Below are 456,556 nucleotides of genomic sequence, written 5' to 3'. Positions count from 1 at the left end.
AGTGCGTGCGCGCGTGCAGGATGAACAGCAGCAACTCGCTGCCGATCGCGGTGTGCGTCTCGATGATCCGCGGGCTGTCGGATGTCGCGACCAGCGCCGAGTGGAAGTCGGCGTGCAGTCGCTCGACCTGCAGCCATGCCGCATCGGGCGCGTCGCCGGGTCGATCGGTTCCCGAGCCGAGCGCCTCCATCGCGTCGACCGCGGCGCGCGCCGGCGCGAGGGCGGCGTCGGGCAGCGTTCCGCCGAAGCGCTCGAACGCGATGCGGACGGCTTCGACCTCGAGCGCCGCGCGCAGCTGCTGGAGCGCGCGGATCTGCCGGTCGTCGAAGCTCGTCACCCGGACGCCGCGGTACGGCTCGGCGACGGCGAGCCGCTCGGCCACGAGCCGCTGGAACGCCGCGCGGACGGTGTGCCGCGAGACGCCGAGGCGTGCGGCGCAGAGTTCCTCGCGCAGCGGCGCGTCGGGACCGAGTGCGCCGCTCAGGATCTCGTCGCGGAGCTGCGCCGTGACGCGTTCGACCGCGGTGGTCGCGGACCCCTGCGGTGCCGCGGCGACGGGCGCCGCGGCACCGGTCACCGGCTCGTCACCGATCGAGGTTCGCACGCACCACGAGCCAGACGCCCACGCCGACCGCCACGACGAGGCTCGCCGCGGCGGCCACGGCCGCGCCCGGCTGCTCGTCGGCGAAGCGCCGCGCCCGCCGCTTGGCGCGGCTGGTCGCCCGGGCCACGCGCTTGGGCACGTTGAGCTTCTCCTCGAGCGAGTTCAGCGTGCCGGCCAGCTGGTCGCGGGCCGCGCGCGCGTTGTCGTGGGCCTGCAGGCGCGTGAGGTTGCGCTGCTGCTTCTTGTCGAGCTTCACCACGTCAGTCCCGGCCGCCATACGCGCCCCTTCCGGTGATCGCGTCGATGTCCTGACGCACGCTCTCGATGGATTCGAGCGGCTCGCTGCCGCGACGGAAGTTCACGACCGCGATCCAGAGCAGGATCGCGATGATGAGCAGCAGCACGCCGGAGACCGTCAGCGCCGCCGCCCAGCCGGGCATCACGAGCGAGAGCGCGAGGATGCCGGTCGCGATGAGGGTGCCGAGCAGGAAGATGCCGACGAAGGCCGCCGCGACGGCGAGGCCCGCGCCGATGCCGAAGTGCTTGGCCTTGTAGCTCAGCTCGGCCTTGACCTGGTCGATCTCGGCGCGCACGAGGGCGGAGATCTGGTCGGGCAGTTCGCCGACGATCGTGAAGAGCGACCGTTCGTCGTTCAGGGGTGCAGCCATCGGGAGTCCACCTCCGAGGGTCGATCAGGACGAGGACGGGCTCGACGAGGAGCCCGACGACGTGGTGCCGGAGCCGGACGTCGCGCCGGACGAGGCGCTCGTCGCGGTCGACTTCGAGGCGGTCGACCTGGACGCCGCGGACTTCGACTTCGACGAGGCCGGCTTCGAGGCGGACGACTTCGACTTCGACGCCGACGACCCCGATCGAGCGGTCGACGAGGTCTGCGACTGCGTCACCTGGGCGACGAACTTCTTCGCGCCGTCGAGGACGGTGTCGCCGACGTCGCCGGCGCGACTCATCGCGAAGTCCTTGACGGTCTGCACGCCCTCCTGGACCTTCGGCTGGTTCCAGACGTCTTCCGCGGCCTTCCGGATCTGCTCGTAGCGCTCGCGGCCCGCGCGTGCGCCGAGCACGTATCCGACGCCGAGACCGACGACGAAGAGGATCTTGCCCTTCATGTGCACCTCATCCCCCGCTGCGGTTCGAGACAGCAGTCACTCAAGCGTAGACCCCGAGGTCGCCCGCGCAAGGGGGTTGCGACCCCTTCCGGCCGATCGTATTCCGTTCCGGCTATGCGTCGTCCGCGATGCGGAGCGCGAGGTGCCGGATGCGGCCCGCCGCCTCGATCGCGTGCGGGACCACGGAGGCGAGCCCCGTGCCGGCGACCCACGACCCGGCGAGCGCGAGCCCCGTGTGGTCCTCGAGCGCGGACTCGAGGGCGCGGACGCGGGCGGACTGGCCGACGGCGGCCTGCGAGAGCGCGTCGCGCCAGGCGCTGCGTCCGCACGCCCGCACCTGCGACGCGTCGAGCGTCACGCCGAGCAGCGCGGCGGCGTCGCGCACCGCGAGGTCGGTGACGGCGTCGTCGTCGAGTCCCCCGAGCGGGTTCGCCGCACCCGCGCGGCCGTACGAGAGGCGGACGACGTGGCGGCCGCCGGCCGCCTCGGCGAGCCACGCCCACTTGGCCGACGCGTGCGTGAGCGCCTTGGCCGCGACCCCGGGCGCGTCGGCCGCGACGAGCACGCCCGTGCCGCGCGGGGCGGCGTCGAGGTCGGGCGCGTCGAGCACGAGCGTCACGAGTTCGACGGATGCCGCGTCGGGCCAGTCCTCGACGAGGCCCGCCTCAGGGGCGAGCCCGGCGAGCAGGCCGCGCGAGACGTGCGCGGGGGTCGCGAGGATCGCGAACCGCGCGTCGACCTCCACCTGCTCGGCGGTCGCCCGCCACGACGACGAGACCGTGTCGGCGTCGGAGGGTCGAGCGGGACGCCGCTCGAGGCCGGTGACCCGGGTCCCCGTGCGCACCTCGGCGCCGAAGCGCTCGAGCTCGGCGACGAGCGCGTCGACGAGCGTGTGCATGCCGCCGCGGAGCCCGAGCACCGCGCTGCCCGCGCGGCGCGCCTCGACGAGCTGGCCGACGCCCCCCGAGAGCGACCCCGCCCGCGTCATCGCCTCGTTCAGGCCGGGAGCGACGACATCGACGTCGAGGTCGTCGGGATCGGTCGAGTAGACGCCCGCGGAGATGGGCGTCACGAGCCGGTCGAGCACCGCCGGGCCCATGCGGCGGCGCACGAGTGGTCCGAGCCGCTCGGCCTGGCCGATCGTGAGGATGGGCGTGACGCGGTCGAGCCAGGCGCGCCAGGCGCCGCGCCATCCGATGATCGCGCGCACGTCGTCGCCGAGCGGGTTCGCGGGGATGCCGAGCACGCCGGTCCGCGGCAGCGGCGCCGCTCGCCGCTCGCCACGGTCGCCCCAGACCAGCCACGCCCCCGCGCGGTTCGGCGTCACGATCGACGCCTCGAGGCCGAGACGCCCGAGCAGCTCGGCCACCGACCCGTTGCGGGTCGCGAACGACTCGGCGCCGCTGTCGAGCGCGAGCCCGTCGAGCTCGATCCGGCCGACGCACCCGCCCGGCCGCTCGGCCTGCTCGAGCACGACGACGCCGAGGCCGAGCCGCGCGCACTCGAGCGCGGCGACGAGGCCCGCGACGCCGCCGCCCACCACGACCACGTCGGTCGTGCGGTGCTCGACGGGCGGCTCCGCGTGCGGGTCGGTGGGCTCGGCCGAGGTCATCGCCCGGCCTCGTGCACCAGCTCGACCACGCGCGTGAGCACCGTGGGGTCGGTCTCGGGCGGCACGCCGTGGCCGAGGTTGAAGACGTGCGCCGGGGCGACGCGACCGCGCGCGATCACGTCGCGCACCGCCGCCTCGAGCACGGGCCACGGGGCCGCGAGCAGCGCCGGGTCGAGGTTGCCCTGCAGCGGCACGCCGGTGCCGATGCGGCCCGCGGCCACGTCGAGCGGCACCCGGTAGTCCACGCCGACGACGTCGACGCCGACCCGCTTCATCGCGCCGAGCAGCTCGCCCGTGCCGACGCCGAAGTGCACGACCGGGACGGAGAGGGCGCCGGCCGTGCCGGAGGCATCCACCGCCTCGTAGGTCAGGTCGTGCACATGCGCCAGTGCCGACGCCGACGCCGGTGCGACGTGCGCCTCGTAGTCGGCGAGCGAGAGCGCGCCCGCCCAGGAGTCGAACAGCTGCGCCGCCGATGCGCCCGCGAGCACCTGGGTGCGGAGGAACCGGCCCGTGAGCTCGGCGGTCCAGTCCATGAGCGCGCGCCACGCACCCGGATCGGCGTGCATGAGCGTGCGGGCCGCGAGGTGGTCCTTCGACGGGCCGCCCTCCGTCAGGTACGCGGCGAGCGTGAACGGCGCGCCCGCGAACCCGATCAGCGGGGTGCCCGTGCCGGTCGAGGAGGCGCCCTCGGCGCCGTCTCGAGACCCGCCGCCCGACGGCGCGATGGTCGCGAGCTCGGCGACGGTGCGCTGCACGGCCTCGGTGATCGGTCCGGCCGCCTCGTCGAGGCGTGCGGGGTCGATCGCCGTGAGCTCGGCGACCGCCGCGGCATCGCCGTAGGCCTTGCCGAACACCGGGCCTCTGCCCGGCTGGATCTCGACGTCGACGCCGACCAGCTTGAGCGGCACCACGATGTCGCTGAAGAAGATGCCCGCGTCGACCCCGTGGCGCCGCACCGGCTGCAGGGTGATCTCGGCCGCCATCGCCGGGTCGAGGCAGGCGTCGAGCATGCGCGTGCCGACGCGCAGGTCGCGGTACTCGGGCAGCGAGCGGCCGGCCTGCCGCATGAACCACACCGGGACGGTGTCGCTTCGGAGTCCGCGATAGGCGCGGACGAGGCGCGAGTCGTGCGTGAGACCGGCGGCGAGCGGATGCTGCGGGGAGAGGATCACGCGTTTCATCCTCCCCCATCGGGGCTGGGGGCGCGCTGGGGCGGCCGGCCCCGTTGGACGCTCGGAGAACTGGGGTCTGGCGGGAGCGCTCCCACGGCGCTATGTTCAGACCCGTCGTGCGCCCCCGATGCACGACGACGCATCGACGACGACCCTGACGTCGACGCGCCTCCGCCACCCACGGAGCCCCATCGTGCCCAGCATCGCCTCGCGGTACCGCACCGCCCTCATCACCCTGGTCGCGGTCGCGACCGCACTCCTCATCGCCGGGCTGGTGCTCGGCGAGGCCTATGTCGAGCGGCTCATCCCCCGCCTGCCCGACGTGTCGGCCGGACCCGTCGCCGCGGGCGTCGCCGTCGCGACCGGGCTCGTGCTGCTCGCCGCGACGCTGCGCCGGGCCACCGCCGCCGCCCGTGCGAGCGCACGCCGGCGCGCGCTCGCCTCGGTGCACGCCGGGGCGGTGAGCTGCGGCATCCGGAACCGCGACCTCGTCGCCCGCCTCAGCGAGCTCAGCCATCCCGGCAGTCGTCGCGCCGCCCTCCCCGCCCGCTTCTCGATCGTCGCCGACGACGCCGGAATCTCGTTCTGGGGCGGCGGGCACCGACCGAAGCGCGTCGCGTCCTTCCCGTGGCGCGAAGTGCGCAACATCCGCTCCGACAGCACCGTCGTCGGCAGCGCGAGCGTGCCCGTCGCGGTCGTGCGGATCCGCCGCGGCGGCTCGAGCATCGAGCTGCCCGTCATGCTGAGCGACCCACGGCTCGGGCGCTACGCGCTGAGCGAGGCGCCGTTCTACGCGACCGTGCGCGCGTGGAAGGCGCGGCACCGCGCGGCGCTCGCGGCCGAGGGCCTTGAGCTGCCGCCGCTGACCGGCGCGATCCCGATCATCCGGCAGGGCGCGGCCGCCTGACGAGCGTGTGACGATGCTGGTCGGAGCACCTTTCGACCACCGGTAGAATCGTCGGGTGCTCATCTGTCTCACCGCGAGCCACAAGAACGCCGGCTTCGACATGCTCGAACGCCTCTCGGCGTCGGCCGAGCACGCCGCCCCGCGCCTCCTCGACGGCCACCCGGCCGTCCAGGGCGCCGTCGTCGTCGCGACGTGCAACCGGTTCGAGGCCTACCTCGACCTCGACACCCCCGAGGGCGACTCACCGGTCGACGCGGTGCACGACGCGGTCCGCGCGGTGGGCGAGGTCGCGGGGCTCGAGGCCGACGAGCTGCGCAGCACCTTCGGGTTCGTGCACGGCAACGCGGTCGCCGGGCACCTCTTCGCCGTGGCCTCCGGGCTCGAGTCGGTCGTCGTCGGCGAGGGCGAGATCGCCGGGCAGGTGCGCCGCTCGCTCGAGCGGGCCCGCCACGAGGGCACCACCACCCCCGAGCTCGAGCGCCTGTTCCAGCGCGCCTCGCAGACGTCCCGCCGCGTGAAGAACCGTACGGGCATCGGCAGCGAGGGCCGCTCGCTCGTGCGCCTCGCGCTCGACCTCGCCGAGAGCCGCATCACCGACTGGTCCGCCGTGCGCGTGCTGCTCGTCGGCACCGGCCGCTACGCGGGCGCGTCGCTCGCCGCCCTGCGCGAGCGCGGGGTCACCGATGTCGCCGTGTACTCCCCCACCGGTCGCGCACCGAAGTTCGCTGCGAGCCACGACATCGAGGCCGTGCCATCCGGCGACTACGCCATGGCCGCCGCCGGCGCCGACCTCATCGTGACCTGCACGATGGTCGAGCACCACGTCGTCGACCGTGCGCTGTTCGAGCTCGGGCGCGCCGAGCTGGCCGTCGCCGCGGGCGAGGCGCCGGTCGCGCTGCTCCCGCGGCGCGAGACGACCGATGCGACCGCGACGGATGGCGCTGCCGCCGACGCACCCCGGCAGCTCGTCATCGACCTCGGCCTGCCGCGCAACGTCGCCCCCGACGTCGTCGAGGTGCCCGGCGTCGAGCTGCTCGACCTCGAGACCATCAAGATCCACGCACCGCTCGAGGAGTTCGGCGCGACCGACGCCGCCCGCGAGCTCGTCGACCGGGCCGCCCGCAACTTCGGCCGCGTCGGCGAGGAGCTCGACCTCGCCCCTGCGGTCGTCGCGCTGCGCACGCACGTCTTCGACGTGCTCGACGCCGAGATCGCGCGCGCTCGGTCCCGCGGCGACGACGACGGACGCACCGAGCAGGCGCTGCGCCACATGGCGGGCGTGCTGCTGCACACGCCCATGGTGCGCTCGCGCGAGTACGCGCGCGCCGGCGAGCAGCAGGCCTGGCTCGAGGGCCTCGAGGCGGTCTTCGGCATCCGCGCCGACGTCGAGGCCGCGGCATCCGCCGACGCGGGCACCGACGCCGAGGCCGGCGACCGCGACGCCGTCTGACCTCGCTCCGGCGGTCGAGTAGCACCGACGGCGCGTATCGAGACCCGGTCGAGCGAGTACGCTGCGTGAGCATGCACGCCCTCCCCGACGAGGCCGCCGACGCCGGCCCGCCCGCGCTGCGCCTGCCGTTCGACATGGCCGTGCTCGAGCATCGGCCGCTTCGGACCGAGCGCATGGTGCTGCGCCCGCTCGCGGCATCCGACGCCGACGACGTCTGGGAGTACCAGAGCCTGCCCGAGGTGCTGCGCTACATCCCGTGGCCCGAGCGCAGCCGATCCGAGGCCGCCGAGCACACGCGGACGCGCGCCGAGATGCGGCGGCTCCAGGCCGACGGCGATGCGGTCTTCCTCGCGATGGTGCTGACAGGAGAGCCGTCGCTCGCAGAGGTCGCCACGGGCCGACGGCGACCCGACCGTGTCGTCGGCGACCTCATGGTGCGGCTCGGCAGCCTGCAGCACGCCCAGCTCGAGGTGGGGTGGGTCGTCCACCCGGGCTTCCAGGGGCGCGGGCTCGCCGCCGAGGCGGCGTCCGTCCTGCTCGACCTCGCGTTCGGGCGCTTCGCCGCGCACCGCGTGTACGCGCACCTCGACGCGCGGAACGCGGCATCCGCCCGGCTCTGCGAACGCCTCGGCATGCGCCGCGAGGCGACCCTGCTGGAGGAGCAGTACGACGACGGCGAGTGGCAGGACACGGCCGCCTACGCGATGCTCCGCCGCGAGTGGCGGCGCCTGCGCGCCTGAGACGCCCGACGCACGGCTCACCTACCTCACCGACTCACGCGAAAGCGCCCTTCGAAGGGCCTTTTCGCGTGAGTCGATGGATGGCGCGCTCAGGCGCGTCAGGCGCCGACGAGGCGCGCGCCCAGGTACCCCTCGAGCTCGGCGAGCGGCACGCGCTCCTGCCCCATGGTGTCGCGGTCGCGCACCGTCACGGCGTCGTCGTCGAGCGAGTCGAAGTCGACCGTGACGCAGAACGGGGTGCCGATCTCGTCTTGGCGACGGTAGCGGCGGCCGATCGCGCCGGCGTCGTCGAACTCGACGTTCCAGTGCTTGCGCAGGTTCGCGGCGACCTCGCGCGCGAGCGGCGAGAGGCGTTCGTTGCGCGAGAGCGGCAGCACGGCGGCCTTCACGGGCGCGAGGCGCGGGTCGAGCTTGAGCACCGTGCGGGTGTCGGTGCCGCCCTTCGCGTTCGGCACCTCCTCGACGTGGTATGCGTCGACGAGGAACGCCATGAGCGAGCGGGTGAGGCCGGCCGCGGGCTCGATCACGTACGGCGTCCAGCGCTCGTTGCGCGATTGGTCGAAGAACGACAGGTCCTTGCCGGAGTGCTTCGCGTGCGTCGAGAGGTCGAAGTCGGTGCGGTTGGCGACGCCCTCGAGCTCGCCCCATTCGCCGCCGGTGAAGCCGAACTTGTACTCGATGTCGACCGTGCGCTTGGAGTAGTGGCTGAGCTTGTCCTGCGGGTGCTCGAACAGGCGCAGGTTCTCGGGGTCGATGCCGAGGTCGACGTACCACTGGAAGCGGGCGTCGATCCAGTACTGGTGCCACTCCTCATCGGTGCCGGGCTCGACGAAGAACTCCATCTCCATCTGCTCGAACTCGCGCGTGCGGAAGATGAAGTTGCCGGGCGTGATCTCGTTGCGGAACGACTTGCCGATCTGGCCGATGCCGAACGGCGGCTTCATGCGCGCCGCCTGCAGCACGTTGGCGAAGTTCACGAAGATGCCCTGGGCGGTCTCGGGGCGCAGGTAGTGCAGGCCCGAGTCGTCGTCGACGACGCCGAGGAAGGTCTTCAGCAGGCCCGAGAACGCGCGCGGCTCGGTCCACTGGCCGCGCGTGCCGCAGTTCGGGCAGACGATGTCGCCGAGGCCGTTCTCGGGCGCGCGGCCCTTCTTCTCCTCGAACGCCTCGATGAGGTGGTCCTCGCGGAAGCGCTTGTGGCAGTGCAGGCACTCGATGAGCGGGTCGGTGAACACCTCGACGTGCCCGGAGGCCTGCCACACCTGGGTCGGCAGGATGACGCTCGAGTCGAGGCCGACGACGTCGTCGCGGCCCTGCACCATCGTGCGCCACCACTGGCGCTTGATGTTCTCCTTGAGCTCGACGCCGAGGGGCCCGTAGTCCCACGCCGACCGGGATCCGCCGTAGATCTCACCCGCCTGGAAGACGAAGCCCCGGTGCTGGGCGAGGGTGATGACGGATTCGAGACGGCTGGGTGCGGCCACGGTGGCTCCAATGGTCCTGGTGAGGGGGGTGTGGGGCGAATCGCCCGAAGTCCTGTCCATCCTACGAAATGCAGGCGGTGCCGGATGCCGCGTGGTTCGCGGCGCACGGGCGCCGCACCCGGCCGCGGGCCCGGGTGGGGTGTAGAACGACCGGAGAGGCGCCGGGTCGCCGGCGCCGGTGGGGAGCGGCATGGGGGACGTCACGCGGCGCACCCTGCTCGGCGCCGCGGGGATCGGCGCGGTGTTCGCGCTCGCCAAGTGCGCCGCCGACCGCCAGGCCGAGCCGTCGCCGACGACCGGGGCGCCCGCGCAGCCGGCCGCGCCCGCCGGGGAGCCGGCGGCGCCGGCACCGCCCGCAGGACCGCCGCCCGAGCCCGCTGCGCCGCCCGCCCCCGCCCTGCAGCGGGTCCCCGTGCCGCCGGGCACGCTCACCGAGCTCCCGCCCGAGATGGGCAACGTGATGGCGTGGACGGTCGACGACGGCACGAGCTCGACCGTGGTCGGCGCGTACACCGCGTTCGCGGCGAGCCGCGGCATCCGCCTCACCTACTTCGTGAACGGCACCTACGCGTCGTGGGACGACAACGCCGACGCGATCAGGCCGCTGGTGGCGAGCGGGCAGATCCAGATCGCGAACCACACCTGGTCGCACGCCGACCTCACGACGCTCGACGACGCGGGCGTCCAGGCCGAGCTGCAGCGCAACCACGACTACCTCGCCGAGGTGTACGGCGTCGACGCGCGGCCCTTCTTCCGGCCGCCGTACGGACGCCACGACGCCCGCGTCGATGCCGCGGCGGCGGCGATCGGCTACACCGTGCCGACCCTCTGGTACGGCTCGCTCGGCGACTCGGGTCCGCTGCCCGAGCAGACCATCGTCGACCTCGCGAATGAGTGGTTCGACGCCGGGCGCATCGTGCTCGGGCACCTCAACCACGACCCGGTGACGCGGGTGTTCGACCGGCTCGAGGGGTTCCTGCGCGAGCGCGGCCTCACGACGGTCACGCTCAACGACGTGTTCGTCACGCCGCAGCATCCGTAGGCTGGTCGGATGCCGCAGCCGCCCGACCTGCACGTCGCCGCCATCGCGCTCGTGCGCGACCGCCGCGTGCTCATGGTCACGGCCCGCGGCCGCGACGTGCACTACATGCCCGGCGGCAAGATCGACGCCGGCGAGACGCCCGCCGAGGCGGCCGCGCGCGAGGCCCGCGAGGAGGTCGGCGTCGAGCTCGACCCGGCGGCCCTCGCGGAGTCGTTCACGGTGCGCGAGATGGCGCACGGGCAGGCCGAGGGGCAGCACGTGCTGATGCACGTCTTCCTCGCCGAGACGGATGCCGCGCCGGCGCCCTCGGGCGAGGTGGGCGAGGTGCACTGGGTCGGCACGGCCGATGCGCACCGGTGTCCGCCGGCGGGGGTCGAGGTGCTGCGCCGGCTCGCGGCATCCGGTCTCATCGACTGACGGCGACCCGTGCAACCCCCGCCCTCCGCCGAGGCCGCGCGTCGCGACATCCGGCAGTATCGGTTGACAGGAGAGCCCGCGATCTCCAGGACGGATCCACCGATCCGCTCCGGTACATCGCAGATTCTCCTGTAGACCGAAGCAGGGGAAGGGGGCGTGGTGAGCCGCACGCGCGAGTTCCGCCGCGACGACGCGGTGGCGGTGATCACCGAGTCCGGCCGCGACGACGGGCCGACGTTCGTGCTCGTGCACGGCATCGGCATGGGCCATCGGTACTTCTCCGACCTCGCCGACGCGCTCGCCCGGGTCGGCCGGGTGCTCGCGCTCGACCTGCCCGGATTCGGCCAGGCACCCGAGCCGCGCCATCCGGCCACCATGTCGGAGTCGGGCGCGTACCTCGGCGAACTCATCGCCGCCGAGGGGCTGGACGCGCCGGTCGTGCTCGTCGGCCATTCGATGGGCACGCAGATCGTCACCGAGACGGCGGTGCAGCGTCCCGAGCTCGTCGCCGCGCTCGTGCTCATCGCGCCGACCGTGAATCCGCGCGAGCGTTCGGCGGTCGTGCAGGGCATCCGGCTGCTCGAGGACCCGTCGCTCACGCGTCCCAAGGTCGTGGTGCTCGGCATCCGCTCGTACCTGCAGGCCGGCCCACGCTGGTACTTCAAGAAGCTCGGCCAGATGCTCGCGCACCGCATCGAACTGGTGCTGCCGGATGTCGCGGCGCCGACGCTCGTGATCCGTGGCGAGCACGACCGGCTCGCGCCCCGGCCGTGGGCCGAGGAGGTCGCGCTGCTCCTGCCGCACGGCCGCTACGTCGAGGTGCCCGACCGCGGCCACGAGACGATGGTCACGGCGGGCGAGCGGGTCGCCGAGCTCATCGCGGCGCACGCGCGCGGCGAGGCCGTCGGCCGCGAGGTCGAGCGGGTGTCGCTGCCCGAGGAGCCGTCGCGCATCGAGCGCGGCTGGTGGTGGGCGGGCGACTACGTGTACGCCGGATGGCGGCAGCTCGCGATCGTCGTCGAGGGCTGGAGCCCGCCGGCACGCTGGCGCTCGGGCGACGCGACCCTGCCCGAGGTGGTGCTGCTGCCCGGAATCTACGAGCACTGGTCGTTCATGCGCCCGCTCGGCGACGCGATCAACCGGGCCGGCTATCGCGTGCGCGTCGTGCACGGCCTGGGCACGAACCGCCGCGGCATCGCCGACACCGCGCGCCGCCTCGGCCGGGCGCTCGCGAAGGTGCCCGTGCCGCCGACCGGGCGCGTGATCGTCGCGCACTCGAAGGGCGGCCTGATCGCCAAGCAGCTGCTGGTCTCCGAGGCGGATGTCGAGGCGGCGGATGTCGCGGCGCCGGATGCCGCGGGGCCGGTCACGGGCGCGCCCGCAGCCGGCCAGCCCGGCTCGCGGGGCCTCCTCGGCCTCGTCGCGATCGCGACGCCGTTCGCGGGATCGCGGATGGCGCGGCTGCTCATCGACCCGAGCGTGCGCGCGCTGCTGCCGAGCGACGAGACGATCGTGCTGCTCGGCCGCGCGTCATCCGTCAACGCCCGGATCGTGTCGGTGTTCGGGCGCTACGACCCGCACATCCCCGACGGGAGCGTGCTCGACGGCGCGACCAACATCCGCGTGCCCGTGCCCGGGCACTTCGGCGTGCTGGGCGCGCAGGAGACGCACCGCGCCGTGCTCGACGGGATCGAGCGGCTGCTGGACCCCGCGCACACGCCTTGAGCGGGCGCCCGGCGCCCCTCTGCGCGTCCCGCGCATTCCGCCCGAGAACCGAGAAGTCCCGGATGGCGCGTCGCACCATGCATCTGCGACTTCTCGAAATCGGGGCGGGTCGCGGCGCGCCGCCGGGCAGTGGCGAGCGGATGCCGCGTGGCGTGAGAGTCGCGGCATCCGCTCGTCGTCTCTAGGCGTGGTCCTCCTCGACCGGCTGGCCGGGCTGGACCGGGCCGATGCGGTACGGGCGCATCATCTCGTTGTCCTCGTGCTCGACGATGTGGCAGTGCCACACGTACTGGCCCGGCGTGGCGAACGTCGCGCGAACGCGCGTCACCTGGCCCGGGTACGCGATCACGGTGTCCTTGCGCCCGGTCTCCCACGCCTCCGGCGGCGCGACGTCGCCGTCGAGCTGGAGCGGCACGATGAGCTCCCCCTCGTCGCCCTCCGTGACGAGCCCCTCGCGGTTCACGACCTCGAACGCGACCTCGTGCACGTGCATCGGGTGCGCGTCGCCGGTCGTGTTGACGAACTCCCAGACCTCGGTGGCCCCGACCTCCGGGTTCTCGGTCACCTCGGCAGCCCACTCGTGCTCGATCGGGACTCCGGCCTCGACGGTGCCGAGCAGCGCCTCGGTCGGGCCCTCGAGCGGGTCGCCCGCGGCATCCACGCCCTCGCCCATCATCTCGATGAGGGCGAGCGGGCGCACCACCGACTCGGGCGGCAGGGGCGCGAGCGCCGGCAGCACGAGATGCTCCGGCGGTGTGGTCGGATCGGGACCGACGGCGGGCACGACCCGGAACTGCAGCACCTGCCCCGTGGTGTCGGGGTCGGCGATATCGAAGTCCTCGTCGGGCTCGCCGCCGCCGAACGGCTCGTCGGGTCCGACGTTGCCGAGCACATGGTTCCCGACCGGCACGTCGGTGAAGTCCACGACGAGGTCGGCCCGCTCGGCCGGGCCCATCAGGAGCCGCTGACCGTGCTCGCCGAGGTCGACGGGCGCGGCGAGGAACCCGCCCTCGTTGCCGATCTGCCAGGCCCGCACGCCCGGGATGCCGCTGAAGTCGAGGATCAGGAAGCGCGACTGGCAGCCGTTGAGGAACCGGAACCGGTAGCGCCGCTGCTCGACGACCTGGAACGGCCAGGTGTTGCCGTTGGCGATGATGGAGTCGCCGAAGAACTCGGGGTTCCAGATCGGCGAGAACTCGCCATCCGGGATGAAGGGGCCGACGATGCCGTCGAAGAACTCGCGCGAGTCGGGGTAGAAGAGCGACCCGTCGGGATTGAACGAGCGGTCCTGCACGGCGATCGGGATCTCGTAGTACGCCTTGTTCGGCGGGAACTTGTCGCCCTCCTTCGGAGCCGGGCCGGGCAGGATGGCGCGGGCACCGGTCCGGGCGTCGAGCACGGCGTCGTCGCCGTCGGGCCCGCCGCGGATGAGGAAGAAGCCGGCCGGCCCCGCGTACACGTTGAGCCGCGTCATCCCGAGCGTGTGGTCGTGGTACCAGATCGTCGAGGCGCGCTGCACGTTCGGGTACTGGAACGTCGCGTACCCCGGACCCCACTCGGCGCCGTAGGCCGCGCTCGCCTTCGTCGCGAAGAAGTCGTACCAGGTGCCCTCGGTGGCGTACTCGCCCGGGATGTCGGTCGCGGCGGGCAGGTACCACGCCTCGGCGTAGCCGTCGCTCTCGTCGCCGACCCCGACCGAGCCGTGCACGTGCGTGACGATCGGGACGGGTCCGGTGTACGGCCCGGGCGTCTCGTCGAAGCTCGGGCGCGCGTCGCGCCCGCCGGGGCCGCCGGGAGGATTCGCCCAGTGCAGGGTCGGGTCGACGGGCAGCAGGTGCGACCGGTACGTGCCGTCGGGGTGGACCAGGTCGTTGATCCACTTCACCCGGACGGGACGGTTCCACTTCGCCTCGATCGTGAGGGAGGGCGCGTTGTGGAGCAGCAGGCCCTTCTTGCTCGCCGACGCTACGGCACCGTAGCCCCACACCGTGGTCATGGGGTACCCGGCGGGGAGCACCTGCTGGGAGAACTGCCGCATCGAGATCTCGTAGGAGTCGACCTGCTTCCCCCCGGGCGCGACGATCGTTCCGGCCCGCGGCATGACGGGCGGGATCAGGAGCGGGGTCGCGAACTTGGGGACCGTGGCCGGGTCGAGGGCGGCATGCGCGACGTGCGCGAGTGCCACCGCCCGGCCGCCGGGATGCATCGCGTAGAGGACGAATCCGGCGCCGGCCGCCCCGGCGGCGCGGATGAACGTGCGGCGGCTGATCAGCCGCGACGGCGGGCTCTGGGACTCGGGCATCGTCGCACCATCTCTGGGCCGCATCCGAGGGGGCTGGGCAGGTGCCGAGTCGGACGCGAGGTTCTCTCAGATTGCTCCGCGGTCGACGCGACGACAAGTCCCCCGTTCGGGACGGGCCCGCCGGTACGCCATCCCCGCCGCGGACGGAGGCCGCCGGGGTTTCAGTGCACGTACTCGAGCAGGTCGGCACCGACCTGGCGCATGCCGTCGAGCACCGCGAGCCGCGACGCGAGCATGGTGTCGGCGAAGTACATCGAGACCGCGTACGCCACGCCCGCGCGCGGGCCGCGCAGCACGCCGACCTCGCTGCGCACGCCGCCGTCGGTGCCCGTCTTGTTCATGAGCAGCAGGTTGTGGTCGGGCATGCGGTGAGCGAGCGGGTCGAGGCCGAACGCCGACGCGACCATCGACAGGTCGGCGTTCAGCGAGAGCCAGCCGACGACCCGCTGGGACACCTCGGGGCTCACGATCTCGCCGCGCGCGAGCGAGGCGAACAGCCACGTGAGCTCCTTCGCGGAGCCGATCGAGAGCTGCGGCGCGTCGTCGGGTCCGCGGTGGTCGCGAACCAGGTCGAGCAGGGCGGTGCGCGTGAGGCCGAGCGCCTCGGTGCGCGCGCGCACTGACTCGAGCCCGATGTGGCGGATGAGCACGTTGGTCGCGAGGTTGTCGCTCGACGCGCCGACGACCGCCGCCAGGTCGGCCATCGGCAGCGACGGGGTCTGCAGGTGCTGCCAGATCCCGGAGTCGCCGACCGCGTCGCGCGGGGCGCGGTCGAGCACCGTGAACGCCTCGTGGCTCGCGTGGCCGAGCCGCGAGGCGACCTCGACCAGCAGCAGCACCTTGCCGATCGACGCGGTGGGCATCACCACGTGGTCGTCGACCGAGAACAGCACCCGCCCCGTCGTCAGGTCGGTCGCGCGCGCCGACACCTGCACGCCCGCGAGTGCCAGCTCGCCGAGTGCGTCGAACCCGCGCGAGAAGTCCTCGTTGTGCTCGTCGGTGCGGTGGCGACCTCGGCGGATGCTGGCATGTCGAGCACGGCGCTCGGAACCCTGCGACGAGGTCACCACGGCGGATACAACGGGCTTTCGTTCGGGTCGCGCGCTCCCCCACCGCGGCTCAAGCGGTGCGTGCGACGGGGACGGACTGGGTCTGGCGAGCCGCTACCAGATGCGGACGCGCTCGGCCGGATCGAGCCAGAGCGCGTCATCGGAAGCGACGTCGAAGCCAGTGTAGAACTCGTCGATGTTGCGGACGATCTGATTGCACCGGAATTCGTTCGGCGAGTGGGGATCGATCGCCAGCAGGCGGATGACCTCCTCGTCGCGGCCCTTGAGCTGCCACGCCTGCGCCCACGAGAGGAAGAACCGCTGGGCGCCCGTCAGGCCGTCGATCACGGGGGCCTTCTTCTTCCCGAGCGAGAGCTGGTACGCCTTCCAGGCGATCGCGAGCCCGCCGAGGTCGCCGATGTTCTCGCCGATCGTGAGCGCGCCGTTGACGTGGTGCTCGCCGTCGCCCGACACCTCGAGCTGCTCGGGCACGAGCGCGTCGTACTGCTCGATGAGGGCCTTCGTACGCTCCTCGAACGCCGCCCGGTCGGCCTCGGTCCACCAGTCGAGCAGACGCCCGTCGCCGTCGAACCGCGAACCCTGGTCGTCGAAGCCGTGACCGATCTCGTGGCCGATGACGGCGCCGATCGCACCGTAGTTGGCCGCGGCGTCCCGCTCGGCGTCGAAGAACGGGAACTGCAGGATGGCGGCGGGGAACACGATCTCGTTGAACCCCGGGTTGTAGTAGGCGTTGATCGTCTGCGGGGTCATGAACCACTCGTCGCGGTCGATCGGCTTGCCGATCTTGCCGAGCTGCCGCTGGAACTCGAACTCCGCCGCCGCGCGCACGTTGCCGACGAGGTCGTCGGCCGACACGACGAGCGTGGAGTAGTCGCGCCACTTCACCGGGTAGCCGATCTTCGGCGTGAACTTCTCGAGCTTCTCGAGCGCCTTCGCGCGCGTCTCCTCGCCCATCCAGTCGAGCCCGGCGATCGACTGCCGGTACGCCTCGACGAGGTTGGCGACGAGCTCGTCCATCGCCTCCTTCGCGGCCGGCGGGAAGTGCCGCTCGACGTAGATGCGCCCGACGGCCTCGCCCATGGCGCCCTCGACGAACGAGACGCCGCGCTTCCACCGCTCGCGCAGCTCGGGCGTGCCCGTGAGCGTGCGGCCGTAGAAGTCGAAGTTCGCGTCGACGAAGTCGGACGAGAGGTACGCCGCGGCGCTGCGGATGACCTGCCACGCGAGCCAGTCGCGCCACGCCGGCAGCCGCTCCTCGGTCAGCAGCGCGCCGACTCCCTCGACGAAGCTGGGCTGACGCACGACGAGCTCGGCGAACGCACCCGCGGGCACGCCCATGGCGTCTCGCCACACGTCCAGGTCGACGGACGCCGCGGCCGCGACATCCGCCCAGGGCCTGAGGTTGTAGGTCTTCTGGCTGTCGCGCGAGTCGACGTTGGTCCAGTGGGTGGCCGCGATCTCGGCCTCGAGGTCGAACACGCGCGCCGCACGCGCGGCCACGTCGTCGAGCTTGGCGAGCCCGAACATCCGCTCGAGGTGCTCGCGGTACTTCTCGCGGATCGCGGCGAAGCGCTCCTCGCGGAAGTAGCTCTCGTCGGGCAGGCCGATGCCGCCCTGCTCGACGAACACGAGGTAGCGCTCGGGGTCGCCCGGATCGTTGTCGACGAAGAGCTGCGCGAAGCCCGACACGCCCTGCCGCTCGAGCCGGCCGACGGCCTCGAGGAACTGGTCGACCGTGCCCGGCAGGGATGCCTCGACGAGCTGCGCCGCGATCGGCGTGGCGCCGAGCAGCTCGACGCGCGCCTCGTTCATGAACGACGCGTACAGGTCGCCGACCTTGCGCGCCTCGGTGCCCGGCTCGGCAGCCTGCGACTCCTCGATGATCTCGCGAACGGCCTTCTCGGCCTCCTCGTAGAGCACGATGAAGCTGCCGTAGCGGGCCTTGTCGGCGGGGATCTCGGTGCGCGCGATCCACTTGCCGTTGACGTGCCGGAACAGGTCGTCCTGCGGACGCACGTCGGCGTCGAGTTCGTCGAGGATGATGCCGGAGGGCTTCGTCGCTGCGCTCATCCCCACAGCCTAAGCGGCGGCATCCCGAGAACCGGCCGAACGGCGACGGATGCCGCGGGGCGGGCCGGTCGCGGGCGTCATCGGAGTTGCGCGAACCCCTCGGCCTTGCGCGTCGGACCGACGATGAGGATCGTGTCACCTTCGGTGAGCACCGTGTCGGCATCGGCGTTGTGCCACTCCTGGCCCGGCTTCTTGAAGGCGGCGATGGTGACGCCGAACTCCTTCCGCAGCCCGGTCTGCCCGAGCGGGGTCCCGTGGAGCCGGGCCGGGGGCGAGGACTTCACGATCGCGTAGCCCTTCTCGATCTCGATGTAGTCGAGCGCCGCGCCGCGAACCAGATGGGCCACGCGCCGACCCATGTCGGCCTCCGGGTAGATGACGTGGTGCACCCCGAGCTGCTCGAGGATGAGGCCGTGCTGGTCGGTGACGGCCTTCGCCCAGATTCCGGGGATCCGCATGCCGAGCAGCGCCGAGCAGGTCAGGATGGACGCCTCGAGGTTGGACCCGATGGCGACGACCACCCGATCGAACTCGTCGATCGCGAGCTGCTGCAGGGTCTCGGCCTTCGTCGAGTCCGCCGCCACCACATGGGTCAGCTCGCCGCCCAGCGACTGCACGATCTCCTCGTCGGCGTCGATGCCGAGCACCTCGGTGCCTCCGGCCATGAGCTCCAGCGCGAGCGAGCGGCCGAACCGGCCGAGCCCGATCACCGCCGCGGAGTCGGCCTCCGCGATGCGGCGCGTGGCGTCGCTCGCGCCGCCGAACCGCATGAATCGCGACATTGACGACCTCTCCTCAGGCGCATCCTACGCCGCCCTGCCCGTTCCGGGCCGGGGTCGCCGCGCGCGCCTCAGCGCAGTTGCGCGAACCCCTCGGCCTTACGCGTCGGCCCGACGATGAGGATCGTGTCGCCCTCGGCGAGCACCGTGTCGGCGTCGGCATTGTGCCACTCGCCTCCGGGCTCCTTGAACGCCGCGATCGTCACGCCGAAGTCCTTGCGCAGGCCCGACTGCCCGAGCGGCACGCCGTGCAGGCGGGCGGGCGGCGCCGACTTCACGATCGCGTAGCCGGGCTCGATCTCGAGGTAGTCGAGCGCCGCGCCCCGCACGAGGTGCGCGACCCGCTTGCCCATCTCGGCCTCGGGCCGGATGACGTGGTGCACGCCGAGCTGCTCGAGGATGAGCGCGTGCTGCTCGGTGACCGCCTTCGCCCAGACCACCGGGGTCTTCATGCCGAGCAGCACCGAGCACGTCAGGATCGATGCGGTGATGTCGCTGCCGATCGCGACGACCACCCGATCGAACTCGTCGACCGCGAGTTGCCTCAGCGCCTCGGCCTTGGTCGAGTCGGCGCGCACCACCTGGGTGAGCTCGCCGTTCAGGGCCTGCACGATCTCCTCGTCGGCGTCGATGCCGAGCACCTCGGTGCCCGCCCGCATGAGCTCGAGCGCGAGGGAGCTGCCGAACCGCCCGAGCCCGATCACGGCGACCGAGTCGGCCTCGGCGATGCGGCGCGACGTGTCGGCGGCGCCGCCGAAGATCGAGAACCTAGCCAATTGCGGGCCTTTCCTTGGGGAGTTCGTAGAGGATGCGGCGCTCGCGCAGCGCGATCGCCGAGCCGAGGGTGAGCGGGCCGATGCGGCCGAGGAACATGAGCATCGCGAGCACGGCCTTCGCGACCGGATGCAGGTCGGCCGTGATGCCGGTCGACAGGCCCACCGTGGCGAACGCCGAGATCGTCTCGAACAGCACCCTGTCGAAGGCGAGCCCGGTGATCAGCATGAGCAGCACCGTCGCCGCCATCACCGCAGCCACCGCGATCAGCACGACCGTGATCGCCTGGCGATGCACCGCGCGCGAGAGCCGCTTGCCGAAGATGTTGACCGCCCCCTCGCCGCGCACCTCGGTGAGGAGGATGAAGAAGAGCACGGCGAACGTGGTCACCTTGATGCCGCCGGCCGTGCCGGCCGGGCCTGCGCCGATGAACATGAGCACGTCCATCGCGACCCAGCTCTCGTCGTGCATGAGTCCGATGTCGACGCTGTTGAAGCCCGCGGTGCGCGTCTGCACCGACGCGAAGAAGCCCGCGAGCAGGCGCCCGGCCGGGTCGAGCCCGCCGAACGTGTCGGGGTTCTCCCACTCGACCGCGGTGATGAAGAGCGTGCCGCCGACCAGCAGCACCAGCGTGCCCCACAGCACGAGCTTGGTGTTCATCGACCAGTGCAGCGGCCGCGTGAACTCCTTGCGCAGTTGCATGATGACCGGGAACCCGAGACCGCCGAGGATGATCGCCGCGCAGATCGGCAGGCAGATGAACGGGTCGTCGACGAAGTCCATGAGGTTGTTCGAGTAGAGCGCGAACCCCGCGTTGTTGAACGACGAGACCGAGTGGAACAGCGCATGCCACGCGGCATCCGCCGGGTCGTAGCCGTACCCGAACAGGAATCGCGGGAACAGGAACATCCACGTCAGGCCCTCGATGGCGAACGAGATCAGCACGATGCCGCGGACGAGACCGCGGACGTCCTCGAAGCCGACCACGCTCGCCTCGGCCGCGGCGTTCAACCTCGCCCGGACGGACATCTTGCGCGCGAGCACCAGGCCGATCAGCGACGCGAAGATCATGATGCCGAGCCCGCCGACCTGGATGAGGGCGACGATCACGGCCTGGCCGAGCGGCGTCCAATGCAGTTCGTTGTCGACCACGGTGAGCCCGGTGACGCACACGGCACTCGTCGACGTGAAGAGCGCGTCGATGAAGCTCGTGCCGCCGGGGTCGCGCGTCATGGGCGGCAGCCAGAGCAGGAGGGCGCCGCCCAGGACCGCGGCGGCGAATCCGATCACCACGACCTGCGCCGGATGGAGGCGGAATCCCCGTCGGATGCGATGGCGCCGCGCGCGGCGGACGGACTGCCGGATGGTCACGGATCGATTCCAGTCCAATCCGCGAGGCGCGGGTGTCGGCGCGGCGTCAGGATCGCCGCTCGGCCCGTATGGATTGCGTGAGGACGGTTGCGTGACGGTCGCCTCATGGGTCGAACCGGTACCCCATCCCGGGCTCGGTGACGAGGTGACGCGGCTCCGACGGCACCGGCTCGAGCTTGCGCCGCAACTGCGCCATGTAGAGCCGCAGGTAGCCGCCGTCGTTGGAGTGGTACGGGCCCCAGACCTCGCTGAGGAGCATCTGCCGGGTCATCAGCTTTCCGGGGTTGCGCAGCAGCAGCTCGAGCAGTCGCCACTCGGTCGGCGTCAGCCGGATCGTGCTCGGCCGGCCGTCCGCGGACCGCACGGTGCGGGCGGCGAGGTCGACCTCGAGGTCGCCGATGCGCACGGATGCCGCGTCCTCCTCGCCGGCCGGTCGCCGGGACCTCGCCCGGATCCGCGCCAGGAACTCGTCCATCGCGAACGGCTTCGTGACGTAGTCGTCGGCGCCCGCGTCGAGCGCCTCCACCTTCTCGGTCGAGTCGGTCCGGCCCGAGAGCACGAGGATCGGCACGCTCGACCAGGCCCGCACCGCCCGGATGACGTCGATCCCGTCGACCCGCGGCATGCCGAGGTCGAGCACGATGAGGTCGGGGTGCCCGTTCGCCGCGAGGTCGATGGCCTCGGCGCCGTCGCGCGCCTGCAGCACCTCGTAGCCGCGCGCGGTGAGCGTGATGCGCAGCGCGCGCTGGAGCTGCTCGTCGTCGTCGGCCAGCAGGATCTTCACTCGACCGCCTCCTCCGCCGCGGGGAGGGTGACCACCATGGTCACCCCGCCGCCCGGCGTGTCCTCCACCTCCAGTGTGCCGTCCATCCCCTCGACGAAGCCCTTCGAGAGCGCGAGGCCGAGGCCGAGGCCGGTGTCGTTGTCGGTGTCGCCCAGGCGCTGGAACGGCGTGAACACCTCGTCCCGACGCTCAGGCGGGATGCCGGGCCCGCGATCGACGACCCGCAGCTGCACCGAGCCTCGGAACGCGCTCGCGGTCACGCGCACGCGCTCGCCCGGCGGCGAGAACCTCAGGGCGTTCGCGAGCAGGTTGACGACGACGCGCTGGAGCAGCACGCCGTCGGCGAGCACGCGCGGCACGTCGTCGGGCAGCTCGAGCTCGAGCTCGCCCGGCCCCGCGCGCAGCTCCTCGAGCGCGGGGAAGACCACGTCGGCGAGCTCGGTGGGCGCGATGGTGACGGCCAGCGCGCCCGCCTGGACCCGACTCACGTCGAGCAGGTTCGTGACGAGCTCGGCGAGCGATTCCAGGCTCTCGGCCGCCGTGTCGAGCAGCTCGCGTCGCTCGGCGCGGCCGAGCTTCACGTCCTCCGCGCGGAGGGCGCTCACCGCGGCGCTCGCGGCCGTGAGCGGGCGGCGCAGGTCATGCCCCACGGCCGCGAGCAACGCGCTGCGCACGCGGTCGGTCTCGGCCAGCGCGTCGGCCGCCGAGGCGGCGGTCGCGAGCGCGCCCTGCTCGATCGCGGCATCCATCTGGGTCGCGATCACCGCGAGCAGACGGCGCTCGGATGCCTCGAGCTCGCGCCCGTGCAGCTCGAGCACGCCGCGCGCCCCGATCGCCACGTCCGCGTGGTGCTCGTCGCGCGTGGGCTCGCCGTCGGTCGCGCGGATCTCGCCGTCGACGAGGAGTCGCACGCCCGACAGGCCGAACGCCTCGCGCGTGCGCGTCACCATCGCCTGCAGGGCATCCTCGCCGCGCAGCACGCTGCCGGCGATCGTGGCGAGCAGCTGCGACTCGGCCGCCGATCGTCGCGCCTCCCGGGTCCGCCGGGCGGCCTGGTCGACGACGTAGCTGACCAGGAGCGCGTTGACCACGTAGAACACGAGCGCGAGCAGCTGCCGCGGCTGCCCGATCGAGAACGTGTACTGCGGCTCGATGAACAGGAAGTTCAACGTGATGCCCGAGAGCACCGCCGCGAAGAGCCCCGGCCACAGTCCGCCGACGAGCGCGACGATGATGACGAGCAACTGGTATGCGAGCACGTCGCTCGTGATGGAGGCCTCGGCCCGGAGGGTCCACAGGAGCCAGCTGAGCAGCGGGCCCGCGACCAGCGCGACCGCGAAGCCTGCGAGCCGCCGCCGGCGGCTGAGCGCACCGCCCAGCCGGGGCAGCGAGAAGGCCGACCCGGCCGCGGCGTGCGTGACGATATGCACGTCGATGTCGCCGGATTCGCGGATCACGGTCGCGCCGATCCCCGGGCCGGTGAACGCCGCGGCGAGCCGCGACCGGCGGCTGACGCCGATCACGAGCTGCGTGGCATCCGACGCCCTCGCGAAGTCGACCAGCGCCCGCGGGATATCCTCGCCGACCACCTCGTGGAACGTGCCGCCGAGACGCTCGACGAGCGTGCGCTGCCGGTCGAGGGCCTCCGGATGGCGCGCCCGCAGGCCATCGGGGGTGGTCACGTGCACGGCGAGCAGTTCGCCGCCCGACGACCGCGCGGCGATCCGGGCGCCGCGCCGCAGCAGCGTCTCGCCCTCGGGCCCGCCCGTGAGCGCGACGACCACCCGCTCGCGCGCCTCCCACTTGCGGTCGATGCCGTGCTCGGCGCGGTACGCCTTGAGCGCCTGGTCGACCTCGTCGGCGAGCCACAGCAGGGCGAGCTCGCGGAGCGCCGTGAGGTTGCCGAGCCGGAAGTAGTTCGAGAGGGCCGCGTCGATGCGCTCGGCCGGGTAGACCAGCCCCGTGGCGAGGCGGTCCCGCAGCGCCTGCGGCGCGAGGTCGACCACCTCGACCTGGTCGGCACCGCGCAGCACGGCGTCGGGGATCGTCTCGCGCTGCTGCGCGCCCGTGATCTCGTAGACGACATCGCCGAGCGACTCGATGTGCTGGGTGTTCACGGTCGAGATCACGTCGATGCCCGCGGCGAGCAGGACCTCGACGTCCTGCCAGCGCTTCGGATGTCGTGAGCCGGGCGAGTTCGTGTGGGCGAGCTCGTCGACCAGGGCGATCTCCGGCTTCCGCGCGAGCACCGCGTCGACGTCCATCTCCTCGAGCCGGAGCCCGCGGTGCGTCTCGCTGCGACGCGGGACGACCTCGAGGTCGCCGACCATCGCCGAGGTGGCGGCGCGTCCGTGCGGCTCGACGAAGCCCACGACGACGTCGTGCCCCTCGTCGCGGAGGCGTCGGCCCTCCTCGAGCATCGTGTAGGTCTTGCCGACGCCGGGCGCGGCGCCGAGCAGCACGCGGAGCCGCCCCCGTCTCATGCGGTCAGTCTCCCATCTCGGCGAGCGCGAGGTTCAGCGATCAGCGCTGCGCCACTTCGGCGTCCACTGCGCCGGTCATGATGGCGCGATCCGCTTCGAAGTGGCGCAGCGGCCTGGGGGGCAACCTCATCGCGACGGATCCCATTCGATGGAAGGATCGAGCCATCATGAACACGCTGCTGAACATCATCTGGTTCGTGCTCGCGGGCGTCTGGCTCTGGATCGGGTACATGCTCGCCGGAGCGCTCATGTGCATCCTCATCGTCACGATCCCGTGGGGGCTCGCGTCGTTCCGCATCGGCAACTACGCGGTCTGGCCGTTCGGCCGCGAGGTCGTCTCCAACCCGCGGTCGGGCACGTGGTCGTTCCTCGGCAACGTGGTGTGGGTGATCCTCGCCGGCTGGTGGCTCGCGCTCGAGCACCTGATCACGGGCGTCATCATGTGCCTCACGATCATCGGCATCCCGCTCGGCATCGCGAACTTCAAGCTCATCCCCGTCTCGCTCGCGCCCCTCGGCAAGGAGATCGTCGAGTCGCGCTGATCCCCATCGCCTCGTGCAGAATTCAGGAGCGCGCGCCCGCCGGGAGCGGCGGACGGCCGGGAATGCGGTCGTGACCGGTGCGCGGGAGCCGTCGTCTCCTGAATTCGGGACACGACGCGCGGTCGACCGCGACATCCTGCGCCTCGCCGTGCCCGCGCTCGGCGCGCTCGTCGCCGAGCCGCTGTTCCTGCTCGCCGACACGGCGATGGTCGGGCACCTCGGCGCGGCGCCGCTCGCCGGCCTCGGCCTCGCGAGCGCGGTGCTGCAGACGATCATCGGGCTGATGATCTTCCTCGCCTACGCGACGACGCCGACGGTCGCGCGACGCCTCGGCGCGGGCGACGAACGCGGGGCGGTCGCGTCGGGCGTCGACGGGCTGTGGCTGGCACTCGGGCTCGGCGCGGTCCTGGCGGTGCTCGGATGGCTCGCCGCGCCGTGGCTCGTGGGCGCCTTCGGCGCCTCCGCGGAGGTGACGGCCGAGGCATCCGTGTACCTCACGATCTCGATGGCCGGCCTGCCCGCCATGCTCGTGGTGTTCGCGGCGACCGGGCTGCTGCGCGGCCTGCAGGACACGCGCACGCCGCTCTGGGTGGCCGGCCTCGGCTTCACGGCGAACATCGCCCTCAATGCGGTCTTCATCTACGGCCTCGGTTGGGGCATCGCGGGGTCGGCGATCGGCACGGTCGTCGCGCAATGGGGCATGGTGCTCGTCTACGTCGTGGTGATCGGGCGGCACGTGGCGCGCGTCGGCGCGAGCGCGTGGCCGCACCACGCGGGCGTGCTGCGCGGCGCGAGAGCGGGCGGCTGGCTGTTCCTCCGCACGCTGAGCCTGCGGGTCGCGCTGCTGCTCGCGACCTGGGCGGCCACGTCGCTCGGACGCGACGAACTCGCGGCGTACCAGGTGGCGATCACGATCTACTTCACGCTCGGATTCGCGCTCGACGCCCTCGCGATCGCGGCGCAGGCCCTCATCGGCAAGGGCCTCGGCGCCGGCGACGTCGACCAGGTTCGTGCGGTGCTGCGTCGCTGCGTCGAGTGGGGCATCGGCGCGGGGGTCGTCGCCGGGGCGATCGTCATCGCGACCGCGTGGGTGCTCCCCGCGCTGTTCACGTCGTCGGCCGAGGTCGCCGCGCTGCTGCCGCCCTCGCTCGTCGTGCTCGGGCTCTCGGCACCGCTCGGCGGGCTCGTGTTCGTGCTCGACGGCGTGCTCATCGGCGCGGGCGACGCGCGCTACCTCGCGTGGACCGGCCTGGTGAACCTGGCCGCCTTCGTGCCGCTCGCCTTCGGCGTCGTGTGGTGGGCGGACGACTCGGGGGCCGACGTGCCCGGAGCGCTCGCGCTCGCGGCGCTCACCGCCGCGTTCGCGATCGGGTACCTCGCGGCGCGGGCGGTCACGCTGTCGCTGCGTGCGCGAGGCCGGGCGTGGATGGTGACGGGCGCGCCGGCGTAGGCGGGAGCCCGGAGGGATCGAGTGACCAACGGCCCGCCGGTGGCCGCGTGCGCTCGCTAGGGTCGAGCCGTCCGTCGACGAAGGAGCCGCCATGTCCATTCGACGTGCCACCGTCACTGCAGCCCGCGCCACTGCGGCACTCGCCACCGCCGGAACGGTGCTCGCACTCACCGCCTGCATGCCGTTCGTCACGCCGGGCGACCGGCGCACCGAGGACCGCGAGATCGACGACGCCATCGAGGTGGTGATGCAGAGCGGCGGCGACCTCACCATCCGCCTGGGCGACGAGCCCACCCTGACCGTGACCGGCGGTGAGAACCTGCTCGAGCGGCTCTCGACCGACGTCGACGACGGCCGGCTCGTGATCGGCGTGCGCCGCGGGCCGCTCATCGTCGGTGACCGCGACCTCGACATCGAGGTCACGGTCACGTCGCTCGAATCGGTCGTCCTCGAGGGCTCCGGTGATGTCACGGCCGAATTCGGCACCACCGACGAGGTCTCGCTCGACATCCGGGGCTCGGGCGAGATCGAGACCGACGCGCTCGACGCGCAGACCGTGCGCGCCTCGATCAGCGGCTCGGGTTCGATCGACACCGAGGGCACGACCGACGAGCTCGTGGTGAACGTCAGCGGCTCCGGCGACATCGATGCGGGCGAGCTGAGCGCCCAGACCGCCCAGGTCGTGCTCTCCGGATCGGGCCAGGTCTCGGTCGACGTCGCCGACTCGCTCGACGTCACCCTCTCGGGCAGCGGGACCGTGCGCTACTCCGGTCGCCCCGAGGTGCGCAGCTCGATCTCGGGCTCGGGCGAGATCACGCCCGACTAGTCCATCGCGGGCACGTGGGAGTGGATCGAGCCTCCCCGCGGTGCTGCGTGACCGCCTCCAGCATCAGGTCGCGGTCACCGTCACTCGCTCCCGATATGCCGTCGGTGCGGGCACCGGTTCGAACGTTCGGCCGCGGTCGGGTCAGGCGCGCGGCGGGGCCGTGGTGTCGCCGACGTGCAGCGCGCTGGTGAAGTCGGTGCCGCTCGCGGGCTCGCCCGAGAGCATCCGCACGATCGCCTCGCCCGCCGCGCGGCCCTTCGCGACCGACGGCTGCACGAGCGTCGTGAGGTCGTGCTGCAGGCCGTCGACGCGGATGCCGTCGAAGCCGATGACGCTCACGTCGCCGGGCACCGCGAGCCCGAGCGCCTCCGCGGCCTGGATGACTCCGGCGGCGAGCAGGTCGGACTGCGCGATGATCGCGGTCGGCCGCGTCGAGGCATCCGCCAGCAGGGCGTGGCCCGCCTCCCGTCCCTCCTCGATCGAGCTCGTCGCGGCGACCTGCACGCGGAGGTCGGGGAACACGTCGCGCGCGCCGCGCAGCCGCTCGACCGTGGTGGCGACGGTCGCCGACGACTCGTGCCCCGGCGTGAGCGGGCCGCGCGTGCGCGTCGGCTCGAACGGGAGCGTGACGGTCGCGACCTCCGTGTGCCCGAGCTCGCGGAGGTGCTCGGCGCCGCGGCGGGTGGCCTCGCGGTTGTCGATCGTGATCTCGGGGATGGCGCCGCCCGGCGCGCCCTCGATGGCGACCGTCGGGATGCCGCGGCGCTGCAGGGTCTCGATCTGGCGCTGGAACCTCGGACTGCAGCCGATGAGCACGACCGCGTCGAGCGGTGCGGTGTCGATGCTGACGGGCGCCTCGGCGTCGCCCGTGTCGGTGAGCAGGAGCAGGCCGGCTCCGAGCGGCGCGATGCCCTCGGAGAGCCCGTCGAGGGTCTGGATCTTCACCGGGTCGAGGAAGGCGGCGCGCACTCGCTCCTCGAGCACGACGCCGACGATGCCGGAGCGGCCGCGCCGCAGCGAGCGCGCGCGTGGGTCGGGCCCGCCGTAGCCGAGTTCGGCGGCAGCGGCGAGCACGCGCTCCTTCGTGGCATCCGACACCGGGCCGGAGCCGCTGAACGCGAGCGACGCCGTCGACGCCGATACGCCCGCCTTCGCGGCGACGTCGGCGAGCGTCACGCGCGGGATGGCGCCGGTCTCGGGCGCGGCTTCTGCGTTCACGACACCGATTCTACGGTCGAATCGATTCGAGCGCGCTGAACGGCGTCACACCGCGGCGAGCACGGCGTCGCGCGCGTCGGCGAACGCGGCGACGCAGCGGCGGATCTCGTCCTCGGTGTGGGCGGCGGAGAGCTGCACGCGGATGCGCGCGAGGCCCTTCGGCACGACCGGGTACGAGAACGCCGTCACGTACACCCCGCGCTCCTGCAGCGCGTCGGCGATGCGCGCGGTGAGCGCCGCGTCGCCGAACATCACGGGGACGATCGGGTGCGATCCGGGCAGCAGCTCGAAGCCGGCCTCCGTCATCAGTTCCCGGAACAGGGCCGCGTTGGCCACCAGGCGCTGCCGCAGCTCGCCCGACTCGCTCACGAGCCGCAGCGCCTCGATCGTGCCCGCGACGATCGCCGGCGCGAGCGTGTTCGAGAAGAGGTACGGCCGCGCCCGCTGCCGCAGGAGCGCCACGATCTCGGCCCGCGCGGCGACGTAGCCGCCGGATGCCCCGCCGAGCGCCTTGCCGAACGTGCCGGTCGTGATGTCGACGCGCCCCTCGACTCCGCAGAACTCGGGCGTCCCGCGGCCGTGCTCGCCGACGAAGCCGACCGCGTGCGAGTCATCGACGAAGACCAGCGCGTCGTACCGCTCGGCGAGGTCGCAGATCTCCTGGAGCGGCGCGACGTACCCGTCCATCGAGAAGACGCCGTCGGTCACGACGACGCGGCGTCGCGCGCCCGACGCCTCCTGCAGCTTCGCCTCGAGGTCGGCCATGTCGCGGTTGCGGTAGCGGAACCGCTGCGCCTTCGACAGGCGGATGCCGTCGATGATCGACGCGTGGTTGAGCTCGTCGGAGATGATCGCGTCATCGGGCCCGAACAGTACCTCGAAGACACCGCCGTTCGCGTCGAAGCACGACGAGAAGAGGATCGTGTCGTCGTAGCCGAGGAACTCCGACACGCGCTTCTCGAGCTCGAGGTGCAGTTCCTGCGTGCCGCAGATGAAGCGGACGCTCGCGAGCCCGTAGCCCCACTCGTCGAGGCCGCGGTGGGCGGCGGCGACGATGCGCGGGTCGTTCGCGAGCCCGAGGTAGTTGTTCGCGCAGAAGTTCAGCACCTCGCGCCCCGCCACCTCGATCTCGGAGGACTGCGGGCCGTGGATGCCGCGCTCGCGCTTGGTGAGCCCCGCCGCCTCGATCTCGTCGAGCTCGGCGCGCAACTGCGCCTGCACCGATCCGTACATGCTCAGACCTCTGTCCAGTCGAGGATGACCTTGCCGACGCCGCCGGAGGCGGCCGCGTCGAATGCCGCGCGCCAGTCGCGTGCCGGGTACCGGTCGCTGATGATGGATGCCACGCGCTCGCGCAGCTCGGCGCTCGTCTGCAGCATCGCGCTCATCGAGTTCCACGTCTCGAACATCTCGCGACCGTAGATGCCCTTGAGCGTCAGCATGTGCGTGACGACCTTGCCCCAGTCGATCGCGAACGGCTCGCTCGGCAGGCCGAGCAGCGCGATCCGCCCGCCGTGGTTCATGTTGTCGATCATCTCGGGCAGCGCCTTGGCCGACCCCGACATCTCGAAGCCGACGTCGAAGCCCTCGCGCATGCCCAGGCGCGGCTGCACGTCGCGGATGCGCTCACGCGACACGTCGACCGTGGCATCCGCCCCCATCTTCATGGCCAGCTCGAGGCGGGCGGGACTCACGTCGCTCGCGACGATGAACCGCGCGCCGACGTGGCGCGCGACCGCGATCGACATGAGGCCGATCGGGCCGCAGCCGGTGACCAGCACGTCCTCGCCGACGACCGAGAAGGCGAGCGCGGTGTGCACGGCGTTGCCGAACGGGTCGAAGATGGCCCCGACCTCGGGGTCGACGTCGGCGTGGTGCACCCACACGTTCTCGCCGGGGATCACGACGTACTCGGCGAACGCCCCGTCGCGGTGCAGGCCGAGGCCCTTCGTGCGGATGCACATCTGCCGGCGGCCCGCGCGGCAGTTGCGGCACATGCCGCACACGATGTGCCCCTCGCCCGAGACGCGATCGCCGACGGCGACGTCGTGCACGAGCTCGCCCACCTCGACGACCTCGCCGTAGAACTCGTGACCGGCGATCAACGGCGTGCGGATCTCGGACGAGCACCAGTCGTCCCACTGGTCGATGTGCAGGTCGGTGCCGCAGATGCCGGTGCGCAGCACCCGGATCTTCACGTCGGCGGGCCCCGGCTCGGGCTCGGGGCGGTCGACGAACTCGAATCCCGCGCCGGGCGCGGACTTGTACAGGGCCTTCATCGGCGGTGTGCCTTCTTCGTACGGGCGCCCGCGTGATGGGCCGGCGCCGGCTCGTGCGCCGAGGGTCACGGCGCAGCGTCGAGGTGACCCGCCCATCGTAGTCAGCGCAGCGAGGCGGATGACGCGGGGCGCTGGTCGCAGGGTGGCCCGGGAACTGGACGAGGACGGCGCGGTGCATGCGCCGTCCTCGATTGGGAGCATCCTCACACGAGCACGGCACGCTGCACCACCCCCCGTTTGCTGGGAGTTCGACCGCCGTCGCGGCTTGCGTGAGAGCGCTCCATCGCGGTACAGTCGAATCGATTCGAGTCGAATCGATTCGAGCCCGATCCATCCGAGACACTTCGACGACGAGGCAGTAATGTCGCAGCAGCGAGACCCAGAGACCATGACCGAACCAGAGGAGCACGCACGGGCGGCCGGCGCCGACGACACGCGGGTCGCGACATCCGCCCGCCCGCGGCGCGAGCTGGTCGCCTGGCGCAACGCGATCTTCGCGATCTTCTTCCTCTCGGGCCTGAGCCTCGCGAGCTGGGTCGCACGCCTCCCCGCGGTACGCGACGAGGTCGGCCTCAGCACGCAGGGCGTCGGGCTCGTCATCCTCGCCGGCTCCATCGGCTCGATCGTCGGCCTCATCGCCGCGCCCGCGATCATGGCCCGCGTCGGTGCCCGGCTCGGGATGTCGGCCATGCTCGTCACCGTCGCGATCGGCCTGACCCTCGTCGGCCTCGGCGGCTCGGTGCTGCCGAGCGTCACACTCGTCGCGATCGGACTCGTGCTCTTCGGCTTCGGCAACGGCGCGGTCGACGTCATGATGAACGTCGAGGGCGCCGAGGCCGAGCGCGAGCTCGGCAAGACCGTCATGCCGCTCATGCACGCGTTCTTCAGCTTCGGCACGGTCGCCGGTGCCGGGCTGGCGGCCGTGGCATCCGCCCTCGCCCTGTCGGTCTCCGTCCACCTCGGGATCATCGCGGCGGTCATCGCCGCGGCGGTCGTGATCGCGGTGCGCTTCGTGCCCGTGCGCGCCGAGCTCGGCGACGACCCGCACACCGACGCGCCGCGCGAGCCCTGGACCGTGCGCCTCACGCGCAGCCTGCGGGTCTGGGCCGACGTTCGCCTCCTGCTCATCGGCGTGGTCATGCTCGGCATGTCGTTCGCCGAGGGCAGCGCGAACGACTGGCTCGCCCTCGCGGTCGTCGACGGGCACGGCTTCGACGAGACCGCGGCCGCCGCGATGTTCACGGTGTTCACCGTCGCGATCACGGGCGCGCGCGTGCTCGGCGGGCCGTTCATCGATCGCTTCGGCCGCGTCGCCATGCTGCAGTCGCTCGCCGTGGTCGGCGTGATCGGCCTCGCGATGTTCATCTTCGGCACCGAGCCGTGGGTGCTCATCGTCGGCACCGCCCTCTGGGGCATCGGCTGCTCGCTGGCGTTCCCCGTCGGCATGTCGGCCGCCGCCGACGTCCCCGATCGAGCGGATGCCGCGGCGCGCGTCTCCGCGGTCGCCATGATCGGCTACTGCGCCTTCCTCGTGGGCCCGCCGCTCATCGGGTTCCTCGGCGAGCAGTTCGGCATCCTCAACGGACTGCTGCTGCTCCTCGGGCTCATGGTGGTCGCGGGCCTCGCGGCGCCCGCCGCGCGCGAGCGGAACCGGCCGCGTCGCGCTCGCGCCTGAGCCGCGCCTGCGGCCCCGCTCGGGGCCGCGGGTCGCAAGGCCTACCGGCCGCGGCATCCGCTCGGCAGGATGCAGGCATGACCGTGCGCGACGAGACCATGCCCGACGACCAGGCCGTTCCCGAACCGGGACGGGAGGCCGTGCCCGACGACGAGCCGCGCCCCGAGCACACCAGGCCCGAGGGCGTGTCGGATGCCACCATCGAGGCGCTCGGCAAGTACTCCGAGGCGCTCGAGGTGCTCGAGGACGCCCGCGGGTCGCTCTACCGCTTCCACCGGCTGACGGGCACGGCCGACCTCGCGATCGGCGAGGCCGTCGAGCTGTTCCGCACGGCCGGGCACCACGAGATCGCCGACCGCATCGACCGCGAGATCATCGGGCGCAACGTGCTCGAAGGGCGCTGGACGTTCCAGCTCGTCGAGGAGTACGACGACGGGTACTTCGCCGCGGTGAAGGCGTCGGAACGGGCCGCGCGCGACGAGCTGGTCGAGGGCCGGCGCCACGTCTACGAGTCCGAGATGAAGGAGCGCGAGCGCTCGCACGGGCGGCGGCACCACGAGGCGCGGCCGCACGACGGCTCGCCGCAGGGCTGAGCGCGCCGCCCGTCGCCCGCTCGCTCGCTCGCTCGCGAGTGTTGCCGTTCGCGCCGAGTGTTCCCGGCGGAACGGCGACACTCGGCGCGAACGGCAACACTCGGCGGAACGTAGACTCGTCGGGTGCGCCTCGTCATCGCCCGCTGCTCCGTCGACTACGCCGGCCGGCTCTCGGCGCACCTGCCGCTCGCGACCCGCCTGCTCATGGTCAAGGGCGACGGCAGCCTGCTGGTCCACTCCGACGGCGGCAGCTACAAGCCGCTGAACTGGATGAGCCCGCCCTGCACGCTCGCCGCCGCCGAACCCGACGACGACCAGCGCGCCGCGGGGGTCACCGAGGTCTGGAAGGTCACGCACGCCAAGACCGCCGACCAGCTCGTCGTGTCGATCCACGAGGTCATCCACGACTCGGCGCACGACCTCGGCGTCGACCCGGGCCTCGTCAAGGACGGCGTCGAGTCGCACCTGCAGCGGCTGCTGGCCGAGCAGATCGAGCTCCTCGGCGACGGCTACCGCCTCGTGCGCCGCGAGTACATGACCGCGATCGGCCCGGTCGACATCCTGGCGACGGATGGCACGGGCCGCTCGGTCGCGGTCGAGCTCAAGCGCCGCGGCGACATCGACGGGGTCGAGCAGCTCACGCGCTACCTCGAGCTGATGAACCGCGACCCGCTGCTCGCGCCGGTCGCGGGCGTCTTCGCCGCGCAGGAGATCAAGCCGCAGGCCCGCCGGCTGGCGGAGGACCGCGGCATCCGCTGCGTCGTGCTCGACTACGACGCCATGAAGGGCGTCGAGAGCGGCCACGCCCGGCTCTTCTAGCCGCATTTCCTGAGAATCACTCGGATCACGGCGCTCTAGGATGGCCCGGTGACCTCCACCTCGCCCATCGCCACCATCGCGCCGACGCGCACCTGGTCTGCGGTGCTCTTCGACCTCGACGGCACGATCGTCGACTCGGCGAGCGAGATCATGGACTCGCTGGCGCACATGTTCACCGAGATGGGCGTGCCGGTCCCCGACCGCGAGACCCTCCAGTCGTACGTCGGCCCGCCCCTGCTCGACAGCCTGCGGATGACCGCGGGGTTCACCGACGTCGACGCGTGGGAGGCCCTGAACGTCTACCGCGACCACTACGACGAGCACCTGCTGCGCTCCCCCGTGTTCCCCGGCGTCGAGGGCGTGCTCCAACGCCTGAACGCGGCGGGCATCCCGGTCGCCCTCGCGACGAGCAAGCCCGAGTCGATGGCGCGCGAGGTGCTGGCCCACCACGGCCTCCAGGACCACTTCGCGACCATCACCGGCGCGAGCGACGACGAATCGCGCAGCACGAAGGCCGACGTGGTGGCCGAGGCGTTGCGCCGGCTCCGCGAGCAGGGCGTCGACGCCGCCAACGCGGTCATGGTCGGCGACCGCGGCTACGACATCCTCGGCGCGGCCGCGCACGGCCTGCCCACGATCCTCGTCGAGTGGGGCTACGGCTCGCCCGAGGAGGCCGGCGAGGCGTTCGCCGTCGTGCACTCGGCCGACCAGCTGCGCGGCCTGCTCCTCGGCTGAACGCGCCGGCGCGGCATCCGGCCATCACGCCAGGCATCGCAGAAGCTGCGACATACTCAGGTGCGCGTCGCACGTTCCCCTGCGCGAGCCATTCGGTGATGAGGATGTCTCGATAGCAACGATTCCGCGCTGTTCCCTTCCGGAGGCTTCCCTCCGTCCCCGTTCGGGGGGCAGGATTCCCCCTACGTCCGCCCACCGGCGGACGACGTTCGTGTCCGCGGCCACCGTCGCGGGCACTCGGAGGGAGAACCATGGCAGGAACCACTCCACGCGCGCGCAGGCGCGCCGTGGCGGTACTTCCCGCGCTCGCCCTCGTCGCATCCGGATTCGCCGCCACTGGCGCGACCGGCATGGCGACGGCGGCACCGGCGGGGGGCGAGGTGTCGATCGACGCCTCGGAGCACTACATGAACTACGCGGCGCCGCACGCCGAGGCGGCATTCGAGGCCGAGGAGACGCTCGACATCGACAGCGCCGCGAAGACGGTCACCGTCAGCGGGTCCGTCGCCGAGCTGTCGACCGCGATCGACAAGAAGTACGCGCAGGGCAACCCGGTCGCGGCTCGCGGCCTCGCCAAGCTCGAGGCCCAGTCGATCGAGACGGGCAAGAGCCCGAGGGCATTGAAGCAGTCGAAGGGCACGCAGGAGGCGAAGCTCCTCACGATCCTCGTCGAGTTCAACGACCGGGCGAACGACGACTTCACCGGGACCTACGTGCCGGAGTACTGGGGCGCCTCGACCTGCAAGCCGGGCGAGGTCGTCAACGGCCCGCTGCACAACAACATCCCGAACCCCGCCGACTACGCCCTCGAGGACAACAACTCGATGTGGGTCGAGGACTTCTCGCCCGAGCACTTCGACACGATGCTCTTCACCGACGAGGGCATCACCGAGCGCGTCCGGACCGACCTCACGGGCCCCGACGGCAAGCCCGGCATCGACATCTCGGGCTACACCATGAAGTCGATGTACGAGGAGATGTCGCGCGGCGCGTACACCGTCACCGGTGAGGCCACGCAGTGGGTCACGCTCCCCCACTCCGAGGGCTGGTACGGCGCAACGCGCTGCTTCCAGAACGACGAGGGCGAGTGGGAAGCCGGCGCCTACCAGGGCATGCAGGGCCACCCCGACAACACGATCGGGGCGAACCAGCTGCCCATCGACGCGGTCGCGGCGCTCGCGAAGGCGCAGCCCGACTTCCCCTGGGCCGACTACGACATCGAGGACCAGGGCGACCGCGACGGCGACGGGAACTTCCTGGAGCCCGACGGCGTGATCGACCACGTCGTGCTCGTCCACGCCGGCGAGGACAAGTCGGGCGGCGGCGGCGCCGAGGGCACGTACGCCCTCTGGGCGCACTCCTCGGCGGTTCCCGGCGGCGCCGACATCCCCGGCACCGACCTCAAGCTGTCGAACTACATCGTGCAGCCCGAGGACTCGGGCGTCGGCGTGTTCGCGCACGAGTACGGCCACGACCTCGGCCTGCCCGACCTGTACGACGTCTCGGGCGCCGGCAGCTCCGACGTCGACTTCTGGGACCTCATGTCGTCGGGCTCGCACTCGGGCCCGATCTTCCAGTCGATGCCGACCCACATGGGCCTCTGGGACAAGTGGGTCCTCGGCTGGGCCGACCCCGAGATCGTGAACCCGGGCGACGACACCCGCACCATCAAGGTGGGCCAGACCTCGCGACCCAAGAAGGGCACCGAGGACGGCATCAAGGTCAACCTGCCCGACAAGGTGATCACGCTCACCGAGCCGCACAGCGGCGAGGAGATGTGGTACACCGGCGCCGACCAGGACTGGGCCGACCTGCGCCTCTCGCGCACCATCGAGGACGTCCCGGCCGACGCGAAGTTCTGGATGTGGAACGACTACGTCATCGAGGCCGACTGGGACTACGGCTTCGTCGAGGTCTCGACGAACGGCTCCGACTGGAGCGAGCTGAAGGTCTACGCCGAGGACGGCACGCTGGCCTCGACCGATGACGGCTACGGCGACCCGAACAACCGCATGGCCGACTACGGCGGGAAGAAGTACGGCCTCACGGGCGACTCGCACGGCTGGGTGCACCAGTACGTCGACCTCTCGGCGTACGCGGGCCAGACCGTGCAGGTCCGCCTGCGCCTGGCCACCGACGCGGCCTACCAGGACCGCGGCTGGTTCAGCGACGACTTCGCGCTGACGAGCGGCGGCACCACCGTCTGGAGCGACGACGTCGAGAACGGCGCCAACGGCTGGACCCCCGAGGTCTCGTCCTTCGTCGATTCGACCGGCCCCGGCTGGCGCATCGACACCGGCACCTCGGTCAAGGCCCAGTACTACCTGGTCGAGTGGCGCAACTTCGACGGCTTCGACGAGGGCCTGAAGTACGGCTACAACTCGATCTACAGCGACGGCGCCTGGAAGGTCGAGAAGGTCGCCTACAACGCGCCCGGTGCCCTGGTCTGGTACCGCGACACGACGTACGGCAACTCGAACCAGATCATCTCGAACGAGGCGGCACTGCCGAGCTACGGGGCGAAGGGCGGCCTGCTCATCGTGGACAGCCACTTCGACCCGCTGCAGCGCACCGGTGAGGCGGCCGTCGCCGACCCGACGCTGATGAACGCGATGCCCTCGCGTGCGCAGTCGTCGAACGCGGCGTTCGGCCTCACGCCGACGATCCCGTTCACGGAGTGCTTCATCGTCGCCGACCCGTCGAAGGAGTACTGCACCGAGATCCCGGCCCTGCCCGCGGTGAGCACCTTCACCGACGACCAGGGCTGGGTGCCCGGATTCGCCCTGAACCCGGCGACGGGTGGCCTGGCCTACCGCGACCGCGACGCCTCGGTGGTCGTGCCGTCGGTCGGCAACGCCACGTACTCGGTCCCGCTGTACCACCTCGACGGCACGCCGGCGACGGAGTACTACGGGTACGTCCACCCCGTGCTCGGCACGTTCGGCTCGGGCGACCCGGTCGATGACGGCGTGGGCTTCGGCACGGTCATCACCGTGAAGAGCGCCCTCAGCGGCAACACGGCCGCGCTGATCGAGGTCACCCCGCCGAGCGCGGGCTGATCCGGATCGCCTGACACGGCGAGGCGCCGGTCCCCTCGGGGGCCGGCGCCTCGTCGCATGCGGCGGGAGCGCTCAGCGTACGGGTGAGGGCGCCTCCGCCAGCAGCCCGTCGAGCAGGCGCTCGACGCCCCACGCGAAGCGCGCAGCGGGGTCGTCGGCGAGCTCGCGGCTGAGGTCGGCGAGCGGGAACGACTCGAGGTCGTCCCAGAGGGTGTCGGATGTCGCGGCCGGAGCTTCGGCCTCCGGCTCGTCGTCGACGGCGCGCCCGTTCGCTGCGGCATCGAACGCGACCGCGCCGAGGACGTGGACGCGGACGGCGTGCGCCGCGCGTCCCGCGGACGCGAGGTCGAGCCCTGCCGAGGTGAACGCGGAGAGCAGCTCCTCGTCGATGCGGGTCGCGTTCGGGCCGTCGAGCGGCGTCGCGAGCAGCAGTCCGACGGCCCCGGCCCGCTCGACGAGGAGTTCGCGCAGGCCCCGGGCCACCGCGAGCACTCGGGCGCGCGCGGCGGGCGCCGGGGTCGCGGCGCCGGCGCCGGAGGCATCCGTCGACTCGGACCCGATGACCAGCCGGCCGAGCACCTGCTCGACCATGCCCGCCAGCAGGGCCTGCTTGTTCGGGTAGTACGTGTACATCGCCGTGGGCGTGAGGCCGAGGGCGCCGGCGACGCCCCGCACCGAGACGGCGTCGAAGCCCTTGGTCTCGAGCAGCTCGAACGCAGCGTCGAGGATCTCGGGGTGGCTGAGGCTGCGTCTGGGTCCGGGTCTCATGTGGCCTTCCGTCGGGGCGACTCGACACACCGTACAGTGTCCCGGGCCGCCCCGCGGCGGGCTACGCCACCGGCCGGAGGAAGCGCAGCACCGACCCGCCGGATTCGGCGATGAGCGGGCCGAGCGCGGCGTTGAACCGCGCACCGTGCGGCTGCGCCAGGTGCTCCGCGAACGCCGCGGCGTCGCGATACGACTCGACGACGACGAACCGCCGACCCTCCGACGCCTCGCCGGTCGCGAGCTCGGCCACGACCGGCGGCTGCGTCTCGACGTACGAGTCGAAGACGAGGCATCCGGGCTCGGCCCGCACCGCCGCGGTGAGCTCGGCGAGCAGCTCCTCGACCTCGGCCTCGCTGCCGGGGAGCGCGGTGAACTCGGCCACGAGCTCGACGGGTCCCGGCGCGTCCATCCAGCTCATCCGCGGCTCGCCCCCGTCATGATCGCCACCGCGTCGGTCATCGAGTGCGTCTGCGGCGTGATCGTCGCGGCGCGCTTGCCGAGCCGCTGCACGTGGATGCGGTCGGCGACCTCGAACACGTGCGGCATGTTGTGCGAGATCAGGATGACGGGGATGCCGCGGTCGCGGAGGCTCTTCACGAGCTCGAGCACCTGGTTGGACTCGCGCACGCCGAGCGCCGCGGTCGGCTCGTCGAGCACGACGACCTTGGAGCCGAAGGCCGCCGCCCGCGCGACCGCGACCGCCTGGCGCTGCCCGCCCGAGAGGTTCTCGACGGCGACCGTGACATCCTGCAGCGTCGAGATGCCGAGCGAGGCCAGCTCGTCCTTCGCGCGCTGCCGCATGCCCTTCTGGTCGACCACGCGGAACACGGTCCCGAGCACGCCCTTGCGCCGCAGCTCGCGACCGAGGAACAGGTTCGCCGCGACATCCAGCGCCGGCGAGACCGCGAGCCCCTGGTACACCGTCTCGATCCCGGCCGCGCGCGCGTCCTGCGGACGCTTGAAGTGCACGGACCTCCCGTCGAGCGTGATCTCGCCCTCGTCGGGGATCTCGGCACCGGTCAGGCACTTGATGAGCGTCGACTTGCCCGCGCCGTTGTCGCCGATCACGGCGAGCACCTCGCCCGGGTAGAGCTCGAGGCTCACCCCGTCGAGGCCGACGACGCGACCGAAGGTCTTCACGAGGCGCTTGGCCGTGAGGATGGGCGTGCGGGTCGCCGTGTCGTTCGCGGTCATGCGCGTACCTTCCTGATCCACTGGTCGACCGACACGGCGGCGACGATGAGCACGCCGACGGCGAAGGTCTGCCAGAGCACGTCGAGCCCCGCGAGCGCGAGGCCGTTGCGGAACACGCCCACGATGAGGGCGCCGAGGAGCGTGCCCCAGACAGTTCCGCGCCCGCCGAAGAGGCTCGTGCCGCCGATGACGACGGCCGTGATCGAGTCGAGGTTGAGGTCGGTGCCCGCGTTCGGCGAGGCGGCGTTCGAACGGCCGATCTGGATCCAGGCTCCGAGCGCGATGATCGCGCCGGCGGCGAGGTAGACGCTCATGAGCACGCGGCTCACGCGGATGCCCGCGAGGCGTGCGGACTCGCGGTCGTCGCCGACGGCGTACACGTGGCGGCCCCACGCGGTCTTCTGCAGGATGAACGCGATCGCCACGTAGAGCAGGAGCATCATGACGACCCCGACCGTGAAGTTCACGCCGAGCACGGGGAAGGTCGCGCCCGTCCAGGTCAGCAGCTCGGGCATCTCGCCGCCGCGCACCGTCGCGCCGCCGGAATAGAGCAGGGTGAGGGCCAGGAAGATGTTGAGCGTGCCGAGCGTCACGATGAAGGGCGGCAGCTTCAGGCGCGTGACGAGCGCGCCGTTGAGCGCGCCGGCGCCGAGCCCGACCACGAGGCCCGCGGCCAGGCCCAGGATGGCGGGCAGCCCCGCCTGCACGGTCGACTGGGCGATGACCATCGAGCTGAGCACCATCACGGCGCCGACCGACAGGTCGATGCCGGCGGTGAGGATGATGAGCGTCTGCGCCACGGCGAGGGTGCCGACGACCGCGACCTGCTGCGTGATCAGCGACAGGTTCGCGGGGTTCAGGAATCGGTCGTTCAGCAGGCCGAACACGATCACGGCGACCACGAGCACGATCGCGGGACTGATCGCGGGGTACCGGTGCAGGGTGTTGCGGATGCGGCTGAGCGGGGTGGTGCGGTCGAGGAACTCCTCGGCCAGGTCGAGCGCCGAGGTCGGCGGCTCGGTGGTGTGCTGAGTCACGTGGGCTCCGTTCGGAAGAGGTCGGCTGCGGAGGTCGGGGTGGGCGTGGGCGGCGCGGACCGGCGCCGGTGCGAGGGGGCGGGCACGAGCGATCCGTGCCGGCCCGCGCCGCTCACGCGGTCACCGGGTCAGCCCCAGCAGATCTCGCTCGCCTCGGCGGTGTCGATCGACTCGACGCCGTCCTGCGGCTCGTCGGACACGAGCGCGACGCCCGTGTTGTAGAAGTCGAGGCCGTCGCTGACCTCGGGCGTCTCGCCGGTCGTGACGAGGTCGTGGATCGCCTGCACGCCGAGCTCGGCCATCTTGAGCGGGTACTGCTGGCTCGTCGCCCCGATGATGCCCTCCTTCACGGCGTCGACGCCGGCGCAGCCGCCGTCGACCGAGACCACGATGAGACCCTCGGTCGCACCCGCGGCCTTGAACGCCTCGTAGGCGCCGTAGGCCGCGGGCTCGTTGATCGTGTAGACGACGTTGATGTCGGGGTTCTGCGAGAGCAGCGTCTCGGCGGCGGTGCGGCCGCCGTCCTCGGCGCCCTGGGATGCCTCGTTGCCGACGATCTCGTACTCGCCGCCGGCGCCGCCGGCGTACTCGCCGGTCGCCGCCTCGTCGCCGTTCTTCGTCTCGTCCGCGAGGTCGATGCCCATGCCGTCGAGGAAGCCCTGGTTGCGCGCGACGTCGACCGAGACGACCTTGTCGTCGAAGAGGTCGATCAGGGCGATGGTGGCCTTCTCGCCGTCGAGCTTGGCGGCGGTCCACTTCCCGATCTCCTGGCCGGCGAGGAAGTTGTCGGTCGCGAACGTGATGTCGACCGACTCGGGGTCGGACGGGGGCGTGTCGAGCGCGATGACGTAGAGACCCGCGTCGCGGGCCTTGACGAGCGCGTCCTCGACGGCGGGGCCGTTGGGCGTGATGAGGATGCCCGCGTCGCCGCGCGAGATGGCGTTCTCGATCGCCTGGATCTGGGTGTCCTCGTCGCCGTCCTCCGAGCCGGCGGCGAGCGTGATCTCGACGCCCAGGTCCTCGGCTGCGGCCTCGGCGCCCTCCTGCATGGCGACGAAGAACGGATTGGTGTCGGTCTTGGTGATGAGCGAGACGCTGATCGTCTCCTCGTCGCCCGCCGCATCCGCGGATCCGCCGGAGGCGCATCCGGTGAGGGCGAGGGCGGCAGCTGCGGTGAGCGCGCCGGCGGCGATGAGCTGGCGGCGGAACGCGCTGTGGCTTCCGTGATTCATCGGTGAATCTCCTCTGGTGTGGGGGCCTCGTTGCCTTCCTGACAACGATGTCACGCTAGGTCTAGTTCATGCCGATGTGTATAGTCAAGACCAACCCGCTCATTGGAGACCGAATCGTGACACCGTTGTCAAACGGCGCCGCGGCACCCGAGGCCGCCCGCTCCAGGCCGACCATGCGGCACGTGGCGGCTCTCGCGGGCGTCGGCGTCAAGACCGTGTCCCGCGTCATCAACGGCGAGCCCAACGTGTCGCCCGCGACGACCGCGAAGGTGCTCGCCGCCGCGCGCAGCCTCGACTACCAGCCCGACCTCTCGGCCGGCAACCTCCGGCGGGCCGACGGCCGCACCCGCACGCTGGGCCTGCTGGTCGGCAGCGTCGACAACCCGTTCTCCGGAGCGGTGCACCGCGCCGTCGAGGACGTGGCGCTCCGCCGCGGCGTCGCGGTCTTCGCCTCGAGCCTCGACGACGACCCCGACCGCGAGCAGGAGGCCGTGCAGGCGTTCCTGCGCCGCCGTGTCGACGGCCTCATCCTGACCACCGTGTCCGAGAGCCAGGCCTACCTCTCGCCCGAACTGCGGAGAGGCACCCCGGTCGTCTTCGTCGACCGCGAGCCCGCGGGGGTCACGTCCGACACCGTTGTCAGCGACAACCGCGAGGGCGCCGCGCTCGCGACCCGCCACCTGCTCGAGCGCGGTCATCGCCGACTCGCCCACCTCGGCGACCGATCCACGATCCGCACCGCCCAGGATCGACGACGCGGGTTCCTCGAGGAGCTCGGCCGGGCCGGCGTCGCGACGCGCGACATCCCCGTCGTCGACGGGCTGCACGACGAGGCCTCCGCGCGCCGCGCGACCCTCGAGCTGTTCGACCGCGACGAGCCGCCGACGGCGATCTTCTCGAGCCAGAACCTCGTCACGATCGGCGTGATCCGGGCCCTCCGCGAGCTCGGCCGCCACCGCGACACCGCCCTCGTCGGATTCGACGACGTGCCGCTCGCCGACCTGCTCGAGCCCGGCGTCACGGTCGTCGCGCAGGACCCCCAGCAGATCGGCCGGATCGCCGCCGAGCGCGTGTTCGCCCGGCTCGACGGCGACGATGCGCCTCCCGCGCGCACGATCGTGCCGACGCGCCTCATCGAACGCGGCTCGGGCGAGATCGAGCCCAGACAGGAAGGTTGAGTCGATGTCGCAGCCCACCGCCTCCCCCGCCCGCATCGCCGTCGTCGGCGACGCCCTCATCGACGAGCTCCGCGACGCCTCGGGCTCGCGGGAGTTCGTCGGGGGCGCCGCGCTGAACGTCGCGGTCGGGCTCGCACTCCTCGGCGAGCAGGCCACGCTCGTGGCGATGCTCGGCGACGACGAGCCGGCCGCGCACATCCGTGCCTACCTCGACGACTTCGGCGTTCGCCTGGTCGCGAGCCCGTCCGAGCACGGCACGTCGCGTGCGGTCTCCATCCGCACCGACGGCGAACCGCGGTACGAGTTCAACGAGGCGGCGCAACGGCGTCGGCTGACGTTCGACGACGCGACCCGCGCCGCGCTCGACGAGGCAGATCTCGTCGTCGTCAGCTGCTACCCGTTCGACGACGACGAACAGGTCGCCCTCCTGCTCGAGGCGACCCGCGACCCCGAGCGCCGGCTGGTCGTCGACGGCAACCCGCGGTCGGGCATGATGCACGATCGCGACCGCTTCCTCGCGAACTTCGAGCGGGTCGCCGCGCGATCGCTCCTCGTCAAGGTCGGCGACGAGGACGCCGACCTGCTGATCGAGGCGCCGCTCGAGGAGTTCGTCCGGCGACTCGGCGGCGGCACCCGCGAACCCGGCGCCGCTCCGGCCGCCGGCCGGCCCGCCGTGCTCGCGACCGCCGGGCGCCGCGGCGCCTCGGTGCACCACGGCGACCTCGAGGTCGAGGTCGGCATCGTCGACCTGCCCGGACCCGTGATCGACACCATGGGCGCGGGCGACGCGACGCTCTCGGCGATCGTGCACCACATCGCCGCCGAGGGCGTTCCCGCCACCGCCGAGGAGTGGGCGGGCGCGCTCCGGGAGGCCATGACGATCGCCGCCGCAACCGTGCGTCACGAGGGCGCGCTGCTGCGCACCGGCGTCGTCCCGGCGCAGCTCGGCAGTTGAGAACGCTCATTCGGGGGTCTTGCGGCGCAACAGGTGGATGGTCGTAGACTCGGCCCCAACCGCTGATGGCGACATCGGCGCGGTGCGCCGCTTGGCCGGCGTGACGCCCCCGCCCCCTGGAGGCGCCGGTCGACGCACCCGCTGCGCTTGAGGCGAGCCCCAGACCGACGGCGTGCAACCCCATCGCGCGTCGCCTGACGTACGAGCGCGGCTTCGCGCCACCGCCACCCCGGCGGACGGAAGGAGTGGATGTGCAGGACGCCCCCGGCAGTCATCCCGCAACGACCCCGCTCCTGCTTCCCGTCGTCGAGGCCCCCACCGACGCCGAGCTGGTCAGCTCGGCACGTGCCGGCGACGCGTTCGCATTCACGCGCCTGTGGCGCCGCCACGAGGCTGCAGCTGCGACGGCCGCCTCGGCGACGCCCGGCCGAGCCGATGTCGAGCAGGTCGTCGCCGCGGCGGCCGCGCTGATCGCTCAGGGCATCCGCGCCGGCGGCGGACCGACCGGCGCCGCGCGTCCATACGTGCTGGCCGCGGTCCGCGAGGCGGCGGCCACGGCCGACGGACGTTCGGCCGGGCCCGTCGAGGGCGACCCGTCCGTGCTCGCACCCGACGAGTGGTACGCGGAGGCCCTGCCCGACGGCATGCGCGCCGGCGCCGCCGTGGCGGTCGCCTTCTCGAGCCTGCCGGCGTCCGCGCAGGAGGCCCTGTGGCTCGCCGAGGTCGACGGACGGACCGCCGCCGAGATCGCCGCCGAGCTCGGGCTCTCGCTGCCGCGTGCGGAGGGGCTGCTGGTCGAGGCCCGGAGCGGCCTCGATGCGGCCTGGGCCGATGCCGTGGCGGCGACCGTGCCCGAGGACTCCGAATGCGCGCGCATCCTCGCGCGACGCACGCAGGCCGACCGCGCGACCGAGCGCCTCCGCCCCAAGGTCCGCGCGCACCTCGAGACCTGCGCGAGCTGTCGCGCCGCCGTGGGCGATGCGACGGCGCTCGCGCGGCGGCTGACGACGACCCTTCCGATCCTCGTCCTGGGCGGGGCCGCCGGCACGGCGTTCCTCGAGGCCACCAGGCCCGGGTCCTCGGCGGCCGCGCTCGAGCCGGTGCCGCCCATCGACGATCGCGGCACGGTCGCGGCGATCATCGGCGCCGTCGGTGCGGCCGCGTCGGCCGCGCACCCGGGCGGCGTCCCAGACACGACCACCGCAGCCCCCGCCGGCCGGGCGGCGGTCGCCTCCGTCGCCCCGGTCGCCGATGGCGCCCCGGCCATCGGCCAGGGGGCCGTCCGCGTCATCCCGCGCCGGAAGCTGGCCGTCGTCGTCTCTGCGCTGGGCGCCGCGGCTGCGGCCGCGGCGATCCTGGCGTCCGTCGCGCTGAACGGCTCGCTGCCCACGGCCACGACGGGGATCCCCCAGGCCGGCGGGTCGGCCGATGTCGCGGCGCAGGCGCCCGACATGCAGCCGCCCGAGGTGGTTGCGACCGACGTGCCGCCCGAATCGGGCGCGGGTCCCGATGCGGGCGCTGACGCGCCGCCCACCGCCGACACCGAGGCGCCGCAGTCCGGTGCCGAGCCCGACGGCGGCTCGATCGACGGGTCCGCCGCACCCGCTCAGCCGGCGCCATCGCCGTCCGAGACGCCGTCGGGTCCGAGCGTGTCGCCGGGTCAGCCCGGCGAGGAGAACCTGGTGAGCGCGCCCGGTGGACAGGCCCCGGGGTCGCCGATCCAGACCGAGCTCGGCAAGCCGGGCGCCAACGGCTGGCGGACCATGACCCTCACGGGCACGCCCGGTGCCGCCTACACCGTCACCGACGGCGGTGACGTGCTGTACTCGGGCGTCCTCGACGCCGACGGCACGGTCGAGCTGGCCGTGCGCGGATCGACCGCGAACCTCTCGGTGCAGTACGGCTCGCTCGCGCTCACCGCCGGCGTCGAACCGGAGAACGCCCAGTAGCGCCGGAGCACCGCCAGGCGCACCGCGCACGGCGCTCCGCGCACCGCGCACCGCGCATCGCGCCTCGCGCATCGCGCCTCGCGCATCGCGCCTCGCGCACCGCGCCGCGCGCACCGCACCGCACTCACCGGACGGCACCGCACCGGCAGACGACGGCCGCGGACGCGCCATCCCCAGGGCCTTGATTTGTCCGCTGGACAGTGCGTAGCATCGCCGCCGAATCTGACAACGATGTCACTCACTTGACGTGACGCGCGCGATGAAGGGCGAACCGGACGATGACGACGGTATCAAGACGTAGGGCGATCAGGCTGGTCGCGGCGGCCGCCGCGACCATCGCCCTGGCATTCGGGACGATCCATCCGGCGACCGCAGAGGAGGCGAGCGTGGCGCCGGCCGACGAGCAGTACCGTCCGGCCCTGCACTTCACCCCCGAACGGAACTGGATGAACGACCCCAACGGCCTCGTGTACGACGACGGCACGTGGCACCTGTTCTTCCAGCACAACCCGTACGGCACGCGCTGGGGCAACATGAGCTGGGGCCACGCGACGAGCACCGACCTCGTGCACTGGGAGGAGCAGCCGGTCGCGATCCCGCAGACCTTCGACGAGCACGGGACGGCGACCGAGGACATCTTCTCGGGCTCGGTCGTGGTCGACGAGACGAACAGCAGCGGGTTCGGCTCGACCGAGGATCCGCCGATGGTCGCGATCTACACGAGCGCGTACACGCCCGCGCACCCCACCCACGCGGGAGTCCAGGCGCAGTCGCTCGCCTACAGCACCGACGACGGGCAGACCTGGACCAAGTACGAAGGCAACCCCGTGGTCGACCGCGGCTCGGCGAACTTCCGCGACCCGAAGGTGATCCGGTACACCGACCCGGAGTCGGGCAAGTCGTACTGGGTGATGGTCGCGGTCGAGGCGCTGCAGTACAAGGTCGTGCTCTACCGCAGCGACGACCTGAAGACGTGGACGCACCTCAGCGACTTCGGCCCGGCCAACGCCACGGGCGGCATCTGGGAATGCCCCGACCTGTTCCCGATGGCGGTCGACGGCAACCCCGACAACGTCAAGTGGGTCATGGTCGTGAACCTGAACCCGGGCTCGGTGGCGGGCGGCTCGGGTGGCCAGTACTTCGTGGGCGAGTTCGACGGCACGACCTTCACGTCCGAGAGCACCGTGACCGATGACACCCTGCCCTCGGGCGACGTCTTCGCCTCGTTCGACGACGGCACCTGGGGCGATTGGACGGTCGGGAACGAGGCCGGCAACTGGAAGGACGGCCCGTGGGGCCTCGCACCCGCGGCCGGCACGCTGCCCGGCCAGAACCCGGTCTCGGGCTTCGTCGGCGCGGGTCTCGTCAACGGCTTCAACGACGGCGACTGGCCGGTCGGCACCCTCGAGTCCCCGACCTTCACGGTGGAGCAGGACCACGTGAACCTCCTCGTCGGCGGCGGCAACCACCCGCACGTCGAGGGCACGCAGCTCGGCAACGAACCGCCCGCCGGTCGCCTGCTCTTCGACGGCTTCGAGCTCGCGGATGGCACGACCCTCGCCGACTCCGGTTGGGAGGTCACGGGCGACTTCGCGACCGAGCCATGGCGCAACCCGTCGACCGTGGGCGGCGACCACTACCTCGGGCAGAAGCGGCTGAACACCTGGGAGGGCGGCCCGAAGGGCGACGACAACCTCGGCGACCTCACCTCGCCCGCCTTCACGATCGCCGAGGGCGAGGATCACCTCTCGTTCCTGATCGGCGGCGGCAAGCGGCTCAACGGCACGCTCGAGGTGCGCCTCATCGTCGACGGCGAGATCGTGCGCACCGCCACGGGCCCCGAGGCCGGCCAGCTGAACTGGCAGTCGTGGGAGGTCTCGGAACTCGCCGGGCGCGAGGCGAGCTTCCAGGTGCACGACGACGCCACCGGCGGGTGGGGCCACCTCACGGTCGACCACCTCGTCCTCGGCGCCGCGCCGGCGCAGCCGCGCTCGGACGAGACCTCCGTCAACCTGGTCGTCGACGGCGAGATCGTGCGCAGCGCGACGGGCCGCAACAGCGAGAACCTCGACTGGGTGAACTGGAACGTCAGCGAGTTCGAAGGCCGGCAGGCGTCGATCCGGATCATCGACAACAACCGCTTCGGCTGGGGTCACGTCCTGGTCGACCAGGTGATGTTCGCGGATGTCGCGGCGGCGCCGCGCATCGAGGGCTACGACTGGCTCGACTGGGGTCGCGACTACTACGCGACCGTGTCGTTCTCGGGCGCGCCCGACGGCCGTCGCGTGATGCTCGGCTGGATGAACAACTGGGACTACGCCAACGACATCCCGACCGGCACGTGGCGCAGCGCGATGGCCCTGCCGCGCGACGTCGAGCTCGTCACCACGGATCGCGGACCGCGGCTCGTGCAGCGCGTGGTGCCCGAGTTCGCCGAGCTCGAGCGGCCCGCGATCGCCCACGCGGATGGCGCGCGGCCGATCGCCGAGGGCGCCGAGACCCTGCCCGTGGCGGGCGACGTGCTGCGCATCGACGCCGTGATCGCGCCGGGCGACGCCGACGCGGTGGGCCTCAGCGTGCTGGCCGACGACGAGGCGTCGACGCGCATCGGGTGGGACGCGACATCCGCCCGCCTGTTCGTCGACCGCCGCGACTCGGGGAACACGGCCTTCCACCCATCGTTCGCGTCGTCCGACGACGCGCCGGTCGCCCTCGCCGACGGCAGGATCTCGCTGACGGTGTACGTCGACCGAGCCTCGGTGGAGGTGTTCGCCGACGGCGGCCGCACGACGATCACCGACCAGGTGTTCCCGAACGCCGGCGCCGACGCGATCGGCCTGTGGGCCGAGGGCGGCGACGCATGGCTGGAATCGCTCACCGTGACGCCGATGCACGGTGCCATGTACCGCGAGGCGGGGGCGGATGGCGCGACCGCCGCTCCGCCCGCGGCGGAGGTGTCGGTCCTCACGGGCCCCCGGCGCGGACCGGACGCGGACGGCGACTACGTCGTGAAGGTCAAGGTCGGCAGGGGGCAGCCCACCACGGTCGTGCGCCTGGTCGAGGACGGACGCGTGGTCGAGCGCGCCTACCGCGAGGCCGACTCGGCACGAACGGTCGAGTTCGCGGTCACGGACGCCGCGCCGGACGAGCACCGCTATCGCGTCGAACTCGAGAACTCCGCCGGCGTGACCGACGGGGGTGAGCTCGTGGTGACGGTCGCCGGCTGACCCGGAGCGGGCGGGATGCGGCAGCGCTGAGCGCCGCATCCCGCCCGCCACGGTGCTCGGGCGACTACCTGAGCTTGCCGCCCGGGTTGACCGCGAGGTTCGCCGGGACATCCGCCCAGCCGCCGAGCCCGCCGTCGCCGTAGGAGTAGTCGACCGTGGACGTCGCGCCCTCGAGGTCGATCTTCACCGTCGGCCCGAGCGTGCCGCCGCGGACGAAGTCGTCGTGCGTGCCGATCGTGTCGATGAAGGACTGGACGAGCCCGCCGGGCATGACGTAGTGCGAGTACGCCTGGAACGTGCCCGGGTGCTGGTTGTAGTCGGGCGCGAACGGCTGGCCCGCGGCGAAGTTCAGGTTCGTCGGGTTGCCCAGCGCGAGGCCCGAGCCGCCGTTCAGCGGCTGGAAGTCGCTCCGGATGCCGTCGCCGACGAAGCCGTAGACGCCCTCGGGACCGTCGATGCCCGCCGCGTAGGTGCCGCGGTGGCTGATCGTGAACAGGTAGTACTTGCCGTCCTTGATCACGAACTGCGGGCGCTCGGTCTGGTCGGTGACGCAGTTGGCCGAGAGGATCGGGGGCAGGAACTCCCACTCGGTGAGGTCCTCGTTCGTGGCCTTGGCGAGGCCGATGTTGCCGATCTGGTAGGTCGCGCCCGAGGCGTTGACCTCCTCGACGGTCTCGGCATACGGGTCGCCCTCGCGGTAGCCGAGGTCCTCCTCGGTGCACTTCGCCGCATTCCGCGGCATGGCCGAGTTGCCCTCGAAGACCATGAAGGTCTCGCCCGGGTGCGCGGGGTCCTCGAAGGTGAACGGGTCGCGGAAGTTGAAGAACTCGTTCTGCTCGCCGGTCTGGTAGTAGGTGCCGTCCGCCTGCAGCAGGTCGATCACCGTGTCGAAGCCGGTCAGCTTCACGCCGTTCGGCGTCGCGTGCACCTTGCCGACCGACAGCGCGAGGCGCGGGTCGTACGGCTTGATGTTGGAGCCGTCAGGGTTGCGGTAGAACGCCACGTCCGTGAAGAACAGCTTGATCTCGCCGCCCTTGAAGATGCGCGCGGAGCCCGACCACTGGGTCTGGTGCGTGAAGGACTGGTCCTCGAAGATCTCGCCGGTCACGCCCTCGTCGAACACGAGGCCGCCGTAGGTCCAGCCGCCGTTCTCGGGGCGCTCGTCGGCGGGGATGCCGGCCGGCCGCGAGAAGTAGCCGATCTTCGCGTAGTGGTGCCGCTCGTCGAAGCCGAGGCTGCGGTCGGCGACGAGCGAGAAGATGATCTCCTGGCCGTTGACGCTGTACTGGTTGCCGTCCTCGTCGGTCAGGGGCCAGGTGTCCCACACCCAGACCTCGCCGTTCGACATGTCGGGGAAGTCCTGCGGCACCGTCGGCATGGTCACCGACTGCGGCATCGAGTTCTCGCGCGAACCCGCGTCGGGGTCGGACATCCGCTTGATCTGGCGGGCGTCGGCGCGGGTCCACTTCGCGGTGAAGTCCGACTCCGGGTCGAACGCCTCCTGGGTGTGGATGGTGGGCTCGGGGCCGGGCTGGAGCTCCGGCTCGGCGACGGCCACGGCCGCGCCGGTGAAGAGCGTCCCGACCACGACGCCGGCCGTGGTGAGCGCCCCGAGGAGCGGGCGCCTGGAGCGCCGGGTGAGTGTCGACATGATGTCGCCTTTCGTAGGGTGCGGTGCCGCTGCGCGGGATGCGGCGGCGGGCGGCGGGCGGGTGCCCACCGGTGGGGATCGTCCGCGGGGTGCGGCGATCGTGGGCGGATGCCGCGTTCCGCGAGGTGTCGCGGAAGCCGGCGTCCGACCGGGTCGTGCCCGACCCGTTCGCGTCGGCGAAACGGTCGGGAGCGGGATGCGGCGCGACGTCGCCGACGTGGTGGACCGTGCGCACGGCACGGCCGGATGTCGTCACGTTCGTCGCCGCCGCTCGGGACCGGAGTCCCGCGCGGCGAAGCGTTCCTCGAGAACGTGGCGTGTGCGTCTTCCCCCGGCACAGGAACCTATGCGCAGTCTGACAACGATGTCAAGTTTTCGACGCAACCTGCCATACAGGTGCATTCGCATGGAAAATCCCCAGATCAGCGGGATGACGCGGATGGTCGCGCTTCCACGGCGCCGGATTCACGGCCGAAGTTTGCAAAACGATTTGCGCATGGTTAGCGTGGGCCGCGATTCCTCGAGTGGCGCGTGCGTCCCTCCCGAACACACCCTGCTTGCGAAGGCGCGCCGCCGGTCCGCCGGATCGCCCGCACGGGCGTGACAGCAGGCCGCGGCGCGCGACCCACCCCGGAGGATCATGAACCGCACATCCCTGCGCGAGGCGCCGACCGGCGCCGATGCGCGTGCGCCCGCGCGCGTCCGTCGGCGATCCCACGGGCGGGTGATCGTCGCGGCGGCCGCCGCCTCGGTCGTCGCGCTCGTCGCCGGCCTCCTCATCGCGTTCGGCGTCGCCGGCGCGCCGCCCGACGGCGACAGCCCGGCGCCCGGTCCGGCACCGGAGGACGACCCCGGCGCGCAGTACAGCCGCCCCGCGGACTGGTCCGCATACCGGCCGGCGGTGCACCTCACCCCCGCCGAACGCTGGATGAACGACCCGCAGCGTCCCTTCCGGCTCGACGGCGTCTGGCACCACTACTACCTCTACAACGCCGACCACCCCGACGGGAACGGCACCGAGTGGTACCACGCCACCTCCATCGACCTCGTGCACTGGCGCGAGGAGGGCGTGGCGATCGAGAAGTACGAGAACGGCCTGGGCGACATCCTGACCGGCAGCGCCGTCGTCGACACCGAGGGCACCGCCGGGTTCGGCGAGGGCGCGGTCGTCGCGATGGTGACCCAGCAGGACGACGGCGTGCAGCGCCAGTCGCTGTTCGTCTCGACCGACGGCGGCTACCGCTTCGAGCCCTACGCCGGCAATCCGGTCATGGAGAACCCGGGCGAGCTGCACTGGCGCGACCCGAAGGTGACCTGGGATGCGGCGCGCGGCGAGTGGACCATGATCCTCGCCGAGGGGCACAAGCTCGGCTTCTACACCTCGCCCGACCTGAAGGAGTGGAACTACCGCTCCGCGTTCGAACGTGACGACCTCGGGATCCTCGAGTGCCCCGACCTCTTCGAGATGTCGATCGACGGGGATCCCGCGAACACCCGCTGGGTGCTCGTCGCCGGCGTCAACGGCGCCGAGCACGACATGACGACCGGCACCGCCTACTGGACCGGCGAATTCGACGGCGAACGGTTCACGCCCGACGACGACGAGCCGCAGTGGCTCGACCGCGGCGCCGACTTCTACGCGGCGGTGACCTGGGACGACCCCGGCCGGGATCACGCCGGCCGGCTCGCCTCGCGCTACGCGATCGGATGGCTCAACAACTGGGCGTACGCCGGCGACCTGCCGACCGACGACTGGAGCGGCGGCGCCGACTCTGTCGTGCGCGAGATCCGGCTCGTCGACGACCGCGGCCGCACCTCGCTGAGGTCGACGCCGGTCGATGCACTCCGCGACCTCGAGGGCGAACCCGAGCGGCTCGAGCCCGTCACGGTGGCGGATGGCACGGACACTCCGCTTCCCGATCCGTCGTCCGACGCGTACCGCCTGCGCGTGAGCGTCGCGCCCGATCCCGACGAGCCGGGGCGCGAGGTGCGCCTCCGCGTGCTCGAGGGCGACGGCGCGTCCGCGACCGTGGGCGTCGACTTCGCGTCGGGCACGGTCTTCGTCGCGCGCGGCGCCGACGCCGCGGCATCCGCCATGCCCGAGGTCTACCGGGAGGTGCGCACCGCGCCGGTCGTTCCGGGGCCCGACGGGCGCATCACGCTCGACGTCGTGGTCGACCGATCCTCGATCGAGGTGTTCGCGAACGACGGCGAGGCCGCGCTCTCGAACCTCACGTTCGGCCGGCCCGGCGCGAACGGGCTGTCGGTCGAGTCGGTCGGCGGCTCGACGCGGCTCACGGGGTTCGAACTCGCCCCGCTCGCGGTCGCTCCGGTCGAGCGGCTCGCCGAGCGCAGCGCCGGCTGAGCGCCCCGCCGCCTCAGCGCGGCGGCGCCACCGAGCCGCGCTCGACGAGCGTGCACTCGAGGTACGCCGGCCGCCCGGCATCCGCCCCGGCCGCGTCGCCGTCGAGGATGCCGAGCAGGGTGCGCATGCCCCACGCACCGAGCTCCCGGTGCGGCAGGGCCACCGTCGTGAGCCCGGGCTCGAGCGCGTCGGCGACGATCTCGAGGTCGTCGACGCCGACGAGCGAGAGGTCGCCCGGGATGTCGAGGCCCAGCGCCCTCGCGGCCTGCGCGACGCCCATGGCCATCTGGTCGTTGAAGCAGAACACGGCGGTCGGGCGTTCGTCGGCCGGCCGGTCGAGCAGTGCGCGGCCGGCCTCCCGCCCGCCGCGGGCATCGGACGACGCCGCGACCACGAGCGCCGCCGCAGCGTCGACGCCCGCCCCGGCGAGCGCGGCGCGGAAGCCCGCCTCGCGCCCGTGCCGAGCGGGCGCGTCGTCGACCGTGCTCGCGAACGCGATCCGGCGATGGCCGGCGTCGAGCAGGCGACCGACCGCGGTCGCGGCGATGCCGGCCTCATCGGGCGCGACCGCCGGCACGCGCCATCCGGCCTCGGGAACCGCGTCGACCAGCACGACCGGCACGTCGTCGACGCCGTCGGGCCGAGGAACGACCCGGTGCGACATCCGGGCGAGCAGGATGCCGTCGACGCGCTGGTCGACGAGCGCTCGGAGCTGCCGCGCCTCGAGCTCGGCGTCGCCCTCGGAGTCGGAGACGATCAGCAGGAGCCCGCGCTCGCGCGCGACCTCCTGGGCGCCCTGGATGATCCGGCCCGCGAACGGCGTCGTCGCGATTCGGTCGCTCGCGAGGCCGATCACCCCGGTGCGCCGCCGACGCAGTCCCTGCGCGACGCGGTCGGGCGTGTACCCGAGCGCCGCCGCAGCCCGCAGCACGCGTTCGCGCGTCTCGGCGCGCACCGACCGCGACCCGGACAGCGCGTGCGACACGGTGGTCGGCGAGACGCCGGCAGCGCGTGCGACGGCCCGGATGCCGGGGCGCGCGCCGCGCGCGCGCATCGGATCCCGTTCGGCGTGCTGCTCCTCCACGCGCACCGAGCCTAGCCGGGGCACGCCGGACCTTCGTCCCGATCCGCGCCGCGACGGATTCCTACCATGACGCCATGCCCGCATCGACGGCTCCCTCGCAGTCCGCCTCCGCCCCCACGCCCGCCGACCCCGCCGTCTCCACATCCCCGCGCCGCCGCCTCGCAGTCGAGACCGAGGCGCTCGTCGGCGGGGCGGTCGCCGCGGCCGCGAGCGGCCTCGTCGTCGCGTTCACGTTCGTGGGCGGCGTCTGGCCGCTGTGGGGCGGCTGGTCCGCCGGTGCGGCGTCCGCGATCGCCGTCGTCGTCACGGGGCTCGTGCTCGGGGCGATGGGATACTGGCGCTCGCGCAACCTCCCCGGCCAGGAATGGCGCCACCACCTCACGCCCTGGAAGTTCTCGCTCGACGTCGCCATCGTCGCCGCCGTCCACGCGGTCATCTCGGGCATCCTCGCGGTCGTGGTATTCGTCACGCTGCAGCGCAGCTTCGAGGGGCTCGTGGTGGATGGGCTCACCGCGACCGGCGCCACCGCGGTCTCCGCGGGCCTCGCCGGGTACTGGATCTACCTGTCGGTCTCCGCGATCACCACCGATCGCCTGGCGACGCTGCTCGTGGTCTTCATGTCCGTCGCGGTGCTCGCCAGCATGGCGACCGCCCAGGACCCGGCGTGGTGGGAGTACCACTTCAGCCAGCTCGGCACTGCCGACGACTTCTCGAGCCGGCTGTTCAACCTCGCCGTGATCCTCGGCGGCGCGTTCGTGACGACCTTCGCGCTGTACGTGCACCGCGACCTGACGACGCTCGTGCACCAGGGCGTGCTCGTCCACGCCTGGACGCCGCGGTTCGTCTCGGTCGCCTTCATCGCCATGGGCACGCTGCTCGCCTGCGTCGGGATCTTCCCGCTCGACGTCAGCATGCTGCTGCACAACCTGAGCGCGATCGGGATGTCGCTGATCTTCCTGGTCCTCCTGCTCACGGCGCGGTGGACGCTCCGGGGCATGCCCGCACGCTTCTTCTGGTTCTGCGGCGGCGGGGCCGTGCTGCTGCTCGGCGGCGCGATCCTCTTCGAGCCGGTCGGCTACTACAACCTCACGGCGTTCGAGCTGCTCGCGTTCGCGACGATCTTCGGCTGGATCTCGGTGTTCATCCGATTCGTCGACGCGATCGCGGCGCGCAGCGGCGAGGTCGTCTCGGACGGCGGCTACTCGGTCTGACCGGCCCGGCCCGCGCCGGCTTGGCCGGCGTCGGCCTCGTCGGGCAGGTGCGTCGGCGCGGCATCCGCCGACTGGGTCGCGGCGAACGCCCGCGCCCGCCGCGTGGTGAACTCGAGGAGGGCGAGCAGCGCCACCACTCCGAGCACGCTGAGGACGGCCGCGACCGGGTTCTGCGAGGCCGCCTGGATGACGGCGTTCACCGTGGCGAGGCCGAGCACGCCGTACAGGGTCGCCCACATCGCGCCGCCCACGACGAGCGCCGGAATGTACTTCACGAGCGGCATCCGCAGCACGCCTGCGGCGAGGTTCACCGCGGTCTGGAAGCCCACCGTGAGGAATGACAGCGCGACCACCGGCGAGCCGTAGCGCTCGATGACGGCCTCCGCGCGGGCGAGGCGCGGCGCCATCCGCCCACGACGTTCCACGAGCCGCTTCACGCCCGCACGCGAGCCGCGGCCGAGCGCGTAGGTGCCGCCCGCGCGCAGCAGCACAATCACGAACAGCACCGCGATCGCCGCCGGAAGTGGCCAGCCCTCGAAGATCTCCACCGTGTCGCCTGTCGCCCTCGCGTCGCCGACCGCGGCGGGCGGTCGACGGCCGCCCGGACGTCGCGGTCGTGGGTTCAGGGTGGAGTCTAGCCGCCGGCGCTCGGAGGGGGCCGGGACGCCCGTCAGTCGGCGAGCGCGGGATCGGCCGTGAGCTCGACCGTCGCCCACACGTCGAACGGCAGCGGCTCGAGTGCGGCGATCACCGCACGGCGCACCTCGTCCTCCTCGCCGATCGTCGCGGTGTCGTGGTCGAGCACGTAGACCACGTCGACGTAGAGCTTCGCGCCGAGCTTCGTGGAGCGCACATCGGGCCCGGGCAGGTCGAACCGCCCCGTGACCCCGTCGACCGCGCGCTCGATCGCGAGCAGCGTGTGCCCGTCGGGCACGCCCTCGAGCAGCTCGTTCAGGCCGTGGCGCAGCATCCGGATCGGCATCGGCGCGATGAGTGCGCACGCCACGAGCACCAGCACCGGGTCGACGTAGTCGAGCGGCCACTCGATCGCCATGGCGTACAGCACGAGGGCGAGGCCCGCACCGACGGCGGTCACGAGGTTGCGGATCCCGCCGCCGCTCCACTGGAGCGACTCGGCGGCGATCAGGTCGCTGCCGGCGCGATTGCGGCGCAGCCAGGCCGCGAACACGAACGATGCGACACCGGCGACCACCGCGTACCCGGCGACTACGCCGGCCGCCACGCGCTGCCCGCCGTCGAGGATCACGATCACCGAATCGGCGGCCGCGAACACGATGGTCGCGGCCATCGCGAGCCCCTGCACGACCACGATGAGCGGCGTGAGTCCGTCGCGACCGTACGGGTGGCGCTCGGTCGGTCCGGCTTCCGCCGCTCGCGACGCCCGCAGGGCGAGCCACGACATCGCGATGCCGATCACCCCGAAGGCGCCGTCGAGCACGAGCACCCGCGAGCTCGCCCAGATCCCGAGCCCGATCGCCGCGAGCGAGAGCACCGTGGCGATCCACATCGACGCGGTCAGCCCCCGCTCCTCCGCGATGGCCAGCTCGACGGATGCCGCGGCCCTCGCGCCGCCCGTCCCCGGTCCAGTCGTCATCGACCCGATCCCCTCGTTCCCCTCGAATCCCCGTTCGCCATTCGCATCCGCCCCGGTCAGAACGGCCAGACCAGCGGCACGTACAGCACCGACACGACGAGGAAGAGCAGCAGCAGCGGAAGCCCCAGCTTCCAGTAGTCGCCGAACCGGTAGGCGCCCGGTTCGAGCACCATGGTGTTCGCCGGCGTCGCGACGGGCGTCAGGAACGACGCCGCGCCCGAGACCGACAGCGCCATCATGAACGGCAGCACCGACACCCCGAGGTCGCCGGCGACCACCACCGCGATCGGCGCCACGATGAGCACGGTCGCGGTGTTCGAGATGAGCTGGCCCAGCACCATCGTGAGCAGGCACATCGCCAGCAGCGCCGCGTACGGCGACGCGTCGCCGATGAGGCCGAGCAGGCCCGACGCGATGAGGTCGGCCGTGCCGGTCTCGACGAACGCGGTCGAGACCGGGATCATGCCGCCGACGAGCAGCACCGTCGTCCACGACACGCTGCGGTACGCCTGCGTCGGCGTCAGCACGCGCGTGAGCACCAGCGCGGATGCCGCGAGCAGCCCCGCGATCGCGGGCGGCACGATGCCCGTGGCGAGCAGCAGGACCATCACGGCGAGCACGCCGATCGCGCGCTTCGCGCCGACGCCGAGCGGCACCGATCGCCGCACCTCGGACGGACGGTCGACGACGAGCACGTCGTCGCCCGCCGTGTTGCGCTCGAGCAGCTCCCACGTGCCCGAGAGCAGCAGAGTGTCGCCCGCCCGCAGTGTCGCGTCGGCGCCGCGCAGGTCCTCGCCGCCGCGCTGCACGGCCAGCACGACGAGATCGCCGCTCGGCGTCGCCATCCCGGGGAAGAGGTGCTGCCCGATGAGCTCGGAGCGCGGCGCGACGACCACCTCGGCGACGCCGTGTCGCACGCCGATGAGCTCGGTGCCCTCGGGCACGGTGTACTGCTCGCGCAGCGTGCGCGCGTAGGTCGCCAGGTCTTGCGGCAACGCGGTCGGCGCGCGGTCCGGCAGGAGCCGCCGGCCGAAGAGGGCGATGATCACGATGGTGCCCGCCACCAGCGGCACGCCGACCAGGCCGAACTCGAAGAAGGCGAAGGGGCGCGCCCCGGCATCCGCCGCGGTCTCGCTGACGATGATGTTGACGGGCGTGCCGGTGAGGGCGAGGAGCGCTCCGGCGTGCGCCGAGAACGCCAGCGGCATCAGCATCTGCGACGGCGGGATGCCGGCCCGCGACGCGACGACCACCACGACCGGGATGAGCGCCGCGACGGCGCCGTTCACGCTGATCAGCGCGGTGACCGCGGCCACGAGCAGGCACACGACCACGAGCAGCGGCGTGCGGCGTGTGCCCGCGCGCCCGATGACCTGCTGCCCGGCCCACGCGGTCACGCCGGTCGCGTCGAGCGCCTCGCTCACGACGAAGAGCGTCGCGATGAAGATGACGGTCGGGTCGCCGAAACCCGCGAGGGCCTGGCCGAGGTCGAGCACGCCGGTCGCCCAGAGCGCGACCGAGACGCCGATCGCGACGATGCCGAGCGGCACCCGGTTGGACAGGAACGCGGCGACGGCGAGCGCGAGGATGACGAGCGTCGTCGCCACGGGGTCCATTGGCACAGACTATCCGCGGGGCATCCGCCCGCCACCCCCATATCGCGTGATCTACCGCCGCACCGCTCCGCCGGGATACTGTCTGATCAGTCACCCGGCGCGTCGCCGGGGAGCGCTTCCGGGGGGCGAGATGAGTTCGGGCACGCACGCGGCCGGGTCCACGCAGACGGCGGAGGTCGCCGTGAAGGCCTCATGGCTTCCACTCATCGTCGTCGTGATGACGCAGATCCAGGCGTCGTTCGCCGTCAACGCGCTGACGGTGTCGATGGCGGGCATCACGACCGACCTCGACACGGCGGCCTCCTCGGTCGGCACGGCGATCACGGCCGGGACGTTCTCGATGGCGGCGTTCATCCTGCTCGGCGCGAAGGTCGGCGCACGGTTCGGCACGCGGCTCGTCTTCCAGATCGCGGTCGCGATCCACGCGGCCGCGATGGCGGGCGTCGCGCTGGCACCGACGCCGGCGGTGCTGTTCATCGCACAGGCGTCCTCCGGCGCGGTCATCGCGCTCATCGCGCCCGCGCTCACGGTGTTCATCGCCACGAACTACCACGGGTCGCAGCAGGCGCGCGCGATCGGGCTGCTCGCCGCGGCGATCCCCGCGGCCGGCGTGCTGGCGCTGCTCATCGCCGGCCAGTTCGCCACCACGATCGGCTGGCGCTGGTCGTTCTGGCTCATGGTCGCGCTCGGCATCGTGAACCTGCTGCTGAGCTTCCGGCTCAAGGCGGTGCCGGCACAGCCCGGGCTCACGATCGACTGGACCGGCGCCCTGCTGGCGGCCGCCTCGATCATCCTTCTCAGCTTCGGCTTCTCGGGCCTCAACACGTGGGGCATCTGGAACGCGACCGAGCAGGCGCCGTTCGACGTCCTCGGCATCTCGCCGGCGCCGATCCTCATCGTGCTCGGCCTCGTCGTCGGCCAGGTGTTCTTCCTGTGGCTGCGACGGCGCGGGGCCGCGGGCAAGCCCCGCATCTTCGACCTGCGGGTGCTCGCCACCGGCGCCGAGCGCGCGGTCACGGCGTGCATGGCGACGATGCTCTTCGTCGGCACCGCCGCCAACTTCCTCATCCCGCTGTACATGCAGGTCGTGCAGGGCCTCTCGGGCATCGAGACGTCGTTCTCGATCATCCCCTACACGCTCTCGATCTTCCTGTCGTCGACGTTCATCGCGCTCCTCTACGGGCGGTTCTCGCCGCGCGTGCTCGGCTCCGCCGGGTTCGTCGTGGTCGCGAGCGCGCTGACGCTGCTCGCCTTCACGGTGCGCGGCGATTGGGGCCAGACGTTCGTCGTGATCGGACTGATCCTGCTCGGCCTCGGCCAGGGCTCGATCGTCGCCCTCGTGTTCAACACGCTGCTGTCGGCCGCGCCCAAGCAGCTGGCCGGCGACGTCGGCGCGTGGCGCGGGCTCGTGCACAACCTCTCCGGCAGCGTCGGCATCGCCGTCGCGACCGCGTTCGCGATCGGCATCCTCGCCTCCTCGCTCGCGACCGCCGCCGTGGAGCATCCCGAGATCAGCGACGAACTGGTCAGCGAGGTCAACTTCGACAACGCCGACTTCCTCACGAACGCGCAGCTCGAGGAGGCCCTCGCCGGCACGTCGGCCTCCGAGGCCGAGGTCGCCGCCGCGATCGAGATCAACGAGGAGGCGCGCCTGCGCGCCCTGCAGATCTCGCTGCTGGGCCTGGCGCTGCTGTCGCTGCTCGCGATCGTGCCGGCCATGCGGATGCCGAACTACCGCGAGGGCGAACTGCCCGAGAAGGTGGAGCCCGACGACGACGACCCGATCGACGAGGTCGTCGATCCCGACCGAGTGGAGACGACGCGATGACCCGCAACCCCGTGAAGCTGATTCCCGACGACTTCTCGCCGGTGCCGTCGCTCGAGGCGTTCGAGGCCGTGACCGTCGCGGCGGTCGACGAGTTCGGCGGCGGCACGGGCGGCGCCGAACTCGACGCGATCGGCGTGCTCGTGCACGACGAGGGTCCGCTGCCCGAGGGCATCGGCCTCGACCGCGAGGCGCTGAAGCGGGCCGGCTTCGAGGCGAAGGCCGGCCAGGCCCTGCTGCTGCCGCAGCCGGGCCGCACGCTCATCATCGTCGTCGGGGCCGGACCGCGGTCCGACATCACCGAGGCGACGCTGCGCGACGCCGCCGCCGCCTTCCTCCGCGCGGTGCCGAAGGCCGCGAGCGTCGGATTCCGCGTCCCCGCACTGGGCGGCATCGACGCCGAGGCCGCCGGCCACGCACTCACCGAGGGCGCGCTGCTGGGCCGGTACCGGTACGACGCGCTGAAGTCGGAGCCTCGCGAGGCGCGTCTGACCCGCGTCGAATTCCGCATCGACGGCGCCGACCTCGGCGCGGCATCCGCCGGCATCGCCACCGGACTCGTGACCGCGCGCGCCGCGGCCGTCGCGCGCGACCTCGCGAACACCCCGCCGAGCCATCTCACCGCGACCGACATGGCCGGCGTCGCCGAACTGCTCGGCGGGCGGTTCGGGTTCCACGTCGAGTCGTTCGACAAGCGGCAGCTCATCGAGCTCGGATGCGGCGGACTGCTCGGCGTCAACGCCGGCAGCGCCGAGGAGCCGCGCATGATCGTGCTCCGCTACTCGCCCGATGGCGAGTCGAGCGGGCACCTCGGCCTCGTCGGCAAGGGCATCATGTACGACTCGGGCGGCATCAGCCTGAAGCCGAGCGACCCGATGCACCTGCTCATGAAGATGGACATGGGCGGCGCGGCGGCGGTGCTCGGTGCCTTCACGGCGCTCCGCGACCTCGGCGCGACCGCGCGCGTGACGGGCTGGCTGATGTGCACCGACAACATGCCGTCCGGCTCGGCGTACAAGCTCGGCGACGTGCTCACGGCCCGCGGCGGCAAGACCGTCGAGGTCAAGAACACCGACGCCGAGGGCCGGCTCGTGATGATGGACGGCCTCGTGCTGGCGACCGAGGAAGGCGTCGACGCGATCGTCGACATCGCGACGCTCACGGGCGCGGCCCTTCGCGCGCTCGGCTCGACCTCGTCGGTGCTGCTCGGCACGAGCCAGCCGCTCGTCGACCGCGTGGCCGATGTCGCCACCGCCGTCGACGAGCCGGCGTGGCAGTTCCCGCTGCAGCGCAAGTACCGCAAGCAGCTCGACTCGGATGTCGCGGACATCTCGAACCTCGGCGGCGCCGATGCCGGTGCGACCACCGCAGCGCTGTTCCTCGCCGAGTTCGTCGGCGACATCCCGTGGGCGCACCTCGACATCGCCGGCACCATGCAGTCCGACTCGGATGACGCGTGGCGCTCGAAGGGCGCGACGGGCTACGGCGCGCGCATCCTCGCCGAGCTCGCGCGGGACTTCACGCCGGTGGGGTGAGCGCCTGTCCCGCGCGGAGCGAACGGACGAGGCGTACCACGTAGAGGATCGCTCCGGCGAGGACGACCACGACGCCCGCGCGCCACGCCCAGAGCAGCACGATCAGGCCGCCGGCGATCGGGTTCCCCCCGGCGCCCGGACCGGACTCCTGGGGTGCGAGCACCAGTGCGAGCCCCAGCGTGAGGGCGCCGAGCGCGACGGTCGCGATCAGCGAGATCCACAGCAGCTTCGGCAGGGGCACGCGGGCGAGCGCCCGGACCGCCACACCCAGCGCGATGCCGGCCAGGAGCGCGAGGCCGCCCTCGAGCGGGTCGATGAGCCCGACGACGACGACGGGCAGGGCGATGATCGCGAGGACGATGGCGATGATGCGTCGGGTGCGCATGGGGTGGTGCTCCTCTCCGAGGGTCACCACCAGCATCCGTCGCGCGGGGTCGTGCCTGCCGGGACCATCGGCCCGGCGCGTGACGGTCAGGCCATCGCGTCGACGTCGTCGGGCGCGTCGCCGTCAGGCCACGGCGTCGGGGCGGTCGCCCGCGCCATCCGCTGCACCCTCGGCACCGCCCGCCCCGGGCAGCGCCGCCTCGATCGCCGCGATGATCGCGGGGTCGCCGGGCTCGACGTTCGGGCGGAAGCGCAGGACCTCGCCGTCGGGGAGGACGAGGAACTTCTCGAAGTTCCACAGAACGGGGCCCGCCGTGCCGGAGGCGTCGCGCGCCTGCTTCAGCGCGTCGTAGAGCGGCGCCGCCTTGCGGCCGTTGACGCGGACCTTGTCGAGGATCGGGAACGTGATGCCCCACGTGGTGGAGCAGTACTCGCTGATCGCCTCGTTGGAGGAGAGCTCCTGCAGGAACTGGTTGCTCGGGAAGCCGAGCACCGTGAAGCCGCGGTCGCCGTAGGTGCGCTGCAACTGCTCGAGCCCGGCGTACTGCGGGGTGAGTCCGCAGCGGGAGGCGACGTTGACGACGAGGCGGACCTGGCCCGCCCAGTCGCCGAGCGTGCGGGTCTCACCGGACATCGTCTGGAACGGGATCTGCTCGAGCGTCGTCACGGCATCCACGCTAATCGCGCCCGCTGGGTGCCCGCTCGATGCTCACCGTGCGACTCGTGCGAGGAACACCGCCTCGGTGCGGCTCGACGCCCCGAGCTTGCGCAGGATCGCGGAGACGTGCACGCTCGCCGTCTTGCCGCTGATGTAGAGTCGCTCGCCGATCTGGCGGTTGCTGAGGCCCTCGGCGATGAGGTCGAGCACTTGGCGCTCGCGCGCCGTGAGCTCGGCGACTGCGTCGGCCGGGTCGTCGGCACCCGCGACGCCCCCGGTGCCGCGCGACACGTCGCCCTGCGTGGCGCCGTCGAGGACGAGGCCCGCCTGCATCGCGACGCGTGCGGTGCGCGTCTGCACGGCCGTCACGCCGCCCGCGACCGAACCGTCGAACGCGGCCTGCAGCGCGTCGCGCGCGCCCGGTCGGTCGCCGTCAGCGAGGAGCGCCTCGCCCAGTCGCAGCTGCGCATACGGGAGCAGGAATCCGGGCGCGGTGTCGGCGGATGCGGCGTCGAGCGCGACGCGCCACAGGGGAACGATCGGCTCGAGCTCGGCGTCGACGAGGGCAGCCCACAGGTCGTGCGTCGGCCAGAAGGCGAGCCCGTCGAGCACGCGTCGCAGTTCGGGCTCGGCCTCGAGGATCTCGGCCGCCTCGGCCTCGGAGACTCGGGCCGGGTCGGCGCGGACGGCGGCGATGACGCGTGCGAGCGCCCACAGGAGCGGCTCAGCGTATCCCGCGAGGGGCAGTTGCTGCTCATGGAGCACCGCACGCCCGTCGCGCCACGCCTGCGAGAGGTCGCCCGTCGCGAGCCCGATCTCGACCCCGACCCGCCCCACACCGAGGCGGGTCTGCATCTCGACGGCCATGATCGGCGCCATCACCGCGCGGGAGCCGCGGAGCAGCTCGGCGGCGCGCTCGGCATCGCCGCGCCAGACGAGGGCCCAGAGCTTCGCGCGTTGCAGGTACACGCGGAAGGGCGCGGGCGGATCGAGGGCGAGAGCCCGCTCGATGATCGCGTCGGCGCGGCCCCACTCGCCGAGCGCGAACAGCGGGTCGACCGCGTTCGAGGCGAGGATGACTCCCGAACTCCGCTCGACACCCTGACGGCGAGCCCGCTCCAGGCCCTCTTCTGCCAGGCGCACCGCCTCGTGGAAGTCGCCGATGAGGTTGCGCAGGTCGGAGGCGTTGACCCAGTACCGCAGCAGCGCGGAGCCGTCGCCCTCGGCGAGCTCGCGAGCGCGCTCGATGTCGACGAGGGCACGGTCGACCTCGCCGCGGGCGGCGCGGCTCACGGCGGCGATGTTGATCGCGATCGAGGCGTATCGCGGCCAGTCGAGGCGCCGGGCGAGCTCGAAGGCCTCGTCGGCGATGCGGACGGCCTCGTCGAGCCGGGCCTCGATCATCAGCCGGCCGGCGAGGGCGGTGAGCACCGTGACGCGCAGCTCGTCGGCCGCGTCGCCGTCGGCGGGGATCGCCTCGAGCGCCTCCTCGAGGATCGGGATCGAGCCGCCGCGACCGACCCCCGCGAGGTAGAGCGCCTTGTCGCGCAGCATGCGCGGGTACTGGGGGTCGTCGCGCGGGCATTCGGCGAGCGCGGCCTTCACGAGCGCGAGGCTGCGCTCGCCCTCGCCGGCGTGCCGGAGGTAGGACGCGGTGCGGCCCATGAGCTCGAGCCGGGTCATGCCGGCGATGCGCTCGGCATCGGGCACCGAATCCCACAGCTCGAGCGCGCGTTCGCCGAGCTGCGCCGCCGACGCGTAGGCGACGGCCGCGCGCGCCTCGCGCATGGCCTGGACGGTCGCCGGGAAGGCCCGGGCGGCGTCGCGCGCCCCGATCCAGTGGTACGAGATCTCGGCGGCGAGCCGCCGCCCGCCCGCAGCCGCCTGCGCCTCGTACGCCTCGGCGTAGCGCGCGTGGAACCGAGCGCGCTCGCCCGGAAGCAGGTCGGCGAGGATGGCCTCGCGCACCAGGGCGTGCCGGAACGCGTAGTCGTCGCCGTCGACCTCGATCACGCCGTAGCGCACGCTCTCGCGGGCGTCGGCGTCGAGCCGGCCCTCGTCGCCGCGGTGGACCGCGGAGAGCAGCGCGTGCGGGACGCGCACGCCGCCCGTCGAGAGCAGCCGCAGGAACTCCTGTGCGGAATCGGGCAGCCGTTCGTACCGGGCGAGGAGCAGGTCGCGGAGGGTGTCGGGCACGAAGCCCTCGTCGCGGCATCCGTCGATGCCCACGAGCTCTTCGACGAAGAACGGCACGCCGTCGCTGCGGAGGAACACGGTGTCGAGGACGCGGTCGCTCGGCGACTCGTCGATGATGAGCGAGCGCACGAGCTCGCGGACCTCGCCGTGCGAGAGCCGCGACAGCTCGCGGCGGTCGACCCACCGGTCGCGCTCGGCCTCGGTGAGGAAGCCGCGGAGCGGGTGCCCACGGGTCACGTCGTCGGTGCGGTAGGTGAGCAGCATGAGCAGCCGGCTCGAGCCCGGCGAGCGCAGCAGGAACCGGAGCAGGCCGAGGCTCGCGGCGTCGATCCAGTGGAGGTCCTCGATCACGAGCACGATCGGCTCGTCGCGCGAGAGCGTCTCGAGCAACACGGCGACGGCCTCGTGCAGCTGGCCGCTGCCGGCGCCGCCGGGCGTGATCACGATCTCGCCGGTGGTGCCGGCGTCGGATGTCGCGAGCTCGGGCAGCAGGGCGATGAGCGCCGCCCGCCCCGGGCCGACCGCGTCGAGGGCGCGGCCGGGACCCACCTGCGCGACGAGCGCGCGGAGTGCGCCCTTGATGGGCGCGTACGGCGCGGCCACCTCGCCGAGGTCGACGCACTGGCCGAGGATGAGCCGGACATCGGGGCCGAGCCCCGAGGTGAACTCGCGCACGAGCCGGCTCTTGCCGATGCCGGCCTCGCCGCCGACGACCGCGGTCGCGGGCGAACCCGCGCGCACGCCGTCGAGCAGGCCGTTCAGCCAGGCGAGCTCGAGGTCTCGGCCGATCATGGTGGGGCTCGACGGGGAGCTGGTCACCAGACCATGGTCCCACGCACCGACGACATCGGCGCCGGGCCCGAGGACCCGGTGCCGATGCCCAGCGTGCTCCGCGCTCACCGCGCGAACTGCGGCGTCCGGTGGACGCCGCGACGGCGGCGCGAGGCGCTCCGGACGCGCGAGGCGAGGGCGGCGACCCGGCCGTCCTCGACGCTCCGGCGCTCGGCCGCGGCGCGGCGCATCTCGAGCTCGTGCTCGGCGCGCTGCACGTCGGCGTCGAGGAGTCGCAGGGCGATGAGGCCGGCTGAGTGCTGCATGGTGTCCTCCTGGATCGTGGCGATGGTCCGAGGATGCTCCCTAAGGCACCCCCGGACCATCGGGCGATATGCGTATTTCGCGGCCATGAGGCGGTGAGGGGCCTCAGGCGGCGGGATCGATGCGGATGTCCGGGTCGTTCCCGGCCTCAGTGGGCGAGGGTTCGCGTGCGGTGGTAGCCGTCGCGACGGAACTCGACGAGCGCCGCGGTGACGGCCCATCCGACGATGAGGCCGAGCACGAGCATGGTGGCGAACATTCCGCACCTCCTTTCAATCGGACACGTAGGGTTCGAGGCTGCCGGATGCCGCGGCGCGCGTCGTCAGCGCGATCACGGATTCCGGGACGGGCGTTCCCGCAGGGGTCAGCCCGGAGGCGATCGGGGCGCCCCAGCGCCGCTCGAGGGGTACGACGCCGGCCCACGCGGTGTGGTCCTCGCCGTCGTCGGGCTCCTCCGAGGGGCCGCCGGAGCGCTGCTTCATCACGACGTCGTCGAGGGCGAGCCGCAGGACGCGCGTGGCGGCGACCTCCTTGCGCCGCGTGCCGCGGAGCTCGGCGGGCCGGCCGGGCATGAGCCGATCGGAGAGCGCGAGCAGCGCGCCATCCGTCTCGTCGACGGGAACCGCCTCGAGCACGCCCTGGATCGTCGCGCTGCGGTAGTTCATCGAGCTGTCGAAGAGCGAGCGCGCGTAGACGAGCGCGTCGAGCGCGGTCACCGAGAACGCGACGGGCAGGCGAGCGGATGCGGCCCGCAGGGCGAATCCCCCGCCGGTCGAGCCGTGCAGCAGCACGTGCCCGCCCACGCGGGCGTACCCCATCGGCACGACGACCGGCACGCCGTCGACGGCGACGGCGAGGTGCCCGACGAGCTCGGAGTCGAGGAGCTCGTGCAGGGCGAGGCGGTCGGTGGTCTGCCGGTCGGGCAGGCGGCGAATGCGGCGTGCGGGGGCGGCTGCGGCGAGGGTCGCGGTCGAGGTCATGCTGCCAGTGTGCGCGTCGCGCTGGTATGGTGAGCAGACCAGTTCCGGCGAATTCATCCAGTCCAGTCGGAGGGCGTCGGATGTCTCGGGGAGGGACGCATGGATGGTCCGCTGCTCGTCATCGACCGCGACGACACGCGGCCGCTCGGCACACAGCTCGTCGAGGGCGTGCGCCGCGGCATCCTCGACGGGCGCCTGCAGGCGGGCGACCCCGTGCCGTCGACGCGGTCCCTCGCGGCCGAGCTCGGCGTCGCCCGCAGCTCGGTCGTCGCCGCGTACGAGCAGCTCGCGGGCGAGGGCTACCTCGAGGTGCGCCAGGGCGCGCCGACCCGCGTCGCACAGGCCGTGCTGGTCGAGGAACGGGCGCCGGTGCCGGTGCCGGCCGCGTCGCGGGCGCGCGACTCCCTGCAGGGCGACGAGCAGCCCGCGCCTGCGGAGCCGGAACCCCTCGATCTGCGGCCCGGACGGCCCTCGACCGCGCGGCTCGACGAGCGCGCCTGGCGCGCGGCCTGGCGCCACGCCGCCCGGCTCGCCGTGCCGGGCGACACCGCGCCGCCGCTCGGCGCCGCGCGACTGCGCGCCGAGGTCGCCGACCACCTGCGGCACGCGCGCGGCGTCGCCTGCTCGCCCGACGACGTCGTCGTGACGGCGGGCACGAGCGACGCGGTCGCCCTCATCGCCTCCGCGCTCCGGGAGCTGGTCGACGGGACGCCGCGGGTCGCGGTCGAGCATCCCGGCTACCCGTCGGCGCGACGCGTGCTCGAGCGGCGCGGCGCACTGCGCACCGTGCCGGTGCCCGTCGACGGCGACGGCATCGACATGACGGCGCTCCGCGACATCCGGCCCGCTCCCCACGCCGTCATGGTGACGCCGAGCCACCAGTACCCCCTCGGCGGGCGGCTGCCCGTGGCCACGCGCCTGTCGCTGCTCGAGTGGGCCGAGGCATCCGGCGCCCTCGTCATCGAGGACGACTACGACAGCGAGTTCCGCCACGTGGGCGCACCGCTCCCGGCGCTCGCCTCGCTCGACCACGCCGGCCGCGCGGTACTCGTCGGCAGCTTCTCGAAGGTGCTCACGCCGTGGCTGCGGCTCGGCTACCTGGTGCTCCCCGCGAATCCGGAGCTCAGGGAGGCGGTCGCCGCCGTCCGCGACGACGAGACGTGCCCCGTGCCCGGCATCGCGCAGGAGGCCGCGGCCGAACTGTTCGCGACGGGCGCCGTGCGCCGGCACATCGCCGCGGCGCGACGCGACTACGCGCACCGGCGCACGCTCGTGATCGCCCAGCTCGCGGGCATCGCGGGCGCACCGCTCTCCGGCCTCGACGGCGGGCTGCACGCCGTGCTCGGGCTGCCCTCGCACGACGTCGCCGCGCGCGTGGTCGCCCGGCTCGCCGTGGAGGGCGTGCTCGTCTCGCCGCTCTCCGACTACTCCGCGATGCCCGGCGATGGCCCGGCCGGCCTGGTGCTCGGCTACGCGTCGCCGCCCGACGCACGGCTCGCGGAGGCGCTCGCGCGGGTGCGCGCCGCGGTCGAGACCGACCCGGCGGTCGAGTAGCACCGGCGGAGCCGGAGCACATCGAGACCCCGCGGCCTCGACACGCGCCGTCGGCGCGCCTCGACCACCGAACCGCCGGGCGCCCTCGACGAGCGGGCGGCGGGTCGGTAGCCTGAGCGCGTCGCGGACCCGAACGCCGCGGCGAACGGGGGTGGCATGCCTCATCGACGACCCGGAACACCCGCGACCCTGCTCGCGGCCGGCCTGCTCGCGCTCTGCGGCACGCTCACGCTGCTCGCGGGCTGCGCACCGCCCGAGATCGTGGAGGCCGCGCCCGTCACGGTGACCGCGACCGTCACCGCGACGGCGACCGTGACCGTCACCCCCGCGCCGCCGCCGGTCGACCCCGCCGCGCCGCCGCCACCCGATCCGGTGCCGAACGCGCCCGCGCCCGTCTACGAGTGGGGTCCCGCGATCGACGACGGACCCCGGCCGGGCGCGAGCGGCACGCCCGAGCTCGACGAGACGGGCGAGCCCGAACGGTACGCGATCGTCGCGGGCGACAGCTTCTTCGACGTCGCGCAGCGGTTCAACCTGCCGCAGCAGCAGCTGCTCCGGATGAACCCGCAGATCTACGACTTCGGCGAGACGGTGTACATCGGGCAGCTCCTCAACCTCGACTGGCAGAAGGCCGGTGTCGGATGAGCGAGATCGTGACCCTTGCGCCGTGGAACCCGTGGCCGCTCGTGTTCCCGGCACTCGTCCTCCTGGGCGGAGCGGCCGTCTCCGTCATCGGCACGCGGCGGCGCAACAAGCCGCTGCGCGAGACCGGCTACGTGGCCATCGTGTTCGGGGCACTCGCCGCGGCGGCGATGACCTACTCGATGGCCGGCATCTGGGACGTGGAGCAGCGCACCGACGCGCTCGTCGCGCTCGGCTACGAGTCGCCGACCTTCAGCGCGAGCACGAACCTGTCGGGTGGAGCCGCGCCGCCGATCGCGTTCCAGGCGATCCGCGACGGCGAGCGCGTGCGCGGCGTGCTCGTCGCGGTCGGCGGCGACCGGTGGGAGGTCCGCGAGATCGCCGAGTGAGGCTGGTCGGGCGTAGCGTGGACCCGTGCTGACTCCCCCGGTGACCGAGAAGCGACCGACCGAACGCACCCACCACGGCGACGTGGTGACCGACCACTACGAGTGGTTGCGCGACAAGGACGACCCGGCGGTGGTCGCCCACCTCGAACTCGAGAACGCCTACACCAAGGCCAAGACCAAGCACCTCTCGCTCCTGCAGGAGCAGGTCTTCGAGGAGATCAAGCGCCGCACCAAGGAGACCGACCTCAGCGTGCCCACACGCGAGGGCGACTGGTGGTACTACTCGCGCACGGTCGAGGGGCTGCAGTACGGCATCCACTGCCGCGTCGCCGTGCGCGACGCCGGCGACTGGGAGCCGCCCGCGATCCCCGAGGACGGCTCGCCGCTGCCCGGCGAGCAGGTGCTGCTCGACGACAACGTCGAGGCGAAGGGGCACGAGTTCTTCTCGCTCGGCAGCTTCGACGTGACCGCCGACGGATCGACCATGCTCTACGGCGTCGACGTCGAGGGCGACGAGCGCTACACGATCCGGCTCCGCTCGCTCGACGGGTCCGGGCGCGAGTACGACGACGAGATCCCCGGCACCGCCGCGGGCGCCGTCTTCGAGCCATCCGGTCGGTACCTCTTCTACGCGACCGTCGACGACGCGTGGCGGCCCGACACGATCTGGCGGCATGAGGTCGGCACGCCCGCCGCCGACGACGTGCAGGTGTTCCACGAGCCCGACGAGCGGTTCTGGCTCGGCGTCGGCCTCATGCGCAGCCGCCGCTACCTCGTGCTCGAGGCCGGGTCGCACGTCACGAGCGAGTCGTGGCTGCTCGACGCGGCTGACCCCACGGGCGAGTTCCGCGTCGTCTGGCCGCGCCGCGACGGCGTCGAGTACGACGTCGAGCACGTCGTCGCGGGCGGGCGCGACCGGCTCCTCATCGTGCACAACGAGGGCGAGGCCGTGAACTTCGAGCTCGTGAGCGTCGCGGCCGACGACCCGCAGGGGCCGCGGCGGATGCTGCTGGCCCACGATCCCCGCATGCGCATCGAGTCCGCGCACGCCTTCCGCGACTTCGTCGCACTCGAGTACCGTCGCGACGGGCTGCCGCGCGTCGCGATCGCGAAGGTGCCGCCGCAGGGCATCCCCGACGACGCGACGGTCGACGACACCCTGCACGAGCTCGCCTTCGACGAGGCGCTGTTCTCCGCGGGCGTCGGCGCGAACCCCGACTGGGAGCAGCCGTCGCTGCGCATCGGCTACGGCAGCTTCGTCACGCCGTCGACCGTGATCGACGTCGACGTGGCATCCGGGCGTCGCACCGTGCGCAAGCAGCAGCCGGTGCTCGGCGACTACCACCCCGAGCGGTACGCGCAGAAGCGCGAATGGGCCACGGCCCCGGATGGCACGAAGGTGCCGATCTCGCTCGTCTACCGGCCCGACCTGGTGACCCTCGGCGAGCCCGCGCCCACGCTGCTCTACGGCTACGGCTCGTACGAGCACGCGATCGACCCGGGCTTCGGCATCCCGCGACTGTCGCTGCTCGACCGCGGCATGGTGTTCGCGGTGGCGCACGTGCGCGGCGGCGGTGAGATGGGCCGCCTCTGGTACGAGCACGGGAAGAAGCTGCACAAGAAGCACACGTTCACCGACTTCATCGCGGCCGCCGAGCACCTCATCGACCGCGACATCACCACGCCCGACCACCTGGTCGCCCAGGGCGGCTCGGCCGGCGGCCTGCTCATGGGCGCGGTCGCGAACCTCGCGCCGCGCCTCTTCGCCGGGATCGTCGCGGAGGTGCCGTTCGTCGACCCGCTCACCTCGATCCTCGACCCGTCGCTGCCGCTCACCGTGATCGAGTGGGACGAATGGGGCAATCCGCTCGACGACCCCGAGGTCTACGCGTACATGAAGTCGTACGCGCCGTACGAGAACGTGCACCCGGTGAAGTACCCGCGGATCCTCGCGATCACCTCGCTCAACGACACGCGCGTGCTCTACGTCGAGCCCGCGAAGTGGGTGGCGAAGCTGCGCGAGGTCGGTGCCGACCCGCTGCTGAAGGTCGAGATGGCGGCCGGGCACGGCGGCGTCTCGGGCCGATACGCCGCCTGGCGCGAGCGCGCGTTCGCGAACGCGTGGATCATCGACGCCGCGGGCGCGCACCCGACCGGCGAGTAGCGCGGCCGCCCCGCTCCTCCCCACCCGGCCACCCGGCCACCCGGCCACCCGGCCACCCGGCCACCCGGCCGGTTTACAGGAGAATCCACGATTCACCGGACGGATCGCGCGCCGAGCGTCCTGTGAAGTGCGGAGACTCCTGTGAACGGAACGTGGCAGGGCGGGCGGGCGGGATGGCGGGAAGTGCGCGAAACGTGCCCTGATCGGGGCTGGCCGGATGTCGGTGGGGGTGGGCAGACTGGCCCGCATGTCGTTCATCGCCGAATTGAGTGAGCGGATGCCGCAGCGCGTGCACGCGCCCGGCACCCCCGAATACGAGGCGGGCGCGGCCGTCTTCGGCGGCGCGGGCACGCCCGACGTCGTCGTGCGTCCCGCCTCCGCCGCCGAGGTCGCCGTGGCGGTCCGCGCCGCGGTCGACGCGGGCGTCCCGATCACGGTCCGCGCGGGCGGCCACGGCTCCGACCCGGCGACGGGCGGGCTCGTCATCGACCTCGGCGGGTTCAGCGCCGTCGAGCTCGCCGGCGCCGACGGCCTGGTGCACGTCGGGGCCGGCGCGCATTGGGGCGATGTCGCCGCAGCCCTCGCACCGCACGGGCTCGGCATCACGTCCGGCGACACGCTCGAGGTCGGCGTGGGCGGGCTCGCGCTCGGCGGCGGCATCGGCTGGCTGGCGCGCACGCACGGGCTCACCGTCGACATCCTGCGCGAGGTCGAGCTCGTGACCGCCTCCGGCGAGGTGCTCACCGTGAATGCCGAGTCGCATCCCGAGCTGTTCTGGGCGCTGCGGGGCGGCGGCGGCAACTTCGGCGTCGCGACGCGGTTCACGTTCCAGGCCGCGCCGGTGGGCGGGCTCGTCGGCGGGCACGTGCGCTTCGACCGATCCGACGTTCCGGCGGTGCTCCGCGCCTGGCGCGACGTGCTGCACGACGCCCCCGACGAGCTCAACGGCACGCTGATGGTGATGCCACCGCTCATGCCCGAGATCCCTGCGGGCCCGCAGCTCGCCGTCGCACTGCTCGGCACCGAGCACGAGCTGCGGCGCCTGCTCGAGCCCATGCTCTCCCTCCCCTCCGTCGCCGAGGTCTCGCTGGCCCCGACCGCCTACCGCGACCTGCTCGAGGCGGCGCCGCCCGGAAAGCCGCCCTTCCTGTTCGTCGGCGGCAACGGCTTCGCGCCCGAGCTCTCCGACGCGGCGCTCGAGGCGTTCGCCCGCGCGGTCGACCGCGAGGTGCCCACGATGCTGCTGATCCGCGCGCTCGGCGGCGCGTTCTCGCGCGTTCCGGCCGATGCCACCGCGATCGCCCAGCGCGACGGGCAGGCGCTCGTCGCCGTCAACGGGATCCTGCCCGGCGACGCGACCGACGAGCAGGTCGCGGCCGCCCGCGTCGCCGTCGACGACGCCCTGGCGTTCACGACAGGCATGTACTCCAACTTCACGCCCGAGTTCGGCGACGAGCTGATCGGCGAGATCTACCCGCCGGTCACCCTCGAACGGCTCCGTGCGGTCAAGCGCGAGGTCGACCCGGGCGACGTGTTCCGCGCGAGCCACCACATCGCGCCGTAGCGCGCACGAGCACCCCCGGGGCCGCGTGCGGGAGCAGGCGGCGCGCACGCAGGTGCTTGTCGAACGCGTCGACCGCGATGAGGATCGGCATCGACGCGATCGCGACCGCCCATCCGGCGAGCGGTGGGTTCGCCTGGCCGAGCAGCTCCGCGACGGCCGGCCACCACAGCACGAGGAGCGAGAACGCGAGCTCGATCGCCGCGCCGACGACGAGCAGGCGGTTGCTGAACCATCCGAGCGCGCCCGGCCACTTGGTGGACGACCGGCACGCGAACGCGTTCACCGTCTGCGCCAGCACGACCGTCATGAACGCCGCGCCCGAGGCGGCCATGAGGTCCGCGCCGGTCGGGAACGGCTCGCCGGGCCGCCATCCGAGGGCGACGAGCGAGACGAGGAACGCGGTCAGCGTGAGCACCGCCTCGAGCGGGCCGAGCACTCCGAACGCGCGCCGAAGCACCGTGCCGTTCATGAGCCGGCCCCCCACCGGCGGGCCCTTGAGCAGGTGCTTCGCGGGCGGCTCCGCGCCGAGCGCGACGGCCGAGAGCGTGTCGGTGCCGAGGTCGAGCGCGATGATCTGCAGCACCCCGAGCGCGAGAGGGAACTGCCCGCCGGACAATGCCCAGACGAGGAACGGGCTCAACTCGGCGACGTTGTCGGTCAGGTGGTAGGTGAGGAAGCGGCGGATGTTGACGTACGTCGCGCGTCCCTGCTCGATGCCGGCCACGATCCCCTCGAACGCGTCGTCGAGCAGCACCAGGTCGGCGGCCTCTCGCGCGACATCCGTGCCCGAGCGACCCATGGCCACCCCGATGTCGGCCTCGTGCAGGGCGGGTGCGTCGTTGACCCCGTCACCGGTCATCGCGACGACGTGCCCGCGGGAGCGCAGGGCGCGGGCGATCCGCAGCTTGTCCTCCGGGGACACGCGCGCGACGACCACGCCGTCGTGATCCAGCACCGCCGCGAGGTGCTGGTCGTCGGGCGGCAGGTCGGCGCCGACCAGGACCGGGGCGGCGGACGTGCGGAGCCCGACCTCGTCGGCGATCGCCCGTGCCGTCGCGGGGTGGTCGCCCGTGATCATCGCGACCCGCACGCCCGCGTCGCGGCATGCCTGCAACGATGCGGCGACGTCGGTGCGCGGCGGATCCTCGAGCGCGAGGAGGCCGACGAGTCGCAGGCCCTCGTCGCACTCGGCGAGCGTGCGGGGCGTGCGCTCGTCGCGCGCGGCCGCCGCCACGGCGAGCACGCGCAGGCCGCGAGCGGTGAGCACATCGACCGCCGCGTGCGCCGCAGGATCGTCGCCGCACAGTGCGAGCACCGCGTCGGGCGCGCCCTTCACCACCACCTCGTCCGCGAGCACGACCGCCATGCGGCGCAGCCGCGGGTCGAATGGGAACCGCAGTTCGGGCGGGCGGGCGCGGCGGTCCTCGTCGGTGTCGACGCCGAGGCGGCGCGCGAGCGCGTCGATCGCGGCTTCCATGGGGTCGCCGTGGGCGTGCCATCCGCTCGCCGTCTGCTCGGCGTACCCCGTCGAGCACCGCACGCCGGCGAGCGCGAGCGCGTGCGCACCGGGGTGGACGTCGGACGCGGCCGGCGACCACCGCAGCTCGGCCTCGGGCCCGTACCCCGCACCGTCGACGGTGAGCGATCCGGCCGGTGTCCACGCCTCGAAGACGGTCATCTCGTTGCGGGTCAGCGTGCCGGTCTTGTCGGTGCAGATGAACGTGGTCGACCCGAGCGTCTCGACCGCCTCGAGGTTGCGGACGAGGATCCGACGCCGTGCCATCCGCTCGGACCCCAACGCGAGCGACAGCGTGACCGTCGGAAGCAGGCCCTCGGGTACGAGCGCGACCGTCACGCCGATCGCGAAGACGTACGCGTCGCGGATCGGGTTGCCGACGATGATCGAGACGAGCAGGAACAGGATGCCCGTGCCGACGGCGATGATCGCGGTGAGCCGGACGACGCCCCGCAGCCCGCGCGTCAGCGGCGTGTCGGGCTCGGCGCCGGCGGTGAGCTTCGCGATGCCGGCGAGCCGGGTCTCGCGACCGGTCGCGGTCACGCGCGCACTCGCGTCGCCCTCGACCACGAACGTGCCCGCGAACAGCGCCTCGCTCTCCGCGACCGCACCCGCGACGCTCTCGCCCGTCAGCATCGACGAGTCCACGAGCAGCCGGTTCTCGTCGAGCACGATCGCGTCGGCGGGTACGCGGTCGCCGCTCTCGAGCAGCAGCACGTCGTCGACCACGACGTCGGCGGCCTCGATCACGCGGCGCCGGCCGTCGCGCCGGACGGTCACCCGGGTCGGCAGCATCTCGCGAAGCCGGTCGGCGGCCCGGTCCGCTCGCGCCTGCTGGATGACGGCGAACACCGCGTTGAGCAGGATCACTCCGACGATCGCGATGCTGAGCTCGGGCAGGTCGGCGAAGATCGCGAGCACCGCCGCCGCCCACAGCAGGAGCGCGAAGAAGTGCGTGAGCTCGCCGAGCAGCCGGCGCACGACCGACGGGCGGGTCGCGCGCGGCAGCACGTTCGGCCCTCGCTGCACGAGCCGCTCCGCCGCCGCCGCGGACGTCAGCCCGGGTGCGTCGACCACCGCCTTGCCCCCTCCCGACGGAGGTCAGCGTAGGGAGGACGGGCCGACGCGGGTGGGCCCTCGGTCCCGCGACCGCGGCGTGCGCGGCGGACTCAGGCCGCCGGCGGATCCTCGTGCAGGTCGACGTCGGCCGGCACGAACGCCCACCGCGTGAAGCGCACCTCGAGGCCCGCGCGCATCGGCGCGCACACCAACGGACCCGCGGTCGCGGCATCCGCATCGAAGGGCGCCACCCGGATGGTGCGCCACTCCCCCTCGCCGGCCCGTGCGCGCAGGGTCACGGCGTCGCCGTCGACGCCCGACCGGCTCGCGCGCACCGTCACGACCTGGCCGGCCCAGTCGGGGACGGGCGCGAGCGACCAGTCCGAGACCCGGTTCGTCACGACCGCGCCGACGTGGAGCACGTCGTCGTTGACCTCGATGCCGGCCTTCACCCACTGCTCGTCGCCGACGTGCAGCATCAGCCCGGCCTGGTCGTAGAGACCGGTGAGCGTCGACGTGTCGAACGACACCTCGACCGCGGCATCCGTCGGCCACGGCGCGAGCAGCGCGTGCCCGTCGTCGTGCACGAAGCCGTAGTGCGTGGTGCGCCAGAAGTCGCTGCCCTCGGCGGCCTCGACCACGATGCCCTGCTCGTCGGTGCGCAACGACACGGGGTCGCGGCTCCAGCGACCGGCGTCCCACGGGGCGGCGCGCACGGCGTCGCCGGGGGCGGGCGAGGATTCGGCAGGGGCAGGGGCGGCCGCATCGGCGTCGGTCATGCGTCCACGCTAGCCGCCCGCTCGGTCAGCCGGCGCTCTCGCATCGCGAGCCATAGCGGGAACGTGAACGCGAACGCCGTGAGCGCCGAGCCCAGAATGTACGCCCAGGCGAACCGCATGCCGAGCCGCCGCGACTCGACTGCGATGAGGATGCTCCCCGCGATCGCGACGACGAGCAGGTCGGTCGTGATCGACGACACCGCCGGCCCGCTCGAGACGAGGTCGCCGATGAAGTCGTTCCGCTCGGCGATCGCGATCAGGTTGTACGTCCAGGTGCCGATGAGCCCGGCGAGGGCGAGCACCAGGTAGACGACGGCGAGCGGGGTCCAGTGACGCGTCATGCGCCCAGTGTGGCGCGACGCGACGGACGCGCGACGGAGGCCGCGCCCGCGGATCGCCGCGTCAGTACTCGGGGATCGACTCGACCGCGCGCTGCGCCTCGAGGCGGGCGAGGTCGCGCAGCAGGTCGTCGGCGACGACCTCCATGCGCTCGGCGCGGTGGTCGGCGTAGTCGGGTTCCTCGTCGAAGCGCGGCCAGCGCCGGTCGAGTTCCTGCTCGATCGCCGCGCCGAGCTCGTCCCACGCATCCTCGCGCGCCCGTTCGACGAGTCCGGCGACGTAGGCCGCATCGGAGCGATGGGTCCACAGCGCCTTCGCGACGGCCGCGTGCACCTTCTCGCGACGTCGGAGGTTGAGCAGGTCGCCGCGGTGGTAGTCGTGCTGGTGCTGCGACCTGCCGTCGCGCTGGGCTGCGCTCTCGCGCTCGGCGGCGATGTGCTCGACGGCCTCATCGGCCTCCTGCACGAGCTCGTAGAGCACGTCGCGAGCCATCGCGGCGGCGCGCTCGTCGGAGTACGGCTCGTCGCCGCGCAGGGCGCCGACGATGAGGCGGTTCTTCAGCGCCATCCGCCCGGCCGACTCGGCCATGAGCAGGCCCTCCTCGAGCATCTCGTCGAAGGTCGGCGCCTTGACCTCGGGCAGCTTGGTGCGGTCGAACGGCGCCATCTTGACGCGTGCTCGACGCCGCTGCCACGGCAGCCGCCAGCCCATGCCCACCTCCTCGGGTCGCCCCTTCGAGGGTACCGACTGCGGGTGAACGGATGCCGCGAGCCATCCGATCTCGCGCGAGCTACTGCGCGTCGGGGTCGAACCCGGGCGTGCGCCCGTCGCGGCCGACGTACTTGACGACGAGGCTGCAGTCCTTGTCGCCGTAGCCCTCGTCGACGAGTCGCGCGAAGCGCTCCATGGCGAGTCGCCCGCCGGCGAGGTCGAGCCCCGCGGCCTCGCCCGCGGCGAGGGCGTACGACAGGTCCTTCTCGGCCAGCCGCGTCGTGAAGGTCGCGTCGAAGTTGCGGTTCGCGGGGCTGGTCTCCACGACGCCCGGGACCGGGTACCAGGTGCGCAGCGGCCAGGAGTCGCCCGACGACACGGTCGCGATGTCGTGGAACACCGTCGGGTCGAGGCCGAGCGCCTCGGCGAGTCGAGCCCCCTCGGACGACGCCTGCAGCGTGATGAACAGCATGAGGTTGTTGGCGAGCTTCGCGGCGATGCCCGAGGTCGGCCCGCCCACGACGAAGACGTGCCCGGCCATCGGCTGCACGAGCGCCGCCGCCTCGGCGGTTGCCTCCTCGTCGCCCCCGAGCATGAACGTCAGGCTGCCGGCGTGCGCGCCGGCGATGCCGCCTGAGACGGGCGCATCGACGAAGCGGATGCCGCGGGCCGCCGCCGCCTCATGGCACGCGCGCGACGTCTCGACGTCGACGGTCGAGGTGTCGAGCACGAGCGTGCCGGGCCGCACCACGTCGAACACTCCGGGGTGGTCGGCGTCGCCGATGAGCACCTGGCGCGAGTGCTCGGACCGTGGCAGCGACGTGAAGACGGCGTCGGCGTCGCGGGCCGCGGCCGCGGCATCCTCGACGGGGCGGATGCCGCCGGCCGCGGCATGCTCGACCGAGCGCGCGTCGACGTCGAACCCGGCGACCTCGTGCCCGGCCGCGGACAGGTGCGCGGCCATCGGCCCGCCCATGTGCCCGAGCCCGATCCAGCCGATGACGGCCATGGCGTCCTCCTCGACGTCGCGTCGCGCGGCCGGTCGCCGTGCTGCTTCCACGCTACGACGCACGGCGCGCGCGCGCATCGGGTCGCGCCCGCTACGGGATCGAGCTCGCGGTCGCCTCGAGGTCGGTGATCGGGCGGTCGCGCTGCGTCGCGAGCGCGAGGCCGGCGGCGCCGCACACGACAGCGATCGCGACGACCTCCACGATGGTGAACGACTCGCCGAGCACGAGCGCCCCGAACACCGCGGCGATCACCGGGCCGAAGCTCGTGATGATCGCGTAGAGCCGCGGCGTGATACGGCGCAGGATGTACGTGTCGAGGCTGTACGGCAGGGCCGACGAGAGCACGCCGACGCCGAGGAGCAGGAGCAGCACGCGACCGTCGACCGCGGAGGGATCGAACGTCCAGACGGCGGCGGGCACGAGCAACGCGAGGCTCACGAGGCTCGCGACCGTGAGGCCCTCGGGCCCCGGCAACTGCGTCGCGACGCGGCGCGTGAGCAGGATGTAGCCGGCCCACGCGGCCGCGGCGGTGAGCGCGAGCGCGACGCCCAATGGGTCGACGCCCGCCCCGCCCGACGCGCCGGTTTCCGCGTGCGGCGCGGACGCGACATCCGCCGCCCCGGCCCACGGTCCGATGAGCAGGAGCACGCCGGCGCCCGCCGCCACGGCGCACCCCACGTCGAGCAGTCGACGTGAGGTGAACAGTGCGATCGCGAGCGGCCCGAGGAACTCGATGGTCGCCGCCACGCCGAGGCCGAGGCGGTCGACCGACTCGTAGAACGACACGTTCATCACGGCGAGCACGACGCCGAGCGCGAGCGCCGGCCGGAGTCGGCGCCAGGTGAGCTCGGCGCGCTTCGGCCGGTAGAACGGCAGCACGGCCAGCACCATCACGAGCTGGCGCACCGCGACGACGACGAACGAGCCCACGACCGGGATCACGAGCCCCGCGAGCGACGACCCGAAGTTGATCGAGACCTCGGTGCCGAGCTGCGTGGCCGCGCCCGCGAACCGGCGTCGGCGCAGCGCGGCATCCGTCGTCGCGGGAGGCTCCTGGGTCACCACTCGACGATACGTGCTGCGCGACACGCACCCGTGCCTGCGCCCGCAGCCGCCCGCGGTGTGGTCGGCTGTGGTCAGGGGTGCGCGCATGACGAAGCCATTCGGATGCCTGACCGACGACGAGGTGCAGCACGCGGGGCGGGTCGAGTTGCGTCGGGTCGTGGTCACGGACGACGTCGAATCGTGGGACCTGGTCCTGTACTCGGCCGGCGGCATCGAGCCGATCGCGGTCGACGCGTTCAGCCTCGACGAGCTCGCCCGCATCAACCCGCCGTCGTCGCGCGACCTCGCGGACGGCGTGGCGAAGGTGGTGCTCGGATGCCACGGGCTCAAGCGCACCGAGCCCTGGGCGATGTCGCGCGACGCGACGAGCTGGTCGGCGCGGGTCGCGGTCGTGCCCGTCGCCGCGTCGGCGGAACCCGCGGATCCGGCCGCGGCCGGAAGCTGAGCCGTCGTTCGGGGCTCCGCCCCCGGAGCCGGAGTGCTTCCTCTCGCGAACTTCGGTACCGGAGTACCGGCGTACCGAAGTACCGACGTACCGACGTACCGACGTACCGGAGTACCGAAGTACCGGAGTACCGGAGTACCGGAGTACCGGAGTACCGAAGTACCGGAGTACCGAAGTACCGAAGTACCGAAGTACCGGAGTACCGGAGTACCGGAGTAGCCGGGTACCGAAGTACCGGCGTTCGTCGAACGGGAAGGTGTTCGCCGCGGAGACGCCGCCTCAGCCGGCGAGCTGCTCGCGGAAGCGAGCGGGCACGGCACCCGGGCGCCGGGCGCGCGCGCCACGACCGGCGGCGACGCTCGCCTCGGCGGCGACGAACCCGTCGGGGCGCACGAGGTAGAGCCGGTCCGAGCGCAGGCGCCCGTTCGCGTCGGGCGGGAACACGTGGTGCTCGATCCCGAGCGCCGACGCCACACCGGTCACGAGCGACGCGGGCGCGCCGTATCCGTGCACCTGCCAGCGCATCGAGCGGAGGGCATCGAAGTTCGACGGATCGCCGCCGGCATACGGCAGGCGCTTGCCCACGATGTCGTCGCGGGCCTGCGAGCGCGACGGCGGCGTCGGAGACATCCGGTACCTGATGCGCGTCTGCGAGAGGAAGCCGAACAGCCGCGGCCCGCCGATGATCCGCGGCAGCAGCCGGATCGCGATCGGACCCATCGCGGGGATCGCGCGGCCCCGGATGAACCGGGTGAGCGCCGTGTCGGCGGTGACGAGCCCGAAAAGCCGGTCGGTGGTCGCCACGAGCTTCCGCGCGACCGGCCGACGCTCGGCCTCGTAGCGGTCGAGCCGGCGCTCGGGCATGCCGCCGACCAGCACGTCGGCCAGCGCGCACGCGAGGTTGTGCGCATCCTGCAGCCCGGTGTTCATGCCCTGCCCGCCGACGGGCGAGTGGATGTGCGCGGCATCGCCGACGAGGAAGCAGCGTCCGTTGCGGAATCGCGCCGCGACCCGGTGGTGCAGGCGGTACGTCGCGAACCACGTCGACGAGCGGTACCCCACGGTGAACCCGCGCGCGATGCGCGACCGCACGAGCTCCTCGGGCAGCTCGCCGCCCGCGGCGAGATCGGCGTCGCGCACGACCCCCAGGATCCGCGCGTGCCCCGGCTCGCCCATCGGGAACGACAGCAGCAGGTCGTCGGGCGCCATGCGGATGTTCACGCGACCCTCGACGAGCCCGGACGCGCCGACGGCGTCGGCGACGAAGAACGTGTGCTGGTTCGTGACCCCCTCGAACCGGATGTCGCGCAGCTCGCGCACCGCCGAGTGCGCGCCGTCGGCGCCGATCACCCAGCCCGCCTCGACCACCACCGGACCGTCGGGCCCCTCGAAGCGGGCGGTGACGGACGCCGCCTGCCGTTCGAGCGCGACCAGCCGGTGCCGCCACAGCACGTCGCGCCCACGAGCCGCGAGGCCGTCGACGAGGATCCGCTCGTTGCGGCTCTGCTCGAGCACCGTGATGTCGGGGAACGGCGTCGTCGCCGCCCCGAACTCGCGGAACGGGATCTCGCCGAGCACGCGATGCCGGAAGCACAGCACCGCCCCGAGTGCCGCGCCGCGCTCGGCGAACACACGGTCGACGAGGCCGAGCTGGTCGTAGAGCTCCATCGACCGCGCCTGCACGACGAGGGCACGCGACTCGCGGGTCGGGCCCTCCTTGCCGTCGGCGATGAGCGCGTCGACCCCGAGCTTCGCGAGCACGTTCGCGGCCATCAGGCCGCTCGGGCCCGCCCCGACCACGAGCACGTCGGTGCGGAGGCTCGGCAGGGTGTCGGGTTCGGCCATGCTCCCAGCCTGTCACCGCGGTGATTGCCGGCGGAAGGGACGAATGACGCAATGCGACCCCGTCTTCAGGTGGAAGTGCCATGCTGGTCCGATTCCGGATGCGGGCGCTCAGTGCCTCCCCCCGAGCCCGTTCCCCGCCGCGAGGAGTCCCGTGCACCATTCCGTCATCGTCCCCGGCATCGGCGGTTCCGACCCCGCCCACTGGCAGTCGCGCTGGGAGGTCGGCCTCCGCGACGCGAGACGCATCGAACCCGCGTCGTGGGATGAGCCCGACCTCGACGACTGGGTCGCCGCGATCGACCGCGCCGTCGGCCACGTCGATCCAGCGCCCGTGCTCGTCGCGCACAGCCTCGGCTGTCTCGCCGTGGCGCACTGGGCGCAGCGGACGGATGCCGCGTCGGCGCGCGTCGCAGGCGCGTTCCTGGTCGCACCGCCCGACCCGTCGGGCGCCGAGTTCCCGCGCGCGGCGACGGCGTTCACCGACCCCGCGACGCGCCTGCCCATTCCCTCGTTGGTGCTGGCGTCGTCGGACGATCCGTACTGCTCGCCCGACCGCGCCGAGGTGATCGCCGCGGCGTGGGGCTCGCCGCTCCACGCGCTCGGCGCCCGCGGGCACGTCAACGTCGCGAGCGGGTGCGGCGAGTGGCCCGAAGGGCTCCAGCTGCTCGAGGACTTCGTGCTCACGGCCCGAGCAACAGCTCGTCAGGCCGGCTGACCGCGCGCCAACCCGCGGCGCCCGGCGCCCCCTCGACGACCCGGGCCCGCACCATCCGGTCGGCCTCGACCAACGCCGGCATCGACAGCCCGGTGAGCGCCGCGACGTCGGCGACCGGCACCTGGAACGTGCGGAACGGCCCGAGGTCGGGCACCGCCGTCGCGCCCGCGGCCAGGCGCGCCCGCTCGCGCTCGGCGAGCGCCTCGGGCGTCGCGCGGGCCGCCTCGGAGAGGTCGAGCACGGGTGACTGGTCGAGCACGAACCCCGCCGTCGCGAGCTCGTCGCCCGATCGCCATGCGACGACCTTGACGAACCGCAGCGGCACCCGGATGCCGCGGTAGGGCGGGTCGTCGGGGTCGAGCACGGGCGCGGTGAACACGCTGAGCCGCTGGGCGTGCACGCGCGCGTACTCGAGCACGTGGTCCTCCAGCCCGTTCCACAGCTCGAGCGACTGGTTGAACTCGCCCTGCTGCGGCGCGGCGTTGGTGAAGCGGAACGTGTCGGCGTTGGCCCGCGCGGCGACCTCGGGCGGACCCCACACGGGGTCGCGCCGGCGCACGAGGTGCCCGCGGTCGAGGTCGTTGCGCGCGTACACCGCGGGCCCGGCCTGCCAGTGCTCGGGGATGCGCGCGTCGAACCGCCAGTCGTCGCCGCGCTCCACCTCGACGAGCTCGGCGCCGTCGATGTTCACGCCGGTCATGCGCGCGAACCGCCGCCGCGTGTCGAGCACGACCGTGAAGTGCAGGTAGTCGAGTTCGACGGATGCCGCGGCATCCGCTTCGGGGACGGCCGGCATCGCCGCCTCGAGACCCAGGAACCGCGCGTCGAAGCCCATGCGTCCAGCACACCATGCGCCGCCGACACGGGAAGTGCGAGGATCGTGACGAGTCAATCCGCGGTGCCGCTCGCTGCGAACCACCGATGGCGGGCAACCGCCCGCGGATCGGAGGAGCGGAATGGTCGAGCCCGCATCGACGCGCACGCCCGACGGGGCCGACGGGGCCGACGGCGGCGGGGGCCCCGCTGGCGCACGCGAGACGGACGTCGCACGCGCGCCGGCCGTGCGATCGCGCGCCACCACGGCCTGGGCGGCCGTGTCCGGCGTGATCGCCGCGGGCGCGTTCCTCGCGGCCGCCGAGCTCGCCGCCGTGTTCGTCGCGCGCGACGCGAGCCCGATCCTCGCGGTCGGCGCCTTCGTCATCGACGTCGTGCCGCCGCCCGTCAAGGACTTCGCGATCGCCGCGTTCGGCACCGCCGATAAGCCGGTGCTGCTCGGAAGCCTCGGCGTCGCGGTCCTCGTCGCGAGCGCGATCGCGGGCGTGCTCGAGCTTCGCCGTCCGCCGTGGGGCTCGGTGCTGCTCGCCGTCGCGGGCGCGCTGTCGATCGCGGCGATCACGACGCGCGCGGGCGCGACGATGCTCGCGTGGGTGCCACCCGTGGTCGGCACGGCGGCGGGCGTCCTCGTGCTGAGGCTGCTGGTGAGCCGCCTGCGCGCGAGCGCCGTCCGCACCCCACCGCCGGCGGCCGCCGGGCAGGCCGGCGGCGTGGACCGGCGCGGCTTCTTCGTCGTCGCGGGGGCGGCCGCGGCATCCGCACTGGTCGTCGGCATCGGGGCGCGCATCTCGAACGCGGCGAGCGCGTCGATCGACGCCCTCCGGAACGCCCTGAAGCTGCCCGCGCCGCGCAGCACGGTCACGGTGCCTGCGGGCGCCGAGTTCGACGTACCGGGCCTCGCGCCGCTGATCACGCCCAACGCCGACTTCTACCGCATCGACACCGCGCTCACCGTGCCGACCGTCGACCCGGGGACCTGGCGGCTCATGATCGACGGCCGGGTCGGCCGGCGCGTCGAGCTCACCTTCGACGAGCTGCTGGCGATGCGGCTCGACGAGTACGCGGTCACCCTCACGTGCGTGTCGAACGAGGTCGGCGGCGACCTGGTCGGCAACGCGATCTGGCTCGGCGTGCCCGTGCGCGACATCCTCGCGATGGCCGAACCGCAGCCCGGCGCCGACATGGTGCTCTCGCGCAGCGTCGACGGGTTCACGGCGTCGACGCCGCTCGAGGCGCTCACCGACCCCGGCCGGGATGCCATCCTCGCGGTCGGCATGAACGGCGTGCCGCTGCCGTTCGAGCACGGCTTCCCCGTGCGGATGGTCGTGCCGGGCCTCTACGGCTACGTCTCCGCGACGAAGTGGCTGTCGGAGTTGACGGTCACGACGTTCGCGGCCGACGAGGCGTACTGGACGCCGCGCGGCTGGAGCGCGAAGGGACCGATCAAGCTGTCGTCGCGCATCGACACGCCGCGCTCGGGCCGGCCGGTCCCGACGGGCCCGACGGCGATCGCCGGCATGGCGTGGGCGCAGCACACGGGCATCGAGCGGGTCGAGGTGCGCATCGACGACGGGCCGTGGCAGCGGGCGGACGTCTCGACGCCGATCAACCGCGACACGTGGGTGCAGTGGGTGCTCGAGTGGGATGCCGCGCCCGGCACGCACTACGTCGAGGTGCGGGCCGTCGACCTCGACGGCCGTCTCCAGGTCGAGGAACGGGCGCCGGTCACTCCCGACGGGGCGACGGGGTGGCACCGCGTGCTCGTCACGGTGACATGAACCGCGGCATCCGCTCGGCCTGAGCCGGCCTGTGCCGGTCCGGCCGGTCCGACCCGCGCTCAGCCCAGTCCCGAGAGCCCGCTCCCGATCAGCATCGCGCCGATCACGAGCAGCACGATGGCCATGACGATCGCGCTGTTGCGACGCAGCCAGGAGCCGGCCTCGGCGAGCACCGGCGCCATCCGCTCGCCGCCCACGAGGACCGCGACCACCGGCACCGCGACGCCGAGGCAGGCGAGCAGCACGAACACGGCGCCCGCGACCACGAGGCCGCCGGGGCCGAGCATCGCCCCGCCGACGGTGAGGCCCGCGCCGATCGCGAACGCGAGCTCCTTCGGGTTGGCGACCGTCAGCACGAGGCCGAGGCGGAAGGCGGCGCCGGGGCCCATGCCGTCGATGGCGCGCATCCAGCCCGGCAGTTCGGGCTCGATGTCGCCGCGCGGGCGCCGGTGCCACTTCACGATCGCGGCGACCACCAGGCCGAGGCCGACGACGAGGCGCAGCACCGCGGCCGGCGTCGTGGAGCCCGCCGCGTCGTCGATCAGGTCGGCCGCCCACGCGAATACCGCGGTCAGCGCGGCGAGCGCGAGCACCCGCGCGGCGAGGAAGGCCGCGCCCCCGCGCACGCCGGCGGGTGCGAGCAGGAGCAGCAGTACGGCGATCACCGGGATCGGACTGAGTGCGACGCCCACGGCGAACGGGATCACGTCGCCGATGACCTCGGCCATGCCAGAGACCCTATCCTGCCCGCATCGTCATTGAACTGATCGGTTCAGTGATGTACACTGAACCACATGGTTCAACAACAGGCACTCGATCGGGCGTTCGCGGCCCTCGCCGACACGACGAGGCGCGACATCCTCTCGCGCCTCGGCGACGGCCCGGCGACGATCACCGAGCTGGCGCGGCCGGCGGGCATGACGCTCACCGGCATCCGCAAGCACGTCGACGTGCTCGAGGCCGCCGGCCTCGTCACCACCGAGAAGGTCGGCCGAGCACGGCAGGTCCAGCTCGGCACCGAGCGTCTGGACGACGCGATGGCATGGATCAGCTACTACCAGCGGCTCTGGGAGCGTCGCCTCGACGGCCTCCAGGCCTACTTCACCCTCAGGAAGGGAACGGAATCATGAGCGACATCGACACGAGCGAGACGATTGCACTCCGCATGACGCGGCAGCTCCCCGCCGCGCCCGAGGAGGTCTTCGACGCCTACACCGACGCCGAGAAGCAGAAGATCTGGTTCTCGATCCTCGACGAGGAACCCGGCGTCGTCGAGATCGAGGTCGACCTGCGCGTCGGCGGCAAGCAGGTCGCCGTCTGGGGACCCGACCGCGACACGCTGTTCCGCGAGGAGCAGGTCTTCCTCGAGATCGACCGCCCGCACCGGCTGGTCACCGAGTCGTCGGGCAGCGACCCGAGCGGCGCGACGATGACCACGCACGTCGTGGTGACGTTCGAGCCCGTCGAAGGTGGAACGCTGATGATCGTCGAGCAGTCGGGCTTCCCGACGCCCGAGATCCGGGACTTCTTCCAGACGATGGCGTGGGTCGGCGCGTTCGACCGCATCGAGGCGTACCTCCGGCGACGCTGAGGCACGCTCGGCACTCAGGGGTGCCCCGGAACCGGTCTCGGGACACCCCTGAACTTCCCTCGGTTCCCTTGCGCGCGGCCCCCGCGCTGCGGTATCGAATGGGGTGACGGACGGGGCCGGCGCCGACCCCACCGCGGCCCGGCGGACCGGGGGGACCGACCATGTGGAGCGACGAGGACCTGAGGGAGGTCATCCGCAGCGCCCCCGCGGCCGTCGACGACGCGCTCGCGGCCATCCAGCGCGACGGCGGGCGGGCGCCGGTCGACCTGCGCTCCTTCGCCGCGGCGGCCGGCCTGCTCGGCTCCGACCCCATCCAGCTCTGCATCGACCACCTGCGCTCGCACCACCTCGTCGACCCGCTCATGGAGGCGCTGCGCGCGCGCGACGTGCGCCTGCCCGGCGACGAGCCCGAATCCGACGAGGTCGGGCGCGGCGGCGGACGCCTCGACCTCGTCGACCTCAACCGGTTCACGGCGAAGGCCGAACGGTTCCGATGTCGCATCGAGGTCGACCACGACTTCAAGGGCACCGGATGCCTCGTGGGCCCGGGTCTCGTCCTGACCGCCTGGCACGTCGTCCGGCTGCACGGCCCGAACGGGCCCGACCAGCCGCTGCCCGACGTCGTCGTGCGGCTCGAGGACGGAACCCGGCACGACGCCGTCATGCCGCCGGCGTACCAGTCGCCGTGCGGCGACGGCGAGTGGGAGCAGCGCGCGCCGACCTCCGACGCCGAGGTCGTGGACCGGCACGACGTGGCGCTGCTGTCGCTGGCGACGCCCGCGGCGCGCCACCTCGGCCATGTCCCCCTGCCCGAGTCCGCACCGGCAGTGGCATCGCGATCCCCGGTGTTCCTGCTCGACTTCCCCGCAGGCGAGGACGGTGAGCTCGGACACGGCACGGTCACGAAGCCCCGCAACGTCACGGCCCGGCTCCACCACGACATCCCGACCGCGCAGGGCTCCTCCGGCGGGGCGTGCTTCGACGACCGATTCCACCTCATCGGCGTGCACCAGGCCGGCGCGAGGGTGTCGCAGGACGGCGACCGCGTGGTCAAGCGCGGCCGGTTCGTGCCGCTGGGCCTCTTCCGCGACGAGGTCGCGGAACTCGTCGCTCGCGACGTCGCCCCCACCGCGATCTGGCGCCTCGACGACGACACCACGCAGCTCGTGATCGGCCGCGACGGCTTCGCGTCCGCCGTCGCCGCCGCGGCCGGCGCGGCGAACGGGGCGGTCCGCGGCATCCGCGTCAAGCGCCGGCGACCCGCCGAGGACGGCGCGGGGCTCGGGTTCTCGCACCGGATCCTCGTCGAGCTGCTCATGCGGCAGGGCCCCGCGCACCGCGTCGTGTCGGTCGCGCTCGACGCGACGTCCTCCGACCTGCTCTCGGACATCGCCCGGTGGACGGACGCCGCCGGGATCCCGATCCCCGCCGCCCCACCGGCCGAGGGAGCGACGGGAGCGACGCTCGAGGGCCGGGCGTCCCACCGCGCACGGCGGCTCGCGCAGGCGATCGACCTCGCCGCGGAGCAGGCCGGCCGGACCGTGTGGTTCTTCGTCGACAACCCGACGCTCCCGCTGCCGGAGGCGCGCCGGCTCGAGCTCGAGGCCTTCGTCGCCGAGTGCCTCCCGCTGCCGCGCATCCGCCTCGTCATCGCCGGGCTCGAGACCGTGCCGCTCGGCGGCCTCGAGTTCTCCAGCCCCGCCGCCGCGGCCCCCGACGGCCCGGCCGGACTCGTCGTCGAGTACATCGGCGGGTTCACCCGCGCGGACATCCTCAACTGCCTCACCCTCGCCACCACCGACCTCGTGGGCGACGCGGTCCCGCGCGACATCGAGCTCGTGCTCAAGGTGCTCCTGGTCGACTTCACGCCGTTCAACGGCATGTACTCCGACGCGGACCTGCCCGCGATCGTCGAGACGCTCCAGCAGTACTTCCGGACGCTCGGGACGGGCGGAGACGCAGATGGCGAACGACGAGCCGACCCCGCGGCGTGATCGCTCGCGCGGCGGCGTGCGCGATGCCGGCGGGCACGCCGGCCCGCCGGAGGACGCCGTCGACGCGGGGCTGCTGCGCGCTCGCGAGTACGCCGCGCTGTCGGCCGCGTTCGATCCGGTCGAGGCGTTGCGCAGCATCGAGGGCCCGGGACGCACCGATCCCGCGCTGCTGACCGCGGTCGCGGCCGGCCTCTCCCGCGACTGCGACACGGTCACGGGCCCCTCGGGCGACGGATGGCTCATGCGCAGCGCCGCACGGCGGCGGGTGCTCGATCGCCTCGTCGACGCCGGGCGCCTCGACGAGGCGGTCCGCCGACGGCGAGACCTCCCGCTCGACGGACCGACCGCAGACCTGCTGGACGCCGTCACCGGGCAGGGCGCCTTCACCGCGAGCGCCATCGCGGCGGCGCTCCGCGACGGGGACCGCGCGTCGCTCGAGCGAACGGCGATCGGCCTCGGGCGAGCAGACGGGCACGCCGCTCGCCGGGCCGACCTGCCGCGGGTCAAGTCCGCCCTGATCCGGCTCGAGATGCTCGGCGAGGCCCGGGGAACGCCGGGCGAGCGGGTGCCCGCGCACGCCGACGAGCTCGAGCGGATCCTCGGATGGCTCGACACCGGGTTCGTCGGCTACCAGCCGGCGACGCTGTACGTCGAGGGCCTGCCGGGCGTCGGGAAGTCCACGTTGATCGAGGAGGTCGCCGCGCGACTGCTCGAAGGCGACGACGGCTGGGTCGTGGTCCGCTTCGACTTCGAGCGGTCGGGGCTCGACGTGCAGGACACCATCGGGCTGTCGCTGGAGTTCGCCCGGCAGGTCTCGGCGCAGGTGCCGGGCTCGTCGTCGCTCGTGCAGCAGGCACGACAGCAGGCCGCCGGCGTGGCGCAGGGAGCACCGCAGCTCAAGGGCGACAGCCCGGAGCGGGTGCCCGAGGCACTTGCACTGGCGCTGCGGCGCGCCCTCGACGCCCCGGCGCAGCGCGTCCTGCTGGTGCTCGACGACCTCGAGCTCCTCAGCCACCGCGGAGCAACGCATCCGGCTCGGCTCTTCGAGTGGATCGCCCAGCTCGCCGACCTGATCCAGACGCAGATCGCGGTCATCGGGGCCGGACCGAGCGACGCCGTGCACGGCATCCGGGCCAGGATCGGGGAGCGCGTCGTGCTGCCGGGCCTCGACCCCGCGGCCGCGGACCACGAGCTGGAGGCGCTCGGCGTGGATCGCGGGGACCGCGCAACGGTGCGGGAGATCGCGACGGGCGATCCGCTGAGCCTCGGGCTCGCCGCGCGGCTCGTGCGGGACCACGGCGCCGACGCGGTGCGACAGGCCCATGGCCGCGAGGGGATGACCTCGGCCTACCTGTACCGGGCGCTGCTCTCGCACGTCGCCGATCCGGGCCTCCGGCGCCTCGTCGGCGCGGCCCTCATCGCCCGGCGCGTCGACGCCGACTCCGTCGTCGCGTTCCTCGGGCGGGCGGCCGGTCTCCGCGATCTCTCGCCGGACCGCGCCGAGCGCCTGGTCGCGGAGCTCGCGGAGCTCGACTGGGCCTTCGAGCCCGATCCGCTCGCCACCGGCTTCCTCCGGTCCGTCCCCGAACTGGGCAGGATGGTGCGCCCCACGCTCTACGACTCGGCACCGGTGAAGTCCGCCCGCATCGATCGCGACGCCGCACGATGGTTCGGCGCGCGTCGCGAACCGTGGGCGGAGACCGAGGCGGCCTACCACCGGCTGCAGCTCATGCGGCGATCCGCCGAGCCGCCGACGATCTCGCCGCCCGCCCTCGCGCGGCTCGACCCCGAGTCCATCGCCGAGCTCCCGCCGAACGCGCAGGAGTTCGTGCGCCTTCGCCGCGAGGTCCCGGCCGAGGCCCTCCGACACGGCGCGGCCGCTCGCGGGAGCGCGTCCGAGCCGGATGCCGTCCGCGAACTGCGATCCCTCAACGGCCGATCCGACTGGCTGGAGGGCGACGACCTCTTCGAGCGCGCGATCAGCGGGATGTCGATCGACCCGCGCAGTCCCGATTCCGACGTCGTCCTGACGTTCCTGTGGCGCTCGGGCCGCTGGACGGAGGCGGGCCGCCTGCTCGCCCGCCAGGGCGGATGGCGCCGCTCGACTCCGCCGCTCGAGGCCCAGCTGGCGCAGTCCCGGCTCGACGCCCTCTGCCGGCTGGAGATGGGGGCGGAATCCGGCTTCACCGACGTGGTCGAGACCCTCCGGGATCACGACGACCTCAGGGCGCGCGTCGCCGCCCTCGTCTCGGAGCCGATGCTGACCAGCCTCGCCGGCGCCGCACTGGGCTTCGCACTGCATCGAGCCGACCCGACGCCGACGCCGCTCGCGTCGGAGCGTCGCCCCGGTCTCGACCCCGTCGCCGCCGCGATCCACCGCTGGGGCGGGCCGGGCGACGATGGCGACGAGGAGACGGCACTCGAGGCCGTCACGGGAGGCCTGCGGCGCATCGAGGACCGGACCGGACCGATCGAGATCGGACAGGCCGACCGCACGAGCGTGCTGGCCCGTGCCGCAGCCGTGCTCACGCCGTTCGCGGATCTGGTCGAGACGATGAGCCGGCTGCCGCGCCACCAGCACCTCGCGGAGTACGCCGCTGCAGTGCAGCAGCGGCTGGACGACCTCGGCGACCTCGCTCCCCTGCAGACCGGGCCCTGGACCGACCGGAAGGCCAGCCGCGCCCTCGCGGTGCACGGCCTCGCCGAGCTGGGCCTGCTCGCCGAGCTGGCCGGCGCCGCGGCGTACCTCCGGCGCGACCGGGACCTGCGGCTCGTCGCCGCCGCGGCGGAACGGTGGCGGCGCACGGTCGCCGGATCCTGGTCCTACGGACCGCCTCCTCCGGCCGGCTGGGACCGCCCGCTCGACGTCACGATGACCGACCGGCTCGCCGCGCTGCTCGACTCGGCGGATCCCGCAGCGGCGGCCGCCGCACAGCTCGAGGCGTGGGCGCCCGAGCATGCGAGCGCCGCCGAGGTGCTCTCGCTCCTGCGCGCCCGGTCTCCGAAGACGGCGGGTGAGGCCGCGCGGACGGCGGCGCGGCGCGGGCCGGCCGCCGCGGCCGCGTTCCTGCTCCGCCGGAGCCTGCCGAGCGCCTTCGTCCCCCCGGTGGCAGTGCTCCTGGCGACTGACGACCGACGACCACCACCGCCGGAGGATCGGGCCGCCCCGCCCGCCGGCCCGACCGAAGGAACGCGACCATGACCGACGAACGACACGACGAGGAACGCCGCCGCGGAGACCTCCGCCGCAGGCTCGACGATTCGCCCGCGCTGCGCGATGCCGTCCAGCGGGCGGCCGCCACGGGCCGCCTGCCCGACGACCTCGTCTCGGCGCGGTCGGCCGAGGCGGTCGACCGCGGCGACGAGCTCGAGAGCGTGATCCAGCTCGACGCCCTCGAGGCCATCGTCAAGCGCGTCGGCCGTCCGCCGCTGATCGTCCGCAACGACGCAGTCGAACTCGAGGAGCTGCCCGACTTCGCGCCCGGCACCGACGCGCTCATCAAGGGCGTGGAGCGGAGCGTGCTCTCGGTCGGCCGGGTCGAGTTCGTCAACCACTCGATGGCGTGGGGCGGCACCGGCTGGGTCATCCACGAGGAGGACGCGTCGACCCGCATCGTGGCGACGAACCGGCACGTGGCCAAGGTGGTCGCGCAGCGCGGCTTCGACGGCAGCGGCGTCTTCCTTCGCTCGCCGACGACGGGCATGCGCTACGGCGCGGAGATCGACTTCAAGGAGGAGGTGGCCTCCAACCCCGGCGACGCGCGACCGGTCGAGGTGGTCGCGATCACCTACCTTGCCGATGACGCCTCCCCCGACGTCGCGCTGCTGCGCATCGTGGGCGACGGCCTGCCCTCGCCGCTGCCGCTGGCCGACGCCGAGGCCGAGGAGGGGCAGCTCGTCGCGGTCATCGGCTATCCCGCGTACGACTCGCGCAACGACGCCGCCGACCAGGCGAAGTACTTCCGCGACCTGTACGAGGTCAAGCGCTTCGCGCCCGGGTTCGTGATGCAGGGGCTCGGCGGGCGGAAGTCGCTGACGCACGACTGCACGAGTCTGGGCGGCAACTCGGGGTCGCCGCTGATCGGCCTCGACGACGGCAAGGTCGTCGGCCTGCACTTCGCCGGCCGGTACGGCGTGGAGAACCACGCGGTCGGCGTGGGCACGCTCAGGCGGCTGATCGCGGGCGAGCGCCCGCTCGCCGCGGGCTTCGAGGTCGCGCGCGCCGAGCAGCAGCAGCAGCTCGTCGAGGCCGCCTCGGACGGCGTGCACCAGCCGGACTTCTTCGGCGAGCGCGCGGGCTACGACCCCGACTTCCTGGAGGGCGGGCTCACCGCTCCGTGGCCGGGAACGCCCGCCGCCGTCGAGTCCGGGCTCGCCCGTCCGAGCGACGAGGACCCGGGGCGTCCGTTCGAGCTCCGCTACACGCACTTCGGCGTGAAGTACCACCTGGCCCGGCGCCAGCCCCTGATCACCGCGGTCAACATCGACGGCGAGCACCCCGTGCGCATCAAGCGGACGGGCGACAAGTGGTTCCGCGATGCGCGGATCCCGCTCGAGGCGCAGTTGACCCGTCGCGACTACGACGATCCCGAGATCGATCGCGGCCACATGGTCCGGCGCGAGGACCCGAACTGGGATCCGGACGCGACGAGCCCGGCCGACGTCACCCCGCGGGCGAAGCTGGCCAACGACGACACGTTCCACTACACGAACTCCGCGCTGCAGCACTCGCGGCTCAACCAGGGCAAGGAGCTCTGGCAGGGGCTCGAGAACTACATCCTCGACAGCGCGCGGACCGAGGGGTTCCGGGCCTGCGTGTTCACCGGCCCGATCCTGCGCCCCGACGACCCCGAGCTCGCGCCCGGCCTGGCGGTGCCGCAGGAGTTCTGGAAGGTCGTGGTGATGCCGAAGGCGGGTGGCACCGAGCTGCACGCCACCGCGTACCTGCTGAGCCAGGGCGAGCTGATCCGCGACCTCCTCGAGAAGCGCTCCCGCGTCGAGGGGCTCGAGGGCTTCGTGCTCGGCCCGTACCGCACGTTCCAGATCGCGATCTCCGACCTGGCCGAGGGAACGGGCCTGGACCTGGCCCACTACGTCGAGGCCGACCCGCTGCGCGCGAACGCGATCGGCGCCGAGGCGATCGAGAACGGCGAGCCGCTCTTCGTGCCGCTCGACTCGCTCGCCCGGATCGTCGTGTAGCGCGGCGCGACGTCGAGCCGAGGGGCAGCGGATGCCGCGGCGGCGGCCCGGCACGCGGCATCCGCTCGTGTCAACGCCTCGACGGATGCCGCGGCACCGGGCAGCATCGACCATGGCGAGCCCGAGCGCGGCGCCGCCCGGATGGAGGGAACCATGGCCGAGACACCCGGCACGCAGGACGGCCCCGTCGAGGACGGCGCCACGGAGGCGACGCGCGCCGAGAAGATCCGCGGGATCCTCGAGCAGGTGCGCGAGGACGTGCATCTCGGGCACGCGGGCGACGAGGGCGAGCTGCTGCGGCAGCGTCTCGCCGATGCGGGCATCGCGGTGAGCGAGGCCGAGCTCGAGCAGTTCATCGACCGCTGACGCGGGCGGCTCGCCGACCGGGCAGGATGGAGCGGGGCCGCGGCGCGCGCGGCGGAGGCGGAGCGGGCGTGAGCGGCAAGGTGGTCATCGCGGGGCCGGCGTCATGGAACCGGATCGTGCTGCTCGAGCAGCTGCCCGAGCCGGTGCCGCACATGCGGTTCGCGCTCGGCGATCACGAGACGGTGGGCGGCACGTCGGCGGGCAAGGCGCTCGGGCTGGCGGCGCTCGGCCGCGAGGTCGAGCTCTTCACGCTCATCGGCCGCGACCCCGACGGCGAGCGGTTGCGCGGAATCCTCGAACGCGTGCCCGGGCTCGAGCTCGACGTGGTCGACGGCGGGCGCACCGAGCGGCACCTCAACCTGATGACGCCGCGCGGCGAGCGCGTGTCGCTGTACCTCTCGACGCCCGACGACGCGCCGTCGCCCGACGACGGCCGGCTGGCCGCCGAGCTCGAGGATGCCGCGGCGATCGTGCTCGACCTCTCGGAGCGTTCGCGCCGGCTGATCCCCGACGCGCGAGCCAGCGGCCGCCCGATCTGGACCGACGTGCACGACTACGACGGCACCGCCGAGTACCACCGGCCCTTCATCGACGCCGCGGAGGCGATCTTCATGAACGCCGACCGCATCGGCGGCGATCCACTGCCGTTCATGCGGCGCTGCCTCGACGAGGGCGCGCGGCTCGTGGTCTGCACGCTCGGCGCCGAGGGCGCGATGGCGCTCGCGGCGCACGACGGCGGCACGATCTCGGAGCACCGCGTCGAGGCGGTGCCGGTCGAGGTGGTCGACACCAACGGCGCGGGCGATGCGTTCATGTCGGGCGTGCTGCACGCGACGCTCGACGGGGCCGCGATCGACGCGGCGCTCGAGGTCGGCGCGCAGCACGCGGCATCCGTGCTCGGCACCCGGCACCTGCACCCCACACTGGACCCGCTGGTCGGGTAGCGCTACTCGGCCGCGGGGCGCGCCCGCTGGAACGTCCGGCCGCCGATCTGGGTGACCTCCACCCGCACCCAGCGGTCCTTGACCTCGGGCGCCCAGGGCGTGACGCCCAGGCCCGCGACGCGCTCGATCTCGCTGTCGCGTTCGAGCTGCCGGGCCCGGCCCTTGAGCACCACGCTGAACGCCGACTCGTCGTCGTACCCGTCGACCTCGAACGCGACGTTCGCGTGGATGGTCAACTCGAGCAGCTTCGTGCCGGGCTGGGTGCGGAACACGATCGCGCGCCCGTCGGGGCCCTCGTCGACCTTGTGGTTCACGGGGAAGATGTCGACCTCGCCGCCCGCCGCGGCGGCGATCCGGCCGTACGGCGCGGCCTCGACCCGGCTCCAGCACTCCTCCTCGGTGAGTTCGCGCGTGGGCGGGCGGTCGTCGTCCTGTCCGTTCATGTGGTCCTCCTCGTTCGGGCCGGTTCGGGGGTCGACAGCTCGCGCGGCTCGACCGGCACGCGCTCGGAGTGGTCGGGCACGCGCACGTCCCACCCGAGCTCGTGCTTGATCCTCGCACGCAGGGCGTCGGCCGCGTGCGGCTCGCCGTGCGTGACGTACGTCATGGCCGGCGCGTCGGGCGCGGAGCGCAGCCACCGCAGGATCTCGTCGGCGTCGGGGTGCGCCGACATGCTGTCGAGCTGCACGACCTCGGCGCGGATCGGCACGTCCTCGCCGAAGATGCGCAGGCTCCGCTCGCCCGCGGCGAGCGCGGCGCCGCGCGTGCCGCCGGCCTGGAACCCGGTGAGCACGATCGCGTTGCGCGGGTCGGGCCCGTACTCGCGGAGGTGGTGCAGGATCCGTCCGCCGGTGAGCATGCCGCTCGCGGAGATGATCACCATGGGGCCGCCGCGGAGGTTCAGCAGCTTCGAGTCGTCGACGGTGGTGATGCGCGTGGCGAGCCGGTACATCCGCTGGAGCTCGTCGGCGTCGAGGCGGTGCTCCTCGGGGTAGCGCTCGTAGATGCCGGCCACGTCGACCGCCATCGGGCTGTTGAGGTAGATCGGCACGTCGGGCAGCTGGTCGCGATCGCGCAGGCGCGAGAGGTGGAGCAGCACGGTCTCGGTGCGCCCGACCGCGAACGCGGGGATGAGCACGACACCGCCCTTGCGGGTGACGCGACGGATCACCTCGCCGAGCCGATCGGCCGGATCCTCGGCCGAGTGCACCCGGTCGCCGTACGTCGACTCCGTGACGAGCACGTCGCACGCCTCGAGCGGCGCGGGCGCGCGCATGAGCGGATCGGAGGCCCGGCCGAGGTCGCCCGTGAAGTGCAGCTGCGCGCCATCCACCCGCACCCGCACCTGCGCCGCCCCGAGGATGTGCCCGGCGGGCACGAGGCGCACGTCGACGCCCGGGGCGACCTCTCGGTGCTCGTCGAACGCGAGCTCGGAGAAGTGCGGCAGGGTCGCCCGCACATCGTCGGACGTGTAGACCGGCCGCGGGTCGGCGTGGCGCGACCAGTGGCGGGATGCCGCGTGCCGGGCCTCCTCCTCCATCAGGTAGGCGCTGTCGGCCAGCATGATCCGGCAGAGTTCGACGGTGCCGGGCGACGCCCAGATGCGTCCCGCGAAGCCGTCGCGGACGAGCGCCGGAAGGTAGCCGGAGTGGTCGAGGTGCGCGTGCGAGAGCACCACCGCGTCGATCGACTCGGGCGCGACCGGGAACGGCCGCCGGTTGCGCTCGCGGAGCACCTTGTAGCCCTGGAAGAGCCCGCAGTCCACGAGCAGGCGGACTCCGCCGGACTCGAGCAGGTACCGCGACCCGGTGACCGTGTCGGCGGCGCCGAGGAAGCGGAGGCTCGTCTGGCTCATCGGGTCATCCGAGGCTCATTCGACGTCGCTGACGACGATGACCGGCCCGGCGGCCGTCAGCAGCAGGTCGTGGCTGACCGAACCCAGCAGGAACCGGGCCATGCCGCCGGTCGCGTGGCTTCCGACGACCACGGCGCTCGCGCGCTCGGAGAGCTCGGCGAGCACGGGCGCGGGGCCGCCGCGCTCGAGGCGGCCGGTGGGCTCGGCGCCGTGCGCCCGGGCGTACTCGAGCGCGTCGTCGAGCACGTCGCGCCGCATCTCCTCCATCATCTCGACGTCGCCGAGGTACTCGACGTACGCGGAGTTCCAGCTCGTCGGCACCACCCAGGCGTGCACGAGCTCGAGCGCCTGGCCCGAGCCGGCCGCCTCCTCCGCGCCGACGCGGATCGCGGCCATCGACTCGGCCGATCCGTCGACTCCGACGACGACGGTCGAGCGCCGGCTCGCGTCCCAGTCGTGCGGGATCACGGCGACGCAGCCCTGCCCGCGCCGGCCCGCGAGGCGGGCGCCCAGCGTCCAGGCGGTCTCGCGTCCGTGTGCGGACGTGCCGACGACGACGAGCGCGTCGTGGTCGAGGTACGCGCCGAGCTCCTTGTCGGGGCGACCGTGCACCGTGTGCGTCGTGACGGTGCGACCCGGGTGCTCGGCGCGGACCTGCTCGGCCCGGTCCATGAGGCCGACGCGGGCCGCCGACAGGTCGCCGGTCGCGCGAAGGTACTCGCTGGACTCGTCGCTGCCCGGGATCACCTGCACGAGTGCGACGGTCGCATCGCCGCCGCGTGCGAGCGCCCAGCGCAGCGCCGCCTCGGCGTGCGGCGAGCCGTCCCAGCCGACCACGATCTGCGAGAACACCACGACCACCCCTTCGCCGGCCGCTCCGGTGCGGTCCGTGCTGCCAGCCTCCCCGAGGACGCGCGCCGGCCGCGGGCCGAAGGTCACTCGGGCGAGCCGCCCGAACGCGCGACATGATGGACCCATGCCTGCTGTCCACCGTCCCGGTCTCCGGGTCGACGCACGACTCACGATCCCGGAGTCCGAGCTCTCGTGGCGGTTCTCGCGGTCATCCGGTCCCGGGGGGCAGGGCGTGAACACCGCCGACTCCCGAGCGGAGCTCGTGTGGGACGTGGCCGGCTCGGCCGTCCTCACGCCGCTCCAGCGGGAGCGACTCCTCATGCGCCTGAGCAGTCGCGTCGTCGACGGGGTCCTGACGATCACCGCATCCGAGCACCGCACGCAACTGCGCAACAGGAATGCGGCGAGCGCACGGCTCGTCGCCGTCGTGGCCGACGCGCTGCGGCCGCCGTCACCGACGCGACGACCGACGCGTCCGAGTCGCGGTGCGAAGGAACGGCGCCTGGAAGCGAAGAAGCGGCGCACCGAGGTCAAGCGCCTGCGTCGCCCACCCGGCGACTGACCACGAGGCGGCGCGCGTCGCGCGAACGCGCCGGTCAGAGCATCCGGATGTAGCAGAGCTCCTCGAGTTGAGCGAGCGCTCCGTCGTAGTACGGGGTCGGTCGAAGGGTGAGGAAGGCGAACCCGGTCGGCTCACCCATGGATCGCTCCTTCCCGTGGCCGAGCGGGGTGCAGGTGGACCCGAGCCTACGCGCGAGCGCGGCGACCTCGCATGGACCGACCGACCGGTCAGTGCGGGGTGTGGTCGACGAACGCCATGCGCGCGCCGCGGCGCGGGCGGCCGCGCAGGCCGGCGGCCATGAGCAGGCGGATGACGCGGTACCGCTGCCCCGCCCAGGGTGCGAGCGCCTCGAGCATCTCGTCGTCGGTCATGTCGCGGCCGTGGAGCGTGTGACCGACGTAGTTCGCGAGGTGGTAGTCGCCGACCGAGACCGCGTCGGGATCGCCGAGCGCGCGCTGGGCGACCTCGGCCGCGGTCCACGGACCGACGCCCGCGAAGTGCGTGAGGCGTGCGGCCGCATCGGCGTGCGACATGCCGGCGGCCTCCTCGATGCGGCCGGCGTATGCGGCGACGCGCTGGATCGTGGCCGCGCGCTTGGGGTCGACGCCGGCGCGGTGCCATTCCCAGACCGGGATGGCGCGCCATCCGCCCGCCGAGGGCACGACCCGCATGGGCCGCGGGGCCGGCCCCGGCGCGACCGACCCGAACCGCAGCACGATCCGCCGCCACGACGCGTGGGCCTGCAGCGTGATCACCTTCTGCTCGAGGATCGCCGGCACGAGCGCCTCCATGACGCGGGCCGTTCGCGGCACGCGCAGGCCCGGATTGCGGCGGTGCGCATCGTCGAGCACGTCGACGCCCGTGCGGAAGCCGGTGGTGTCGTCACGCTCGCCGAGCATCGACGGGGCGCCGGCGAGCGCCGCCTCGGCGCCCGGACCCCACGCCTCGACGCGCACGAGGTCGGGCCCGCGCTGGATGACGCGCAGCGTCGCGGCCCCGGCATCGGTCAGCGTGGTGCGCCACACCGCGCCGTCGGCCCCGAGCGCATACGTCGGGTCGCCCGGCCCGCGGCGCAGCACGCCGAGCGTCTGCACCACGTGCGTCTCGTGCGGGGCGCGCCAGTCGAGCGCGTGGTCGGGGGTCACCCCTCCAGTGTGCGCCCTCCCGCCGTCAGCGGACCCGCCCGGGGCGCTCCGGAAACTCGTTCCCCTCTCACGACCCGGTACCGGAGTACCGGAGTACCGGAGTACCGGGGTACCGGAGTACCGGAGTACCGGAGTACCGGAGTACCGGAGTACCGGGGTACCGGGGTACGACGATGAGGAACGTCTCCGGTCGGCGACGCACGGGTCCGGAATGGGCGAGGATCGAAGGACCGCCGCGTACCCGAGGAGCACCGCCATGACCGCCGACCACGAGGCATCCGCCCCCAGCGACCCCCGCAACGACACCGAACACCGGGAGCACGACGGCCTGCACCCCGACACGCTCGCCGTGCACGTGGGCCGGCCGGCGCGCGAGCCCGACGCGCCCATGAGCACGCCCGTGCACCTCGCGTCGACCTACCACGCGGGCGGCCCCGCCGCGTACGGCCGCTACGGCAACCCGTCGTGGGCGGCGTTCGAGGCGGCGCTCGGCGCCCTCGAGGGCGGGCCGTGCGTGTCCTTCGCGTCGGGCATGGCCGCGATCTCAGCCGTGCTCGACCTCGTGCCCACCGGCGGCACGGTCGTCGCGCCGCGACACTCGTACACGGGCACCATCGGCCTGCTCGACGACCTCGCCGGGTCGCGGAACGCGACCGTGCGGTACGTCGACGTGACCGACACGCAGGCGGTGACGGATGCCGCGGCCGGCGCCGACCTCGTCTGGATCGAGTCGCCCACCAACCCCGCGCTCGAGGTGGCCGACCTGGCCGCGATCGGCCGCGCGGCACGCGAGGCCGGCGCGCTCTTCGCGGTCGACAACACGTTCGCGACCCCGCTGCTGCAGCGCCCGCTCGGGCACGGCGCAGACCTCGTGGTGCACTCCGCGACCAAGTCGATCTCGGGCCACAGCGACGTCATCATGGGCGCCGTGATCGCCCGCGACGAGGCGCTGCGCGACCGCATCGAGGCCCGTCGGCGCCTGCACGGCGCCATCCCCGGCCCCATGGAATCGTTCCTCGCGCTCCGCGGACTGCGCACCCTGCCCGTTCGGCTCGAGCGCGCGCAGGCCACCGCGCGAGCGCTCGTCGAGCGGTTCACCGGCCACCCCGCGCTCGACGAGGTCCGCTACCCCGGGTTCGGCGCGATCATCTCGATCGTGGTCGCGGGCGGGGCGGATGCCGCGGAGCGGGTCGCCGAGGCGACCCGGGTCTGGGTCCACTCCACGAGCCTCGGCGGCGTCGAGTCCCAGCTCGAGCGCCGCCGCCGCTGGGCCGCCGAGGCCCCGACGATCCCCGAGGGGCTCCTGCGCCTCTCGGTCGGACTCGAGCACGCCGACGACCTCGCCCGCGACCTCGAGCGGGCGCTCGAGGCGGCCGGCTCCGCACGCGACTGACCCTTGCGGGCGCGCACGCCGCGGTCAACCCCGTGGACCGATCGGACGACGACCGCATAACGTGGGTCGCGCCCGAGGGGGGTGGAGCAAGATGGGAACGCTGTACTACAGCGCCGCGCAGTACCCGATCAGGGTCGACGACGCGACGCTCGCGAGCTTCCGGGTCGTGCTGGAGCGGCGTCTCGACGCCGGCAGCGGGTTGACGCTGTCGTGGTCGGAACCCGGCTTCGGCCCGTCGACGGTGTGGCTGCATCCAACGATCCCGGTGCGACTGCACATCGACGATCCGAGCGCGCCGGGCCCCGACGCGGCCGCGGTCGACGCCATGGGCGACGAACTGGAGCGCTCCGGCGGCATCGTCCTGCCGCCCGACGGCGACCTGTGGGCGGCGGATCCGGCTCAGGGCACCACCGCGAGGTGATTCTCGACGTGCTCGACGTGCGGTGACGCCCACGCGGCTTCCTCGGCCTGCGTGCGCTCGAGGTACGACGAGACGAACCCGGTGAGCCGGACCGTCGTGCCGTCGGCCTCGACGTCGACGTGGCTCGCGTCGACCGTCGCGTGCCGCACGAGGGCGCGGCGGATCCGCTCAGCCGTGTCGGCCGCGGACGGCCGCCGGCGCAGCGCGATGCGGCTGTCGACCGAGTGCACGCCCGGGATGCGGACGACCGCGCGCCGGACGCCGTCGCGCTGGAAGTTGAACTCCACCTCCCCGGTGAGGACGACATCGTGGCCGTGCACCTCGGCGCGCACCGAGTTCGGCTCCGAGCCGACCCACGCGACCTCGCGTTGCACCGCATGCGCGAGGTCGGCCTCGTCGGGCTCGCGCGAGCCCTGCACGGCGACCACGAGGTCGTCGATGATCGTCGTCACGCCCTGCACCCGCTCCGCGGCGCGGATCGCGTCGGCCCGTTCGGAGAGGTCGGCGACCTCGCCCGACAGGCGCACGGCGCCGTCGTCGACGGAGACGCCGATGCCCGCGGAGTCGAGCCCGGGCGTCCACTCGAGCTCCTCCTCGACCCACCGCTGGATCTCGTCGTCGGTGTACTTCGCGGCCATCGCGCTGCCCTCGCCCCTCAGGCCTTCGCCGTCTCGCCGCCGGCGGGCTCGCCGCCCGACGAGATCGCGATCTTGCGCGGCGACGGCAGCGCCTTGTACGGCACGGTCACCCTGAGGACGCCGTTCTCGAAGTGCGCGGTCACGCCCTCCTCGTCGGCCATCTCGGGCAGTTCGATCCGCCGGTAGTAGCTCGTGCTGCTCTCCCGCACCACGTACTTCTTCTTGTCCTTCTCCTCGTCCTTCTCGCGTCGCTCGGCCTGGATGACCAGCGCACCCTGGTCGACGTCGATGTCGATGTCGCCCTCGCTGAAGCCCGGCAGGTGGGCTTCGACCGTGAGCTTCTCGTCGTCCTCGGTGTAGATGTCGGTGGTCGGCGCGGCGCGCCGGGACTGCGAGAACAGTCCCTCCGGGAACAGTTGCCGCTGCAGCGAGTTCAGCTCCGCGAACGGATCGAAGCGGATGACGTTCCTGGCCATGATCGGGCCTCCTTCGGTCTTCTCGGCCCGCGTGGCAGCCCGGCCACGCGGTCGCCGCAACCATGCTCACGCCGGCACCCGCCGCGTGCGGGGCCTTAGGTCCCTCCACCGCGGCGGAGGCGCCTCGAGTGACCTTCGGCCCCTGCGCGGGCCCTTCTGATGCGGAACGCTGGGCATCGACCCGGCCCGTTCGGAAGGGGGTGCGCGGATGACGCCGCAGCGCGTCGCACGCGCGACGCTGTTGTTCGTGCAGGCCTTCGTGGCCGTCACGTCGGTGCTGGGCGGGGCCGCACTCGTCGCCGGATCGCTCATGGACTGGAGCGACAGCCCGTTCGCGATCCCCGACTCCTACCTCGACGGCTCGCCGTTCGACTCGTTCGTCGTGCCCGGGCTGGCGCTCGCCCTCATCGTCGGCGGCACGCATCTCGTGGCGTTCGTGATGGCGGCGCGGCGCATGCGCTGGGCCATGCTCGCCTCGGCGATCGCCGGGTTCGGCGTGCTCGTCTGGATCTTCGTGCAGATGGTCTACATCCCGTTCAGCGCGCTGCAGGCGACGTACTTCGGGCTCGGCGTGGCCGAGCTCGCCGCCGTCCTCGTGCTGCTCGACGTGCTGCACCCGTGGGCGCACGCCCGCGTGCACAGGGTCCCGGAGCCCGCCGGTGCGACCGGCGCCGGAGTCCGCGCGGGGGGCGAGACCGCCCGGTAGGACCCGGCCCGCGGCACCGGCATCGCGCACCCCGTTCCGCGCGGCGCGCATCAGTGCCATGGTGAGTGCATCGGCACTCGTTGCCGGAACGTGAGTGAGGTCGTGATGACCCGGATACCGCGCCCAGCGCCCTTCGCCGGGCGGCACGCGCGCGCCGGGGCCGCGTTCCTCGCGGTCGCGGTGATCCTCGCCGCGACGAGCGTGTCGGTCTCGCTCGCGCTCCCCGGGCTCGCGTCGCCCGGATGGCGCTCGGTCGTCGAGGTCTCGGCCGGGATCCTCGGGTTCGCGGCGGTGTGGATCGCGCTGCCGCTCGGGGCGTACCTGCTCATCACCTCCGGCACGCCGGCGTCGTGGCGCCGCATCGTCGCGATCGTCGCGGCGGTGATCCTGCCCGTGATCGTGGCGTGGTCGGGCGTCTCCCGCTCGCCGTTCCTGATCCTGCTGGCCCTCGCGGGCGCGGTCGGCGGGTACGCCATCGTCGTGCTCGGACTCGCCGAGCACCGCCACGACCCCGTGGACCGCGCCTCGGTCGTCGTCCCGGTCGTGGTGCTCGGCGCCGCGAACCTCGTGGTCGTCGCGCTGGGCACGCTGCACCTGCTCGTCTGGAACCCGCTCGCGAAGGTCCCCGAACTGACGCTGTCCGAGATCTTCGCGGCGCTCGACGCACGCGGCGGCATCGACGGCGGCCCGTTCGCGTGGGCGATCGGGGCGACGCTGGTCACCGCCGCCGCCGCGGTCTGCGCGCTGCTCGGGGCCCGCCGTGGCGTGGTGACGCCGCATCAGGTCGTCACCGGCGGACTGCTGCTGATCCACGGCACGAGCTTCTTCCTGTGGTGGGCGGGGTTCGGCCTCGGGCTCGAACTGGCCGACACGTTCGCGACGAGCGGCGGCGACGCCTCCCCGGCGGGCTCGCTGCTGGCGCTCGCGGGTGCGCTGTGCCTGGCCGCGGCCATCCTGCTGCAGTTGCGCCTGCCCGCGGGCACACCCGAGGAGCTCACCGACCCGGAGGGGCCCGGCGAGCCCGCGGCCGTGGACGAGCACGGTCCCGACGACGGTCCGCAGCCCGTGACGCCCGTGCCCGTCACCCCATAGTGTGGTGTCGTGGCCGCCAAGGATGACGCGGAGATCCTCGAGATCGAGGGCCGCGACGTGCGCGTGAGCCATCCGGCCAAGGTCGTCTTCCCCGAACCCGGCCTCACGAAGCTCGACCTCGTCCGGTACTACCTCGCGGTCGCCGAGGGTGCGCTGCGCGGCGCGGGGGGCCGCCCCATGGTGCTCAAGCGTTTCGTCAAGGGCATCGCGAACGAGCCGTTCTTCCAGAAGCGCGTGCCCGAGAACCATCCCGACTTCATCGACACCGCGACCCTGCACTACGCGCGCGGCACCTCGGCCGAAGAGGCGGTGGTGCGGGACGCCGCGGGGCTGGCGTGGGTCGTGAACCTCGGCTGCCTCGACCTCAACCCGCACCCGGTGCGCGCCGAGGACCTCGACCACCCCGACGAGCTCAGGGTCGACCTCGACCCCATGCCGGGCGTGGACTGGTCGCAGATCGTCGACGTCGCGATGATCGCGCGCGAGGTGCTCGCCGACCACGGGCTGGTCGGCTGGCCGAAGACCTCCGGGTCGCGCGGCATGCACCTGCTCGTGCGCATCGAGCCCCGGTGGTCGTACCCTGAGGTGCGCCTCGCCGCCGAGAGCCTCGCGCGCGAGGTCGAGCGCCGCGCGCCCGGACTCGCCACCGCGCGCTGGTGGAAGGAGGAACGTGGCGAGAGCGTGTTCGTCGACTTCAACCAGAACGCGAAGGACCGCACCGTCGCGTCGGCCTACTCGGTGCGGCCCCTGCCCGACGCACGCGTGTCGACGCCGCTCGACTGGAGCGAGGTCCCCGTGCGGCGGCCCGAGGAGTTCACGGTCGCGACCGTGCTCGAGCGGTACGCCGAGCTCGGCGACCCGCACGCCGGCATCGATGACGCGGTCGGCGGCCTCGACGGCCTGCTTCGGCTCGCGGAGGAGCTTGGCCCCGCCGAGAAGGCGCCGCGGGGGTCGGGCGACGGATCCGGCCGCCGGCAGTCGGCGATGCCGCTCATCGAGGTGGCCCGCACCGAGACCAAGCCCGAAGCGCTCGACGCGCTCGAGCGGTGGAAGTCCGCCCACGCCGGCGCCGTCGCGCACCTGAGCCCGGCCGATGTGATGGTCGACGGCATGCGCGGGTCGAGCTCGCTCTGGTACCGCGTGCGCGTGAACCTGCAGCACGTGCCCGAGGCCGAGCGGCCGGCGCAGGAGCCGCTGCTCGTCGACTACGACCCCTGGGAGGCCGTGCGCAACCGCGGGTCGTGACGCGCGTATCCGTCACGGAGCACCACGCGCCCCACGTCGATGCGCGCGAGGTCGGCCCACGCGGCGAGGAACAGCCCGCGGTGCACGTGCCGGAGGTAGTGCGCGATGGGCCACGGTGCGTGCACGTCCGTGCGCTCGTACCCCCACATCGAGGTGCGGCTGCGCGGGCTCACGAGCAGGCCGACCAGTCGCGGCTCCGCGAGCAGCTGCCCCGGCGCGCCGTCGATCGCGAACCGCGCGTCGACGACCGCGCCGATCCGTTCGCCGGCCTCGTCCACGACCTCCGAGCCGAGCAGGTCACTCAGGATCATGGCGCCCTCCGGGGATCCGGCCGACGACGTGGCGGCTCACCCACCGCTCGACCCACGTGGCGTCGACGCGGTCGCCCGGCACGCCGAGCCGCAACACCGTGCCGACGTCCGCGACGAGCTTCCAGGCGATCCGCATGCGCCGCGACGACGGCGGCCGCCCGCCGAAGATGCGCGTCGGCAGCTCCATGCCGACCAGCAGGTCGGTGATCGTCGGCGGCGCGGCATCCGGCTCGATCGCCCGACCTGGCTCGATGCCCGCGAGCTCGAGGTCGGCGACGACCGACACCGGCACGCCGTCGCGGTCGAGGATCTGCCGGTCGAGCAGGTGCAGTTGGGCGTCGAGCACGCGCCCGGCCGGTCGCGGCATCCGCTCGCTCATGCGCCCGCCCCCGTCACGACCAGCAGCGGGATGGCCGCGGCCGCGGCCACCACGATGATGACGAGGTACACCATCGCGATCGCGTTCATGCCGCGGCCGTTGACGTGCTCGCCCATGTACTCCGGGTCGTTCGCGACGAGCAGGATCGGCAGGTAGGTCAGCGGCAGCGCGACCGCCGAGAACACCACCGAGATCTCGGTCACCGCGATCGGGTCGACGCCGGTGGCGAGGATGCCGACCGCGACGAGGAGCACCACGATCATCGCCACGTGGAACCGCGCCGCCTGCGCCGGGCGACGGAACTTGCCCCACGACCACCCGAGGTACTGCGCGAGCGTGTAGCCCGTCGACAGCGTGGTCTCGAGGGCCGCGCCGAACGTCGCGGCGAGGATGCCGACGATCGCGAAGCTCAGCGCGAGCATCCCCCCGGCCTCGGCGACCGGCAGCACGACCTGGCTGAGCGAGGTCACCGCGATCGACTGCGGCAGCAGCACGACGGCCGCGCACCCCGCGATCGCGATGGACAGCAGGCCGCCGAGCGGGAAGCCGACGAGGACGTTCGCGCGCGAGGTCGCGAGGTCCTTGCGCGTCCAGCCCTCCTCGACCGCGCCCGAGGAGAAGAAGAACACCTCGTACGGCGTCATGGCGGCGCCGAACAGCGCGACCGCGTAGAACCAGTAGGTCGCGACGGGCTCGCTGTCGGGGATCGTCGGCGCGAACGCCTGTTCGGCGAGCGCCCCCCAGTCGGGCGAGAGCATGAACAAGGCCACCGCGAAGACGATGAGCGCGAGGCCCAGCAGGCCCGTGACGTTCTCGAGCAGCGAGAACTTCGCGCGCCACACCACGATCCAGACCCCGAACGCCGCGACGGGGATCCACCAGCCCGGGCCGACGCTCGTCGCCAACTGCAGGGCGAGCGCGACGCCGCCGACCTCGGCGGTGACCGTGAGGAGCGTGATGAGGAACGACGCGGCGAGGTTCGCGAGCCCGGCGCGCGGCCCCAGCCGCTCGCGGATCACCTCGAACGTGGCCCGGCCGCTGACCGCGGCGACCCGGCCCGACATCTGCGCGTACACGCAGATGCCGACGACGCCGACGAGCACCACCCAGGCGAGCCCGAGCCCGAACCGCGAGCCCACGACGGCGTTCGTGACCAAGTCCCCGATGTCGACGAACCCGCCGATCGCGGTGAGGATGCCGAGCGCGACGGCGAACAGGCGCTTCACGGGGTGCCCTCGCGAGTCAGAGCGCGGAGCCCCCGCTCGGCCTCCGCGACGCGGTCGGCCGCCTCGGCCGGGTCGCCCCCGACGCCGGCGAGCGCGTCGACGGCCGCGTCGAGCGCACGCACGGCCTCGTCGAGCGCGTCGAGCGCCTCGGCCCGGCGCCCGGCCTCGCTCTCCTCGGTCGCGTCGACCCCGGCGACCGCCCGCGCGGCGTCCGCCGCCTCGCGACGCGCGTCCTCCACGGCGGTCGACGCGGTCGTGCCGAAGATCCGGTTGCCGTCGTCGAGGTCGAGCGTCACGCGGGCGGTCGCCGTCGCCGCGATCCCCTGGTCGATCGCGTCGGTCACCTGGTCGCTGGGGCTCGCGCAGCCCGCGAGCCCCAGCGCGGCGGCCATCGCGATCGCGGCGGCGACCACCGCGAGCCGCACCGGGCGCGACGGATGGCGCCGGCGCCCGCCTCGGCGTCGGACCGGCCGCTGCCGCTCCAGCCCCATGGTCGCGACGCTACCGCGCGCGCGGCGGATCCCGACCGGGGTTGACGCGGCCTCGTCAGCGCACGATGTCGCCGAACGTCGGAACCGCGTCGGCGGGACGCATCCGCTCGTACCAGGCCGCGAGCCGCAGTGTATCGAGGTCGGCGAACCGACGCCCGGTGACCTGCAGCCCGATCGGGCGGCCGTCGGACGTGAACCCGGCGTTGACGCTGGCCGACGGCTGCCCCGACATGTTGTACGGCACCGTGAAGGCGATGTGCGCCATCCCGCCGTCGTCGTCGCCCCACGGCATGGGCCACTCCGCCGGGAACGCCGCGACCGGGGCCACCGGCGAGAGGACCGCGTCGAACCCGGCCGTCGCGGCGACGGTCGCGCGGCGCAGCTCGGCGATCGCGTCGTACCACTCCAGAGCCCGGTGGCCGGGCACGTCGGCGCCGCCGTGCACCCACGTCGAGATGAACGGGAGCACCTGCGCCTTCGCCTCGGGTGAGAGCGTGCGGTAGGTGCGCCAGAAGCGCACGCGCCAGAAGCCGTCGACGTTCGACAGGTCCGCGTCGCTGATGAACGGCGCCAGCTCGACGATCTCGGCGCCCGCATCGGCGAACAGCGCGGCGGCGCGTTCGACCGCCGCGCGCACCTCGGGGTCGACGGGCATGCCGGCGCCGGGGTCGAGGTGCAGTCCGATGCGCTTCCCCCGGACGTCGACCTCGAGGTCGCGCCAGTCGATCCGCTCGGGCGGCAGCGAGGTGAAGTCGCGGACGTCCGGCTGCGAGAGCACGTCCATGCCCAGTGCGACGTCGGCGACGGTGCGGGCGATCGGGCCCGCCGCGCGCCCGAGGTACGGGTTGTCGAGCGGGATCCGGCCGTCGCTCGGCTTGAGCGTGGCCATCCCGAGCCACGCCGCGGGCAGGCGCACCGACCCGCCGATGTCGGTGCCGACGTGGAACGCCCCCCATCCGGCGGCGGCCGCCGCGCCCGCGCCGGAGCTCGACCCGCCGACCGTGAGCGTGGGGTCGAACGGGCTGCGCGTGATGCCGTGGAGGCTCGACACGCCCGACGAGAGCATCCCCCAGTCGGGCATCGTCGTCGACCCCACGACCACCCCGCCGGCCTCGAGGATGCGCGCCACCGGCGGCGAGTCCTGCGCCGGGACGACCGGGTCGTTCGCGGCGCTGCCGGCACGGGCCGGCACCCCGGCGCGGTAGAGGTTCTCCTTGACGGTGACCGGCACGCCGTCGAGCGGCCCGAGCGGCTCGCCGCGCGCCCAGCGCCGGCTGCTGGCGGCCGCGTCGTCGAGCACCCGGTCGGGGTCGAAGTCGCTGAAGGCGTTGATGAGCGGATTGCGCTCCTCGATGTCGGCGATGAGGTCGCGCGCGACCTCGACCGGCGAGAGCCGTCGCTCGGCGTAGGCCGCGGCCAGGTCGGCGCCCGACAGATCGGCGACGGCGGATGTGGGCGTGGTGTCGGTCACGGGTGCTCCTGCGTGTGTCGGATGGTCGGGGTCGCCTCGATGAGGCTCCGCGTGTAGGGATCGGCCGGGTGATCGTAGATCGCGCGGGTCTCGCCCTGTTCGACGATGCGCCCGCGCTGCATCACCGCCACGCGGTCGCAGAGGTAGCGCACGACGCCGAGGTCGTGCGAGACGAAGACGAGGGTGAGTCGGTACTCGTCGACGAGGTCGGAGAGCAGGTTCAGCACCTGCGCGCGCACCGAGACGTCCAGTGCGCTCACCGGCTCGTCGGCGACGAGGATGCGCGGTCGGCAGACGAGCGCCCGGGCTATCGAGATGCGCTGGCGCTGGCCGCCCGAGAATTGGTGCGGGAATCGGTCGACCGAGTCCGCGGGCAGGCCGACGGCGTGGAGCATCTCGGCGACGAGCTCGGCCCGCTCGCGCTTGGAGACCGCCGTTCCGCCCTGCAGGTTCGCCCGGTTCAGCAGGGGTTCGGCGATGATGTCGCCGATCCGCATGCGGGGGTCGAGCGAGGCCATCGGGTCCTGGAAGACGATCTGGAGGTTGCGCCGGAGCTCGGCGAGGTCGGCGTGCCGCGCGCCGTTCAGCCGACGGCCGACCACGTCGATGGTGCCCGAGGTGGGCTCGTCGAGGCCCGAGAGGATCTTCAGCAGGGTCGACTTGCCCGAGCCCGACTCGCCCACGATGCCGAACCGGTGACCGGCCTCGACGCGGAACGAGACGCCGCCCAGCGCGTCGACGGTCTGGGCGGGCGCCAGCAGCGACGTGCGGTCGCGCCGGTACTGCTTGGTGAGGTCCTCGGCCTGGATGACGGGAGCCGCCGGTGCGGGGACGGCCGCCGCGGCGACCCCGGAGGCCGGCGCGGGTGCGGCCGGCGTCACGCTCACGGGCGGTTCATCGACGACCGCCGGGCTCCGGTCGACCGCCCGGCCCGGCACGTACCCGCCCGCGGTCGCGACCGTGAACAGCCGTCCGGAGGAATCCGTCGCCTCGAGGTCGGATGCCGCGAGCAGCCCCCTGGTGTACGGATGCTCCGGGCGCGTGAAGACCCGGTCGATCGGACCCTCCTCGACGACGACGCCCCGGTTCATCACGAGCACCCGCTCGCAGGTCTCCCCCACGACCGCGAGGTCGTGCGTGATGAAGAGGAGCCCGGTCGAGCGGCGCGACACGGTCTCGAGCACGAGCTTCAGGACCTGTCGTTGGACGGTGACGTCGAGCGCGGTCGTGGGCTCGTCGCACACCAGCAGCTCAGGGTCGTTCGCGAGGGCGATCGCGAGCACGACGCGCTGGCGCTGCCCGCCGGAGAGCTGGTGGGGGTAGGCGCGCGCGGTCTCGGCGGGGTTCGGCAGCCCCACGTCGTCCATGAGCTCGAGCACGCGCCGGTCGGCCGCGGCGCGGTTCGCCTGCGTGCCATGGATGAGCATCGACTCGGCGATCTGGCGGCCGACGCGCATCAGCGGATTGAGTGCGGTCATCGGCTCCTGGAACACCATGGCCATGTGCGAGCCGCGCAGGCGGGCCGCCTCCCGCTCGCCGAGCCCGACGATGTTGCGATCCTCGTCGCCCACGGTGACGCGGCCTGCGGCGGTCAGCGACTCGGGGAGCAGTCCCATGACGGCGAGCGAGGTCAGCGACTTCCCCGAGCCGGACTCGCCGATCAGGCCGACCCGCTCGCCCCGTTCGATGCGGAAGCTCAGCGGAGCGACGAGCATCCGATCCGCGGTCGAGACGGTGAGGCCGTCCACCTCGAGCGCGGGTCGGGGCCCCCCGAGCCGGTCGGGACCGGGGCGGAGGGCGGTGCGCAGTGCGGTCGCGGTCATCGGGTCCTCATCTTCGGGTCGAATCGGTCGCGGAGGCCGTCGCCGAGCAGGTTGAACCCGAGCACGGCGACGGCGATCGCGGCGCCGGGGAACACGGCGAGGTAGGCGTTGGTCGCCAGGAACTGCTGCGAGTCCAGCAGCATGCGACCCCAGGACGGCGTGGGCGGGAGGGTGCCGAGTCCGAGGAAGGACAGGCCCGCCTCGGCGAGCACGGCGATCGCGAAGTTCACCGAGCACTGCACGATGAGCATGCCGCTGATGTTCGGCAGCACGTGCCGCACGGCGATCGACAGGCCGGGCCGGTTCGCCGCCCGGGCGGCGAAGACGTAGTCCATCGACATGACCTGCATCGTCCCGGAGCGCGCGACCCGGGCGAACGCCGGCGCCGAGCCGATGCCGAGCGCGATCATCGCGCTCATCGTCCCGCCGCCGAACACGGCGCCGAAGACGATCGCGAGCAGCAGCCCGGGGAAGGCCATCACCACGTCGCTGCCGCCCATGATGAGCGGGCCGAGCCGCTTGGGCCGCATGCCGGCGAGGATGCCGAACGGTACCCCGATCGCGGCGCCGATCAGCACCGAGACGGTGCCGACGAGCAGCGTGATCTGCGCGCCCGCCATGATCCCCGAGAGCACGTCGCGCCCGTAGCGGTCGGTGCCCATCGGATGGGCCGCGCTGGGGTGCTGCAGCCGGTCGGCCGCGACCGCGTGGGTGGGGTCGTACGGCGTCCAGAACAGCGACACGATCGCCATCGCCGCGATCGCCGCGATGAGCACCGCGCCGACCACGAGCTGGCCGTTCGGGAGCGGACGCGGGCGCCGCGAGGTCGATGAGGTCGGCGCGGGCGGCTGCGGGACGGGCGCCTCGGCCTGCGGGGTCGCGGCGCGCTCGGCCGGGGTGACGAGGAGGCTCATGCGGCCCTCCGGATTCTCGGGTCGAGCAGCGTGTACGCCAGGTCGACGAGGAAGTTGATGAGGACGATCGAGACGACCAGCACGACCACGACCGCCTGCACGGCGAGCAGGTCGCGGTTGCCGACCGAGTCGACGAGGTAGCTGCCCAGGCCGGGGATCGTGAAGACGCGTTCCACCACGACGGCCCCGACGAGCAGGCCGGCCATCTGCACGCCGACCACGGTGAGCACCGGGATGCCCGCATTGCGCAGGCCGTGGCGCACGAGCGCCAGGTTCGCGGTGAGCCCCTTCGAGCGCGCGGTCCGCAGGAAGTCCTCGCGCTGGATCTCGAGGACCGCCGACCGCACGTAGCGCGTGAGGATCGACGCCTGCACCGTGCCGAGCGCGATGACGGGGAGCGTGACGTGCCGCAGGAACTCGGGGTCGCTCGGCGCGGCCCATCCGCCGGCGGGGAACCAGCCGAGCTCGATGGCGAAGAAGACGATCAGGAGCATGCCGACGAGGAAGCTCGGCACGGCGACCCCGATCTGCGAGACGCCCGAGATGACCGAGCCCGACGGATGGCGCTGGCGCATCGCCGCGAGCGTGCCGAGCGGCACCGCCACGAGGATGGCCAGCACCATCGCCAGCCCGACCAGGATCAGCGTGACCTGCAGCCGGTCGGCGATCACGGGCGTGATGTCCTGCCCGGTCACGTACGAGACGCCGAAGTTCCCGGCCAGCAGGCCGCCGAGCCACTCGAGGTACTGGATGACGAGCGGCGCGTCGACGCCGTGCTCGGCGCGCCAGGCGGCGAGCTGCTCGGGCGTCGCCTCGATCCCGAGGGCGACCGTGGCCGGATCTCCGGGCATCACGCGCAGGAGCAGGAACACCACGACGGTCGAGACGAGCACCGTGGCGAGGAAGCTTCCGGCGAGCTTGAGCATGCGGAGGACCACGGTCACCCCCTTTCAGGTTGGATCGGTTTCAGGTTCGGGCGGATGCCGCGGGGCGGCGTCCGCTCAGTTCCAGCGCAGGCCCGAGAGGACGAGCGATTCGGTCACGGCGTTCGCGGCGATGCCGTCGAGCTCGGCGTCGGCGACGACGACGTTCGGGAACAGGAACAGCGGGAGCGACGCGACATCCGTCGCCGTGATCTCGGCGACCTGCTTCATGCCCTCGACCCACTCCTCGGTCGTCCCGGCGTCGGCCGCGGCCGCGATCGGGGCGATCTCGGCGTTGTCGTAGCCGATGTAGTACTCGGGGTCGTTGAACGTGGGCAGGATGTCGCGGGCCTCGACGGCCAGGATGACCGACATCTGGTAGTCGTCCTTGGTGAAGACCTTGTCGAGCCAGACGGCCGGGAACTCGGCGCTCGCGATGGTCGCGGTGATCCCGACCTCGGCGAGCTGGGAGACGACGACCTCGGAGACGGCGGTCGCGTACGGACGCGTGGGCACGTCGAACGTGATCGACAGGTCGGAGGCGCCGGCCTCGGCGAGCAGCTCCTCGGCCTTCTCGGGGTCGTACGGGTAGAGGTCGGTGAGGTCCTCGTAGTACGGGTCGGTCGGCGGGACCATCGCGCCGATGTCGGTGCCGTAGCCCGCCCATGCGGCGTCGATGATGGCCTGCCGGTCGAGGGCGTACGCGACGGCCTGCCGAACGCGGACGTCGTCGAAGGGCGCAGCCTGGTTGTTCATCGAGAGCAGGATCTCGCCGTTGGAGCTGCCCTGGATGACCTGCAGCTCGTCGTCGGCCTCGAACTGCGGGATCAGGTCGGGCGCCTGCATGTTGAAGAGCATGTCGACGTCGCCGGCGCGGAGCGCGTTCGTGCTCGCCACCACGTCGGCGAAGTACCGGAGCTCGACGTCGGTGATCTCGGGCGCCTCGCCCCAGTAGTCCTCGCGCGCCTCGAGGCTGATGTGGTCGCCGGTCACCCGCTCGGTGACGGTGTACGGGCCCGTGCCGACGGGCGTGTTCGCCAGGTCGCCGACGCCGCTCGGGTCGAACATGAGCCCGACGGTGCCGGTCATGTCGTACAGCCAGGTGTTGCTCGGCCGCGTGAGCACCACGCGCGCCTCGGTGGGCGAGACGACGTCGACGTGGTCGAGCACGGCCATCTTGCCGAGGTTGATCTTCCAGTCGGTCGCGATCCGCTCGAGCGAGAACTTCACGTCGTCGGCGGTGAACGGCTCGCCGTTGGCGAAGGTCACGCCCTCCCGGAGCGTGAAGTCGTAGGTCGTGCCGTCGTCGCTCACGGTCCAGGACTCGGCGAGCTTGGGCTGGACCTCCCCTTCCTGGTCGAGGTGCACGAGGCCCTCGTAGACGTTGTTCATGAGCACCTGGGGGATCGCGGATCCGGCGGTGGTGGTGAGGTCGAAGTTGACCGGCTCGCCGGTCAGTCCGATCGTGACGGCGGCGGCGTGCGCCGAGCCCTCGTCGGACGAGGCGGTGGCGCCGGCGCTGCACGCGGTGAGCGTGAGCAGGCTTGCCGCGGCGAGCGCGGCGGTCATGGGGCGGAGGACAGGGGTCACGGTTCGCGGCTCCTCAGGTCGGGGGAACTGGTCTCACTTGTGTACTGGTCTGACCAGTAACTCGAACGCTATGATCGGCAGCACGACGAGGTCAAGCTGCGAAACACACTGTTTACGCAGGGCACCCCACGGAGGAGCGACGTGGCATTCACACCCGTGCAGAAGGTCAGCGCGTACGAGTCGATCGTCGAGCAGATCGAATCCGCCGTGGAGCGCGGCGAGCTGAAGCCCGGGGATCGCCTCCCCGGGGAACGCCGCCTCATGACCGATTTCTCCGTGAGCCGGGCGACCGTACGCGAGGCACTGCGGGTGCTCCAGGCCACCGGGCTGATCGAATCCCGGCCGGGCGACCCGCGCGGGGCGGTCATCTCCCCGTACTCGCCGCGGCTGCTCGAGAAGTCGATGTCGCAGCTCGCGCGCCTCGAGGGCGTCTCGCGGGGGGAACTCCTGCAGTTCCGGCTGATCCTCGAGTCGAGTGCGTGCCGCCTCGCCGCGCGCGACTGCACCGACGACGACCTCCGTACCATCGAGCAGCGGTGCGACGAGCTCGTGCAGACCGTCGCCGAGCATGGTGCCGAGCGATTCAGCGAGCACGTCGGCCGGTTCCAGGCCGCGATCCGCAGCGCGTCGCGCAACCGGCTCCTCGAGATCACCGGCAACGTCGTGAGCGGCGTCATGACCGACCTGCTCTCGAGCCGGCTCTCGACCGACGCCGACCGCATCGCGCGCGTGCGCCGCAGTGCCGAGGACGCCGACCGGCTGGTCGGCGCAATCCGCGCTCGCGACCCGGAACGCGCGGCCGCGATCCAGATCCTAAACATCTACCGGTTCTACGCCGACGACCTCGACGCGCACGAGCGCGACGCCCTCGCTCCGCTCATCGCCGGAGCCGAGGAGACCGTGGGTTCGCCCCTCGACTAGCGGCGGCCGCACCCACCGACTCACGCGAAATCGCCCGCCCGCGGGCCGATTCGCGTGAGTCGGCGCCTCGCGCCGGTTCGCGTGAGTCGGCGACGCGCGCCGGCAACGGCGCTACCCGACCGCGGGCCGCGGCGCGAAGGCCGCGTGGAAGAGCGCCCAGGCGCGCTGCGCCGTGGCCGGGCGGTCCGCGACATCCGTCCGGCCCAGCACGCCGGCGAGCATCGAGATCGCGAGCAGCACGTCGTCGGGCTCGACATGGTCGCCGATGCGACCGGCAGCCCGCTCGCGCTGCAGCGCGATCCGCGTGGCCTCCTCCACGCGCCGGCCGAGGCGCTCGACGCGCGGGTCGTGCGGGTGGGCGGTGATCAGGTCGATGATCCCGGTCGAGACGAGGGCCTGCGCGATCACGCGGTCGAGCAGGGCGTCGAGGGGCGTGTCGGACCCGGCGACCGCGGCCTCGAGTTCATCGATGTTCTCGTCGAAGACGGCGATCGCGAGGGCGAGGCGGTCGGGGAAGTGCCGGTAGAGGCTGCCCTGGCCGACGCCCGCGCGCTTGGCGACGGCGGAGAAGGGCGCCGAGAGACCGTCCTCGGCGAAGATCTCGCGCGCGGCCGCGATGAGGGCACGCCGGTTTCCGGGCCCCGCGCTGGGGCCGAGGTTGGGCTTGCGCACAGCGGGACCTTGTCCCTTCCGACCCTCAGGCACGGATGTTAGGTTACTACCGGACAAGGATGTCCGGTATCTCGCACCCGCGAGCGACCAGCGCAGAAGAAGGAAACCCCCGCAATGAGCACCAAGCCCCTCACCGGCGACTCCTCGATCAAGACCTGGCTCGACGACCCGGCCGGCGGACCCATCATCCGCGACCTGCTCGCGCAGTCCGGGCAGGACCCCGACGTGCTGCGGCCCGTCCACCGCCTCGCGCTCAAGCGCCTCATCAAGCTCAGCAAGGGCCGCTTCTCGCAGGAGATGGTCGACGAGCTCGTCGCACGCGCGGCGGCCGGCGTCATCCCCTCGTCGGCGCCCGCGGCGAGCGCCGAGCCCACGGCGGTCGATGAGGCGGATGTCGCGCCCGACGCCGACGAGGGCCCCACCGCCGAGCGCACCGAGTGGGTCGAGCGCCTCGACCGGGGCCGCTTCGCCGGCAAGACCGTCATCGTCACCGGCGCCGGGTCCGGCATCGGCCGGGCCACCGCCTCGCGCGTGGCACGCGAGGGCGGCCGCGTCGTCGCCGTCGACGTGTCGCAGGAGCGCCTCGACGAGTTCGCCGCCGAGCACGACGGCGCCGACGTCGTCACGCTGGTCGCCGACATCACCGACGACGCCAAGGTCGCCGAGATCGTCGCCGCCGCGGGCGAACGCATCGACGGGCTCGCGAACATCGCCGGGATCATGGACGACATGACCCCGATCGCCGAGCTCACCGACCCGGTCTGGGATCGCGTGATGCGCGTGAACGTCGACGGCACCATGAAGCTCATGCGCGCGGTCGCGCCGGTGATGCTCGCGCAGGGGGCGGGTTCGATCGTGAACACCGCGTCCGAGGCGGCGCTCCGCGGCTCGGCGGCCGGCGTCGCGTACACGGCGTCCAAGCACGCGGTGGTCGGCCTCACCAAGTCGACCGCGTTCATGTACGGCCCGAGCGGCCTGCGCGTGAACGCCGTCGCCCCCGGCCCGACGATCACCAACATCGAGGCCAGCTTCGCCTCCCCGCTCGGTGCGCAGCGCGTGCGCCAGGCGATGGCGCTGCTGCCGGATGCCGCCGAGGCCGAGGCGCTCGCGGCGTCGATCACCTTCCTGCTCTCCGACGACGGCGTGAACATCAACGGCGTCGTGCTCGCGTCGGATGGCGGCTGGTCCGCCGCCTGACGCCCGGTGGTCGAGCAGGACGCGGAGCGACCGTATCGAGACCCGGTCTCGACACGCGCGTCGGTGCTGCCCGACCACCGCACGTGGCAGCATGGTGCGATGAGCGCGAAGCGGATCCTGTTCATCGGCGGCAGCGGCGTCATCAGCTCGGCATGCGTCCGGCGCGCCGTCGAGGTCGGGCACGACGTGACCGTGCTCAATCGCGGCGGCTCGTCGGGCCTGCGCCCGCTCCCGGCCGACGTGCGGCAGGTCGTCGGCGACATCCGCGACCCCGACTCGGTGCGCCGGGCCCTCGGGCACGGCGGCGCCGACCCGCTCGAGTTCGACGTCGTGTGCGAGTTCCTCGCGTTCACGCCCGAGCACGTGCAGACCGACCTCGACCTGTTCGAGGGGCGCATCGGACAGTACGTGTTCATCAGCTCGGCCTCGGCGTACCAGACCCCGCCGAGCCGGTTGCCGGTCACCGAGTCGACGCCGCTGGTGAACCCGTTCTGGCAATACTCGCGCGACAAGATCGCGTGCGAGGACCTGCTCGTGGCGGGCGTGCGCGAGCGCGGGTTCCCCGCGACGATCGTGCGCCCGTCGCACACCTACGACCGCACCCTCCTCCCGACGACCGGGCACTGGACCGACATCGCGCGCCTGCGCGCCCGCAAGCCCGTCGTCGTGCACGGCGACGGCACCAGCCTCTGGACCCTCACCCACCACTCCGACTTCGCCGTCGCCTTCGCGGGCCTCCTGGGCAATCCGTTCGCCGTGGGCGACACGTTCCACATCACGGGCGACCACGCGCCGACGTGGAACCGGATCTACGGATGGCTCGCCGAGGCCGCCGGCGTCGCCGAGCCCGAGCTCGTGCACGTGGCCTCCGAGACCATCGCGGCCGTGCACCCCGAGTGGGGACCGGGCCTCGTCGGCGACAAGGCGCACTCGATGGTGTTCGACAACTCCAAGGTCAAGGCCCTCGTGCCCGAGTTCCGCACCACGATCACGTTCGACGAAGGCGCGCGGCAGATCGTCGAGTTCTACGACGCGCACCCCGAGCTGCAGGTCGTCGACCCGGTGGCGGATGCCGCGTTCGAGCGCATCCTCGCCCTGCCGCGCCGCTGAACCTCGCGCAAGCCGTTCCCTGCGGGCGACCGCGGGGTTAGCCTGACGACACACAGGTGAGAGGGGATGCCCATGACCAGCTTCGTCGACCCGCTCGAGGGTCCGTTCGACAAGGGCCGGCTGGCCGAGGTGGAGTACGAGGACGAGCTCGAGACCGAGGGTCTCGGCGAGGACGACACCGAGTTCGTGATGGAGGAGGTCGCCGATCCCGAGGACGACGAGGAGGAGTTCGGCGGGCGCTGACGCCGACTGACGCCTTCGGCGCCGCTACCCGCCCTCGGGCGCGTGCCGGCGCATCCGCTCGATCGTCTCGCCCGCCGCGGTCGCGACGAGCACCAGTGCTGCGAGCGACCCCGTCGCCAGCGGGTCGAGCAGCGGCGTGACCGCCGCGAGGACGACGAGCGCGGCGATGCCCGCGAGTTGCGCGCGCATCCACCGGCGCTCGAGCACGCGCCGGAACAGCACGGTGCCGACGAGGAACAGCATCGGCCCGCCGAGCACGGTCACGACCGCGGCGAGGCTCTGCTCGTGCGGATGCCCCAGCACCTCCTTGTCGCCCACCCCGAGCAGCACCACGCCGCCGACGATGAGCAGGTGCACCCACGAATACGCCGTCCGGGCCGTCCGTCCGGGGGCGCCGGCCGCCTCGAGCGCCTCGGCGCCGATCCGCTCGCCGTGGTCGAAGTAGATCCACCAGCATGCGGCCGCCGCGACGAACGCGGTCACGACGGCGATGACCGCCTCGACGGACGACTCGACCGCGACGAAGGCGAACCCGGTGACCAGCAGGCCCTCGCCGAGCGCGATGAGCACGAACAGCGCGGTGCGCTCGGCGAGGTGCGAGCCCGAGACATCCCACCGGCCGATCTCCATGCGCCCGCGACCCGGCACGGGGTAGCCGGAGATGCTGCCCGTGAGCTCGAGCGCGAGCGCTGCCGCCCACAACGGCAATTGCAACGGCAGCGGCATCAGCGCGCCCACGATCCACAGGGCGGACCCGGCGACCGCCCACACCAGCACGTTGCCGAAGTCGTGCGCGACCTGCGCGTCGTGCCGCGACGTCGCCCACACCATGAACGCCGCGCGGCCGAGCTTCAGCACGACGTACGCGAGCGCGAAGGTCCACGCACGGTCGCCGAACGCCTCGGCGATCGCCGCGCTCATCACGAACGCGACGAACGCGAACCCGATGACCGCGACGCGCACCGGCAGCTTGACCGGGTCGAGCCAGTTCGTGACCCACGTGGTCGACACCCACGCCCACCAGAGCGCGACCAGCATGATCACGCCCTCGAGCGCGCCGAGCGGGGTCTGGTTCTCGTACAGGTAGGAGCCGAGCTGCGTCAGCCCGAACACGAAGACCAGGTCGAAGAAGAGCTCGACGTACGTGACGCGCTGCGCCCGCTCGGTGTCGGCGGGGCGCAGCACGTCAGCGCGCAGTCCGAAGGCCATGCGGTCATCCTCGCATCGGTCGAGTGCTGGAGGCGGTTCACGTGCGCCGCCGATTCCATGTTTGACTGGGGGGATGACGGCGATGAGGCGGTCCTGGCGGGTCGGAACGGTGGTCGTGCTCGCGCTCGGCCTGACCGCGTGCACGGCGACGGATTCCGAGACCCCCGAACCGACGAGCCCCATGGTGCAGCTCGGTGCGCCCGGCGAGCCGAACCGCACGATGTCGCCCGCCGAGGCCGCGCAGCTGGAGGCGCCGACCTTCGTCGAGGCAGACGTGACCTTCATGCGGAACATGATCGTGCACCACGACCAGGCCATCACGATGACCGGCTTCGTCGACGACCGCACGCAGGATCGCGACATCCGGCTGCTCGCCGAGCGCATGCGGATCAGCCAGGAGGACGAGCTCGACCTCATGACGCAGTGGCTCCAGGATCGGGTGCAGCCGCTGCGCGGCGACGGCCACGACGGTCACGGCGCCGACGGGCACGCGATGCCCGGCATGCTCACCGAGGAGCAGCTCGCCGCACTCGAGGCCGCCGAGGGTGCGGAGTTCGACCGCCTGTTCCTCGAGTACATGATCCAGCACCACCAGGGCGCGCTCCAGATGGTCGACGAGCTCTACCGCGCGGGCGGTGGGCAGGAGCCGTCGATCGACGGCTTCGCACGGCACGTCGAGTCCGACCAGGGCATCGAGATCGCCCGCATGCAGGAGATGCTCGCCGAGCGCATGTCCTGACCCGCGGGTCGAGTCGCCGCCAAGCCGACCGCAGGTCGAGTGGCCGCGGAGCGTCGTATCGGATCCCAGACGCGACGATGCCCGGCGACCGTCGGATCGCCGGGCATCGTCATTCGGTGACGGATCAGCCGAAGGTGGCCTTCAGCTCCTCGATCGCCTGCACGACGGCCGAGTCGGCCGGCGCACCCGACTTGCGGATGGCGTTGTCGAGCTGCGCGACCACGGCCCGGTCGCTCGAGCCGTCGGCAACGAGCACCTGTGCCTCGGCGAGGTGCTTGCGCACCTGCGCGAGTGCCTTGGCGCTCAGCGTGTCGGCACGATCGGCCTGGTCGACGTACGACCCGACGACCGCGAAGCTCGGCGCGTGCACCAGCTTCGACTGCAGCTGCGCGTTGAACTCGTCGAGCTGGATCTCACCCGCCGCGGCGATCTCGTTGGCCGACATCCACTCGCTCTCGAGAAGCTCCAGGCTGTCGAAGCCGCGCGCGATCTCGCTGCCGAACACGTTGCCGTTGTACCAGTACGTCGACCAGTACCCGCCCAGGTTCAACCCGGCGGGGTTCGGCTCGTCGATCGGGCCGCGGTCGAGGTACGCGATCTCGACCGGGTCGGTCGTGTCGGTGAAGTCGATCACCGAGAGGCCGCCCTGGTACCAGGCCTGCACCATGATGTCGCGGCCGGGAACGGGGACGATCGAGCCGTTGTGGGCCACGCAGTTCTCCTGCACCGTCTGCGGCGCCGGGAGCTTGTAGTAGCTCGCGAACTGCAGCTTGCCGTCGACGATGTCGAACAGCGCGTTCGCGCCCCACTGCGGCTGGTCGGTCACGCGGCAGCGAGGCTGCGTGCCGCCGCCCCACTCGTCGGTGAAGATCACCTTCGTGCCGTCGTTGTTGAACGTCGCCGAGTGCCAGTACGAGAAGTTCGGGTCGGCGACCGCGTCGATCCGCACCGGGTTCACCGGGTCGGAGATGTCGACGAGGAGGCCGTTGCCCTGGCAGGCGCCGGCGAGGAGTCCGATCTCGGGGAACGCGGTGACGTCGTGGCAGGTGTTCGTGTTCGGCGTCGGGCTGTAGAGCACCGGGACCTCGGGCGTGCTGCTGGGGTGCAACGCCGTGTTGGGCAGAGTGTTCTGCAGCCCGTTGAACGCGCCCGTCGCCGGATCGGTGAAGATGCGGGGCTGGCTCACGATCGAGGCCGTCTCGGGCGCCTCGAGCGGCACCTTGATGACGTCGATGCGCCATTGCGTGGGGTTGCCCGTCGTCACCGGGTCCTGCGTCAGCGCGGCGTTCTCGCAGCCCGCGAGCTCCATCGACGAACGGACGCCCGACGTGCCCGAGTTGTAGACGTAGACGTTGGCCGGGTCATCCGGGTCGGTCACCAGCGTGTGCGTGTGCGAACCGCGGCAGGTCTGCACACCCGGAAGCTGGACGGGGTTGCCGAGGTCGCTGATGTCGAAGATGCGGACGCCGCGGAACCGCTCCACGTTCACGGCGCCGGGTGCGCCCTGCGTGCCGCAGTCGATACGGCCGCGGGTCTCCTCGACCGACATGAAGAGCAGGTCGCCGTACACCGAGACGTCGCCCTGTCCGCCCGGGCACACGAACGACGATTCGAGCGTCGGCAGCGCCGGGTCGGAGACGTCGTACACCTGGAAGCCGTTGAAGCTGCCGACGATGGCGTGGTCACCGGTGAAGGCCAGGTCGGAGTTCACGAACCCGAAGTTGCCGGGGGGCGCATCGAAGGGGGCGACGCGCTGCAGGTTCTGGAGCAGTGCGATGTTGCTCTCGGCCATTTCCGCATCGTGGTAGCCGGGTTCGAGGCCGACGCGTGGATCGTCTTCTGCGGAGGCGGCGGTGGCCGTCACCAGGGACGTGCCGAGCAGGAGTGCTCCGGCGGCGGTGACCGCGCGTCTGCGCCATCGCACGGGTGGGTTGGAGGTTCTCATCGGTGGTGCCCTCTCTTCTCTCGCTTCATTGCGAACGACGGCCTCCGGAGGATGAGCCGCACTGCGTCGTGCGGCTCACGGCCTGGGGGGCCGATCTCTGGGACCAACGTATCCATGAAGTGAGGTGGAGCGCAGCATCCGTTTTCCGCATCCGGCGGCGGCCGGCGTGTCGGACGCCCGGCATAGGCTCGAACCAACCCGATCGGAGGACTCCCATGTGCGGACGATTCGTGGTCTCCCAGCAGGTCGACGACCTCACCGCGGTCTTCGACGCCGAGAACGACTTCGCCGACTGGCGGCCGTCCTACAGTCTCGCGCCGACCGACACCGTGCCGATCGTGCGCGAGCGGGCGCGCCCCGACACCGGCGAGTTCGTGCGCCGGCTCGAGCCCGCCACGTGGAACTTCCACCCCGCATTCATGAAGGAATCCAAGCGGCCGCAGTTCAACAGCCGCATCGAGACGGTCGCGACCAACGGCCTGTGGAAGGGCGCGTTCGCCTCGGGTCGGTGCATCGTGCCGATGCGCGGCTACTACGAGTGGACCGGCGAGCCGGGCAAGAAACGCGCGCACTACCTGCACGGCCCTGACGAACTGCTCGCCGCGGCCGGCATCTCGACCGCGCGCAAGCTCGACGACGGCAGTTGGGAGGTCTCGACCTCGATCATCACGCGCGAGGCCCGCGACGCCTCGGGCGAGATCCACGACCGGATGCCGGTGTACCTCCCGCTCGACGCGGTCGACCACTACCTCGACCCCGCCAAGCTGTCGCCGTCCGATGCGCAGGCCATGGTCGACTTCCTGCTCGCGCAGTCCGATCGGGTCGCCCCGACGATCATCGAGTACGAGGTCGACCCGCGCGTGAACAACTCTCGCCGCGTGGATCCGGGCGACCCGACGCTCATCGAACCGCTCGGCGAGGCGCCGACGCTCGGCTGAGGTCCATCAGGCCGCCACCGCGGCATCCGGGATCTCATCGATCGAGAACCAGACCGGGATGCCGCGTTCGCGCGCGATCGCGACGTCCTGGTCCGCTCCACGCGAGTCGCCGGGCAGCCGGAGCACGCCGTCGCAGTGCTGGAGCAGTCGGTGCGCGGTCGGGTACATGACCTGCTCGGCCAGCGGGTCGGCGATGCCGACGGCGCCCGCACTCGAAAGCACGGGCAACGCGACCCACTCGCCGATCATCGGCACGTGGCCCTTCCGGAAGATCGGCCAGGCCGCCTCCTCGAGACGGCGGAGGTTGCGGGCGAGGAGCACGGGGTCGTCGCCCGTTCCCGAGCGATACGGACCGGCGATGAGGATGAGCTTGGATTCCATGGTTCGGAACCATAGTATGGATAAACACGCATAAGCAAGGAGAAACGTGTGCTGACCGCGCAACGACGCGAGCTGCTGCTCGATCGGCTCCACCGTGACGGGCGACTTGTCGCCCGCGAGATCGCGGCCGAGCTCGGCGTCACCGAGGACATGATCCGCCGCGACCTCCGCGAGCTCGCCGCGGCCGGGCTCGTGCAGCGCGTCTACGGCGGGGCACTGCCGGTCTCGCCGGCGGTGGCCGACTACGCCACGCGCACCTCGGTCTCCCCCGCCGGCAAGCAGCGCGTCGCGACGGCCGCCGCCGCGCTGGTCGCGCCAGGCAGCGTCGTCGCGATCGACGGCGGCACGACCGCCCTCGCGGTCGTCGCGGCCCTGCCCCGCGACCTCCGCGCGACCGTCGTGACGCACAGCCCGACCGTCGCCGTCGCCCTCGCCGACCACCACGGCATCGACGTCGAGATCATCGGCGGGCGACTGTTCCGGCATTCGATGGTCGCGTACGGCGCGACCGCGGTCGAAGCGGCGTCGCACCTGCGCGCCGACGTCTTCCTGCTCGGCGTCACGGGAGTGCACGCCGAGGCCGGGCTCACGACCGGCGACCGCGAGGATGCCGCGATGAAGCGTGCACTCGCGGCGCGCGCCGGCGACACGTACGTGCTCGCCAGCTCCGAGAAGATCGGCGCGGCGTCGGCGTTCGAGGTGCTGCCGCTCGGCGCGGTGAGCGGCGTGATCACCGACGCCGAGGATGGCCCCGCGCTCGAGGCACTGACCGCGGCCGGCGTACCGCTGATCCGAGCCTGACGGCCGTCGCGGGCTCGGTCCCCTCCTCAGCCCATGCCCGCTCGGCCGAGGCCGCCGACGTCACCCTCCGCCCGATCGAGACGTTGCCGTGCCTCTTCGACCTCGCGCCGGGTCTCCTCGTTCGGCGGATCGTGGGGCATGCGCCGCGACCGCACCGCCGCCCAGACGAGCACGGTGGCGAGCGCCAGGGCCAAGACGACGAGCAGGGTTATGGTCAACCCGTCCATGCCCGGAGACTACTCCTCGACGACGGCACTCGCGACGGCGCCGGACTGCGCGGCGGGGCCGTCGTGCGTCGCCGCCCAGCTCGCGAGGAGCTTCAGCCGTTCCTCCGTCGGCGAGGCGGGCTCGGCCGTGTAGGCGAACATGGTCAGGCCGGGGTCGGCGGGCAGCTCCATGGCCTCGTACGACAACTCGAGGTCGCCGACGACCGGATGGCGCAGGTGCTTGGCGCCCGTGCGATGGAAGCGCACGTTGTGGTCGGCCCACCGGCGCCGGAACTCATCGCTCCGCGTGGAGAGCTCGCCGATGAGCTCCATGAGCAACCGGTCATGGGGGTTGCGCCCCGCGCTGCCGCGGAGGATCGCGACGAGGTCGTTCGCGCCCTGCTCCCAGTCGGGGTAGAACTCGTGCGAGCGCGGGTCGAGGAACACGAAGCGCGCGTTGTTCGGCGCGCGGCCGGGCTCGGCGCTCGCGAAGAGGTCGGAGTACAGCGCCCGCCCGAGCTGGTTCGCGGCGAGCACGTCCATGCGGTCGTTGCGCACCCAGGCCGGCACGCCGACCCAGCCGTCGAGCAGCCGCTGCACGCTCGGGCGCACGTGCTGCGCCTGGGCGGGTCGTCGGCGCGGCACCGCCGTCTGCCGCACGGCGCGCGCCAGGTCGAACAGGTGCGCGGTCTCGGCCTCGTCGAGCTCGAGCGTGCGGGCGATCGAGCCGAGCACCTCGTCGGAGACGCCGTCGAGGCTGCCGCGCTCGAGGCGCGCGTAGTAGTCGACGCTGACGCCGGCGAGCATCGCGACCTCCTCGCGACGGAGGCCTGGCACGCGGCGGTAGCCGCCACCCGGCAGGCCGACGCGCTCGGGGCCGATCTTCGCCCGCCGCGAGCGCAGGAAGTCGCGGATCTCCTCGCGTTGGTCCATGCCGCCACGGTACGCCCCGGCCGCCTCGTGAGGGAGGACCTGCTGGGTCACGTCACGACCGGGCCTCCCCCCGCGCCACGCCATCCGATTGCATGGAAGCATGACGACCGGACCGACGCATCGGAAGGAACGCGCATGAGCACCTGGACCCCTGACGAGCTGGCCCGTATCGGCGACGCCGCGGAACTGCGGGTCGCGTCGTACCGACGTGACGGCACGCTGCGGAAGTACGTGATCATCTGGGTCGCCCGCGACGGCGACGATCTCTACGTGCGCTCGGCGTACGGCCCCGACAACGGATGGTACGTGCGCGCGAAGCGCTCGGGCACGGGCCGCATCCGGGCCGGCGGCGTCGAGCGCGACGTGACGTTCGTCGACGTGCCGGCATCCGAGGCCGCGACGCACGAGGCGGTGGATGCCGCGTACCGCGACAAGTACCGGCGTCAGCCCGCGAGCATGGTCGCGACGGTCGTCGGGCCGCAGGCCGCGGCCGTGACGCTGCGGCTCGAGCCGCGCGACTGAGCATCGCGACCTTCGCCCAGTCGAACGGTCGCGGATGGCCGGTCCCGCGGTGCATCGGCGACTTCTCGTGGATCAGCACCGCGTCGCTGCACGAAGGGGGACCTGCCGGTGCGTGGGTGAGCCGGTCCTCCCTCATCCGCACGCACGCGCCGAGCATGGAGACATGACCATGAACCTCACCCTCGACAACGGCGTCGTCATGCCGGCGCTCGGCTTCGGCGTGTTCCAGTCGGCCCCCGAGGTCACCGCGCGAGCCGTCGAGACCGCACTCGCCACCGGGTACCGGCACATCGACACCGCGGCCGCGTACGGCAACGAGCGCGAGGTCGGCGACGGCATCCGCGCCTCCGGCCTGGACCGCGCCGACCTCTTCATCGAGACCAAGGTCTGGATCAGCGACTACGGCTACGACGAGACCCTGCACGCGTTCGACAAGAGCGCCGGCAAGCTCGGCGTCGACCAGCTCGACCTGTTCATCCTGCACCAGCCTGTGCCGTCGGCCTTCGATGCGGTCGTCGACGCGTATCGGGCGCTCGAGCGGCTCCTCGCCGACGGCCGCGTCCGCGCCATCGGCGTGAGCAACTTCCAGCCGACCCACCTCGACCGGCTGCTCGAACGCGCGTCCGTGGTGCCGGCGGTCAACCAGATCGAGGTGCACCCCTACTTCCGCCAGTCCGAGGTGCTCGACGCGAACGCGAGGCACGGCATCCTCTCGCAGGCGTGGTCGCCCATCGGCGGCATCACGGCCTACTACCCGGGCGGGCCGAGCGCCTTCGACGACCCGACTCTCGCGGCGATCGCCGCCGAGCACGGCAAGACGCCCGCGCAGGTCATGCTGCGGTGGCACCTGCAGCAGGGTCGCTCGGCGATCCCGAAGTCGACGCGCCCCGAGCGGATCGCCGAGAACTTCGACGTGTTCGACTTCGAGCTCTCCGCCGACGAGCTCGCGCGCATCGACGCGCTCGACACGGGCGTGCGGCGCGGGCCGGATCCCGACGCGATCACCCTCGACTCGTTCGGCGGCCGGGTGATCCCCGAGGCCTGAGCGGCCGTTCGGTCTCGGCGGATGGCGCGGCCCGGCCTCGCGCGGGGCGCGGCCGCGCCATCCGTCGTACCCTCACAGCATGCGCTTCGGAACGCTCGACTTCACGCCCGCGCTCGACTCGCCCGAGCTTCTGGCGCCGCCCACGGCGGCGACGCTGGGGGCGACGGATGGCGCGGCCGCCGACGTGCTCGTCGCGCCGATCGATCCCGGCCTCGCCGACACGGCGGCCTTCTGCGAGCACTACGAGATCTCGATGGGGGATGGCGCGAACTGCGTCGTCGTGCAGGCGCGCCGCGGCGAGCGCACGTGGTACGCGGCCGTGATGGTGCGCGGTTCGGACCGCGCCGACGTGAACGGCGTCGTGCGCCGCCACCTCGATGCGCGCAAGCTGTCGTTCGCGTCGATGGACGACGCGGTGGCGCTCACGGGCATGGAGTACGGCGGCATCACGCCAGTGGGCCTGCCCGCCGACTGGCCGATCCTCGTCGACGAGTCGGTGGCGACGCATGCGCGGCTCATCGTCGGCAGCGGCATCCGCGGCTCGAAGCTGCTCGTCACGGGGGCGTTCCTCGCCTCGCTGCCGAACGCCGAGGTGCTCCCGCTCGCTCAGTGAGCGTCGCCCGGCGGGTCCGAGGCTTCGGCGGGCGCAGCTCACGATTCAGTCGCCCGGCCCCGGCGGGCCGCCCTCGCTCGGCGAGGCGCCGTCGCCGGACGCGCGCTCGCCCGACGCACGCTCGAAGGCGCGCTCCCACTCCTGCAGCTCCTTGCGCCGACCGATGAGTCCGTCGAGCGACACCTGGAAGTGCAGGCCGCGCCGGGCGTTGACCTGCCTGATGTTCTGCACGAGCTCGTCCGCGACCGCGACGAGCGCGACGCTCACCTCTCGGAATCGCTCCTCCGGGTCGTCCCAGAGCTGCGGATGGGTGAGGACGTCGAGCAGGTAGTCGCGGTCGAGCGCCGCGATGAGCTTCCGGAGTGTGGCGTCGTACTCGACGGCGGCCCTGCCCTGCTGCCCTCCGCCCGCGCGGTCGAGCCTGACGAAGAGCTCCTCGACGTTGACGGCGATCCTCGTGACGTCATCCGCGGTCTGCGCCGCGCCGGCGTTGCCCTGCGCACCGACCTGCGCGTATTCGGCCGCCAGTGCCCGCAGCGTCGCCACGTGCCGGCGGATCGGGTCGGGGATCCTCCCGGCGCCGGCACCCTGGGCACGGCGCCGTCGCGCACGGAGCACCCCGATCGCCGCACCCGCACCGGCGACGAGCACCGCCGCGCCGATGACGAGACCCAGGCCGATGCCGCCACCGCCGTCTCCGCCGCCACCGACGACGGGTGCCGGCTCGGCGGCGGCCTGCACGCCCTGCACGGTCTCGACGAGCGCGGCGTCGAGGCTGTCGGCGCCGGACTCCGCCTGGTTCGCGATCCGCATCGCCTCGCCCGCATCGAGCACGTGCGAGCCGGCCGACAGGTCGTCGCCGACCGCGACGATGATCGTGTCGTAGCCTGTCGACTCGGCGAGCTGGCCCACGATCTCGGGTCCGGATGCCTCGAGCGCGACGTTGTCCGAGAACACTGCGACGCCGATCGAGTCGTCGCCGACCTGCGCGAGCAGCATGTCCTCCAGGGCGGGGGCGCCGCCCACCTCCGGCGAGACGTAGACCGGCGTGGTCTGCAGCGCGTCGGACGCGTCGCCGACGTATCCGTCGTCGGCGGCGATCATGATCAGGGCGTCCATCCGCTGCCTAGAAGTTGTTGATGACCGACGCGAACACGAGGTCGATCTTCGCGGCATCCGACGCGTCGAACCACTGCCCGCCGGTCGCCCCGGCGATCCGCTCCAGTGAAGCGGTGTCGGCGCCCTCGCCGTAGGCGATCGCGAAGATCCGCACCGGGGCCGCGCCGTCGCCCTCCCGCGAGGATCCGCCGATCCTCGTGATCAGCGAGTCGATCGAGATCGTCGAGTCGGTGTCCTGCCCATCCGAGAGCACGACGATCGCGTTGATGCGTCCGGGTTCCGCGCGAGCGGACATCTCGTCGTACGCGGCGGCGATCGCGTCGTACAGCGGCGTGCCCTGGCGGTTCGCGTAGCGCAGGTCGTCGATCGACCCGCTGAGCGACTCGCGGTCGGACCCGAGCACCGAGACGTCCCGCAGCACGATCAGGTTCTCGCCCGCCGTCGAGTCCACGCCCGTGGTGAACGCCCACATGCCCACCTCGTCGGTGCCGCGGAAGTGGCCGAGCGTCGCCTGGGCGCCATCGATCGCGCCGTCGAGCTTCGACCGGCCGTCTCCGATCGGCTCGTCCATCGAGCCGGACACGTCGATGAGCTCGAGCACCGACGACGGCTTGCGGATCTGCGCCCACTGGTCGAGCGCGGCCGACACCACGTCGACGCCCGGACGGGGCAGCGTGACCGCCGGTCCCGCGGGATCGACGCCGTACCGCTCGGTGAAGAGGTCGCCGAGCGGCACCGACTCGTCGAGCGGCCGGAATCCGTAGTCCGGCAGGATCCGCTGGGCCGGCTCGGTGGCGAGGAACTCGACGAATGCCTGCCCGGCGGTGCGCTGGACGTCGGTCACCCAATCGGCGCCGAGCACGGTGATGGGATTGTCCGACCACATCGACCCGCCAGACGGGTAGATCGCGACGAGCTTCTCCTTCGGCGGCGTCAGGGTCTCGCCGGGCTGCACGGTGTGCGAGTCGGGGTTGCCCTGGTTGTAGTTGAGCATCGAGGTCTCCTCGAGCGCCACGGCCGAGACGTAGCCGGAGCCGCCCGCGCCGTGCTGCGTCTCGTCGTAGAGCGTCGTGAGCACCTTGCCGGTCGTGTCCCCGTAGTGGATGACGCACTCCTCGAACACCCGCGAGAATTCCTCGGCGGCCGCGACATCCGCTGCGGTCAGGTCGGACGTCTTGCCGGATGCCTCGTACGACTGCATCAGGATGGCCGACAGGCCGGTCGTCGACGTGTTCGGGTTGGTCTTCGAGATCTTGAACGAGCCCCAGATCGGCTTGCCCGCGCTGCTCCAGCCGTCCGGGTCTGCGCAGAGCGCTTCGAGGTCGGAGATGCCGATCTCGGCGTCGGGCCAGCCGAGGGCCTTCGCCATCGTCTCGGGCATGGCGAAGATGATCGGCGTGTGCGTGAACGACACGGGTTCGCCGACGAGCGAGGCGGATGCCGCGGCCGCGACCCGCTCGGTCCACACGGTCGAGGCGGGCGACCAGAGCGTCGGCCAGCGCCGCGCGTCCTCGTCGGGCCAGTCGCCGCCCGCGGTGAGGAACCGCGTGGCGTCCCCCGACGACACGTTGACCGGCCGCACCGTCGCGCACTCGTCGAGCGCGGCGTGCTCGGGCGACTCCTTGAACGCCGCGGCCAGGGCGTCGAGCATGTTGACCTTCTCGGAGGAGGTCGCGACGACGACGCTCGTGCAGCCGTCGTCGGCGAAGTCGCCGCCGTCGATCGGGCTCGTGTCGATGTCGTCCTGCCCGAACGTGCACGCGCTCAACGCGAAGGCCATCGCGGCGACGACCGCCACCGCGAGCCCGGCGCGAACCCCCCGGCGAGACGTCGACGCGATCGCGGGTTGAGCGGCCGTGCGCCGCGGAACGGGTGCCATGTGAACAGGGTAGGTCTCGCGAATACCGATCGCATCACTTCCCGGGCGGACCCGCCGTGCTGCCCACGATGAGCGCGGGCTCGAGGACGGTGCGCACGTGCGGCCCGTTCGATCCGCGCATCCGGGCGAGCAGGAGGCGACCCGCCTCACGGCCGACCTCGAGGCTGCGGTCGTCGATCGTGGTCAGGTCGATCAGGCGCGCCCGGGCGAGCGAGGTGTTGTCGTATCCGACGACGGAGAGGTCGTCGGGGACCGAGCGTCCGAGCTCGCGCGCGGCACCGAGTGCGCCGAGTGCCATGGCATCGTTCGCAGCGAAGATCGCGGTGATCTCGGGATGCACCCGGAGCAGCTCCCGTGCGCTCAGGTACCCGGCGACTTCGGTCGCGGCGGGGACGGGTGAGGCGAGCACGGGCTCCCGCCCGGAGCTGAGGACTGCCGTCGTGAAACCGTCCGCTCGAGCGCGCCCGGATCCGCCGTCGACGGGGAGGTGGCCGATCCTCTCGTGCCCGAGCGCGATCAGGTGCTCGGTCGCCAGCCGGGCGCCGCGGTCGTCGTCGTTCGCGACGGCATCCATCGCCGGCGGAATCGACCCGCGCGTTCCGGCGACCACCACGGGCGGAGCACCGGGCGTTCGCAGCGCGTCCGGCACCTCCATCGCGGCGACGATGCCGTCCGGGCGCGCCGACAGCAGCCCGTCGACGGGATCCTCGGCGACCGACGCCGTCGCGATCTCGACCACGCTCAACCGGTAGCCCTCAGGGGCGAGCGCGTCCTGCAGGCCGCGCACGAGATCCACGAACCACGGGTTGGTGTAGTCGTCGATGAGCAGGCCCACGCCGTGGGTGCGGTGCGCCGCCAGCGACGCGGCCGCGCGGCTCGGCCGGTAGCCCAGCCGCTGGATCGCCGCTTCGACCTCGCGACGCGACGCATCGCTCACGCGCGGCGACCCGCGGAGGACGAGCGAGACGAGCGACTTCGACACGCCCGCGGCTGCGGCGACGTCGTAGATCGTGGGGCGTCCGCCGGCCATCCGTCCTCCTGATCTCGATTAACTTTGACAGGACATTTACACAATACTACAGTGTCGTTGGAGCGCTCCACTTGCGCTCCTCACCGCACCGGCGCCGTGGAGGTGGCCGGTCCCGTCTTCCACTGGAGGAGAATTGAGCACCACCGACATCGGCGTCGCCGTGATCGGAGCGGGCATGGCCGGCAAGGCCCACGCCGCCGCGTACCGGAACGCCCCGGCGACCTACGAGAGCATCCTCCCGCCGGTGCGCCTCGTCTCCATCGCCGACGCGTACGAGCCGCTCGCCGAGTCCGCCGCCCGGCGCTTCGGATACTCCCGCCACGACACGTCGTGGCAGGCCATCGCCGAGGCCGACGACATCGACGTCGTGTCGGTAGTCGTGGCCAACCACTTTCACCGCGAGATCGTCGAGGGTCTGCTCGACGCCGGCAAGCACGTGCTGTGCGAGAAGCCGCTCTCCGATTCGATCGACGACGCCCGGGCGATGGCGGATGCCGCCGGCGCGGCCGACTCGCTCGCGCGCATCGGGCTCACCTATCGGCGCGCTCCCGGCATCGCGTACATCCGCGAGCTCATCCAGACCGGGGTGCTCGGCGATGTGCTGCACTTCAGCTCCCGCTACTGGACCGACTACGCCGCCGACCCGCGCATCGGCTTCAGCTGGCGCTTCGCGGGCCCTCAGGGCTCGGGCGCGCTCGCAGACGTCGGCAGCCACGTCTCCTACCTGGCCGAGTTCCTCGGCGGCGACGTCACGGATGTCCGAGGCGGACGCTTCAGCACCGTGATCGCCGAGCGTCCGAAGCCGCTCGGCGCGGTGTCCGGGCACGGTACCACCGCGGTGAGCAACGAGACGGCGACCGTCGAGAACGACGACTACGCGACGTTCTCGCTCGGCTTCGCGAGCGGCGCCGCGGGCACGGTCGAAGTCTCGCGGGTCGCCGCCGGCCACGCGAACGACCTCACGCTCGAGGTCTTCGGCTCGAAGGGCGCCGCGCGGTTCGACCAGGCTCGCCCGGCCGAGATCCATCTCTACCTCGCGGAGGGACCCGTCGAGCAGCGCGGCTACCGCACGGTCGCGCTCGGCACGCCGCACCCGTACGTCGCGGGCGGCCTCCCGATCGACGTCTCCGGCGTCGGCTTCGGCCAGAACGAGGGCTTCCTGTTCCAGGCGCGCGCATTCCTCGAGGAGATCGCGGGCATTCCCGAGTCGGATTCGCTGCCGCGGAACGCCACGTTCGAGGAGGGCCTGCACAACATGCTGATCCTCGACGCGGTGGCCAGATCTGCCGCGCAGGGCGGCGCGTGCGTGAAGGTGGGTGCGTGACGATGCGACTCGGACTGTACAACGCGATCCTGCACGACCGGAGCCTCCCCGAGGCGATCGAGGTCGTGGCCGGCCTGGGCCTGACCGGCCTCGAGATCAACACGGGCGGGTTCCTCCCGGCGGTGCATGTGCCGACCTTCGACGACATCCTCGAATCCGACGCCGCGCGCGACGACTTCCTCGGGATCTTCGAGGGCACCGGGGTGTCGGTCGCCGGCCTGAACTGCAACGGGAACCCGTTGCACCCCGACCCCGCGATCGGTGAGAGGCACGCCGAGGACGTGCGCCGTGCCATCCGTCTCGCCGAGCGCCTCGGCCAGCACCGCGTGGTGACGATGTCGGGCCTCCCGGCCGGCGAGCCCGGCGGCCGCCGCCCGAACTGGATCGTGAACGCGTGGAACTCGGCCGCGCTCGACGTGCTCGACCACCAGTGGAAGATCGCGGCCGACTTCTGGCGCGAAATCGACCGGCTCGCAGGCGATCACGACGTCAAGGTCGCGCTCGAACTGCACCCGCAGAACATCGTGTTCAACTCGGCCGACGTGCACAAGCTGATCGAGCTGACCGGCGCGACCAACGTGGGCGTCGAGCTCGACGCATCCCACCTGTTCTGGCAGCAGATGGACCCGGTCGCGGTCGTGCGCCATCTCGGCGGACTCGTGTACCAGGCCGCCGCCAAGGACGTGCGCGTCAACCCCGAGACCGCCGCGCTCTACGGCGTGCTCGACAACCGGTTCCGCCGACTCTCCCCCGACGAGCCGCGCACGAACCTCGGTGGCGACGAGTGGGCCAACGAATGGCCGAAGCCGGCCCCGTGGGACTTCGTGGCCCTCGGCAAGGGCCACGACGTGGCCTTCTGGACCGAGTTCCTCCGAGCCCTGCACGAGGTCGACCCCGACATCTACGTCAACATCGAACACGAAGACGTCGAGCTCGGCCGCATCGAAGGCATCGAGGTCGCTGCGAAGGTGCTCAAGGACGCCGACGCGGCGCTCAGCGCGTCACTGAGCTGAGCACGGGCACGAAGAAGCGGGCGGGGCGCCACCGGCATGGCGCCCCGCCCGCAGTCGTGTGCCCGGAGCGTCAGGGCGCCGGGACGAGGATGTCGCGCACGAGCGCGTCGAGCGCGGCATCCGCCTCGAGGAACTGGCGCAGGGTGCGCCGGGTCGCACCGAAGTCCGCGAACTCGTCGACGGACATGCCCTCGGGCTCGTAGGCGCGGCGGAACTCGGGCACCTTCTCGAGCAGCGTCGCGATGATGCCCGGGTCGACGGGTCGGTCGATCCGGTGCTCGACCGGGATGCCGTTCTCGTTGATGCGCAGCTGCCAGTCGAAGGGCGGCGAGACGACGAGGTCGCCGCCGAGCAGCTCCGACCACTGCATGTGGTTGCGGAACGCGGCCGAGAGCACCCGTGAGCGGTAGCCGCGCTCGACGAAGAGCGCGTGCGCGCGCTTGAGCGCGGCGACGCCGGCCCACTCGAGGACGCCGGGGTCGATCAGGATGCGGTGCCGCTCGACCCACGCCTTGAGCCAGTCGTCGAGGCGCCCGCCCATGATGGTCACGACCGAGCCGAACTCGCGCTCGGGCAGGCCCGCGGCCGCGCGGCGGTCGAGCCCGCGCTCGATCGCCTCGGCGACGGCGAGCGCCTGCGGCACCGTGAACGAGACCGTCGCGTTGATACTGACGCCCCGGAAGGTTGCCTCCTCGATCGCGCGGATGCCGGTGGCGGTGGCTGGGATCTTCACGATGATGTTCTCGGCGAGCGCCGAGAACCGCACGGCCTGCTCGACGAGCGCGTCGGCGTCGCGGTGCAGGCGCGGGTCGGTCTGGATGGAGAGGCGTCCGTTGCGGCCGCCGCTCTCTCGGAATGCCGGCTCGAGCAGGCGCGCCGCCTCGATCGAGAGCTCCTCGACGACCCTCCAGCCGAGCTCGGACTCCCCCGCGGTCGGGTGCTCCTGGGCGAGCTGCGCGATGCGCGGACCCCAGGTCGCGAGGTCGCTCCGGATGGCGGCGAGCGCGATGACCGGATTGCAGGTCGCGCCGACCGCGCCGAATTCGATCGAGCGAGCGAGTTCCCGCGGATCGGCGGAATCGTTCCAGAGGCTGGTCGGGGTGGTCTTCGCGGCGATGCGAAGGGGAAGCGTCGCGACGTCGAGGGTCGGTGCGTCGGTCATGGGATCTCCAAGTGGTCCGAGAGGTGACGCCCCGCGCGTCGGTGCGCCCGTCGGCAGTTTAGACAGTATGTTCGGACATTACAACTAATGACAGATCGGATGGCGGGTCCCGCCACGCGATCGACCTGACATTGTCCCCCGATGGAAAGGCCTGATATTGTCTTGACATCATGTCGCGATGGCCGCGGCAGGAGGGATACGCATGGCGGAACCGAACCAGACGCTCCCGGTCGACCTCTTCATCGACCTCGACCGCGCGGGGCCGGTGCCGCTCTACTTCCAGATTTCGAGCCGCCTCGAGGCAGCCATCCACGATGGCCGGCTCCCGCCCGGCTCCCGCCTGGAGAACGAGGTCGCGCTCGGCAACCGCCTCGGCCTCTCGCGACCGACCATCCGCCGAGCCATCCAGGAGCTCGTCGACAAGGGCTTGCTCGTGCGTCGGCGCGGCATCGGCACGCAGGTCGTGCACGGCAAGGTGAGCCGCAGCGTCGAGCTCACCAGCCTCTACGAGGATCTCGAGCGCACCGGCCAGAAGCCCGAGACGAGGGTGCTCTCCATGGAGATCGGCGAGGCCGACGAGCGCATCGCCGAGGAGCTCGGCGTCGATCGCGGCAGCTCGGTGCTGCACATCAAGCGGCTCCGCTCGGCCGGCGGAGTGCCGATCGCCATCCTCGACAACGTGCTGCCTGAGGAGTTCACCGACCTCGACCTCGGTGACCTCTCCAAGCACGGCCTCTACCAGTTGATGCGCGCGCGGGGCGTGACGATGCGGGTCGCCAAGCAGCGCATCGGCGCGCGCGATGCGACGAGCCAGGAGGCCGGCCTGCTCGACATCCCCAAGGGCTCGGCCGTGCTGACGATGTCCCGCACGGCCTTCGACAACTCCGGCCGCGCCGTCGAGTGGGGGCAGCACTGCTACCGCCCCGATCTGTACTCCTTCGAGATGACGCTCGTCGAGCGCTAGCCGCAGTCCCGCACCTCGACCCGCCGCCCTTGCGCCACGCGCGCGAGGGCGGCTTTTCGTGGTCCGACGATCCTTCTACGTAAAAATGTCAGGACATACTGTTGACCTTTGCTCAGAGCATGTGTACGGTGAGCGTCACACAGCCCGGTTCTCATCGGAGAGGCCGGCCCCACGGAGGGACACAACGAAGTGATTGCAACCCGAATCCGCCCGGTCGCGGCCGTCGCCGCTCTCGCGGGCGCTGCCGCCCTGGCGCTGACCGGCTGCACCGCCGGCGCCGAGACGAGCTCGTCGGAGTCCGGCGGCCTCGAGTCGGGCTTCGGCTCCCGGTCCGACGCCCGCGATGCCTACTTCTTCACGTACTACAACCCCGCCAGTGACGTCTTCTGGGCGCAGATCCTCAACGGCGCCGAGGACGCCGCCGAACTCGGCGGTCTCGAGCTCACGCACCAGACGGCCGAGGGCGACCCCGACAAGATGGTCGACCTCGTCTCGACCGCCATCGCGACCGAACCGTCGATCATCTTCATGCCCTTCAACGAAGGCGAGAAGTGGGTGGAGGTCGCCTGCGACGCCGCCGATGCCGGCATCGAGGTCATCGCCTTCAACGTTCCGGCACCGGAGAGCGCCGCCGACTGCGTCTCGGCGTTCGTCGGCCAGGACTTCTTCGAGGTCGGCACGCTGGTCGGCGCCCGGCTGCTCGAGGAGGTCGACCTCCAGGCCGGCGACAAGGTGCTCTTCCCCGCCGAGGAGCCCGAGCAGAACTACGCGATCCAGCGCGGTGGCGGCGTCCAGGAGACGCTCGACGAGGTCGGTGCGACCGGCGAGTTCCTGCGCACCTCGGGTGCTGACGAGGAGGCGCTCAACTCGATGACCGCCTGGCTCACGGCGAACCCCGACGTGAAGGCCATCACGCCGCTCGGCGGCACGCCGCACCGCAACGTCGTCGCGGCCATGGCCGCCGCCGGCGTCAGCGTTCCCGTCGTCGGCTTCGACACCTCTCCCCAGGTGATCGACGGCATCAAGAACGGCGACATCATCGCGACTGCCGACCAGCAGGGCTACGTGCAGGGCTTCCAGTCGGTCATGCAGGGCGTGCTCTGGCTCGACTTCGGCCTCGCTCCCGCGAACATCAATTCGGGCGGTACCGGTCTGATCGACGAGAGCAACGTCGCGTTCCTCGAAGAGGACGACCTCCAGGGCGTGCGCTTCTAGCACCCTCCGGCCGAGGGGCGATCCGCCCGGTCGCCCCTCGGCCCCCCTCACTCCACTGATCGTCGCAGCAGCGACCCACAGAAAGCGTGACCATGTCCCAGACGAAGAACGCGCCGACGGAGCAGCACGAACAGCACGTGCTGACGGCGCCGCTGAACACCACCTCCGTCGCCACCAGATCGAAGACCCTCGCCGACTCGGTGCCCACCACGTTCGGCGAGAAGCTCCGCGACACCATCCGCTACACCCGCGGTCGGGGCTCCCTCGAGATCGGCATCATCTTCCTGGTGGTGCTGATCGGGTTCATCATCGCGGGGCTCGTCGCCCCCTCCTCGTTCCCGTTCCTCTCGCCCAACAACCTGTCGGGCGTGATCTCGCAGAGCATCCCGGTGCTCGCACTGCTCGGCATCGCCGCCGGCATCCTCATGATCGCCGGCGAGTTCGACCTGAGCCTCGGCGCCAACCTCGGTTTCAGCGCCATCGTCTTCATCCGCGTCTCCGAGGCCGTCGGCTGGGGATGGGGTGTCGCAGCGGGTCTCGCCAGCGGCGTCGGCATCGCGCTGATCAACGGCCTGATCGTGGTCGTCACCAAGATCCCGTCGTTCATCGCGACGCTCGGCATGGGCTTCTTCTGGGTCGGCGCGAGCTTCTTCGTGAACGGAACCTCGCCGGCCATCCTGAGCGGTGCCAAGGACGACGTGCTGACCAACCTGTTCGTCGGGGACTTCGGCGTCTTCCGCGCCCAGCTCCTGTGGCTCCTGGTGATCGGCGTCGTCGGCTGGCTGTTCCTGCACCGCCACAAGCTCGGCAACCACATCTTCGCGGTCGGCGGCAACGCCTCGGCGGCGAAGGCGATCTCGATCAACCCGAACAAGGTGAAGCTCCTCGCGTTCGGCATCTTCGGCGCACTCGTCGGCTTCGCGGGCATCCTCATCGCCGTCCGCACGACCTCGATGCAGCCCGGCTCGACCGTCGACTACACGCTCATGGCGATCGCCGCCGCGGTCGTCGGCGGCACCTCGCTCCTCGGCGGCCGCGGCACGATCCTCGGCATGATCATCGGCGCCGCGCTCATCCGCATCATCGAGAACGGGCTGATCCTCGCCAAGGCGCCGGGCTTCTACATCCAGCTCTTCGTCGGCCTGATCATCGTGGTCGCCGCCATCTTCAACAAGCTCATGGAAGGAAAGGCGTCATGACCGAGACGACCGCCACCACCGAGGAACTCCTCCGCGTCGAGGGCGTCACCAAGCGGTACGGCGCGAACACCGTGCTCGACGACGTCTCGTTCACGATCGGCAAGAACGAGGTCGTGGGCCTGCTCGGCGACAACGGCGCCGGCAAGTCGACGCTCGTCAAGATCATGAGCGGCGTCGTGCCGATGACCGGCGGCGCCTACTTCTGGGAGGGCGAGCGGTACGACAACATCAACCGCCAGAAGACCGAGGAGCTCGGCGTCGAGACGATCTTCCAGGACTCGGCCCTCGTGCCCCAGATGTCGATCACGCGGAACATCTTCATGGGCCGTGAGATCACCAACCCGCTCGGCCTCATGAAGATGAAGGAGATGGACCGGATCACGACCGACATCCTCGACACCGTCGTCACGATCGAGGGCATCAAGAGCGCCAAGCAGCTGGTCGGCTCGCTCTCGGGCGGACAGGCGCAGGCCGTCGCGATCGCCCGGGCCGTGCACTTCAAGCGAAGCCTGCTGATCCTCGACGAGCCGACCTCGGCCCTCGCGGTCCGCGCGACCGAGGCGCTGCTCTCCTACCTCCGCCAGCTCAAGGGCGAGGGCGTCAGCTCGGTGCTCGTCACGCACAACCTCCACCACGCCTACCAGGTCTGCGATCGGCACATCGTGATGAACCACGGTCGCAAGATCCTCGACGTGCGGCGCGAGGACACGAGCGTCGAGGAGCTGACGGCGGCGGTCGTCGAGGGTGCTGTCGGCGTGGAGCGGTTCCGGGCGGGAACGTTCTGAGCTGCGTTCGACATTCGTCGCGAGGGAACGGCCGGGGGCGACCCCGGCCGTTTTCGCGCGCGGCTCGACGGCGCTTGTCGCGGCATGCGATCTTTGCTATATTGTCCTGACAAATAGACGATGCCGTCGGATGCTCCGGCGGTCGACACCCGCGAAGGAGCGCTCATGTCGCATCCGCCCCTCATCACGAACGCGGTGGCGGTCTCCCTGCCACCGCTCGGCAACGGACCCTACAACCGCCGCATCGGCCTCATCGCGGTCATCGCCACCTTCGGCGGCCTGCTCTTCGGGTACGACACCGGCGTGCTCAACGGCGCCCTCTCGTTCATGGTCGACTACTTCGGCCTCACGCCCATCGAAGAGGGCATGATCACGTTCGTGCTCCTCATCGGCGCGGGAATCGGCGCCTTCTTCGGCGGCCGCATCTCCGACGCGATCGGCCGGCGCACCAACATCATCATCCTCGCGGTGCTGTTCTTCATCGGCGCGGGCGGCTGCGTGATCGCGCCGACGTACGAGGTGCTGCTGATCTTCCGCTTCATCCTCGGCCTCGCGGTCGGCGGCGCGTCCGTGACCGTGCCCGTGTACCTCGCCGAGGTCGCGCCGTTCGAGAAGCGCGGCTCGCTCGTCTCGCGCAACGAGCTCATGATCGTCTCGGGCCAGTTCCTCGCGTTCCTCATCAACGCGATCATCGGCAACATCTGGGGCGGCAATGAGAACGTGTGGCGCTACATGCTCGCGGTCGCGGTGCTCCCGGCGTTCGTGCTCTTCTTCGGCATGCTCCGGATGCCGGAGAGCCCACGCTGGCTCGTCGCGAAGGGTCGCGACGACGAGGCGCTCACCGTGCTCCGCACCGTCCGGTCCGAGGAGCGCGCCGTCGCCGAGATGGACGAGGTGCGCGAGCTCTACGCCGTCGAGAAGGAGGAGCAGTCCGGCACCTGGGCCGACATCCGCTCGCAGCGCTGGATCCGCCGCCTGCTCTTCATCGGCATCGGCATCGCCGCCTACCAGCAGCTCACCGGCATCAACTCGATGATGTACTACGGCACCCAGGTGCTCGAGGAGGCCGGCTTCAGCCGCAACGCCGCGCTGAGCTTCAACGTGCTCAACGGCGTCGCCTCCGTCGGGGCCATGCTCGTCGCGCTCGCCATCATCAACAAGTTCAACCGGCGCACGCTCATGATCTTCGGGTTCATCGGCACCACGACGGCCCACCTCGCGGTCGGCACCGTCGGCACGGTGCTGCCGCCCGACAACCCGGTGCGCCCGTGGTTGCTGCTCCTCTTCATCATCGCCTTCATCGCGATCATGCAGGGCACCATCGGCCCGCTCGCCTGGCTCATGATCGCCGAGATCTTCCCGCTCAAGATGCGCGGCCTCATGATCGGCATCACGGTGCTCGTGCTGTGGGCGACGAACGCGACCATCTCGCTCGTCTTCCCGTCGCTCGTCGAGGCGCTCGGCTTCGGCACGTTCTACCTGTTCGCCGCGGTGGGGCTGCTCGCGCTGCTGTTCACGGTGACGAGCGTGCCGGAGACCCGGGGCCACACCCTCGAGGACCTCGAGGAGCATTTCAAGGTCAAGTACGCCACCGACTGATCGAGGGGTACGACGAAGGGGGCCGGATGTCGCATCCGGCCCCCTTCGTGTGTCCCCGGGACGGGCCCGCCCCACCGCCGCGCCAGTTCGGCACGCTGTGCGCCACGGCGGCTGCTCGCGCCGGGCGTGCCACCGCGTGCCACCGGCCCACTGCGCCAGTTCGGCACGCTCTGCGCCACGTCGGCCGGTGCGGAGGCCGTTGAGGTGGAGCACGGGGCGGCACGGGGCGGCACGGGGCGCCGCCGGCGCTCAGGCGGCGGGCACCACCCAGCCGCCGACGCGGTTGCTCTCGACCGCAGCCTCGAGGATCGCGAGCGTCGCGAGCGCGCCCTCGATCGGCACCGGCAGTGGCGAACCCGTGCGGAGCGCGTCGACGGTGCCGCGGTAGAACGAGCTCCAGTCGCCGCGCTCGCGCGGCACCGACGATCGCGTGCCGTCGGGGCGGTGCAGCACGCCGGCACGGGCGGGCGGCTCGACGCCCCAAGCGGAGTCGGCCGGCGAGATCCCATCGAGCACCTGCTCGGTCTGGATGTCGAGGCCCTCGATCACGAGTGAGCCCTCGGAGCCCGTGAGCCGGAATCGCGGGTAGTCGCCCGCCTGGATGCTGTTCGCGGTCACGCGGGAGCGGAGGCCGGACTCGTGCTCCAGGACGAGCAGGAAGCCGGTCTCCAGCGGGAACCCAGGCGTGCGGTCGACCACCGCGAGCACGCGAGCGACCGGGCCGAACACCTCGCGGACCTGGTCGACGAGATGGCTGCCGAGGTCGAGCAGGTAGCCTCCGCCCGTCGAAGTCTCGGCGACCCACGGCTCCCAGCGGTCGAGGTTCGACTCGCACGAGCGGACCTCGCCGACGAGCCCGTCGGCGACGGCGCGGGCGATCGTGAGCGCCTCGGAATCCCAGCGCCGGTTGTGGAACACGGTGAGCGGGACGCCGCGCGACGCTGCGTGGTCGGCGAGCGACCGCCCCTCGTCGAGCGTCATGGCGAACGGCTTGTCGCTCACGACGGCGACGCCGGCGTCGAGCAGTTCTCGCACGACCGGGCCGCGCGACTCGGGCGGGATCGAGACCGTCACGAGGTCGACGCCTGCGGCGACGAGCTCGGTGACGGAGTCGAACGCGGGCGGCGCGGAGACGCCGAGATCGCCGGTCAGTTCCAACCGGCGATCCGGTGATCGAGTGACGACGCCCGCGAACTCGACCCCGTCGAGCGCAGCGATGAGTGGGGCGTGGAAGTACCGTCCGCCGAAGCCGTACCCGACGAGGCCGACCCTCATGCGCCCGCGCGCTGGATGAGCTCGCGCAGGCGCGAGAGCTGGAACCGCGAGACCTCGTCGGCGGTCTCGTCCTCGGCGAACACGTTCGACACGATGAGGGCGTCGTCGCGGTCGAGGTATCCGGTCGATGCGAGCGTGCCGAACAACTCGGCCCAGTCCACGTCGCCGTCGCCGATGCGCAGGTGCTGGTGCACCCGCGCGGCATTGCCGGGCGGGTTCGAGATGTACCTGAGCCCGTGCGAGCGGTGGTGGTCGAACGTGTCGGCCGTGTACACCGCGCCGAGGCGGTCGCCGAGCTCGGGGATCAGCGTCGTGGCCCGGTCGCCGTAGTGGAACGTGTGCGAGGCGACGTAGACGAACCCGACCGACGGCGAGTTCAGGCCGCGGATGACGCGCCAGGCCTCGAGCCCGTCCTCGACGAAGTCGTCGGGGTGCGGGTCGATGTTCAGCCGCAGGCCCTCCCGCTCGATGCGCGGCAGCAGCACCTCCATCGACCGGTAGAACGCGTCCTCCGAGTCCTCCGACCGCTCGGGCCGCCCGCTGAACTCGGTGTTGATCACCGGGATCTCGAGCTGCACCGCGAGCTCGATGACCCGCTGGAAGTTCCGCACGGCCGCCTCGCGCTGGGGCTCGTCGGGCCACGAGATGCGGTGCACCGGCAGGATCGCCGGGATCCGCACGCCCGCATCGGCGGCGCGCTTCTTCAGTGCGGCGACCAGCGCGTCATCCGCCTTGGGGTATCGGAAGAACGGCGTGAAGTCGACGTGCGGCGTGAGCTGCATCGCGTCGTAGCCGAGTCGCGCGACGACGTCGGGGAAGTCGAGCAGCGCGTGGTCGTGGTGGAAGGGCGTTGGGTCGAGGGCGATCGTCACCATCTGCGGGTCTCCTCCGGTCTCGGGCGGGCAGCTCAGGCGTAGAAGGCCGGGCGCTCGGGCAGCTCGACCGGGATGACGCCGCCGTCGAGGGCCTTGACGCCGGCCTCGCAGGCGACGGCCACGCGATAGCCGTCCCAGGCGTTCGGGCCGTCGATGGTGCCGCGCGCGACCGCGTCGACCCACCGCTGGATCTGCGCGTCGTACGCTGAGGCGAAGCGGGTCTTGAAGCTCTGGTGCTCGGCGATCGAGAAGCGGCCGTCCTTCCAGGCCTGCAGCCCCGACGGCTGCCCGATGCGCGCGAGCGACGACTCGAAGACCGCCTCGGTGGCGACCTGGTAGCCGAACTGGATCGAGACGTTCATCTCGACGTCGACGAGGACGCCGTTCTCGAGCTCCATGAGCACGAGGATCGGCTCGCGCAGGTGGTCGGGCGAGAGCGCGTTGCGGCGAGGGTACTTCACCTCGACCGAGCGGATGTCGCTGCCCGCGAGCCACGGCACGACGTCGAACTCGTGGACGACCGAATCGTTGATGAGCATCGGCTGCGTGTACGTGTCGGGCACCTGGCCGTTGCGGTGCACGCAGCGGAGCATGACGAGCTGGCCGGCGTCGCCGGAGTCGATGAGCTGCTTGAGCTGCTGGTACTCGGCGTCGAAGCGGCGCATGAAGCCGACCTGGATGTGCGGGCGGTCGAGCTTCTGCTCGGCCTCGAGCACGCGCCACGACGACTCGGAGTCGGGTGTGAGCGGCTTCTCGCAGAGGATCGGCAGTCCCGCGGCCAGTGCGGGCATGAGCACGGGCTCGTGGAACTGGCCCGGTGTCGCGATGAGCACCGCGTCGAGCGCGTCGGCGTCGAGGGCGTCCTCGATGCGCGAGAACGCGCGCGATCCGGGTGCGGCGGCGGTCGCGGCATCCGCTCGCCCGGCGTCGGGCTCGACGATCGCCGAGACCGTGGCGCCGCTGATGCGGTGCGTGATGCGGGCGACGTGGTCGGCGCCCATGAGGCCGGCGCCGACGACGCCGATGCGGAGATCGGTGCTGGTCATGGTGGGAGCTCCTTCGCTGGTCGGGGGTGCGACGACGGGTGCGGCGAGGTCAGTCGACACGGGCGGCCTCCGTCGTCTCGAAGATGTGATCGATCGTGCGCTTGGCGATCGGGAACGGGCGGTCGACCGAGCAGCCGTACATGTCCTGCTCGACGATGCCGAAGATGTTCGGGTCGATCCGGGCGACCCGCTCGATGATCGGGCCGAACTCGGGCACTCCGCCGGGGGTGCCCGGCTCGCACATGATGTCCATCGTCACGGCCTCGGCGAACGGCACGTCGTTCTTCAGCACGTCGAAGAGCAGCGTGGTGTCGACCTGCTTGAGGTGCAGGTAGCCGATGCGCTCCGGGTAGGCGTCGATCAGCGCGAGGTTGTCGCCGCCGTAGTACGAGAAGTGGCCGGTGTCGAGGCACAGGTTGGTGTACGCGGCATCCGTCTCGTGCAGGAACCGCTCGACCTCGCGGTACGTGCCGACGTGGCTGTCGGCGTGCGAGTGGAACTGCTGCTTCATGCCGAACTCCTCGAGCAGTGCCTTGCCGAGGCGGTCGTGGCCGGCGGCCAGTCGCTTCCACTGCTCGTCGTCGAGCGTGCGCGACTCGAGCACCTCGCTCGTCGCGTCGCTGCGCCACAGGTCGGGGATCACGACGAGGTGCTCGGCGCCGAGCTTCGAGGCGAGCCCGGCCACCGCGAGCGCCTGGTCCCACGCGCGCTGCCATTGGTCGTCGCCCTTGTGGAAGCCCGTGAACACCGTGCCGGCGGAGAGCTTGAGTCCGCGCGAGCCGAGCTCGTCTGCGAGCTGTTCCGGGTCGGTCGGCAGGTAGCCGTACGGCCCGAGCTCGATCCACGTGTATCCGGCCTCGACGACCTCGTCGAGGAACCGCTGCCACGGCACCTGGTTCGGGTCGTCGGGGAACCACACGCCCCACGAGTCGGGTGCGGTGCCGATGCGGATGCTGTCAGCCACGTCGTCTCTCTTCCTCATCCGAGCAGCGGACGCTGCTTCGCCTTGTCGACGAGGTACGCCTGGTAGGCGGTCCTCGTCACTTCGATCTCGGCCTCCGGGGCCACGGGAACGTCCCACCAGCCCTCGCCGTCGGGCGCGTACACGAGCGGGTCCGACTCGAGGTGGATCACCGTCGACCGGTCCGACGCCTTCGCCGTCGCGAGTGCGGCCTGCAGGTCGCGGATGGCGCCGGGCCTGGGCTCGACCTCGATGACGTCGACGCCGTACGAGCGGGCGTTCGCGGCGAGGTCGATCGGCAGGACCTGCTCGCCCTGGAAGTTGCGGGTGCCCTCGTCGTAGGTGCGGTACCAGGTGCCGAACCGGTCGGAACCCACCGTCTCGGAGAGGTGCCCGATCGACGCGTATCCGTGGTTCTGGATGATGACCACGATGATCTTCAGGCCCTCGGCCACGGCGGTCACGAGCTCGGTGTGCAGCATGAGGTACGAGCCGTCGCCCACCATCACGATGACGTCGCGGTCGGGTGCTCCGCGGCGCACGCCGAGGCCGCCGGCGATCTCGTAGCCCATGCACGAGAAGGCGTACTCGACGTGGTAGCCGAGCGGGTCGCGCACGCGCCAGAGCTTGTGCAGGTCGCCCGGCAGTGAGCCGGCGGCCTGCACGATGACGTCGGTGGGGTCGCTCGCCGCCTGCACGGCGCCGATGATCTCGGGCTGGCCGGGGCGGTCGAGGCCGGATGGCGCGAACGCCGCGTCGACCGCGGCATCCCACTCGCGGTTCTCCCGTTCGATGCGCTCGGCGTACGCCGCATCGACGCGGAAGCCGTCGAGCTCGACGAGCAGCGCCTCGAGCGCCTCGCGCGCATCGGCGATCACCGGGAGCTGCGAGCCGTGCTTGTACGCGTCGAACGCGGCGACGTTGACGTTGACGAACCGCACGTCGGGGTCTTGGAACACGGTGCGGCTCGCGGTGGTGAAGTCGCTGTAGCGCGTGCCGATGCCGATGACGACGTCGGCCTCGGCCGCGAGGCGGTTCGCCGCGGTCGTGCCGGTCGCGCCGATGCCGCCGAGGTACTGCGCGTGATCCCACGGCAGCGCGCCGCCGCCGGCCTGCGAGGTGCCGACGGGGATGCCGGTCGCCTCGACGAGGCGGCGCAGCACGTCTTCCGCGCCCGAGTAGATCACGCCGCCGCCGGCGACGATGACCGGCCGCTTCGCCGAACGGATGGCGGCGACCGCGCGCTCGAGCGGCGCGCGCTCGGGCACGGGGCGGCGGAGGTGCCACTCGCGCTCCTGCAGGAACTCGATCGGCACGTCGACGACCTCGGCCTGCACGTCCTCGGGCAGCGCGATCGTGACCGCGCCGGTCTCGGCGGGGTCGGTGAGCACGCGCATCGCCGCGAGGGCGATCGAGTAGAGCTGCTCGGGCCGCTGCACGCGGTCGAAGAACCGCGAGAGGGGCCGGAACGCGTCGGTCACCTGGATGCCGATGTCGTGCGGCAGCTCGAGCTGCTGCAGCACCGGGTCGGCCACGCGCGTCGCGAACGTGTCGCTCGGCAGCAGCAGCGCGGGCATCCGGTTGCTCGTGGCGAGCGCGGCGCCGGTCAGCATGTTGGCGGCGCCGGGTCCGACGGAGGCCGCCGAGGCGTAGGTGCCGCGACGGCGGTGCATGCGCGCGTACCCGACCGACTGGTGCACCATGGCCTGCTCGTTGCGGGCCTGGTAGTACGGCATGAGGTCGGGCTCGAGCTCGTTCGCCTGGCGCAGCGCCTGGCCGATGCCGGCCACGTTGCCGTGGCCGAAGATGCCGAAGATCCCGGGGATGGTGCGCTCCCGGATGTCGCCGTCCACCGTCCACTGGCGGGCGAGGAACTCGACGAGGGCCTGCGCCACCGTCATCCGCTTGGTCTCCACGGTCGTCATCGTCCTTCCTGGTCGGCGGTGTAGGGCAGGCGCGGGTCGATCTGCTGGGCGTCCCAGCTCGATCGCACCCACGCGTGGGCGGGGTCGTCGCTGATGCGCCACTCGCGCTCGGCGTCGGGGCCCGCCATCACGTTGAGGTAGTAGAGGTCGTAGCCCGGCGCCGCGACGGCGGGGCCGTGGTAGCCGAACGGCACGAGCGCGACATCCCCGGTCTTCACGATGGCGTTGAGCTCGATCTCGCCGGCGGGCGACGTGTAGGTCGCGAACATGCCGAACGGGTCGGCCTGGGCCGGGGCGTCGAGGTCGCGCGCGACCTCGGACTCGAAGTAGTAGATCTCCTCGAGGCGCGACTCGTGGCCGGCCACGTGCTCGTCGTGCTTGTGCGCGGGGTACGACGACCAGTTCTCGGCCGGCGTGATCACCTCGCACACGATGAGCTTCTCGGCGTCGAGGTTGCCGGGCGTGCCGAAGTTGTGCACCTGGCGGCTCGACCGCCCGGCGCCGCGCAGCTCGACCGCGACCTGGTCCTTGGCGATCACGCGAAGCGGGTGCCGCGTGGTCGCGGGCGCCTCGGCCACGGCGATGCGGCCCCGCCCCGTGAGCACGGCCGCGGTGCCGACCGGGAGGTACGCGACATCCGTCGGGCCCTCGAAGACCGAGGTGCGACCCTCGAGCTCGATCGTGCCCGAGCCGTCATCGCCCGTCCATGCGATCTCGCACGAGCCCGCGAGCGGCACGACGATCCGCTCGACCTCGGCGGCGGGCAGCTCGGTCGAGCCCCCGTCGCCGAAGTCGGCCACCCGCAGGCCGGTGTGCGCCCAGCCGGGGAGCGTGGCGTCGACCACGCTCTCCCAGCCGTCGCGCGTGAGGGCACCGCGGGGGCGGAACCAGGGGCTCTGCTCGGGCATCGCCGGGATCACTCCTTCGTGAGGCGCACGCGGTGCGTGCGCGGTGTGTCGATCGTCTCGCGTCAGTCGTTCTTCGGGAACCCGAGGTTGATGCCGCCATGGGTAGCGGGGTCGAGCCAGCGCGAGGTGATCGCCTTCTGGCGCGTGAAGAAGTCGAAGCCCTGGATGCCGTAGGCCTTCGAGTCGCCGAACAGCGAGTCCTTCCAGCCGCCGAAGGAGAAGTACGCGACCGGCACCGGGATCGGCACGTTGACGCCGATCATGCCGACCTGGATCTCGTTCTGGAAGCGCCGCGCGGCCCCGCCGTCGTTGGTGAAGATCGCCGTGCCGTTGCCGAACTGGCCGGAGTTGATGAGGTCGACGCCCTCCTGGAAGCTCTCGACGCGCACGACCGAGAGCACCGGGCCGAAGATCTCCTCGGTGTAGGCGCGGCTCGTGGTCGGCACGTTGTCGAGCAGGGTCGGGCCGAGCCAGAAGCCGTCGGCGGCGCCGTCCACCTCGATGCCGCGGCCGTCGACGACGACGGTCGCGCCGTCGGCGGCGGCGATGTCGATGTACGAGGCGACCTTGTCGCGGTGCTGCTCGGTCACGAGCGGGCCCATGTCGGGCTCGCGACGGCCGTCGCCGACCCGGAGCCGGCCGATGCGCTCGGTGATCTTCTCGATGAGCTCGTCCGCGACGGGCTCGACGGCGAGCACGACGCTGATCGCCATGCAGCGCTCGCCCGCCGAGCCGAAGCCGGCGTTGATGGCCTGGTCGGCGACGAGGTCGAGGTCGGCGTCGGGCAGGACGAGCATGTGGTTCTTCGCGCCGCCGAGGGCCTGGACCCGCTTGCCGTGCTTCGCGGCGGTCTCGTAGATGTACTGGGCGATGGGCGTCGAGCCGACGAATGAGATCGACTGCACCTCGGGGCTCGTGAGCAGGCCGTCGACGGCGAGCTTGTCGCCCTGCAGGACGTTGAACACGCCGTCGGGCAGCCCCGCCTCCTTCCAGACCTCGGCCATCCAGATCGCGGCCGACGGGTCCTTCTCGCTCGGCTTCAGCACGACCGTGTTGCCGGCCGCGATCGCGATCGGGAAGAACCACATCGGCACCATGGCCGGGAAGTTGAAGGGGCTGATGATGCCGACCACGCCAAGCGGCTGCTTGGTCGAGTAGACGTCGATGCCGGTGGAGACGTTCTCGGAGTAGTCGCCCTTGAGGATGTGCGGGAAGCCCGTGGCGAGCTCGACGACTTCGAGGCCGCGCTGCACCTCGCCCGCGGCATCCGACACGACCTTGCCGTGCTCGCTCGTGATGATCTCGGCGAGCTCGTGCTTGCGCTCGTTGAGGATCTCGCGGAAACGGAACACGATCGCCTGGCGCTTGGCCATCGAGGTGTTCGCCCAACCGGGGAAGGCGCGCGCGGCCGAGGCGATCGCGGTCTCGATCTCGGCCTCGTCGGCGAGCGCGACCTCCTTGGTCTGGCGGCCGATGGCGGGGTCGTAGACCGGCGCCGTGCGGCCGCTGCGCGAGGCGTGGAGGGCGCCGTCGATCCAGTGGCCGATGACGGGCAGGCCCTCCTCGGCGACGAAGGGGTCGGCGACCGGGAGGTTCTCGGTGGCGTGGCTCATGGTGTTCTCGACTTTCTCTGTCGGTGAGGTCGTGTGGTCTGGTGAGGTCGTGAGGTCTGGCGCCGTCAGGCGTTGGCGGGGGCGTGCACGAGGGCGGCGGCCGTGTCGACCGCCGTCGTGACGTCCCCGTCGGGCGGGTAGATCAGGGTGCGGCCGACGACGAGGCCGCGCACGCCGGGCAGCGCCAGCGCGCGCTCCCAGGCTGCGTACGTCGCGTCGGGGTCGGTGGCGCGGTCGCCTCCGAGCAGCAGCGTCGGCAGCGTCGTGGCGGCCATGACGCGCTCCATCTCGTCGACCACGGGCAGCTTCATCCACGTGTACGCGGAGCTGTCGCCGAGGCCGGACGCGATGGCGACCGAGTTGATCACCGAGTCGGCGTCGAGGATGTTCGTCGCCGCGCCGTCGCGCCATTCGCTCATGAAGGGCTCGAGCATGATCGGGACCCGGGCCGCGGCGGCGGCCGAGACGGCGCGCGCGTTGGCCTCGAGCGTGTCGGCCGTGGCCGGGTCGCCGAGGTTGATGCGCAGCAGCGTCTTGGCGAAGTCGAGGCCGTCGCGCACGATCGACGGGATGTCGTAGCCCGTGAAGCGGTCGTCGTACTCGAACGCCGCGCCGCGGAGGCCGCCGCGGTTCATCGAACCGACGACGACCTTGCCGTCGAGCGCGCCGAGCAGCGCGAGGTCGTCGATGATGTCGGGCGTGCCGAGCACGCCGTCGACTCCGGGCCGGGAGAGCGCGAGCGCGAGCCGGTCGAGCAGGTCGTACCGGTCGGCCATCGCCATCGGCTCGCCGCCGACGCCGAGCGCACCCCGCGCGGGGTGGTCGGCTGCGACGATGAACAGGCGGCCCGCATCGGAGAGCAGCTGGCGGCGGTCGCGTCGGGCGAGCGCCTCGGCGATGCGATGGGGCTCGTGGGCCCGGATGTCGCGGAGCTCCTCGTACCGCTCGGGGGCGAGGAATCGGTCAGCGCGCGGCATGGGTCGCCCCCTCGAGTGCGGCCTCGACCTCGGCGGAGGAGGGCATGGCGGTCGAGCACTCGCGTCGCGAGGCGACGATCGCCCCTGCGACGTTGGCGAAGCGGATGGTGCGCTCGAGGTCCCATCCCTGGAGCAGGCCGTGGCACAGCGCCCCGCCGAAGCCGTCGCCGGCGCCCAGGCCGTTGACGACCTCGACCGGGAACGGCGCGACCTCGACGGTCTCGTCGCGCGTCTTGGCGAGCACGCCGCGCGGGCCCTGCTTGACGACCGCGATCTCGACGCCGCGCTCGAGCAGCGCGTCGGCCGCGCGGTGCGGGTCGGTCTCGCCGACGGCGATCTCGCACTCCTCGCGGTTGCCGACGGCGACCGTCACATTCGGCAGCGCCCGCTGCACCTCGCGTGTTGCGTCGGCCGGCGAGTGCCAGAACATCGGCCGGTAGTCGAGGTCGAGCACCGTGTGGCGCCGACGCTGCCGGGCGGTCCAGGCGACGTGGTGCGCCGACCGGCTCGGCTCCTCGGAGAGGCCGGTCACCGTGGCCCAGAAGACGCCGGCATTGTGGATCGCGTCGAGGTCGAGCGACTTCGCGGTGATCGCGAGGTCGGGCGCCTTCGGCTTGCGGTAGAAGTACAGCGGGAAGTCGTCGGGCGGGAAGATCTCGCAGAACGTCACCGGCGTGAGCAGGTCGTGCTCGACGCCGACGAAGCGGTCGGAGACGCCGAGCCGCGTGAGTTCGCGGCGGACGAAGCGGCCGAACGGGTCGTCGCCCGTGCGGGTGATGACCGCCGTGGGGTGCCCGTGCTGCGCGGCCGCGATGGCCACGTTGGTCGCACTGCCGCCCAGGTACTTGCCGAAGGTCTCGACGTCCTCGAGGCCCACGCCGTCCTGGAGCGGGTAGATGTCGACGCCCACGCGACCCATGGTGATCACGTCGAAGTTCGAAGTCGTGGTGTTCATACGCCGGTGTAGAACTCTCTCGATCGGATGGTGCGGATGGTCGTGGTGTTCATGGTAGCTATGTCCTAACAAAATGACAATATCGCTTAGTGGGCGGGATCGATCGCGTCGCCGGATGGTGCGACCATGCGGTCGCGGAGGTACGTGATCTCGGTGTGGCCGTGGGCCGCGGGCGCCCCGTCCTCCCCCAGGTTCACGAAGACGATGCGGTCGATCGTGAGGATGCTGCGCCGCGTGATCATGTTCCGCGCCTCGGCGCGGAGCGTGATCGACGTGCGGCCGAACTCGGTGGCGACGAGGCCGATCTCGATGAGGTCGCCCTGGCGCGCAGAGCTCAGGAAGTTGATCTCGGACATGTACTTCGTCACCACGCGCCCGTTGCCGAGCTGCAGCACCGAGTAGACGACCGCCTCCTCGTCGATCCAGCGGAGCAGGCTGCCGCCGAAGAGGGTCCCGTTGGCATTGAGGTCCTCGGGGCGCACCCACTTCCGGGTGTAGAAGTTCATCTCCGGGTCCATGTTAGGACATTAGCACATATACCGTGGGTGCCGCCATGGCGTATCGGATGTCTCGCATTGCGCACGCACATATCCTGAAATATGCTCAGGCATATGCGGACGACGATCATCCTTCCCGACGAGTTCGCCCGCGCGGTGCGGGAACGGGCGCGGGCCGAGGGTCAGACGTTCACGTCGTTCCTGGAGGACGCGCTGCGCGAGCACCTCGCTCGACTCGACGGCCCCGGCATCGCACCCGAGTTCACCGTGACCCCGTACCGCGGAACCGGCCTGCGCGCGGGCGTCGACCTCGCCGACTCGGCCGCGCTCCTGGAACGGATGGAGCACTGAGCTCGTGCTGATGCCCGATGTCAACGTGCTCGTCGGCGCGTACCGCGCCGACGCACCCGATCACGACCGGCTGCGTGCGTGGCTCGAGTCGGCGGTGCGCGCACGCGAGGCGGTCGGGCTGACCGACGCGGTGCTGGCGGGATTCATCCGGGTCATCACCCACCCGCGGGTCTTCCTCGAGCCGACTCCGCTCGACGTCGCGCTCGACGAGGCCGAGACGCTCCGTGGCGCAACGGGCGTGCACCGGGTCGCCCCCGGCGCGCAGCACTGGCCGATCTTCGTCGAACTCTGCCGTGGCGGTGCGGCGCGCGGCAACCTCGTGGCCGACGCGGCGCACGCGGCGACCGCGATCGAGGCCGGCGCGACCTGGATCAGCCTCGACCGCGATTTCGCGAGGTTTCCCGGCCTGAGGTGGCGCTCGCCGCTCGACTGACGGCAACGAACGCGAACTGGTCACGCTCGCGAGGCCAGCTCCCGCCGGACCACGCCGGCGCTCCACCGCCCGAGCGCGACGCCCGCGACCGTGTCCGAGATGTGGTGCTGCCCGCGGTGGATCCGCGAGAACGCGATGGCACCGGGGATCCCGTAGCGCAGCAACGGTCCGAGCAGCCGGGCGCCGCGGACTCCGTGCCGGTCGAGCAGGTCGGCGAGCGTGGTGTGGAGCGCGACGGCCGCCGCCGTGTGCCCGGACGGGAACGACGACGTCGCGTGCGGCGGCTCCGGTCGCCACACGCCCCGCGGTCGCGGCCGTCCCACGAGCGCCGCGGATCCGACGAAGCAGGCGGTCTCGAGCGCGAGCGCCGCAGCGGGGGCGGTGGCGGAGCGCCAGTCGCGCGTGAGCCACCACGTCACGCCGCACCAGAACGCCCCGTTCGCGATCGTCTGCGGCACCCCCGAGTACCACGAGAGCGGACCGGTGACCCGATCGAGCAGCTCACGGTGCTCGGGCGGGTCGACCGGCGCGCCGTCGTCCGGACCGTGGCCGGTCGCGGCCTGGAGCGCGCGCACCGCCCGGTCCTCGCGGGGGTCGTCGCCGCCGACGAGCCGGACGGCCCGGCCAGCTGCAGCGAGCACCGCGATCGCCCCGAGCCCCGGCAGGACGAACGAGCGGACGACCCGGTGCATGCCCCGCAGCCTAGCCGTCCGGTGTCGGGCCCCTGGACGCGAAGAAGGCCCGCCGAGTCATTCCTGACTTCGATCGGGCCTTCCACTGCTGGTGCGCAAGGGGGGAGTTGAACCCCCACGCCCTCACGGGCACACGGACCTGAACCGTGCGCGTCTGCCTATTCCGCCACTTGCGCATACCGATTCGCAGTTGCGAACCAGCCAACCGAGACTAACATACCTGCGCGTGGCGTCCGTCACCGGGCGGATGGCTCAGGGCCCGGGTCTCGAGGCGCGGCTGCGCACTCCTCGACCCGCACACCTCTCCTCCACATCCCCTCCCCTCGACGTCCGCTCCCAGTCGTCCCACCCCCTCGCGCCGCCCCCGACCACGGGCATAGCCTTGACTACCGGCAACGGCGCCCGACCGTCTCCCCCAATCGAAAGGATCGCCGTGACCATCCCCCGCGACGCACGCCGGCGCGCGAACGCCTCCGAGTCCCCCGTCTCCCCCGACGAGGTCGACCTGGGCGGCATCCGCGGCTGGCTGTTCGACCTCGACGGCGTGCTCACGCCGACCGCGGTGGTGCACATGCACGCGTGGGCGCGGCTGTTCGCGCCGTTCCTCGAGGCGCACGGCGCGAAGCCGTACGCCGATGCCGACTACTTCGCCTACATCGACGGCAAGCCCCGCTACGACGGGGTCCGGTCCCTGCTCGAGAGCCGCGACATCCGGCTGCCCGAGGGCGAGGTGACCGACGCCCCCACCGAAGACACGGTGCACGGCCTCGGCAACCGCAAGAACGAGGCGTTCAACGCCACCCTGGCAGAGGAGGGCGTGCAGCCGTACCCGGCGAGCGTCGCCCTGCTCGACGCGATCGAGCGGGCGGGCGGCGCGGTGGCCGTCGTCTCGAGCTCCAAGAACGCGCCCGCCGTGCTCGCCGCAGCGGGCATCGCCGCCCGGTTCGAGGTCGTCGTCGACGGCGCGGTCGCCGCTCGCGAGGGCATCCCCGGCAAGCCCGCGCCCGACATGTTCCTGCGCGCCGCCGAACTGCTGGGCCTGCCGCCCGAGCAGTGCGCCGTGATCGAAGATGCCGAGTCGGGCGTGAAGGCCGGCGCCACCGGCCCGTTCGCGCTCGTCGTCGGCGTCGACCGCGGCGTGGGGCGCGAGGCCCTCGTCGAGCTCGGGGCCGACGTGATCGTCGACGAGCTCGACGAGCTGATCCCCGCGCTCGAGCGTGCGGGCGGGGCATCCGCCGCTCGCAACACCGACGGGTCTCGAGACGCGGCTGCGCCGCTCCTCGACCAGCACGAGGGCGATGCGGCTGCGCCGCTCCTCGACCAGCACGAAGGAGAGGACCGCGCATGAGGTTCGCCGACACCGACCCGATGAACCGCACGGTATTCCCCCTCGACGAGTGGGCGCTCGTCGAGAGCGAGTTCGGGATCGACGACATGGGCCGCACCGAGACGCTGTTCGCCGTCGGCAACGGCTACCTCGGCCTGCGCGGCAACGTCGAGGAGGGCCGCGACGGCCACATGCACGGCACGTTCGTCAACGGGTTCCACGAGACGTGGCCGATCCGCCACGCCGAGGAGGCGTTCGGGTTCGCGCGCGTCGGGCAGACGATCGTGAACGCACCCGATGCCAAGATCATCCGCCTCTACGTCGACGACGAGCCGCTCGTCATCACCGAGGCCGAGATCATGGCGTACGAGCGCCGGCTCGACTTCCGCCTCGGCGTGCTCAGCCGCCGCATCGAGTGGCGGACCCCGTCGGGCAAGCGCGTGCTCATCACGAGCCGCCGCATGGTGAGCTTCACCGACCGGCACCTCGGCGTCATCGACTACGAGGTCGAGCTGCTCGACGCCGATGCGGCGGTCACGATCTCCAGCCAGATCCTCAACCGACAGGACGGCCGCGACGAGTACCGCGGCGGGGTGACCGAGGCACCCGGCGCCTTCGACCCGCGCAAGGCCGAGACGTTCACCGAGCGGGTGCTGCAGCCGCGCGTGCAGCGCCGCGATGGCGGGCGCTACATGCTCGGCTACCAGACGACGAACTCCAAGATGGCGATCTCGGTGGGCGCACTCCACTCCATCGTCACCGACAACGAGTACACCGAGACCGGCTCGATCGGCGACGACCTCGCCAAGCACATCTACCGGATCCGCGCCCAGCGGGGCGTCCCGATCCGCATCACCAAGCTGATCAGCTACCACACGGCCCGCAAGGTACCCGCGCGGGAGCTCGTCGACCGGTGCGACCGCACGCTCGACCGCGGCGCCGAGGTCGGCGTGTCCGAGCTGTTCTCCCAGCAGCGCTCGTGGCTCGACGACTTCTGGGCGCGCTCCGACGTCGAGATCGCCGGGCAGGCCGAGCTGCAGCAGGCCGCCCGCTGGAACCTGTTCCAGCTCGCCCAGGCCACGGCACGCACCGACGGCGGCGGCGTGGCGGCGAAGGGCGTCTCAGGCTCCGGCTACGGCGGGCACTACTTCTGGGACTCCGAGATCTACGTCATGCCGTTCCTCAGCTACACGGCGCCGATCGTCGCTCGCAACGTCCTGCGATTCCGGCAGCGGATGCTGGAGGCCGCCCGCGCCCGCGCGCTCGAGCTCAACCAGCGCGGGGCGCTCTTCCCCTGGCGCACCATCAACGGGCTCGAGTCCAGCGCGTACTACGCGGCAGGCACCGCGCAGTACCACATCGACGCCGACATCTCCTACGCGCTGTGCCAGTACGTCGCGGCCACCGGCGACGAGGACTTCCTCGCGCGAGGGGCCATCGACATCCTGGTCGAGACCGCACGGATGTGGGAGGACCTCGGGTTCTGGCGCACGAACACCGACGACGTGTTCCACATCCACGGCGTCACCGGGCCCGACGAGTACACGACCGTCGTGAACGACAACCTCTACACGAACGTCATGGCGCGGGCCAACCTCGCGGCGGCCGCGGCGGCCGTCGACAACCTGCAGGTCGACGACCCCGTCGCGCACCGCAAGCTCATCGAGCGGCTGGGCGTCACGCCCGCCGAGGTCGCGAGCTGGCGCCGCGCGGCCGCGCACATGCACATCCCCTTCGACGAGAACCTCGGCGTGCACCCGCAGGACTCCGCGTTCCTCGAGAAGGAGCTGTGGGACCTCGAGCACACGCCCGACAACCACCTGCCCCTGCTCCTGCACTACCACCCGCTCGTGATCTACCGGTTCCAGGTGCTCAAGCAGGCCGACGTGGTGCTCGCCCTCTACCTCCAGGGCGACCGGTTCAGCACCGAGCAGAAGCTCGCCGACTTCGAGTACTACGATCCGCTGACCACCGGCGACTCCACCCTCTCGGCGGTCGTGCAGTCGATCATCGCGTCCGAGGTCGGCTACCACGAGCTCGCGCTGCGGTACTTCCGCTCGGCGCTGTTCGTCGACCTCGCCGACCTGCACCACAACGCCGCCGACGGCGTGCACGTCGCCTCGACCGGCGGCGTGTGGGCCGGGCTCGTGTCGGGCTTCGGCGGGTTCCGCGACCACAACGGCCGGTTCACCTTCGACCCGCGCCTGCCCGACGGCTGGGATCGCCTGAGCTTCCGGCTCACCATCCGGGGCTCGCGAATCCGCGTCGACCTCACCGCCGAGTCGATCCGATTCACGGTCGAGGTGGGCGAAGCGGATGTCGCGGTGCCGATCGACGTGCGCGGGCAGACGTTCCTCGTCACGCTCGGCGCGCCGGTCGTCGTCGCACTCGACGGACACGGCGCACGGCGCGTCGGAGCCCCCACCATGCAGAACGTGCGCGGCGCGCGACGCGCCGACGGCACCCTGCTCACCGCGTCGATCCCGACCCTCTCGCTCGACGTCGACGAGGAGGAGGCCGCCGCGATCTTCGACTGAGGCCGGTCGCCGGGGGCGCGTCGCAGCGCCGGTTCCCGGCGCGTCGGCAGCCGCTGCGGATAGCATGTCAGTCGAATCACGGACCGGACGGAGACCTGTGGGCCTACTGGACAACTTCGAGAAGGGTCTCGAGCGCGCCGTCAACGGCGCCTTCGCGAAGACCTTCCGCTCGGGGCTGCAGCCCGTGGAGATCACCGCCGCCCTCAAGCGCGAGATCGACACGAAGGCCGCGGTGGTCTCCCGCGACCGGGTCCTCGTGCCGAACAAGTTCACGGTGCGCATGTCCCCGGCCGACCACCAGCGGATGTCGTCCCTCGGCCCCGCACTCATCGACGAGCTCGTCGACCTCGTGCAGAAGCACGCCGCGAGCCAGCGCTTCCAATTCGCCGGCGGCATCATCATCTCGCTCCAGCCCGACCCCGGACTGTCCGAGGGCATGGTGCAGGTCGACTCGCAGAACGTGAAGGGCCGCGTCGCGTGGACGCCCGTGCTCGACGTCGGCGGTCGTCGCTTCCCCATCCTCAAGGGGCGCACCGTGATCGGCCGCGGCAGCGAGGCCGACATCACCCTCGACGACTCCGGCGCATCCCGGCGACACGCCGAGGTGCAGTGGGACGGCTCGCGCGCCCGCGTCCGCGACCTCGGCTCCACCAACGGCACGCAGCTCGACGGCGCACCTGTCACCGAGGCGGTCCTCGAGCCCGATTCCGTGATCACCATCGGCCGCTCGCGTATCGTGTTCCGCGTGCTCGCCCAAGCCGATCCCTCCGACAGCGCGGCCGGTCGCCGCGTCGACCCCGGCGCCCAGCGTCCCGATGCAGGCGGGTTCTGGGGGCCGGCGCAATGAGTGAACTGACCCTGCTCGTCCTGCAGCTCGGCTTCCTGTTGCTGCTCTGGGTCTTCGTGTTCGCCATCGTGTACGCGCTCCGCAGCGACCTGTTCGGGCAGCGCGTCCGCAAGCTCCAGCCCGACGCCGCCGGTGCCGCCGCGGCGCCCGCGCCGATGCGTGCCGCAGCCGCGACCTCCGAGGCGCCGACCGCGGCCGTCTCGCGTCCCGCAGCGCCGGCGGCGCCCGCCGGCGGCGGCGATGCCACCACCGAGAACGCCACGCGCCTGGTCATCACCTCCGGCGCCAAGGCCGGCGCCGAGTTCCCGCTCGGCCGCGACGAGATCACGATCGGGCGGTCGAGCGACTCGGCCATCATCATCCGCGACGACTACACCTCCACCCACCACGCCCGCCTGATGCTGTGGAACGGCCGCTGGATGATCCAGGACCTCGACTCCACCAACGGCACGTTCCTCAACGGCTCCCGAGTCACCGTGCCGACGCCCATCCCGCTCGGAGCCACCGTCAAGGTCGGAGCGACGACGTTCGAGCTGCGGCGGTAGCGCATGGCCAGCGTCAAGGCGAGCGCGGCCGTCTCGCATGTCGGCCGGGTCCGCTCCAACAACCAGGACTCGGGCTACGCGGGCCGGCGCCTGTTCCTCGTGGCCGACGGCATGGGCGGCCACGCCGGGGGCGACGTGGCGAGCGCGATCGCCACGAAGGGCATCGCCGAGGCCGACGGCGACTACGAGAGCTCGCAGGCGGCGGCGGCGGCACTCGAGCAGTCCCTGCTCTCCGCGAACCGGACGCTCGAGGAGACCGTCGCCGATCACTCCGAGCTCACCGGCATGGGCACCACGGTCAGCGCCATGCTCGTCCAGCAGGACCGGGTCGTCATCGCGCACATCGGCGACTCACGCGTCTACCTGTTGCGCTCGGGCGAACTCAGCCAGGTCTCCACCGACCACACCTTCGTGCAGCGCCTCGTCGACGCCGGCCGGATCACGGCCGAGGAGGCCATGGTCCACCCGCGGCGCTCCGTGCTCATGCGCGTGCTCGGCGACGTCGAGGCCGCGCCCGAGATCGACACGCTCGTCATCGACACGCATCCCGACGATCGCTGGATGCTCTGCTCCGACGGCCTGTCCGGCGTGGTCTCGTTCGACGAGCTGCACGAGATCCTCTCCAGCGACGCCGGGGCGAAACAGGTCGCCGACCGGCTCGTGAAGGCGTCGCTCGACGGCGGCGCCCCCGACAACGTCACGGTCGTCGTCGTCGACATCGGCGATCCGCCCGCCCCCGAGACGCCGCCGCTCGTCGTCGGCTCGGCCGCCGCACCGCTCGCGTTCGGCACGGCGCCGGAACCGGCACGGCGCCCCGGCATCCGCCTCACGCCGTTCCGCCCGCACCCCGTGCAGGAGACCCACTTCGAGCCCGACTCGGCGGAGTACTTCGACGAGCTGATCGAGGAGGACGAGCGCCGTCGGCGCCGGCGGCGCATCATGTGGGGCGTCTGGATCGCGCTGCTCATCGGCGCGATCGTCGCAGCGTTCGCGATCGGCTACCGGTGGACGCAGACCCGGTACTACGTCGGCGAGTACAACGGCCGAGTCGCCGTGTACCAGGGCATCCAGCAGGATCTCGGCCCGATCTCGCTCAGCCACCTGCACTCGGAGACCGGCGTCGACATCGCCGACCTGCGCGCGTACGACCAGCAGCGCGTCGAGCAGACGATCAGCGCGGGCTCGCTCGAGGAAGCCTCCCGGATCGTGTCGCGATTGGAGGAGTCCGTTGACTGAGCCCGGAAGCGGCCGCACCGCGGAGCGCGCGCCCGAGACGGCGAGCGTCCGTCGCATCCGCATGCCGCAGAAGCTCCGGAACCTGGAGCTCGGCCTGCTCATCGCCGCCTGCGTGATCAACGCCGGCGCGATCGTGCTCGTGCAGCTCGGCGCCATGGGCCGGATCGACACCCAACTCGTGCTGCTGGGCGCCGGCCTGTCGGCACTCGTGTTCGGCCTGCACATCGCGATGCGGTTCGTCGCGCGCGATGCCGACCCGTTCCTCCTGCCCATCGCGACGGTGCTGAACGGCCTCGGCATCGCGATGATCTACCGCATCGACATCGCCACCGGCGATGCCGGCTGGGAGAGCGCCGCGGTGCGCCAGATCGCGTGGAGCGTCATCGCCATCGTCGCGGGCTTCGCCACGATCCTGCTGATCCGCAACCACCGGGTGCTCTTCCGCTACACGTACCTGTCGGGCCTGATCGCGATCGTGCTCCTCCTGCTCCCGCTCGTTCCCGGTCTGGGTCGGCAGGTCAGCGGTGCCCGCGTCTGGATCGGCATCGGCGAGTTCGCCACCTTCCAGCCCGGCGAGATCGCCAAGATCGCCCTCGCGGTGTTCTTCGCCGGCTACCTCGTCCGCAACCGCGACTCGCTGTCGATGGTCGGGCGCACGTTCCTCGGCATGCGATTCCCCCGCGCGCGCGACCTCGGCCCGTTGCTCGTGGTCTGGGCGCTCTCCATGGCGGTCATCGTCTTCCAGCGCGACCTCGGCACGGCCCTGCTCTACTTCGGGTTGTTCCTCGTGATGCTGTACGTGGCCACGAGCCGGCTCTCGTGGGTCGTGCTCGGCCTGGGCCTCTTCTTCGGCGGCGCGATCCTCGCGAGCCAGACGCTCGACTACGTCAACGGCCGGTTCCGCAACTGGCTCGACGCCTTCAATCCCGACGTCTACGAGGCGACCGGCGGCTCCTACCAGCTCGTCCAGGGCCTGTTCGGACTCGCGAACGGCGGGCTCATCGGCACCGGACTCGGCCAGGGGCGGCCCGACCTGACTCCCGTGCCGCAGAGCGACTACATCATCGCGAGCCTCGGCGAGGAACTCGGCCTCGCCGGCGTCTTCGCCATCCTCGCCCTCTACGTGCTCTTCGTCGCCCGCGGCTTCCGCATCGGCTTCGCCGGGCAGGACGACTTCGGCAAGCTGCTCGGCGTCGGCCTCGCGTTCGTCGTCGCGCTGCAGGTGTTCATCGTCGTCGGCGGGGTCACCCGGGTCATCCCGCTCACCGGACTCACCACCCCGTTCCTCGCCGCGGGCGGCTCGTCGCTCGTGGCGAACTGGATCATCGTCGCCCTGCTCCTCAGGCTCTCCGATACGGTGCGCAACCACCCGAGGCTGGTGATCGACGGATGAACCGCGAGCTCAAGCGCGTGTCGATCGTCGCCCTCCTCATGTTCCTGACGCTCTTCGTCTCGACGACGGTGATCCAGTACGTGCAGGCCGAGAACCTCGCGGCCGATCCCCGCAACGCCCGCACGCTGTACCAGAGCTACTCCGTCGAGCGCGGGCCGATCCTCGTCGGCGGCGAGCCCATCGCGTTCTCACAGCCCTCCGACGACGACTACAAGTTCCAGCGCGTGTACGCCAACGGCCCGCTCTACGCGCCGGTCACCGGCTTCATCCCGGTCAACGGCGAGGCGACCGGACTCGAGCAGTCCCTGAACGCCGAGCTCAGCGGTCGTTCCGAGTCGCAGTTCTTCGACTCGCTCAACCGCATCATCTCCGGCCAGGACCCCATGGGAGCCTCCGTCGAGGTCGCCATCGACCCGGTCGCGCAGCAGGCCGCGTGGGACGCCCTCGGCGACTACACGGGGGCCGTCATCGTGACCGAGCCGGCCACCGGACGCATCATCGCGATGGTCACCAAGCCCACGTACGACCCGAACTCGCTCGCCGTCCACAACGGCGCCCAGGTGCAGGAGACGTACGACGCCCTCCTCGCGGACCCGGCCGACCCCCTGTTCAACCGCGCGACGGGCGGCGACATGAACCCGCCCGGTTCCGTGTTCAAGCTCGTGATGACCGCCGCGGCGCTCGAGTCGGGTCAGTATACGCCCGACTCGACGTTCCCGAATCCGGCCGAGTTCACGCTCCCCGGCACGGACTCGGTCGTGCGCAACTCCAGCGGGGGCAGCTGCGGCGGCGGATCCGAGGTCACGCTCGCGACCGCGCTGCGGCTCTCGTGCAACATCCCGTTCGCCGAGCTCGCACTGCAACTCGGCGACGACGCGATCCGTGCACAAGCCGAGAAGTTCGGATTCAACACGAACTTCACCACGCCGAACCCCACCGAGACGAGCACCTACCCGGCGAACCCCGACGAGCCGCAGACCGCGCTGACCGGGTTCGGGCAGGGCGACGTGCGCGCCACTCCGCTGCAGATGGCCATGGTCTCGGCCGCCATCGCCAACGGTGGAATCGTGATGAACCCCGAGTTGGTCGACTCGATCACCGCGCCGGACTTCCGCTCCATCCAAGAGTTCGAGGCCTCGGAGTTCGGTCGTGCGATCAGCGAGGCGACCGCGCGGACGATGACCGAGATGATGGTCGCCGGCGTCGAGAACGGTGCCGCGAGTAATGCAAGAATAGACGGCGTCAGCGTGGCCGGTAAGACGGGTACAGCGGAGAACGGCGAGGATGACCCCTACACCTTGTGGTTCACCGGTTTTGCCCCCGCCGACGACCCTCAGTATGCGATCACGGTACTCGTGGAAGACGGCGGGGGACTTGGTCAGGAGGGGTTCGGCAACGGAATTGCCGCGCCCGTGGCGAAACAGGTACTAGAGGCGGTGCTGAACAAATGAGACCGAGCGCTGGGCTCACCTTCGGAGGACGGTACGAACTACAGTCCCGGATCGCCATCGGCGGCATGGGCGAGGTCTGGCAGGCCACCGACCTCGTCATCGGACGGCAGGTCGCGATCAAGATCCTGAAGGACGAGTACCTCGGCGACCCGGGCTTCCTCGAGCGCTTCCGGGCCGAGGCACGCCACGCCGCCCTCGTGAACCACGAGGGCATCGCCAACGTCTTCGACTACGGCGAGGAGGAAGGCAGCGCCTACCTGGTGATGGAGCTCGTCCCGGGCGAGGCGCTTTCGACGATCCTCGAGCGCGAGCACGTGCTCTCGACCGACAAGGTGCTCGACATCGTCGCGCAGACCGCATCGGCGCTGCAGGCCGCGCACGCCGCGGGCCTCGTGCACCGCGACATCAAGCCGGGCAACCTGCTCATCACGCCCGACGGCCGGGTCAAGATCACGGACTTCGGGATCGCGCGCATCGCCGACCAGGTCCCGCTGACCGCGACCGGCCAGGTCATGGGCACGGTGCAGTACCTCTCGCCCGAGCAGGCGTCGGGCCACCCCGCGTCGCCCACGACCGACATCTACTCGCTCGGCATCGTCGCGTACGAGTGCCTCGCCGGACGACGTCCGTTCACCGGCGAGTCGCAGGTCGCGATCGCGATGGCCCAGATCAACGAGACGCCGCCCGACCTGCCCGTCACGGTCTCCGAGCCGGTGCGCAACCTCGTCTACGCGTGCATCGCGAAGAACCCCGCCGACCGACCGCAGACCGCGGCCCACCTCTCACGCGCGGCGAACGCCCTGCGCCGGGGCGACGTGCGCGGGGCGGCCGCCGCCGTTCCCGCGGTACTGGGTGCCGCGGCCGGCGCGACCGCCGCCACCGCGCTCCTGCCGCAGCAGGGCGCGAACACCGCGGCGACCACCGTCCTCCCGGCCGGCGCGGCCGGCGCGGCGATGACGACCGAGACCGAGGAGGAGACGGGCCAGCCGCAGAAGAAGCAGAGCCCGTGGACCTGGCCGCTCATCGTCCTCATCGCCCTGCTCGCACTGGTGCTCATCGGCACGCTGATCGCCCTCGCGGTGAACAGCGGCAACGAGCCCGACCCGACCAGCACCACCGCCGGGCGCACGACCACCACCGCACCGCCGCCCAGCACGACCACTCCGCCGCCCCCGCCGACGAGCGAGGCCCCCGAGACGGTTCAGGTCGACCGCGCCGCGTACATCGGGCGGAATGTCGACGAGGTCCGCGGCGAGCTCGAGGGCCTCGGCTTCGCCGTCAGCACCCAGGAGGGCGCCGCCGCGACCGACCCCGCGCAGGCCAACACGGTCTCGGACGTCAACCCGAGCGGCCCGCTGCCGGCCGGCTCGACGGTGACCGTCACCTTCCTCGGCGCCCCCGAGACGCCGAGCGCACCGGCGAACGCGCCGACCGTCAACCCGAGCGACGTGGAGCCGGGCGGCATCGTGAAGGTGAGCTGGCCGGCCGCGACCTGCCCCTCCGGGCAGCAGCTGAGCGGGTACGAGGTCGCCGTCACGGGCGACGCCGTCGCCCCGAGCCCGGTCGGCGCCGGCACGACGAGCGTCAACGTGCAGGCGGGCCAGCAGTCGTTCGAGGTCACCTACCGGTACTTCTGCGGCCAGCTCGACTCACCGTTCTCCCCCGCCGCCCCGGTCACCGTCGGGGACTAGACCATACGTACGCCAGAGCACGGAGGAATCGGAGGCACCGTGAACGATGACGGACGCATGCTCGCGGGTCGGTACCGCGTGGGCGCCCTCATCGGTCGCGGCGGCATGGCCGATGTCCACGTCGGAACCGACATGCGCCTCGGGCGCCAGGTCGCCATCAAGCTGCTGAAGCCGCAGTTGGCCACCGACCCGGCCTTCCGCATGCGCTTCCGCCAGGAGGCGCAGTCGGCGGCCCGGATGGCGCATCCCACCATCGTGCGCGTCTTCGACGCTGGCGAGGAGACCGTACGCGACGGGGCCGGCCAGGAGGTCCAGCTGCCGTTCATCGTGATGGAGTTCGTCGAGGGTCGCCTCCTCAAGGACATCATCCATGAGGGCCCGCTCGACCCGCTCGCGGCGGCACGGGTCATCGACGGCGTGCTCACGGCGCTCGAGTACTCGCATCGGGCCGGCGTCGTGCACCGCGACATCAAGCCCGGCAACATCATGATCACCACCGGCGGCCAGGTGAAGGTCATGGACTTCGGGATCGCGCGCGCCGTGTCCGATTCGGCGACGACCGTCGCCCAGACGACCGCGATCCTCGGGACCGCGTCGTATTTCTCGCCCGAGCAGGCGAAGGGCGAGACGGTCGATGCGCGCACCGACCTCTACAGCACTGGCGTCGTCCTCTTCGAGATGCTCACCGGCCGGCCCCCGTTCCGTGGCGACACGCCCGTCGCGGTGGCCTATCAGCACGTGAGCGAGCGTCCGGTCAAGCCGAGCGTGATCAATCCGAAGGTCTCGCCCGCGATCGACTCGGTCGTCATGCACGCGCTCGCGAAGGATCGGAACGTGCGCTATCAGACCGCTGCGGAGTTCCGCGCCGACGTCGACGCCGCGGCATCCGGTCGCGTGCCCCCGCAGCGGAAGAACGACGAGACGGCGATGTTCTTCGGCACGCCCACCGCGGCGCTGTCGACCTCCGAGCTCGCGCTGCGCCAGCTCACCGAGGACGACACGATGTCGCGCACGCAGCGCCGTCCTCCGGCGATCTGGATCTGGTCGGGCATCATCGCCGTCGTCGTGATCGTCATCGCCGTCATGTACTGGGCGTTCAACCTGCAGCCGTCCGACGACCTGCCGTCGAACTCGCGAGAGATCCCCGCCTTGACCGGCCTGACGTGGGAGGAGGCGGCGAACGAACTGCAATCGCTGACGCTTCCGGCCACCAAGCTCGAGGAGACCAACGACACCGTCCCCGCCGGCGAGGTCATCCGGACCGAACCGGCCGAGGGTGAGATCGTCGACACCGGCACCCCGGTCAACGTGTTCATCTCCACGGGCCGTGAGGCGGTGTCGGTGCCCAACGTCGTCAACAAGCCGCTCGACCAGGCGAAGGCCGACCTCGAGGCGGCCGGCCTGGTTGCGGGCAGCGAGACCCGTGAGAACTCGCCGACCGTGCCCGAGGGCATCGTGCTCGCGACCGACCCTGCGGCGGGCGCGTCGGCACAGGCGGGCGGCACGGTCAACTTCCGGATCTCCAGCGGGCTCGTGACGCTGCCCGACCTCACCGGGCAGTCGCTGCAGGCTGCGTCGTCCTACCTGGGCACGTCGACCCTGCAGCTGACCCCGGTGCCGGTACCCGACGCGAGTTGCGCGTCCGAGGCGGGCTCGCCGGTGATCCGGCAGTCGTTGCCGCCGGGCGATGTCCCGCAGGGCTCTGAGGTCGAGCTCGCCTACTGCGCGGGCTGACCCCGCTCAACCCGCGGCGCGCACGAGCGGGTTGAGCGAGCGGGAGCGCTCCTTCGCCTCGGGAAGCCCGGCGACCTCGAGCCAGTTCCCGAGCATCCGGTACCCCCCCTCGGTCAGGACGGACTCGGGGTGGAACTGCACGCCGAAGATCGGGGCCGACTCGTGGCGCAGGCCCATGATGACGCCGCCCTGCGTGCGACTCGTGACGACGAGGTCGTCGGGCACGGTGCCGTCCACGACCGCGAGCGAGTGGTAGCGAGTCGCCGTGAACGGCTGCGGAACTCCCTCGTAGAAGGCGCTGTCGTCGTGCGTGATGCGCGAGGTCTTGCCGTGCATGAGCTCCTCGGCATTGGTGACCGTCGCGCCGAACGCCTCGGCGATGGCCTGGTGGCCGAGGCACACGCCGAGCAGCGGCTGTCCCGAGCGGAGGGCGGCCTCGACGACGGGGATGGAGACGCCCGCGTCGGCCGGCTTTCCCGGTCCGGGCGAGATCAGCACACCGTCGTACTCGGCGATGCGCTCGGCGACCTCGGCGACCGGGATGTCGTCGTTGCGGACGACCTCGGTCTCGGCGCCCAGCTCCTGGAGGTAGCCGTTCAGCGTGTAGACGAAGCTGTCGTAGTTGTCGATGACGAGGATCCGGGTCATTGCTCCACCGTGACGTCGATTGGATTTGGGGATGCCGTCGATTCTATTCGCCGTCGTCGTCCCGGCCTCCGGAGCGGCATCCGCACCCGGGATCGGGGCGGGCGCCCGATTCGACTAGAATCTCCCGCATGGCACGCACGAAATCTTCGAAGCCCGCGCCCGCGGAGCAGCCGAGCGGCGAGGACGCGCCGAATCCCGTCTGGTTCAAGCCCGTCATGTTCGGGTTCATGCTCCTGGGCCTCGCCTGGATCATCGTCTTCTACGTGAGCCAGGGCGCGCTCCCGGTGGCCGCGCTGGGCTCGTGGAACATCCTGATCGGCTTCGGCATCGCCTTCGTCGGCTTCCTCATGACCACACGCTGGCGCTGACCGGCGATTCTTCGAGGCGGGGCGGATGCTGCGGCATCCGCCCCGCCTTTTCGCATCTCTGCACAGGGTTATCCACATCATCCACAGGTTTCTCCACATCATCCACACCCTGTGGAACCGGTTGATCCGCGGAATTCCAGACATCGTGCGGAATCACACCGGTGTAACTCTCCCCAACTGTGGACAGCGTTGTGGATAACCCGGAGGTGGCCCGCGGGCCGCCTCAGAAGATCGGGAAGAAGAAGTACCTGAGGCTCAGCAGGAGCAGCACCAGCGTCAGGCCGACCAGCAGTCCGATCTGCAGCCCGCGCTGGTCGCGCTTGCGGGTCTCGACGAAGATGAACCCGACGAGGGCGCCGGCCAGGAGGCCGCCGAGGTGGGCCTGCCAGGCGATGTTGAAGCCTGGTATGAACCCGATGACGAGGTTGATCCCGAGCAGGATCAGCAGCTGCGTCGCGTTGCCCCCCAGCCGACGCTGGATCACGAGGAACGCGCCCAGCAGGCCGAAGATCGCACCGGACGCGCCGACCACGCCCGTGCGGGGATCGCCGAGCCAGAGCACGCCGACCGAGCCGGCCAAGCCGGAGATCAGGTACAGCGACAGGAACCGCCAGCGGCCCAGCAGCCCCTCGAGCAGCTGGCCGAAGATCCACAGCGTGTACATGTTGAGCAGCACGTGGAAGATCAGCTCCGTCGAGTGCACGAAGACCGAGGTGAGCATGCGCCACGGCTGGAAGTTGCCGGGGATCGAGTAGACGCCCGCGTAGAGCAGTCGATCCGTGACCGCGAGCCCCGGGATCAACTGGAGCAGATACACGGCGAGAGTGATGCCGATCAGGGAATACGTCACCACCGGCGCCCCCCGGCCCGCCGCCGCGCGGGCGCGCGTCAGGGCCGCGGGCTTCGTCCGCGGGGCCGAGGTGCGCTGCTCGCGCATGCACTCGGGGCAGATGACGCCGACGGGGGCCGGGGTCTGGCATTCACCGCAGATGGTGCGACCGCAGCGCTGGCACAGCACGAAGCTCTGCCGGTCGGGATGCCGGTAGCAGACGCTCGAGCGCTCCGGCGCCGGGTCGCTCACCGCGCGATCAGAGCTGCTCGACGGTGATCTTCTCGATCACGACGTCGTCGAGGGGACGATCACGGCCGTCGGTCGGAACCGACGCCAGCTTGTCGACGACGCCCTGGCTGGCGGCATCCGTGACCTTGCCGAAGATGGTGTGCTTGCCCTGCAGCCACGTGGTCGGGCCCACGGTGATGAAGAACTGCGAGCCGTTGGTGCCGCGCCCGCCCTGGGTGCCGGCGTTCGCCATGGCGAGCACGTAGGGCTCGGTGAAGTCGAGCTCGGGGTTGATCTCGTCGTCGAAGCGGTAGCCCGGTCCGCCGACGCCCTGCCCGAGGGGGTCGCCGCCCTGGATCATGAAGCCGGGGATGATGCGGTGGAAGACGACGCCGTCGTACAGCGGGTCGGTCGAGGTCTGCCCCGTGCCCGGGTGCGTCCACTCGATCTCGCCCGTGGCGAGTCCGATGAAGTTCTCGACCGTCTTGGGCGCGTGGTGCCCGTACAGGTCGACCTTGATGTCGCCGTGGTTCGTGGTGATCGTCGCGACTGCGGTGGGATTCGGCATGACGACGATTCTCTCACGTGGGGATTCGGCGCGAGGTATGCAACCCCCTGCACTCCCACCCCACTTCCAGCTCGTTCGGTGGCAGGATGGAGGAGTTCGCTGCACAACGATGGAGGTCGAGATGAGCCTGTCACGCAAGCGCCGGAAGGAACTCAAGCGGCTGCGCAGCAGTGCAGAGGAACTGTGGGGGGGCCAGCAGGACGTGCTGGACCACGCGAGCAAGGTCGCGCGTGAAGCGAGCCGGCAGCTCAACCTGCTGACCCGCGAAGAGGTCGTTCCGCGGGTGCGCACGGGCTACGAGAGCTATGTCCGTCCGGGTGTCGACCGTGCGCGCGTCGCCGCACGCGGCGCGGGCGACTCGGTCGAGCGCACCTTGGGGAGCGCGCTCGGCTCGCTGCTCTCGATCGGCGACATCGCCAACGACACCCGCGTCCAGCGTGCGCTGCAGCGCGTGTCGCCGCGGGGCGTGGTGGTCCAGCAGAAGAAGGGACCGGGCGTGGGCACGTACCTCGCGATCGGTGCCGGCATCGTCGCAGCAGCGGGCGTCGCGTACGCCGTCTGGCAGACGTTCCGTGCCGACGACGAGCTCTGGGTCGCCGACGAGGAGCCGCCGTCCGCGTCCGGCACCTCGGGCGCCGCGCCGTCGCCGGTGATCTGACCCACGGTTGCTCGAAGGCCCCTGATCCGATGGTTCGGACGGGGGCCTTCGTCGTGTCCGGAACCCGATCGATCTCAGGGCGTGCACTGATCTTCTCGATGATTCCGGATCGATGCTTGCGGTCGAAGTGCGAAACCCGCTAGGTTCATTGGTCGGCCCGCCGTTCCGGCGGATGCCCACGAGATGAGAGGAGGCGAGACCACCATGACGATGCCGCACACGCATGACCCAATCCGTCCGGAGGTCGCCTTCCTCGTCGCGCCCTCCGGCGCCTGCTGACGTCGCGCCTTCCGCGCTGACCGCAGGATCCACGCCCGCCTGACGACGCCCGCTCGCGTTCCGAGCCTGCCTTCGTCGCACCGGCATCCGCTCACCTGACGCTCGTCCACCGGACCGGCCAGAGCCGCCGGCCCACTCCCACCGCGAGCCACCGCGCGCCGCCCGTCCGTCCGTCCGTCATTCAGGGCAGCGGATGTCGCGACGCGACCCCGTGGGAGCACGCAACGTCACCTCCCGGCGCGACGCACCCGCGCGCGCCATCCGTTCGCACCACCATCCGATGAAGGAACCACAGTGAACACCTCACTCACCGCCACCACCTCGACCTCGCAATCGGCGGCCGCCGTGCGCGCCGAGGCCGGCCGCCTGCGGGAACGCCTCGCACGCCGGGCCGGCCTGGCGCTCCTGGAGTGGAGCCGTGCCGCGGAGACCCGTCGCAGCCGCGACGACGTCGCCCGTCGCGCGGAACTCGCTCGCCGCGCCGACCGCCTGCGAGACGAGAACTTCACCACCCTCGCCGTGCTCGCCAGGACGCTCTGAGCGTCATGGCCGCCGTGCAGGAGCCGATCGGAACGGCCCCGTCCGCTCGTCGGACGGGGCCGTTCCCATGCCTGCGGAGCGCTCGGCGCTCAACTGCGCGGCAGCACCCCGTCGGCCGGTTCCTGGTCGTTGAACCGCAACGCGATGTCGAGCAGGCTCACGCGGGTGAGGGAGCCGACCTCGTCGAGCGGGAACCAGCGGGCCTCGTCGCTCGAGCCGCCGACCTCGTTGCGCAGCTCCCCGCCCACCACGCGGGCGCGGTAGACGACCCGCATGGCGTACAACGGCGCGGAACCGTGGTGCCGCTTCGCGGCGGGCACCACCATGGTGTCGATGCCGAGGAGACGTTCGATCTCGGCGTCATAGCCGGTCTCCTCGAGGATCTCGCGCCGGGCCGCCTCGACGGGATGCTCGGGCAGTTCGATGCCGCCGCCCGGCAGCGTCCACGCGGAGCGGCCGTGCTCGTTCCAGTGGGACAGCAGGATCTCGCCGTCGCGGATGATGACCCCGTACGCGGCGATGCGGATGTCCATTCCGCCACTGTATTACCCTGCGGCGAGGTCGAGCAGTACCGTCTGACCGTCGCGGCCGGTCCGGCGCGCGGTGCGCCAACCGGCGGCTCGTGCGAGTGCGTCGGCGGGCGCGAACTGGCCGCGGTGCAGTTCGAGCAGCACCCGGCCGTCGGGGGCGAGGATGTCGCGGGCGTGATCGATCACCGCTCGGATGTGGTCGAGGCCGTCCTCGCCGGCGAACAGCGCGGCATCGGGCTCATGGTCGCGCGCCTCCCGCGGGACCGTGCCGGACGCGGAGCGTGGGACGTACGGCGGCACCCCGGCGAGGAGCGTGATGCGGCCGCGGAGCCCGTCGGGCACGCCGTCGAGACGGTCTGCCCGGTGGAGGCCGGCGCCGGCTGGAAGGTTCCGGCGGGCGTAGTCGAGGGCGACCGGATCGATGTCAGCCGCGTGGAGCTCCGCTCCGGGCACGGCGATCGCGACGGTCGCTGCGATGGGAGCGACGCCGCTGTACGGCTCGAGCATCACCGGCTCCGCCTGCGACCGTGCGGCTCGCACCGTCGCCCGGGCCAGCAGCAGGCTCCGCTGCCGGGGCACGAACACGCCGGGACCGACCCGCAGGCGAAGCGAGCCGAACCGGACCCAGCCGACGATGTGCTCGAGTGGTTCGCCGGATTCTCGTCGACGGACCCGCGACTCGAGCTCGTCGTCGACGACACCGTCCTCGAGGAGGATCGCCGCTTCCTCCTCGGCGAAGACGCAGCCGGCGGCACGGAGCCTGACGGCGATGGAGGCGAGACGATCGGTCACACTGTGGAGCCTAGGAGATTCGAACTCCTGACATCCTGCTTGCAAAGCAGGCGCTCTACCAACTGAGCTAAGGCCCCGGAGGCGGAGGCCGTGGCACCCGCCGGTTGTGGAGTTATCGGAGTGGGGATACGAGGACTTGAACCTCGGACCTCTTCGTTATCAGCGAAGCGCTCTAACCGCCTGAGCTATATCCCCGAATTTCGGCCGAGGGAAAGACTACCCGACGGTGCGGGGATCGTGAAATCGACCGAACGAGCGCGGGTCAGTTGTTCGTGAACCCGACCAGGATGCCGCCCGTGATCTTGACGCTGAGGTTGTACAGCACCGCGACGACGGCGCCGAGCGCGGTCGTCACGACGAGGTTCAGCAGCGACACGACGATCGCGAAGCCCATCACGTTGCCGATCGACAGGATGGAGCGGAGGTCGGTTCCGGCACCGGCGACATCCTGCACCAGGCTGTTGAGGTTCTCGAACAGGCCGGTCGACTGCACGATCGTGAACACGAGGAACGACGCCACGATGTTCACGACGGCGAGGCACACCGCGACCAGGAACGACAGCTTCACCGCCGACCAGAAGTCGATGTAGACCAGGCGCAGGCGCACCTGCTTGGCGGGGGGCTTCCGGTTCGACTTGCCGGCCAGCTTCTCGGCAACGCTACTCATGACGGTCACTCCTCTCCTGCGGGCTCGGCCGCTTCGGCTTCGGCGGCGTCCTCCGTGAGATTCCGCTCGGAATTCTTCGCGATGGCGATGATGCGGTCTGCTGCATCGAACTTCGCGAACACGACGCCCATGGTGTCCCTGCCCTTGGCGGGGACCTCGGCGACGTCAGAGCGTACCACCTTGCCGCTGGCAAGAACCACGAGGACCTCGTCGCCCCCGGCCACGATGATCGCGCCGGCGAGGTCGCCGCGCTCCTCGCTCAGCTTGGCCACCTTGATGCCGAGGCCGCCGCGCTGCTGCTTGCGGTAGTCCTCGACGCGGGTGCGCTTGGCGTAGCCGCCCTCGGTCACCGCGAAGACGTACGTGTCGGTCGGGCTGCCGCCGTTCTCCTCGCGGGCGAGCTCGGCCTCGTCGATCGAGTGAGGCACCACGGATGCCGCGAGCAGCTCGTCGCCGGCCCGGAACGCCATGCCCTTGACCCCCGAGGTGGAGCGGCCCATGGGGCGGAGCGCCTCATCGGTCGCCTCGAAGCGGAGCGACATGCCCTTCTTCGACACGAGGAGGATCTCGTCGTTCTCGTCGACGAGCATCGCGGAGACCAGTTCGTCGCCCTCGCGCAGGTTGATCGCGATGACACCGCGCGAGCGGTTCGTGTCGTAGGCCGTCAGCTCGGTCTTCTTGACGAGCCCGTCGCGGGTCGCGAGCACGAGGAACTTCGCGACCTCGTAGTCGCGGATGTCGAGGATCTCGGCGATCTCCTCGTCGGGCTGCAGCTCGAGCAGGTTCGCGACATGCTGGCCCTTCGCGTCGCGACCGGCCTCCTGGATCTCGTACGCCTTCGCCCGGTAGACGCGGCCCATGTTGGTGAAGAACAGCAGCCAGTGGTGCGTGGTCGTGACGAAGAAGTGGTCGACGACGTCGTCGGCCCGCAGCTGCGCGCCCTTGACCCCCTTGCCGCCGCGGTGCTGCGACCGGTAGTTGTCGCTGCGGGTGCGCTTGACGTAGCCGCCGCGCGTGACCGTGACGACCATCTCCTCCTCGGGGATGAGGTCCTCGACCGACATGTCGCCGTCGAAGCCGGGCACGATGTGCGTGCGGCGCTCGTCGCCGAACTTGTCGACGATCTCACGGAGCTCGTCGGAGATGATGCTGCGCTGGCGCAGTGGCGACGCGAGGATCTCGCGGTAGTCGGCGATCTGGCGCTCGAGCTCGGCCGCCTCGTCCATGATCTTCTGGCGCTCGAGGGCCGCCAGGCGACGCAGCTGCAGCTCGAGGATGGCGCGGGCCTGGAGCTCGTCGATGTCGAGCAGCTCGATCAGGCCGTCGCGCGCGTCCTCGGCGGTCGCGGACCGGCGGATCAGCGCGATGACCTCGTCGAGCGCGTCGAGCGCCTTGAGGTAGCCGCGCAGGATGTGCATGCGCTCCTCCGCCTTGCGGAGGCGGAACTCGGTTCGACGCACGATGACGTCGACCTGGTGGTCGATCCAGTGGGCGATGAACCCGTCGATCGAGAGCGTGCGCGGCACGCCGTCGACGATCGCGAGCATGTTCGCGCCGAAGTTGTCCTGCAGCTGCGTGTGCTTGTACAGGTTGTTCAGCACGACCTTGGCGACCGCGTCGCGCTTGAGCACGATGACCAGACGCTGCCCGGTGCGGCCGGAGGATTCGTCGCGGATGTCGGCGATGCCGGCGAGCTTGCCGTCCTTGACGAGGTCGGCGATCTTGATCGCGAGGTTGTCGGGGTTGACCTGGTAGGGCAGCTCGGTGACGACCAGGCAGGTGCGGCCCTGGATCTCCTCGACGCTCACGACGGCGCGCATCGTGATCGAGCCGCGACCGGTGCGGTACGCGTCGTGGATGCCCTTCATGCCGAGGATCTGGGCACCGGTCGGGAAGTCGGGGCCCTTGATGCGCTGGATCAGCGCCTCCTGCAGCTCCTCGCGGGTGGCCTCGGGGTGCTCGAGCGCCCAGAGCGCGCCCTCGGACACCTCGCGGAGGTTGTGCGGGGGGATGTTCGTGGCCATGCCGACCGCAATGCCGACGGAACCGTTGACGAGCAGGTTCGGGAAGCGGCTCGGCAGGACGGTCGGCTCCTGCGTGCGACCGTCGTAGTTGTCCTGGAAGTCGACCGTGTCTTCCTCGATGTCGCGGACCATCTCCATGGCCAGCGGCGACATCTTGGTCTCGGTGTACCGATGCGCGGCGGCGCCGTCGTTGCCCGGCGAGCCGAAGTTGCCCTGGCCGAGCGCGAGCGGGTAGCGGAGCGACCACGGCTGGACGAGCCGGACGAGCGAGTCGTAGACCGCGCTGTCGCCGTGCGGATGGAACTGGCCCATGACGTCGCCGATGACGCGCGTGCACTTCGAGAACGCGCGATCGGGCCGGTAGCCGCCGTCGTACATCGTGTAGATCACGCGGCGGTGCACGGGCTTCAGGCCGTCGCGCACGTCGGGCAGGGCGCGCCCGATGATGACGCTCATCGCGTAGTCGAGGTACGAGCGCTGCATCTCGAGGTGCAGGTCGACCTGGTCGATGCGGCCGTGGATGCCGAAGCCCTCGCCGTCGGCGCCGGGCTCGATCACATCAGATGTCAAGGAAACGCACGTCCTTCGCGTTCTTCTGGATGAACGAGCGACGGCTCTCGACGTCGTCGCCCATCAGGGTGGAGAAGATCTCGTCGGCTGCGGCCGCGTCATCCATCGTGACCTGCAGGAGGGTGCGGGTCTCGGGGTTCATCGTCGTGTCCCACAGCTCCTGGTGGTTCATCTCGCCGAGGCCCTTGTAGCGCTGGACGCCGTTCTCCTTCGGCAGACGCCGGCCGGCGGCCTGGCCGTCGGCGATCACGGCGTCGCGCTCGCGGTCGGAGTACACGTAGTCGTGCTCGGCGTTGGACCACTTGATGCGGTACAGCGGCGGCTGGGCGAGGTAGACGTAGCCCATCTCGATGAGCGGCCGCATGTAGCGGAACAGCAGCGTCAGCAGCAGCGTCGTGATGTGCTGGCCGTCGACGTCGGCATCGGCCATCAGCACGATCTTGTGGTACCGGGCCTTCTCCGCGTTGAAGTCCTCGCCGATGCCCGTGCCGAAGGCCGTGATCATCGCCTGGATCTCGGCATTGCCGAGTGCGCGGTCGAGGCGCGCCTTCTCGACGTTCAGGATCTTGCCGCGCAGCGGGAGGATGGCCTGCGTCTCGGGGTTGCGGCCGGTCTTGGCCGAGCCGCCGGCCGAGTCGCCCTCGACGAGGAAGACCTCGGAGATCGTCGGGTCCTTGCTCGTGCAGTCGCTGAGCTTGCCCGGCATGCCACTGGTCTCGAGGAAGCCCTTTCGCCGGGTCGCCTCGCGCGCCTTGCGCGCCGCGATGCGGGCGGTCGCGGCCTGCAGGGCCTTGCGGATGATGTCGCGCGCCTGGTTCGGGTTGCGGTCGAACCAGTCGCCGAGCTGGTCGCCGACCACGCGCTGCACGAACGACTTGGCCTCGGTGTTGCCGAGCTTCGTCTTCGTCTGGCCCTCGAACTGCGGCTCGGAGAGCTTGACGGAGAGGACGGCGGTGAGCCCCTCGCGTACGTCGTCGCCCGAGAGGTTGTCGTCCTTCTCCTTGAGGATGCCCTTTTCGCGGGCGTACCGGTTGACGAGCGTCGTGAGCGCCGCCCGGAAGCCCTCTTCGTGCGTGCCGCCCTCGTGCGTGTTGATGGTGTTGGCGTACGTGTGCACCGACTCGGTGTAGGCCGTGGTCCACTGCATCGCGACCTCGAGCGCGATCTTGCGCTCGGTGTCCTCGGCCTCGAACGAGATGATCTCGTCGTTGACGAGGTCGGCCTTCTTCGTGCGGTTGAGGTACTCGACGTAGTCGACGAGGCCCCGCTCGTAGAGGAACGTGTCGGTGCGCTGGGCGGGGATCGTGATCGCGCCCGTGGTGGGGGTGTCCTCCGGGTCGATCTCGACGTGGCCTACGCGGAGGTCGGTCAGCGTGATGCGCAGGCCCTTGTTGAGGAACGCCATCTGCTGGAAGCGGGCGCGGAGGGTCTCGTAGTCGAACTCGACGGTCTCGAAGATCTCGGCGCTCGGCCAGAACGTGATCGTGGTGCCGGTCGCGTCGCTCGCCTCGTCCTGCGAGAGGGGTGCGTCGGGGACGCCGACGGTGAAGGACTGCCGCCACACGTGGCCCTGTCGCCGCACCTCGACCTCGAGACGGCTCGACAGCGCGTTGACGACCGACGAGCCCACGCCGTGCAGGCCGCCCGAGACCGCGTACCCGCCGCCGCCGAACTTGCCGCCGGCGTGGAGCACCGTGAGCACGACCTCGACGGTCGAGCGCCCCTCGGTCTTGTGGATGTCGACGGGGATGCCGCGGCCGTCGTCGACGACCCGCACGCCCCCGTCTTCCAGGATCGTCACGTCGATGTCGGTCGCATACCCCGCGAGCGCCTCGTCGACCGAGTTGTCCACGATCTCGTAGACGAGGTGGTGGAGGCCGCGTGGGCCGGTCGAGCCGATGTACATGCCCGGGCGCTTGCGGACCGCTTCGAGGCCCTCGAGCACCTGGATCGCGTCGGCGCCGTATTCGGGCGCACCCTGGGCCTTCGTCGGTTCCGCTGTCATGGGTGAATCGGGCTCCAAACCGTCGTTCTGGCGACCCTTGATCCTATCAACTCCAGCGCGGGCGCAGGCGGCTCCGCGCCGTTCTACGGCCTCGACGGAGGCGAAGTGACCGATTTTGCCGTCTCAGCCGTAGGTGTCGCGTGGACCGCGCCCTGGAACCGATCTGGGGCCCTTTTTCCAGGTGGGGGCATCCGGTCCTTGGAAGCGGATGGTCTCGACACCGGCACCCGGATGGCGGTCGAGGATCGCCGCGAGCAGCTCGCCGCGCATCATCCGCAATTGCGTCGCCCAGGCGGTCGATTCGCAGCGGACCTGCAGCACGCCGCCCTCGATCGCGATCGGGTCGGAGTGCCGGGCGATCTCGTCGCCCGCGATCTCGGGCCAGGTCGCGAGCAGCTCGTGCTGGGAGAGCGGGCCGGTCCAGCCGAGCTGGGAGGTCAGCTGGTCGATGGCGGCGCCGAGCGGCTTGGGGTCGCGCCCCGGCGTGAACGGCTCGCTCCCGGCGGCCTCGCGCGTGCGGACGCGCGCCCGCCCCGGGCGGATCCGGGGCTCCCCGCCGAAGATCTCGCGGAAGTGCTGGTAGGTGCGTGCGGCCTCAGACACCGGATGCCTCCGGCTGGGGCTCGGGTGCCGGGGCCGTCGGCTCAGGCTCCGGGTCCGACCCGGGCTCCGCGTCCGACCCGGGCTCCGGCGTCGGCTCCGCGTCGATCGCACCCGCGTCGACGACACGACCCGCCTCGATGCGCACGATGCGCTGCGCGAGCGACGCGGGCACGTCCTCGAGCACGGCGGCGGTGATGAGCACCTGCTCGTACCCGCCGATCGCGGCCGCGAGCCGTTCGCGGCGGAGGCGATCGAGCTCGGCGAACACGTCGTCGAGCACCAGCACCGGGTCGCCCGTGGTCGAGTCGCGTCGGAGGAGCTCGGCCGACGCGAGGCGCAGCGCGAGGGCGAACGACCAGGACTCGCCGTGGCTCGCGTAGCCCTTGGCAGGCAGGCCGTTGAGGAGCAGCTGCACGTCGTCGCGGTGCGGCCCTGCGAGCGTGATACCGCGCTCGAGCTCCTTGCGGCGGAGTGCGGCGAGGGTTGCGGCGAAGCGGTCGGCCGTGGTCGGTCGTACGGCGGGCCCGGCGTCGTCGGCCCGCCCGTCGCTCGGCGCGTCGGCGGCGGCCGCGCCATCCGTCGCGTCATCGTCGGGATCGGCGCCGTCGATCGAGAGCACCGGTCGCAGTTCGGGCGCGTGGTCGGCATCGACGATGGACCGGTAGGCGGCCGCGAGCGGGTCGCGCAACTCGTCGACGAGCTCGAGCCGGCGATCGATGATCTCGGAGCCGAGGTCGACGAGACGCTCGTCCCAGATGTCGAGGGTGGGCAGCTGGGCGGCGGCCAGCCCGCGGGCGCGTGCGCTCTTCAGCAGCGAGTTGCGCTGCTTGAGCACCCGGTCGTAGTCGGCCATGACGCCGGCGAGCCGCGGGGTGCGCTGCACGAGCAATTCGTCGAGCAGCCGCCTTCGAACGGATGGCTCGCCGCGGACGATCGCGAGGTCTTCGGGGGCGAACAGCACGCTGTGCGCATAACGCGGAAGGTCGCGCGGCTTCGCCGAGGCGCGGTTCACCTGCGCGCGGTTCGCGCCCTGACGGTTGAGCTGGAGTTCGAGCAGCACCTCGCGCCCGCCGTGCGCGAGCACCGCGCGCACGATCGCGGCCTCGGCCCCGGCTCGGATCAGGGCCTGGTCGCTCGAGACCCGATGCGATCCGAGGGTCGAGAGGTACCCGACGGCCTCGACGAGGTTGGTCTTGCCCTGGCCGTTGCGGCCGACGATCACGGTCGCGCCGGGCGTGAACGCGAGCTCGGCGGTCTGGTAGTTGCGGAAGTCGGTCAGCGAGAGCCTGGCGACGTGCACGATGCGGCTCCCTTCCTGCGAACCCCAACGCTACCCGCGGCCGCCGACACTCGCGGCGCGCGAGCTACCGCAGCAGCAGGTTCGGCTGCAGCAGGTACCGGTAGCTGTCGGCGCCGGCCTGCTCGCGCGAGGTCTGGCTCGTGATGAGCACCGGACCGGGCTTGTTCGGGTTCTCGGTCTTGGTGAACGAAATGCGCACGAACTCGCTCGGCACCGCCTGGAGGCCGTCGAGAAGGAACTGGGGCTTGAGCGAGACCACGGTCTCGTCGCCTGTGAGGATCGCATCGATCGACTCGGACGCCTGCGCCTGCTCGCTGCCGATCGCCTCGAGCGTGAGCCCGTCGGCGGTGAACGAGTAGCGCAGCGCGGCCTCGCGCTCGAGCACGAGCGCGACACGACGCGTGGCCTCGATGAGCTCGGCGGTGTTCATCACCGCGTAGTTGTCGACCGTCTCGGGGAACAGCCGGCGCACGGGCGGGAAGTTGCCCTTGATGAGCAGGCTCGTGACGGTCTTGCGGTCGGCCGAGAACGCGATGAGCTCGCGGTCGTCGCGACTGGTGATGGCGACCGAGATGGTGCCGGAGTGGCCGAAGGTCTTGCCCACCTCCTGCAGGGTCCGCGCCGGCACGAGCGCCGTCGGCGGGTTCTCGCCCTCGCCGGCGACGCCGCCGCCGTCCCACTCGATCTCGCGGATGGCCACGCGGTAGCGGTCGGTCGCGACGAGGCTGAGGTTGTTCTCGCGCACCTCGAGCTGCACGCCGGTGATGACCGGGGTGACGTCGTCGCGTGATGCGGCGACCGCGACCTGGGCGACGGCCGAGGCGAACTCCTCGGCGGGCACGACGCCGGTGCGCTCGCCGATCTCGGGGATCGACGGGTACTCCTCGACGGGCATGGACAGCAGCGTGAAGCTCGCCGACCCGCAGGCCACCGAGATGCGCGACTCCTCCGTCGACACGCGCACCGGCGCGTTCGGCAGGCGGCCGGCGATCTCGGCGAGCAGGCGCCCGGAGACCAGGACGGTGCCCGGCTCCTCGACGTCGGCCTGGATCTCGGTACGGGAGGAGACCTCGTAGTCGAACGAGGAGAGCACGAGCCCGTCGCCGCTCGCCTGGATCAGCACGCCGGAGAGGATCGGCAGGGTCGTGCGCTGCGGCAGCAGCTTGACGGCGAAGGACACGGCCTCACTGAAGACGTCGCGATTGACCTGGAACTTCACGGTTCTCCCGTCGTGGAGGGCTGGATCGGCTCCCATGCTATCCGGACGGCCATTCGGGGCGCGGGGATTTCCGCGGTTCCGAGCGCACCCGACTCCGAGGTTGTCGGACGCCCTGGCTTAACCATCTATCTCTTAACGGTGTTAACCGGTGTGGAAACTGTGGATGGTGTGCGGTGATCCGCGAGACGACGGGCGAAGCGGGTCGTCTCGGCTGTGCACGGTGTGTGGAAACGGCAGCGGATGGCACGCCCGAGCGCCGATCCGTGTTCGGAGTTGTACACAGGCCGACGGCCCGTCTCAACAGTCGTGGCGCGGTTGCTCGTTAACAATCCACAGATTCTCCACACCTGTGTGGAAATGCCCGCTCGTCCGTTTCGGCCGTCGCCGAACGCGCCGGTCCTCCGGCAGCGCACGTCGCGGGAATCAGCGGAAGCGCGAGTTCTGCTTGATCCGCGCGGTCAGCTCGGTGACCTGGTTGTAGATCGAGCGTCGCTCCTTCATGAGCTCCGAGATCTTCTTGTTCGCGTACATGACGGTGGTGTGGTCGCGGTTGCCGAACAGCTGCCCGATCTTCGGGAGGCTGAGGCTGGTCAGCTCGCGGCACAGGTACATCGCGATCTGGCGAGCCGTCGCGACGGCCTGCGAGCGGCTCGAGCCGTACAGGTCGTCGACGGTGAGCTTGAAGTAGTCGGCGGTGGCCGTGATGATGTCGACCGGCGCGACGACGTTGTCCGTGTCATCCGTGATCAGGTCCTTCAAGACCGTCTGCACGAGCGGCATGTCGACCGGCGTTCGGTTCAGGCTGGCAAAGGCGGTCACGCGGATCAGCGTGCCCTCGAGCTCGCGGATGTTGCTCGAGACCTTCGAGGCCATGTACTCGAGGATGTCGTCGGGCACCTGGAGGTGCTCGTTCTGCGCCTTCTTGCGGAGGATCGCGATGCGGGTCTCGAGGTCGGGCGCCTGGACGTCGGTGATGAGGCCCCACTCGAAGCGGCTGCGCATGCGGTCCTCGAAGCCCGTGAGGTGCTTCGGCGGCACGTCGCTCGTGATCACGACCTGCTTGTTGTGGTCGTGCAGCGTGTTGAAGGTGTGGAAGAACGCCTCCTGCGTCTCCGCCTTGCCCTGCAGGAACTGGATGTCGTCGATGAGCAGGATGTCGATGTTGCGGTAGCGCTGCTGGAAGAGCGAGCCGCGGTTGTTCGCGATCGAGTTGATGAAGTCGTTCGTGAACTCCTCGGACGAGACGTACCGCACGCGGATGCCCGGGTAGAGGCTCATCGCGTAGTGGCCGATCGCGTGCAGGAGGTGGGTCTTGCCCAGCCCCGAGTCGCCGTAGATGAACAGCGGGTTGTAGGCCTTGGCCGGCGCCTCAGCCACCGCGACCGCGGCGGCGTGCGCGAACCGGTTGGACTGGCCGATGACGAAGCTGTCGAAGGAGTACTTCGGGTTCAGTCGTGCGTCGCGCGGGCGGTCGGGGTTGGTCGTGTCGAAGATCGCGGCGGATGTCGCGGGCAGGTCGGTTCCGGCCGGACCGTCTCCGACGGCGGTGAGCGCGCCCCCGCCGAGCCCGCCGCCGCCGCCCATGCCCAGGCCGGCGCCGGCGAGGCCGCCGCCGACCGGCTGCACCTCGGGCTGGCGGGTCTCCTCGAGCTCGGGGTTCACGACCACGTAGAACGACGTCACCGGCGACGGCGCGTCGATCGCGCTCATCGCCGAGAGGAGAGAGACCCGCATGCGCTGGTTCAGCATGCTCGCCGTGAAGTCGTTGGGCACCTCGAGGTAGAACGTGCCCGCCGCGATGCCCTTCGGCTCGACCAGATTGAGGAAGCCCTGCAGCATCGGCGTGATCGCCTCATCGTCCGACAACCGATCGAGGACGGTGGCCCACGTGTCGGAAATGGGCTGTTCGGTCATCGCTCCCCGCAATCTTCAAGGCACCGTCGGTCGGCAGCTCGTCGTCCCCCGAACGACAGGTCGAGCGGCCCGAGGTGTGTGTTCACAGCGTTGTCCCCACCTGTGAGCGACGGCGCGAGAAGCGCGGAAATCCGGCGAACAGGCTGGGGATAACTGGTCTCACACGCTAGCGAATCGGACTGCCGCCGACAAATGCCGATTGGAGGATCGACCGCGCCCCGGCGTGTCGGTGCCCGCCGGAAGCTGTGGATCGGTGGAGAATAACCGTTCGGGAGTGCGCCTCGGTTTGACCGCGGCATCCGCAGGCCGTAGTTTTAATCAGTTGACCGCAGCCCTTTCGGGCACCGAGTTTTCCCGCCGACGCACCTGTGACGCGTCCGTGCGCGGAGGATCCCAAGCCGGAGAAGAAGAATGAGCAAGCGTACCTTCCAGCCCAACAACCGTCGTCGCGCGAAGAAGCACGGCTTCCGTGCCCGCATGCGCACGCGCGCCGGCCGCGCCATCCTCTCGGCTCGCCGCTCCAAGGGCCGCACCGATCTGTCCGCGTAAGTTCCTCGGTGCTCGCCAAAGCCAACCGCATCACGAGCGCCGATGACTACCGGTTCATCGTGCGCCGCGGTGCGAAGGTCGCCGGTGCCCACACCGTGAGCTACTTCCGCTCACGGGAGGCGGGTGCCGACGCACGCTTCGGCTTCATCGTGTCCAAGAAGGTCGGCTCGGCCGTGCGGCGCAATCTCGTGCGACGTCGGCTGAAGGCCGCCTGCCGCGAACTCGTCGACGGCGGTGCCACCGCCGTCGACGTCGTCGTGCGCGCGTTGCCGACTGCGGCCTCGGCTGATTTCCCGACGCTGCGAGCCGACGTCGCGTCGGCGCTGGCCGCACGCGGGGGTCGCCGAGCGGCTGAGGCGACGGTCGGGGCCTCGGATGCCGCAACCCGCTCCGGCACCGCGCTCGCCCCGTCGGCCACGACGGAAGACGTCTGACGATGCGCGATCTCGCCTGGTTCGTGTGGCTCCTCCCCCGGAACGCGGGCGTGCTGCTCATCCGCGCCTATCGGGCTGTGGTCTCTCCGTTGTACGGCGACGTCTGCCGGTACTACCCGTCCTGCTCGGCCTACGGCCTCGGCTCGGTTCAGCATCGCGGCCTGGTCGTCGGATCGCTTCTCACGGGGTGGCGCATCCTCCGTTGCAATCCGTGGTCGCGAGGCGGCGTCGATGACGTGCGGATGCCGCGTCGCCGCCGTTTCCACGTGACGCGCTTCGGTTTCGTGATTCCCGCCGGCTGGGCCGGCTCCGACCGCCAGCGTGGACGTCACGCCGTCGTACCGGATCGGGGCCATGCAGGCCACGACCACCCGTCGCTCGACGCCGACGCCGCGACATCCGGCAACCGCGTCTCAGCGGCCCCTGAGCTCTCGCCCATCACGTCCCGGAAGGACTGACCCGCTCCAATGGACATCTTCAGCATCATCCTGTGGCCCATCAAATGGGCCATCGAGCTGATCCTCGTCGCGTTCCACTCCCTCTGGACGTTCCTCGGCCTCGATCCGGATGCGGGCATCACCTGGGTGCTTGCGATCGTCGGCCTGGTGATCGTGGTTCGAGCGGCGCTGATCCCGATCTTCGTGCGCCAGATCAAGAGCCAGCGGCGCATGCTCGAGGTCGCGCCGCAGCTGAAGAAGATCCAGGACAAGTACAAGGGCAAGAAGGACCAGTTCTCTCGCGAGGCGATGTCGCGCGAGACCATGGAGCTCTACAAGCGGACCGGCACCAATCCGCTCTCCTCGTGCCTGCCACTGCTCCTGCAGATGCCGATCTTCTTCGGCCTGTTCTCGGTGCTGAACGACGCGTCGATCCACGCTGATCGCGGTGGAGTCGGCGCGCTCACCCCGGAACTTGCGGAGTCGTTCTCCAACGCCGAGTTCCTCGGAGCCCCGCTGAACTCGACGTTCATCAACGAGTGGAACGCGATGATCGCGGGCCAGCCGTACAGCCTGTCGACCATGCTCGTTGCGACGACCATGATCATCCTGATGACGGCGTCGCAGTTCATCACCCAGTTGCAGATCGTCTCGAAGAACATGTCGCCGGAGACCAAGGCGAGCCCGATGTTCCGTCAGCAGCGAATCCTGCTGTACCTGCTCCCGCTGGTCTTCGCCGTCTCCGGCGTCGCCTTCCCGCTCGGCGTCATGTTCTACTGGCTCGTCTCGAACTTCTGGACCATGGGCCAGCAGTTCCTCGTGATCCGCAACATGCCGACCCCTGGCAGCGAGGCCGCGAAGGCACGCGAGGCACGCCTTGCCCGCCGGGGCAAGCTCGTCGTGGAGTCCCCGACGGAGGCCGCCGACGAGGAGCCGAAGAAGCCGACGACGCAGCGCCAGCAGCCGATGGGCAAGAACCGCGCGAAGAAGAACAGGAAGTGACCCCGATGACCGACGTCCAGCCCGACGCCGCGACCCGCACCCTCGAGCAGCTCGAGCAGGAGGGCGACATCGCGGCCGACTACATCGAGGAACTCCTCGACATCTGCGACCTCGACGGCGACATCGACATCGACGCGCGGAACGGTCGCGCCTACGTCTCGGTGCACTCCGCCGACAGTGCGAACCTCTCCCTGCTGTCGCGGTCCGAGACCGTGTCCGCGCTCCAGGAGCTGACGCGCCTCGCGGTGCAGACGAAGACGGGCGCTTTCTCCCGGTTGATCCTCGACATCGGCGGTTCACGCGATGCTCGACGTGACGAGCTGGGCCGCCTGGTCGCCCGGGCGGCTGAGCGCATCGACGCGGGCGCGTCCGAGGCCGCGCTCCCCCCGATGTCCTCGTACGAGCGCAAGCTCGTGCACGACCTCGTGGCTGAGCGCGGTCTGCACTCCGAGTCGCGCGGCGAGGGTGCGGAGCGCCACACCGTCATCACGCGTCTCGGCTGAGCGCCGTCGCACCCGACGTTTCACGTGAAACATGACTGACGTCTCCCCCTCCTGGCGTGAGGCCCTCGAACCCGAACCTCCCGCCGCGGCGGTGGTGTTCGGTGAGCACCTGCGGGCTGCGCGGCAGTTCACCGAGAACCTCGCCCAGTACGGCGAGGAACTCGGACTGATCGGGCCGCTCGAGCTCCCGCGGCTCTGGACGCGTCACATCGTGAACTCGGGCCTCGTGGCGCCGCTGCTTCGGCCGGGGCGAGTCGGCGATGTCGGCTCTGGTGCCGGCCTCCCCGGAATCCTCCTGGCGATCGCTCGTCCCGATGTACACCTGACCCTGATCGAGCCGATGGAGCGCCGGGTGTCCTGGCTCACCCGACAGGTTGCCGAGCTCGGCCTCGAGAACGTCGACGTCGTGCGGGCGCGCGCCGAGGACGCCAAGCTGAAGGGCCGGCTCGATCAGGTGACCGCACGGGCCGTGAGTGCACTCCGCACGCTGATCCCCGTGACCGCTCCCCTGCTGCGACCCGGCGGCGAGCTGATCCTGATGAAGGGCGGAGGGGTGGACGCCGAGATCGGTGCGGCCGAGAAGGTGATCCGCAAGTTCCGCCTCGACGACGTCGAGGTCCTGGTGCTCGGCGAGGGCGTCGTCGCGGATGTCACCCGGGTGTTCCGGGCCCGCGTTCCGGCCTAGCCGTTCAGCCATGACGCGGCCCGCGTTCCGCGGGCGTGCTGGCTCGGCTGCTGGGTCGTTTCACGTGAAACGAAGCTGCGCGCGGCGACGCAGACCGAGCTGATCGTGCCGGTGCGGTACGGGATGATCCTCAGGATGCATGTGCACGCGCACTCCCCCGGGCGATTGCGCCGACCGCGCAGAGTGCGTCAGACGACCGTCGACCTGTGGCGGGGTGCGTCGGCAGGAATCACACGGGCAGCGACCGCGCTTGTCCACGATCGACGCGCGGGCGGACAGCGCTGACGACCTTCGTCCACGTTCGCCTGCATCCCCTCCTGGCTCGGCCCGTCGCGGTGCGCGGCTGGCGAGGGGTGTGAGTCCCGCTGCCGGGCACCGCGGACCGACTGCAGGTCCGTGAGCGACGGGGTCGGGTCGATCCGGGGTGCCACTCCCCGATGTGGGCGCTAGCAGGGGTCTGGCGTACTGCCGTGGGTGGTCTTCAGGCATGTCGTCGCAGTCGCCGCGTGCTGGTCGGCCTCTCCCCGCTGAGAGCACGAAGTCCATCGCGCGGCCTGCGTCGCCCCGACGGCGCGCCGCGCTTCTCACCGGATACGGGCCGAGTGTCGAGGCACTTCCTCGTATCACGCGGGACTGCCGCGTGGGCGTGGGTTCGCCTCCGCATCGCGGATGTCGTGTCCCCGCGCCCTGCACGGTTGGGCGCTGCGGTCGCGCTCGCCACCCTCGGCTGCGGGGATGGGGTCCGGAGCGTGGTGCGCCGCACCGTTCCGTCCGATCACTGTGTGCGTCGTTGGCTTCGAGAACGGGAGGTTTCGCACCGAACGGTCCGATCTGAGCCCCGTCAGGGGGCCGCCGGCTTGCATCGACCGCGACATGCCTGGCGGTGCTGGAGTGTGTGCTCGGGTTGTCACGGCGTATCGGCGTCACCGAGCTCGAGCACCGCACTGTCGACTCGACTTCCCACGGCCCGGGAGAATGCACGCACCGTTTCACGTGAAACGCTCTGCGCTGCCGGCTGGACTACCGGGTCTGCCGAGTCGTCTTGGCCTGGACCCAGTGGTTCGAGCACGATCTCCCTCGTGATCCCGCAGCGCCCCGCATCAGCGTCGAGCGATGACGCCGCCGACCGCCCGAAGTCCGCCGCCTCAGCTCTCGTGAGCGGCGCCCGTCATCGAGGAGCAGGTCGGGATTGGGGGCACCATGTCACCGCTCGCCGCCGTGACCACTCGATCGCCATGCCCGGCCCGAGGGTCGCTGCCGAATCGTGAGCTTCCGCCCGACTCGTGGTGTCGCAGTGCGGGCTCGCTGGACCAGCGTCACCGAATGTCGGAGCCGCACGGGTCTCCATCCATCCGCTCGGACGCGCCCGGGCTTGACCGTTCGAGAGCTCCACCCTTGGGGCGCCAAGGAGGCGGGGTGGGGTCCGCTGGTCAGTCGAATCCGAGGCCGGCATCGGATTGTTCGATACGCGTCGTCTGAGAAGCCGACACTCATTGCGCCGACCACGGGTGCGGACGCGCGGGCGGGTTCGACAACGAAATGTCACCAGCGTTCCACCTACCCTGTTGCGACTCTCGCCGCTCAGCTCGGAGCCGCCACTCCTTCCATCGAATCGGCCTTCGCAACGGCACCGTCTGCCGGGGCTCACCTCGACGCGACACGTGCCGTCAGGCAGGAGGGTGTCGGTGCGGACGCATTCGGGCGGTCAGGCTCGAACGGCACCCGTCAGGTCGGGCTCGACCAACTCAGGCTGGGACGGTTGTGAACGCGGGACGCTTCGCGTACCCGATCGTGGTCGATGGCAACCTCGTGAATCCTGACGTGGATCGCCCTCGACCCGACGTGATCACCTCAACAAGAGCAAGCGTTTCACGTGAAACGACAAGACACGACCCCGGCGACGCGGCTCGGAGACCCGCGACGATTCGATGGTGGGGTCGGACCAATCGAACTGGCAGCGGTTCCCACCACGATTCCTCTTCCGGGTCCGCAGCCCAGAAGGTGCGGGAGGCGTGAAGCGGATCTCCCCGTCACCGTGCCGCCCGTCGAGGACGTCACCGCGAGCGCGGAGTTTCGCGAAACGCCGCCACACCCATCTGCAACGCATCACCCATGCTGTGCCACGAACTGCGGCGCTCGCATCTGCCAGGCTGACGTGATCCCTCCACTCCCCCACCGGTGGAACTCGTTCCGATCCGAGGCGGGACGCGCGACGGAGGATCCGCAGAACGAATCGAGTGCAAGCGGCTCAGCGGCGTACCGGGACCAGGGGTAGGGGTCCGGAGTCGCGACGGGTCCGTTGTCGACGCATCCCTGACTGAACCGAGTTCCTCACCCGAAGTCGCGGGCAGAATGCGAAGCCGTTTCACGTGAAACGCAGCGATCGCGCCATGGGCGGCCGCGCTCGCCAGCGTTCGCTCCGCCATCCTGAGCTCAAGGGACCCGGGTCGAGGGTTCGGATCGGCCACGGCGCTTCATGCGTCCCCCGCGTCCCTACGGAGAGACGAGTTGCGTGTGAGGTCGGTCGGCGGGCGGCGCCATGCGCTGGCAGAGCACACGGCCGCTCAGTGCGGCAGGTCGATCCATTCGAATGCTGTGACGGACTGGCTGCTCGGGAACGCATTCGACTTCACCGATCGGAGCGAGTCCGAAAATCCGTGAAGCACGCTGACCGACGCTGGGGGCGACGCGGCACCGCGATGGAACAGGGCCACGCGGCGGCATGCGAACGTGATGTTTCACGTGAAACGGAGGCAGGCGGGCTCGGAGCAGTGGTCCGCCGATTCCACACCGAGGCAAGGACGGCAGTCTGGCGAAACTTCGAGCGGGACCCATCCGGCGTCCGAGGCGGCGGTTAGGCTTGGGTGTCGAAGATCGCCGTCGACGGAATGGCGTAGTCGTACGGGTCAGGAGTGTGGTGGCATGGCGCAGGGTGGGGGGCGTGGCTGGTTCCACCGGAGGAAGCCGCAACCCGATCCTGCACCCGTCCGCGAGCCCGAGCCGACCCGCCTCGAGGCGTACGAGGCCGCGCCGAGCGACTTCGATGCGTTGCTCCGGCCAGCGGCAAAGGCAACTACGGACGATTCGCCCCGAGTGACGCATCCAGCCTCCCCCGACGACGCCCGGTCCGACTCCACTGAATCGAGCGACGAGCGGTTCGCGCCGCCGCGCTCGACGGTCGACGCACCGATCGGGTCTCCCGCCTCCACGAACGCGCCGCCGGCGATGCCCGAGGCTGAGCAGGGCGCCCCGAACCCTGGTGCCACCTCGTCGCCGTTCGATTGGGATGCCGCGACCGCGGCTGCGCTCTCAGGCGATACCGGCCCCGAGGTTCCCCACGGAAACACGCCGACGCTTCATCACGGCGACCCCGACAAGCTCCTCGAGGACATCATCCGCGAGATTGTGGGCGATGCGACCGCGCAGACGGTGTCGAGCCTCCATCAACCTCGGCCCGCCGATGCGCGGGAACCGGAGGTGCAGCGAGCCCAGGTCCAGGTCGCCGAGACCTCACGCGAGCGTATCGCCGAATCCGAGCCCGCCGGCACGGAACTCGACGACGAGCCCTACTCCATCTTCGACGAACCCCCGGGTCCTGTGGGGTCGAATCCGGACACCGCAACCTCGGCGGGCGCCCCGACAGGGTCAGACGCCTTCGCTCCGCGGCCGCACCCCCCACTCCAGCCCCAGGCCGAGGCGCCGCGCGAGGCCGAATCGACTGTCGAACCCGACCCGCGATCCGAACCCGATGGCATGTCGCCCCCGTTCGCGTCAACACCGACGCACGACACGGCCGCTGCACTGCCCGACGACGTTTCACGTGAAACATCCGATCCAAACGGAGGAACCCCACTGGCTGATCAGCTTGCCGACGAGACGCGTCGGCGACTCGCGCTCGAGGAGGCCGTGCTTCCCCTGCCCGCGTCGACGCGGATCCTCACCATCTCGAACCAGAAGGGCGGCGTCGGGAAGACGACGTCCGCAGTGAACCTCGCCGCAGCGCTGGCTCGTGCGGGCGCGAAGGTCCTGGTCGTCGACCTCGACCCGCAGGGGAACGCGTCGACGGCGCTGGGGGTCGAGCATCGTTCCGACCAGCAGAGCGTCTACGACGTCCTGGTCGGCGACCTTCCCGTCGCCGACGTGATCCGCCGCTCAACCGAGCACGAGAACCTGGACTGCGTTCCCGCGACGATCCACCTCGCCGGCGCTGAGATCGAGCTCGTCTCGCTCGTCGCCCGCGAGCAGCGACTGCGCCGCGCGCTCGACAGCCATCTCGCGCAGATGGACCAGCCGTACGACTACGTCTTCATCGACTGCCCGCCGTCGCTCGGGCTGCTCACGATCAACGCGTTCGTGGCCGCCCGTGAGGTCCTGATCCCGATCCAGTGCGAGTACTACGCGCTCGAGGGCCTCTCGCAGCTGCTCAGCAACATCGAGCTGATCGAGAAGCACCTCAACCCGGAACTGCGGCTCAGCACCATCTTGCTGACGATGTACGACTCGCGCACGAACCTCGCCCAGCAGGTCGCGCAGGAGGTGCGCGACCACTTCCCCACCCAGACGCTCGCGACGATCATCCCCCGTTCGGTCCGCGTCTCGGAGGCGCCGAGCTACGGCCAGAGCGTGATCAGCTACGACTACGCGTCGAGCGGGTCGCTCTCGTATCGTGAAGCCGCCGCCGAGATCGCGTGGCGCGGTGCATCCGAACAGAAGGAGTCCGACTGATGGCAACGAAGCGCACCGGTCTCGGTCGCGGCATCGGCGCACTGATCCCGACCAATGAGGATGCGCCGCGCGCGACCCGGCCGGTCGACGTCTTCTTCCCGGACAGCGAAGCGCCGAAGACCGCCGTCGCCGCCGTCGAGAACGCGGCCGACGCGAACCTGCTCACCGTGCCGGGCGCGCACCTGGCCCGGCTCGACCCCGACGACATCGTTCCGAACGCGCAGCAGCCGCGATCCGTCTTCGATCCCGACGATCTCGCCGAGCTCGTGCACAGCGTCCGCGAGTTCGGTGTCCTGCAGCCGATCGTCGTGCGACCCCACCCCGACCTGCCCGGCAAGTACGAGCTCGTCATGGGCGAGCGACGGCTGCGCGCGACCAAGACCGCCGGACTGGACACGATTCCCGCGGTCGTCAAGGACACGGCGAACGACGCGATGCTGCGCGACGCGCTCCTCGAGAACCTCCACCGCTCGCAGCTGAACCCGCTGGAGGAGGCGTCGGCCTACCAGCAACTCCTCGCAGACTTCGGGATCACGCAGGAGGAGCTCGCGACGCGCATCGGACGATCGCGTCCGCAGATCTCGAACACCCTCCGCCTGCTCAAGCTTCCGGAGCCGGTCCAGCTGCGAGTCGCCGCGGGCGTGCTGAGCGCCGGCCACGCTCGCGCCGTCCTCGCAGCCGGCGACCCCGAGGCGATGCAGCGACTGGCCGACAAGATCGTCAACGAGGAACTCTCGGTGCGCGCCGCCGAGGCGATCGTCTCGGAGACGCCGAAGCCGGCCCGCGTCAAGCCCGCGGCCGGCAAGCGCCAGGACTTCCTCGACGACCTGTCGACGCGACTCGGTGACCGGCTCGATACACGCGTGAAGATCTCCCTCGGCGCACGCAAAGGCCAGATCAGCATCGATTTCGCGACGGTGCAGGATCTCCGTCGGATCCTCAGTGAACTCGGCGAGGACCTCGAAGGCGTGTGACCGCTCGCGGTCGCACGCAGCTCAGCGCGCGCGCGCGACCGCGGCCCTGACGAGCGAGTCGTAGACCGTCGACGCATCCGTCTCGGATGCCTCGATCGCGAGGGGAACGAGTGAGGTCTCGGTCAGTCCGGGCAACACGTTCGCCTCGAGGAACCACGGCGTGCCCGAGGCGTCCACGATGAGGTCGACGCGCGACAGGTCGCGCAGACCCAGGGTGCGATGCGCGAGCAGTGCGGCCTCGGTGGCACGCGCGACCGTCGCATCATCGAGCCTGGAGGGGGCGAAGAACGTCGTCTCCCCCGCGTTGTAGCGCTCCTGGAACGAGTAGACACCGGTGGTCGGCACGATCTCGACCGCCGTGAGGGCGCGAGGCGCGCCAGCCGTCTCGACGATCGCGATCGCGAGCTCGGTGCCGACGATGCGGCGCTCGACGACCGCGACGTCGTCGTAGGTGAACGCCTCGACCATGGCGCGCGGCAGGTCGGTCGGGTCCTCGACGATGGACACGCCCTGCGCCGAACCGCCCGACGCGGGCTTGACGACGAGGTCGCCGTCGAGCGCCTCGCGCACGACCTGGAGCACGCTCGCCGCACCGAGCTCGCGGAACGCCTCGTGCGAGAGCACGATCGACTCCGGCACCGCGACCCCGGCCTCGGCGAGGAGCGAGCTCGCGACCGGCTTCGACCACGCTCGCCGCGCAGCGGCTCCGGTCGAACCGACCGTGGGCACGCCGAGCGCGGCGAGCAGCTCGAGCAACGAGCCGTCCTCGCCGCTCGAACCGTGCAGGGCCGGGAAGACCACGTCGGGTCGACGCTCGGCGAGGTACGGGAGGAGTGAGGCGTCGGGGTCGCGCAGCTCGACGCGGTGACCCGCCTGGGTGAGGGCGTCGGCCACACGCCGGCCCGACCGCAGCGAGACGTCGCGCTCGTGCGAGATCCCTCCGGCGAGCACGACGACGGAGAGGGCAGTGGATTCGCTCATGATCAGGGAATTCTCCGTCACTACTTGAGATCGGTGGGCGGCGCGGGCTCGATGCCAGGCCGATCGGGCGACTGCAGCGAGCCGGTGCCGGCGAACGTGTCGAGCAGGTCGAGTTCGCCGTTCACGACGGTCGCGAGCCGTCGGATGCCGAGCCTGATGGCGTCGGGCGTCGGATAGCAGAACGACAGGCGCATCGCGTGCCGACCGCGTCCATCGGCGAAGAACGCCGTGCCGGGCGTGTACGCCACGAGTTCGCGAACCGCGCGCGGCAGCATCTGCTTGGAATCGAGCACGTCGGGCAGCGTGACCCACACGTAGAACCCGCCGTTGGGGTTCGTCCACGACAGCTGCGGCAGGTGCTCCCCCAGCGCCTCGATCATCGCGTCCTTGCGTTCGCGGTACACGCCACGGAACGCGTCGATCTGCCCGCGCCAGTCGGCCTGGGAGAGGTACTCCGACACCACGAGCTGGCTGAAGGACGACGGCGAGAGGATCGCGGACTCGGCGGCGAGGATGAGCTTCTCGCGGATCGCATGCGGTGCGAGCGCCCACCCGACGCGGAAGCCCGGCGCGAGCGTCTTCGAGAACGATCCGAGGTAGATCACGCCCTCGGGATCCATCGACCGCAGCGCATCGGGCGCCGGCTGGTCGAAATGCAGCAGCCCGTACGGGTTGTCCTCCAGGACGAGGATCTCGTTCGAGCGGCAGATCTCGAGGATCTCCGGGCGCCGCTCGGCCGAGAGCGTCACACCCGCCGGGTTGTGGAAGTTCGGGATGGTGTACAGGAACTTGATCCGACGACCCTGTCCGCGCAGGTGGGCGATGGTCTGCCGCAGCGCCTCCGGGATCAGGCCGTCGTCGTCCATGGCGACGTGCACCACCGACGCCTGATAGGAGCGGAACACGCCCATGGCGCCGACGTACGACGGCGCCTCGGCGAGCACCACGTCACCGGGATCGAGGAACAGCTTGGCGACGAAGTCGAGCGCCTGCTGCGACCCCGTCGAGGTCACCACGTTGTCGACCGACGCGCGGATGCCCTCGAGCGACATCACGTCGAGGATGTGCTCGCGCAGGGACGGGATGCCCTGCCCGGATCCGTACTGGAGCGCGACCGGACCCTGCTCGCGCATGACGCGCTCGAACGCGGTCGTGATGAGCTGCTGCGGCAGGGCCGAGACGTACGGCATGCCGCCGGCGAGCGAGACGACCTCGGGCCTCGACGCGACGGCGAACAGGGCTCGTACCTCGGACGCGGCGAAGCCGGCGGCTCGCTCGGCGTAGTTCGCGTACCAGGGGTCGAGATTGTTGCCGGTCCGCTGGGGGACGCCGTCAGAGGTCACTGGTGATTTCCGTTCTGCTCAGGATTCTCATGCTAGTCATCGCTCGAGGGCGGATGACGCGGGGTCGGTCGTGCTCCGGACGCTCGGTGTCCGAACCGCCGGCCGTGCCATCCGCGCGATCCGTGCCATCCGCTCGGAGACGCGAAAGACCCGCCCGGCGGGCGCCGGGCGGGTCTCGATGCGTTGCGAGGCTGCCGGCTACTGGATGTAGGCGGCGAGGTCGGCCTCGAGGGCGGGCTTCGGCTTGGCGCCGATGACGGTCTTGACGACCTCGCCCTTCTCGAAGACCTTGAACGCGGGGATCGCGGTGATCTGGTACTTCATCGCGAGACCGGGGTTCTCGTCGACGTTGAGCTTGACGATGTCGAGCTTCTCGGAGTGCTCGGACGCGATCTGGTCGAGGATCGGGCTGACCGCGCGACACGGGCCGCACCACTCGGCCCAGAAGTCGACGAGGACGGCCTTGTCGTTGTTGAGCACCTCCTGCTCCCAGGTGGCCTCGGTCACTGCGCGTGCAGTCATGGGTTTCTCCTTCTCGGTGAAGCGGATGTCGCGGGCGGGCGTCGACGGCGGCTCGCGCCGTCAGCCCACCTCGGCGAGCCGGTCGATGGCGACGGCCTCGTCGAGGGCCTCGGCCTCTGATTCGGCCTCCTCGGGGGACCCGGCGTCGTCGAGCGCGGCGAGGTAGTGCTCGGCGTCGAGGGCCGCGACGGTGCCGGAGCCCGCAGCGGTCACCGCCTGGCGGTAGGTCGGGTCGATGACGTCGCCGGCGGCGAACACGCCGGGCACCGAGGTGCGCGACGAGCGGCCGTCGACGGCGATCGTGCCCTCGGCGGTGAGGTCGAGCTTGCCGTGCACGAGGTGGGTGCGCGGGTCGTTGCCGATTGCGACGAAGAGGCCGTCGAGGTCGAGCCCGCGGACCTCGCCCGTGACCGTGTCGCGCAGCGTGACACCGGTCACGGCGGTGTCACCGTGGATGGCGTCGACGGCCGCGTTCCAGATGAACTCGATCTTCGGGTTGTCGAACGCGCGCTGCTGCATGATCTTCGACGCCTTGAGCTCATCGCGGCGGTGGATGACGTACACCTTGTCGGCGAAGCGCGTGAGGAACGTCGCCTCCTCCATCGCCGAGTCGCCGCCGCCGACGACCGCGATCGTCTTCTCGCGGAAGAAGAAGCCGTCGCACGTGGCGCACCACGACAGACCGTGGCCCGAGAGTCGCTCCTCCTCGGGCAGGCCGAGCTTGCGGTAGGCGGAGCCGGTCGCGAAGACGATCGACCGCGCCTCGTGCTCGCCGCCGTTGCCCAGCTTGACCCGCTTGACCGGGCCGTCGAGCTCGAGCTCGACCACGTCGTCGTAGACGACTTCGGTGCCGAAGCGCTCGGCCTGGGCCTGCATCTTGCCCATCAGGTCGGGGCCCATGATGCCCTCGGGGAAGCCGGGGAAGTTCTCGACCTCGGTGGTGTTCATGAGCTCGCCGCCGATCTCGACGGAACTCGCCACGAGCAGCGGCTTCAGCTCGGCGCGGGCCGCGTAGATGGCGGCGGTGAAGCCCGCCGGCCCCGATCCGATGATGATGATGTCGCGCAAAGCCGCTCCTGTCGTTCTCCTGCGTTGCTGCGGCATCCTAGCCACCGGATGCCACGACATGGTGAACACAGTCTAGGCGGGGGGTATTCCGCGTGACCTCCCGCTCACGGGCGGGTCACAGGCGAGCAAGTTGCGGTGACGGATGACGCCGCCGCGGCGACATCCGCTCGCCTCACCGCCGTCGCAGCCGCGCGAGCACCGGAGCGGCGAAGCCCCGCAGCTCGGGCGAACGCAGCAGCCAGAGGATGGCGCCGTAGAGCGTCGCCATGACGGTGCCGGCGATCGCCATGACGGCGATCGCACTCCAGCGATCGGCGATCGCGAAGCCACCGTCGCGGAACGCGCCGAACGCCCACACGATCGCGAGCCCCGCGGCCACGGGGACGATCACGGCGAGGAGGTCGCGTCCGAGGCTGCCGAGCACGCGCCGGCCGTCGAGCGTGCCGAGCTTCGGACGGAGCAGCACCACCGCCAGGCCCAGCTGTACCGTGCCCGCGATCGTCGTCGACAGCGCCACGCCCACTGCGATCCACTCGACCGGAAGCAGCAGGCACGTGAGCGCCGCGCCTGTGAAGACGATCACCTGCACCAGCGTGAACATGAACGGCGTGCGCGTGTCGCCCAGTGCGTAGAACGTGCGCTGCACCACGAAGAGGACGCTGAAGCCGACGAGCCCGATCGCGAACGCGATGATCACGTTGCCGAGCGCCGACGTGTTGGCGAGGTTGCCGGGCTGGAACACCGCCGCGAACGGGTACGCCACGACGACGAGCACCGCCGAGGCGAGCATCAGGATGAGGCCGACGCCGCGGACCGCGCCGGACAGGTCGGCACGCACGCGATCGAACGCGCCGTCGCGCGCGTGCTCGCTCATCCGCGTGAAGTAGGCGGTCGCGATCGACACCGTGATGACCGAGTGCGGCAGCATGAAGACCAGCCACGCGTTCTCGATCGCGGCGATCGACGCACCTTCGCCCGAGGCGTTGCTCACGACCCGGGTCTGCACGATGCCGGCGAACGTCGTGAGCAGGAGCATCCCGAACGTCCAGCCGGCCATGCGGCCGGCCGAGCGCAGCCCGACGCCGCGCCACGCGAAGTCGGGCCGGTACCGGAGGCCGATGCGCCGCCAGAACCAGAACAGCACGAGGGCCTGCGCCGCGATGCCGAGGGTCGCCGAGCCGGCGAGCAGGGCGATCATGCCCGGCGACCATTCGTCGGCGGAGCGCGTGCCGTCGGGGTCGAACCCGAAGAGCACGCCGAACACGACGAGCCCGATGAGCGCGACGACGTTGTTGAGCACCGGCACCCACGTGAACGGGCCGAAGCTGCGGCGGGCGTTGAGCACCTCGCCGAGCAGCGTGTAGAGGCCGTAGAAGAAGATCTGGGGCAGGCACCAGAACGCGAAGGCGGTGGCGAGTGCGAGCGTGTCGGCGGGGAAGCCGCCGCCGTAGATCCACGCGAGCAGCGGTGCGAGCGCGGTCGCCACCACGGTCGCCGCACCGATCACGACCAGGGCGAGCGTCACGAGCTTGTTGATGTACGCGCTGCCGCCGTCCTCGTGCGCGGCCGCGCGCACGATCTGCGGCACCAGGACCGCGCTGAGCACGCCGCCCGCGACGATCACGTACACCGTGTTCGGCAGGCCGTTCGCGACCGCGAACGCGTCGGCGCTGGCCGAGCCGACGACGCCGATCGTCGCCGCGAGCACGATCGCCTTCAGGAACCCGAGGATGCGCGAGACGATCGTGCCCGAGGCGAGGAACAGGCTCGCCCGGGCGATGCGGTCGTCACCCATGCGGTCGCCCCTCCGGCGCGGCCGGCTCGGATGGCGCGGGCGTCTCGGGCGCGTCCGTCGGCTCGGTCGTCTCGGGCGTCGCCGCCTCGGTCGCCTCGGTCGCGTCGGCCGCCTCAGTCGTCGCCGCCTGCGCGCGGGCGCGACGCCGACGCCGGAACGCCCGCAGCACGCCGACCGCGAACACCACGACGACGATGCCGGCGATGACCGCGGCGCCCACGCCCTCCCAGTCGGCCTGCACGTTCGCCGGCACGCGCACGCTCGTGCCGATCTGCGTGCCCTCGGGCGAGCTGAGCGAGACGACCAGCGTCACCTCGCCGCTGCCGACGCCGGCCGCGACGGGCACGCCGATCGTGCTGCGGCTCTCGGCTTCGACCGTGGCCTCGACGGAGTCCTCGACGATGAGCCGGCCGTTCGACGGCGCGACCTCGACCACCACGTCGACCGGGTACGGCAGGTCGTTCTGGACGGTGATGGGAATGCCGGTCTCGGTGGCGACCACCAGCACGCTGCTGCTCGGCACGATCGAGACCGAGTTGGTGAGGGCGCGCTGTTCGACGAGCCACTCGCCGACGGCTTCGGTCCACGGCTCGGGCTGGTCGAGCCATCCGACATCCAGCAGCGCGAGGAGGTCGCGTCGCGTCGGTCCGGTGAGGACGGCGGGGTCGGCGAGCACCTCGGAGAAGGCGTCGACGGACTGCTCGGCCCGCAGCAGGCGTTCCACGTTCTCGAGCCGTTGGGGGTCCTCGGGCGTCGAGACGAGCGTTCGCGTCGCGGGCGGTGCACCGACGGCCTCCGCGAGCGTGGCGGGTCGCGCCCACTGCCCGTCCGCGAGCGCCGCGAGCGTCGCCGCGACCCGGTCGGCGTCGAGCCCGGCCGATCGGGCGAACGAGCCGAACAGCGTGATCGTGTCGTCACCGCCGACGAGGGCGAGCTCGGCGAGCAGGCGCGCGGTCGCGCTGCGCCAGGCGTTGTCGGATGTCGCCTCCGCCGCCGCACGGAGCGCCTCGGTGACGCGCGCGTCCGCGACCACCGCGGCCCGGCCGTCGATCGTCGCGCGGGCGTTCACGGGTTCGTCGACGGCCTCGACGTTGCCGGCTGAGAGGATCGCGGTCGTGAGACCGCCGGCCGCGAAGCCGTCGAGGTCGCCGGTCGCGACCGTGTCGTCGGCGGGCCAGGCGATGTCGGTTCGCGTGAAGTCCCAGTCGAGCAGGTCGGACGTGTCGGGGAGCTCGCCGGGCGCCGCGGTCGCACCCTCCTCGCCATCGGTCGCGCCCGCGAAGTCCGCGGGGTCGACGGCGTCGTCGAACCCGATCGGCTCGAGCGGTTCCTCGACGCCCACCTGGACCTGCGCGGCGAGGTCGGCATCGGCGTACGCGAGCGGGAACACCTCGTTCGGCATGAGCGCGAGCTCGCCGAGCCAGGCGACCGCGCTCTCCGGAGCGGCGCTGCCCAGCACGCGGATCGACGCGGGGATGCGGGGGTCGATGCCGACGGCGACGGACGTGCCCGCGACCGCCTCGAGCTGGCGGGTGAGGAGTCCCGTCGGACCGGTCCACGATTCCAGGCGGTCCGCCGGGATCAGGCCTGTCGACTGCGGGGGGACGGTGAGCGGGTATGCGAGGGCCAGGCCGGCCGGCGCCGCGACCGGCACGCGCGAGTTCATCACGACCGTCGTCGCGGACGAGACGGGCTGCCCGTCGACCTCGAGTTCGGCGGTGAGGCCGATCACCGGGTCGGTCGCATCGGTCGCCTCGGCCGGGATGGCGAAGGTCAGCGCCGTCGCGGCGCCCGCCGCCAGCGAGGCGGTCGCGCGCTCCCCCACCACTTCGGCGTCAGCTGTCGGCGCACCGCCGTCGGGGTCGTCCTCGGAGGTCGTCCACTCGTCCACCGCAGCGCGGTCGTCGAGCGTGTCGACGGCGACGCCGAGGCGTAGCGTGCCCGCCCGGATCGCGGCATCCGTGCCGTTGACGATCTCGATGACGACGTCGGCGGGCTCGCCCGCGGCGATCGCGGTGCCGGCGGCGGGCGCGACGCTCAGCCGCACGCCCTCGACTCCGTCCGCGGTCTCGGCTGCCGCGGCCGCTGCGTTCGCCGGGCCGGCGAGCGGGACGGCGATGCCCGCGAGCCCGAGCCCGAGCGCGGCGCACGTGGCCCCGGCGACCGAGAGGGAGAGGAGTCGGCGGACACGTCGAAGGAGGGTCGACTCGGCCGGCATGGAGGCGATTCTACGGCGTGCGCTCGGAGAGCCCGCAGCGTTCGCACGCGCCATCCGGCCGCTCGGGCACGGCCCGCCCGCGGCCCTTGCCTAACATGGAGCAATGCAGAGTGTCGCGGAGGCCCTCGACCGGCTCAGTGGTCTGGCGGCCTCGCCGACGGTCGCGACGCTCGCCGACGCGTTCGAGGCGGCCGGATTCGAGCTGTCGCTCGTGGGCGGGCCGGTGCGCGATGCGTTCCTCGGTCGCGGCACCAACGACCTCGACTTCACGACGGATGCCACGCCCGACGAGATCCTCGCGGTCGTGAAGCCGATCGCCGAGACGCACTGGGACATCGGCCGCGCGTTCGGCACGATCGGCGCGCTCGTGCACGGCCACACGGTCGAGATCACGACCTACCGCGCCGACGTGTACGACGGCACCTCCCGCAAGCCCGAGGTCGCATTCGGCACCTCGCTCGTCGACGACCTCGAGCGACGCGACTTCACGGTCAACGCGCTCGCACTGAGGCTGCCGCGCCTCGAGCTCGTCGACCCGTCCGGCGGCGTCGACGACCTCATCGCCGGCGTGCTGCGCACCCCGGCCGCACCCGAGGTCTCCTTCGGCGACGACCCCCTGCGCATGATGCGCGCCGCCCGGTTCGCGTCGCAGCTCGGGTTCGAGGTCGAGGCCGGCACCGTCGCCGCGATGTCGGCGCTCGCGCCCGAGATCGACCGCATCTCGGCCGAGCGCGTGCGCGACGAGCTGTCGAAGCTGCTGATCACGGCGGCGCCGCGCCGTGGCATCCGGCTGCTCGTCGACAGCGGCATCGCCGCTCGAGTGCTGCCCGAGGTGCCCGCGCTCATGCTCGAGATCGACGAGCACCACCACCACAAGGACGTGTACGAGCACTCGCTGACCGTGCTCGACCAGGCGATCGACTACGAGGTCGCCCGCGGCAACCTCGACTCGCCCGATCTGGTGGTGCGGCTCGCGGCGCTGCTCCACGACATCGGCAAGCCCGCGACGCGGCGCCTCGAGCCGGGCGGCGCGGTGTCGTTCCACCACCACGACATGGTCGGCGCGAAGCTCGCCCGCAAGCGCCTGCGCGCGCTGCGCTTCGACAACGACACGATCAACGCGGTCTCGCGGCTGATCGAGCTGCACCTGCGCTTCTTCGGCTACACGGATGCCTCGTGGTCCGACTCGGCCGTGCGCCGATACGTGCGCGACGCCGGCGACCAGCTCGAGCGGCTGCACATCCTCACCCGAGCAGATGTCACGACCCGCAACCGCCGCAAGGCCGACCGGCTCGGCTTCGCCTACGACGACCTCGAGGAGCGCATCGCGCAGCTCGCCGAGGAGGAGGAGCTCGCCGCGGTGCGCCCCGAGCTCGACGGACAGCAGATCATGGCGGCGCTCGGCGTGCGGCCGGGCCCCGTGGTCGGCGAGGCGTACAAGTTCCTGCTCGACGTGCGCCTCGACGAGGGCCCGATCGGGCCGGATGCCGCGCGCGAGCGCCTGCTCGCCTGGTGGGCCGCACGCGGCGCCGACGCCCCCGGCACCTGACCCTCCGCCGCCGCCGCCGCCGCCGCCCGGCCGCCCCCATGCTTCGCCGAGCGCGTGTACATCCGACGAGCGCGCGGGCGGATGCAATTGCGCTCGTCGGTTCTGCACGCGCTCGCGGATACCTGGCCGGGCGTGGACTCATCCTCCCCAGGTTTCGGGTACTGGGCGCGCACACCGAGGGCGTGTACTTCCGACGAGTGCGGGTGCGGATGCAATTGCGCTCGTCGGATGTACACGCGCTCGCGGACCCTGAACGGACATGGACTCGTCCTCCACAGGTCGCCGGACGAGGATGTGGGCACTGCGGGGCGACCGGGTGCGCACCGGGCGAACGATCGAGGCGAGAGCATCGGCGGATGGTGACATCCGGGATGCCTCAGCTCATGCTGACTTCGGCCGAGCGGCTCTCGCCGGCCGGCGATCGTTGGATGCAGCGGGCCGTGGAGGCGGGTCGATTGGTGCGCGTTCGAGCCGGACACCATGTCGATGCCGCGGAGTGGGAGGCCGCCGACCACGACCAGCGCGCACTACTCCGCGTCGCGGCCGGCGTCCGCACCCGTCGCCAGGACGTGGTGCTCTCGCACGAGTCGGCGGCGCTGGTCCTCGGCATCCCGATCATCGGTCCTCGTCCCGACGCCGTGCACCTCGTCTCGCCGACCGGGTCGGCGCCGCGCAACGAGCGGGGCGTGGTGTGGCACCGCGAGCGACTCCGCGACGGCGATGTCATCGAACACGGCGGATTCATGCTCACGAGCCCGGAGCGGACCATGTTCGACCTCGTGCGCACGCGACTCTTCGTCTCTGCGGTCACCGGACTCGACGCCGCACTCGCCGGGCGCTACGTGCCTCCGCCTGTGCGGTTCGATGGCGACCGGTTCGTCGAGTGCGAGCCCGCGAGCCCGGCGGCGCTCGTTCGCGCCGCGCTGGCCGCTCGACTGGACGAGGCGAGGGGCGCCCGTGGCATCCGGATGGCGCGACGCGTCGCCGAGTTCGCGGACCCCGCATCCGCGTCGCCCGGAGAGTCGCTCAGCCGGGCGCAGATCCACATGCTCGGCTTCCCGGCGCCGGAGCTGCAGGTGCCGTTCGTGCGCCGCGACGGCGGGGTGGACATCACCGACTTCCTCTGGAGGGACTTCGCGATCGCGGGCGAGTTCGACGGCTTCGTCAAGTACCACCGCGAGGAGTACCTGGACGGCAGGACGCCCGAGGAGGTCGTGTGGCTCGAGAAGGAGCGCGAGCGGCGGCTCCGCCGCGATCACGGGCTCGAGGTGAGCCGGTGGGTCTGGGATGACGCCCGCAATCCGCATCTGCTCAAGGCCGAGCTGATCGCGGCCGGCCTCCCGGTCGTGCGCCGCTGATGGGCGAGCCCTCGCGTCCCTCATTCACGAGGAATCCTGATTCGACGAGCGCGTGTACTTCCGTCGAGCGCAATTGCATCCGCGCGCGCCCTCGCCGGAAGTACACGCGCTCGGCGAACGGGCGGGCGGGGCGGGGGGCCGTGGGCGGGAGGGGCGGCGGAGCCGCGGATGTGCGCGCGGAGGTGACATCCGTTATGCTCTGAAGGTTGCCCGTGCGCCGCATTCGCGGCCTCCTCGGGTCGACGCATGTACACCCTCCTGTCACAGACCGTCTGTGACCGCCTGAGTCCGAAGGAGGTGGGTCTGTCATGCACCAGTACGAGCTGATGGTCATCCTCGATCCGTCGATCGACGAGCGCACCGTTGCTCCGAGCCTCGACAAGTTCCTCAACGTCATCCGCAACGATGGCGGCACCGTCGACACCGTCGACATCTGGGGCAAGCGTCGTCTGGCCTACGAGATCGACAAGAAGTCCGAGGGCATCTACGCCGTCGTGAACTTCACCGCCGAGTCGAAGACCACCAACGAGCTCGACCGCCAGCTGAACCTCAGCGAGGCCGTCATGCGCACGAAGGTCCTCCGCGCCGAGGAGGCCGTCGCCCGCGCCGAGAAGCTCCAGGCCGCCGAGGCGAAGAAGGCCGCCAAGAAGGCGACCGCTTCCGCCAACAAGGCCGCCGCCGCCGCCAAGAAGGACGCCTAGTCCCCATGGCCGGCGAGACCATCATCACCGTGGTGGGCAACCTCACTGCCGATCCCGAGCTGCGCTACACGCAGAACGGGCTCGCGGTCGCGAACTTCACGATCGCGTCCACGCCCCGCACGTTCGACCGTCAGGCGAACGAGTGGAAGGACGGCGAGGCCCTCTTCCTGCGCGCGAGCGTCTGGCGTGAATTCGCCGAGCACGTGGCGGGTTCGCTCACCAAGGGTTCCCGGGTCATCGCTTCCGGGCGTCTCAAGCAGCGTTCCTACGAGACGAAGGAAGGCGAGAAGCGCACCACCATCGAGCTCGAGGTCGACGAGATCGGCCCGAGCCTGCGCTACGCCACCGCGTCCGTGACGCGCGCCCAGTCCAACCGCGGTGCGGTCGGCGGCGGCTCGTTCGGGGGCGGCAGCAGCAGCCAGTCCGATGACGCGTGGGCGCCCAGCGCCCCCGCGCAGTCCTCGGGCGGCGGTGACGTCTGGAACACTCCGGGCACCAACTACGGCGACGAGACGCCCTTCTAATACCCACGACCGGTTTCGGGACGCGGACGGCTCCGCCATCCGCTCCTCGACCCGCGAGTACACATCAAAGGATCAGTAATGGCTGGAAAGAGCAGCGGCGACCGCCGCAAGCCTCGCGGCGGCAAGGGCGCGAAGAACGCCGCCCCCGCGAAGTCCGTCAAGGTCGGCGTCATCGACTACAAGGATGTCGCGACCCTTCGCAAGTTCATCTCGGAGCGCGGCAAGATCCGCGCCCGTCGCATCACCGGTGTCTCCGTGCAGGAGCAGCGCCTCATCGCCCGCGCCGTGAAGAACGCGCGCGAGATGGCCCTCCTGCCCTACTCGGGCTCCGGCCGCTAAGGAGCACGGAAATGGCAAAGGTTATCCTCACGCACGAGGTCTCGGGTCTCGGCGCCGCCGGCGACGTGGTCGAGGTCAAGAACGGCTACGCCCGCAACTACCTCGTCCCCCAGGGCTTCGCAACGCCGTGGACCCGCGGCGGCCAGAAGCAGGTCGACCAGATCAAGGCCGCTCGCGCCGCGCGCGAGCTGCACTCGATCGAGGACGCGCAGGCGCTCAAGGCCAAGCTCGAGTCGGGCAAGGTCAAGCTGGCCGTCAAGGCCGGCCTCGGCGGTCGCCTCTTCGGCTCGGTGAAGACGGCGGATGTCGCGGCTGCGGTCGCCGACGCCGGTCTCGGCCAGGTCGACAAGCGCAAGATCGAGATCCCCACGCCGATCAAGTCGGTCGGCGATCACGAGGCGACGGTCAAGCTCCGTGACGACGTCACGGCGACGATCACCCTCCAGGTGGTCGCGGCGAAGTAGTCGCACGCGCATTTCGCAACGCGGCGGCGGGCTCCGGCTCGCCGCCGCGTCGGCGTGTGACGGGCGTGTTTCGGACGGCACGCTTACACCCGCGGAACGGTCGCGCACAAGTCCACACTTTGGGGTGCTGTCCTCATGTTCGTCCACAGGTGGACAACCGCCTGACGTGGAAACGGAAGAAAGTTTTCCCCCACAGGTGTGGAAACGTTTAGTACCTGATCAAGCGTGAATTCAGACCGTGTGATTCACACGATTTCCACAGTTCTCCACAGGCGCTGTGCACACGTTCCACGGTGTTTCGCGCAGACTGTCCACAAAGTTATCCACAGGCTGGCTTGTGCCCCGAACAGCCCTTCCCTAGGGTGAGTCAGCGTCCCCCGAACCGTTCCGCGAGCGGGCTTCGGAGCAGCCGGATCGGGGGAGATGTCGGGGGGGTCCGGGAGTATCTGGACCAAGGGCGACGAGTGGCGCCCAGCAGCGAATCGGAGGTCAGCAGTTGTCGATCGCGCACATCGGTTTCGCCGATCCCGTCGACGACCCCGACGCCCGCCGAGGCGAGCGCACTCCCCCGCACGACCTGCTCGCCGAGCAGAGTGCGCTGGGCGGCATGATGCTCTCGAAGGACGCGGTCGCCGACGTCATCGAGACGCTGCGCGGTGTCGACTTCTACGTGCCCAAGCACGAGGTCGTGTTCAACGCCATCCTCGCGCTCTACTCGCACGGTGAGCCCACCGACGTCATCGCCGTCACCGATGAACTCACCAAGTCTGGCGAGCTGCAGCGTGCGGGCGGTGTCGAGTACCTCCACACGCTGACGAGCATCGTGCCAACGGCGGCGAATGCCGGCTACTACGCGGCGATCGTCGCCGAGCGCGCCCTCCTCCGCCGGCTCGTCGAGGCCGGCACGCGCATCGTGCAGATGGGCTATGCCGGCGAGGGCGAGGTCGTCGAGCTCGTCAACAACGCCCAGGCCGAGATCTACTCGGTGACCGGTTCGGTCGAGAGCGAGGACTACGTCCCCCTCACCGACGCCATCGGCACCGCGATCGACGAGATCGAGGCCGCGAAGCACACCGACGGCAAGATGACCGGCGTGCCGACCGGCTTCGCCGACCTCGACGACCTCACGAACGGCTTCCACCCGGGGCAGATGATCATCGTCGCTGCGCGTCCTGCGATGGGAAAATCGACGCTCGCGCTCGACTTCGCGCGGTCCGCGGCGATCACGAATGACCTGCCCACGATCTTCTTCTCGCTCGAGATGGGGCGCAGCGAGATCGCGATGCGCCTGCTCTCCGCCGAGGCATCCGTGCCACTTCAGAACATGAGGAAGGGCACCGTCGACACGCGCGACTGGACGACGATCGCGTCGACCCGCGGGCGCATCAACGACGCGCCGCTGTACATCGACGACTCGCCGAACATGACGCTCGTCGAGATCCGGGCGAAGTGCCGGCGGCTCAAGCAGCGCGTGGGCCTGAAGATGGTCGTGATCGACTACCTGCAGCTCATGACGAGCGGCAAGCGCGTCGAGAGCCGCCAGCAGGAGGTGTCGGAGTTCTCGCGGGCCCTGAAGCTCCTCGCGAAGGAGCTCCAGGTGCCGGTGCTCGCGCTCTCGCAGCTGAACCGAGGCCCCGAGCAGCGTGCCGACAAGATGCCGGCGCTCTCCGACCTGCGCGAGTCGGGCTCGATCGAGCAGGATGCCGACATGGTGATCCTGCTCCACCGCGAATCGGCCTACGAGCGCGACAGCCCTCGCGCCGGCGAGGCCGACCTCATCGTGGCCAAGCACCGCAACGGCCCGACCCGCACCGTGACGGTGGCGTTCCACGGGCACTTCTCGCGGTTCGCCGACATGGTGCAGGTGTAGCCGGGCTGCGCCCACCGCGTGCGGCCCGTCTCCAACGGGCCCGCACGCTTCGCGCTCCAGCGAGCCGGCGTGGGCGTGGCGTGGATATCGGTTCAGCGCATGCCGCGGAACCGTGCGGCGCCGACGATCAGCGCGAGCGCGCCGCCGATCGCCGACACGAGCGGCACCGCCGCCACCGCGAGGGCGATCGTGTTCGGCCGGAAGCGCAGCCCGTCGGGTCCGTTGATGTAGGCCCCGATCGGCACCGAGAAGCCCCCGCCGCCCCCGCCGCTGCCTTCACCGTGTCCGGCGATCGACTTGCCGGCGTCGGGCATGTCGCCTGAGCCCTCGCCGGCGCCGAAGCCGAACACGACGAACGCGACGGGCACGGCCTCCTGCCCGCCGACCGTGGTCTTCTCGCCGTACGCCACCTTCGCGCCCCACGAGGGCACCGATTCCGCCAGGTTCTCGATGAGCTTCGCCATGGTTCGACGGTACGCGCGTTCGTCGTGTGCGACCAGAGCAGGCGGGTGAACTCCGATTGACGCAGGCGACCGCGCTTGGGATGCTGGCACCGACCCGTGACGCAGCGCAGCCGAGAGGCGGTCGACATGGTCCTGTCCACACGTGCGATGGACGCGAAGCGGTCCATCGCGATCGTCACCTCGTCCTTCGCGAGCATGCAGGATGTCGCGAGCGACCCGGACGCGATGGACTTCACGTTCGGCAATCCGCACGAGATGGCGCTGCCGGGGCTCGTCGACGCCATGCGCGCGCAGCTCGAGCCGAGGTCGGTGGACTGGTACGCCTACAAGTCCAGTGAGCGCGCCGCGCAGGAGGCGGTGGCCGCAGGGCTCCACAGCGAGCTCGGGCTCGACTTCGAGCCCGAGGACATCGCCATGACGCAGGGGGCGTTCGGCGCCATCCAGCTCGCGTTGGCGATGCTGGCCGATGCGGGCGACGAGGTCGTCATCCCGAACCCCGGATGGTTCTGCTACGCACCCATGCTCCACGCGGCGAACCTGGTTCCGGTGGCGGCGCCGCTCGCCCCGGTGGACTTCGACCTCGACGTCGACGAGATCGCGCGTGCCATCTCGCCGCGCACGCGGGTCGTGATCGTCAACTCCCCGGCGAACCCGACCGGCAGGGTGTATCCGAAGGAGACGTGGGATGCCCTCGCGACGGTCCTCGACGAGGCATCCCGCCGGCACGGTCGTCGCATCTGGCTGGTCTCGGACGAGCCGTACCGCCGCATCCGCTTCGACGGCATCGGGTTCGCCAGCCCGGCCGGCTCCTACCCGTGGACCGTGATCGACTACAGCTATGGCAAGATCCTTCTCGCGCCAGGCCAGCGCCTGGGGTACCTGGCGATCTCCCCGCTCCTGGAGCCCGCCGAACGCTCGGCACTGCGCGAGGCGTGCATGCCGCTACAGCTCGCGATCGGCTGGGGGTTCCCCGACGCGCTGATGCAATACTCGGTGCCGGCGCTGGAGGGGGTCTCGATCGACCTCGCCGAGCTCACCCGCAAGCGTGACCGGATGTACGGCGCGCTCCGAGATGCCGGGTACGCGCTGACCAGGCCCGAGGGCACGTTCTACCTCTGGGGCCGGGCGCCGGGCGGGGATGCTGCGGCGTTCTGCGCCGGGCTCGCCGAGCGCGGCGTCCACCTCATGCCCGGCACGCTGTTCGACCAGCCGGCGCACTTCCGCATCTCGCTGACCGCGACGATGGCCACGATCGAGCGGGCCCTGCCGGTGCTCGAGGCGGCGGCCTCCGCGTAGTCCCGTTCTCCATCTCCACCCCGTGCCGTGGCTCTCGGCACGGGGTGTCCGGCGACCCGGCTTGTGCGGCGGCGCATCGAGGCTTACCATGTGTTCGCGCGATAGTTGAATACGCAATTCGATTATCGAACACACAGCCCCCTTCACCACACAACGACGTGAGGAGCACCACGTGCAGTTCCACCACCACGGCTACGTGTCCGGCGATCCCCGGGTGAAGCCCGCTGCCGGCGTCGGCATCGACCGCCCCGAGGAACTGCCCGACGAGATCGACGTGCTCGTCGTCGGCTCTGGCCCGGCCGGCATGCTGCTCGGTGCGCAGCTCTCGCAGTACCCCGATGTCGTCACCCGCGTCATCGAGCGCCGTGACGGGCGACTCGTGCTCGGCCAGGCCGACGGCATCCAGCCGCGCAGCGTCGAGACGTTCCAGGCGTTCGGGTTCGCCGAACGGATCATCGCCGAGGCCTACAACATCGGCTACATGAACTTCTGGGGCCCCGACCCGGCCGACCCGACGAAGATCATCCGGACCTCCCGCACCGAGGACTACGGATTCAAGATCAGCGAGTTCCCCCACCTCATCGTCAACCAGGCGCGCGTGCTCGACTACTTCGCCGAAGCCGCGGCCAACGGGCCGGGGCGGATCGTGCCCGACTACGGCGTCGAGTTCGCCGGACTCACCGTGCATGACGAGGACTCCGAATCCGCGGGCGAGTACCCCGTCGAGGTGCGCGTGCGCTACACCGCCGGCGAGCGCGAAGGCGAGGAGCGCACCGTCCGCGCCAAGTACGTCGTGGGCAGCGACGGCGCTCGCAGCGGAGTCCGCGAGGCGATCGGCCGCAAGCACCTCGGAGGCATCTCGGCGCACGCGTGGGGCGTCATGGACGTGGTCGTGAACACCGACTTCCCCGACTGGCGCACGAAGTGCGCGATCAACTCCGCCGCGGGCAACATCCTGCACATCCCCCGCGAGGGCGGGTACCTCTCCCGCATGTACATCGACCTCGGCGAGGTGGCCGACGACGACCACCACGAGGTGCGCAAGACGCCGATCGAGACGATCATCGCCAAAGCGAACGACATCCTGAACCCGTACACGATCGACGTGCGCAACGTCGCCTGGTTCAGCGTCTACGAGGTCGGTCATCGGGTCACCGACCACTTCGACGACCGCGAAGAGGGGGCGGATGCCGCTCCGCGGGTGTTCCTCACCGGTGACGCGTGCCACACGCACAGCGCGAAGGCCGGGCAGGGCATGAACGTCTCGATGCAGGACGGGTTCAACCTGGGGTGGAAGCTCGGCTCGGTCGTCACCGGCCGGGCACCCGCCGACCTGCTCGCGACCTACTCGTCGGAACGGCAGCCGGTCGCGCAGCAACTGATCGACTTCGACCGCGAATGGTCCTCGCTCATGGCGCGCAAGCCGGAGGAGATCTCGGACCCGCAGGAACTGGCCAAGCACTACCTCGGCACCGCCGAGTTCCCGTCGGGGTTCATGACGCACTACGGCCCGTCGATGATCACCGGCGACGCGGCGCACCAGGCGCTCGCCACCGGATTCCCGATCGGCATGCGCTTCAAATCGTCGCCGGTGTCGCTCGTGTGCGACGGGAACGTCGTGCACCTGGGCCACCACGCGAAGGCCGATGGACGGTGGCGGATCTACGCGTTCGCCGACGCGCCCGCTGCCGGCGAGGCATCCGCCCTCGCGGACTGGGCCGAGTGGATGTCGTCGCCCGACGCCCCGCTGACGCGGTACACGCCGTACGGGGTCGACGTCGACGCCGTGTTCGACGTCAAGGTGATCTACCAGCAGCCGCACGAGGGCGTCGACATCATGGCCGTGCCGGAGGTGTTCCGGCCGAGGACCGGGCCGTTCGCGCTCATGGACTGGGAGAAGGTGTTCGCGGCCGGGCCGAGCGCGTGGTGCCCCACCGACATCTTCGACGAGCGGGGCATCTCGCGCGACGGCGCCGTCGTCGTGGTGCGTCCCGACCAGTACGTCGCCCACATCCTGCCCCTGTCGGCGACCGCCGACCTCGCGGCGTTCTTCGAGCAGCACCTGCTGCCGCAGCGGGCGACGGCGGATGCCTCGGCCGACGCGGCCGTCGAGGGCGATCTCGTCAGCCACTGAGCGCGTGCCCGGCCGCGAGCGGTCGCCCCGGCGCCGCTCGCGGCGCGCTCAGGCCCCGTAGCTGCGGGACACCGCGCGCGCCGCGGCGGTGAGCCGCGCGGCGATCTCGGCCTCGGGCCGCGGCATCGAGACGTGGATCACCGCGATGGCCGCGGGCGGCTGCCCCGGCAGGATGAGCGGCACGGCGACCGACCGCAGCGACGGCACGACCTCGTCGTGGCTCAGCGCGTAGCCGCGAGATCGGCTCTCGGCGATCTCGGCGCGCAGCGCCTCGGGCACCTGGGCCGGCCACGAGCTCTCGGGCATGGCGAGCAGGATCGCCTTGCCGGGGCCGCCGCGCGTGATCGGGTGGCGATGCCCCGGGCGGTACGAGACCACCGTCATCGTCTGGCGCGGCGCCGCGCTGAGGAGGGTGACCGCCTCCTCGTTGTCGGCGAGCACCGCGATGAGGCAGGTCATGCCGAGCTCGTTCGCGACCTCGGTGAGTTCGGGGAGCGCGACCTGCTGCAGGTCGCGCGCCACGCCCGCGGCGAGGGCGGCGAGTCCGGTCCCGAGGGCGAGCCGACCTGCCGCGTCGCGCGTGACGAGCGTGTGCTCCTCGAGTGTGCGGACGAGCCGGTAGGCGACCGAACGATGCACGCCGAGCGCGGCGGCGACCTCGTCGATCGTGAGGTTGCGGTCGGCGTCGGCGAGGACCTCGAGCACGCGGATGCCGCGGCTGAGCGTCTGCGATCCTGCCGGTGCGGTCGGCTTCGCTGCCTCCACTGCGGTCCTCCGTCACCTCGTCGGCCCGAGCGGATGGCCACGGGCACACGGTCGATAGTAGAACGCGATGCACGGAATCCGAACAGCCGCCGGCGTCGCGAGTAGGCTGACGCACGTGAGCTGGTTCTCACGAGACGAAGCGGCCGAGCGCGCCGGCGTCGACGTGTCCTACGTCGATCGCCTGGTGCGACTCGGCATCATCGCTCCCGACGAGCCGGGCCGATTCTCCCCGGGCGACGTGCGCCGCATGATGCTGGCGCAGTCGCTGGAGGACGCCGCGATCCCGCTCGAACGCCTTTCCGCCGCCATCGAGCGCGGCGCGATCTCGCTCGGGTTCTTCGACACGGAGGCGTACGAGCGATTCGCCCCCCTCGGCGGCGAGACGTTCCAGCAGGTCAGCGATCGCACCGGGGTGCCCCTCGACCTCCTGATGACCGTTCGGGAGGCGATCGGATCCCCGCCGCCGGCGCCCGACGACCTGATGCGGGAGGACGAGATGGCCGTCGTGCCGTTCCTCGACCTGCAGGTCGCCGCGGGGTTCCGGCCCGCGTCGATCGAGCGCCTCCTCCGCGTCCATGGCGAGAGCACGCGCCGGATGGCCGAGGCCGAGGGAGCCTGGTGGAACTCCGAGGTGATCGAGCCGGGCATCGCCGCCGGAAAGGGAACCGACGAGATCGGCAACCCCGAGTTCGCTGCCCGAAGCACCCCGCTCGCGGAGCAGGCGTTGCTCGGCCTGTACCACGCGCAGCAGGCGCGGGCGTGGACTTCCAACATCATCGAGGGCTTCGAGGTGCTCATGGCGAGGGCCGGCATCCACAGTCACCTCGATCGACCGCCGGCGATCTGCTTCTTCGACATCACGGGCTACACGCGGCTCACCCAGGAACGCGGCGACGAGGCCGCCGCCGACCTGGCCGCGACGCTTGCGCGACTCGTGCAGCGCGGATCGGTGCGCCACGGCGGCAAGCCCATCAAGTGGCTTGGCGACGGCGTGATGTTCCACTTCCGGGAGCCGGGCCCTGCAGTGCGAGCCGGGCTCGAGATGGTGGACGAGTTGACGACCGCCGGGCTGCCGCCCGCGCACGTCGGGCTGCACACTGGACCGGTGCTGTACCAGCAGGGCGACTACTTCGGGCAGACCGTGAACCTCGCGTCCCGCATCGCCGACTACGCGCGACCCGGCGAGGTGCTCGTCACCCAGGCGGTCGCCGACGCGGGCGGAGAGCAGGGCATCGTCTTCCGCGACGTCGGCCCCGCGGAGCTCAAGGGCGTGTCCGAGTCGATGCAACTCTTCCGGGCCGAGTTCGCCTGAGGTCGCTGCACCGCCAGGTCGGCTCGCGCGTCGCGGATCGAACCCATTCACAGGTGAGGATTCCTTGACGTTCGTCGATACTGGGAGCAATCTGGTCGGGTGCTGCCTCGATGGCAGACCATGCAGGATCGGCCCGGGTGGTGCAGCGAGTTCGGATCGCGAAGGCGATGCGGCTCACGTCTCAGATCACGCCCGGGGGGAGCATGACATGGGTACCAGACGAGCGGCGATCCTCGCCGCGATCACGGCGATGGCGCTGGGGCCGGCATTCCTGCCGGCGACCGCGAACGCGACTCCGCCCGGCGACGCGCCCGAGCCGGTCGCGGAGGTGCTCGCGACCGGGCTCACCGGCCCGATCGGCAGCACCATCGGCCCCGATGGCGCACTGTACGTGGCCGATCGGGCGGGCGGCGAAGTCGTCCGGATCGACACGAGCACGGGCGCATCGACGACGTTCGCGAGCGGCCTGCCGGTCACCGCGCCGGGTGGGGTCTTCGACGTCGCCTTCATCGGCGAGACCGCGTACGCGCTCATCAGCGTCGTCGGGCCCGACGTCGGGGGCAGCGACCTCGGCGGCATCTACCGCATCGACGACGTGGACGACACGACCCTCATCGCCGACACGGCGACCTGGTCGATCGACAATCCACCCGACGCCGACTACTTCCTGGCCGGCGGGGTTCAGTATGCTTTCGTGCCGTACGACGATGGGTTCCTCGTCGCGGACGGCCACCACAACCGCATCCTGTTCGCCGAGCTGAGCGGTGCGATCACCGAGGTCGTGCAGTACGGCAACGTCGTGCCGACCGGCATGCAGGTCTCCGGCAGCAAGGTGTACATCGCCGAGCTCGGGCCGATCCCGCACGATCCGGCGACGGGCCGGGTCGTCGTGCTCGATCCGAGGCATCCGTCGACGCGCGAGGTGGCCACCGGGTACAGCATGATCGTCGACGTCGAGGCGGCGGCGTGCGGGTACTACGCGCTCTCGCAGGGCGACTCGCCCGGCGACGTCGAGCCGGGCACGCCGGGGCTTCCCGACAGCGGCGAGCTCCTGCGGATCAACGGCGACGGCACGTTCTCGGTCATCCTCGAGGAGCTCGACCGGCCGACCTCGCTGTCGTTCATCGGCGACACTGCGTTCATCGTGACCCTCGGCGGCGACGTGCTGGTGGTCGACGACGTCGCGCCGGACCGGCACGGGATGTGGGGCGGCTGCGGGCCGAAGGGCCAGGGCTGACCCGACCTGGGCGATCGGGGACCGGGGCGCATCGACCGCGCCCCGGTCCTTTCGCCGGGCGAAAGAACCGCCGGAGTTTCGCGCCGATCACGGTGTAATGATGGAGGAACGTGCGCGGCGGGACGTATCGTGATCGAGCAGCAGTGCCGCGCGCCCGGCTCCCCCGCCGGACGGCATCCCGCACGGACCCATCCCGAGATGCCGCGTCGCATCGACGAGCATGGTCGCCGCGACGAGAAGGAGAGCGAATGACGCGCATCGGCGTCGTCACCGAGCAGGGCTCGGAGACCCGGGTCGCCGCCACGCCGGCGACCGTGAAGCAGTTGGTCGGCCTCGGGTACGAGGTCGTGGTCGAGGCGGGTGCAGGCGCGAAGTCGTCGTTCCCGGATGGCGAGTACACCGCGGCCGGCGCGGGCATCGTGCCACGCGACGAGGCGTGGGCGAGCGCCATCCTGCTCAAGGTCAATGCCCCGGCGCCCGACGAGATCGCGCTGCTCCGGCCCGGGACCACGGTGGTCGCGCTGCTCAGCCCGGCGCTGCGGCCCGACCTGCTCGAGGCGCTCGCCGCGCGCGGCGTGACGGCGCTCGCGCTCGACGCGGTGCCGCGCATCTCGCGCGCGCAGTCGATGGACGTGCTGAGCTCGATGGCGAACATCTCGGGGTATCGCGCGGTCGTCGAGGCGGCGCACGAGTTCGGCCGGTTCTTCACGGGCCAGGTGACGGCGGCGGGCAAGGTGCCGCCGGCGAAGGTGCTCGTGGCCGGCGCCGGCGTGGCGGGCCTCGCGGCCATCGGCGCGGCGTCGAGCCTGGGCGCGATCGTGCGGGCCACCGACCCGCGGCCCGAGGTCGCCGACCAGGTCAAGTCGATCGGCGGCGAGTACCTGAAGGTCGAGGTCGAGGTCGAGCAGTCGACCGATGGGTACGCGAAGGCGACGAGCGAGGCGTACGACCGGCGCGCCGCCGAGATCTACTCCGAGCAGGCGGCCGACGTCGACATCATCATCACGACCGCGCTGATCCCGGGGCGTGCCGCGCCGCGGCTGATCACGGCGGCGGATGTCGCGTCGATGAAGCCGGGCAGCGTGATCGTCGACATGGCGGCCGGTCAGGGCGGCAACGTCGAGGGCTCGGTCGCGGGCGAGCGCATCGTGACCCCGAACGGCGTGATCATCCTCGGCTACACCGACCTCGCGTCGCGGCTGCCCGCGCAGGCGTCGCAACTGTACGGCACGAACCTCGTGAACCTGGTCAAGCTGCTCACGCCCGGCAAGGACGGGCAGCTGGCGATCGACTTCGACGACATCGTGCAGCGCTCGGTCACCGTCGTGCGCGACGGCGAGATCACGTGGCCGCCACCCCCCGTGCAGGTCTCGGCGGCTCCGGCGGCGAAGGCCGCAGCGGATGGCGCGGCCGCGCCATCCGTCGCCCGGGCACCCAAGCGCGGGCTCACGAGGACCGGCCGTATCGGGCTGATCGCGGCCGGCATCGTCGCACTCTTCTTCGTCAACGCCGTCGCGCCCGACCCTCTGCCGCAGCACTTCACGGTGCTCGCGCTCTCGGTCGTGGTCGGGTTCTACGTGATCGGCAAGGTCGCGCACGCGCTGCACACGCCGCTGATGAGCGTGACCAACGCGATCTCGGGCATCATCATCGTCGGCGCCATCCTGCAGGTCACGAGCGACGTGCCGGTCGTGCAGGTGCTCTCGGCGATCGCGATCCTGATCGCCAGCATCAACATCTTCGGCGGGTTCGCGGTCACCAGGCGCATGCTCGGCATGTTCGCCAAGGGCGACCGGACGACGAGCTGACCGCGACCCGACGACGTTCGTCCCCACTGAGGAGCCCCCAGAGTGCCTGAATCCCTGACCCCCGAATCCATCGCGGGCGCCGCGTACCTCGTCGCAGCCCTGCTGTTCATCCTGAGCCTCGCCGGCCTGAGCAAGCACGAGTCGGCCCGAGCCGGCGTGACGTACGGCATGATCGGCATGGCGATCGCGCTGGCCGCGACGATCTGGCTGACCTTCACCGACGCGTGGGGCGAGCCGTCCACCACCGTCGGCCTGATCCTGCTCGCCGTCACGATGCTCATCGGCGCCGCGATCGGCCTCTGGCGGGCGCGCGTCGTGCAGATGACCGGCATGCCCGAGCTCATCGCGCTCCTGCACAGCTTCGTCGGACTCGCGGCCGTGCTGGTCGGCTGGAACGGCGCCCTCGCCGAACCCCACCTCGAGGGCGCGCTGCTCGACATCCACCACGCCGAGGTCTTCATCGGCGTCTTCATCGGCGCGGTGACGTTCACCGGCTCGATCGTGGCGTTCCTCAAGCTGTCGGCGCGGATGAAGTCGGCGCCGCTCGTGCTGCCCGGCAAGAACGCGCTCAACCTCGGCGCGCTCGTCGCGTTCGTCGGCCTGACCGTCTGGTACGTGATCACGCCCGAGCTGTGGCTGCTGGTCCTGGTGACCGCGCTGGCGCTGGCCCTCGGATGGCACCTCGTCGCCTCGATCGGCGGCGGCGACATGCCCGTGGTCGTGTCGATGCTCAACAGCTACTCCGGATGGGCCGCGGCCGCCGCCGGCTTCCTGCTGAACAACGACCTGCTCATCGTGACCGGCGCGCTCGTGGGCTCGTCCGGTGCGTACCTGTCGTACATCATGTGCCGGGCCATGAACCGGTCGTTCATCTCCGTCATCGCCGGCGGGTTCGGCATCGAGGCGCCGAAGAAGGGTGACGAGGAGGTCGGCGAGCACCGCGAGATCCAGGCCGAGGATGCCGCGGAGATGCTCGTGAACGCCTCGAGCGTGATCATCACCCCCGGCTACGGCATGGCCGTCGCGCAGGCGCAGTACCCCGTCGCCGAGCTGACCTCAAAGCTGCGCGAACGCGGCATCGACGTGCGCTTCGGCATCCACCCCGTCGCCGGACGCCTGCCCGGGCACATGAACGTGCTGCTCGCAGAGGCGAAGGTGCCCTACGACATCGTCGAGGAGATGGACGAGATCAACGACGACCTCGCCTCGACGTCGGTCGTGCTCGTCATCGGCGCGAACGACACCGTGAACCCGGCCGCCGCCGAGGACCCAGGCAGCCCGATCGCCGGCATGCCCGTGCTGCGGGTCTGGGAGGCCGACAACGTCATCGTGTTCAAGCGGTCCATGGCGAGCGGCTACGCGGGCGTCGCGAACCCGCTGTTCTATCGCGACAACGCGCAGATGCTGTTCGGAGACGCGAAGGAGCGCGTGGAGGACATCCTGAAGGCGCTCTGACCTGATGAGTCGGTGACGGATGGCGCGGCTCGCGTCGCGCCATCCGTCACCTCTCGCACATGAGGCGGCGGCTCCCGGCGAACCCCCGGGGACGCGACACGTAGGATTGGATCGTTCCCCAGTCGAAAGAGGTCGCCGTGGCCGATGCCCGCGATGCCGCCCCGGAACGCGCCGCCGCCTGGCTCGTCCCGGTCGTGCGCGGCACCCTCGCGCTGGTGCCGTCGGCGGTGATCACGTTCTCGCAGGATCACTCCCCCGCGCTCGGCCTGACCGTGTTCGGCGCCTGGGCCGTCGCGTCCGGCGTGATCGTCGGCGCGCTGTCGTCGCGGCTCGTCGCCGACCGCCTCGCGCGATGGATCTTCGTCGCGAGCGGCGTGCTCACGGCCGCGGCCGGCTTCACCGCGCTCGGCCTCCGCGACACCGCACCGAACGGTGTCGGCGCCTTCACGTTCACCGTGGCAGTGTGGGCGGCGGTCACCGGCATCCTCGAGCTCGTCGTCGGCCTGCGCTCGCGCGGCCGGATCGCCGCCGCGCGCGACTGGATCACCGCGGGCGCGCTGACCGCGCTGCTCGCCCTCGTGTTCGTCCTCTTCCCGCTCGATCCCGTCACCGCGGTCGGCCTCCTCGGTGCGTACTTCGTGGTGCTCGGCGTGCTGCTGCTGATCGGCGGGTTCTCGCAGAAGTGGGCCGTGGCCGGACCGGTGGGCACCGGCGACGCGGCATCCGGATCGGAGCGATCGTGACCCAGTCCCCCGGCGGCTTCCGCCCCGACCGCCGCGACGTGCTGCGGCCCGTCGAGTTCGTCGGCGGTGCCGCGATCGCGGCCGTCTTCACGGCGATCATCGTGCTGATGTCGACGCGGGACTGGACCCTCACGCTGATCACCGCGGGCGGCACCTTCATCGTGGTGCTCATGGTGCTCGCGCTGCTCGCCATGACGATCAAGCCCAACCCGCGCGAGCACGGCGACGGCACGGGCGGCGACCCGGCGCGCAAGGACCCGTCCGGGCACTGACCCGCCCGCTCGCCTCGCGGCGTGATTCGGGATCTGCGGGTTACGCGTCGAGGCGGTCGACGAGCTCGTCGGCGAGGCCGACGTACGTTGCCGGCGTCAGGGCGAGCAGGCGCTGCTTCGCGGCATCCGTGATCTCGAGGCCCTGGACGAACTCCGCGAGCTCGGCCGCGCCGACGCGCTTGCCGCGCGTGAGCTCCTTCAGCAGCGCGTAGGGGTCGGCGATCGTCGAGTCGCCGGCGGCGACCTCGGCCCGGATGAGCGTCTGGATCGCCTCGCCGAGCACCTCCCAGTTGCCGTCGAGGTCGGCGAGCAGCAGCGCGCGGTCGAGGTCGATCTCGCCGAGGCCGCGCAGGATGTTGTCGAGCGCGAGGACCGAGTGGCCGAAGCCGACGCCGATGTTGCGCTGCGAGCTCGAGTCGGTGAGGTCGCGCTGCATCCGCGAGGTCACGAGTGTCGCGGCGAGCGAGTCGAGCACCGCCGACGACAACTCGAGGTTGGCCTCGGCGTTCTCGAAGCGGATCGGGTTGACCTTGTGCGGCATCGTCGATGACCCCGTGGCACCGGCGGCGGGGATCTGCCGGAAGTAGCCGAGCGAGATGTACGTCCAGATGTCGGTCGCGAGGTTGTGCAGCACTCGGTTGGCGTGCGAGATGCGCCCGTAGAGCTCGGCCTGCCAGTCGTGCGACTCGATCTGCGTGGTGAGCGGGTTCCAGGCAAGACCGAGCGAGGTCACGAACTCCTCGGATACCGTCGGCCACGCGACATCCGGTGCCGCGACCACGTGCGCCGAGAAGGTGCCGGTCGCGCCCGAGAACTTGCCGAGGTACTCGGTCGCCTCGACCTGCGCAGCGATGCGCTGCAGGCGGTGGGCGAACACCGCGAGCTCCTTGCCCATCGTGGTCGGCGTCGCGGGCTGGCCGTGCGTGCGCGAGAGCATGGGCGCGTCGCGGTGTTCGCGCGCGAGCTCGGCGAGCTTCGCGATGACGGCGCGGTACTTCGGCAGCCAGACCTCGGCGACCGCGTCGCGCACGGTGACCGCGTAGGAGAGGTTGTTGATGTCCTCGCTGGTGCACGCGAAGTGCGTGAGCTCGGCGAGGTGCGAGAGGCGCAGCTCGTCGAGCTTGCCGCGCACGTAGTACTCGACGGCCTTCACGTCGTGGCGGGTGGTCGCCTCGAAGCGGGCGAGCTCGTCGATGTCGGCCTGGCCGAAGTCGGCGACGACCGCGCGCAGCGCCTGCTTCTCGGTGTCGGCCAGCGGGCTCGTGCCGAAGAACCCGCGGTCGGTCTGGGCGATGAGCCACTCGACCTCGACGTGGACGCGCGCCCGATTCAGCCCCGCCTCGGACAGATGCTCGCCGAGCTCGCCGACCGCGGCGCGGTACCGGCCGTCGAGGGGGCTGAGCGGCTGGGGAGGCAGCGAAGTCATCGGAGTCCTTGTCTGAGAGCGGGAGCGAGTTGCCGGAACAGCGCCGACGTCGACCGCTCTATCATCCCAAGAACCCGATCGAAGGTCGCATCGTCGCTGTAGTAGGGGTCGGGCACGTCCTGCAGCGGCGACAGCTCGGGGTCGAACTCGAGCAGCAGCCGCACCTTGTGCTCGTCGTACGCGTTGCGCGCCCAGTTGCGCAGCACGCGCGACTGGCCGCGGTCGAACGCGACGACGAGGTCGAGCCGAGGGAAGTCCTCGGGGTCGAACTGACGGGCACGATGACGCGTGCCGTCGTAGCCGGCACGGGCGAGCGCGTCGATGGTTCGCGCGTCGGCCCGCTCGCCGACGTGCCAGTCGCCCGTCGCGGCCGATTCGATCGAGATCCGCTCCTCGAGCCCGGCGCGCTCGGCGAGTTCGCGCAGCACCACCTCAGCCATGGGCGACCGGCAGATGTTCCCGGTGCACACGAACGAGACACGGAATCGCTGCGCGGCATCCCCCCCGGGTTCCGCTCGCGTCATGGCACCTATTGTGGACGAGTCCGGCGGGTTCGGAACAGACCGGGATCGGATCGGGGTACCCCGTTTCGGGGGACGACCTCACTGGTCCTCCCCAGGCCGAGCCGCGAGCCTGGACACCACATGGTGCGGTGTGCCGATCCGCGGGCCCCGGCGCGGGGCGCACGCTCGCCACGTGACCCCGTTCGACCTCTCGCCATCCGCCCTCGACGCCGGCGGCGCTGCCGCCGCCCAGCGGCTCGCCGCCATCGACCACACGCTGTTCGGCCTGCGCGCGTTCCGAGCCGAGGTCGAGCAGGTCCGTCCCGCTCTGGTCCTCGACCGCATCGACGGCTGGCATTCCGTCGCGGCCGACCTGTACTCGGGGCGCGCGACCGAGGTGCGCTACGCGCTCGCGGGCGCCGAGCAGCTGCTGCTCGACGCGGAGGCCGAGCTCGTCGCCGCGCGCGATCGCGTGCGCGCCGCGTGGCCGACCGCACCGACTCCGGGCGGCGACCCGACACCGGTTGATCCGGTGCCCGGGTCGGTCGCAGGCGTGGGCGCGCGCCCATGAGCGACCTCGAGGTGCGCGGCGGTGGCGACACCACGGTCGAGACCGAGGCGCTGCTCGCGGAGGCGGTGCGGCTGACGGCCGCAGCGCACATCGTGTCGGAGTGGGCGGCCCGCGCCGGGGCGCTCCGAATGCGGCTCGACGAGCTCGGACTGCACGAGGGCGGGTGGAGCGCCGCGCTCGCCGTCGACACCGCACAGGCCGGTTTCGATGCCGCCGGGCGCTCCGCCTCCGAGCTCGCCCATGCGCTGCTCGTCGGCGGGAGCGCGTACGCCGCGACCGAGACGATGGCGGCGGGCCTGGCCGAGGCGGGGCGGCGGATCGCGGCCGGCCTGCTCGGCATGGCCGCGCCGACGCTGCTGCTCGCAGGCACCTCCGCGGCGGCCATCGCGCTCGTGCCCCCCGCGGCGTACAGCCTGTTCGGCATGATCACCGCCCCCGAGGAGCACGCGGCGGCGGTGCAGCGCGTGGTCCGCGAGCACGGCCTGCCGATCCTGTCGGACCCCGCCTTCGTGGGGCTCGTCCGCGCTGCGGCCGACCACGCCGACGAGTTCCTCGCCGGGCTCTTCCGCTCCCAGCCGTTCTTCGCCGCCGGCACGGCGCTCGAGGCTCCTGAGAACGCGAACCTGCTCCTCGCCGCAGCGGGCGTCGTCGGGCTGGTCGCCGGCTCGCGCACGCTGCGCGAGACCGCCGTGACGGTGACGGAGGTCACGACGCGTGCCGCCGACGGATCCGCGCCGTCGGCCTCGCCCGAGCCTCGCCCGGTGCGCGGCGTCGGCGACCTCGCCGAACGCCTCCCGCCCTCCGAACCCGGCGTCCCCCAGATCCGCATCGAGCGGTACGACTCCGCGGAGGGGTCGCGGTGGATCGTGTACTCCGGCGGCACGGTCGACTTCGGCCTCACCCCCGACGGCGAGCCGTACGACATGACCGCGAACCTGCACGGCGCCGCCGACGCGTCGGCCCTCGGCGACCTCGTCGGCCTCCCCGTCGAGGCGGCCGCATCCGAACGGGCGGTCCGCGCCGCGATGACGGCGGCCGGCGTCGGCCCCGGCGAGCCGGTGATCGTCGTGGGTCACTCGGCGGGCGGAATGGTGGCGGCGAACCTCGCCGCCGATCCCGGCCCCGATCTCGACGTCGTCGCGGCCGTCAGCCTCGGCGGACCCGTCGAGCAGGTCGGCACCGGCGAGACGCCCCTGCTCACCGTCGCTCACCGCGAGGACTTCGTGCCCGCAACCGGCGGATCCGGTGTCGCGGCTCCCGGCCGGATCGAGGTCGAGGCCACCATCGGTGCGCTCGAGGCGTCGGAGGGCGACTCTGTGCCGGCCCACGCGCTCGCGCAGTACCAGGCCACCGCTCGGAGGATCGACGAGGACGACGATCCGCGGCTGCGCGAGTTCCGCGACCTCGTGACCGGATTCACGGGCGCCCGGCCGGCCGCCGCGGTGTCGCTCTGGCACGCCGAGCGCGCCGCGTCCGGCTAGTTACGCGGTCGCACCACCAGGCCGATGAGCCAGCTGATGATGCCGAGCACGAGCGCGCCGAGCACGCCCCACCAGAAGCTCTCGACCTGGAGGCCGAAGCCGAGCAGGTCGCTGACCCAGTCGACGATGAGCAGCAGCAGGCCGTTCACGATGAACGAGATGAGCCCGAGCGTGAGCACGTACAAGGGGAACCCGACGATGCGGATGAAGGTTCCGACGGTCGCGTTGACGATTCCGAAGATGAAGGCGATGAGCAGGTACGTGACCACCGTGGCGAAATCGGTGTCCTCGTACGGCACCACCCTGATGCCCGACACGATGAACGTCGTCAGCCACAGGGCGAACGCCGAGACCAAGACCTTCAACAGGAAGCGCATGCCCCGAGTATGGCAGCGGGACCCCGGACCTCGAAGGGGTACGGTGGAATCCGTGACCGCACCGGAGCCCACGAGCGCACGCGTACGCCTGCGCCCCGAGATCGCCGCCCTCCCGCCGTACCGACAGGGCCGCCCAGCACCGGCGAACGGCTTCAAGCTCTCCAGCAACGAGAACCCCTGGCCTCCGGTGCCGGCCGTCGAGCGGGCGATCGCCGCCGCCGCGGCCGAGGTCAACCGATACCCCGATGCCACGGCGCTGACCCTCCGCGAGAAGCTCGCCGAGCGCTTCGGCGTGACCGCCGACGAGGTGCTCGTCGGCGCCGGGTCCGTGTCGCTCCTCGCCCAGTTCGTGCTCGCGGCCGCCGCGCCCGGCGACGAGGTCGTCTACTCGTGGCGCTCGTTCGAGGCCTACCCCGGCCTCGTCACGGTGGCCGGCGCACGCAGCGTGCAGGTGCCCAACCGCCACGACCACGGGCACGACCTCGACGCGCTCGCCGACGCCGTCACCGAGCGGACGCGCGTCGTGATCGTCTGCTCCCCCAACAATCCCACCGGCGTCGCCGTCACGCGCGACGAGTTCGAGCGGTTCATGGCGCGGGTGCCGGCCGACCGGCTCGTGCTGCTCGACGAGGCGTACGCCGAGTTCGTGCGGGACGAGGCATCCGTGGTCGGCAGCGACCTGATCGGCCGCTACCCCAACCTCGTGGTGCTCCGCACCTTCTCGAAGGCGTACGGCCTGGCGGGCGTCCGCGTGGGCTATGCGATCGGCCCCGTCGAGATCCTCGACGCCGCCCGCGCGACGGCGATCCCGCTGGGCGTCACCGCCGTCGCCACGGCCGGCGCGCTCGCCGCGCTCGAGCCCGAGGCCGAGGCCGAGCTGCTTCGACGCGTCGACGCACTCGTCGGGCGGCGCGACGCGCTCCGTGCCGCGCTCCTCGCGCAGGGATGGCCGGTCCCGGAGGCGCAGGGCAACTTCGTCTGGCTGCCGACGGGCGATCGCACGGCCGAGGTCGCCGAGCGGCTCTTCGGTGCCGGGGTCGTCGCCCGGGCCTTCCCGGGAGACGGCATCAGGATCTCGGTCGGCGAGCCAGAGTCTGTGGACGTACTCCTAAGGGTTCTCGGGGAGCTTGTCGGACCTTCACAAGAAGGGGCCTCCCTCTAGCGGGTACCGTGGAACGGTGGCAGCCCCCTCACGCGACTTCACCGCACCGACGGTCCAGCTCCTGACGCCCGAGGGCGACCTGCGTCCGACCCCCGAGGCGGAGGCCTACCTTCCGCTGATCGACGCGCTGCCCGACGCGACGCTCGAGCAGTTCTACCGCGACATGGTGCTCTCGCGCCGCCTCGACGTCATGGGTGCGAACATGCAGCGGCAGGGCCAGCTCGCCCTGTGGGTGCCCAGTCACGGCCAGGAGGCCGCCCAGGTCGGCTCCGCGCGCGCCGCCCGCCCGCAGGACCACATCTTCCCCTCCTATCGCGAGCACATCGTGGGCATGATCCGCGGCCTCGACCCCGTCGGGATCCTCCGGCTCCTCAAGGGGGCCACCCTCGGCGGCTGGAACCCCGAGGAGAACGGCAACTTCCACCTCTACACGCTGGTGCTCGCGTCGCAGACCCTGCACGCCACCGGGTACGCGATGGGCCTCCAGTTCGACGGTGCGACCGCCACCGGCGACCCCGAGACGGATGCCGCGGTGCTCGTGTACTACGGCGACGGCTCGACATCGCAGGGCGACGCGAACGAGGCGCTCGTGTTCGCCAGCAGCTACAACACGCCGCAGGTGTTCTTCGTGCAGAACAACCAGTGGGCGATCTCGGTGCCCGTCTCGCGCCAGTCGCGCAGCCCGCTCTCGCTCCGCGGCGGGGGCTTCGGCATGCCCGGCATCCGTGTCGACGGCAACGATGTGCTCGCCAGCTACGCCGTGACGCGCACGGCGCTCGAGGAGGCGCGCGCCGGCGTGGGGCCGAGCTTCATCGAGGCCGTGACCTACCGCATGGGCGCGCACACCACGGCCGACGACCCCACGAAGTACCGCACCGACGACGAGGTCGCGTACTGGACCGCCCGCGACCCGATCACGCGCTACCGCACGTGGCTCGAGGGTCGGGGCGCCACATCCGCGTTCTTCGACGAGGTCGACGAGGAGGCCGCGGATGTCGCCGCCGACGTCCGCACGCGAACGCTCCAGATCACCGCTCCCCCGCGCCGCGACATCTTCGCGCACGTGTACAGCGAGCCCCACCCGCTGATCGAGGCGCAGGCGGCATGGCTCGATGAGTACGAGAACTCGTTCGAAGGAGACCAGGCATGAGCGTCGAGACGGCCGACACCCTGGCGGGCGCTCCCGCCGAGGCCGCCGCGGGCGAGCTGCGCGGCGTGCACACCCTCTCGATGGCGAAGGCGATCACCGCGGGCCTGCGCGAGGCGATGCGCGCCGACGACAAGGTGCTCCTCATGGGCGAGGACATCGGGGCGCTCGGCGGCGTGTTCCGTGTGACCGAGGGGCTGCTCGCCGAGTTCGGCGACCGGCGCGTGCTCGACACCCCGCTCGCCGAGTCGGGGATCGTCGGCACGGCCATCGGCCTCGCGATGCGCGGCTACCGCCCCGTCGTCGAGATCCAGTTCGACGGCTTCATCTTCCCCGCCTTCGACCAGATCACGACCCAGCTCGCGCGGCAGACGGTGCGGCACGACGGCACCGTGTCGATGCCCGTGGTCATCCGCGTGCCCTACGGCGGGCACATCGGCTCGATCGAGCACCATCAGGAGAGCCCCGAGGCGTACTTCGCGCACACCCCGGGCCTGCGCGTGGTCAGCCCGTCGAGCCCGCACGACGCCTACTGGATGATCCAGGAGGCCATCGCCTCCAACGATCCCGTGCTGTTCTTCGAGCCGAAGAGCCGCTACTGGCCCAAGGGCCCGGTCGACCACGACCACTCCGGACTCCCCCTGCACGCGAGCCGCGTCGTGCGCCGCGGCGACGACGTCACGGTCGTCGGACACGGCGCCATGGTCGCAACTCTGCTGCAGGCGGCCGACATCGCCGCCGGCGAGGGCCGCAGCCTCGAAGTCGTCGACCTGCGCTCCCTCTCCCCCATCGACTACGGCCCCATCGTCGACTCGGTGCAGCGCACGGGCCGGCTCGTGGTCGCTCAGGAGGCCTACGGGTCGGTGAGCGTCGGCTCCGAGATCGCCGCGACGGTCGCCGAGCGGGCCTTCTACTCGCTCGAGGCGCCCGTGCTGCGCGTCTCGGGATTCGACACCCCGTTCCCGCCCGCCGCGCTCGAGACCGAGTACCTCCCGAGCGCCGACCGCGTGCTCGAGGCCGTCGACCGCGCGCTGGCGTACTGATCCGATCGAGCAACCGAGGAGCACGATGAGCGAGATCCGGTTCCCCCTTCCCGACGTGGGCGAGGGACTCACCGAAGCCGAGATCGTGCAGTGGCGCGTGGCGCCCGGCGACCGCATCGCGCTCGACCAGGTGTTCGTCGAGATCGAGACGGCGAAGTCGCTCGTAGAGCTGCCGAGCGCGTTCGAGGGCACCGTGGCCGAGCTCCTCGTCGAGGAGGGGCGGACGGTCGACGTCGGCACGCCCATCCTGGTGATCCGAACGGATGCCGCGGGCGGCATGTCTCCCGCCGAGGCGACGCCCGCAACGCCTCATGCCGCGGCGCCCGCGGCGCCCGCCGCGCCCGCGACGGCTCCGGCCGCCGAGGCCGAGGGTGGCGCCGTGCTGGTCGGCCACGGAAGCACCGGTCCGTCGCGGAGCCGGCGCCGGCGCCATCCGTCCCCGGGTGGAGCGCACGAGCATCTCGTCCCGCCGTCGCCCGTCGATGTCCCCGCACCGTCGCCCGCCGCGGCGCCCGCGACCGCGGTCGCGGAGCCCGCTCGCCCGGCCGAACGCCCCGACGACGGCGTGCCCGTCATCGCGAAGCCGCCGATCCGCAAGCTCGCCAAGGACCTCGGCGTCGACCTCTCCCGGGTCACGCCGACCGGCCCGATCGGCGACGTGACGCGAGACGACGTCATCCGCGAGGCGAGCCAGGCGAGCGTGTTCCGCAACATCCAGACGCCCGAGCTGCCGACCGACCGCGAGACCCGGATCCCGGTAAAGGGCGTGCGCAAGGCCATCGCGCAGACCATGGTGCAGAGTGCATACTCCGCGCCGCATGTATCGGTCTTCGTCGACGTCGACGCCACCCGGACGATGGAGTTCGTCAAGCGACTCAAGACCTCCCCCGACTTCGCGGGCGTCAAGGTGTCGCCGCTGCTGATCATGGCGCGGGCCATGATCTGGGCCGCTCGCCGCAACCCGACGGTCAACGCGCAGTGGACCGACGACGAGATCATCGTCAAGCACTACGTCAACCTCGGCGTCGCCGCCGCCACGCCGCGCGGGCTCATCGTGCCGAACGTCAAGGAGGCGCAGGCCATGTCGATGGTCGAGCTCGCCGCGGCGCTCGAGCAGCTCACCCTGACCGCGCGCGAGGGCAAGACCCAGCCCGCCGAGATGCAGGGCGGCACCATCACGATCACGAACATCGGCGTGTTCGGCATGGACACCGGGACCCCGATCCTGAACACCGGCGAGGTCGCCATCGTCGCCCTGGGCACGATCAAGCAGAAGCCGTGGGTCGTCGACGGCGAGGTGCGCCCTCGCTACGTCACCACGATCGGCGGGTCGTTCGACCACCGCGTGGTCGACGGCGATGTCGCGAGCCGGTTCCTCGCCGACGTGGCCTCGATCATCGAGGAGCCCGCGCTGCTGCTGGAGTAGCGCTACAGGCGGATCTCGAGGGTGACCGAGTCGGTGGTGCGGCCGACCTCGACGAGACCGGCCTGCTCGAGCACGCGCCGGGCCGGGAGGTTCGCGACCTCGCACTCGGCGCGCGCGATGGCGGCACCGGTCGAGCGGATCAGCTCGATCGTCTCGGCGACGACGTGCCGGGCGAGGCCCTCGCCGCGGACCGCGGGCACCAGGCCGAAGCCGAACTCGACCGCGCCGCGCTCGTCGGGCGGACCGAAGAGGTTCACGCCGCCGATGGCAGCCCCGTCTTCCACTCCCCCGTCGCTTCGGCGCACCAGGTAGGGCCCGAACGGGGCCGGGTCGCCGTTGCGACGGACGGTGCGGACGTACTCGGCGAGCAGTTCGGGCTCGTCGGTGAACGAGTACCCGCCCTCCCAGCCGTCGAGCGGGTCGACGTCGCCGGCGAGCAGGCGCTCGGCGTCGCCGACGGTGAACGGGTGCAGGGCGATCGGGATCGTGGTGAGTTCCACGGCAGACACTCTCGCACGGACCACCGTCGTTCGTGGAACCCTGTCCACAATGTTCCGTCACCACGCGACATCCGTTCACCTGGCGAACGTCGCCTGCGTCGTCAGGCCGGGCCCACGGGACATCGAACTGATTTTGACAACCATTATCAATAAGAAGTACGGTGGACGCATGCCCCACGCCTCGACCCGTCGTGCCCGCCTCATCGTGCCCGCCCTCGCCGCGGCCTCCGTCGTCGCCCTCGCCGGATGCGCGAGCGACGGCTCCGCGACCGGGTCCGGCGAGCCACTGGTCGTGGCGACCACCACCCAGGTCGCCGACTTCGCCGCGCAGCTCGCGGGGGAGCAGGCCGAGGTGACGGGCCTGCTCGAGCCCGGGCAGAGCGCGCACTCGTTCGACCCGTCGGCCGCGCAACTCCTGGCGCTCGGCTCGGCCGACGCGCTCGTCGTCAACGGCGGCGGTCTCGAGAGCTGGCTCGACGACGCGATCGCCGCATCGGGCTTCGACGGCGTGCTCATCGACGCGAGCACGGGCATCGAGCTCGCGTCGACCGACGACGCGCACGCCGAGGAGTCGGGTGACGACCACGCCGACGAGGAGGGCCACGACCACGCCGACGAGGAGGGCGACGACCACGCCGAGGGCAACCCCCACATCTGGACCGACCCCGAGCTCGCGGGGGAGATGGTCGCGAACATCGCGGACGGCCTCGCCGACGTCGACGGCCTCGACGCCGACGCGATCCGCGCGAGCGAGGCCGACTACACCGCGAAGCTCGACGCCCTCGACGCGTGGATCGAGCAGAACGTCGCGCAGGTGCCGGTCGAAGATCGGCTGCTGGTGACCAACCACGACGCGTTCACGTACTTCCTCGGCGCCTACGACGTGACGTTCGTGGGCAGCGTCATCCCGAGCTTCGACGACAACGCCGAGCCGAGCGCCGCCGAGATCGATGCGCTCGTCGACCGGATCCGGGCGACCGGCGTGCAGGCCGTGTTCTCCGAGGCGTCGATCTCGCCGAAGGCGGCCGAGACCATCGCGAACGAGGCGGACGTCGCCGTGTACTCGGGCGACGACGCCCTGTACGGCGATTCGCTCGGCCAGCCCGGCACCGACGGCGAGACCTACCTCGGCAGCCAGGTGCACAACGCGCGCCTGATCCTCGAATCGTGGGGCGTCGAGCCTTCCACCCTGCCCGAAGCCCTGCGAGGATGACGCCATGACCGACGTCGCACCCGTCCTCCGTCTCCGCGATGCCGCGTTCCGGCATCCGGGAGGCGGCGGCGTGACCGGGGTGTCCGTCGACGTGGCGCCGGGCCAGGCGCTCGCGGTGATCGGCCCGAACGGTGCCGGCAAGTCGACGCTGCTGCGCGGCATCCTCGGCCTGGTCCCGCTCGTCGCTGGGGAGATGCGGGTCGACGGGCGATCGGATGCCGCGAACGGCATGATCGGCTTCCTGCCCCAGTCCGTCGAGCTCGACCCCGACTTCCCGATCAGCCTCGCCCAGGTCGTGATGCAGGGTCGCTACCGACGGCTCGGGCTCTTCCGCTGGCCCGGACGGCATGATCGGCAGGTGGTCCACGAGGCCCTCGAGACCGTCGGCCTCGCCGACCTCGCGCACCGTCGGTTCGGCGAGCTCTCCGGCGGCCAGCGCCAGCGCGGGTTCCTCGCACGGGCGCTCGCGGCCGAGCCACGTCTGCTGCTGCTCGACGAGCCGTTCAACGGGCTCGACCAGGCCAACCGCGACGCGCTCATCGGCACCCTGCGGGCGCTCAAGGCCCGTGGGGTCGCGGTGATCGTGTCGACGCACGACCTCGAGCTCGCCCGCGAGGTGTGCGACGCGGCGCTGCTCGTCAACGGCGCGCAGCTCAGCTGCGGCGCGGTCGACGACGTGCTCACGCTCCCGAACGTGCAGGAGTGCTTCGAGGGCGTCGAGGTCGAGCTCGACGAGCACACGCTCGTGGTGCCCGGCCACGAGGGCCACTGATGCCGGAACGGGCATACACGCTGCCGGGCCACCGGCTGTGGCGTGCTCCGGCGCGGGGGAGTGCCGTCCGATGACCGCCTGGGATGCGCTGTTCGGCGCATACGCCCTGCCGTTCATGGGCCGGGCGCTCGTCGTGCTGCTCGTGCTCGCCGTCGTCGCCGGGCTCGTCGGCGTGCTGGTCAACCTGCGTGGACTCGAGTTCATCAGCGACGGTCTCACGCACGCGGTCTTCCCCGGCCTCGCGATCGGGCTCGCGGTCGGCGGCACCGCCGGCCTCGTGCCGGGCGCAGCGATCGCCGCGCTCGCGGGCGCCGTGGCGCTGACGCTCTTCGTTCGCGCCGGGGTGACCTCCGACGCGGCCGTCGCCGTCGTGCTGACTGGGGCGTTCAGCGTCGGCGTGATCGTGGTCTCGCGCGGCGACGACTACGCCGGCGAGCTCGAAGCGCTGCTCTTCGGGCGCGTGCTCACGATCGCCCCGCAGGACGTGCTTCCGCTCGTCGTCGTCACGCTCACCGCAGCCGTCGCGGTCGGCATCACGCTCAAGCAGCAACTGCTGCGCGCGTTCGACGCGCAGGCCGGCCGGGCGGCGGGCGACACGCCGCTCGTGCTCGACCTCGTGCTGAACTCGGCGATCGCGCTCGTCGTCGTCGCGGGGGCGAGCACGGTCGGCACCCTGCTCGTGCTCGCGCTGCTCATCGTGCCTGGCGCCGCCGCACGCCTCGTCACCGCACGGCTGTGGTGGCTGTTCCCCGCGGCCGCGGCCGTGGGCGCCGTGAGCTCGTGGCTCGGGCTCTCGTTCGGGTTCGCCGTCTCGGTGGGCGCGGGCGTCGACCTTCCGGCCGGCAGCACGGTGGTGGCGGTCTTCGTGCTGGTCTACGGGGTGCTGCTCGCGTTCCGGCTCGTGCGCGACCGGATGGCGCGGGGGCCGAGCCGTGGGCGAGCGGGCGCCGATCGGGGTGCGGGCGCGCCCCGCGGGTCGCGCCTCGATGCGGTCATCGAGGCCGCGGCGGGGGAGCGGTGATGGGCTACTTCGAACGCGCGCTGGTCGCGGCGATCGTGATCGGCGCGGGCGCCGGGTTCGTCGGCGCGCTCGTCGTGCTGCGGCGTCGCACGTTCTTCGCGCAGGCGCTCACCCACGCGACGTACCCAGGCGCGGTGGCGGCCGCGGCCCTCGGGGTCAGCGTGCCGCTCGGCGCGGCCGTGGCGGCCGTGGTGATCGTCGTGGTGATGTCGGCGATCGCGCGCGTGCGCCACCAAGGCCCGCAGGTCGCGGCGGGCATCGTCCTCACCGGCGGGTTCGCGGCGGGCGCGCTGCTGCAGGCCCTGCTGCCGGGCCTGCCGATCCGGCCCGAGTCGTTGCTCGTCGGGTCGATCCTCACCGTGAGGGACGGCGACATCCTGCTCGCGACCGCGGTGCTCGTGGCATCCGTCGCCCTCGTCGCGGCGTTCGGCACCCGCATCGTCTTCTCCACGTTCGACCGGGCGGGGTTCCGCGCCGCCGGGTTCCGCGAGTGGCCGATCGAGCTGCTCGTGCTCGCGCTCATCGCGGCGTCGGTGGTCAGCTCGCTGCCGGCGGTGGGCGCGATCCTCGCGATCGCGCTGCTCGCGGCGCCGGCCGCGGCGGCCCGGCTCGTCGTGCCGACATTCCGCGGCGTGCTGGTCGTCGCCCCGGTGATCGGTGCGGCCTCGGGCGTGCTGGGGGTGCTCGTCTCCCGATACGCGGCCGTCGCGGCGGGGCCGTCCATCGCGCTCGCGGCGACCGCGTTCTTCCTGCTGGCGCTCGGCGGCTCACAGCTGCGACGACTACCCTCGAGGCGGGCTCCCATCCCGGTGGAGACCGCGGAGGACGCACGGATCGCATGAAACGGAACACCTGGCAGCGGGAGGCGGTGCGCGAGGCGCTCGACGGCACCGAGGGGTTCATCAGCGCGCAGTCGCTGCACTCGGCGCTGCACGCGAGCGGGTCGCCGATCGGCCTCGCCACGGTGTACCGCGCGCTCGGCGACCTCGCCGCCAGCGGCGACGCCGACTGCCTGCAGTCGCCCGAGGGCGAGGCCATCTACCGCGCGTGCAGCACCGGGCACCACCACCACCTCATCTGCCGCAACTGCGGCCTCACCGTCGAGATCGCGGCCGACGAGGTCGAGGCCTGGGCGCGCCGCGTCGCGGGCGAGCACGGCTTCACCGCCGCGGCCCACGTCGTCGACGTGTTCGGACTCTGCGCGGAGTGCACGCGCCTGCTGGCCGAGCCGTCATAGCGGGCCGATGGCGCGGATGCCGTGGGGCGCGCGCCACGCGACATCCGGGCCCACGGGACCTGAGTCCCGGCCGCGCCCGCGGGATCGCGCTACGTTCCCGCCCGAACGTGCCCGGTACGGACGGAGGGGGAACCATGTACCAGGAAGAAGCGCTCACGCCGACCTTCTCGCGAGCGGGGGAGGCGACGACGGCCCGCTACACCAAGATCCCGGACGGCTCGATGCTGCCCGAGACCGCGTACCGCATCGTGCGCGACGAGACCATGCTCGACGGCAACGCGAGGCTCAACCTTGCGACGTTCGTCGGCACCTGGATGGACGAGTCCGCCGACAAGCTCTACGCCGACGCGTTCGACAAGAACATGATCGACAAGGACGAGTACCCGGCGACCGCCGCGATCGAGGAGTACTGCTGGCGGATCCTCGCCGACCTGTGGAACGCGCCCGACCGCGCCGACGTGATCGGCACGTCGACCATCGGCTCGTCCGAGGCGTGCATGCTCGGCGGCCTCGCGCTCAAGCGGCGCTGGCAGAACGCGCGACGCGCGGCCGGGAAGCCCGCCGACAAGCCCAACCTCATCATGAGCTCGGCCGTGCAGGTCTGCTGGGAGAAATTCTGCAACTACTTCGACGTCGAGATGCGGCTCGTGCCGACCACGGAGGAGCACCCGCTCATGGACGGCACGGGCCTCGAGGACGTCGTCGACGAGAACACGATCGGCGTGGTCGTGCTCATGGGCGTGACGTACACGGGCGCCTACGAACCGGTCACGAAGGTGCAGGCCAAGCTCGACGAGATCCAGGAGAAGACCGGGCTCGACATCCCGATCCACATCGACGGCGCCTCGGGCGCCATGGTCGCGCCGTTCCTGCAGCCCGAGCTCGAGTGGGACTTCCGGGTGCCGCGCGTGCAGTCGATCAACACGTCGGGCCACAAGTACGGCCTGGTCTACCCCGGCGTCGGATGGATCGTCTGGCGCAACACCGCCGCGCTGCCCGACGAGCTCATCTTCCGGGTCAGCTACCTGGGCGGCTCGATGCCGACGTTCGCCCTGAACTTCTCGCGGCCCGGTGCGCAGGTGCTGCTGCAGTACTACCGCTTCCTCCGGCTCGGCCGGGTCGGCTACACCTCGATCCAGCAGGCGTCGCAGGATGTCGCGCGCTACCTGTCGCATGCGGTGGGCGAGATCGCCGCCTTCGAGCTCCTGACCGACGGCAGCGACATCCCGGTGTTCGCCTGGCGGCTCAAGCCGGGTCACACCGACAACTGGACGCTCTACCACCTCTCCGAGCGGCTGCGCATCAAGGGATGGCTCGTTCCCGCGTATCCGCTGTCGGGCGACCTCGAGGGCCAGACGGTGATGCGGATCGTGTGCCGCGACGGCCTGAGCCGCGACCTCGCCGAGGACCTGCTGCGCGACATCCGCGAGGAGACCGCCCTACTCGACTCGCTCGACGCGCCGATGCCGCACCCCGGCCTGCCGCCGGCGTTCCACCACTGACGATGACCGCACCGGGCCGGGCGACGATCCGGCGGCTGCGTCGCGAGGCCTGGGGCTTCGCGGTGGGCTCGATCTGCTTCCTCGTCGGCGCGCTGCCGCCGTACGCCGCATGGGTGGGCGCCGTCGAGGCGAACCTCACGTTCTTCATCGGCTCGCTCTTCTTCACCACCGCGGCACTGATCCAGCTCGGCCTGAGCGGTCGTCGCCCGCCGCACGGCGACATGAACCGTGCCGACCGCGCGGACTGGTGGGCGGCCGCCGTCCAGTTCGCAGGCACCCTCCTGTTCAACGTCAGCACGTTCGCCGCGCTCGCCGCGGCGATCGCCCGGCCCGACGCGGTCGGCATCGGATGGCGCCCCGATGCGTGGGGCTCGATCGCGTTCCTCGTCGCGAGCACGCTCGCGGTGATGGCGACGAAGGACCGCGGCCGGCTCTGGGACCCCGATGCCCGGACCTGGCACGGCACCTGGCTCAACCTGGTGGGGTCGATCGCCTTCGGCGCCTCGGCCGTGGGGGCGTACGTGCTGCCCGAGACCGGGGACCTGCTCAGCGAGTACTGGGCGAACCTCGGCACGATGCTCGGCGCGGTGTGCTTCCTCGTCGCGGCGCTGCTGTCACGGCGCACGATCCCGACCGGATGACGCGGGGGCCGACGGGCGACGGACGGCGCGCCATCCGATTCGGCCCTGATCTGGCCCTCTGCTAGACTCGACGTTTGGCTGGGCGCTTCCACCGTCCAGACCGTAGGCGAATCCCCCTGTATCTACCGCGTGGCGGAGGGGCTCGCCTGCAGACAAGTGACCTTGGGAGGGGCCGTCCGGCCCCTCGGTATTGGAGGAAAGACCAATGGCAGCAGTGTGCCAGGTGACCGGAGCCACCCCCGGCTTCGGACACAACATCTCGCACTCGCACCGCCGGACGAAGCGCCGCTTCGACCCGAACGTGCAGAAGAAGACCTACTACGTGCCCTCGCTGCGTCGTAACGTCACCCTGAACGTGTCCGCCAAGGGCATCAAGGTGATCGACGCGCGTGGTATCGAGGCCGTCATCAAGGACATCCAGGCTCGTGGGGTGAAGCTCTAATGGCGAAGCAGCAGGACATCCGTCCGATCATCAAGCTCCGTTCGACGGCCGGCACCGGGTACACCTACGTGACCCGCAAGAACCGTCGCAACAACCCCGACCGTCTCGTGCTCAAGAAGTACGACCCCGTGGTGCGCAAGCACGTCGACTTCCGAGAGGAGCGCTAAGACATGGCGAAGAAGAGCAAGATCGCGCGCAACGAGCAGCGCAAGGTGGTCGTCGACCGCTACGCGGCCAAGCGTGCCGAGTTGAAGAAGGCGCTCGTCGACCCGAACGGCACCGACGAGTCCCGCGAGGCCGCCCGTGTCGGCCTCCAGAAGCTTCCCCGCAACGCCTCGCCGGTGCGCGTGCGCTCGCGCGACGCCATCGACGGCCGCCCCCGCGGCGTGCTCACGAAGTTCGGCGTGTCGCGCGTCCGCTTCCGTGACATGGCGCACCGCGGCGAGCTGCCCGGCATCACCAAGTCGTCCTGGTAAGCACCAGCACCGCTTCCCGAGAGGGGCGTCCCGGATCATCCGGGGCGCCCCTCTCGCCGTCTACGGCGACCCCGCGCCATCCGTCAACCCCCGACTGAACCTGCCGTGAAAGCCCGGAAATCCGCGTGTTTCCGCGGGACTCTGCTACATTCGAGGCGGCCTGAACGGCCACGGGGGCGATCGAGAGATCGACTCCGCGTATCCACACGACAGCTGTAGACACAGCGAACGTCCGAGGAGGACATTCAATGGCTGACAAGTCGCTCAACAAGTCGGAGCTCGTTGCCAAGATCGCCGCGGCGACCAACCAGAGCCAGAGCACCGTCGACTCCGTGCTCAACGGCTTCTTCGACGCGCTCGCCGACTCGGTCGGCTCGGGCACCAAGGTGTCGATCCCGGGCTGGCTCGCCGTCGAGCGCACCCACCGCGCCGCCCGCACGGGCCGCAACCCGCAGACCGGCGAGACCATCCAGATCGCCGCCGGCAACTCGGTCAAGGTCACCGCGGGCTCGAAGCTCAAGGCTGCCGCGAAGTAACTCGCGGCGCGTCGCCAGACGCACTCCGAGACTCCCGAAGGGGCGCCCGGTCATCCGGTGCGCCCCTTCGGCGTGCCCCGGGCTGGTGCGCCGCACCATCCTTCGCCTCCTTCCCCTTTCAGGAGATCGCGGGCTCGTCAGGATGCCTTGGCGGGTCCGGTCCTGAGCTGCCTCCGCCCTCCTGAAACGGTGCAGGCGGCCGGATGGCGCGGGGCCGGCGCTCCCAGCCGGCTCGCCTAGGCTTGTCCGGTGCCCCGTTCCGTCCGCGTCCTCGGCCCCGCCGCGCTCGTCGCCGTCGCGCTCGGCGCGATGATCGCGGCACTGGCGTACGGCGGGGGAGCGGCGCCGTACCCGATCCAGGATCCGGGGCCGGTCGCGCGCTGGGGCGTCCCGGTCGCGAAGCTCTTCGTGAACCTCGGGGCGGCCGGCATGATCGGCGCGCTCGTGCTCGCGGTCTGGGCGCTGAGCCCCAAGCGGCGCGAGTTCGGCCTCGCGCTCGACGTCGCCGCGGCGTCCGCCGCCGTGCTCACCGTCGCCAGCGCGGCCACGGGCGTGCTCACGTTCGTGCTCGTGACCGGCGTGCCGTTCGACTTCAGCGACCGGTTCGGCCAGCAGCTCGGCCAGTTCGCGACCTCGATCGAGCCCGGCCAGGCGTGGCTCACCACGACGCTCGTCGCCGCGGCGGTCACGGTGCTGTGCTTCGCGGTCCGCAACCACACCGCGCTCGTGTTCGTGACCGTCCTCGCGGTGGTCGCGCTCGTGCCGATGGCCCAGCAGGGCCATGCTGCCGGCACCGCAGGCCACAACGAGGCGATCGTCGCGCTCGGCCTGCACCTCGCCTTCGTCGCCGCGTGGCTCGGCGGCCTCTTCACGCTCGTGCTGCTGAAGCCGACGCTCGACGGCGACCGGCTCGCGGTCGTGCTGGCGCGCTATTCGACCGTGGCGCTGATCTGCTTCATCGTCGTGGCGGTCTCGGGCTACGCGAGCGCGGCGCTGCGCATCGGCACCTGGTCGCAGCTCACGACCGGCTACGGCCTGCTCGTCGTCGTGAAGGTCGCCGCGCTCATCGCGCTCGGACTGTTCGGCGCCGCGCAGCGACGGGTCATGATCGGCCGGATGACGCGCCCCGACGCGTCGACGACGCGCACGTTCTGGCTGCTCGTCGCGGTCGAGCTCGCCTTCATGGGCCTCGCGTCAGGCGTCGCCGCGGCGCTCGCGCGCACCGCCACGCCGGTCTCCGAGGAGGCCGCGGGGCAGCTCGCGCGCACGCCCGCCGAGATCCTGACCGGTGAACCGCTGCCGCCGTGGCCCGAGGCCTGGCGCTACCTCACCGAGTGGAGCCCCGACCTGCTGTGGCTCCTGCTCTGCGGGTTCGGCATCTTCTTCTACCTCGCCGGGGTGATCCGGCTGCGCCGTCGGGGCGACCGCTGGCCCGTCTACCGCACGGTCCTCTGGGTCTCGGGCCTCCTGCTGCTCGCCTGGGTGACGAGCGGCGGGGTCAACGTGTACGAGCAGTACCTGTTCTCGGCGCACATGCTCGCGCACATGATCCTCACGATGGGCGTGCCGGTGCTGCTCGTGCCGGGCGCGCCCGTGACGCTCGCGGCCCGTGCCATCCGCCCCCGCAAGGACGACAGCCGCGGCGGCCGCGAGTGGATCCTGATCGCGGTGCACTCGCGCTTCGCGGGCATCATCGCGAACCCGATCGTCGCGGCCGTGCTGTTCACCGGCTCGCTGTGGGTGTTCTACTACTCGCCGCTGTTCCGCTGGACCATGGAGGACCACATCGGGCACGAGTGGATGGTCGTGCACTTCCTCATCACGGGCTACCTCTTCGTGCAGTCGCTGATCGGCATCGACCCGGTGCCGTACCGGCTGCCGTATCCGTTCCGGCTGGTGCTGCTGCTCGGCACGATGGCGTTCCACGCCTTCTTCGGCCTGTCGATCATGATGGGCACGGGCCTGCTGCTCGCCGACTGGTACGGCGCGATGGGCTGGGGCACCGACGCGCTCGCCGACCAGCAGTTCGGCGGCGGGATCGCGTGGTCGATCGGCGAGATCCCGACGGTGGCCCTGGCGATCACGGTGGCGATCCAGTGGGCGCGCTCCGATGCCAAGGAGACCAAGCGCCGCGACCGGCACGCCGATCGCACCGGCGAGGCCGAGCTCGAGGAGTACAACGCGCGCCTGGCCGCGCTCGCGCAACGCGACGGCGTGCAATGACAGGCGAGCGGATGGCGCAGCCCGGCGCGCGCACGGACGCGGCGCCCGCCGCACCGGCCGTCCGCCGCATCGTCGTGATGGGCGTCTCGGGCGCCGGCAAGAGCACCGTGGGCGAGGCGCTCGCGCACCGCATCGGTGCGCCGTTCGTCGACGCCGACGACCTGCACCCGCCGGCGAACATCGCGAAGATGCAGGCGGGCACGCCGCTGGTCGACGCCGACCGCATGCCGTGGCTCGACCGCGTGGCCGCCGCGCTCGCCGAGGCGCCGGCTCCGGGCGTCGTGGTCGCCTGCTCGGCGTTGCGGCGCGTGTACCGCGACCGGTTGCGCGCGGTCGCGCCCGACGTGGTCTTCGTCGCACTCGAGGGCGACCCGGCGCTGCTCGCCGAGCGCATCGGCGCCCGGGCCGGGCACTTCATGCCGGCGACGTTGCTCGCCTCGCAGCTCGCGTTGTACGAGGCGCCCGCACCCGACGAGCGGGCGGTGGTGTGCACCGTCGACGCGCCGCTCGACGCGATCATCGATGCCGCGGTCGCGGGCCTCGAGCAGACGGACGCGTAGGTTCCGGCTCCGCCCTCCGGGCTGCGGCCTGCGCGACAGTCGTCAGCGCAGCTGGATCGCGATCGACCCGTCGGGCCGCACCGTCGCGTCGAGTGCGAGCGTGAACGCCTCATCCTGCTCGAGCGTGGAGAACTCGCCGTCGAACAGCGACTGCACCTCGACCGTGATGCGGGCGACGCCGGGCGTGGCCGGCATCTCGAACGTGGTCTCGCCGGGTGCGAGCGTGACCTCGGGCGAGCCGACGATCGTCCACGCCGGTTCGCCGACCACGCGGTCGTCGATGACGACGCCGAACGGGCAGCCCGCGGGCTGCAGCACCGTCTGCGCGGCGCACTGCTCCTGCAGGTACTCATCGACCTTCGCCTGCACGCGTTCGACGAACGCCGCGGTGGGCAGCGCGTCGACCGTGACCGGCACGACCGCGCCGGGCTCGGCGACCACCTGGGTCGGCACGGCCTCGAGCAGCGTCGACTCGTACCCGAACTCGTACACCGCAGGCGCGATGGCGAGGTACGACGCCTGGTGCGTGAAACCCGCGAGCTCCTCCGCCGGCTTCGTCGCGCGCGTGTCGAGCGTGAGCGAGCCGACCGTGAAGAGCGGGTTGTGCGCCGCGGTCACCTCGATGACCGCGAGCGGGCTCGTCGCGAACTCCCACCGGTGCAGCACGCCGTACAGCGGCTCGATCGGCCGCACGTCGAACGCGGTCTCGACGATCGCCGACTCCAGCCGGTAGCTCGCGGTCACGGTGTGCGAGCCGTCGTCGTGCGCGATGTCGGAGACGATCCGCACGTCTTCGGGGCCCGACTCGATCACTCCGGAGCGGAGCATCGCCGTGGAGACGTCGGCGGGCAGCCCCCTGGCGGCGATCGCGCCCTCGTCGAGCCGCACCCCCGGGGTGGCGGCCGCGCTGACGATGTCGTCGTTCGCGATCGCGCCGAGGTACCGCTCGACGAACGCGGACGAGCCGTAGATCGTCTGGTTCAGGCCGCCGAGCGCGGCGAGGAACGCGCCGCCGAGCATGATGGCGAGGCCCGTCCACCCCGCGATCGCGGCCGGCGACAGGCGCCCCTCGCGTCGGCCCGGTCTCCCCACCCGGCAAGTCTAGACAGGGGTCCCCGTCGCCCCGAGTTGTCCACAGCGCAACTCGCGGGGGCACGGATGCCGCGGCCGCCCGCCTGCACCCCGGCCGGCCGGTCTACAGTGAAGACGCCCGAACGCGGCATCCGACCACCCGACCAGGCACCGACCCCGATCCGAAGGCGCGACCCGTGCAGCACGTGACGCTGACCGCCGAGCAGCAGGCGGTGTTCCACGCGATCGAGCACACGCGTGAGCACGTGTTCGTCACGGGCCGCGCCGGCACCGGCAAGTCGACGCTGCTCAATCACCTGAACTGGAACACGGGCAAGCAGATCGTGATCTGCGCGCCGACGGGGGTGGCCGCGCTGAATGTCGGCGGGCAGACCATCCACTCGCTGTTCCGGCTGCCGATCGGGGTCATCGCCGACCACGAGATCGACCAGAACGACGCGGTGCGCAAGCTCCTCAACGCCATGGACACGCTCGTCGTCGACGAGGTCTCGATGGTCAACGCCGACCTCATGGATGCGATGGACCGCTCGCTGCGGCAGGCGCGGCAGCGCCCGCACGACCCGTTCGGCGGCGTGCAGGTGGTGCTGTTCGGCGACCCGTACCAGCTCGCCCCGGTGCCCGGGTCGGGCGACGAGCGGCGGTACTTCGCCGACACCTACCGGTCCATGTGGTTCTTCGACGCCAAGGTGTGGAACGAGGCCGACCTCCGCATCTACGAGCTCGGCGAGATCCACCGGCAGCACGACGACGCGTTCAAGCACATGCTCAACGCGGTGCGGCACGGCATGGTGACGGCCGAGATCGCGGGCGTGCTGAACGACACGGGCGCGCGCCGCCCGGTTCCCGAGCAGGGCGCCATCACGCTCGCGACCACGAACGAGACCGTGAACCGGATCAACCGCACCGCGCTCCACCGGCTGCCGGGGCACTCGATCGCGAACGAGGCCGACGTCGAGGGCGAGTTCGGCGGGCGCGGCTACCCGGCCGACGAGCACCTCGAGCTCAAGGTCGGCGCGCAGGTCATGTTCCTGCGCAACGACACCGGCGGCTGGGGCGAGGCGCCGCGCTGGGTGAACGGCACGATCGGCACGGTCACCTCGCTCGAGGGCGCCGTGCGCGTCGAGGTCGACGGCGAGGAGCACGAGGTCGAGCCGGCGACGTGGGAGAAGTACCGCTACTCGTGGGATCCGGTGCAGAAGAAGCTCGAGCGCGAGATCGTCGCCGAGTTCACGCAGTTCCCGCTGCGGCTGGCGTGGGCGGTCACGATCCACAAGTCGCAGGGCGCGAGTTACGAGACCGCGATCGTCGACCTCGGTTCGCGCGTCTTCAGCCCGGGGCAGACGTACGTGGCGCTGTCGCGGCTGACGAGCCTCGAGGGGCTATACCTCGCCCGGCCGCTCGTGCCTCGCGACATCATCGTCGACCGCGACGTCGAGCGGTTCATGTCCGGCGCCGTGCGCGAGATCGGCACGTCCGACGAGCTGCCGGCCTGAGCCGGGCCGCCTGCCCGCTGACCGGTGGTGGCGGATGGCGTCGGCGGATGGCGTCGATCGGGGAGCGGCCGGGGGCGTCATCGCCACGCACCCCCGGCCGCGGTCGAGGGGTCAGTGCGCGTGACCCTGGTCCGGGATGCCGTGCTGCCCGTGCGGAATGGCGAGCTCGCCGGCGTCGGTGGCTGCGAGGGCGGGAGTGGCGAGGGCTGAGACGAGCACGGCGCCGACCATGAGGCCGAGGACCGTGAGCCGCGGGCGGGGATCGCGAGGCGTCGGCCGCTCGGCGCGACGCGCGCGCACCGCGAGTGCGGCCGAGAGCGCGATCGAGGCGATGAACGCGGATGCCGCCGCGAGCGGCGACCCCGCGACATCCGCCATCGCCCCCGCACTCACCGCGCCCCCGCCGGCCAGCAGCGCCGCGACGGAGACGCCGAGCACGGCGCGCGGCGCGACCGGCCGGCCCGCGCGAAGGGACAGGACGCCCCAGCCGAGCGCGGCGACGCCGAGCCCGGCCAGGACGACCTGCGGTGCACCCCCTGCACCGGCCGCGAGGGCCGCGAGCACGATGCCGGCGCCGAGCGCGCCGAGCATCGGCCAGCTGCGCGTCATCGCCGCCAGTGCGTTCATGGCCCGGCTCCCTATGCCGTCGCCACGCGTGACGAGCGCTCCGCGCCGAGCCCGACGCCCAGCAGCACGATCGCGCTCGCGAGGTGGAGGAAGTGGTCGGGGGTGTTCAGCGCGAGGATGTTCGCCGGCGTGCCCGCGAGGAAGAAGCCCACGATGCCGAGCAGCAGGTAGGCCGCCCCGACGACCGTGTTGACCGTCTTCGCCGCCGCGACGTTCGACAGGCCGGCGATGAGCAGTGCGGCGCCGATCGCGAGGTGGGCGATGTTGTGCAGCGGGTTCACGGCGAAGATCCCGAGCAGCAGCCCGCCCTCGGTGGCGATGAACCCCACGCCGCCGGTGACGGCGAAGCCGAGCAGGCCGACAACGACGTAGACCGCGCCGAACACGGTCGCGGCGATGCGGTTGGGTGAGTTCTTCATGGCGATGCCTCCTTGTCGACGCGCGGCGGATGCCGTGCACCGGGGGTTCGGCGCGGGGGCCGGAGCGGATTGGGGGAGCGGCCGGATCGCCTCGATCGGGGGACACGCACACGGGGACTCGCGCCAGAATCCGCCGAGGGGATACCCTGCCGTCACGTCATGGCCGACGCTGCGGGTTACAATCGCAACGGACACACGGCGGGGGGCACGGTGGCTGGAGTGATGACACGCGTTCGACGGAGGATCGTCGCGTCCGTCATCGCCGTGTCCGCCACGATCGGCCTCTCCTCGTGCATGGCTCCCGCGGAGCCGTCCGCCGACTATCAGCAGGTCGAGGCGCAGTTCGCGCCCGAGGTCGCCGACCAGCTCGATGCCGCGCTCGCCGAGGCCATCCGACTGAGCGGCTCCAGCGGCGGGGTCGCCGGCGTCTGGGCGCCGTGGGCGGGGAGCTGGACGGCGGGTGCGGGCACGGTGGGGTTCGCCGAGGGCGCCGCCCCGGTGACCGCCGACACGCGGTTCCAGCTCACGGAGGCGACGGGCGAGATCACGTGCGCCACGATGCTCCGGCTCGTCGACGCCGGAGCGATGGAACTCGACGACGAGGTGGCCTCGATGATCCGCGGACTTCCCGGGATCGGCGACATCACGCTCGAACAGCTCTGCCGCAACGAGTCGGGGCTCGCGGACTACTACCCGTCGCTGCGCCGGCACTTCGTCACCAACCCCGAGCGCGTCTGGCCGACCGGCGAGCTCATCTCGAGCGGGATGGCGCTCGCGCGGATCGGCCAGCCCGGCACGGCCTGGGGCGAATCGCGTACCGGCATGCTGCTGCTCGCGACCGCGCTCGAGCAGCACACCGGACGCAGCTGGTCCGAGCTCGCCGAGCAGTACGTCTTCGACCCGCTCGACATGGATGCCACGGCGCTGCCCGCAGCCGCCGACACGAAGTTCACCGGTGCGCTCGGCGGCTTCTCGGCGGGCGTGCTCCCCGATGGCTCCGCGGATTGCGCCGCGGTGCTCGACGTGTCGGAGCGATCCAGCTCCATCGGGGGCCCGGCGTCGGGCGCCCGCTCGACGCTCGAGGACGCCCGCGAGTTCAGCCAGGCCTTCGCGAGCGGCACGCTGTTCGAGGAGGAGACGGCCCGACGGGTGTGGACCGTCGAGCCGTTCGGCGGCTCGGCTCCGCTGTGGCAGGGGCAGGGGATCGGCGGCCAGCAGTACGGCCCGCTGCGGGGCGTCGCGGGCGAGTCGACCGGAGCGCTCACGGCGGCCTTCACCGACCCGGAGTCCGGCCTGACGGTCGTGCTCGCACTGAACAACTCGACCGGCGGCGAGGCGCTCGTGCGCGAGGGGGCGTTCGCGCTCGCCTCGATCGCCTCGAAGGCCGCCGCGACCGACGGCCGCGAGCAGCCGCTCGTCGAACTGCCGTGGTCGCTCGAGCAGGCGACGCAGCGCATGACGGAGGCGGCCAAGTGCCCATTGCCCGCGCCGCCCGCCGAGTGAGACTTTGGACCCATGACGCGCGGGCCGCTGCCGACAGACTTGGCGCAGTGACGCCGAGGCGGACGCCTCGGCGGGGGGAGGGCGCTCATGTGCCGTTGGCTGGCGTACTCGGGTGAACCGCTGCAGGCGTCGGCGGTGATCCTGGACCCGAAGCATTCGCTGGTGGCGCAGTCGCTCGACTCGCCGCTCGGCGCCGAGACGGTGAACGGCGACGGGTTCGGGATCGGCTGGTATCCGCAGGGCGCGGTGTCGGGGAGCATCCCGGCGGTGTTCCACAGCATCGAGCCGGCGTGGCACGACCAGAACGTGAGCGAGCTGTCGAGGTCGATCGTGAGCCCGTTGTTCTTCAGCCACGTGCGGGCGGCGGGCGGACCGCCCATCCAGCAGACGAACTGCCATCCGTTCCGGTGGGAGAACTGGCTGTTCATGCACAACGGGTTCCTCGGGGAGTTCGCGAAGGTCAAGCGCGACCTCACGTTCGCGATCGACCCGTCGCTGTACACCCATGTCAAGGGCACGACCGATTCCGAGGTGCTCTTCCACCTCGCCATCACGTTCGGGCTCGTCGACGACCCGGTGAAGGCGCTCACGGCGACGGTCGACCACGTCGAGCGCGTCGGCCGCGAGCACGGCATCCTCTTCCCGATGCAGGGCACGATCGCCGTGGCGGACGGCGCCACGATCTGGGCCCTGCGCTACTCGTCGCAGGGGCGATCGCGGACGCTCTTCCACTCGGTCGACATCCCGACGATCAGGGAGATGTATCCCGACGCGGAGCGGCTCCGCCGGTTCGGCGAGCACGCGCACGTCGTCGTGTCCGAACCGCTCAACGACCTGCCCGGCATCTTCGTCGAGGTGCCGGAGGCCACGATCGCGGTCCTCGACCGGGAGGGATACCACCATGAGCCGTTCCGAACCGCAGCCTGAGACGACCGCCGCGCCGGCGGGGGAGGGGGCGAAGGCCTCCTGGTCCGTCGTCGCGGCGCTCTCGGCCGCGCAGTTCGTGATGGTGCTCGACAGTTCGGTCATGAACGTGTCGATCTCGACGGTCGTCGAGGACCTCGACACCACGGTCGCCGCCATGCAGGCGGCGATCACGTTCTACACGCTCACGATGGCGGCGCTCATGCTCGTGGGCGCGAAGCTCGGCGACGTGTGGGGGCGCCTGCGGGCGTTCGTGATCGGCTCGATCGTGTACGCGATCGGATCGCTCACGACCGCGCTGAGCCCGAACATCTACGTCCTCTTCGTCGGATGGTCCGTGGTCGAGGGCATGGGCGCCGTCCTGGTGATCCCGGCGATCGCGGCGCTCATCGCCGACAACTACGACGGCAGGCAGCGCGTGACGGCGTTCGCGATGATCGGCGCCGCATCGGGGGCGGCGGTCGCCGCCGGTCCGCTCATCGGCGGGTTCGTCACGACGTACTTCTCGTGGCGGTACGTGTTCATCGGCGAGGTCGTCGTGATGGCCGCGGTCGTGCTCTTCGCGCGCCGAATCCAGGACCGCCATCCGCCGAAGCGCACGCCCATCGACCTGCTGAGCGTCCTGCTCTCCTCCGCGGGCCTCGTCGCGATCGTGTACGGCATGTTGCAGAGCAAGGTGTGGGGCTGGATCCAGCCGTTGGAGTCGCCCGAGATCAACGGCGTGCCGATCGAGCCGCTCGGCATCTCGCTGACGACCTGGCTGATCCTCGCCGGGTGCCTGCTCATCGCGTGGTTCTTCCACCGACAGCATCGGCTCATCGAGACGGGCCGCCCGCCGTTCCTCGACGTCACGCTCTTCCGCATCGACCGGCTTCGCAGCGGGCTCGGTGCGCTCGGCGCCCAGTACGCCGTGACCGCGGGACTGTTCTTCATGATCCCCGTGTACCTGCAGATGACCCTCGGAATGGACGCGCTCGAGACGGGCCTGCGCATCTTCCCGCTGTCGATCTCGCTGATCCTCTTCTCGTTCGCCGGGACCCGGCTCTCGAGCCTCTGGTCGGCCCGCCGGATCGTGCGGATCGGGCAGGTGGTGCTCGCCGTGTCGGCGGTCGTGCTGCTCGCCTCGGTCGACGTCGAGCTCAAGATCCCCGCGTTCGGCATCGGCATGTTCACGGCGGGCGCGGCGCTCGGCCTGCTCGCCTCCCAGCTCGGCAATGTCAACATGTCGAGCGTCGGGCCGGAGAAGTCGAGCGAGGTGGGCGGGCTGCAGGGCGTGTTCCAGAACCTCGGGTCGTCGCTCGGCACCGCGCTCATCGGATCGGTGCTGATCGGCGCGCTGGCCACCTCGTTCGCGGGCACGGTCGCCTCCAGCGACCTGCCCGACGACGTCAAGCAGACCGTCGCCGAGCGGACCGAGGGCGGCGTCGAGCTCGTGCCCGCCTCGAGCGTCGACGAGATCGGCGAGGACGCGGGGCTGTCCGCGGACGAGGCGGACACCCTGGCCGCGGCGTACAGCGCGGCGCAGATCGAGTCGCTGCGCATCGCGTTCGTGGGACTCATCGTGATCGCGCTCGGAGCGCTGCTCTTCTCGCGCGGCATCCCGGATGATTCGCCGATGCGCCGTCGCAAGAACGACGCGGCCCAGCCCGAAGGAGGCACCTCATGAGTGACGCTGTTCCCGAACCCGTGAGCGGCGCGGCGCGGCGCAACGACTTCGACGCCCGCCGCGAAGCCGGGCGCGCCGCGCGTCGACGAGTGCCGCGCTCGTCGCATGCGGGCTGGTCGGCGGCGTCAGACCGGCCCGACCCCGTCTCGCTGCTCGAGCAGCAGGCGGTCACGCGCGCGCCCGAACTCGTGCCGATCCGGTACGCGCGCATGCTCGTGTCGCCGTTCAACTTCTACCGGGGTGCGGCGCTCATCATGGCGTCCGACCTCGCCGGGACACCCGTGTCGGGCATCACCACGCAGATCTGCGGCGACGCGCACCTCTCCAACTTCGGCGTCTTCGCCTCGCCCGAGCGGCGGCTCATCTTCGACATCAACGACTTCGACGAGACCCTCCCCGGCCCGTGGGAGTGGGACGTCAAGCGACTCGCGGCGAGCTTCGAGATCGCCGGTCGGCATCGCGGCTTCTCGCCCGCGGAGCGGTCGCGGGCCGTCCGGGCCGCCGTCGCCGGCTACCGCGAGCAGATGCGCCGGGCCGCCGAGTCGGGCGTCCTCGAAGCGTGGTACGACCGCCTCGACGCCGACCGGGTCGAGGAGTGGATCCGCGAGGAGCGCGCGGCGAACCGCGTGGGCGAGAAGCAGGTCAAGCGCACCGCGGCGACCCTCGCGAAGGCGCGCACCCGCGACAGCGTGCGCGCGTTCACCAAGCTCGTGCGCGTGGTCGACGGCGAGCTGCGCATCGCCGCCGACCCGCCCCTCATCGTGCCCGTCGAGGACCTGCGCGTCGGCGAGGGCACGCGCGACGACATCGAGCGCTGGATGGAGCGGATGCTCGTCGAGTACCGGACGACGCTGCCCCTCGAGCGCCATCCGATCGAGGAGTTCTCGTACGTGCACATGGCGCGGAAGGTGGTCGGCGTCGGCAGCGTCGGCACGCGCGCGTGGATCGTGCTGCTGCGCGGGCGCGATGATGCGGACCCGCTGATCCTGCAGGCGAAGCAGGCCGAGGCGTCGGTGCTCGAGCGGTTCCTGCCCGCCAGCCGGTTCGACCATCACGGGGAGCGGGTCGTGCGCGGCCAGCGGCTCATGCAGGCCGCGAGCGACCTCTTCCTCGGGTGGCAGCGCGTGCTCGCGCCCGACGGCGTCGAACGCGACTTCTACCTGCGGCAGCTCAACGACTGGAAGGGTTCGGCCGACATCGAGGCGATCCTGCCGCGCGGGGCCGAGCTCTATGCGCGCGTCTGCGGGCAGACGCTCGCACGGGCCCACGCCCGCGCCGGCGACCGCGTCGCGATCGCGGCGTACCTCGGGAACTCGGATCGCTTCGACCAGGCGATCGCCCGATTCGCCGTCGACTACGCCGACCAGAACGAACGCGACTACGCCGCGCTCGCGGAAGCCGCGTCATCCGGTCGCCTCACCGTCGCCGAGCGGTTCTGAGCTGAGCTGCGGACCCGCGAATCCCGGGTTGCTGCGGGTCCTTCCGCATGAATCCGGGAATCGCGAGTGCGCGAAGCCCCGATCGTCAACGGGGAGACAGCGCAGACGCGGTCGCGCGATACTGAGGTCACGATCCGCCGCCGGCGGCGACCACATGGGAGGAGCACTGGTGACCGACTCCACCGATGCCGATGCGCGGGCCGACGAGAAGCCCGGCCGCATGCAACGCTTCCACGACCGGTTCATCGTCGAGGAGCGGTACCTCTCGGCCGCGGCGAAGCGCAACCTCTTGCTCACGGGAGCCGCGCTCATCGTCGTCGGCCTCGTCGGGTTCTTCATCGTGCTCGACTCGATCACCGAGTCCGACGACCTGTCGTACATCGACGCGCCCGTCGAGGCGTGGCTCGAGTCGGGGCGCGACGGTTGGCTCACGACGCTCATGATCGTGCTCGCGATCGTGTTCGGCCCGATCGCGATGCCCATCATCATCCTCGTGACGACCGTGACCTGGGGCATCCTCGCCAAGCATGCGTGGCGGCCGATCCTGCTCGCGGGCGGCATGATCCTCGGCGTGATCATCGTGCAGCTGCTCGCGCCGATCATCGCCCGCGACCGCCCGCCGGCCGACGAGATGATGATCGGCTACGACCCGACCTCGTCCTTCCCGTCGGGTCATGTGATGGGCGTCGCCGACTTCCTCTTCATCGGCACCTACCTCGTCTTCTCGCGGCACCGCCGCCCCGTGATCACCACCCTCGCCTTCGTGGTCGCGGCGCTCGTCGTGCTGCTCACGGCCGCGTGCCGCATCTACCTCGGCTACCACTGGGCGACCGACGCGCTCGGCTCGATCTTCCTCTCGCTCGCCGTGCTCGGCACCGTGATCCTCGTCGACACGTGGCGCACCGTGCGGGTCGGCTCGGCCGAGCAGGTCGAGGAGTCGGATCGACGGCCCGAGGCGTGGGGGCGCGATGAGCGACGACGCCGATGAGGTGAGCGGCGCGCGCGCGGCATCCGCCGACGAGCCGCCGGCCCCGACCGGATCGCACGGCTCCGCCGCCGAGGCGCCCGAGCCGCATGGGTCGCACGAGCGGCACCATCCCCATCACGCGCCCGCGCCGGTGCGGATCAGCCGGCGGCCATGGGTCGCTGCGGGCGTGTTCGCGCTCATCGGCGTCGCGGCCGTCGGGGCTGTGATCGTCGTCGACCGCGCCCGCGAGTCGTTCGGCTTCGAGTCGGCGATCATGTCCGCGCTCGTCGCCATCCGCGCGCCGTGGCTGACGACGCCCGCCCTCGTGCTCGACTGGGTGGGCAGCGGCGTGGTCTCGGCCATCGTCGTCCCCGCCCTCGTGGTCGTCGCGCTGCTGCTGTGGCGACGGCCGTGGGCGGCCGGCTTCTTCCTCGTCGCGGTCCTCGCGAGCGGGGCGGTCACCCAGGTCGTCAAGGTGCTGGTGGGCCGGGTGCGTCCGGAGGACATCCTCGTGCACCCCGACTTCGGCTCGTTCCCGTCAGGTCACAGTTCCAACGCGGCGGTCATCGCGACCGCGCTCGGCCTGATCTTCATGCGCACCTGGGTCTGGGTCGCCGGAGCGGTGTACACCGTGCTCATGATGCTGAGCCGCATGTACCTCGGCGCGCACTGGGTCTCCGACACCGTCGCCGGCATGCTGATCGGCGCGGGCGTCGCGCTGATCGTGTGGGCGCCGTTCGCGTACCGGCTCTACCGCGAGGACCGGCTGCGGCACCCGCCGATCTGGAGGAGCGCGGACGCCGCCCCGGACGCCGGCGCGGGTGCCGGCGCGGGCGGCTCGTCGTCCGCAGCCTGACGGCGCACGCGCCATCCGCCATGATGGAGCCCTGGGGGCCGAGATGAGCGCGACGGGCGAGCGGATGCGACGGCTGCTGCCGGGCGTCGACACGGCGCGGCACTACCGCCGCGAGTGGCTCGTGCCCGACCTGCGCGCGGGCCTCGTGGTCACGGCGCTGCTCATCCCCGCGGGCATGGGGTACGCGCAGGTGGCCGGACTGCCGCCCGAGACCGGCCTGTACGCCACGATCGTCCCGCTCATCGCCTACGCCCTCGTCGGGCCGAGCCGCATCCTCGTGCTCGGACCCGATTCCGCGCTCGCGCCGATCATCGCCGCGGCGATCCTGCCCCTCGCGGTCGGCGACGACGAGCGCGCGGTCGCCCTCGCGGGGCTGCTGGCCATCATGGTCGGCACGATCCTCCTGCTCGGCGGCATCCTCCGCCTCGGCTTCGTCACCGACCTGCTGTCCAGGCCGATCCGCGTCGGCTACCTCAACGCGGTCGCGCTGCTCGTGATCATCTCGCAGGTGCCGACCCTGCTCGGCTTCTCGACCGATGCCGAGACGCCGTTCACCGAGGTCGCGGCGATCTGGGCGGGCATCGCGGCCGGCGAGGTGCAGCTGCTCGCGCTGGCGTTCGGGCTGGGCTCGCTCGCGGTGATCGTGGTGCTCACGGTCGTGAAGTCGAAGGTGCCCGGCGTGCTCGCCGCGGTCGTGGCGGCGATGGTGCTGACCGCGGTGCTCGGCCTCTCCGACGAGCTGCCGGTGGTCGGCGCGCTGCCGCAGGGCCTGCCGGCGCCCGCGCTCGGGGGGCTGCAGTGGTCGGATGTCGCGGCGCTCGCGCTGCCCGCCGCCGGCATCGCGCTCGTCGCGTTCACCGATTCCGCGGTGCTGTCGCGCACGCTCGCCGCGCGTCGCGGCGAGACGGTCAGCGGCAGCCGAGAGATGGCGGCCATCGGCACCGCCAACATCGCCGGCGGGCTGCTCGGCGGCTTCCCGATCTCGGCGTCGGCGTCGCGCACGCCGGTCGCGGAGCAGGCGGGGTCGAAGTCGCAGCTGACCGGCCTGGTCGGCGCGGTGCTGATCGTGCTGTTCATGCTGCTCACGCCGTGGCTCACGGACTTCCTTCCGTCGGCGACGCTCGCGGCGGTCGTCATGATGGCGGCGTCACGGCTCGTCGACGTGCGGGGCTTCCGGCGGCTGGTCCGGATGGACCGGGTCGACGCCCTGCTGTCGGCGGCGGCGTTCGTCGGCGTGTTCGCGTTCGGGGTGCTCGGCGGGATCGCGGTGACGATCGGGCTGTCGCTCCTCGCGTTCGTGATCCAGGCGTGGCGCCCGTACCGGGCCGAGCTCGGCCGCGTGACCGGACTGCGCGGGTACCACGACCTCTCGCGGAATCCCGAGGGCGAGCGGATCCCGGGCGTGGTGATCCTCCGCTTCGACGCGCCCCTGTTCTTCGCCAACGGCGGCATCTTCGAGGACTTCGTGCGCTCGCGCGTGGAGGCGGCCGGTCCCGGCGTCCACACCGTCATCCTCGCCGCGGAGCCGATCACCGACGTCGACACGACCGCGGCCGACGAGCTCGTCGACGTCGACGACTGGCTCGCGAAGCGCGGCATCCGTCTCGTCATCGCCGAGATGAAGGACCCGGTCGTCGACGTGCTGCGCGACTACGGGCTCACCGGCCGGTTCACGCCCGACCGGTTCGCGCCGACCGTCGGCGCCGCGGTCGACGACGTCACGGGCACCCTGCGCGGCGACCTCGAGGGCACGAAATGGGAACGCGACGAGCCCGGCGAGCCGGAGGATCGCGACGGCGGGCGGCCGAGCGACTGACCGCGCTCGCCGGGCCCTTCGGCCCGCGGTCGGAGCGCCCCCGCGCGTAGCGTCGGGCGCGGAGGTGCGAGATGGGTGACAGGGGTTCGAGTGCCGGCTGGGCCGGTGGGGGGTTCGTCTACTTCCTCGGGATCATCGGATCGTGGGTGTGGTTCTGGGGTCAGGCCGAGGGGTTCTGGGAGTACGTGGGCGCGTTCTTCCAGGGGTTCGTCTGGCCCGGCTTCATGGTCTACGAGCTGTTCGAGGGGCTGAACCGGCTCGGATAGCCGCGAGCGGCGACGCCGCGCCGTCGGCGCCGTGTCAGCGCGCCGAGGCGTAGGAGCGCAGGAACAGCGCCTCGGCGACCGCCAGGTGCTCGATCTCGGTCGGGTCGACGCTCTCGTTCGGCGCGTGGATCAGGGCGAGCGGCTCCTCGACGCCCATCAGGATGATCTCGGCGTCGGGGTAGGTGTCGGCGAACACGTTGCAGAGCGGGATGGATCCGCCCTGGCCGAGGGTGGTCATCTCGACGCCGTACGCCCCGCGCATGGCGTCGGCCATCGCGGTGAAGGCGGGCCCGCCCGTCGCGGCACGGAACGGCGAGCCGACCGCCTCGGTCTCGACCTCGACGTGCACGTTCCACGGGGCCGCGGCCTTCAGGTGCGCGACGAGCGCGTCGTGCGCCTCCTGCGCGTCCATGCCGGGCGGTACGCGCAGGTTCAGGCGCGCCGCCGCCCTCGGCACGATGGCGGCCGTCGAGCCGAGGACACGAGGGCTGTCGATGCCGAGGATCGTGACCGCGGGTCGCGCCCACAGCTCGTCCGCGACGCTGCCGTCGCCGAGCAGATCCACGCCGTCGAGCACGCCCGCGTCGGCACGGAACTGATCGGCGTCGTACGGCGCCCCGTGCCACTGCTGCGACGAGTCCAGCCCGACGATCGTGGTGTTCCCATCCTCGTCGCGGAGCGAGGCGAGGACGTCGACCAGTGCGGCAAGCGCATCCGGTGCCGGGCCGCCGAACATGCCCGAGTGCACCTCGGAGGCCAGCGCTTCGATACGCACGACGACGTTCGCCATGCCGCGCAGCGTCACCGTGGCGGCGGGCTTGCCGACCGCGGCGTTGCCGGTGTCGCAGACGAGGATGGCGTCGGCGCGAAGCACCTCGGGATGCGCCTCGACGTACCGCTCGAGCCCGCCGGTGCCCTGCTCCTCCGAGCCCTCGACGACGAGCTTCAGGTTCACCGGGATCTCGTCGCGCAGCGCGCGGAGCGCGAGCAAGTGCATCAGGATGTTGCCCTTGCAGTCGGCAGCGCCGCGCCCGTGCCACCGCCCGTCGACCTCGGTGAGCTCGAAGGGCGGTGTGCGCCACGCCGATTCGTCGAGCGGCGGCTGGACGTCGTAGTGGGCGTAGAGGAGCACCGTGGGCGCGTCGGCCTGTGCAGCCGGCCGCGAGCCGACGACGGCCTTGCTGCCGTCGGGCGTCTCCTCGAGGCGGGCGTCCGCGAACCCGAGCCGTGCGAAGGCGTCGCGCACCCACACGGCCGCCTTCTCGCACTCCTCGGGCGGGAACTGCCGCGGGTCGGCGACGGAGCGCATCGCCACGAACTCCGCGAGCTCGTCCTTCGCAGCCGGCATCATCCCGCGGACGAGCTCACGGACCTCGTCGCTCACGACCCGTTCCCGTCGTCGACGGTGTTCAGCTCGTCGACGAACTGCTGGAACTCCTCGAGCTCGTCGGGGCAGTACGTCTCGATGATGAGCAGCTGGCCCTCGAGCAGGCGATCCTCGGCGAGGATCGGGCGCTGGCCGGGGCCGGAAGCGCCGTTGGAGAGCCGGTCGAACAGGATGGCCCTGCTGAGTGCCTCGTTCGGGTTGGCGCATACGCCGCCGCCGTCGTCGCCCAGCACGCGGGCGACCTGCTCGGCCGTCAGGGACGTGTCGATGCCGTTCTCCTCGAGCGAGGAGAGGAACTGCTCGGCCTTGTCCTGCGCCTTCACGTCCTGTCGGGCCGACAGGAAGGTCACGAGCGCGATGATCGCGAGCACGATGAGTACGCCCACGGTGACGAAGTAGATGACCGTCCGCTCGCGCTTCGGCTGGGTCTCGGACTGGGTGCTCATGATCCCGACACCTCCGTCTCGGTCTCAGCCGCCGCCTCGGGCTGCTTCCACGACGGCTTCCGCAGCTTGTAGAACAGGAACGGCACGAGCAGGCCGAGCCCGAGGGCGCCGCCCGCGACGATCAGGAGGTAGACCCATGGGTCGCCGCCGCCGAACTGCGAGGGCGGGATGAACCCGACGAGCAGTGCGGCGAGCGAGGCGAGGAACCCGACGACGCACAGGGTGATGAGCATCGGCGCCCGGAACCCGCGCGGGTGGTCGGCATGCGTCCGGCGCAGCCGGACGGCCGCCACGAACATCAGCAGGTACATGATCAGGTACACCTGCGTGGTGATGACCGAGAAGATCCAGTACGCGCTCGAGACGTTCGGGATGAGAGCGTACCCGAGGGCGATCACCGTGGTGACGAGGCCCTGCACGACCAGCAGGTTCTGCTGCACGCCGTGCTTGTTGAGCTTCTGCAGGAACGGCGGGAGGTAGCCCTCCTGCCGCGAGATCAGCAGGAGGCCCTTCGACGGCCCGGCGAGCCAGGTGAGCATGCCGCCGAGCGACGCCGTCACGAGCATGATGCCCACGATCGGGGTCAGCCACTGCCAGTCGAATGCCGCGAACACGGCGTCGAACGCCTGCATGACCCCCGCCGTCAGCGAGAGCTGCTCCGCCGGTACGATCCAGCTGATCGCCAGCGCGGGGAGGATGAAGATGACCAGCACCAGGCCCATCGCGAGGAAGATCGCCTTCGGGAACTCCTTCCCGGGGTTCTTCAGCGACCCGACGTGCACCGCGTTCATCTCCATGCCGCTGTACGACAGGAAGTTGTTGACGATGAGCACGAGGCTCGCGAGCCCGGCCCACTGCGGCAGAAGGTTCTCGGCCGTCATCGGCGCCGCCGACTCGTTGCCCTGGCCGAGGAAGACCGCGCCGAGGATCACGAGCACCGCACCCGGGATCAGCGTGCCGATGATGAGGCCGCCGCTGGCGAGTCCTGCGACGCCCTTCGTGCCGCGCGAGGTCAGGAACACGCCCGACCAGTAGCAGACCATGATCACGAGCGCCGTCCAGACGCCGCTCGAGGCGAGGTTCGGGTTGATGACGTAGGCGAGCGTGCTCGCGACGAACCCGAGCAGGCTCGGGTAGTAGAAGATCGTCATCGCGAACTGGCACCAGACCGCGAGGAAGCCCATCGGCTTCGAGATGCCGGTCGCCACCCAGTTGTAGACGCCGCCCTTCCAGCCCGAGGCGAGCTCGGCCGAGACGAGCGAGGTCGGCAGCAGGAACACGATCGCCGGCACCAGGTACAGGAAGATGCAGGCGAGCCCGTACACCGCCATCGTCGGGGCGGGCCGGAGGCTCGCGACTGAGCTGGTGGTCATCAGGGCGAGCGCGAGCCACGAGATCCAGACCGGTGCGGGCACCGCCCGGGCCTTCGCGATACCCGCGTCGCGCGGCACGTTCGCCGCGGCATCCGCAGCGCTCATGGCAGGATCACCCCGACTCGGAGGAGGAGTCGCGCGCGGACGCGCGGGCTCGACGGGTGCGCATGCTTGGTCATGACGATCGCCCCCAAAGTGGTCACCACTGCCCTCGCGCACAACGTATCCACGCGGGCGGTCGCAGGATCGGGACGAAAGGCCCCTTCTGCGCCGCGGTATCGCACCGGTAGCCTGTGGCCCACACGGCCGACGTTCGGGGAAGGGGAGACCGTGGATCTCTGGAGCTGGATCTGGTTCTTCTTCTGGATGTTCGCCTACGTGGCGTACATCCTCGTGCTCGTCTACATCGTCATCGACATCTTCCGCGACCACGAGCTCAATGGATGGCTCAAGGCGCTGTGGTTGCTCCTGCTCCTGTTCCTGCCGTGGATCACGGGCCTCGTCTACCTGATCGCGCGTGGCAAGGGCATGGCCGAGCGCTCGGCGCGCAAGCAGGTCGAGTACGAGTCGCACACGGCGGAGGAGTACCGGACGATCTCGTTCGCCAACCCGGCGGAGGAGATCACGAAGGCCCAGGCTCTGCGCGACCAGGGCGTCATCACCGACGGCGAGTTCGAGGCGATCAAGGCGAAGGCGCTCGGCTCGAAGTTCTGACGGGCGGCCGGAACGAGCGGATGGCGCGCGGTCGCGCCATCCGCCCCCACCCTGTGGACGCGACTGTCGTCCCCCGTTCGGGTGTCCTACACTCGGGCGGGTGACCGACCCCGAGGGCGCACTCGCGCGAACCTCGCTCCCCGCGGAGCGCGTCGTTCGCGCGCGTCCGAGCACGATCGGTCCGGACCAGTTCGAGACGGTGCTGCTCGCCGCGCAGGCGGGGGCGCGGTGGGCGTCGACCGACCTGTGGAATGAGTACGCGCCCGCCGTCGCGGCGTTCCTGCGGGCACGAGGGTCCCGCGAGGCCGACGACCTCACGAGCGAGGTGTTCCTCGCGGTGTTCGACCGGCTCGGCGGGTTCAGCGGCGGCGAGGCCGAGTTCCGGGCGTTCGTGTTCACGATCGCCTATCGGCGGCTGACCGACGAGCTGCGCCGGCGCTCGCGGCGCGGTGAGCACGAGGAATGGCAGCAGGAGCTCGACGATCGCCGGGCGCCGAGCGCCGAGCACGAGGCGCTCTCCCGACTTGCGGATGACTCCACGCGCGCGCTGCTCGAGGGGCTCTCGCCCGATCAGCGCGATGTCATGGTGCTTCGCATCCTCGGCGACCTGACGATCGAGCAGGTCGCGGCCGTGCTCGGCAAGCGCACGGGGGCCGTGAAGGCCCTGCAGCGACGGGCGCTCGAGACCTTGCGGAAAAAAGTTCTTCCGGGCCGTACCCCTCGAAGGGCCGGCGGCGATGGCAGGGAGTGAGATGAGGAATCACCGGATCACCGACGACGAGGCCGCGGCCGTGCTCCGCGGGCGTACCCCCCACGCCCGCGACGAGCTCTCCCCCCTTGCCGCGGCCGTCGCGGAGTTCCGGGCCTCCTCACTCGGGACGCCGCCGCGGCCGAGCGCCGCGGTGGCGTCCCGCCTCGACCTCGACCGCGTGTCGACCGTCGGGGCCTTCCCCCGAGAGAACCCGGACATGACGGTGCCGGCCCACACGGCGCCGTCGGCAAGGAGAAGAAGAGTGGCAGTGGAGTGGTTCGCGGGCCTCGGGCTCGCGGCGAAGATCGCCATCGGAGCGACTGCGGCCGCCGCGGTCGGAGTGACCTCGGCCGGTGCGGCCGGCGCCGCGGGCGTGCTGCCCGCGCCCGCGCAGGCGGTGTTCGAGCAGGTCACCGGCGGTGAGCAGATGAGCGAGACCGGCGTCGAGCACAGCGAGTTCGGCCGGCAGACGGCCGAGGACGCCCGCCAGCAGGGCGAGGAGCAGGCCGGCACCGGACTCGAGACGGCCGAGCAGAACGCCGGCAACGGCATCGAGGTCGCCGAGGAGCACGCCGACGAGCACGCCGAGGCGGGTCTCGAGATCGCGGGCGAGAACGCGGGTGCCGGCGTCGGCACCGGCGCCGGCGCGTCCGACGGGGCCGGCGAGGGCGCCGGAGCACCCGAGGGCGCGGGCGACGCCGCCGACGAGGCCGGTTCGGTCGCCGACGAGAAGGCCGGGAACGGCGCGGCCGGCGACTGACGCCGGGACCGCGCAGGGCCCTCGCCGAACACGGCGGGGGCCCTTTTCGGCGGCCGGGGGAGTCGGTGGCGTAGCCTCGGACCGACGGGGGTGGAGCGATGACGACAGGTGCGACGGCGTGAGCGTCGGCCAGGCCGAGACGCGGCACACCGCGCGCTATCGCGAGATCGCCGTCGTGCTGCGCCGCCACAGCTTCGGGTTCCTCGCCGGGCTCATCGGCGCCGGGCGCCTCAACCCGTTCCGGCGCAACGGCGCCGAGCCCGCGGCCGGCGCGGAGGCCTCGCCCGAGCACGTGCGCCGTGCGCTCGAGGAACTCGGCCCGACGTTCATCAAGTTCGGGCAGCTGCTCTCCACACGCTCCGACCTCGTGCCGCCCGCGTACGCCGACGAGCTCGCCAAGCTGCAGGACGCGGCGCCGCCGGTCGCGACCGAGCAGATCCGTGCGGTCATCCGCCGCGAACTGGGCGCCGAGCCCGAGGAGCTGTTCGCGACGTTCGACGACGCGCCCATGGCATCCGCCTCGATCGGGCAGGCCCACACCGCGACGCTGCACGACGGCACGCCCGTGGTCGTGAAGGTCCGTCGCCCCGGCGCGGTCGCGCAGGTGCAGCAGGATCTCGAGATCCTGCAGAACCTCGCGCTGCGCGCGAGCCGTACGTGGGGGATCGCGCGCGACTACGATGCGCCGGGCATCGCCGACGAGTTCGCGCAGACGCTCCGTGCCGAGCTCGACTACCTCCAGGAGGGCCGCAACGCCGAGCGCTTCGCCGAGGACTTCGCCGACGACCCCGACCTCGAGATCCCGCGCGTCTTCTGGGACTACACGACCTCCCGGGTGCTGACGCTCGAGCGGATGTCGGGCATGAACGTGAGCGACGCCGCGAGCCTCGACGCGGCCGGCGTCGATCGCAAGCGCGTGGCCCGTAAGGGCGCCGACATCGTGCTGAAGATGACGTTCGAGGACCGCTTCTTCCACGCCGACCTGCACCCCGGGAACCTGTTCATCCACGACGACGGCACCATCGCGCTCATCGACTTCGGCATGGTCGGCGAGATCGGGGAGGAACTCCGCGGCCATCTCAGCGGGCTGTTCGTCGCGCTCGTGCGCGGCGACGCCGACCTGCTCGGCGCGTCGCTCGTGAACATGTCGCCCGGCTCGGGGGGCGTCGATCGCGAACTGCTGCGCGACGACCTCGCGGTCTTCCTCGCCCGCTACCGGCTGCACTCGCTGCGCGAGACGCCGTTCGCGCGCATGATCGCCGAGCTCTTCGCGATCCTGCGCGCGCACCGGCTCCGGCTGCCGCGCGAGATGGCCCTCCTGTTCAAGGCGCTGCTGCTCATCGAGGGCCTCGCGCTCCGGCTCGATCCCGAGTTCCGCCTCGGCGAGTCGCTCGAGCCCTACGCCCAGCGGCTCGCGCGGGAGCGGATGAGCGCGGGCGTGCTGGCCCGCCGCATCGCGCGCGCGACGGCCGACCTCGGGGAGTTGGCGCTCGACATGCCGGGGGCGCTGCGCCGTCTCCTCGAGCACGCCGACGGCGGCGGCCTGCAGGTGCACCTGCGCGCCGCCGAGCTCGATCCGCTCATGGGCCGGGCGGAGCGCATCGGCAACCGCCTCGTCGCCGGCATGATCAGCGCCGCACTCATCACCGGCGTCGGCGGCCTGGTCTCGAGCGATCGGAAGTACCGGTCGTGGGAGGGCGTCATGCTCGGCACCGGGCTCGGCGTGCTCGGCTCGCTCGGCGCCTACCTCACGTGGACGATGAAGCGAGGCGGCCGCCGCCGCCCCCGCTGACGGGCCGGAGGTCCCGCTCCGTCGATACACCACCGGGGTATCGTGCGGGCATGGCGGATGGCAGGGACTGGTCCCGCCGCGAGGTGCTGGTGCTGGGCGGCGCCGCGGCCGCGGCCGTGACGGGCGGCGTGCTGCTGTGGAACGGGACCCGTGGCGGGTGGCCGCAGCCGCCGACCGCACCGACGGCACCGGCCGCGACCCCGGCGCCGGCCGATCCGGGCGCCGAGACGCTGCGCGAGCCCGAGGTGCTGACGAGCGCTGATGGCCGTCTCGACCTGGCCCTCACCGCGGCCCTCGTCGAGACCGAGGTCGCGGGCCGCCGCGTGCGCGCCCTGTCGTACCGCGACGGCGTGCCCGGGCCGACCCTGCGGGTGCGCGCGGGCGACCACATCACGCTGCGCCTGCGCAACGAGCTCGGCGTGCCCACGAACCTGCACACGCACGGCCTCGTGGTCTCTCCCGAGGGCAACAGCGACAACGTCTTCGTCATGATCGAGCCGGGCGGCGCGTTCGACTACGACTACCGGCTCGGCACGAGCCATCCGCCCGGGGTCTTCTGGTACCACCCGCATCACCACGGCAACACGGCCGAGCAGCTCTTCGGCGGGCTCTTCGGGGCGATCATCGTCGAGGACGCCGAGCCCATCCCGGCGGCGCGCGAGCGGCTGCTGATCGTCTCGGACACGGGCTTCGACGCCGCCGGGAACCTGCACGTCGCGACGCAGGCCGAGCGGATGCTCGGGCGCGAGGGAGAGCTCGTGCTCGTGAACGGCCGGCTCGGCCCGACGATGGCGGCCGAGGCCGGCGACGTCGAGCGCTGGCGGCTGGTGAACGCGTGCAGCTCGCGGTTCCTGCGGCTGCGCCTCGACGGGCAGCGGATGTCGCTGCTCGGCATCGACGCCGGCCGGTACGCCGAACCGCGCGAGGTCGAGGAGTTCGTGCTGGCACCCGGGAACCGGGCCGACCTGCTCGTGACGGCCGTCGAGGGCGAGGCGATGCTGCGGACCATGCCGTTCGATCGCGGGTCGATGGGCATGATGGGCGCGCCCGCGAGCGCGACCACGGGCGCCGACCTGGTGGCGTTCTCGGTACGCGGCGGGGGCGAGGCGAGTGCGGTGCCGAGCGCGTCGCCGCCGGTGCCGCCGCCCGCCCCGGAGCGCGACCTGCGCGGCGAGGCGGTCGCGCGGCGACGCACCGTGACGCTCGCGATGGGCATGGGCGGCGGGATGGGGCGCGGCATGGCCTTCACGATCGACGGCCGGGAGTTCGACCACGAGCGGGTCGACCTCGCGGTGGCGCACGACTCGATCGAGGAGTGGACGATCGTGAACACGAGCCCGATGGATCACCCGTTCCACCTGCACGTCTGGCCCATGCAGCTCGTCGAGGTCGACGGGGTCGCGCTCGCCGCCGACGACGTCGACCGCCGCGACGTGGTGCCGGTCCGGGCGCGCAGCACGACCGTCGTGCGCATCGCCTTCGAGGGCCTCGCCGGCCGGACGGTCTACCACTGCCACATCCTCGACCACGAGGACCGGGGGATGATGGGGGTCGTCGAGGCAACCTGAGAAATACCCGGGACGTATTTTGACAATACCCCCGGGGTATCCGTACGATGGGCTCATGACTTCCCAGCGGTACCTCATCATCGGCGGCGTCGCAGGCGGCATGTCCGCCGCGACCCGACTGCGCCGGCTCGACGAGCACGCGCAGATCACCGTGCTCGAGCGGGGCGGCCACGTCTCGTTCGCGAACTGCGGACTCCCGTACTACCTCGGCGGCGTCATCGAGGAGCGCTCCAGCCTGCTCCTCCAGACGCCCGCCTCGCTCGGCAGCCGCTTCGGACTCGACGTGCGCGTGCGCACCGAGGCGGTCTCCATCGACCGCGAGGCGAAGACCGTGCTCGCCCGCGACCTCGCCACCGGCGAGGAGACGACGCTCGAGTACGACGCGCTCGTGCTCTCGCCCGGCGCCACCCCGGTCCGTCCGCCCATCGAGGGCGGCGAGCGCATGCTCACCCTGCGCGACATCGACGACGTCGACGCGGCCATGGCGGCACTGGATGTCGCGCCGCGGAGCGCGCTCGTGATCGGCGCCGGCTTCATCGGCCTCGAGATGGTCGAGAACCTCGCCCACCGCGGCCTCGACGTCACCCTCGTCGAGCTCGGCGACCAGGTGCTGCCCCCGCTCGACCCCGAGATGGCCTCGCCCGTCGCCGACCGGCTCCGCGAGGCCGGCGTCGACGTGCGCCTCGGCACGCAGGTCACCGCGCTCGGCGCCGACACCGCCCGGCTCAGCGACGGCACCACGGTGCCCGCCGACTTCGTGCTCGGTTCCATCGGCGTGCGACCCGACACGAGCCTCGCCCGGGGTGCCGGCCTCGAGCTCGGCCCGCGCGGCGGCATCCGGGTCGACGACGCGCTGCGCACGAGCGACCCGCACATCTGGGCCATCGGCGATGCCGTCGAGAAGGTCGATGCGATCACCGGCGAGCCCCGACTCGTCGCCCTCGCGGGCCTCGCCAACCGCCACGGCCGCCTCGCGGCCGACGCGATCACCGGCCGTCCGGTCCGCGTGCGCGAGGCGCTCGGCACCGCCGTGGTCGGCGTCATGGGTCTCACCATCGCCTCCACCGGGTGGAACGAGAAGCTGCTGCGCTCGCGCGACCGCGACATCCGGGTCATCCACACCCACCCCGCCTCGCACACCGGGTACTACCCGGGCGCCGAGCAGATGGCGCTCAAGCTCATCGTCGACGCCGCGACCGACGTCATCCTCGGCGCGCAGGGCGTCGGCGGCGAGGGCGTCGACAAGCGCATCGACGTCATCGCGACCGCGATGGCCGGCGGCATCACCGCCTCCGAGCTCGCCGACCTCGAGCTGGCGTACGCGCCGCAGTACTCGTCGGCGAAGGACCCGGTCAACATGCTCGGCTACGTCGCGCTCAACGCGTTCGAGGGCCTCACGCCGTCGATCCAGTGGCACGAGCTCGATGCCGCGGTCGACGCCGGCGCAACCGTCGTCGACGTGCGCACGGCCGGCGAGGTGGCCGACGGCGCCATCCCGGGTTCGCTCCGGATCCCGCTCGACGAGCTCCGTGCGCGGGCCGACGAGCTGCCGGCCGGGCGCCTCATCGTCCACTGCAAGGTCGGCCAGCGCGGGCACACCGCGGTGCGCCTGCTCGCGCAGCTCGGCCGCGACGCCGTCAACCTCGACGGCGGCTACCTGACCTGGAAGGCCGGCACGGCCTCCCGCACGGCCGTCGAGGCCGAGGCGCTCGCCGCCTGATCATCCGGTAGCGCCGACGGCGCGTATCGACACCACCTCACTACGAAGGAGAACACCCATGTGCAGCCCCACGCCGTGTACCTGCGGCAAGACGACCTGGGCCGGTTGCGGCCAGCACGTCGACAGCGTCAAGGACCACGTGCCCGCCGAGCAGTGGTGCAACGGCGACCACGACTGATCCCGACCCCCTGAGACCGAGGAGAACCCCACATGTGCCGAGCCGTCAGCTGCCGGAAGTGCGGCAAGACCACTTGGGCCGGTTGCGGCCAGCACGTCGACCAGGTCATGCGCGGAGTGCCGCGCAACCAGCGTTGCGCCGGGCACGAGAACGAGCCGTCGACCGGCTTCTTCGCGCGCCTCTTCGGGCGCTGACCGGAAGACCCGTGGCCGCGATCCGGGACCGGTTCGCCGGCGTGCGGCGCGTCACCCCCCGACACGCCCCGGCCGAGCTGCCGGCTCCCGGATCGCGGCCCCGGCTCGATCGAGCCGAGGTGCGTCGCCGGCGAGCCGAGGCCGCGCAGGCCTGGAGCGACGCGCTCGGCGACGCGACATCCTGCACCCTCGCGAAGGACGGACGCTCGCACCCGACCGCGAAGTTCCACGAGGGCCGCGCTGCCGCGCTGGGCGACCTGCTGCCCAGGGGGAGGCCACGGCCGAGCGTGAGGTCGGGCTCCAGCTCGGTGACGAGGGCGGCATCGGCTTCCTGGGTTACACCACGGATGGCACGTGGGCGACGTACGAGAGTGGTGCCCTCGGGTCCGGCGAGGTCCGCTCGATCACCGCGAGGGTCGCGAGCGACAGCACGGGCGGCGACATCGCGATCCGCCTCGACGACGCGAACGGGCCGCTCATCGGCCAGTGCTCGGTGCCGTACACGGGAGGCTGGCTCTCCTGGCAGGTCGTCCAGTGCGATGTCCTCGACGACGTGGCATCCGCGCCGTCCGAGCTCCACCTGGAGTTCACGCGAGGTGCGAGCAGGGACGAGAACCCCTACCTGTTCAACCTCGACTGGGTCGAGATCGAGTGAGGCGCGGAAGCGCCCTCAGTGGTCGCGTTGCGCGCCTCGAGGATCTGCTTCACCTTCCGGAACTGGACCTCGTCGACCTTCCGCCCCTCCGCGGCCAACATCGGAGCCAGCAGCCGCCAGAGGCCGCGTGGCCTCAGCTCGGTGTCGCAGGTGACGAGGGTGCCGCCCTCGTGGGCGCGGAACGAGAACTCGGCGGTCGCCGGGAACGGGCGCGCGTACTCGAAGACGATGCGCTCGGGTCGGTCGTACGCTGCCACGACCCACGGCATCTCGATCACCCTGCGACCCATCCTGCGGGTGTCGACCCCGGTCGAGCCCTCGGTCAGGTCGCCGTCGTAGGCGACATCGACGAGCTCGGTCGACCACTCCTTCGCGTTGCGGGGGTCCGTGAGGTACGCGAACGTCTCATCGACGGGCCGGTCGATCACGATGGATGTCCTGATGTGTGCCATGGCCTGCTCCCTTCGCGTTCAGCCTGCACCCGCACGGGCCGGGAAGCATGGGGAGCCCTCCCCATCTTGCGGCTGGTTCCTGCATCCCAGGGCCGACGACGATCCGACGAGGCGCGAATTGACATCGAACACCGCGCTGTCGAGACTCGCAGCATGGGCAACGGTTCCGGTCGACCGGATGACAGTGCGCGCCGCGGCGCCGAGGCGCTCGGCCGAGCCTGAGCCGATGGATCGGCCGTTCGAGCTCGTCGTCGTCGCCCACGACGCGGTGCAAGCCAGGGCCCAGGCCGAGGTCGCGGGCCGGCTCGGTCCGTCCGACCGGGCCCGGCTCGCCACCCTCGACGACGTCGGACGGCGCCGGTTCCTCGCGGGTCGCTCGGCAGCGCTCGCTGCGGTCGCCGGGCTGGTCGACGGCCCGCTCGACGGGGTGACGATCGATGCCCGGTGCATCGACTGCGGCGGGTCGCACGGTCCGCCGCAGGTCTCCGGAGCGTGGGCCGGGCTCCACGTCAGCATCGCCCATGCCGGCGGCCTCGCATTCGCCGTCGCGTCGCGCCATCCCATCGGGATCGACGCCGAACCGCGGCGCACCCCGCCGGCTCGTCTCGCCGCGATCCGCGACGTGACGGGGCACCGGCGCGGCGACGCGCTCGCGCGCTGGACGGCGACCGAAGCGATCCTCAAGGCCGACGGGCGCGGCCTCCGGGTCGACCCGCGCGAGGTGCGCGTGGGGCATCGGTCCGGGCGGGTCGCCGACCGCGACATCCGGTACCGCCTGCATCGTCGCCGAGACCCCCGGGGATGCGTCGTGACGATCGCGTGCGCGGCTCAGCGCGACGCGGGAGCCGGCAGCGGGGGGAGTTCGGGCTCCCACAGCCACGCGTCGAACAGCGCGTCGAGCGGAACGCCGGCGACGCCGGCGGCGAACGCCCGGAACTCGGAGGTCGATGCGGCACCGTAGCGCTTCGCGTCCGTCCATCCGCGGAGCATCGCGAAGAATCGCTCGTCGCCGACGGTGAGCCGGATGGCGTGGACCAGGCACGCTCCCCGCTTGTAGACGCGGTCGTCGAACATGAGCTCGGGGCCGGGATCGCCGAGCACGAGATCCCGGGGGAGGGCGGCGAGCATCGAGTGCGCGCGGCGAGCCATCGTGTCGGCCGACGTGCGATGCGCGGCCTCGGCCCAGAGCCACTCGGCATAACAGGCGAATCCCTCGTTCAGCCAGATGTCGCGCCAGCTCGCCAGGCCCACGCTGTTGCCGAACCACTGGTGCGCGAGCTCGTGCGCGATGAGACGCTCGGCACCGCCGCGTCCGTCGGCGTGGTTCGCACCGAACGTGGCCATGCCCTGCGACTCGAGCGGGATCTCGAGCGCATCGGCGGTGACGACGATCGTGTACGACGGGAAGGGATACGGGCCGAACCTGGCCTGGAACGCCTCGAGCATCCGGCCGATCGGCGCGAAGTCGTGCAGCACGCGGCGCGCGACGGCCGGCGGATAGGCGAGCACCCAGTCGACGCCGGCGGTGCGCCTCGGCTCGAGCACGTACCGGCCGATCTGCACGGCGGCGAGGTAGGTCGAGGTCGGCTCGTGCTGTTCGAAGGTCCAGGTTCCGCGCCCGGCGGACACGGAGTGGTCGGTGAGCTGCCCGGTGGCGAGGACCGTGTAGGCCTGCTCGGCGGTGACCCGGATGCGGTAGGGCGCCTTGTCGTCGGGGCGGTCATTGCAGGGGAACCAGGTCGGCGCACCCGACGGCTGCGAGGCCACGAGGACGCCGTCGTCGAGTTCCTCCCAGCCGATCGTCCCCCACCGGGAGCGGCGGGGTGTCGGCGCGCCGCCGTACTCGACGGTGAGCACGAACTCCTCGCCCTCGCCGATCGGCGCCGCCGGGCGGACCGTCAGGTGCGTGGGGGAGTGCGAGAACCGCACGTTCCGGTCGCCGTCGAGCCGGACGCGCTTGGCCCGCAGGTGCACCAGATCGAGGTGGATGGCGCGGAGCGTCGTCAGCGCGCGGCCGCGGATCGTGGCCGTGGCGTCGAGTCGATTGGTCGCGACCCGGTACCGGAGATCGAGGTCGTAGTGCAGCGCCCGGTAGTCCGGCGATCCCGACCGGGGAAGGTAGGCGTGCGGACCGGCCGTCGCGGGCCGCCTCATCAGGCCGGCTCGCGATGGTACTCGCCGACGACCACGGCGCGCCAGGGTCCGATGGGGTTGCCGCTCCAGCGGCTCGCCGCGGGCACGGCCTCGCCGCGCATCACGAGCGACGCGGGACCGACGGTCGCGTTCTCGCCGATCTCGGCGGCGGGCAGGATGACGCTGTGCGGGCCCAGCGTTCCGCCGCGCTCGATCGTGACCGCATCCATGCTCATGATTCGATCATGGAACAGGTGGGTCTGCACGACGCAGCCCCGATTCACGGTCGACGCGTCGCCCAGGCGCACGAGGTCGGCCTCGGGCAGCCAGTAGCTGTCGATCCACACGCCGGCCCCGATGCGGGCACCGAGGCTGCGAAGCCACCATACGAGCGCGGGCGTGCCCGCCGCGGCCGAGGCGAACCACGGTGCCGCGACCATCTCGGTGAAGGTGTCCGACACCTCGCTTCGCCAGACGAACGGCGACCAGAGCGGATGCTCGGTCGCCCGGATGCGTCCGAGCAGCAGCCACTTCGCGATCGTGCTGATCGCGGCGGCGACCGCACCGGCCGCGAGGAGCACGATGCCGCTGAGCAGGATCGCGACGGCGACGCCCCACGCCTCGATGAGCGCCGCGAGGGCCAGGAGCACGGCCAGGCCGAGCGCGCAGGTCGCGATGACCGGCACGATTCGGAGCAGTTCCCAGATCGCGCGCGCCCAGCGCAGGCCGTACGACGGGGCGAACGTGCGGGCGCGATCGGCGTCCTGGGCGTGGCGGCGCAGCTTCACCGGCGGCGACCCGAGCCACGACGATCCGGCCTTCGCCTTGCGCGGGGCGACGGAGAGCACCGCGACGAGCCCGTCCTTCGGCACCCGGTTGCCGCCGACGGCCATGCCGGAGTTGCCGAGGAACGCCCGCGCGCCGATCTCCGCGCGAGCGATCCGCACGTAGCCGCCGCCCAGTTCGTAAGCGGCGACCAGCGTGTCGTCGGCGAGGAAGGCGCCGTCGGCGATCCGCGTCATCCCGGGCAGCAGCAGGACGGTGGATGCCTCGACGTCGCGGCCCACGTCGGCGCCGAGCAGGCGCAGCCAGACCGGCGTGAACAGGCTCGAGTACAGCGGGAAGAGGAGGGTGCGCGCGAGGTCGAGCAGCCGTTCGATCGACCACGCCTGCCAGCCGACCCGGCTGCGCACCGGGAACACGCCCTCGACGAGCCCGATGCCGAGGAGCCGGACCAGCACCACCACCGACACGACGAGCACGACGCCCGCCGCGAGCGTGGCCGGCACGAGCGCGAGGGCCGCGCGGGCGGCGAGCTCGCCGAGCGAGTCCGCATCCCGGGCGACGACGGCGACGACGGCGGCGCCGGCCGCGAACGCGGCGATCGGCACGAGCGAGACCACGAGCGAGGAGGTCGCGTAGGCGAACAGCCAGCGCGTGCGGATCGGCGGCCGTTCCGCGGGCCACCACGCGTGCGACCTCCCGACCCGCACCGCGGGCGAGCCGGCCCAGTCCTGCCCGGCGGGAACGCGACCGAACACGGCGGAGCCGGGCGCCACGGTCGCGTGCTTGCCGATCCGAGCGCCCGGCATCAGCGAGCTCCGGGCACCGATCGAGCTGCCGGCCCCGATGCGGATCTCGCCGATGCGCACGAGGTCGCCGTCGATCCAGTACCCGGCGAGGTCGACCTCCGGCTCGATCGAGGCTCCGGCGCCGATGCGCAGGAACCCGGTGACCGGCGGCAGCGAGTGCAGGTCGACGCCGGGAGCGATCCGCGCACCGAGTGCTCGGGCGTAGTAGCTGATCCACGGGGCGCCGGCCAGGCTCGCCGCTCCGACCTGGTGGGCGACCTGCTCGGCCAGCCAGAGCCGAAGGTGCACGCTGCCCCCGCGCGGGTAGTCGCCGGGCCGGAGTCCGGCGAGCACCAGCCGGGCCACGACGACGGCGACCGCCATCCGCCCCCAGGGGGTCACGAACACCACGAGGCCCGCGACGAGCCACGGCACCGAGACCTCGGGCAGCGCGTCGAACCCGCCGAGCGACCGCAGGATCGCGCTGGCGGTCAGCAGGTAGAGCACCCAGCGGATGCCGTTGAGCACGAACAAGGGCGCGCCGAAGAAGGTCTGCAGGACCTGCATCCGCACCGGGGTCCGCGGGACGACGTGCGTGGACGCCGCGGACCGGCTCTGGGATGCCTCGGCCAGGGCGGACGCCATCGCCCCGAAACGGGGATGCGCGTACACGTCGGCGACGGTGAAGTCCGGATGCCGCGTCCGCACGAGCGAGACGAGCTGCGCGGCGGCGAGCGACCCGCCGCCGAGGTCGAAGAAGTTGTCGTCGTCGGCCTCGACCGGCAGGCCCAGCACGTTCCGCCAATCGGCGGCGAGGATGGCCGCGATGGGGTCGAGTTCGGCCTCGGCGCGACCGTCCCCGCCGTCCTCCTCGACCGGCCACGGCAGTGCGGCGCGATCGACCTTGCCCGAGGTCCGGACCGGGAGCTCGTCCACCACGGCCAGCAGAGGCACGAGCGCCGCGGGCAGCTCCTCGCGGAGACGCGTCACCGCGGCGCGCCGGTCGAACGCGGCATCCGGGGCCACCGCGAGGTAGCCGACGAGCACGTCGTTGCCGGCCGCGCTTCGTCGCACCGCGGCGGCGGCACCGGCCACGCCGGGCAGGTCCTGCAGGGCGGCCTCGATCTCGCCGAGCTCGATGCGCCGGCCGCCGACCTTCACCTGGTCGTCGGCGCGTCCCTGGTAGAGCAGCCCGTCGCGATCGAATCGCACGAGGTCGCCACTCCGGTACGCGCGATCCCAGCCGAGCGCCGGCATCGGCGCGTACTTCTCCGCGTCCTTGGCCGGGTCGAGGTAGCGGGCGAGACCCACGCCGCCGATGATGAGCTCGCCGACCTCGCCGTCGCCGACCGGGCGCCCGTCGGCATCGACCACCGCGAGGTCCCAGCCGTCGAGCGGGCTGCCGATCCGCACCGGTTCACCCTGCACCATCAGCGCGGCGCTCGCGACGACGGTCGCCTCCGTCGGCCCGTACGTGTTCCACACCTCGCGGCCGTCGACGGCGAGCCGGTTCACCAGCTCGGGCGGGCACGCCTCGCCGCCGAAGATCAGCAATCGCACGTTGTCGAGCGCCTCGGCGGGCCAGAGCGCGGCGAGCGTCGGCACCGTCGACACCACGGTGATCCGGCGGGAGGAGAGCCACGGCCCGAGGTCCATGCCGCTCCGGACGAGCGATCGCGGCGCGGGGACCAGACACGCTCCGTGCCGCCAGGCCAGCCACATCTCCTCGCACGACGCATCGAACGCGACGGAGAGACCCGCGAGGACGCGGTCGGACGTGGTGATCGGCTCGTCGCGCAGGAACAGGCGCGCCTCGGCGTCGACGAACGCCGCCGCCGACCGATGGCTCACCGCCACGCCCTTCGGCGTTCCGGTCGAACCCGAGGTGAAGATGATCCACGCGTCGTTGCCCGGTTCGGGCGGCGCCGCGACCGCCGTCGCCGCGGTGCTCGGGTGCGGGGCGGCGTCGTCGAAGACCGCGGTCGTCGGGCCGGCGGATCCCGACGGCGCGTAGCCGCCCGAGGTGATCACGCCGGCCACGAGGGCTTCGGAGAACACCAGCTCGGCGCGCTCCTCGGGGTCGTCGACGTCGACGGGGACGTACGCGGCGCCGGCGGCCATCACGCCGAGGATCGAGAGGTAGAGCTCGCGCGTGCCCGACGGCATGCGGACGCCCACCCGGTCGCCGCGCCGGACGCCCGCCGCGTGCAACCGTGCGGCCAGCACGTTCACCTGCGCCATGAGCTCGCGGTAGCTCAGCGCACCCCTGTCGTCCTCGATCGCCGACGCGTCCGGAGCGGATGCGGTGGTGGCGCGGAGGATGTCGAGCAGCGTCCGAGGGGTCGGAGCCTCGGACGAGCGGCTCATGAGGCCCGGGGAATCGGTCACTGGAGCTCCTTGCCCGCCTGGAAGAGGTCGCATGAGAAGGATGCCCCACGGTACGGCCCGGCGGTGACGCGTCGGTGAACGGAGTCGAACGCCGTCTAGCCGTTCGTCTCGCCCCGCTTCTTCTGAGCGAGCCGCTGGACCTGCCATGCGTGCACGTCGGCCAGCCAGTCCAACGGGGCCGATGGGCCGATCCGCGGATCGTCGGGAACCTCGCCGTCTCGCAGGGCCTGCACGTAGGCGCGATCCAGCTCGATCCGTGCGCGGAGATCCCCGGCTCCGCCGACCGAGCCGTGGCCCGGAACGACGGCATCGACGTCGTCGGCGACGCCCTCGAACCGCTCCAGCGCGGCGAGGTAGTCGTCGATCGGATGTGCGGTCTGGAGGTCGAGGAACGGCATCAGGATGTCGGAGAGCATGTCGCCGGCGACGAGCACGCGGCGGTCCTCGATCAGCAGGGCCGCGTGGCCCGGGGCGTGGGCCCGATGCTCGATGATCCGGACGTCGGGGCCGTCCCAGGGGATCCGCGTGGCCCCGGCGGGCAGGCCGGTGATGAGGCCGAGCCGATCCATCGGTATCTCGTCGGCGAACTCCGGCGGGAGTCCTTCGGCGACGCGGGCCTCCCAGTCCGCGTCCGCGAGCACCTCGTGCATGGACGCAGCGCAGCGCGCGGTGCCGTAGCGGGGCACGTCGCCGAAGTCCGGATGCCAGAGCACGTGGTCCCAGTGGGGGTGCGTCGAGAATCCGGCGGCGACGGGTCGGCCCAGCTCGCGGAGGTCGTTCGCGAGCGAGGCCATCTCGTCGCTCGTGATGCCGGGGTCGATGAGCAGCACACCCGCTTCGCCCTGCACGACGACGGCATTGCTCTGGATGAACTCGCTCTCGTGGACGAGTACGCCCTCAGCGACGTGCTTCAGCATGGGATGCCTCCCGCTCGTGGGTTCGACCGCTGTTCCAGACGGTAGTACGTGGGGGCGACAGAGTCCCTGCCTACGATGGGGCGCATGACCTCACTGCCGGATCGCCCGGTCTCCCCTCACCGCGCCCTCACCGAGCGGGGCGCGCAGTTCGTCGCCGATCGGCACCTCGCGACGCTGTCGACGGTCGGGCCGCGAGGCGATCTGCACGTGGTCGCGGTCGGCTTCAGCTACGTCGACGGGGTCGTCCGGATCATCACCAGCGGCGGCAGCCAGAAGGTCCGCAACGTCGAGCGCGACCACCGCGCGACCGTCGCGCAGGTCTCCGGGGCCGAATGGCTGAGCATCGCCGGCCGGGCCGTCATCGAGCGCGACCCCGAGTCCGTCGACCTCGCGGTGCGCCTGTACGCCGAGCGGTACCGGCAGCCGCGCGAGAATCCGACCCGCGTCGTCATCCGGATCGACCCCGAGCGGGTGCTCGGCTCATCCGGCATCTGGACGGCCGCGGCTCCCGGCTCGCCCGCGCGCGCTCTGTAGCTGGTCATGGGATGCAGCGCGGCCCGATCGCCGAGGGCGATCCGCGCGGTTGACGAAGCCTGGCGCGAGCCGTCGGCGTTTCACATTCACCCGAGCTTAGGGATCACCTGCCCCAGCCGTTCGGTCAGGTGCTCCGTGCCCATCGGCGTCGGCGCACCCGTGGCCGCCCGGCGCGCCCAGCTCATGCCGACGTAGCGCATGAGCCCGGCGAGCAGGTGCGTGACGATCTCGGCCTGCTCGGGCAGGTCGTCGAGCTCCGCCTCGTCGGCGCCGTCGCGCAGCGCGTCCTGGCGGAGGCGGAGCTCGATGATCTGACGCAGTTCCTCCTCGATCGCGGTCAGCCGCTCCATCTGGCGGGCGAGGAGGATCGGGTTCTGCGACACCGCGGTGATCCGTCGCATGATGAGGGCCGGATCGGCGGGCAGCCGATCGGGCTCGATGCGCACGAGCCCGGCGGCCTCGGCGAGCAGTGGCCCGTCCGAGACGATGAACTCCCTCGCGGCCCGTTGATCGATGGACGGTTCGTCGGTGCCGAGCAGCGCGGCATCCTTCGTCTTGAAGTGGTTGAAGAACGTGCGCTGGCTGATGCCGGCGGCCTCGCAGATCATGTCGACCGTGACGTTGTCGTACCCGTGCTCGGTGACGAGGTCGATGGCGGCGCCTTCGATCGCGGCCGTCGTCTCGGCGACGCCCCGGCGTCGGGGTCCTGGCTCGGTCGACATGATCCGCCTCCTGGTCGGTCTACTCGTACCGTAGCGAGTCGATCGGGTCCTGGCGGGCCGCCCGGCGGGCGGGGAGCACGCCGGAGAGGAAGGCGACCAGCATGATCACGAGGATCACGGCGACCACGTTGACGGGGTCGAACATCAGGATGGTGAGGCCTGGCAGGTCGGCCAGCGGCCCGGCCGAGAGGGCCGATGAGATCGCGGTGCCGAGCCCGATGGCCGCGAGGGCGCCGATGGCCGATCCCAGGAACCCGATCACGACCGCCTCGAGGCTGAACAACGAGAACACCCGGCCGTTCGGCATGCCCATCGCCTTCATCAGGCCGATCTCGCGGGTGCGTTCCTGCACGCTCATCAGCAGGGTGTTGACGATACCGAAGGATGCCGCGAGCAGCGCGATGACGGAGAACGCGCTGAGTACTCCGATGATGCCGTTGATGACGGTCTGGATGACGCCGAGCTGGTCCTCGACGGTCTGGCCAGCGAGGTCGGCGTCGGCGAGCTGCGCCTTCACGTCGTCGACGTCCTGAGCGGTGACGGCACCGTCCTCGCCCGTTCCGGCGAGGTACGCGACCGCGATCACGTAGGCGTCGGGTTGACCGGGGATCGCCTGCGCGTCGGCGACGGTGTCCGTCAGGGACTGGTTCACGCCGGCGCCGGCGGCGAGCAGGCTGGTGCGTGCCACCCCGACCACCTCGGCCTCGATCGTCCGGGCCGCCTGCGCCGCATCGGCGTAGCCGAGGGCGACCGACGCACCGACCGCGTCGTCGGCGCCGGCGAAGCCCAGCGCGTCGAGGTGATCCTCGGGCAGGACGATCTGCGGACCGTCGGACTCCTGGTCGAGCTGGTCTCCCGCGACGAGGTCGCTGCGTCCGATCGAGGCCGTTGCGTTCACGTCGAGCTCGTACCGATCGTCGTCGGCCGCGTCGGCTGGGGCGACCCAGTCGATCATGATCTGGCGGACGGGCTCGACGCGGTCGACGCCGTCCATGTCGCGCATCGCGTCGAGGTCGTCGTCGTTCAGCAGCGTCCCGGTGCCGAGGGGATTCGCCTGGGCGGACTGCTGGCGCCCGTCGGGGTCGTACGCGTTCGGGCCGTCGGTCGTGTCGGTGGACGCGGCCGGGGTCACGAGGAGCACGTCGCCGGTGCTGATCGTCGCGACCTGCGTGGTGACGTAGTCGTTCACGCCGGCGCCGAGCGCGGTCGTCAGGGTGAGGGTGAACGCGCCGACGAAGAGGCTCAGCACGGTCAGTGTCGTGCGGAGCCTGCTGCGGAATGCGTTCCGCGTGGCGTTGGTGATGACATCCGCGGTCCTCATCGTCCCGCTCCGTTCACGATCAGGCCGTCGGCGATGGTGATGCGGCGGTCGCAGCGTGCCGCCAGGTCGTCGTCGTGGGTGACGACGACGAGGGTGATGCCGCGTTCGCGCAGGAGGCCGAAGAGGATGTCCTCGACCTGGCCCCCGGTGGCGGTGTCGAGGTTGCCCGTCGGTTCGTCAGCGAAGACCACGTCGGGTTCGTTGATGAGGGCCCGCGCGATCACGACGCGCTGCTTCTGGCCGCCGGAGAGGTCGCTCGCCCGGTTCTTCGCCTTGTCGGCGAGCGCCAGCGACTCGAGCACCTCCATGCCGCGGCGGGTGCGCTCCCGCGGGGCGACGCCGGCGACCAGCAGGGGGAGCGTGACGTTCTCGAGCACCGACTGCTGGGCGGTGAGGAAGAACTGCTGGAAGACGAAGCCGAACCGCTCGTTGCGCAGCCGATTGATGTGCTTCGCCGGTGCGGATGCCGCGTCCTCGCCCTCGATGTCGACCGCGCCGCTCGTGGGTCGGTCGAGCAGGGCGAGCAGGTGCATCAGGGTCGACTTGCCCGAGCCCGACTTCCCGACGATTGCGAGCGATTCGCCGCGGCGCACGTCGAGCGACGCGCCCTTCAGCGCATCGAACCGGGATGCGCCCGTGCCGTACGTCTTGGTCACGGCTCGAGCACGGAGCAGCGGTGGAGCGGGGGTCGCGGGGAGGGACATCGCAGCGTTCCTTTCAGGTGTTGCAGTCTGTAGTGCAGTAACTGCAACAGTGACTGACGATGCTGTGAATCACCCGGAAACGCGGGTTGCCACCACGACACGTCGCGCTGCCATCGTCGGGGGCGATGAAGCCGAAGTCCTTGTCGGCGTTGAACCACTTGACGGTTCCGGTCGCCATATCTGTGTTTCATTCCGTAGAGCCGAGCTGCCGAAGCGGCTGCGACGTGCACCGTGAGCCGCCGTGCCCCGGCCACGATGCCGACAGCGCATCGCGCCCTGCCGACGCTGATGCCCCGGGCAGCGACGGCGCCGCCGAACCGCTCGGACGCGCGCAGCGCGTCAGGCGCCGAGGGTCGCGGTGGAGGCGCGCCGCACGAGCGTGGCGCGCAGCTCGGGGGCGACGGTCGGTGCAGGGCGCCCCTCGACCGCGCTGAGCGCCAGATCGGCGAAGAATCGGCCGAGCCCGGCCGTGTCGACGTGGATCGTGGACAGCTGCGGCTCGAACATCGCCGCGAGTGGGGTGTCGTCGTGGCCGACGACCGAGAGGTCGGCGGGGATCGACAGGCCCATCCGCAGGGCCGCACCGACGAGCGCGCCGGCGACGTCGTCGTTGTAGGCGGCGATGGCGGTGACGCCCGCATCGCGCCACGCGGTGAGTGCCGCGCTCGCCGAGGCATCCGTCAGCTCGACGTCGGCGGTGGCCATCGGGTCGATGCCGAGGTCGGCGGCCGTGCGCTGAGCGGCGGCGCGACGCACGCGGACGAGGTCGGCCACGCGGGGGTCGGCCGAGCCTGCGTACGCGATCGCGCGGTGGCCGAGCCCGTGCAGGTGACGGAGCTGGAGCACCGGCCCCTCTTCGGTCCACTCCTCGACGGCCGGATGGTCGGGGTCGGGGATGATGCGGGCGACGCCCGCGGCACGCACCGACTCGGCCCGCCCGGCCGCCCAGGGGGTCATCGACATGACGAGGTCGGGCTGGAGGGTCTCCCAGAGCGGACGCGCCTGGCCGGTGGCGTGCGGCGTGTAGGTGATGAGCGAGTACCCCGCCTCGTCGAGGGCCAGCGAGGCCTCCTCGATGTTGCGCCGGAGGTTGAAGTCCATCGGCCAGTCGGGCAGCACGAGCAGCACCAGGTGGGTACGGCCGCTGGCGAGCGCCCGCGCCGCGATGCTCGGCCGGTAGCCGAGGCGTTCGGCCTCAGCGAGCACGCGCGTGCGGGTCGCCGCCGAGATCGTCTGGCCGGGAGTGTCGTTGAGCACGAAGCCGACGGTGGCGCGCGAGATGCCGAGCGAGCGCGCGATGTCGGATGCCGTCACGCGTCGTGTGGTCGCCTGCTGCGGCATCCGCTTCACCCTTCGTCACGCGCCACTTGCGCGCGCTAGTTACTCAATGTAGCATCGCCGTCATCCGCTAGCACGCGCTAGTTATCAGCATCACCGGAGCGGGCCGAGCGGATGCCACACCCAGAGCCACCACACGACAACGGAGTCCTCATGAACCCGCCCGACCGCGACGACACGTCGCTCGTCACCCCGGTGCCGTCCCCGCTGCCCACCGCGACCGTCGACCCCGAAGTGATCGCCGACGAGCACGCGCCCGCACCCGACTTGCCCAAGGTGAACGCCCGCTACATCTGGTTCATGGTCCTGGCGCAGTTCGGCGTCTTCATGGCCTTCATCACCCCGCTCGCCATCTCGCTGTCGATCCGCATCAACGAACTGGCCCCCGGCCGCGAGGAGGTGCTCGGGTACATCACCGGCACCGGCGCGCTGTTCGTCATGCTCACCGCGCCGTTCATGGGCGTCTGGAGCGACCGCACCCGCACGCGGCTCGGCCGGCGCCGCCCCTTCATGATCGGTGGCATGGTCGTCGGCGTCGTCTCGCTCGTCGTCATGGCACTCGCGCCGAACGTGCTCCTGCTCGGCCTCGGCTGGGTGCTCGCGCAGTGGGGGTGGGGCACGGTGCTCGGCAACCTGCAGAACTCCACCGCCGACCGCCTTCCCGAGGAGCAGCGCGGCAAGGTCGCCGGCCTTACGGGCTTCGCGACCCAGGTCGCGCCGGTGTTCGGCGTGATCCTCACCGTCGGGGTAACCGGCGACGCCGTGCTGCTCTTCCTGATCCCGGGCGCCGTGGGCGTCGTGCTCGTCACGCTCTTCGTCGCGCTCGTGCACGAGGCCGACAGCCGGCCGCTGCCGAAGGAGCCGCTCACGATCGGCGGGCTGCTGCGCAAGTACCTCTACAACCCGACGCAGTACCCCGACTTCTCGTGGAACTGGCTCGGCCGCTTCCTCTTCTACTTCGGCCTCACGCTCAACACCACCTTCACCGCGTTCTTCTTCGCCAGCCGCCTCGGGGTCGAGGTCACCGAGGTCGCCGGCATCATCGCCACCCTCGGCGGCGTCGGCGTGCTCGCCGTGACCGCCGGCGCGCTCGGCGGCGGCTTCCTCTCCGACCGGTTCCGTCGCCGCAAGGTCTTCGTGGTCGCGGGCGGCGCGCTCATGGCCGCCGGCATGGTCCTCATGGCCGTCTCCTCCGAGCTGCCCGCGCTCGTCGCCGGCTCGCTCATCGTCTCGGCCGGCATCGGCATGTTCTCGGCCGTCGACCAGGCGCTCCTGCTCGACGTGCTGCCCGAGAAGGCCACCGACGCGGGTCGATTCATGGGCATCACCGGCTTCGCGACGTCGATCCCGCAGTCGGCGGCGCCGCTCATCGCCTCGGCGATCCTGCTCGTCGGGGTCACCGGCGCGGAGAAGAACTACTCGCTGCTCTTCTTCGTCGCCGCGGCCCTCGTGCTCGCCGGCGGCCTCGTCATCCTCCGCATCCGCTCGGTGCGCTGAACCCGGGCCCCCGCGCCCCGACCACCAACCCCGTCCACGTCGTTCCGAAGGATCCACCCGTGAGCATCACCGTCACCCCCGTCAGCTTCGAGCACCACCGCGAGGCGCTCGGCATCGGCGAAGCCGAGCCGCGCCTCAGCTGGATCGTCGAGACCGCCCCCGCCGGATGGCGACAGGCCCGCTACGAGCTCGAATCGAAGTCGACGGATGGTGCGGCGGCGGCGACGCACCGAGTCGACAGCGCGGACTCGGTGCTGGTGCCGTGGCCGTTCGCGCCGCTCGCCTCGCGCGATCGGCGCGAAATGCGCGTTCGGGTCGTCGGCGAGGACGGCGCCGCGTCGGACTGGAGTGAATGGGCAACCGTGGAGGCGGGCCTGCTCGAGGCATCCGACTGGCAGGCGCACCTCGTCGGACCCGACCCCGATGGTGCGCTGGCCGCCGAACGTGCGCCGCTCGTGCGCGGCACCTTCGAGACGTCGGATGCCGCGATTCGCCGGGCTCGGCTGTACCTGACCGCGCACGGACTCGTGCAGGTCGAGCTCAACGGCGAGCGCGTCGGCGACCATGAACTGGCGCCCGGCTGGACGGCGTACGCCGACCGCCTGCGCTACGCGACCCACGACGTCACCGGCGCGGTTCGCGCGGGCGCGAACGTGATCGGCGCGTGGCTCGGCGACGGCTGGTATCGCGGCCGGCTCGGCTGGGACGGCGGGAGCGCGCTCTACGGCGACCGGCTCGGCGTGCTCGCGCAGCTCGAGATCGAGTATGCCGACGGGCGCCGGCAGGTCGTCGCCTCCGGGCCCGACTGGACGGTCGGGCGCGGCCCGATCAGCGCCGCCGACCTCTACGACGGCGAGGTGTTCGACGCGCGCGAGCACGATGCCGCGTGGTCGACGGCGGACTTCGACGACGCAGGCTGGGAGCCGTCCGTCGCCGTCGACCGCGACCCGGCCACGCTCGTGGCACCCGACGGCCCGCCCGTGCGGCTCACCGAGACCCTGCCCGTGCGCGAGGTGGTCACGAGCCCCTCCGGGAAGCTGATCGTCGACTTCGGGCAGAACCTCGTCGGCCGCCTGCGCATCACCGTCGACGGCGCGGCGGGCGAGACCGTCACGCTGCGCCACGCCGAGGTGCTCGAGCACGGCGAGCTCGCGACCGAGCCGCTGCGCAGCGCGAAGCAGACCGACACCTACACGCTGCGCGGCGACGGCGCCGAGACGTGGGCGCCGCGGTTCACGTTCCACGGCTTCCGCTATGCCGAGATCGGCGGCTGGCCGGGCGACTTCGACCCCGCCGCGGTGGTCGCCGAGGTGCTGCACTCCGACATGGAGCGCACCGGCGAGTTCGCGACATCCGACCCGCTCGTCGACCGCCTGCACGAGAACGTCGTCTGGGGCATGCGCGGCAACTTCGTGGACGTGCCCACCGACTGCCCGCAGCGCGACGAGCGCCTCGGCTGGACCGGCGACCTGCAGGTGTTCGCGCCGACCGCGTCGTTCCTCTACGACGCCTCCGGGTTCCTCGTGTCGTGGCTGCGCGACCTCGAGGCCGAGCAGCGGCGGCTCGGCGGCGTGCCGATGGTCGTGCCCGCGGCGACGCCGGGTGCCGCGTCCCCCCAGGCCGGGTGGGCGGATGCCGCGACCGTCGTGCCGTGGACGATCTACGAGCGACGCGGCGACGTCGAGGTGCTGCGCCGCCAGTTCGACAGCATGGCCGCCTGGGTCGACCAGGTCGCCGACCTCGCCGGCGAGAACCGGCTGTGGACCGGCGGCCACCAGTTCGGCGACTGGCTCGACCCCACCGCACCGCCCGAGCGCCCCGACGCGAGCACGACGTTCACCGAGATCGTCGCCACCGCGTACTTCGCGCGGTCCGCGCGCATCGTCGCGGATGCCGCGGCGCTGATCGGCCGCGACGACGACGCCGAGCGCTACGGCCGGCTCGCCGGTGAGGTGCGCGAGGCGTTCCACCGCGAGTACGTCTCGGGCTCGGCGCGACTGCTGTCGGACTCGGTCACCTCGTATGCGCTCGCACTGCAGTTCGACCTGCTCGACGGGTCCGCCGAGCGGCAGCGGGCCGCCGACCGGCTCGCGGTGCTCGTGCGCGAGCACGGCTACAAGATCGCCACGGGCTTCATCGGCACGCCGCTCGTCACCGACGCGCTGAGCACCAACGGGCACGCGGATGTCGCGGTCAAGCTGCTGCTGCAGACCCAGAACCCGTCGTGGCTCTACTCGGTCAAGAACGGCGCGACCACGATCTGGGAGCGGTGGGACTCGCTCCTGCCCGACGGCACCGTGAACCCGAGCGGCATGACCTCCTTCAACCACTACGCCTTCGGCTCGGTCGCCGACTGGCTGCACCGCGTGGTCGCGGGGCTCGCGCCCGCCGCGCCCGGGTACCGTCGTCTCCGCGTGGCGCCCCAGCCGCCGAAGCGCGGTCTCACCTCGGCCTCGGCGAGCCTCCGCACGCCGTACGGCGTGGCGTCGAGCGCCTGGTCGCTCGCCGACGGCGAGGTCGCGCTCGAGTTGACGGTACCGGTCGGCGCAACCGCCGACGTCGTGCTGCCGTCGGGCGCCGAGCACCTCGGGCTCGAGCACGGCACGTACGCGTTCGCCGAGCCGTTCGAGGTCCACCCCGTCGAACTGCCGGTGTTCACGGTCGACTCGCGCCTCGCCGACCTCGTCGAGAGCGAGGAGGCCATGCGCGTCATCACGGGCGTCGTCGTCAAGCACATCCCGGCCGCGGCCAACCACATGCAGGCCGGCCTCCGCGGCCAGGACGAGGTGACGCCACGGCAGATCGCGGTCATGCTGCCCGACCCCGACGCGGTGCTCGTCGACTTCGAGCGCGGGCTCGCCGCGGTCTCGGCTGGCGAGGAGATCCCCGCCGTGCTCGTCGCGCCCGATCCCACCCCCGAGGAGGCGGATGCGGCCGACGCCGACCTCGTCGAGCAGGCCGCACTGCTCGGCGGTGCGAGCTTCTGGGCCACTCGAGAGGGCCGCGGCATCCGCTCGCTCACCCTCGTCGACGGACCCCACGGCGTGCGTCTTCAGCGCGCGGGGGAGGACCACCTCGGCCTGAACGCGAGCGTGCCGGCGACGTGCTTCCCGCCCGGCGTCGCCCTCGGCTCGAGCTGGGACCCGGCGCTCGCCCGTGAGGTCGGCGAGGCCATCGGCCGCGAGGCCCGCGCGCTCGGCGTCGACGTCGTGCTCGGACCGGGCATCAACCTCAAGCGCTCGCCGCTCGGCGGCCGCACCTTCGAGTACGTCTCGGAGGACCCGCGCCTCACCGGCGTGCTCGCGACCGAATGGGTGCGCGGCCTGCAGTCGTCCGGCGTCGGCGCGTCGCTCAAGCACTTCGCCGTGAACAACCAGGAGACCGATCGCATGCGCGTGAGCGCCGAGGTCGACGAGCGAACGCTTCGCGAGATCTACCTCCCCGCGTTCGAGCGGGTCGTGACCGAGGCGGCGCCGACGACCGTGATGAGCGCGTACAACGCGATCAACGGCGTGTACTGCTCGGAGAACCGGTGGCTGCTCACCGAGTTGCTGCGCGACGAGTGGGGCTTCGACGGACTCGTCGTCTCGGACTGGGGCGCGATCAAGGACCGCGTCGAAGCGCTCGCCGCCGGGCTCGACCTCGAGATGCCGAGCACGGGCGACGAGGGCACCGAAGCCATCGTCGCCGCGGTCCGCGACGGCCGACTCGACCGGTCGGTCGTCGAGGCGAGCGTGGCACGGCTGCGGCGACTCGCCGAGCAGACCACCCCGACGACGGATGCCGCGGGCGCGCTCGACCCCGCACTGGCCGACGCGCACCACGCCCTCGCCCGCCGCGCCGCCGGCGCTTCGGTGGTGCTGCTCCGCAACGAGGACGCGACGCTCCCGCTGCGTGCCGCGCAGCGTGTCGCCGTGATCGGCGAGCTCGCGGTCGATCCCCAGTACCAGGGCGGCGGCAGCTCGCACGTGAACCCGACCCGCGTCGACATCCCGCTCGACGAGTTGCGCAGGGCACTCGGCGACGACCGTGTCGCCTACGCGGCCGGGTACACGCGGAACGCCGATGGGGACGCCGCCGAGACGCTGCTTGCCGACGCGACGGCCGCCGCGGCATCCGCCGACGTGGCCGTCGTGTTCACCGGGCTGTACGAGATCGACCAGTCGGAGGGCTTCGACCGCGAGCATCTCGACCTGCCGGCCGCGCAGCTCGCCGTGATCGAGGCGGTCGCAGCCGTCGCACCGCGCACCGTCGTGGTGCTCTCCAACGGCGGGGTCGTCTCGCTCGAGCCGTGGCACGACCGGGTCGACGCGATCGTCGAGGGCTGGGCGCTCGGGCAGGCCGTCGGCGGCGCGCTGGCCGACGTGCTCACCGGAGCCGTGAACCCCTCTGGACGCCTCGCCGAGACCATCCCGCTGGCGCTCGCCGATACCCCCGCGTACCTGAACTTCCCGGGCGAGCAGGAGGTCGTGCGCCACGGCGAAGGGGTCTTCGTCGGCTACCGCTATTACGCGAGCGCCGAGCGAGCGGTGCGGTACCCGTTCGGGCATGGCTTGAGCTACACGACGTTCGACATCGAGGCGTTCGACGTCGAGGCGATCGGGCCCGACACCGCGGTCGCTCGCGTGACCGTGCGGAACACCGGCGCGGTCGCGGGCGAGGACGTCGTGCAGCTCTACGTCGCTCCCGCACCGTCTGACGTGCGTCGACCGGCGCGCGAGCTCGGCGCGTTCGCGAAGGTCTCTCTCGTGCCGGGCGAGGCGACGACGGTCCTCCTCGAGCTCGAGCGGCGCGCCTTCGCGCACTGGGACGCGCGCGGCTCGCGGTGGTGGGTCGCCCCGGGCACGTACCGCATCGAGCTCGGCCGGTCCGCAGGCGACATCCGAGCCGCTCGCGACCTGCCGCTCGCCGGCGACGTCGACCGCCCCGCCCCGCTCAGCCTCGCCTCGACCGTCAAGGAGTGGTTCGGCCACCCCGTGGTCGGCCCTGCGCTCATGCAGGGCATGATGGCGAACGCGACGGCAGAGCAACAGGCGGCGGCCGAGGCGAATGCCAACGCCCTCAATATGGTCGAGTCGATGCCCATGGGGCAGTTCGCGCGGTTCCCCGGCGTGGAGCTCTCCGACGACGTGCTCGGCGGGCTCATCGAGATGAGCCTCGTGGCGGCGCAGCCGGAGCCGGTCGCGTGAGGCGGGTGCTGCTGACCGGCGCCTCGGGCAACTGGGGCCGCGCGACCCTCCGTGAGCTCCGCGAGCGCGCCAACCGCATCGCCGTCGTCGCCATCGCGCTGCCGACCGAGCGCGATCGGGCTGCGCTCGCCGAGTTCGACGACATGCCGAACCTCGAGGTCGTCTGGGGCGACCTGACGGATGCTGCGACGGTCGCCGCCGCCGTCGCCCGCGCCGACGTGGTCCTCCACGTCGGCGCGGTCGTCTCGCCGCTCGCCGACGAGCAGCCCGAGCTCGCGCATCGCGTCAATGTCGGCAGCATGCGGAACATCGTCGCGGCGGTGCGGGCGCTGCCCGATCCGGCGAGCGTCGCGGTCGTCGGCGTCGGCTCGGTCGCGCAGACCGGCAGCCGCAACCCGCCGCATCACTGGGGTCGCGTCGGCGACCCGATCCGGATCTCGAAGTTCGACGAGTACGGGCAGAGCAAGGTCGTCGCCGAGCGGCTCCTCGTCGACTCGGGCCTGCCGAAGTGGGTGCAGCTGCGTCAGACCGGCATCTTCCATCCCGGCATGCTCGAGATCCGCGACCCGATCATGACGCACTCGCCGTTCGGCGCCGTCATGGAATGGGTGAGCGTCGAGGACTCCGCCCGGCTGCTCGCGAACCTGTGCGAGAACGACGTTCCCGACGCGGTCTGGGGCGGCATCTTCAACATCGGCGGCGGCGACGGGTGGCGGCTGACCAACTGGGAACTGCAGACCGCGATCGGCGGTGCGATGGGCGTGCGCGACATCCGCCGCTGGTACGACCGCAACTGGTTCGCCACCGGGAACTTCCACGGCCAGTGGTACTCCGACAGCGACCGGCTCGAGGAGCTCGTGCCGTTCCGGCGGGACACGTTCCCGGACGCGCTCGCACGCGCGATCGCCGCGGCGCCCGCCTCGGTGCGATCCGCCGGGCGTGTACCGGCATGGATCGTGAAGCACCTCGTGATGAAGCCGCTCACGCGCATGCCGCGCGGGACGATGGCTGCCGTCCGCGCCGGCGACGAATGCGAGATCGCGGCGCACTACGGCTCGCGCGAGGAGTTCGAGCGGATCGGCGATTGGTCGACCTTCGAGCCCCCGTCGCCGTCGCGTCATCCGTCGTACCTCGACCACGGGTACGACGAGTCGAAGCCGCCCCATGACTGGACTGCGCTCGACTACCTCGAAGCGGCCGCGCATCGGGGCGGACGCATGCTCGCCACCGACGTCGCGCGTGGCGATCACGCCACGCCGTTGAAGTGGGCGTGCGCGCTCGATCATGAGTTCGCCGCGAGCCCGCGCCTCGTGCTGACCGCGGGCCACTGGTGTCCCGAGTGCGTGGCCGACCCCGACGCGTATCCGGCTCAGGCGGAGCGGAGTGAGTTCCTCGCGCAGGTGGCGGTCGCCTGAGCGGGCGGTCACCTGGTACACCGTGAGAATGGCGTCGATAAGCTCACACGAAGTCGACGCCTCGGCTCGGCTGACCCGGACCCTATCGCTTCACCGACGGCTAATGATCGCCATTGTGATGCTCGCTGCCGTCGCGGCCGACGACTGAATGGAGAAGCTTTCTTTGTTCGTGATCGAAACGGATCCTCAGCGGCCTCGGAAACGTCACGTCGTCGATCGAGAACGAGATGCTGCTCTCGTGCCCCTCGGGATGCGCGCGTACGAGGCCATCCGGCTCATGAAGCTCGTGTGGGGCAAGCGGGTGATCCCGTTCGAATACGATCTCGTGCCTGTCGCCACGGAGGCCGGCAAGCGCTTCGTCGGGCGCGTCATCGGCTTCGGCACGAGCATGATCGCCGCGGAGCAAGCCGGCAAGGCCGGCTACCGGTTCGTCGACGACGCCGAGCGCCTCGCGGCCGAGCGCCTCGCGGCCGAGGCCCTGCTCGTCTACGGGGACTTCTATGACGGCTTGGAGCACCCCGACAGGGTCTTCACCGTCGAGGTGCCGACGGAGCACGGAGTCTCCGAGTACACCCTTTCCACGTTTGGTCGCGCGACCGATGAAGCTTCGCCTGAGACCACGGATGGGAGCGCCAGATGAGCGGCGAGGAACTGTTGCAGCAGCTGGCCGCCGCCGGCGTATAGAAAGCGCGTCTGATCAGGCAGTTTGCGCAGAGCCGATGACGGGAATCGAACCCGCGCTGTCTGCTTGGGAAGCAGAAGTTCCAGTGCCGGTTCACGATGGTTCACTTGGGCTCACGAGCCGCGGAATCCCGCGGAATGTGAAGGGTAGTGAGTCATCGTGAACTCGCCAGAACCGTGAGTTAATCGTGAGCGCGAGCGCGAGCGCGAACGATCGCGCGGCGATCGTCGCATCAATGCACTCGTCTCGGGAGGCCCCGCCCTGTGGCTGCTGTGCCTTCGGTCGAGCGGGCATGCACAATGCAGAAGGCCCCGGTCAATTCTTGATGCCATCACCCCCCGCGGGCTGGAGTCGTCTCCAGTGTCGCCCAGCTGCCGCTGACCTCCACGGGGCCTCGCAGCCTCGCCGGCACAGCGCAGCTGCATTCCACCGACCTGGACTGGCCCAGTGCGTCAGAATTTCCCCGGACCGGAGTGGCCACCCATGCCGGAGGCGCGGTGCTCCAGCCGGTTATCGACGTTGTGCCCCGCAGAGGGCTACGTTCGGTTCTGCCGCTCGATACGCGGCCCCCAGCGCCGAGCGGTCCCCAGGAGCGGTGTGGGCGCCCATCTTCCCGCGGGCGCCCTCGCCGTTCGTACTAGCGGTCTGGCCGTTCCCACGTCCTCGCCAGCGCGATTGGGCTGACCAACGTCTTGCCCACACAAGCGCCGGTGACGCGGGGCCGCGGGCCAATGCCCCCGTACAACCCGGCTCCCTGCCCCTTACCCAGTGCAGGCGCCCAGCGCGCCACCGGCAAGCCCCTTCTACGCGACCCGCCACAGGTCGCCAACGCCCTTGACAGATCCCAGCGTCTCGAACTGTCTTGGGGGGCGCTGCGCTCTTCCCTTGCGCGGAGAATGGGTGCAACCGGCCGACCCCTTCCCCGGTGCCGGCCCGCCCACCGAAAATCGAGTCCAGGTGTCCCAAGCATGTCGGGGATATGGCGCACCGCGGCGGTCTTGTTCACCTGCGACGGCATCGCCTCGGCGAGCATCCGCAACGCACGCTCACGCATCTCGGGTTCGAACTTCTTCGGCTTCGTCATCCATCCTGAACTAAAGGACGGAACGAAATCCAGGCCGAATCACTCCGCTATCAAAGTTCCACTTGGCAAAGTGGCAGCAATGTCTCCGGACTTGGCGGCGCCGATGAGGGGCCACACAACGTCGGCACCGTCCACTTGAATTGCCAATGCTTGCGGGCCCGCGGGAAGAAAGAGTGCCTGTCCTTCAGGTCGACCCGCTTTGCTGTCCGCTATTGCGACGTCGACGCCCTCTTGGGGTAGTCCGTCTCCCGCCACGACGAGGTACGCGACTACCGCGGCTCCCTGCGGGAACGCCGTGTCGAAGTAGGACGGTTCACGTTGGCCCGGGTTGGCGAGCTCAAGATAGACATTGCCGTCATTGCCCGACAGGAGTGCTCCCTCAATCAGCTTTACGTTGTTGACGACCAGGACGATCGAGCTCGAGCCCTTGATGGCGTCGTTGCCTGGCACGTATTCGACACGGCCCATCTGAACGCCTGCGACGGTGCCCTGAATGATCACCGTGCTCTGTGCGGCCAACTCGTCGGGCGAACGAACAGGGTCATAGTCAAACTCAAGTCCGACAAAGGCACCGAGGGTGTCGTCGACCGAGTAGCCTTCCGCCGACGAGGTCGCCACGGGCGACAGCGTCGAATCAACGCATCCCGTAAGCAGGGTTGCGCAAAGCGCAAGGCTGATCGTTGCGGCCGCTCGTGCAACTGCTGATCTCGACATCTCTGCTCCTAGTAAGCCGCGTTGATATGGTCGCGGTGGTGTTGTGAGTACTCGATGAACCACTGCTCCCCGTGACAGTGTTGGGCCCCGGGTTCATCGGCGGCTCATCATCGCCCGCTCGCGGTCGGGTCGGGGCTCGGCCGAGCAGGCTGCTGCGGCTTCATCGGCAGCTCGAGGACGTACTCATCGTCGGACTCGACGAATTCGACCGTCACGGTGATCGGGCGTTCGTCCACGGAGGAGGGGGTCTCGAATACATGCGTCGTGAGCGTCATGTCGGCGGTGCACGGATCGTGCGGGGACTGGGTGAACGCGATCGCGACGGCATCGTTGGCGAGCACCTGCAGCTCGCCGGCGACAGGCGGGCAGCTGCTGCTCCCGAACGTAATCACGCCGAACTCGGTCTCGCTCACCCAGCCGACGACGGGGCGAAGGTCGACAGTATCCGGGTCGGGTCCGTCCCCAGTCGGGTTGGGTCCTTCCCAACTCTCGGGTGCGCCCCGGATCACCCGGTCAGCCCTGGATCCGTCATTCAGACCGCCTGGACCACCGGCACAGCCGGCCATCACCAGCAGCCCGATGAGTCCGATACCCGTCGCTGCGCGCCGCATGCTCATTGAGGACGGACGACAGTCCGACATCGATGCCTTCATGGCCTGAGTGTGTCCCCACCCGGCATGTTCTCCACTGCCTGATTCCGTTCGTTACCTACTCGATGCCGAACAACGCCAAACGGGCCCTGAGTTCTGAGTTCGACCTCGGTGCTTGCGCCCGGTCCGCGGTCCGTCGGCGATGCGGGAGACGATCGTGCTCGGGCCCACGAGCGTTCTGGTCCGACTACGCTCTTGCGCATGCCAGGACTCGGGAAGGCGACATTCGGTCGGGAACTGGTGCGCCCTCAGCCAGCCCCGCGTTTCGAGCTCACTCGGGCTGTGCCGATGCCCGTTCGAGTTGCCGCCTACCTTGAGTTCGGGCTGGCGGCCTTCGGATTCCTTCTTCTGGCCACCACGCTCCTGTTCTTCGACTGGGTTGCCTACGTCGCGGACTCGGTCGGGCCGTTCGAGCACAACGGAATGCAACTTGAGGTCACCCCTGAGGGCGCCGTCACCGCCGCGGTCACAGGGATCGCACTGAGCGGTGCAGGCGTGCTGCTCTCAGTGTTCTTCGCGGTCTGGATGCTGCATGGGGCGAATTGGGCTCGGATGTGGATCACCGTGCTGTTCGGCTTGGGTGTCATCGCGCAGTTCCTTTCGGCGCCAGACCCCGTCTCCGTGGCGACCGGTCTCGTAGAGCTCGTCGCGGTGATCCTGCTGTGGCTGCCGACGTCGAATCAGTTCTTCCGATCCGTGAAGCAGGATCGGAAGAACTATCGGTCGCGACGGCTCGCATAGGGATCGTTCTTGCGCCGATGGCGATCCGCCCCAGCAATCCGAATAGGGTGAGCTCGTGCTGTGGCGAAGGTACCGCTGGATAGTCATCACGTCCGTCCCGGCGGCCGCGCTGATCGGAATACTCCTCGCCCTCGCCCTCTATCTGGGCGGCAATCCCGACTACCGGGAACAAGGAGGGAGCGCATTCGCCTCGATGGCCGCGACAGGGGCGGTGATTGGTGCGCTCACCTCAGGTCCCGCGATCGTCGGCGCTGGTGCCGCGCTCGCCCTCAAAGACCGTTGGCTTCGGCGTACGTCCGGCGCCCGCGCATGGATGGGCGCGCTCGGCGCAGCGGCCGGCGCGCTGGTCGGCTGGACCGCGTTGGCCACGATCAACGCCATGCTCACCACCGAAGCCGGTGCATGGTTCTCTGTGTACCTGATCTTCGCCGTCGTGGCTTCACTTATCTCAGGAGCTGCGGCCGCCGCGCTCATCTGGTGGACGGAGATACGAGCCCTCGCCGCGGAAGCACCAAACGTCCGCGTGAATGGTGCCGCTGAGCCTGCGCACTGAGGGATCGTCCATGCGCCGCCAGCGGACCGGCCATCGGGGCGCCGTTCCAGCGCACTGGCTGTGGTGGCGACCCATCGTCGAACCCGTGCCGAGCTCGCGACGGTATCGATGCCGTCCGTCGCGGCCGCTCCGCGCATCGCGGGGTTCCCGTGCGCAGGATCGCACGTGAGCGACCGGTCTGGAATGGGTTCGTGGCGCCTGCCTCGAAGCGGCCGATGGGCCCTCTGGGGCCCGTGAGTTTGAGAACAAGGTGACGATTAAGTGACCACTAAGGGCCTTCTGCCATCGAGAATCGGCTCATCCGGCTGGGAAAAATCCCTGATCAGAGCCGATGACGGGAATCGAACCCGCGCTGTCTGCTTGGGAAGCAGAAGTTATCCAGTAGTGATTCACTCGACTTCACTCGGGCTCACGAGCCCCGGAATCACGGGGAAGTGTGAACTCGAGTGAATCAAGGTGATCTCGATTTTGTGACCATTAAGTGACCACTAGACCTCTGTTGCAGCCCAATCGTGCAGTCTTGATCTCGATCCCCAGCGCAATCGGCGCATTCTGCGCTGGCGACAGAACGCAATGGTCATTCTTCGAGCAACCTGACGTGGCGCAGGTGACTAGGAGCCGGCGGCCTCAATCTCGAATGAAGCGGTGAGGAGGTCCCGGTCGCGCGAGCTTGTCCCGACGAGGAGCTCGACCTCTCCGACTTCGACGACTCGCTGGCCGCTCCGGTCAACCAGGGAGCATTCCTTTGCCTCGAGCTCGAATTCGACGTCGATGATCTCGCCGGGTGATATCGAAACCTGGAGGAACGACTTCAACTCCTTGTCGGCCCACGTGACGCTGGTGACGCGGTCGCGGATGTAGATCTGCACGGTCTCCAGTGCCGGTCGGTCCCCGCGGTTGGCCAGCGTGACCGACCCCCTGATTGTGCCGTCGAGGGGGATTCGATTGGCGGCCAGTCGCAGGCTCGAATAATCGACATGCGTGTAGGTGAGCCCCTCCCCGAACGCGAAGCGGGGGTCTTGGGTCAGATCGGCGTAGCGATCGCCGTGCTGACCCCGGATCGCGTTGTAGTACACCGGCAGCTGGCCGGCGTGTCGGGGGAAGGAGATCGGAAGACGCCCGCTGGGCTCGATCGCCCCGATGAGCAGCTCGGCGATCGCCCTGCCGCCCTGCATTCCGGGATTGAACGCTTCGATGATCGCGGCAACGCGCTCGGCGGAGGGCGGAAGCACGGAGGGCTTGGACTGGACGAGCACCAGGATCACGGGGGTCTCGGTCGCGACCAGCGCGTCGAGAAGCGCAGTCTGCGCGCCTTGGAGTTCGAGCGTGGCGGTCGACTTGCTCTCGCCCGTCAACGCGACCGTGTCGCCGAGGACGACGACCGCCCAATCCGCCGCATTGGCCGTGCGCACCGCTTCCTCGATCATGTCTCGGTCAGGTGCCGCCGGAACGAACAGCTTCGGTCGAGGCTGGCCGTCGCGGAGCACCTCGCCGGCGGGGTCGACGATCTCCGAGCCGATGTCTGCGCCGCGTGCGTACGTGACGGTCCATCCGGCGGGGGTGAACCGTCGGAGGCCATCCAGCACCGTCGTCGTCAGCTCTCTCGGGTGCCCGTCCGGCAGCCAGGGAACCTGCCCGGAAGCGCCCGCCCAGTCTCCGAGCTGCGCGTGCTGGTCGTCCGCGTTGGGTCCGATCACTGCGACCGTCGGTTCCCGACCGTCGGGCGGCTGGAACGGCAGCGTTCCGTCGTTGCGGAGGAGAACGAGGGACCGGCGCGCGACCTCGAGGTTGACCTCGGCGTGCGCGGCGCTGCCGATCACCGATTGGCGCGTTTCGTCGGGGAGGCGGGCGCTCTCGAACAGACCGAGCTCGAATTTGAGGGTCAGGATGCGGCGGACGGCGTCGTCGATGAGTCGCTCGTCGAGTGCACCCTCCCGCACTGCCTGTTGAGCGGCGTCGAAGAACTCCGGTGTCGTCATGACGAAGTCGTTGCCGGCCTCGACGGCGATCACCGCGGCGTCGACGTGGGAGTCGCAGATCTGTTGTTCCCAGACCATGCGACCGACGTTGTCCCAGTCGGTGACGAGTGTTCCGGTGAACCCCCATTCGCCCTTGAGGACATCGTTGAGCAGCCACTTGTTGGCGGTGATCGGCACGCCGTCGATCGCTTGGTAGCCGAGCATGAAGGTCCGGCATCCGGCTTGCACGGCTCGCTCGAAGGGCGGGAGGAACCAGGATCGCAGCTTGCGTGGGCTGAGGTCGGCTTCGCTCGCGTCTCGGCCGCCTTGAGTCTCGGAGTAGCCGGCGAAGTGCTTCGCGGTGGCGAGCACGGCGGTCGGGTCGGTCAGGCCGTCGCCCTGGTAGCCGCGGATCATCGCCGCACCGAGCTCGCCGATCAGGTGTGGGTCTTCACCGAAGGTCTCGTCGACGCGACCCCAGCGCGGGTCGCGTGCGATGCAGAGCACCGGCGAGAACGTCCAGTGCAAGCCGGTCGCCGATACCTCCACGGCCGTCGCACGGGCGGCCTGTTCGATCAGGTCTGCGTCCCAGGCGCACGCCATCGCGAGCTGGGTTGGGAAGATCGTCGCGCCCGGCCAGAACGAGTGACCGTGGATGCAGTCGTCGGCCATGAGCAATGGGATCTGCAGGCGGGTGCCGGCGACCAGGTCGGCGGCTTCGGCGATCCGTTGGGGTGAGGCGTGGAGGAGCGACCCGCTGAGCTTGTTCGAGACGAGGTCGGCGAGGTCCCCTCTGGCGTCCAGCTGCAGCATCTGCCCGACCTTCTCGGCGAGGGTCATCCGGGACAGCAGATCGCGGACACGTTCCGCGGTGGGGAGGTCGGAGTCGCGGAACGGAGCCGCGGCCAGGTCGTTCGTCGTGTTCATCATGAGTACGCCACCTGCTGCTTCTCGATCATCCGAACAATGGAGTGGGTGCCGGGGTTCAGTTCGACGTCTGGGCTTCCCGTCCAACGGACCACGGCGGACGTCCCAGCGGGGACGGTGATCTGCATCCGGATGCTGTCCGCGTCACGGTCCCATGAGACGGATGCCCGCCCGTGGGGTGTGTCGAGTGACGACGTCGCCCAGTCGATGCCAGTCGAGATCTGCGGCGCCACGAGGATGCGGCGGTACCCGGCCTCGAGCGGAGCGAGGCCGCCGATCGCCCGATGCATCCAGTCGGCGACGGCTCCGAGCGCGTAATGGTTGAAGCTGGTCATGTCGCCGGGGTTGATGCTGCCGTCGGGCAGCATGGAGTCCCAGCGTTCCCAGATCGTGGTCGCACCCATGGTGACCGGGTACAGCCACGACGGGCATTCTCGTTGGAGCAGAAGTCGGTAGGCCGTCGTGGTGTGGCCGGTCGATGTCAGGGCGTCTGCGATGAACGGGGTGCCCGCGAAGCCGGTGGAGATGTGGAAGCCGCTCTGTTCGACGAGTTCGGCGAGCCGCGCTCCAGCCCAGACGGTGTCATCCGGATCGAGCAGACCGAATGCGATCGCGAGTGAGTACACCGTCGTGCAATCGCTGAGGATACGTTCCGACCGGACGTACTCGCGATGGAACGCCTCGCGCAGACCGCGCGCGATCGTCGCGAACTCGGTGGCCTCGGCTTCTCGACCGAGCACCTCTGACGCGGCACGGATGAGATCCGCGGTGCGGTACGCGCACGCGGTGGCGACGACGCCTCGATCTGCCTTCGCGCCGCCGGGATCGTCGGTTGGCGCGTCGGGGTCGAGCCAATCGCCGAACTGCCAACCTGTGTCCCACACGCCGGACGGGGAGAGGAGTGAATGGACGCGTCTCCCGTGGGCGAGCATCGATTCGAAGGATGCCGACAACACGGCGGGGTCGCCGTACGCGTTCCAGAGCGCCCACGGCACCCAGACCGCGGCGTCGCTCCAGAATGCGGCGGCCTCGGTTGCGGTCGCACCGTCCTGTGGAGTGATGGCGTACTTGAGCACGTCCGGCACGATGTACGGGACGATGCCGTCGTGGTGGGCCTGCTCCAGGGCCAGGTCGTGCAGCCAGTCGGCGAGGAAGTCCTTGACGTCGAAGAGGAATGCGGCGGTGGGTGCGAAGGCGGCGATGTCGCCGGTCCATCCGAGCCGCTCGTCTCGCTGCGGACAATCGGTGGGGATGTCGATGAAGTTGCCGCGCATCCCGCGTACGACATTCGCGTGGAGTTGGTTGAGCTCGGGGACCGAGCACTCGAAGTGGCCGATTCGCCGCAGATCGGTGGAGATCACCACGGCGGTCAGGGCATCCGGCCGGATTGCGTCGATGCCTCCTGGCCAACCGGTGATCTCGGCGTAGCGGAATCCGTGGAAGGTGAAGGTCGGTTCGAAGGTGTCGTCGCCGCCGCTGAGGGTGAATCGGTCGGTCGCGTCGGCGGACCGCAAGGGCCGGACCCCGATCTCGCCTTGTTCGAGCACCTCGGCATGTCGCACCGTGATGGGAGCTCCCGCCTCGCCGCGTGCTCGGACTCGGAGCCACCCGACGATGTTCTCGCCGAAGTCGACCAGCACTGCACCAGCGGGACTGTGCCAGACCCTCCGCGGCGCGAGCTCCCTGATTCGCCGGACCGGTGGTGCCGGATCCGCCGTGAGCCGCGCAGTGTCGTACTCGACGATGCGGACACCGCCCCACGCGGGATCGCTGAAGCCGGGCGAGGCCCAGTTCGTGGCCGCACGGCGGGCATCGATGCTCTGGCCGTCGTAGAGGTCGTTCGCCGTGATCGCGCTGGGCCCCGCGCTCCACGTTTCGTCGGTCGCGATGAGCTGTTCGTGGCCGTCGGCGTACCGCAATCGCAACTCGGCGTACGCGGCGATCTCTTCGCCGTAGCGCTTGGTCTCGATCCATCCCAGCCGGCCCCGGTACCAGCCGTTTCCTACCGCGATACCCAGGGTCGATTCGGTGTCGATGAGGTCGGTCACGTCGTGTTCGACGTAGTGCAGCCGCCACTCGTAGCTGGTCCATCCCGGGGTCAGCACGTCGGCCGCGACGGCGGTGCCGTTGATCCACGCTTCGCATACGCCGAGCGCGCTCAGCCGGAGCGTCGCGGAGACGAGCGGCCCGTGGCCCGGTTCGATGGCGAAGTCGCGGCGGAACAGTGGGGCACTGTCGGGTTCGACATCGGCAGCGATGAAGTGCGCAGCGGCGTTGGACATAGTGGTGCCTTCTCAGGGTTGGAGAAACGTTCGGGTGTCGGCTCAGTGGCCGGGGTCGAGCAGGAGCCGGGATGTGCGGTTCCCGCCATTCGTGGCGGAACCGCACACCCGCATCGGCGGGATCCTGTGTCAGCCCTTCAGCCCACCCGCGAAGCCCTGGACGATGTACTTCTGCAGGAAGAAGTAGGCCAGCAGGATCGGCAGGATGCTGATGATGATTCCGGCGAAGATCAGGTTCCATTGGGCGCCGAACTGGCCGACGAACGAGTAGATCGCGACCGTGATCGTCTGCTGGTCGGTACCGGAGAGGTAGAGCAACGGGGTCAGGAAGTCGTTCCAGGTGAAGACTGCGGTCAGGATGATCACGGTGCCGGTGATCGGTCGCACGAGCGGGAAGACCACTGCCCAGAACGTGCGGAACGCGTGTGCGCCGTCCAACGCCGCCGCTTCCTCGTACTCCGCGGGCAGCGCCCGCATGAAGCCGGCGTAGAGGAAGATCGAGAACGGCATGCCGGCTCCGACGTTCACGATGATGACGCCGGCGAGGGTGCCGAGCAGGCCGAGGTCGCGGATGGTCTGGTACAGCGGGAGCAGCGCGAGCTGTGCCGGGAGCAGCAGGCCGGCCAGGAAGGCGAGGTAGGTGAACCTGGACCACCGTGCCCCCAGGCGCGAGAGCGGGTAGGCCGCCGCGGCGGCGAGCAGGACGGTGAACAGCACGGTCAGCCCGGTCACGATCGCACTGTTGACGAGGGCGCCGCCCAGACCTCCCTGCTGCCACGCGTCCACGAAGTTCTGCAGGGTGGGCTGCTGTGGCAGGGCGAGTGTGGAGCTCTGGTCTCCGGGTGCCTTCAGCGAAAGCACCACGAGCACGTAGATCGGGAAGAGGAAGAACAGGCCGACGAGGACCATGACGACCTCGAGGGTCGCTGTTCGCCAGGTGTATCTGAACATGTCAACGCTCCTGAAGGGCGAGCACCCGGTACTGGATGATCGAAGCGACGGCGACGAGGATCGTGAGCACGACGGCCAGGGCCGCGCCGTAGCCGAAGCGTCCGAGCTGGAACGCGTTCGTGTACATCAGCGTCGAGATGGTGTTGGTGGCCCCGCCGGGTCCGCCCTGGGTCATGACGAAGACCTGGTCGAAGAGCTTCAGCCCGCCGATGAGGGAGAGCATCACGTTGATCGTGATCGCGGGGGCGAGGAGCGGTCGGACGACGGACCAGAATCTCCGGATGGGGCCGGCGCCATCGATGGCGGCCGCTTCCAGAACCTCCTCGGGGATGCCCTGGAGCCCGGCCAGGAAGATCACCATGGAGTAGCCGACGAACTGCCAGATGACCACGACGATGATGGACCAGATCGCGATGTCCGGGTCGCCCAGCCAGTTCTGTTGCAGGGCACCGAGACCGACCGCGTCGAGCAACTCGTTGATCCCGCCGGCCGGGGTGAAGAGGTTCTGCCACAGGAATCCGACGGCGATCGTGGTGATCACCACGGGGGCGAAGATCAGCACGCGCAGGATGTTCCGGGACTTGATCCGCGAGTTCACCGCCAGGGCGATGAGCAGTCCGAGGACGTTCTGGATCACGGTGACCGCGAACGCGATCAGCAGCGTGTTCCAGATCGCGGTCGCGCCGTTCGGGTCGGTCCAGATGCGGGCGAACTGTTCGAATCCCACCCAGTTGGGGTCGGGTGTCACGCCGTCCCAGTCGGTGAACGCGAACAGGCTGCCGCGCACGCTGGGGTAGATGACGGCGAAAAGGTACAGTGCGGCTGCGGGGAGGACGAACCACCACACCGAGTGCGCGAACCCGCGGTAGGGGCGCCGTTTGCGCGGTCGCTCATTCAGGCGAACAGCTGTTGCGATGGCCATGGTGTGCTACTTCCTCACTGTCTCTTCGTCGAGAACCGGTCGCGGTGCAACGCCTGCAGTGCTGACGTCGCACCGCGACCCGTGTGTCGGCTGGGATCAGCCGTTGGTGAAGGCGTCGTCCATCTGTCCGAGCAGGTCTGCCGCGGAGGTCTGGCCGCCGATGAATCCCTGAAGGCCGTCCAGGTAGACCTGGTTCACGACGGCGTTCGGCCACGTCTGGTCAGGGAAGGAGACCGTCTGGTCGCTCTGGGCCTGCTCCGACACCCCGGCGAGGGTCTCCGGGGGCGTGTAGCCAGGGACGGGCGCGCTCGGGTAGATCGAGCCGTTGTCGAGAGCGATCTGGAGCCCCTCCTCCGAGAGGTAGAAGTCCACGAACTTCTTGGCGAGGTCGATGTTCTTCGACTTCGCGTTGACGCCGTAACCGGCGCCGAGCCCGACCGGCAGGATCGTCTCCGAGGCCTCGTCGGTTGCCGGGAACGCCGCCGTCTGGAAGGTGGTCCCCTCGGGCGCCATCTCCTCGATCGTGCTGATCTGCGGGCTGACCGTCACGATGCCGAGGGCCTCGCCCTTCGCGACCTGGCCCTGCGCGACATCCAGGCTGGTTCCCGTCGCGTCCGGCGTGAAGCAGCCGGCATCGACCATCTCACGGTACTTCTCCAAGGCGGTGGTCCACTCGGAGTCGCTGAAGGAGGTGTCCCCGTCGGTCTGCTGTTCGACGAAGTCCGGGTTCGGCCCGTACACGAGGGTGGCCGTCAGTGCGTAGGGGAGCGTGTGGTAGTTGCCGTCGGCAACGGCGGCCAACGCGTACGCCACCTTGCCTTCATCCTTCGCCGTCTTGCAGAGGTCGAGCACCTCGCTGTAGGTGGTCGGCGGGGTGGCGCCGACCGATTCGAGGGCCTGGGTGTTGTAGATGGCGGGGATGATGGTGAACGCGTTGGAGCCCATCAGGATCTTCCCGTCGGCGCCCATCACCGCCTGGTTCGCGTCGTTGTAGTTGTCCACCCAGTCCGAGGAGCTCAGGTCGGCGAGGTAGTCGCCCTTGGCGAGGGTCTGGGCGGTGATCGGGTTGCCGTTGCCGGGGAAGACCACGACGACGTCGGAGGCGGTGCCCGAGACCAGTTCGGTGTTGATCTGGGTGAGGATGCCCGGCCACGGGAGTCCCGTGTAGTCGATGGTGACGCCGGGGTTGTCCTTCTCGAACTGCGTGATCAGCGCCTCGGCGATACCGTCGTCGGCCCAGCCTGAGATCGTGAGGACCGTGTCGCCCTCGGCGTTCGAGCCGGACTGTGGGCCGGCCGAACAGCCGGCGAGTACGACGCCGGAGATCGCGGCGGCCGCGATGAGTGCGGCCGCCCTCTTGGAATCACGGGACATTGCTTTACCTCCTTGTAAGAACACCGGGGTGCGCGACCTGTGCGAAGTGTGTGAACCGGTTGACGCAGATTGGTTGTGAACCGGTTGACGATGTGCGGGAAGGTCGTTCGGAGCAATGTAGCGCTCTTCTGCGAGTCGCGTCAACCGGTTCACGGAAATTTCGTAAACCGGTGAACAAGATTCTTGATAGCATCCAACTGCAAGGCGAGTGCTGAAGGAGGTCTCATGGGTGAGGACACTGCGGCGGCATCCCGGCGCCGGCGTCCCTCGATGGACGACGTTGCGAGAGCAGCCGGGGTCTCCAAGGGTTCGGTGTCGAAGGTCGTGCGCAACGCCTACGGGCTCAGTCCTGCCATGCGAGAACGAGTCGAGGCCGCGATGCGCGAGCTCGGCTACCGCCCGAGCTTCGCCGCGCGATCGATGCGGGGTTCGAGTTTCAGCATCGGGCTCGAGATCCCCAACCTCGGCAACGAGTTCTTCACCCAGGTCATGCAGGGTGCGACCGCGCGACTGGCCGGCACCGGCTATCAGCTGATGATCGCCCCGGGCTTGGGTGAGCACAGTGGCGCTCCGGTACTCGAGAATCTCGCCGCCCGGCAGGTCGACGGGTTGATCGCGATCTCGCCGGAGGTGACGCCCGAGTGGCTCGAGGAGCTCGCACGTGAGATCCCGACCGTCCTCATCGGACGCCACGACCAGTCGGAGAGCTACGACACCGTCACGAACGACGACGAAGCGGGCACCAGACTCGCGATCGACCACCTCCTCAACCTGGGCCACAAGCGCATAGCCCACCTCACCTTGCGGATGCAGCATGAGCGGCCCGACGCGATGGCGCCCCAAGCACTTCGCCGGAGGACCTATGAGGCGGTCCTCGCGGACGCGGGACTGGAACCGACGGTGGTGTACTGCGGCGTGGCCGACGACGACGCCTACCTCACGGCGAAGGAACTGCTCGAGTCCGACCCGACCATCACCGCGATCTTCGCCGGCTATGACACGCTCGCCATCGACGCGCTCCGGGCGGTCGCCGACCTGGGCCTCAGCGCGCAGGACGTGTCCGTGGTCGGCTACGACGACATCCCCATGGCCGGCCATCCGCTCGTCTCGTTGACCACGGTGACCCAGTTCGGTGAGGCAATCGGCCGCGCGGCGGTCGATCTGCTCATGGAACGGATCCGTGGCGGTCGCACCGCCCCGCGGCACCGCGTACTGCAGCCCGAGTTGCGAGTTCGATCCTCGTCGCAGCGCGAGAGACCGGCCGACATGCCTCGACGTCGCGATTCCCCGCACTCCGCCATCTCGGCGACGTCCTCGTAGCGCATCGGCAGCCACGAGGACGATCCGACCGCCCCGACGGTCACCGGTCGAGGAACTCGACGGCGGCGGGCGCGAACCTGTCGTGGAACTGGAAGATGCCGCCATGGCCGGAGTCGGGGTAGATGGTCAGCTCCGAGCCCGAGATGCGGTCGTGCAGTTCCTCTGAGAGCACGGAGGGGACCATCCGGTCGTTGTCGCCGTTGGCGATCAGGGTGGGTTGGGTGATCGTGGACAGGTCCGCGGGCGCCGAGCGACCCCACTTCGTGATCGCCTTCAACTGCGTCCTGAACGCCGACGTCGTGATCGGCGCGTCGCGGTCGACGGTGCGTTCCTGGAGCCGCGTCACGAACGCCTTCCCGGCAGCCTTTCCCGCGGCGTTGCGGTTGAAGAACAGGAACTCCTTCGGGTCCGAACGGGTCAACGTCGCGCGGAGGATGTCGTAGTAGGTGACTCCGACGACCTTGTCCATGTCCTTGCCGCCCCTGGGTCCGGTGCCGGTGAGGATGAGCCTCCGCACGAGTTCGGGATGCGCGAGGACGAGGGCCTGTGCGACCATGCCGCCGAGGGAGAAGGAGAAGACGTCGATCGTCTCCAGTCCCAGTGCCGTGATGAACGTGTAGGCGTCGTCGGCCATTGCCTCGACGCTGTCGGGTACCTGTCCGGTGCTGGCGCCGACACCTCGGTTGTCGAAGGCGATGACGTGGTGGTCCCTCGCGATCGGGTCGATGATGCGCGGGTCCCAGTTGTCCAGGGTCCCCGCGAGGTGGACGAAGAAGACGACGGGGATGCCGCCCTTCGGCCCGAGCTCCCGGTACGCGTAGGTGACGTCACCGGCGGTGATCGTGCGGGTGGGTGCCTTGGCATAGGACGTGATGACTGGTTCGCGTGTCGTGCTCATGAGTGTGCTCCTTCGGTGCGGTCGATGGTCAGGTTCGTGCTCTGTGAGGTGGCAGCCTCGACGCCGGCGACGACGGCCTTGCCGCGGATGCCGCCCTGCGCAAGGCTCTGCAGGGCGCGCGCGGTCTCGTCGAACGGGAAGACCCGGCCGACGACGGGCCGCAGCACGCCGTCGTCGATCAGCCGTGCGATGCGGGCGAGCTGGACCCCGTCGGCGTGCATGAACAGGAACTCGTACGTCACGCCGAGCCGGCGAGCCTGCCGCCGGATCCTGCTGCTCAGGCCGGTGATGGCCAGGCGCAGCAGCGCATTGAGACCCATCGCGCGAGCGAAGGCCGGGTCGGGCGGCCCGGCGATGCCGATCGCGATTCCGCCAGGCTTGAGCACGCGGAGCGACCTCTCGAGGTTCGTCCCGCCGAGGCTGTCCAGTACGAAGTCGTACCCGGCGAGCATCTCCTCGAAGTCCGCGGTGCGGTAGTCGATGACGATGTCCGCTCCGAGTTCACGGACGAAGTCGGCGTTCGCGCTGCTCGTGGTGGTCGCGACGGTCGCGCCGAGGTGCTTTGCGAGCTGGATGGCGATGGAGCCCACCCCGCCCGCGCCGGCGTGGATGAGAACCTTCTGACCGGGCCGCACATCGCCGCGCTCGACGAGGGCCTGCCAGGCGGTCAACGCGACCAGCGGGAGTGATCCGGCCTCCGCCATGGAGATGGAGGCGGGCTTGAGCGCCACGTCCGACTCAGCGACCGCGACGCGCTCGGCGAACGTGCCGATGCGGCCTGAATCGGGCCGCGCGTAGACCTCGTCGCCTGGCCTGAACGCCCGCACGTTCGCGCCCACTCGGAGGACGGTGCCGGCGACGTCGTGGCCGAGGGTCAGCGGCAGCGAGTAACGCAGGGCCTGCTTGAACTCGCCGGCACGGATCTTCTCGTCCAGGTGGTTCACGCCGGCCGCCTCGACCCGGACGAGCACATCGTGCTCGCCGAGAGTGGGCTCGGGGACGTCCGCGGCCTGTACGGAACCTCCGTACTCGGTGATGACGAATGCTCTCATCGGTGTGCTCCTTGATTCGGTCTCGTCGTGTGATCTCGCGCATGCCGGGGATGATGGGACGGTCGTGGGATGATGAGGAATCATCCGACTCCGGTCGGTAGTGACTATACTCATAACTGAGCGCACTCAACAAATATTCCGGAGGGAAGGTCATGCCGTCAGCGCCCGAAGTGATCGGCCGGCGTGAGCGCAACAAGCAGGAGAAGCTGCAGCGCATCGTCGCTGCGGCCGGCGACTTGTTCGCGGAGCGCGGCATAGATGAGGTCACGACGCAGGAGATCGCCGACCGGGCCGATGTGGGGGCCGGGACACTGTTCCTCTACGCCAAGTCCAAGGCCGAGCTGCTCCTGCTGGTGCAGAACGACAGCTACGAGCGGGCTCTGGAGCGAGGTCGTGCCGACGCGGAGACGATGACCGACGCCCAGGACGCCCTGCTGGCGATCATCCGGCCGATCGTGGAGTGCAACCGGACGCGCGTCGACAATGGACGCACGTACCTACGGGAGATCGTGTTCGGCGACGCCGATGAACCCCATCACCGGGATGCGATCGCGATCACCCAGCGGACCGAGGAGGCGATCGCCGAGGTGGTGAGACGAGTTCGCCGCGTGAGCGATTCCGAGGCCGCCACGCTCGCCCGGGTCGTGTCAGCCGTGATGTTCGTCAGCATGGCGGGGAGCCCGAGCCTGACCCTCACCGTCGATGAGGTCGTCGAGGAGATCAGGCGTCAGATCGCGGTTCTGCTCCCCTGATCCCGCCCATTTTGCGCCTGGGGGAGTACTGCTCAGCGCGGGCTCCGAGGGGACTCACCTCGTCCAGTCGGGCTCGCTGCTCGTGTCGAAGTCGGCGGCGACTCGTGCGGCGTGCCTGACGGAGTCGCGGACCCGGATCGGCATGGGCACGAGGCGCTCTCCGTGCTCGCCCTCGCCGTCCAGCACGAGTTGCACGGCGAGGGCGCCCATCTCCTCGAACGGGGCGGCCGCGGTGGTCAGCATCGGCTCGAGGTAGACGGCGATGTCATCGTCATCGAAGCCGATGACGGACACGTCGCGGCCCGGCGAGAGATGCGCCTCCGACAGCGCGCGGTAGGCGCCGAACGCGAGTCGGTCGTTCAGGCAGATGATGGCGTGCGGCTGCACGCCGGCAGCGAGGAGGTCGCGGACGGCGGCGTATCCGTTCCTGACCGACCAGGGCTGACATGGGACCTGGGCGATGGGCTGGATCCCGTGCTCGTTCAGCGAGTCCCAGATACCGTCGAGTCGCCGACGGACCGCCACCGTGAGCCACTCGTCGGCCGGTTGGTCGAGTGAGCGACCGATGATGACGACGTTGCCGGTGTTCCCGGCATCGAGGAGCAGGCCGACGATGTCCCTCGCGCCGGCGTACTCATCGGCCAGCACCGCGTTCCGCCCGTCGTCCGAGACGGCGTTGAGCATGACGACCGGCGTGCTGCCGACGTGTTCGGGAACCCGCAGGCTCTGCGGGCGCGTCGCGGCATAGATGATCCCGTCGACCTGGCGGTCGATGAGGGCATCGACCGCCTCATCGACGGCGTCGGCCTCGCCCTCCGTCTCCGCGATGAACAGCACGTGGTTCTGCCGCTTCGCTTCCCGAAGGGCACCACGGATGAGGCCGCTGGCGAGTCGGTCGGTGGTGACCTGCTCCGAGATGAAGCCGATCACCCGTGACTTCTGCGTACTGAGGGCGCGCGCGGTGAGGTTCGGTCGATATCCGAGCTGATCCGCGGCGGCGCGAACCCGGGCCGCCGCGTCTGCAGACAGCCGGGTGCCCTGTCGGTCGTTGAGCACCAGCGACACCGCGGTCGGCGACACACCGGCGAGCTTGGCCACGTCGGCCATGGTGACTCGTCGCTGGGCCACGTGTCCTCCATTCGGCTGTCGAAGGCAATGCTATCTCCGATTCTGCTAAACCGCTTGACTTGCCGTGCTAAACCGCCTAACTTAACTAGTCAAGCGGTTTAGCAACCGGCTGGAAGCTTCAACGAAGAGGGAACCATGGGTATCGACGAACTCCGGATGGCGCGCGACGAGCGGACGGGCGGCCGACCGTGCTGAACGTCGACGGTGCGTGGGTCTGGGACTTCTGGCTCGCCGACGATGGCGAGCGGTTCCACATCTACTTCCTGCACGCGCCGACCTCGCTGGAACGTGAAGAGCGTCGGCACCGGTTCGCGCGCATCGGGCACGCCGTGTCGACCGACCTGGTCGAGTGGGACGTCCGGGAATCCCCGTTCGATGTGGGGCTGCCCGGTTCGTTCGACCAGACCGCGACGTGGACCGGGTGCGTGGTTCGAGGTGACGACGGCCTGTGGCGGATGTTCTACACCGGTTCGGAGTTCCTCGGCGACGAGCCCCTGATGGCGAACATCGAGACCGTCGGCGTTGCCACCTCAGCCGATCTCATCCACTGGCAGAAGCAGCCGGGGCCCGTCGTGGCCGCCGATGCGCGCTGGTACGAGACCTGGGGCACGTCGGGCTGGAAGGAGGAGGCCTGGCGCGACCCATGGGTGTTCCGCGACCCGAAGGGAACGGGATGGCACATGCTCGTCACCGCCCGCGCCAACCACGGTGCGCTCGACGATCGCGGGGTGATCGGGCACGCGTTCTCACCAGACCTGCTCCGGTGGGAGGTCCGCCCCCCTCTCACGGCTCCGGGCTCGGGCTTCGCGCATCTGGAGGTTCCGCAGGTCACCCAGGTCGGCGGGCGATGGGTGCTGCTGTTCTCCGCGACGCGCGACGCGCTGTCAGGTGCGCACGCGGACCGGGTCGCCGATGCGGGCACCTGGGCAGTGGTGTTGGACGATCCCACCAGCCCGTTCGACGTGACCGCGGCCCAGCCGCTGACCACAACGGAGCTGTACTCGGGGCGGCTGGTCGAAGACCGTCAAGGCCGGCCCGCGTTCCTCGCATTCCGGAACGCGGATGCGGGTCACCCGTTCGTCGGAGGCATCACCGATCCGATGCCCTTCACCTTCGACGCGTCGGGCCTGCCGGGCGTCGCGACCTCACCTGCGGGCCGGCGATGATGCGGCCCAACTCAGACACCTCCGGTTCGCTGCAGGCGCGCCCGGAGCCGCACCAACCCCCGCCTGCCGCACGTATCCAGAGTCGGGTACAACACCAGAGGAGAATCATGAGAATCACACGTATCGCACGTCGCGGTGCGCTCGCCGCCCTCGCGGTGGCCGCCACCGTGTTCTCCGTCACGGCATGCGCGCCCGGAGGGGGCGACGCTGAGGCCGGCGACGGCACCGGCGAGATCAATGTCTGGGCTTCGCAGGGGCAGGACTCCGAGAATGCCGCGCTGCAGGCCGCCGTCGACGGGTTCAACGAATCGCAGTCGGAGGTCACCGCCAACCTGCGGCTCATCGCATCCGACACGTACACCACGACCGTCACCAGCACCCCGAAGGACCAACTGCCGGATGTGCTGATGATCGACGGGCCCACCCTCGCCAGCTACGTCTACAACGGAAAGCTGGCCCCTATCAGCGACTTCGTCTCGCAGGACACCATCGACAACGCCACCGACGGGTCCATCGCGGAGGGCACTTCTGGCGGAGAGCTGTACGCGCTGGCGCAGTTCGACTCGGCGATGGGCCTGTACGGGAACAAGGCGATGCTCGACGCCGCCGGGGTCACCTACCCCACCTCGATCGACACCGCATGGACCGCGGAGGAGTTCGCGGCTGCGCTCGAGACGCTCGCCGAGGCGAGCCCGTCGGGAAAGTCGCTCGACCTGAACGAGGCGGGGCTCGCGGGCGAATGGGGCACCTACGCCTTCGCCCCGTTCGTCTGGTCGGCCGGCGGAAACCTGTTGGTCGACAACACGGCAGCCGGTGCGATTGACTCCGACGAAAGCGTCGAGGCGCTGACGGAGGTGGCGAACTGGAAGCCGTTCGTGGACTCCAACGCCGACTTCAAGGCATTCCCGGACGGACGGGTCGCCCTCGGGATCGGCGGCCACTGGAACTACCCGGTCTACAGCGAAGCGCTCGGCGACAACCTGGTCGTCATGCCGCTCCCCGACTTCGGGAATGGTCCGAAGGCGGGCGCGGGGTCGCTCACCTGGGGAATCGGCTCCGGCACCAAGAACGGCGCCGCTGCCGGGGCGTTCCTGGACTTCCTGCTGAACGACGAGAACGTCACGGCCATGATCGAAGCGAACGGCGCCCCCGCGGCGACGAAGTCCGTGTTCGAAGCCGAGGCGCTGTACAGCGAAGGCGGCGGACTGGCGCTGTGGGGCGAGCAGCTCGCCAACGCGTGCGCCTCCGACGCCATCACGGACTCCTGCATCGCCGTCTACCGGCCGGTGACCGCCGGGTATCCGACCGTCACGTCGCAATTCTCCAGCGCGCTCTCCGCGATCTGGGGCGGCGCCGACCCGGCGAAGTCGCTGAACGACGCGGCCGCCTCGATCGACCAGGACTTCACCGACAACGACGGCTACCAGCCCTGATCCGCGTGTGGGCGCCCGGCCTCGGGCGCCCACACCGACCAGCAGAAAGGCGACTCTCATGGCCAGCCCCGTATCAACGCCGATACGCGCCGCAGCGATCGATGCACGCACGCCGCGTCGCCGTTTGCGTGACACCCGTGACGGCGTTCTCATGTCCCTGCCGGCGATCCTCGGCCTCATCGCCTTCGTCGCCGTTCCCTTCATCGCGGCCGTCGTGCTGTCGCTGTACAACGTGCAGGCCGACATGGCCCGACCTCCCCGGTTCTGGGGACTCACCCACTACATCCGCCTGTTCACCGACCCAGTACTCTCCGGGACATTCCTACGATCGTTGCTGAACAACTTCGTCTTCGCCGTCGTCGTCATCCCGGTACAGACGACCCTCGCACTGCTCCTCGCCGTGCTGCTGAACCGCAAGCTGAAGGGCGTCCGGTTCTTCCGCACGTTCTTCTTCATGCCCGTCGTCTTCCCCATGGCACTCGTCGCGGTGATCTGGCGCCTCATCCTCGACCGCAGCGACAGCGGCCTCCTGAACGCCTCGGTCAGCTTCGTCACGGGCGGGCTCGTGCCGGCCCAGGACTGGCTCGGGTCGTCCGCGACCGCACTCGGATCGGTCATCCTGCTCTCGATCTGGCAGGGTGTCGGATTCCAGATGGTGATCATCCTCGCCGCGCTGCAGGAGATCCCGGAAGAGCGGTACGAAGCGGCGCGACTGGACCGGGCGAACGCATGGCAGCAATTCCGCCACGTGACCGTCCCCGGCATCCGGAACACCCTGATCTTCGTCACCCTGCTGACCACGATCCTCGCGTTCCGGGTCTACGACCAGGTGTACATCCTGATTCGAACCGCCGGCGCCAACGAGGAAGCGACGCAGACGCTGCTGTACACCGCGACCAACGCGATCTTCAGCGAGAACAACCTCGGACGGGCATCGGCGATCTCCGTCGTGCTCTTCCTCATCATCGTCGGCATCACCCTGATCCAACGAGCAGTGCTGCGCCAGAGGAGCGAAGGATGAGCACCACCCACCGCAGCCGCCGCACCGGCGCCGCGATCCGCGACTACGCGATCATGGTCGTCGCAGGCCTGCTGATGTTCGCCCCGATCTACTACCTGCTCATCGGCAGCCTGAAGCCGACGTCGCAAGTGCTCGACGGATTCGCCGGGTTCCTCCCGATCAATCTGTCACTGGACAACTACGCGAAGGTGTTCGAGTCCCTCGACTCGGATGCGACCGGGTACTTCTGGCAGTTCATGTTCAACTCGATCGCGATCTCGGTGGTCGTCGTCGGTGGCGGACTGATCGTGAACTCGCTCGCCGGATACGCCTTCGCCCGGCTGGAATGGGTCGGACGGGACAAGGCGTTCATCCTCATCATCCTGCTCGTGATCGTGCCCTTCGAGTCCGTCGCAATCCCGTTGATGTCGTTGATGCAAGGTCAGCGAGACACCTTGCTGGTGCAGATGATCCCGTTCATCGCCAACGCGTTCTCGGTGTTCCTCTTCTACACGTTCTTCCTCAATGTCCCCAAGAGCGTGGAGGAGGCGGCGCGGCTCGACGGACTCGGCGCGTGGGGCACCTTCTTCCGCGTCGTGGTGCCGAACGCGAAGCCGGTATTCGCGACCGTCGCGATCCTGACGTTCCTGAGCTCATGGGGCCAGTTCCTGTGGCCCTCGCTCGTGACGGCGGACCCAGCGGTACGGCCGCTGCCGCTCGAGATGGGCGTCTTCTCGGACCGCGAGCCGCCGGACTGGGGACAGATCTTCGCGTTCGGAACGCTGCTGGTGCTGCCGGTGCTGGTCATCTTTCTCATCTTCCAGCGGTACTTCGTCCAGAGCGTCGCGGGATCGGCTGTGAAGGGCTGACCTGTCACCTGCACCGGCCAAGAGTGATGGCCGGTGCAGGTTGTCCGCGGCCGAGGGTTCACCGCTGCGTGCGTAACCGCCGCGGGATACGTGCGATCGCGCCTGCCTCGGGGCCCAGATGAGTCCCTCTGAGACCCGTGAGTTTGAGAACAAAGTGACGATTAAGTGACCACTAGAGGCGATTCGCGATCGATATCGCAGCCGATTCTCGCGGGAAAACCCCTGATCAGAGCCGATGACGGGAATCGAACCCGCGCTGTCTGCTTGGGAAGCAGAAGTTATCCAGTAGTGATTCACTCGACTTCACTCGGGCTCACGAGCCCCGCAATCACAGGCGAGTGTGAACTCGAGTGAATCAACGTGATCTCGATTTTGTGACTATTAAGTGACTACGAGCTCCGTCCTACCTGCGGGGAATGCGCGCGAGCCGAGTCGGCTCCGGCGGTCGACCATGGGGTCTCTCATTGCACGCTTCACCATAATGGCGACCCCGATAGGTGCACCATTCGCGTAGCGAGCCGATCGTCGAGGGGGTGGCCGAACGGATAGTGCCGTTGCAGTTGGGACCCTCTTCATCGGGCACTCCACCGCATCGGCCATACGAGAACCGCAGACCGTCCGTACTTCGGCGGACCGGTCAGACGTTCGTGAGAACGACCGCCGCTGCGATCCCGACTATGCCGAGCACCGCGGGCGCCAGGAAGAGGCTGATCCCGCCGATCAGCCCGGTGAGAGCTGAAGTGCGCCCCTGGCCTTCGACCTGCCGCGCGCGACTGAGTCCGATCGCGCCGAACACTACCGCCAGAACGATGAGCACCAGCCCGGGAAGAGCTCCGGCCCACACCAGGATGACGCCGAGGGTCTGCATCTCGTTGCTGGGGACGAAGGTCAGAGCGACCGGGAGGATCCAGAAGAGCAGGACCACGCCCAATGCCCAGAAGAACATTGTCCGAGCGCGCTCGGCGAAGGGATTCGCTCGCTGGTCGGCGAGCGGTTTGGGTCGGAATGCATCGTCTGACCAGTGGGTGCCGTCCCACCACCGAAGTAGGTCCGGTGCTTCCGGGTCTTCGTACCAACCTGGGCGTGCAGCGTGGGCGATCCGCTCAGTCAACCTTCGAGTCCTCTCGATCCTGATGACCATATCGGCGAGCCGACATGCATGCCGAGGACGTTTCCTTCCAACCGCGCCCGATCTCGATGAGGGATCCCTCAATGACGACGCCCTCAGACGGGATCGAGCACGCTAACGCGATGACGAACGGATTGCAGCTTGCCAATCGGCACGAAAGCGACTCGTGCCATTGGCCACTCGCCGTTGACGCGGTGGACAAGGACCCGCTGGAGCGCGGCAATCATGTTGAGGTCGACCCATCCGAGGAACTGACCTGGTCCGACGCCAAGAACCCAGCCGAAGAGCAACCAAGCGATGAAGCCGACCGGGATGACAATCCATAGAAGCAGGCCTCGAACGACCAGCAGCGCGAATACGCTGATGCCTCCGACCGCTGGGGATGCCGCCTCCTTCATGCCTCGACCCTATGTCCGATCTCGATCCCTCATTGCGCAGGTCAGTCGCGGACGTTGCGTCGCGGAAACGGCTCGCCGTGTGGCCAGTCCGGGGGAAGTTCGAAGAAGACATGGGGCGAGATCGCCGGACCGGTGCGCGCCAGCCCGTCGGGACCGGGCAGTGCAAGCTTCCAGACCGGTAGCGGATCAATGCCCTGCGCCGGGTATGGATGAGGCCAGAACGTCGGGCTATAGTGCGCGACCCTCGCGTAATGCATGCCCTCCGCGAGCAGCACTCCCGCAACGTGCGTGTGGGCCGATCGACCCGGCCAGCCCCAGTACCCGGGCTCCGTCAAGATCGGGACAGTTTCGGCGACGGGATCAGCGGAGTCGAATCTCCAGCCGACTGTCCCGTACAGAGCCTGCTCGGTATCGAGATCATCATGAAATCCGCTCCCTACGTTCACGGCGAGCACCAGCGGATGTGCGAGCTCACCATATTTCGCGCCTTTCTCAGCGAGAGCGCCACGCAAGCTGCCGATGTCATCGATGAACTCGGCGCCGGCGGGTATGAACACCCCAAGAGGACGCTCAGCCCGCACGTCGCGAACATTCGCGCGGCGGGGAACGGGATGAAACCGCAGGTGCCAGTCGCCGTCCACCCACTCGTACTGTCGAGACGGGTCGTCATCGGCGAAGGAATCGTCGCCCGCGTCGGGGTCGAGCTGCTTCAGCCAGTCTTGTAACCGTCCGCGCAGGGATCGCGTCGATGGTGAGCTCTGCCCGATGCGCACTGTCGTTACGGCAAGGTGGAAGGCACCGCTGTCGATCGTGTCGAGTGATGCGTAGACGTCCTGCAGCCGTGCCGCCGCGGCGCGATCATTCGCCTGGAACGTGCAACGCGCCTCGACAAAGTAGCTCTCGCTTTCCTTGGAAACTAGGAAGTCCGGACGGGTACTCACTCCGGGCAGCGTGGGTTCAACCTCAATCGACCAGCCGTCCCGGCGGTACATCTCGTGAAGGTACAGCTCCCAGAACGCTGAATTGAATACCCGATCGTCATCCGACCGCAGGCGCGCGCGCAATCCAACTTGATCCGACTCCGGATAACGGCTCAGCCATGCATCGATCAGAGCCCGGGACTGGTCCCAGAAGGGGCCCGCGACGCGGTCAAGAAATCGAAAAGACGATTCGTCGTGCCTAGACGGACTCGCATCTGATCGAGCGCTGCTGGCGAACAGGCTCGAGTTCGATTCAGGACTCATGCTGCCAGCCTGTCACCGCTTGGGCGGCCGTCCCTCAATAAGATCAGCGCGTCCTTGACCGCCCGCACGCCGGCCACCGGGCGGCGCGCGGACGATCCCTCTGCGGGCGCGAGAGGTCAGGACATGAATTCGGGCCGCACCTCGGCGACCCCGTCCAGCTCGGCTTGCAGCTGAAGGAAGAGGTGCTCGCCCTGCTCTCGCCAGCCTCCAGGAACTGGGTCGTCCGTGTGGCGCGTCAGCCACCTCTCGTTCCAGTCGTACAGGGCTTGGCTGAGCTCTGGGGTGAGCGCCAGGTCGTGGCCGGTGAGCCGATAGTCGTCGGTGAAGTCCTCCCACAGCGGCCACCCACTCACCCACTCGGGGAACATCCGGATGACGCGCAAGCCGTTCGGAAGTACCGTCGGCATTCCTCGCCGATCCTTGTCGAGCAGATACCGGTCCTGCATCTGGCGCCGCCGCTGCCACTCGCGAGCCGAGCTCGGCGGGTCGTTGTAATCCATCCCTGACAACCAGATCAAGCCGCGCAACCCACGTGAGTCGTTCTCGACAAGTGCAAGAGACCATAAGTGCTCATCTCCGTTGGACAGCGCCAACGCTGACTCCAGCGCCTGCTCGATCGTCGCCTCGAGGAGGTCGAAGGTCGTTGTCGCGTTGTCAGCGCCCTTGAAGACATAGATCCGATAGCGAGCATCATCGCGCTCCCACGTCGAGTCCCGTTCATCTACATAGAAGCCGCGCATCCCATCAATTTAGGTCCCGGCTCACATTTCGGGCGAAGCGCCCGTGGGCCGATGGCTCGCGGAAGTGGGTTGGCATCCGTGGCCGATTCGGAGCGAGCTCGCGCATTCACCCGTCGAACACCTCGGCGCTGGCGAACGCCGCGTCCTCGGGGAGCAGCTCGACGAGTGCTGACGGGCAGTCATCGAAGATGGCCCGGTCGACGGAGGGCAGGGACATGGGCTGGAACTGAGCCTTGATCCCGTAGCACGTGAATACCGTGCTCGGACCCCGGTACTTCAGACCCTCGTCGGTCGCGACATCGGGTCGTGGACCCGAGGCGATGAATACAGAAAGCTCGACATCGGTATCGGTCGTGGTCGTCTCATAGAGGACCACTCCGCCCATGCGGAGGTCCAGGCCCGCGGCGTCTTCGGACCCGTCCCAACGCTGGCCGTCGATCGCGTCCAAGTAGGCGGCCGGCTCGTTGTCCTCGACGTCCGGCCGGAAGAGGCTCCACGACAAGGGGTCTTCGAAGGACGCGATCTCCCGCGCCAGCACACCGTCGATCCCACTGTCAAAGCCGTGGTACTCCGTGCGACAGCCGGTGAGGACAAGAACCAGAGCGGCCATCACGAGGACCGCTCGTCGCCGTGCTCCCGGTGCCCTTGTCACATCTGCCAGCATCTCATCGCCGTCGACCCGCGAGCACGACCCCTCACTGTCTGCAGAGGGATCGGCGGTGATCAGTCGGTTGCCGCGATGTGAGCGTTGCGCTTCTCGATGAGGCGGCGCAGGTAGGGGCCGATCACTAATTCCGCGATCGTGCCGAGCGGTCCGAGTGGCGCGTCGAACTTCACGCGATCGATCATGAGCGTGCCGGACCCGTCCGGTCGGAACTCGTGCTCGTGCCGGAACGAGCGAAACGGGCCGCGCACCTGCTCGTCGACGAAGTGCCCCGGTTCCGTCATCGCGGTGATGCGGCTGGTCATTCGGATCGGCACCCCGAAATGCCACGCCCGCCAGGTGACCTCTTCGCCTTCGCTGATCAGACCGGCGGTGACACCGGCGATCGCGCGCTCGCGCGAATCGGACATGGACGCCATGTGAAGGTCGATGCTCCGAGAGCGGTCGAATGCCGCCTGCACGCCGGCGGGCACGTGCGTCCGGCACTCGAACTCGACGGTCACACTGATCAGTGTCCCACCGCGAGCGAGTCGATGAGTCGAGGCGCATGACCGTCGGTCGGCGGGCGCTGAGGCGGAGGGTCCGCTCGAATTTGTGACTATTAAGTGACTACGAGAGTGATTCTGCAATCGAGAGTCGCGGCTCCGCGCTAGTCGAAATCCCTGATCAGCCCTGCGAACCTATCGAAGTGCATCCGCGTGGACTGTTTCCGTGCGTAATGCGGGATTGCCTGCCTGCTGGGCGAGCATAGAAAGTGCCGCTGATCAGGCAATTTACGAAGAGCCGATGACGGGAATCGAACCCGCGCTGTCTGCTTGGGAAGCAGAAGTTATCCAGTAGTGATTCACTCGGCTTCACTCAGTCTCACGAGCCCCGGAATCACGGGGAAGTGTGAACTCGAGTGAACCAAGGTGATCGCGATTTTGTGACCATTAAGTGACTACGAGCTCCGTCCGGTCTGCTGGCGATGCGCTCGGGATGTGTTCGCTCCCGCGGTCGGACTCGGGTCCCTCGCCCCACGGTTCTCCATACCGACGGCATCGATCAGCCCGTCAGTGAAGGACCGACCCACCGGTCGGCGGGTATACGCGCTCACGACGCGCTCACGACGCCTTGCCGCGAGGCGTGCGGTCTCAGCAATTCGCGGGTCATAACCCTCAAGATGTTCGCCCGTGGGTGTTAGCATCACGCCACGCCGATCCGGGGGAGATCCGTTGAAGCTGCGGGAACGATCGAATGCCCGCCAGCCGTCACTGCTGGTGGCCGTGGACGAAACGCTCGCGCGTGCGCGTGAATGGATGGTCGAGGCGGGCGGTCCGGAATGATCCGCGTCTTCATCGTCGATGACCACGAGATCATCCGATTCGGCATCGCGCAGTTGCTCGCCCTGGAGTCGGACATAGAGGTGGTGGGTGAAGCCGCGACGGTCGCAGAGGCCCTCGCCACGATCGATCCGGCCGAACCAGACGTCGCCATCCTCGATGTCCGGCTGCCTGATGGCAGTGGGCTCGAGCTGTGTCGGAGCCTGAGATCGTCCAGCCCCGGGGTTGCCTGTCTCATTCTCACGGCGTACGACGACAACGACACGGCGGTCGCCGCCGTACTCGCGGGTGCTTCCGCGTACCGTTTGAAGGGCACGCGTGGGAGCGGCATTGTCAGCGACATCCGGGCTCTCGCGGCGGGCAGGTCGGTGATTTCTCCAGCTGTGGCTGCGCTGGCGTTGCGTCGCGCACCGGCAGTGGACTTGGACGACCCGCGGTACGGTGCGCTGATCGAACGCGAACGGCAGGTCCTCGAAGGGATCGCGCGAGGGTTGTCGAACCAGCAGATCGGCGATGAGCTCGGGATCACGGAGAAGACCGTGAAGAACTATGTGTCCGGGCTGCTGACGAAGCTTGGCATGCGGCGTCGCACCCAAGCCGCCGTGTACCAGCTTCAGCGAGAGTCAAGGCGGGTGAGCTGACCCGCCACCTTCAGGATGAGGCGGCGAACTTCTCGAAGTGGAGCGTCTGCGCCACGATCATCCGTTCGATCTCGCTCGCACTGATGAAAGCCGGGACTGCGGCGTCGCACTCAAGCAGCCATGTACCACCTCGCGCGGCAGTCGAAGACGGCGAGCCGAGCCGTTGGAACCGCACCAGAGTAGCGAAGACGCGCGCGTGCAGGAAGCGGGCGCTTTCGTGACCATTCGGCAGACGGACGCCACGGTTGTGCGCACGTGAGAGGGATGCTGCGACATCCGCCCTCACGCCGACTCGCAGTCAGTCGGGCGCCGCGCGGTACCCGCGGAGGAACAGCGCCTCGCTGAGGGCGAGTCGCTCGATCTCGGTCGGGTCCACGCTCTCATTGGGTGCGTGGATGAGGGCAAGCGGTTCCTCCACCCCCATGAGAATGATCTCCGCGCCCGGGTAGGTGTCGGCGAACACGTTGCACAGCGGGATCGACCCGCCCTGGCCGAGCGTCGTCATGGGCACGCCGTACGACTCGAGCATCGCGGCGGCCATGGCGCGGTAGGCGGGCCCGTCAGTGTCCGCCGAGAACGGGGATCCGACTGCCTCGGTCTCGACCTCGACGTGCACGCCCCAGGGTGCAGCTGCGCGCAGGTGCGCTTCAAACGCCGCGTGCGCGTCATCCGCTTCGATTCCCGGTGGGATCCGGAGGTTCAGCCGAGCAGCGGCGCGCGGCACGATCGCCGCGGTGGAGCCGAGCACCGGCGGGCAGTCGATGCCGAGCACCGTCACGGCGGGTCGTGCCCAGAGCATGTCCGAGACGGTCCCATCGCCGAGGAGCGCGACGTCCTCGAGCACCCCGGCGTCGGACCGGAACTGTTCCGGCGGGTACGGCGCACCCTCCCATCGCCGGGAGGCGTCGAGGCCGGTGATCGTCGTGTTGCCGTCTGCATCCCGCAGCGACGCGAGGATTGCGATGAGCGCCGCGAGGGCGTCGGGCGCGGGCCCGCCGAACATGCCGGAGTGCACCTCCGAAACCATGGACTCGACCCCGACGACGACGTTCACCATGCCGCGAAGGGTCACCGTGGCGGCGGGACGCCCGACTGCGGCGTTGCCCGTGTCGCACACGAGGATCGCGTCGGCCCGCAGCAGGTCGGGGTTCGCGGCGACGAACGCCTCGAGTCCGCCGGTGCCCTGCTCCTCAGAGCCCTCGACGACGAGTTTCAAATTCACCGGGATGTCGTCCCCGAGTGCCCGCAGGGCGAGCAGGTGCATCAGGATGTTGCCCTTGCAGTCGGCCGCACCGCGGCCGTACCAGCGCCCTCCGACCTCGGTGAGCTCGAACGGCGGAGTGCGCCATGCCGAGTCATCGAGCGGCGGCTGCACGTCGTAGTGCGCGTAGAGCAGCACGGTCGGTGCATCCGGGTCGGGGCAGGCACGCGAGCCGACGACGGCCTTGCTGCCATCGGGTGTCGTCTCCAGCCGGGCATCGGTGAAGCCCAGCTCGGCGAACCGGTCGCGCACCCACAGCGCCGCCCGCTCGCACTCCTCGGGCGGGAACTGGCGCGGGTCCGCGACCGACCGGATCGCGACGAGTTCGGCGAGCTCGGACCGCCCGGTCGCGGCCATGAGTTCGCCGACCCGTGAACGAAGGTCGCCCACGATCAGTTCTCCGTGTCCGTGAGCTCCAGCCCGTCGATGAACTGCTGGTATTCCTCGAGCTCATCGGGGCAGTAGGTCTGGATGATGAGGACCCCTGCTTCGACGAGCCGGTCCTCGGCGAGGATCGGACGTTGGCCCGGACCGCCGGCGCCGTTCGCGAGCCGATCGAGCAGGGCCGCCCTGCTGAGGGCCGAATTCGGGTCCGCGCACACCACGCCGCCGTCGTCGCCAAGGACGCCGGCGATCTGCTGTGCCGTGAGCGTGACGTCCACGCCGGCGTCCTCGAGGGACGTGATCAGCTCCTCGGCCTTGTCGACCCCGCGTGCCTCCTCGCGGGCCGCGAGGAAGGTGAACACCGCGATCGCGCCGAGGGCGACCAGCACGACCACGGTGATGATGTAGATGATCGATCGCTCGCGCGTCGGCTGCGTCTCCATCTGGGTGCTCATGATCCCGACACCTCCGCTTCCGTCTGCGCCGCCGCATCGGGCTGCTTCCACGACGGCTTCCGGAGCCGGTAGAACAGCCATGGAACGAGCAGCCCGAGGCCGAGCGCGCCGCCTGCGACGATCACGAAGTAGACCAGGGGGTTGCCCTCACTGAACTGCGACGGCGGGATGAACCCGACCAGCAGCGCCGCGAGCGAGGCGGTGAAGCCGACGACGCACATGGTGACGAGCAGCGGCGCGCGGAAGCCGCGCGGATGGTCCGGGTGGGTGCGCCGCAGGCGCACCGCCGCGACGAACATCAGCAGGTACATGATCAGGTACACCTGCGTGGTGATCACCGAGAAGATCCAGTACGCGCTCGAGACCTGGGGGATGAGCGCGTACCCGAGCGCGATGATCGTGGTGATGATGCCCTGGGTCACGAGCAGGTTCTGCTGCACGCCGTTCTTGTTCAGCTTCTGCAGGAACGGCGGAAGATAGCCCTCCTGACGGGAGATCAGCAGCAGGCCCTTCGACGGCCCGGCCAGCCACGTCAGCATGCCGCCGAGCGATGCGGCCACCAGCGCGATGCCGATGATCGGCGTGAGCCACTGCGAGTCGAACACCGCGAGCACCGCGTCGAATGCCTGCATCACGCCGGCGGTGAGGGAGAGCTGCTCGGCCGGGACGATCCAGCTGATCGCCAACGCCGGCAGGATGAAGATGAGGAGGACGAGGCCCATGGCGAGGAAGATCGCCTTCGGGAACTCCTTCCCGGGGTTCTTCAGCGACGACACGTGCACCGCGTTCATCTCCATGCCGCTGTACGACAGGAAGTTGTTCACGATGAGCACGAGGCTCGCGAGGCCGGCCCACTGCGGGAGCAGGTTCTCGGCCGTCATCGGCGCCGCCGACTCGTTGCCCTGGCCGAGGAAGACGGCCCCGAGCAGCACGAGCAGGGCACCGGGGATGAGGGTGCCGATGATCAGGCCCCAGCTGGCGAGGCCGGCCACGCCCTTGGTCCCGCGCGACGAGATGAACACGCCGGACCAGTAGCAGACCACGATCACGAGCGCCGTCCAGACGCCGCTGCTCGCCAGGGCGGGATTGATCACGTAGGCGAGGGTCGACGCGACGAATCCGAGCAGGGTCGGGTAGTAGAAGATCGTCATCGCGAACTGGCACCACACCGCGAGGAAGCCCATCGGCTTCGAGATGCCCGTGGCGACCCAGTTGTAGACGCCGCCCTTCCATCCCGAGGCGAGCTCCGCCGAGACCAGCGATGTCGGGAGCAGGAAGACGATCGCGGGCACGACGTAGAGGAAGATGCACGCGAGCCCGTATACCGCCATCGTCGGCGACGGCCGCAGGCTCGCCACTGAGGCGGTCGTCATCAGTGCGAGCGCGATCCACGAGATGTACGTGACCGCCGGAGCCCGGGTGCGGGCCATGCGCGCGGCGTCGGCGCGTCCGGCCGCGGCATCCGCGGCGCTCATCGCTCGCACCGCCCGAGCTTCGCGGTGCATCCGGCCGATGTCGCGCCAGCGCAATGGAAGGTCGTGCCCGACTGCGTGATCATGATCGCCCCCTCGATGCCGGCTCACGTGCCGGATGGGGGCACGCTATCGCCGGGCGGTCGCCCGGCCTTGGGACTTAAGGCCGTTCACCAACCCGGCCCCGTCGAGCATCCGACGCCGCAGCACCGGCGATCCCGCCACCCGGGTCCGAGTCCCGCGGTCCACGCCGGCGCGCACCCCAGATCGACTTCGGGGTACCCGGCATGATGCGCGCCCACAGGGGCGGCGCCACTTCCTCGGTCAGTGCCGCCGGGAGGTCGATGTGGAACGCGGCGATCTCCGCGGCGCCGCGGTGCACCACACGGTACAGCGCGGTGCCGATGAGCACTCCGAGCGCGATCGATATCACCGACGTCAGCGCGGTGGCGAAGTCCTGGAAGCCCTCGCTCGTGCCGACCGCCTCGGTGAGGCCCGCGAGACCGGCAGCCCCGGGCACGAGGAGCCAGAACCCGGGGAGGAAGGTCAGCTGCGACGGCACCCCATGGCGGAGGCTCGCGATCCAAAGCACGACGGGGGTCATCGCGAGGGCGCCGACGAAGCCGCTCACCGTCGAGCCGATGAGCACCTGGCCGAGCTGCTGGCCCCCGTACGCCACGAACAGCACCAGCAGCACCCACCCGAATGTCGAGGACGGGGCTGAGAAGTGCAGGTGGTTGCCGACCGCGAAGAGCAGCACGCCGCCGATCGCGGTCCACCACGGGAACGGATCGGATCCGCCGAGCGAGAGGTAGGTCGAGCTCTCCACCCCCACCAACGTCCCCGCCGCGATGATGCCGAACGTGAGCAGCGCGAGCTGGACGAGGCCGAGGACCAGCCGCGATGCGCCGGCGACCATCTCTCCGGCGGCGAGCTCGACGGTGCCCGTCGTGAGCGCTCCGCCGGGGAGGAACGTCGCGAGCGGGGCGATGAGCAACCTGATGGGATCGCCGATTTCGACGTACGGCGCGATGAGGAACACCGCGAGCGCGCACGCGAACGCCGCGAAGACGGGGAACACCAGTTGCAGCGTCCGGGATCGCACGAGCTTCGCGAGGCCGATGAACGCGCCGAGCACGAATGCGACGAGCGCCCCCTGCCAGGTGGGCGTCAGCAGGAGCGCCAGACCCGTCACGAGGAGCGCGTGCCCGAACGTGCGCACGAACCAGCCGTACCGCGGTCGCATCGCTCCGATCTCGTTCAGCCGCCCGATGCCCTCGAGCGGCTGGATCTCGGCCCGCTTCGCCTGCTCCACCAGCGTGTAGAGCGCCGCGATCTGGTCGAACCGGAAGGAAGGGGTGAGCATGGAGCGCAGCGCGACCCTGCCTTCCTCTGCGGTTCCGGTCTGCACGAAGATCGCCGTCGGAAGCACCAGGATGTCGGTGTCTGGGCGACCGTACGCGCGCGAGACGGCCAGCATCCGGTCGCGGATCCCGTCGACCGTCTCGGAGGCCGCGTTCAGCGCCTCCGCGAGTCCGAGAAGGAATCGGCGGAGCACCGCACGGTCGCTGACCTCGGCCACTACTCGACGATCGCCATCTCGCGGGGCGTCCGGTTGAACCGGCGGCCGCCCTCGGCCGTCACCGTGACGATGTCCTCGATCCGGACACCGAACCTTCCCGGAAGGTAGATGCCCGGCTCGATCGAGAAGCACATGCCGGGTCGCATGGGCTGTCGTTCCCCCTCGACCATGTAGGGCGGTTCATGCGTGGTCAGCCCGATCCCGTGACCGACGCGGTGGATGAAGTACTCCCCGTAGCCGGCTTCGGTGATCACGGCGCGTGCGGCTCGGTCGACCTCCTGGCACTCGACGCCGGGACGGACCGCTTCGAATCCCGCCTGCTGGGCTCGGCACACGATCTCGTGCACCTCTCGCTCCTCGTCGGTGGGCTCGCCGACGTGGACCGTCCGCGTCGTGTCCGATCCGTAGCCGTGCATGAGACCGCCGAAGTCGAGCACCACCATGTCGCCGTGCTCGATCAGCCGTTCACCCATCTCGTGATGCGGGTTCGCCCCATTGGGACCCGAGCCGACCACGGTGAAGTCGACCTGCGAGTGCCCGAAGCGGCGGAGCAGGCTCGCCAGGTCGTTGCCGACATCGGTCTCGCTCCGGCCGGCGAAGCGGACCTTGAGGATCTCGCCGTACGCCGCGTCGGCTGCTGCGCCGGCCGCGGCCAGCCTGTCGAGTTCGTCGTCGTCCTTGATCGCCCGCAGCATCGGGAGCGCGGTCGTCATCGACACGTACGACGTGTCGGGCAGCCGGCCCTGCAATCCGAGCAGGTGCATCGCCCATGCCGAGTCCGACAGTGCGTAGCGGCCCGGGCCGATGAGCTGCGCGGTGGCCGCGTAGGGGTCGCTTCCGTCGGGCCAGTCGGCCAGCCGGAACACGGCCGCGCCGGGCGTCTCCTCAGCGTCGGGTCGTTCGAGCCGCGGAACGATCATCGTCGGCTCCCCGTCGACGGGGACGACCAGCATGGTGATGCGTTCCGTGATGGCGACCGGGGCGTACCCGGTGAGATAGAGGAGGTCGGGCCCGGGGGTGAGCAGCAGTCCGGACAGTCCCGCGGATTCCGCGGACCGCGCGGCCCGCTCGAGTCTCGCCGCATAGTCCGCGGCGGTGAACGGCGCAAGTTCGGATCGTGCCGCTGGAACGGTCATCGCTGCCTCCTCCGCGTGCGTTCTCGGCGCGGGTGCTCGATACGCCCGCTCCCGGGCACGTCGATCAGCTTCCGACGACGCGCCGAAGCATGCCGAATCGAGGACGAGCCGGCACGGGACTGAAGGCAGCAGTCTGGTCGATCGCGTTCGCAGATCGTGGGACGAAAGGCCCGAGGTCCGCCGTGTGCCGGCAGGCGGGACTTTCGTCGAGTCTGCTGAAGCGGACATCCGCTTGAATATCGGCCGATGGCCGCCTCGCCCTCGACGTTGTGGGCGCAGTGGTCTCCACCATCGGGCGAGAGCGGGGATGCGGATGTCGCAGGCGAAGTCGGCGAAACGGATGACGGTGACCCAGGCGACGTTCATCGGCGTCGGCTCGATGGTCGGTGCGGGGATCTTCGCCCTGCTCGGCTCGGCGGGCGCCGTTGCCGGCGCTGCCGTGTGGTTGTCGTTCCTCATCGCGGGGATCATCGCCGCGCTGCAGGGGTACTCGTTCGCCAAGCTCGGTTCGACGTACCCGTCGGGCGGTGGCCTCCTCACGTACCTGTCGAAGGGGTTCGGTGAGGGTCACGTCACCGCGATCGGCGCCTGGCTGTTCTACACGGCGGGTTCGATCGTGACGGCGATGGTCGCCGCGTCGTTCGGCGGGTACGTGAGCACCGCCTTCACCGACGACGATCCGGTCTGGGCGACCGTCTTCGCCATCCTGCTCGTCGTGGTCATGACCGGGCTGAATGCCATCGGCTCGCAGGCCGTCGCCCGCGTGCAGTCCGTCATCGTCAAGATCGTGCTGGCCATCCTCGCGGTGTTCGCGGTCGTGACCATCGCGAACCTCGATCCGACGCTGCTCGCACCGGCGCGGTACCCGGGGTTCCAGCAGATCATCGCGAGCGTCGCGCTGACCTTCTTCGCATTCCTCGGCTTCGGCGTCATCACGTTCACGGCACGCGACCTCCCAGACCCCAAGCGACAGCTGCCCCGCGCGATGTACATCGCCATCGCCATCGCGACAACGATCTATGTCGCCGTCTCGCTCGGCGTCTTCGGCACCCTGACCGCCGACCAGGTCGTCGAGTACGGCGAGACGGCCATCGCGGAGGCCGCGAAGCCCGTACTCGGCGATCTCGGGTACTCGCTCATCGTGGTCACGGCCATCTTCTCCACGACGGGCGCCGTGAACGCGGGCCTCTACCCGTCCGTCGGCATGACGCAGCATCTCGCTGCAGTCGGGCTGTTCCCGTCCGCGTTCTCGCGCTCGCTCGGTCGAGTGCCGGTCGGCCTGCTGGTGATGGCGGCGCTCACCATCGTGCAACTGCTGCTGCTCGACCTCAACGCGATCGCATCACTGGGCAGCGCTGTCGCCTTGATCGTCTTCTCAGCGGTCACCATCGCGCACTTCCGCGTCTATCGCGAGACCGGCGCCAGTCTCATCGTGCTGACCATCGCGCTCATCACGACGGCGGTGACCTTCGTGGTGTTCTGCACGACCACGCTGGTCGAGCAGCCGCGAACCGCGATCGCCCTGCTGGTGATCATCGGGCTGGCGGTGGTGCTGGATCAGGTGTGGACGCGCGTGCGTCGGCGGCGTGAACAGCGTGGGTCTGACCGACGGTGAGGTCACGTGTCCGCGGGTCCTCCTCCGTCCGACGGCCGCGCGGCCTCGACCTGTGCCCGTACCGCGTCCCGCCCCCTTGCGCCGACGGTGGCGCACTCATCGTCGCGCCGACTTCGAGGGAGTGATCGGGACTCTGGTCCCGAGCCGCCGCCGACCCCGCTGCCACTATTGGCGGAACGCAACGGGCCGCGCACCGTGTCATGTGCGCCGCATGATCGGAGGATATACATGAAGACGGACGGCGCGCGGGTCTCCGCACTCCTCACGGCGGCCACCGGGTCGCTGCTCCTCGCCACGGCGTTGGCCGGATGCAGCGACGGAGCCGACGCGGTCGACCGCGCGCGAGTCCAGGTGACGGCGAAGGAGAAGGCGGTCGCCGAGGCGCAGGCGGAGTTCGATGCGGCATCCGCCGAATTCTGCGGTGCGAGCGAGGACTACATCCTCGCGCTCGACCGCTACGGGGACGTGCTGAGCAGCACGGCTCCGACCGTCGGGGACGTGAGTGCGGCGGGAGCCGACCTCACCGAGCCGCGCGATGAGGCCGTCGAGGGCGCCGAGGCCGCGGTCGAAGCGCAGCAGGACCTCGTGGTGGCGCAGCAGGAGCTCGCGGACGCGCAGGCCGAGCTCGCCGCGGCCGAGGCCGGACCCTCCGGCACGCCGTCGGCGCCCGTGTCGACCGCCCCGCCGACGAGCACGCCCCTGGCGCCGGCATCCACGGTCGATCGGGTGAAGGAGGTCGATGCCGAGTTCGAGGCGGCGCAGGAGGGCATCACCGAGCAGACGCCGCTGGCCGAGGCGTCCGAGCGGTTCAACAGCGCGGTCGTCGCGCTCGAGATGGCCTGGCTGCGGCTGTTCGTCGACGCAGGGTGCCTCACCGACGACCAGCAGGTGCAGGCTGAGGCTGCCGTCAGGGAGTACACGCTCGCGCTGCAGCAGGACCTCGCCACGGCGGGTTATTACACAGGCACCGTGGACGGGGTCACCGGGCCGATGACCGTCCAGGCGATCGAGGACCTGCAGGCGGCGAACGGGCTTCCGGCGACCGGCACGGTCGACAAGGCGACGGCCGCGGCCCTCCAGGCCGAGCTCGTGGCGCTCGGCGGTGCGGCCGCGCAGGACTCGCTGGCCTCGACGGCCGCGGTGCAGCAGACGCTGAAGCTCGCCGGCTTCTGGGATGGGCCGGTCGACGGGGTCTGGACCGACGCCCTGACCGAAGCCATGCAGGCGTTCCAGACCGAGTTGGGTGTCGAGCCGACCGGCACGGTGGATGCTGCGACGATCGCCGCGTTCGAGCGCGCCCTCGCCGAGGTGACCGCGCCGGACGCGTCGCCGAGCCCGGAGGCGACGCCGACGAGCACGCCGAGCCCCTGATCGTCGAGTACCGCGCCCCACCGCCTCCCGTGAGTTCAGTGGACGTCAGTCGACGCCCTCCGCCGCGTCGTACCCATCGGGGCCATCGCCCAGTCGAACGCGGAGGCGGCGCACCTCGTTCTCGAGTTCATCCACGTACGCGAGGAGATCCATCTCCGCGCGGAACGCACGCCGAGACAGCTCGGCGATATCTACGGCCGACGGGCTCGCGGGGGCTAACCGGCCCGCCCGTCGCTCATCGCCGCGGCCCGGTTCACCTGACGAATCGCCGACATCTTCGCTCGATGGACCGACATCCCCTGAAGCGTCCATGCTTCCCCTCGCTATCGCAGGCTCCTGCACTCGGAGGATACGAGCCGTGAGAAATGGAAGCGAGTCCTTTACTCAGGGGCCCAGTCGGACTAGGCGCTCCCGGTGATGGGCTGTGACGGCTGTGGCCGGCGCTGGTGCGCTGCCTCAACGTTCGATCGCTCGATCGTCCGCTGCCGGATAGGGCGTGCGACCGAACGTTCGAGCCGAGCTCGTCACACGGTCGGCGAACAAAGTGCTCGAGCCGGTTAGGTCGACGGTGTTGTCAGCTCCGCTGAGGCGAGGGTCCGCTCGATTCTGGGACTATCAGGTGACTACGAGCGCGATTTCGCGATCGAGAGTCGCAGCTCCGCAGCCGCCGAAATCCCTGAGCAGCGCGCGAACCTCTCGAGGTGCATCTGCGTGGACTGTTTCCGCGCGCAATGTGGGATTAGGCGCCTGCTGTTGGATCATAAACGAACGTCTGATCAGGCGGTTTTCGTGGAGCCGATGACGGGAATCGAACCCGCGCTGTCTGCTTGGGAAGCAGAAGTTCTACCATTGAACTACATCGGCGAAGCGACATCCGGTGACGCCGCGGTGACCATCGTAGCAAGTACCGCCCGCGTCACTGGTCGCCCCGAAGGCCGAGCGATCGGCCGCCATCCACCGCGAGCTCCTGACCGGTGATGAATCGCGCACGTGGGCTCGCGAGGAAGCCGACCGCTTCGGCGACATCCTCCTCACGGCCGACCTCGCCCATCACGTTCGTCTGCCTCAGGCGCTCCAGCTCGACCGATGACTGCCGGCCGCGAGGGACGATGCCGGGCGACACGACGTTGACCGTGACTCCGAACGGGCCGAGTTCGATCGCCGCGGACTTCATGTAGCCGGCGAGCCCCGCTTTCGCGGCCGCGTAGTCGGCGAAGCGTGCTTTTCCGGCGCTCGAGATGACCGAGCCGACGCTGATGATGCGACCTGAACGTTGTGCGGTCATCTTCTGCGCTGCGGCGCGGGTGCACAGGATGGCAGCCCGGAGGTTCACGGAGAGGATGTGGTCGACGACCTCGAGCGACTGATCCCAGACGGGAGCGTGTGCTCCGCGAGAGCTCCCGCCCGCGCAGTTGACGAGGATGTCGATGGTCGGGAGTGACGCGAAGAACCGCATCACGGCGTCGTCATCCTCGAGGTCGACGATCGCGGCCTGACCGAGTCCTCCGTGCGAACGGATCTCGCTCACGACCTCGTCCAGCTTCGCGCCCGACCGCCCCAGCACGTAGACCTCGGCACCGTTGAGCGCAAGGCGCAGGGAGATGGCCCGCCCGATGGCGCCACTCCCGCCGGTGACCACCGCCACCGTGCCGTCGAGTTCCCGAGGCTCGTCGACGTGAACGACATACTGTCGAGCCATCTCGACCTGCGGGGCCCGCAGCCCGACCCTCGTGAGGATCTGGGACGCCGATCTTCTCAGCCTGCTCATGGGTCTCCCGTCACTCGAGAACGAAGCACCTGCCGGGTCAACGCAAACCCAGTCGTCGCAAGACCCGGCCGCCGAAGCGTCGGATTCTCCAGGCGAGTCCGGGCTTGACTGCGCTGCCTGCCAGTCCCGCGTAGTACCCGTGCAACTGCGCGACGTCGGACACCTTGTCCGAGAACACCTCGAGCACCCTCGGCCCGTCGATGGTCGGCTCGGTGAGCCATGCGACGCCGTCGGCAGTCGATTCCGTCGTGCTCGCCTCGCGGTACTCGATGCCGATGGATTCCACCCATCCGCGCGCGCTCATCGAGTGCGCCGCACTGACGTGGCGGCCGGCAGTCGATCTCGAGTAGTCCCCCGGAAGCGGCATGTGCATCACGGCACCGCCTCCGTTGTTGAGGAGGAGGATCCGCAGGTTCCGGGGCAGGTCGCGGATCCCGAGTGAGTTCATGTCGTAGAAGAAGGTCAGATCGCCGATCATCACGAACGTGGGGGTCGCCGTTGTCGCCGCGTAGCCGATCGCCGTGGAGAGGCATCCGTCGATGCCGTTCACGCCGCGATTGCAGAACACGTCGATCGATTCGTCGACGGCCCACAGTTGGGCCATCCGTATCGGTGCGCTGTTGGCGATATGGAGCGAACTGCCCGCCGGAAGCGCTCGCATGAGGGCCCCGATCGCCGTGATCTCACTGTGAGCAGGGGCCGGCGACGGAATCGACTTCGCGATGGTGAGCAGTCGGCGAGCGTAGTCTCCACCCACCCGTTCGCCGTGGCGGGCCGCCACCATGCGCTCCAGGAACCGCTCCGGCGTGCACTGGAAGACATCCGACAGCGTGCGGAAGGGGTCCGCGATCGCGCCGTCGGGATGGACCCGCCAGGACTCGTGCTTCGACGTGCTCAGGAGGGATTTGAGTTCATCCTTGAACGAGATGTTGCCCTCGAACGAGATCACGACATCGGGCTTCACGTTCGGTTGCGTACGGGCCACGCGAAGGAATGCGGGCGGGTTGCCGATGCGCGTGTCCACGTGGAGATTGGCCAGATGGTCGGCGATGACCGCGGCATCGAACGTCTCCATGAACGAGCGGAGCGCAGCGATGGTCCGGTCGCTCGGGCGGGGCCCCTGCCCCCAGACGAGGAGCACGCGCTTTCGCGAGAGGCGCTCCGCCAGGGCGGTCCAGTCAGTCCCGTCGAGGTCGAGCCGATGCCGCACGATGACCCGGGCTTCGGGAAGTCGGGGCGTGCTGAACGAGACGCCGGCGTGGCCCTCGATGGGAACGTTGAGGTGCACCGGGCCGCCGCCGTCGGCGCGGGCGGCGATCAGCGCCTCGTTGATCACCCGGTTGCAATACCATCGGTCGCGATCGCCGGCGATCGGGCGGAGATCTCCGGCGAAGCGGACGAAGTTCGTGAACATCCCGGGCTGGTCGATCATCTGGTCTTCCAGCTGGCCGAGGTACTCCGGGAGACGGTCGGTGGTGATCACGACCAGTGGGAGGTTCTGGGCGGCGGCCTCGGTCACGGCGGAGCCGTAGTTGATCGCGGCCGTCCCGGAGGTGCAGATGACGGCGGCCGGTTCACTCGTCGCCTGGATGAGCCCCAACGCGAAGAACGCCGCCGACCGCTCGTCGACGACCGAATGGAGTGTGAAGTCGCTGACGCTCTCGAACGTGCGCGTGAACGCGTAGTGACGACTGCCCGGCGAGACGACGATGTTCCGGACGCCGTGTGCCTTGAGCAGCGCGGTCATCTCCAGTACGAGCGGATCACTCGCGTACGTGCATCGGCCCCACTTCAGTCCGGTTCGAAATCAGCGGCGTTCGCAATGAAGATGCAACGGGCGCCGCCCCCGCGAATTGTCGCTGAATCGCGCACCGAGTGCAGCGGCCTTGATCGCGGGGGTGGCAGCAGCGCCATCCGATTCGGCCCCATCGGTAGGCTGGCATCGTGCTTCTCTCGGATCGCGACATCAGGGCCGAACTCGAGCGCGAGCGCGTCAGGCTCGATCCGTACGACCCGTCGATGATCCAGCCGAGCAGCATCGACGTGCGCCTCGACCGCTACTTCCGGCTGTTCGACAACCACAAGTACCCGTTCATCGACCCGGCTGAGCATCAGCCCGAGCTCACCCACCTCATCGACGTGCGGCCCGACGAGCCGTTCATCCTGCATCCGGGTGAATTCGTGCTCGCGGCGACGTTCGAGTCGGTGACGCTGCCCGACGACATCGCCGCGCGTCTCGAGGGCAAGAGCTCGCTCGGCCGTCTCGGTCTGCTGACGCACTCGACCGCGGGATTCATCGACCCCGGCTTCACCGGCCACGTCACCCTCGAACTGAGCAACGTCGCGACCCTGCCGATCAAGCTCTGGCCGGGCATGAAGATCGGCCAGCTCTGCTTCTTCCGGCTGTCGTCGCCGAGCGAGCGGCCGTACGGCTCGCCGGCGTACTCGTCGCGCTACCAGGGGCAGCGCGGTCCGACCGCGTCGCGCTCGTTCCAGAACTTCAGCAGAGCGGATGTCGGCGTCACCGACGCCGGCGCCGCGGGCGGTTGATCGGCGGAAAGCGATACCCGGCCGGCGTCGGCCGCCCCAGTTGTGGGGTGGAACCGGTGCCGATCGCGGAGACGTGCGAATCCGCGTGTCATCCGTCCTTCCTGTCCCCCTAAGTACCGACGTAGGATGCGGCAGACGCGAAACCCGAGCCGCGCCGCATCAACCCGATCGCGCGGCACGCAGGCGGTTCCGCGAGATTGCGAAACCGTGCCCGAAATCGTCCTCGCACACGACTACCTGGTGCAATTCGGCGGCGCCGAGCGCGTCGTCGCGCACTGGGCTTCCGCGTTCGATTCGCGCTCGCTGTACACGCTGGCGTACTCGCCCGAGGGAACCTTCGACGAATTCCGCCGCCTCGAGGTGCACCGCAGCCTCCCGGGCTCGCTGACCGCCCAGGTCGAGCGGCTCCTGCCCGCCCTTCCGTCGATCGCGGCCCGCACGGTCGTGACCGGCGGCGACGTCGCCCTGGCGTCGAGCAGCGGGTGGGCGCACCGCTTCCGGTTCGAGATCCCCCACGTGGTCTACGTGCACAGCCCGGCCCGCTGGCTCTACGCGGCATCCGACTACCGGATGCGGCTCAGCCCCGTACGCCGCGCGGGACTCTGGGCGAGCACGCCCGTCCTCCGCCACGGCGACCGCGAGGCGATGCGCCGCGCGCGTGCGGTGGTGGCGAACTCCGTCGTGACGCGGGACCGCATCCGCGCCGCCTACGGCCTCGAGGCCATCGTGATCAACCCGCCGGTGGAAGCGGTCGCCGACCGGGCGTTCCGACCCGCGCACGAGCTTCCCGACGCGTTCACGCTGTGCGTGGCCCGCGACCGCGGCTACAAGAACGTCGCGCTCGCCGTCGCGGCGTCGAAGCTGGCCGGCCTCCCGATCGTCGTCGCCGGGGCGGGCTCGGAGCAGCTCGACGCGCCGGACGAGGGCGTGCACGGCCTCGGTCGTGTCAGCGACACCGAACTGGTGTGGCTCTACCGAGAGGCGACGACGGTGATCGGCGCCGGGAGGGAGGACTTCGGCCTGACGATCCTGGAGGCCGCACTCGAGGGGACGCCGGCCGCCGTCATCCCCGCGGGCGGCTACCTCGAGACGGTGAACGAGGGCGTGAACGGGTTCCATGCCACCGCCCCCACTGCGGAGGACCTCGCCACGGCCATCCTGCGTGCGCGGGAGGTCGACGCGACATCCTGCACCGAATGGGCGCGCCGCTTCCGCCGCGACGCGCACGTCGCCCGGATCGGTAGAGTGCTGGAAGAGGTGGTGCAGCGGGCGTGAACGAGTCGCAGGTCAGCGTGCCGCTTCCGGTGCGCCTGCGATTCGGGCACGCCGCCGTGCAGCATCTCGCCGACTCGATCGGCGCCGACCTGCTGCACATCAAGGGGGTCGCGGTCGACCCGTCGCTTCGTCCGGGCGGGTACGCCGGCAGCGACGTCGACGTGCTCGTGCGCCCCTCGCAGGTCGACGCGCTCGACCGCGCGCTCCGCGCGAACGGGTGGGCCCTCTACAGCACCTTCGAGGGCGGCTCGCCGTTCGGCCACGCGCAGACGTACCTGCACGACGCGTGGGGGTTCATCGACATCCACCGGTACTTCCCCGGCATCCGCCTCGACCCGGCGCAGGCGTTCGACGTGTTCTGGGCCGACCGGCGGCCGGTCCAGATCGCCGGCGTCGGATGCCGGGTGCCGAGCGTGATCGCGCAGGCGGTGCTGCTCCTGCTCAACACGGCGCGGTCGGCGAAGGGCGCACGCGGCGATGTCGTCACCGTGTGGACCGACGCCGACGAGGCGTTCCGGGCCGACGTGACGCAGTTCGTGGCGCGGCTGCACGCCGAGGTCGCGTTCGCGGCCGCGGTGGGCGGGCTCGACCGGTACCGCGACGACCGCGAGTACCGGCTGTGGAAGGTCGTCTCCCAGGGGGGCTCGCGCGCCGCCGAGTGGCGGGCCCGCATCCGGGCCGCGCCCAGCGCGGGGGCGGCGATGCGGATGGCGCTGCGCGCGACGTTCGTCAACGTCGACCACCTGGCGCACCGACTGGGCCGCACGCCCACGAGGCTCGACATCGCGGTCGAGTTCATCCGTCGCCCGTTCGTCGGCGTCGGCCAGGCCGTCCAGGCGGTGTACCGCAGGTACGGGCCGCGGAAGGTGGTGCGCTGATGCCCGGGTACCGGCCCGCTGACGGCGTGGGCGTCGTCGAGCACGACGACGTCGTCTACGCGGCGACGCTGCCGCACGGACCGATCGTGGTGCTCGACGGCGTCGCGGGGCTCATCTGGGCCGAGGCCTGCGACGGCCCAGCCGGGTCGCTGGTGGAGCGCGTCGCCGAGCTGACCGGGGTCGAGCCAGAGGCGATCCGTGCCGAGGTCGAGGGGTTCGTGGGCGACCTGGTCGAGCGCGGCCTGCTCGCGCGCGACGGGGCATGAGCGTGTGCGGCGCTCCGGCGGCACGACGCACGGCGCGGCACGACGCACGGCGCGGCGCGCGTCATCCGCGCAGTTATGATGCCCTGAGGCCCGCCCGCCCGACATCGAGGGCGAGGTGCGGAGGAGACCCATGGCAGGAAGCGTTCGCGAGCGGAGCCTGACCGCGCAGCTGCGGATGATGCTCGACATGGCCGGCGCCGATCCGAAGCGGTGGGTCCTCGGCACCATCGGCGCGTCCCTCGTGCTCGCCGCACTCGACACCATCGGCGTCGCGGCCATGGTGCCGCTCACGCAGCTCTTCACCGGCGACACCGACAACTGGTTCGTGCAGTGGATCTCGGGGGTGCTCGGCACGACCGACCTGTCCACCCTCATCCCGGTCGTCGCCGGACTGATCACGATCGTGTTCATCGTCAAGAGCGTCGGCGCGATCCTGTTCCGCTGGTGGCTGCTCGGCCGCACGACGAAGATCTCGGCGCTCTCGTCTGCCGAGCTCGCGCGTCGCTACGCCCTCGCGCCGTACTCCGACCACCGCTCGCGCCGCATCAGCGAGGTGTACCGGAACATCAACGACGCCACCGGCCAGTCCTCGAGCGTGCTGCTCGGGGTCGTGAGCCTCGTCTCCGACATCGTGGTACTCGCGGCCATCGTCATGGTACTCGCGTACACCTCGTTCGTCGTCACGATATTCGCGGTCGTGCTCTTTGGCATCCTCGTCTTCGGCGTCCAGATGTTCCTGCGGCGGCGGCAGTATCGCATCGGCGAAGAACTCGCGGCGGCCGGTCTCGAAGCCTGGCAGTTCCTTCTTCCCGGCCTCGACGGCTTCCGCGAGGCCCGGCTCACGTCGAGTGCCAACGCCTTCATCGACGGCTTCCGCGAGGCCCGGATGCGGCGGGCGAGGGCATCGCGGGTGATGGGCATCCTCTCCGACGCGCCGCGGTACCTGCTCGAGCTCGGATTCGTCGTCGCGATCCTCGGCATCTCAGTCATCCTCTTCACGACGGCGACGCCCGCCGAGGCACTCACGGTCCTGGGCGTGTTCGCAGCGGCCTCGCTCCGGGCCCTTCCCGGCCTCAACCGCGTCGCCGCCAACCTCGCGACGATCCGTACCGGCAAGGCCGGCCTGGAGATCGTCACGACCGCCGTGGAGGAGCTCGACGCCGGTGGCGTGCACGACGAGCGGCCTCGCAGCTCCGAGCCGTTCACGGGCGACATCGTCCTGCGCGACCTCAGCTTCCACTATCCAGACTCCGAGGAGTTCGTGCTCCGCGGCATCTCGCTCGACATCCGCGAGAACCGCACCACGGCGTTCGTCGGCTCGAGCGGGGCCGGCAAGAGCACCCTGCTCGACATCGTGCTCGGGCTGCTGCGGCCGACCGAGGGCGAGGTCATCGTCGGCGGACGCTCGATCGCCGACGACCTCGCCGGATGGTACGCGGGCCTCGGCGTGGTTCCGCAGGACGTCTTCCTGCTCAACGCCACCCTCACGACGAATATCGCCTTCGGCGTGCCGCGCGACGAGGTCGACGTCGACCGCGTGCGCGAGGTGATCCGGATGGCGCAGCTCGACGGCCTCGTCGCCGAGCTGTCCGAGGGGCTCGAGACGGTCGTGGGCGAACGCGGTGTGCGGCTCTCGGGCGGTCAGCGCCAGCGCATCGGACTCGCTCGTGCGCTCTACCGCCGGCCCCGCGTACTCGTGCTCGACGAGGCGACGTCGGCGCTCGACAACGTGACCGAGCATGAGATCGCGAAGACGCTCGGGACGCTACAGGGCACCCTCACGATCGTGATCGTGGCGCACCGCCTCTCGACCGTGCGGCACGCCGACACGCTGGTCTTCCTCAAGGACGGCCAAGTCGAGACCGAGGGGACGTTCGATGAGGTGCGCGCGACGAGCGCTGACTTCGCGCGCCTCGTCGAGCTCGGCGAACTCGACTGATCAGCCTCCCGGCTGCGAGCCGGTGTCGGTCGTCGCGCGGGAGCCCGCACCGCCGCGCGCGGCCGTGGCCTTGCGCGCAGCGCGGCGCAGCGTGCGGCGGAGCGTGCCCACGCCCGAGCCGGGGAGGGTGAGCCCGGCATGGCGCGCGAACTCCCTCAGCTCGACGAGGTGCGAGTTCCGTGATGACGCGACCTCGTCGAGGTACGCCCCGCGGATGCGTCGGTAGAGCTCGAGGTCGAAGACCCGGGCATACGAGTTGAGACTGCCAGTGAGTTCGAGGGTGAGTTGCGTACGGAGGCACTTGTTGCAGCGCGAGCAGTTCCGTCCATCGGCTGTGAGGGTCGTGCACACGTGCAGGCTGTCGTGGGACTCGGGGACATGGGCGGCCACGATCGCCGTCTTCTCGGCGCGCGTGTACTGGCTGCCGTGGAAGATTGGGCGGAACTGCGCGGTCTGGAGGAGCGGCATCGAGATCGGGTCCGAGTACGCGGTGCTGTGCGAGGCGCGGACGCCCACCTTCGTGTACCGGTGAGTGCTGCCGAAGATGAATCCGCCCAGGGCGCCCTGCAGCAGGAACGCCGCAGCGAGGTTGCGCGGCCCGTGCGTCTGTACGAATGCACCACTCGGGAAGAAGTCGTCGAGGTTCGAGTCGACCGGGACGAACGGCAGGCCGAGCCGCTCGGCGCCGGGTGCGAGCTGCGCATGCACGCGCCGGAAGCGACGGCGTCCGCGATCTCCGCCGGTCATGGCGCCCACATTGAAGAACGAGAGGTGGGTCAGCCGGAGGGCGTCGGGGACGGGTTGCTCCAGGTGCTCAGCGATCACGGCGAAGCTGTCGATGCCACCAGAGAACCCCGTGCCGATCCCGGCGGCGCGCGCTCCGGCAGCAACGGGCTCCGCCGCTTCGATCGGGATCCGCATCGTGCCGGGGATGACGGCCTCGAGGATGTGCTGGTATCCATGCGTGAGCGCGTGCACGAGCTCGTCCGTGACTGCGCCATCCACCTCCATGGGCTCGCCCGCGTACATGCCCGGCACGAGGAGCCCGAGGACGGCCGGGTCGGCCACGTCCGTGAGCATCGCGGCGAACTGCTGGGGCACCTCGAACCACAGACGGCCCGGCGCATTCGCGAGCCCGCGCACCCCGACGGACCACGTCGTCGTGCCATCCGTGGATCGGATCTCGGGTCGCCCGACCTGCATTGCGCGCCTCCTCGTCGCGCCGCATGGGCGCCCTGAGGAGCGTACTCCCACGTCGGATGGCCGCATCACCGTGTGCGCGTGCGCCGATCCAGCTCGTCCATCAGCGCGGCGCTCCGCACCGGTTCGACCTTCCGGCAGAACGCCGACCCCGAGGCCAGGAGCGCATCGAGCTCGTCCAACGTGCATACGGTCGGCTGGTTGCGCTTCGAATCCCACGTCACGTGCGTCACGGGAGGAAGCGCGGCCGGCGCCCCGCGCCAGGAGAGCGGTGTGACCAGCGCGGACTCGTCGGGGATCACCGTGTGGCGATAGAACCGGCGGAGGCGAGACGACGAGGCGAGATCCTCATCGAGCAGGCGATCCAGTTCCGGCCGTCGCAGCGCGACCCACTGGCTGCCGAAGTAGCAGGGCCGTTGCGATGAGAAGGGCGTGCGGCGGCGGATTCCCCAGTAGACGCCTCGTCCGCGTGTGACCACCCGCACGCTGAGCACGGGCTCGGTGCGGAGCGACACCGCGCCCCGCACACGGCGCAGCACCGCCCCGGCCCGGCTCCCGACGCGGATGCCGCGACGCGCAAGCGGCGTCTGGAACCACCGATGGGTGTAGCGGGTGAGCTCGTCGCGCCCTTCTCCGCGCCGACGTCCCCAGTGCGGCGTGTAGTGCAGCGGCTCGGCGGTGCCCACCCAGCCGCTCGAGTCGAGCACCTCGGCCTCCCATTCGTCGAGCCGGCGGACCGGATAGTCCTGGCCGGATACGAGCACCACGAGCGCCGGATCGACGCGCTCCCGAACCAGCTCGAACGCGCGGAGCGTCGCCTCGACCAGTTCCCACGAGCCCCAGTCGGTCGCGAGCCCGTGCTCGACGACGTCGACCCGGGGATCGCCGATGCCGGCGGGGAACCCGGTTGTCCGACCGTCGTGCGCGACCATCACGTATGCGCCGGAGCTCGATGCGAGGATCGCCCGGACGAGCCGCTCGACCTGCGCCCAGTCTCGGTGGGTCAGGACGACGTAGGCAGCACGTGGCGAGCGGGTCTCGGATCGCGCCGTCGACTCCGCCCGATCCATGACGGCAGCATACGAGGTACTGCACGGCTCGTGGATAGAATCGCCCGGTACCGGCCGAGGAACGGGAGACCATGGGCGACGCACCGAAGCTGAGCGTCTGCATCGTGACGTACGAGCGGCCGGAGTTCCTGCGGCGCTGCCTGCGTTCCCTGTCCGAGGGTCTCGGCGCGGACTCGGAGATCGTCGTGGTCGACGCCTCCACCGCCGATCGACGCGGGATCGCCGACGAGTCCGAGCGACCGGTCGTCTACGTCCACGCGCCCCAGCTCGCCGGGTGGATGACCCGATCCCGCAACGAGGCCCTCCGGCACGTGCACGGTGAGATCGTGAGCTTCCTCGACGACGACGTGGTGCTCCGGCCCGGATGGGAGCCGGCGCTCCTCGCGGCGTTCGACGACCCGACCGTGGCCGCGGTCTCGGGCCGGACCTGCAACGGCGTTGCCGGCGAGGAGCAGTACGCGAAGCCGATCGGCCGCCTGCTCGCCGACGGCACGCTGACCGATGGGTTCGCGTCGCTCCCCGCCGGGCCCGTCGAGGTCGACCACGGCATCGGGGCGAACATGTCGTTCCGCCGGTCCGTGCTCGCGGAGCTCGGCGGCTTCCGAGACGACTATCCGGGCACGGCCCTCCGCGAGGACACCGACATCTTCCTCCGAATCCGGGCGATCGGAGGGCGGGCGATCTTCGCGCCGGATGCGGCGGTCGACCACCTCCCTGCGCCGCACGTGCGCGGCGCCCGGTTCGACACCCGGTACAAGCTCTACGGCCGGCGCAATCACATGGTGCTGCTCGCCCGCGACGGCGGGATCCGTTCGCCCCTCCTCCGCAGGTGGGTCGGGGGCCAGTTCCGGGCCATCGGCCGCGCCGGCGGCCTCACGGCGAGGGTCCGCCGCTTCGGAGTGACGCTCGTGGGCGTCGCGTGGGGGTACGCGGCCGTGCTGCGGTCGGCCGGGTGGCATCCGCTGCCGCCCCGACGCGACGACTCGCTCGGCCGGGAGCTCCGGAGGCTCCTCGGCGCGCCGGCCGAGGGCGTCGCCTGATGACCGCGCCCGAGCCTATCCGGTTCAACGCCTACGTGCTGGCCGGCGATCCGGCGTGGATCGCGACGAGTATCGGGTCCTACTACGACATGGTCGATCGGATCGTCGTCTCGTACGACCGGACGCATCGCTCGTGGTCGGGCCACCCGCTCTCGGTCGAGGAGTCGTTGCGTCGCATCCACTCGGCCGACCCCGAAGGCAAGGTGGCGCTGCTGCCGGGCGACCACGTGATGGGCGAGCGCTCCCTCATGGCGACCGAGACCGCGCAGCGGCAGGCGGCGCTCGATGCGGCCTCCGAGGGCGCCGACTGGGTGCTCCAGTTCGACACCGACGAGGTGCTGCCGTCGCCCGCGGCGCTGCGTCGCGAGGTGGCGGCCGCCGACGCGGCCGATGCGCAGGTGCTCGACTTCCCACTCCGCAACATCTACGCGGCCACGACCGACGGGCGCTTCCTCGAGCAGTGCGGCCGGTTCTGGGGTACGCAGGCGACCTATCCCGGTCCGGTCGCGGTGCGAGGGGGAACGCGGCTCACCGTGGCTCGGCAGGCCGGGGGCGTGCCCCACCGCCGCGTCGACGTCGCGTGGCGCAACACCGATCCGGCGCACCCGCGGAACACTCCGGTCCACGCCGTGGTGCCGCTCGACGATGCCGTCCTGCATCTCAGCTGGGTGCGGACCGAGGCGCAGATGCTCGAGAAGCGGCGCGTGTCGGGTTACGCGGGCAATCGCGACTGGGATCGGGATCTCGACCGGTGGCGTCGGCGGTCGCGCCATCCACTGCGGACCGCAGCCGCAGCGCCGTTCACGCGCAACGCCTGGGACCGCTACCGCGTGGTCGCACTGCCCGGACTCGCCGGCCGCCGACCCTGAGCCGGTCGCGGTCAGCGCAACCCGAGAAGGCGGCTCGTCCGCCTCAGACCACCCTGAACCCACCTCGGCGCGGCGGCACGGATCCGATCGACGCGGTGCGGCAGGATGTCGCGCGCGATGGCGAGCGCCTCCCGGTAGGAGCGGAGGTCACGGGCCCGCCAGCAGGCGCGCAGCGCCCAGCCGAGCACGAACCGGTAGTTCGCGCGATACGCGTCAAGCGGCCGGTGCGGCGGGGTCGGCAGGGGACTCGGCTGCCAGAACGAGCGGATGGCGCGAAGCGCGGTCAGGCCCTTGAGCGGTGATCCGGTCCGGGTGATCGAGTTCGGCAGGTCGCGGAAGAACGCGAGCCGGTCCGTGATCGACCGCCACTCCGTGAGCCGGGCGACATTGACGTACATCACCCAGTCCTGCGCGGTGACCATCCCGTGCGGGAACCCGCCGGCCCGCGCAAGGAGGTCTCGGCGGACGGCCGTGGTGCTCATCGACCCGCGCATGCGCTCGAGGAGGAGGTCGAAGCTCCGTCCCTCGATCTGGAGGTACGAGAGGTCCTTTCGCGGGGTCGCGGTACCGACCGCCGCGAGGCACTCGTCGAGTGTGTCGGCGGCGAACTCGTCCTCGGGCCCCGCCTGCGCCGCGAAGCTCCAGTACGCCGCATTCATGGCGCCGATCTCGGGCGCCGCCTGCGTCTCCGCCTCGATGCGGGCGAGGTACTCGGGATGGAGCAGGTCGTCGTCGTCGAGGAAGCACACCCACGCGGTGCGCGCGCGAGCGACTCCGGCGTTGCGGGCTGCGGCGACACCCGCCTTCTCGATCGGGTGCACTTCCACCGGCAGGTCGGCGAGCGCCGCCACGGCGGGGTCGTCGAGGCCGTCCGGCACGACGATGACCTGGTCGAATGATCGGACCTGGCGCAGCGCGCTGTCGACCGCCTGCCGGGCGAGGTCGGGGCGCCGGTGCGTCGGGATCACCAGCGCGAACGTCGTCACCGCGGCAGCCGCCTCTCCATCGTGCACGCCGGTCATGCTACCGGGGGTGCGAATCGTCCCCGGAGACAGCGCTGTGGGATGCTGCTGCCCATGACGTCGCATGCCACCGACCTTCGAGAGGAGGGCCGCGACGTCGCGCCGCTCGTCACGATCGTGATCCCGCTGTACGACGGCGGCCGATACATCGGACAAACCCTCGGTTCCGTGCTCGCGCAGGGCTTCACGCGCTTCGAGGTCGTCGTCGTCGACGATGGGTCGACGGATGACGGCCCTGCGATCGTGCGCGGCCTCGCCTCCGATCCGCGGGTCGCCTTGGTCTCCAGCCCGCATCTCGGCGTCTCGGAGGCCCGGAACGCCGGTGCCGCCCGAGCATCCGCCTCATCCCGGTACCTTCTCTTCCTCGACGCCGACGACGTCTGGCACCCCGACACGCTCGCGACGCTGGTCGACGCCCTCGAACTCCGGCCGGACGCGGCCGGCGCCTTCGTGCTCGCCGATTACATCGACGCCGACGGCGAGCCGCTCCATCCGGGCGACTTCCCGCGGCACATGCGCTCCCGCGAAGACCTCGTCGACGAGCGACTGGTGCCGCGCGAGCTCGACGCCGACGTCCGTGCCGAGCATCTCTTCCTGGCGAACCTGGTCTATCCGCCGAGTTGCCTGCTGCTCCGTCGATCGGCCTTCGACCGCGCCGGCGGGTTCGACTCGCGGTTTCTCGCGGAGGACTGGGAGTTCGTGGTGCGCCTCGCCGAGGTCGGGCCGCTCGTGCCCGTCGACCGGGTGATGGTCGGATACCGTCGGCACGCCTCGAACGCGTCCGGCGATCGTGCACGGAACGTCCGCGGAGCCAGGCAGGTCTGGTCCGCGGTCTACCATCGGCCGCAATCGCCGGAGACGCGCCGTCGGATTCACGGAGCCTGGCGTGCGCATCAAACCCGAAGGGCGGCGCGGAAGTTCGCCGAGAGCCGTGCCCTCCTCAGGCGCGGGCGACTCGTCTCCGGCGCCGCACGAAGCGCTGATGCACTCGCTCATGTGCTGCTGCGGCGCCCACCGCGCTTCTGGTGGAGAAGCGCATCGACGTCCGCCGGGCGAAACACGGTGATCGGGTGAGGTTGTAGCGATGGCCGATTCCCTCTCCCTGTACTGGTGGTCGCCCCTGCGGAGTGCTCGCGTCGCCGCCTGGGAGTTGCGCAAGAACCGCACGGCGTGGACCAGCATGACGCTGCATGGCGGCACGCCCCTTCAGAACTTCGGCGACACGCTCTCACGGCGCGTCGTGGCTGAGGTGACCGGCCGGCGAGTGCGGTGGGCGCGGCCCGAAGCGGCGAGCGTGACTGCGATCGGGTCGGTGATCGAGCACGTGATGGCTGCGCGGGGTCGGGGGGTCATCTGGGGCTCCGGGCTTCGCGCGGCGGGGGGCGCGAACGTCTCGTGGGCGGCGGAGCGACCCGAACGCTTCGTGGCGGTGCGGGGGACGCTCACCCGAGACGCGCTCGGCCTGGGGCCGGGCATCCCATTGGGTGATCCTGGCTTGATCGCTCGATCGCTGTACGAGCCAGCGCCTCGCCGGCGCGGCATCGTCGTGATTCCGCACTTCCTTGCCTTCAACAGCCCTGAGGCCCGGCGGCAGATGTCCGCCGCGAGAGTGCTCGGCATGCGCGTCCTCGTGCCGTCGGCGAGATACGACCGGATCTGCCGGGAGGTCTCGGCCGCTGAGATGGTGTTGACGTCCTCGCTCCACGGAATGGTCGTCGCCGACGCGCTCGACTGCCCGGTGGGACTCGTCTCGTTCGGCCGGACGGCGGAACCGGCGTTCAAGTTCTCGGACTACCAGACGGTCTACGGATTGCCGGCTGAGTTCACGGCACTCGCCGATGTGCTGAGCGACCCGAAGGGTCTCCGGCGTGCGCGCGAGACAGCCGTCGAGCGGCGGGAAGTGGTGATAAGCCGGATCGACGCTCTCGTCGAGGGTCTGTTGGCGAGCGGGCGGAAGCTGGCAGACCTCGAGTGACCAGAGCACGGCCCGCGGCCAAGCCTGCGATACTTGAGGCGATTTCAGCGAAGGACCGGGCATGAGTTCGACGAGCGAGCGCCGGGCGATCCGGCACCACCGGGTCGTCGACTGGTGGGCAGGCGCATGGCGCTGGGTGCTCATGGCGTTGGGTGCGGTGACGGCCACCTACCTGCTCCTCGAGCGTGCGTCGCAGGGCGGCGCGATGCTCGCGGTCGTGCTCGCCGCATTCGTCGTGGCTGCGGCCCTCACGAGCTCGAAGCCGCTCGCGATCGTGCTGTTCTCCGTGCCGGGGCTGCTGATCTCGCAGCGGATCGGCATCGGCGGCGCCGACCTGTCGGTCTCGGATGCCGCGCTGGCGGCGGCGTTCGGCGCGGCGGTGCTCCTCGGGGAGCGGCCGTACAGCAAGCCGCTCCGACAGCTCCTGCTGCTGAACCTCGTGTACCAGTTCGCGACGTTCTTCACCGTGCTCGTGAATCCCTACCTGGCGAACAGCGTCGAGTGGGTGCACGCGTGGATGCTGGTCTCCGGCGCGCTGATCGTCGGGTGGGCGCTGGGCGCGGCCGGCTACGCGCGGACGGCACTCTCGCTGATCGTCTTCACTGCGTGCGTGATCGCCGTGATCACGCTCATCGTGGCGGCCATCCAGTACCTCGCCGGGAACTTCGGCCCGGCCGCCCCGTCATGGCCGATCCCGATGCACAAGAACTTCGTCGGGACGGTGTTCGCCCTCGCCGCGATCGTCGTCTACCTGAATCCCGACTGGGTGGGATGGACGCGGGGATGGTCGAGGCTCGCGTTCTGGTTGCTCGTCGCGGGCGTCCTGGTCTCGCAGTCCCGGCAGGCGCTCATCGGGCTCATGGCCGCCGTGATCGTCGCGGTGATCCGCCGCAGCACCTCCAGGCGGTCGCGGTACCTGGTCGCGCTCCTGCTCATCCCCGCGGCATGGCTCGTGATCTCGATGGTCGTCGAGCAGGTGCAGTCGCAGAACCGGCACAACTCGGTGTTCCAGCGGCTCGACTGGTTCCGCGAGGTCTACCATTTCTGGCGGGAGTCACCGGTGTTCGGTCACGGGCTCCGGTACTGGCGGGAGCCCGGCAATCTCGGGTACCAGCCACCGCAGGGCGAGCTCGAAGTGCTCGCCAGCACCGGGGTCGTGGGGCTCGCGGCCTTCATCGTCATGTGGATCGGCATCCTGATCGTGCTGTGGCACATCGACCCGAGATTCGGCACCCTCGCCGTCGCCGTGGTCCTGAGCCGGATCGTCCAGGCGCAGTTCGACCTCTTCTGGGTCGCCGCGCAGGTCTCGATCCCGTTCGTCATCGCCGGCATCTGCCTCGGCGCCATGGCGCGCGAGGAGAGATCCGACGGTGATGCGGCGCTGGGGCCGCCGGTGGGGGCTCGACGCGTCGCTTGACGCGACCGCGCCATGCGCTGACCGCCGCCTCGCCCGCTCGGGTCGATCAGGCTCGGGAGAGCAGATCGGCGGCGACGAGCTCCTCGACCGTCGCAGCGACCACCTGAGCCGGGTCGACGTCGGGCGGCGGTGCCGGCATCTCGCGCAACGCCGCGCTCGTGAGTTCCGCCTGAGTCGTGTCCTCGGCGGCGAGCCAGACGACCGGGCCGAGTCCGTCGAGCACGGTCACCCGGTTGCGGCTCAGCACGACGAGTGCGTCGTCGACGCTGAGCGCATCGCGGTAGTCGGTGCGCCGGTAGACCGGATCCGGCCCTACGGCAGCGGCCGAAGCGGCCTCGTCGATGCCGAGCTTGGCGTCGCAGCCGCAATCGCCGACCGAGACCGCGATGTCGACCAGGTGCGGCGACTCGAGCGAGGTCGCCGCGAGGATGTCGTCGACGAGGGACGGGAGCGTCTCGGCCTCCGAGTACACCACCCGGCGCACTCCGCCGGTCGACAGGATCGCATTCACCAGCGTGCGCAGCGGCTTGGTGAGCGCCGAGAGGAAGCTCGTCTGCGGCACCACCTCGTCGAGCGCCTCGAGGAGCGGGACCTGCTCGACGAACGGCGTCGCGACGCCCTCGCGCCGGTCGAGCACCACGATCGCCGCGAGATGCAGCGAGGCGGTCGGCAAGCCGTTCAAGCCGTGCGCTGATGCCCGGACCGGAACCTTCGTCTCGGGGTGGCGGCCGATGGACAGGGGCTTGCGGTACGGGATGACGGTGCCATCCGATTCCACGGCGAGCGTCTCGTCGGTCACGTACCCGAACGCCTTGCCGAGCGCCTGCGTCGCTGTGGTCTTCCCGCGCCCCGACGGGCCGACGAGCGCGATGACGCGACCGTCATCGAGCGCCACCGCGCCGGCGTGCAGCATGAGTGCCGACCCGGACAATCCGGCGATGGCAGCGAGCGTCACCTCGGTCGCGATGGACGACGCGAGCCGCTCGGGGGTGGCCGCCGAGATCGCCGGACCGGAGGACGCATCCCGCGTCGACGGGTCGAGCGTTCCGGTGATCGTCACGTCTGGCTCGAGGCCCTCTGCGAGGACGTCGGCCCACTGGTTCCGGATCACCTCGCGATGCTCGGGCGGGACCGAAGCGTCGAGCCGGACACGGACGACGGTGTCGAGGGCGCGCACGTCGAAGGCGGTTGTCATACCATGGACCCTACTCGCTCATGATCCACCGCGCCGCGGACGGACAGCGGCACGACACGGAGGTGTTCATGGAACTTCGCGACTACCTCCGCGGGCTGCGTCGGCATTGGATCGCGATCTTCCTGATGACGGTCGTCGGCGCGGCTGCCGGATACGGCTGGACCCTGTTGCAGACGCCGGTGTACGTGGCCAGCGCGAGCGGGCTCGTGCAGTCCACCGGCTTGGGGGAAGCGGTCAGCACTGCCTCACTCGGTGACAGTCTGGCCAGGTCGCGCGTCCCGTCCTACCTCGTCATCTCCGGCTGGACCGACGTCGCCGAGGGAGTCATCGAGGAGCTCGGGCTCGAGACCTCTCCCGAGCAGCTGGTGGAACGGGTCACGGTCACCAACCCGACCGGCACCGCCATCCTGACCGTGACAGCCGAGGCGAGCACCCCGCAGGGCGCGAAGGAACTCGCCGAGGCCTGGCTGGGATCGATGAAGTCGGTCGTCGACGAGCTCGAGGCCGACAGCAGTGCCACCGGGGAGGCCCCGGTGACCGTGATCTCGCGCGAATCGGCATCCGTGCCGTCGCAGCCCTCGTTCCCCGATGTCCAGACGGCGATCATCGTCGGCGGTGTGCTGGGCCTCGGCTTCGGGATCGCCTTCGCCATGATCCGCACGGCGGCCGATCGGCGCATCCGCGCCGCCGAGGACGTCGAGCAGAAGACGGGCGTCGCCGTGGTCGGCAGCATCCCGTGGGTTCCGACGCTCGACGCCGACAACCGCATCGTCGATGCGTCCGCGGCGAACAAGACGGGCAAGAACGGCACCTTCGCGGTCTCCGAGGCGCTGAGGACGCTGCGCACGAACCTCCAGTTCATGGATGTCGACCACCCGCCGAAGACGATCGTCGTCACGAGCCCGCTCCCCGGCGACGGCAAGTCCACCGTCGCATGCAATCTCGCGCTCACCCTCGCCGCCGCCGGCACCACCGTCGTGCTCGTCGACGGCGACCTCCGCCGTTCGATGGTCGCCCGGACCATGGACCTGCCGGGCGGCGCCGGACTCAGCGACGTGCTCGCGGGTCGCGCGGCACTCTCAGAGGTGCTGCAGCGCACGCCGAAGTCGAACAACCTGCTGGTGCTCGCCGCGGGCAGCGTGCCGCCCAACCCGAGCGAGGTCCTCGGGTCCGAGCGCATGCACACCCTGATCGCCGACCTCACCAAGCATGCGACCGTCATCATCGACGCGCCGCCCCTGCTTCCGGTGACGGATGGCGCGGTGCTGACCCATCAGGCCGACGGCGCGCTCGTCGTCGTCACGCTCGGCAAGACGACGTACGACCTGCTCGACAAGGCGCTCGACGTGCTGAAGAAGGCGCGCGGGCGCGCCCTGGGTGTGGTGATCAACCGGGTGCCGCTCCGAGGTGCCGACTCCGCGAGCTATTCCTACGACTACCGCCGCGATTACACCACCCCGACAACCGAGATGACGCCGGCCGCCGAGTCGGCTGGCGAGTCCGCCGCCGAATCGGCCGATGCCGTCGAGGAACTCGTGCCCGAATCGACGTCGGGTCGCCGCGGCGGTCGTCGCGGCTGACGGATGCGCGCGACCTCGTCCGGGACCGGTCAGGACGGAACGCCCGAGCATCCCGGCGTGCGCGTCGCCCTGGTGACCTCGTCCTATGCGCCGCATGTCGGCGGGGTGGAGGAGCACGTACGGCAGGTGGCGAGTGAGTTGCACGGGATGGGTGCGGCGGTCGAAGTGTGGACGGTGGACCGCGGAACCGGCCCCGGCGTCCGGATCGTCGAGAGTCTGACCGTGCGGTACCTCCCGACTCCGCTCCCCTCCGCTTCGCTCGGCGGGATCGCACGCTTCCTGGCCGCCTTCCCCGCTGCGTGGGCCGCTTGGGTCTCGGCCCGGCGGTCGTTCCGACCCGACGTGTTCCACGTGCAGTGCTTCGGTCCGAACGGTGTCTACGCGCTCGCGTTGCATCGATGGTTCCGGGTTCCGCTCATCGTCACCTCGCACGGCGAGACGGTCGCCGACGACAACGCCGTGTTCGAGCGGTCCGCCGTGCTGCGGATGGCGCTCCGACGTGCGCTCGCGAGGGCCGTGGCGGTGACGGCGCCGTCGCGGTTCGTCCTCGACGAACTCGGCGCCCGCTTCGGACTCATCGGCGGCGAGGTCGTACCGAATGGCGTCGACCTCGCGATCGCAGGCGCCGGCGAGCGTTCCGCCTTCGACGGTCGGTACTTCCTCGGCGTCGGCCGACTGGGCCGGATCAAGGGGTTCGACCTCCTCATCGACGCGTTCGCGAGATCCGATCTCGACGCCGGGATCCGGCTCGTCATCGTCGGCGACGGCCCGGAGCGCACGCGACTCGAGGCGCTCGTCGGCGAGCGCGGGCTCGGCGGTCGCGTGGTGTTGGCCGGCCGACTCGATCCGTCGACGGTGGCCGATGCCATGGCCGGGTCGGTCGCCGTCGTCGTTCCCAGCCGCGTCGAGGCGTTCGGGATCGTGGCGCTGGAGGCGTGGCGGAGCGCCGCGCCGCTCGTGATGACCGCTCGAGGGGGCGCACCCGGGTTCGTCCGCGACGGCGTCGACGGGATCCTCGTCGACCCGCTCGACGCGGTCGCCCTGGCCGCCGCGATGCAGCGCGTGGCAGTCGATGACGGGCTCCGTGCGCGACTGGTCGAGGCCGGTCTGCGGAAGGTGCGGGAGTTCACCTGGCGACGGGTCGCCGAGGCGTACGCCGCGCTCTACGTCGCGACGCTCGACGGGTCCGTCCGTCGAGCTCGGCCGACGATGCGAACGCGTGAGGCGGACGCGCGATGAGCTACTCGAATCCGCTGCGGAGGCGAGCCCGTCAGGTGCGACGCCTCGTGTCGGCGGCGACACGCGCCCCGATGTGGCGTGACGGCCGGGTCGTCCCGGCGTTCTGGTGGGACGGTCACCCCAACTTCGGCGACGACCTCACGCCGTGGCTCCTGCCCGGGTACGGCATCCTGCCGGTGCACCGGATGGCGAGCCGGGCGCGGATGTCCGGCGTGGGCAGCATCCTCGAGTTCCTCCCGCCGGAGTTCGACGGTGCGATCTGGGGCAGCGGACTCATGCACGACCGACCCCGTCCGCTCCCGAGGGCTCGCGTCCTCGCGGTTCGGGGTCACCTCACCCGTGAGCTCATCGGGGCGCCGGATGACGTCGCGCTCGGAGATCCCGGACTGCTCGTCGCACACCGTGTCCCGCGTCCTGAAGTCCGGTGGGACGTCGCACTGGTCCCCCACGGACATCACCGGCAGCACCTGCCGTTCATGTCGCTGGCGCAGGATCGGGGCCTCCGCGTCCACGTGGTCAACGTCCACCAACCCGCCTCCCGCGTGGTGCCGGAGATCGCCGCATCGGCCGCCGTGGTGACGACGTCGCTCCATGGCCTCGTGACGGCGGACGCCTACGGCATCCCGGCGATGTGGACGATGCTCGAGCCGCCGCTGGGCGGCGGACGGTTCAAGTTCGACGACTACGAGTCGGTCGTCACGCCGGGCGCGAGTCGTTTCGCCGCATTCCGGGAGGGGATGTCGTTGGACGACCTCCTCGAGTCGGCTGAGCCCGCACCACGGTCCGAGGTCGAACGCGCGTCACGGGAGCTCGAGCGGTCGGCCGCCCGGCTCCCGGAGGTGCTGTCCGGCCTCCCGAGATTCCCCGGCGGGGCGATCCGCGTGCTCGCCGGCCGCGGATGAGCGGGGCGCCGTCCGAGCCGGCCCCTGCGGTCAGACCAGCGACGCCCACACCCGGGCGTGCCCGTCGGCGCATCGCTCCCAGGTGAACTCTCCCGCTCGCGCACGCCCGGCTTCGATGAGCGCGTCCAGACGGCTGCCGTCGGTGGCGTCGAGCATCCCCGCCGCCAGCGCCGGACCGTTCGGTTCGACCAGGATCCCTGCGTCTCCGACCACTTCGGGAAGTGAACTCGTCGTCGCCGCCACCACCGGGACGCCGGCGGCCATCGCCTCGAGTGCGGGCAGGCCGAACCCCTCGTACAGTGACGGCACGACGACGAGCTCCGCACCCGCCACGAGTCCGGGCATCGCCTCGTCGGGAAGGCGCCCGGCGAGGCGGACCCCGGGCATCCCGTCGAACAGCTGCGTGCGCCGTGCGTGCGGCGGGCCCGCCAGCACGAGCTCGAGTCCCGGTCTCTCGCGATGCACGATGGGCCAGGCTTCGGCCAGCGCCTCGAGGTTCTTGCGTCGTGTCGCGCCGCCGGCATGCAGCACGTACCGCTCCGGCAGGCCGAGCGAGGCTCGGGCCGGGTCGTCGAGCCGCGTGGCCGCGAAGAATCGCGGGTCGACGCCGTTGTGCACGACGTGCGGCTCGCTGATGCCGAGCAGTTCGACGGCCTCGCGCGCACTGAACTCGGACACGCAGATGACCGCGGCCGCACGCCGCGCCTCCTCGACGGCCGCCGGGACTGGCGCGGACTCGTCCGGGAACCGCCACGCCACCACGTCGTGCACCGTGATCACATCGTTATGCGGAGCCGGAGGCAGCTCGAGGTTCATGCGGTGCGTGACCGAGTCTCGCGCGTAGAGGACACGGCCGATCGCGCGACGCTGGGCGGCGGACGCCGTCGCGATCCGGCTGAGCGGAAGACGGCGATCACCCGGAAGCCGTGATCGCATGGACCGCATCACGAGACGACGGACCCGCCAATCGTGCTCGTCGACCCGGCCGAGCGCGGCTGCGGCGCGGCTCGCAACCTGCTCCTGGTAGGCCTGGGCGCCCATCGGGGTATCCGTCGCGATCGTCGCGATGGACAGGCGAGGCGACCGCTCCACGTCACGGAATGTCATACTCCCGCAGTCCCTCCCGACCGCGAACGGTCACGTCCCGGACGACGATGCGCCCTACCATCCCGAATCTAGCCATGGTCGGAGGCGATGCGATATGTCACCCGAAGGTGGGGTCACCTCGATTCGGCCGAGGAACACTCAACCCCTAGAGTTGCCTGTGAAAACCCGATAATGTTCCCGGGTACCTGTAACTGCACACCCGACCCGACCGCTCCGGCCGCGGGTCACCCAACCACCGCGAAAGTCCAGGAGGATCTCCAATGAGCAACCTCGAAGAGCCGAAGCCCGGCGTCTCCCGACGCACGGTCGCAAAGGCCATGGCGTGGTCGGTGCCTGCCGTCGCCCTCGCTGTTCCCGCGCCCGCCTACGCCGCCTCCGGCAACCCGCCGGATGTCGCGGTCGGCACCGCCTGTAAGCTTCCGGGCGGCAGCGCCAACAAGAAGTGCGAAGACCTGTTCGCCGGCCTTCCGGGTCTCGACCCCGAGAAGGCGTTCGCCATCCCGCTGTTGATCACGAACAACACGTCCAAGACCATCGTGCTCCAGCCGTCGATCACGATCACGTCGTCCGGTCTTCCGTTCACGGTCGTGGGCATCTCGCCCACCTACTGCACGGACATCGACCCGGGCGAGAGCGTCAAGGTGATCGTGTACGCGAACTCCGACAACAGCGCCAACCAGTCCGTCGACCTCGGCATCACGGTGCCGTGGGGTCACGACTGCGCCGACACCGACCACAGCCCGATCGTCATCCCGACGTACACGGTTCCGTCGTTCCCGCCGTGCTCGAGCAACGTGCCGTTCCCGACGGGTGCACCCACGTGTGACCCGCCGTTCTACCCGGCCGCGTAGTCTGCAGGTCCGAAAGGGGTGCGCTGCCCAGGCAGCGCACCCCTTTCGCATGCGGTGACGCGCAGCCGCATATCGGCATCCGTCCGAGGAGTTGAGTGCCGTGATCGACGTCATCCATGCGATCACGCCCGGCGACCACTTCTCCCCGCGGACGGGCTCCGCGATCCCCACGGTGGTGCACGGGCTGGCGACCGCCGCTGCGCGCGACCCCGACCCCGTGCGACACGCGGTGCTGCTCGACGCGTCGACGATGCGGCCGCGGTACGACAGCGCCGACCTGATCGAGTACGAGCGCGCGCCGTGGGTGTCGCGGAGGGACCGCGCGCTCGACGCGCTCCGCGCGCGATTCGGCGGCGAGCGCACGGCGACCGCGCGGTTCCACCAGCCTGTGGCCGACGCCCTCCGCGACCGGGAACCCGCATTCGTGCTCGCGCACAATCAACCCGTCCTCCCGTGGCTGCTGCGGGACTCGCCGCATCGGAGCGTGCTCTACGCGCACAACGACCTGCTTCGCACCTACACGAAGGCGGAGGCCGGGCGGGTGCTCGACCGCGTGAGTGCGATCGTGTGCGTGAGCGACTCGCTCGCCGAGCGGACGCGCGCCGCCCTCCCGCGCCGCCTCGCCGAGCGTGTTCGAGTCGTTCCGAACGGGGTCGACGTCGAGCAGTTCTCGCCGGCGGTCAGGCCCGGGGAACGCCGGGGCGACGGTCGGCTCCGCATCGTCTTCGTCGGGCGCATGATCTCCGAGAAGGGCCCCGACGTCCTCATCCAGGCGGCGGGCGAGCTCCGACGCCCCGATCTCGAGTTCGTGCTCGTCGGCAGCCAGGGTTTCGCGCGCGACGCCGCGCTCTCGCCGTACGAGCGCGAGTTGCGACGGCGCGCCGACGAAGCGCGGGCCGATATCCGGTTCGAGCCCTTCGTCGATCGAACAGCGCTCCCAGACCTGCTGCGCAGCGCCGACATGCTCGTGGTGCCGTCGCGCTGGTCCGAACCGAGCGGGCTCACCGCATCGGAGGGGCTCGCCACCGGGCTGCCCGTCATCGCGACGCGCGTGGGCGGGCTGCCCGACGTCGTCGGGGATGCCGGTGCACTCGTTCCGCCCGACGACCCGCACGCCCTCGCCGCGGAGATCGCTGCGCTCGCCGATGACCCGGAACTCCGCCGCGAGCGGAGCGCTGCAGCTCGAGCGCACGCGCTCGCCCACGACTGGGCGCACTCCTGGGCGCAGCTCCGCCGCGTGCTGGACGAGCTCTGAACCGTCCGGTCAGCGGGCAGGCTCCGGCGCGCCGCCCGATCCGCCGCCGGATCCCACGCCCTGCAGCCGACGCAGCACCTCCGCCATCGCCGTCACGCGCTCCGACCAGTCGGCGACCGGCCCGTCGGCGCCGGCCGGGAACGGTCGCGATGCGTGCGTCGCGGCCGCGACGGCACGGGCGAACGCCTCCCCCGACGCGATCGTCACGCGCGGGTCTGCGACATCCCGGAACCCCGCCACCGGCGTCGACACCACCGGTCGCCCGACCGCCTGGTACTCGTAGAGCTTGATCGGGTCGAGGCTGTCGGTGAACGGCGTGACGACGTGCGGCACGACGAGCACGTCGGCGTGCTGCAGGTAGCCGATGACGGCCTCTCTGGGACGCGGGCCGAGCAGCCGGACCGCCGCCCGCTGCAGCCGCTGCGTCGCGGTGTCGCCGAGCAGGTTCGGGCCGACGAGCACGAGCGTGCCGGATTCGCCGAGGGCCCGCGCGGTCGCCTCGCACAGCTCCACGTCGACGCGGTCGGGGTGTGCGGTGCCGAGGTAGAGCGCGACCGGAGGTGCGGGCAGGTCGGAGGGCCGCTCGACTGGACGCCGGTACGCCGCGGCGTCCACGCCGTTCGGGATCAGCGTGAGCGGCGGGCCGCCCGCGGCGGCGCGCTTGCGCCGCTCGAGCTCGGGTGAGCACACGACGATCTCGCGTGCGATCCGGAGCAGCCGAGCCTCGTTCGCCGCCGCGCGCTCGCGTTCCGCCGCGGGCCGGTCGGCTGCGAGCCAGTCGTCGGTGATGTCGTACACGGTCGGCCATCCCGACCGGTCGGCGAGCCCGACCGCGCCAGGATCGTTGATCCAGAGCAACGGATGGCGCATCCCGAGCGCGGCGGCGGCGCGCATGACCGCCCGCGCGAGCCGCTCGTCGGCTCGCGGGTCGAGGCGCCGGGGAAGCCACTTGGTGGACTGCAACGTCCAGAGCCGCCCGGGCGCGACGCCGGCGACCTCACGGCGCCCACGTCCGAACCTCGGCGCCCGGCGTGACCGGAGGTCGTGCGTCGGGTCGGCGGGCGGCTCCACGAAGAGCACGCGCAGCGAGGGGTCGCCCTGCAGCAGGCCGGCCACGAGATGCTGGTTGCGTCGCCACACCTCGTCCCAGCGCTCGAGCGAGACCACCACGAGATCGGTCACCGCAGCACGCTCCGATAGACGCGCTCGGTGGCGTCGGCGTGCGCGCGCAGTGAGAACGACGCCTGCTGGCGTTCGCGCGCCGCGGCGCCGAGCGCGTTCCGCGCGGCCGGGTCGTCGGCGAGCGAACGCAGCTTCCGGCCCGCGTCCTCCGCGTCGTCGGGCGCGAACCGAGACCGCGGGTCGAGTCCCGCGAGCACCTCGACGTGGCCGGCGGCATCGGCGGCGACCGGCGGCAGTCCGCTCGCCATCGCCTCGATGAGCGTCAGGCCGAGTCCCTCGACCGGGCACGGCGCCAGCAGCATCCCCGCCGTCCGCATCACGTCGGGCAGGTCGGTGCGATATCCCGTGAAGCGCACGGATGCCGCGACCCCGAGCTCATCGGCAAGCGACTCGAGCGACTCCTGCTCGGGTCCCATGCCGGCGATCTCGAGCGTCCATCCGTCGCCGGCGAGACCGGATGCCGCGAAGGCCCGCAATCCCACCGCGGTCTTCTTCTCGGGCTGCAGCCGCTGGGCGATGAGCACCGACCGCTCGCGTCGGGCGGCTTCGGCCGCCGGGCGCGACTCGATGCCCGTGTGCACCACGGCGCTCGGCCGCTCGATGGCGGTCGCGACCGCCTCGCTGATCGAGATCTCCGCTCGGATGCGGCGCCGCACCAGCGCGTGGATGGGCAGCGGCCCGAGCCGCCCGCGCGGCTTGGCGAAGTGTCGCGTCGCGACCACGGCAGGACGGGGCCGTCGAGCGACGGCGAGCCCGGCGACCGTGCCGACCTCGGCCGCGGTCATGTGCGTGTTGACGATGTCGACCTCGTGCGCGTGCCGGGCCACTGCGAGCGCGACCTCGTGCGTCCGCGCCGCCGGAATGTGGGGGATGCCCGCCGCCTCGAGCTCGGGCCGCATGCGGTCGGTCGCTCCACCGATCACCGCGACGCGATGGCCGTCCGCGGCCTGCTGCACGGCGAGGCGCAGCACGAACTGCTCGACCCCCGAGAACCCGTCCGAGCGGATCGCGTGGAGGATCCGCAGGCGGTCCGAGCGCGCGGCACGCGTGGCCTCGAGCGAGTGGACGAGATCGAGGTACTGCGCCGCCACTTCGCGCCACGAGTATCGCTCGGCGGTCCGGCGCGCGCGCACCCGCCAGCCGTCGAGCGGTTGGGCGGCGAGCTCGGCCAGCCGCGCTCCGAACGCCGCAGACGACCGCTCGACGATGTAGCCGTTCTCGCCGTCGACGATCAGGTCGGGAGCGAAGCCCACCGCCGTCGACACCACGGGCAAGCCGCACGCGAGTGCCTCGAGGACCACGAGCGCGTTCGCCTCGTAGGCGCTCGGCAGCACGAGCACGTCGGATGCGTGCAGGAACGGCACCGGATCGGGCCGCTCACCGGCGAACACGAGACGGTCGGCGACGCCGGTACGGTGGGCATGCGTGCGCGCCTTCCGGATCATCTCGGGCGTGCCGCCGACCACCAGCAGCACGACTCCCGCGGCCGCCGGCAACGCGTCGATCGCGATCGCGAGCCCCTTGCGTTCGAACTCGTGCCCGATGAAGAGGGCGGTCGTCGCGCCATCCGGAATGCCCAGTTCGGCTCGCACGCGCGCGCGCTCGGCCTGGTCGCCCGGACGGAACCGGTCGATGTCGACGCCGTTCGGGATGACGGTGATCGGCGCCCGCACGCGGCCGTACACGTCGCCGAGAAGGGCGGCCTCCCGGCTCGTGAGGGCGACGACTGCGCGATGCGTGCGGCCGCGGTAGCGGATGCGGTCGCGGAGCGCGGTGAACAGGTGCACCGGATTGCGCACCATCCGCCACGCGTAGTGGCCGCGCGCCCGCATCGCCGCCTGGAGCAGGCCGTGGTTGACGTACACGTCGCCGGCCATGACGTCGTTGTGCGTGATCGAGATCGCGTCGGGCCGCTCGGCGAGGAATCGCCGCGCTCGCCGGGTGCCGACGGTGCTGAACCAGATGACGTTGCCGGCCCGTGCCAGGTGCAGTCCGAGGGCCGTGCGATGCGGCGTGGTGAGCGTGCGCCCGGCATCGGCGGCCGTGAACTGCTCGACCTCGACGCCCGCCGCGCGGAACTCGCGCTCGAGCGCGTACGCCACGCCGCCGACGCCGCTGCCGGGCTCGATCGACGGAGCGATCTGGACGATCCGCGTCATCCGCCGGTCCGCTTCACCGGTGCGCCGTCGGAATCCGGCTCGGCGGTGCTCCTCGCGGCGCGCCCGGCCGACTTCTCGGCGGCCACCGCCTCCACCAGTTCGAGGTAGCGTCGCGCGACGCTCGGCCAGCCGAACCGCACGGCCGACTCGCGCGCCCGCCGGCGCCAGCCGTCGAGCTCGGCGTCGTCGAGGTTCGCGAGCTGCTCCATCCGCTCGCCCACGTCGCGGGGATCGCGCTCGACCAGGAAGCCGTTCTCGCCGTCGACGACGATCTCGGGGGCGAAGCCGACCGGCGTCGCGACGACGGGCAGCCCGGACGCGAGCGCCTCGAGCACCACGAGCGCGTTGGCCTCGTACGCGCTCGGGAAGACGAACAGGTCGGCGGCCCAGAGGAACGGCGCCAGCTTCGCACGCGGGCCGAGGAACAGCACGCGGTCGCCGACGCCGTGCTGCTTCGCCTCCTCGTACGCCTCGGCGATGATGTCGTCGTTGCCGCCGATGATCATCAGCAGCACGCTCGGCGCGTGCGGCAGCCCGCGGATGGCGAACGACAGGCCCTTGCGGGAGAACTCGTGTCCGACGAACACCGCGACCCGCTCCTCGGTGCCGAGCTTCAGGTCGGCGCGGGCGGCTCGCCGCTCCTCGGGCGTCGGCGGGCGGAACCGGTCGAGGTCGACGCCGTTCGGGATGACCTCGATGCGCGGGCGGACCGGGCCGTAGGTCGCGCGCAGGTCGGCGGCGTCGCCCTCCGAGAGCGAGATGACCACGCGGTGCGTGCCCCCCCGGTAGCGGATGCGGTCGCGCAGGTAGATGAACACGTGGATGGGGTTGCGGTAGATGCCCCACGCCGAGCGGCCGCGTGCGCGCATCGACGCGAGCAGCACGCCGTGGTTGACGTACACGTCGCCGGCCATCACGTTGTTGTGGCAGATCGAGACGGCGTCGGGACGCGCGGCGAGGAACCGCTTCGCGCGGCGTGAGCCGACCGTGCTGAACCAGACCATGCGCCATCCGCCGCGGATGCGCGCCAGGACCGTGTTCCTCGGCCAGCGCACCATGCGCCCGCGCCGGGCGTCGTCGAAGGTGAAGCGCTCGACCGTGGCGCCGAGTGCGCGCAGCTCCTGCTCGAGGTTCCACGCGACGCCCGCGACACCGGTGCCGGGACCGATGAACGGCACGATCTGCACGATCCGGGTCATGACGCCGCCTCCTTTCCGGCGAGCCGCGCCTCGACGCGCACGGGCCCGAGCCGGTACAGCGCCGCGCGACGCCGCGCCGCGATGCCGCGCTCGCCGGGCAACAGGATGGCACGAGTCGTCGCGCCGACCCACTGGCCGAGCCGCGCCCACTGCCATCCGACCGCGCCGTGGTGCTTGCGGAGATACCGTTCCTGCGACGCGTGGAAGTGCGCTTCGCGTCGGCGGGGGTCGCCGCCGGTGCCGGCGCCGACGTGCATCGCTCGCGCGCCGGGGACCGGGGCGTGGCGCCATCCGAGCCGGTGGGCGCGACAGGCCCAGTCGGCCTCCTCGGCGTACAGGAAGAAGCGCTCGTCGAACCCGCCGACCTGGGCGAGGGCCTCGGCGCGCAGCAACAGCACCGAGCCGATCACGTACGTCGGGTCGCGGCGCAGCCGGGCGAGGCCGAGCGCCTCGAGCCAGGTTCCGCTCGGCGAGGGCAGCCACCAGTCGACGCGGGCCGGGCGGCCGCGGTCGTCGACCTGGACGGGCCCGACGCTGGCGAGGTCGTCGCGGGCTCGCAGCGCGCGCTGCAGGGCGTCGACGTCGCCGGGCGTGACGGCCGCGTCGGGGTTGAGCAGCAGCACGTCGGCCCCGGGCACGAGCCGATCGGCGAGGCCGACGTTGACGCCCGCCGCGAATCCGCCGTTGCGGCCGGGATCGAGGTAGCGCACGCCGAGGTCGGCGCACAGCGCGGCGATCGCGGGCAACGACGAGTTGTCGACGACCGTGACGGGCAACTCGCGAACGGGCTCGAGCGCCTTCCGGAGGAGGTCGGGGGAGCCGTAGGCGACGACGATCACCTCGACGGGCGGTGCGGCGGCCTCGGTCTCGCCGGCGACCTCCGTCGCAGCGGCGGGCAGAGGGGCGACGGATGGCTCGTGCCGCACCGTGCGATACAGGTCGAGGTAGTCCCGGCCGACTGCGGCCCAGCTGCACTCCGCTGCTCGCGCCGCACCGCTCGCGCGGAGCTCCTCGGCACGCGGCCCGGCGGCGTCGGCGAGCGCCCCGGCCAGTGCGATCGGGTCGCCCGCGGGCACCACGATGCCCGCGCCGCCGACGACATCGGGCAGGGCGCCCGCGTCGCTCGCGACGACGGGGACGCCGCACGCCATCGCCTCGACCGCGACGCGGCCGAACTGCTCGGTCCATGACGGCGTCGGCAGCGAGGGCACGGCGAGCGTGTCGAGCGAGCGCAGGAACGCCGGGATGTCGTCGGGGTCGATCGCGCCGACGAACTCGACGCGGTCGCCGACCCCTGCCGCTGCCGCGAGCGAGGCGAGCTCGGCGCCGAGCGGCCCGGTGCCGCCGATCCGGAGGTGCAGGCGCGGGTCGCGGGCGAGCGCGTCGATGAGCACGAGCAGGCCCTTCTCGGGCACGAGACGGCCGAGGAATCCGACGGTGACGGGGGCGTCGGTGGCCGGCGCCGTGTCGTCCGCCAGCCCGGCGCCATCCGCCAGCCCGGCGCCATCCGGCATGGTCGCGCCATCCGCCCCCGCCGGCCGGAACCGCTCGAGGTCGACCCCAAGCGGGATCACCCGCGCGCGTCCCGCGAATCCCTTGGCCTCGACGATGCGCGCCGCCTCGGTGTTGCACGCCGATACCCCCGAGGCGTTGCGCAGCGCCCACCGCTCGAACCAGCGGAACGGGATCGGGTACCGCTTGCGCAGGTTCTGCGCGGTATAGAGCACGACGGGCGGGCGGCCGTGCCCCCGCCCCCGCAGCGCGCGCAGCAGCAGCACCTCCGCCGTCGCGAGTGCGAACGGCTCCTCGTGCACGTCGAGCACGTCCCACTGCTCGCCGAGTGCGCGCCAGATCGGCCGCGGGTCGTAGACGAACAGGGCGGGGTGGCGGCCGAACGTGCGCGCGCCGATCACCCGCTCGCCGGGGCGTGCTGCGAGTGAGACCTCGGCGCCGCCGGCGTGCCACGAGCGCGCGCAGATCAGCGCGACATCGACGCCGAGCGCGGTGAGCGCGCGCTCGCGACCGCGCCATTCGTCGACGACGGCACTGTGCGAGACCCTGAGTACGCGCACCGCACCCCCTCTAGAATCCTGTGAGGAAACCTTATCCGCCGGGCGCGCCCGGGGACGCCGGTCGAGCCAGAGGGGTGGTGGCGTGAATCGGGAATCGTTCACCGTGCTCGTCGTCTGCACGGGCAACCTCAATCGGTCGGCGCTCGGCGCGGCCCTGCTACGCACGTGGGCCGGATGGTACCTCGCGGCGCCGCTCGCGGCGCAGGTCGAGGTGACGAGCGCCGGGCTCGCCGCGCCGGTCGGCAGCCACATGCGCAGTCGCTCGCGCGCGATCGCCGCGACGCTGGGGGCCGACGCGTCGGGCCACCGCGCCGTGCAGATCACGGAGCACATGGTCCGGGGGGCCGACCTCGTGCTCGTCGCCGAGGCGTCGCAGCGCGACAAGGTGCTGGGGTTGGCGCCCGCCGCGCTGAAGCGCACGTTCACGATCCGCGAGGCCGGGGCGATCGCGGCCGCGCTCCCCGAGTCGGCGGCGCCCGAGACGTTCGACGACCTCCGCGCGCTGGTTGCTCGGCTCGCCGCGAGCCGTGCGCTCGCCGACGGCACGCCGGCCGACATCGTCGACCCGCAGGGCAAGGACGACGAGGCGTACCGCGACATGGCGCGCGAGGAGGTCCCCGCGCTGGCCCGCCTCGCCTCGGTGCTCCTGGGGATGCCGCCCAGCGAGGTCGCGGCCTACGACGATGCGGTGACGGATGCCTCGGCCTTCCGATTCGGCGAGGACGCGCCCGGAGCCGTCGACGCGAACGCCGAACGGCCGCGCGGGCGGCGGCAGGCGTGAGGGCCGACCCCGGTGCGCCCGGTCCGCGTGCCATCCGGGTGCTGCACCTCGATCACACGAGCGCGGCGGGGGGCGCCGAGTTCGCGCTGCTGCGCATGCTGCAGGCGGGGCCGGCCTGGTCGCCCCACCTGCTGATGGCGCCGCCCGCCGAGCGCGGCGGCGCCGACATCTACGACGCGGTCCCAGCGCGCATCCCTCGTCGGATCTCGGGCGTGCGGCAGCCCGCCGGCGCGAGCCGCGGCGGACGGCTGACGGCGTTGTCCGTCGGCGCGCGCGTGCTCGCGCAGGCCGCCGTCGTGCGGTCGTCCCGCGCGTTCCGCGGCGCCGACATCGTCGACGCGAACACGGCGCGGTCGGCCGCCTACGGCGCGTTCGCGGTCCGCGGCACCCGGAAGGCGTTCGTCGTGCACCTGCGCGACCTCGTCGAGCCGGGCGCGCTCGGCCGTTCGGGTCATGCGCTCATGGTGCGGGTCGTGCTTCCGCGCGCCGACGGGGTGGTGGCGAACTCGCGGGCGACGCTCGACTCGGCGCGACCCCACCTGCTGGCGGGGGTGCCGGCCGAGGTGATCCCGAGCGCATCCGGCCTGCAGGTCCGCGGGGCGGCGGCGACGGCGGCGGGCGGCACGGCCGGGCGTCCCGACGAGCCTTCCGGCCCGATCCGCGCGGTGGGCATGCTCGCGCGCATCGACCCGTGGAAGGGGCAGGAGCAACTCCTCGAGGCGTTCGCACGCGTCTTCCGTGCCCGCGAGGTCCGCCTGCAGCTCGCCGGCGGCGCGCCGTTCGGGCACGAGTCCTTCGCCGAGTCGCTGCGCCGCCGCGCCGACGAGCTGGGCGTGGGCGACCGGCTCGACCTGCTCGGGCACGTGACCGACGTCGACGCCCTGCTCGACGGGTGGGATGTCGCGGTGCAGGCGTCCACGCGCCCCGAACCGCTCGGCCAGAACGTGCTGCAGTACCTCGCGGCCGGTCGCGCCGTGATCGCGGCCGACGAGGGCGGCCCTGCGGAATGGGTCGCCGACGGCGTCAACGGGCTCCTCGTGCCGCCGCGGAACGTCGACGCGCTCGCGAACGCGCTCGCCCGGCTCGACGCCGATCCGGAGCTGCGTGGCCGGCTCGCCGCGGCTGCGGCGGAGACGCCGGGCCTCCTCGACGATCCGGCGGTCACTCGCGCGCACGAGGCGTTCTACGAGCGGGTACTCGCCTCGCTCGCGGAGCGCCGCGCCGTCGCACGCGCGCCCCGCTGAGCCGGCTCCGTCCGACATGCGACCCGCCGGGTTCGCTGACGTCGCGGCGCACGCCTCAGGACGCTCGCGTCTCCGCCGCCTCGGCTCCCGGCACGTCGACCGCAGCGGGCCCGGCGGTCACGAACGCGGTGATCGCGTCGAGCGCGGCATCGGCACCCAGCACGCGCGAGTGCCCGGCCCCGTCGGTCAGCACCAGTCGCGAACGGTCGCCGTGCGCCGCGTGCAGCCGGACCGCCTCGGAGACGGCCACCTCGCGGTCGCCGCGGTCGTGCACGACGAGCAGGGGCATGCGCTCGGGCAACGGCCGGACCACGCCGTCGAAGTGCTGCCACGGGTCGTCGACGTGCGGCAGGATGCGGCGCGCGAACCGGTCCGCGAGCGCGTCAGCGGTCGCCGAGCCCGCGCCGGCCCGCGCGGCGAACGAGTCGACGAGGTAGCGGGCGTCGGCCATGCCGCCGATCGCGACCAGCGCTCCGGCGGAGACGCCGTCGCGGATCGCCGCCGCGCTCGCCATCGCGCCGAACGAGTGCCCGATCACCGTGTGGAAGCGGCCCTCGCGCGAGTGCACCGCCTCGATCGCGGCGAGCCAGTCGCGCACGTCGGTCCGGCGACCGCGCGACTCGCCGTTGGCGGGGGCGTCGAACGCGACGAGCCGGAAGCCCTCGGCGCGAAGCTCGCGCACGATCGGAGCGAACTGCGACGCACGGCCGCGCCATCCGTGCACCAGGAGGATCGTGTCGGGGCCGGAGCCCCACTCGTAGGAGACCACGTCGCGGCCCCGGACGCGGAGCGTGCTGCGCCGCGCCGAGAGGTGCACCGCCCGGTCGGCGTCGCGCACGGGGAGCGGCGCGCCCACGCGCATGAAGAGCGGCATGGCGAGGCGCGCGGCGACCTCGGGTGCGATGCGGTCGGCGGCGCGGATGGCGGCGACCCGGGTGGCGAGGAGGGGATCGATGGCGGACACGGTGGGCTCCGATCAATGAATACGAACGGTCGTGTGTAGAGTATACGAACGTTCGTGCGTAAAATGAAGTCGTGATGTCCGAGCCCCGGTCCGCCGCGTTCGCGAAGGTCGCGAGCACCGACCAGCACCCCGACGGTCGCCGCCTCCGCGGTGAGGCGTCGCGTCGTGCGGTGCTCGCCGTGGCCGCCGACCTCGCGTCGGTCGAAGGGCTCGACCAGCTCTCGATCGGGAGGATCGCCCAGAGCGCCGGGGTGTCGAAGAGCAACGTCGCGACGCTCTTCGGCAGCAAGGAGCGACTGCAGCTCGCGACCGTCGAATCCGCCCGCGAACGGTTCGTCGAGACGGTCATCACCCCCGCCCGCGCGCACCCGCGCGGCCTCGCACGGGCGCTCTCGCTCCTCGACGGCTGGATCGCCTACTCGAGGGACCGCGTGTTCCCCGGCGGATGCTTCTTCGCCTCGGCCGCGGCCGACTTCGACGCGAAGCCGGGCGAAGTCCGCGACGCGGTCGCCCGCCTGCTGCGCGAGTGGGGCGGCTACCTCGCGGCGACGCTGCAGCACGCACACGACGCCGGTGAGCTGCCCCTCCTCGACGACGCCAAGCAGGCCGCATTCGAGTTCAGCGCGTTCCTCGAACTCGCGAACCGCGACTCGCTGCTCACCGGACGCACGTCCGCCTACCGGCGCGCCCGCGCCGGGATCGCCGCGCGCCTGCGCGCGGCGGGCGCCGACCCGGCCGCGATCGACGCGTTCGCCTCGACCCCCGACTGATCGCGCCGGCTCCTCGGGCTCAGCCTGCGACGAGCGCGCCCGAGCGCGAGATCTCCACCTGCTCGTCGCGCGGCACGACCTTCACGCGCTCGCGCGCGACCGGACCCTCGAACGCGTCGCCGAGCGAGCGCTCGTGCGCGTCGAGCGCGAGCCATCCGTTCCAGGTCGTGTACCGGATGCCGCGGGCCTCGAGCAGCTCGAGCACCTCGTCGCCGTCCGCGGCCGCCACCGTGGGCTCCGCGAGCACGCCGGAGGTCGCATCCGCGACGAGGTTCGTGATGGTCTCGAGCGCGTCGCCCTTGGTGTGGCCGATGAGGCCGACGGGGCCGCGCTTGATCCAGCCGGTCGCGTACACGCCCGGGATCGGCGCGCTCGTGCCATCCGTCACCCGGCCGCCCTCGTTCGGGATGACGCGGGCCCGGTCGTCGAACGGCACGCCCGCGATCGGCGAGCTCGCGTAGCCGACCGCGCGGTACACGGCCTGCACGGGCACGTCGACGAACTCGCCGGTGCCCGCGACCGACCCGTCGCCGACGGGGCGGGTGCGCTCGAAGCGCACGCCCTCGACGCGGTCCGAGCCGAGCACCTCGACCGGCGAGTGGAAGAAGTGCAGGTGCAGGCGGCGCGACGCGGTCGGCTGCCAGTCGGCGGGCTTGCGCCATCCGTTGAGGGTGCGCGTCATGACCTTGACCTGGTTGTTCGTCGCGAGGAGGTGCGCGGCGTGCTCGTCGCCCTCGGCGCGCGCGAAGTCGTCGTCGTACACGACGATGTCGACGTCGGGCACCTCGCCGAGCTCGCGCAGCTCGATCGGGGTGAACTTCACCTGCGACGGGCCGCGGCGGCCGAACACGTGCACGTCGGTGACGGGCGAGGCGAGCAGGCCCTCGTGCACGTTCGCGGGGATGTCGGTCGAGAGCAGGTCGGCGGGGTGCTTCGCGAGCACGCGCGCCACGTCGAGCGCCACGTTGCCGTTGCCGATGACCGCGATCGACTGCGCCTCGAGCGGCCATTCGCGCGAGACATCCGGGTGCCCGTCGTACCAGGCGACGACGTCGGCCGCGCCGTACGAGCCGGGCAGGTCGATGCCGGGGATGTCGAGCGGTGCGTCCTTCAGGGCGCCCGTCGCGAAGATCACGGCGTCGTAGCGCTCGCGCAGCTCGTCGACCGTGACATCCCGCCCGACCTCGACGTTGCCGATCAGGCGGATGGTGCCCTCGTCGAGCATCTCGTGCAGCGAGTTCACGATGCCCTTGATGCGCGGGTGATCGGGCGCGACGCCGTAGCGGATCAGGCCGTAGGGCGCGGGCAGCGACTCGAACAGGTCGATCGCGACCTGGCCGCCCGCGGCATCGACCTGACGGCGCAGGATGTTGCCCGCGTAGATGCCGGCGGGACCGGCGCCGACGATCGCGACACGGAGGTTGAGGGTCATGAGGGGCATGGCCTTTCGGAATCGTGAGGGTCGAGGAGCCGCGCAGCGGCATCTCGGGACCCGGGTGGGTCGAAGGTCAGGGGTCGGTCAGTCGATGGCAGGCGGCGCCGCGAAGGCGGATGCCGCGAGCTCGGCGGGCGCGTACGGGCTGAGCCGCACGACGTCGCCGACCACCACGACGGCGGGCGAGCGGACGCCCCGCACCGCCGCCTGGTGGGCGATCGTGTCGAGCGTGCCGATCGTCACTCGTTGGCGAGGGCCGTATCCATCCTCCACGATCGCGACCGGGCAGTCGGCACCGCGCTCGCCGCGGGCGAGCGTGATCGCGGAGTTCGCGAGCGTGCCGACGCCCATGAGCAGCACGACCGTGTGGTCGCGGCCGCCCGAGAGCGACCGGATCTGGTCGTGGCCCGTGACGACCGTGAAGGTGGTCGCGAGGCCGCGGTGCGTGAGCGGGATGCCGGCGATCGCGGGCACCGAGACGGCGCTCGTGATGCCGGGCACCACCTCGACGTCGATGCCGCGGTCGCGGCAGTAGGCGAGCTCCTCGCCGCCACGGCCGAAGATGTACGGGTCGCCGCCCTTCAGGCGCACGACGCGCTTGCCGTCGCGGGCGAGCGTCACGAGCAGCTCGTTGATCGCGTCCTGCGGCACCGCGTGGTGGCCGGGGAGCTTGCCGACGTCGACCACCTCGGCCGCGAGCTCCACGCCGTCGGCCGCGAGGCCGTCGAGCACCGAGCGGGCGCCGAGCCGGTCGGCGACGATGACGTCGGCCGACTCGAGCGCGCGCAGGCCGCGGATGGTGAGCAGGCCGGGGTCGCCGGGACCGGCGCCGACGAGGACGACGCGGCCGCTCATGCGCCCGCTCCCGTCAGGCCGCGACGGCGCAGCAGGCCGCGCTCGATGGGCGCGAAGACGAGCAGCTCGATCACGACGCCGATCGCGAGGATCACGAGGATCGTGCCGAGAGCGCCCGCGAGGTCGGCGAGGTCGCGGCTCTGCTGCAGCATCGAGCCGAGGCCGAAGCCGATGGTGCCGCCGAACGCGATGATCTCGGCCGCCATGAGCGAGCGCCACGAGAACGCCCAACCCTGCTTGAGGCCGGCGAGGTAGCCGGGCAGCGCGGCCGGCACGATGACCGAGGTCGCGAGCTGCCAGCGCGAGGCGCCGAGCACGGTGCCCACGCGGCGCAGCTGCGGCGGCACCTGCGCGATGCCGGCGACGAGGCCGTTCGCGATGGAGGGCACCGCGCCCATGAGCACGACGAAGTACACCGTGGCATCCGACAGCCCGAACCAGATGATCGCGGCCGGCACCCAGGCGACCGACGGCAGCACCTGCAGGCCCGACAGCAGCGGGCCGAACGCGCGGCGCAGCAGCCGGGACTCGGCGAGCAGCAGGCCGAGCGGCGTGCCGATCGCGATCGCGATGAGGAAGCCGAGGACGCCGCGCTCGAGGCTCGTCGTCACGGCCACCTGCAGGCGGCCGTCCTCCCATGACTGGCCGAGCGCGGCGGCCACGTCGAGCGGACCGGGCGACAGGTCGGGGCGGGGCTGGGCGATGACCGTGTACGCCTGCCAGGCGGCGATGAGGAGCACCACGAGCACGATCGGCGGAAGCGCGCTCTCGAGCACCCGGCGCCACCACGGCAGCGACGTGCGCGTCTCGGTCTGCAGCGCGTCGAGCCCGCGGAGGTCGGCGGTCAGCGAGTCGGCGTTCTCGCCCTCCTCGCCCGTGCGCCGAGTTGCCACTTCTGCGAGGTTCCCGGCGGGGGTTCCCGGCGAAAGTGGCAACTCGGCGGAGGAGGTGGCGAGAGGCGAGTGCTTGAGGGTCTCGAGGTCAGGCATTGCGACGGATCTCCCTTCGCAGGTGCTCGGTGATCTCGATCGAGAGCGTGCCGACCTGCGGCGACTCGATACGACGCGGGCCCTCGTCGGCGATCTGCCACTCGCGCACGATGCGGCCCGGACGGCTCGACATGAGCAGCACGCGCTGCCCGAGGCGCACGGCCTCGCGCACGTTGTGCGTCACGAACACGATCGTGCGGCCGGTCTCGCGCCAGACGCGCTCGAGCTCCTCGTGCAGCAGGTCGCGCGTGATCGCGTCGAGCGCGGCGAACGGCTCGTCCATGAGGAGCACGGGCCGGTCCTGCGCGAGCGCCCGGGCGAGCGCGACGCGCTGGCGCATGCCGCCCGACAGCTCGTGCGGACGCTTCTCCGCGGCATCCGCGAGGTTCACGACTTCGAGCAGCTCGAGCGCACGAGCACGGCGGGCCGAGGCCGACAGCCCCGACCCCCCGAGCCGCAGCGCGAGCTCGACGTTGCGCCGGGCGGTGAGCCACGGCAGCAGCGACGCGTCCTGGAACATCACCGCGGCCCCGCCGTCGGCGACCTCGACCGTGCCGGTCGTCGGCTTCTCGAGTCCGGCGACGATCGAGAGCAGCGTCGACTTCCCGCAGCCCGACGCGCCGAGCAGGCACGTGAACTGTCCGGGCGCGACATCCAGGTCGATGCCCTCGAGCACGACCGGGCCGTCGTCGGCGTACCGCTTGCCGAGCCCGGCGATGCGGATGGCGGGGGCGACCGCGCCGGTGCCTGCGGGCCCGGCGGACGGACGCTCCGCGGTGATGGTGGACATGGTTACTCCGTCCCGAGGCCCGCCGCGCTCACGGGCTCCTCGCCGGACTCCTCGAGCACGGCGTTCAGTGCCGACAGGTCGAACAGGCCGTCGATGTCGCCCGTCTTCGAGGTGCCCGCGTCGACGCCGTCCTGCAGCAGCTGCTCGAACGTGTCGGCGTGCGGGTCGACCGTGAAGTCGACGTGCTCGAGCGCCCGGTCGATGACCGCGTCGGAGAGGCCCTTGCCCGCGTCGGCGGTCAGGCGCGCGTTGATCACGTCGGCTGCGGCATCCGCGTTCTCATCGAGCCAGGCGACGGATGCCGCGTGGCCGGCGACGAGCGCCCGCACCGTCTCGGGGTGCTCGGCGAGGAAGTCGGCACGCACGAGCAGCACGGTCGTCGGGAACTCGCCGTCCTCCCAGAGGTCGGCCTCGTCGACGAGCACCTCGGCGCCCGCGTCGACGACGAGTCGCGACACCCACGGCTCGGGCAGCCACGCGCCGTCGATGTCGCCCGCCTGGAAGAGCGTGAGCGTCTGCGCGTTCTCGGTCGGCGAGATGGTCACGTCGCCGCCGCCCGTGGTCGAGGTCTCGTAGCCCTCCTCGGCGAGCCAGGTGCGGAGCGCGACATCCTGCGTGTTGCCCAGCTGCGGCGTCGCGAGGTTCGCGCCCTCGAGGTCGTCGGCACCCTCGATACCGGGCTGCACGACGAGCGCCGCGCCGCCGCTGGCCGCGCCGGCGACGATGCGCGCCGACTGGCCGCCCGAGGCGACGAACGTGTTGATCGCCGGGTTCGGGCCGATGTAGGTCGCGTCGATCGCCCCGGCCGAGAGCGCCTCGATGGCGGCCGGGCCGGCGTTGAACACCTGGGTGCTGAGCTCGGTGTCGCCGAGCGCGTCCTCGATCAGTCCCTCCTCGAGCCCGACGAGCGCGGGCGCGTGCGTGACGTTGGCGAAGTAGCCGAGGCGGAGCTCCTCGGCGGGCGTGCCGGTCGCCTCGGCGGCGGGCGCGTCGGGCTGGCTGCCGGCACCCGAGGCGGGCGTCGAGGCGCAGCCCGAGAGGGTCGCGGTCGTGAGGATCGCCCCGGCGAGCATCATGCCGGCGAGGTCTCCGAGTCGGGTCGAGCGAATGGCGCGCGGACGAGCGGTCATGCTGAATCTCCTTCGGTGACGATGCCGGCGGCGAGGGTTGCGCCGTCGTGCGGATGGATGACGAGGAACGCCCCCGCCCGGCGGTGTGCGGCGTACGGCTCGACGGCGAGGTCCGCCGCGAGCTTCAGTCGCACGAGTCCGATGTCGTTGGTCTCGAGCGCCGCGGTGGGCGTGGTCTCGAGCGTGTCGAGGTCGAGGCGGCCCCGGATGTCGGTGACGAGCGCCTGCACGGTCGACGTGCCGTGCTTCACGAGCACGCGGCTCCCCGTGGTGAGCGGGCGCCCGTCGAGCTGGAACACGTCGGCCTCGAGCTCGCGCCGCGGAGTCGAGAGCGAGCCGGCGGCCGCGATGACGGCGCCGCGGGCGGCGTCGACCGGGTCGGCGAGGCGCAGCGAGACCGAGAGCGGGGCGGATGCCTCCTCGACCGCGACCGGCCCGCGGTCGATGCCGACGACGGTGGTCGTGATGCCCGCCGGGAACACCTCGACGGGGTCGCCCACGCGGACCGTGCCCGACTCGATGCGGCCGGCGAAGGCGCGGTAGTCGCGGAAGTCGTCGGCGGTCCCGTCGTCGACGGCGAGCTCGGGGGAGAGCGCGCCCTGCGGTCGGACGACGAGCTGCACGGGCAGGCGCAGTGCCTCGAGGTCGGTCTCGAGCTCGTCGATGGTCGAGAGCTCTTCGAGCAGCTCGAGCAGGCTCGGACCCTCGTACCAGGGCGTGTTCGCCGAGCGCTCCACGACGTTGTCGCCCGCGAGCGCCGACACGGGGATGACGTGCGCGTCGGGCAGGCCGAGGTCGCGCGCCAGCACCGCGACATCCGCCGCCACCGTCTCGAACGCGGCGCGGTCGTAGCCGGTCAGGTCGATCTTGTTCACCGCGACGATCACGTGCGGCACGCGCAGCAGCTGCACGACCGCGAGGTGACGGCGGGTCTGCTCGAGCACGCCATTGCGCACGTCGACGAGCACGACGACCGCGTCGGCCGTGGCGGCACCGGTGACCATGTTGCGCGTGTACTGCACGTGGCCGGGGCAGTCGGCGAGGATGAACGACCGGCGCCCGGTCGAGAAGTAGCGGTAGGCGACGTCGATCGTGATGCCCTGCTCGCGCTCGGCGCGCAGCCCGTCGGTGAGGAGGGCGAAGTCGATCGCTCCGGGTTCGCCGCCGAAGCCGCGCTCGGCGCTGGTGCGCGCGACGGACTCGAGCTGGTCGGCGAGGATCGCCTTGGAGTCGTGCAGCAGCCGGCCGACGAGCGTCGACTTGCCGTCGTCGACCGACCCGGCGGTCGCGAAGCGGAACAGCGATCCGCTCTGTGCGGGTTGAGGCGCCGGGTTTCGAGACGGGCGCTGGGCGCCCTCCTCAACCCTCGAGTGTGCGGCGTGTGCGGGTTGAGGAGCCGACGAAGGAGGCGTCTCGAAACCCGGGTGTGCGGAGTCCGGGTTTCGAGACGGGCGCTGGGCGCCCTCCTCAACCCTCGAGGAGGTGTCGTGGCTCATCAGAAGTACCCGTCCTTCTTGCGGTCCTCCATCGCCGCCTCCGAGAGGCGGTCGTCGGCGCGGGTCGCGCCGCGCTCGGTGAGGGTGGATGCCGCGACCTCGCGCACGATGTCGGCGAGCGTCGCCGAGTCCGAGAGCACCGCGCCGGTGCAGCTGAGGTCCCCGACGGTGCGGTATCGCACGGTGCGGCGCTCGACGGTCTCGCCCTCGCGGGGCGCCGACACGTCGCTGACTGCGAGCCACATGCCGTCGCGCGCATACACATCGCGCTCGTGGGCGAAGTAGAGCGGCGGCAGCGCGATCTGCTCGCGTTCGATGTAGCGCCACACGTCGAGCTCGGTCCAGTTCGAGATCGGGAAGGCGCGCACATGCTGGCCGACCGTGTGGCGGCCGTTGTAGAGGCTCCAGAGCTCGGGGCGCTGGTTGCGCGGGTCCCACTGGCCGAACTCGTCGCGCAGCGAGATGATGCGCTCCTTGGCGCGCGCCTTGTCCTCGTCGCGGCGTGCGCCGCCGAAGACCGCGTCGTGCTTGCCGGCCGCGATGGCGTCGAGCAGCGGCTGGGTCTGCAGCGGGTTGCGCGTGCCATCCGCTCGCTCCTGGAGTCGGCCGTCGTCGAGGTAGTCCTGCACCGAGGCGACCTCGAGGCGGATGCCGAGCCGCGCGACGGTCTCGTCGCGGAAGCGCAGCACCTCGGGGAAGTTGTGGCCGGTGTCGACGTGCAGCACCGGGAACGGCACCTTCGCGGGCCAGAACGCCTTGGTGGCGAGGTGCAGCACGACCACGGAGTCCTTGCCGCCCGAGAAGAGCAGCACGGGCCGCTCGAACTCGGCCACGACCTCGCGGATGATGTGGATCGCCTCGGCCTCGAGCGCGTCGAGCGCGTCGAGTGCGTGTGAGGGTTCAGGAGCGACCTGTGAGGGTTGAGGAGCGACCGGAGGGAGCGTCTCGAAACCCGGCTCGGGCGAGATGGTCTCGAGACGGGCCTTCGGCCCTCCTCGACCAGCAGAGAGATCGGTCATAGGTGCAACCCGCATTCCGTCTTGGCGAGGCCGGCCCAGCGGCCCGACCTCGGGTCCTCGCCCGCGGCGACGGGCTTCGTGCACGGCTCGCAGCCGATCGAGGGGTAGCCCTGCGTCATGAGGAGGTTCACGGGCACCTGGAACGCGCCCGCGTAGTCGAGGAGGTCGTCGAAGGTCCATGCCGCCACGGGATTGACCTTCACGAGTCCGTTCCGCTCGTCGTACGTGACGAGCGGCGTGAGCGTGCGCGTCGGCGCCTCGTCGCGGCGGACGCCGGTGAACCACACCTCGTAGCCGCCGAGCGCGCGCTGCAGCGGCTCGACCTTGCGACGCGCGCAGCAGAGGGCGGGGTCGCGGGAGAAGAGCGCGGCGCCGAACTCGGCGTCCTGCTGGGCGACGGTCTGCTCGGGCAGCACGTCGACGATCCGCACGTCGAGCTGACCCGCGACCTCGTCGCGCGTCGCGTACGTCTCGGTGAAGTGGTAGCCGGTGTCGAGGAACAGCACGTCGACGCCCGGGAGGTACTGCGCGACCAGGTGCGGCAGCGCTGCGTCGGCCATGGAGCAGGCGACCGCCGCGGCATCCGTCGCGAAGTTCGCCGCGACCCACGCGACGACCTCGGCGGGGGATGCCTCGTGGTCGGTCAGGCTGCCGAGCGCGGCGTTGCCGGCCTCGGCGAGGGCGCGGAGTTCGTCGGGCGTGCGGCGTGCGGCGGCCGGGTTTCGAGACGGGCGCGGAGCGCCCTCCTCAACCCTCGAGAGACCGATGTTCTGCGCGCTCATCGGAGTGCCTCCTCGTCGGCGCGGTGGGCCCATTGGGCGAACGTCTCGTCGGCCGCGGCATCCCGGTCGGAGAGGAAGCGGGTGACGACGCGCTCGACGTAGTCGGCGATGCCGTCGGCCGTGACCTTGAGGCCGCGGACGGTGCGGCCGAGGCCGGCCTCGTCGCGATCCTGCGAGGCGAGGCCGCCGCCGAGGTGCACCTGGTAGCCCGGCACCTGCTCGCCGGAGTCGTCCATGATGAGCTGGCCCTTGAGCCCGATGTCGGCGGTCTGGATGCGAGCGCACGAGTTGGGGCATCCGTTCACGTGCAGTGCGATGGGGTGCGGCAGGTCGAACGCGGCGAGGCGGTCCTCGAGGTCGAGCACGGCCGCCGTGGCGAACGCCTTCGTCTCGACGATGGCGAGCTTGCAGAACTCGATGCCCGTGCACGCGATCGTGCCCCGGCGGATGAGGCTCGGCCGGGCCTGGAGCCCGAGCTCGTCGAGGCCGGCGATGAGCGACTCCACCCGGTCCTCGGGGATGTCGAGGATGACGACCTTCTGGTGCGGGGTCGTGCGCAGCCGGGTCGAGCCGTGCGCCTCGACGAGGTCGGCGAGCTTCGTGAGCGTCGGGCCGGAGACCCGCCCGACGATGGGCGTCGCGCCGATGTAGAAGCGGCCGTCCTTCTGCCGGTGCACGCCGACGTGGTCTCCGGTCGTCGCGGGCGTCGGTGCGGCCGGCCCGTCGGGCAGCGCGGCACCGAGGTACTCGGTCTCGAGCACCTCGCGGAACTTCTCCACGCCCCAGTCGGCGAGCAGGAACTTGAGGCGGGCCTTGTTGCGGAGGCGCCGGTAGCCGTAGTCGCGGAAGATCTGCGCGACGCCGTGCCACGCATCGGCCACCTGGTCGGGGGCGACGAAGACGCCGAGACGCTCCGCGAGCCGCGGCGCCGTCGACAGGCCGCCGCCGACCCACAGGTCGTACCCGACGCCCAGCGAGGGGTGCTCGACCGCGACGAACGCGACGTCGTTGATCTCGTGCACGACGTCCTGGCTGGGGTGGCCGGTGATCGCCGACTTGAACTTGCGCGGCAGGTTGGCGAGCGACTCGTCGCCGATGAACCGCGAGGTGATCTCGTCGATCTGCGGCGTGGGGTCGATGAGCTCGTCGGCCGCGATGCCCGCGACGGGCGAGCCGAGGACGACGCGGGGCACGTCGCCGCACGCCTCGGTCGTGCCGAGCCCGACTGCTTCGAGGCGGCGCCAGATCTCGGGAACGTCCTCGACGCGGATCCAGTGCAGCTGCACGTTCTGGCGGTCGGTGAGGTCGGCGGTGTCGCGCCCGAACTCGGTCGAGATGCCGCCGATGACGCGCAGCTGCTCGGTCGTGAGCTGCCCGCCGTCGATGCGGACGCGCAGCATGAAGTACTCGTCCTCGAGCTCGTGCGGCTCGAGGGTGGCGGTCCGGCCGCCGTCGATGCCGGGCTTGCGCTGCGTATAGAGGCCCCACCAGCGGAAGCGGCCGTGCAGGTCGGTCGGGTCGATCGACGCGAAGCCGCCCGCGGCGTAGGTGGTCTCGATGCGCTCGCGCACGCTCAGGCCGCCGTCGGCCTGCTTCCACTCCTCGTTGGCGTTGAGGGGAGCCGTGCCGTCGACCTTCCACTGCCCGTTCGGCTTCGCCGAGGGGCGGGGCGGGCGGATGGCGCGTGCCGCGCGCTCGCCGCCGGCGGCTCCGCCCTCCACGGCACCGTCGGCCCGCGCGGGACGCTCGGCGCGCGGCGGCCGCGTCGCGGCATCCGTCGTCTCGATCGTCACGAAGATCCCCTCCTTGCTCACGCGCCCCGTTCGGGGTGCGTGGGCTCGAAGGTACGGGGGTCGGGCGGATGCCGGTAGGCGAGCCCGTCACGGTGGGTCACGCACCGTCACATGAGGCGTAACGCAGCGACGCGGAGGGCTCAGCCGAGCCCGGTGGCGGCCTCCGCGTAGCGATCGAGCACGACGTCGACGAGCTCGGCGGGCGCGGGCTCGTCGGGCACGAGCAGCGGCCGCGCGGTCACGTCGGCGCCGCCGGCCCGGGCCAGGTCGTCGAAGTAGCCCGGGGCGAGCAGGTAGTTCGCCACGACCACCCGGCCGCCGGTCGCCGTCGCAGCGTCGCGAGCCGCCGCGACCGCGTCGGGCAGGCGGGGCTCGGCCGCCGACAGGAAGCCCACGGCGATGTCGCGCCCGGATGCCGCGGCGAGCCGCCGCGCCTGGTCGTGGCAGTCCTCGACCGCGCGCCGGTCGCTCGAGCCGGCGACCGCGAGCACGATCCGGTCGTCGTCGCAGAGCCCGGCCTCCTCGAGTCGGCGGAGCAGGAGGGTCGCGAGCCGGTCGTCGGGCCCGAGCGCACCCGCCAGCGTGACCGGCCGGGCGGTCTCGTCGGCGACGGCCTCGGTCAGGTCGACGTAGACGTGGTAGCCCGCCGAGAGCAGGAGCGGCACGACCACGGCCGGCTCGCCGGGCTCGAGCGAGGCGAGCGTGGCGGGCACGTCGGGCTGCTCGACGTCGACGTGTCCGAGCCGCACGCTCGGCGTGGCATCCGGATGCCGCTGCGCCACCGCCCCGGCGACGGCGTCGCGCAGCCCGCGCACCGCCTGCTGCCCCTCGGGCGAGGACGTGCCGTGCGAGATGCCGACCAGGGCGGGAGGACGCGTCATCCGTTCATGCTCGCAGACCCGCCGTTCGAACGGTGGCCGCCGAGGCTCAGAAGCTCGTGACGAGGTCGCCGAGCACCTCGTCGACCTCGGTCGGGTCGGTCGCGTCGTAGTAGTGCGCGCCGGTCGCGCTCGAGATCGACTGCAGCGTCGCGACGTCGGCATCGGCGCCGTACGCGAGCGTGAAGACGAGCACCGGCGTCGTGTGGTGGAGTTCCTCGAGCGTGCCGAGCATCTGCTCGGACGAGACGCTGGGCGCCTCGGTCTCGTTCCTGCCGTCGCTCAGCAGCACGATCGCGTTGATGCGGTCGGGGTCCCAGGCGGCCGCCTGGCGCTTCGAGAACGTGTCGACCGCCTCGTAGAGCGGGGTCCACTCGATCGGCGTGAGCCCGGCGAGCGCCGACTCGAACCGGTCGCGGGTCTCGACGACGTCCTCGACCGCGCTCACCTCGCCGGGTGCGAGCTCGTTCGCGTCGACCTCGGAGAACGCCGCGAGCCCGACGTTGTCGCCGGCGGCGAAGTGGTCGAGGGCCTGCGAGATGGCGTCCTTCGCGGCGTCGAGCTTGGACGGCCCGGTGGCGATCGGTGCGCTCATCGAGCCGGAGACGTCGAGCAGGAAGAGCACGTTCGCGCGCTTCCGCACGTCGGGGAAGGCCTCGTGCATCGCCACCACGACCGGCGGCTCGGGGAAGGCCAGCCCGCCGTTCGGCGACGCCGCGAGCGCGCCGACCTCGGCCACCTCGGGGTCGAGCTCGCCGTTGAGGTCGCGGTAGCCGGTCTCGCGCACGACCTGCTGGCCCTCCTTCGTGCCGGCGAAGCGCAGGAAGTCCTCGGCGGCGGCCGCCTCGGCGTCGTCGACCCACGCGCCGGTGAGCACCACGGCGGGGTTGTCGGCGACGTAGAAGCCGTCGGTCGGGTAGATCGGGACGAGCTGCTCCTGAGGCGGCTCGCTCTCGATCCGGGTGACGCCGTCGCGGCTCGTGATGCCGCGGTTGTAGTCCCACACGGACTTCTCGTCGACGATGACCGCCGAGAGGAAGTCGGCGGCCGAACCGCCCTTGTCCTCGGTCTGGCGGGCGTGCCAGAGGAAGTGCTCGGGCGTGGCCATGTAATGGCTCGTCGCCAGCTCGTGCGCCCTGACCTCGTCGGTGACCTCGTCGTCGGCGATGTCGTCGGTCGTGAGATCAGCGACGGAACCTGCGGCCGAGCCATAGGAGGCGAGCATGGCCGCCTCGCCCGAGCTGGCGACCAATGGGCTGGTCTTGCCGAGCTTGAACTCGCCCCACTCCGGGTGGTCGAGGTCGCTCCAGACCTCGGCATCGTCGGCGGTCTCGAACACCTCGGCCCAGGTCGGCGGCTCCTCGTCCCAGCCGATCGCCGACGCGAGCTGCTCGGGCATCGCGAGCACGACGTCGGACGAGCCGATGCTCTCGCCGCTCTCGGGCACGTTGGCCGACCCTCCGGCCTCGCGGGCGGTGCCGAGCCAGGAGTTCGCGTCGGGGATCCACAGGGTCGGGCGCTCGCCCTCAGCCTGCTCGGTGAACCCGACCGCGGCCTCCTCGGCGGCGATGCCGGACTTGTCCCTGGATGCGACGACCTCGACGCACGCCCCGTCGACGTCGCGGGGCTGGGCGTTGTACGCCTCGGCGAGTCGCGTGACCATCTCGGCGTTCTCGAAGGACGACAGCACGCGCACGGTCGTGCACGGCACGGCGCCGTCGGCCTCGGCAGGCTCGTCGTCGGGGAACACGATGAGCTCGGCCTCGGCGGGCTCGCTCGGCGCGGCGCTCGTGCCGTCCTGGCCGGCCAGCAAGGACGCGGTCGCGACGCCGCCCACGACGAGCAGGACGGCGACGGCGCCGGCGATCGAGATCCACATCACGCGTCGGCGTCGTCGTCGGCCCTCCTCGCGCAGGCGTCGCCGATCACGTCGAGGGGTCTCGTGTGCGTCGCGCATCGGGTCCTCCAGTCGGGCGGCTGGCTCGTTCGTGAGCCTAGCTCAGGCGCCTGTGCGAGTGCAGGGACCGAGTCACGATGTGGAGTTCAGCATGCCGATCACGACCGCGGTCCACCAGCTCAGTTGCGACACGATGGCGCTCGAGAGGAATCCGAAGCGCGCCCGCGGCGGGAGCGAGCCGAACGCCGCGCGGGCCGGGAGCCGGGCCAGTTCGGAGGTCCACCGGGTGAGGGCGACCCCGTTCAGGCTGAGCACGAGCACCGCGACGAGCTTCACGAGGGTGAGCGGCTGGTCGAGGTGGGGTTGCAGCAGCGCCCCGCTCGCGAGGAGGCCGCCGAGGCCGGCCCAGACGGGCAGGATCATCGTGCGGTCGGCCTGGCGCAACTCACGCAGGTTGCTCCATCCGGTCGCCCAGAGCAGGCCGTGCCACTCGATCATGAGCACCGCGCCGAGGCCGACGACGAGCGAGGCGAGGTGCACGAACAGGGCGACGACGTGGAGCCACTCCGGCGGCGCGAGCAGGGCGCTGACCCAGACCGTGAGCGCCCACGCGGCGGTCACGCCGGCGTACGCGGCGAACCGCCGCCGCCTCCTGCGGGCCTGCTTCTCCCTGATGGTCATCGTCACCAGTCGACCGCCGGTCTCGTCCTGCTGCGGGTCCGCACGCACGGACACGCGTCCGATTGCGTAGGCCATCACTGTACCGGCAGCGGATGCCGTCGCGGCGCCGCTTCGTGCGGGTGACGGATGTCGCTACTCGACCACGAGCGCGAGCGACGTGTCGCCGCACGGCACGACGTCGGCGCCACCGGGCAGTGGGGCGGCATCCGTCACCCGGCCCTCGGCCTCGGCCTCGCGGAGCGGGGCGAGCGCGTCGGCCAGCCCGTCGAGCCGGAGCAGCGCGCCGGTCGCGCGGTGCGGGTCGGTCGATGCGACGATGCGGCCGGAGGCGTTGACGATCGTGCAGGTTCGGTCGGCCGCACGCACCACGGGCAGCAGCGCCTGCTCGAGCCGGGCGACGTAGACGTCGGCGCCGACGAGCCCCGCCATCTCGCCGTCGAGCATGACGGGGGTCGTGATGGTGACGGTGTAGTCGTCGGTGCAGAGGTAATCGACGTAGGGTCCGGTGAGGTGGCGCCGCCCGGTGCGTGCCGGGACGCGCCACCATTCGAGCGTCGTGTAGTCGCGGAAGGCCTCGGCGTCGGGGTCGCTCACGGCATCGAGGCGGCGCAGCCCGCCGCCGGCGGCGCCGCCCGACTGGTCGATGCCGAAGGACGAGCTGCCGGAGAGCCACCAGGCGAGGTGCCACGGCGCATCGAAGAGGAAGCCCGGTGCGGCGACGAAGCCGGCCCCGGTGATGAGCGTGCCCGCCCGCTCGAGCTCGTCGGCGACGAGGTCGGCGACGATCGGGTCGAACGTGGCGGCGCGCGGCTCGCCGTCGGCGGCGAGGAGGCGCTCGACGCGCGCCTGCCACTCGTCGATGACGGCGAAGACGGGGTCGATCGTCGCAGCGACGCGCTGAGCGATGCCCGCGGCGGTGTCCACGAGGGTCATGACCGGCTCCCTTCGGTCGATCGGGGCGGCGTCGCCGCGGCCTCGGTGACGGAGGCCGCCTCGAGCCGGACCTTCTCGTCGACCAGCCACTCGACGGCCGACGTGATGTGCTCGACGGTCGCGTGACGGGCGGATGCGCCATCCGCTCGCCTGATCGCGTCGATCACCTCGAGGCGAGCCTCCCTGCTGCGGTCACGGTACTCCTGTTGCCGCAGGCAGAGCCAGAGCAGGACGCCCGTCTCGGCCTGGAGCCGGAGCTCCTCGTGCACGAGCCGCGGTGACTGGCTGACCGCGGCGACCTCGAGCTGGAAGCGGCCGACCGCGCGGCGGGCGCCGCCCGTCGAGGCCAGGTCGGCGCGCGCGTCGATCTCGACGAGGCTCTGCACGTCGTCGTCGCTGGCGCGGTCGGCGGCGACGTCGGCGGCCATGCCGGCGATCGCGGCGACGTGGAGCGAGAGGTCGCGCAGCTCGATGCGGCTGGTCGCGCGGAGCCGCTCGTCGATGAGGCGCGTCGAGGTGTCGCGGTCGTAGGTGACGAAGCTGCCGCCGTCGCGGCCGCGACGGGTGCGGACGAGCCCCTTGTGGCGGAGGGCGACGAGCGCCTCGCGCGCGGTGACGAGCGCGACGCCGAGGCTGCGGGCGATCTCGGCCTCGCTGGGCAGGCGCTCGCCGTCGTGCAGCACGCCGGAGACGATCGCGTCGGTGAGGCGCTGCTCGACGAGCTCGGCCCGGCCGGCGCCCTCGAGGGGGGAGAAGATCACGGCGCGGGCGGCGTCGGCGCGCGCGGTGGCCTGCGGCATCCGGTCCTCCTCGATGAAGCGCCTCCGACCCGCAGCCGTCCCCCGGACTGGGGGCGCCGGTCGGCGAATCCGTGATGCGACCGTAACACGGACCTCTGGACTATGACATATGAATCCATATGATTTAGACCACGACATCGAAGGAGATCGTCATGACCGACCAGCAGCCGGCCATCCGGCTCACCGGGCTCACCAAGGAGTTCGGCGCCGTCACCGCCGTCGACCACGTCGATCTCGAGATCGCGGCGGGCGAGTTCTTCTCGATGCTGGGTCCCTCCGGGTCCGGCAAGACCACCGTGCTGCGGCTCATCGCCGGCTTCGAGCAGCCGACCGGCGGCACGATCGAGCTCTTCGGCGACGACGTCACCAAGCGCGCCCCCTTCGACCGCGACGTGAACACGGTCTTCCAGGACTACGCGCTGTTCCCCCACATGTCGGTGCTCGAGAACGTCGCCTACGGGCTGCGCGTGCGCGGCATCGGCCGCAAGGAGCGCCTCGAGCGCGCCCGCCGCGCCCTCGCGTCGGTGCGCCTCGAGCAGATGGCCGACCGCCGGCCCGCGCAGCTCTCCGGCGGCCAGCGGCAGCGCGTCGCGCTCGCCCGCGCGACGGTCGTGCAGCCCAAGGTGCTGCTGCTCGACGAGCCGCTCGGCGCCCTCGACCTCAAGCTCCGCGAGCAGATGCAGGTCGAGCTCAAGCAGATCCAGCGCGAGCTCGGCATCACCTTCATCTTCGTGACCCACGACCAGGAGGAGGCCCTCACCCTGAGCGACCGCGTCGCCGTCTTCAACGACGGCCGCATCGAGCAGCTCGGCACGCCCGCCGAGCTCTACGAGCGACCCGTCTCCAAGTTCGTGGCCGACTTCGTCGGCACGTCCAACCTCTTCGACGACCGCGCCTCGCAGGCGCTCCTCGGTCGCGGCGGCACGCACTCCGTGCGCCCCGAGAAGATGACCGTCGACTCGGGCCCCGCCGCGGGCGACGGGGTGCACGCGGCGCCGGGCACCGTCGTCGAGACGATCTACCTCGGCAGTGGCATCCGCATCGTCGTCGACCTCGACGCCGGACCGCGCGTCAGCGTGCTCGAGCAGAACGACCGCAACCGCATGCACGACGAGGACCGCGGCGACCGCGTGACCGTCAGCTGGCACGACGACGACGTCGTCGCGCTCGGCGGGGCGGATGTCGCGGCGCCCGCCGCATAGGGGTCTCGAGACGGCCTCCGGCCTCCTCGACCCGCACACACCTGCACCACACCCACCCACACACAGAGAAACCAGGAGAGAACCATGATGCGCATCCCGCGCACGGCGCGCCGCGGCGCGACCGTCGGCATCGCGATCGGCTCGATCGCGCTGCTCACCCTCACCGCCTGTGGCACGACCTCCGGCAGCGACACGGCCGACGGCGGCGACGAAGTCGTCACCGAGCTCGGCGAGGGCGAGGGCCAGGTCACCATCCTCGCGTGGCCCGGCTACGTCGAGGACGGCACGAACGATCCGGCCGTCGACTGGGTCACCCCCTTCGAGGAGGAGACGGGCTGCGAGGTCACCTCGAAGACCTACGGCACCTCCGACGAGGCCGTGAACCTCATGAAGACCGGCGAGTACGACGTGGTCGCCGCCTCCGGCGACGCGACGCTCCGCCTCATCGCGGGCGGCGAGGTGCAGCCGGTCAACACCGACCTCATCCCGAACTACGAGGGCATCTACGACTTCCTCAAGGAGAAGGAGTGGAACTCGGTCGACGGGCAGTCGTACGGCGTGCCGCACGGCTACGGCGCCAACCTCCTCATGTACAACACTGAGACCTTCGCCGAGGCCCCGACCTCGTGGGACGTCGTGTTCGACAAGGCGAGCGAGAACTCCGGCAAGGTGACGGCGTACGACTCGCCCATCTACATCGCCGACGCGGCGGTCTACCTGATGACCCACCAGCCCGAGCTCGGCATCGAGAACCCGTACGCGCTCGACGAGGAGCAGTTCCAGGCCGCGGTCGACCTGCTCAAGGAGCAGCGCCAGCACGTCGGCGAGTACTGGTCGGACTACCTCAAGGAGATCCAGGCGTTCGAGACCGGCGACTCGGTCGTCGGCACGACGTGGCAGGTCATCCAGAACGTGCTCGCCGGTTCGGGCGCGACGACCGAGGTCCTGCTCCCCGAGGAGGGTGCGACCGGATGGTCGGACACCTGGATGATCGCGTCCGACGCGGCGAACGTGAACTGCGCGTACGAGTGGCTGGACTACATCGCGAGCCCGGAGGCGAACGCCCAGGCGACCGAGTACTTCGGCGAAGCGCCCTCCAACCAGGAGGCCTGCGAGTTCCGCAGCGAGGGCTCGTGCGAGGCGTTCCACGCCGGTGACGAGGAGTACGCCTCGCAGATCTGGTACTGGACCACCCCGATCGCGGAGTGCGTCGACGGCCGTACCGACGTCGAGTGCGTCGACTACGCGCAGTGGACCGAGGCCTGGTCCGAGATCAAGGGCTGATCCCCCGTGCGGGTCGAGGAGTCGCACCCCCCGCTCCTCGGCCCGCACCTCCCCGCCCACCCTTCGCGCACCACCCGACAGGAAGCAGCATGACGATGAACGCGACGGCACCGGCATCCGCTCGCGGTGCGGCACCCGGGCCCGACGAGCCCGCCGCCCACGACGACGGCCCCGGCGGCACCCCCGGCCGCGCCATCCCACGACCGAAGGCCACGCCGGCCCGCCGCACCTCGGTGTTCCTCAGCACGCACCCGAGGCTGCGGCTCGCCCTGCTGCTCTCGGCCCCGCTGTTCTGGCTCGGCCTCGTCTACGTGGTCGCGCTGGCCGCGCTGCTCGTCACGGCCTTCTGGTCGGTCGACAGCTTCACCGGCCAGATCACGACCGAGTGGACGCTCGACAACATCATCACGGTGCTCACCGGCTCGCTCTACCAGACGGTGACGCTCCGCACGGTCGGCGTCGCACTGCTCGTGACGATCATCGACGTCGCGCTCGCCCTGCCGATCGCGTTCTACATGGCGAAGGTCGCCTCGCCGCGCGCCCGCCGCATCCTCGTCGTCGCGGTGCTCATGCCGCTGTGGGCGAGCTACCTCGTGAAGGCCTACGCGTGGCGCTCGGTGCTCTCGCAAGACGGCATCCTCGAGTGGATGCTCGCGCCGTTCGGCCTGCACACGCCCGGCTACGGGCTGCCCGCGACGGTCATCACGCTGTCGTACCTCTGGCTGCCGTTCGTGATCCTGCCGATCTACGCCGGGCTCGAGCGCGTGCCCGACTCGCTGCTCGAGGCGTCGGCCGACCTGGGCGGCAAGGCGTGGCCGACCATCCGCCACGTGGTGCTGCCGCTCGCGATGCCGGCGATCATCGCCGGAACGATCTTCAGCTTCTCGCTCTCGCTCGGCGACTACATCACCGTGAACATCGTCGGCGGCGCAAGCCAGATGCTCGGCAACCTCGTGTACACGAACGTCGGCGCGGCGAACAACCTGCCGCTCGCGGCGGCGATCGCGCTCATCCCGATCGCGATCATCTTCGGCTACCTCGCGCTCGTGCGTCGCACGGGTGCCCTCGACAACCTCTAGGGGCGACGGATGCGACTCTCGCGAATCTCACGGACGGCGCTGGGCGTCGTGGCCGGCATCATCCTCGTCATCGTGTACGTGCCCCTGTTCGTGGTTCTGGTCAACTCGTTCTCGACGTCGACATCCCTGTCCTGGCCGCCGCCGGGCTTCACGCTGGAGTGGTGGCAGCGGGCGTTCCAGAGCGCGGGCGCGATGGAGGCGGTCGCCACGAGCGTCGTCGTGGCGCTCATCTCGACGGCGATCGCGCTCGCGCTGGGCACGCTCATCTCGTTCGCGCTGCAGCGGTTCGACTTCTTCGGGCGTCAGACGGTGAACCTGCTCATCATCCTGCCCATCGCGCTGCCCGGCATCATCACCGGTATCGCGCTGAACAACTTCTTCCGCACGATCATGGGCGTCCCGCTCTCGATCTGGACGGTCGTGATCGCGCACGCGACGTTCTGCATCGTCACGGTGTTCAACAACGTGATCGCGCGACTGCGCCGCACGGGCACGAAGCTCGAGGAGGCCTCGGCCGACCTCGGCGCCGGCGTGTTCACGACGTTCCGGCTCGTCACGTTCCCGCAGCTGCGCTCGGCGCTGCTCGCGGGCGGCCTGCTCGCGTTCGCGCTGTCGTTCGACGAGATCATCGTGACGACCTTCACCGCGGGGTCGGGAGTGACGACGCTGCCGATCTTCATCCTGAACAACATGTTCCGGCCGAGCCAGGCGCCGATCGTCGCGGTCATCGCGGTCGTGCTCGTGATCGTCTCGATCGTGCCGATCTGGCTCGCCCAGCGGCTCTCGGGCGACGAGCAGAAGGCGCCGTAGGCCGCTACTCGCCCACCGGCACAGCCCGCACGGCGACCTCGACCGGGTCGTGCCCCTCGGCGCGCACGGTGATGCGGAGGTCGCCCGCGACCCCCGTCGGCCTGATCACCGCCTGCGCACGGCCTTCGAAGGTCGTGCAGCGCGTGCCGAGGTACGACTCCGTCGTGTCGGGCCGGGCGCTGCCGAGCCCGAGCAGCTCGCCGGGCCCGTCGACCTCCACCGCGATCTCGACGTCGCGATCGGGCCACGCGGTGCCCGCGGCATCCGTCAGCTCGATCGTCACGTAGGCGAGGTCGTCGAGCGCGGCACGGATGTCGCGGCGCTCCGCCTCGGCGCGCAGCACCACGTCGCCCGTGGCCGATCGCAGGACCTCGCGGCCCATCTCGGTGCCATCCGCCGCGTACGCGATCGCGACGAGCTCGCCCGGCTCGAACGGGACCTCGAACGCGGCGCGGTAGCGGTGCTCGCGCCCGGCCAGCGCGCGGCCGACGGGCCGTCCGTTGCAGCGCAGCTCGACCTCGTGCGCGTCGCTGTACACCTCGACCGCCATCGGCGTGCCGGGCTCGACCGCTCCCGACCACGACCACGACGCGACCGTGTCGCTCCACGACCACGGCCCGCCCGCCGCCACGAGCCCGTCGGCGCGCGGTCGCTCGACCGCGAGGTAGGGCCTGCTCCGCAGCCCGAAGACGATCTCGCGGAAGTACGACGCGGGCCTCCGGAACCCCGTGATGTCGAGGTCGCCGCACCACGCGAGCTGCCACGGGTACGGTCCCGAGGTGCCGCCGAACGAGCCGCCGGGCTCGACGTGGTCGACCCGGCCGATGCCGGCCTCGCCGAGGTAGTCCCACCCGGTCCAGGTGAAGTCGCCGATCACGTGGTCGTGCTCGAGCGCCATCGGCCAGGCGAGGTCGATGCGGGTCGAGAAGGTCTCGGTGCCGATGATGACGCGATTCGGGAAGGCCGACGCATCGGGCCCGTACCGGCCGTCGCCGTAGTTGAACCCGGCGGCATCCACCGCGGCGAAGCTCTCCTCGGTGCGCTCGGTGACGAGGTCGGAGGACACGAGCTCCGTCATGGTCGTGCCCATGTCGGCCACCGCGTCGTTGACGTCGCCCATCGGCGGCAGTTCGCGGATGACCGAGACGAGCCCGTTGATGCTGTTCGTCGTGAACCGCGTGGGGTCGAGCGCGCGCACCTTCTCGGCGAGCAGGCGCCCGATGCGCGAGCCGTGGGGGCGGCCGGTCTCGGGGATCTCGTTGCCGATCGAGTAGAACACCACCGAGGGATGATTGAAGTCCTTCGCGACCATCGACTCGAGGTCGCGCTCCCACCATTCGGGGAAGCTCGTGGAGGAGTCGAAGGGCGACTTCGACTCGGCCCACATGTCGAACGCCTCGTCCATGACGAGCATCCCGAGCCGGTCGCACGCGTCGAGCGTCTCGGGGCTCAGCGGGTTGTGGGCGCTGCGGATGGCGTTGAAGCCGGCCTGCTTGAGCAGCGCGATGCGCCGCTCCTCGGCCGCCGCGATCGCGCGGGCGCCGATCACGCCGTTGTCGTGGTGGAGGCACGCGCCGCGCAGCTTCACGGTGCGGCCGTTCACACGCAGCCCGTGCCGCGGGTCGAGCTGCAGCGAGCGGATGCCGAAGCGCGCGTCCGCGGTATCCGCGACGCCGTCGTGCTCGACCGTGACCCGCACGCGGTGGAGCTGCGGGTCGTCGAGGTCCCACCGGGCGGGGGCGTCGAGCCGGAGGCGCTCGCGGTGCGTGCCCGACTCGCCGGGGAGGAGCGTGATGGGCGCCCGGCCGCGCGCGACGACCGTGCCATCCGGGGCCTCGATCTCGACCGCGACGACGGGTGTCGCGGTGCGCAGCGAGTCGTTGGCGACCGTCGCGTCGACCTGGACGAGCGCGCCGTCGTCGTCGAGGTCGGGGGTCGTGACCCGGATGCCGTCGAGCGCGAGGTGCACGAGCGGGCCGGATGCGAGCGAGACGTTGCGGTGGATGCCGAGCCCCGAGTACCAGCGGGAGTCGCGGTGCGCGCGCGACTCGACGCGGATCGTGTTCGGCGCGTCGTCGCGGAGGAACGGGTCGAGCCGCACTGCGAACCGCGCGTAGCCCGACGGGCGCTGCGCGGCGAAGTGGTCGTTCACGAACACCATCGCGTCGCGGTACACGCCGTCGAATACGAGCACGTGCACGCGCTCGCCGGCACCGGGGTCGAGCTCGAGCGTGCGCGTGTACTCCACGGCGCCTCCGGGGAAGTAGGCGCCGTGCGATCCGGATGGCGCGTCCGGCGTGCGCTCGAGGGCGAGCATGGCGTCGTGCGGCAGCGTCACCGGCTGGTCCGGTGTCGGCGCGCCGCCGACGCCGTCGAACAGGCCGCGCTTGGGCGCGACGCGCCATCCGTCGTTCAGGGGGGTGGTCCTCATGGGTGCGCCTTCACGTCGTGCTCGCCAATATCCAATGAGCGTTGGAAATTCAGTGGGCACGACTCTACGCTGCGACCGGCCGCTCGGCAACTCAGAGGTCGACGGTCGTGATGCGTCGCAGGTGCGCGCGCAGCGTCTCGGTGACGCTCACCGCGGACGGATCGATCAGCCAGTGGATCTGGACGCCGTCCCAGAGCGCGAACGTCGAGGTCGCCGCATCCTCCGGGTCGACGCCCGGCGCGAGCAGGCCGGCCTCGTGCATGCGCCGGAAGCCGACGGTGAAGTCGCGCCGGGTGCGCGCCGTGCGCTCGCGGAAGTACTCGCCGCCCGGGTGATCTGCCGTGGTCGACTCGGCCGACAGCACGGCGTAGAGCGAGATCAGGCCCGGCCGGCGGTCGTTCCGCTCGGCGAGCTCGATGAGCCCCTGCGGGATGAGCGCCGGGTCGAGCCGGTCGACGTCGGGGAGCGACTGCGTGTCCTGCGCCTCCTTGTCCTCGAGCACCGCACGCAGCAGGCCCTCCTTCGAGCCGAAGTGGTGCAGGATCGTCGACGGGTCGATCCCGATCCGCTCGCCGATCTCCTTGAGCGAGCCCGCGCGGAACCCCGACGCCGAGAACACCTCGAGCGCCGCCGCCACGATCTCGCGCCGCCGATCGGCCGACTTGCGGTACGGGCCGCGCCGCGGTCGCTCAGCCCCGGATGCCTCTGGCACGCGACTCCTCTCCGTCGTCATGCCGACCCTAGCCCGCGCCGCCGGCCGGCCGCCCGAGCGGCTGCGGGTGACGGCCCGGGCGCGTAGGCTCGCGCGCGACGGCGAATCCGGGCGGGCGCCGTCCGGCGGAGGGGACCGTCATGGGGATCGACAACGAGGTCTACGACCGGCTCGGCGGGACGTGGTGGGACGAGGGCAACCCGCTGAACCTGCTGCACGGCAGCTGCACGCCCGGGCGGATGGCGTACTTCCGCACGGTGCTCGACCGCCTCGGCCTCCACGAGGGGCGGGCGCTCGACATCGGGTGCGGGGCCGGGTGCATCACCGAGGAACTGGCGCGAACGGGATTCGCCGCCGTCGGCATCGACCCGTCGACGGTCGCGATCGAGGCGGCGCGGTCGCATGCCGCGGCGTCGGGCCTGGCGATCGAGTACCTCGTCGGCGTCGGCGAGGAGCTCCCCGTCGCCGACGAGGCGTTCGACCTGGTCTCGTGCTGCGACGTCCTCGAGCACGTCGCCGACCTCGAGCGCGTCATCGCCGAGACGGCGCGCGTCCTCCGTCCGGGCGGGGTCTACCTGTTCGACACCATCAACCGGACGCGGCGGAGCCGCCTGCTCGCGATCAAGGCGATGCAGGAGTGGAGGTGGACGCGGATCGTGGACACCGCGATCCACGACTGGTCGATGTTCATCACGCCGGAGGAGCTCACGGCCGCGCTCGACCGCAATGGGATGGACCTCGGCGAGCTCGTCGGGCTCGCCCCTCGCGCGGGGGCGGCGACGATCATCCGTGGCCTGTCGCAGGTGCGACGTGGCCGGATCACCTACGGGGATCTGAGCCGCCGCCTCGACTTCGGCGAGGTGCGCTCGCTCGGGCTGTCGTACCTGGGCTACGCCGTCCGTCGCTGACGCGCGCACCCGGCTAGTGCGGCCGAGGGGCAGAATGAGGGCATGGATGCCGCGTTGCCGACCTCGTTCGAAGCGTCCCTGCCCGCGTGGCTGGTGCACGAACTCCCACGGCTCGCGTCGACGCCGCTGCCCGACGACGAGGCGCGGGTCGGCCTCGCGATCGAGCTCGCCGACCGCAACTGGCGCGCCGGCAACGGCGGCCCGTTCGCCGCGCTCGTGGTGGACGCGGCATCCGGCGAACTCGTGTCGGCCGGGGTGAACGTCGTGCTCTCGAGCGGGCTCAGCTCGATGCACGCCGAGGTCACCGCGCTCAGCCTCGCGCAGGCGCGGCTCGGCCGGTGGGACCTCGGTGCGGAGGGCGCCGAGCTCGAGCTCGTCGTCAACTGGGCGACGTGCGTGATGTGCTACGGCGCGACCATGTGGTCGGGCGTGCGCCGGCTGGTGCTCGCCGGGCACGGCGACGAGTGCCAGCAGCTCACGGGATTCGACGAAGGGCCCATGCCCGACGACTGGATCGGGGAGTTCGAGCGCCGCGGCATCCGCGTGCACTCGGGCGTGCGGCGCGAGGACTCGATCGAGGTGTTCCGCGCGTTCGGCGCGTCGGACGCCGTGGTCTACAACGCGCGCGGCCGGTCCGAACCGTAGTCCGGACCGGCCGCGGCGTCGATCGGTCGCGTCGGGTCGGGCCGGGTCAGCGGTCCGCGTGCTCGCGGTGACCCTGGTGCCCGCGGTGCCCGCGACGACGGCCGCGCGGGTCGTCGAGGTGGACGTGCACGTGCACCTCGCCGTCGCGGCCGACGTGGCCGCGGCTCGCGTGCCCGTGCCTGCACCCGTGCCCGTGCCCGTGGGTCTGCTCCGCATCGGGACCGGGGCCGAAGCCGGGGCCGAAGGGCGGCCGGCCGAACCGGCGGAAGCCCGGTCCGGGCCGCATGCCCCAGGGGCCGCGGCGGCCGGCGCCGCGCCAGGCGTCGGCGTCGGCCTCGTCCCATCCGAGCTCGCGGGCGATGGCCTCGAGCGAGGCCACCGTGGTGGCGTAGTCGTCGGATGACACGGCGCCGCCGATGCGCGAACGGATGGCGCTCACGCGCTCGCCCAAGGTCGCGAGCGCCTCGCGCCCCTCGTCGGTGAGCGCCCAGGCGCCCGGCTCGCCCGTCACCCAGCCACGCTCGACGAGCGGGAGGAGGCGGTTCGGGCGGGCGTCGAGCTTGCCGCGGAGGCGGTCGTCGCGCACCTCGCCGCCGATGAGGTTGAGCAGCCGCCAGTCGCGGCGGGTGACGCCGAGGTCGGCGAACGCGGTCTCGAACTCGCGGTCGATGAGGCGGTCGACGGCCTTCAGCCAGAAGCCGAGCGGCCGAGGGCCGGCAGTGTCGGCCGCGGCGTCGGTGCGGTCGCCGGTCGGCGCGGCACCGTGGTCGTGGTCGTGGTCGTGGTCGTAGTCGTGGTGGTTCATCGGAATCCTCTCGTGGGCCGGATGTCGCTGCGCCCATCGGGCGGGCATCCGGCGCGTGCGCATCGCTCGGGTGTCGAGCGATGCATGTCGCATGACATGTGCATGCAGCATGACATGCAAATGCAGTGCATGTCAAGTGACATGTACTATGGAGGCATGACCGAATCGCCGTCCGGCCGAACCGGGCGCGACCCGGTCGAGCTCATCGAGCAGTCGCTCGCCGCACTGCGGCGCGGGCGGCGGCACGGCGGTCCGCATGAGCACGGGCCGCATGAACACGGGCCGCATGAACACGGGCCGCATGAGCACGGCGATCCCGGCCGGGCGCATGCGCACTGGGGCGCTGGTTCGATGGGCGGCCCGCCCTGGGGCGGCGGTGCCGCCGGGCCCGGCGAGTCGCCTGGGCCTCCGTGGTCGCGGCGTGGCCCGCGCGGGGCCTGGGACTTCCGGGCCGGGCCGGTGGCGCGATTCCGCCTGCTCTCGGCGCTCGACCAGGCCGATCACCCGCTCTCGGTGACCGAGCTCGCCGCCGCGATCGGCGTCGACCAGCCGCGCGCGAGCCGCCTCGTCCAGGCCGCGGCCGAGGAGGGGCTCGTCGTGCGCGAGGCCGATCCCGACGACGCCCGCCGCACGCGCATCCGGCTGACCGACGAGGGTCGCAGTGCCGTCCGCAGCGTCACGTCGAACCGACGGCGAACGATCGAGTCGGCGCTCGACGGGTTCAGCGAGGACGAGCGCCGGCAGTTCGCCGCGCTCCTCGCCCGCTTCGTCGACGGCCTGCGAGCCGACCGCGCCTGAGTGGCTGCTCATGTGAGCAGCCGAAGGGGCTGGTCCTGCACATTTGCGCGCATCGCGTGAACGTCGCATGACGACCCTTCCCAGAGCCCGTGGCGCGTGCCTAGGCTGACGCCCGTCCGGGGGGTCACGGTGGCCCGTGCCGGGTTTCGTGAGGAGCCCCGATGAAACGCCTTCTACGTCGTCCCGCCGTCGCCGTCGCGACCGCCTCGCTGCTCGCGATCGGACTCGCCACCGTGCCGGCCACGGTCGCGCAGGCTGCGACGCCGACCGACCTCATCATCAGCGAGTACGTCGAGGGCGGCTCGAACAACAAGGCGCTGGAGCTGTACAACCCGACCGACGCCCCCATCGACCTCTCGACAGGCGGATACAAGGTTCGCATGTACTCGAACGGCGGCACCGCCGCCGGCGTGAACATCACGCTCACGGGCTCCGTGCCGAGCGGCGAGGTCTGGGTGATCGCCCACTCCTCGGCGAACGCGACGATCCTCGCCCAAGCCGACCAGACGAACGGCGCCGGATGGTTCAACGGCAACGATGCGGTCACCCTGACCAAGGGCGGCGACCCCGGCATGGTCGTCGACTCGGTCGGCCAGATCGGTGTCGACCCGGGTTCGCAGTGGGGGACGGGCCTCACCTCCACGGCAGACAACACGCTCCGCCGCAACGCATCGGTCTGCGTGGGCGACACCGTGACGAACGACGCGTTCGACCCCGCGGCCGAATGGACCGGCTTCGCGATGGACACCGTCGACGGTCTCGGCGCCCACACGTCCGACTGCATCGAGGCCGGGCCGCAGGAGCCCGTGATCAACGAGTTCTCGGCGTCGACCGCGGGCAACGACGTCGAGTACGTCGAGCTGCTCGTCGAGCCCGGCACCGACATCAGCGGGTACCGAGTGCTCGAGATCGAGGGCGATGCCGGGTCGACGCTCGGAGTCGTCGACGAGGTGGTCTCGTTCGAGGCCCCCGACGCCGAGGGCCGCGCGCTCGCCTGGCTGCCGCTGAACGCACTCGAGAACGGCACCATGTCCCTGCTGCTCGTCACCGGCTTCGCCGGGGCGCTGGGCGACGACCTCGACGCAGGCGACGACGGCACGCTCGACGCGGTCGCCGGCATGACGATCCTCGACTCCGTCGCCGTCAACGACGGCGGCGCGGGCGACCTCGCGTACGGCGACACCGTGCTCACCGTCGCCTACGACGGCGCTGCGTTCGCCCCGGGCGCCGCCTCCCGGATCCCGGACGGCACCGACACCGACACGACCGCGGACTGGGTGCGCAACGACTTCGACAAGGCCGGCATCCCCGGCAACACCGGCACGCTCGTCGCCGGCGAGGCCGCGAACACCCCCGGCGTGCGGAACTCGCTGACCGTCGTGGTCGTGCCGCTGCCCCCGGCCGACTGCAACGCCGGCGTCGTGACGATCGGCTCGGTGCAGGGACCGGGCGACGCGTCGCCGCTGCCCACCGGGACCCTCGTCCAGGTCGAGGGCGTCGTCACCGGCGACTTCCAGGCCGGCGGCTTCGCCGGGTACTACGTCCAGGATGCGGGCGATGGGAATGCCGCGACCTCCGACGGCATCTTCGTCTACGCCCCGACGGGCATGGACGTGGTCCAGGGCGACGTCGTGCACATCGCCGGGACCGTGAGCGAGTTCTTCGGGATGACCGAGATCACCGCCACCGCCAACTCGGTCTGCGACAGCGGTGCGGCGCTTCCGCCGGCGGTCGACGTGACGCTGCCGGCCGGACCCGAGGTGTACGAGCCGCTCGAGGGCATGCGTGTGAGCCTGCCGCAGGATCTCGCCATCCTCGAGTACTTCGAGTACGGCCGCTTCGGCACGATCACGCTCGGCACCGAGCGCCAGATGCAGCCGACCGCGCTCTACGACGCCGAAGACCCCAAGGCCGCAGAGCTTCGCGACGAGAACCTGCGCAACCGGATCACCCTCGACGACGGGCGCAGCGAGGAGAACCCCGACCCGGCGATCCACCCGAACGGCGAGGAGTTCACGCTCGAGAACACCTTCCGCGGCGGCGACCTCGTCGGAGACGCGACCGGCGTGCTCGACTACCGGTTCGACACGTGGGCCGTGCAGCCCACGCAGGGCGCCGACGTCACGGTCGCGAACCCGCGGCCGGAGGCACCCGTGGTGGACGGTTCGACCACGGTCGCGAGCTTCAACGTGCTGAACTACTTCACGACGCTCGGCAGCCGCGGCGCGAACGACGCCGTCGAGTTCGAGCGGCAGGAGGCGAAGATCGTGAGCGCCATCGCCGAGCTCGACGCCGACATCGTCGGCCTCATCGAGATCGAGAACAACGGCGACACCGCGGTGGGCACGCTCGTCGAGGCGCTCAACGAGCGGATGGGCCCGGGCACGTACGACTTCGTGTCGACCGGCCCGCTCGGCACCGACGTGATCACCACCGCGTTCATCTACAAGCCCGCCGAGGTCGAGACCGTCGGCGACTGGGAGGCGCTCGAGGAGGAGGACGACGCGCGCTGGATCGACGACTACAACCGCCCGGCACTCGCGCAGACGTTCCGCGACCTGCAGACCGAGGGCGATGTGACGGTGGTCGTGAACCACCTGAAGTCGAAGGGCTCGGCGTGCGCCGGCGAGCCGGAGGACCCGTTCCAGGGCAACTGCAACCTGGTGCGCACCGCGGCGGCCGAGGCGATGGTCGACTGGCTGGCGACCGGACCCACGGGTGCCGAGCCCGGTCGCGAGCTGATCATCGGCGACCTCAACTCGTACGACAAGGAGGACCCGATCCAGGTGCTCACGCGCGAGGGCTACACCGATCTGCTCCTGCGCGACCAGGGCGAGAACGCGTACTCGTACGTCTTCGACGGCCAGCTCGGCTACCTCGACTACGCGCTCGCCGGGCCGGGACTCGTCGACGACGCCCTCGAGGCCACCACCTGGGCGGTCAATGCCGATGAGCCGAGCCTCATCGACTACGACATGACGTTCAAGAAGCCTGCGCAGGATGCCCTGTACGACGATGACGCCTACCGTTCGAGCGACCACGACCCGGTGCTGGTCGGACTCGAGCTCGACAACGTCGCGCCCGAGCTGACCGTCACTGCGACGCCGGAGAGCATCTTCCCGCCCGACGCCAAGTGGCACACGGTCGACCTCGACATCGACGCGACCGACAACTCGGGGCGCGAGGTCACCGTCGAGATCGTCGAGGTCCGGTCCGAGGGGCACAAGGCGAACGCCCGCATCGTGTCGGACACCGAGGTCGAGGTGCTCGCTCGACAGGGCGCGGTCTACACCGTGGTCGTGGAGGCCACCGACGTGGCCGGCAACGTCACCATCACGGAGACGACCATCCGCGTGCTGCCGTAACCGGCAGCGCCCCCAGAAGACGGCGCGCCGCTCCCCGACGGGAGCGGCGCGTCGTCGTCGTGCGGGCCGCTTCCGGGCTCGGCCGGACGGCTACTCGGCCGTGGCCGGTGCGGCCGCGGCATCCGCGACCCGCTTCGGCACCTGCACGAAGAGCATCATCACGAAGCCCGCAGCCAGGATGAGCGCGATGCCCAGGATGCCCCAGTACTGCGCGCCGAACGCCGCGATGAAGCCAGCCCATGCGAGCGGCGCGAGGAAGCTCGCGGCGCGGCCGGTCGTCGCGTAGAGGCCGAAGATCTCGCCCTCGCGGCCGGCGGGCGTGACCCGGGCGAGGAACGACCGGCTCGCGGCCTGCGCCGGGCCGACGAGCGCCGACAGGAACAGTCCGAAGACCCAGAACACGGTCTTGCCCGCGTCATGGGCGAAGAAGACGACGATCGCCGAGACGACGAGGCCGCCGAGCGTCGTGAGGATCACCGCGCGCGGCCCGAACCGGTCGTCGAGGCGGCCCGAGAGGATCGTCGAGACGCCCGCGACGACGTTCGCGGCGACGCCGAAGATGACGACCTCGTTGAAGGTGAAGCCGAACGTGATGCTCGCGATGACGGCCCCGAAGGTGAAGACGCCCGCGAGCCCATCTCGGTAGACGGCGCTCGCCAATAGGAACCAGAAGGTCGGCCGCGCCTCGCGCCACAGCCGCGCGATGTCCTTCACGAGCACGACATACGACCGGAAGAACCCGACCCGCTCGCGTCCCGGCGCGGGCGGGGCCTCGGGCACGTTGAGGAAGATCGGCAGCGAGAACACCAGGGTCCAGACGGCGCAGAAGAGGGCGACCAGCCGGATGTTGAGGCCGTCCTCGGTGGGCAGCCCGAACCATCCGCTCAGCTGGGCCACCACCACGAGCGCGAGCACCACGATGCCGCCGAGGTAGCCGAAGCCCCAGCCGAGCCCGCTCACGCGCCCGACCGTGCGCGGCGTCGAGACCTGGACGAGCATCGCGTTGTAGTTCACGCCCGCGATCTCGCCGAACACCGTGCCGGCCGCGAGGAGGCCGGCGCCGAGCCAGAAGAACTGCGCGTCGGCCTCGACGAAGAACATCATCGCCATGCTGAGGATGACCCCGCCGGTGGCGAGCGCGAGCCAGAACTTGCGCCGGCCCGTGGCGTCGGCCCGCTGCCCCAGCACGGGTGCGAGCAGGGCGATGAGGATGCCGCCGAGGCCGACCGCCAGCCCCAGCCAGCTCGAGAGGTCGGCGAGCGCGCGCTCGACCGCGGGGTCGTCGGCCGGGAGCCCGTCGAGGCCGGCCGGCAGGAAGAGCGTGCTCGTGATGTACACCGAGAACACGAACGTCGTGATGACCGAGTTGAACGGCTGCGTCGCCCAGTCCCAGAGCGCCCACGACCACACCTGCCTGCGGGGGATGCGCCGTTCGCCCTGCAGCTCGAGGCCCGTGAGCGGCTCGACCGCCCTGTGGTCGTGATGGTCGGGTGCGGGCGCCTGCGGCGCGAGGGGGTCGGTCATGGGGGCAGTCTTCCGACGAGGGGTGAACGGGCGGTGACGGCGCGCCCGGTTCACCGATCCGCGTCGATCCCGTGCAGGCTAGCGCCTCGGGATCCGCGCGCGGAAGCCCGCCGTGCTCGCGTCGCCGACGTCGCCGCCCGCGCGCGACGCCGCACGACCCGTCGGGTCGGCGACGCCGCGCGATGCCCGACTCAGGCGGCCGACTGTGCGGCGCTCTCGCGCTTGATCGCCGAGATCTCGAACTCGAGGGTGATCTTCTCGGAGACGAGCCATCCGCCCGAGTCGAGCGCCATGTTCCACTCGAGGCCGTACTCACGGCGGTCGATGCGGCGCGTGCCCTCGAAGCCGGCGCGGAGCGCGCCGAACGCATCGGTCTCGGCGCCCGTGAACTCGATCGGGATGGTGATCGGCTTCGTGACATCGCGGATCGTCAGGTCGCCCGACACGACGAGCGCGTTCTCGGCGACCTCCTCGATCCGGGTGCTGCGGAAGACGATCTGCGGCCACTGCTTCGCGTCGAAGAAGTCGGCGCTGCGCAGGTGCTCGTCGCGCTGGGCGTTGCGGGTGTCGACGCTCGCGACGTCGAGCAGGATCTCGGCGGTCGACTCGGCCGGATCGTCGAAGTCGACGTGCAGGTGGCCGGTCACGTCGTTGAAGGCGCCCCGGACGTTCGCCACCATGGCGTGCTTGGCCGAGAAGCCGATGCGGCTGTGCGCCGGGTCGATGTCCCAGTCGCCGCTCAGGTCGGGTCCGTTGTCGGTCATGATCTCCCCACGGGTCGTTGCACGAACCTCCTCAGTCTGCCATCCGACGGCTGGCCGAACGCTCCGCGGCCGCGTTGCGCCGTTCCGCACCATCCGCGCGACGCGTCGATCACCGGTACACGTCGCCGACGAGTTCGGCGAACAGCGCCTCGGCATCGCACTCGAGTCGCTGCCGCGTGAACCACGCGCACACGTTGACGCAGTCGCGGTGCAGCAGGTCGAACCCGTTCGGGTTCGCGACCACGTCGACGACCTGCGGCAGGTCGATCGCGACGACGCGTCCGCGGTGCACGAGGAGGTTGTACGGCGAGAGGTCGCCGTGCGCGAGGCCGGCGTGGGCGAGCGTGCGCATCAGGTCCATGACCTGGTGGAACAGCTCGCGCAGCTCGTCGGGCGTCGCCCGCACCTGCGCGAGCCGCGGCGCCGCCGTGCGGCCCTCGCCGACGAACTCCATGAGCACCTCGGTCTCGCTCACCTGCACCGGGTACGGCACGGGAGCGCCGAGCTCGGTGAGGCGGCTGAGCGCGGCGAACTCCGCGTAGGCCCACTCGGTGCGCGCGACCTCGCGGCCGTACGCCGAGGAGCGCTGCACGGCGCGCACGTCTCGGCTGCGGCGGGGGCCGCGGCCCTCGGTGTAGATCGCCGAGCGGTGGAACATCCGGTGGTCGGCGCCGCGGTACCGCTTGGCGGCGAGCAGGGTCGCGTTGCCCGGCACGTCGGCGGGCTCGCCCGGCACGGCGCGCTCGATGAGCCAGAGGTCGGCCTCCTTGCCGGTCTTGACGATGCCGAGCTCGGTGTCGAGCGCGGCCGCGGAGGTGACGAGCCAGTCGGGCCGGGGTTCGGGTCCGCGTTCGCTCGGCTGGGTCGCCGGCCAGGTCGACCAGCGCTGGCCGTCGCCGGGTTCGACGTCGGCGAAGGCGAGATGGGCGGATGCCGCGCCGAAGGGCGCAGCGGATGCCGCGCGGCGCGCGGCGGAATCGTCGAGTGACGACAGCATGTTCACGGTGGTGTCTCCGAGATCGTGGAGGCCACCGCGCGGATGCTAGCGGGCGGCCTCGCAGGGAAGGATGTCTGCGAAACGCGCGACAAGGACGGTGTTCATCGCTCGACTCCTTCCGGTCTCGGCCCGCTCGGCGGGGTTCTGGTCGCCTCGTTGGGCGACGGATGCCGCGTGGCGCGGCCCGTCGGCGAGCATACGCCCGGTCCGTACCATCCGTAAAGGGCCATCCGCACGGAGGCCGGACGCGGGCCTTTGGTCCCCGACGCCGGGCGGCGGGCATGCTCGGATGGCACATGGCCACGTCATCGGCCGGGCCGGACGCGGGCGCGCCATCCGGTACCGAGAAGTTCAACGGGCGCCTCGCCATCCTGCTCGCCATGGCGATGTTCGTGCTCGTGGTCGACACGTCGATCATGAACGTCTCGATCTCGGCGGTCGTGCGCGACCTCGACACCACCGCGAGCGGCGTGCAGAGCGCGATCGCGCTCGAGGCGCTCGTGTCGGCGGCGTTCATCCTGATCGGCGGCAAGACCGGCGACCTCATCGGGCGCAAGCTCGCCTACATCCTCGGCCTGCTCGGCTACGCGATCGGCGCGATCGCGATGACGCTCGCGCAGGGCCTGACCGCGATCATCGTGTTCTGGGCGATCATCGGCGGCATCGGCGCGTCGCTGCTGCTGCCGTCGATGCAGTCGCTCATCCACGGCAACTTCGCCGGCGCCCACCAGAAACGGGTCTACGCGCTCGTCGGCGCATCTGCGGCCATCGCGGCGGCCGTCGGCCCGCTCATCGGCGGCTTCATCACGACGTTCCTGTCGTGGCGGGTCGGCTTCCTCCTGGAGGCCGTGATCATCGCGATCGTGCTCTCCGGGATCAAGCTGGTCAAGGACGTCCCGTACACGGGCTCGCGCGCCGTCGACTGGGTCGGCGCGGCGCTGTCGGTCGTCGGCATGGGCGGCATCGTGCTGGGCATCCTCGTCTGGCAGGAGGGCGGCGAGTGGGTCGGCCTGCTGATCGGCGTCGGCGCGATCGCCATGGCGGGACTCGTCTGGTGGCTCCGCAGCCGGAAGCAACGCCGGCGGGCCACGCTCATCGACCCCGGCCTGTTCGACTCGAAGCTCTTCCGCGCCGGCGTGAGCGGCCAGTTGCTGCAGCAGGTGGCGCTCGGCGGCACGATGATCGTGCTGCCGCTCTACCTGCAGATCGTGCTCGAGTACAACGCGTTGTGGGCGGGCCTGTCGATCGCGCCGCTCTCGCTGACCATGTTCGCGGTGGCGATGCTCGCCGGACGGCGCGGGCTGGGCCGGCCGGCCAACGTCATCCTGTGGGGCTTCATCCTGCTCGTCGCCGGGCTGGTCGTGCTGCTGCCGATCGTGCCGCGCGCCGACTCGGGCTGGTGGCTCACGATCCCCCTCATCATCTCGGGCGCGGGCCTCGGCCTGCTCGTGTCGCAGCTGAACAACTACACGCTCTCGCCGATCTCCGACGAGCGCGTCAGCGAGGCGGCCGGCGTGAACTCGGCCGCCGGGTCGTTCGGCCTCTCGTTCGGCCTCGCGTTCGCCGGCGCGATCATGCTGGCGACGCTCGCCTTCACGTTCACTGCGAAGGCCGACGCGAGCACGGTGCTCTCGCCCGAGCAGCAGCAGCAGGTCGCGGCCGTCCTCGAGGAGGACGCCGAGCTCATGTCGAACACCGGGCTCGAGGAGCTGCTCGCCGACGAACCCGAGGCGGTGCAGGAGGAGATCATCGCGATCAACGCCGAGTCGCGACCGATCGCCCTGCAGGTCGCGCTGTTGATCCCGCTCCTCGCGGGGCTGCTGGGACTGCTCAACGCGCTGCGGATGCGCCGACTCCCCGATCCGAAGCCGTCGGCGGCGGCCGAGGGGGTGCTGGGCGGATGAACGCGTTCAGCCCAGCTCGGCAATCGACGGGAGCAGGTCTCCGGTGCTCACGAAGTACGTGATGCCGTCGACGTGGACGATGGACGGCACGTAGTTCGCGTCGTACTCGGAGGGGGCGGTCAACGTGCCGGGCACCGGTTCGTCGCCCTGCGTCCAGCCGGCGGCGACCAGCTCGGCCTCACGCGCCTCCCAGTCGTCCTCCGACTCGGGAAGCCGGGCGACCCATGCCGCGACGTCGCTCTGGTCGGCCGCCCAGACGCAGGCGAGCGCGCCGTCGCCGACCAGGTCGGACATCGCAGGTCCGAGCGGAGCGGCGTCGGTCCGCTCCGTCAGCCCGCTGGCCGCAAGGCGCGCGTACTCGGCGGAGATGAACACGTTCTCGCACGTCACATCCTCGATCGGCGTCGCGGTGGGCGGAGAGCCCGAGCCCGGCGGCACGGGCGATTCGGACTCCGCGGTCGACGACGAGGGCGCGGCATCCGGTGCCGGGGCCTCGGTGCAGCCTGCGAAGAGGAACGCCAGCAGCAGTGCGCCGAGCACGAGACACGCCGGTGTGCGACTCATGGCCGAACGGTACGCCCGATCGTCCGAGCGACGCCTCAGGGAGGCCCCTGAGGCGTGCCGGCGATCGATGCCCTGCCCTCAGGCGAACGAGGCGACCCAGGCGCAGGGGCGGAGCTCAGGCGGGCGTGGCGGCGGCCGCCCGCTCGTCCTCCTCGGTGACGACGAGCTGCCCGCAGGCGCCGTCGATCTCCTTGCCGCGGGTGTCGCGGATGGTGGTCGGGATGCCGGCTGCGGTGAGGCGGCGCACGAACTCCTGCTGCACGTCGAGCTCGGACGCCGTCCAGATCGAACCCGGCGTCGGGTTCAGCGGGATCGGGTTGACATGCACCCACCCGTGGCCGCGCTCGTTGAGCTTCTCGGCGAGCAGGTCGGCGCGCCATCCGTGGTCGTTCATGTCCTTGATGAGCGCGTACTCGATCGAGACGCGGCGACCGGTCTTCTCGAAGTACTCGCGCGCCGCATCGAGCGCCTCGTCGACCTTCCAGCGCGAGTTCACCGGGATGAGCTCGTCGCGCAGGCCGTCGTCGGGTGCGTGCAGGCTGAGCGCGAACGTGACGGGCACGTGCTCGTCGGCGAGCTTGCGGATGGCGGGCACCAGCCCGACCGTCGAGACGGTGATGTTGCGGGCCGACATGCCGAGGCCGTTCGGGGCCGGCGCGGCCATCGTGCGCACCGCGCGCATGAGCCGCGCGTAGTTGGCGAGCGGCTCGCCCATGCCCATGAAGACGATGTTCGAGACGCGCTCGGGCGTGCCGTCGTCGGCGCGCTTGCCGTGCAGGGCGCCCGAGGCGATGACGCGGTTCGCCTCGACGACCTGGGCGAGGATCTCGGCCGCCGACATGTTGCGCGTGAGGCCCGCCTGGCCGGTGGCGCAGAACGGGCAGTTCATGCCGCAGCCGGCCTGGCTCGACACGCACAGCGTGATGCGGCCGGGGTAGCGCATGAGCACCGACTCGACGAGGGCGCCGTCATGCAGCTTCCACAGGAACTTGATCGTGTCGCCGCGGTCGGTCTCGAGGCGGCGCACCTCGGTGAGCAGGGGCGGCAGCAGGCCGGAGACGAGCTCGTCGCGGCCCGCTGCCGGCAGATCGGTCATCTCGGCGGGGTCGGTGGTCCAGCGCGTGAAGTAGTGGCGCGCGACCTGCTTGAGGCGGAACGCGGGCACGCCGAGCTCGTCGGCCTTCGCCTTCCACTCCTCGGGCGCGAGGTCGGCGAGGTGGGCGGGCGGCTTGCCGCGCTTGGGCGAGGCGAACTGCAGGAGCGGCCGGCCGTCGGCATCCTTCGCCTGCTGCCAGCCCTCGGTCTTCGGGCGCACCTGCCTGGGCTTGGTCGAGCGGATGTCGCCGCCGCCCGGCCCGCGCACCGCGCCGTCGCGCGGGGTCGCCGCGGGCTCCGCGGGGAGTGCGGGAGTCTCGGGCGCGTCGGACGACATGCCCCTAGGGTACGCGGGCTCGCCTCGGCATCCGCTGGGTATGGGGTGCGCGGCGCCGAGTTGCCCAGCCGCCGAGTTGCCCAGCCGCCGAGTCGCCCAGCCGCCGAGCCGCCACTTCCGCGGGGTCCACAGCGGGGGATCCCGGCGGAAGCGGCATCTCGACGCGCGCTCGGCTCAGCTCGCGGGACGGACCCACCCGGCGTAGGCGGGCAGGTTGACGAACGTGACCGTTCCGTCCGCGACGATGACGGTCGGAACGGCGCCCATCGCGGCGTCGGGCTGCCCGCTGTAGGCACCGGGCTCCGGGTCGTCGGTCCGCGAGTAGCCGCCTTCGGCCAGGGCGTTCGTCCACGCGGTCTCGTCGTCGCCGACCGAGATCTGGGCGACGGAGAGGATGAGGTCGGTCTGGGGCCGGCCCCACGAGCACGTGAGGCCGCCTTCCTCGGTGATGCGGACCGCGAGCGGATCGAACGGGGTGGCCGGCGTCGGCTCGAGCCCGTCTGCCTCGATCTTCGCGTAGGCCTCCGGCGTCATGACGGTGTCGCACGTCGCCGCGATCCCGGCAGGCGCGGTGGGCGAGGGCGTCGGCTCTGCCACGGCCGATGCGGACGGCTCCGGCGACGCGGCCGCGGAAGGCTCAACGTCGTCGGTTGCGGGCGTGCCGGGGGAGCACGCCGCCAGGCCGAGGGCGAGCAGGATCACCGCGGCGGGAAGGGCGCGCCGCACGATTCGTCGGGTCATGCGCTCACGATAGGGCGCGGGGATCGTCCCGCGGAAGCGTGCGTTCCGCGGGACGACCGCCCGTGTTGCCTACGGCAGCGTCCAGGTGGCCGGCGGCTTCTCCTGGTCGTACAGCCACGTGTCGAAGAACTCGTCGAGGTCCCTCTCGGATACCTCCTCGTACACCGCCTGGAAGTCCTCGGCCGTGCCGGCCGAGTCGTTGTAGCGCTCGAGCCAGAGCTGCGTGGCCTCGAAGAACGCCTCGTCGCCGACTTCGAGCCGGAGGGCGTGCAAGGTTCCGGCACCGCGGTCGTAGACCGGTCCGAAGAAGAGCCCGAGCGGACCCGGATCGCCGATCTGAAACTCCCAGTAGTCCGAGTCAGCGGGTTCGGAGTCATACCAGTCGTTGTACGCCTCCTGTGCGGTCGCTCCGCCGTCGTACTCGTCCCACAGCCATTCGGCGTAGCTCGCCCAGCCTTCGTTGAGCCAGATGTCCTGCCAGCGTTCCGGGCTCACAGCATTGCCGAACCACTGGTGCGCGAGTTCGTGCGCGACCGTGCCTTCGCGGGCCACCCGGGAGTACACGGGGCGAGTCTGCGTCTCGAGCGCATAGAACACCGTGTCGTCGTCGACGATGGACCCGTACGCGACGAACGGATACGTGCCGAACCGGCTCTCGAAGAAGTCGATCATCTCGATCTGCCGCGCGAGGCTCGCATCGGTGATGCTGCGGTTCGCCGCGGTGAGGTTGTCGTCCACGGCGTCGAGGATCGGCAACCCGCCCTCGGTCTCGCTCTCGCGCAATTCGTAGTCGCCCACCGACGCAGTCGTCAGGTAGCTCGCCTGCTGGTCCGGGGCATCCCAGAACCAGGTCGTCCAGCCGCCCTCGGTCACGGGGTCGGCGGAGGGGAGGCCGTTGGCGACCGCGACCTTGCCCTCGGGCACCGTGATCTCGAACGAGTAGGTCGCCTTGTCGGTCTGGTGGTCGCTCACCGGATACCAGGTCATGGACCCGTCGGGTTCGCTCACCACCATTGCGCCGTCGCGCGTGGTCACCCAGCCGTAGAGCGCACCCTCGATGTCCTCCGGCCGCGTGGTCGCGCCGCCGTACTCGACGACGACCTGCACGGCCTGGCCGGCCTTGAGCTTGGGGCGGGGCTGGACCGTCAGCTCCCAGACGCGCGCCGTGTCATCCTGCGTCTGCCAGTAGGCGGCGCCCTCGACCTCGGCGCCCGCCACGGGCGGCGCGATCTCGGCGGCAGGCTTGCCGTTCACCATGAGGGACGAGACATCCATGCCCCGCAGGTCGAGGTTGAACCGGTCGAGGTCCTGCGTCGCGACGAGGTCGATCGTCGCCGTGCCCTCGAACTGCCCCGAGAGCGGCGCGGGCGCCGGGGCCGGGGGCTGATAGTGGATGTCGAGGTCGTAGTGCTGCACGTCGTACCCGCCGTTGCCGGCGAACGGGAAGTACGCGTCGCCGGCGCCCTCGGCACCCGCCGTGTACTTCGGCTCACCCGGCTTACCGGGCGCTGCGGTCGCACCGGTGGCGCCGAGCGCCCCCATCGCCAGCACCGCGGCCGTCACGCCGCCGATCATCCTCACCCTGGAACGGATCATGGTCTCCCTTTCGCGCTCGTGGTTCGAACTCTAGGCTTGCGCCGCGCGCGCCGACAGACCCCCGTTTGTCCCCGCACTCGCCCTCCTCGTTCGTCGTCCAGTTCCCACTTCCGCCGGGTGCGCTCCGCGTCCTACCGGCGGAACTGGAAACTCGACCTCACGCCGTCCGTCTGCCGTCCCAGCCTCGGGCTCGCAATGCACGTTCGAGCTGATCGAGGGCCCGCGGCATCGGCAGCCGGCGACCGACGCGGATGACGATCCATCCGGCGGTCGCGAGGTCGTTGAGCCGCTCCACGTCGCGATGGAACTGGGCGTCGTCCTCGCGGTGCTGCTCGCCGTCGTACTCGAGCAGCACGCGGTACTCCCGGAAGACGAGGTCGCCGTGCGTCGTCCGGCCGCCTTCGAGCTCGATGGGCGTGTTGAGTTCCGGCTCGGGGAAGCCCCCACGGAGCACGCGCAGCCGGAGCCGGGTCTCGCGCCGGGAGGCGGACCTGGCTCTGAGGTCTGCTCGTGCCGCTCGAAGCCGGATCGCCCCACGGCGCGAGCCGAATCGCGCGATCGCGGCGTCGATCTCGTCGAGCGTGGCGAGCGGCTTCGGCCATCCGACGACCCGGTCCCCGGCCGCCACGAGGTCGTCGTGCGGCAGGAGGGTCGCGAGTTGGCACCAGGCGTCGGCCGCGGCCACGACGGGAAGTCCACGCGTCCGGGCGACGCGGATGCCCTTACCCAGCCGATGGCCGACCACGCCCCGCATCCGGGGCTGACGCCGCGGCGCCGGCGCTGACACATGCAACGGCAGCGGAGTCTCGTCGGGGAGGGGCAGTCCCCAGAGTCGCGCCGCGGTCGCGTGACTGAACACGTGGCCGCGCGGCATCCTCTGCGCGTACGCCCCGCAGAGGTCGATGAGCGCGCTTGCGCCGGCCGGAGCGCGGACGCCGCGGAACGGCGCCGCGAGATCCCGCGCTCCCAGGCGCCCGCGCGTGACGCCGAGCTTCAGGGCGCGGGCGGTGCGGAAGGGGCGCCCGGCGAGTCGGGGCGGGAGGGGCGTGGCGCGCATGTGCGAGATCCTGCGCCGCCGTCTCGCGCGCTTTGCGCCATCCGTTCACCGAGGTGGACACTCGTGCCGCTCGCCCGATTGGGGAGGACCACTCACCCGGACCCGACTCGATTCGAGTTGCCAGTTGCGCCGAGTGCGCGGGTCGCGAACCCTGCAGAACTGGCAACTCGGGGGAGAAGGGGAAGAGGGGAAGGGAAGGAGCCGACCGCCCGCCCCGGTCGAGTTGCCAGTTGTGTTGAGTGCGCGCGCCCTGAACCCGGCGGAAGTGACAACTGGGAGAGGGAAGGGCGGAATAGGGCGGGCCGGCACGAGGTTGAGTCGAGGGGGCTCAAGTCTTGCGACGCCGACTTGACATCGATCGGATGGCGCTGCGAGACTTGAGCGGCCGGGACTCAAGTTCCGGCCGTCATGAACTTCGGCCGCGGGCGGGCACCGCCGGGCCGATCGCCGGGGGGCGACATCCGCGAACCCTCCTGGCAGAAGGAGAATCACACATGTCACGTGCAGTCGGTATCGACCTCGGCACCACCAACTCGGTCGTCAGCGTCCTCGAGGGCGGCGAGCCCGTCGTCATCGCGAACGCCGAGGGCTTCCGCACCACCCCGTCGGTGGTCGCATTCACCAAGGACGGCGAGGTGCTCGTCGGCGAGACCGCGAAGCGCCAGGCCGTGACGAACGTCGATCGCACCATCGCGTCGGTCAAGCGCCACATGGGCACCGACTGGAAGCGGGAGATCGACGGCAAGCAGTACACGGCGCAGGAGATCTCCGCCCGCATCCTGCAGAAGCTCAAGCGCGACGCCGAGCAGTACCTCGGCGACACCGTCACCGACGCGGTCGTCACCGTGCCGGCGTACTTCAACGACGCCGAGCGCCAGGCCACGAAGGAGGCCGGCGAGATCGCGGGCCTCAACGTGCTGCGCATCATCAACGAGCCCACCGCGGCCGCGCTCGCGTACGGCCTCGACAAGGGCAAGGAGGACGAGCTCATCCTCGTCTTCGACCTCGGCGGCGGCACGTTCGACGTCTCCCTCCTCGAGGTGGGCAAGGACGACGACTTCTCGACCATCCAGGTCCGTGCCACCGCGGGCGACAACCGCCTCGGCGGCGACGACTGGGACCAGCGGATCGTCGACCACCTCATCAAGCGCTTCAAGGACACCACGGGCGTCGACGTCTCGAAGGACAAGATCGCCCTCCAGCGCCTGAAGGAGGCCGCGGAGCAGGCCAAGAAGGAACTGTCGTCGAGCATGTCGACCAGCATCCAGCTGCCCTACCTCTCGCTCACCGAGTCGGGCCCGGCCAACCTCGACGAGACGCTCACGCGCGCGCAGTTCGAGAACATGACCTCCGACCTGCTCGACCGCACCAAGAAGCCCTTCGAGGACGTGATCCGCGAGGCCGGCATCAAGGTGTCCGACATCGCGCACGTCGTGCTCGTCGGCGGCTCGACCCGCATGCCCGCCGTCTCCGAGCTCGTGAAGCAGGAGACCGGCGGCAAGGAGCCCAACAAGGGCGTGAACCCCGACGAGGTCGTCGCCGTGGGCGCCGCCCTGCAGGCGGGCGTCCTCAAGGGCGAGCGCAAGGACGTGCTGCTCATCGACGTCACCCCCCTGAGCCTCGGCATCGAGACCAAGGGCGGCATCATGACGCGCCTCATCGAGCGCAACACCGCCATCCCGACCAAGCGCAGCGAGACCTTCACGACGGCCGACGACAACCAGCCGTCGGTCGCGATCCAGGTCTTCCAGGGCGAGCGCGAGTTCACGCGCGACAATAAGCCGCTCGGCACGTTCGAGCTGACCGGCATCGCCCCGGCCCCCCGCGGCATCCCGCAGATCGAGGTCACCTTCGACATCGACGCGAACGGCATCGTGCACGTGTCCGCCAAGGACAAGGGCACGGGTAAGGAGCAGTCGATGACGATCACCGGCGGCTCGTCGCTGCCGAAGGACGACATCGAGCGGATGGTGCGCGACGCCGAGGAGCACGCGGCCGAGGACAAGAAGCGCCGCGAGTCCGCCGAGACCCGCAACCAGGCCGAGCAGCTCGTCTACTCGATCGAGAAGCTGATCAAGGAGAACGAGGACAAGCTCCCCGCCGACGTCAAGTCCGACGTGCAGGGCGACGTCGACGCGCTGAAGACCGCGCTCGCCGGCGACGACGACGACGCGGTGAAGTCGGCGTTCGAGAAGCTCAACCAGTCGCAGGGCAAGCTCGGCGAGGCGATCTACGCGCAGGGCCAGCAGGCCGAGGCGGCCGCCTCCGGCGCCAACCCCGGCGAGGACGCGAACGCGTCGGGCGCCGAGGGCGCCGAGTCCGCCGATGAGGACGTGGTCGACGCCGAGGTCATCGACGACGAGGATGAGAAGAAGTAACGATGTCGGACGAGAACCAGAACCACGAGGAGCCGGTCATCCGCGATAAGCGGCGCATCGACCCCGAGACCGGCGAGGTTCGCAAGCCCGAGGGGGCGGGCGCCGAGTCCGCCCCCGAGGCGGCGCCCGAGGCGAGCCTTCGAGAGTCTCAGGGCGAGGCGGATGCCGCGGCATCCGCGTCGCCCGACGCCGACGAGGAGGTGCTCACCGTCGACGACATCCTGAACGCGGCCCAGGCCGAGGTCCAGGAGCCGAGCGACGAGCATCTCGCCGACCTCAAGCGGGTCACCGCCGAGTACGCGAACTACCGCAAGCGCACCGAGGCGAACCGCGAGGTCGAGCGCGAGCGCGCGGTCGGCGCCGCCGTGGCGGTGCTGCTGCCGGTGCTCGACGACCTCGACCGGGCCGAGAAGCACGGCGACCTCGAGGGCGACGCCCCGTTCGCGACGATCGCGGCGAAGCTCCGCGCGGCCGTCGAGAAGCTCGGGCTGGTGCCGTTCGGCGAGGTCGGCGAGCCGTTCGACCCGCAGCGGCACGAGGCGATCTTCCAGCAGCACTCCGACGAGGTCGACACCGACACCGTCGCCGACGTCGTCGAGACGGGCTACACGCTCGGCGGCACGCTGCTCCGCGCCGCGAAGGTCGTCGTCAAGACGCCCGCGTAGCGACATCCGCACCACCGGTGGTCTCGCCCGCCGAACCCGTGAGCAGAATTCAGGAGCGCGCGGGCGAGATCACCACCAGGGGGCACGAATCGCCGGGCCGACCGCAGTCCGGCCGCCGTGCACTCCTGAATTCAGAACCAGACGCGGATTCGGCACCAGATCCGGATTCGGCACCCGACGCGGCAGGATGAGAGGAAGGAGGCGCCGATGGCCAGCCAGGATTGGTTCGACAAGGACTTCTACGCGATCCTCGGCGTCTCCAAGGACGCGAGCGACGCCGACATCAAGAAGGCCTACCGCAAGCTCGCGCGCAAGTACCACCCCGACCAGAACCCGGGGGATGCGGCGTCCGAGGCGAAGTTCAAGGAGGTCAGCGAGGCGCACTCGGTGCTCTCCGACCCCGAGGAGCGCAAGGAGTACGACGCCGTGCGCGCCATGGGCGGCGGAGCACGGTTCACCGCGCCGGGTTCGGGCGGCGCCGGCGGCTTCGAGGACGTCTTCGGCGGCATGTTCGGCGGCCCGGGCGGCACGCGGTACACCTACCAGCAGGGCGGCGGGCAGTACGACGACCTGCTCGGCGGCCTCTTCGGCGGTGGCCGCTTCGGCCAGCCGACCGGCGGCTACCGCGGCTTCGGCGGCCCCACGAAGGGCCGCGACGTCACCGCGTCGACGACGCTCGACTTCATCACCGCGACCAAGGGCGACCGCATCACGCTGCAGACGTCCGAGGGGCGTGAGATCACCGTGAACGTGCCCGCCGGCGTCGCCGACGGGCAGAAGATCCGGCTGCGCGGCAAGGGCCACCCGTCGCCCGACGGCGGAGAGCCGGGCGACATCGTGCTCACCGTCAAGGTCCGCAAGCACCCCGTGTTCGAGCGCGACGGGCTCAACCTGCGCGTCAACGTGCCCGTCACGTTCGCCGAGGCGGCGCTCGGCGCCACCATCCAGGTGCCGACGCTCGGCGGCGAGCCCGTGAAGCTGCGCGTCGCACCCGGCACGCCGAGCGGCCGCGTGCTGCGCGTGAAGGGCCGCGGCGTGCAGTCGTCGAAGGGCACCGGCGACCTCCTCGCCGTCGTCCAGGTCGCGGTGCCGTCGCACCTGTCGAAGGAGGCCGAGGACAAGCTCCGCGAGTTCGCGTCGCAGCTGCCCGACGAGAACCCGCGCGACGACCTCCTCGCCAAGGCCCGGGGCGCGTGATGCAGGTCGACGGCGAGAGCCCGCTCTTCGTGATCTCGGTCGCGGCCGAGCTCGCCGGGATGCACCCTCAGACGCTCCGCCAGTACGACCGCATGGGCCTGGTCTCCCCGAAGCGCACCGCCGGCAAGTCGCGTCGCTATTCGATGCGGGATGTCGCGCAGCTCCGCGAGATCCAGCAGCTCTCCAGCGAGGGCGTGAGCCTAGAGGGCATCCGGCGCGTGCTGGGCCTCGAGAACGAGGTGACCGAGCTGCGCGCCCGCGTGCGCGAGCTCGAGCGCGCGCTCGCCGACGAGATGCTCAACCGCCCGGGCCGGCGTGTGTTCGCGGCCGGCAGCGAGGGCGAGGTCGTGTCGCTGCGTGCGGGCACGCGCGTTCGCCGCGAGAACGCCGTGGTCGTCTGGCGCCCGCTCGAGCGCAGCTGAGCCGACCTCTCCGCCGGGCGGCGGAGCCCGGCGGTGGCGCGCCGCCGCCTACATGGCCGCGATGGCGAGCCACGCCCCGGCCGTCGCGAGCACGCCGGCGGCGACGAGCGCGAGGCCGATCCTGAAATGCCGGTGCGACTGGTACTCCCTCGAGACGAGCACGATCACGCCCGCCGTCGAGAACGTCATGACGGTCGCCGCGGCCCAGAGCCACGCATCGAACGTCGGATCGGTGCCTGCGGCACCGTCGGCCGCCATCCGGAGCCCGCCGCAGACCACGGCGACGAGCACTCCGAAGATGAACAGCAGCCCAGCCCCGTCCCGGGCGCCGGCGCCGGGTGGGACCGGCTCGACATCAGGCGTCATGGCGGCAGGATGTCACGGCGCACGCTCCGCGTCGATGACTTTGGGCCCGTCCGGCATGGGCGCGCCGCCGCGACGCGAGCCGCGACATCCGCCCTCGCACCCCCAGTGTTGGGGGGAAGGCCCGCATCGCCGCCGCCGAGGGGCCTTCGGTCATTGTGCGCCATCCGGAGCGGTGCGACCATGAGGCATCCTCGCTCGTGCCCATGGACTCGGGAGGCCGTCATGGTCGTGACGAACGTGAGCGCGCCGCCCGACGCGGCGGCCATCGAGCACGTGGACGCCGTCGTCATCGGATCGGGGTTCGGCGGCTCGGTCGCCGCGTACCGCCTCGCCGAGGCCGGGCGCTCGGTCGTGCTCTTGGAGCGCGGTCGCGCCTACCCACCCGGAAGCTTCGCCCGCACCCCGACGGAGTTCGGCGAGAACTTCTGGTCGCCGCCCGACGACCTGTTCGGGCTGTTCGAGACCTGGAGCTTCCGCGGACTGGAGGGCGTGGTGTCGTCGGGCCTCGGCGGCGGTTCGCTGATCTACGCGAACGTGCTGCTGCGCAAGGATCCGGAGTGGTTCGTGCACGACTCGCCGCTGCCCGGCGGCGGCTACGAGAACTGGCCGATCAGCCGGGAGGACCTCGACCCCCACTACGACCGCGTCGAGGACATGCTCGACGCGACGCCGTTCCCGTATCGCGACACGCCCAAGACCGAGGCGTTCGAGCTCGTCGCGCGCGCGGCCGGGCACGACGTGCTGCGCCCGCCGCTGGCGGTGACCTTCGCCGACGCCGACGGGAAGGTCGGGCCGTTCCTGCCGATCGCGCCGAAGCCGTACGGCAACATCCACGGGCGCGCCCGGTTCACCTGCTCGCAGTGCGGCGGCTGCGACATCGGCTGCAACTACGGCGCGAAGAACTCGCTCGACCACACGTACGTGTCCGCGGCCGCGCACCACGGCGCCGACATCCGCACGCTGCACGAGGTGCAGGGCATGCGACCGGTCGACGGCGAATGGGAGGTGCGCTACCGCGCGCACCGCCCCGGCGAGGGTCCGCCGGTCGACGGCGTGATCCGGGCGCACCGCGTCGTGCTCGCCGCCGGCACGTTCGGCTCGACCTACCTGCTGCTGCGCAACCGCGCGGCACTGCGCCACCTCTCGCCGGCGCTGGGCACGCGCTTCTGCGGCAACGGCGACCTCATCGGCTTCCTGATGGGCGCGAAGGAGCAGATCGACAAGGTCGCGAAGGCCCGACGCATCGCGGGCAGCCGTGGACCGGTGATCACGAGCGCGATCCGCGTCGGCGACCGCGTCGACGGCGACGGCAGCACCGGGCGCGGGTACTACGTGCAGGAGGCCGGCTATCCAGGGTTCCTCAACTGGCTGCTCGAGACCGCGCAGCTGAGGTCGGTGGTCTCGCGGTCGACGCGGGTGGCGCTCACGATGCTCGCCAAGCGCCTGAGCCTCGCGGGCGAGTCGAACATCTCGGCCGACCTGGCGCACGTGCTCGGCCGCAGTGCGATCTCGACGAGTTCGCTCCCGGTGCTCGGCATGGGCCGCGACGTGCCCGACGGGCGGATGTACCTCGATCGGGGCCGCCTGGCGATCGACTGGACCACCGCGACCTCGCTCGAGTACTTCGGCGCGATGCGCAAGACGATGTCGGATTTCGCCGCGACGCTCGGTGCGAAGTACGTCGACAACCCGCTGTGGCTCGCCAAGCGCGTGATCACGGTGCACCCCCTCGGCGGCGCGCCGATGGGCCGCAACGAGTTCGAGGGCGTCGTCGACCCGTGGGGCGAGGTGTACGGGCACCCGGGCCTGTGGGTCGTCGACGGCTCGGCCATGCCCGGGCCGGTCGGCCCGAACCCGTCGCTCACGATCGCCGCGTTCGCCGACCGTGCGGCCGACCGCATGATCGACACCTGGCCGCACGTCGCGCGACGGCGTGCCGGTGGTCGAGGCGCACCGACGGTGCGTACCGAGACGGCAGCGCGTGCCGAGACCCCGGACTCGAAGGAGAAGCCCCGCATGGATGCCACGCCCGCCACGGCCGCCGGCACGCCCGCCGCCACGCCCGACGGCACGCCCGCCGCCACCCCCACCTCCGTCGCGTTCACCGAGCAGATGAAGGGCTTCTTCGTGCTCGGCGACGGCGACCCCCGCGCGGCGGCGAAGGATGCCAGGGTGCGAGACGAGCGCATGATGTTCGAGCTCACGATCATGGCGCCCGACGTCGACGCGTTCGTCGAGGGCGAGGCGCACGAGGGCGTCGCGACGGGGTACCTCGAGTCCGACGCGCTCGGCGGCCGGCAGCAGGTCGAGCGCGGATGGTTCAACCTCTTCGTCGCCTCGGGGCGCGACGACGAACGGCTCATGAAGTACCGGCTGTGGCTCACGACCGACGCCGGCGCCCCGATCACGTTCGTCGGGTTCAAGGAGGTCCGCGACGACCCCGGCTTCGACCTCTGGGAGGACACCACGACCCTGTTCGTGCAGGTGCTCGAGGGGCACGTGCCCCCGCCGGCCGACGTCGCGGCGACCGGCCTCCTCGACGCCGCCGACCCGTCGGTGCTCGGCGCGGGCGTCCTGCGCATCGCGCCGGTCGACTTCGCCGAGCAGCTCACGACGTTCAGGACCACGGGCCCGGATGGTGCGCAGGCGATCGCGCGGTTCGGGTCGCTGTTCCTCGGGCGCCTGTGGTCGACCTACGGGCGGCTCGCGAAGGAGGACGCATGAGCAGCGGCGACGCCGCGACATCCGCGGCCGGCGACGCCCGCCCCGACGCGCCGGACCGGCCCGAGCCGGTGCCCGCGCGCACGACCCGCGACGACCATCGCACCGAGCACATTCCGTTCCGGGCCCTCGACGGGCAGTGGCTCACGATGCTGCACGTCGAGAACCCCGCGATCACACCGACCCGCGGGCCCGTGCTGCTGGTGCACGGCGCGGGCGTGCGCGCCGAGATCTTCCGCCCGCCGCTGCGCCGCACCCTCGTCGACGCGCTGATCGACGACGGCTTCGACGTGTGGATGCTGAACTGGCGCGCGTCGATCGACCTCGAGCCGGTCGCGTGGACGCTCGACGACGCGGCTGCCTACGACTACCCGGCCGCGGTCGCGCTGGTGCGGGAGCGCACCGGTTCCGACACCGTGAAGGCGTTCGTGCACTGCCAGGGCTCGACGTCGTTCACGATGGCCGCGATCAGCGGCCTGCTGCCCGACGTGCCGACGATCGTGACCAACGCCGTGTCGCTGCATCCGGTGCTGCCGCTCGGTTCGCGCGTGAAGATCCTCGGGCTGGCGCCCGCGATCAGCCGCATCTCGCCGGTGCTCTCGCCCAAGTGGGGGTACAAGTCCGAGGGGCCGTTCGCGAAGGCGCTGCGCACGGGGGTCGTCGCGGTGCATCCCGAGTGCGACAACCCGGTGTGCGCGATGGTGAGCTTCACGTACGGCAGCGGGCATCCGGCACTGTGGGCGCACCGCAACATCGACGCGGCCACGCACGACTGGATCGCGGGCGAGTTCGCGGGCGCGCCCATGACGTTCTTCCTGCAGATGCGCGAGTGCGTGAAGGCGGGGCACCTCGTGCCCGCAGGCACGGCGCCCGGCATCCTGCCCGAGCTGACCGTGCCGCCGCGCACCGACGCGCGCTTCGCGTTCATCGCCGGGGAGGACAACCGCTGCTTCCTGCCCGAGAGCCAGCAGCTGAGCTTCGAGCACTTCGAGCGGATGGCGCCGGGCCGCCACTCGCTGCACCGGATCCCGGGATACGGCCACCTCGACGTGATCTTCGGCGCCGACGCGTGGCGCGACACGCACCCGATCATCGTGGACGAGCTGCGGCGCTGAGCGGCGCGCCGCGCGCGCCGCGGCCGGTCGCTGAGCGGCGGGCTCGCGCGGGCGCGCCGAGCTGCGTGATGCTTCCGTTTACAGGAGATCGCACGGTCTACAGGACGATCTGGCGCGATCGGTCCTGTAGAGCCGTGGTTGACCTGTGAAGCGGGCCGATCCTCCGCCGCAACGTATGGCAACCCTTGAGATGTCGGACGTGTGCGGCTTCGTAGGACCGAAATGGCGGGAATCGTCAGATATACCTGCCCATGTCCGACGAACCCGGCTTCGTCCTACATTCCGAAGCGGGGCGGGCGGATGACGCGGCGCGCGAGGGATGCAGCGCGGGCGGCGGCAGCGCGTCAGCGCGAGGCGGTGACGTCGAGCAGGTGCGAGAGTTCGCCGAGGGCGCCGGGCACGAGCTTGTAGTACGCCCAGGTGCCGCGCTTGCTCCGGGTGAGGAAGCCCGCCTCCATGAGGATCTTGAGGTGGTGCGACACGGTCGGCTGGCTCAGGCCGACGGGCTCGATGAGGTCGCACACGCACGCCTCCTCGCCGTCGGAGGCGGCGACGATCGAGACCAGCCGCAGCCGGGTCGGATCGGCCAGCGCCTTGAGCTTGCGGGCGAGGAGGTCGGCCTGCTCGGCGTCGATGGTCTCGCGCGTGAGCGGAGCGCAGCACACCTCGACGTTCGACTCGGCGATCGGGAGCAGGTTCACGGTCATGCCGCCATCCTAACTCGAATATTGACAAACTTCGATGGAATGGCCACACTCAATATCGAAGTTCATCGATATCCGAGGAGTGCCCGACCATGACCCTGATCGATCTCACCGTCCAGAGCCTGCAGAGCCGCAAGCTCGACACCCTGCCCGTCGCGATCATCGGCGCCGGGCCGATCGGGCTCGCCACCGCGGCGAACCTGGTCGAACGGGGGATCGACTTCGTGATCTACGAGGCGGGCGACGAGATCGCGAGCAGCATGCGGCAATGGGGTCACACGCGTCTCTTCTCACCGTGGAAGCACGTCGTCGACCCCGCCTCGCGCCGACTGCTCGAGGCCACCGGGTGGGAGCTGCCCGCGCCCGAGTCGCTGCCGACCGGCACGGAGCTCGTCGAGCTCTACCTCGAGCCGCTCGCCGCGCTCGAGCCGATCGCGTCGCGGATCCGCACCGGCGTCGCCGTCGACGCGGTCACCCGCCGAGGCATGGACCGCACCCGCACGGCGAACCGCGCCGCGACCCCGTTCCTGCTGCGCACGCGCTCGACCGACGGTGTCGACGAGGTCACCGCGCGCGCCGTGATCGACGCGTCGGGAACGTACGAGCAGCCCAACTCACTGGCCTCCTCCGGCCTCGACCCGCTGGGCCTGCCCGAGGTCGCCGACCGGATCGGCCACGCACTCCCCGACGTGCTCGGCCGTGAGCGCGCTCGCTTCGCGGGCCGGCACACGACGGTCGTCGGCGCGGGGCACTCGGCGGCGAATACCCTTCTCGCGCTCGCCGCGCTCGCCGAGGAGGAGCCGAACACGAGGATCACCTGGCTGATCCGCAACGCGAGCGCCGTCCGCGTGACCACGTCCGACGACGACGAGCTCGTCGCCCGCGCGAACATCGGCCGCCGCGTCGACGCGCTCGTGCACGCCGGCCGGATCGAGGTCGTCGACCGCTTCGAGACCGTGCGCCTCGGCCGGACCGACGACGGTGTGCGCCTCTACGGTCTCCGCGGCGACGACCTCGTCGAGCACGAGACCGACCTCGTCGTGAACGCGACCGGCTTCCGCCCGAACCTCGGCATGCTCCGCGAGATCCGCCTCGAGCTCGACGAGACCGTCGAGGCGCCCAAGCGCCTCGCGCCGCTCATCGATCCGAACGTGCACACGTGCGGCACCGTCGAGCCGCACGGCTTCGCCGAGCTCGAGCACCCCGAGCCGGGCTTCTTCCTCGCCGGCATGAAGAGCTACGGCCGCGCGCCCACGTTCCTCCTCGCGACCGGGTACGAGCAGGTCCGCTCGATCACCGCGTGGCTGGCGGGCGATCTCGCCGCGGCGCGCAACGTCGAGCTGGTGCTGCCGGCGACGGGCGTGTGCTCGACGAGCCTGGCGGCGGATGGCACCAGCGCGGGCTCCTGCGCGACCGAGCCGGCCGCGGCATCCGCGCAGTCGAGCTGCTGCAGCTGACCTCGGTGCCCGGGTCGTGGAGCGAGTTCCTCACGACCGGCGGCGAGGCCGCGTGGCGGTCGTGCCGTTGCTCGCGGAGGAGCCGGTCGGCGTCGCCCGGCTCGCCGCGCTGAGCGACCCGGTCGCCCAGCATGCGTGACGTCGCCCAGCACGCGTGAGGTCGCCGGGGCGTCCTCGGGTCGACGCCGAGCGCGCTCGGGCGTCACGCCCGGTCAGGCGAGCTGTTCGGCGGCACGACGGTCGTCCAGCTCGGCTCGTGACGACTCGGCCCGCGGAGCGAGGAGTTGCACGGCGGCCCAGCCGACCAGCGCGCCGACGCACTGCGCCGCGATGAACGGCAGCACCGAGCTCGGCGCGATGCCCGCGAACGTGTCGGTGATCGCGCGGCCGATGGTGATCGCGGGGTTCGCGAAGCTCGTCGAGCTCGTGAAGAAGTACGATGCGCCGATGTACGCGCCGACCGCGGGCGCGACGAGCCCCGTCCGGCCCGTGCGGACGAGCACGAAGATGACCACGACGAGTCCCGCGGTCGCGACCACCTCGGAGAGCAGGTGTGCCGGCGTGGCCCGCTCGGTCTGGCTCCAGGCCGCCGCGGGCTGTTCGAACATGACGTTCGCGAGCACGGTGCCGGCGAGGCATCCGGCGACCTGCGCGGGCAGGTAGGCCAGGGCGTCGCGCCACGGTCGCCCGCCCAGCGCGGCGTCGACGGCGGTGACGACCGGGTTGAACTGGGCGCCCGAGATCGGTGCGAGCACGAGGATCAGCACCGTGAGGCCGAACGCGGTCGCGATCGCGTTCTCGAGGAGCTGCAGTCCGGTGTCGGCATGCGAGAGTCGCTGGGCGGCGATTCCGGAGCCGACGACCACGGCGGCCAGGCCGCCGCTGCCGAGGAACTCGCCGAGGATGCGTCGCCCGAGTGCGGGGGCGTCGCTCATCGCGAGGCGGACGTCGGCAGGATCTCGGCGAGCAGCTGCTCGACGTGCGTGCGGATGTCGTCGCGGACCCGCCGCACACCGTCGAGGTCGAGCTCGGCCGGGTCGGCGAGGTGCCAGTCGAGGTACCGCTTGCCGGGGTAGACGGGGCAGGCGTCGCCGCAGCCCATGGTGATCACGGCGTCGGCGGCGCGCACGACGTCGTCGGTCAGCGGCTTGGGGTACTCCTCGCCGAGGTCGACACCGACCTCGGCCATGACCTCGACGACGGCGGGCAGGATGGCGCCGCCGGGCTCCGATCCGGCCGAGCGCACGTGCACGCGGCCGGCGCCGAGCTCGCGCAGCAGTGCCGCGGCCATCTGCGAGCGGCCCGAGTTCTGCACGCACACGAACAGGACCTCGGGCACCGCTTTCGGGATGACGCCCTTGGCCTGCGCGAGCGCGGTGAGGCGCTCGTTCGCGAACCGCGCGGCCAGGCTCGGCAGGTGCACCGTGATGCGGGCGGTGCGCAGCAGCGCCGCGTACGACTCGAAGACGACGCGCTCGACGGTCTCGGCGTTGACGATGCCGTCGTAGCGGGCGGCGAGGTGCTCGGCGTTGCGCTGCAGCACCTCGGCGGGGTCGTCGAGGGCGAGCTGCCCGTCGCGGGCGCTCATGCCCGCGCCGCCTCCGCCTCGGGGAGGATCTCGCCGAGCAGCTCCTCGACGCGGCGGCGGATCTCGTCGCGGATGGGGCGGACGGCGTCGATGCCCTGGCCCGCCGGGTCGTCGAGCTCCCAGTCCTCGTAGCGCTTGCCGGGGAAGATCGGGCACGCGTCGCCGCAGCCCATGGTGATCACGACGTCGGAGTCCTTCACGGCCTCGGTGGTCAGCACCTTCGGCGTGTTGCCGGCGATGTCGATGCCCTCCTCCGCCATGGCCTCGACCGCGACCGGGTTGATCTCGTCCTTCGGCGCCGACCCGGCCGAGAGCACTTCGACACGGCCGCCACCGAGCTCGCGCAGGTACCCGGCGGCCATCTGCGAGCGGCCCGCATTGTGCACGCAGACGAACAGGACGGTGGGCTTCTGTGACATGGGCGACCTCTCTCGCTGGTTCACGAGAAAGCATAGATCGTGATCTATGAATTGTCGAGCGGATGCCGCGGCTCGCTCCATCCGGCCTCCCGCCCTCAGTCCAGGCTGGCGAGCAGCCCGCGCACGCGACGGTCGATGTCGTCACGGATGGCGCGGACCTCGCCGAACGGACGCCCGACGGGATCGTCGAGCTCCCAGTCCTCGTACCGCTTGCCGGGGTAGACGGGGCAGGCGTCGCCGCACCCCATGGTGATCACGACATCGGCGGCGCGCACGACCTCGTCGGTGAGCGGCTTGGGGTAGGCGCCGCCCAGTGGCACGCCGATCTCGTCGAGCACGTTCACCACCGCGGGCGACACCGCATCGGCCGGTTCCGAGCCGGCGGTCCGCACGTGCACGCGGTCGCCCGCGAGGTGGCGCAGGATCGCGGCCGCCATCTGCGAGCGGCCGGCGTTCTGCACGCACACGAAGAGCACCTCGGGCGTCGCCGGTGCGGCGTCGTGGGCCTGGCGCGCGAGCGCGGCGAGCCGTTCGGCGGCGAAGCCGGCCGCGCGCGACGTGAATCGCCGCGAGACACCGCTGCGCTCCGCGAGGAGGTCGCGACTCTCGCGGACGTAGCGCTCGACGGTCTCGCGGCCGAAGGTGCCCGCGAAGCGCGCCGCGAGGTCGTCGACGATCCGCGCGACGACGGCCTCGTCGGCGGGCGGCGCCTCGGGCTCGCCGAGCAGTTCGGTCACGCGATCGAGCTGGTCGGCTGCGATCGAGTACCAAGCGCGGCGGCCGTCGGGCGAGCGGACCAGCACCCCGTCGTCGAGCAGCGCCTTCGCGTGATGCGACACGGTCGGCTGGCGCAGGCCGAGCTCCTCGGCGAGTCCCGTCACGGTCGCGCGCCCGTCGGGGCTCGCAAGGATGAGCGAGAGCATGCGCGCCCGCGTGGGGTCGGCGATCAGCGCGAGACCGCCGGCCGCGGCATCCACCCCGCCCGTCCGCATAGACGCCAGTCTATGCGACCCCGGCCGCACTCACGGATGCATGAGGATCCGCGCGATGCGGGCCGTACGCGCGCTATCGGGCGGATTCTCATGCAGGCGCGAAGGGCACGGCGCGCTCAGCGCGCAGGCGCGAAGGGCACGGCGCGCTCAGCGCGCAGGCGCGAAGGGCACGGCGCGCTCAGTGCGCCGGCGCGAATGGGCACGACTCGCGCAGCGCGCTCAGCGCCCCCAGGCCGAGGCGGGCGCCGTCACGACCGGCACGGGCGACGTCGACCACCAGGTGCCGTACCCGTAGTGGCTCTCGGCCCACGGCGACGCCCAGATCGCCTGCGCCGTGGCGTGCGCTGACGTGCCCGCCTCGAGCCCGGCGACGATGTCGACGTAGAACGACCGCTTCTTCAGGTTGTCGGCCGCGTACCGCGCGGCGTCGACGAGGTTCGCGTAGCTGCCGAGCCCGCTGCCGCCGCCCGACCCGTAGCCGTTGTTCATCGGGTTGTTGCGGTTCCACCAGTTGTCGGCGCCGTTCTCCTCGCGCATCCACTGCATCATGAGGGTCACGTTCTCGTCGGTCAGCGGCCAGTCGCCGAAGACGAGCACGAGCTTCGCCCAGTCGTAGTTGGTGCCGGATGCCACGAGCGTGTCGGGCCCGGTCGCGGTCGAGTAGCCGTCGCGCGAGACGCCGGCCGTCGTGATGTCGCCGTCGACGGTCACCTGCTGCACCGCGCCGGCGAACGGCGAGAGCGCGGCGACGGCGGGGTCGGCCACGGCGACCGACGGGCGGGGCAGCGGTGCGAGCGCGACGGTGGCGAGCAGGCCGCCGACGGCGACGGTCGCGGCGAGTGCGGCGACGCTGCGGCGACGCGCGGGACGCGGGCCGGGTTCGCGCGGCGGCCGGGCAGGGCGGCTCGGTGGCGGGTGCGCACGCGACGAGCGCCGTGCGGCCGACCGGGTCGCCGCGCGGCGCTCCCCCTGGAACTGCGCCGAATGTCGCATCGGGGGCCGAGGGTAGCAAACCGGTCTGGATGCCGCATCCGTCCCGGGCAGCGGCGGAAGGGCGGACGGGCGAGAATGGGGGGATGGGACGCGTGCGGCTGGTGCGGGGCCACGGGGTGCAGCTCGTGCGATGGCGCGCGGTCGAGCACGGCTGGGTCGCCGACGTGCGGCGCGGGCGACGCATCGCTGAGGATGCCGACGGCTGGACCGTACTCATCGGCGGAGCGAACCGGCGGTTCGAGCGTTCGGAGTGGAGCGAGTTCGTCGGCGAGCTCGCACCGCCCGGTGATCGGCCCGCGAAGGTCGCGCGTCGCACGGTACCGTTGCCGTCGCCTCCGGAGGGCGGAACGGGGTCGGCGCCGGCGCACCCGCGGAGCACCACGCTCCGCGACGTGCCGTCGACCCGACCGATGATGGAGCCGGGCCCGTCCGACTCGCGCGGCGACCACCCCGAGACACGCTGACGTGATCGACTTCGATGCGCTCCGGCGCCATCCCGACCTCGAGGCGCCGGGATTGCAGGCTGCGGATGCCGCGGACCGCCTGGTCCTCGACGAGGCGGCGCCCGCGCTCGCCGAGGTCGGTTCCACGCCCGGCGCGGTCGTCGTGATCGACGACGCCTACGGGGCGCTCGCGCTCGGGGCGATCGACGCCGGAGCGCGCGACGTGCGCGTGCACCAGGACCCGATCACGGGCGAACGCGCGCTCGCCGAGAACGCCGACCGGCTCGGCGTCCCGCCGGCCGAGCGGCCGAGGAGCCTGCCGCTCGACGCCGCGCTCGTCGCAGGCGCGCGGATCGTGCTCCTGCGCCTGCCCCGCTCGCTCGACCGGCTCGACGACGTCGCCACGCTCCTCGCCGAGCACGCGTCGCCCGACGTCCGCGTGTTCGCCGGCGGGCGGATCAAGCACATGTCGCTCGCGATGAACGAGGTGCTCGCCCGGTGGTTCGAGCGGGTCGACGTGACGCACGCGCGGCAGAAGTCGCGCGTGCTGGTGGCGTCGGGGCGACGTGCGGGCCTCGAGACGCGCGCGGCGGGCGCGCCTCAGCCCGCGGAGGCGCACGACGACGAGCTCGACCTCACCGTGGTCGCGCACGGCGGCGTGTTCGCGGGCGCGGGCGTCGACATCGGCACGCGGTTCCTGCTCGGCGTGCTGAGCGACGCGGTCCCGGATGCCGCGACCGCCGTGGACCTCGCGTGCGGTTCGGGCATCGTCGCGGCCTGGCTCGCGCGCCGCCGCCCGGGCCTCGTGGTGCGCGCATCGGATCGCAGCGCCGCGGCCGTGGCATCCGCTCGACTGACCGCCGCCGCGAACGGCGTCGCCGACCGGGTGCAGGTGACCCACGCCGACGGCCTGGAGCACCTGGCCGACGCGAGCGAGCGGCTCGTCGTGCTGAACCCGCCGTTCCACTCCGACGCGGCCGTGCACACCGGCATCGCGACGCACCTGTTCGCCGAGGCCGCGCGCGTGCTCGAACCCGGCGGCGAGCTGTGGTGCGTCTGGAACTCGCACCTGCGGTACCGGCCGCTGCTCGAACGCATCGTCGGGCCCACGCGGCAGGTCGCACGCAACCCGAAGTTCACGGTCACGGCATCGACGCGCGCGGGCTGAATCGGAGTTCAATGGGGGTATGACATCGTCGTCCCGTCTGCCGACGGGGACCGTCACCTTCCTGTTCACGGACATCGAAGGGTCGACCCGCCTGGCGCAGGCTGCCGCCGACCGATGGCCCGCGCTGCTCGCCGAGCACGACCGGCTGGTGCGCGAGGCCATCGCCGGCAACGGCGGCACCGTGGTCAAGACCGAGGGCGACGGCTTCTTCGCCGTGTTCCCCTCGGCGGTGGGCGCCGTGGCCGCGGCCGCCGACATCGAGCGCGCGCTCGCCTCCCACCCCTGGCCCGAGGGGCTCGCCGTGCGGGTGCGGATCGGGATGCACACCGGCCTCGGCATGCTCGGCGGCGACGACTACGTCGGCATCGACATCCACCGCGCGGCCCGCGTCGCGGCCGCGGGGCACGGCGGCCAGGTCGTGCTTTCCGCGCCGACCGCCGCGCTGGTCGAACGCGACCTCCCGCGCGGGGTGGCGCTGCGCGACCTCGGCCGTCACCGCCTGAAGGACCTCTCGCAGTCCGAGAGCATCTTCCAGCTCGACATCGGCGGACTCCCGTCGCACTTCCCTGCGCTGCGCACCATCGATTCGGTGCCGAACAACCTGCCGCTGCAGGTCACGAGCTTCGTGGGTCGCCGCGCCGAGTGCGAGGCGGTCCGCCGGCTGATCGAGGCGTCGCGGGTGGTCACGATCACGGGGGCGGGCGGCACCGGGAAGACGCGTCTCGCACTGCAGGTCGGTGCTGACATCGGCGGGCGGTTCCGCGACGGTGTGTTCTTCGTCGACCTCGCTCCGGTCCACGACCCCGACCTGGTCCCCTCGCAGATCCTGCGGGCGCTCGGCGACAGCTCGTCGTCGGGGCGCCAGTCGCCGCGCGACACGCTCTCGGAACGCCTCGCGGACCGGGAGGTGCTGCTCATCCTCGACAACTTCGAGCAGGTCATCGCCGCAGCGCCGGTGGTCGCCGATCTGGTCACGGCGTCGCCTCGCTCGAGGTTCCTGGTCACTTCGCGCGGCCCGCTCCGGATCGCGGCGGAGCGGGAGATGCCGCTCGATCCCATGCCGCTCCCGGCCGCACCCGATCCGGAGTCGGTGACCGACTCCGACGCCGTCGCCCTCTTCGTCGACCGGGCCCTCGCGGTGCGGCCCGACTTCGAGGTGAACCGCGACAATGCCGACGCCGTCTCCGCGCTGGTTCGCGGCCTCGACGGCCTGCCGCTCGCGATCGAGCTCGTCGCGTCGAGGGTGCGCCTGCTGCCAGTGCCCGAGATCCTCGCCCGGCTCGACCCGGCCAGCCCCGGGACGGGCGCCGTGGACCTGCCCGCGCGCCAGCGCACCATCGAGGGAGCGATCGCCTGGAGCCACGACCTCCTCGAACCGCCGGTGCAGGACCTCTTCGCGCGGCTCGGCGTGTTCGCGGGCGGCGCCGATCTCGATCAGATCGAACGCGTGTGCGCCGACGTCGGCGTCGACGTGCTGGGCGGACTCGCGGAGCTCGTGGACCAGGGGCTGCTGCGACAGGTCGCCGCGCCGGGAGGGCGAGCCCGGTTCCGCACGCTGCACGTGATCCGCGAGGTCGCGCTGCTGAAGCTCGAGGCGAGCGGGGCGAGCGACGCCGTGCACCGGGGACACCTCGAGGCCTACGTCGCGTGGGCGGAGGAGCTCGCGCCGCACTTCATGGGCGAGGACCGCAAGGACTGGCTCGACCGCTTCGACGTCGATCACGACAACGTGCGCACCGCGCTCGACTGGGCGGCCGTGCACGGCGAGGCCGACCTCGCGCTCCGGCTCGCCGCGGCGTCCTGGCGGTTCTGGCAATCCCGCGGGCACCTCCACGAGGGCCGGAGCCGTCTGGAGACGGTGCTGTCGCTGCCCGGCGGCGGGCCCCGCGATCGAGCGGGCGCGCTGGAGGCGCTCGGCGGCGTCTACTGGTGGCAGGGCGAGATCGACCGGTGCATCGGGCCGTACCACGAGGCCCTCGAGATCCAGCGGCGGCTGGGCGATCCTGCCGCGATCGCGAACGCGATCTACAACGCGGCCATCGCCGAGGGCGTCGCCGCCAATACGGCGGGCGTCACCGACGAGACCAGGCGCGAGGTGTACGCCCTGTATGACGAGGGCGAGCAGATCTACCGGCAGCTCGGCGACGAGAACGGGCTCGGCAACATCGTCTGGGGGCGCGCCCTCGCGGTCTCCGACCTCGACGACGACATCCCGAGGGCGCTCGAGCTGTTCCGCGAGAGCATCGAGCACTACCGCCGGGCGGGCAACCAGTTCGGGACGGGCTGGGGCCTGTTCGAAGTCGCGATCTACTCCGCCAGGCTCGACGACTTCGACACCGCCCGGGAGTACCTAATACAGGGGCTCGAGCTCTTCGCCCGGCACCGCGACGTGTCGGCCGTCGTGCTGTTCATCGCGCTCGCAGCGGGCCTCGCTCGCGCGGCCGGCGACGACGAGCGGATGGCCCGGCTCGCGGGCGCCGCGAAAGGCCTCCGGAACGCCTCGGGCACGAAGCTCGTCGACCACGAGCTGACGCGGATCCGCGGCCTCACCATCGACGAGCTCGACACCGCGCGCGAGGATCTCGCACCGGCCTACCGGGAGGGCATGGAGATGGACCTCGATCACGCGGTCGCCTATGCCCTCGGCCGGGTCGACAAGGGCGACGAGCGGGGCTGAACCGCGGGGCCGGGCGCCCGACGGGGGACGTGCGAGCGGGCCGCGAGCGTGTCAGGCTGGGATCGTGACGTCCACCATCGAGCAGCTCGACGCCGACCTCGTCGCCGACGAGGCCGTGCGGCCCGACCTGCCGTGGCAGACGATCGTGTGGGACGACCCGGTCAACCTCATGACCTACGTCACGTACGTGTTCCGCAACTACTTCGGCTACCCGCGCGAGGAGGCCGAGCGGCTGATGCTGCAGGTCCATCACGAGGGGCGCGCGGTCGTGGCATCCGGCAACCGCGAGGCGATGGAACGGCACGTGCATGCGATGCACGGCTACGGCCTGCAGGCGACCGTCTCGAGGGTCGAGCCGTGATCGTCGCCGGTCGCGAGGGGGGTGCCGACGGCGTCCGCATCGTGCTCGAGACCGAGGAGGCGATGCTGCTCTCCGAGCTCGCCGACCAGGTCGACTCGGTCCTGCTGCTCGGCGGAGACGACGACCCCGCGCTCGGCAGGCTGTTCCCATCGGCCTACCAGGAGGACGAGGCCGCCGCGCACGAGTTCGCCCGGTATACGCGCGAGAGCCTCGTCGACGGCAAGCGGCAGGCGGCGCAGGCCGTGCGGGATGCCACGGCGACCGAGCGCGGCGAAGGGCTCGTCGAGATCGAGCTCGACCAGGCGCAGGCGTGGGGGTGGCTGACCTTCCTCACCGACCTCCGGCTGATCCTCGCCGAGCGGGTCGGCGTCGCCGACCCCGACGAGGCCGATTCCGCCGACGAGGAGCGCGACGACTACCTGCGCGCCGCGTACGAGTGGGCGGGCATCGTGCAGGGCTCGATGCTCGAAGTGCTCGACCCGATCGGCCGCTGACTGGCAGTCTGGTCTCGCGGGCCCGGAGCCTGCGCCGGGGGACGGCGCGACGGGCGTCGCTGAGCGGAGGACCGATGTCGCAGTCGTCGTCGATCGTGGGCATCCTCAGGGAACCCACGCGCACCACCGAATCGGTCGAATCGTCGGCCCTCATCGTCGGTGCGTTCGTGTTCGCGGTGTCCGGGTTGCTCGGACTCGTGCTCTTCTGGGGAACGGCCCTGCCGATCGCCGGCCGCGGCTCGCTCGGCGCGGCGGTCGCGATCGGAGGGGGCGTCGTCGCGGCGCTCGCCTTCGCGACCGGGCAGTTCGTGCTCAAGCGCCGGTTCGGGTCGTTGCCCGTGGCCGGAGCCGACCCCGCTCCGGTGACGCCGGCCGAGGGGACGACGCCTGGCCTGCACTGGTTCGACGTGCTCGCGCTCGCGATCGCGCACGCGGTCATCGCCCTGCTCGGATGGACCGGGCTCGCCGACGTCCTCGAGCAGAGCTTCATCGGCGCCGAGGTGTACACCATCCCGGCGGCGCTCCTCTTCGGCGTGGGGCTCGCCCTCACGGCCTACGTGAGCTTCCTCTCATCGGTGCGGATGACGCCCATGCTGCTCTCGCTCGTGCTCGCCGTGTTCCTCGTGGTCGGCGTGATCACCGCCATGCTGAGCGCGAGCGACCCGGACTGGTGGAAGGAGAACCTCTCGGCGCTCGGCATGACCGACGACATCTCCGCACTCGCCTTCAACCTCACGCTCATCATCGCGGGCGCGATCGTCACGATCGTCGCGCGGTACGCCACGGCGAGCCTGCCCGACGCCACGCCCGAGGAGCGGCGCGGCCGCGACGTGGTGCGCTACGGGCTCATGCTCATCGGAGTGCTGCTGGCGTGCGTCGGCATCTTCCCTGTCGACGAGTTCTTCCTCGTGCACAACACCGTGGCGACCGGCATGGCCGTCGTCTACGCGGTTCTCGTCGTCGGCCTGCAGGCGTTCCTGCCGTCGATGCCGCGCGTGTTCGTGATCCTCGGCTGGGTGTACGTGGGCGTCATCGTGGTGCTCGGCGTGTTCTTCGCCGTCGGGTACTACAACCTCACCGCCGTCGAGCTCGTGGCGGGGGTGCTCATCTTCAGCTGGATCATCCTGTTCCTGCGCAACACCGGATCGGTCGCGGCCCGGCGGGTGGTCGCCGTCACCGCCTGAACCGACGTGCGGCGGGATGTCGCGGCATCCGCCCCGCACGACGAACGGCCGGGCACTCGGTGCGCCCGGCCGTTCGGATGGACGGATCAGGAGTGGGAGAGGGCCTTCGCCTTCAGCGCCTCGTACTCCTGGGCGTTGATCGTGCCCGAGTCGAGGAGCGCCTTGGCCTTGGCGATCTCGTCGGACGGGCTGTGCGCTCCGGCCGTCTGGCGGATGTACTGGTCGGTCTGCTGCTGCATCTCCGCGGCCTGCTTGGCGGAACGGCGGGCCATGCCGTCACCGCGCGCGATGAGGTAGACCAGCGCGGTGAGGAAGGGCAGGAAGACCAGGAAGATGATCCAGATCGCCTTGAGCCATCCGTTCAGCTGGTGGTCGCGGAAGAGGTCGCCGATGATCGCGAACAGGGCGAAGAGGTAGGCGATGAATGCGAAGCTCCAGAAGAAGATCCACACGAAGTTCCAGAAGTTGTCCCAGAAGTCCACGGGGGTGTGCCTTTCAATCGGTGACGGGGACGACGAACCCGCCCCCTGAGCGTCACACTAGCGAGGCCCTTCGGCCGGGCTGGGACTTTCGGCACTTCGGCGCGCCGAGGCGTCGACTTGAATCGTCAGGGCGGCGAGCGCCGCGACATCCGGGAAGGCAGGGGAACCGATGGCCGAATTGGAGTACGGACCGGTCGACATCTACGTCGTGAGCTTCGAGGGCGACCGGCCCGACGATGCGACGCTGGCGGCGCTCGGCGACCTGATGGTGGGCGACGAGATCCGCCTGCTCGACCTGCTGATCGTCGCGCGCGGGGAGAACGGCGAGGTCACGGTGCGCGAGTTCGAGGAGTTCCGCGACGACTACGGGTTCACGGTCGTCGAGCTCGAGGCCTCAGGGGTGATCGGCGACGAGGACATCGACGACCTCTCCGACGCGATCCCGCCGGGCATGGCGGGCGCGATCATGGCGATCGAGCTGCTCTGGGCGAAGAAGCTCGCCTCGGCGTTCGCGGCGTCGGGCGGCGAGGTGCTGCAGGTCGAGCGCATTCCCGCAACGGTGGTCAACGAGGTGTTCGCCGCCGCGGCGGCGGCGGAATAGGAGAGGAAGACATGCCACTTGGACGAGGAGGCCGGCCGGGACTGATCGGCATGGCGGCGCGGACGGCGGTGGTCGCCGGAACCGCGACCGCGGTGAGCGGGAGGGTCGCCCACCGCCAGCAGGGGAGGTACGCGGACCAGCAGGCCCAGGAGCAGGCCGCAGCCCAGCAGCAGTGGGAGGCGGAGCAGTACCAGGCCCAGCAGGCGGCGGCCGCACAGGCCGCCGCGGCCCCGCCGCCCCCGCCTGCGCCCGCGGCGCCGGCCGGCGGGGTCGACGTCGTCGCCGAACTCCAGAAGCTCGCCGCGCTGAAGGATCAGGGCATCCTCAGCGACGCCGAGTTCGCCGCGGCGAAGGCCAAGCTGCTCGGCTGATGCCACGACCGACGGGATCCGCGCCGACGAGCGGGTCCCGTCGGTCGTCGCTCCGGCGTTCACTATCGTGGCGCCATGAGCGGTGAACGCACGGAGACGACGCCCGCGCCGAGCCTGCGCGGCGCCGTGATCGTCATCGCGGTGCTGCTCGCACTCGCCGCGCTGTGGTTCGCCCGCGAGATCGTCGCGCCGCTCGCGCTCGCCGCGGTGCTCGTGATCATCGTGCACCCGATCCGGCACCCGCTGCAGCGGCGTGGCTGGCCGCGATGGGCGGCGACCACCGTCGTCGTCGCCGTCGCCTACCTGATCCTCGGTACGCTCGCGGCGCTGCTCGTCTTCGCCGGGTACGAATTCGGCCTCCTCGTGGCCGACGTGCTCGACGAACTCGACGCCGCGGCCGGATCGCTGGCGACGTGGCTGGGTTCCGTCGGGCTCGACGCGCAGGCCTCCGACGCCACGGCCTCCGCCCTCGACCCCGCGGTGCTGCTCGACGTCGCGCAGGGCCTGAGCGGCTGGCTCCTCGGCTTCCTGACGGCGGCGTTCTTCGTGCTCGCCTACGTGATCTTCATGGCGGCGGACGCGGCACGCTACGGTCGCGCCGAGCAGGCGTTCGGCGACGCCGTCCGCCCAGCCCTCGGGCGGGTCCGCGCCTACAACTCCTCGGTGCGCCGCTACTACGTCGTGAATGCGTCGTTCGGCCTGGTCGTCGCCGTCATCGACGGGCTCGCGCTCTGGGCGCTCGGCGTGCCCGCTCCGGCGGTGTGGGCCATCCTCGCCTTCGTCACGAACTTCATCCCGAACATCGGCTTCGTGCTCGGCCTCGTGCCGCCCGCGGTGCTCGCCTTCGTCGTGGGCGGCCCGCCCCTGATGCTCGCGGTCATCGCGGTCTACAGCGTCGTCAACGTCGTGCTGCAGGTGCTCGTCCAGCCCAAGTTCATCAGCGACACCGTCGACCTCTCGCTCACCCTGAGCTTCTTCTCGGTCGTGTTCTGGACGTTCGTGATCGGCCCGCTGGGCGCCATCCTGTCGATCCCGCTCACGCTGCTGTTCCGCGACGTGCTGCTCGATCGCGACCCCGGGGCGAGATTCCTGCGATGGCTGTCGGGCGACGCGAAGATCCCCCAGCAGACTCCCGGCGGAGCACCCTAGACCGGCCCGCACCGGCGTGGTTAGTCTGCAAGCGGGAGAGGGGGCACCCATGCCGCAGCACCGACGCACCGATCCGAGGCCGACGGCATGAGCGCGGGAGTGCACCTCCGCGGCCTGTCGACCGCCGTGCCGCCCACGATCCTGCCGCAGCCGGCCGTGCGCGACGTGTTCCGCGCGCAGCCGGGCCTCAACCGCCTGGCGCAGCGCATCATCGGCACGTCGTTCGACGTGTCGGGCATCGAGCGGCGCTACACCGTGCTCGAGGAGCTCACCTTCGACGACCGCGGCGACGACCCGATCTTCTTCGACCGGTCGAGGGGCGAGCTCATGCTGCCGGGCACCAAGGCCCGCAACGAGATCTACGCGGTCGAGGCGACCAAGCTCTACCTCGAGGCCGGGCGGCTCGCGATCGAGGCGACGCCCGGCGTCGAGGCATCCGACATCACGCACGTGGTGACCGTGTCGTGCACCGGCTTCTATGCGCCGGGCCCCGACTACATGCTCGTGCGCGACCTCGGCCTCGGGCCGGCGGTGCAGCGCTACCACCTGGGCTTCATGGGCTGCTACGCGTCGATGCCGGCGCTGCGCACGGCCGCGCAGTTCTGCGAGGCCGACCCCGACGCCGTCGTGCTCGTCGTCAGCGTCGAACTGTGCACGCTGCACCTGCGCTCGTCGAACGACCCCGACACGATCGTCGCGTCGTCGCTGTTCGCCGACGGCGCGGGCGCGGGCATCGTGACCGCGCGCCCGCTCGAAGCTGGGGAGCGGGCCCTCGCGCTCGACCGCTTCGAGACCCGCATCACTCCGGTCGGCGAGGGCGACATGGCGTGGAAGATCGGCGACCACGGCTTCGAGATGGTGCTCTCCAACGCCATCCCCGCGATCATCGACGACCACATCACCGGCGCGCTCGAGCCGCTGTTCGCCCCCGACGACGAACTGGCCGAGGCGCTCGCGACCGATTCCGCGGGCGAGCGCGTCGCGCACTGGGCGATCCATCCGGGCGGGCGCAGCATCCTCGACAAGGTCGAGTCGCGGCTACAGCTCAGCGAGGCCCAGCTGGTGCCCGCGCGATCGACGCTGCGCGACTTCGGCAACATGTCGAGCGCGACCGTGCTCTTCGTCATGCAGCACATCCTCGATCAGGCCGGCTCGGTCGACGGCGACCGGGTCGCCGCCATGGCGTTCGGCCCCGGGCTCACCGTCGAGTCGGCGCTCATGACGGTGAAGGGCTGACGGATGGCGCGACCCGCCGCGGGCGAACCCGGCCTTCTCCACGCACTGGCCACGATCGACCGCCGCGACGCCGACGCGCGCGAGCGCATGGACGACCCCGGCGCCGATCCCGCCGCGCTCGAGCGGACCTTCCGCCGGTTCGACCTCGTCAACCGCATCGTGTCGCGCCCCGCGGCGGTCTACGAGGAGTGGGTCCGGCCCCGCCTCGGGCCGACGCACGCCGCGCGACTGCTCGACATCGGCGCGGGCGGCGGCGACCTGCCGCACCGCATCCTCGGCCTCGCGGAGCGCGACGGCTTCCGACTCGAGGTGCTCGCGATCGATCCCGACGAGCGCGCGGTGCGGGTCGCGTCGCGTCATGAGGGCCCCCGGTTCCACGCACGCGTCGCAACCACCGCCGACCTCGTCGCCGAGGGCGAGACGTTCGACGTCGTGTGGTCCAACCACGTGCTGCATCACCTCACGCCCGAGGAGCTCGGGTCGCTGCTGGCTGACACCGAACGGCTCGTCGCACCCGGCGGCATCGGCGTGCACGGCGACATCGAGCGCGGCCCCGGCGCGTACCTCGGGTTCTGGGCCGCGACGCTGCCGTTCGCGTGGAACGTGCTCGCCGGCTCGTTCATCCGGCCCGACGGGCTCACCTCGATCCGGCGCAGCCACACGGCACCAGAGCTCGCGGCCGCGATCCCCGACGGATGGCGCGTCAAGCGCGGGTTCCCGTCGCGGCTCGAGCTCGTCTGGGGCAATGAGATCGACGATGGATGACGCGGACGGCCCGATCCACGACGTCGCCGTCGTGGGTGCGGGCTCGGTCGGGCTGCTGCTCGCGTGCCTGCTCGCGCGACGCGGGCTCGACGTCGTCGTGCTCGAGCGGCGCGCCGGGGCCGCCGCAGCCGACGCTGCCGGCTCGGAGGGCGCGACCGGTCAGCCCGCGACGACTGCTGCGCCGTCTCGTGCGATCGGCATCCACCCGCCGGGGCTCCGCGCGCTCGACGCCGCCGGCGTCGGCGACGAGGTGCGCCGCCGCGCGGCCGAGATCCACGACGGCCGGGTGACCTGCGACGGCCGCACGCTCGGTGCGATGCGGTTCGCGAAGTCGGGCATCGTGCGCTCGCTGCCGCAGCGCGAGGTCGAGGCGCTCCTCGAGGAGCGGATCGCGGCCGCGCCGTCGGTGCGCGTGCGTCGTGGGGTCGAGGTCGCGCGCCTGCGCGACCGCGGCACCCACGTCGTCCTCGACGGAACCGAGGCCGGCTCGCCGGTCGCGGTGGCCGCGCGCTACGCGGTCGGCGCCGACGGGGTGCGCAGCGGCATCCGCTCGCTCATGGGCGCCGACTGGCTGCCCCGCCGCGGCCGAGCGAGCTACGTGATGTGCGACACGCGCGACGACACCGGGGCGCGCGAGAGCGCCCTGCTCCACTTCGAGCCCGCCGGGGTGGTCGAGTCCTTCCCGATGCCCGGCGGGCAGCGCCGCTTCGTCGCGTGGGTGCGGCGCACGCCGGCCGACCTCGACGCCCGAGCCGTGGCGACCATCGTCGCGTCGCGCACCGGGGCGAGCTTCGCGACGGATGCCGCCGGCCCGCCGACCGCGTTCGAGGCCGCGCAGCACCTCGCGCGCCCCATGGCCGCGGGTCGCGTCGCGCTCGTCGGCGACGCCGCGCACGAGATCAGCCCCATCGGCGGGCAGGGCATGAACCTCGGATGGAGCGACGCCGTGCACCTCGATCGGGAGCTCGCCGCCGCGATCGCCGCGGGCGCGCCGATCGACGTGTTCGCGGCCTACGACCGGTCGCGGCGGGCGGCCGCGCTGCGCGCGACCCGCCAGGCGGCGTTCAACATGCGGATGGGCGCGCCGGCGTCGGGCGTGCGGCTGCGCACGCGGAACGCGGCCGTGCGCGTGCTGGCGCTGCCGGGCCTGCGCGGCCTGCTCGCGCGCTCGTTCACGATGCAGTGGCTGTGAGGGCTCGCGGCGCGGTCCTCGCCGCCGTTCCCGCCCGCCGAGTGTTCCCGTTCGGTCCGAGCGTGCCCCGTCCAACGGTGCAGCTCGCGACGTACGGGAACAGTCGACGTGCTCAGGCCACCGTCGGGTCGAACGGCGTGAGCACGAAGATCGGGATCTGCCGGTCGGTCTTCGCCTGGTAGTCGTCGTACGCGGGCCACACCTCGGTCGCGCGCGCCCACCAGAGGTCCTTCTCGTCGCCCGTGACCTCGCGTGCGACGTAGTCGCGGGTGACATCGCCGTCCTGGAGCTCGACGTGCGGCTGCTTCACGAGGTTGAAGTACCAGGCGGGGTGCTCGTGGTGCCCGCCCTGCGAGGCGACGACCGCGTACTCGCCGTCGTGCTCGACGCGCATGAGCGCGGTCTTGCGGAGCTTCCCGCTCTTCGCGCCGACGGTCGTGAGCACGATCACGGGCTTGCCGCGCAGCGTGTTCGCCTCTCGCCCTCCTGTCGCCTCGTAGGCCTCGGCCTGGTCGCGTGCCCACTTCGACGTGCTGGGTGCGTACTCGCCCTGCAGCGGCATCCGTTCCTCCTCGTTCAGGTCCTTGCTCGACGCCAACGCCCGACCCGTCCCGCAGATTCCCGCCACCTCACCCCACCCCGGGCCGCGCTGCCCTCCGCGAATCCCGGGTTGGTGCGGGTGCACCCGCAGAAAACCGGGACTCGGGTTGGTGGTGGTGGGCCCCGCGCCATCCGGTTACCGTGAAGGACGGGGGAGCGGACCGGCCCGTGCGTCCGCGACGACGCGAGTGCGCGGCATCCGGAATACGAACCCCTTCGCAGAAGTTGAGCGTAGTAGGCTCAAGTTTGAAGAAGGGAGTCCCGTGGCCAACATGCAGGGCGCGCCGTCGACGCAGGAGGAGCAGAAGTCGGCGCTCGAACAGTACGGCGTCAACCTCACCGAGATCGCGCGGCAGGGCAAGCTCGACCCGGTGATCGGCCGCGACGCCGAGATCCGGCGCGTCAGCCAGGTGCTGACCCGCCGCACGAAGAACAACCCCGTGCTCATCGGCGAGCCGGGCGTCGGCAAGACGGCCGTCGTCGAGGGGCTCGCGCAGCGCATCGTCGCGGGCGACGTCGCCGCGTCGCTGAAGGACAAGCAGCTCGTCGCACTCGACATCTCCGCGCTCGTCGCCGGCGCCATGTACCGCGGCCAGTTCGAGGAGCGGCTCAAGGCCGTGCTCAAGGAGATCAACGAGGCCGAGGGCCGCATCATCACGTTCGTCGACGAGCTGCACCTGCTCATGGGCGCGGGCGGCGGCGAGGGCTCCGTCGCGGCATCCAACATGCTGAAACCCATGCTCGCGCGCGGCGAGCTGCGGCTCATCGGCGCGACCACGCTCGACGAGTACCGCGAGTACATCGAGAAGGATGCCGCGCTCGAGCGCCGCTTCCAGCAGGTGTTCGTCGGCGAGCCGTCCGTCGAGGACACGGTCGCGATCCTCCGCGGACTCAAGGGCCGGTACGAGGCCCACCACGGCGTCACGATCACCGACGCCGCGCTCGTGGCCGCGGCATCCCTCTCGAATCGCTACATCACGGCCCGCCAGCTGCCCGACAAGGCCATCGACCTCGTCGACGAGGCCATGAGCCGCCTGAAGATGGAGATCGACTCGAGCCCCGTCGAGATCGACCAGCTCAAGCGCGAGGTCGACCGGCTCAAGCTCGAGGAGCTCGCATTGAAGAAGGAGAAGGACGACGCCTCGAAGGAGCGCCTCGAGCGCCTGCGCGAGATCCTCGTCGACAAGGAGCGCGAGCTCGTCCAGCTCGAGGAGCGCTGGTCGCGCGAGCGGATGTCGCTCAACCGCGTCGGCGAGCTGAAGAAGCGGCTCGACGAGGCCGTGACCCAGCGCGACCGCGCGATGCGCGAGGCCGACTACGCGACCGCGTCGCGGCTGGAGTACGAGACCATCGCGCAGCTGCAGCGCGACCTGGAGGAGGCCGAGCGCGCCGAGGAGGCGCCCGACGAGCCGCGGATGGTGAACGAGCAGGTGACCGAGGAGGACATCGCCGCGGTCATCGCGCAGTGGACCGGCATCCCCGTCGGCCGGCTCATGCAGGGCGAGACCGAGAAGCTGCTGCACCTCGAGCAGGAGCTCGGGCGACGCGTCATCGGCCAGAAGCGGGCCGTCGCCGCGGTCGCCGACGCGGTGCGCCGCGCCCGCGCCGGCGTGTCCGACCCCGACCGGCCGACCGGATCGTTCCTGTTCCTCGGCCCGACCGGCGTCGGCAAGACCGAGCTGGCGAAGGCGCTCGCCGAGGTGCTCTTCGACGACCCGCACGCCATGGTACGCATCGACATGTCGGAGTACGGCGAGAAGCACACGGTCTCGCGCCTGGTCGGCGCCCCTCCCGGCTACATCGGCTACGAGCAGGGCGGCCAGCTGACCGAGGCCGTGCGCCGCCGCCCCTACTCGGTGATCCTGCTCGACGAGGTCGAGAAGGCGCACCCCGAGGTGTTCGACGTGCTCCTGCAGGTGCTCGACGACGGCCGGCTGACGGATGGCCAGGGCCGCACGGTCGACTTCCGGAACGTGATCCTCATCCTCACGTCCAACCTCGGCTCGCAGTACCTCATCGACCCCACGCTCTCGTGGGAGGAGAAGGAGCAGGCCGTGATGGCCGGCGTGCGCCAGGCGTTCAAGCCCGAGTTCGTGAACCGGCTCGACGACCTCGTGGTGTTCGCGACGCTCTCCGAGGAGGAGCTCGGCGAGATCGTGAACCTCCAGGTCGATCGGCTCACGGCCCGGCTGCACGAGCGCCGCCTCGAGCTCGGCGTCACGCCCGACGCGCGCACCTGGCTCTCCGAGCGCGGCTACGACCCGCTCTTCGGCGCGCGTCCGCTGCGCCGGCTCATCCAGACCGAGGTGGCCGACCGGCTCGCGCGGGCGCTGCTCGCGGGCGAGATCCGCGACGGCGACACGGTCGTGGTCGGGCTCGATCCGAGCGGCGAGCACCTCGAGGTGACGCGCGCCGAGGCGCCCGGCGAGGCGCCGGTCGGCGGCGACCACGACGTGATCGACGCCGAGATCGTCGAGGAGTAGGCGGCGGGCGTCCCGCTCGACGCCGAGCGTTTCCGCGTCGAGTGTTTCCGTTCGCGCCGGATGTTGCCGCTGGAGCGGGAACACTCGGCGCGAACGGCAACACTCGCGCGGGCGCGGGCGCGGGCGCGGGCGCGGGCGGGGGCGGGGGCGCGGGCGCGGGCGGTGGCGAAGGCGACCGGATGTCGCCTCCCGTTCACCCGCGGTCCGTAGCCTGCGGCGCATGGGGGACCCGCTGATCGTCGAGACCGACGCGGGCGCGGTGCGGGGTCGCCGCCGCCGCGGGACCCTGCAGTGGCGCGGAATCCCGTACGCGGCGGCGCCGACCGGCGAGCGGCGCTTCCGGGCGCCCGCGCCGGCGGCCGGCTGGGACGGCGTGCGCGACGCGTCGGAGTTCGGGCCGGTGGCGCCGCAGCTGCGCCGGGCCCAGTTCCTCGGGGCCGCCGACCACCTGCCGCGCAGCGAGGACTGCCTGACCGTGAACGTCACCGCACCCGAGCCCGCCCAGACCGGCGGCCCGGGCCGCCCGGTGATGGTGTTCATCCACGGCGGCGCGTACAGCGTGGGCTCGTCGCACGAGTACCCGCGCCAGGGCGAGCGGCTCGCGCGCCAGCACGGCATCGTCTACGTGAGCCTCGACTACCGGCTGGGGGCACTCGGATGGCTCGACCTCCGCGCGTACTCGCAGCCGCCCCATCCGATCGAGGTGAACCTCGGGCTGCGCGACCAGGTCGCCGCGCTCGAGTGGCTGCGCCGCAACATCCGCTCGTTCGGCGGCGACGCCGACCGCGTGACGCTCTTCGGCGAGTCATCGGGCGGCAACTCGGTCACGACCCTGCTGGCCGTGCCATCCGCCGAGGGTCTCTTCGCGCGCGCGATCGCGCAGAGCTCGCCGGCGAACGCGGTGTACGCGCCCGAGGTCGCGCAGCGCTGGGCGGGCGAGTTCGTGCGCATCCTCGCCCGGCTGGTCGACGACGACGACCTCGACAGCGAGTCGACCGAGGATGCCGCGGCGATGCTCCGCGCGGCCGACCCCCTGCGGCTCGCCGAGGCGACCGCCGCGCTCACGATCCGGACGCCCGACGAGCATCCCGGCACGATCGCCCTCGCGCCCGTGATCGACGGCGAGTTCCTGCCGCATCGCCCGCTCGACGCGTGCCGCGACGGGCTCGCACACCGCGTGCCGCTCATCGTCGGCACGAACGACCGGGAGGGGTCGCTGTTCGAGGGCCGCATCGACATCCTGCCGACCACGAAGCCGCGCATCCGGGCGATCTTCGCGAACACCCCGAAGAAGGCGCGCAAGGCGATCAAGGCGCGGTACCCGGGGCTGCCCGAGCGCCGCGCCTCGGCCGACTTCGCGGGCGACTTCACGTTCTGGTTCCCCACCGTGAAGGTCGCCGAGCGGCACTCCCGGTGGGCGCCGACCTGGTGCTACCGGTTCGATGCGGCCCCGCGGATGGCGCGGCTCCTCGGTCTCGACGCGACCCACGGGCTCGAGCTCTTCGCACTGTTCGAGAAGTTCGACACGCGGGTCGGCATGGGCCTCACGGTGCTCGGCGGGCGGCGGATGTTCCGCGCGGTCGGGCGAAGGATGCAGGCGCACTGGGCCGGCTTCGCGGCATCCGGAACGCCCGGCCCCGGCTGGCCGCGTTACGACGAGACCCGTCGGCGCACGCTCGTCTTCGATCGCGTCGACCGGGTCGTCGCCGATCCGCGACGCAAGAAGCGGCTCGCGTGGCAGGCATTCGTGCCGCACGTGTGAGCGCTGGGCGAGGGCTCCGCGGCATCCGCCCATCTCACTGAGGCGGATGCCGCGGCAGCACCCCGAGTCACCTGAGGAATGCTCGTGATTGCGGTGGCTCGGACGGTACTCCCGACATCCCGACGCGGGAACCCCCCGTTCGCGCGTCGACGGGCTCCGTCGACCTCGCCGCGAATCGACCGGCCGCCCGGCCGCGCGTAGGCTCGAACCCATGCTCGCCACCGTCATCCACGCCGCCCGTGACATCCGCGTCGAGGAGGTGCCCGACCCCGAGCTCTCGACCACCGGCGCTGACGCGATCGTGCGCGTGGTCGCCGCCTGCGTCTGCGGTTCCGACCTCTGGCCGTACCGCGGCATCACGCCGACGAACGAGCCGCACCGCATCGGGCACGAGTTCGTCGGCGTCGTCGAGTCCGTGGGCTCCGACGTGACGGCGGTGAAGCCCGGTGACTTCGTGATCGCCCCGTTCTACGTGTGCGACGGCACGTGCGTGAACTGCCGCAACGGGGTCAGCACGTCGTGCGTGCAGGGCAGCTGGTGGGGCGGCGAGGATCGCTCGGGCGGGTTCGCCGACGGCGGGCAGGGCGAGCGCGTGCGCGTGCCGCTGGCCGACGGCACGCTCGCGGTCGTGCCCGGCCCGGTCGCCGACGACGAGATCCCGGGGCTGCTCACGCTCTCCGACGTGATGGGCACGGGCCACCATGCGGCGGTCTCGGCGGGCGTCGGCCCCGGCGACTCGGTCGCGGTCGTGGGGGACGGCGCGGTCGGACTCTGCGCGATCATCGCTGCGAAGCGGCTCGGCGCGACCACGATCATCGCGATGTCGCGGCACGCCGACCGTCAGGCGCTCGCGCGCGAGTTCGGCGCGACGCACGTCGTCGAGGAGCGCGGCGATGAGGGCGTCGCGCGCGTGCAGGAGCTCACCGGCGGCATCGGCGCCGACCGCGTGCTCGAGTGCGTCGGCACCAAAGAATCCATGGACCAGGCGCTCCGGTCGGCGCGGCCCGGCGGCATGGTCGGGTTCGTCGGCGTGCCGAACGGCGGCCCCGAGCTGCCCGTGCGCCTGATGTTCAACCGCAACGTCGGCGTGAACGGCGGCGTCGCGCCGGTGCGCGGGTACATCGAGGAGCTGCTGCCCGACGTGCGCTCCGGCGCCATCCGCCCCGGGCTCGTGTTCGACCTCGAGCTGCCGCTCTCGCAGGCGGCCCAGGCGTACGCCGCGATGGACGAGCGGCGCGCGACGAAGGTGCTCCTGCGGCCGTAGCGCCGGCTCCGGCGACGAGCGGATGTCGCGACCTCCGCGCCGTGCCGACCGCCGCGGTTCGATAGCCCGGATGAGCACGAACCGGAGGCGACCCTTCCCTTCATCGGTGGGGTGTGCCAGCATTGCGCGAGTGTGCGCACCCCCCGAACGGGTGCCGCCCGAAGAAGGGAATCCATGTCTATGAGAGTGATGCGATCCATCGCCGCGACATCCGTGCTCGCCCTCGCCGTCACGGGCCTCGCGGCCGCGTCGGCGGGCGCCGCCACCGCCGCCCCCGCCGACGGTGAGCAGCAGTACGTCGTGCTGTTCGAGGAGGGCACGACCGCGGCCGACGCGCGCGCGGCCGTCGAGGCCGCGGGCGGCACGATCGTCAGCGAGAACGCCGAGGTCGGCGTCGCCACCGTCGTCACGAGCGACGCGGCGTTCGCCGCATCGGCCGCTGCGCAGGGCGTCATCGAGGGCACCGCGCAGAACCGCGTCATCGGCGGCGTGCCCGACGATGCCGCCGCGAAGGCCGAGGCGAAGCGCAAGGCCGCCGATGAGGCCGTCGAGCGCGAGACCCGCCTGGGCGCCGACGAGGCCGCGGCGCTCGGCAAGCCCGCCGACCCGGGCAAGCCGGTGAAGGGCGCCGAGCCGCTCGCCGATCTGCAGTGGGACATGCAGCAGATCGACGCGACCGTCGACGGCTCGTACGCCGTCGAGCGGGGCGACAAGAAGGTGAAGGTCGGCATCATCGACACCGGCGTCGACGGGAGCCACCCCGACATCGCCCCGAACTTCGACGGCAAGCTGAGCCGGAACTTCACGGTCGACATCCCGGTCGACGCGAACGGCGACCCCGTCGACGGCGCCTGTGAAGACGAGGTCGACGGCTCCTGCGAGGACGCCGCCGACGTCGACGAGAACGGCCACGGCACGCACGTCGCCTCGACCATCGGCTCGCCGATCAACGGCATCGGCATCGCGGGCGTCGCGCCCGAGGTCTCGCTCGTGAACCTCCGCGCCGGCCAGGACTCGGGCTACTTCTTCCTGCAGGCCTCCGTCGACGCGCTCACCTACGCGGGCGAGAACGGCATCGACGTCGTCAACATGAGCTACTACGTCGATCCGTGGCTGTTCAACTGCATCGACCACCCGGCCGACAGCGCCGAGGACCGGGCCGAGCAGCAGACGATCATCACCGCCATGCAGCGCGCGCTCGACTTCGCGCGCGACAGCGGCGTGACGCTCGTCGCCGCGGCCGGCAACGGCGCGAGCGACTACACCAAGGTGATCTCCGACGCGTCGAGCCCCGACTTCGCGGGCGTCCCCGGCGAGGTCGCGTACGTGCGCGACCTGCTCGACCCCGAGTCGTGCGTCTCGATGCCGACCGAGGGCGAGGGCGTCATCTCGGTCTCGAGCACCGGTCCGTCGGAGCGCAAGTCGTACTACTCGAACTACGGTGACGACTTCGTGGATGTCGCGGCGCCGGGCGGCGACGTGTACGACACGGCCGCCGGCACCCGCGACTACGCGGCCGGCATCCTCGCGGCCTACCCGGCGGCGCTCGCCGAGGCCGAGGGCGCGATCGACGAGAACGGCGACGTGGTCGTGCCGTGGGCGGTCAAGAGCTGCGACGACAAGGGCACGGAGTGCGCGTACTACCAGTACCTTCAGGGCACCTCGATGGCCTCGCCGCACGCGGCGGGCGTCGCGGCGCTCATCGTGAGCCAGTACGGCGAGCGCCAGCGCGGCGGCGGCCTGGGCATGAGCCCGGCCGACGTCGAGAGCGCGCTGCTCGAGTCCGCGACGGCGAAGGCCTGCCCCGACCCGGCGGCCTTCACCTACACGCGCACGCTGCCGACCGGCCAGGTCGTGACCGCGACGCACACGTGCGAGGGCACCGAGGAGTCCAACGGCTTCTACGGCGCCGGCATCGTGAACGCGCTCGCGGCCGTGGGCGGCTGATCGGCGGGGTCTCGTCGTCCCGCTGAGAGGCACTGGAGGGGCGGATGTCGCGCACGCGGCATCCGCCCCTTCGCAGCTCCGGTGCTCAGGCGGCCGTGATCACCAGCTCGTCGAGCGGCTTGCGGCTGCGCGGGGCGACCTCGCGCTCGCGGAGCGGCTCGGGCAGCGCCGAGGCGTCGCCGACCTTGCCGACCGCGGTGATCGAGACGACCTCGAGGCCCTCGCGCAGGCCGAACGCCTCAGCGAGGCGGGCCGCGTCGAAGCCGCCCATCTGGTGGGTGTGCAGCCCGTCGTGCTGGGCCTGCACCGACATGTGGGCGACGGCCTGGCCGAGGTCGTACTTCGCCCACGGGCGGGGGGTTCCGGCCTCGTCGGCGACCTCGGCGATGTTCACGACGAGTGCGGCGGCCGAGTCGGCCCACGCCTGGTTGAAGCCCATGAGCGCGTCGTGGATGGTCGTGAACGACGCCGTGCCGCGGCGGGCGACGATGAAGCGCCAGGGCTGCACGTTGTTCGCCGACGGCGCCCAGCGGGCGGCCTCGAGCAGCGTGCGCACGGCGTCGTCGGAGAGCTCGGCCGCCGGGTCGTAGGCGCGGGGGCTCCAGCGCTCGACGAGCGGGGTGATGAGCGGTGCGTCGGTGTCGGCGTGGCGCGAGGCGAGGTCGATCAGGGTCATGGGCGTGCCTTTCCGGGGATGGTGCTGGTTCCGGGACGCCGTCGGCCCAATCTATTCCAACGCATGGATTCTCTGGATATTCCGAACGGGCGTCACGGAACGACGCATGACGCGACGCGTCATCCGCTCGGAATCAGCCGTTCGCGCGGGCCAGCTCGTCCCGGATGCCGTCGACGAACGCGTCGATGTCGTGCTCGCTCGTGTCGAACGAGCACATCCAGCGCACCTCGTTGCGAGCGGCATCCCAGTCGTAGAACTTGAAGCCGCGGTCGCGCAGGCGGTCGGCCACCCCGGCCGGCAGCACCGCGAAGACGCCGTTCGACTGCGTGGCCTGCGTGAACGACAGGCCGGGCAGCTCGCCCGCGGCGATGCCGGCGTCGAGCGCGTCGCGGAGGCGCCGGGCCATGGCGTTCGAGTGCGAGGCGTTGCGCAGGTACAGGTCGCCGTCGAGCAGCGCGATGAGCTGGGCCGACACGAACCGCATCTTCGACGACAGCTGCATGTTCAGCTTGCGCAGGTACTTCAGCCCGGTGGATGCCTCGGGCTCGAGCACCACGATGGCCTCGCCGAGCAGCGCGCCGTTCTTGGTGCCGCCGAAGCTGAGCACGTCGACGCCGGCGTCGCGCGTGAACGCGCGCAGGGGCACGCCGAGGGAGGCCGCGGCGTTCGAGATGCGCGCGCCGTCCATGTGCAGGCGCATGCCGCGCTCGTGCGCGTGGTCGGCCAGCGCCCGGATCTCGTCGACGGAGTAGGCGGTGCCGAGTTCCGTCGTCTGCGTGACCGACACGACGAGCGGCTGCGCGCGGTGCTCGTCGCCCCAGCCCCACGCCTCCCGGTCGACGAGCTCGGGCGTGAGCTTGCCGTCGTCGGTCGGCACCGTGAGCAGCTTGATGCCGCCCACTCGCTCGGGCGCCCCGCCCTCGTCGACGTTGATGTGCGCGGTGGATGCCGCGATGACTGCGCCCCACCGGGGCAGCATCGACTGCAGCGCCGTGACGTTCGCGCCCGTGCCGTTGAAGACCGGGTACACCTCGACCGGGTCGCCGAAGTGCCGTGCGAACACCTCGTGCAGGTGCTCGGTGTACACGTCGTCGCCGTACGCGACCTGGTGGCCGCCGTTCGCGGCCGCGATCGCGGCGAGCACCTCGGGGTGCACGCCGGAGTAGTTGTCGGAGGCGAAGCCGCGGATGGCAGCGTCGTGGAGGGACTGGAACTCGTGGGTCACCGGACGATTCTCCCAGACCCGCCGGCCGGGTCCGCATGTGAACGGTTCGTGAACGCGGGCCGCAAGGGGTTGACCGCGATGGGGCGCGGCGGCGAGCGTGGGCGGGTGCACGATTCCTCGAGGTCCCTGATCCCGTACATCGCCGGATTCGCTCTCTGCGTCGGCGCGGTGTTCGCACTGGTCGCGTGCACGACGCCCGCCCAGCCCGGCGCGAGCGGCGACGGGCGAGCCGCGGCGGTCGTCGAGCACCAGGGCGGCTGACCCGCCGGGACGGACCGCGACCCGCGACATCCTGCCGGATCCGGGACGGGGGATACCGGGTGTCGGTGGTCGTCGGTAGCCTCGCCCCCATGTCCGAGGAAGTGCGAGGGCCCGGCGTCGAGCAGGCGATCGGGTCCGAGTCGGCGACGGATGGCGCGGGCGTCGCGCCGAACCCCGAGCCGCCGCCGAACGGCATGCGCGTCTTCGTGCAGCTGCTCGCCAACACGATGATCGCGAACGTCACGACGAGCTTCCTGTGGTTCGCGCTGACGTTCTGGGTGTACCTCGAGACGCGGTCGGTGCTCGCGACGGGCATCATCGGCGGCGCGTACATGCTGCTGATCGCGTTCTTCGCGATGCTCTTCGGCACGATCGTCGACCGGCACCGCAAGCACGCCGTCATGGTGCTCTCGAGCGTCGTCACGCTCGGCGCGTTCCTGCTGGCGGGCGTGGTGTACCTGCTGCAGCCCGAGTCGGCGCTCGTCGACCTGGGCGGCCCGTGGTTCTGGGTGTTCGCCGGCGTGATCCTCTTCGGCTCGGTCGTCGAGCACATGCGCAACATCGCGCTGTCGACGACGGTGACGCTGCTGGTGCCGGTCGACCGGCACGCGAACGCGAACGGCATGGTCGGCACCGTGCAGGGGCTCGCGTTCATCGTGACGAGCGTGTTCAGCGGGCTCGCGATCGGCCTGCTCGGCATGGGCTGGACGCTCGCGATCGCGATCGCCCTCACCCTGGTCGCGCTCGTGCACCTGCTGTTCCTCCGCATTCCCGAGGAGCAGCCGACCGTCGACGGCGAGCACCAGCCGATCATCGACGTGCGCGGCAGCATCGCCGCGATCCGGCAGGCGCCCGGCCTGCTCGGCCTCATCCTCTTCGCGTGCCTCAACAACCTCATCGGCGGCGTCTACATGGCCCTCATGGACCCGTACGGCCTCACGCTGTTCCCGGTCGAGGTGTGGGGCATCGTGCTCGGCGTGTCCTCGACCGGGTTCATCATCGGCGGCATCGCGATCGCGAAGTTCGGCCTCGGGCGCAACCCCATCCGCACGATGCTGCTCGTGGTGGTCGGCATGGGCGTGCTCGGCGCGGTCTTCACGCTCCGCGAATGGTGGTGGCTCTACGCCGTCGGCATCTTCCTCTACATGGCGCTCGTGCCGGTCGTCGAGGCATCCGAGCAGACCGTGATCCAGAAGGTGGTCCCGTTCCGACGCCAGGGGCGGGTATTCGGCTTCGCCTCGGCGGTCGAGGCGGCGGCGGCGCCCATCACGTCCTTCCTGATCGCGCCGATCGCCCAGTTCTGGATCATCCCCTTCATGGAGTCGGAGGACGGGCAGGCCGCATGGGGCTGGCTGCTCGGCGACGGCGATGCGCGGGGGATCGGGCTCATCTTCCTGTTCGCGGGCCTGATCATGGTGGCCCTCGCGCTGCTCGCGTTCACGACGAGGTCGTACCGGCTCCTGTCGGCGGAGTACACCGGCAACGAGGAGTCCGTCGCGCCCGAGGAGCCGACCGAGCTCGACCGGGTCGTGTCCGAGCCGCGGCGGTAGCGCCGCGATCGGCGGGCTGACGTCTCAGCGCAGCCGGTAGTGGAGCGTCACATGGCCGGACGGATGGGTGACCGCGTTCATCAGGTCGAGCGGACGCTGCCCCAGCGCCTCCGGGGTGAAGGGTCGGCCGTCGCCGATGAGCACGGGCACGATCCGGAGGCGCAACTCGTCGACGAGCCCGGCTGCGAACAGTGCGTCGGCGAGCTGCAGGCTGCCCCAGACGACCGTGGCGTCGAACCGCGCCTTCAGGCGGGAGACGGATGCCGCGAGATCCCCACGCAGCATCTCGATCTCCCCGTCGCCCCAGGGTGCCCGCTCGAGCGTGTTCGAGGCGACGTGCTTGGGCAGCCGCGCGATCGGCTCGGCGACGGGGTCGACCGCGGGGTCGACGCCCGGCCAGTAGTCGGCGAACATCCGGTACGTGTTCCGGCCGAGCAGGATCGCGTCGACGCCCTCGAGCCACGCGAGTTGCTCGCGGTCGATGGGGCCCCCGCCGGCCTCGGCGTCGCCGGCCACTTCGGGCGAGAACTCGAAGAAGCCCAGGCCGCCGTCGGCCTCCGCCGCGTACCCGTCGGCCGAGACGATCTGCTCGACGATGAGCCGGCCCATCAGCGCGCCCGCCGTTCCGGTGCGGGTTCGGCCGCGAGCTGCTCGCCGAGCAGGTCGAATGCGGAGTCCCAGCCGTCGTAGACGTTCTCGTCGCCGGGTGCGCCGGCGAAGCCGCGCAAGTGGAAGAGCATCTCGGTGCGGCCGCCCTCGAGTTCGCGCAGGTCGACCGTGATCACGGGCGCCTTGTCATCCGGATCACCGGGCGACGCCCAGGTGAAGACGAGCCGCTTCGGCGGTTCGACCTCGCGGTAGACGCCGGCCGTCGGGTACTCGGTGCCGTCGGCGGGGTCCACCATCGTGTAGGCGTACCGTCCGCCGGGCCGGGCATCGACCGCGACGCTGCCGTCCTTGATCTCGATGCCGCGCGGATGCCACCACTGCGAGGCATCCGCCTGCTCGGTCCACGCGCGCCAGACCAGCTCGCGCGGGGCGTCGAAGACGCGGGTGATGGTGAACTGCGCGTCGTGCGTTCGCTCGTTCATGGGGTCTCCCCTTTCATGCGGCGGAGTTGCGCGTCGAGCAGGTCGAATCGCTCGTTCCATTCCCCACGGTGCCGCTCGACCCACGCGGATGCGTCGTCGAGGGGCTCGGTGCGCAGCGAGCACGTGCGCCACTGCGCCGTGGCCGTGCGTTCGATCAGGCCCGCGCGCTCGAGCACGTTCAGGTGCTGCGAGATCGCGGGGCGGCTCATCGCGAACGGCTCGGCGAGGGCGCCGACCGTGGCGGGCCCGGCGTGGAGGCGCGACAGGATGGCTCGGCGCGTCGGATCGGCGAGTGCGTGGAACACGCGGCTCAACTCGTCATCCGCGGCTTTCACGTAAGCAACTCCTTAATTAATGATGTGCTTACGCTACGCTCGCGCCGGGCTCGCGTCAACCCCTGCGCTCGCTGTGTGACGCCCCGAGCAGCGGCGGAGCGCAGGTGAGGCTAAGCTAAGTTGGGCCCGCAGTCGACGGGCCCTCACCTTCCACCGACCGATGGAGTCAGCACGCCCATGCGCGCCCGCCGCGGAATCGCCCTCGCCACCGCCGGCCTCACGGCCGCCCTCGCCCTGACCGGCTGCACCGCCGGGCCGGCCGACGAGGAGGGGAAGCTCACCGTGTACATCGGCCGCGACGAGGAGCTCGTCGCGCCGCTCATCGAGCAGTTCGAGGAGGAGACCGGCATCGAGGTCGAGGCGCGCTACGCCGCGACGCCCGAGCTCACCGCGCTCCTGCTCGAGGAGGGCGAGCGGACGCCGGCGCAGGTGTTCCTGTCGCAGGACGCCGGCGCGCTCGGCGCGCTGGCCGATGCCGGTCTCGAGGCGACGATCCCGGCCGACCTCGCCGACCTCATCCCCGACGGCTTCACCTCGCAGGACGACTCGTGGATCGGGGTCACCGGCCGCGCCCGCGTGATCGCGTACGACGGCGAGCAGCTGTCGGAGGCCGACGTGCCCGACACCGTCGACGCGCTCGTGGGCGAGAAGTGGAACGGCCAGGTCGCGTTCGCGCCCGGCAACGCCAGCTTCCAGTCGTTCATCACGGCGCTGCGCGTGCTCGAGGGTGAGGATGCCGCGGCCGAATGGGTCGCGGGCATCGCCGCGAACGACCCCGAGCTCACCGAGAACAACCTCGCCTCGCTCGACCTGGTGAACACCGGCCAGGCGCAGCTCGGCCTCATCAACCACTACTACTGGTTCCGCCAGGTCGCCGAGGTCGGCGCCGAGAGCATGCGCGCGCAACTGAAGTTCCTGCCGGGCGACCCGGGCGGCATCGTGAACGTGACGGGCGCCGCCATCCTGAAGAACGCCGCCGACGACCCCGACGCGCTCGCGTTCGTCGAGTTCCTCGTGTCGGAGCAGGCGCAGCAGTACTTCGTCGAGGAGACGTTCGAGTACCCGCTGCTGCCGGGCATCGACGCTCCCGAGGGCCTGCCGTCGATCGACACGCTCGTGAACCCGGGCCTCGACCTCAGCGACCTCGACTCGGTCGAGGAGTCGCAGCAGCTCCTCGCCGACAACGGCCTGATCTAGCCTGAAGGGATGACCGCGGTCGCGACTCCGAGCCCCCGCCGCCCGTGGGGGCTCATCGCGGCATCCCTCGTGGCGGTCGCGCTCGCCGCGATCCCCGTCGTGCACCTCGTCGTGCGGGTGGTCTCGGCCGACCCGGCCGAGCTCGCGGCGGTGTTCGAGCGGCCGCGGATCCCGCTGCTCGTCGGCAACTCGGTCCTCCTCGCGACCTCCGTCACCGTCACCGCGGTCGCGCTGGGCGTGCCGAGCGCCTACCTGCTCGCCCGCACCCGGCTGCGCTGGCGCGGGTTCTGGGCGGTGCTCGCCGCGCTGCCGCTGGCGATGCCCTCGTACCTCGCGGCGTACGGATGGCTCGCCTGGCAGCCGTCGATGCAGGGATTCTGGGCCGCGTGGTTGGTGCTCAGCTTCGTCTCGGTCCCCTACGTGACGCTGCCGGTCGCGGCGGCGCTGCGGATCGGCAGCACCGGACTCGACGACGTCGCGCGCACGCTCGGCCGCGGCCCGCTGGGCTCGTTCATGCTCGGCACGTGGCCGCAGATCCGCCCGGCGGTGCTCGCGGGCGCCCTGCTGGTGTGCCTGTACACGCTCGCCGACTTCGGCGGCGTGGCGCTGTTCCGCTTCCCGGTGCTCACGACCGCGATCCAGCAGGCGTACTCGGCGAGCTTCAGCCGCGACGAGGCCGCCGTGCTCGCGGTGCTGCTCGTCACGCTCGCGCTGATCGTGGTGGTGGGCGAGCAGTTCGCACGCGGCCGCGCCGCCCGGCGCATCCACGCGGCGCCCGCCACGGGCCGGCGGCGGATGGTGCGCCTCGGCCGGTGGACCGTGCCCGGCGTGCTGCTGCTCGCGCTCGTTCCCGCGGTCGCCGTGCTCGTGCCGGTCGCGGTGCTGCTCGCGCGCGTGCTCTCGGCCGAGACGCTGCGGGCGTTCGACGCCGCCAACCTCGCGCAGGCGATCGGCAACACCATCCTGCTCTCGGCGGGCGGCGCCGTCGTCGCCGTGGCGCTCGCCCTGCCCATCGGCGTGCTGGCCGCGCGCCACCGCGGGCGCCTCGTGCGCGCGATCGAGTCGACGGGGTACCTCGCGCTCGGCCTGCCCGGCATCGTGGTCGGCCTCTCGCTCGTGTTCTTCTCCCTCAGCGTCGTGCCCGCGCTGTACCAGACCGCCCTCGTGCTCGCGTTCGGCTACGGGGTGCTCTTCATGCCCAAGGCGATCGGATCGATCCGCGCCGCGACCGGCCAAGTGCCGACCTCGCTCGAGGACGTCTCGCGCACGCTCGGCAACTCGCGCGCCCGCACGTGGCTCACGGTCACCGCGCGCCTCGCCCGCCCCGGCATCTTCGCGGCGGCGCTGCTCGCCGCGGTGAGCGCCATGAAGGAACTGCCCGCCACCCTGATGCTGCGTCCGACGGGCACCGACACGCTCGCAGTCGAGCTGTGGCAGCGAACGGATGTCTCCGCCTACGGCGCCGCCGCGCCGTACGCGGTCGCACTGCTGCTGGTCGCCGCGGTGCCCGCGTTCCTGCTCTCCGACGCGCGCGCCGGGCGCGAGGCGACCCGGGAGGCGATCGCATGAGCCGGCTCGAGGTCCGCGGCCTGACCGTCGGCTACGAGAGCGGCCCGGTGCTGCACGCGGTCGACGTCGAGGTGCCGCACGGCGAGCTGCTCGCGATCGTCGGTCCGAGCGGCTGCGGCAAGACGACGCTGCTCCGCACGATCGCGGGCCTGCTCCGCGCCCAGTCGGGCGAGATCCGAATCGGGTCGCGCATGGTCACGACGCATGGCATCCACCTCGCTCCCGAGAAGCGGCGCATCGGCTGGGTGCCGCAGGACGCGGCTCTGTTCCCGCACCTCACGGTCGCCGAGAACGTCGCCTTCGGCATGCTCGCGGGGCGCGGCTCGTCGCGGGCCGCGCGCCGCGCCGCGAAGTCCGACGAGGTGCGGCGCCTGCTCGACCTCGTCGATCTCGCGCCGCTCGCCGGCCGCGTGCCCGGCCAGCTCTCGGGCGGTCAGGCGCAGCGCGTCGCGCTCGCACGTGCCCTCGCGTCGGGTCCCGAGCTGGTGCTGCTCGACGAGCCGTTCGGCGCGCTCGACCCCATGCTGCGCGCCGACCTGCGCGCCTCGGTACGCGAGCTGCTGCGCGCCGAGGGCGTCACCGGCATCCTCGTCACGCACGACCAGGCCGAGGCGCTGTCGGTCGCCGACCGCGTCGCGGTCATGCGCGGCGGCGAGGTGCTGCAGCTCGGCACCCCCGAGGAGGTCTACCGGGTGCCCGCCACGCCGTGGGTCGCCGGGTTCGTCGGCGACGCCGTGTTCCTGCCCGGCGTGCTCCACGGTGACGAGGTCGCCACGTCGATCGGCCGGCTCCGGGCCGTGCCGGTGGCGGATGCCACGGGCCTCGTGCCGCAGGACGGCGACCAGGTCATGGTGCTCGTGCGGCCCGAGGAGCTGCGCGTGCTGCCGGCAGACGCGACCTCCGGAGACGCCGCCGTCGACCCCGAGTCATCCGCCCCGCTCGACGGCGTGGTGACCGACGTCGAGTACACGGGCCACGACGCGATGCTCGCGGTGTCGCTCGCCGACGGCCAGCGCCTTCGTGCGCGCGTGACGGCGTCGGGACTCGTGCCCCGGGGAAGCCACGTGCGCGTCTCGGTCGCCGGCTCGGTGCTCGCGTACCGCCCCGAGGCCTGAGCCCGGCGTCGTGCCCGCGCGCTACGCCGCGCGCTTCTCGCGGCGGTTGCGGAAGATCAGCAGCGGGATCAGCCAGGTGCCGAGCGCGGTCACGATCCACATCAGCAGCGTCGCGAGCACCCAGGTCACCACGCCGTCGATCCGGATGCCGCCGGGGAAGAACGAGGCGATGAGGAGCGCGACGAACGTCGAGACGAGCCCGATGCCGCCGAGGATGGCCGACGCGTACTGGCGAGCCACGTTGAAGATGAACGGCGCGAGCACCGCCTGCGCGATCGTGAAGACGGCCACCGCCACGAGGAAGCCGGTCGTGTCGAGGTGGAAGTCGGGCAGGATCCACGCGCACAGTAGGAGCCCGATCGCGGCCATGACGAGGGAGACCACGATGTTCACGAGGAAGCGCACCATGATCGAAGGCTAGCTGGGGTCGATCGCGCGCGGCGCACGACGCGCAGAATGGAGTCGGGCCGTGCTCCTGAGGAGCACGGCCCGACTCGTTCTTGGTGCGGCCGGCGGATCCCGCCAAGGTCGTTTCCGACCGCACCGGCCTGGGTTCGCGGCGCCGGGACCGAGACCCGACCAGGGCCCGGCGCCGCGAGGTTCTGCTACAGGTCGGCGATCACCGCCTCGACCGCGCGGATGACGAGCGCCGCGGCGTCGGCATCGGTGCGGACGCGGTTCGGCACCTGCGTCACGATGAACTCGAGCCGCGCCGTCGCCGTGGCGGTGTCGCCGGCCGCGAGTGCGGCGTCGACCTCGGCCAGGACGTCGCCGAACGATGCCTCGACGCCGCGGGTGATGCGACCGTCGGCCTCGAGCTCGGCGAGCAGGGCGCGGATGTCGTCGACCGACGTCGTGAACTCGAACTGGTCGAGGTCCACTCCGCCCGTCGAGGTCACCACGATGCGGCCGGTGCCGTCGGGGATCACGGTCAGCGGGACCGAGACCTCCTGCCAGGCGGCGGAGTCGACCTCGAACGTGCCGAGCACGTCGCCGTCGGCGTCACCCCAGTGCAGGGTCACCTCGCCGGCACCCTTGGCGCGGAGCTCCACGCCGGTGATGCCGCCGAGCTCCACCGGGTCGTAGGCGATCCACTCGCCTTCGCCGAGGCCGCTCAGGTAGCGGAAGCCCGCCGCCGTCTCGTCGTCGACGGCCGTGACCTCGCCGCTGCGGGCGTCGTTGTGCTCGGCCTGCAGCGCACGCGGGTTGAGCAGCACGACGTCGTCACCGGTCAGCGCCGGGGCGGTGAGGGTGCCGGCGTCGGTGTACGACGCACCGATCTGCGCGTAGATGTTCTCGGTCTCACCGTGGCCCGCCTCGAGTGCGGTCTCGATCGTCGCGGTGCAGCCGGTGCCCGTGAACAGCGGGTGCGTGTGCGTGTTGTCGTGGCCGAGGCCGTAGCTCCACAGCACGCGGCTGCAGTCGATGGGCTCGTCCGGGTCGGTGACCTTCACCTCGAACGCGACCTCGTCGCCCCAGTCGGTGAAGGAGCCGTCGACCGGCGAGACGATCTCGACGACGGGCGCGGTGTTGCCGACCGTGATCGTGACCGAGGCGAGGCTCACGCGTCCGCCGGCGTCCGTGACCCGCACGCGGGCCTGGTACTGGCCGTCCTCCTCGTAGGTGTACGAGGCGGTGGCTGCGCCATCCGTGAAGCTGCCCGTGTTCTCGAAGTCCCACGCGAAGCTCAGCGCGAGATCGTCGGGGTGCGACGAGCCCGAGGCGTCGAACTCGACCTCGAGCGGACCGTCACCCGACGTGACCGAGGCCTCGATGACCGCGCGCGGGCCCTTGGTGCCCTCGACGTAGTCGATCCGGTAGAGGCCCGCGTCGGGGTTCGGACGGAAGAAGCCGTCGCCGTAGTTCAGCACGTAGAGCGCGCCGTCGGGGCCGAACTCCATGTCCATCACGTTGTCCCACGCGCCGAGCGTCGCTCCGCCGAGCGCGGCGTTCGGCAGGAAGTCCTCGATCTTCGTGACGGGGCCGTCGGGGTCGTCCTGCGAGAATACGAACGCGCGGTCGCGGGAGAACTCGCCCATGAACGACTTGCCGTCCCAGTACGCCGGGAACTTCGTCGGCGACGCGTTCTCCTCGTCGTAGCGGTAGGTCGGGCCGCCCATCGGAGCCTGCCCGCCCGAGCCGAACTCCGGCCAGGGCTGGTGCGTGGGTTGGTCGCCGTACCAGAGCTGGGGCGCGGTCGCCGACGGCAGGGTCTGCAGGCCGGTGTTGTAGGGCGACGGGTTCACGAGCGTGCCTTCGCAGTCGTACCAGCCGCGCACCGTGAGGGTCTCGTAGTCCCAGTTGCTGTAGTTCGCGTTCGGACCGTGGCAGAACGGCCAGCCGCCGTTGATCGGCACGGTCGTGCTCTGCCACTCGACGTAGCCCATCGGGCCGCGCAGGTCGTTCGCCGTACCCGCGTCGGGGCCGTAGTCGCCCCACGTGACCGCCCCGGTCACCGGGTCGAAGTCGATGCGGAACGGGTTGCGGAGCCCCATCGCGAAGATCTCGGGGCGAGCTCCGGCCGTGCCCGGCGCGAAGAGGTTGCCCGAGGGGATCGTGTAGGAGCCGTCCTCCTGCACGTCGATCCGGATGATCTTGCCGCGCAGGTCGTTCGAGTTGCCGGCACCGCGACGAGCGTCGAATCCGGGGTTGTAGCCGGCGCGGTCGTTCATCGGCGCGTAGCCGCTGGCGCCCGGAGTGCTGGCCGGCGTGTTGTCACCCGTGGCGAGCAGCACGTTGCCGTCGTTGTCGAAGGCGACGTCGCCCGCGACGTGGCAGCACTGGCCGCGCTGGACCTCGACCTTGATGATGACCTGCTCGGTCGAGAGGTCGAGGGAGTCGGTCTCCTCGTTCCACTTGAAGCGGCTGAGCTGGTTGTAGCCCTTCCACTGGTCCCAGTACGACGCGTCGGCGCCGGCCGGCAGGGTCTGCGGGGCCGATCCGGTCGCGGTGGTCTCGGGGTAGGGCGCCGTCATCACACGCGGCGCGTAGTAGAGGTAGACCCAGCCGTTCTCCTCGAAGTCCGGGTCGAGCGTGACGGTCTGCAGTCCGTCCTCGGAGTTGGCGTACACGTCGATCGTGTTGACGACCGTCGTGGTGCCCTGGGCGGGGTCGGTGAGTCGGACCTGACCGCCGCGCGTGGTGTGCAGCACGCGCGAGTCGGGCATGACGGCGATGTCGATGGGTTCGCCGACCGCGGCGGTGGTCGCGAGCGTGACGCGCTCGTAGTTCGCCCACGTCGTGGCCGAGACCGGGTCGCCGTGGTCGTGGCCGGGGTGAGCGGCGGCGGGCCCCGCGACGGCGGCCGTGACCGCGACCGCGGCCCCGATCACCAGCGCCGCGAGGCGTGTACGTGCGATGTGCATGGATGTGCTCCAGTCAATGAGGAGGAGGTTCGGCGGGATCCATGTGTGGTCCCGGGCCGCGCGGGGGGTTCGGTCACCGCGCGGCCCGGAGTATCGCGTCAGCCGCGGAGCGCGGCCAGGTTCTCGTACGACGACGCCGCGTTCTGCAGCGACAGCGCCGGCGAGGCCGGGGCGGGCACCGTCGAGGCGTTGTCCTGCTCGTACATCGCGTTGTGGTAGCCCTTCGCCCCGATGCGCTGGAAGAACGTCGTGTAGTCGATGTCTCCCTGGCCGAACGGCACGATCGAGTAGCCGGCCGCGCTCGTGTTCTTGGCGCCGTCCTTCGCGTGGAAGAGCGGGAACCGGGTGGTCTGCGCCGCGACGAGGCCCGCCGGGTCGAAGACGTTCGGCACGATCGTGCCGTCGGGCGCGGTGTAGCTCTGGAAGCGGTGCTGGGCCACGTGCGCCCAGTAGACGTCCATCTCGAGGTACACGTAGTTCGGGTCGGTGTTCTGCAGGAACCACTCGAGGCGGCGGAGGCCGGTCGAGCGGGTCGGGCGACCGGCCGCGTCGAGCGGTCCGCTGTCGAGCAGGAAGCTGTACGCCGCGTCGTGGTTGTGCGTGTAGAGCTTGAGCCCGTGCGTCGCGGCCCGCTCGCCGAGGATGTTCCAGCGGTCGGCCGCAGCCTGCCAGTCGGCGAGGTACGAGCTGCTCGTCGGGTCGTTGCCCGTGCCGATGTGCCCGAAGCCGAGGATGTTCGCGATCTCGCACGCCTGGTCGAACGCGAGGAGCGTGGCATCCGTGATCGTGCTCGGGATCGAGCCGTGGTTGCCCTCGGCCTCGAGTCCGTTGTCGTCGAGCCAGGTGCGGAGCAGCTGGGCGCCGGCGACGTTGTTCACGTTGCCGCCCTCGGCGTTGGCGTGCTGGTTGTAGCCGGCGAACTCGATCTGCTTGTAGCCGATGCGCGACAGTTCCTGGAAGACCTCCTTGAAGCCCGAGGGCAGGTCGGTGGCCAGCGGGTCGCGGCCGACCGCGTCGCGAACCGTGTAGAGGATGATGCCCCGCTTGCCGGGCGGGACGAGCACGCCGTTGCCGCCGGGTGTGGCCGCCGCGGGTGCGGCGTGGGCGTGGGTGTGGCCGCCCGCGAGGCCGACCGCGGCGGCGGCGGCCATGCCCGTGGTCGCCGCCAGCAGCTGCCGGCGCGTCAGGCCGAGGCTGCGCCCGAGGATCCGGGCGTCGTGCTCGGCCTGTTCCGTCAGTTCATCCATGATGCTCCCTTGCACTGAACCGTTCGATGGGGACGGGCGGTGAGGCCCGCGACGCGGGAGGACCGCGCCCGACGCGAGGGAGGACTGAGCCACTCTTCGCACCGTTGCTCGTGAGTTGGCATCACGAACTTTTTCGGAGGCTACGGCATTTGTCTCGCTGAGGTCAAGCAAAAGCAATCGTGATATGCGCGGCTTTTCACATTCCACGACAAAAGCCTCGAAGTGCAGTGGGATTCGTACGTCCCATCCGATGGCCCTTGGGCGAAGCCCGTCCGGGGGGCATGATGGAGGCATGGGTCGTCCGGGGCGCCGCGAATGACCGCACCCGGGGGCCGCGAGGCGGACGGGCGTGCGGCCCGGCGCGTGCAGGGCACGTACTACACGCTCATGCTCGGCAACACGCTGGCGGCCTCCTTCATCTGGGGCATCAACACGCTGTTCCTGCTCGATGCCGGGTTGACCAACCTCGAGGCCTTCGCCGCGAATGCGTTCTTCAGCCTCGGGATGTTCCTGTTCGAGATCCCCACCGGCGTCGTCGCCGACACGCTCGGGCGACGCGCCTCCTACCTGCTCGGCACGCTCACCCTCGCCGCGACGACCGTCATGTACTGGCTGCTGTGGGTGTGGCAGTCGCCGTTCTGGGCGTGGGCGATCGTCTCCGTCCTCCTCGGCCTCGGGTTCACGTTCTTCTCGGGCGCGGTCGACGCCTGGCTCGTCGACGCGCTGCACGCGACCGGCTACACGGGCAGCCTGGAGGCGGTGTTCGGGCGCGCGGTCATCGTCGGCAACGTGGCGATGCTGAGCGGCTCGGTCCTCGGCGGCATCATCGCGCAGCTGTCGAACCTCGGCGTCCCGTTCCTCGTCAGGGCCGGCATCCTCATGGTCATGTTCGTCGTCGCCGCGCTCCTCATGCGCGACCTCGGCTTCACGCCCGAGCGCGGCGCCGGGCCCGTGGCCGCCACACGGACGGTGCTGCGCGCGTCGGTGCGCTACGGGCTCGGCAACCGGCCCGTCCGCTGGCTGATGCTCACGACGCCGTTCACGACCGGCGTCGGGTTCTACGCGTTCTACGCACTGCAGCCCTACCTCCTCGAGCTCTGGGGCGACGAGGGCGCCTACTCGATCGCCGGTCTCGCCGCGGCGCTGCTCTCCGGTGCGGGCATCATCGGCGGCATCCTCGCGCCGCACGTCCGTCGCCGCTTCCGCAAGCGCACCTCGGTGATCCTGCTCGCGACCGCCTCGAGCACGCTGGTGCTCGTCGCGCTCGCCTTCTCGGCGAACTTCTGGGTCGCGGTCGTGCTCATCGCCGTGTGGGGCGTCGCGTCATCCATCGACGACCCGGTGCACCGCGCGTACCTGAACGACATGATCCCGTCGAAGCAGCGCGCCACGGTGCTCTCGTTCGACTCGCTGCTGGGCAGTGCGGGCGGCGCGGTGGTCCAGCCCGTGCTCGGCCGCTCGGCCGATCTCGGCGGCTACGGCTGGTCCATGCTCTGGAGCGGCGTCATCCAAGCCCTCGCGATCCCGTTCGTGCTCCTCAGCCGCGCCGAGGGCGACCCGGCCGACACCGCGCGCGAGGTCACGTCGGCGCCGACGGCCGAGGACGAGCTGACGACGGATGCCGCGCTGCCGCCGACCACGGAGTGATCCGTCTCCGCGCCACTTCTGCGCGCTCCGCGCCATCCGGTCTGGCGCAGGGCACGTGGAAGCGGCGCGCCGACGCGCTCAGCCCGCGAGCGTCGTGACGCGTCCGTTCAGGTCGGATGCCGCGGCATCCGTCGACCACAGCGCGACGACCTCGTCGGCCAGGCGCGACTCCAGCCCGGCGAGGGCCTTCACTCGGAACGTGACCGCCGCGCCGGGCGACCCGGCCTTGGCGAACCCGTCGGCGAGGGAGCGCATCCACGACTCGCTCGCGGCCTTGACGGCCGTGTAGTTCGCGCCGCCGGCGGTCGGCCGCTCGACGGTCGTGGACGACACGATCGCGACGCGGCCGGCGTCGGAGGCGACGAGGTCGTCCCAGAACACGCGGCTCGCGAAGCGCAGCGCCGTGAAGGAGCGCTCGAGCAGCCGGTAGTCCTCCTCGGTCTGCCCCGGGATTCCGCCGCCGCCGCGCCATCCGCCGACCAGGTGCACGACGCCGTCGACTTCGCCGACCTTGGCGTGCACCCGCATGGCGAGTTCGAGCACGTCGTCGCCGTCGGTGAGGTCGGCGCGCTCGCCGATGACGCCCGGGATGTCGACCTCGAGCTCGTCGAGGCGGCCCCGGTGGCTGCCCACGACGATCACGCGGGCGCCCGCGTCGACCAGGGCGCGCGCGACGACCCGGCCCGACGCGCTCGTGCCGCCGGCGACGACGACGACGCGGTCCTGGAGTGCGCTGGTCATCGGGGAATCCTCTCATGACGCGAGTCACCCCGGGCGGCGGGGCGGATGCCTCGGGTATCCGCCGTCCCGGGGTGACTCGGCTTCGGGTGGCTGTTCGCCGGCGCGTCAGGCGTCGGCGGCGGTGATGCCGACCGTCGACTCGATGACCGGCTTCATCTTCTTCTCGAGCGCCTCGTAGAACATCGAGAGCGGGAACTCGTCGTCCATCACGAGGTCGGTGTAGCCCTTCGGCGGGCCGGCGAGCACCTCGCGCGGCAGCCCTTCGGCCCACACCGACGCCGGGTTGGGCGTCAGCACCCCGCGCACGAGCTCGTACGCGGCGAGCCAGTGCGCCGTCTTCGGGCGGTCGATCGACTTCCAGTACAGCTCGTCGATGGCGTCGCCGAGCTCGACGACGGCATCGGGGACCGCGGCCCAGTCGAAGCTCAGCGCGACGTCGGTCCACTCGAGCACGTGCTTCTGGTGGAGCCAGGCGAAGAGCAGCTGACCGCCGAGGCCGTCGTAGTTGCGAACCCGCGACCCGGTGATCGCGAACCGGAAGATCCGGTCGAAGATCACTGCGTACTGCACGAGCTTGGCGTGCTCGAGCAGCTGCGTGTCGACCGCGTCGAGCTGCTCGCCCCGGTCGACCCGCGCGCGGAGGCCGCGCTCGATCGTGACCGACTCGCGGAACGCGGTGAGGTCGCACCGCAGCTCCTCCAGCGAGTAGAGGAAGAAGGGCATCCGCTGCTTGATCATGAACGGGTCGAACGGCAGGTCGCCGCGCATGTGGGTGCGGTCGTGGATGATGTCCCACATCACGAACGTGCGCTCGGCGAGCTCCTGGTCGTCGAGCAGCGAGGCCGCGTCGGCGGGCAGCTCGAGCTTCGTGATCTCGGAGGCCGCGCGCACGACCCGGCGGTACCGGGCGGCCTCGCGGTCCTGGAAGATCGCGCCCCACGTGAACGGCGGGATCTCGCGCATCGCGACGGTCTCGGGGAACAGCACCGCCGAGTTGGTGTCGTACCCAGGCGTGAAGTCGACCAGGCGCAGGCTCACGAACAGCTTGTTGCCGTAGTCGCCGGCCTCGAGGTGCGCGATGAACTCGGGCCAGATCGTCTCGACGACGAGCGCCTCGACGTGCCGGTCCTGCGAGCCGTTCTGCGTGTACATCGGGAAGACGACGAGGTGGCGGATGCCGTCGACGCGGTGCAGCTGCGGTTGGAACTCCACGAGCGAGTCGAGGAAGTCGGGCACCCCGAGCCCCTCCGACTGCCAGCGACGGAAGTCGGCCTGCAGCGCCTCGAGGTACGCGGCCTCGTGCGGGAAGCGCGGTGCGAGGGCGGCGACCGACTCGACGATGGCGTCGACGAGTGCGGATGCCTCGGGCTTGTCGGACTCCTCGGGAACCGAGCCGTCCTTCACCTGCAGCGACTGCAGCGCGGTCGCGGACTCCTTGAGGCGAACCCACGCCGGGTCGGCCTCGACGCCGTCGGCGAGCGCGATGAGCTCGGCGGTGATCTCGACGCCGGTCTCGTCCTCGAGAACCTCGGGTTCGCCAACGATTGCAGCAGTCATGGTGTTCTGTGACATCGGAACCTCCGTTCTCAGCTCGGCGCCGGTTCGGCGACGGATGGCGCGACGGGATCGTTCGCGCGGTTCAAGGCTACGTGCGCGACCTCCGCGATTGATTGCGGACGGACGCAGGATTCATGCGTTGACGCAAGGATTCGCGCTCGCAAGCTGCGAGCGGGTCGGCGGCCGTCCGGGGCACTGCGGGAGGCATCCTCCGCTCGGAGCGTGATCGGAACGACGACACTGAGGGAATCTCAGGATTTTCCCACGTCACCTCAGGTGACCGCCCGGATCCCGCCGGAACCCATCCTTCGTACCTTCGCCTCAACCCGAAAGCCACCAGAGGCAATGGAAGGAATCGAACCATGAACACCAAGCCGGCGGCACCCGTGATCTTCACCGTGTCGCTCGTGGTTCTCATCGGCGGCGGTGCAGGCACCGCCGCATGGGGCGGACCGGTCCAGGGCGACCGCTCCGCCACCGTCGTCGGGCTCGCCCGCGGCGACGTCGTCGTGCGCGACTACCTGTCGCCCACGAAGGGCGCCGATCCGATCCGGGCGATCGAACGATCGGGCACGCAGGCCGACGCGTTCAGCGCGGACGCGCTCCGCGAGCTGCACTCGCAGGCCGTCGCGCCGCAGGCCGTCCCGGGTTTCACCGCGGACGCGCTCCGCGAGCTGCACTCCCAGCCCGTGACGACGCGATCCGACCGGTCGTACAGTGCGGATGCCCGACGCGAGATGCACGCGCCGGCGCCCACGCAGCCCGCACCGGACGGCCTCAGCGCCGACGCCATCCGCGAGATGAAGTCCGGTGCACCGAAGGGCGGCACCGTCGACGACGTGCTGTCGCCGCTCGGCGGAGACAGGTGAACCCACGACTCCGACTGCATCGAGCGGAACGGGCGCGGCGATCCCGATCGGGAGCCGCGCCCGTTCCGCGTGCACCCGACGGTCAGCCGCACTGGCTAACGTGGCGGCATGCACCGGGCGCGGGGAGGGCGCCGACGGACGTGGCCGGCGCCCGTCGCGCTCGCGGCTGCGCTGCGATGAGCGCGTGCACGTCGCCGGGCGGCGGCGCGGCGCCCGCGACCGACTCGGCCGCGCCATCCGGATCGCCCGCCCAGACCGCCGCGCCGACGACCACCGCGGCCCCGCCGCAACCGGGGCCCCGGGTCGTGGCGGGCCCGCCCCGGCTCGGTCCCGACCGCACCGGCGCACTCGTCCCCAGGCTCGCCGCGATGCGTACCGACGGGTTCGCCGCGGCCGCGCGATGGGCGACTCCGCCCGGCGTCACCGAGCTGGGGGACGCGCTCACCGCTCGCGTCGAGACGGCGCTCCGCGCCTACGCCGGCGAACGCGGCGCGGCCTGGTCGCCCGGGGTCGACATCGTCGCCGGCGGCTCGCGCGACGCGTGCTGGGGCGGTTCGATCACCGGGCCGGTCGAGCACCGCCTGGCCATCGACTGCGCCGTGGTGGTCGCCTCCGGCACGCTCGTCGGCGAACGACTCGTCGTGACGCGCCGTGATCCCGCCGCGGGCACGGTCGTCACGCGCGAGGTCTGGTACGCGGATGCCGCGGGCGGCGCGCCGTTCGACGGCGCCGCGCTCTACCGCCCGGGGGGAGAGCAGCGCGTGCTCGCGCTCGTGGCCGAGGCGCTCCGCGCCGCCGAGCGGATCGCACCGGGCGAGGAGCCCTTCGCGGCGCTCGACGCGGCGGGCGCGCGCGCCGCCCTGGCCGACTCGGCGGTCACTCCGGCCGGGGTCGTCGTGACCCTGCCCGTGGCGTCGGGGGCGGCGTCGGGCACGGGGCAGGGGGAGGACGCGCGGCTGACCTCCGTGCACGTGCCGGCACGGCTCCTCGACCCGTTCCTGTCGGACGCGGGCCGGGCGGCCATCGCCGCGGCCGCCTCCGGCACCCCGTACACGCCGTCGCCGACGCCGGCAGGAGCCGACCCGGTCGACTGCACGCTGGTCGCGTGCGTCTCGATCACGTTCGACGACGGCCCGTCGTCGCTGACGTCGGGCCTGCTCGACGTGCTCGATCGAGAGCGCGCCCCCGCGACCTTCTTCGTCCAGGGCGGCGCCGTGCAGTCGCGCCCGGAGGTCGCCGCGCGGGTCGTCGCATCGGGCCACGAGATCGGCAACCACACGTGGCGACACCCGAACCTGACGAAGCTGCCCGACGAGGAGGTCCGCAGCGAGGTCGAGCGCACGCAGGGGGCGATCACGGCGGCGACGGGCGAGGTCGCGTCGAGCATGCGGCCGCCGTACGGCGCGTCCGACCAGCGCGTGCGCGACCTGCTCGGTCTCCCGGTCGTCGTGTGGGACGTCGACACGCTCGACTGGCAGGACCCCGGGCCCGCCGTGGTCGCGGAGCGCGCGGTCGGGCGGAGCTCGCGCGGCAGCATCGTCCTGATGCACGACACGCACGAGCAGACCGTCGAGGCGGTGCCGGCCGTCATCGACGGCCTCCGCGCGCGGGGCTTCACGCTCGCGACGGTCGAGGAGCAGCTCGGCGGCGCCCTGCCGGCCGCGGGCACGATCGTGAGCCACGGACCGCGCTGAACCTGCGTGACCTTGGTCCGTGGGCGACGCGCCGTCGCACGTCATCATTCGGAGCATGGACGCCACTCCGGCGCGGCCCGACCGCACCCTCCTCGTGATCCTCGGCGTGATCGCCGCGCTCGTGATCATCGCTCTCATCGTCGTGCTGACGCGCGGCGAGCCGGCACCCCTCGACGAATCCACCCCCGAGGGCGTGGTGCAGCGCTACTCGGCGGCCGTGATCGACGGCGACGAGGAGGCCGCGAAGGCGTACCTCGTCGCCGAGCTCGCCGACGACTGCGTGCGCATCGAGACGAGCCCGGCCGGGAGCATGCGGGTGACGCTCATCGACACCGAGGAGCGCGAGGATTCCGCGGACGTGCACGTGCGCATCGTCACGACGTACGGCGGCGGACTGCTCGGCTCCGACGAGTACGAGGAGGAGGGCGTGTTCGACCTCGTGCGGGAGGGCGACGGATGGCTCATCGAGCGCGCCCCGTGGCCGCTCACGATCTGCGACCCGACGGAGGTGAACCGATGACCGGCGCGGTCGGATCGGAGCCGCCCGTCGCCGACGCCGTCGACGCGTCGGCCGCACCCGGTGGTTCCGCGCAGCGCACCGTGCGCCGCCTGATCGTCTACACGCTGCTCGCGGTGCTCGTCACGATCGCGGCGATCGGCGTCGCCGGGTTGCTCGAGCGGCTCCTCGACCGCGCCGCGCCGCTCGCGGGCGGCGGCACGACCGACCTGGCGCTCTCGCTCGCGTTCACGTTCATCGGCGGGCCGCTCGCGGCGGTGCTGTGGTGGTCGGTGTGGCGCCGGCTCGCGGACGAGTCGGAGCGGACCTCGCTCGCGTGGGGCCTGTACCTCGCGGTGCTGTACCCGGTGTCGCTCATCGTCGCGACGTCGGCGCTGCTCGGCGCGGCCGCATCGCTCATCGCCGGGCGCTGGCCGGCCGCCGAGGTGGCGACCGCGTTCACGTGGGCGGTCGCCTGGGCGTGGCACCGGTGGATGCTGCGCCACCCGCGGAAGGGGCCGGTCCGGCTGGCGACGGTGCCGGCCGTGATCGCCTCGGTCTACGGGCTGGTGCTCGGCATCGGCGGCGCGGTCACGGCGCTCGGTGAGCTCCTGGACGCTGCGATCCGCGGCGCCGACGCGACGTCGATCGCCGGCGGGCCATGGTGGCGCCTGCCGCTCGAGGCCACGGTCTCGGTGCTCGTCGGCGGGGCGATCTGGGCGTGGCACTGGTTCCGCGACGGCACGCGGCACCTCGTCACCGGCCTGGCCGACGTCGCGCTCGTGGTGATCGGGGTGCTCGCGACCGCGGCAGTCATGCTCGGCGGCATCGGCGTGGGGCTGTTCGTCGCGCTCCGCCTGCTCTTCGATCCGGGCGAGCCGGCCGCGATCGTGCTCGAACCGCTCGGCACCGCGATCGCGGCGGCTGCGGTGGGCGCGCTCGCCTGGGCGTACCACCGCCGCATCGCGCTCGAGCGGTCGGAGCGCACGCGCCGTGCGGCGCGCCTCGTGATGTCCGGCCTCGGGCTGGTCGCCGCGGCGTCGGGCATCGGCGTCGTGCTGAACGCCGGGCTCGCCGCGCTGGCCGATCCGCTCGCGTCATCCGGAACCCGCACGCTGCTGCTCGGCGGCCTCAGCGCGCTCGTCGTCGGCGGGCCCGTGTGGTGGCTGAGCTGGCGCCCGACGCGTCGCGTCGAACCCGCCGAGAGCGCCGACACCGGGCGCCGGGTCTACCTCGTCGTCGTCTTCGGCATCAGCGCGGTCGTCGCACTCGTCGCGCTGCTCGTGGTCGGCTACCGCGTGTTCGAGTTCGTCCTCGATCCGGTCACGACCGCGAGCCTCATCGATCGAGTCCGGGCGCCGCTGGGCCTGCTCGTCGCGACCGCGCTCGTCTTCGCCTACCACTTCGCGGTGTGGCGCCACGACCGCGCCGTCATCGCCGCGCACGGGCTCGCACCGGGGCGGCGCATCGGCCGCATCGTGCTCGTCGCGGCGGGCGACACGGACGCGCTCGAGCGCGCCGTGCAGCAGTCGACGGGCGCCTCGGTGACGGTGTGGCACCGTGCCCTGGCCGAGGCGGGCGAGGCGCCGGATGTCACGACGATCGTCGCGGCGCTCGAGGGCGTGACCGCGCGACGCGCGCTCGTGATCGCCGGACCGGGAGACCGCGTCGAGGTCGTGACGCTCGCCGACTGATCCGGGGGGCTAGAGCGGCTTGGCCATGTGGACCGACGCCGTGCGGTAGCCGAGCGCCTCGTAGAGCGCGATCGCGCCCTCGTTGTACGCGAACACGTTGAGCATGAGCGAGGTCGCACCGTGCTCGCGCGCCACGGCCTCGGCGGCGAGCATGGCGCGACGGGCGACTCCCCGGCGGCGGTACCCGTGGTGCACCATCAGGTCCCACACCCACCACAGCGTGCCCCCGTCCTCCCACGGGCCGAGCCACAGCCATCCGGCGTCCTCGTGGTCGAGGCGGATGGTGTGCAGCAGCTGGCCCGCGACGATCCGGCCGTCGGGGAAGAACCGCTCCTCCGAGGCCCGCCGGCCGGCCGCCGCCTGTTCGGGCGTGTCGCCGGCCTCGATGCGGGCCTGCTCGTAGTGGGCCATCGCGACGGGCAGCCACTCGGCGACCTGCGCATCGCTCTTCAGCACGAGTTCCACGCGATCGGGGCTCATCGCACCATCGTGGCATCCGCCGCCGCACGAGGCTAGATGATCCTCGCGAGCCACGGCACCCGGCTGACGAGCAGCCAGGCGAGCGCGAACGACCCGGTGACGCCGCCCGCCGCGACGATGATCGCCTTGAGCTCGGCCGGAAGGCCGAGCGGCCGGAGCGCGACCGCAAGGCCGATGAGGACGAACCCCTGCAGGAGGAAGGCGCCGTACGCACTCCGACCGAGCACCTCGCCTCCGCGGACGGGGCGGGCGAGGCGGCGCTGCGCGGCGCCGAGCAGCCACAGGGATCCGAAGACCATGAGCGCGCTCTCGACGACCGCGAACGCCAGCGCGGGCCACGTCCATCCGCCGAACATCAGCCCGGTCAGGTCGCCGCGGAACGCGACGAACAGCAGTCCCGCCGCCGCGGCCCCGGCGACGAGCGTGATCGCCCGGCTGCCGCGGAGGAGGCGGTCGGGCACCTCGGTGAGCCAGCCGCGAGCGGACGCGGTCACGCCGAGGCCGAAGAGGGCGAGGCATCCGGGCCATTCCCAGAAGTTGAGGTCGGCGTACCACTCGCTGCCGTACGGGAAGACGAGGCGCACGAGGACGGTCGCCGCGGCGGTGGCGACCGAGAGCACGGCCAGGTCGGCGAGCCGGATGTCGCGGGCCGACGCCTCCACGCGCGCGTCGTCCGCCGCGCCCGTGTGGGCCGGGTCGGCCGGCTGGACCGCAGGGCGCCGCCGACGGCGCAGAACCGCGATGCCCGCGTACCCGAGCGAGAAGGCCAGGAGCACCCCGAGGAACCACAGGTGCCCGGTGTCGATGTAACCCTCGTCGCTGAGGTACTCCTCCCAGAACGATCCGGGTGCTGCGCCGAACGGGTGGTACAGGGCGTACATGAGCGCGGGCCAGATCACGAAGGTGAAGAGCGCGAACGGGATGCCGAGCCGCAGCAACCGGTCGACGACGAAGCGCCGCGCCCCCTTGCGTCGGAACGACGGCGGCGTGAGCAGGCCCGCGACGAGGAACAGCAGCGCGATCATGAACAGGCCGAAGGGCACGACGAGGACCGCCAGCACGATCTCGGTGACGGGGTGCAGCGTCGTCTCCTGCACGTCGGCGTACGACCAGTACTGGTCGGATCCGACGTAGCCGAGCACGGCGTGGATCGCGATGATCGCGCCGATGAGGAGCACCTTGAGGTTGTCGAGGTACGTCGCGCGGCCCGAGGTCCATCCGGTGCGCGCGGGAGTGTGCGCCACCATGCCGTGCAGGCTAGGCCGCGCCGCAGTGTGCCGGCAGGGGCGAACGGCCCGCGGGCCGGAGCTTGCGAGAATGTTCGGCATGGCGAGAACCGCGCGCGGAGCGCACATCCTGATCACCGGCGCAGCGGGCGGCATGGGCCGCATGTACGCCGAGCGCGCGGTCGCCGACGGCGCGGCATCCGTCGTGCTCTGGGATCGGGACGCCCCGGCGCTCGCGCGCGCTGCCGACGAGCTCGGCAGCATCGCCCGCGGACGCACGCAGGTGCGGTCGTACGCGGTCGACGTGTCCGAGCTCGGCGCGATCGCGAAGGCGGCGCACCGGGTGCGTCGCGAGG

The 456,556-nt window shown here is 71.4% G+C and carries 407 protein-coding genes, 5 tRNA genes and 2 pseudogenes (2 of these 414 cut by a window edge); 212 read left to right on the top strand and 202 right to left on the bottom strand.

The genetic code is table 11. The features are described 5' to 3' along the window. The 6 genes from AC3RKB_RS06445 to AC3RKB_RS06420 form a co-directional block, all read right to left on the bottom strand. A protein-coding gene (locus AC3RKB_RS06445) for a GntR family transcriptional regulator (protein ID WP_491435203.1) crosses the window boundary here: on the bottom strand, positions 1-604 show its 5' portion. The gene continues 116 nt to the left of window position 1, outside the view; 604 of the gene's 720 nt are visible here — the first part of the coding sequence; it begins with the start codon at positions 602-604; its stop codon lies off the left edge, out of view. Next, positions 585-881 (bottom strand): DUF3618 domain-containing protein, encoded by a 297-nt coding sequence (locus AC3RKB_RS06440; RefSeq protein WP_491435202.1) that lies wholly within the window; start codon positions 879-881, stop codon positions 585-587. The genes AC3RKB_RS06445 and AC3RKB_RS06440 overlap by 20 nt, the downstream gene beginning before the upstream one ends. Beyond that, the gene (locus AC3RKB_RS06435) at positions 865-1,272 is read right to left on the bottom strand and encodes a phage holin family protein (RefSeq protein WP_491435200.1); all 408 of its coding nucleotides are present in this window, start codon (positions 1,270-1,272) and stop codon (positions 865-867) included. Before AC3RKB_RS06435 ends, AC3RKB_RS06440 begins: the two co-directional genes overlap by 17 nt. Before the next feature lie 24 nt (positions 1,273-1,296). Then, positions 1,297-1,731 (bottom strand): YtxH domain-containing protein, encoded by a 435-nt coding sequence (locus tag AC3RKB_RS06430; protein WP_491435199.1) that lies wholly within the window; start codon positions 1,729-1,731, stop codon positions 1,297-1,299. A 112-nt stretch (positions 1,732-1,843) separates the two neighbouring features. After that, positions 1,844-3,343, bottom strand: coding sequence for a protoporphyrinogen oxidase (gene hemG, locus AC3RKB_RS06425; protein ID WP_491435198.1), 1,500 nt, complete (start codon positions 3,341-3,343; stop codon positions 1,844-1,846). Continuing rightward, positions 3,340-4,527 (bottom strand): uroporphyrinogen decarboxylase, encoded by a 1,188-nt coding sequence (locus AC3RKB_RS06420; protein WP_491435197.1) that lies wholly within the window; start codon positions 4,525-4,527, stop codon positions 3,340-3,342. Before AC3RKB_RS06420 ends, hemG begins: the two co-directional genes overlap by 4 nt. A 184-nt stretch (positions 4,528-4,711) precedes the next feature. Between AC3RKB_RS06420 and AC3RKB_RS06415 the strand changes: the two genes are divergently transcribed. The 3 genes from AC3RKB_RS06415 (at position 4,712) to AC3RKB_RS06405 (ending at position 7,615) form a co-directional block, all read left to right on the top strand. Then, entirely contained in the window at positions 4,712-5,425 is a 714-nt protein-coding gene (locus tag AC3RKB_RS06415) for a hypothetical protein (RefSeq protein WP_491435195.1), read from the top strand. Between the two features lie 55 nt (positions 5,426-5,480). Continuing rightward, complete coding sequence (locus AC3RKB_RS06410) at positions 5,481-6,875, top strand: glutamyl-tRNA reductase (RefSeq protein WP_491435194.1); 1,395 nt, start codon at positions 5,481-5,483, stop codon at positions 6,873-6,875. A gap of 71 nt (positions 6,876-6,946) precedes the next feature. Beyond that, entirely contained in the window at positions 6,947-7,615 is a 669-nt protein-coding gene (locus AC3RKB_RS06405) for a GNAT family N-acetyltransferase (protein ID WP_491435192.1), read from the top strand. A 98-nt stretch (positions 7,616-7,713) separates the two neighbouring features. Here AC3RKB_RS06405 and AC3RKB_RS06400 read toward each other — a convergent pair whose 3' ends face one another. Further along, positions 7,714-9,099 carry a glycine--tRNA ligase gene (locus AC3RKB_RS06400; RefSeq protein ID WP_491435191.1) on the bottom strand — a complete coding sequence of 462 codons (1,386 nt, stop codon included), beginning with the start codon at positions 9,097-9,099 and terminating at the stop codon, positions 7,714-7,716. Between the two features lie 190 nt (positions 9,100-9,289). Between AC3RKB_RS06400 and AC3RKB_RS06395 the strand changes: the two genes are divergently transcribed. The 3 genes from AC3RKB_RS06395 to AC3RKB_RS06385 all read left to right on the top strand — a co-directional run bounded on the left by AC3RKB_RS06395 (position 9,290) and on the right by AC3RKB_RS06385 (position 12,283). Continuing rightward, a complete protein-coding gene (locus AC3RKB_RS06395; RefSeq protein ID WP_491435190.1) occupies positions 9,290-10,141 on the top strand; it encodes a polysaccharide deacetylase family protein in 852 nt (283 codons plus the stop codon). Between the two features lie 9 nt (positions 10,142-10,150). Then, positions 10,151-10,558 (top strand): NUDIX hydrolase, encoded by a 408-nt coding sequence (locus AC3RKB_RS06390; protein ID WP_491435189.1) that lies wholly within the window; start codon positions 10,151-10,153, stop codon positions 10,556-10,558. Between the two features lie 159 nt (positions 10,559-10,717). Beyond that, a complete protein-coding gene (locus AC3RKB_RS06385) occupies positions 10,718-12,283 on the top strand; it encodes an alpha/beta hydrolase (protein WP_491435187.1) in 1,566 nt (521 codons plus the stop codon). 181 nt (positions 12,284-12,464) lie between these two features. Here the strand turns inward: AC3RKB_RS06385 and AC3RKB_RS06380 are convergent, their stop codons facing one another. From AC3RKB_RS06380 to AC3RKB_RS06345, 8 genes are all read right to left on the bottom strand, one after another. Beyond that, complete coding sequence (locus tag AC3RKB_RS06380; RefSeq protein ID WP_491435185.1) at positions 12,465-14,585, bottom strand: multicopper oxidase family protein; 2,121 nt, start codon at positions 14,583-14,585, stop codon at positions 12,465-12,467. A 161-nt stretch (positions 14,586-14,746) separates the two neighbouring features. Then, positions 14,747-15,652: a serine hydrolase gene (locus AC3RKB_RS06375; RefSeq protein WP_491435184.1), complete on the bottom strand. Its 906-nt coding sequence runs from the start codon at positions 15,650-15,652 to the stop codon at positions 14,747-14,749. A gap of 96 nt (positions 15,653-15,748) precedes the next feature. Then, positions 15,749-17,725: a M13 family metallopeptidase gene (locus tag AC3RKB_RS06370; RefSeq protein WP_491435183.1), complete on the bottom strand. Its 1,977-nt coding sequence runs from the start codon at positions 17,723-17,725 to the stop codon at positions 15,749-15,751. A gap of 77 nt (positions 17,726-17,802) precedes the next feature. Continuing rightward, on the bottom strand, positions 17,803-18,507 hold the full coding sequence (locus AC3RKB_RS06365; RefSeq protein ID WP_491435182.1) for a potassium channel family protein: 705 nt from the start codon (positions 18,505-18,507) through the stop codon (positions 17,803-17,805). 68 nt (positions 18,508-18,575) lie between these two features. Then, entirely contained in the window at positions 18,576-19,280 is a 705-nt protein-coding gene (locus AC3RKB_RS06360; RefSeq protein WP_491435181.1) for a potassium channel family protein, read from the bottom strand. Then, positions 19,273-20,643, bottom strand: a complete 1,371-nt coding sequence (locus AC3RKB_RS06355) for a TrkH family potassium uptake protein (protein ID WP_491436769.1) — start codon at positions 20,641-20,643, stop codon at positions 19,273-19,275. The genes AC3RKB_RS06360 and AC3RKB_RS06355 overlap by 8 nt, the downstream gene beginning before the upstream one ends. Before the next feature lie 109 nt (positions 20,644-20,752). Continuing rightward, positions 20,753-21,433: a response regulator gene (locus AC3RKB_RS06350; RefSeq protein ID WP_491435180.1), complete on the bottom strand. Its 681-nt coding sequence runs from the start codon at positions 21,431-21,433 to the stop codon at positions 20,753-20,755. Beyond that, positions 21,430-23,916, bottom strand: coding sequence for an ATP-binding protein (locus tag AC3RKB_RS06345; protein WP_491435179.1), 2,487 nt, complete (start codon positions 23,914-23,916; stop codon positions 21,430-21,432). The genes AC3RKB_RS06350 and AC3RKB_RS06345 overlap by 4 nt, the downstream gene beginning before the upstream one ends. Positions 23,917-24,083: 167 nt before the next feature. Between AC3RKB_RS06345 and AC3RKB_RS06340 the strand changes: the two genes are divergently transcribed. From AC3RKB_RS06340 to AC3RKB_RS06330, 3 genes are all read left to right on the top strand, one after another. Continuing rightward, positions 24,084-24,458 (top strand): YccF domain-containing protein, encoded by a 375-nt coding sequence (locus AC3RKB_RS06340; RefSeq protein ID WP_491435178.1) that lies wholly within the window; start codon positions 24,084-24,086, stop codon positions 24,456-24,458. 70 nt (positions 24,459-24,528) lie between these two features. After that, positions 24,529-25,908, top strand: coding sequence for an MATE family efflux transporter (locus AC3RKB_RS06335; protein ID WP_491435177.1), 1,380 nt, complete (start codon positions 24,529-24,531; stop codon positions 25,906-25,908). A gap of 91 nt (positions 25,909-25,999) precedes the next feature. Beyond that, positions 26,000-26,734, top strand: coding sequence for a head GIN domain-containing protein (locus AC3RKB_RS06330; protein WP_491435176.1), 735 nt, complete (start codon positions 26,000-26,002; stop codon positions 26,732-26,734). 141 nt (positions 26,735-26,875) lie between these two features. Here the strand turns inward: AC3RKB_RS06330 and AC3RKB_RS06325 are convergent, their stop codons facing one another. From AC3RKB_RS06325 to tdh, 3 genes are read right to left on the bottom strand one after another with little or no spacing between them, the layout of a single operon-like run. Next, the gene (locus AC3RKB_RS06325) at positions 26,876-27,952 is read right to left on the bottom strand and encodes a LacI family DNA-binding transcriptional regulator (protein ID WP_491435175.1); all 1,077 of its coding nucleotides are present in this window, start codon (positions 27,950-27,952) and stop codon (positions 26,876-26,878) included. Positions 27,953-27,997: 45 nt separating this feature from the next. Further along, a complete protein-coding gene (locus AC3RKB_RS06320) occupies positions 27,998-29,185 on the bottom strand; it encodes a glycine C-acetyltransferase (protein ID WP_491435174.1) in 1,188 nt (395 codons plus the stop codon). Between the two features lie 2 nt (positions 29,186-29,187). Then, positions 29,188-30,231: an L-threonine 3-dehydrogenase gene (tdh, locus tag AC3RKB_RS06315; RefSeq protein ID WP_491435173.1), complete on the bottom strand. Its 1,044-nt coding sequence runs from the start codon at positions 30,229-30,231 to the stop codon at positions 29,188-29,190. A gap of 361 nt (positions 30,232-30,592) precedes the next feature. On the opposite strand from tdh, the gene AC3RKB_RS06310 reads away from it, so the two are divergent. The 5 genes from AC3RKB_RS06310 to AC3RKB_RS06290 all read left to right on the top strand — a co-directional run bounded on the left by AC3RKB_RS06310 (position 30,593) and on the right by AC3RKB_RS06290 (position 37,112). Continuing rightward, positions 30,593-31,906: an MFS transporter gene (locus tag AC3RKB_RS06310; protein ID WP_491435172.1), complete on the top strand. Its 1,314-nt coding sequence runs from the start codon at positions 30,593-30,595 to the stop codon at positions 31,904-31,906. Between the two features lie 98 nt (positions 31,907-32,004). Next, positions 32,005-32,499, top strand: coding sequence for a hypothetical protein (locus AC3RKB_RS06305; protein WP_491436768.1), 495 nt, complete (start codon positions 32,005-32,007; stop codon positions 32,497-32,499). Positions 32,500-32,622: 123 nt separating this feature from the next. Next, positions 32,623-33,318 (top strand): endonuclease NucS, encoded by a 696-nt coding sequence (gene nucS, locus AC3RKB_RS06300; RefSeq protein WP_491435171.1) that lies wholly within the window; start codon positions 32,623-32,625, stop codon positions 33,316-33,318. Positions 33,319-33,366: 48 nt separating this feature from the next. Then, entirely contained in the window at positions 33,367-34,053 is a 687-nt protein-coding gene (locus tag AC3RKB_RS06295; protein WP_491435170.1) for an HAD hydrolase-like protein, read from the top strand. Positions 34,054-34,340: 287 nt separating this feature from the next. Further along, positions 34,341-37,112: an immune inhibitor A domain-containing protein gene (locus tag AC3RKB_RS06290; RefSeq protein WP_491435169.1), complete on the top strand. Its 2,772-nt coding sequence runs from the start codon at positions 34,341-34,343 to the stop codon at positions 37,110-37,112. 72 nt (positions 37,113-37,184) lie between these two features. On the opposite strand, the gene AC3RKB_RS06285 is transcribed toward AC3RKB_RS06290, so the two are convergent. The 5 genes from AC3RKB_RS06285 to AC3RKB_RS06265 all read right to left on the bottom strand — a co-directional run bounded on the left by AC3RKB_RS06285 (position 37,185) and on the right by AC3RKB_RS06265 (position 41,343). Beyond that, positions 37,185-37,880, bottom strand: coding sequence for a TetR/AcrR family transcriptional regulator (locus tag AC3RKB_RS06285; protein ID WP_491435167.1), 696 nt, complete (start codon positions 37,878-37,880; stop codon positions 37,185-37,187). 61 nt (positions 37,881-37,941) lie between these two features. Continuing rightward, on the bottom strand, positions 37,942-38,298 hold the full coding sequence (locus AC3RKB_RS06280) for a putative quinol monooxygenase (protein WP_491435166.1): 357 nt from the start codon (positions 38,296-38,298) through the stop codon (positions 37,942-37,944). Then, entirely contained in the window at positions 38,295-39,074 is a 780-nt protein-coding gene (locus AC3RKB_RS06275) for an ATP-binding cassette domain-containing protein (protein WP_491435165.1), read from the bottom strand. The genes AC3RKB_RS06280 and AC3RKB_RS06275 overlap by 4 nt, the downstream gene beginning before the upstream one ends. Continuing rightward, positions 39,071-40,111 (bottom strand): ABC transporter permease, encoded by a 1,041-nt coding sequence (locus tag AC3RKB_RS06270; RefSeq protein ID WP_491435164.1) that lies wholly within the window; start codon positions 40,109-40,111, stop codon positions 39,071-39,073. The genes AC3RKB_RS06275 and AC3RKB_RS06270 overlap by 4 nt, the downstream gene beginning before the upstream one ends. 128 nt (positions 40,112-40,239) lie before the next feature. Further along, entirely contained in the window at positions 40,240-41,343 is a 1,104-nt protein-coding gene (locus AC3RKB_RS06265; protein ID WP_491435163.1) for a substrate-binding domain-containing protein, read from the bottom strand. Between the two features lie 116 nt (positions 41,344-41,459). Here AC3RKB_RS06265 and AC3RKB_RS06260 point away from each other — a divergent pair, with 116 nt between their 5' ends. The 4 genes from AC3RKB_RS06260 to AC3RKB_RS06245 all read left to right on the top strand — a co-directional run bounded on the left by AC3RKB_RS06260 (position 41,460) and on the right by AC3RKB_RS06245 (position 48,652). Continuing rightward, entirely contained in the window at positions 41,460-42,521 is a 1,062-nt protein-coding gene (locus AC3RKB_RS06260) for a LacI family DNA-binding transcriptional regulator (RefSeq protein ID WP_491435162.1), read from the top strand. Between the two features lie 4 nt (positions 42,522-42,525). Further along, complete coding sequence (locus AC3RKB_RS06255; RefSeq protein ID WP_491435161.1) at positions 42,526-43,476, top strand: carbohydrate kinase family protein; 951 nt, start codon at positions 42,526-42,528, stop codon at positions 43,474-43,476. Between the two features lie 251 nt (positions 43,477-43,727). After that, a complete protein-coding gene (locus AC3RKB_RS06250; RefSeq protein ID WP_491435160.1) occupies positions 43,728-45,425 on the top strand; it encodes an RNA polymerase sigma factor in 1,698 nt (565 codons plus the stop codon). Positions 45,426-45,703: 278 nt separating this feature from the next. Further along, a complete protein-coding gene (locus AC3RKB_RS06245) occupies positions 45,704-48,652 on the top strand; it encodes a GH32 C-terminal domain-containing protein (protein ID WP_491435159.1) in 2,949 nt (982 codons plus the stop codon). A gap of 64 nt (positions 48,653-48,716) precedes the next feature. Here AC3RKB_RS06245 and AC3RKB_RS06240 read toward each other — a convergent pair whose 3' ends face one another. Continuing rightward, entirely contained in the window at positions 48,717-50,303 is a 1,587-nt protein-coding gene (locus AC3RKB_RS06240; RefSeq protein ID WP_491435158.1) for a glycoside hydrolase family 68 protein, read from the bottom strand. A gap of 640 nt (positions 50,304-50,943) precedes the next feature. Between AC3RKB_RS06240 and AC3RKB_RS06235 the strand changes: the two genes are divergently transcribed. Continuing rightward, a complete protein-coding gene (locus AC3RKB_RS06235) occupies positions 50,944-52,668 on the top strand; it encodes a glycoside hydrolase family 32 protein (protein ID WP_491435157.1) in 1,725 nt (574 codons plus the stop codon). 13 nt (positions 52,669-52,681) lie between these two features. Here the strand turns inward: AC3RKB_RS06235 and AC3RKB_RS06230 are convergent, their stop codons facing one another. Further along, complete coding sequence (locus tag AC3RKB_RS06230) at positions 52,682-53,752, bottom strand: LacI family DNA-binding transcriptional regulator (protein ID WP_491435156.1); 1,071 nt, start codon at positions 53,750-53,752, stop codon at positions 52,682-52,684. 74 nt (positions 53,753-53,826) lie between these two features. On the opposite strand from AC3RKB_RS06230, the gene AC3RKB_RS06225 reads away from it, so the two are divergent. Next, positions 53,827-54,963: a DUF998 domain-containing protein gene (locus tag AC3RKB_RS06225; protein ID WP_491435155.1), complete on the top strand. Its 1,137-nt coding sequence runs from the start codon at positions 53,827-53,829 to the stop codon at positions 54,961-54,963. Here AC3RKB_RS06225 and AC3RKB_RS06220 read toward each other — a convergent pair. The 3 genes from AC3RKB_RS06220 to AC3RKB_RS06210 form a co-directional block, all read right to left on the bottom strand. Continuing rightward, entirely contained in the window at positions 54,951-55,511 is a 561-nt protein-coding gene (locus AC3RKB_RS06220) for a DedA family protein (RefSeq protein ID WP_491435154.1), read from the bottom strand. The two genes, AC3RKB_RS06225 and AC3RKB_RS06220, sit on opposite strands and share 13 nt — an antisense overlap. Before the next feature lie 122 nt (positions 55,512-55,633). After that, entirely contained in the window at positions 55,634-56,578 is a 945-nt protein-coding gene (locus AC3RKB_RS06215) for a cation efflux transmembrane domain-containing protein (RefSeq protein ID WP_491435153.1), read from the bottom strand. A gap of 56 nt (positions 56,579-56,634) precedes the next feature. Then, positions 56,635-58,194 (bottom strand): SLC13 family permease, encoded by a 1,560-nt coding sequence (locus AC3RKB_RS06210; RefSeq protein WP_491435152.1) that lies wholly within the window; start codon positions 58,192-58,194, stop codon positions 56,635-56,637. Between the two features lie 130 nt (positions 58,195-58,324). On the opposite strand from AC3RKB_RS06210, the gene AC3RKB_RS06205 reads away from it, so the two are divergent. After that, positions 58,325-60,022: an MFS transporter gene (locus AC3RKB_RS06205; RefSeq protein ID WP_491435151.1), complete on the top strand. Its 1,698-nt coding sequence runs from the start codon at positions 58,325-58,327 to the stop codon at positions 60,020-60,022. Next, a complete protein-coding gene (locus tag AC3RKB_RS06200; protein ID WP_491435150.1) occupies positions 60,019-61,554 on the top strand; it encodes a leucyl aminopeptidase in 1,536 nt (511 codons plus the stop codon). Before AC3RKB_RS06205 ends, AC3RKB_RS06200 begins: the two co-directional genes overlap by 4 nt. On the opposite strand, the gene AC3RKB_RS06195 is transcribed toward AC3RKB_RS06200, so the two are convergent. The 5 genes from AC3RKB_RS06195 to AC3RKB_RS06175 form a co-directional block, all read right to left on the bottom strand. After that, positions 61,538-61,966, bottom strand: a complete 429-nt coding sequence (locus tag AC3RKB_RS06195; RefSeq protein WP_491435149.1) for a hypothetical protein — start codon at positions 61,964-61,966, stop codon at positions 61,538-61,540. The two genes, AC3RKB_RS06200 and AC3RKB_RS06195, sit on opposite strands and share 17 nt — an antisense overlap. Before the next feature lie 96 nt (positions 61,967-62,062). Beyond that, positions 62,063-62,572, bottom strand: a complete 510-nt coding sequence (locus tag AC3RKB_RS06190) for a glutathione peroxidase (RefSeq protein ID WP_491436767.1) — start codon at positions 62,570-62,572, stop codon at positions 62,063-62,065. Positions 62,573-62,647: 75 nt separating this feature from the next. Continuing rightward, entirely contained in the window at positions 62,648-65,611 is a 2,964-nt protein-coding gene (locus tag AC3RKB_RS06185) for a helix-turn-helix transcriptional regulator (protein ID WP_491435148.1), read from the bottom strand. 77 nt (positions 65,612-65,688) lie between these two features. Next, entirely contained in the window at positions 65,689-65,889 is a 201-nt protein-coding gene (locus AC3RKB_RS06180; RefSeq protein WP_491435147.1) for a hypothetical protein, read from the bottom strand. Positions 65,890-66,159: 270 nt separating this feature from the next. Then, positions 66,160-66,867, bottom strand: coding sequence for a pyridoxamine 5'-phosphate oxidase family protein (locus AC3RKB_RS06175; protein WP_491435146.1), 708 nt, complete (start codon positions 66,865-66,867; stop codon positions 66,160-66,162). Between the two features lie 99 nt (positions 66,868-66,966). On the opposite strand from AC3RKB_RS06175, the gene pdxR reads away from it, so the two are divergent. From pdxR to AC3RKB_RS06150, 5 genes are all read left to right on the top strand, one after another. Continuing rightward, on the top strand, positions 66,967-68,421 hold the full coding sequence (gene pdxR / locus AC3RKB_RS06170) for a MocR-like pyridoxine biosynthesis transcription factor PdxR (protein WP_491435145.1): 1,455 nt from the start codon (positions 66,967-66,969) through the stop codon (positions 68,419-68,421). Positions 68,422-68,577: 156 nt separating this feature from the next. Further along, positions 68,578-69,066, top strand: a complete 489-nt coding sequence (locus AC3RKB_RS06165) for a LysM peptidoglycan-binding domain-containing protein (RefSeq protein WP_491435144.1) — start codon at positions 68,578-68,580, stop codon at positions 69,064-69,066. Further along, positions 69,063-69,452 (top strand): hypothetical protein, encoded by a 390-nt coding sequence (locus AC3RKB_RS06160; protein WP_491435143.1) that lies wholly within the window; start codon positions 69,063-69,065, stop codon positions 69,450-69,452. The genes AC3RKB_RS06165 and AC3RKB_RS06160 overlap by 4 nt, the downstream gene beginning before the upstream one ends. Before the next feature lie 25 nt (positions 69,453-69,477). Further along, on the top strand, positions 69,478-71,616 hold the full coding sequence (locus AC3RKB_RS06155; protein ID WP_491435142.1) for a S9 family peptidase: 2,139 nt from the start codon (positions 69,478-69,480) through the stop codon (positions 71,614-71,616). 247 nt (positions 71,617-71,863) lie between these two features. After that, the gene (locus AC3RKB_RS06150) at positions 71,864-73,180 is read left to right on the top strand and encodes an FAD-binding oxidoreductase (RefSeq protein ID WP_491435141.1); all 1,317 of its coding nucleotides are present in this window, start codon (positions 71,864-71,866) and stop codon (positions 73,178-73,180) included. On the opposite strand, the gene AC3RKB_RS06145 is transcribed toward AC3RKB_RS06150, so the two are convergent. The 6 genes from AC3RKB_RS06145 to AC3RKB_RS06120 all read right to left on the bottom strand — a co-directional run bounded on the left by AC3RKB_RS06145 (position 73,122) and on the right by AC3RKB_RS06120 (position 79,656). After that, on the bottom strand, positions 73,122-75,773 hold the full coding sequence (locus tag AC3RKB_RS06145; protein WP_491435140.1) for a cation-translocating P-type ATPase: 2,652 nt from the start codon (positions 75,771-75,773) through the stop codon (positions 73,122-73,124). The two genes, AC3RKB_RS06150 and AC3RKB_RS06145, sit on opposite strands and share 59 nt — an antisense overlap. Before the next feature lie 92 nt (positions 75,774-75,865). Then, positions 75,866-76,534: a DUF1349 domain-containing protein gene (locus tag AC3RKB_RS06140; RefSeq protein ID WP_491435139.1), complete on the bottom strand. Its 669-nt coding sequence runs from the start codon at positions 76,532-76,534 to the stop codon at positions 75,866-75,868. Beyond that, a complete protein-coding gene (locus AC3RKB_RS06135) occupies positions 76,531-76,875 on the bottom strand; it encodes a DUF2834 domain-containing protein (RefSeq protein WP_491435138.1) in 345 nt (114 codons plus the stop codon). The genes AC3RKB_RS06140 and AC3RKB_RS06135 overlap by 4 nt, the downstream gene beginning before the upstream one ends. A 61-nt stretch (positions 76,876-76,936) precedes the next feature. Beyond that, entirely contained in the window at positions 76,937-77,584 is a 648-nt protein-coding gene (locus tag AC3RKB_RS06130) for a hypothetical protein (protein WP_491435137.1), read from the bottom strand. 79 nt (positions 77,585-77,663) lie between these two features. After that, complete coding sequence (locus tag AC3RKB_RS06125; protein ID WP_491435136.1) at positions 77,664-78,644, bottom strand: NAD(P)-dependent oxidoreductase; 981 nt, start codon at positions 78,642-78,644, stop codon at positions 77,664-77,666. Between the two features lie 40 nt (positions 78,645-78,684). Continuing rightward, positions 78,685-79,656 (bottom strand): EamA family transporter, encoded by a 972-nt coding sequence (locus tag AC3RKB_RS06120; RefSeq protein ID WP_491435135.1) that lies wholly within the window; start codon positions 79,654-79,656, stop codon positions 78,685-78,687. Positions 79,657-79,744: 88 nt separating this feature from the next. Here AC3RKB_RS06120 and AC3RKB_RS06115 point away from each other — a divergent pair, with 88 nt between their 5' ends. Then, positions 79,745-80,104, top strand: coding sequence for a hypothetical protein (locus AC3RKB_RS06115; RefSeq protein ID WP_491435134.1), 360 nt, complete (start codon positions 79,745-79,747; stop codon positions 80,102-80,104). A 279-nt stretch (positions 80,105-80,383) separates the two neighbouring features. Here AC3RKB_RS06115 and AC3RKB_RS06110 read toward each other — a convergent pair whose 3' ends face one another. Then, complete coding sequence (locus tag AC3RKB_RS06110) at positions 80,384-81,949, bottom strand: FAD-dependent monooxygenase (protein WP_491435133.1); 1,566 nt, start codon at positions 81,947-81,949, stop codon at positions 80,384-80,386. Positions 81,950-82,100: 151 nt separating this feature from the next. Here AC3RKB_RS06110 and AC3RKB_RS06105 point away from each other — a divergent pair, with 151 nt between their 5' ends. Next, complete coding sequence (locus AC3RKB_RS06105; RefSeq protein ID WP_491435132.1) at positions 82,101-82,664, top strand: RBBP9/YdeN family alpha/beta hydrolase; 564 nt, start codon at positions 82,101-82,103, stop codon at positions 82,662-82,664. On the opposite strand, the gene AC3RKB_RS06100 is transcribed toward AC3RKB_RS06105, so the two are convergent. Further along, positions 82,630-83,499 carry a DNA/RNA non-specific endonuclease gene (locus tag AC3RKB_RS06100; RefSeq protein ID WP_491435131.1) on the bottom strand — a complete coding sequence of 290 codons (870 nt, stop codon included), beginning with the start codon at positions 83,497-83,499 and terminating at the stop codon, positions 82,630-82,632. The two genes, AC3RKB_RS06105 and AC3RKB_RS06100, sit on opposite strands and share 35 nt — an antisense overlap. Positions 83,500-83,620: 121 nt before the next feature. On the opposite strand from AC3RKB_RS06100, the gene AC3RKB_RS06095 reads away from it, so the two are divergent. Beyond that, the gene (locus tag AC3RKB_RS06095; RefSeq protein WP_491435130.1) at positions 83,621-85,276 is read left to right on the top strand and encodes a molybdopterin-dependent oxidoreductase; all 1,656 of its coding nucleotides are present in this window, start codon (positions 83,621-83,623) and stop codon (positions 85,274-85,276) included. A gap of 59 nt (positions 85,277-85,335) precedes the next feature. On the opposite strand, the gene AC3RKB_RS06090 is transcribed toward AC3RKB_RS06095, so the two are convergent. Then, positions 85,336-86,004 (bottom strand): GAP family protein, encoded by a 669-nt coding sequence (locus AC3RKB_RS06090; protein WP_491435129.1) that lies wholly within the window; start codon positions 86,002-86,004, stop codon positions 85,336-85,338. A 66-nt stretch (positions 86,005-86,070) separates the two neighbouring features. Between AC3RKB_RS06090 and AC3RKB_RS06085 the strand changes: the two genes are divergently transcribed. The 7 genes from AC3RKB_RS06085 (at position 86,071) to AC3RKB_RS06055 (ending at position 95,370) form a co-directional block, all read left to right on the top strand. Beyond that, positions 86,071-86,406, top strand: a complete 336-nt coding sequence (locus tag AC3RKB_RS06085) for an ArsR/SmtB family transcription factor (protein WP_491435128.1) — start codon at positions 86,071-86,073, stop codon at positions 86,404-86,406. Next, complete coding sequence (locus tag AC3RKB_RS06080; protein ID WP_491435127.1) at positions 86,403-86,867, top strand: SRPBCC family protein; 465 nt, start codon at positions 86,403-86,405, stop codon at positions 86,865-86,867. Before AC3RKB_RS06085 ends, AC3RKB_RS06080 begins: the two co-directional genes overlap by 4 nt. 161 nt (positions 86,868-87,028) lie before the next feature. After that, the gene (locus AC3RKB_RS06075) at positions 87,029-88,861 is read left to right on the top strand and encodes a trypsin-like serine peptidase (RefSeq protein WP_491435126.1); all 1,833 of its coding nucleotides are present in this window, start codon (positions 87,029-87,031) and stop codon (positions 88,859-88,861) included. Further along, positions 88,830-92,063, top strand: coding sequence for an AAA family ATPase (locus AC3RKB_RS06070; RefSeq protein WP_491435125.1), 3,234 nt, complete (start codon positions 88,830-88,832; stop codon positions 92,061-92,063). Before AC3RKB_RS06075 ends, AC3RKB_RS06070 begins: the two co-directional genes overlap by 32 nt. Next, the gene (locus AC3RKB_RS06065) at positions 92,060-94,060 is read left to right on the top strand and encodes a DNA/RNA non-specific endonuclease (RefSeq protein WP_491435124.1); all 2,001 of its coding nucleotides are present in this window, start codon (positions 92,060-92,062) and stop codon (positions 94,058-94,060) included. The genes AC3RKB_RS06070 and AC3RKB_RS06065 overlap by 4 nt, the downstream gene beginning before the upstream one ends. 153 nt (positions 94,061-94,213) lie before the next feature. Beyond that, positions 94,214-94,426 carry a hypothetical protein gene (locus tag AC3RKB_RS06060; protein ID WP_491435123.1) on the top strand — a complete coding sequence of 71 codons (213 nt, stop codon included), beginning with the start codon at positions 94,214-94,216 and terminating at the stop codon, positions 94,424-94,426. A 68-nt stretch (positions 94,427-94,494) separates the two neighbouring features. After that, a complete protein-coding gene (locus AC3RKB_RS06055) occupies positions 94,495-95,370 on the top strand; it encodes a carbohydrate kinase family protein (protein WP_491435122.1) in 876 nt (291 codons plus the stop codon). 2 nt (positions 95,371-95,372) lie between these two features. Here AC3RKB_RS06055 and AC3RKB_RS06050 read toward each other — a convergent pair whose 3' ends face one another. Genes AC3RKB_RS06050 through AC3RKB_RS06040 form a run of 3 tightly spaced genes read right to left on the bottom strand, consistent with a single transcriptional unit; the run spans position 95,373 to position 98,080 of the window. Next, positions 95,373-95,813, bottom strand: coding sequence for a pyridoxamine 5'-phosphate oxidase family protein (locus AC3RKB_RS06050; protein WP_491435121.1), 441 nt, complete (start codon positions 95,811-95,813; stop codon positions 95,373-95,375). Continuing rightward, positions 95,810-97,225, bottom strand: a complete 1,416-nt coding sequence (locus AC3RKB_RS06045; RefSeq protein ID WP_491435120.1) for an MBL fold metallo-hydrolase RNA specificity domain-containing protein — start codon at positions 97,223-97,225, stop codon at positions 95,810-95,812. Before AC3RKB_RS06045 ends, AC3RKB_RS06050 begins: the two co-directional genes overlap by 4 nt. Before the next feature lie 15 nt (positions 97,226-97,240). Continuing rightward, positions 97,241-98,080, bottom strand: a complete 840-nt coding sequence (locus AC3RKB_RS06040) for a universal stress protein (RefSeq protein ID WP_491435119.1) — start codon at positions 98,078-98,080, stop codon at positions 97,241-97,243. 121 nt (positions 98,081-98,201) lie between these two features. On the opposite strand from AC3RKB_RS06040, the gene arfB reads away from it, so the two are divergent. Beyond that, a complete protein-coding gene (gene arfB, locus AC3RKB_RS06035; protein WP_491435118.1) occupies positions 98,202-98,639 on the top strand; it encodes an alternative ribosome rescue aminoacyl-tRNA hydrolase ArfB in 438 nt (145 codons plus the stop codon). Between the two features lie 227 nt (positions 98,640-98,866). Here the strand turns inward: arfB and AC3RKB_RS06030 are convergent, their stop codons facing one another. Further along, a complete protein-coding gene (locus tag AC3RKB_RS06030) occupies positions 98,867-99,784 on the bottom strand; it encodes a DNA-3-methyladenine glycosylase family protein (RefSeq protein WP_491435116.1) in 918 nt (305 codons plus the stop codon). Positions 99,785-100,040: 256 nt separating this feature from the next. Between AC3RKB_RS06030 and AC3RKB_RS06025 the strand changes: the two genes are divergently transcribed. Both AC3RKB_RS06025 and AC3RKB_RS06020 read left to right on the top strand, forming a co-directional pair. Then, a complete protein-coding gene (locus tag AC3RKB_RS06025; protein ID WP_491435115.1) occupies positions 100,041-101,177 on the top strand; it encodes a trans-sulfuration enzyme family protein in 1,137 nt (378 codons plus the stop codon). A 91-nt stretch (positions 101,178-101,268) separates the two neighbouring features. Beyond that, positions 101,269-101,598, top strand: a complete 330-nt coding sequence (locus tag AC3RKB_RS06020) for a DUF7882 family protein (protein WP_491435114.1) — start codon at positions 101,269-101,271, stop codon at positions 101,596-101,598. Here AC3RKB_RS06020 and AC3RKB_RS06015 read toward each other — a convergent pair. Together AC3RKB_RS06015 and AC3RKB_RS06010 are read right to left on the bottom strand one after the other, a co-directional pair. After that, a complete protein-coding gene (locus AC3RKB_RS06015) occupies positions 101,577-102,236 on the bottom strand; it encodes a BON domain-containing protein (protein WP_491435112.1) in 660 nt (219 codons plus the stop codon). The genes AC3RKB_RS06020 and AC3RKB_RS06015 overlap by 22 nt on opposite strands. Before the next feature lie 17 nt (positions 102,237-102,253). Beyond that, positions 102,254-102,712 (bottom strand): Hsp20/alpha crystallin family protein, encoded by a 459-nt coding sequence (locus AC3RKB_RS06010; protein ID WP_491435111.1) that lies wholly within the window; start codon positions 102,710-102,712, stop codon positions 102,254-102,256. Positions 102,713-102,920: 208 nt separating this feature from the next. Here AC3RKB_RS06010 and AC3RKB_RS06005 point away from each other — a divergent pair, with 208 nt between their 5' ends. From AC3RKB_RS06005 to AC3RKB_RS05995, 3 genes are all read left to right on the top strand, one after another. Next, entirely contained in the window at positions 102,921-103,418 is a 498-nt protein-coding gene (locus AC3RKB_RS06005) for a hypothetical protein (protein ID WP_491435109.1), read from the top strand. Between the two features lie 105 nt (positions 103,419-103,523). After that, positions 103,524-104,510 (top strand): hypothetical protein, encoded by a 987-nt coding sequence (locus AC3RKB_RS06000; protein WP_491435108.1) that lies wholly within the window; start codon positions 103,524-103,526, stop codon positions 104,508-104,510. Positions 104,511-104,519: 9 nt separating this feature from the next. Next, entirely contained in the window at positions 104,520-105,755 is a 1,236-nt protein-coding gene (locus tag AC3RKB_RS05995; RefSeq protein WP_491435106.1) for a DNA polymerase domain-containing protein, read from the top strand. Here the strand turns inward: AC3RKB_RS05995 and AC3RKB_RS05990 are convergent. The 9 genes from AC3RKB_RS05990 to AC3RKB_RS05950 form a co-directional block, all read right to left on the bottom strand. Continuing rightward, entirely contained in the window at positions 105,716-106,066 is a 351-nt protein-coding gene (locus tag AC3RKB_RS05990) for a PRC-barrel domain-containing protein (protein ID WP_491435105.1), read from the bottom strand. The two genes, AC3RKB_RS05995 and AC3RKB_RS05990, sit on opposite strands and share 40 nt — an antisense overlap. Then, complete coding sequence (locus AC3RKB_RS05985; protein WP_491435104.1) at positions 106,053-106,445, bottom strand: hypothetical protein; 393 nt, start codon at positions 106,443-106,445, stop codon at positions 106,053-106,055. Before AC3RKB_RS05985 ends, AC3RKB_RS05990 begins: the two co-directional genes overlap by 14 nt. Further along, positions 106,442-107,671 carry an Nramp family divalent metal transporter gene (locus AC3RKB_RS05980; protein WP_491435103.1) on the bottom strand — a complete coding sequence of 410 codons (1,230 nt, stop codon included), beginning with the start codon at positions 107,669-107,671 and terminating at the stop codon, positions 106,442-106,444. The genes AC3RKB_RS05985 and AC3RKB_RS05980 overlap by 4 nt, the downstream gene beginning before the upstream one ends. After that, positions 107,668-108,162, bottom strand: a complete 495-nt coding sequence (locus AC3RKB_RS05975) for a hypothetical protein (RefSeq protein ID WP_491435102.1) — start codon at positions 108,160-108,162, stop codon at positions 107,668-107,670. Before AC3RKB_RS05975 ends, AC3RKB_RS05980 begins: the two co-directional genes overlap by 4 nt. 55 nt (positions 108,163-108,217) lie before the next feature. Continuing rightward, on the bottom strand, positions 108,218-109,633 hold the full coding sequence (locus AC3RKB_RS05970) for an amidase (RefSeq protein ID WP_491435101.1): 1,416 nt from the start codon (positions 109,631-109,633) through the stop codon (positions 108,218-108,220). Beyond that, complete coding sequence (locus AC3RKB_RS05965; RefSeq protein ID WP_491435099.1) at positions 109,630-111,456, bottom strand: dipeptide ABC transporter ATP-binding protein; 1,827 nt, start codon at positions 111,454-111,456, stop codon at positions 109,630-109,632. Before AC3RKB_RS05965 ends, AC3RKB_RS05970 begins: the two co-directional genes overlap by 4 nt. Continuing rightward, complete coding sequence (locus AC3RKB_RS05960; protein WP_491435098.1) at positions 111,453-112,370, bottom strand: ABC transporter permease; 918 nt, start codon at positions 112,368-112,370, stop codon at positions 111,453-111,455. The genes AC3RKB_RS05965 and AC3RKB_RS05960 overlap by 4 nt, the downstream gene beginning before the upstream one ends. Then, positions 112,367-113,296, bottom strand: coding sequence for an ABC transporter permease (locus tag AC3RKB_RS05955; protein ID WP_491436766.1), 930 nt, complete (start codon positions 113,294-113,296; stop codon positions 112,367-112,369). The genes AC3RKB_RS05960 and AC3RKB_RS05955 overlap by 4 nt, the downstream gene beginning before the upstream one ends. A gap of 75 nt (positions 113,297-113,371) precedes the next feature. Then, positions 113,372-114,883 carry an ABC transporter substrate-binding protein gene (locus AC3RKB_RS05950; protein ID WP_491435097.1) on the bottom strand — a complete coding sequence of 504 codons (1,512 nt, stop codon included), beginning with the start codon at positions 114,881-114,883 and terminating at the stop codon, positions 113,372-113,374. Positions 114,884-115,024: 141 nt separating this feature from the next. Between AC3RKB_RS05950 and AC3RKB_RS05945 the strand changes: the two genes are divergently transcribed. Further along, a complete protein-coding gene (locus AC3RKB_RS05945; RefSeq protein WP_491435095.1) occupies positions 115,025-115,804 on the top strand; it encodes a FadR/GntR family transcriptional regulator in 780 nt (259 codons plus the stop codon). Between the two features lie 111 nt (positions 115,805-115,915). Here the strand turns inward: AC3RKB_RS05945 and AC3RKB_RS05940 are convergent, their stop codons facing one another. Further along, complete coding sequence (locus tag AC3RKB_RS05940) at positions 115,916-116,476, bottom strand: TetR family transcriptional regulator (RefSeq protein ID WP_491435094.1); 561 nt, start codon at positions 116,474-116,476, stop codon at positions 115,916-115,918. A gap of 114 nt (positions 116,477-116,590) precedes the next feature. Between AC3RKB_RS05940 and AC3RKB_RS05935 the strand changes: the two genes are divergently transcribed. From AC3RKB_RS05935 to AC3RKB_RS05925, 3 genes are all read left to right on the top strand, one after another. Next, positions 116,591-117,673 (top strand): SDR family NAD(P)-dependent oxidoreductase, encoded by a 1,083-nt coding sequence (locus AC3RKB_RS05935; protein ID WP_491435092.1) that lies wholly within the window; start codon positions 116,591-116,593, stop codon positions 117,671-117,673. A 99-nt stretch (positions 117,674-117,772) separates the two neighbouring features. Beyond that, a complete protein-coding gene (locus AC3RKB_RS05930) occupies positions 117,773-118,783 on the top strand; it encodes an SDR family oxidoreductase (protein ID WP_491435091.1) in 1,011 nt (336 codons plus the stop codon). A gap of 72 nt (positions 118,784-118,855) precedes the next feature. Next, complete coding sequence (locus tag AC3RKB_RS05925) at positions 118,856-119,026, top strand: hypothetical protein (protein ID WP_491435090.1); 171 nt, start codon at positions 118,856-118,858, stop codon at positions 119,024-119,026. A gap of 24 nt (positions 119,027-119,050) precedes the next feature. Here the strand turns inward: AC3RKB_RS05925 and AC3RKB_RS05920 are convergent, their stop codons facing one another. Then, complete coding sequence (locus tag AC3RKB_RS05920; protein ID WP_491435088.1) at positions 119,051-120,235, bottom strand: low temperature requirement protein A; 1,185 nt, start codon at positions 120,233-120,235, stop codon at positions 119,051-119,053. 82 nt (positions 120,236-120,317) lie between these two features. On the opposite strand from AC3RKB_RS05920, the gene AC3RKB_RS05915 reads away from it, so the two are divergent. Continuing rightward, positions 120,318-120,974 (top strand): DUF305 domain-containing protein, encoded by a 657-nt coding sequence (locus tag AC3RKB_RS05915; RefSeq protein ID WP_491435087.1) that lies wholly within the window; start codon positions 120,318-120,320, stop codon positions 120,972-120,974. A gap of 124 nt (positions 120,975-121,098) precedes the next feature. On the opposite strand, the gene AC3RKB_RS05910 is transcribed toward AC3RKB_RS05915, so the two are convergent. Then, complete coding sequence (locus tag AC3RKB_RS05910; RefSeq protein ID WP_491435086.1) at positions 121,099-122,766, bottom strand: LVIVD repeat-containing protein; 1,668 nt, start codon at positions 122,764-122,766, stop codon at positions 121,099-121,101. A gap of 368 nt (positions 122,767-123,134) precedes the next feature. On the opposite strand from AC3RKB_RS05910, the gene AC3RKB_RS05905 reads away from it, so the two are divergent. Next, entirely contained in the window at positions 123,135-123,857 is a 723-nt protein-coding gene (locus tag AC3RKB_RS05905) for an SOS response-associated peptidase (RefSeq protein WP_491435085.1), read from the top strand. Positions 123,858-123,863: 6 nt separating this feature from the next. On the opposite strand, the gene AC3RKB_RS05900 is transcribed toward AC3RKB_RS05905, so the two are convergent. After that, on the bottom strand, positions 123,864-124,238 hold the full coding sequence (locus AC3RKB_RS05900) for a DUF4406 domain-containing protein (protein ID WP_491435084.1): 375 nt from the start codon (positions 124,236-124,238) through the stop codon (positions 123,864-123,866). Positions 124,239-124,286: 48 nt separating this feature from the next. Between AC3RKB_RS05900 and AC3RKB_RS05895 the strand changes: the two genes are divergently transcribed. After that, positions 124,287-125,039 (top strand): DeoR/GlpR family DNA-binding transcription regulator, encoded by a 753-nt coding sequence (locus AC3RKB_RS05895; RefSeq protein WP_491435083.1) that lies wholly within the window; start codon positions 124,287-124,289, stop codon positions 125,037-125,039. Between the two features lie 26 nt (positions 125,040-125,065). On the opposite strand, the gene AC3RKB_RS05890 is transcribed toward AC3RKB_RS05895, so the two are convergent. Both AC3RKB_RS05890 and AC3RKB_RS05885 read right to left on the bottom strand, forming a co-directional pair. Continuing rightward, complete coding sequence (locus tag AC3RKB_RS05890) at positions 125,066-125,266, bottom strand: hypothetical protein (RefSeq protein WP_491435081.1); 201 nt, start codon at positions 125,264-125,266, stop codon at positions 125,066-125,068. Positions 125,267-125,275: 9 nt separating this feature from the next. Continuing rightward, positions 125,276-126,178, bottom strand: a complete 903-nt coding sequence (locus AC3RKB_RS05885; protein WP_491435079.1) for a helix-turn-helix transcriptional regulator — start codon at positions 126,176-126,178, stop codon at positions 125,276-125,278. Between the two features lie 135 nt (positions 126,179-126,313). On the opposite strand from AC3RKB_RS05885, the gene AC3RKB_RS05880 reads away from it, so the two are divergent. The 3 genes from AC3RKB_RS05880 to AC3RKB_RS05870 all read left to right on the top strand — a co-directional run bounded on the left by AC3RKB_RS05880 (position 126,314) and on the right by AC3RKB_RS05870 (position 128,358). Beyond that, on the top strand, positions 126,314-126,700 hold the full coding sequence (locus AC3RKB_RS05880) for a DUF2255 family protein (protein WP_491435078.1): 387 nt from the start codon (positions 126,314-126,316) through the stop codon (positions 126,698-126,700). Positions 126,701-126,869: 169 nt separating this feature from the next. After that, positions 126,870-127,745, top strand: coding sequence for an aldo/keto reductase (locus tag AC3RKB_RS05875; RefSeq protein WP_491436765.1), 876 nt, complete (start codon positions 126,870-126,872; stop codon positions 127,743-127,745). Positions 127,746-127,824: 79 nt separating this feature from the next. After that, complete coding sequence (locus tag AC3RKB_RS05870; protein ID WP_491435077.1) at positions 127,825-128,358, top strand: YbaK/EbsC family protein; 534 nt, start codon at positions 127,825-127,827, stop codon at positions 128,356-128,358. Positions 128,359-128,403: 45 nt separating this feature from the next. Here the strand turns inward: AC3RKB_RS05870 and AC3RKB_RS05865 are convergent, their stop codons facing one another. From AC3RKB_RS05865 to AC3RKB_RS05855, 3 genes are read right to left on the bottom strand one after another with little or no spacing between them, the layout of a single operon-like run. After that, on the bottom strand, positions 128,404-129,477 hold the full coding sequence (locus AC3RKB_RS05865) for a hypothetical protein (RefSeq protein ID WP_491435075.1): 1,074 nt from the start codon (positions 129,475-129,477) through the stop codon (positions 128,404-128,406). A gap of 7 nt (positions 129,478-129,484) precedes the next feature. After that, a complete protein-coding gene (locus AC3RKB_RS05860) occupies positions 129,485-131,356 on the bottom strand; it encodes a substrate-binding and vWA domain-containing protein (RefSeq protein ID WP_491435074.1) in 1,872 nt (623 codons plus the stop codon). A 34-nt stretch (positions 131,357-131,390) separates the two neighbouring features. After that, on the bottom strand, positions 131,391-132,386 hold the full coding sequence (locus tag AC3RKB_RS05855; RefSeq protein WP_491435073.1) for a LacI family DNA-binding transcriptional regulator: 996 nt from the start codon (positions 132,384-132,386) through the stop codon (positions 131,391-131,393). A 175-nt stretch (positions 132,387-132,561) separates the two neighbouring features. Here AC3RKB_RS05855 and AC3RKB_RS05850 point away from each other — a divergent pair, with 175 nt between their 5' ends. Both AC3RKB_RS05850 and AC3RKB_RS05845 read left to right on the top strand, forming a co-directional pair. After that, a complete protein-coding gene (locus AC3RKB_RS05850) occupies positions 132,562-133,710 on the top strand; it encodes a Gfo/Idh/MocA family protein (RefSeq protein WP_491436764.1) in 1,149 nt (382 codons plus the stop codon). Positions 133,711-133,712: 2 nt separating this feature from the next. Then, complete coding sequence (locus AC3RKB_RS05845) at positions 133,713-134,723, top strand: sugar phosphate isomerase/epimerase family protein (RefSeq protein ID WP_491436763.1); 1,011 nt, start codon at positions 133,713-133,715, stop codon at positions 134,721-134,723. 70 nt (positions 134,724-134,793) lie between these two features. On the opposite strand, the gene AC3RKB_RS05840 is transcribed toward AC3RKB_RS05845, so the two are convergent. Continuing rightward, on the bottom strand, positions 134,794-135,885 hold the full coding sequence (locus AC3RKB_RS05840; RefSeq protein ID WP_491435072.1) for a transaldolase family protein: 1,092 nt from the start codon (positions 135,883-135,885) through the stop codon (positions 134,794-134,796). A 202-nt stretch (positions 135,886-136,087) separates the two neighbouring features. Between AC3RKB_RS05840 and AC3RKB_RS05835 the strand changes: the two genes are divergently transcribed. From AC3RKB_RS05835 to AC3RKB_RS05815, 5 genes are all read left to right on the top strand, one after another. Continuing rightward, complete coding sequence (locus AC3RKB_RS05835; protein WP_491435071.1) at positions 136,088-136,849, top strand: GntR family transcriptional regulator; 762 nt, start codon at positions 136,088-136,090, stop codon at positions 136,847-136,849. A 189-nt stretch (positions 136,850-137,038) separates the two neighbouring features. Next, positions 137,039-138,064: a substrate-binding domain-containing protein gene (locus tag AC3RKB_RS05830; protein ID WP_491435069.1), complete on the top strand. Its 1,026-nt coding sequence runs from the start codon at positions 137,039-137,041 to the stop codon at positions 138,062-138,064. A gap of 92 nt (positions 138,065-138,156) precedes the next feature. Beyond that, entirely contained in the window at positions 138,157-139,263 is a 1,107-nt protein-coding gene (locus AC3RKB_RS05825) for an ABC transporter permease (RefSeq protein ID WP_491435068.1), read from the top strand. Further along, positions 139,260-140,048 carry an ATP-binding cassette domain-containing protein gene (locus AC3RKB_RS05820; protein WP_491435067.1) on the top strand — a complete coding sequence of 263 codons (789 nt, stop codon included), beginning with the start codon at positions 139,260-139,262 and terminating at the stop codon, positions 140,046-140,048. Before AC3RKB_RS05825 ends, AC3RKB_RS05820 begins: the two co-directional genes overlap by 4 nt. Before the next feature lie 165 nt (positions 140,049-140,213). Then, positions 140,214-141,647: a sugar porter family MFS transporter gene (locus tag AC3RKB_RS05815; protein WP_491435065.1), complete on the top strand. Its 1,434-nt coding sequence runs from the start codon at positions 140,214-140,216 to the stop codon at positions 141,645-141,647. Between the two features lie 249 nt (positions 141,648-141,896). Here the strand turns inward: AC3RKB_RS05815 and AC3RKB_RS05810 are convergent, their stop codons facing one another. The 10 genes from AC3RKB_RS05810 to AC3RKB_RS05765 all read right to left on the bottom strand — a co-directional run bounded on the left by AC3RKB_RS05810 (position 141,897) and on the right by AC3RKB_RS05765 (position 152,700). Beyond that, positions 141,897-142,922 (bottom strand): Gfo/Idh/MocA family protein, encoded by a 1,026-nt coding sequence (locus tag AC3RKB_RS05810; protein ID WP_491435064.1) that lies wholly within the window; start codon positions 142,920-142,922, stop codon positions 141,897-141,899. Beyond that, positions 142,919-143,797, bottom strand: a complete 879-nt coding sequence (locus AC3RKB_RS05805; protein ID WP_491435063.1) for a sugar phosphate isomerase/epimerase family protein — start codon at positions 143,795-143,797, stop codon at positions 142,919-142,921. Before AC3RKB_RS05805 ends, AC3RKB_RS05810 begins: the two co-directional genes overlap by 4 nt. 32 nt (positions 143,798-143,829) lie before the next feature. Next, positions 143,830-144,843, bottom strand: coding sequence for a Gfo/Idh/MocA family protein (locus AC3RKB_RS05800; RefSeq protein WP_491435061.1), 1,014 nt, complete (start codon positions 144,841-144,843; stop codon positions 143,830-143,832). A gap of 49 nt (positions 144,844-144,892) precedes the next feature. Then, positions 144,893-145,825, bottom strand: a complete 933-nt coding sequence (locus AC3RKB_RS05795) for a sugar phosphate isomerase/epimerase family protein (protein ID WP_491435060.1) — start codon at positions 145,823-145,825, stop codon at positions 144,893-144,895. Beyond that, positions 145,822-147,729, bottom strand: a complete 1,908-nt coding sequence (iolD, locus tag AC3RKB_RS05790) for a 3D-(3,5/4)-trihydroxycyclohexane-1,2-dione acylhydrolase (decyclizing) (protein ID WP_491435059.1) — start codon at positions 147,727-147,729, stop codon at positions 145,822-145,824. Before iolD ends, AC3RKB_RS05795 begins: the two co-directional genes overlap by 4 nt. Beyond that, a complete protein-coding gene (gene iolB, locus AC3RKB_RS05785; RefSeq protein WP_491435058.1) occupies positions 147,726-148,637 on the bottom strand; it encodes a 5-deoxy-glucuronate isomerase in 912 nt (303 codons plus the stop codon). The genes iolD and iolB overlap by 4 nt, the downstream gene beginning before the upstream one ends. Positions 148,638-148,699: 62 nt before the next feature. Further along, entirely contained in the window at positions 148,700-150,250 is a 1,551-nt protein-coding gene (locus AC3RKB_RS05780) for a CoA-acylating methylmalonate-semialdehyde dehydrogenase (RefSeq protein ID WP_491435057.1), read from the bottom strand. A 65-nt stretch (positions 150,251-150,315) separates the two neighbouring features. Continuing rightward, the gene (locus AC3RKB_RS05775) at positions 150,316-151,227 is read right to left on the bottom strand and encodes a Cgl0159 family (beta/alpha)8-fold protein (protein WP_491435056.1); all 912 of its coding nucleotides are present in this window, start codon (positions 151,225-151,227) and stop codon (positions 150,316-150,318) included. Beyond that, positions 151,214-152,182 carry a 5-dehydro-2-deoxygluconokinase gene (iolC, locus tag AC3RKB_RS05770; RefSeq protein ID WP_491435055.1) on the bottom strand — a complete coding sequence of 323 codons (969 nt, stop codon included), beginning with the start codon at positions 152,180-152,182 and terminating at the stop codon, positions 151,214-151,216. Before iolC ends, AC3RKB_RS05775 begins: the two co-directional genes overlap by 14 nt. Positions 152,183-152,268: 86 nt before the next feature. Beyond that, positions 152,269-152,700: an acyl-CoA thioesterase gene (locus AC3RKB_RS05765; RefSeq protein WP_491435053.1), complete on the bottom strand. Its 432-nt coding sequence runs from the start codon at positions 152,698-152,700 to the stop codon at positions 152,269-152,271. Positions 152,701-152,793: 93 nt separating this feature from the next. Here AC3RKB_RS05765 and AC3RKB_RS05760 point away from each other — a divergent pair, with 93 nt between their 5' ends. Continuing rightward, entirely contained in the window at positions 152,794-153,030 is a 237-nt protein-coding gene (locus tag AC3RKB_RS05760) for a ribbon-helix-helix protein, CopG family (protein WP_491435052.1), read from the top strand. Between the two features lie 10 nt (positions 153,031-153,040). Further along, the gene (locus AC3RKB_RS05755; RefSeq protein WP_491435051.1) at positions 153,041-153,463 is read left to right on the top strand and encodes a TA system VapC family ribonuclease toxin; all 423 of its coding nucleotides are present in this window, start codon (positions 153,041-153,043) and stop codon (positions 153,461-153,463) included. 20 nt (positions 153,464-153,483) lie between these two features. Here AC3RKB_RS05755 and AC3RKB_RS05750 read toward each other — a convergent pair whose 3' ends face one another. After that, entirely contained in the window at positions 153,484-154,155 is a 672-nt protein-coding gene (locus tag AC3RKB_RS05750) for a phosphatase PAP2 family protein (RefSeq protein ID WP_491435050.1), read from the bottom strand. 89 nt (positions 154,156-154,244) lie between these two features. Continuing rightward, a tRNA-Leu gene (locus AC3RKB_RS05745) sits at positions 154,245-154,331 on the bottom strand. A gap of 257 nt (positions 154,332-154,588) precedes the next feature. On the opposite strand from AC3RKB_RS05745, the gene AC3RKB_RS05740 reads away from it, so the two are divergent. From AC3RKB_RS05740 to pknB, 9 genes are all read left to right on the top strand, one after another. Continuing rightward, complete coding sequence (locus tag AC3RKB_RS05740; RefSeq protein ID WP_491435049.1) at positions 154,589-155,503, top strand: HAD family hydrolase; 915 nt, start codon at positions 154,589-154,591, stop codon at positions 155,501-155,503. Continuing rightward, positions 155,500-158,019 carry a glycoside hydrolase family 65 protein gene (locus tag AC3RKB_RS05735; protein ID WP_491435047.1) on the top strand — a complete coding sequence of 840 codons (2,520 nt, stop codon included), beginning with the start codon at positions 155,500-155,502 and terminating at the stop codon, positions 158,017-158,019. Before AC3RKB_RS05740 ends, AC3RKB_RS05735 begins: the two co-directional genes overlap by 4 nt. Positions 158,020-158,116: 97 nt before the next feature. Next, positions 158,117-158,866, top strand: a complete 750-nt coding sequence (locus AC3RKB_RS05730) for an FHA domain-containing protein (protein ID WP_491435046.1) — start codon at positions 158,117-158,119, stop codon at positions 158,864-158,866. Continuing rightward, positions 158,863-159,411, top strand: coding sequence for an FHA domain-containing protein FhaB/FipA (locus AC3RKB_RS05725; RefSeq protein ID WP_491435044.1), 549 nt, complete (start codon positions 158,863-158,865; stop codon positions 159,409-159,411). The genes AC3RKB_RS05730 and AC3RKB_RS05725 overlap by 4 nt, the downstream gene beginning before the upstream one ends. A 3-nt stretch (positions 159,412-159,414) precedes the next feature. Next, positions 159,415-160,647: a PP2C family protein-serine/threonine phosphatase gene (locus AC3RKB_RS05720; RefSeq protein ID WP_491435042.1), complete on the top strand. Its 1,233-nt coding sequence runs from the start codon at positions 159,415-159,417 to the stop codon at positions 160,645-160,647. Between the two features lie 61 nt (positions 160,648-160,708). Continuing rightward, positions 160,709-162,040: an FtsW/RodA/SpoVE family cell cycle protein gene (locus AC3RKB_RS05715; RefSeq protein ID WP_491436762.1), complete on the top strand. Its 1,332-nt coding sequence runs from the start codon at positions 160,709-160,711 to the stop codon at positions 162,038-162,040. Then, positions 162,037-163,491: a peptidoglycan D,D-transpeptidase FtsI family protein gene (locus AC3RKB_RS05710; RefSeq protein ID WP_491435041.1), complete on the top strand. Its 1,455-nt coding sequence runs from the start codon at positions 162,037-162,039 to the stop codon at positions 163,489-163,491. Before AC3RKB_RS05715 ends, AC3RKB_RS05710 begins: the two co-directional genes overlap by 4 nt. Continuing rightward, a complete protein-coding gene (locus tag AC3RKB_RS05705) occupies positions 163,488-165,182 on the top strand; it encodes a serine/threonine protein kinase (RefSeq protein WP_491435039.1) in 1,695 nt (564 codons plus the stop codon). Before AC3RKB_RS05710 ends, AC3RKB_RS05705 begins: the two co-directional genes overlap by 4 nt. Positions 165,183-165,239: 57 nt before the next feature. Continuing rightward, the gene (gene pknB, locus AC3RKB_RS05700; RefSeq protein WP_491436761.1) at positions 165,240-166,916 is read left to right on the top strand and encodes a Stk1 family PASTA domain-containing Ser/Thr kinase; all 1,677 of its coding nucleotides are present in this window, start codon (positions 165,240-165,242) and stop codon (positions 166,914-166,916) included. 6 nt (positions 166,917-166,922) lie between these two features. Here pknB and AC3RKB_RS05695 read toward each other — a convergent pair whose 3' ends face one another. Beyond that, a complete protein-coding gene (locus tag AC3RKB_RS05695; protein ID WP_491435038.1) occupies positions 166,923-167,564 on the bottom strand; it encodes an anthranilate synthase component II in 642 nt (213 codons plus the stop codon). Positions 167,565-167,692: 128 nt separating this feature from the next. On the opposite strand from AC3RKB_RS05695, the gene AC3RKB_RS05690 reads away from it, so the two are divergent. Beyond that, positions 167,693-167,932, top strand: coding sequence for a cell division protein CrgA (locus tag AC3RKB_RS05690; protein ID WP_491435037.1), 240 nt, complete (start codon positions 167,693-167,695; stop codon positions 167,930-167,932). Positions 167,933-168,155: 223 nt separating this feature from the next. Here AC3RKB_RS05690 and AC3RKB_RS05685 read toward each other — a convergent pair whose 3' ends face one another. Together AC3RKB_RS05685 and AC3RKB_RS05680 are read right to left on the bottom strand one after the other, a co-directional pair. Beyond that, positions 168,156-169,013: a rhomboid family intramembrane serine protease gene (locus tag AC3RKB_RS05685; RefSeq protein WP_491435035.1), complete on the bottom strand. Its 858-nt coding sequence runs from the start codon at positions 169,011-169,013 to the stop codon at positions 168,156-168,158. A 7-nt stretch (positions 169,014-169,020) separates the two neighbouring features. Beyond that, on the bottom strand, positions 169,021-169,560 hold the full coding sequence (locus AC3RKB_RS05680; protein WP_491435034.1) for a peptidylprolyl isomerase: 540 nt from the start codon (positions 169,558-169,560) through the stop codon (positions 169,021-169,023). A gap of 121 nt (positions 169,561-169,681) precedes the next feature. Between AC3RKB_RS05680 and AC3RKB_RS05675 the strand changes: the two genes are divergently transcribed. Together AC3RKB_RS05675 and AC3RKB_RS05670 are read left to right on the top strand one after the other, a co-directional pair. Then, the gene (locus AC3RKB_RS05675) at positions 169,682-170,218 is read left to right on the top strand and encodes a hypothetical protein (protein ID WP_491435033.1); all 537 of its coding nucleotides are present in this window, start codon (positions 169,682-169,684) and stop codon (positions 170,216-170,218) included. Between the two features lie 573 nt (positions 170,219-170,791). Beyond that, a complete protein-coding gene (locus tag AC3RKB_RS05670) occupies positions 170,792-171,037 on the top strand; it encodes a hypothetical protein (protein WP_491435032.1) in 246 nt (81 codons plus the stop codon). A gap of 89 nt (positions 171,038-171,126) precedes the next feature. Here AC3RKB_RS05670 and AC3RKB_RS05665 read toward each other — a convergent pair whose 3' ends face one another. The 11 genes from AC3RKB_RS05665 to dnaA form a co-directional block, all read right to left on the bottom strand. Continuing rightward, on the bottom strand, positions 171,127-171,570 hold the full coding sequence (locus AC3RKB_RS05665) for an NUDIX hydrolase (protein WP_491435031.1): 444 nt from the start codon (positions 171,568-171,570) through the stop codon (positions 171,127-171,129). A 12-nt stretch (positions 171,571-171,582) separates the two neighbouring features. Beyond that, positions 171,583-172,359 (bottom strand): class I SAM-dependent methyltransferase, encoded by a 777-nt coding sequence (locus tag AC3RKB_RS05660; protein WP_491435030.1) that lies wholly within the window; start codon positions 172,357-172,359, stop codon positions 171,583-171,585. Between the two features lie 4 nt (positions 172,360-172,363). Next, positions 172,364-172,436: transfer RNA gene (locus AC3RKB_RS05655), tRNA-Ala, on the bottom strand. A gap of 44 nt (positions 172,437-172,480) precedes the next feature. Then, positions 172,481-172,554, bottom strand: a tRNA-Ile gene (locus AC3RKB_RS05650). A gap of 67 nt (positions 172,555-172,621) precedes the next feature. Continuing rightward, positions 172,622-173,026 (bottom strand): DUF3566 domain-containing protein, encoded by a 405-nt coding sequence (locus AC3RKB_RS05645; protein ID WP_465539667.1) that lies wholly within the window; start codon positions 173,024-173,026, stop codon positions 172,622-172,624. 5 nt (positions 173,027-173,031) lie between these two features. Beyond that, positions 173,032-175,620: a DNA gyrase subunit A gene (gene gyrA / locus AC3RKB_RS05640; protein ID WP_491435028.1), complete on the bottom strand. Its 2,589-nt coding sequence runs from the start codon at positions 175,618-175,620 to the stop codon at positions 173,032-173,034. Continuing rightward, entirely contained in the window at positions 175,610-177,625 is a 2,016-nt protein-coding gene (gene gyrB, locus AC3RKB_RS05635; protein WP_491435027.1) for a DNA topoisomerase (ATP-hydrolyzing) subunit B, read from the bottom strand. Before gyrB ends, gyrA begins: the two co-directional genes overlap by 11 nt. Positions 177,626-177,748: 123 nt before the next feature. Then, entirely contained in the window at positions 177,749-178,228 is a 480-nt protein-coding gene (locus AC3RKB_RS05630; RefSeq protein ID WP_491435026.1) for a DciA family protein, read from the bottom strand. Continuing rightward, positions 178,221-179,528, bottom strand: a complete 1,308-nt coding sequence (recF, locus tag AC3RKB_RS05625; protein ID WP_491435024.1) for a DNA replication/repair protein RecF — start codon at positions 179,526-179,528, stop codon at positions 178,221-178,223. Before recF ends, AC3RKB_RS05630 begins: the two co-directional genes overlap by 8 nt. A 64-nt stretch (positions 179,529-179,592) precedes the next feature. Beyond that, entirely contained in the window at positions 179,593-180,747 is a 1,155-nt protein-coding gene (gene dnaN / locus AC3RKB_RS05620; protein ID WP_491435023.1) for a DNA polymerase III subunit beta, read from the bottom strand. 423 nt (positions 180,748-181,170) lie between these two features. Next, entirely contained in the window at positions 181,171-182,661 is a 1,491-nt protein-coding gene (gene dnaA / locus AC3RKB_RS05615) for a chromosomal replication initiator protein DnaA (RefSeq protein ID WP_491435022.1), read from the bottom strand. A 411-nt stretch (positions 182,662-183,072) separates the two neighbouring features. On the opposite strand from dnaA, the gene rpmH reads away from it, so the two are divergent. The 8 genes from rpmH (at position 183,073) to AC3RKB_RS05575 (ending at position 191,970) form a co-directional block, all read left to right on the top strand. Continuing rightward, on the top strand, positions 183,073-183,210 hold the full coding sequence (gene rpmH / locus AC3RKB_RS05610; protein ID WP_491435020.1) for a 50S ribosomal protein L34: 138 nt from the start codon (positions 183,073-183,075) through the stop codon (positions 183,208-183,210). An 8-nt stretch (positions 183,211-183,218) separates the two neighbouring features. Continuing rightward, positions 183,219-183,644, top strand: coding sequence for a ribonuclease P protein component (gene rnpA / locus AC3RKB_RS05605; protein WP_491435018.1), 426 nt, complete (start codon positions 183,219-183,221; stop codon positions 183,642-183,644). A 2-nt stretch (positions 183,645-183,646) separates the two neighbouring features. Beyond that, entirely contained in the window at positions 183,647-184,102 is a 456-nt protein-coding gene (gene yidD, locus AC3RKB_RS05600) for a membrane protein insertion efficiency factor YidD (RefSeq protein ID WP_491435017.1), read from the top strand. A gap of 9 nt (positions 184,103-184,111) precedes the next feature. Then, positions 184,112-185,083, top strand: coding sequence for a membrane protein insertase YidC (gene yidC / locus AC3RKB_RS05595; RefSeq protein ID WP_491435016.1), 972 nt, complete (start codon positions 184,112-184,114; stop codon positions 185,081-185,083). Between the two features lie 5 nt (positions 185,084-185,088). Then, positions 185,089-185,586, top strand: coding sequence for a Jag family protein (locus AC3RKB_RS05590; RefSeq protein ID WP_491435014.1), 498 nt, complete (start codon positions 185,089-185,091; stop codon positions 185,584-185,586). A gap of 31 nt (positions 185,587-185,617) precedes the next feature. Next, the gene (gene rsmG / locus AC3RKB_RS05585; protein ID WP_491435013.1) at positions 185,618-186,271 is read left to right on the top strand and encodes a 16S rRNA (guanine(527)-N(7))-methyltransferase RsmG; all 654 of its coding nucleotides are present in this window, start codon (positions 185,618-185,620) and stop codon (positions 186,269-186,271) included. A gap of 3,753 nt (positions 186,272-190,024) precedes the next feature. Further along, positions 190,025-190,996 (top strand): ParA family protein, encoded by a 972-nt coding sequence (locus tag AC3RKB_RS05580; protein ID WP_491436760.1) that lies wholly within the window; start codon positions 190,025-190,027, stop codon positions 190,994-190,996. Further along, complete coding sequence (locus AC3RKB_RS05575) at positions 190,996-191,970, top strand: ParB/RepB/Spo0J family partition protein (RefSeq protein WP_491435012.1); 975 nt, start codon at positions 190,996-190,998, stop codon at positions 191,968-191,970. Before AC3RKB_RS05580 ends, AC3RKB_RS05575 begins: the two co-directional genes overlap by 1 nt. A gap of 21 nt (positions 191,971-191,991) precedes the next feature. On the opposite strand, the gene AC3RKB_RS05570 is transcribed toward AC3RKB_RS05575, so the two are convergent. The 6 genes from AC3RKB_RS05570 to AC3RKB_RS05545 all read right to left on the bottom strand — a co-directional run bounded on the left by AC3RKB_RS05570 (position 191,992) and on the right by AC3RKB_RS05545 (position 199,897). Further along, positions 191,992-192,951, bottom strand: coding sequence for a D-alanine--D-alanine ligase family protein (locus AC3RKB_RS05570; protein WP_491435011.1), 960 nt, complete (start codon positions 192,949-192,951; stop codon positions 191,992-191,994). Positions 192,952-192,971: 20 nt separating this feature from the next. After that, positions 192,972-194,294: an aminotransferase-like domain-containing protein gene (locus AC3RKB_RS05565; protein ID WP_491435010.1), complete on the bottom strand. Its 1,323-nt coding sequence runs from the start codon at positions 194,292-194,294 to the stop codon at positions 192,972-192,974. 198 nt (positions 194,295-194,492) lie between these two features. Further along, on the bottom strand, positions 194,493-194,816 hold the full coding sequence (gene trxA, locus AC3RKB_RS05560; RefSeq protein ID WP_491435009.1) for a thioredoxin: 324 nt from the start codon (positions 194,814-194,816) through the stop codon (positions 194,493-194,495). 60 nt (positions 194,817-194,876) lie between these two features. Then, positions 194,877-195,884, bottom strand: a complete 1,008-nt coding sequence (gene trxB / locus AC3RKB_RS05555) for a thioredoxin-disulfide reductase (RefSeq protein WP_491435008.1) — start codon at positions 195,882-195,884, stop codon at positions 194,877-194,879. Between the two features lie 172 nt (positions 195,885-196,056). Continuing rightward, positions 196,057-197,679, bottom strand: coding sequence for a murein biosynthesis integral membrane protein MurJ (gene murJ / locus AC3RKB_RS05550; protein ID WP_491435007.1), 1,623 nt, complete (start codon positions 197,677-197,679; stop codon positions 196,057-196,059). Continuing rightward, positions 197,672-199,897 carry a DUF6049 family protein gene (locus AC3RKB_RS05545; RefSeq protein WP_491435006.1) on the bottom strand — a complete coding sequence of 742 codons (2,226 nt, stop codon included), beginning with the start codon at positions 199,895-199,897 and terminating at the stop codon, positions 197,672-197,674. The genes murJ and AC3RKB_RS05545 overlap by 8 nt, the downstream gene beginning before the upstream one ends. A gap of 103 nt (positions 199,898-200,000) precedes the next feature. Between AC3RKB_RS05545 and AC3RKB_RS05540 the strand changes: the two genes are divergently transcribed. The 7 genes from AC3RKB_RS05540 to dnaB all read left to right on the top strand — a co-directional run bounded on the left by AC3RKB_RS05540 (position 200,001) and on the right by dnaB (position 206,702). Further along, the gene (locus AC3RKB_RS05540; protein WP_491435005.1) at positions 200,001-201,446 is read left to right on the top strand and encodes a CCA tRNA nucleotidyltransferase; all 1,446 of its coding nucleotides are present in this window, start codon (positions 200,001-200,003) and stop codon (positions 201,444-201,446) included. A gap of 356 nt (positions 201,447-201,802) precedes the next feature. Next, positions 201,803-202,804 carry a hypothetical protein gene (locus tag AC3RKB_RS05535; RefSeq protein WP_491435004.1) on the top strand — a complete coding sequence of 334 codons (1,002 nt, stop codon included), beginning with the start codon at positions 201,803-201,805 and terminating at the stop codon, positions 202,802-202,804. Between the two features lie 308 nt (positions 202,805-203,112). Next, a complete protein-coding gene (gene rpsF, locus AC3RKB_RS05530; protein ID WP_491435003.1) occupies positions 203,113-203,505 on the top strand; it encodes a 30S ribosomal protein S6 in 393 nt (130 codons plus the stop codon). A 5-nt stretch (positions 203,506-203,510) separates the two neighbouring features. Then, positions 203,511-204,029: a single-stranded DNA-binding protein gene (locus tag AC3RKB_RS05525; protein WP_491435002.1), complete on the top strand. Its 519-nt coding sequence runs from the start codon at positions 203,511-203,513 to the stop codon at positions 204,027-204,029. 78 nt (positions 204,030-204,107) lie between these two features. Next, entirely contained in the window at positions 204,108-204,368 is a 261-nt protein-coding gene (rpsR, locus tag AC3RKB_RS05520) for a 30S ribosomal protein S18 (RefSeq protein ID WP_067947514.1), read from the top strand. Between the two features lie 11 nt (positions 204,369-204,379). Beyond that, positions 204,380-204,832: a 50S ribosomal protein L9 gene (rplI, locus tag AC3RKB_RS05515; RefSeq protein ID WP_491435001.1), complete on the top strand. Its 453-nt coding sequence runs from the start codon at positions 204,380-204,382 to the stop codon at positions 204,830-204,832. Between the two features lie 496 nt (positions 204,833-205,328). Beyond that, positions 205,329-206,702 (top strand): replicative DNA helicase, encoded by a 1,374-nt coding sequence (dnaB, locus tag AC3RKB_RS05510; RefSeq protein ID WP_491435000.1) that lies wholly within the window; start codon positions 205,329-205,331, stop codon positions 206,700-206,702. A gap of 92 nt (positions 206,703-206,794) precedes the next feature. Here the strand turns inward: dnaB and AC3RKB_RS05505 are convergent, their stop codons facing one another. Further along, positions 206,795-207,166, bottom strand: a complete 372-nt coding sequence (locus AC3RKB_RS05505) for a hypothetical protein (protein WP_491434999.1) — start codon at positions 207,164-207,166, stop codon at positions 206,795-206,797. 126 nt (positions 207,167-207,292) lie between these two features. Here AC3RKB_RS05505 and AC3RKB_RS05500 point away from each other — a divergent pair, with 126 nt between their 5' ends. Further along, positions 207,293-208,462 carry an aminotransferase class I/II-fold pyridoxal phosphate-dependent enzyme gene (locus AC3RKB_RS05500; RefSeq protein ID WP_491434998.1) on the top strand — a complete coding sequence of 390 codons (1,170 nt, stop codon included), beginning with the start codon at positions 207,293-207,295 and terminating at the stop codon, positions 208,460-208,462. A 172-nt stretch (positions 208,463-208,634) separates the two neighbouring features. Further along, the gene (locus tag AC3RKB_RS05495) at positions 208,635-210,596 is read left to right on the top strand and encodes an FAD-dependent monooxygenase (RefSeq protein WP_491434996.1); all 1,962 of its coding nucleotides are present in this window, start codon (positions 208,635-208,637) and stop codon (positions 210,594-210,596) included. A gap of 48 nt (positions 210,597-210,644) precedes the next feature. Here the strand turns inward: AC3RKB_RS05495 and AC3RKB_RS05490 are convergent, their stop codons facing one another. Next, entirely contained in the window at positions 210,645-211,361 is a 717-nt protein-coding gene (locus AC3RKB_RS05490) for an IclR family transcriptional regulator (RefSeq protein WP_491434995.1), read from the bottom strand. Positions 211,362-211,476: 115 nt separating this feature from the next. Between AC3RKB_RS05490 and AC3RKB_RS05485 the strand changes: the two genes are divergently transcribed. The 6 genes from AC3RKB_RS05485 (at position 211,477) to AC3RKB_RS05460 (ending at position 218,188) form a co-directional block, all read left to right on the top strand. Then, complete coding sequence (locus AC3RKB_RS05485) at positions 211,477-212,673, top strand: adenylate/guanylate cyclase domain-containing protein (RefSeq protein WP_491434994.1); 1,197 nt, start codon at positions 211,477-211,479, stop codon at positions 212,671-212,673. 208 nt (positions 212,674-212,881) lie between these two features. Then, positions 212,882-213,910, top strand: a complete 1,029-nt coding sequence (locus AC3RKB_RS05480; protein WP_491434993.1) for a ScyD/ScyE family protein — start codon at positions 212,882-212,884, stop codon at positions 213,908-213,910. A 248-nt stretch (positions 213,911-214,158) separates the two neighbouring features. Continuing rightward, on the top strand, positions 214,159-215,718 hold the full coding sequence (locus AC3RKB_RS05475; RefSeq protein ID WP_491434992.1) for a Re/Si-specific NAD(P)(+) transhydrogenase subunit alpha: 1,560 nt from the start codon (positions 214,159-214,161) through the stop codon (positions 215,716-215,718). 42 nt (positions 215,719-215,760) lie between these two features. Continuing rightward, a complete protein-coding gene (gene pntB, locus AC3RKB_RS05470) occupies positions 215,761-217,173 on the top strand; it encodes a Re/Si-specific NAD(P)(+) transhydrogenase subunit beta (RefSeq protein WP_491434991.1) in 1,413 nt (470 codons plus the stop codon). Positions 217,174-217,310: 137 nt separating this feature from the next. Next, positions 217,311-217,916: a DUF308 domain-containing protein gene (locus AC3RKB_RS05465; protein ID WP_491434990.1), complete on the top strand. Its 606-nt coding sequence runs from the start codon at positions 217,311-217,313 to the stop codon at positions 217,914-217,916. After that, positions 217,913-218,188 (top strand): ABC transporter ATP-binding protein, encoded by a 276-nt coding sequence (locus tag AC3RKB_RS05460; RefSeq protein WP_491434989.1) that lies wholly within the window; start codon positions 217,913-217,915, stop codon positions 218,186-218,188. The genes AC3RKB_RS05465 and AC3RKB_RS05460 overlap by 4 nt, the downstream gene beginning before the upstream one ends. Before the next feature lie 40 nt (positions 218,189-218,228). Here AC3RKB_RS05460 and purB read toward each other — a convergent pair whose 3' ends face one another. Together purB and AC3RKB_RS05450 are read right to left on the bottom strand one after the other, a co-directional pair. Further along, positions 218,229-219,614 (bottom strand): adenylosuccinate lyase, encoded by a 1,386-nt coding sequence (purB, locus tag AC3RKB_RS05455; RefSeq protein WP_491434988.1) that lies wholly within the window; start codon positions 219,612-219,614, stop codon positions 218,229-218,231. Further along, on the bottom strand, positions 219,611-220,138 hold the full coding sequence (locus AC3RKB_RS05450; RefSeq protein WP_491434987.1) for a low molecular weight protein-tyrosine-phosphatase: 528 nt from the start codon (positions 220,136-220,138) through the stop codon (positions 219,611-219,613). Before AC3RKB_RS05450 ends, purB begins: the two co-directional genes overlap by 4 nt. Positions 220,139-220,310: 172 nt before the next feature. Between AC3RKB_RS05450 and AC3RKB_RS05445 the strand changes: the two genes are divergently transcribed. After that, positions 220,311-220,688, top strand: coding sequence for a hypothetical protein (locus AC3RKB_RS05445; protein WP_491434986.1), 378 nt, complete (start codon positions 220,311-220,313; stop codon positions 220,686-220,688). After that, positions 220,685-222,169 (top strand): lipase family protein, encoded by a 1,485-nt coding sequence (locus AC3RKB_RS05440; RefSeq protein WP_491434985.1) that lies wholly within the window; start codon positions 220,685-220,687, stop codon positions 222,167-222,169. Before AC3RKB_RS05445 ends, AC3RKB_RS05440 begins: the two co-directional genes overlap by 4 nt. Here the strand turns inward: AC3RKB_RS05440 and AC3RKB_RS05435 are convergent. After that, on the bottom strand, positions 222,166-222,546 hold the full coding sequence (locus AC3RKB_RS05435) for a phage holin family protein (RefSeq protein ID WP_491434984.1): 381 nt from the start codon (positions 222,544-222,546) through the stop codon (positions 222,166-222,168). The genes AC3RKB_RS05440 and AC3RKB_RS05435 overlap by 4 nt on opposite strands. A gap of 52 nt (positions 222,547-222,598) precedes the next feature. Between AC3RKB_RS05435 and AC3RKB_RS05430 the strand changes: the two genes are divergently transcribed. The 4 genes from AC3RKB_RS05430 to AC3RKB_RS05415 all read left to right on the top strand — a co-directional run bounded on the left by AC3RKB_RS05430 (position 222,599) and on the right by AC3RKB_RS05415 (position 227,324). Beyond that, positions 222,599-223,708, top strand: a complete 1,110-nt coding sequence (locus tag AC3RKB_RS05430; RefSeq protein ID WP_491434982.1) for a histidinol-phosphate transaminase — start codon at positions 222,599-222,601, stop codon at positions 223,706-223,708. A gap of 16 nt (positions 223,709-223,724) precedes the next feature. Then, complete coding sequence (locus tag AC3RKB_RS05425; protein WP_491434981.1) at positions 223,725-224,858, top strand: thiamine pyrophosphate-dependent dehydrogenase E1 component subunit alpha; 1,134 nt, start codon at positions 223,725-223,727, stop codon at positions 224,856-224,858. Positions 224,859-224,938: 80 nt separating this feature from the next. After that, positions 224,939-225,898 (top strand): alpha-ketoacid dehydrogenase subunit beta, encoded by a 960-nt coding sequence (locus tag AC3RKB_RS05420; protein ID WP_491436759.1) that lies wholly within the window; start codon positions 224,939-224,941, stop codon positions 225,896-225,898. 25 nt (positions 225,899-225,923) lie between these two features. Continuing rightward, positions 225,924-227,324 carry a dihydrolipoamide acetyltransferase family protein gene (locus tag AC3RKB_RS05415; RefSeq protein ID WP_491434979.1) on the top strand — a complete coding sequence of 467 codons (1,401 nt, stop codon included), beginning with the start codon at positions 225,924-225,926 and terminating at the stop codon, positions 227,322-227,324. A 2-nt stretch (positions 227,325-227,326) separates the two neighbouring features. On the opposite strand, the gene AC3RKB_RS05410 is transcribed toward AC3RKB_RS05415, so the two are convergent. Beyond that, on the bottom strand, positions 227,327-227,824 hold the full coding sequence (locus AC3RKB_RS05410) for a GNAT family N-acetyltransferase (RefSeq protein WP_491434978.1): 498 nt from the start codon (positions 227,822-227,824) through the stop codon (positions 227,327-227,329). 169 nt (positions 227,825-227,993) lie between these two features. Here AC3RKB_RS05410 and AC3RKB_RS05405 point away from each other — a divergent pair, with 169 nt between their 5' ends. The 13 genes from AC3RKB_RS05405 to AC3RKB_RS05345 all read left to right on the top strand — a co-directional run bounded on the left by AC3RKB_RS05405 (position 227,994) and on the right by AC3RKB_RS05345 (position 238,447). Then, entirely contained in the window at positions 227,994-229,037 is a 1,044-nt protein-coding gene (locus AC3RKB_RS05405) for a metal ABC transporter substrate-binding protein (protein ID WP_491434976.1), read from the top strand. A 4-nt stretch (positions 229,038-229,041) separates the two neighbouring features. After that, a complete protein-coding gene (locus AC3RKB_RS05400) occupies positions 229,042-229,809 on the top strand; it encodes a metal ABC transporter ATP-binding protein (protein ID WP_491434975.1) in 768 nt (255 codons plus the stop codon). A gap of 70 nt (positions 229,810-229,879) precedes the next feature. Further along, complete coding sequence (locus AC3RKB_RS05395) at positions 229,880-230,830, top strand: metal ABC transporter permease (RefSeq protein WP_491434973.1); 951 nt, start codon at positions 229,880-229,882, stop codon at positions 230,828-230,830. After that, positions 230,830-231,672, top strand: a complete 843-nt coding sequence (locus AC3RKB_RS05390; RefSeq protein ID WP_491434971.1) for a metal ABC transporter permease — start codon at positions 230,830-230,832, stop codon at positions 231,670-231,672. Before AC3RKB_RS05395 ends, AC3RKB_RS05390 begins: the two co-directional genes overlap by 1 nt. Further along, positions 231,669-232,067 carry a Fur family transcriptional regulator gene (locus AC3RKB_RS05385; RefSeq protein WP_491434970.1) on the top strand — a complete coding sequence of 133 codons (399 nt, stop codon included), beginning with the start codon at positions 231,669-231,671 and terminating at the stop codon, positions 232,065-232,067. Before AC3RKB_RS05390 ends, AC3RKB_RS05385 begins: the two co-directional genes overlap by 4 nt. A gap of 134 nt (positions 232,068-232,201) precedes the next feature. Continuing rightward, positions 232,202-233,569, top strand: a complete 1,368-nt coding sequence (gad, locus tag AC3RKB_RS05380; protein ID WP_491434969.1) for a glutamate decarboxylase — start codon at positions 232,202-232,204, stop codon at positions 233,567-233,569. Positions 233,570-233,571: 2 nt separating this feature from the next. After that, the gene (locus AC3RKB_RS05375) at positions 233,572-234,210 is read left to right on the top strand and encodes a YrhK family protein (RefSeq protein ID WP_491434967.1); all 639 of its coding nucleotides are present in this window, start codon (positions 233,572-233,574) and stop codon (positions 234,208-234,210) included. 205 nt (positions 234,211-234,415) lie between these two features. Beyond that, entirely contained in the window at positions 234,416-234,652 is a 237-nt protein-coding gene (rpmB, locus tag AC3RKB_RS05370; RefSeq protein ID WP_092674031.1) for a 50S ribosomal protein L28, read from the top strand. Further along, positions 234,652-234,819 (top strand): 50S ribosomal protein L33, encoded by a 168-nt coding sequence (rpmG, locus tag AC3RKB_RS05365; RefSeq protein WP_021760158.1) that lies wholly within the window; start codon positions 234,652-234,654, stop codon positions 234,817-234,819. The genes rpmB and rpmG overlap by 1 nt, the downstream gene beginning before the upstream one ends. 3 nt (positions 234,820-234,822) lie before the next feature. Continuing rightward, the gene (rpsN, locus tag AC3RKB_RS05360) at positions 234,823-235,128 is read left to right on the top strand and encodes a 30S ribosomal protein S14 (protein WP_465539756.1); all 306 of its coding nucleotides are present in this window, start codon (positions 234,823-234,825) and stop codon (positions 235,126-235,128) included. A 248-nt stretch (positions 235,129-235,376) separates the two neighbouring features. Then, positions 235,377-235,664: an HU family DNA-binding protein gene (locus AC3RKB_RS05355; RefSeq protein ID WP_067945722.1), complete on the top strand. Its 288-nt coding sequence runs from the start codon at positions 235,377-235,379 to the stop codon at positions 235,662-235,664. A gap of 309 nt (positions 235,665-235,973) precedes the next feature. Continuing rightward, entirely contained in the window at positions 235,974-237,887 is a 1,914-nt protein-coding gene (locus AC3RKB_RS05350) for a bifunctional copper resistance protein CopD/cytochrome c oxidase assembly protein (RefSeq protein ID WP_491436758.1), read from the top strand. An 11-nt stretch (positions 237,888-237,898) separates the two neighbouring features. Next, positions 237,899-238,447 carry a gluconokinase gene (locus AC3RKB_RS05345; protein ID WP_491434964.1) on the top strand — a complete coding sequence of 183 codons (549 nt, stop codon included), beginning with the start codon at positions 237,899-237,901 and terminating at the stop codon, positions 238,445-238,447. 42 nt (positions 238,448-238,489) lie between these two features. Here the strand turns inward: AC3RKB_RS05345 and AC3RKB_RS05340 are convergent, their stop codons facing one another. After that, positions 238,490-239,539, bottom strand: a complete 1,050-nt coding sequence (locus tag AC3RKB_RS05340; protein WP_491434963.1) for a hypothetical protein — start codon at positions 239,537-239,539, stop codon at positions 238,490-238,492. Positions 239,540-239,715: 176 nt separating this feature from the next. On the opposite strand from AC3RKB_RS05340, the gene AC3RKB_RS05335 reads away from it, so the two are divergent. After that, a complete protein-coding gene (locus AC3RKB_RS05335; protein ID WP_491434961.1) occupies positions 239,716-241,032 on the top strand; it encodes an ATP-dependent DNA helicase in 1,317 nt (438 codons plus the stop codon). 111 nt (positions 241,033-241,143) lie between these two features. On the opposite strand, the gene AC3RKB_RS05330 is transcribed toward AC3RKB_RS05335, so the two are convergent. After that, positions 241,144-241,659, bottom strand: coding sequence for a hypothetical protein (locus AC3RKB_RS05330; RefSeq protein WP_491434960.1), 516 nt, complete (start codon positions 241,657-241,659; stop codon positions 241,144-241,146). An 11-nt stretch (positions 241,660-241,670) separates the two neighbouring features. Continuing rightward, positions 241,671-242,078, bottom strand: coding sequence for a DUF4383 domain-containing protein (locus tag AC3RKB_RS05325; RefSeq protein ID WP_491434958.1), 408 nt, complete (start codon positions 242,076-242,078; stop codon positions 241,671-241,673). 222 nt (positions 242,079-242,300) lie between these two features. Here AC3RKB_RS05325 and AC3RKB_RS05320 point away from each other — a divergent pair, with 222 nt between their 5' ends. From AC3RKB_RS05320 to AC3RKB_RS05285, 8 genes are all read left to right on the top strand, one after another. Continuing rightward, positions 242,301-243,581 carry a serine hydrolase domain-containing protein gene (locus tag AC3RKB_RS05320; protein WP_491434957.1) on the top strand — a complete coding sequence of 427 codons (1,281 nt, stop codon included), beginning with the start codon at positions 242,301-242,303 and terminating at the stop codon, positions 243,579-243,581. An 87-nt stretch (positions 243,582-243,668) separates the two neighbouring features. Then, entirely contained in the window at positions 243,669-244,508 is an 840-nt protein-coding gene (locus tag AC3RKB_RS05315; protein ID WP_491434956.1) for a class II glutamine amidotransferase, read from the top strand. Then, positions 244,483-246,171 (top strand): MFS transporter, encoded by a 1,689-nt coding sequence (locus AC3RKB_RS05310; protein ID WP_491434955.1) that lies wholly within the window; start codon positions 244,483-244,485, stop codon positions 246,169-246,171. Before AC3RKB_RS05315 ends, AC3RKB_RS05310 begins: the two co-directional genes overlap by 26 nt. Next, entirely contained in the window at positions 246,168-247,610 is a 1,443-nt protein-coding gene (locus tag AC3RKB_RS05305; RefSeq protein ID WP_491434953.1) for a DUF2252 domain-containing protein, read from the top strand. The genes AC3RKB_RS05310 and AC3RKB_RS05305 overlap by 4 nt, the downstream gene beginning before the upstream one ends. A 169-nt stretch (positions 247,611-247,779) precedes the next feature. Beyond that, complete coding sequence (locus AC3RKB_RS05300) at positions 247,780-248,598, top strand: phosphatase PAP2 family protein (RefSeq protein WP_491434951.1); 819 nt, start codon at positions 247,780-247,782, stop codon at positions 248,596-248,598. Continuing rightward, the gene (locus tag AC3RKB_RS05295) at positions 248,579-249,433 is read left to right on the top strand and encodes a phosphatase PAP2 family protein (protein WP_491434949.1); all 855 of its coding nucleotides are present in this window, start codon (positions 248,579-248,581) and stop codon (positions 249,431-249,433) included. The genes AC3RKB_RS05300 and AC3RKB_RS05295 overlap by 20 nt, the downstream gene beginning before the upstream one ends. 43 nt (positions 249,434-249,476) lie before the next feature. Beyond that, positions 249,477-251,249, top strand: coding sequence for a SulP family inorganic anion transporter (locus AC3RKB_RS05290; protein ID WP_491434947.1), 1,773 nt, complete (start codon positions 249,477-249,479; stop codon positions 251,247-251,249). Positions 251,250-251,320: 71 nt separating this feature from the next. After that, on the top strand, positions 251,321-251,515 hold the full coding sequence (locus tag AC3RKB_RS05285; RefSeq protein ID WP_491434945.1) for a hypothetical protein: 195 nt from the start codon (positions 251,321-251,323) through the stop codon (positions 251,513-251,515). A gap of 34 nt (positions 251,516-251,549) precedes the next feature. Here AC3RKB_RS05285 and AC3RKB_RS05280 read toward each other — a convergent pair whose 3' ends face one another. The 3 genes from AC3RKB_RS05280 to gadC (AC3RKB_RS05270) are packed head-to-tail and all read right to left on the bottom strand — an operon-like array spanning position 251,550 to position 254,826. Then, complete coding sequence (locus tag AC3RKB_RS05280; RefSeq protein WP_491434943.1) at positions 251,550-252,899, bottom strand: dipeptidase; 1,350 nt, start codon at positions 252,897-252,899, stop codon at positions 251,550-251,552. Continuing rightward, positions 252,896-253,348, bottom strand: coding sequence for a hypothetical protein (locus AC3RKB_RS05275; RefSeq protein ID WP_491434941.1), 453 nt, complete (start codon positions 253,346-253,348; stop codon positions 252,896-252,898). The genes AC3RKB_RS05280 and AC3RKB_RS05275 overlap by 4 nt, the downstream gene beginning before the upstream one ends. Further along, entirely contained in the window at positions 253,345-254,826 is a 1,482-nt protein-coding gene (gene gadC / locus AC3RKB_RS05270) for a glutamate/gamma-aminobutyrate antiporter GadC (RefSeq protein ID WP_491434939.1), read from the bottom strand. The genes AC3RKB_RS05275 and gadC (AC3RKB_RS05270) overlap by 4 nt, the downstream gene beginning before the upstream one ends. A gap of 225 nt (positions 254,827-255,051) precedes the next feature. Between gadC (AC3RKB_RS05270) and AC3RKB_RS05265 the strand changes: the two genes are divergently transcribed. The 9 genes from AC3RKB_RS05265 to AC3RKB_RS05225 all read left to right on the top strand — a co-directional run bounded on the left by AC3RKB_RS05265 (position 255,052) and on the right by AC3RKB_RS05225 (position 263,053). Then, positions 255,052-255,435, top strand: coding sequence for an SHOCT domain-containing protein (locus AC3RKB_RS05265; protein WP_491434938.1), 384 nt, complete (start codon positions 255,052-255,054; stop codon positions 255,433-255,435). A 100-nt stretch (positions 255,436-255,535) separates the two neighbouring features. Further along, positions 255,536-256,186, top strand: a complete 651-nt coding sequence (locus tag AC3RKB_RS05260; RefSeq protein WP_491434937.1) for an RNA polymerase sigma factor — start codon at positions 255,536-255,538, stop codon at positions 256,184-256,186. 1 nt (position 256,187) lies between these two features. Further along, a complete protein-coding gene (locus AC3RKB_RS05255) occupies positions 256,188-256,946 on the top strand; it encodes a hypothetical protein (protein ID WP_491434936.1) in 759 nt (252 codons plus the stop codon). Positions 256,947-257,064: 118 nt separating this feature from the next. Next, a complete protein-coding gene (locus AC3RKB_RS05250) occupies positions 257,065-258,738 on the top strand; it encodes an ABC1 kinase family protein (RefSeq protein WP_491434935.1) in 1,674 nt (557 codons plus the stop codon). A 50-nt stretch (positions 258,739-258,788) separates the two neighbouring features. Beyond that, positions 258,789-260,306, top strand: a complete 1,518-nt coding sequence (locus AC3RKB_RS05245; protein WP_491434934.1) for a multicopper oxidase family protein — start codon at positions 258,789-258,791, stop codon at positions 260,304-260,306. Positions 260,307-260,361: 55 nt separating this feature from the next. After that, positions 260,362-262,026 (top strand): FAD-dependent oxidoreductase, encoded by a 1,665-nt coding sequence (locus AC3RKB_RS05240; RefSeq protein ID WP_491434933.1) that lies wholly within the window; start codon positions 260,362-260,364, stop codon positions 262,024-262,026. A 58-nt stretch (positions 262,027-262,084) separates the two neighbouring features. Continuing rightward, positions 262,085-262,204: a DUF8730 family Cys-rich protein gene (locus AC3RKB_RS05235; protein ID WP_491434931.1), complete on the top strand. Its 120-nt coding sequence runs from the start codon at positions 262,085-262,087 to the stop codon at positions 262,202-262,204. A 32-nt stretch (positions 262,205-262,236) separates the two neighbouring features. Further along, a complete protein-coding gene (locus AC3RKB_RS05230; protein WP_491434930.1) occupies positions 262,237-262,398 on the top strand; it encodes a DUF8730 family Cys-rich protein in 162 nt (53 codons plus the stop codon). A gap of 91 nt (positions 262,399-262,489) precedes the next feature. Then, a complete protein-coding gene (locus tag AC3RKB_RS05225) occupies positions 262,490-263,053 on the top strand; it encodes a carbohydrate-binding protein (protein ID WP_491436757.1) in 564 nt (187 codons plus the stop codon). Here the strand turns inward: AC3RKB_RS05225 and AC3RKB_RS05220 are convergent. The 4 genes from AC3RKB_RS05220 to AC3RKB_RS05205 form a co-directional block, all read right to left on the bottom strand. Beyond that, positions 263,017-263,505, bottom strand: coding sequence for an SRPBCC family protein (locus AC3RKB_RS05220; RefSeq protein WP_491434928.1), 489 nt, complete (start codon positions 263,503-263,505; stop codon positions 263,017-263,019). The genes AC3RKB_RS05225 and AC3RKB_RS05220 overlap by 37 nt on opposite strands. A gap of 828 nt (positions 263,506-264,333) precedes the next feature. Beyond that, on the bottom strand, positions 264,334-265,659 hold the full coding sequence (locus AC3RKB_RS05215; RefSeq protein ID WP_491434926.1) for a M1 family metallopeptidase: 1,326 nt from the start codon (positions 265,657-265,659) through the stop codon (positions 264,334-264,336). Then, positions 265,659-269,597: a Pls/PosA family non-ribosomal peptide synthetase gene (locus tag AC3RKB_RS05210; RefSeq protein WP_491434925.1), complete on the bottom strand. Its 3,939-nt coding sequence runs from the start codon at positions 269,595-269,597 to the stop codon at positions 265,659-265,661. Before AC3RKB_RS05210 ends, AC3RKB_RS05215 begins: the two co-directional genes overlap by 1 nt. A gap of 95 nt (positions 269,598-269,692) precedes the next feature. Next, entirely contained in the window at positions 269,693-270,514 is an 822-nt protein-coding gene (locus tag AC3RKB_RS05205) for an MBL fold metallo-hydrolase (protein WP_491434924.1), read from the bottom strand. An 84-nt stretch (positions 270,515-270,598) separates the two neighbouring features. Here AC3RKB_RS05205 and AC3RKB_RS05200 point away from each other — a divergent pair, with 84 nt between their 5' ends. Further along, positions 270,599-271,048, top strand: coding sequence for a pyridoxamine 5'-phosphate oxidase family protein (locus AC3RKB_RS05200; protein WP_491434923.1), 450 nt, complete (start codon positions 270,599-270,601; stop codon positions 271,046-271,048). A gap of 86 nt (positions 271,049-271,134) precedes the next feature. Here AC3RKB_RS05200 and AC3RKB_RS05195 read toward each other — a convergent pair whose 3' ends face one another. The 5 genes and pseudogenes from AC3RKB_RS05195 to AC3RKB_RS05175 all read right to left on the bottom strand — a co-directional run bounded on the left by AC3RKB_RS05195 (position 271,135) and on the right by AC3RKB_RS05175 (position 275,136). After that, positions 271,135-271,770 carry a TetR/AcrR family transcriptional regulator gene (locus tag AC3RKB_RS05195; protein WP_491434922.1) on the bottom strand — a complete coding sequence of 212 codons (636 nt, stop codon included), beginning with the start codon at positions 271,768-271,770 and terminating at the stop codon, positions 271,135-271,137. Between the two features lie 19 nt (positions 271,771-271,789). Then, on the bottom strand, positions 271,790-273,091 hold the full coding sequence (locus tag AC3RKB_RS05190) for an ABC transporter permease (protein ID WP_491434921.1): 1,302 nt from the start codon (positions 273,089-273,091) through the stop codon (positions 271,790-271,792). After that, on the bottom strand, positions 273,088-273,795 hold the full coding sequence (locus AC3RKB_RS05185) for an ABC transporter ATP-binding protein (RefSeq protein ID WP_491434920.1): 708 nt from the start codon (positions 273,793-273,795) through the stop codon (positions 273,088-273,090). Before AC3RKB_RS05185 ends, AC3RKB_RS05190 begins: the two co-directional genes overlap by 4 nt. Positions 273,796-273,898: 103 nt before the next feature. Continuing rightward, positions 273,899-273,973: pseudogene (locus tag AC3RKB_RS05180) on the bottom strand (cold-shock protein); the annotation flags it as partial. Positions 273,974-274,134: 161 nt separating this feature from the next. After that, positions 274,135-275,136, bottom strand: coding sequence for a LacI family DNA-binding transcriptional regulator (locus tag AC3RKB_RS05175; RefSeq protein ID WP_491434919.1), 1,002 nt, complete (start codon positions 275,134-275,136; stop codon positions 274,135-274,137). 150 nt (positions 275,137-275,286) lie between these two features. Between AC3RKB_RS05175 and AC3RKB_RS05170 the strand changes: the two genes are divergently transcribed. From AC3RKB_RS05170 to AC3RKB_RS05155, 4 genes are all read left to right on the top strand, one after another. After that, entirely contained in the window at positions 275,287-276,630 is a 1,344-nt protein-coding gene (locus AC3RKB_RS05170; RefSeq protein ID WP_491434918.1) for an MFS transporter, read from the top strand. Between the two features lie 59 nt (positions 276,631-276,689). Continuing rightward, positions 276,690-281,819 carry a family 78 glycoside hydrolase catalytic domain gene (locus tag AC3RKB_RS05165; protein ID WP_491434917.1) on the top strand — a complete coding sequence of 1,710 codons (5,130 nt, stop codon included), beginning with the start codon at positions 276,690-276,692 and terminating at the stop codon, positions 281,817-281,819. After that, entirely contained in the window at positions 281,816-283,234 is a 1,419-nt protein-coding gene (locus tag AC3RKB_RS05160; RefSeq protein WP_491434916.1) for an NAD-dependent epimerase/dehydratase family protein, read from the top strand. Before AC3RKB_RS05165 ends, AC3RKB_RS05160 begins: the two co-directional genes overlap by 4 nt. A gap of 148 nt (positions 283,235-283,382) precedes the next feature. Further along, on the top strand, positions 283,383-283,874 hold the full coding sequence (locus AC3RKB_RS05155; protein ID WP_491434914.1) for a hypothetical protein: 492 nt from the start codon (positions 283,383-283,385) through the stop codon (positions 283,872-283,874). A 1,165-nt stretch (positions 283,875-285,039) separates the two neighbouring features. On the opposite strand, the gene AC3RKB_RS05150 is transcribed toward AC3RKB_RS05155, so the two are convergent. Both AC3RKB_RS05150 and AC3RKB_RS05145 read right to left on the bottom strand, forming a co-directional pair. After that, on the bottom strand, positions 285,040-285,714 hold the full coding sequence (locus AC3RKB_RS05150) for a hypothetical protein (RefSeq protein ID WP_491434913.1): 675 nt from the start codon (positions 285,712-285,714) through the stop codon (positions 285,040-285,042). A gap of 107 nt (positions 285,715-285,821) precedes the next feature. Further along, the gene (locus AC3RKB_RS05145; RefSeq protein ID WP_491434912.1) at positions 285,822-286,367 is read right to left on the bottom strand and encodes a hypothetical protein; all 546 of its coding nucleotides are present in this window, start codon (positions 286,365-286,367) and stop codon (positions 285,822-285,824) included. Positions 286,368-286,565: 198 nt separating this feature from the next. Between AC3RKB_RS05145 and AC3RKB_RS05140 the strand changes: the two genes are divergently transcribed. Beyond that, entirely contained in the window at positions 286,566-287,105 is a 540-nt protein-coding gene (locus tag AC3RKB_RS05140) for a hypothetical protein (RefSeq protein WP_491434910.1), read from the top strand. A 55-nt stretch (positions 287,106-287,160) separates the two neighbouring features. Then, positions 287,161-287,658, top strand: coding sequence for a hypothetical protein (locus AC3RKB_RS05135; RefSeq protein WP_491434909.1), 498 nt, complete (start codon positions 287,161-287,163; stop codon positions 287,656-287,658). 611 nt (positions 287,659-288,269) lie between these two features. Here AC3RKB_RS05135 and AC3RKB_RS05130 read toward each other — a convergent pair. The 5 genes from AC3RKB_RS05130 to AC3RKB_RS05110 form a co-directional block, all read right to left on the bottom strand. Continuing rightward, the gene (locus AC3RKB_RS05130) at positions 288,270-290,543 is read right to left on the bottom strand and encodes a glycoside hydrolase family 3 N-terminal domain-containing protein (RefSeq protein WP_491436756.1); all 2,274 of its coding nucleotides are present in this window, start codon (positions 290,541-290,543) and stop codon (positions 288,270-288,272) included. After that, positions 290,543-292,825 carry an alpha-L-rhamnosidase gene (locus AC3RKB_RS05125; protein ID WP_491434908.1) on the bottom strand — a complete coding sequence of 761 codons (2,283 nt, stop codon included), beginning with the start codon at positions 292,823-292,825 and terminating at the stop codon, positions 290,543-290,545. Before AC3RKB_RS05125 ends, AC3RKB_RS05130 begins: the two co-directional genes overlap by 1 nt. Positions 292,826-292,954: 129 nt before the next feature. Beyond that, positions 292,955-293,776: a carbohydrate ABC transporter permease gene (locus AC3RKB_RS05120; protein WP_491434907.1), complete on the bottom strand. Its 822-nt coding sequence runs from the start codon at positions 293,774-293,776 to the stop codon at positions 292,955-292,957. A gap of 1 nt (position 293,777) precedes the next feature. After that, positions 293,778-294,698: a carbohydrate ABC transporter permease gene (locus AC3RKB_RS05115; protein ID WP_491434906.1), complete on the bottom strand. Its 921-nt coding sequence runs from the start codon at positions 294,696-294,698 to the stop codon at positions 293,778-293,780. Positions 294,699-294,794: 96 nt separating this feature from the next. Further along, positions 294,795-296,225 (bottom strand): ABC transporter substrate-binding protein, encoded by a 1,431-nt coding sequence (locus tag AC3RKB_RS05110; RefSeq protein WP_491434905.1) that lies wholly within the window; start codon positions 296,223-296,225, stop codon positions 294,795-294,797. Positions 296,226-296,297: 72 nt separating this feature from the next. Here AC3RKB_RS05110 and AC3RKB_RS05105 point away from each other — a divergent pair, with 72 nt between their 5' ends. Continuing rightward, positions 296,298-297,392 (top strand): LacI family DNA-binding transcriptional regulator, encoded by a 1,095-nt coding sequence (locus AC3RKB_RS05105; RefSeq protein ID WP_491434904.1) that lies wholly within the window; start codon positions 296,298-296,300, stop codon positions 297,390-297,392. A 40-nt stretch (positions 297,393-297,432) separates the two neighbouring features. Here the strand turns inward: AC3RKB_RS05105 and AC3RKB_RS05100 are convergent, their stop codons facing one another. Beyond that, positions 297,433-298,290 (bottom strand): alpha/beta fold hydrolase, encoded by an 858-nt coding sequence (locus AC3RKB_RS05100; RefSeq protein ID WP_491434903.1) that lies wholly within the window; start codon positions 298,288-298,290, stop codon positions 297,433-297,435. Next, positions 298,287-299,342 carry an NADP-dependent oxidoreductase gene (locus AC3RKB_RS05095; protein WP_491434902.1) on the bottom strand — a complete coding sequence of 352 codons (1,056 nt, stop codon included), beginning with the start codon at positions 299,340-299,342 and terminating at the stop codon, positions 298,287-298,289. The genes AC3RKB_RS05100 and AC3RKB_RS05095 overlap by 4 nt, the downstream gene beginning before the upstream one ends. 152 nt (positions 299,343-299,494) lie before the next feature. On the opposite strand from AC3RKB_RS05095, the gene AC3RKB_RS05090 reads away from it, so the two are divergent. Further along, positions 299,495-300,094, top strand: a complete 600-nt coding sequence (locus tag AC3RKB_RS05090) for a TetR/AcrR family transcriptional regulator (protein WP_491434901.1) — start codon at positions 299,495-299,497, stop codon at positions 300,092-300,094. 54 nt (positions 300,095-300,148) lie between these two features. Here AC3RKB_RS05090 and AC3RKB_RS05085 read toward each other — a convergent pair whose 3' ends face one another. Continuing rightward, entirely contained in the window at positions 300,149-301,222 is a 1,074-nt protein-coding gene (locus tag AC3RKB_RS05085; protein ID WP_491434900.1) for a LacI family DNA-binding transcriptional regulator, read from the bottom strand. Between the two features lie 188 nt (positions 301,223-301,410). On the opposite strand from AC3RKB_RS05085, the gene AC3RKB_RS05080 reads away from it, so the two are divergent. From AC3RKB_RS05080 to AC3RKB_RS05065, 4 genes are all read left to right on the top strand, one after another. Next, positions 301,411-302,388, top strand: coding sequence for a glycosyl hydrolase family 32 (locus tag AC3RKB_RS05080; RefSeq protein ID WP_491434899.1), 978 nt, complete (start codon positions 301,411-301,413; stop codon positions 302,386-302,388). Continuing rightward, positions 302,385-303,821 carry a sugar ABC transporter substrate-binding protein gene (locus AC3RKB_RS05075; RefSeq protein ID WP_491434898.1) on the top strand — a complete coding sequence of 479 codons (1,437 nt, stop codon included), beginning with the start codon at positions 302,385-302,387 and terminating at the stop codon, positions 303,819-303,821. Before AC3RKB_RS05080 ends, AC3RKB_RS05075 begins: the two co-directional genes overlap by 4 nt. A 151-nt stretch (positions 303,822-303,972) precedes the next feature. Beyond that, positions 303,973-304,842 carry a carbohydrate ABC transporter permease gene (locus tag AC3RKB_RS05070; RefSeq protein ID WP_491434897.1) on the top strand — a complete coding sequence of 290 codons (870 nt, stop codon included), beginning with the start codon at positions 303,973-303,975 and terminating at the stop codon, positions 304,840-304,842. After that, positions 304,839-305,690, top strand: coding sequence for a carbohydrate ABC transporter permease (locus AC3RKB_RS05065; protein ID WP_491434896.1), 852 nt, complete (start codon positions 304,839-304,841; stop codon positions 305,688-305,690). Before AC3RKB_RS05070 ends, AC3RKB_RS05065 begins: the two co-directional genes overlap by 4 nt. Before the next feature lie 637 nt (positions 305,691-306,327). Here AC3RKB_RS05065 and AC3RKB_RS05060 read toward each other — a convergent pair. From AC3RKB_RS05060 to AC3RKB_RS05025, 8 genes and pseudogenes are all read right to left on the bottom strand, one after another. Beyond that, a complete protein-coding gene (locus AC3RKB_RS05060; protein WP_491436837.1) occupies positions 306,328-306,636 on the bottom strand; it encodes a hypothetical protein in 309 nt (102 codons plus the stop codon). Between the two features lie 63 nt (positions 306,637-306,699). After that, a pseudogene (locus AC3RKB_RS05055) lies at positions 306,700-306,831 on the bottom strand (DUF2510 domain-containing protein); the annotation flags it as partial. Positions 306,832-306,914: 83 nt separating this feature from the next. Beyond that, the gene (locus AC3RKB_RS05050; RefSeq protein WP_491434894.1) at positions 306,915-307,217 is read right to left on the bottom strand and encodes a hypothetical protein; all 303 of its coding nucleotides are present in this window, start codon (positions 307,215-307,217) and stop codon (positions 306,915-306,917) included. A gap of 41 nt (positions 307,218-307,258) precedes the next feature. Continuing rightward, the gene (locus AC3RKB_RS05045) at positions 307,259-308,461 is read right to left on the bottom strand and encodes a hypothetical protein (protein ID WP_491434893.1); all 1,203 of its coding nucleotides are present in this window, start codon (positions 308,459-308,461) and stop codon (positions 307,259-307,261) included. A gap of 116 nt (positions 308,462-308,577) precedes the next feature. Then, a complete protein-coding gene (locus AC3RKB_RS05040; protein WP_491434891.1) occupies positions 308,578-309,201 on the bottom strand; it encodes a hypothetical protein in 624 nt (207 codons plus the stop codon). Positions 309,202-309,307: 106 nt separating this feature from the next. Beyond that, positions 309,308-309,865: a hypothetical protein gene (locus AC3RKB_RS05035; RefSeq protein ID WP_491434890.1), complete on the bottom strand. Its 558-nt coding sequence runs from the start codon at positions 309,863-309,865 to the stop codon at positions 309,308-309,310. Between the two features lie 59 nt (positions 309,866-309,924). After that, positions 309,925-310,368, bottom strand: coding sequence for an SRPBCC family protein (locus tag AC3RKB_RS05030; protein ID WP_491434889.1), 444 nt, complete (start codon positions 310,366-310,368; stop codon positions 309,925-309,927). Between the two features lie 278 nt (positions 310,369-310,646). Continuing rightward, positions 310,647-310,718 (bottom strand) — tRNA-Gly (locus AC3RKB_RS05025). A gap of 468 nt (positions 310,719-311,186) precedes the next feature. Between AC3RKB_RS05025 and AC3RKB_RS05020 the strand changes: the two genes are divergently transcribed. Continuing rightward, entirely contained in the window at positions 311,187-311,828 is a 642-nt protein-coding gene (locus AC3RKB_RS05020; protein WP_491434887.1) for a response regulator, read from the top strand. A gap of 298 nt (positions 311,829-312,126) precedes the next feature. Here the strand turns inward: AC3RKB_RS05020 and AC3RKB_RS05015 are convergent, their stop codons facing one another. The 5 genes from AC3RKB_RS05015 to AC3RKB_RS04995 form a co-directional block, all read right to left on the bottom strand. Then, on the bottom strand, positions 312,127-313,479 hold the full coding sequence (locus AC3RKB_RS05015) for a dipeptidase (RefSeq protein WP_491434886.1): 1,353 nt from the start codon (positions 313,477-313,479) through the stop codon (positions 312,127-312,129). Positions 313,480-313,481: 2 nt separating this feature from the next. Then, positions 313,482-313,928, bottom strand: a complete 447-nt coding sequence (locus AC3RKB_RS05010; RefSeq protein WP_491434884.1) for a hypothetical protein — start codon at positions 313,926-313,928, stop codon at positions 313,482-313,484. Beyond that, positions 313,925-315,403, bottom strand: coding sequence for a glutamate/gamma-aminobutyrate antiporter GadC (gene gadC / locus AC3RKB_RS05005; protein ID WP_491436755.1), 1,479 nt, complete (start codon positions 315,401-315,403; stop codon positions 313,925-313,927). The genes AC3RKB_RS05010 and gadC (AC3RKB_RS05005) overlap by 4 nt, the downstream gene beginning before the upstream one ends. Before the next feature lie 157 nt (positions 315,404-315,560). Then, positions 315,561-316,982 carry a threonine/serine exporter family protein gene (locus AC3RKB_RS05000; protein ID WP_491434882.1) on the bottom strand — a complete coding sequence of 474 codons (1,422 nt, stop codon included), beginning with the start codon at positions 316,980-316,982 and terminating at the stop codon, positions 315,561-315,563. After that, positions 316,982-318,118 (bottom strand): M24 family metallopeptidase, encoded by a 1,137-nt coding sequence (locus AC3RKB_RS04995; protein ID WP_491434881.1) that lies wholly within the window; start codon positions 318,116-318,118, stop codon positions 316,982-316,984. Before AC3RKB_RS04995 ends, AC3RKB_RS05000 begins: the two co-directional genes overlap by 1 nt. A 340-nt stretch (positions 318,119-318,458) precedes the next feature. Between AC3RKB_RS04995 and AC3RKB_RS04990 the strand changes: the two genes are divergently transcribed. Both AC3RKB_RS04990 and AC3RKB_RS04985 read left to right on the top strand, forming a co-directional pair. Next, positions 318,459-319,733 carry an APC family permease gene (locus AC3RKB_RS04990; protein WP_491434880.1) on the top strand — a complete coding sequence of 425 codons (1,275 nt, stop codon included), beginning with the start codon at positions 318,459-318,461 and terminating at the stop codon, positions 319,731-319,733. Positions 319,734-319,961: 228 nt separating this feature from the next. Continuing rightward, positions 319,962-321,104 (top strand): peptidoglycan-binding domain-containing protein, encoded by a 1,143-nt coding sequence (locus tag AC3RKB_RS04985; RefSeq protein WP_491434879.1) that lies wholly within the window; start codon positions 319,962-319,964, stop codon positions 321,102-321,104. Between the two features lie 790 nt (positions 321,105-321,894). Here AC3RKB_RS04985 and AC3RKB_RS04980 read toward each other — a convergent pair. The 3 genes from AC3RKB_RS04980 to menD all read right to left on the bottom strand — a co-directional run bounded on the left by AC3RKB_RS04980 (position 321,895) and on the right by menD (position 324,619). Continuing rightward, a tRNA-Gly gene (locus AC3RKB_RS04980) sits at positions 321,895-321,968 on the bottom strand. Between the two features lie 52 nt (positions 321,969-322,020). Further along, the gene (locus AC3RKB_RS04975) at positions 322,021-322,803 is read right to left on the bottom strand and encodes an SDR family NAD(P)-dependent oxidoreductase (protein ID WP_491434877.1); all 783 of its coding nucleotides are present in this window, start codon (positions 322,801-322,803) and stop codon (positions 322,021-322,023) included. A 106-nt stretch (positions 322,804-322,909) separates the two neighbouring features. Next, positions 322,910-324,619, bottom strand: a complete 1,710-nt coding sequence (gene menD / locus AC3RKB_RS04970; protein WP_491434876.1) for a 2-succinyl-5-enolpyruvyl-6-hydroxy-3-cyclohexene-1-carboxylic-acid synthase — start codon at positions 324,617-324,619, stop codon at positions 322,910-322,912. A 197-nt stretch (positions 324,620-324,816) separates the two neighbouring features. On the opposite strand from menD, the gene dcd reads away from it, so the two are divergent. The 5 genes from dcd to AC3RKB_RS04945 all read left to right on the top strand — a co-directional run bounded on the left by dcd (position 324,817) and on the right by AC3RKB_RS04945 (position 329,780). Then, the gene (gene dcd, locus AC3RKB_RS04965; protein ID WP_491434874.1) at positions 324,817-325,422 is read left to right on the top strand and encodes a dCTP deaminase; all 606 of its coding nucleotides are present in this window, start codon (positions 324,817-324,819) and stop codon (positions 325,420-325,422) included. A 207-nt stretch (positions 325,423-325,629) separates the two neighbouring features. Beyond that, positions 325,630-326,697 carry a glycosyltransferase gene (locus AC3RKB_RS04960; RefSeq protein WP_491434873.1) on the top strand — a complete coding sequence of 356 codons (1,068 nt, stop codon included), beginning with the start codon at positions 325,630-325,632 and terminating at the stop codon, positions 326,695-326,697. Next, positions 326,694-327,575: a nucleotidyltransferase family protein gene (locus AC3RKB_RS04955; RefSeq protein ID WP_491434871.1), complete on the top strand. Its 882-nt coding sequence runs from the start codon at positions 326,694-326,696 to the stop codon at positions 327,573-327,575. The genes AC3RKB_RS04960 and AC3RKB_RS04955 overlap by 4 nt, the downstream gene beginning before the upstream one ends. Beyond that, entirely contained in the window at positions 327,575-327,841 is a 267-nt protein-coding gene (locus AC3RKB_RS04950; protein WP_491434870.1) for a PqqD family protein, read from the top strand. Before AC3RKB_RS04955 ends, AC3RKB_RS04950 begins: the two co-directional genes overlap by 1 nt. 130 nt (positions 327,842-327,971) lie before the next feature. Beyond that, positions 327,972-329,780: an ABC transporter ATP-binding protein gene (locus tag AC3RKB_RS04945; protein WP_491434868.1), complete on the top strand. Its 1,809-nt coding sequence runs from the start codon at positions 327,972-327,974 to the stop codon at positions 329,778-329,780. On the opposite strand, the gene AC3RKB_RS04940 is transcribed toward AC3RKB_RS04945, so the two are convergent. Further along, positions 329,781-330,983 (bottom strand): hypothetical protein, encoded by a 1,203-nt coding sequence (locus AC3RKB_RS04940; protein WP_491434867.1) that lies wholly within the window; start codon positions 330,981-330,983, stop codon positions 329,781-329,783. A gap of 65 nt (positions 330,984-331,048) precedes the next feature. Further along, a complete protein-coding gene (locus tag AC3RKB_RS04935) occupies positions 331,049-332,050 on the bottom strand; it encodes a beta-1,6-N-acetylglucosaminyltransferase (RefSeq protein WP_491434866.1) in 1,002 nt (333 codons plus the stop codon). Between the two features lie 71 nt (positions 332,051-332,121). On the opposite strand from AC3RKB_RS04935, the gene AC3RKB_RS04930 reads away from it, so the two are divergent. After that, positions 332,122-333,090 carry a glycosyltransferase family 2 protein gene (locus AC3RKB_RS04930; RefSeq protein WP_491434864.1) on the top strand — a complete coding sequence of 323 codons (969 nt, stop codon included), beginning with the start codon at positions 332,122-332,124 and terminating at the stop codon, positions 333,088-333,090. Beyond that, complete coding sequence (locus tag AC3RKB_RS04925; protein WP_491434863.1) at positions 333,090-333,959, top strand: hypothetical protein; 870 nt, start codon at positions 333,090-333,092, stop codon at positions 333,957-333,959. Before AC3RKB_RS04930 ends, AC3RKB_RS04925 begins: the two co-directional genes overlap by 1 nt. An 11-nt stretch (positions 333,960-333,970) precedes the next feature. Here the strand turns inward: AC3RKB_RS04925 and AC3RKB_RS04920 are convergent, their stop codons facing one another. Next, positions 333,971-334,972 carry a glycosyltransferase family A protein gene (locus tag AC3RKB_RS04920; protein ID WP_491434862.1) on the bottom strand — a complete coding sequence of 334 codons (1,002 nt, stop codon included), beginning with the start codon at positions 334,970-334,972 and terminating at the stop codon, positions 333,971-333,973. A 63-nt stretch (positions 334,973-335,035) separates the two neighbouring features. Between AC3RKB_RS04920 and AC3RKB_RS04915 the strand changes: the two genes are divergently transcribed. The 3 genes from AC3RKB_RS04915 to AC3RKB_RS04905 all read left to right on the top strand — a co-directional run bounded on the left by AC3RKB_RS04915 (position 335,036) and on the right by AC3RKB_RS04905 (position 338,373). Next, positions 335,036-336,055, top strand: coding sequence for a glycosyltransferase family 2 protein (locus tag AC3RKB_RS04915; protein WP_491434861.1), 1,020 nt, complete (start codon positions 335,036-335,038; stop codon positions 336,053-336,055). A gap of 10 nt (positions 336,056-336,065) precedes the next feature. Then, the gene (locus tag AC3RKB_RS04910) at positions 336,066-336,956 is read left to right on the top strand and encodes a glycosyltransferase family protein (protein ID WP_491434860.1); all 891 of its coding nucleotides are present in this window, start codon (positions 336,066-336,068) and stop codon (positions 336,954-336,956) included. A 61-nt stretch (positions 336,957-337,017) separates the two neighbouring features. After that, a complete protein-coding gene (locus tag AC3RKB_RS04905; protein ID WP_491434859.1) occupies positions 337,018-338,373 on the top strand; it encodes an O-antigen ligase family protein in 1,356 nt (451 codons plus the stop codon). Positions 338,374-338,419: 46 nt separating this feature from the next. On the opposite strand, the gene AC3RKB_RS04900 is transcribed toward AC3RKB_RS04905, so the two are convergent. Further along, a complete protein-coding gene (locus tag AC3RKB_RS04900; protein ID WP_491434857.1) occupies positions 338,420-339,568 on the bottom strand; it encodes a hypothetical protein in 1,149 nt (382 codons plus the stop codon). Between the two features lie 68 nt (positions 339,569-339,636). On the opposite strand from AC3RKB_RS04900, the gene AC3RKB_RS04895 reads away from it, so the two are divergent. The 3 genes from AC3RKB_RS04895 to AC3RKB_RS04885 are packed head-to-tail and all read left to right on the top strand — an operon-like array spanning position 339,637 to position 343,289. Beyond that, complete coding sequence (locus AC3RKB_RS04895) at positions 339,637-341,148, top strand: tyrosine-protein kinase domain-containing protein (protein ID WP_491434856.1); 1,512 nt, start codon at positions 339,637-339,639, stop codon at positions 341,146-341,148. Positions 341,149-341,205: 57 nt separating this feature from the next. Then, complete coding sequence (locus AC3RKB_RS04890) at positions 341,206-342,387, top strand: glycosyltransferase family 4 protein (RefSeq protein WP_491434854.1); 1,182 nt, start codon at positions 341,206-341,208, stop codon at positions 342,385-342,387. Beyond that, a complete protein-coding gene (locus AC3RKB_RS04885) occupies positions 342,384-343,289 on the top strand; it encodes a glycosyltransferase family protein (protein WP_491434853.1) in 906 nt (301 codons plus the stop codon). The genes AC3RKB_RS04890 and AC3RKB_RS04885 overlap by 4 nt, the downstream gene beginning before the upstream one ends. A 30-nt stretch (positions 343,290-343,319) precedes the next feature. Here AC3RKB_RS04885 and AC3RKB_RS04880 read toward each other — a convergent pair whose 3' ends face one another. Beyond that, positions 343,320-344,330 (bottom strand): glycosyltransferase family 4 protein, encoded by a 1,011-nt coding sequence (locus AC3RKB_RS04880; protein ID WP_491434852.1) that lies wholly within the window; start codon positions 344,328-344,330, stop codon positions 343,320-343,322. A gap of 326 nt (positions 344,331-344,656) precedes the next feature. Here AC3RKB_RS04880 and AC3RKB_RS04875 point away from each other — a divergent pair, with 326 nt between their 5' ends. Then, positions 344,657-345,247 (top strand): hypothetical protein, encoded by a 591-nt coding sequence (locus tag AC3RKB_RS04875; protein ID WP_491434851.1) that lies wholly within the window; start codon positions 344,657-344,659, stop codon positions 345,245-345,247. 100 nt (positions 345,248-345,347) lie between these two features. Continuing rightward, a complete protein-coding gene (locus AC3RKB_RS04870; protein WP_491434850.1) occupies positions 345,348-346,502 on the top strand; it encodes a glycosyltransferase family 4 protein in 1,155 nt (384 codons plus the stop codon). Positions 346,503-346,511: 9 nt separating this feature from the next. Here the strand turns inward: AC3RKB_RS04870 and AC3RKB_RS04865 are convergent, their stop codons facing one another. From AC3RKB_RS04865 to AC3RKB_RS04850, 4 genes are read right to left on the bottom strand one after another with little or no spacing between them, the layout of a single operon-like run. Beyond that, positions 346,512-347,684: a glycosyltransferase gene (locus tag AC3RKB_RS04865; protein ID WP_491434849.1), complete on the bottom strand. Its 1,173-nt coding sequence runs from the start codon at positions 347,682-347,684 to the stop codon at positions 346,512-346,514. Beyond that, positions 347,681-349,843 (bottom strand): glycosyltransferase family 4 protein, encoded by a 2,163-nt coding sequence (locus tag AC3RKB_RS04860; RefSeq protein ID WP_491434848.1) that lies wholly within the window; start codon positions 349,841-349,843, stop codon positions 347,681-347,683. Before AC3RKB_RS04860 ends, AC3RKB_RS04865 begins: the two co-directional genes overlap by 4 nt. After that, positions 349,840-351,042, bottom strand: coding sequence for a glycosyltransferase family 4 protein (locus tag AC3RKB_RS04855; RefSeq protein ID WP_491434847.1), 1,203 nt, complete (start codon positions 351,040-351,042; stop codon positions 349,840-349,842). Before AC3RKB_RS04855 ends, AC3RKB_RS04860 begins: the two co-directional genes overlap by 4 nt. Next, positions 351,039-353,114 carry a glycosyltransferase gene (locus AC3RKB_RS04850; RefSeq protein WP_491434846.1) on the bottom strand — a complete coding sequence of 692 codons (2,076 nt, stop codon included), beginning with the start codon at positions 353,112-353,114 and terminating at the stop codon, positions 351,039-351,041. Before AC3RKB_RS04850 ends, AC3RKB_RS04855 begins: the two co-directional genes overlap by 4 nt. 82 nt (positions 353,115-353,196) lie before the next feature. Here AC3RKB_RS04850 and AC3RKB_RS04845 point away from each other — a divergent pair, with 82 nt between their 5' ends. After that, entirely contained in the window at positions 353,197-353,895 is a 699-nt protein-coding gene (locus AC3RKB_RS04845; protein ID WP_491434845.1) for an arsenate reductase/protein-tyrosine-phosphatase family protein, read from the top strand. Beyond that, positions 353,892-355,139: a glycosyltransferase gene (locus tag AC3RKB_RS04840; protein WP_491434844.1), complete on the top strand. Its 1,248-nt coding sequence runs from the start codon at positions 353,892-353,894 to the stop codon at positions 355,137-355,139. Before AC3RKB_RS04845 ends, AC3RKB_RS04840 begins: the two co-directional genes overlap by 4 nt. A gap of 55 nt (positions 355,140-355,194) precedes the next feature. On the opposite strand, the gene AC3RKB_RS04835 is transcribed toward AC3RKB_RS04840, so the two are convergent. Then, a complete protein-coding gene (locus tag AC3RKB_RS04835; protein WP_491434843.1) occupies positions 355,195-356,103 on the bottom strand; it encodes an alpha/beta hydrolase in 909 nt (302 codons plus the stop codon). Positions 356,104-356,177: 74 nt separating this feature from the next. Between AC3RKB_RS04835 and AC3RKB_RS04830 the strand changes: the two genes are divergently transcribed. Further along, a complete protein-coding gene (locus tag AC3RKB_RS04830; RefSeq protein WP_491436754.1) occupies positions 356,178-356,873 on the top strand; it encodes a TetR/AcrR family transcriptional regulator in 696 nt (231 codons plus the stop codon). Positions 356,874-356,892: 19 nt separating this feature from the next. Here the strand turns inward: AC3RKB_RS04830 and AC3RKB_RS04825 are convergent, their stop codons facing one another. The 14 genes from AC3RKB_RS04825 to AC3RKB_RS04760 all read right to left on the bottom strand — a co-directional run bounded on the left by AC3RKB_RS04825 (position 356,893) and on the right by AC3RKB_RS04760 (position 372,351). Next, the gene (locus AC3RKB_RS04825; RefSeq protein ID WP_491434842.1) at positions 356,893-358,314 is read right to left on the bottom strand and encodes an FAD-dependent oxidoreductase; all 1,422 of its coding nucleotides are present in this window, start codon (positions 358,312-358,314) and stop codon (positions 356,893-356,895) included. A gap of 78 nt (positions 358,315-358,392) precedes the next feature. Then, the gene (gene cobA, locus AC3RKB_RS04820; protein ID WP_491434841.1) at positions 358,393-359,163 is read right to left on the bottom strand and encodes a uroporphyrinogen-III C-methyltransferase; all 771 of its coding nucleotides are present in this window, start codon (positions 359,161-359,163) and stop codon (positions 358,393-358,395) included. Next, positions 359,160-360,056, bottom strand: a complete 897-nt coding sequence (locus AC3RKB_RS04815; protein ID WP_491434840.1) for an ABC transporter permease — start codon at positions 360,054-360,056, stop codon at positions 359,160-359,162. Before AC3RKB_RS04815 ends, cobA begins: the two co-directional genes overlap by 4 nt. Positions 360,057-360,144: 88 nt before the next feature. Continuing rightward, on the bottom strand, positions 360,145-360,942 hold the full coding sequence (locus AC3RKB_RS04810) for an ABC transporter ATP-binding protein (protein ID WP_491434839.1): 798 nt from the start codon (positions 360,940-360,942) through the stop codon (positions 360,145-360,147). Between the two features lie 2 nt (positions 360,943-360,944). Further along, the gene (locus AC3RKB_RS04805) at positions 360,945-362,072 is read right to left on the bottom strand and encodes an ABC transporter substrate-binding protein (RefSeq protein ID WP_491434838.1); all 1,128 of its coding nucleotides are present in this window, start codon (positions 362,070-362,072) and stop codon (positions 360,945-360,947) included. Continuing rightward, positions 362,069-363,568: a sulfate adenylyltransferase subunit 1 gene (locus tag AC3RKB_RS04800; RefSeq protein ID WP_491434837.1), complete on the bottom strand. Its 1,500-nt coding sequence runs from the start codon at positions 363,566-363,568 to the stop codon at positions 362,069-362,071. Before AC3RKB_RS04800 ends, AC3RKB_RS04805 begins: the two co-directional genes overlap by 4 nt. Further along, positions 363,568-364,587 (bottom strand): sulfate adenylyltransferase subunit CysD, encoded by a 1,020-nt coding sequence (gene cysD, locus AC3RKB_RS04795; protein ID WP_491434836.1) that lies wholly within the window; start codon positions 364,585-364,587, stop codon positions 363,568-363,570. Before cysD ends, AC3RKB_RS04800 begins: the two co-directional genes overlap by 1 nt. Beyond that, positions 364,584-365,369, bottom strand: a complete 786-nt coding sequence (locus AC3RKB_RS04790; protein WP_491434835.1) for a phosphoadenylyl-sulfate reductase — start codon at positions 365,367-365,369, stop codon at positions 364,584-364,586. The genes cysD and AC3RKB_RS04790 overlap by 4 nt, the downstream gene beginning before the upstream one ends. After that, positions 365,366-367,090: a nitrite/sulfite reductase gene (locus tag AC3RKB_RS04785; protein ID WP_491436753.1), complete on the bottom strand. Its 1,725-nt coding sequence runs from the start codon at positions 367,088-367,090 to the stop codon at positions 365,366-365,368. Before AC3RKB_RS04785 ends, AC3RKB_RS04790 begins: the two co-directional genes overlap by 4 nt. Positions 367,091-367,302: 212 nt before the next feature. Next, positions 367,303-368,043 (bottom strand): sirohydrochlorin chelatase, encoded by a 741-nt coding sequence (locus AC3RKB_RS04780; protein WP_491434834.1) that lies wholly within the window; start codon positions 368,041-368,043, stop codon positions 367,303-367,305. A 46-nt stretch (positions 368,044-368,089) separates the two neighbouring features. After that, positions 368,090-369,997, bottom strand: a complete 1,908-nt coding sequence (locus AC3RKB_RS04775) for a vWA domain-containing protein (RefSeq protein WP_491434833.1) — start codon at positions 369,995-369,997, stop codon at positions 368,090-368,092. Positions 369,998-370,069: 72 nt separating this feature from the next. Then, a complete protein-coding gene (locus AC3RKB_RS04770; RefSeq protein ID WP_491434832.1) occupies positions 370,070-370,618 on the bottom strand; it encodes a hypothetical protein in 549 nt (182 codons plus the stop codon). A gap of 132 nt (positions 370,619-370,750) precedes the next feature. Next, entirely contained in the window at positions 370,751-371,551 is an 801-nt protein-coding gene (locus AC3RKB_RS04765) for a cache domain-containing protein (protein ID WP_491434831.1), read from the bottom strand. Continuing rightward, entirely contained in the window at positions 371,548-372,351 is an 804-nt protein-coding gene (locus AC3RKB_RS04760; RefSeq protein ID WP_491434830.1) for a FadR/GntR family transcriptional regulator, read from the bottom strand. Before AC3RKB_RS04760 ends, AC3RKB_RS04765 begins: the two co-directional genes overlap by 4 nt. A 152-nt stretch (positions 372,352-372,503) precedes the next feature. Here AC3RKB_RS04760 and AC3RKB_RS04755 point away from each other — a divergent pair, with 152 nt between their 5' ends. From AC3RKB_RS04755 to AC3RKB_RS04740, 4 genes are all read left to right on the top strand, one after another. Continuing rightward, positions 372,504-373,553 carry an ABC transporter ATP-binding protein gene (locus AC3RKB_RS04755; protein WP_491434829.1) on the top strand — a complete coding sequence of 350 codons (1,050 nt, stop codon included), beginning with the start codon at positions 372,504-372,506 and terminating at the stop codon, positions 373,551-373,553. Between the two features lie 84 nt (positions 373,554-373,637). Continuing rightward, on the top strand, positions 373,638-374,837 hold the full coding sequence (locus AC3RKB_RS04750) for an ABC transporter substrate-binding protein (RefSeq protein ID WP_491434828.1): 1,200 nt from the start codon (positions 373,638-373,640) through the stop codon (positions 374,835-374,837). An 89-nt stretch (positions 374,838-374,926) separates the two neighbouring features. Continuing rightward, positions 374,927-375,916, top strand: coding sequence for an ABC transporter permease (locus tag AC3RKB_RS04745; RefSeq protein WP_491434827.1), 990 nt, complete (start codon positions 374,927-374,929; stop codon positions 375,914-375,916). Positions 375,917-375,925: 9 nt separating this feature from the next. Beyond that, entirely contained in the window at positions 375,926-376,726 is an 801-nt protein-coding gene (locus tag AC3RKB_RS04740) for an ABC transporter permease (RefSeq protein ID WP_491434826.1), read from the top strand. Positions 376,727-376,730: 4 nt separating this feature from the next. Here the strand turns inward: AC3RKB_RS04740 and AC3RKB_RS04735 are convergent, their stop codons facing one another. Both AC3RKB_RS04735 and AC3RKB_RS04730 read right to left on the bottom strand, forming a co-directional pair. Continuing rightward, the gene (locus tag AC3RKB_RS04735) at positions 376,731-379,157 is read right to left on the bottom strand and encodes a glycoside hydrolase family 2 TIM barrel-domain containing protein (protein ID WP_491434825.1); all 2,427 of its coding nucleotides are present in this window, start codon (positions 379,155-379,157) and stop codon (positions 376,731-376,733) included. Between the two features lie 91 nt (positions 379,158-379,248). Beyond that, positions 379,249-379,890: a TetR/AcrR family transcriptional regulator gene (locus AC3RKB_RS04730; RefSeq protein WP_491434824.1), complete on the bottom strand. Its 642-nt coding sequence runs from the start codon at positions 379,888-379,890 to the stop codon at positions 379,249-379,251. Positions 379,891-380,009: 119 nt separating this feature from the next. Here AC3RKB_RS04730 and ubiG point away from each other — a divergent pair, with 119 nt between their 5' ends. Beyond that, entirely contained in the window at positions 380,010-380,777 is a 768-nt protein-coding gene (gene ubiG / locus AC3RKB_RS04725; RefSeq protein ID WP_491434823.1) for a bifunctional 2-polyprenyl-6-hydroxyphenol methylase/3-demethylubiquinol 3-O-methyltransferase UbiG, read from the top strand. Between the two features lie 42 nt (positions 380,778-380,819). Beyond that, positions 380,820-381,422 carry a nucleoside deaminase gene (locus AC3RKB_RS04720; RefSeq protein WP_491434822.1) on the top strand — a complete coding sequence of 201 codons (603 nt, stop codon included), beginning with the start codon at positions 380,820-380,822 and terminating at the stop codon, positions 381,420-381,422. Positions 381,423-381,468: 46 nt separating this feature from the next. On the opposite strand, the gene AC3RKB_RS04715 is transcribed toward AC3RKB_RS04720, so the two are convergent. Further along, positions 381,469-382,227: a hypothetical protein gene (locus AC3RKB_RS04715; protein ID WP_491434821.1), complete on the bottom strand. Its 759-nt coding sequence runs from the start codon at positions 382,225-382,227 to the stop codon at positions 381,469-381,471. Positions 382,228-382,383: 156 nt separating this feature from the next. Here AC3RKB_RS04715 and AC3RKB_RS04710 point away from each other — a divergent pair, with 156 nt between their 5' ends. Both AC3RKB_RS04710 and AC3RKB_RS04705 read left to right on the top strand, forming a co-directional pair. After that, positions 382,384-383,025, top strand: coding sequence for a MarR family winged helix-turn-helix transcriptional regulator (locus tag AC3RKB_RS04710; RefSeq protein ID WP_491434820.1), 642 nt, complete (start codon positions 382,384-382,386; stop codon positions 383,023-383,025). Positions 383,026-383,186: 161 nt separating this feature from the next. Continuing rightward, positions 383,187-386,390 (top strand): ExeM/NucH family extracellular endonuclease, encoded by a 3,204-nt coding sequence (locus AC3RKB_RS04705; protein ID WP_491434819.1) that lies wholly within the window; start codon positions 383,187-383,189, stop codon positions 386,388-386,390. A gap of 90 nt (positions 386,391-386,480) precedes the next feature. Here AC3RKB_RS04705 and AC3RKB_RS04700 read toward each other — a convergent pair whose 3' ends face one another. The 3 genes from AC3RKB_RS04700 to AC3RKB_RS04690 form a co-directional block, all read right to left on the bottom strand. Further along, positions 386,481-387,914, bottom strand: a complete 1,434-nt coding sequence (locus tag AC3RKB_RS04700; RefSeq protein ID WP_491434818.1) for an MFS transporter — start codon at positions 387,912-387,914, stop codon at positions 386,481-386,483. A gap of 191 nt (positions 387,915-388,105) precedes the next feature. After that, positions 388,106-388,678 (bottom strand): YceI family protein, encoded by a 573-nt coding sequence (locus tag AC3RKB_RS04695; protein WP_491434817.1) that lies wholly within the window; start codon positions 388,676-388,678, stop codon positions 388,106-388,108. A gap of 109 nt (positions 388,679-388,787) precedes the next feature. Continuing rightward, positions 388,788-389,675, bottom strand: a complete 888-nt coding sequence (locus AC3RKB_RS04690) for a serine protein kinase RIO (RefSeq protein ID WP_491436752.1) — start codon at positions 389,673-389,675, stop codon at positions 388,788-388,790. 296 nt (positions 389,676-389,971) lie between these two features. On the opposite strand from AC3RKB_RS04690, the gene AC3RKB_RS04685 reads away from it, so the two are divergent. Beyond that, a complete protein-coding gene (locus AC3RKB_RS04685; protein ID WP_491434816.1) occupies positions 389,972-391,579 on the top strand; it encodes an MFS transporter in 1,608 nt (535 codons plus the stop codon). A 6-nt stretch (positions 391,580-391,585) separates the two neighbouring features. On the opposite strand, the gene AC3RKB_RS04680 is transcribed toward AC3RKB_RS04685, so the two are convergent. The 5 genes from AC3RKB_RS04680 to AC3RKB_RS04660 form a co-directional block, all read right to left on the bottom strand. Continuing rightward, positions 391,586-392,143 carry a hypothetical protein gene (locus AC3RKB_RS04680; RefSeq protein WP_491434815.1) on the bottom strand — a complete coding sequence of 186 codons (558 nt, stop codon included), beginning with the start codon at positions 392,141-392,143 and terminating at the stop codon, positions 391,586-391,588. A 115-nt stretch (positions 392,144-392,258) separates the two neighbouring features. Next, the gene (rlmN, locus tag AC3RKB_RS04675; protein ID WP_491434814.1) at positions 392,259-393,575 is read right to left on the bottom strand and encodes a dual-specificity RNA methyltransferase RlmN; all 1,317 of its coding nucleotides are present in this window, start codon (positions 393,573-393,575) and stop codon (positions 392,259-392,261) included. Between the two features lie 174 nt (positions 393,576-393,749). Next, positions 393,750-394,316 carry a hypothetical protein gene (locus tag AC3RKB_RS04670; protein WP_491434813.1) on the bottom strand — a complete coding sequence of 189 codons (567 nt, stop codon included), beginning with the start codon at positions 394,314-394,316 and terminating at the stop codon, positions 393,750-393,752. A 69-nt stretch (positions 394,317-394,385) separates the two neighbouring features. Next, the gene (locus AC3RKB_RS04665) at positions 394,386-395,912 is read right to left on the bottom strand and encodes a M1 family metallopeptidase (protein WP_491434812.1); all 1,527 of its coding nucleotides are present in this window, start codon (positions 395,910-395,912) and stop codon (positions 394,386-394,388) included. Between the two features lie 157 nt (positions 395,913-396,069). Further along, positions 396,070-396,969, bottom strand: coding sequence for a hypothetical protein (locus tag AC3RKB_RS04660; protein WP_491434811.1), 900 nt, complete (start codon positions 396,967-396,969; stop codon positions 396,070-396,072). A gap of 494 nt (positions 396,970-397,463) precedes the next feature. Between AC3RKB_RS04660 and dnaK the strand changes: the two genes are divergently transcribed. The 4 genes from dnaK to AC3RKB_RS04640 all read left to right on the top strand — a co-directional run bounded on the left by dnaK (position 397,464) and on the right by AC3RKB_RS04640 (position 401,631). Further along, a complete protein-coding gene (gene dnaK / locus AC3RKB_RS04655; protein ID WP_491434810.1) occupies positions 397,464-399,347 on the top strand; it encodes a molecular chaperone DnaK in 1,884 nt (627 codons plus the stop codon). Between the two features lie 2 nt (positions 399,348-399,349). Further along, complete coding sequence (locus AC3RKB_RS04650) at positions 399,350-400,012, top strand: nucleotide exchange factor GrpE (RefSeq protein WP_491434809.1); 663 nt, start codon at positions 399,350-399,352, stop codon at positions 400,010-400,012. Between the two features lie 207 nt (positions 400,013-400,219). Beyond that, complete coding sequence (locus tag AC3RKB_RS04645) at positions 400,220-401,209, top strand: DnaJ C-terminal domain-containing protein (RefSeq protein WP_491434808.1); 990 nt, start codon at positions 400,220-400,222, stop codon at positions 401,207-401,209. Then, on the top strand, positions 401,209-401,631 hold the full coding sequence (locus AC3RKB_RS04640; protein WP_491436751.1) for a heat shock protein transcriptional repressor HspR: 423 nt from the start codon (positions 401,209-401,211) through the stop codon (positions 401,629-401,631). The genes AC3RKB_RS04645 and AC3RKB_RS04640 overlap by 1 nt, the downstream gene beginning before the upstream one ends. Positions 401,632-401,679: 48 nt before the next feature. Here AC3RKB_RS04640 and AC3RKB_RS04635 read toward each other — a convergent pair whose 3' ends face one another. Next, entirely contained in the window at positions 401,680-401,997 is a 318-nt protein-coding gene (locus AC3RKB_RS04635; protein WP_491434807.1) for a hypothetical protein, read from the bottom strand. Positions 401,998-402,219: 222 nt separating this feature from the next. On the opposite strand from AC3RKB_RS04635, the gene AC3RKB_RS04630 reads away from it, so the two are divergent. Further along, complete coding sequence (locus AC3RKB_RS04630) at positions 402,220-404,721, top strand: GMC oxidoreductase (RefSeq protein ID WP_491434806.1); 2,502 nt, start codon at positions 402,220-402,222, stop codon at positions 404,719-404,721. After that, positions 404,718-405,833: an esterase gene (locus tag AC3RKB_RS04625; protein WP_491434805.1), complete on the top strand. Its 1,116-nt coding sequence runs from the start codon at positions 404,718-404,720 to the stop codon at positions 405,831-405,833. Before AC3RKB_RS04630 ends, AC3RKB_RS04625 begins: the two co-directional genes overlap by 4 nt. 344 nt (positions 405,834-406,177) lie before the next feature. Here AC3RKB_RS04625 and AC3RKB_RS04620 read toward each other — a convergent pair whose 3' ends face one another. Next, positions 406,178-406,540 carry a metalloregulator ArsR/SmtB family transcription factor gene (locus AC3RKB_RS04620; RefSeq protein ID WP_491434804.1) on the bottom strand — a complete coding sequence of 121 codons (363 nt, stop codon included), beginning with the start codon at positions 406,538-406,540 and terminating at the stop codon, positions 406,178-406,180. An 89-nt stretch (positions 406,541-406,629) separates the two neighbouring features. Between AC3RKB_RS04620 and AC3RKB_RS04615 the strand changes: the two genes are divergently transcribed. Both AC3RKB_RS04615 and AC3RKB_RS04610 read left to right on the top strand, forming a co-directional pair. Next, a complete protein-coding gene (locus AC3RKB_RS04615; protein WP_491434803.1) occupies positions 406,630-407,994 on the top strand; it encodes an FAD-dependent oxidoreductase in 1,365 nt (454 codons plus the stop codon). A 16-nt stretch (positions 407,995-408,010) separates the two neighbouring features. Next, positions 408,011-408,133 carry a hypothetical protein gene (locus AC3RKB_RS04610; RefSeq protein ID WP_491434802.1) on the top strand — a complete coding sequence of 41 codons (123 nt, stop codon included), beginning with the start codon at positions 408,011-408,013 and terminating at the stop codon, positions 408,131-408,133. Between the two features lie 73 nt (positions 408,134-408,206). Here AC3RKB_RS04610 and AC3RKB_RS04605 read toward each other — a convergent pair whose 3' ends face one another. The 5 genes from AC3RKB_RS04605 to AC3RKB_RS04585 all read right to left on the bottom strand — a co-directional run bounded on the left by AC3RKB_RS04605 (position 408,207) and on the right by AC3RKB_RS04585 (position 411,986). Continuing rightward, a complete protein-coding gene (locus AC3RKB_RS04605) occupies positions 408,207-408,929 on the bottom strand; it encodes an aquaporin (protein WP_491434801.1) in 723 nt (240 codons plus the stop codon). Next, positions 408,926-409,582, bottom strand: a complete 657-nt coding sequence (locus AC3RKB_RS04600; RefSeq protein WP_491434800.1) for an arsenate reductase ArsC — start codon at positions 409,580-409,582, stop codon at positions 408,926-408,928. The genes AC3RKB_RS04605 and AC3RKB_RS04600 overlap by 4 nt, the downstream gene beginning before the upstream one ends. Then, on the bottom strand, positions 409,579-410,001 hold the full coding sequence (locus AC3RKB_RS04595) for an arsenate reductase ArsC (RefSeq protein ID WP_491434799.1): 423 nt from the start codon (positions 409,999-410,001) through the stop codon (positions 409,579-409,581). Before AC3RKB_RS04595 ends, AC3RKB_RS04600 begins: the two co-directional genes overlap by 4 nt. Before the next feature lie 95 nt (positions 410,002-410,096). Then, positions 410,097-410,993: a metalloregulator ArsR/SmtB family transcription factor gene (locus tag AC3RKB_RS04590; protein ID WP_491434798.1), complete on the bottom strand. Its 897-nt coding sequence runs from the start codon at positions 410,991-410,993 to the stop codon at positions 410,097-410,099. A gap of 219 nt (positions 410,994-411,212) precedes the next feature. Further along, the gene (locus tag AC3RKB_RS04585; RefSeq protein ID WP_491434797.1) at positions 411,213-411,986 is read right to left on the bottom strand and encodes a hypothetical protein; all 774 of its coding nucleotides are present in this window, start codon (positions 411,984-411,986) and stop codon (positions 411,213-411,215) included. Between the two features lie 83 nt (positions 411,987-412,069). Here AC3RKB_RS04585 and AC3RKB_RS04580 point away from each other — a divergent pair, with 83 nt between their 5' ends. The 6 genes from AC3RKB_RS04580 to AC3RKB_RS04555 all read left to right on the top strand — a co-directional run bounded on the left by AC3RKB_RS04580 (position 412,070) and on the right by AC3RKB_RS04555 (position 418,313). Then, positions 412,070-412,450 carry a hypothetical protein gene (locus AC3RKB_RS04580; protein WP_491434796.1) on the top strand — a complete coding sequence of 127 codons (381 nt, stop codon included), beginning with the start codon at positions 412,070-412,072 and terminating at the stop codon, positions 412,448-412,450. Between the two features lies 1 nt (position 412,451). Then, positions 412,452-413,597 (top strand): class I SAM-dependent methyltransferase, encoded by a 1,146-nt coding sequence (locus AC3RKB_RS04575; protein ID WP_491434795.1) that lies wholly within the window; start codon positions 412,452-412,454, stop codon positions 413,595-413,597. 19 nt (positions 413,598-413,616) lie between these two features. Further along, positions 413,617-416,274, top strand: a complete 2,658-nt coding sequence (locus AC3RKB_RS04570; RefSeq protein WP_491434794.1) for an adenylate/guanylate cyclase domain-containing protein — start codon at positions 413,617-413,619, stop codon at positions 416,272-416,274. 64 nt (positions 416,275-416,338) lie between these two features. Then, positions 416,339-416,635 carry an ATP-dependent Clp protease adapter ClpS gene (clpS, locus tag AC3RKB_RS04565; protein ID WP_491434793.1) on the top strand — a complete coding sequence of 99 codons (297 nt, stop codon included), beginning with the start codon at positions 416,339-416,341 and terminating at the stop codon, positions 416,633-416,635. Beyond that, positions 416,632-417,129 (top strand): DUF2017 family protein, encoded by a 498-nt coding sequence (locus tag AC3RKB_RS04560; protein ID WP_491434792.1) that lies wholly within the window; start codon positions 416,632-416,634, stop codon positions 417,127-417,129. Before clpS ends, AC3RKB_RS04560 begins: the two co-directional genes overlap by 4 nt. 74 nt (positions 417,130-417,203) lie before the next feature. Beyond that, entirely contained in the window at positions 417,204-418,313 is a 1,110-nt protein-coding gene (locus AC3RKB_RS04555; RefSeq protein WP_491434791.1) for a DUF998 domain-containing protein, read from the top strand. 86 nt (positions 418,314-418,399) lie between these two features. On the opposite strand, the gene AC3RKB_RS04550 is transcribed toward AC3RKB_RS04555, so the two are convergent. After that, positions 418,400-418,795: an SHOCT domain-containing protein gene (locus tag AC3RKB_RS04550; RefSeq protein WP_491434790.1), complete on the bottom strand. Its 396-nt coding sequence runs from the start codon at positions 418,793-418,795 to the stop codon at positions 418,400-418,402. A gap of 169 nt (positions 418,796-418,964) precedes the next feature. Here AC3RKB_RS04550 and AC3RKB_RS04545 point away from each other — a divergent pair, with 169 nt between their 5' ends. The 6 genes from AC3RKB_RS04545 (at position 418,965) to AC3RKB_RS04520 (ending at position 424,109) form a co-directional block, all read left to right on the top strand. Beyond that, complete coding sequence (locus AC3RKB_RS04545) at positions 418,965-419,396, top strand: DUF6325 family protein (protein WP_491434789.1); 432 nt, start codon at positions 418,965-418,967, stop codon at positions 419,394-419,396. Positions 419,397-419,407: 11 nt separating this feature from the next. Beyond that, complete coding sequence (locus tag AC3RKB_RS04540; RefSeq protein ID WP_491434788.1) at positions 419,408-419,767, top strand: SHOCT domain-containing protein; 360 nt, start codon at positions 419,408-419,410, stop codon at positions 419,765-419,767. A 75-nt stretch (positions 419,768-419,842) separates the two neighbouring features. After that, positions 419,843-420,916: an AI-2E family transporter gene (locus AC3RKB_RS04535; RefSeq protein ID WP_491434787.1), complete on the top strand. Its 1,074-nt coding sequence runs from the start codon at positions 419,843-419,845 to the stop codon at positions 420,914-420,916. 87 nt (positions 420,917-421,003) lie between these two features. Further along, positions 421,004-422,152 (top strand): type III polyketide synthase, encoded by a 1,149-nt coding sequence (locus AC3RKB_RS04530; RefSeq protein ID WP_491434786.1) that lies wholly within the window; start codon positions 421,004-421,006, stop codon positions 422,150-422,152. 3 nt (positions 422,153-422,155) lie between these two features. Continuing rightward, a complete protein-coding gene (locus AC3RKB_RS04525) occupies positions 422,156-422,917 on the top strand; it encodes a methyltransferase domain-containing protein (protein ID WP_491434785.1) in 762 nt (253 codons plus the stop codon). Beyond that, positions 422,910-424,109, top strand: coding sequence for an FAD-dependent oxidoreductase (locus AC3RKB_RS04520; RefSeq protein WP_491434784.1), 1,200 nt, complete (start codon positions 422,910-422,912; stop codon positions 424,107-424,109). Before AC3RKB_RS04525 ends, AC3RKB_RS04520 begins: the two co-directional genes overlap by 8 nt. 112 nt (positions 424,110-424,221) lie before the next feature. Here the strand turns inward: AC3RKB_RS04520 and AC3RKB_RS04515 are convergent, their stop codons facing one another. Next, positions 424,222-424,671 carry a nitroreductase family deazaflavin-dependent oxidoreductase gene (locus tag AC3RKB_RS04515; protein WP_491434783.1) on the bottom strand — a complete coding sequence of 150 codons (450 nt, stop codon included), beginning with the start codon at positions 424,669-424,671 and terminating at the stop codon, positions 424,222-424,224. A gap of 310 nt (positions 424,672-424,981) precedes the next feature. Here AC3RKB_RS04515 and AC3RKB_RS04510 point away from each other — a divergent pair, with 310 nt between their 5' ends. The 4 genes from AC3RKB_RS04510 (at position 424,982) to AC3RKB_RS04495 (ending at position 432,165) form a co-directional block, all read left to right on the top strand. Then, positions 424,982-427,192, top strand: a complete 2,211-nt coding sequence (locus AC3RKB_RS04510) for an ATP-dependent Clp protease ATP-binding subunit (RefSeq protein WP_491436750.1) — start codon at positions 424,982-424,984, stop codon at positions 427,190-427,192. 220 nt (positions 427,193-427,412) lie between these two features. Further along, on the top strand, positions 427,413-428,954 hold the full coding sequence (locus AC3RKB_RS04505; RefSeq protein ID WP_491434782.1) for a carboxylesterase/lipase family protein: 1,542 nt from the start codon (positions 427,413-427,415) through the stop codon (positions 428,952-428,954). Positions 428,955-429,165: 211 nt separating this feature from the next. Continuing rightward, positions 429,166-430,218: a zinc-dependent alcohol dehydrogenase family protein gene (locus tag AC3RKB_RS04500; protein ID WP_491434781.1), complete on the top strand. Its 1,053-nt coding sequence runs from the start codon at positions 429,166-429,168 to the stop codon at positions 430,216-430,218. 189 nt (positions 430,219-430,407) lie between these two features. Beyond that, on the top strand, positions 430,408-432,165 hold the full coding sequence (locus AC3RKB_RS04495) for a S8 family peptidase (RefSeq protein ID WP_491434780.1): 1,758 nt from the start codon (positions 430,408-430,410) through the stop codon (positions 432,163-432,165). Positions 432,166-432,250: 85 nt separating this feature from the next. On the opposite strand, the gene AC3RKB_RS04490 is transcribed toward AC3RKB_RS04495, so the two are convergent. After that, complete coding sequence (locus tag AC3RKB_RS04490) at positions 432,251-432,841, bottom strand: nitroreductase family protein (RefSeq protein ID WP_491434779.1); 591 nt, start codon at positions 432,839-432,841, stop codon at positions 432,251-432,253. 133 nt (positions 432,842-432,974) lie between these two features. After that, complete coding sequence (locus tag AC3RKB_RS04485) at positions 432,975-434,066, bottom strand: threonine aldolase family protein (protein WP_491434778.1); 1,092 nt, start codon at positions 434,064-434,066, stop codon at positions 432,975-432,977. 105 nt (positions 434,067-434,171) lie between these two features. Here AC3RKB_RS04485 and AC3RKB_RS04480 point away from each other — a divergent pair, with 105 nt between their 5' ends. Together AC3RKB_RS04480 and AC3RKB_RS04475 are read left to right on the top strand one after the other, a co-directional pair. Further along, positions 434,172-434,327, top strand: coding sequence for a hypothetical protein (locus AC3RKB_RS04480; protein ID WP_491434777.1), 156 nt, complete (start codon positions 434,172-434,174; stop codon positions 434,325-434,327). Positions 434,328-434,521: 194 nt separating this feature from the next. After that, complete coding sequence (locus AC3RKB_RS04475) at positions 434,522-435,877, top strand: MFS transporter (RefSeq protein WP_491436749.1); 1,356 nt, start codon at positions 434,522-434,524, stop codon at positions 435,875-435,877. Between the two features lie 24 nt (positions 435,878-435,901). Here AC3RKB_RS04475 and AC3RKB_RS04470 read toward each other — a convergent pair whose 3' ends face one another. The 3 genes from AC3RKB_RS04470 to AC3RKB_RS04460 are packed head-to-tail and all read right to left on the bottom strand — an operon-like array spanning position 435,902 to position 437,303. Next, positions 435,902-436,486 carry a dihydrofolate reductase family protein gene (locus AC3RKB_RS04470; protein ID WP_491434776.1) on the bottom strand — a complete coding sequence of 195 codons (585 nt, stop codon included), beginning with the start codon at positions 436,484-436,486 and terminating at the stop codon, positions 435,902-435,904. Then, positions 436,486-436,968, bottom strand: coding sequence for an SRPBCC family protein (locus AC3RKB_RS04465; protein WP_491434775.1), 483 nt, complete (start codon positions 436,966-436,968; stop codon positions 436,486-436,488). Before AC3RKB_RS04465 ends, AC3RKB_RS04470 begins: the two co-directional genes overlap by 1 nt. Further along, positions 436,965-437,303: an ArsR/SmtB family transcription factor gene (locus AC3RKB_RS04460; protein WP_491434774.1), complete on the bottom strand. Its 339-nt coding sequence runs from the start codon at positions 437,301-437,303 to the stop codon at positions 436,965-436,967. Before AC3RKB_RS04460 ends, AC3RKB_RS04465 begins: the two co-directional genes overlap by 4 nt. A gap of 177 nt (positions 437,304-437,480) precedes the next feature. On the opposite strand from AC3RKB_RS04460, the gene AC3RKB_RS04455 reads away from it, so the two are divergent. From AC3RKB_RS04455 to AC3RKB_RS04445, 3 genes are read left to right on the top strand one after another with little or no spacing between them, the layout of a single operon-like run. Then, positions 437,481-438,500 carry an extracellular solute-binding protein gene (locus AC3RKB_RS04455; protein WP_491434773.1) on the top strand — a complete coding sequence of 340 codons (1,020 nt, stop codon included), beginning with the start codon at positions 437,481-437,483 and terminating at the stop codon, positions 438,498-438,500. 9 nt (positions 438,501-438,509) lie between these two features. Continuing rightward, the gene (locus AC3RKB_RS04450; protein ID WP_491434772.1) at positions 438,510-440,069 is read left to right on the top strand and encodes an ABC transporter permease; all 1,560 of its coding nucleotides are present in this window, start codon (positions 438,510-438,512) and stop codon (positions 440,067-440,069) included. Next, on the top strand, positions 440,066-441,184 hold the full coding sequence (locus AC3RKB_RS04445) for an ABC transporter ATP-binding protein (protein WP_491434771.1): 1,119 nt from the start codon (positions 440,066-440,068) through the stop codon (positions 441,182-441,184). Before AC3RKB_RS04450 ends, AC3RKB_RS04445 begins: the two co-directional genes overlap by 4 nt. 21 nt (positions 441,185-441,205) lie before the next feature. Here the strand turns inward: AC3RKB_RS04445 and AC3RKB_RS04440 are convergent, their stop codons facing one another. The 3 genes from AC3RKB_RS04440 to AC3RKB_RS04430 form a co-directional block, all read right to left on the bottom strand. Beyond that, the gene (locus AC3RKB_RS04440) at positions 441,206-441,592 is read right to left on the bottom strand and encodes a phage holin family protein (protein WP_491434770.1); all 387 of its coding nucleotides are present in this window, start codon (positions 441,590-441,592) and stop codon (positions 441,206-441,208) included. A gap of 197 nt (positions 441,593-441,789) precedes the next feature. Beyond that, a complete protein-coding gene (locus tag AC3RKB_RS04435) occupies positions 441,790-444,549 on the bottom strand; it encodes a PQQ-dependent sugar dehydrogenase (RefSeq protein WP_491434769.1) in 2,760 nt (919 codons plus the stop codon). 98 nt (positions 444,550-444,647) lie between these two features. Beyond that, the gene (locus AC3RKB_RS04430; protein WP_491434768.1) at positions 444,648-445,796 is read right to left on the bottom strand and encodes a sugar phosphate isomerase/epimerase family protein; all 1,149 of its coding nucleotides are present in this window, start codon (positions 445,794-445,796) and stop codon (positions 444,648-444,650) included. 315 nt (positions 445,797-446,111) lie between these two features. Between AC3RKB_RS04430 and AC3RKB_RS04425 the strand changes: the two genes are divergently transcribed. Further along, positions 446,112-447,443: an MFS transporter gene (locus AC3RKB_RS04425; protein WP_491434767.1), complete on the top strand. Its 1,332-nt coding sequence runs from the start codon at positions 446,112-446,114 to the stop codon at positions 447,441-447,443. A 78-nt stretch (positions 447,444-447,521) separates the two neighbouring features. Here AC3RKB_RS04425 and AC3RKB_RS04420 read toward each other — a convergent pair whose 3' ends face one another. Both AC3RKB_RS04420 and AC3RKB_RS04415 read right to left on the bottom strand, forming a co-directional pair. Beyond that, positions 447,522-448,184 carry an SDR family NAD(P)-dependent oxidoreductase gene (locus AC3RKB_RS04420; protein ID WP_491434766.1) on the bottom strand — a complete coding sequence of 221 codons (663 nt, stop codon included), beginning with the start codon at positions 448,182-448,184 and terminating at the stop codon, positions 447,522-447,524. 105 nt (positions 448,185-448,289) lie between these two features. Beyond that, complete coding sequence (locus AC3RKB_RS04415; RefSeq protein WP_491434765.1) at positions 448,290-449,756, bottom strand: DUF6421 family protein; 1,467 nt, start codon at positions 449,754-449,756, stop codon at positions 448,290-448,292. 347 nt (positions 449,757-450,103) lie between these two features. Between AC3RKB_RS04415 and AC3RKB_RS04410 the strand changes: the two genes are divergently transcribed. The 4 genes from AC3RKB_RS04410 (at position 450,104) to AC3RKB_RS04395 (ending at position 454,494) form a co-directional block, all read left to right on the top strand. Further along, on the top strand, positions 450,104-450,610 hold the full coding sequence (locus AC3RKB_RS04410; protein WP_491434764.1) for a hypothetical protein: 507 nt from the start codon (positions 450,104-450,106) through the stop codon (positions 450,608-450,610). A 176-nt stretch (positions 450,611-450,786) separates the two neighbouring features. Then, positions 450,787-452,304: a polysaccharide deacetylase family protein gene (locus AC3RKB_RS04405; protein ID WP_491434763.1), complete on the top strand. Its 1,518-nt coding sequence runs from the start codon at positions 450,787-450,789 to the stop codon at positions 452,302-452,304. Between the two features lie 55 nt (positions 452,305-452,359). Continuing rightward, positions 452,360-452,824 (top strand): LpqB family beta-propeller domain-containing protein, encoded by a 465-nt coding sequence (locus AC3RKB_RS04400; RefSeq protein WP_491434762.1) that lies wholly within the window; start codon positions 452,360-452,362, stop codon positions 452,822-452,824. After that, positions 452,821-454,494, top strand: coding sequence for a DUF5671 domain-containing protein (locus tag AC3RKB_RS04395; protein ID WP_491434761.1), 1,674 nt, complete (start codon positions 452,821-452,823; stop codon positions 454,492-454,494). Before AC3RKB_RS04400 ends, AC3RKB_RS04395 begins: the two co-directional genes overlap by 4 nt. A gap of 9 nt (positions 454,495-454,503) precedes the next feature. Here AC3RKB_RS04395 and AC3RKB_RS04390 read toward each other — a convergent pair whose 3' ends face one another. Together AC3RKB_RS04390 and AC3RKB_RS04385 are read right to left on the bottom strand one after the other, a co-directional pair. Next, the gene (locus AC3RKB_RS04390; RefSeq protein ID WP_491434760.1) at positions 454,504-454,974 is read right to left on the bottom strand and encodes a GNAT family N-acetyltransferase; all 471 of its coding nucleotides are present in this window, start codon (positions 454,972-454,974) and stop codon (positions 454,504-454,506) included. Between the two features lie 32 nt (positions 454,975-455,006). Further along, the gene (locus AC3RKB_RS04385) at positions 455,007-456,221 is read right to left on the bottom strand and encodes an acyltransferase family protein (RefSeq protein ID WP_491434759.1); all 1,215 of its coding nucleotides are present in this window, start codon (positions 456,219-456,221) and stop codon (positions 455,007-455,009) included. Between the two features lie 79 nt (positions 456,222-456,300). Between AC3RKB_RS04385 and AC3RKB_RS04380 the strand changes: the two genes are divergently transcribed. Continuing rightward, a protein-coding gene (locus AC3RKB_RS04380) for an SDR family NAD(P)-dependent oxidoreductase (protein WP_491434758.1) crosses the window boundary here: on the top strand, positions 456,301-456,556 show its beginning. It continues 581 nt past the right edge of the window; only the first 256 of its 837 coding nucleotides appear in the window; its start codon is at positions 456,301-456,303; its stop codon lies beyond the right edge, outside the window.

The organism is Agromyces capsici, assembly GCF_058349965.1.
Note: the sequence above shows the minus strand (reverse complement) of the source record. Positions and strands in the feature narration are given on the sequence as shown.

Coding starts and splice junctions, on each gene's coding strand:
- AC3RKB_RS06440 (WP_491435202.1), bottom strand. CDS start 881: ATGGCGGCCGGGACTGACGTGGTGAAGCTCGACAAGAAGCAGCAGCGC.
- AC3RKB_RS06435 (WP_491435200.1), bottom strand. CDS start 1,272: ATGGCTGCACCCCTGAACGACGAACGGTCGCTCTTCACGATCGTCGGC.
- AC3RKB_RS06430 (WP_491435199.1), bottom strand. CDS start 1,731: ATGAAGGGCAAGATCCTCTTCGTCGTCGGTCTCGGCGTCGGATACGTG.
- hemG (WP_491435198.1), bottom strand. CDS start 3,343: ATGACCTCGGCCGAGCCCACCGACCCGCACGCGGAGCCGCCCGTCGAG.
- AC3RKB_RS06420 (WP_491435197.1), bottom strand. CDS start 4,527: ATGAAACGCGTGATCCTCTCCCCGCAGCATCCGCTCGCCGCCGGTCTC.
- AC3RKB_RS06405 (WP_491435192.1), top strand. CDS start 6,947: ATGCACGCCCTCCCCGACGAGGCCGCCGACGCCGGCCCGCCCGCGCTG.
- AC3RKB_RS06395 (WP_491435190.1), top strand. CDS start 9,290: ATGGGGGACGTCACGCGGCGCACCCTGCTCGGCGCCGCGGGGATCGGC.
- AC3RKB_RS06390 (WP_491435189.1), top strand. CDS start 10,151: ATGCCGCAGCCGCCCGACCTGCACGTCGCCGCCATCGCGCTCGTGCGC.
- AC3RKB_RS06380 (WP_491435185.1), bottom strand. CDS start 14,585: ATGCCCGAGTCCCAGAGCCCGCCGTCGCGGCTGATCAGCCGCCGCACG.
- AC3RKB_RS06370 (WP_491435183.1), bottom strand. CDS start 17,725: ATGAGCGCAGCGACGAAGCCCTCCGGCATCATCCTCGACGAACTCGAC.
- AC3RKB_RS06365 (WP_491435182.1), bottom strand. CDS start 18,507: ATGTCGCGATTCATGCGGTTCGGCGGCGCGAGCGACGCCACGCGCCGC.
- AC3RKB_RS06345 (WP_491435179.1), bottom strand. CDS start 23,916: ATGAGACGGGGGCGGCTCCGCGTGCTGCTCGGCGCCGCGCCCGGCGTC.
- AC3RKB_RS06340 (WP_491435178.1), top strand. CDS start 24,084: ATGAACACGCTGCTGAACATCATCTGGTTCGTGCTCGCGGGCGTCTGG.
- AC3RKB_RS06330 (WP_491435176.1), top strand. CDS start 26,000: ATGTCCATTCGACGTGCCACCGTCACTGCAGCCCGCGCCACTGCGGCA.
- AC3RKB_RS06320 (WP_491435174.1), bottom strand. CDS start 29,185: ATGTACGGATCGGTGCAGGCGCAGTTGCGCGCCGAGCTCGACGAGATC.
- tdh (WP_491435173.1), bottom strand. CDS start 30,231: ATGAAGGCCCTGTACAAGTCCGCGCCCGGCGCGGGATTCGAGTTCGTC.
- AC3RKB_RS06310 (WP_491435172.1), top strand. CDS start 30,593: ATGTCGCAGCAGCGAGACCCAGAGACCATGACCGAACCAGAGGAGCAC.
- AC3RKB_RS06305 (WP_491436768.1), top strand. CDS start 32,005: ATGCCCGACGACCAGGCCGTTCCCGAACCGGGACGGGAGGCCGTGCCC.
- AC3RKB_RS06285 (WP_491435167.1), bottom strand. CDS start 37,880: ATGAGACCCGGACCCAGACGCAGCCTCAGCCACCCCGAGATCCTCGAC.
- AC3RKB_RS06280 (WP_491435166.1), bottom strand. CDS start 38,298: ATGAGCTGGATGGACGCGCCGGGACCCGTCGAGCTCGTGGCCGAGTTC.
- AC3RKB_RS06275 (WP_491435165.1), bottom strand. CDS start 39,074: ATGACCGCGAACGACACGGCGACCCGCACGCCCATCCTCACGGCCAAG.
- AC3RKB_RS06265 (WP_491435163.1), bottom strand. CDS start 41,343: ATGAATCACGGAAGCCACAGCGCGTTCCGCCGCCAGCTCATCGCCGCC.
- AC3RKB_RS06255 (WP_491435161.1), top strand. CDS start 42,526: ATGTCGCAGCCCACCGCCTCCCCCGCCCGCATCGCCGTCGTCGGCGAC.
- AC3RKB_RS06245 (WP_491435159.1), top strand. CDS start 45,704: ATGACGACGGTATCAAGACGTAGGGCGATCAGGCTGGTCGCGGCGGCC.
- AC3RKB_RS06240 (WP_491435158.1), bottom strand. CDS start 50,303: ATGTCGACACTCACCCGGCGCTCCAGGCGCCCGCTCCTCGGGGCGCTC.
- AC3RKB_RS06235 (WP_491435157.1), top strand. CDS start 50,944: ATGAACCGCACATCCCTGCGCGAGGCGCCGACCGGCGCCGATGCGCGT.
- AC3RKB_RS06225 (WP_491435155.1), top strand. CDS start 53,827: ATGCCCGCATCGACGGCTCCCTCGCAGTCCGCCTCCGCCCCCACGCCC.
- AC3RKB_RS06215 (WP_491435153.1), bottom strand. CDS start 56,578: ATGACGACTGGACCGGGGACGGGCGGCGCGAGGGCCGCGGCATCCGTC.
- AC3RKB_RS06210 (WP_491435152.1), bottom strand. CDS start 58,194: ATGGACCCCGTGGCGACGACGCTCGTCATCCTCGCGCTCGCCGTCGCC.
- AC3RKB_RS06205 (WP_491435151.1), top strand. CDS start 58,325: ATGAGTTCGGGCACGCACGCGGCCGGGTCCACGCAGACGGCGGAGGTC.
- AC3RKB_RS06200 (WP_491435150.1), top strand. CDS start 60,019: ATGACCCGCAACCCCGTGAAGCTGATTCCCGACGACTTCTCGCCGGTG.
- AC3RKB_RS06190 (WP_491436767.1), bottom strand. CDS start 62,572: ATGTCCGGTGAGACCCGCACGCTCGGCGACTGGGCGGGCCAGGTCCGC.
- AC3RKB_RS06180 (WP_491435147.1), bottom strand. CDS start 65,889: ATGCAGCACTCAGCCGGCCTCATCGCCCTGCGACTCCTCGACGCCGAC.
- AC3RKB_RS06175 (WP_491435146.1), bottom strand. CDS start 66,867: ATGACCTCGACCGCGACCCTCGCCGCAGCCGCCCCCGCACGCCGCATT.
- pdxR (WP_491435145.1), top strand. CDS start 66,967: ATGGATGGTCCGCTGCTCGTCATCGACCGCGACGACACGCGGCCGCTC.
- AC3RKB_RS06165 (WP_491435144.1), top strand. CDS start 68,578: ATGCCTCATCGACGACCCGGAACACCCGCGACCCTGCTCGCGGCCGGC.
- AC3RKB_RS06160 (WP_491435143.1), top strand. CDS start 69,063: ATGAGCGAGATCGTGACCCTTGCGCCGTGGAACCCGTGGCCGCTCGTG.
- AC3RKB_RS06150 (WP_491435141.1), top strand. CDS start 71,864: ATGTCGTTCATCGCCGAATTGAGTGAGCGGATGCCGCAGCGCGTGCAC.
- AC3RKB_RS06140 (WP_491435139.1), bottom strand. CDS start 76,534: ATGACCGACGCCGATGCGGCCGCCCCTGCCCCTGCCGAATCCTCGCCC.
- AC3RKB_RS06135 (WP_491435138.1), bottom strand. CDS start 76,875: ATGACGCGTCACTGGACCCCGCTCGCCGTCGTCTACCTGGTGCTCGCC.
- AC3RKB_RS06130 (WP_491435137.1), bottom strand. CDS start 77,584: ATGGGCTGGCGGCTGCCGTGGCAGCGGCGTCGAGCACGCGTCAAGATG.
- AC3RKB_RS06115 (WP_491435134.1), top strand. CDS start 79,745: ATGACGAAGCCATTCGGATGCCTGACCGACGACGAGGTGCAGCACGCG.
- AC3RKB_RS06110 (WP_491435133.1), bottom strand. CDS start 81,949: ATGGCCGAACCCGACACCCTGCCGAGCCTCCGCACCGACGTGCTCGTG.
- AC3RKB_RS06100 (WP_491435131.1), bottom strand. CDS start 83,499: ATGGGCTTCGACGCGCGGTTCCTGGGTCTCGAGGCGGCGATGCCGGCC.
- AC3RKB_RS06095 (WP_491435130.1), top strand. CDS start 83,621: ATGGTCGAGCCCGCATCGACGCGCACGCCCGACGGGGCCGACGGGGCC.
- AC3RKB_RS06090 (WP_491435129.1), bottom strand. CDS start 86,004: ATGGCCGAGGTCATCGGCGACGTGATCCCGTTCGCCGTGGGCGTCGCA.
- AC3RKB_RS06085 (WP_491435128.1), top strand. CDS start 86,071: ATGGTTCAACAACAGGCACTCGATCGGGCGTTCGCGGCCCTCGCCGAC.
- AC3RKB_RS06080 (WP_491435127.1), top strand. CDS start 86,403: ATGAGCGACATCGACACGAGCGAGACGATTGCACTCCGCATGACGCGG.
- AC3RKB_RS06075 (WP_491435126.1), top strand. CDS start 87,029: ATGTGGAGCGACGAGGACCTGAGGGAGGTCATCCGCAGCGCCCCCGCG.
- AC3RKB_RS06070 (WP_491435125.1), top strand. CDS start 88,830: ATGGCGAACGACGAGCCGACCCCGCGGCGTGATCGCTCGCGCGGCGGC.
- AC3RKB_RS06065 (WP_491435124.1), top strand. CDS start 92,060: ATGACCGACGAACGACACGACGAGGAACGCCGCCGCGGAGACCTCCGC.
- AC3RKB_RS06060 (WP_491435123.1), top strand. CDS start 94,214: ATGGCCGAGACACCCGGCACGCAGGACGGCCCCGTCGAGGACGGCGCC.
- AC3RKB_RS06050 (WP_491435121.1), bottom strand. CDS start 95,813: ATGAACGGACAGGACGACGACCGCCCGCCCACGCGCGAACTCACCGAG.
- AC3RKB_RS06045 (WP_491435120.1), bottom strand. CDS start 97,225: ATGAGCCAGACGAGCCTCCGCTTCCTCGGCGCCGCCGACACGGTCACC.
- arfB (WP_491435118.1), top strand. CDS start 98,202: ATGCCTGCTGTCCACCGTCCCGGTCTCCGGGTCGACGCACGACTCACG.
- AC3RKB_RS06025 (WP_491435115.1), top strand. CDS start 100,041: ATGACCGCCGACCACGAGGCATCCGCCCCCAGCGACCCCCGCAACGAC.
- AC3RKB_RS06020 (WP_491435114.1), top strand. CDS start 101,269: ATGGGAACGCTGTACTACAGCGCCGCGCAGTACCCGATCAGGGTCGAC.
- AC3RKB_RS06015 (WP_491435112.1), bottom strand. CDS start 102,236: ATGGCCGCGAAGTACACCGACGACGAGATCCAGCGGTGGGTCGAGGAG.
- AC3RKB_RS06010 (WP_491435111.1), bottom strand. CDS start 102,712: ATGGCCAGGAACGTCATCCGCTTCGATCCGTTCGCGGAGCTGAACTCG.
- AC3RKB_RS06005 (WP_491435109.1), top strand. CDS start 102,921: ATGACGCCGCAGCGCGTCGCACGCGCGACGCTGTTGTTCGTGCAGGCC.
- AC3RKB_RS06000 (WP_491435108.1), top strand. CDS start 103,524: ATGACCCGGATACCGCGCCCAGCGCCCTTCGCCGGGCGGCACGCGCGC.
- AC3RKB_RS05990 (WP_491435105.1), bottom strand. CDS start 106,066: ATGATCCTGAGTGACCTGCTCGGCTCGGAGGTCGTGGACGAGGCCGGC.
- AC3RKB_RS05985 (WP_491435104.1), bottom strand. CDS start 106,445: ATGAGCGAGCGGATGCCGCGACCGGCCGGGCGCGTGCTCGACGCCCAA.
- AC3RKB_RS05975 (WP_491435102.1), bottom strand. CDS start 108,162: ATGGGGCTGGAGCGGCAGCGGCCGGTCCGACGCCGAGGCGGGCGCCGG.
- AC3RKB_RS05965 (WP_491435099.1), bottom strand. CDS start 111,456: ATGACCGCGACCGCACTGCGCACCGCCCTCCGCCCCGGTCCCGACCGG.
- AC3RKB_RS05960 (WP_491435098.1), bottom strand. CDS start 112,370: ATGAGCCTCCTCGTCACCCCGGCCGAGCGCGCCGCGACCCCGCAGGCC.
- AC3RKB_RS05955 (WP_491436766.1), bottom strand. CDS start 113,296: ATGCTCAAGCTCGCCGGAAGCTTCCTCGCCACGGTGCTCGTCTCGACC.
- AC3RKB_RS05935 (WP_491435092.1), top strand. CDS start 116,591: ATGAGCACCAAGCCCCTCACCGGCGACTCCTCGATCAAGACCTGGCTC.
- AC3RKB_RS05930 (WP_491435091.1), top strand. CDS start 117,773: ATGAGCGCGAAGCGGATCCTGTTCATCGGCGGCAGCGGCGTCATCAGC.
- AC3RKB_RS05925 (WP_491435090.1), top strand. CDS start 118,856: ATGACCAGCTTCGTCGACCCGCTCGAGGGTCCGTTCGACAAGGGCCGG.
- AC3RKB_RS05920 (WP_491435088.1), bottom strand. CDS start 120,235: ATGGCCTTCGGACTGCGCGCTGACGTGCTGCGCCCCGCCGACACCGAG.
- AC3RKB_RS05915 (WP_491435087.1), top strand. CDS start 120,318: ATGAGGCGGTCCTGGCGGGTCGGAACGGTGGTCGTGCTCGCGCTCGGC.
- AC3RKB_RS05910 (WP_491435086.1), bottom strand. CDS start 122,766: ATGGCCGAGAGCAACATCGCACTGCTCCAGAACCTGCAGCGCGTCGCC.
- AC3RKB_RS05905 (WP_491435085.1), top strand. CDS start 123,135: ATGTGCGGACGATTCGTGGTCTCCCAGCAGGTCGACGACCTCACCGCG.
- AC3RKB_RS05900 (WP_491435084.1), bottom strand. CDS start 124,238: ATGGAATCCAAGCTCATCCTCATCGCCGGTCCGTATCGCTCGGGAACG.
- AC3RKB_RS05890 (WP_491435081.1), bottom strand. CDS start 125,266: ATGGACGGGTTGACCATAACCCTGCTCGTCGTCTTGGCCCTGGCGCTC.
- AC3RKB_RS05885 (WP_491435079.1), bottom strand. CDS start 126,178: ATGGACCAACGCGAGGAGATCCGCGACTTCCTGCGCTCGCGGCGGGCG.
- AC3RKB_RS05880 (WP_491435078.1), top strand. CDS start 126,314: ATGAGCACCTGGACCCCTGACGAGCTGGCCCGTATCGGCGACGCCGCG.
- AC3RKB_RS05875 (WP_491436765.1), top strand. CDS start 126,870: ATGAACCTCACCCTCGACAACGGCGTCGTCATGCCGGCGCTCGGCTTC.
- AC3RKB_RS05870 (WP_491435077.1), top strand. CDS start 127,825: ATGCGCTTCGGAACGCTCGACTTCACGCCCGCGCTCGACTCGCCCGAG.
- AC3RKB_RS05865 (WP_491435075.1), bottom strand. CDS start 129,477: ATGGACGCCCTGATCATGATCGCCGCCGACGACGGATACGTCGGCGAC.
- AC3RKB_RS05860 (WP_491435074.1), bottom strand. CDS start 131,356: ATGGCACCCGTTCCGCGGCGCACGGCCGCTCAACCCGCGATCGCGTCG.
- AC3RKB_RS05855 (WP_491435073.1), bottom strand. CDS start 132,386: ATGGCCGGCGGACGCCCCACGATCTACGACGTCGCCGCAGCCGCGGGC.
- AC3RKB_RS05850 (WP_491436764.1), top strand. CDS start 132,562: ATGGCCGGCAAGGCCCACGCCGCCGCGTACCGGAACGCCCCGGCGACC.
- AC3RKB_RS05845 (WP_491436763.1), top strand. CDS start 133,713: ATGCGACTCGGACTGTACAACGCGATCCTGCACGACCGGAGCCTCCCC.
- AC3RKB_RS05840 (WP_491435072.1), bottom strand. CDS start 135,885: ATGACCGACGCACCGACCCTCGACGTCGCGACGCTTCCCCTTCGCATC.
- AC3RKB_RS05835 (WP_491435071.1), top strand. CDS start 136,088: ATGGCGGAACCGAACCAGACGCTCCCGGTCGACCTCTTCATCGACCTC.
- AC3RKB_RS05825 (WP_491435068.1), top strand. CDS start 138,157: ATGTCCCAGACGAAGAACGCGCCGACGGAGCAGCACGAACAGCACGTG.
- AC3RKB_RS05820 (WP_491435067.1), top strand. CDS start 139,260: ATGACCGAGACGACCGCCACCACCGAGGAACTCCTCCGCGTCGAGGGC.
- AC3RKB_RS05815 (WP_491435065.1), top strand. CDS start 140,214: ATGTCGCATCCGCCCCTCATCACGAACGCGGTGGCGGTCTCCCTGCCA.
- AC3RKB_RS05810 (WP_491435064.1), bottom strand. CDS start 142,922: ATGAGGGTCGGCCTCGTCGGGTACGGCTTCGGCGGACGGTACTTCCAC.
- AC3RKB_RS05805 (WP_491435063.1), bottom strand. CDS start 143,797: ATGGTGACGATCGCCCTCGACCCAACGCCCTTCCACCACGACCACGCG.
- AC3RKB_RS05800 (WP_491435061.1), bottom strand. CDS start 144,843: ATGACCAGCACCGATCTCCGCATCGGCGTCGTCGGCGCCGGCCTCATG.
- AC3RKB_RS05795 (WP_491435060.1), bottom strand. CDS start 145,825: ATGAGGAAGAGAGACGACGTGGCTGACAGCATCCGCATCGGCACCGCA.
- iolD (WP_491435059.1), bottom strand. CDS start 147,729: ATGACGACCGTGGAGACCAAGCGGATGACGGTGGCGCAGGCCCTCGTC.
- iolB (WP_491435058.1), bottom strand. CDS start 148,637: ATGCCCGAGCAGAGCCCCTGGTTCCGCCCCCGCGGTGCCCTCACGCGC.
- AC3RKB_RS05780 (WP_491435057.1), bottom strand. CDS start 150,250: ATGAGCCACGCCACCGAGAACCTCCCGGTCGCCGACCCCTTCGTCGCC.
- AC3RKB_RS05775 (WP_491435056.1), bottom strand. CDS start 151,227: ATGCCGCGCGCTGACCGATTCCTCGCCCCCGAGCGGTACGAGGAGCTC.
- iolC (WP_491435055.1), bottom strand. CDS start 152,182: ATGAACACCACGACTTCGAACTTCGACGTGATCACCATGGGTCGCGTG.
- AC3RKB_RS05765 (WP_491435053.1), bottom strand. CDS start 152,700: ATGGACCCGGAGATGAACTTCTACACCCGGAAGTGGGTGCGCCCCGAG.
- AC3RKB_RS05760 (WP_491435052.1), top strand. CDS start 152,794: ATGCGGACGACGATCATCCTTCCCGACGAGTTCGCCCGCGCGGTGCGG.
- AC3RKB_RS05755 (WP_491435051.1), top strand. CDS start 153,041: ATGCCCGATGTCAACGTGCTCGTCGGCGCGTACCGCGCCGACGCACCC.
- AC3RKB_RS05750 (WP_491435050.1), bottom strand. CDS start 154,155: ATGCACCGGGTCGTCCGCTCGTTCGTCCTGCCGGGGCTCGGGGCGATC.
- AC3RKB_RS05735 (WP_491435047.1), top strand. CDS start 155,500: ATGAGGTTCGCCGACACCGACCCGATGAACCGCACGGTATTCCCCCTC.
- AC3RKB_RS05725 (WP_491435044.1), top strand. CDS start 158,863: ATGAGTGAACTGACCCTGCTCGTCCTGCAGCTCGGCTTCCTGTTGCTG.
- AC3RKB_RS05720 (WP_491435042.1), top strand. CDS start 159,415: ATGGCCAGCGTCAAGGCGAGCGCGGCCGTCTCGCATGTCGGCCGGGTC.
- AC3RKB_RS05715 (WP_491436762.1), top strand. CDS start 160,709: ATGCCGCAGAAGCTCCGGAACCTGGAGCTCGGCCTGCTCATCGCCGCC.
- AC3RKB_RS05710 (WP_491435041.1), top strand. CDS start 162,037: ATGAACCGCGAGCTCAAGCGCGTGTCGATCGTCGCCCTCCTCATGTTC.
- AC3RKB_RS05705 (WP_491435039.1), top strand. CDS start 163,488: ATGAGACCGAGCGCTGGGCTCACCTTCGGAGGACGGTACGAACTACAG.
- pknB (WP_491436761.1), top strand. CDS start 165,240: ATGCTCGCGGGTCGGTACCGCGTGGGCGCCCTCATCGGTCGCGGCGGC.
- AC3RKB_RS05695 (WP_491435038.1), bottom strand. CDS start 167,564: ATGACCCGGATCCTCGTCATCGACAACTACGACAGCTTCGTCTACACG.
- AC3RKB_RS05690 (WP_491435037.1), top strand. CDS start 167,693: ATGGCACGCACGAAATCTTCGAAGCCCGCGCCCGCGGAGCAGCCGAGC.
- AC3RKB_RS05680 (WP_491435034.1), bottom strand. CDS start 169,560: ATGCCGAATCCCACCGCAGTCGCGACGATCACCACGAACCACGGCGAC.
- AC3RKB_RS05675 (WP_491435033.1), top strand. CDS start 169,682: ATGAGCCTGTCACGCAAGCGCCGGAAGGAACTCAAGCGGCTGCGCAGC.
- AC3RKB_RS05665 (WP_491435031.1), bottom strand. CDS start 171,570: ATGGACATCCGCATCGCCGCGTACGGGGTCATCATCCGCGACGGCGAG.
- AC3RKB_RS05645 (WP_465539667.1), bottom strand. CDS start 173,026: ATGAGTAGCGTTGCCGAGAAGCTGGCCGGCAAGTCGAACCGGAAGCCC.
- gyrB (WP_491435027.1), bottom strand. CDS start 177,625: ATGACAGCGGAACCGACGAAGGCCCAGGGTGCGCCCGAATACGGCGCC.
- dnaA (WP_491435022.1), bottom strand. CDS start 182,661: ATGACCGAACAGCCCATTTCCGACACGTGGGCCACCGTCCTCGATCGG.
- rpmH (WP_491435020.1), top strand. CDS start 183,073: ATGAGCAAGCGTACCTTCCAGCCCAACAACCGTCGTCGCGCGAAGAAG.
- yidD (WP_491435017.1), top strand. CDS start 183,647: ATGCGCGATCTCGCCTGGTTCGTGTGGCTCCTCCCCCGGAACGCGGGC.
- yidC (WP_491435016.1), top strand. CDS start 184,112: ATGGACATCTTCAGCATCATCCTGTGGCCCATCAAATGGGCCATCGAG.
- AC3RKB_RS05590 (WP_491435014.1), top strand. CDS start 185,089: ATGACCGACGTCCAGCCCGACGCCGCGACCCGCACCCTCGAGCAGCTC.
- rsmG (WP_491435013.1), top strand. CDS start 185,618: ATGACTGACGTCTCCCCCTCCTGGCGTGAGGCCCTCGAACCCGAACCT.
- AC3RKB_RS05580 (WP_491436760.1), top strand. CDS start 190,025: ATGTCGCCCCCGTTCGCGTCAACACCGACGCACGACACGGCCGCTGCA.
- AC3RKB_RS05575 (WP_491435012.1), top strand. CDS start 190,996: ATGGCAACGAAGCGCACCGGTCTCGGTCGCGGCATCGGCGCACTGATC.
- AC3RKB_RS05570 (WP_491435011.1), bottom strand. CDS start 192,951: ATGAGCGAATCCACTGCCCTCTCCGTCGTCGTGCTCGCCGGAGGGATC.
- trxA (WP_491435009.1), bottom strand. CDS start 194,816: ATGACTGCACGCGCAGTGACCGAGGCCACCTGGGAGCAGGAGGTGCTC.
- murJ (WP_491435007.1), bottom strand. CDS start 197,679: ATGGGTGACGACCGCATCGCCCGGGCGAGCCTGTTCCTCGCCTCGGGC.
- AC3RKB_RS05545 (WP_491435006.1), bottom strand. CDS start 199,897: ATGCCGGCCGAGTCGACCCTCCTTCGACGTGTCCGCCGACTCCTCTCC.
- AC3RKB_RS05540 (WP_491435005.1), top strand. CDS start 200,001: ATGCAGAGTGTCGCGGAGGCCCTCGACCGGCTCAGTGGTCTGGCGGCC.
- AC3RKB_RS05535 (WP_491435004.1), top strand. CDS start 201,803: ATGGTGACATCCGGGATGCCTCAGCTCATGCTGACTTCGGCCGAGCGG.
- rpsF (WP_491435003.1), top strand. CDS start 203,113: ATGCACCAGTACGAGCTGATGGTCATCCTCGATCCGTCGATCGACGAG.
- AC3RKB_RS05525 (WP_491435002.1), top strand. CDS start 203,511: ATGGCCGGCGAGACCATCATCACCGTGGTGGGCAACCTCACTGCCGAT.
- rpsR (WP_067947514.1), top strand. CDS start 204,108: ATGGCTGGAAAGAGCAGCGGCGACCGCCGCAAGCCTCGCGGCGGCAAG.
- rplI (WP_491435001.1), top strand. CDS start 204,380: ATGGCAAAGGTTATCCTCACGCACGAGGTCTCGGGTCTCGGCGCCGCC.
- AC3RKB_RS05505 (WP_491434999.1), bottom strand. CDS start 207,166: ATGGCGAAGCTCATCGAGAACCTGGCGGAATCGGTGCCCTCGTGGGGC.
- AC3RKB_RS05500 (WP_491434998.1), top strand. CDS start 207,293: ATGGTCCTGTCCACACGTGCGATGGACGCGAAGCGGTCCATCGCGATC.
- AC3RKB_RS05480 (WP_491434993.1), top strand. CDS start 212,882: ATGGGTACCAGACGAGCGGCGATCCTCGCCGCGATCACGGCGATGGCG.
- AC3RKB_RS05475 (WP_491434992.1), top strand. CDS start 214,159: ATGACGCGCATCGGCGTCGTCACCGAGCAGGGCTCGGAGACCCGGGTC.
- purB (WP_491434988.1), bottom strand. CDS start 219,614: ATGACTTCGCTGCCTCCCCAGCCGCTCAGCCCCCTCGACGGCCGGTAC.
- AC3RKB_RS05450 (WP_491434987.1), bottom strand. CDS start 220,138: ATGACGCGAGCGGAACCCGGGGGGGATGCCGCGCAGCGATTCCGTGTC.
- AC3RKB_RS05440 (WP_491434985.1), top strand. CDS start 220,685: ATGAGCGACCTCGAGGTGCGCGGCGGTGGCGACACCACGGTCGAGACC.
- AC3RKB_RS05435 (WP_491434984.1), bottom strand. CDS start 222,546: ATGCGCTTCCTGTTGAAGGTCTTGGTCTCGGCGTTCGCCCTGTGGCTG.
- AC3RKB_RS05420 (WP_491436759.1), top strand. CDS start 224,939: ATGGCGAAGGCGATCACCGCGGGCCTGCGCGAGGCGATGCGCGCCGAC.
- AC3RKB_RS05415 (WP_491434979.1), top strand. CDS start 225,924: ATGAGCGAGATCCGGTTCCCCCTTCCCGACGTGGGCGAGGGACTCACC.
- AC3RKB_RS05405 (WP_491434976.1), top strand. CDS start 227,994: ATGCCCCACGCCTCGACCCGTCGTGCCCGCCTCATCGTGCCCGCCCTC.
- AC3RKB_RS05400 (WP_491434975.1), top strand. CDS start 229,042: ATGACCGACGTCGCACCCGTCCTCCGTCTCCGCGATGCCGCGTTCCGG.
- AC3RKB_RS05395 (WP_491434973.1), top strand. CDS start 229,880: ATGACCGCCTGGGATGCGCTGTTCGGCGCATACGCCCTGCCGTTCATG.
- AC3RKB_RS05390 (WP_491434971.1), top strand. CDS start 230,830: ATGGGCTACTTCGAACGCGCGCTGGTCGCGGCGATCGTGATCGGCGCG.
- AC3RKB_RS05385 (WP_491434970.1), top strand. CDS start 231,669: ATGAAACGGAACACCTGGCAGCGGGAGGCGGTGCGCGAGGCGCTCGAC.
- gad (WP_491434969.1), top strand. CDS start 232,202: ATGTACCAGGAAGAAGCGCTCACGCCGACCTTCTCGCGAGCGGGGGAG.
- AC3RKB_RS05375 (WP_491434967.1), top strand. CDS start 233,572: ATGACCGCACCGGGCCGGGCGACGATCCGGCGGCTGCGTCGCGAGGCC.
- rpmB (WP_092674031.1), top strand. CDS start 234,416: ATGGCAGCAGTGTGCCAGGTGACCGGAGCCACCCCCGGCTTCGGACAC.
- rpmG (WP_021760158.1), top strand. CDS start 234,652: ATGGCGAAGCAGCAGGACATCCGTCCGATCATCAAGCTCCGTTCGACG.
- rpsN (WP_465539756.1), top strand. CDS start 234,823: ATGGCGAAGAAGAGCAAGATCGCGCGCAACGAGCAGCGCAAGGTGGTC.
- AC3RKB_RS05355 (WP_067945722.1), top strand. CDS start 235,377: ATGGCTGACAAGTCGCTCAACAAGTCGGAGCTCGTTGCCAAGATCGCC.
- AC3RKB_RS05350 (WP_491436758.1), top strand. CDS start 235,974: ATGATCGCGGCACTGGCGTACGGCGGGGGAGCGGCGCCGTACCCGATC.
- AC3RKB_RS05345 (WP_491434964.1), top strand. CDS start 237,899: ATGGCGCAGCCCGGCGCGCGCACGGACGCGGCGCCCGCCGCACCGGCC.
- AC3RKB_RS05330 (WP_491434960.1), bottom strand. CDS start 241,659: ATGAACGCACTGGCGGCGATGACGCGCAGCTGGCCGATGCTCGGCGCG.
- AC3RKB_RS05325 (WP_491434958.1), bottom strand. CDS start 242,078: ATGAAGAACTCACCCAACCGCATCGCCGCGACCGTGTTCGGCGCGGTC.
- AC3RKB_RS05320 (WP_491434957.1), top strand. CDS start 242,301: ATGACACGCGTTCGACGGAGGATCGTCGCGTCCGTCATCGCCGTGTCC.
- AC3RKB_RS05315 (WP_491434956.1), top strand. CDS start 243,669: ATGTGCCGTTGGCTGGCGTACTCGGGTGAACCGCTGCAGGCGTCGGCG.
- AC3RKB_RS05310 (WP_491434955.1), top strand. CDS start 244,483: ATGAGCCGTTCCGAACCGCAGCCTGAGACGACCGCCGCGCCGGCGGGG.
- AC3RKB_RS05305 (WP_491434953.1), top strand. CDS start 246,168: ATGAGTGACGCTGTTCCCGAACCCGTGAGCGGCGCGGCGCGGCGCAAC.
- AC3RKB_RS05295 (WP_491434949.1), top strand. CDS start 248,579: ATGAGCGACGACGCCGATGAGGTGAGCGGCGCGCGCGCGGCATCCGCC.
- AC3RKB_RS05290 (WP_491434947.1), top strand. CDS start 249,477: ATGAGCGCGACGGGCGAGCGGATGCGACGGCTGCTGCCGGGCGTCGAC.
- AC3RKB_RS05285 (WP_491434945.1), top strand. CDS start 251,321: ATGGGTGACAGGGGTTCGAGTGCCGGCTGGGCCGGTGGGGGGTTCGTC.
- AC3RKB_RS05275 (WP_491434941.1), bottom strand. CDS start 253,348: ATGAGCACCCAGTCCGAGACCCAGCCGAAGCGCGAGCGGACGGTCATC.
- gadC (WP_491434939.1), bottom strand. CDS start 254,826: ATGAGCGCTGCGGATGCCGCGGCGAACGTGCCGCGCGACGCGGGTATC.
- AC3RKB_RS05255 (WP_491434936.1), top strand. CDS start 256,188: ATGAGGAATCACCGGATCACCGACGACGAGGCCGCGGCCGTGCTCCGC.
- AC3RKB_RS05245 (WP_491434934.1), top strand. CDS start 258,789: ATGGCGGATGGCAGGGACTGGTCCCGCCGCGAGGTGCTGGTGCTGGGC.
- AC3RKB_RS05240 (WP_491434933.1), top strand. CDS start 260,362: ATGACTTCCCAGCGGTACCTCATCATCGGCGGCGTCGCAGGCGGCATG.
- AC3RKB_RS05235 (WP_491434931.1), top strand. CDS start 262,085: ATGTGCAGCCCCACGCCGTGTACCTGCGGCAAGACGACCTGGGCCGGT.
- AC3RKB_RS05230 (WP_491434930.1), top strand. CDS start 262,237: ATGTGCCGAGCCGTCAGCTGCCGGAAGTGCGGCAAGACCACTTGGGCC.
- AC3RKB_RS05220 (WP_491434928.1), bottom strand. CDS start 263,505: ATGGCACACATCAGGACATCCATCGTGATCGACCGGCCCGTCGATGAG.
- AC3RKB_RS05215 (WP_491434926.1), bottom strand. CDS start 265,659: ATGAGGCGGCCCGCGACGGCCGGTCCGCACGCCTACCTTCCCCGGTCG.
- AC3RKB_RS05205 (WP_491434924.1), bottom strand. CDS start 270,514: ATGCTGAAGCACGTCGCTGAGGGCGTACTCGTCCACGAGAGCGAGTTC.
- AC3RKB_RS05200 (WP_491434923.1), top strand. CDS start 270,599: ATGACCTCACTGCCGGATCGCCCGGTCTCCCCTCACCGCGCCCTCACC.
- AC3RKB_RS05195 (WP_491434922.1), bottom strand. CDS start 271,770: ATGTCGACCGAGCCAGGACCCCGACGCCGGGGCGTCGCCGAGACGACG.
- AC3RKB_RS05190 (WP_491434921.1), bottom strand. CDS start 273,091: ATGAGGACCGCGGATGTCATCACCAACGCCACGCGGAACGCATTCCGC.
- AC3RKB_RS05185 (WP_491434920.1), bottom strand. CDS start 273,795: ATGTCCCTCCCCGCGACCCCCGCTCCACCGCTGCTCCGTGCTCGAGCC.
- AC3RKB_RS05175 (WP_491434919.1), bottom strand. CDS start 275,136: ATGCCGCAGCAGGCGACCACACGACGCGTGACGGCATCCGACATCGCG.
- AC3RKB_RS05170 (WP_491434918.1), top strand. CDS start 275,287: ATGAACCCGCCCGACCGCGACGACACGTCGCTCGTCACCCCGGTGCCG.
- AC3RKB_RS05155 (WP_491434914.1), top strand. CDS start 283,383: ATGGAGAAGCTTTCTTTGTTCGTGATCGAAACGGATCCTCAGCGGCCT.
- AC3RKB_RS05150 (WP_491434913.1), bottom strand. CDS start 285,714: ATGTCGAGATCAGCAGTTGCACGAGCGGCCGCAACGATCAGCCTTGCG.
- AC3RKB_RS05145 (WP_491434912.1), bottom strand. CDS start 286,367: ATGAAGGCATCGATGTCGGACTGTCGTCCGTCCTCAATGAGCATGCGG.
- AC3RKB_RS05140 (WP_491434910.1), top strand. CDS start 286,566: ATGCCAGGACTCGGGAAGGCGACATTCGGTCGGGAACTGGTGCGCCCT.
- AC3RKB_RS05130 (WP_491436756.1), bottom strand. CDS start 290,543: ATGAACACGACGAACGACCTGGCCGCGGCTCCGTTCCGCGACTCCGAC.
- AC3RKB_RS05125 (WP_491434908.1), bottom strand. CDS start 292,825: ATGTCCAACGCCGCTGCGCACTTCATCGCTGCCGATGTCGAACCCGAC.
- AC3RKB_RS05120 (WP_491434907.1), bottom strand. CDS start 293,776: ATGTTCAGATACACCTGGCGAACAGCGACCCTCGAGGTCGTCATGGTC.
- AC3RKB_RS05115 (WP_491434906.1), bottom strand. CDS start 294,698: ATGGCCATCGCAACAGCTGTTCGCCTGAATGAGCGACCGCGCAAACGG.
- AC3RKB_RS05105 (WP_491434904.1), top strand. CDS start 296,298: ATGGGTGAGGACACTGCGGCGGCATCCCGGCGCCGGCGTCCCTCGATG.
- AC3RKB_RS05100 (WP_491434903.1), bottom strand. CDS start 298,290: ATGAGCACGACACGCGAACCAGTCATCACGTCCTATGCCAAGGCACCC.
- AC3RKB_RS05095 (WP_491434902.1), bottom strand. CDS start 299,342: ATGAGAGCATTCGTCATCACCGAGTACGGAGGTTCCGTACAGGCCGCG.
- AC3RKB_RS05090 (WP_491434901.1), top strand. CDS start 299,495: ATGCCGTCAGCGCCCGAAGTGATCGGCCGGCGTGAGCGCAACAAGCAG.
- AC3RKB_RS05075 (WP_491434898.1), top strand. CDS start 302,385: ATGATGCGGCCCAACTCAGACACCTCCGGTTCGCTGCAGGCGCGCCCG.
- AC3RKB_RS05070 (WP_491434897.1), top strand. CDS start 303,973: ATGTCCCTGCCGGCGATCCTCGGCCTCATCGCCTTCGTCGCCGTTCCC.
- AC3RKB_RS05065 (WP_491434896.1), top strand. CDS start 304,839: ATGAGCACCACCCACCGCAGCCGCCGCACCGGCGCCGCGATCCGCGAC.
- AC3RKB_RS05060 (WP_491436837.1), bottom strand. CDS start 306,636: ATGTTCTTCTGGGCATTGGGCGTGGTCCTGCTCTTCTGGATCCTCCCG.
- AC3RKB_RS05050 (WP_491434894.1), bottom strand. CDS start 307,217: ATGAAGGAGGCGGCATCCCCAGCGGTCGGAGGCATCAGCGTATTCGCG.
- AC3RKB_RS05045 (WP_491434893.1), bottom strand. CDS start 308,461: ATGAGTCCTGAATCGAACTCGAGCCTGTTCGCCAGCAGCGCTCGATCA.
- AC3RKB_RS05040 (WP_491434891.1), bottom strand. CDS start 309,201: ATGCGCGGCTTCTATGTAGATGAACGGGACTCGACGTGGGAGCGCGAT.
- AC3RKB_RS05035 (WP_491434890.1), bottom strand. CDS start 309,865: ATGCTGGCAGATGTGACAAGGGCACCGGGAGCACGGCGACGAGCGGTC.
- AC3RKB_RS05020 (WP_491434887.1), top strand. CDS start 311,187: ATGATCCGCGTCTTCATCGTCGATGACCACGAGATCATCCGATTCGGC.
- AC3RKB_RS05010 (WP_491434884.1), bottom strand. CDS start 313,928: ATGAGCACCCAGATGGAGACGCAGCCGACGCGCGAGCGATCGATCATC.
- gadC (WP_491436755.1), bottom strand. CDS start 315,403: ATGAGCGCCGCGGATGCCGCGGCCGGACGCGCCGACGCCGCGCGCATG.
- AC3RKB_RS04995 (WP_491434881.1), bottom strand. CDS start 318,118: ATGACCGTTCCAGCGGCACGATCCGAACTTGCGCCGTTCACCGCCGCG.
- AC3RKB_RS04990 (WP_491434880.1), top strand. CDS start 318,459: ATGACGGTGACCCAGGCGACGTTCATCGGCGTCGGCTCGATGGTCGGT.
- AC3RKB_RS04985 (WP_491434879.1), top strand. CDS start 319,962: ATGAAGACGGACGGCGCGCGGGTCTCCGCACTCCTCACGGCGGCCACC.
- AC3RKB_RS04975 (WP_491434877.1), bottom strand. CDS start 322,803: ATGGCTCGACAGTATGTCGTTCACGTCGACGAGCCTCGGGAACTCGAC.
- menD (WP_491434876.1), bottom strand. CDS start 324,619: ATGACCGCGCTGCTCAAGGCACACGGCGTCCGGAACATCGTCGTCTCG.
- AC3RKB_RS04950 (WP_491434870.1), top strand. CDS start 327,575: ATGCCCGGGTACCGGCCCGCTGACGGCGTGGGCGTCGTCGAGCACGAC.
- AC3RKB_RS04945 (WP_491434868.1), top strand. CDS start 327,972: ATGGCAGGAAGCGTTCGCGAGCGGAGCCTGACCGCGCAGCTGCGGATG.
- AC3RKB_RS04940 (WP_491434867.1), bottom strand. CDS start 330,983: ATGCAGGTCGGGCGACCCGAGATCCGATCCACGGATGGCACGACGACG.
- AC3RKB_RS04935 (WP_491434866.1), bottom strand. CDS start 332,050: ATGGATCGGGCGGAGTCGACGGCGCGATCCGAGACCCGCTCGCCACGT.
- AC3RKB_RS04930 (WP_491434864.1), top strand. CDS start 332,122: ATGGGCGACGCACCGAAGCTGAGCGTCTGCATCGTGACGTACGAGCGG.
- AC3RKB_RS04925 (WP_491434863.1), top strand. CDS start 333,090: ATGACCGCGCCCGAGCCTATCCGGTTCAACGCCTACGTGCTGGCCGGC.
- AC3RKB_RS04915 (WP_491434861.1), top strand. CDS start 335,036: ATGACGTCGCATGCCACCGACCTTCGAGAGGAGGGCCGCGACGTCGCG.
- AC3RKB_RS04910 (WP_491434860.1), top strand. CDS start 336,066: ATGGCCGATTCCCTCTCCCTGTACTGGTGGTCGCCCCTGCGGAGTGCT.
- AC3RKB_RS04905 (WP_491434859.1), top strand. CDS start 337,018: ATGAGTTCGACGAGCGAGCGCCGGGCGATCCGGCACCACCGGGTCGTC.
- AC3RKB_RS04900 (WP_491434857.1), bottom strand. CDS start 339,568: ATGACAACCGCCTTCGACGTGCGCGCCCTCGACACCGTCGTCCGTGTC.
- AC3RKB_RS04895 (WP_491434856.1), top strand. CDS start 339,637: ATGGAACTTCGCGACTACCTCCGCGGGCTGCGTCGGCATTGGATCGCG.
- AC3RKB_RS04885 (WP_491434853.1), top strand. CDS start 342,384: ATGAGCTACTCGAATCCGCTGCGGAGGCGAGCCCGTCAGGTGCGACGC.
- AC3RKB_RS04880 (WP_491434852.1), bottom strand. CDS start 344,330: ATGGGCGCCCAGGCCTACCAGGAGCAGGTTGCGAGCCGCGCCGCAGCC.
- AC3RKB_RS04875 (WP_491434851.1), top strand. CDS start 344,657: ATGAGCAACCTCGAAGAGCCGAAGCCCGGCGTCTCCCGACGCACGGTC.
- AC3RKB_RS04860 (WP_491434848.1), bottom strand. CDS start 349,843: ATGACGCGGATCGTCCAGATCGCTCCGTCGATCGAGCCCGGCAGCGGC.
- AC3RKB_RS04855 (WP_491434847.1), bottom strand. CDS start 351,042: ATGACCCGGATCGTGCAGATCGTGCCGTTCATCGGTCCCGGCACCGGT.
- AC3RKB_RS04830 (WP_491436754.1), top strand. CDS start 356,178: ATGTCCGAGCCCCGGTCCGCCGCGTTCGCGAAGGTCGCGAGCACCGAC.
- AC3RKB_RS04825 (WP_491434842.1), bottom strand. CDS start 358,314: ATGCCCCTCATGACCCTCAACCTCCGTGTCGCGATCGTCGGCGCCGGT.
- cobA (WP_491434841.1), bottom strand. CDS start 359,163: ATGAGCGGCCGCGTCGTCCTCGTCGGCGCCGGTCCCGGCGACCCCGGC.
- AC3RKB_RS04810 (WP_491434839.1), bottom strand. CDS start 360,942: ATGTCCACCATCACCGCGGAGCGTCCGTCCGCCGGGCCCGCAGGCACC.
- AC3RKB_RS04805 (WP_491434838.1), bottom strand. CDS start 362,072: ATGACCGCTCGTCCGCGCGCCATTCGCTCGACCCGACTCGGAGACCTC.
- AC3RKB_RS04800 (WP_491434837.1), bottom strand. CDS start 363,568: ATGAGCCACGACACCTCCTCGAGGGTTGAGGAGGGCGCCCAGCGCCCG.
- cysD (WP_491434836.1), bottom strand. CDS start 364,587: ATGACCGATCTCTCTGCTGGTCGAGGAGGGCCGAAGGCCCGTCTCGAG.
- AC3RKB_RS04790 (WP_491434835.1), bottom strand. CDS start 365,369: ATGAGCGCGCAGAACATCGGTCTCTCGAGGGTTGAGGAGGGCGCTCCG.
- AC3RKB_RS04780 (WP_491434834.1), bottom strand. CDS start 368,043: ATGACGCGTCCTCCCGCCCTGGTCGGCATCTCGCACGGCACGTCCTCG.
- AC3RKB_RS04775 (WP_491434833.1), bottom strand. CDS start 369,997: ATGCGCGACGCACACGAGACCCCTCGACGTGATCGGCGACGCCTGCGC.
- AC3RKB_RS04770 (WP_491434832.1), bottom strand. CDS start 370,618: ATGACCATCAGGGAGAAGCAGGCCCGCAGGAGGCGGCGGCGGTTCGCC.
- AC3RKB_RS04765 (WP_491434831.1), bottom strand. CDS start 371,551: ATGACCCTCGTGGACACCGCCGCGGGCATCGCTCAGCGCGTCGCTGCG.
- AC3RKB_RS04760 (WP_491434830.1), bottom strand. CDS start 372,351: ATGCCGCAGGCCACCGCGCGCGCCGACGCCGCCCGCGCCGTGATCTTC.
- AC3RKB_RS04755 (WP_491434829.1), top strand. CDS start 372,504: ATGACCGACCAGCAGCCGGCCATCCGGCTCACCGGGCTCACCAAGGAG.
- AC3RKB_RS04750 (WP_491434828.1), top strand. CDS start 373,638: ATGATGCGCATCCCGCGCACGGCGCGCCGCGGCGCGACCGTCGGCATC.
- AC3RKB_RS04745 (WP_491434827.1), top strand. CDS start 374,927: ATGACGATGAACGCGACGGCACCGGCATCCGCTCGCGGTGCGGCACCC.
- AC3RKB_RS04740 (WP_491434826.1), top strand. CDS start 375,926: ATGCGACTCTCGCGAATCTCACGGACGGCGCTGGGCGTCGTGGCCGGC.
- AC3RKB_RS04735 (WP_491434825.1), bottom strand. CDS start 379,157: ATGAGGACCACCCCCCTGAACGACGGATGGCGCGTCGCGCCCAAGCGC.
- AC3RKB_RS04730 (WP_491434824.1), bottom strand. CDS start 379,890: ATGACGACGGAGAGGAGTCGCGTGCCAGAGGCATCCGGGGCTGAGCGA.
- ubiG (WP_491434823.1), top strand. CDS start 380,010: ATGGGGATCGACAACGAGGTCTACGACCGGCTCGGCGGGACGTGGTGG.
- AC3RKB_RS04720 (WP_491434822.1), top strand. CDS start 380,820: ATGGATGCCGCGTTGCCGACCTCGTTCGAAGCGTCCCTGCCCGCGTGG.
- AC3RKB_RS04715 (WP_491434821.1), bottom strand. CDS start 382,227: ATGAACCACCACGACTACGACCACGACCACGACCACGACCACGGTGCC.
- AC3RKB_RS04710 (WP_491434820.1), top strand. CDS start 382,384: ATGACCGAATCGCCGTCCGGCCGAACCGGGCGCGACCCGGTCGAGCTC.
- AC3RKB_RS04705 (WP_491434819.1), top strand. CDS start 383,187: ATGAAACGCCTTCTACGTCGTCCCGCCGTCGCCGTCGCGACCGCCTCG.
- AC3RKB_RS04700 (WP_491434818.1), bottom strand. CDS start 387,914: ATGACCGACCCCCTCGCGCCGCAGGCGCCCGCACCCGACCATCACGAC.
- AC3RKB_RS04695 (WP_491434817.1), bottom strand. CDS start 388,678: ATGACCGACAACGGACCCGACCTGAGCGGCGACTGGGACATCGACCCG.
- AC3RKB_RS04690 (WP_491436752.1), bottom strand. CDS start 389,675: ATGCTGTCGTCACTCGACGATTCCGCCGCGCGCCGCGCGGCATCCGCT.
- AC3RKB_RS04685 (WP_491434816.1), top strand. CDS start 389,972: ATGGCCACGTCATCGGCCGGGCCGGACGCGGGCGCGCCATCCGGTACC.
- AC3RKB_RS04680 (WP_491434815.1), bottom strand. CDS start 392,143: ATGAGTCGCACACCGGCGTGTCTCGTGCTCGGCGCACTGCTGCTGGCG.
- rlmN (WP_491434814.1), bottom strand. CDS start 393,575: ATGTCGTCCGACGCGCCCGAGACTCCCGCACTCCCCGCGGAGCCCGCG.
- AC3RKB_RS04670 (WP_491434813.1), bottom strand. CDS start 394,316: ATGACCCGACGAATCGTGCGGCGCGCCCTTCCCGCCGCGGTGATCCTG.
- AC3RKB_RS04665 (WP_491434812.1), bottom strand. CDS start 395,912: ATGATCCGTTCCAGGGTGAGGATGATCGGCGGCGTGACGGCCGCGGTG.
- AC3RKB_RS04660 (WP_491434811.1), bottom strand. CDS start 396,969: ATGCGCGCCACGCCCCTCCCGCCCCGACTCGCCGGGCGCCCCTTCCGC.
- dnaK (WP_491434810.1), top strand. CDS start 397,464: ATGTCACGTGCAGTCGGTATCGACCTCGGCACCACCAACTCGGTCGTC.
- AC3RKB_RS04650 (WP_491434809.1), top strand. CDS start 399,350: ATGTCGGACGAGAACCAGAACCACGAGGAGCCGGTCATCCGCGATAAG.
- AC3RKB_RS04645 (WP_491434808.1), top strand. CDS start 400,220: ATGGCCAGCCAGGATTGGTTCGACAAGGACTTCTACGCGATCCTCGGC.
- AC3RKB_RS04640 (WP_491436751.1), top strand. CDS start 401,209: ATGCAGGTCGACGGCGAGAGCCCGCTCTTCGTGATCTCGGTCGCGGCC.
- AC3RKB_RS04635 (WP_491434807.1), bottom strand. CDS start 401,997: ATGACGCCTGATGTCGAGCCGGTCCCACCCGGCGCCGGCGCCCGGGAC.
- AC3RKB_RS04630 (WP_491434806.1), top strand. CDS start 402,220: ATGGTCGTGACGAACGTGAGCGCGCCGCCCGACGCGGCGGCCATCGAG.
- AC3RKB_RS04625 (WP_491434805.1), top strand. CDS start 404,718: ATGAGCAGCGGCGACGCCGCGACATCCGCGGCCGGCGACGCCCGCCCC.
- AC3RKB_RS04620 (WP_491434804.1), bottom strand. CDS start 406,540: ATGACCGTGAACCTGCTCCCGATCGCCGAGTCGAACGTCGAGGTGTGC.
- AC3RKB_RS04615 (WP_491434803.1), top strand. CDS start 406,630: ATGACCCTGATCGATCTCACCGTCCAGAGCCTGCAGAGCCGCAAGCTC.
- AC3RKB_RS04605 (WP_491434801.1), bottom strand. CDS start 408,929: ATGAGCGACGCCCCCGCACTCGGGCGACGCATCCTCGGCGAGTTCCTC.
- AC3RKB_RS04600 (WP_491434800.1), bottom strand. CDS start 409,582: ATGAGCGCCCGCGACGGGCAGCTCGCCCTCGACGACCCCGCCGAGGTG.
- AC3RKB_RS04595 (WP_491434799.1), bottom strand. CDS start 410,001: ATGTCACAGAAGCCCACCGTCCTGTTCGTCTGCGTGCACAATGCGGGC.
- AC3RKB_RS04590 (WP_491434798.1), bottom strand. CDS start 410,993: ATGCGGACGGGCGGGGTGGATGCCGCGGCCGGCGGTCTCGCGCTGATC.
- AC3RKB_RS04585 (WP_491434797.1), bottom strand. CDS start 411,986: ATGCGACATTCGGCGCAGTTCCAGGGGGAGCGCCGCGCGGCGACCCGG.
- AC3RKB_RS04580 (WP_491434796.1), top strand. CDS start 412,070: ATGGGACGCGTGCGGCTGGTGCGGGGCCACGGGGTGCAGCTCGTGCGA.
- AC3RKB_RS04570 (WP_491434794.1), top strand. CDS start 413,617: ATGACATCGTCGTCCCGTCTGCCGACGGGGACCGTCACCTTCCTGTTC.
- AC3RKB_RS04555 (WP_491434791.1), top strand. CDS start 417,204: ATGTCGCAGTCGTCGTCGATCGTGGGCATCCTCAGGGAACCCACGCGC.
- AC3RKB_RS04545 (WP_491434789.1), top strand. CDS start 418,965: ATGGCCGAATTGGAGTACGGACCGGTCGACATCTACGTCGTGAGCTTC.
- AC3RKB_RS04540 (WP_491434788.1), top strand. CDS start 419,408: ATGCCACTTGGACGAGGAGGCCGGCCGGGACTGATCGGCATGGCGGCG.
- AC3RKB_RS04535 (WP_491434787.1), top strand. CDS start 419,843: ATGAGCGGTGAACGCACGGAGACGACGCCCGCGCCGAGCCTGCGCGGC.
- AC3RKB_RS04530 (WP_491434786.1), top strand. CDS start 421,004: ATGAGCGCGGGAGTGCACCTCCGCGGCCTGTCGACCGCCGTGCCGCCC.
- AC3RKB_RS04525 (WP_491434785.1), top strand. CDS start 422,156: ATGGCGCGACCCGCCGCGGGCGAACCCGGCCTTCTCCACGCACTGGCC.
- AC3RKB_RS04520 (WP_491434784.1), top strand. CDS start 422,910: ATGGATGACGCGGACGGCCCGATCCACGACGTCGCCGTCGTGGGTGCG.
- AC3RKB_RS04515 (WP_491434783.1), bottom strand. CDS start 424,671: ATGCCGCTGCAGGGCGAGTACGCACCCAGCACGTCGAAGTGGGCACGC.
- AC3RKB_RS04510 (WP_491436750.1), top strand. CDS start 424,982: ATGCAGGGCGCGCCGTCGACGCAGGAGGAGCAGAAGTCGGCGCTCGAA.
- AC3RKB_RS04505 (WP_491434782.1), top strand. CDS start 427,413: ATGGGGGACCCGCTGATCGTCGAGACCGACGCGGGCGCGGTGCGGGGT.
- AC3RKB_RS04500 (WP_491434781.1), top strand. CDS start 429,166: ATGCTCGCCACCGTCATCCACGCCGCCCGTGACATCCGCGTCGAGGAG.
- AC3RKB_RS04495 (WP_491434780.1), top strand. CDS start 430,408: ATGCGATCCATCGCCGCGACATCCGTGCTCGCCCTCGCCGTCACGGGC.
- AC3RKB_RS04490 (WP_491434779.1), bottom strand. CDS start 432,841: ATGACCCTGATCGACCTCGCCTCGCGCCACGCCGACACCGACGCACCG.
- AC3RKB_RS04475 (WP_491436749.1), top strand. CDS start 434,522: ATGCGCGTCTTCGTGCAGCTGCTCGCCAACACGATGATCGCGAACGTC.
- AC3RKB_RS04470 (WP_491434776.1), bottom strand. CDS start 436,486: ATGGGCCGGCTCATCGTCGAGCAGATCGTCTCGGCCGACGGGTACGCG.
- AC3RKB_RS04465 (WP_491434775.1), bottom strand. CDS start 436,968: ATGAACGAGCGAACGCACGACGCGCAGTTCACCATCACCCGCGTCTTC.
- AC3RKB_RS04455 (WP_491434773.1), top strand. CDS start 437,481: ATGCGCGCCCGCCGCGGAATCGCCCTCGCCACCGCCGGCCTCACGGCC.
- AC3RKB_RS04450 (WP_491434772.1), top strand. CDS start 438,510: ATGACCGCGGTCGCGACTCCGAGCCCCCGCCGCCCGTGGGGGCTCATC.
- AC3RKB_RS04445 (WP_491434771.1), top strand. CDS start 440,066: ATGAGCCGGCTCGAGGTCCGCGGCCTGACCGTCGGCTACGAGAGCGGC.
- AC3RKB_RS04440 (WP_491434770.1), bottom strand. CDS start 441,592: ATGGTGCGCTTCCTCGTGAACATCGTGGTCTCCCTCGTCATGGCCGCG.
- AC3RKB_RS04435 (WP_491434769.1), bottom strand. CDS start 444,549: ATGCACATCGCACGTACACGCCTCGCGGCGCTGGTGATCGGGGCCGCG.
- AC3RKB_RS04430 (WP_491434768.1), bottom strand. CDS start 445,796: ATGGATGAACTGACGGAACAGGCCGAGCACGACGCCCGGATCCTCGGG.
- AC3RKB_RS04425 (WP_491434767.1), top strand. CDS start 446,112: ATGACCGCACCCGGGGGCCGCGAGGCGGACGGGCGTGCGGCCCGGCGC.
- AC3RKB_RS04420 (WP_491434766.1), bottom strand. CDS start 448,184: ATGACCAGCGCACTCCAGGACCGCGTCGTCGTCGTCGCCGGCGGCACG.
- AC3RKB_RS04415 (WP_491434765.1), bottom strand. CDS start 449,756: ATGTCACAGAACACCATGACTGCTGCAATCGTTGGCGAACCCGAGGTT.
- AC3RKB_RS04410 (WP_491434764.1), top strand. CDS start 450,104: ATGAACACCAAGCCGGCGGCACCCGTGATCTTCACCGTGTCGCTCGTG.
- AC3RKB_RS04405 (WP_491434763.1), top strand. CDS start 450,787: ATGAGCGCGTGCACGTCGCCGGGCGGCGGCGCGGCGCCCGCGACCGAC.
- AC3RKB_RS04400 (WP_491434762.1), top strand. CDS start 452,360: ATGGACGCCACTCCGGCGCGGCCCGACCGCACCCTCCTCGTGATCCTC.
- AC3RKB_RS04395 (WP_491434761.1), top strand. CDS start 452,821: ATGACCGGCGCGGTCGGATCGGAGCCGCCCGTCGCCGACGCCGTCGAC.
- AC3RKB_RS04390 (WP_491434760.1), bottom strand. CDS start 454,974: ATGAGCCCCGATCGCGTGGAACTCGTGCTGAAGAGCGATGCGCAGGTC.
- AC3RKB_RS04385 (WP_491434759.1), bottom strand. CDS start 456,221: ATGGTGGCGCACACTCCCGCGCGCACCGGATGGACCTCGGGCCGCGCG.